Origin of the sequence: Chryseobacterium sp. KACC 21268 (genome assembly GCA_028736075.1) — a bacterium.
Taxonomy (GTDB): Bacteria; Bacteroidota; Bacteroidia; order Flavobacteriales; family Weeksellaceae; genus Epilithonimonas.
Genome location: CP117875.1, coordinates 634,388 through 1,095,760 on the forward strand (window position 1 = coordinate 634,388; position 461,373 = coordinate 1,095,760).

The following is a 461,373-nucleotide window of genomic DNA, read 5'->3' on the forward strand; positions in this document are numbered from 1 at the left end:
CACCGAATCTTTAATCATCATCACCGAATCTTTGTAAGCAACAGCGCGCTCGATATTGTTCGCTTTTTTGTACAAAAGACTGAATCGCTCGTACAGATTTTCCTTAAAATCATAATTCAAATTGCTTTTTTCCGCCAATTCGAGATAATGAAAAGACTTAGGTAAATCATTTTTATGCTCCGAAATCGAGGATAAGTTGTACAGAATCTGCGTCTTATATTCTGAATGTTCAATGCCATTTAATTTTGGCAGCAATTCAGCAGAGATTTTCTCAGCTTCATCATATTGTTTCAGATTGACCAAGGTTTCCACCAAAGTCGCTTTTGCAAGTAAAGCATAAGGCGAATTTTCCGTTAGCTTCAAAGCTTCATCGATGAACTGTTTGGCTTTTCTGTAATCTTTCTTTTCGTTGGAGACTATGGTAAGATTAATCGCATATAATCCTTTGGAAGTGTTGTTGTTAACCTTTCCTGCGAGTTCGTAAGCTTTGGTAAAATATTCTTCTGCCTTCTCGGTTTTTTTGTCTCGGGAATAGAGGATTGCGATGTTGTTTAGCACCGTCATTTCTGATTTTTCATCCAAATGTGCAACAGCAATTTTGTAGGCATCAAGGTAATTGTTGAGCGCTTCGCCGTAGTCCAATCGCATATAATAATTCGCGCCGATGTTGTTCGTAGCAAGGAATTCCTCGCGGTACCATTTGTTTTCCTGCGCAATTTTCCTAGTCTTGGTCAGGATTTCGAGAGATTTTGCGTAATCCTTTTTGTTCATCGCTTCCACGCCTTCAATAATCATCTTTTCACAATCTTTTGGCGTGATTGCGAAAATCTGAAAAGGTAACAAAAGCAGGAATATTATAAAAACTAAATTTCTACTAAAACACTTTGGAATCATTTACTTTTTTGGCTAAAAACAAGTAAAGATAATAAAGATTTAGTTCCTGCATTATTTGAATTATATTAATGGAACTAAAAATAAATTATTATGAGTGAAATTTCAGCCTTAAACAGACTTCTCGAATTTGCCGTAATATTTCCAGAAATTATCGATGTCATTTATTGAAAATTCCTCTTCGTGCCAGTCATTCAAAACGAGGAAAATCTGCTTTTCCTTCACTCGGAATTGCCCAATGAAAAAAGATGCCTTGCTGAAAAACAAACCGTATTGATTGTCCAACGTATGAAGCAAATCCACCTCAAGTTTTTTGAAGAAGGCGATATCTGTTTCACGAAACTGAAAATCGGAATGGTGATTCACAGATTCATCCAACTCCAGGGCAAGAAAATCTTTCGGGCTGTAAATCGGAAATTGGATTTTTGCTAATGATCCCAGGCTGTCGTGAAAATCCAGAATCTGAGAAATATGATTGCGATCGATGAAGGGAATGGTTTTGAAATCAGAAACGGTTTCCTGTTCTTTGGTTTCAAAATGATCGTTGAAGTTCAATATTTCGTTGACGGAAAGTTGATTGTTCAACAAATGGTCAAGCGGAATGCTAAAATAATTGGCAATTTTTGTCACAACATCAATCTTTGGTTCGGCTCTTAACTCTTCATAAGAAGAGATATTCCCTCTCGAAAGTTCAAAAAGTTCCGCAAAAGCCTGTTGACTAAAGCCTTTGACCTTTCTAAGTTTCTTGATGTTATGTCCAATTTGGCTCATTTTGCAAAAATATTTATAAAAAGTTGCTAATTATTTTAGCAAATTTATTATATTTGTATCAAACATACAAACAAAAACTATAAAAGTAACTAACAATGGACTTTAAAACTGTAGAGCAATATATTCGTAATCTTGACTACAAAATAGTGCACAAGTCTGAAGAATCGGGAGTTTTCGTCATAGAAAATTCTTTGGATGGCATCCATAATCTGATTGTGGGCATCGCACCGCCGGTCATCATTTTTGAGCAGTATCTTTTTACGATTACGACAGATTCGATGGAAATGTTCAAATCCCTGCTGATGAAGAACAGAGATATGATCCACGGTGCATTTGCAATCACGGAAGATGGTAAAAAAGTGATTTTCCGATATACCTTGCAGATTCACAATTTGGATTTCAATGAGTTCGAGGCGGCCATCAATTCATTAAGTCTCCTAATAAGTGAATATTACGAGCAACTGATTCAATTTTCAAAACTTTAAAACCAAATACAATGAATATTTTTAAAAAAATTTTTAGAATAGGACAAGCGGAGATTCATTCCGTAGTCGAAAAGATGGAAGACCCGATCAAAATGACGGAACAAGGTATCCGCGAAATGCGAGATGATCTTGATCAATCTCTTGAAGCTTATGCAAAAGTGAAAGCCTTGGCGATCCGCACCAAAAACAATGCGGATAAAAAAGGTGAAGAAGCAAAAGAGTTTGAGCAAAAAGCAATTCTATTGTTGCAAAAAGCACAATCCAGCGAGTTGGAAACTGAAAAAGCGGAAGCTCTGGCGAAAGAGGCTTTGATGCTAAAAAAACAATTGGTCTCTGAATCTGAGGAATTAATAAAACAAGCAGAAGTTCACGAAAAATCTGTCAATGAATTGCAGAAGAATATTGATGTTCTTAAATTTAACATCAACAAATGGGAAAGCGAACTTTCGACTTTGAAAGCCAGAGTCAAAGTTTCCAACGCGACCAAAGAAGTGAACCGACAAATGGCGAAGATCGATTCAAATTCCACCATCAGTATGTTGGAAAGAATGAAGGAAAAAGTGGAAGAGGACGAAGCTTTGTCACAGGCCTATGGTTCTATGGCTACGGGAAACAAAACCGTGACAGATGAAATAGATGAAGCGCTCGGAACCAATTCTGTGGACAAAGATCTGGAAGATTTGAAAAGGCAACTCGGAATTTAACAACAAAAACTATAAATAATGAAAAAAAGATTTGAATACAAAACGATAGAGATCAAACCAAAGGGAACTTGGTCTTGGAAATTCGACATCGAAGAAATTGACAAGGTGCTTAACAAGTATGGAATGGATGGCTGGGAACTGGTTTCGGTTGCCAGCCGGGATATGAGCGGAACGGCTTACGGATTCCATTACACGTTCAAGAGAGAGATTTAAGGTATCATTGAAATCACAAAAATAAAACTATGACAGAACTCTTTAATCTATTGTTTCATCCGCTTCCAAATGGCGTAATGACCGTACTTACAGGTGTTTCATTGTTGTACTGGGTTTTCGTGCTTTTCTCCGGAGACGGCTTGGATTTCGGGATGGATGCGGATCTGGACGCTGAGGGAATCGGTGATGTGAATGATGTGGACGGCGACGTGCATCACGACCAGCCGGGATTTTTTTCCAAGGCTTTGGATTTCATCAATATCGGGAAAGCACCGTTGATGGTGATTGTCACCTTGTTCAAATTCATCGGTTGGATTATCACGATTGTCTCATCGTTGTTTATTTCAATTGGACAATTCGGGTTTTGGTCTTTGCTGATTTTGATTCCCATATTTCTCGTGACCTACTTCATTATGCACTGGCTCACAAAACCAATTGCGAAATTCTACGAAAGCATCGGCTACAAAGGCGAAGAACCACACGATTATTTGGGAAGAACGGGAATTATGAAATCCAGTCTTGCAGGTGAGAAGATTGGTTCTGCAGAATTTGTCATCAACAAAGATGTGATTCGGCTCAATGTAAAAAGCATCGATGGAACATCTATTGGCTATAATGACGACGTTATCATCATCGATGAAACTAAGGACAAAAGAATATATCTAGTAAAAAAAGAAATTAACATTCATAACATTAAAAATCAATAAACTATGACTCAAATGACCATTTTAGCGATTGGTGGGAGCAATATTATGCTACTCATCGTTGGAATAATCGTCTTCCTTTTTATTGCCTTTTTGGTAGTATTAAGTTCATTCTATAAAAAAATTCCGCAAGGAAAAGCCATTGTCCGAACTGGAGTTGGTGGAACCAATGTTGCCTTCAACAAAGGGATGTACGTGGTTCCGATTTTCCATAAGATGGAAATAATGGACATCTCCGTTAAAAAAATTGACATTGCCCGTATGGAAAACGACGGATTGATCTGCAAAGACAATATCCGCGCAGACATCAAAGTGGCTTTTTTCGTGCGAGTGAATAAATCTGTGGATGATGTCATCAGCGTTGCACAGAACTTGGGTTGCGAAAGAGCCTCTGACCCAGAAACTTTGAAAAGTATTTTCGAGGCTAAGTTTTCTGAAGCTTTGAAAACAGTAGGAAAAAAATTCGATTTTATTGAATTGTATGAAGCCAGAAGAGAATTCCGAGATGAGATTCTGAATATCATCGGAACAGATTTAAATGGTTATATATTAGATGATTGCGCCATTGATTATCTTGAACAGACAGAATTGCGTTTCCTAAGTGCAGAGAATATCTTGGATTCAGAAGGGATCAGAAAGATCACAGAATTGACCGCACAGCAAAATATGAACGCCAATCTCATCCGCAGAGCAGAAGAGAAAACTATCAAAAAACAAAACGTTGAGGCGCGCGAGGCGATTTTGGAACTGGAAAGACAATTGGCAGAAAAAGAAGAACGTCAAAAACGTGAAATCGAAAATATCAAAGCCCGAGAAAATGCCGAGATTCTGAAAGTGAACGAAGAAGAGCGTTTGAAATCCGAAACCGTGAGAATCCAAACCGAGGAAACGCTTGCAGTACAGGAAGAAAATAAACTTCGCCAAATCATCATCGCAGAAAAAAACAAATTGCGTACAGATGCCGTAGAAACCGAAAGAGTGGAGAAAGACCGCGCATTGGAGCAAACCGAAAGAGAAAGAATCGTAACGCTAGCTCAGATTGAGAAAGAAAGAACCATCGAAACGGAGAAAAAATCGATCCAAAATGTGATCAAAGAACGCGTGCAATTGGAAAAGGGCGTGGTAGAAGAGCAGCAAAACGTGAAAGATGTAGAAATCTACCGCGATGCAGAACGCAAGAAACAAGCCGGCGTTATCGCTGCAAGTCAGGAAGCAGAAGAAAGATTGGTTGCAACGGTGAAAGCGGCAGAAGCTTCAAGAATTGCCGCCGAGCAGGAAAAGGAAAAGAAAATCATTGATGCCGATGCACAGAAAAGCGTTGCAGAAAGAAAGGCTCAAGAATTAATCATTGATGCCGAAGCGAAAAAAGAAGCGGCAACGAAAGAAGCAGAAGCAAGAAAAATCATCGCGGAAGCACAAGCTAAAGAAGAAGCGGCAATTGGGTTATCCGAAGCAGAAGTAATGATCGCCAAGGCAGAAGCGCAGGAAGTTCAGGGTGAAAAAGAAGCATCTGTGATCGAGAAAAAAGCTGAAGCTGTTCGCAAGGAAGGTTTGGCTCAGGCTGAGGTTGTTCGTGAAAAAGCATTAGCAGAGGCAAAAGGCATCGAAGGAAAAGCTGACGCGATGAAAAAACTTAACGAAGCGGGACAATCTCACGAGGAGTTCAAGCTACAGTTGCAGAAAGAAAAAGACGTGGAATTGGCTCAAATCAACATCCAAAAAGATATCGCATCTGCACAGGCTGAAGTGCTTTCTGAAGCTTTGAAAACTGCGAAGATCGACATCGTTGGTGGTGAGACAATGTTCTTTGAGAATATCGTGCGACAAGTTTCCAACTCCAAAGGTTTTGACCACTTGATCAACAATTCACAACACGCTTTGGACATCAAAAGTTCTTTGATGGGACCAGACGGAAAAGGTGACTTGGCAGAAAAAGTCAGAAATCTTGCAGAAAGATATGGAATCTCATCCAACGACATCAAAAACCTGACAGTTTCTGCAGCGTTGATCAAACTTCAGCAAGCTTCCTCATCGGCTGAAAATACGGAGGATACCAATTTTATCAATTCCCTTTTCGGAATGGCAAAAAACCTTGGGATTTCCAATAGAAAATTAGGATAACCATATTAAGCCAGTGCAAATATCTGTGTGCTTTTCAATCGGTAAAGCGCACAGAAACTGCACGACTGTCAAATTAAACTTCGACAAAAATTCAAAGAACAATTCTCAAAATTGTTTATAATGGAAGAAACAAAAAATCAAAATATTCAGTTGGATTCCGGTGCGTACGAAATCATCCGAAAGCGTTTGCAGACGCAGAAAGATGATCTGATCTCACGTTTGCAGGAACTGAATGTTTCAAGAAAAGAAGTCTTTAGTTCTACCAATTTTGTTCTAAAGGCCAACCAAAGAATTGACACAGAAAACACTTGCGTAGCGAGAGGAATTATCGCGATCGACCGCATTTGCATCTTCGGGTACAATGTTCATTTTGGACTTCGGACAGAGATTCGTCTGGAAGATGTTTTCAGTATCTATCAGTTTGATGGAGAGCAATTTATCCCTCAGTCTTTGGATGTAATCTCTGATGCCAATTTCATTAATGATTATCAGAATCTTTACAAATATTACCGCGATTCTATTTTCTCCAAGTTCAGAAGAACGGAGAATTATCTCTATATGATTTTCCAGATCAGCAAAAATACGGATGACTTAAAAGCATTCAAATGGCTCATCAAAGATGGAAAACTGATTTATCAGGACGATAGAAGCATCCACGAGGTAAAACCGCCGGCTCAACTGGAATTTGAATGGAAAAAAACGACGTTGGAAGACAGACGATTGGGTAAATTCCCACACGTTTCTATTCTGGACAAGGTTTTTATCGAAGCGATGGGTGGCGATATCACTTTTAAAATCGAGGACAACACAGATTCTGGAAAAGGAATCTATTCTGAAAAAGTGACCAATCTGGATCAGCAATTGGACGATGCAGATTACTATTACGCAGACCTCGGAAATCTGATTGCCATTAGAATCAAGCCTTATCAGGAGGATTTTCGGACTTACGTTTTCAATGTCAGAACTAAGGAAGTCATCAATTTACCTTCGCTGAAGGAATCGGCGATTCTGCTTCCGGACAATCAAGGCATCATTTTTTCGAATGGCTATTATTTGCAAAATGGCGTTCACAAGATTTTCGATGCGCATCTGGAAAACGTCCAGTTCCTGCGCAAAATTGCATCGCCAAATGGGGAAGATTTTCTTTACATCTTTACTCAGCCGGAGAGCAACACCTACATTCTGATGTCGTACAACATCATTCAGCAATCCGTAGAAACACCGATTATCTGCAATGGTTTTACGGTTTTCAATGATGGGAATATGATCTATTTCCGAACCGAGGCCGAAGCAACGCGACATCATCAGGTTCAGATTTGGGAAACGCCGTATATGGCTGTTCTGAAGGAAAATCTTGAAAAGAAAAACGATCCGCTCTACAAAGTGGGGAACAAGCAGATTGTTCAGGCAATGGCGGAAGCGCAGGAGGTGATTCAGTTGATCAATAAAGAAGATTCGTATGAAGGTTTGTACGAGGATATTCTTCGCAGATCGAACACGCTTTTGGATTCTTATTTTTGGATCAAAGATGCTTCACTTAAAAATTTAGGTGAACCTTTGAAACAGATCAAAGAAATTGCCAACACAGCGATTGATGAATTTGTAAAAGTCCAGACCCAGCGGAAACACGCGGAAGAAATTTTGTCCGTTACCGATAAGAAATTAGAAGAATTAATTTTCAAAATCAATAGCACCACGGTCGAAACTTTGGACCAGATGGTTCATCAGCTTGCCGATGCCAGAAAATTGCAGGGCGAAGTGATTGATTTGAAAAATGTCCGCTACATCGATATTTCCGGAGTTGACGCACTTCTGGAAAAATTAGGCGAAATCAACACCGATTTGTCGGACAAAACCATCGCCTTCCTTTTGCGAGAGGAAGCGCTTTTGCCTTATGAGCAAAAAGTGGAACTTCAGAAGCAGAAAGTTCTGGAAATAGCCAAAGTTTTTGATGCAAAAGAAGTTGAAACCATCAACGACGAAATCTCCGGCGAACTGGAACTTTTGATTGATATTCTCAACAGCCTGAAAATCGAGGACGCCACACAAACCACGAAAATCATTGAGAAGATTGCAGTTATTTTTTCTTCATTGAATGAAATTCGGGCATCACTTTCCAGAAAATTGACGTCGCTGAGAAGTACCGAAGCCGTTGCCTCGTTTACAGCGCAGATGACGCTTTTGGAACAATCCGTTGCCAATTATATGGAACTTTCCACATCTACAGAAAAAGTGGATGAATATTACACCAAGATTGTCGTTCAGCTCGAAGAATTGGAAAGCAAGTTTTCTGAGTTTGATGATTTTGCGCTGAAGATTGCGGATAAGAGAGATGAGGTCATCAAGGCTTTTAACACCAGAAGAGAGCAAATCGTCGAGCAAGTCAACAAGCGAACTTCTTCTTTGGAGCAGATTGGACTTCGCGTTCTCAAAAACATCGAAAACAAATCCAAAACCTTTGCTACGAGGGAAGAAATCCTGAGTTTCTACGCTTCAGATTTAATGATTGACAAAATCCGTCAGTTGGTTTCCGAGCTTAAGACTTTGGACGATGTTTCGAAGGCAGAAAACCTCGAAAATCTCATCAAAAAATCTCAGGAAGATGCGTTGAGAATTTTAAGAGATAAAACCGAATTGTACGTTGATGGCGAAAATATTATTGCACTCGGAAAGCATAAATTCTCGGTCAATAATCAATCATTAAGCCTGACTTTATTAAACCGAAATGGCGAGTTGTTTTATCATTTGACGGGAACCAGTTTTTATCAGAAAGTCAATAATATTGAGATTACAGCGTTCAAGGATATTTGGGAACAGGAACTGATTTCGGAAAATGGAGAAGTTTATCGAGGCGAATATTTGGCTTACAAAACATTTCTGGCTTCGAAGAATTCGAAAGAATTCGACGCAGAGCAGTTCATCAACCAAACCATTGAGCAGAATTATTCTGAGAATTATGTGAAAGGCGTTCACAATTTTGATGCGTTGCAAATCTACAATGCATTGAAAGCGATGGACGAAAAGTTAGACCTTTTGCGCTACGATTCGCATTTGAGAGCCACTTCGCAACTGTTTTGGCATCACCTTTCGGAGGAGCGACGAACAAAATTGCAAGCGTTGATGAATTCCACAAATGCCGTTTTGAAGACTTTCCCAAATTCGACCAGATTCGAATCTGTCATTAATGAAGTATCAACTGAGTTTTTAGCTTGGCAAACGACATTGGATTTGACGAGCTTGGATTCGCGAATTGTTGCAAAATATCTTTTTGAAACGTTGACGAAATTCGGAAAGTTTGCGATTAGCGAATCTTCCGACCATTTTAATCAGGAATTCGTTCGTCTTTTGGAATCGAAAAAAGCTTTGACAGATTTCAGAAATGATTTGGAGAATGAGCAATTTTCTTTGACAGACCGTTTCTATCTTGTTTTGAATTGGCTCAATTCCTTCATCGATGAAAACGAAAACCTGGAAAATTACCGAAAATATACAGAAGAGACAGCTACTTCTTTACTCTTTCCGAAAGATGAATATCAACTGATTTTTGGAAAAGATGAAGCAGAAATCACAGACTTGAAAGGGAATCATCCCACGCTGGAAAACGGAAATTTAAAACTTGACTATTATGCTTTCATTCATAAGTTACATTTTTTTGAAACTGTTAAAGTTCCTCGTTTCGCTTCTTTCTTAAAACTAAAAGAACAGCTCAGTAAAAATTACGAAAAGGAACTTAAAATCAATGAGTTCGAGCCCAAAGTTTTAACGTCATTCGTTCGAAACAAATTAATCAACGAGGTTTATTTTCCATTGATAGGAAACAATCTTTCAAAGCAATTGGGCACAGCTGGAGACAACAAACGTACGGCGAGAATGGGAATGTTGCTCTTGATTTCTCCTCCAGGTTACGGAAAAACAACCTTGATGGAATATCTTGCCAAAACAATGGGACTTCATTTTGTGAAAGTCAATGGCCCAACCATCGGACATTCCATCACTTCCATAGACCCGATTGAAGCCAAAACTTCCGGCGAAAGAGAAGAGTTGAAAAAAATCAATCTCGCTTTCGAAATGGCAGATAATGTGATGCTGTATCTGGATGATATTCAGCATTTGAACACGGAGTTTTTGCAGAAATTCATTTCGTTGGCAGACGGACAAAGAAAAATTGACGGGATTTTCCAAGGTGAAAGTAAAACCTACGATTTGCGTGGAAAGCGATTTTGCATCGTGATGGCGGGAAATCCGTACACAGAAAGCGGTTCGAAATTCCAAGTTCCGGATATGCTTGCAAACCGTGCAGATGTGTACAATTTGGGTGATGTCATCGGCGATACGGAACATTTGTTCAATTTAAGTTTGATTGAAAATGCGTCGATTGAAAATTCGAATCTGGAAAAAATCGCCAGCAAATCCTTCAAAGATTTTTACGCCTTGACCAACTTTGTAGAATCTGGAGCAGAACAACTTCCGGATTTGGAAGGCAATTATCAGAAGCAGGAAATCGATGATTTTAATTCAGTTTTGAGACATATTTTGAAAATCAGAAATGTGGTCATAAAAGTAAATCAGAACTACATCCAATCTGCGGCGATGCAGGATTCTTACAGAACGGAACCGCCTTTCAAAATGCAAGGTTCTTACAGGAATATGAGCAAATTGGTTACGCAAGTCGTTCCGATGATGAATGACAAGGAAATAGACCAGCTCATCCTTTCCCATTACGAAAACGAGTCACAGACTTTGACCGCGGACACGGAAAGCAATCTATTGAAATTGAAACAATTAGCAGGATTAATGACAGATGATGAGAAACAACGTTGGGAAGACATCAAAGAAATTTTCAAAAAGAACAACAAGCACGGCGGACTCGGAAAAGACGACAAAGTATTTGCCCAGTTTTTAGAATTCAATGAAAATCTTGAGGGCATTATCAACGCAATCAAAAACAAATAAAATCAAAGCCTAATCACGCGATTGGGCTTTTTTTGTTTATGATTTTGTAGATTTGTAAAACTTTTCTCCGATGTACAAAAGCCTAATTCGTCCGCTTCTTTTCAAATTCGACCCAGAAGAAGTTCATCACTTTACATTTTCTGCTCTCAAGAATTTTGGTTTTCTGGCCAAATTATTTTTACCAAAACCAATTGTTGACAAACGTCTCGAGCGTGAAGTTTTCGGATTGAAATTCAAAAATCCGGTTGGTTTGGCGGCTGGTTTTGATAAAGACGCCAAACTCTTCAATGAACTTTCTGACCTCGGATTTGGCTTCATAGAAATCGGAACTTTGACACCGAAACCTCAGGCTGGAAATGATAAAAAACGATTGTTCCGATTGAAGGAAGATTCTGCTATCATCAACCGAATGGGATTCAATAATGGTGGTGTGGACGAAGCGATTGAAAGATTAAAGAAAAACAAAAACGTTCTCATTGGTGGAAATATCGGAAAAAATAAAGTGACGCCAAATGAAGAAGCGGTCAACGATTATAAAATCTGTTTCGAGAAATTATTTCCTTACGTTGATTATTTCGTGGTGAATGTAAGTTCGCCAAACACACCAAATCTCCGCGAACTTCAGGACAAAAAACCTTTGACAGAATTGTTGTCAACACTTCAAAACCTTAATCTCGAAAAGCCAAAACAGAAACCAATCCTTCTGAAAATCGCACCCGATTTGACAGACGAGCAACTTTTGGATATTATTGATATCATTAAAGAAACTCAAATCGCTGGCGTGATTGCGACGAATACAACTTTGTCAAGAGAAAATTTAATCTCAGAAAACAAAACCGAAACTGGCGGACTTTCCGGAAAACCATTGACAAAACGTTCGACGGAAGTCATCAGATTTCTCTCAGAAAAAAGTGGAAAAGCGTTTCCAATCATCGGCGTTGGCGGAATCCATACGGCACAAGATGCGATAGAAAAACTTGATGCTGGCGCGAGTCTTGTACAGCTTTATACAGGATTTATTTACGAAGGTCCGGAGTTGATTAATGAAATCAATCGGGAAATTCTGAAGAGAAAGTAATAGTTTTAAACCACAAAAGTCACAAAAGAAAATCTGCAATTAAAGTTTCAAACAGTTTATAAATAGCTTTGTAAATATCCGTTTTTAGTTTTAACATTAAACTTAGCGTCATTTTTGTCATTCCGTAGGAATCTAAACTGCCTTTGCTTTTAGTGCGTTGAGATTGACTTCGTCGAACCTCTTCGTTAGGTTTCCTACGGAATGACAAACAGATGGAAAAAGCTTAGTTATTATTATGGATATTCATAAAAGCTTTGTGGTTTTCAAAACAAATTTTTTCAAGAAATGATGTAATAAAACAAAGCTGATGATTGTTTTAACCAAAACAACCATTCAAAACTCATTATCAGTGACAAAAAGCATTTTACTGTTTTTTCTTCTTATGACGACCGTATTCTCGGCTCAACAAAATCTTAAGATTGATGGAATTATCATTAGTTCAAACCAAGAAAAAGTTGCATTGCCGATTGCGGTTTATCTGTTTGGTGCTGAAAATCAATTATTAAAAACAACAATCGCCCAGGATTCAAAGTTTGAATTTGACCAATTGAAATCGGGGAATTATCATATTCAGTTGTCTTCAGATGACATTATTCAAAATGAAAAACCATTTAATCTTGAAAAAAATCTGGCGATAAAAATCATTTTCGAACCCAAAAGTTCGCAGATTGAAGAGGTAACAATCAATGCTAAGAAAAAGATTTTCAAGGTAGAAAATGGAAATATTACACTGGATGTCGCCAATTCTCCTTTGAACACCTTGCCAACTTCTACCGATTTATTATCAAAATTACCTTTTGTAATGATGGATGCCAATGGCGAAGGATTATCGTTTGTCGGAAAAGGAACACCTTTGCTTTATGTTGATAATCAAAGGGTTGATTTTTCGATGTTATCTTCGATTTCAGTAGACGATATCAAATCTGTGGAAATCATCAGAAATCCTTCTGTCAAATATGAATCCGAGGGAAAAGCTGTGATAAAGGTCAATCTTAAAAAAAGCAGAAAAGACGGTTCGCAAATTAGTATTACGGAAACGGCAACTTTCCAGAAACGTTTTAGTAATTATTTAGGAGTCAATTTCCAGCAAAAGAAAAACAAGACGGAATGGAAGGTGAATACGGCCTACAACCAAATCAACCACTGGGAAAGCAACGGTTTTAATTATTCGGTTCCGAGTAAAAATATTAGTTCTGATTACATTATAAAATCAATTACAAAAAGACCACAAACCATCTTAGGTGCGAGCCTGTATCAGGAACTTAATGACGATGGCGATTACATTACAGTCAGTTTAAATGGGAATTTTCGACCAGATAAAGGCGATAATACTACCGATACTTTTTATTCAGAAAATGGGAATTCCAAAGATGTCAAAACGCTTAATCAGCAAGACAATAAAAGGGCGACAATCAACTCTATCTTTAATTATAAGAAGAAAATAACAGATTGGGATGCTGAGGTTTTGACCGGATTTCAGTTCAAACGGGAAAGCAAAAATGTAGATTATCAATTTTTCAATGACACCAACAATTCTGGTTACGAATTCAATCAATTTCGAGTTCAGCGATATTCTGGGAATGTTTATTCGGGAAGAATTGATATCGAGAAAAAATTGAGTGAAAATTACCGTCTGGAATTGGGCGGAAATTACACCAAAGCTGAAACCAAAAATGATAACAGAACAACTTATCAGAATAATCAAAATCCGGAGTTCTATCATTATGATTTCAAGGAATCAAATCTTGCGGGTTACACAAATCTCGCTTTTAATGCAGACCAATGGAATATCAATGCTGGTTTGAGAACTGAATCAACCAATGCAGAAGGTTTTGATAAAATTACGAATGAAACTAAAATCAAAAGAGATTATTTGGACTGGTTTCCAAATGCAGAAATCAGTTTCAAGCAAAATGACAATTACGAATATACACTGAATTTCAGAAAAAGTATTTCACGTCCCAACTACGGAGATTTGTCTTCTGGCGGTTTGTACGGAAGTCCGTATGTTGAATATCAGGGCAATCCGGATTTGATTCCGACTTACACCAACACGCTTACTTTCACGACCAATCTCAATAAAATATCCGTCAATGCTTCAGCTTACAAGAGCAAAAATCCATTGGGTTACACCTTGGTTTATGATGATGACAGAAATATTTCGAAGTTCACGGCCATTAATTTTGATGAAGAATCGGGCGTTTCTTTGGGTGTAGATGTTCCTGTTCAATGGAAAAAATGGACTTCACAAAATAGTCTTTCCGTGAATTATGACAAAGTCGAAGATTCTTTGGCGGTTCTGAAAAAATCGACACCTTACGTTTATTTTTCCACTAATAATACGGTGAATGTCTGGAAATATTTATCCGTTTTGCTAGATGGTTCTTACATCACAAAACGTGTAGAAGGATTGTATGAAAATAATGCAATGTGTCTGGTAAATCTCGGTTTGACGTCCTCTGTTTCCGATTTTGATTTTACCGTTCGTTACAACGATGTTTTCAATCAAATGAATTACATCCAAAAAATGTCTTACGACAAAATCGCATCGACTGGCACCTTTTTTGGCAATACACCTACCATATCGCTTTCTGCGAAATATAACTTTGGAAAATTGAAAAAGTCCAATTACAAGGAAAAAGCGGTCAACGAGAATGCCAACAGGCTATAATTTAAATTTAATGAAAATCGATATGGAATTAGTCACACTCAAAATATTCAACACAGAAATAGAAGCGGAGATGCTTAAGATTTTCCTAGAAACAAACGGCGTAGAAACCTTTGTCTTCGGGAATATTCTAGCGAATACTTATAATTTGTTCAACACGACAAGTGGCGGTGTTCAGCTCAAGGTGTCCGAAAACGACTTTGAAAAAGCTAATGAATTGATGACCGAGTTTTATAACAAAGACAATCAATAAAAAAACAAACCTCGCCAAAACTGACGAGGTTTGTTTTTAATATTTTAAAGTTTAAAACTTAAAATCCACACCAACATAGAAATTCTGTTTCATAATTGGCGCATAAACCATTCCGCCATCAAAGTAATTTCCGAAAGGATTTCCAGCATCCAAAATCGCAACTTTCTGTTGATATCCAGTCAAATTCTCACCACCCAAATAAACCCTGATTTTCTCAGAGAAATTCCTAGAAATCTGAGCATTCAAAGTAGAATAGCTTGGTGAATAATCTCCAATCTGGAATTCTGCAGGATTCGATTTTGTGTTGGGAAGTCTTTGTTTTCCAACTAAATTTAATGTCGTATCAAAACTCCAAAATCTGCCTTTCTCCGTTTTGTTGGTGGAATAAGCCAAGTTCGCAAATCCTCTGTGCTTCGCCATAAACGGGACTTTTTTCAATCCGCTCAAATAATCCAAAGCCACATCATAATATTTGTAGGCCACTCGGAATTCTAAATTTTTCACTGGCTGAAAATCCCATTGCGTCTGGAAACTGTTCGCAAATGATTTTCCTTCAAGATTATAAAAAAGAATTTTCTGAGCTGATTCATCCAAATCCGTCACGACTTGGTTTTGGAAATCTGTTCTGAAAAAATCAGCTAACAAAGTTGATTTTCTTCCAAACAATTTGAATTCCTGCTGAAGACTCACACCATAATTCCAAGCGATTTCAGGTTTCAAACCATAGATTTCGCCACCATTATTGATAACTTGAATTTCTCGATTCGAAGCAAAATATGATTGACTTTCCGCAAAGATATTCGCAGTTCGGAAACCTCTTCCGGCTGAAATTCTGAAAATGGTTTTCGGTGTCAAATCATATTTGAAATTCATTCTCGGCGTAAACTGCGTTCCTGCAAGATTGTGAAAATCCACTCGAGCGCCCGTTACCAAAGTGAATTTTTCGCCTGTCAAGGTATATTCTGCAAACAGTCCTGGAACGGTTTCGGTTCTTTTGTAATTGTCCAAAAGATAATCTTCATCGTATTTATCGTATAAGAAACTCGCACCAACTTTATATTTATTATTTGTATTTCCGATGATGCTTTCGAAAATCAAATTGGAATAATAAGACGTTTCTTTTCCATAATAATTTCTCAATCCGAAAAAGCTATCTTGCTGATGATAAGTCATTTGGTTCATCCAACCCAAACTCTGGTAAGGTTTGCCTTTGAAAATATAACCCGTCTTGTTCCACAATTGAAACCTCGAAATATCAATCCCAACACCATAAAGAGATTGGTCTTTCTGCGGAATTCTTTTGTTAAATCCAATTTGTCCGGCAGTTCGCTCATCTTTCAGGAAATTAATTCCAAAATGCGAAGCGAATCCGGAACTTTCCAAATCATTGTAATTCAACAAATAAGCTACATTTAGCTGACTTCCTTTTGGTCGGTCAAGAAAGTTATCATCGTTCATATCCGTATCACCAAAAGTTCCGTTTCCGTGTAACAAAACACTTTGATTCCATTTGTCAGAAATTGGTGAAGTGCTGGTCACATTCGCTTCAACTCGTCCATTGTTATCAGAGAACAAATTGATTTCTGTTTCCGATTTTTTATCATCGTCGTGAGATTTCAAAAGTTCGGTGTTGATTTGTCCTGTGATACTTTCGTAGCCGTTCACAACCGTGCTTCCGCCTTTCGTCAATTGGATTCCGCCAATCCATTTTCCTGGAATGAAATTCAGACCATAAGCCGAAGCCAAACCTCGGATTTCCGGCAATTGCTCTTTGGTTAGAAGCGTATATTTTTGGTCTAATCCCAACATTTTCAATTGCTTGGTTCCCGTCACCGCATTGCTGAAAGAAACATCCACAGTCGCATTGGTTTCAAAACTTTCGGACAGATTACAACACGCCGCTTTCAACAATTCCTTGGAACTGATATTGAAAATCAAGCCTGCTTCCTTTTTGCTGATTGCGGTTGCTTCCTTTTCTCGGGTAATTTTCACACCTTCGATTTGCTTTGCATTCGAATCCAAATCTGTGTGGACATTTTCATTTTTATCAGCACCTCTCGTGTAAAGGCAACACGCAGGCAAAGCTTTGTACGCATCTTCCGACGCTTTGAATTTCTCGTTGTCGTGACCGGCTTCTGCCACTTGTTTTAGAATCGTGTCGCAAGTGACTTTGGACTCGTCCAAAACCATTGTCAAGGTTTGGGTTTCTGCGCTCCAATTGGCGGAGATTGCGCCTGCTTTTGTCGCAGTAGTTTCTATTCTGGCTTTGCACATATTGCAGTTCCCTTTCACCAAAAACTGTTCTGTCACAGCTTGGGCAAAGGAAAAAACAGACGTCAGCAACAGCACAAAAAACATCAGTTTTTTACTTAAATTGTTCATCGTCAAAAATTTTGAATGGATTATTTAAGTTCGCAAACTTGTTTTGGGTCGCAGTTTTTCGCCAACTTTTTGCTGTTGTCCGGACGGTCGTACTGGCAACAAACTTCCAAATCGTCATAGACTTTGCTGGACGCACGGAACATTTCGTTGTCGTGACCAACTTCTGCAATGCTTTTTAGGATTGCTTTTTTGTCGGTTTTGGAAGCGTCGTAACTAACAGTCAAGGTTTTTTTGCTCACGCTCCAGACGGCAGATTTTACGTTCTTGTCGGATTTTGCAACCGTTTCGATGCGGTCTTTGCACATTCCGCAGTTGCCTTCCACTTTCGCTTTGAAGGTTTTTGTCTGCGCAGAAAAATTTGAAAATAGAAATATAGATAGGAATAGAATTCCTGATTTTATGATTGTATTCATTTTGATTAATTTTAATTATTTGATTTATGTTTAATAAATCTTGAATTTATATTCTCACAGATTTTACGGATTTAGCAGATTAACTTTCAGAAAAAAATCTGCAAGATTTGCTTAATCAGCGAGAGAAAATAATTTAAAATTAACCAAGTTTAGGCGGTTGCCAAATAATGAATGCTCGCGCTAACGGCGATTGAGAATAATAAGAATACTGATTTTCGATTTGGAAAATTGGCGTTCTCAGTTTGTTGTCGAAGTTATTCAATACAACAGAAAACACGAATCCGGAACTGCAGGTTTTGCAAGTCGTGCAATTATCCTTGCAGTCTTTTTCCTTTTTCGAATCGTGACTGCAAGATTTTGAAGATGCATCTTCCTTCTCACAACAGTCAGAATTATTGGATTGAGATTCACAACAAGAACTCTGAGCCACTTGCGCATTGAAATTCTGCTTCGGAAATACAAAAATCCCCAAACAGAAAATCATAAAAAAAAGTTGCAGTTTTCTCAACATCGTTTTGCAAAATTAGGAAATAAAAATAACATACAATTTGTCATTCCGTAGGAATCTAAACTGTTGAGATTCCTACGGAATGACAAAATTATGGTTTGATAGTAGGTTTTCTCCTTCTCCAAAAATAAAATATCAATCCGCCAAGCAAAACAATCGGCCAGATAGAAATCAGGAAAACAAAAATCTGCTGAATCAAATAAAAGCCTTCCACAAAAGCATTTTTCACATCGAAAAAGAAATTGTATTTGTACTCATTATCAATGTTTTTGGTATTGACAATTGGGATTTTCGCCACACTAGTGCTTGGTTCTTTGATGTAAATATCCACCGTGGAATATTTCAGTTGGTCGGCAAGGATTTCGTCAGAATATTTTTGAGAATTGGCTTGAGACATATTGTCGTCATCAAGTTTCACTTTGTCTTTTCCGGTTTTCAATTGAGAAATGTTTGTGCTGGTTTTCGCTTGTCTTTCAGCTTCCATTTTAGACAGTTTGATATTTGCGGTCACGTCTTCGGCAGAAATAATTCTGGAATTTAGGAACACTTTTTTGTCATTGATGAAATCCAAAAATTCCCCCAATTTCTCGGTCGGAACGCGCACTTGCATTCTATTGTGATTCTGAAATTTCCTTATCAACATCGACGATTCGTCAGAAATATTGTAAGTGTTTTCCGACAAAGTCTGCGCTTCCATTCGGCTCTGCGTCACAAATCCACCAAGCGAAATCAAATGTTTCTCGATTGATATCGTCGCGCCATAGACGTCCTTCACTTCCATATCCACTTCCGCCGTTTTCACAAATTGTTTCCCTTCCACGGTTTGCGTTGCCGCCACAGAAACATCATCAGAAACAACCGCCGCGCTATCTGCAGTTGCGTAAGCTGATTCTGCGTATTCGCCCTTTTTACATCCGATTAAAAGTAAAGCCATTAAGCTTATTGATAAGATTTTCGTTTTCATAATAGATTATTTTTGAGTTAATTATTGATATTGATTTGGGCAGCTTTATCCGCCTTCCGTTCCCGCTTTTTTTTGCCAGGCTTTTCCCATTGCAAAAAAAGAGCTCCACTCAAGTCGGGCTGCGGTATTCGTTTCCAAATCAAGTTTTGTCAATGGATTGAAACCTTCTTTCTCAAAATTGATAATTAAAATGAAAGTAATTCTGCAAATCAATCCGAAACTAATTGTAAATCAATCCGGATTTTAAAATATTGACAATCAGGTTTTTGTAAAATAGATTTTCAGAAAATAATAGATAAGATTAGAATTGTAAGTTGTTTTTAGGAATATTAATTGCATTAATTATAAAAACAGAATCTATGAACAGCACAATCTCCAAGATTAAAGGCGTTTTCAACCTTTTAAAAAATATCGACATAGACCAACTTTCCCAAATCTCACAAAAAGTCGACCTTCCAAAATTGATGCATCAGTTTTCAAAACTCGATAAAAATCAATTGAATAGTTTGACCAAAATGCTGGATTCTTCTGGCAAGAAAAGAGAATTGCCACCCATCAACGGCGATTTTTATGAACTGCATTTGAAACTGACGGACGAACAACGAGCCATACAGCTGAAAGTGCGTGAGTTTATGGAAAAAGAAGCCAAACCTTTGGTCAACAGATATTGGCTGACAGACGATTTCCCGCACGAACTCATCCCAAAATTTAAAAAGCTTAATCTCTGCGGTGTCACTTACGAAGGCTACGGTTGCCCGAATTTACCATTCTTGATGGAAGGCGTCATCGCAATGGAAATCGCCAGAGTTGATGCATCATTGGCAACGTTTTTCGGTGTTCAATCAGGATTATCGATGGGTTCAATTTATATGTGTGGCTCCGAAGAACAGAAACAGAAATACCTCCCAGGAATGCAACAATTCGATTTGATTGGCGCGTTTGGATTGACCGAACCAGAAGTTGGTTCCGGCGCAGCTGGCGGATTGACCACGACTTGTCAAAAAGTAGAAGGTGGCTGGATTCTGAACGGACAGAAAAAATGGATTGGGAATGCGACGTTTGCAGACGTGACGGTGATTTGGGCAAGAGATGTTGAAGATAATCAGGTCAAGGGTTTCATTGTTGAAAAAGAAACCGCCGGATTCTCAGTTGAAAAAATTCGAGGAAAAATGGCACTCAGAATTGTCCAAAATGGATTGATTACAATGAAAGATTGCTTCGTTGCCGATTCTCAAAAAATGGAGCACGCCAACAGTTTCAAAGACACCGCCAAAGTTCTTCAAATGACGAGAGCCGGCGTTGCTTGGATGGCGACTGGTTGCGCAAGAGGTGCTTATGAAAGCGCTTTGGACTACACCAGAAAACGTGAACAATTCGGAAAACCGATTGCTTCTTTCCAGTTGATTCAGGGACATTTGGTAGAGATGTTGTCCAATCTAACAGCGATGCAAACTCTGGTTTTCAGACTTTCGGAAATGCAGGACCAAGATATTTTGAAAGACGAACACGCCTCATTAGCAAAAGTTTTCTGTAGCTTGAGAACGCGTGATGTGGTCGCACAGGCCAGAGAAGTAATGGGCGGAAACGGGATTCTTTTGGATCACGATGTTGCCAGATTTGTTGCCGATGCAGAAGCCATTTATTCTTACGAAGGAACCAAAGAAATTAACTCGTTGATTGTCGGACGTTCGATTACGGGGATGAGTGCGTTTGTTTAACTAACTTATGATAATGGAATCTTCTAATAGATTTCTTAATTTTACTCAAATGAAAAAATTAGTTTTTTTAATATTAATGACCTTATTTTTGCAACAATGTGCGCAGAAAAAAGTGGACTTAAGCAAACAACCACAACAAAAAACAATGGAAGATAATACACACACAAACAATCCCTACTATTCAAGAACCGATAAAACCAAACTGAACGTCTCCAACGAAGAATGGAAAAAAATCCTTCCGGCAGAAGTTTACGCCATCGCAAGAGAAGCCAACACAGAATATCCGTTCACCGGAAAATACAATGAATTTGATGAACTCGGTGAATACTATTGCGCAGTTTGTGGCAATCATTTGTTCCGCTCAAGTTCCAAATTTGCAAGCACTTGTGGCTGGCCAAGTTTCTTCGAGGCGGACAAAGAAGGCGTGAGCTACAAGCGAGATTCCACCCACGGAATGGAACGCATCGAGGTTCTTTGCAAACGTTGCGATTCGCATTTAGGACACGTTTTCAATGATGGTCCGCCACCGACTGGAACACGATTCTGTATGAATTCTGTGAGTTTGGATTTCCAGGCTGATAGTCAGAAGTAGAATTATTTGGGCAGCTTTTCCGCCTTCCACTCCCAATCTTTTTTGCCTATGCTTTTCCAGCAGCAAAAAAGGATTTCCGTTCAAGTCGGGCTGCGAGTGATTCGACGTTTTAAAAGAATAAAAAATCCCGAAGTTATTTCGGGATTTTTTATTTTAGAATGAATCCAAAATTTGCACAATCCGCTGTAAAATCTGAACATAAAGTATATAGATTTGAACTTAATCATTCTTAATTTTGTACTTCTAAATCTAAAGTAAATTGAAAACAATATTCATCACCGGAACTACTTCCGGAATAGGAAAAGCAACTGCAATTCTATTGGCAAAACAAAAAAACAAAATCATTCTCTGCGGAAGAAACAAAACCGTTCTCGAAGAACTAAAAAACGAATTATCAAAAGAAACCGAAATTTTTACATTAAGTTTTGATGTTAGAAATTCTGATGAAGTTTTTAAAGCCATTAATTCACTTCCCGAAGATTGGAAAAACATCGATGTTTTAATTAATAACGCTGGAAATGCACACGGACTCGACTCAATTGCAGACGGAAATCCCGATGATTGGAATGCAATGATGGACGGTAATGTAAAAGGTTTGCTTTATGTTTCTCAGCCAATCATTAAACTAATGAAAGAAAAACAAAACGGACAAATCATCAACATCAGTTCTGTTGCAGCGAGACAGACTTATGCAAATGGCGTGGTTTATTGTGCATCGAAAAAAGCTGTTGATGTGATTTCAGAAGGAATGAGAATAGAATTGACGGAATTCGGAATACGTGTGACGAATATACAGCCAGGTGCTGTGGAAACTGATTTTTCTAAAGTCAGATTCAAAGGAGATGATGACAGAGCAGCAACGGTTTACGCAGGTTACGAGCCATTAATTGCTGAAGATATTGCTGATGCGATTGCTTATTGCATCAATGTTCCAGAGCGTGTTTCGATTGCAGAATTCACGATTTATCCAAAGGCGCAGGCTGAGCCAAGAACGATTTACCGAAATGTTTAGTTTAAGAATGAAATTTACAACTCTTATTCTTTTGCTCAACTTTATTTTTGGGTTTTCGCAGACTTATTCCAAAAAAGAAAAAGCATTGATAACGCAAGTTTCAAAGCTTGATTCTTTGATGCAAAATAACGATTCAAAAATTCTGACTTTGTTTTCTGATGATGTTTCATTTGGACATTCCAATGGTTGGGTTCAGAATTATCAGGATTTCAAGACAGATTTTGAATCGGGAAAAGTGAAATACCAATCAGTCAATCAAATTGAATTGAAAGAATTTAAAGTTAAAAGTAAATTCGCAAACATCAGAAGAATCATCGCGGTAAAAGGACTTTACAAAAACGAAATCTTTAAAATGAAACTTTCCGTCTTGGAATTCTGGATTAAACAAAGAGGGATTTGGAAACTGTGGAGCCGGCAAAGTGCGACTTTGAAATCGTAAATATTATTATATTTTTGTTTTAAGATTTATAAAACACAAAAAATGGATGACCAAGCTAAACAATTTCTAATTTACAGTTTGCCCAACGATGAAGTTCGGGTAGATGTTTTTTTGCAAAACGAAACGCTTTGGCTCACACAGAAAGCGATGGCCGCTTTGTTTGACGTCTCCAAGTCCACTATCAGTGAGCATCTATCAAATGTTTATGCCACTAATGAACTTGAAAGAGAGGCAACTGTTCGGGAATTCCGAACAGTTCAAAAAGAAGGAGAAAGAAATGTCACAAGAAGCCTTGAATACTATAATCTTGACGCTATTATTTCTGTCGGTTACCGCGTGAATTCTGCGAAGGCAACGCAATTTAGGATTTGGGCAACGAAAACTTTGAAAGAATTTATCATCAAAGGTTTTGTAATGGATGATGAACGATTGAAGAAAGGACAAACTGTTTTCGGCAAAGATTATTTTAAAGAGTTATTGCAGAGAGTTCGTTCGATTCGAGCAAGTGAAAGGCGGGTTTATCAACAAGTGACGGACATTTTTGCAGAATGCAGCATCGATTATAAAAAATATCAAATTAATAAAAAACGAATGTGGAAAATTTCTTTTTAAAATCTAAACATTGGCAATTGTTCTTAATTTTTTTCATTTTGATGTTTGTATGTCAAATATCATTTTTACTACAAATTGAGCTAAATGAAAGTATTGATTTTTTTGGACTACAAACAGCAGTTTTTATGGGTTGCTTTTTATCGTGGTTTTATTTTTTAATAATTGGATTAAATAATAAAATCAAAAATGAAAATTTGAAAGCAAATACACGAAATTTATTATTTTTGATAATATTTCCTATTCTTTATATATTAATTGCATTCACTATTTTTCCAAGCGGCTTTAATATTTCAACGGAGGGCGATAGTGATGCTGACCCTATTTGGTTACTAGTTATGTTTCCCGTTCATTTTTTTTCAATGTTTTGTATATTTTATTTAATATACAAAGCGGCTAAAACAATTAAAGTGGCGGAAGTTCAAAAACCGGTCAAATTTGTAGATTTTGCTGGAGAATTTTTTCTTTTATGGTTTTTTCCAATTGGAATTTGGTTTTTACAGCCAAAAATTAACAAATTAGCAGAATGAAAATCCTCCACATAGAAACCTCGTCCAAAAACTGTTCAGTTGCCATTTCAGATGGCGAAGAAATCCTTTGTCTTTGCGAAGAAGTTTCCGATAATTATAAACAGTCCGAAAGTTTACATTCCTTTGTAGAATGGGCTTTGGAAGGTGCAGAGATTTCTTTGAAAGATTTGGATGCGATTTCTCTTGGGAAAGGTCCGGGTTCTTACACGGGACTTAGAATTGGCGCCGCTTCTGCAAAAGGTTTTTGCTATGGGTTAAAAATTCCTTTGATTGCCATCAATTCTTTGGATTCTATGGTGGAAGAATTTATCAATCAAGGTTTTGAATTAATTATTCCTTTGATTGACGCCCGAAGAATGGAAGTTTATACCGCATTTTTCGATGGAACTTCCGGCGAAATGATAAAGGAAACTGAAGCAAAAATCCTCGATGAAAATTCATTTTCTGAATTAATGGATAAGAAAGTTTTGTTCATTGGTGATGGCGCAAAAAAAGCCCAGGAAATCCTAACTCTTAAAAATGCAGAATTCAAGTCTGATATTTATCCTTCTGCAAAAGGTTTGATTAAAAAATCTGTGGAGAAATTTAATCAAAACGATTTTGAGGATACAGCTTATTTCGAGCCATTTTATTTGAAAGACTTCCAAGGTATTAAGAAAGTAGACCGCGTAAAAAAAAACATTAATTGATGAAATTTCTTTATTTTCTTTTGATATTATTATGTTCAAATTCCTACTCTCAAACAACCATTTTGGACAAATATCCACCAACTCAACATTTTTATCAGAAAGGGGAACTTAACTTCATTAAAAGCCTTCAAAAAGCTGCAAAAGATTATGATGTTAAGCCTTGCGATAATAAATCCGATTTTTACAAACTGACTCTGATTGTTTATCCAGATAAAACGGTAAAGTTTGTAAAAGATTCTGATAGCATAGGTGTAGGCAAAAGTAAATGTGCCTACGAATTTGCAAAAGAGACATTTAAGTATTTAAAGGACTGGAATCCCGTAATTATCGAAGGAAAAGCTTATGCAGCTTTGGTTAACTACGATATTTATCCTGCTGATGTTTTATCTTACAAGATTGCAGACGACTTATCATTGGATATTAAAAATGCCGAATATCCAGGTGGTCATAAAAGGTTTGTTAGAGATGTTGAAAGAATAATTCAGAACACAATGTTGAAATATAGAATAAATTTGAATTATGAAACGGTACATTTAAGCTTTACAATTTCTAAAGAAGGTTATATGAAAAATATTAAATTTTCTCAAAATATACCTTTTAGAACGATAGAAGACCTTTTACTAGATTTTAAAAAACTAAGTAAATGGAAGCCAGGCACTAGAAATGGCGTGTCTATCGAAAGCAATTTTAATATGCCAATGACTTTTCAATATTAAATTATTTCTTTGAAATTTTGTAGAGTTTTCCACTGTCCGTTATTCCGTAAAGATTACCATCCATTCCGTTCAAAACATCCCGAAACCTTTCTTTTTGGTCAAGTAATAGGCGTTCTTCGCCAACGACTTTGTTGTCTTTGATGACGATTCTGTTGATGTGTTCGCCACTGAGACAGCCTATGAATAGATTATTTTTCCATTCCTCAATGTTTCCAGTATAGAAGGTCACACCACTTGGAGAAACCACAGGGTCCCAATAATAAACGGGTTGTTCTGTTCCTACTTTCTGTGTGGTTCCATTGTTGATCTTCCCACCAGTATATTCTATTCCATAACTTACATCGCCCCAACCGTAGTTTTTCCCAGCTTGGATGAGATTGATCTCGTCGCCGCCTCTCGGTCCCATTTCAATATCCCAAAGCTGTCCTTTTTCGTCCAAAGCCAAACCTTGTGGACTGCGGATTCCGTATGCATAGATTTCTGGTTTGTAATTGTCTTTACCAATGAATGGATTTCCTGGAGCTGGTTTCCCGTCTTTTGTTATCTTTAGGATTTTTCCCAGATAATTATCCGTTCTCTGGGCATAAACTCTAGTCTGCTTATCGGACCTTTCGCCTGTACTCACGAAAAGATTTCCGTCCTTATCAAAAACCAATCGACTGCCATAATGTTTATCGCCATCATAAGTTGGTGTCGCACGAAAAATTACTTTTACCTCAGAAATTGTTTTTAAATCTGAAGACAATTTTCCTTTTGCCACAGCGGTGTGATTTCCGCCTTCGTAAGGTTCAGAATAACTGAAGTAGATAATATTGTTTGTTGTAAAGTCCGGGTCCAAAGCCACATCCAACATTCCACCCTGTCCTTTGTCATCCACTTTTGGAAATCCATTGATCTTCGAAACCTGTTTTCCATCCGCAGAAACCACGTTTATAAAACCAGATTTTTCTGTGATTAAAAATCTACCGTCTGGCAAATTGATGATTCCCCAAGGTTTCCCGAGAGAAGTGCTGATGATGTCAACGTTGTAAGGAGTTGTTGTTTTTACAGGTGCAATTCTGGTTTGTCCGGCAAAAGCGGGTTTGTAATCGGTGTTTGCCTTTTCTTCCTGTGCTGTCGGTTTGCTTGGTTGACCTTTCCATTGGCAGGAGTACAAAAGGAAGATTGAACAAAAAAGAGTTGATAATGTGGATTTTAGCATAACTTTTATTTTCAAGGTCAATGAAAATATAGTGCCAGTAAGAAAAGCTGTTATGTTTTCAGTGTTTAAGAGTCGATAGCTTTAAAACTGTCCATTTATTATGTTGACCCTTATTTTTACTGGGGGTTTAATTCATATTTAATATAAATTGAAGAAATAAGTGTGATTTATTTAATGTGTATTTAAAAATATTATATTTTTGATTAAAAATTAGACAAATGTATATTGGAATTAAAAAAATCAGTGTTGTTTTTTTCTTGGGAGCAAGCGCGCTTTATTTTGCACAAACGACAAAAGACAGCCTTTCCGGAGAAACTTCTGTGGATGAGGTGAATATCATTGGAACCCGAAATAAAAAAAGAACCGTCACCAATACTGCTGTTCCCGTGGATGTGATAGATGTAAAGCAGATTAGTCAGTCAACAGGACAAGTAGATGTCAATCAACTTTTGCAATTCGCAGCGCCTTCTTTTAATTCCAATAAACAATCAGGTTCCGATGGCGCAGATGCCGTAGATCCCGCAACATTGCGAGGTTTGGGCCCTGATCAGACATTGTTGTTGCTCAATGGAAAGAGATACCACCAATCCTCATTGGTCAATATTTTTGGGACAAGAGGACGTGGCAATAGTGGTTCAGATCTAAATACGATTCCTGTTGCGGCTATCAAAAGAGTCGAGATTTTAAGAGATGGTGCTTCTGCACAATATGGTTCTGATGCGATTGCGGGTGTCATCAACGTCGTCCTTAATGACAGAGATCACGGTTTCGAAGGCAGTGCTTTCTATGGTGCCAATCTTTTTAAAAGTCCAGGAAATAATGATGTGGTCTCTGACAAAAAATTAGATGGAAACACCTTCGACTTCAGCGGAAACCTCGGAACAAAGATCGGAACCAAAGGTGGTTTCGGTAACTTTACATTAGAATTAATAAATAAAGATTATGCAATCCGAAATGCGAATCCGGAGAAATACGACGCACCGAGACAGCGTTTCGGAGATGCAAAATCGAACAATATCTATTTCTTCGGAAATGTAGAAGTGCCTCTGACCGATGGATTGACATTCTATTCTCAACCGGGTTTTTCTTATAGAAATACAAAAGCTTATGCGTGGACAAGATCGGCGGATGCCGACGGGAATATTCCGGAAATTTATCCTGATGGCTTCAATCCGATCCAAAATACAAAGATCTCAGATTTTACATTTGATAACGGTTTGAAGTTCAAACTTGGTGATTGGGACTTTGATTTCTACAATGCTTTTGGCAACAACAGATTCATTTATCAGATTGATAATACCATCAATGCAACTTTAGGTGTAAATTCTCCTACTAGTTTTGATGCTGGTGGACATTCACTTTCTCAAAATGTCACTGGACTTAGCACAAGCAAAGCATTTGACTTTTTGGAGGGCTTTAATTTGGCTTTGGGAACAGAATTCCGTTATGAAAAATTCAATCTGATAAAAGGTCAGGAAAGTTCTTACGCAACTTATGATGTCAATGGAAATGTGGCTACAGCAGAGACGCCGATAGAGTTACTCGTTACAAATCCATTATCAGGCGACATCAGACCAGGAGGATCCCAGGGCTTTCCCGGATATTCTCAAGAAGTTGGAAAAAGTAGAAATAACTTTGCCGCTTATGTCGATACAGAATTGGACATCACCAAAAATTGGATGGTCAGTTTAGCCGGACGTTTCGAGAATTATAGTGATTTCGGAAGCACCTTGAACGGAAAGTTTGCAACCAGATATGCGATCACGCCACAGTTTGCATTCAGAGGTTCGGTTTCTACTGGCTTCCGTGCGCCTTCTTTGGTTCAGAAATATTACAGTCTGCAGTTTACCAATTTTCAAGGCGGAAATCTGGTGACTGTTCAGCTGGCTTCCAATGACAGCGAGCTGGCAAAACAAGCCTTCATTCCACAATTGAAACAGGAAACTTCTCTTAATGGAAGTGCTGGATTTACCTTTAATTCTGGAAAATTCACAGCAACGGTCGATGGTTATTACATCAAGGTAAAAGACAGGATTGTTTTGACTGGAACATTTGACCAGACAGATGATGTGATCGGTGGAACACTCGCCAATTTGAAAGTTGATCAGGCTCAGTTTTTCAGCAATGCGGTGGACACAAAATCCCAAGGTGTAGATGTCATTTTGACTTATACTACAGATCTGGGTCCTGGAAGATTATCCTCAACATTGGCCGGAAATTACAACAAAATGGAGATTACCGATGTGCATACGCCGTCGCAATTGGCTGGCAAAGAAGATGTGTTTCTTAGCGCACGGGAAAGAGCTTTTATCTTAGCTTCCGCCCCTAAAACCAAGATCAATCTTAATCTGAATTACAAGATCCAAAAATTCAATGCTAATTTACAGTTGGTAAGATTTGACAAGGTGACTTTGGTCGGCTACAACGGACCAGATGATTATCAAACTTACACACCAAGGGTGACGACAGATTTTTCTGTAGGCTATGATTTTACCAAAAATCTATCTTGGACGATTGGTGGAAAAAACGTTTTCAACAGATATGCAACATTGCAGTATGGTGCAGTGTCAGATGGAAATACGGAATCTGGCGGCATCTTTGATCCTGTACAGATGGGATTCTCCGGAAGGCAGATTTTTACAAGAGTTAACTTTAAATTTTAACGATAACTAACTACTTTTTGAAAGGATTCAATTTTTATTGAGTCCTTTTGTGAAAAAATTTGGTAGTTCAAATTTTAATTCTACATTTGTAGAACAAAATATAATGTTGTAGAAATGAACGAGCAAAAATTGACAGAAACCGAAATGACTTTAATGGAAATCCTCTGGCAAAGAGAAAAGGTTTTTATGAAAGATATTTTGGAAGATTATGCCGATCCGAAACCTGCGTCCACAACCATCGCAACTTTGTTGAAACGTATGCAGAACAAGGATCTGGTAGGCTACAAACTTTACGGAAACTCGCGAGAATATTTCCCAAAAGTGAAAAAAGAAGATTATTTCCAAGGCGAAATGAATTCTATGATTGACCGTTTTTTCAACAGTTCCGTGAGTCAGTTTGCGTCGTTTTTCACATCGAATTCCAAACTTTCACAGAAACAACTGAAAGAACTAAGAGATATTATTGACAAAGAAATAGAACCATAATGGAAACTATAATTTTTAAAATAATCCTTTGCTCATCGCTACTAATAGCAATGTACTATCTGTTTTTACAGAAAGAAAAGATGTTCCGCTTCAACAGGTTTTACCTTTTGGTTGCGTTGCTCTTTTCTTATGTGATTCCTTTCATTAAAATTAATTTGCCTTCGATTTCTGAAAACAAGAATCAATTGATTTTTGGCGAAGCTGGGACTCAGCAACTGATTCAGAAAGCAAATCAGGCAGCGGATTTCAATTGGATGAATTTGATTTTAATTATTTACATTTTTGTTTCAATTGCAATGATTATCAGGTCATTATTGTCGATTAGAAAAATTTTAACATTGAAAGGAACTGATTTTAATTATCAGGATTATAGGATTAGATTAACTGAAAAAGATCTGCCACCGTTCAGTTTTTGGAACAAGATCTATCTCAGTAAAAAACACTTTGAAGATCAAATAGATCACAGAATATTTCTTCATGAGAAAACACATCTGGTTCAGAAACATTCTTTGGATTTGATATTCATAGAAATTCTGCAAGCCATTTCCTGGTTCAATCCCGCAATTTACTTTTATAAAAAAGCTATCAAAGACAACCACGAATTCCTCGCAGATGAAGTGATTGTAAGTAAGGAATTTAACATCAAAGATTACCAAAATCTGATTCTAGCTGAGGTTTTGAATACACAAAACTTATCATTTGTAAACCAATTCAATTTTAATAATACCAAAAAACGATTTATTATGATGACCACCAAAAGATCAAAATTAGAAAAGTTCAAAAAGATTTTCGCCGTTTCTGCCTTAGCAGGGTTAAGTATTCTGTTTGTTCAAAAAGTTTATGCAGCGGAAGCTAAACTTGAATTAAAGCCTGAAATTCCTACAATTATGGGAAGCAAATCTTTAGTACTTGACACCATTCCGCAGAAAAAATCTGTTCAAAATAATTCAAAGATTAAAGACAAGAAAAAAGTTCCCGCTCCGCCAACGACTAGAGTTATGAAAGAAAATGAACTTCCAATTCCGCCACCACCACCGCCAGCAAGGAGCAGCACGCCGGCAGAATTTCCAGAAGGCTTGAACACATTGAGAAGGAATTTTCAGAACTCTTTCAATAGCTCACAATTCGGAGATGACAAAAAGGAAAAAGGTGTTGTGAAAACTAATCTCTACATCAAAATCGATGAGAATGGAAAAACAACTGACGTACGAGCGGAAGGACCAAATACAAATTTTAATGCGGAAGCGGTAAGAGCAATGAAAGTTGCAACGGAAAATGTAACGTGGAAACCAGCAACAGAGGACGAAAAACCTGCGGCCACAGTTTTCCAGCTTCCAATCACCATGAATTTTCATTAAAAACTAAGAATTTTCAGATTACTAAAACGTTCCATTTTTGGAACGTTTTTTCGTATTTTTGTGTTATGCAATTCAAACTTCAATCAGAATATCAACCCACTGGAGATCAGCCAAAAGCCATCGAGAAATTGGTGGAAGGTATTAATATTGGCGAAAAATATCAAACCCTTTTGGGAGTTACAGGTTCCGGAAAGACATTTACGGTTGCCAATGTTGTGAATCAAGTTCAGAGACCGACTCTGGTTTTGGCACACAATAAGACTTTGGCCGCTCAGCTTTTTATGGAGTTCAAGGAGTTTTTCCCGGACAATGCGGTGGAATATTTTGTGAGTTACTACGACTACTATCAGCCGGAAGCTTTCATTGCTTCCACAAATACTTACATCGAGAAAGATTTGAGCATCAATGAAGAAGTGGAGAAATTAAGACTTTCTGCCTCTGCAAGTTTACTTTCCGGAAGACGTGATGTTTTGATCGTAGCTTCGGTTTCCTGTATTTATGGTGTCGGAAACCCGAAGGAATTTGAAAAGTCATTAATTACAATAACCAAGAGTGAGAAAATCTCCAGAACGAGATTGCTTAATTCTTTGGTAAGCGCACTTTATTCCAGAGCTTTGAATGAATTTCAGCGTGGAACTTTCCGTGTCAAAGGCGATGTGATTGATGTTTATCCGGCTTATGCGGACACAGCGATCAGACTTCAATTTTTCGGCGATCAGATCGAGACGATTCAAAGTTTTGATCCGGTTTCAGGAAATGTCACTTCGAATTTTGATACGATTAATATTTATCCAGCCAACCTTTTCGTAACCACGCCTGAGACGATGCAAGGCGCCATTCGTCAAATCCAGGATGATATGGTGAAACAAGTTGATTTCTTCCGAGAAATTGAAAAGCCATTGGAAGCCAAACGTTTGGAAGAAAGAACTGAGTTGGATTTGGAAATGATCCGTGAATTGGGCTATTGCTCTGGAATCGAGAATTATTCGAGATATATGGATGGGCGTTTGCCAGGATCAAGACCTTTCTGTTTGTTGGATTATTTCCCGAAAGATTTTTTGATGGTCATTGATGAAAGTCACGTAACGATTCCGCAGGTTCACGCAATGTACGGAGGTGACAGAAGTAGAAAGGAGGTTTTGGTGGAACACGGTTTTCGTTTACCAGCCGCGATGGACAACCGACCTTTGAAATTTGATGAGTTCGAGACGATGCAAAACCAGGTGATCTATGTTTCTGCGACGCCTGCAGATTACGAATTGGAGAAATCCGGAGGAACTTACATCGAGCAGATCATCCGACCGACAGGACTTTTGGATCCTATCATCGAAGTTCGTCCGACGATGAATCAGATTGATGATTTGATTGAAGAAATTCATAAGAGAGAGGAAGCGGACGAACGTGTTTTGGTAACGACTTTAACCAAAAAAATGGCGGAAGAACTTACCAAATACTTCACGAAAGTTGGAATCCGAACGAGATATATCCACTCCGATGTGGAGACTTTGGAAAGGATTCAGATCATGCAGGATCTTCGTCTTGGTTTGTTTGATGTTTTGGTGGGCGTCAATCTTTTGAGAGAAGGATTGGATTTGCCGGAAGTTTCATTGGTTGCCATTTTGGACGCTGATAAAGAAGGAATGTTGCGTTCCAGAAGATCGATGATCCAAACCGTTGGTAGAGCGGCAAGAAACCTGAATGGACGTGCTATAATGTACGCCGACAAAATGACGAAATCGATGCAGGCCGCAATAGATGAAACCATTTACCGTCGTGAAAAACAAATGCAGTACAACACCGAGCACGGTAAAGTTCCGATGGCGTTGAACAAAAAAATCAGTGAAAACCTGGTTGGTAGAAGCAAGGATTTCCCAGACGAAAAATACACGCAGAAAGTGCTGATGCAGGAAGTTGCCGAAACCAAAGCCAATTATGGAAGCGAGGATATCGAGAAAATTGTTGTTGCCAAACAAAAAGAAATGGAAGCTGCTGCAAAAAACCTTGACTTCATAAAAGCCGCAAAATTAAGAGATGAAATTGCAGCTTTGAAAGCTTAATTTTTCTTGAAAAAGAATTTATAAAACTTTAGAATATTCTTTGCCTTGCGTTTAAAAGCTTTTTTCTTCGTAAAATCAAGAATTTTATTATAGCAAAATTCGGAAGATTGTCCTGATAATCGCGCATATTCTGTACTTATTAACTGGATGATTTCCAGGTCATTGGTTAGTCTTTCGAAGTTGTGAAGTCTTTTGCTGATATCAATCTCATCATAGAAGTTCATTCTATTAAGATCAACAATGAAGAAGCGATATTCCTCATTAATTTTCTTGATTAGGAAATTCCCGGACGCGTTGTCTATAAAGATAATCCCATTCTCGTGAAGTTGAAAAATTAACTTTGTATAATCCTTTATGATTTGTTCCCTGTCTGCAAATCCTGGCGTATAAAGAGCATCAGTAAAAGTAAAAACATCTTCCATCTGTTCACTCACGTAATAACTGGATGTTACACCTATAAAATCGTGATTTTCTATAAAAGCGATAGGTGTCGGTGTGAAGAAGCCTTTGTCCAAAAGCATTTGAGCATATTCGTAGGAACGTCTGGACTTTGATTTTCTGTAATATTTGTAAACGTGGCGATTGATAATATTGTGCTGCTTGAAAGATTTGAAATTCAATTTCAAACCATCAACGACGAAATATTTTACAGTATTTCTATTTCCATGACCTACGACAACACCTTCATTTTTAAAATTCTTTAGAATGTTTAGGATGTCATTTTTATACTGGGAATATGCTTCAGAAAGAACAAAGTTCATAATTTTGCTTCAAGGTTAAAGTTTTTGCAGATGTATTTATTATAAAGTCGTTTTAACTAACTCAATTACTTTATCTAGATCCACTTTGTTGGTATCAATCGAAAAACTATTATCGTTGTAAGGTCCATACGCATTCTCATCAGTCACAGAGAAAAGCCCGATTGTAGGTGTGTTTACGGCGCTGGAAAGATGCATCACACCATTGTCTGCAGCAATGAAAACAGCACAATTTGCTAAAAATCCTCCCATTTCCCGAATGTCTGTACTGTAGAAATTTGGTATTTTGAAATTCAGTTTCGAAATGTTTTCGACCGGTAACAGTTCAATTATGTTATACTCCGGAAAAGACTTTTCCAATTTGTTATAGAAAGCTTTCCACCACTCTTCCGAATAGCATTTTGCGCCGGTTGCATTTGTAAAAAGGCAAATGGTTTTCTTATCGTTTTGTAATATTTTCTGAAGATTTTGTTTACCTGTTTCTATCTCTTCTTTGTCTAAGACTATTTTTAGATAAGGTATCTTGGAAGTATTTTCTGGGAAACCAATTTCTTTAAGAAACTCTCTTAGATTGTAGATGTTTTTCTTTGCGTCGTGCTGGTAATCAGAATATCTGGACTTGAGTTCTTCATTTTCTTCTCCAAAAAATTTATAAGTCGCATTTGTGGCTAATATCGATAATCTGCCGGAAGATGAACTGGGATTGGCGTTGATAGCCAAATCATATTTTCGAAATTTCAATTGGAACCAACCCTTGATGTATTTTCCAAGATTGCTGAACGGTTTCTTTGGAAGCTGGATGTATCGGTCTATGTTATCGTAATTTTTGTAGATGATGGGTGTTACTCCGCCTTTTACAAAAAGATCGATCTTGCTGTTGGGAAAGGTGTTTGCGACTTCCTGTACCAATGGTGTCAGCAGTAATAGATTTCCTAATCTGTGGTTTGGTCTGGAGATTAGGATTCTTTTGATTTCAACATTTTCTTTTCGGATGTTGCCAGACTGTGATTTACCAATATTCTTGGTAAGGCTTTGCATTATCCTTTTTCTGATAACATTAATCCTTTTTTTAAGTGTCATATGCTTGATTTGTTGAAATAGAAATATTGAGTGCCAAAATTACTATAAAAAAAGCATTAATAATAAGAATTCAGATGGTTATCTTGTTTTACAATCCAAATATTGAAAGGGGCAACTGTCTATGATTTACTTAGAAAAATATAATTATTTAATATTTTCCATTAATCAAAATCGATAAGTTGTCTTTTTTTCTTTAGCATAACTCACCTTTCCACGAATTGGAATCAACAAATCCATTAGTCCATTAACCTTGATTTCGTAAATGGTAGAAAGCTGCATCCCGAGCTTTCCTTTTGGCATTCCCTGGCTTTGGAACCATTCCAAGTAACTGATTGGTAAATCGGCTAAAATTGTGTCTTTGTGCTTTCCAAACGGCATTCTGACTTCACAGATTTCCTGTAAAATTTGAGGATTTAAACCTTCCATTTTAAATTATTAAATCAATTTTATTGTCAAGTTCATCATTCTCATTTGGGATCTGCAAAGATGGAGGCGTGTCTTCATCAGAAAACTCGTCTCTGTAAACCTGAATGAGCAAAACTGTAATTGACATCATTATAGGACCAAAAACCAAACCCATAAATCCAAACAAGTTGATCCCCAGGATAATCCCGAAAACGGTAACCAGCGGATGAATGTCTTCCAGCCTTTTAAGTAAAGTAAATCTGAGCAGATTGTCTGTAAGACCTACAACGATAAGTCCATAAATCAAAACCCCAACACCACCGCCAGTATTGCCTTCTGCAATCATAAAAATCCCGACCGGTACATAAACAATTGCAGCTCCCACAACAGGTAGCATAGATGCTACAGCTGTCAGAGCAAAAAGAAGAATTGCACTCGGCGCACCAAAAATCCAATAGCCGATAAGTGCCACAACACCTTGTCCTATTGCCACTACCGGAATACCAATAGCGTTGGCCATTACAAGTTTTCGGAATTTATCGCCCAACAACTGTGTATTAGCTCTCTTGAAAGGCATTGCTTTGGCTACGATTCTTTCAAAAACTCTTGCTCTCACGAACATAAAGTAGAGAATGAAGTACATAGACATAATGACTGTAAAGGTATTAACTGTTGTGCTCAAGGCCTTTGTAGAAAAGGTTCCAGCAAAATTAGTAACTTTTGCAATATTTTCTTTACTCAAAATGTCAAAACCGACTTTCTGATAAATAAACTGGTGAATCTTCTCAAGGAAAACATTGAATTTTTCCATATAAACCTGGGCATTTCCCATTTTCGCAACCAGCATATCTATAATGAAATAGACTGGGAGAATCAATATAATTAAAGATGCCACCATTATAACTGTCGCAGCAAGCCACGGTTTCCAATGCTTTTCTTCAACCAAATAGTTATTGTACTTTCTGCAAACAATATAAAGTGTTACAGCTCCTAAAACGGAGGGAATGAATAATGCCAGATTCCAACAAATCAAGCCAACTAGAACGCATATTAAAATGATTAAAGCCACCTGTTTTATAACAACAGAATCTATTTGTTTCTCGGAATCTGACATAATTTTTATAGTTTAATTTTATTATAATTGTCTTGGCGCACCAAAATAGGCACAGTAAGTGGAGTACATTGCAATATAAAAAAACGGAAGAGTAAGATACACGCCAACGCAGCATAATACAACTCCTGCAATACTAATGAGTCCAGCTAACAATGCAGTAAGTAAAAGTGTGCCATAATTCTCCTGAGCGATACTAAAAGATTTTTTAAGTGCTTCTATCGCTCCCAGATTTTCAAACATAATGATTGGATAACCCAAAAAGAAAAATGGAAGAACAAGGAAACCAGGGATGATACACATCAAAAATGCAATCGTCAGAATAATTTGCGTTATCAATGCATAAATGAAAATATTAAGAAAATTCTGCTTATAAGCAAAAAATAAATCAGAGACAGTGATAGGTTGTTTGAAATTTGACTTGTTGGCAATATAAATTAAACCAACAAAAATAGGAGCCAAAAGCAATCCTACAAAAAAAGACACACCACCATAGGCTGCAAATCCTGGCGTATTCATAATTTCCTGATAGCCAAAATCGCCACCAGATGAACTCTCTTTCATCTCTTCTACAAACAAGGCTGAGTTAAAACCCGTAAGAAGCTGGATCAGATAACTGAGTAAAAAGTAGATCACGACTGCAAGAAAACAGTACAAAAATGTGTTTTTGAAAATTTCTAAAGCGTGCGTAATGATATTGCCGGTTTCCTTCGTAGGAACATTTGCCGGAGAATCGAATTCATTAAAATTGTCCATAGTAGTTTGATTTTGTAGTTTATAATCAAATCTACACAAAATTTTCTTGAATCAAATTAACTCATAAACAATTATTCCTCAAAATCCCCGATTAAATGTTTGTAAAGGACATAGATCATCGCATTCCAAAACGGAAACGTGATGAATATCCCAAAGAAAAACATAATGAAACCGCAATATGAAAACAGGATGGAAACAATCATAGCAATGAAGATCACAACAAAATTCCTCTGGAAAGTCTGAACACTGATTTGAAATGACTGAAAGTAATTAAACCCTTTGAAGAACATCAGCGCCGGAACAAACAACATCATCGAAATCCAAATCACAGTGAAAATCGAAAGGAAGTTATTGATCATGCTCCAAGCCAGTGAATAGATCACAAACAAAAAGAAATAATGACCCTGGAAACCAGCAAAAAGATCGCCCATTTCCGGCTTCTCTCCCAGGTCCAGTTTTCTGTAGATCTTCAAAAAACCAATGTTCAAAGGAAAAATGACCGCTTTTAAGATGATCATGACTTGCAAAAATAGAACGGCGTTGTCCGTTTGCATCAATGCTGTGTATTTGTCCAAAAAAGCCTTGTAGTCCGTATAAATCAAACCTTGGAACTTGTTGATCTCTTCAAAAAGACCATAGTATCGGAACGCAAAAGAGCCCGCAAACATCGTCACAGAAAAGTAGATCACACAGAACAAAAACTGAAACGGCAAAGTTTTCATCCAGTATTCATAGGCTTCTGTCAGTATTTTCCCGATTTCCGGTTTTGGCGTCGTCATTATCAAAATTTTTTGCAAAAGTAACCATTAATTAAGGACAAACGAAATTGATGATTTTATTTTGGGCAGCTTTATCCGTCCTCCGTTCCCAATCTTTTTGCCAAGCTTTTCCCCACTGCAAAAAAGGATTTCCACTCAGGCCGGGCTGCGGGTTTCGGTGTTCTTACAAGCTTCAACTTTTATTAGAAGACTTTTCTCTATTTTTGTTTTATGTTTCAGAATCCGCAGTTTCAAAGAATGGACGAGTTGTCAGAAAGAAAAGAACCCTTTTTTTTCTTGATAGATTTTTTGATGGATGAAGTCAGAATTTTCACTCAAAATGAAATTCAAAATAACGGTTTACTAATTGATTTTCCGAATGTTACAAACGTTAATGATGAACACGCGACAATTCCTAACTTCGAATGGAAATCATTCCCAGAAACATTAGAAGATTATAAAAAAGGATTCGAAATTGTCCAGGAAAATTTAAAAAAAGGAAATTCCTATCTCACGAATTACACACGAAAAACGGAAATTGAAACCAACTTGACCTTAGAAGATATTTTCAAATTCTCAAAAGCCAAATATAAAATTTTAGTTCCTGATGAATTTGTCTGTTTTTCTCCCGAAACTTTCATCGAAATCATTGATAGCAAGATTTTTACACATCCGATGAAAGGAACAATCGATGCGGAAATCGAAGATGCAGAGAACATTTTGAAAAACGACCCGAAGGAAAAAGCGGAACATTACACCGTTGTCGATTTGTTGAGAAACGATTTGAGTATGGTGGCCAACAATGTTCGCGTAAAGGATTTTCAAAGAATCGATTTCATCAAAACAAAACAAAAAAATCTCCTCGCAATGAGTTCCGAAATCGAAGGCGAAATCAAACCGGAGTTTCAAAACAAAATCGGTTCGATTCTCCAAAAACTCTTGCCAGCTGGTTCTATTCTCGGTGCTCCGAAACCGAAAACTTTGGAAATCATCCTCGAAGCTGAGAAATATGACCGAGGTTTTTACACCGGAATTGCAGGTTATTTTGATGGGAAAAATCTGGATTCCTGCGTGATGATTAGATTTATTGAAAAGGAAAACGGAAAACTATTTTTCAAAAGTGGAGGCGGAATCACGCACCAAAGCGAGTTGACAAGCGAATACGAAGAAATGAAAAACAAAATTTATGTCCCGATTTATTGAAAGCATCAAAGTGGAAGACCAGAAAATCTTCTTGACAGAACTTCATCAAAAAAGAATGAATGAGACATTTTCCCATTTCGGAAAAGCGTGCAAAATCAATATTAAAAGCTTGTTCCTCAATCTAGAACACGATGAAGACGGCCTTTACAAATTCCGGATTGAATACGATTTGGACAATAATTTCAAAACACAAATTGTTCCGCACGCAATTTCAGAACACGATGATTTCGAATTGGTGATTGATAATGAAATTGATTACAGCTTCAAATCAGCCGACAGAACGCAATTTCAAAAATTAAAAGAAAAAGGTGGTGCCGAAGAAATCATCATTATCAAAGAAAATCAAATCACAGACACGTCCTATTCCAATCTTCTTTTCCTGAAAGATAAAACCTGGTTCACCCCGAAAACTTATCTTCTGAATGGCGTAATGCGACAAAGTTTATTGGCCTCGAAAAAAATCAAAGAAACGGAAATTACGATTGAAAATATCAAAGAATATTCTCATTTTCAATTGATTAACGCTTTGAATGATTTTGATGAAATGTTCATTTATCCGATTGAGAAAATCATCAATTTACCGAAAGAGGAAACGGATTTGGAGTTTTGAAAGTCAAATTAAAAACACCGAGTTGTCATTCCGTAGGAATCTCAGCAGTTTAGATTGACTTCGTCGAACCACTACATTAGGTTTCCTACGGAATGACAATATTATGTTTTAGTAAGTCACACTATTTCAATTCCATAAAATACTGCTTCAAAATATCCGCATTATTACATTCAGAAGTCATTACTTCCAAAATCTTTGGTTTCGGATTGGGTTTGAAGAAGTTAGGTAAAACGCGGTCAAGCGTGATTTCGTCTTCAACTTTCGTGTAATCAAAACCGAAATTTTTTGCTAATAATTCTGCGTTTCTGTTATGTTTGGTAGCGATAAATTCATCCAAAGCGTTGGTTCCGCTTGGTCCAGGAATGATTTTGAAGATGTTTCCTTCTGCATTGTTGAAAATCACAATTCTCGTGTACGGCGGAATATATTGGTTCCAAAGTCCGTTGATGTCGTAGAAAAATGACAAATCTCCAGTAATCAAAATCGTAGGTTCATCTTCCATCATCGCAAATCCCATCGCGGTAGAAGTACAGCCGTCGATTCCGCTGGTTCCTCGGTTACAATAGACGTCGTGCTTCTGATAATCAAACAATTGCGCATATCGAATCGCTGACGAATTGGAAAAATGAATCTTGTAATTCTCAGGAATTTGAGTGGCCAAAAGCTTAAACAAATAAAAATCTGAGAAAGGTGCCTTGTTCAAAAACTCCTCGTGTTTCGCATCTTTTTTGTCCTTCAAAACGTCCCAAAGATTGAAAAATGGTCTTGGTTCCAAGTTGATGGCTTTCAACAATTTGGAGAAGAAAATCTCAGCTTTGGTTTCTATTTTTTGCGTTAATGCGTAGTAAGTGTCTGGTTGCCAGTATTCATCGATGTGCCAATGTTGCAGTGGCTTGGCTTTTCGAAGGAATTGTTTCACGCGTTTTGAAACTACATTTTGTCCGATTGTAATTAACAAATCCGGTGCATAAGTCCTGAAATCTTCTTCAGTAAAATCTGTGATATATCGGTCGATGTGGGCAAAAAATTTCTCGTGCTGAAGATTGGAATTCATTTCCGTTAAAATTACAACGGTATGATTTTTAACCAACTGAGAAAGTTGCGCTTGCAATTCTGGATTTGGCGCCAATGTTCCGGCAAGAATCAAAATTCGTTTGGAAGTGTGCCAATCTGAGACCAAGTTTGTAGGAAGCTCGTAAGCTTTTTTCTGGATTGTTTTTTCGACGATTGGCAAAACCGGCAATTCATCTACCAAGTTGTAAAGTGGCTCTGTCAAAGGAATGTTGATGTGAACCGGACCGCTTTTTTCGATGCAAAGTTCAACCGCTTTTTTGATGGTTTCGAAGTTGTAATCTTCTGCGCCGTCTTTCTCATCTTCCAGCAATTCGAAATCGCCGTAAGAGTGTTGCTGGAAAATATTTTTTTGTCTAATCGTCTGTCCATCAAATAAATCCACAAAATCCGAAGGTCTGTCTGCTGTCAAAATCAAAAGTGGAATATTCTGATAAAAAGCTTCCACAACAGAAGGGTAATAATTGGCAACCGCAGAACCGCTGGTACACGTGAGCGCAACAGGTTTTTTGATAGATTTCGCAATGCCCAAACCAACAAATCCAGCCGACCTTTCGTCCACAATACTGTAACATTGAAAGGCATCAATCTCAGAAAAATGAATCGACAAAGGCGCATTTCTGGAACCTGGAGAAATAATGATTTTATCGATGCCGTATTGTTCAAGAATATGTGCTAGAATTTGGATGCTTCGTTTTGCGGAATATTGCTTCATTTGTGAAAACTTACTATAATAAATATATTATTTTAAACCACATAGAAACATAGCACTATTTATTCTTGAATTTTAAGTTAAAATAGATTTTGCAGATAGATACTATTGTGTCTATGTGGTTTTTTATTATGCAAATCTAATCAAAAGCATTGGAAATTTTGCCTAAAACAATCGCAATTGTTGCGCTCTGCTTCCCGTAAAATGTTCGGTTGTGAGACTTGCTCTTTCCTGATTTGCAAAAAACTTCTTCTTCCCGATTTCAAATGTTTTATGAATCATCTCTGCAATATTTCCTTCACCTTGATAACGCTGGAAAAATCGTTTTTCACCAAGATTTCCGCCTCGCATCGAACGGATGAGATTTAGAACTTTATCTTTTCTATCAGGGAAATGGGTTTCCAGCCATTGGATAAAAACGGGTTCGACAGTGTCATTCAATCTGACCAAAGTGTAACCGCAACTTCTGGCGCCCGCTTCGGAAACCGCTTTCATTATCCCAAGACTTTCGTCGCTTGTCAAACCCGGAATGACTGGCGCAATCATCACATTCACGGGAATGTTTTTCGATGATAAAACTTCTATGGCTTTCAGTTTATTTTTTGCAGTTGAAGTTCTTGGTTCCATCACACGTCGAAGTTCTTCATTGATGGTCGGAATGCTCAGCGAAACGGAAATCAGATTTTTCTCCGCCATTTTTTCGAGAATGTCAATATCTCTCAAAACCAAAGCGTTTTTGGTAATAATGGAAACCGGATGTCTGTAATCCAAACAAACTTGCAGCAGCTTTCGCGTGATTTCAAATTGTCTTTCAATCGGCTGATAACAATCTGTATTGCCAGAAAGCATAATGGTTTTTGGAACGTACGATTTCTTCTGAAAGGTTTTCTCTAAAAGTTCCGACGCATTTTTCTTGACCATCAATTTTCTTTCGAAATCTACGCCTGCGCTGTAGCCCCAAAATTCGTGAGTTGGTCGTGCGAAGCAGTAGGAACAGCCGTGCTCGCAACCTTGGTACGGATTCATCGAATAATCCATCATCAGGTCTGGACTTTTGATGACGTTGATGATGCTTTTCGGGAAAACTTCTGTGACTTGTGTTTTGATTAAATCCAACTCAAAATCTTCCGGTTCGTGGGTGAATCGGTCAAATTTGTTGACAACATTTCGTTGAGCGCCTTGCCCTTTTGGGATGAAATCTGACATTTTGTAGTGGAAAAAATAACGCAAAGGCACAAATTAAAGTGTCATTGAACTCATATTAAGCCGCAAATATTTGCGACTTATAGAAGCTTTGAAATAGAAACTTCTGCCTTTGCGTTAAAATTGATTGGAAATATTATCTTCAAAATTATCACTAGAAAAATAAAATCTCTCTTAAAATTCCGGAAAGTTTTCCACAAAAAAATCCGGCTCTTGAGAACCGGAAATCTGTATAATTAAAATAGTGTGTGTTATAAAAATGCGTCCAACTCTACGCCGTCATCCGCTGCTGCATAAGGACTTCTCTTGGAATTCCCGAATAATAGATGATGGTCAGAATAATCGCTGTTGTAAACTCTGTTTCTTAAATATTTTCTCGCCACCAAAACGCCCAGAACAGCTGCTGTCCCGAAGATTCCGGCAAAGATGATTTCTACGTTTCTCTTCATATTCTTAAAGATTAATATTTTTTTCCAAGCAAAAGATGTTCCTTTTTGATTGGCCAAGCTCAATCTTATCAAAAATTTAAGATTCTGAACGGCAGTTTTTACAGTTCAGTCGGTTTTTTTAACAATTCGGTCATATATAATTGCTTAACTTTTCTTTCTGTCCTAATTTTGAACTCAAGAATTTAAAATATGAATAAGAAATCATTAATAACACTTTCGTGGATTACACTTGGCTCGTCCATTTTTTTCTTCACTTTTTTCTCAAATGAAAAGACTTTGGAAAGCTTTGGTTACAACTTGCTGATTTCTGCAATGTATGCATTCGGATTAGGCTTGAGTAATGGTTTTGTGAATGATTTTCTTAATAAAAAACTATCGTGGGCAGACCAGACCAGGCTTAGAACCATTATTGGAATCGTAGCAACACTGATTGTCAACTTCATTATGGTTTATTTGTGTACTTATTTCAACTATGTGGTCATCCAAAAAGTGGCTACTGCAGAAGATATCTTTTCCAAAAAATACACTTTTAGCATTTGGTTTATGATAAATTTTGCGTTGATGATTTCGGCCTTCCTTCACGCCAAAGGTTTTATGGAAGAGTTGAAGAAAACTTCCAAGAAGGAAGTCGTGGAACAGAAACTCATCGCCAAATCTGCCAACGCCCAATTCGAATCTTTGAAGAACCAGTTGGACCCGCATTTTCTCTTTAATTCGTTGAATGTTTTAACCGCTTTGATTGATGAAAATCCGGAACAGGCGCAGAAGTTCACAACATCGATGTCGAAAATCTATCGATATGTTCTTGAACAAAAAGATAAGGAAATGGTGAAAGTAGAGGATGAGATAGAATTTGCTAAAATCTACTGCAACCTTCTGAAAACCAGGTTTGAGGACAGTGTCAATTTCACTTTTGACGTCCATCCTGATGATTTGCAAAAACAGGTTGTGCCGCTTTCATTACAATTATTACTCGAAAATTGCATCAAACATAATTTCGCCACATCCTCAAAACCATTGAATGTCAGAATCTTTACCGAAGGGAAATTCCTCTGCATCGAAAATAATCTTCAGGTCAGAGAGCAACTTACAGAAAGCGCGGGAATCGGCTTGGCAAACATCGTTCAGCGATACGCACTTCTTACGAAAGACAATGTTTATATAGAAAAATCAGAAGAAAATTTCAAAGTCAAAATACCAATCTTAATAGAAAAAAACTCACAAAAAATGACAACTTACACCTCACAAACCACAGAAAACGCAGCTTACGAAAAAGCGGTAAAAAGAGTAAAAGAACTGAAAGGTTTCTACGGAAATTTAATTTCCTATTGCATCGTGATTCCTTTTTTGGTCATTATCAATCTCATCACGTCGCCTAGAGAAATCTGGTTCTACTGGCCAATGTTAGGCTGGGGAATTGGATTGGCAGCGCACGGAATGAACGTTTTCGCCATCGGTAAAAATTGGGAAGAAAAAAAGATTCAGGAGATAATGAACAATCAGAAATAACTAAAACAGATAACAATGGAACAAAGCAATAAACAAAATCCACGTTACGAAATGGCTGTGGAAAGAGTCAGAAAAATCAAAAAATTCTATACCGGAATCTTGGTTTTTGCAATTGTATTCGGAATCGTTTATGGAATTAAATTTTTCAAGCACGGATTTCCGCAAAACCTAGGAGAGATGCAGGTTTCCTGGATTTTTATCATCTGGGGACTGATTCTCGCAATCAAAGGCATTAAGCTGTTTTTCTTCAATTCCGATTGGGAAAATGATATGATTAATAAAGAACTCAAAAAACAAAACGATGGAAATTATCAAAGATAAAAACGAAATCAAATACCTTGAAGCTAAGAAAAGAGTGAAAAAGCTAAAAGGTTTTTACATCCATTTGACGATTTATGTTCTTGTAAATTTGATGATTGTGTTGATTAATTATCAGGATTTAAAACCTGGCGAAAGCTATTTCAAATGGGAAAATTTCATCACCTTGTTCTTCTGGGGAATTGGTTTGCTGGCACACGCAATGAGTGTTTTCGTTCCTCAATTTGTTCTCGGGAAAAATTGGGAAGAGCGAAAAATCAGGGAATTAATGGACAAAAATAAATGATTTAAAGATTGATTCTTATGGAAAATCAAAAACACGAAGAGAATTCGGATGACAAAATTCGCTATCTAAATGCGCAAAAAAGAGTCGGAGAAATTAAAGGTTTTTATGCTCATTTAATTTCTTTTGTTGCTGTCAATATTGTCCTGATAATATTTAATGTCCTTTACCATCATTTTGGATATATGAAGATAAAAGTAAATCAATTTTATAGCCTCATCATTTGGGGAATAATTGTTCTAATTCACGCTGTGATTGTTTTCTTAGGAAAGGATTGGGAGGAGCGAAAAATTCGCAAATTAATGGACAAAGAAAAATAATAATTTACCTAATTTCGAATCCAATAAAAAACTATAAAAAATGATAAGAACGATAATCATCGAAGACGAAAAACCGGCAGTCAGACGACTCGAGAAATTATTGGGTTTGTTTTCTGATTTAGAAGTAGTTGCAAGCCTTAATTCTGTGGAGGAATCAGTTGAATGGTTTCAGAATAATGAGCATCCGCAACTGATATTTTCGGACATCGTTCTCGGCGACGGATTGTCGTTTGATATTTTTGATAAGGTTTCTACAAAGGCTTTTATCATTTACACAACGGCTTTTGACCAATATACTTTGAAGGCTTTTAAGCTCAACAGCATCGATTATCTTCTGAAACCTATTGAAGAAGAAGATTTGGCAAAAGCAATTGAAAAATTCAAATCTTTCTTACCGGAACAAGGCGCTGTTAATTCACAGGAAATCAGACAGATCGTTAAAAAAGAACAAGCGACACTTTCCCGGATTTTGGTCAAAATTGGTTATAATTTGAAAGTTGTTTCCATTAATGAAGTCAGCTGCTTCTACAGCGAAAACAAAATCGTTTATCTGCAAACCAAAGAACGAAATTTCCCAACAGATTTTACTCTTGATGAACTCGAAAATGTTCTGGAGCCTTCCAAATTTTTCCGTGTCAACAGACAATTCATCATCAGCTCGGATTACATCAAAAATATTCATACGTCTCCTAATTACAAAGTTGATTTGGAATTTCAGCCGGATGAAGAGGTTACGGTTAGCAGAGATCGTGTGAAAGATTTTAAGGATTGGTTGGCTGGATAATAATTTTAGTTAATTTTGCAAAAAAAACTAATGAAAAATTTTTACCTTTTTCTCCTCCTAATATCTAATTTTCTTTTTTCACAAAATTTTGTAAGTTGGGATACCTTAAATCCTAAACCTTCTCCGAATTCAGGAAAGGATGTAATTTTTTTATCAGAATCTGAGGGTTTTTATATTACGGATAAGGAACTGATCCAAACGAAAAATTCCGGGGAAACGTGGCAGATATTAAAGAAGTTAACCTCTGCAAATGATATTGATTTTAAAGCTGACACAGGTCTTATAGTTGGAAACTGGGGAGCTGCATACCTATCAGTTAATAAAGGTGAGACCTGGTCCAATTTAAATATCAATTCTAGCGACAGTTTCACTTACTCAAAAATCATTGATGATGATAATCTCATAGTAGCGTCTAATACCAATATATATATATCAAAAGATAAAGGAAATTCCTGGATACAGAAAAACATTACGGTTTATAGTCCAAGAAAAATATATTTTTTGAACGAAAACGTTGGCTTTTTAGGCACTCTTGATGGGAAAATGTACAAAACTACGGATGGAGGCAATAGTTGGATCCTCAAAAATTCTGTGAATTACTCACCATCCGATTATTTTACTATTTATTTTTACAACGATCAAATCGGATTTGCAGAAAGAGGTCACGGTGAATTGCTTAAGACATCCGACGGTGGAGAAACGTGGATTAAAATCAGCACCGTAAGTGATCAAATCTTTTCTTTTTACTTTGTGAACGAAAATTTAGGTTACGCCACAGGTGAGCACGGTGTTACCTTTATCACCACAAATGGAGGCAATAGTTGGTCTAACATATTTTTTCAGAATGGAAGAATTGGTGGGACAGATATGTATGGTATTTTCTTTACGTCAGATAATAAAGGATATGCGGTTGGATCCAGAGGAAGAATCATTAAAACAATAGATAGCGGTGCCACTTGGACTGAATATTCTCCATTTTATAATGATGTAAATAATGTAAATATTGTTGATAACGAGATTTTTGCAAGGGTAGGTCTGTTTGTGTTTAATTCAAAAGATGATGGAGTAACCTGGAAAAAATTAAATAGGCCTTCTGACTTAATACCAACAAATGACTGGTCATATTCAAGCTTTTCTTCGGGGATGGTTTTTGTAAATAAAAATACTGGTTATCTTGTTGGAGGAACTTATAGCGGTGATTCTAATATTTATAAAACCAGTGATGGTGGAATAAACTGGACGAAACACAAATTTACAAATGACGGTGTAAGATCAATATTCTTTATTAATGAAAATATCGGGTACGCAAACGCTAATAATTTTTATAAAACAACCAATGGCGGAGCATCTTGGGAATTGGTAGCAAACAATATATCTTTTAGCAAAATTAAATTCCTAAATGAAAATCTTGGTTTTGCAACCAACAATAATTATTATAACAGAAGGTTTTATAAAACTACAGACGGAGGCAAGAATTGGAATATTATTGCAACCTATGAATCTGATATAAATGATTTCTTTTTTACAGACGAACAAAACGGTTATTTGATTGGTGGTCCCGATTTGAAATTACAAAAAACAACAGATGGCGGAAATACCTGGAAAAAGTATGAGATCCCATACGGATGGTACAATTTGGTAAGATTTAAAAACAAAAATATTGGGCTGATAGCTACTGAATATGGTCAGATATATTCTACTTCTAATGGAGGAAGGAGCTGGAAATCGGATTATAATTATTACGCCTCCAAGGATATGCTTTTCACTAATGATAATGTATACCTGACCGGTGAGAATGGAAAAGTTTTCAAAGGTTCGCTACAAAATATTCCGGAATTTATTCTAACAACTAATGAGGTTGCTAATATTTCCAATACGAAGGCCGTTTTTACTGGTAGTGCGGCAAGTAATTCTTCTACTATCAATTATCTGATGTTTGAATTTAGCAAAAGTCCTTTCTTTAGTCAGGTATCATATATTGCAACAAGTAAAGAACATATAGATGCAAATGATTCTGATGACCTGTTTACATCTGTTTCTGATCTGGAATCTTCTACAACTTATTATGTAAGATTGTCAGGAATGCATAATGGAGTCAAAGTTTATGGCAATGTTGTAACCTTCAAAACACTTCCGGATTATAGCCTCAGTCTCAATACAACCTATCCTTACTATGCTTCATCTATAGATCTCCATGGTTCGGGAAGCGCTATTGGTAATGATATAAATGATATAGAATTTGAGTACACCGAGAATCAGGAAAATTTTACAAACTCATCTCCATCTACTCCTCAGAATATAGTAGTGGGAAACAGCAATGTTTTTTTAACTGCCAAGCTTCTGAGCTTAAAACCGCAAACGCAATATTATGCTCGTATCAAAGCAAAATATGAAAATGATGTGGTATATAGTAATGTTATCAGCTTCACAACAGCAAAGGAATACGATATTACTTTATATGAAGCATATAAAAGTGGTTCTAATATCTCCTTAAATGCAAATGTTTCTGCAAACGATAAAGATATAACAGACATTACATTCGAATATGGATTCACGAATTTTGAAAATTCTACAAATGCATCTCCTTCACAAGTAAGCGGATCAAATTATGCTTACATATCGACTTTAATAGCAGCAAACATTTTGATTCCAAATAAAAATTATTATGCGAGAATAAAAGCTGTGACCAATGGAAAGACGATATACAGTAATACAATTTTGTTTAATCAGGAGAACATTTTAATTCTTGCAAAAGACCAAAATGAAATCTTATCGGAGACATCAATAAAATTGAATGGACTAGTTAAAACATTTGACTATTATCCAATTACTGACATAAAATTTGAATACGGAAAAACGGAGGATTTAGGAAACGAGTTACCAAGTACACCAAGTTATAGCTATTACAGTACAGCAACATTGAAGATAACTGGTAACTTAACAGGATTAGAAACCAATCAAAAGTATTATTATAAAATATCAGCCAATCAAAATGGTGAGAAGAAATATTCAGATTTATACGAGTTTATAATGACACCACTATATGTGTCTGACATAGATAAAAATGATATTGCAATATATCCAAATCCAGTAAAAGAAATAATTAATTTTAAAAGTTCAAATAATATATCAAAAATCGAAATATATGATTTGTCCGGAAAATTGCTACTGTTTAAATCAGCAGAAAAAATAGAAAATGTGAATATTCAGAATCTCCCAAATGCGATATATATTGTGAAGATCTATTCTAAAGGTGAAGTGATCACAAAAAAAATAATAAAAAAATAATTTTCACTTTGAACTAAAACAACTCCCGAAATTTTCGGGAGTTTTGGTTTGATTATAGTTTAGCTTCTTTTCGTTCTTTCCTCAAGCCACCTTTCTGTGCACGTATTGTTAATTCTAAAATAAACCTGCGACTACTAATAACTTTTTCATAATAAATAATTTTACGTGTTAAAAAATGTTTTTGCTGAGTGATACTGAACAATTAACATTCCTTTATTCATCGTAGTTTAACAGATATAGACAGAACTCGGTTTTGTATCGACGAACGTAAACATTGTATAGACAAAACAGGCTTCACGAAAATTCCGCGAAGCCTGTTCAATTATTTAATTCTGTTTATTTTAAGCAATTACGCCACTTCCAATCAACTCATCGTCGATGTACCAAGCTGCAAATTGCCCTTCAGCAATCGCCGATTGAGGATTTTCAAATTCCATATAAAATCCATCTTCGAATTGATGAATCGTCGCTTTTTCCAAAGTTTGTCGGTAACGGATTCTTGCCATCACTTCCATAGATTCGCCGTTTTTCAATTTCAAATCTTCGCGAACCCAATGCAATTCGGCATTTTCAATTTTCAAAGCTTTGCGGAAAAGTCCGGGGAAATTTTTCCCTTCACCTACGAAGATGATGTTGTTTTCCATTTCTCGCTGGATAATGAAACAAGAGTCCTTGTGTCCGCCAATTCCCAAACCTTTGCTTTGCCCAATCGTGAAAAACTGTGCACCTTGATGCTTGCCAATCACTTTTCCGTCCTCTTTTTTATAATTGATTTTCGCTGATAGATATTCCAGCTCTTCCAATTTTGAATTAAAAGTTGGCGTTTCTTTATGGAATTCAGCAAAATCATTGAAGATTTCCACTATTTCTCCTTCTTTCGGAACAAGCTGCTGTTGTAAGAATGTCGGCAAACTCACTTTCCCTATGAAACAAAGTCCCTGAGAATCTTTCTTGTCCGCCGTTACCAATCCAATTTCTTTAGCGATTTCCCTTACTTCCGGCTTAGTCAGTTCTCCGATTGGAAACAACGCTTTCGACAATTGGTCTTGATTCAACTGACAAAGGAAATAACTTTGGTCTTTGTTAGTATCTTTCCCTGCCAGAAGATGGAAAATCTCTTTCCCATTTTCATCAAAAGTAGAAGTCACGCGCGCGTAATGTCCGGTCGCAACCTTCTCAGCACCAAGCGATAAAGCTGTTTTCATAAAAACATCGAATTTCACTTCGCGGTTGCAAAGCACATCGGGATTTGGCGTTCGTCCTTTCTGATATTCGTCAAACATATAATCCACGATTCGCTCCTTGTAGAGCTCGCTCATATCGATGACCTGATAAGGAATTCCTAATTTTTGTGCGACTAGAAGCGCATCATTACTATCTTCAATCCAAGGGCATTCATCTTCCAATGTCACCGATGCATCGTTCCAGTTTCGCATAAAAAGTGCGATAACTTCGTGACCTTGCTGTTGCAAAAGATAAGCGGTCACGCTAGAATCTACGCCTCCGGAGAGGCCAACTACTATTTTCATTTGATTTCAATTTTACGAAACTCTTGACGGGAGTTCTTAGTTTGAGCTTGCAAAAATACAATTAAAACTTTCGCAAAAAAAACCATAATTTTAAGGATTGATAAAAACGATATTAGCAACATTAATTATTTGGGCAGCTTTATCCGCCTTCCACTCCCAATCTTTTTTGCCAATACTTTCCCACAGCAAAAAAGGATTTCCGTTCAAACCTAACGAAGTGGTTCATCGACTCAAATAAAAAATAAAAACTAGGAGATAAGTCGGGCTGCGAGATTCAACCTTTGAATAAAATGTCAACATAAAAAACATATTAATTATGAAAAAATTGTTCAGTCTTTCCTTAATTCTAATGAGCGTTCTAAACTTTTCTCAAATTGCAATCAGTCCGGAAACGTCGGCCAATCGCTGGACTTTCGGTGGCGGATTGGGCGTGGGTTTCGGTAGTGATAGTTATTTCAATCTGCAGGTTTCTCCAAGAGTCGGTTATAAAATCACAGACCAATTGGAAGGCGGCGTTATCGGAAATGTTTCCTGGCAGACTTCAGATTTTTACAAATCGACAATGTTTGGCGTTGGTCCTTTTATGAATTACTATTTCGCGCGTTCTTTCTTTGTAGGTGCCAATCTTCAGCAATATTTCATTAATTCAGAAGAAAAATTCACAGGGTATAAATTTGATACAGATGAAACATCACTTTATCTCGGTGGCGGCTATATGCAGCCGTTGGGAAATAATGCATTTGCACAATTTGGATTGATGTACAATGTGTTGTGGAAGGAGAGAAGTAGTATTTTCAGTACCGGATTTATCCCAAGTGTGGGATTTGTGGTAGGCTTATAAAAAAAATAAAGTCCTCCTATTTATCATCATTCGTGTTTGGATAGATTTTTTTAGAGGACCTTATTAGGAACTGCAAAGGTAGAATGAATATTCGAAACAAAAATTAACCTTTGTTAATTTCCCTTCAAAAGTCTCTTTTTAATTCTACTAAGTGATACCGGCGTGATTCCCAGAAGTGAAGCAATATATTTCGAAGGCACTTTCTGCAGAACTTTTGCGTTGGCTTCCAGATGTTTCTGATATCGTTCTTCGGGATTCAGGAGTACAAAATCTTCGATGTTTTGTAAGAGAATTCCAATCATTTGCAAGAACATATTGGCCCGCAGATTGTTGATGGTCAAACTTTTTTGAGAACCAAGGTGAATGGCATCATAGGTCAATTCAAATAGTTCGGTCTCACCAATGGATTGGTAAAAATATCTCGAAGGTTGATTGTAGATAATCCCATCATAATTACCGAAAAAACTCTTTTTGTTGTGGAAAAGAATGGTCTTTTCCGCCCCGTTGGCTTCCAAGTGATAAACACGTACAATTCCACTTTTGATGAAATAGACCTTGCGGTTGTTATCTCCTGGCCTGATGTAGATTTCCCCAGATTTGAAGGTTCTCAGCGTGGTGTAAGGCGTAAGGATTTCCACGTCTTCTTTCGTAATTCCTGGAATGTTTTGTAACAAATATTCTTTTGAAGATTCTTCCATAATATAAAAAAGACCACCCGCAAAGGTGGTCTATATAGTTTTGAAATGATTTACTTTACGATTTGCTCTTCTTTCACAGTTTCGCCTTCCAAACCATCTTTAGCTTCATTGACTTTCAGGACAACTGTTTCACCTTCACCAAATTGTTTGTTGACAAGCATTTCAGCCAACAAGTCTTCGATGTATTTCTGGATTGCACGTTTCAGAGGTCTCGCTCCGAAGTCTTTGTCCCATCCTTTTTCGGAAATGAAATCTTTTGCTTCTTCCGTCAATTCGATTCTGTAGCCTAGTTTTTCCAATCTGCCATACAATTTGGACAATTCCAAATCGATGATTCTCTTAATATCTTTTTGCTCAAGAGAGTTGAAGATAATAATGTCATCAATTCTGTTTAGGAATTCTGGCGCGAATGCTTTCTTCAAAGCGTTCTCAATTGTAGACCTTGCTCTTGCATCGGTATTGGTTTTCTTCGCATTGGTTCCGAATCCTACACCATCTCCGAAGTCTTTCAGGTCTCTGGTTCCGATATTCGAGGTCAGGATAATGATAGTATTTCTAAAATCAATTTTTCTACCTAATGAATCGGTTACAAAACCTTCGTCCAAAATCTGCAACAAAATGTTGAAAACATCTGGATGTGCTTTCTCGATCTCATCAAGAAGCACGACTGCGTAAGGTTTTCTTCGCACAGCTTCCGTCAATTGTCCGCCTTCTTCGTATCCAACGTATCCTGGAGGCGCTCCAACCAATCTGGAAACCGCGAATTTCTCCATATACTCACTCATATCGATCCTGATCAAAGCTTCGTCTGAGTCGAATAATTCACGCGCCATTACTTTGGCCAATTCTGTTTTACCAACACCAGTTGTTCCAAGGAAAATGAATGTTCCGATTGGTCTGTTCGGGTCTTTAAGACCAGCTCTGTTTCTTTGGATGGCTTTCACCACTTTTTTCACAGCGTCTTCCTGACCGATAACTTTTCCATTAAGTTTATCATCCATTTGAGCCAATTTATCAAGCTCATTTTTACCAACTTTCGTTACAGGAACGCCACTCATCATAGAGACCACTTCTGCAACACTTTCTTCGGTCACTTCTTCTTTTTTCTCTTTGACATCTTTATCCCATTGTTCTTGGGCAAGATTCAATTCAATTTGAAGTCTTTCTTCCTCGTCTTTCAACTTTCTAGCTTCAAGATAATCCTGAGCTTTTACGGCTTGTTGCTTCAATTCCTTCACTTCTTCGATGCGTGTTTCGTGCTCGATGATCTCGGAAGGAACTTTCATATTTTTGATATAAACTCTAGACCCGGCTTCGTCCATCGCATCAATCGCTTTGTCCGGAAGGAATCTGTCTGTAATGTATCTTGCTGTCAAGTTCACACAAGCTTGGATAGCTTCATCTGTGTAATGAACATTGTGGTGATCCTCATATTTGTCCTTAACCTGATGAAGAATTTGAATCGTTTCTTCAACGGTAGTCGGCTCAACCATTACTTTCTGGAAACGACGTTCCAAAGCGCCATCTTTCTCGATGTATTGTCTGTACTCGTCAAGAGTAGTCGCACCAATACATTGAATCTCGCCTCTTGCCAAAGCTGGTTTGAACATATTGGAAGCATCTAAACTTCCGGTAGAACTTCCTGCGCCGACAATTGTATGCAATTCATCGATGAAAAGGATGACATCGCGGTTTTTCTCCAATTCTGTCATTATCGCTTTCATTCTCTCTTCGAATTGTCCACGATATTTGGTTCCAGCAACCAAACTTGCAAGGTCAAGGGTAATGACTCTCTTTCCATAAAGAACTCGAGAAACTTTTTTCTGCTGAATTCTCAAAGCCAAACCTTCTGCAATCGCTGATTTACCAACACCTGGCTCACCGATCAAAAGCGGATTGTTTTTCTTTCTTCTTGATAAGATCTGAGAAACCCTTTCAATTTCTTTTTCACGACCGATCACCGGATCCAGTTTTCCGTCTCTTGCGAGAGAAGTTAAATCACGACCGAAGTTGTCCAAAGTTGGGGTTTTACTTTTTTGAGCGCCAAGATTTCCCGTCGGCTTTTTCATTTGGCTGTAAGGTTCTTCTTTCTCTTCGTCATCATCATACGCACTATTCTGTGGTAACTGATCAGTGTTTTTCAACATCGTTCTGTATGCTTTTTGCACAGCGTCATAATCGATATCGTAAGCTTGAAGAATATTTGCCGTTGGATCTTCCTGTTTGTACAGAACACCTAATAAAAGATGCACCGTATTGATATCCGAAGATTGATATTGGCGACATTCCAGCTCAGATCTTTTCACGGCCTGATCTGCCATTTTTGTAAAAGAAATGCTTCCCATATTCGCTGTAAACGGATTTGAGTTTACAGAGCTCAGGGTTTCTATTTTTCTCTTTATCTGGGTAAGATCTGCGCTTAGACTTTCGAGGATCTCCTTTGCAGAATTTTCAGTTTTGATGATTCCTAAAAGGAAATGTTCAGTATTCAGAAATTCACTCTGCAAACGCCTTGCTTCATTTTTGCTTTGCTTGAACACGCGGTTCAAACCGTCTGAAAATTTATAATCCATAATTAAAAATTATACACTAAGTTATGTTTTTTATGATAAATCCTACAATTAATTATTGTAAAATTTAAATATTTGTTTGCAAATAGATTGCCATTAGAAAAAAACGGACTTTATGACTTGATTTTTTTATAAAATTGTTTAGGTTTGTAAACCTCAAAAATCACCAGATGAATAATTGGTCAGAATATGTCGGTTACTTAGCGTCTGTCTTCATCGTAGTCAGCTTCTTGCTCAAGGATATTAGAACGATCAGGACCATTAATTTATTGGGCTGCATCTGTTTTGTGATCTACGGATTCTACAATGGTGTGCTGTGGCCGATCATCATTCCAAATGGCATTCTCGCCGTGATCCAGATCTATAATATTGTAAAAAAGAATTAGAATGAAAGTTGTCATTAGTGTTTTCAATAATCTATATACCGACCAGCGTGTGGAAAAGGTATGTAAAACACTTTATGATAATGGCTACGAGCCTGTTCTGATTGGATGCAACTGGCTTGGAGCGCCAGAAATGGAAAGGCCTTATCCTTTTTTCAGGATTGATCTGAAGTCGAAAAAACTTCGGTTTGCGTACATCGAATTTCAAAGAAAACTGTACAAAGAGGTTTTGAAAAATGCTGACAATAAGACCATTTTATTGGCCAATGATCTCGAAACGCTTATGCCAAATTATCTGATTTCCAAAAAACTCAACATCCCGATCGTTTTCGACAGCCACGAGATCTTTACAGAAATGCCAACCATCCAAGGCCGTTGGGTAAAGCACGTTTGGAAGAAAATCGAAAAAACCTTTGTCCCGAAGATCAAAAGAATGATCACCGCAAGTAATTCGTATGCTAATTGGTTTGTAAAGGAATACGAGATCAATAAACCAACTGTCATTAATAATCTGCCAAGAAAAATCGAGTTTACGGGAACCAAGGAAAATTCAAAGAAAATAATTCTTTATCAAGGTTGGCTCAATTATTCCCGAGGGATTGACAAGGCCATTCTCGCGATGCAATCGATTGACAATGCTGAACTTTGGATCGCAGGCGGCGGACCGATGGAAGCGGAATTTTGGAATTTGGCGAAACAATCCGGCGTTGAAGATAAAATAAAATTTCTCGGAAAACTTTGTCCTTCTGATTTACGGACGATCACCCCAAAAGCCGATGTAGGTTTAAGCATCGAGGAAAATAAAGGGCTTAGTTATTATTATTCATTACCAAACAAAATTTCTGATTACATCCAATCCCGAGTTCCTGTGGTGGTTTCCAATTTCCCGGAGATGACGAACATCGTCAACACATTTGGCGTGGGAGAGATCATAGAAGATCATTCGCCAGAACACCTTGCGGAGAAGATAAATTTAGTCCTAAAAAACGGCAAAGCCTTCTATCTCCATAACCTGAATGTAGCGTCCGACGAACTTTGCTGGGAAAATGAAGAAGACAAGATCCTGAAAATTTTCAGCGATTCCAGAAAAGAGTTGGAGCACAACCATTAACCTTTCCACTTTTTTTGCATCTAAAAGTTGCATCATTCTTGATGTATTAACGTTATAAAATAATGAAAATGAAATCTTTAATATTAATATTCAGTCTAGCTTTGATGACGATAGGCTGCACAAGCCAAACCTATCTGGATCCCACCACTTTGAGTTCTGTAGTTCAAAATAAAGAGTTTGATTTCAACGCAACTAAGGCTTTCCCAACCAATTTTGATGTCATCAATGTTATGAACTCAATGCCGGGCTCGACTGGAACCAGAATTTTGAATCTAGATCCGGGGAACGGATTTAATTTAAAAAAAGACCTCTTTAGTGTCGCTTTGCCGTATTTCGGAAGAGCCTTCAACGCAAGTCCGGGCGATGCAATTAATGGTGGATTGCGATTTGAATCCAAAGATTTCCGTGTAAAACAGTCGATTACCAAAAAAGGGAATACTATGTTTACAATCACAACAGTGGACCAAAAAGAAAGCTACATTTTCACTTTGGAGATCTTTAAAAACGGGAGTGCATTTTTGTCCGTAAGCTCGAATAATAGACAACCTATCAGTTTTGATGGTAATATTTCGGCCGGAGGTAATTAATTTCCGAACAATTTTTTAACAAATTCTCTTGCTTCTGAACTCGAATTTGAACGGAGATCGGAAACATTTTTCTTATGTTCGAGGTAAGAATTTTCTAATGAATGATCTCGCTTGGCTTTCTCGAGAATATATTCTTTAACCCAAAATTCGAATCTTTTTTCAGCTTGATCTCTTCGGTTTTCCAGAAAAGTTTCATTCTTATTTTTGAGTGAAATGAAGTTTTCTATCTTTTCGAAGGTTTCAGTTAAACCTTCATTTTCTAAGGCTGAGCCTAGGATGATTGGAACTTTCCAATCTTTTTCTTTCGCGGTGATGAATTGTAAGGCTCTGGACAATTCGGTCTTCGTGAGTTTGGCTTTGGCGAGATTTTCGGAATCCACTTTATTAATGAAAATCAAATCTGCCATTTCCATAATCCCACGTTTGATACCTTGAAGTTCGTCGCCGCCGCCAATGATCTTTAGAAAAAGAAAAACGTCGGTAATATCATTTATCAAAGTCTCGCTTTGACCAACCCCAACGGTTTCGATTAAAATATAATCGTAACCTGCCGCTTCGCAGATCAAGAGACTTTCGTAAGTTGTATTCGCAATACCACCAAGAAATCCGGAGCTTGGACTTGGACGTATAAACGCATTTGGGTCTTTCGCCAATTCTTCCATTCTCGTTTTATCGCCCAGAATACTTCCTTTGTTGATGGACGAACTTGGATCTACCGCTAAAACGGCCACTTTCTTTCCTTTTTCGATTGCCAGTTTTCCAAATGTTTCTACAAAAGTAGATTTTCCTGCGCCAGGAACGCCAGTGATTCCAATTCTGATGGACTTTCCAGTGAATGGTAAGATCGCTTTCAAAAGCTCGTCGGCAAGATCTCTGTGTTCGGGTTTTTTGCTTTCAATAAGCGTAATGGCCTTTCCCAGAATCCGCTTATCAGACGCTTTGATCCCATTGATGTAATCGTCGATACCGAATTGCTTTGCCATATTTGGAATTGTTACAAATTAGAACAGAGGGTTAGAAGCTGTGTTCAAATTAATTATTTTTGATGAAAATCAAATTCAAAAATAATGAAAAAATACATATACAGCTTGTGTCTTTTGGGCGTGATCGTTTATTCTTGTAAAACCCAGCAAGCAGCTCCGGTTACAACTTCTACAGAAACTTCTGTCATAACGGCTAGTCTTAGCAAGGAAGAAATGCTCAAAAAAGGAGAAGACCTGTTCAATCTGAAATGCGGCAGATGCCACGGATTGCCTTCGCCCGGAGATTTCACAGTGGCTGATTGGAAACCGATCATCGCTGCAATGGCACCGAAAGCAAAACTAAATGCAGAAGAAACCAATTGGGTTTTGGCTTATGTGAATGAGAATGCTAAGAAATAAAAAAGAGAAACCGGAAAGTTTCTCTTTTATTCATTAATACAGTGTACGTTTTATATTTTACAAAAATTACCACGGACTGATTCCAGTCTCCTCTTCGATATCATTGCTGAAGAATTGCCCTGTTGGCGCGTCATCTTGGGTCAAAGTATGTTTGATGATGAAGCTGGCTGCACTTTCTACAGAACCAGGACCGCTGTGGTGGTTGAAATCTGTCGCTGTGTAACCTGGATCGATGACATTCACTTTGAAATTTGAATCTTTCAATTCGTGAGCTAAAACTATCGTGTACGCGTTCAAAGCTGTTTTGGATGGTCCGTAAGCCGCAGATTTTACCTGATAATATTTCCAATTCGGGTCGTTGTGAAGCGTCAATGAGCCAAGTCCTGACGTGATGTTGCTGATTCTCGGACTTTCAGATCTCTTCAGCAATTCTAAAAATGCCTGCGTCACATATATCACACCGAAAAAATTAGTTTCAAAAACTTCCTTGATATTTTCGACAGAAGTTCCTGTGGCAGTTTGAGGCTGCGTTCCCAGAATTCCCGCATTGTTGATGAGAATATCCAATTTTCCTTGCTCTTGTTCGATGCTATTTTTAGTTGCTAAAACTGATTCTTGATTGGTAACATCTATCTCAATTGCTTTGATGTTGTTGAATCCTTGTTCATTAAGTTCTTTTGCAATTGCTTCACCTTTTGCTAGGTCGCGACTTCCCAAATAAACGAATAAACCTTTTGCTGAAAGTTGTTTTGCCGTTTCAAGACCAATACTTCTGTTGGCACCTGTTATTAATACGATTGTCATTTTTTCTTGTTTTAAATTGATGATGTAAAGTTGGATCAATTCAAAACGATAGTATTTGCCAAATGACAAAAAGCGAATGATAATTAAATATTTTTTCGGATTCGGCTAAGAGAAGATTGTGTCACACCAAGATAAGAGGCAACGTAAGACAGTGGAATTCTGTTCACGACATTCGGATAGATCTCCAAAAATTTGAGATAACGTTTTGTTGCATCTTCTGTCACAAGCGGACTTCTCCGTTCCACTTTCAGTAATAATGCTCTGGAAATTATCTTGTTGACAATGACATCGAAACCAACAATGGTCTGCAAAAGTTCCAACCAATCTTTTCTTGAGAATATGATCATTTTACAATCTGTAATGGCCTGAACATAAGAACTGGAAATGATTTGATTGTCAAAACTTTCCAGGTCGACGACCAGATTGTTTTCCTCGATGAAATATTTGGTGATCTCTTCGCCTTCATTGTTGTAATAGCAAACACGCAGAATTCCATCGACGACAAATCCAACCTGACTCGCAATTTTCCCTGCCTCGGAGAAATACTCATCTTTTTTGAAATCAATTTCTTTGGCTTTAGTTTTAATAAAGTCAATCTGCTGCGGATTGAGATTCCCGAAGCGTAAAATAAAATCGAATAATTCTTTCATTGTGGAAAGTTAGTAACTATAAATGTTTTCTGATTTGTCATTTGTCAAAAATTATTGAACAAGATAAATAATTCATTATTAAAAAAAATGTAAGAGTCTGATAAAATATTAATAAATATCTTTGTTAGGAAAGGTATATCTATTCTTTCACAAATGTACTTTTCAATAGATTAATTTTGGACCGAAAAAACCATCAATTATTATTTAGCATCTATTCTAATGAGTATGAATGAACAATCATATATTAATATCAAAAATGCAATAAAGGAATTAGAAAATGAGCTTAAACATTTACAAAATATTCCCAAAAGAATAGTTGAGGGTGAAAAAAAAATCAAGAAATTACAAAAAGAAATAAAACGAAAAGAGAAAAATAAAGAATTATACAAGCAATTTCCATTTCTCTTTGATAGTCTATTTTCTATTCGGCAAGAATTTTATACTGAACAAAGAAAACTTGAATCTCTAAAATCAATAAGTTCGAAAGATGAAATTTCAAAAAAGAAAAGAATTATAAATGACCTTCAAAAATCGCTAAAATTATTCGAGGACAATACTAATGGAAATAAAACTATCGGAGATAAAATTCCAACAATTAATCTTGACAAGATAAAATCAATATTTCCGGAATGGGGAAACATCAATTTTTTTGATGGATGTGTAGAAATTAAAATAAATCAGTATTACCGAAAATTTATAGTTGAACAGTCTAAAAGGTATTTAGATAAGATAAAACATTATTATTCATTTAAAAATGTCCCAAAACTTGAAATTGTTATCTCTGGAAGTGAAATTCAAGAAATCAAAAATATAGAAGTATTATTTTACCACATTGACTATTTGACTATTGTGGGGCATTCTTTTGAAATGGAAAGTTTTGATATATCAAAATTAAAAAAATATACAAGAACATATTTCCAACTAAATCTTCCATTTGTTTTTACAAATGATTCGATAAAATTTTTGTGTGAAATTTGTGATGAAAATTTCCCCATTATTCCTATTCCAGAATTGGTAATCAACAGAAATCAATCAAAAGCGATTCACGAGTCTTTTCTTTTCAAATGTGGAAATAAATTAATAGGGGAAAGTGTAGAATCTTCCAAAGCATCTTATGTTTTTGAAGTCGAAAACTTTAATGAAAATGCACAACTATTATTCGATTACATTGCTAATGAAAACAATACTAAAAAACGGCAAACTTTAATTCGGAGTTATGAGTTAAAACGGAGCTTAAAATTTTATAACCGAATATACCACAATGATTTTTATGAATGGAAAAATGAAATTATTAGCAACACACAATTGTGAAAATTTCATTTTTCCATTGATAAAAATAATGTAGGTAGAAAGTATTTGAATTCTGTCCTTTAAATTAATCTAAAAGTTTTTCCAAAATCTCCACCGCACTTTTCGGCAAATTAGTTCCCGGCCCAAAAATATGATGCGCCCCATTTTGATACAAAAATTCATAATCCTGTTGCGGAATTACACCACCAACAACGATTGTAATATCATCTGCACCCAATTTTTTCAACTCTTCCACCACTTGCGGAACCAAAGTTTTGTGACCTGCAGCCAGAGATGAAACACCCAAAATGTGAATGTCATTTTCCACCGCTTGTTTCGCAACTTCTTCCGGCGTTTGAAATAATGGCGCCACATCGACGTCAAATCCCATATCTGCAAATGCGGTTGCGACTACTTTTGCGCCACGGTCGTGACCGTCCTGTCCCATTTTTGCAACCATAATTCTTGGTCGTCGTCCTTCTTGGTCTTCAAATTTTTGGCTTAAAGCAACTGCCTTTTCAAAGTATTCATTTTTGCTTGCATTCATTGCGTAAACTCCTGATATGGTTCTGATATTGGCTTTGTAGCGTCCGAAACTTTCTTCCATTGCATCGCTCATTTCGCCGAGAGTGACTCTTCTTCTTGCAGCTTCAATGCAAAGTTCCAGAAGATTTCCGTTTCCTGTTTTTGCTGTTTCTCGAATTTGATTTAAAATTTCTTCAACCGATGCTGTGTTGCGTTCGGCTTTTATTTTTTCCAATCTTTCGATTTGTTTTCTGCGAACTTCCGTATTATCGATGTCGAGGATTTCGATTTCGGTCTGTTTTAAATCGGATTTGAAGGAATTGATGCCGATGATGAATTCTTCTCCGCTATCGATTTTTGCTTGCTTGATGGCCGATGCTTCCTCGATTCTCATTTTCGGAATTCCGGCTTCGATGGCTTTGGTCATTCCGCCTTCTTTTTCCACTTCATCGATGAATTTCATTGCTTCCTCAATCATTTGTTGCGTTAAAGTTTCAATCAAATGACTTCCGCCCATTGGGTCAACGACGTCGCAGATTCCGCTTTCTTGTTGAAGGATAATTTGTGTATTTCTTGCGATTTTCGCCGAATAATCTGTTGGTAAAGCAATCGCTTCATCCAAAGCATTGGTGTGCAAAGATTGTGTTCCGCCCAAAGCTGAAGATAATGCTTCGATTGTTGTTCGGGTAATATTGTTGAAAGGTTCTTGTTCCGTTAAACTCCAGCCAGATGTTTGCGAATGGGTTCTTAAGGCTAAAGATTTTTGATTCTGAGGATTGAATTGTTTCAGAAGATTTGCCCAAATGTATCTTGCCGCTCGCATTTTTGCAATTTCCATAAAATGATTCATTCCAATCGCCCAAAAGAAAGATAATCTTGGGGCAAAATCATCGACGTTCATTCCGGCTTTGATTCCGGTTCGCACATATTCCAAACCGTCGGCTAAGGTGTAGGCCATTTCCAAAACCGGCGTTGCACCAGCTTCCTGCATATGATAACCCGAGATTGAAATGGAGTTGAATTTTGGGATATTCCTGGAAGTATATTCGAAAATATCCGCGATGATTTTCATTGATGGCGTTGGCGGATAGATGTAAGTATTCCGCACCATAAATTCTTTCAAAATATCATTCTGAATGGTTCCGGAAAGCTTGTCCATCGAGATTCCTTGTTCTTCTGCGGAGACTATATAAAAAGACAAAATCGGCAAAACCGCGCCGTTCATTGTCATCGAAACTGAGATTTCGTCTAATGGAATCTGGTCAAACAAAATCTTCATATCCTCCACCGAATCTATTGCGACGCCTGCTTTTCCAACGTCACCAACTACTCTTGCGTGGTCTGAATCGTAACCGCGATGTGTTGCCAAATCGAATGCGACGGAAAGACCTTTTTGTCCGGCTTGGAGATTTCTTCTGTAGAAAGCATTCGATTCTTCTGCTGTGGAAAATCCTGCATATTGGCGGATGGTCCAAGGTTTTTGAACATACATCGTGGAATATGGACCACGAAGAAAAGGCGCAATCCCTGCGGAACCGGCTTTGATGTCTTTGTTTTTGACGTCTTCGCTGGTGTATTTTGATTTCAATTCCAAACCGTCTTTTTCAAAAGTGTAATTTTCCGAATTGGAATCGAAGGTAATGTTCTTGAAATCAGGGTTTTGATTTTGGATTTGGTGGCGCATTTTGGATTGGTCTTGATGAAAGTAAATGTAAGGATTTTTTTTAACCACAAAGAGCTCAAAGTTTTTGCACAAGGATCACGAGGGTTACTTAGGTTTTTTAACGCAAAGCCTGCTAAGGTTCGCAATGGTACTTCGACGAGCTATGCATAAACATCAAACCCATCAATGAGCACAAAGTGTAAGATTAGAAATAAGAATTGTGTGCTTTGTGGAATCTTTGTGGTTTACCAAAGCGACAATTTGTCATTAATTGTTGGATGGTCTTTTTTTTGTGAAATTTTGATGGACTGTGGAAACCCGCGACAGGGATAGCAGTGGAAATCCTTTTGCTTGGGAAATGCGTCAATCGGTGACAAATCGTGATAAGCAAAAGATTGCAACGGATAGCCCGGTGACAAAATAGCGCGGGGGAAGTTTTGGCTTTTGGCAGTCGCCCAAATTATGACTGATAAATGATAATCGATAGATGATTATGATACGGGAATTGAAATTTTAAATAAAACAAAAAATAATATAAATATGTCAACAGGAAGTATTAATGTGTCGGTGGAGAATATTTTTCCGCTGATCAAGAAGTTTCTTTACAGTGATCACGAGATCTTTCTTCGTGAATTGATTTCCAATGCGACGGATGCAACGACGAAGTTGAAACATCTAACCGTAATTGGTGAAGCGAAAGTGGATTATGGCAATCCGATTATCGAGGTGAAAATTGATAAGGAGGCGAAAACGCTGAGCATCAAGGATCAAGGCCTTGGGATGACGGGCGAGGAAGTTGAGAAATACATCAACCAAGTGGCGTTTTCCGGCGCGGAGGAATTCCTTGAAAAATATAAGGATTCTGCGAAAGATGCTGGAATTATCGGACATTTTGGTCTTGGATTTTATTCTGCTTTTATGGTGGCGGAGAAGGTGGAGATCTTCACGAAATCTTACAAAGAAGATAGTAAAGCAGTTCGTTGGATCTGCGACGGAAGTCCAGAATATACGTTGGAAGAAACTGAAAAATCTGACAGAGGAACGGAGATCGTCCTTCATATTGCAGAAGATTCTTTGGAATTTTTGGAGGAATCTAAAATCCGTGAGCTTTTGACGAAGTATAATAAATTCAATCAAATTCCAATTAAATTTGGGACGAAAACAGAGACTTTGCCTTTGCCAGAAGGTTCTGCGGAAGATGCAAAACCAGAATCGGTTGAGGTCGATAATATCATCAACAATCCAACGCCGGCTTGGACAAAAGCGCCGAGCGAACTGAAAGCTGAGGATTACAAGAATTTCTACAGAGAATTGTATCCGATGCAGTTTGAAGATCCGTTGTTCCATATCCATTTGAACGTGGATTATCCATTCAATCTGACGGGTGTTTTGTTCTTCCCGAAATTGGCGAATAACCTTAATATCGAGAAAGATAAAATTCAGTTGTATCAAAATCAAGTCTTTGTAACAGATGAGGTAAAAGGAATTGTTCCTGATTTCTTGATGTTGCTGAGAGGTGTGATCGATTCTCCGGATATTCCGCTGAACGTTTCCCGTTCTTACCTGCAGGCTGATGGCGCGGTGAAGAAGATCTCTTCTTACATCACGAAAAAAGTGGCGGACAAAATGGTATCGTTATTCAATGAAAACCGTGAAGATTATCAGCAAAAATGGAATGACATCAAGATCGTGATCGAGTACGGAATGATCTCTGAAGATAAATTCTATGAGAAGTCTGACAAGTTCGCGCTCTATCCAACGACGGAAGGTCAATATTACCTTTGGAATGAATTGGTTGAGAAGATCAAACCAACGCAAACGGATAAAGATGGAAAAACTGTTATTCTTTATGCAACCAACGCGGATGAGCAACACAGCTACATCGCGTCTGCGAGAGACAAAGGTTATGAGGTCTTGTTGCTAGATTCTCCAATTGTTCCGCACTTGATCCAGAAATTGGAAAGCTCTAAAGAAAATGTTTCATTTGCGAGAGTAGATGCGGATCACATCAATAATTTGATCAAAAAAGACGAACCTGTCATTTCTAAATTGAATGAGACGGATAAGGAAGCTTTGAAGAAAAACATTGAAGAGTCTATCAACGATCAAAAGTTCACCGTTCAACTGGAAGACCTGGATTCTACAGATGCACCATTTACCTTGACCCAACCAGAATTCATCAGAAGAATGAAGGATATGCAGGCAACTGGCGGCGGTGGCGGAATGTTCGGAATGGGCGGTTTCCCGGAAATGTATAATTTGGTCGTGAATTCTAACTCAGATTTTGCCGGCGAATTATTGAAGAAAGAGAATGCGGAAGAGAAAAGCGCGATGATCAATCAAGCTTTGGATCTGGCAAAATTGTCTCAGAATCTTTTGAAAGGAAAAGAATTGACAGACTTTATCAAGCGTAGTTTTGAAAGTTTGAAATAGTAAAGTACTGCATTATTAAGCATAAAAAAAGCGGAACTAAATTTTATAGTTCCGCTTTTTTATTATTTGATCTTCGAAAGGACATCTACCGTTTCTTCCAGATAGAAATCTCTTTCAAGATTTTTTCTCCAGTTTTCTGTTTTCTTGGCAAATGCTTCGTCTTTTTTGATTCTTTCCAATTCGTCTGGGTGAACCATAAACTTCAATCCGTTGTTGAACTTGTCCAAACCTTTGAACTTCTCAATTTGTGCTTTACGCGTTTTCATCAGTTCGTTGAATTTGGCTTGGTTCAATGTGATTGTTTCTTCCTTATCAAGTGCTTCTTTCCATTCGGAAGATTCCTGCAACATCTTGTAATTTTGGTTGTTTGCCAATTGCTTATCAAGTTCTGCCTGTAATTGAGGAATATTAAGTCCGGTCAATTTTTTGTAAGAAGTGGTTTCAATCTTATCCCAAGGCAAAGCGAATTGGTCAAAACGTTCTCCTACTTCAGAATATGAGAAGAAATCTTTCATCTTAAGGTCAGATTCCACACCTTTTCTTTGAGTCGATTCTCCAGATATTCTGTAGAATTTCTGAATCGTTAATTTCAAAGCTCCGAAATCATCATTCGTATTCAGGAATCTGTTTAGCTCAACAAACGTCTGAACTGTACCTTTTCCAAAAGAACTTGGCGAACCAATGATCGCTGCTCTTCCATAATCCTGGAACGCACCTGCAAGAATCTCTGAGGCCGAAGCCGATAATTCGTTTTGCATCACAACAAGCGGACCTGTCCAGATAGGTTCATTGGATTTGTTGCTCAAAGTTTGAACTTTTCCACGACTGTCTTTTACCTGAACGTAAGGACCAGCGTTCATAAACAAGCCCATTATATCTCCAACCTCCGTCAAAGAACCACCACCATTGCTTCTAAGGTCTAGGATGATCCCTTCTACATTTTCTTTTTTAAGTTTGATCAATTCTGCTTTGATATCATCGGAAGCATTTCTCCCTTTTGCATCTTCAAAGTCCACATTGAAACTTGGAAGATAGATGAAACCATATTTTTTCCCATTTTTCGCAGTCACCGCAATACTTCTAGCAAAAGTGTCTTCTATCGCTACTTCTTCACGAATCATTGTTACTTCTTTGATGGTTTTGTCAGATTTTTTCTCAACGGTTAAAGTAACAGGTGTTCCTTTTTCACCACGGATCAATCTTACGGCTTCATCAGACAACATTCCGACAACATTCACCGCTTCTTCGTTCGGTTTTGATTTTACCTTAAGGATCTTATCACCAGCACTCAATTGTTTTGATTTCCAAGCTGGCGCACCAATTGTCAATTCTCCAAGATACAGATAACCTCTTTTTTCCTGGATCAAAGCACCAATACCGATCACTTTTCCAGTGAATTGCATATCAAATTCCTCTTTGCTTTTCGGAGAGAAATAGTTGGTGTGCGGATCAAAAACTTCAGTATAAGCGTTCATATAAACTGAGAACCAGTCCATTTTCTTTCTTTTCTTGAATCTTCTGAAAGAATCTGTAATCAGGTCTTTCACTTCCGCAGTTGCTTTCTCACGCTTTTTTTCCATTGAAAGTGGCGTGTATTTGATCGTATCCGGCAGTTTGTTGTTGACGACAGAATCTTTTTTCTTTTTCTGAGATTCTTCTTTGCTGGTCAGCGTTTCCATTTCCTGAAGGATGTTGTACTTAATGTACTTTTTCCATTCTTCACGCTGCTGTTTTGCATCAGCAGGATTCACTCTTTTTTTTGGCTCCAGGATCAATTCGTCATTTTCATCCAAATTGATTGGTTTCGAAAGAATGTCCTGGGTCATTTTGTCGATCTCATCTACACGTTGGTAAAGACGGTCGATCGTCAATTTGTAGAACACAAGATTCCCATTATTAAGATAATCATCCAACTTGGTATTGTGCTTTTTAAACTCGTCAATATCAGACTGTAGGAAGTATCTTTTGGATGCGTCCACGTTTTCCATATATTTATCAAAAACATCTTGGGAATACGCATCATTAATAGGTTTTGGGCTGTAATGAAGGTATGAAAGTGTATTTTTAACGCTTACCATAATGGTCTGCATTTTTTCATCATCATTTTGAGGAGAGTTGAAACAGAACATTAGCGTCATCAGCGGCGCAAACATCAGCAGTTTCTTGAACTTGATTTTTTTGAACATAAATTTTAATCTGTACTTATATTAGTCAAAATTTTATTTTGAATGTTACGTTGGTATTCAAAAACGAAACCAAATTTAACACCTTATTTTATTTTACTCATTATAAATTGGTTATTTTTGAGATAATTTTGAAAATGTCGCAAAAAAGCGAAAGAATATAAAAATAAGATTTATGAGCAAACCATTGATACTGGTAACCAATGATGATGGGATCACAGCACCTGGAATTAGAAAATTAATTAGCATAGTAAACGAAATAGGAGACGTCATCGTGGTTGCTCCAAACTCTCCTCAAAGTGGAAAAGGACACGCCATTACGATCAACTCTACACTTAGCTTCGAAGAATTGAATCTTGATGGTCCACAGAAAGATTTTTCGTGCTCTGGAACACCTGTTGATTGCGTGAAAATGGCTTTGGATAAAATCCTTCCCAGAAGACCAGATATCGTAGTTTCAGGCATCAATCACGGTTCGAATTCTTCCATCAATGTCATCTATTCAGGAACTATGTCTGCAGCTGTGGAAGCCGGAGTAGAAGGTTTGCCAGCCATCGGATTTTCGCTTGGTGATCTGAAATGGGAAGCAGATTTTGATCAGGCTGAAGATTTTATTAAAGATATTATTCTGAAAACCATTGAGAACCCAATGCCAAAAGGTGTTGTACTGAATGTCAATATTCCGAACCTTAAAAAAGAAGAGATCAAGGGCATCAAAGTTTGTAAGCAAGCCAACGCAAAATGGGAAGAAAGTTTCGACGAAAGAATCAACCCGCACGGAAGAAAATATTACTGGCTGACAGGCTATTTCAATAATATGGATCAGTCGGAAGATGCGGACGAAACAGCTTTGACAAATGGATTCATCAGCATTGTTCCAGTGAAATTCGATTTGACGGCTTATGAATATATGAACGAACTGAATTCTATTTATCAATAAAAAAAGATGGTGGATGGAGTTTATGAAACAATTTCTTCGCGAGAATAATATTCCGATATCGGACGAAAACTGGGCGATCTATAGCGCAAAGAATGTTCGGAAAGAATACAAGAAGAAAGATCTGATTCTGAAAAAAGGCGCAGTAGAAAATTATCTGTCCTTTGTAGAGGAAGGCACAGCGAGATTGTTCTTTATGAAAGATGGCAGAGAACTTACAACCAGATTTGTTTTCAGACATAATTATCTGACTTCCTATGATTCTTTTTTGCAACGGTCACCTTCCAGATGCACGGTGGAGGCGCTTACAGATATGGTCGTTTGGCAAATCCATTACGATGATCTGCAGGAAGTTTACAGAACATCCAGTGTTGGAAATCTAATCGGGAGGATCACTGTAGAACAGATCTACCTGGCAAAATCGAATAAGGAATTCTCGTATCTGAGCGAGTCTGCAGAAGAACGCTATTTGAAATTGATGAAAGAGCATCCCGAACTATTTCAGTTGGTTGCACTGAAACATATCGCGACTTATTTGGGAATCACACCACAAGCATTGAGTAGAATAAGAAGGCGTATTTCTTAACCATGGTTCATTTTATTTGTAATAAATAAAATTTATATTTGTAGTGAGCATTCAGAATGAAAGTTCCGAATGACGAAAAAAAGTGTCCAGAGAGATCTGGATGCTTTTTTTATTAATTTTATCTTTGCAGCAAGTTTATTAATATGATTGATCTTCCAGGGCTTGCCATCAAAAATTTTCACGAAAAAACCAGCAGGGCAAAACTCTACGTCCACGACACCTTTGGTCCAAAAGTAGAAATGCCGATTTCCCTCTATTTCCGCAACGAAAAACAATTACCCAAACTTGAGAAGAAGGCATTGGATCTCTGTAAAGGAAAAGTCTTAGATGTAGGAGCTGGCGCAGGAAGTCACGCTTTGATCCTTCAACGTAAAAATTTAGAGGTCGTTGGATTAGAGATTTCTCCGGCAGCCTGTGACGTGATGAAAAATCGAGGTTTGAAAAAAGTCGTCGGTGAAGATATCTTTAAATATAATGATGGGAAATTCGATACACTTTTGTTGTTGATGAATGGAATCGGACTGTGTGGTGATCTGGATGGATTCAGGAAATTCCTTAGAAAAGCTGAAACATTGCTCAATGAAAATGGGATCTTAATTTTCGATTCATCCGACATCAATTATATGTACGAGGACGAAGAACTTCCACAAGACCACTATTACGGCGAAGTCACTTGCAGATACGAATATCAAAAAGAAGTCACAGATTGGTTCAACTGGCTCTATTTGGATTTTAAAACTTTAGAGAAAATCACTTCAGAGGAAGGCTGGAAATCCGAGTTGATCTATGAAGATGAGAATGACCAATATCTCGTCCAATTATCTAAGAAATAAAAAAACCGCCAAATTAAAGGCGGTTCTTATTTTATAGTTTTACAATCTTAATTAAAAGAAGTGTCATAAGCCATCGATGAAAAATCTATTTTCAACATTGCTTGAGAATCGATTGGGTTACCACTGCATTTCGCTGGCGTCCAGGTTTTATTTACTTTTTTGGCTGCTTCTTTTAGGTCATTTAGAAAAGGTTCGCTGTTGGCCACTTTTGGTCCAGCTTCCAATTTTGACAGAACGCCGTCTTTCGTAATATCCATTTTGACGAAGAACAAACCGTTGATGACATAAGTTTTCCAATTCACGTTTTGCGCCAGTTTTTCTTTCAGTTCCTTGATGTAAGCATCAGCGCCACCAGGATATCTCAAACTTTTGAAGTTTGCTGGGTCGCAGGCATTATCCTTAAGCTGATAAATACCGCGCACATTGTAGGCAACAGAACTGAGTGATGCATCATTCATCGGAATATCAATGTTCATCATATCTTCAACGTCATTGTTTTGAGCGAAAGCAAATGAACCAACTACTAAACTTAAGGAAAGTAATAATGATCTCATAGTTTTTGATTTTAAAAGTGATGAAAGAAATTTTATGCCAAAATATTGTTGATCAACAAGAAATTACAAAACCTCGATCTGATTTTTCAACAAATCTTCAAACTCATCTCTTTTTCTGATGAGGTGCGCTTTTCCATCAAGAAACATCACTTCCGCAGGTTTCAATCTGGAGTTGAAATTTGAACTCATCTCAAAACCATAAGCGCCCGCATTTCTGAAAACCAATACATCGCCTTCTCTCACCTCATTTATTTTTCTGTCCCAAGCGAAAGTGTCTGTCTCACAAATATTTCCGACAACCGTATAAATTCTTTCCGCACCTTTTGGATTGGACAAGTTTTCGATGATGTGATAAGAATCGTAGAACATCGGACGAATCAAATGATTAAAACCAGAATTCACGCCCACAAAAACTGTCGCCGTTGTTTGTTTGATGACATTCGATTTTACCAAGAAATGGCCACTGTCACTCACAAGGAATTTTCCTGGCTCAAACCAAAGTTGGAATTTCTTCCCAGATTCTTCCTCATATTTTTTGATGGAAGCATTTACTTTTTTCCCAAGAGATTTCACATCAGTTTCGATGTCACCTTCTTGATAAGGCACTTTGAAACCGCTTCCCATATCCAGATATTTCAAATTCGGGAAATGTTCTGCCAATTCAAACATAATTTCAAGACCTTGGATGAAAACATCTGGGTCTTTGATTTCGCTTCCCGTGTGCATATGAAGACCTTCCACATTCAGATTTGTAGATTTCATCACACGCTCGATGTGACGCATCTGGTGAATCGAAATTCCGAATTTGGAATCGATATGCCCAGTCGAAATCTTGTGATTTCCGCCAGCATAAATATGTGGATTGATTCTCACAAAAATCGGATAAGAACCACCGAATTTATTTCCAAATTGCTCAAGAATCGAAATATTATCAATGTTAATATGAACTTTATGAGACATTGCTTCCTCAATCTCAGCCAAGTCCACACAGTTTGGCGTGAATAGAATTCTGTCGTTTGAGAAACCAGCTTTCAAGCCCAATTTCACCTCGTTGATAGAAACGCAATCCAAAGATGCGCCCAGTTTTTCTACGTACTTCAGGATATTGATGTTGGTCAAAGCCTTTGCAGCGTAGAAAAAACGCGTGGTCTTCGAGAAAGAAGACGTCAGCTTTTTATACTGCTCGCTGATGGAATTAACGTCATAAACATACACGGGCGTCCCGAATTCTTTTGCTATGCTTAGCAAGTCCTGATTGGTCATAATCGTAGATTTTTAAAAATAAAAAGGCAGATTCTTATATAAAGAGTCTGCCGCAATAGATATCTTATGCACGCAACTCATTATACATTCCAAACCTTAGAGAACCTTACAGCTCCCTTTTTTCCGATTTTGCTTTGTTTAAAATATTGCATTGCTTGTTGTTAAAATTTTTCGCAAAATTAGAGTTTATCTGTAAATCTCGCAATTTTTGGATTGATTTTTATTTTTGGGAAGCTATTGACTATGTTGAAAGCAATTTTAAAAAATATTTGGGCAGCTATTTCCGCCTTCCGTTCCCAATCTTTTTTGCCCGCGCTTTTCCAGCCACAAAAAAGGATTTCCACTCAAGTCGGGCTGCAGCTTCGCAAAGTTGAACATTTGTCTTTTAACATAACCTTTGTCATTCCGTAGGAATCTAAACAAGGCGGTCGAGATTTCTACGGAATGACAAAATGATGATAATGATATAAGAACTTTTTTTTCTTTTGCGGTTTTGAAACGCTCTACTTTTATTTCTCAGGAAGCGGAGAAACCTCAAACTCATTCCGCAAAAGCGCCAACTGCAAATCATTCTGCAAATCCTGAGAGAATCTGGAAACGGGCAACATCAGTTTTTTGATTTTTTCCATAGACTGGATTTGATGATACAAATCGTAAAACCCAAAACCAGTCAGTTTTCCGTTTTCTAAAATAAGGAAAGACTTTTCGCCCAAAGTTCTTCCGGATGAAGTCCAGATCTCGTTTCTTTTTTTAAGGTTGATTTTCTGCGTGAATTCTTCCAGATTTTCTTTCAGCTCAGGTTTGGATTTGATGTAATTGATGGCCTTCAAACCTTGCGTAAAACTTTTGAATCTCAAATAAGGTTTCTCTTCCTGTTCTTTTTTGATTTTCTCAAGAATGAATTTGTTCTTTCTGTAAAACAATCCGAAAGGCAAAGGTTGCGTTTTGCTGATGCCTTTATTCTTCATCATCAGCTTGGCAATCAGGTCGGTTCCGGTCAATTCGTAAGAAGTCAAAACTGCATCTTCCTGGATATTCTTGTACTTTCTGGAATCAGATTCAAGGATTTTTTTAGCTGATTTGTATAGATCTTCTACGACATCAGAATGAATGATCTTCCCGTCAGAATTTTGGAAATATAAAATTCCGCGCTCGTTAGGAAGGTCTTCTGTCAGCAATTGGATCTTATTGAGATAGCTTTTGGCGTGGTTCTCTTCCTGTTGAGATTGGATGATCTCATTGGATTTATCTTTGATCATCAACAACTTGAACAAGTCCAAAGTCGCTCTCGCATCGCCACTTGCTCGGTGTGCTTCTGTCAAAGGAATTCCGATAGATTTGCAAAGTTTGCTGAGTGAATAACTTTTCTCTTCCGGAATCAATTTCTTAGCTAACGGGATTGTATCTAAAGTATTGATATTGAATTCGTAACCAAGTCGTTTGAACGATTGGCGAAGCATCCGATAATCGAAATCAATATTGTGACCGACCAAAGTTGAATCCTGCGTGATCTCTACCACACGTTTTGCGATCTCGTGAAATTTCGGAGCAGTCAAAACCATTTTGGAGGAAATCCCTGTCAACTTTTGAACAAAAGAAGAGATCTCATCTTCGGGATTCACGAGCGAGATAAACTGGTCTGTGATCTCGTGACCGTCATATCGGTAGATAGCAATCTCTATGATGCTTTCCTTCCGAAATGGTGCGCCGTTACTTTCTATATCTATTACTGAGTACATCTACATTTTTCGTTCTACAAAGTTAAGAAACTTGAGAAACTTCCATTCTCAAACATTTTGTTGTTGATGAGTTCTATTTTTTTGATGGAGCTCACTGGGACAATGGTGACAATCTTGCTTCCTTTTTCAACGTAAAAGAAATAAGCACTATTGGAATCAATAAGATAAATTTCTTTTTGAATGCCAGAATCGTCGGTTATTCTGTGCTTGATTTTCAAATTATTGTTTGTGATTCTGTCCTTTACATTGATTCCTGTTCCGACACCGCCACCAAGGAAGAAAGCCAAAATCATAAATGCGACTGCAAAATAGACCTGCTTTTTTATATGAATTTTCAAATCGAGATCTGTGGAATCAGGATGTTGTTTGAGATATTTTTTGCTCACCACAGACTCACGAACCCATTTTTTATGACTGTTTTTGGCAAGAAAATTATAATAAAAAAAGAATCCAATGATCATCAAAATCACTGTCGCCAAAATGATCGGCTGAGATGTCAATTCTGCGATTGGGCTTATCAAAATATCCATTATTGAGGAATATTTCAAAAAATTGACGCCCAACATATAGAAAAATACGCCGTCTCTCAATATTCCTAAAATGATAAGATATAAATATCCTAAAGGCAAAAGGGTCTGTAATTTTTCAATCAGTTTATAATCCATTGGCAGTATATTATCTTCTTTTCTTCATACTGAACATTCCCAAAATAAACTTCGCACCTTCTCTTGCCAAAGTGTTCAGAAAAGTTTTTCCGGCGCGGCTTTCAATCACCTGCTCAAACATTCCGGGTTCTTCTTTTGGTTGTGCCGTTCTGCCTCTCGTCGGTGTTGGTATTACGGTTTGCGTGTGTTCCTCGATTCTTTTGTTTAGGATTTCGTAGGCACTTTCTTTGTCGATGTTTTCCTCATATTTTCTGACCAATGATGAGTTTCTTGTCAAATCATCAATTTCCGATGAGGTCAAAATATCCATTCTACTTTCGGGCGAAATTAAATAAGTGTGAACCAAAGGCGTTGGAATTCCTTTCTCATTAAGCGCAGTCACAAAAGCTTCCCCGATTCCAAGATTTTGGATGAGTTCGCTGGCGTTGTAAAATTCTGTCGTTGGATAATTCTCCACCGCTTTATCGATTTCCTTTTTGTCTTTTCCAGTGAAACCTCTCAAAGCGTGCTGGATTTTCAAGCCTAATTGGCTCAAAATATTTTCCGGAACATCGCCTGGAATTTGAGTGATAAAATAAATCCCAATTCCTTTAGAACGAATTAATTTCACCATCGTTTCAATCTGCGAAAGCAAAGTTTTGGAAGCTTCGTTGAAAAGTAAATGTGCTTCGTCGATGAACAAAACCAATTTCGGTTTTCCGCTGTCACCTTCCTCTGGGAAAGTCATATAGATCTCCGCAAACAACGATAAAATAAAGGTCGAGAAAAGATTAGGCTTACTTTGGATATCATCAACTCGGAAAATATTCACCACACCTTTTCCATCTCTCGTCTGCAAAAGGTCTTCAACATCGAAACTTGGTTCGCCGAAAAAAGTAGCAGCGCCTTGTTGTTCCATTGCCACGATTGAACGAAGAATTGCACCTAAAGATGCCGGCGCAATCGAGCCATAATTGTCAGCTAATTCCTTTTTGCCAATCGGATTATCCGTCACATATTGAAGGACTTTTTTCAAATCATTCAAATCCACCAAAGGCAAAGCTTTGTCGTCGCAATATTTGAAAACGATAGACATAATGCTTTGCTGAGTATCATTAAGCCCAAGAATTTTGCTTAGTAAGATTGGTCCGAATTCCAAAACCGTTGCGCGAAGTTTCACACCTTTTGCACCGGAAATGGTCATCAGTTCCACTGGAAAATTCTGTGGAGAATATGGTAAACCTGTTTTAGAATATCGTTCTTTTATGTTGTCGTTTTCCGTCCCAGATTCAGCGATTCCGGAAAGGTCACCTTTGATATCCATTACCAAAGTCGGGATTCCGGCGTGAGACAATTGCTCTACGAAAACCTGAAGCGTTTTGGTCTTTCCAGTTCCCGTTGCGCCAGCAATCAAACCGTGTCTGTTCACGGTTTTCAGTGGAATCGAGACATTGACTTCGGTGACGATCTCGCCGTCCAACATTCCTTTTCCCAGGATGATGTGGTCGCCTTTTGGGTTGTATTTTGAGTTGAGGTCGGTTATGAATTTTTCTTTATTTGACATCGAATGGTTTTTAAAAGCTTAAATTTAAAAATAATTTTCAGAAACGGTTTTAAAACTTGAACTAAATAGTTGAACGACTACAAGTTTTTGTTCCATATCAATTATCTTTGTGCTCAAATGCAATTGTATGCGCGCCTACAACACAAAGAACTTCCTGAAGATTCTGATCAGTCTTCATAAAACCGATACGCTGAAAATCCTGTTTCCTACAATGCTTCTCGTGGGACTTTATTCTTACGGGATGTATTACCTAGAAATTGAATATCTGCATCTCACAGAAAAATCGACGGTCAGCCACATCGGAATGTTACATTCTTTATTGGGTTTTGTATTGTCTTTACTTTTGGTTTTCCGAACCAACACGGCGTACGATCGCTGGTGGGAAGGCCGAAAATTGTGGGGGAAACTCGTGAATGACAGCCGAAATTTTATGATCAAGATCTGTGGCATTCTGGATGAGAAAGATGTCAAAACAAAAAATCAAATCGCAAAATATATTAAGTTCTTCCCTCATTTTCTATCCAGCCATCTTTCCAAAGAATCCACAAGACTGGTTCTTGACAAGGATTTTGCAGAGCTCGCCAAAGAGTTGAAGCATCATCCGCCTGCAGAGTTGGTCTTTCTGCTGACCAGAAAACTTTTTCAACTTAAAAAAGAAGGAAAGATCTCCGACACCGAAATGCTCTTCCTGGATGCCCAATTATCAGGATTTCTGGATGTCTGTGGTGGATGTGAGAGAATCAAAAACACGCCGATTCCTTATTCCTATTCATCATTCATCAAAAAATTTGTGGTTTTTTACGTGGTAGCCTTGCCGGTTGCCAATGTGGTGAACCTCGGTATTTTTATGATCCCGATCACGATGTTTGTGTATTATGTTTTGATGAGTTTGGAGTTGATCGCCGAAGAAATAGAAGATCCGTTTAACAACGACGAGAACGATATCCCAATGGAATCTATCGCAAAGAATATCGAGAGAAATATTGATTTAATTATAAATAAAGCTTAAACCGTGACAAAGAAACTGAAACTTGAAGAATTGGGGAGAATAGATGTTGAAACCTTCAAAAATACAGCGAAGATTCCGCTTGTGATCATTCTGGACAGCGTAAGAAGTATGCACAATGTGGGCGCTATTTTCCGAACCGGCGATGCTTTTTTGATCGAAAAAGTGGTGCTTTGCGGTATCACGCCTCAGCCGCCTCACAGGGAAATTCACAAAGCGGCGCTTGGCGCAACGGAAAGCGTAGATTGGATCTATGAGCAGGATATTAATATTGCTATTGAAAATCTTAAGAAAGAAAACTTCAATATTATTGGGATCGAACAGACTTCCGACAGCCAAATGATGACTGATTTTGAAATTAAATCTGATGAAAAATACGCTCTGATCTTAGGAAATGAAGTCGACGGAATCAGTGATGAAGCTTTGCCAAATGTTGATACGTTTTTGGAAATCCCTCAATTGGGAACCAAGCATTCTTTGAACGTAAGTGTCTGTGGCGGAATCGTCATTTGGGAGTTTGCGAAAAACCTGAGTTCTTTAAAATAAAAAAACTGCAGACACAATGAAGTGTTGCAGTTTGAAATAAATCTAATAAAAAGTAAAAATGAAAGGCGACAAAGATATATTTTTTGTTTAATACAAAGCAATACTTTTTATAAAAATTCATAAAAATTTTTAAAATCTTTTGTGGCTAAGGATTTTTTGTAAATTAGCATAATGTTTATAAAAGACTACATTTCCAAAGATTATCCCGCATTCAGCAGAAAAGATTCCATAGAGGAAGCTTCTGAGGTTGCGAAAGACTTTGGCTATTCCCACGTTTTCATTGTCAGCAAAGGTGTTTTCCTTGGCGGACTCAGCCAGTCTTTTCTGGAGGACAGTCCTGAGGGAAAATTGGACAGTCTCAATATTCATTACGAGCGATTTGCTATTATAGAGGACAGCAGTATTCTCGATAGCATCAAGCTTTTCCATACTTTCAATGCGAATGTGATTCCCGTGATCTCGAAAGAGGAAAAATATCTCGGGTATATTTCTTGCGATGACATCTTCAATGAGTTTTCAAAATATCCATTGTTCTCCGAGAACGGTGCGATCTTGACAATCCAAACGACAGGTTTGCATTATTCGATGACGGAGATCACTCAGATTGTGGAAAGCAACAATGCGAAGATCTACGGCACATTCATCAGTGCCATCAAAGAAGATAGTATAGAAATTACGTTGAAGATCAGCAATGAAAATCTTAGTTCCATTGATGAAACCTTCGAAAGATACGGCTACACGGTGGTTACCAAACATTACGATGACGAGAAGGAAGAACTGTTGAAAGACCGATTTGGGTTTTTTCAGAAATTTTTGGAAATTTAATTTATGAAGGCAGCGATCTACTCTCAAAAGAAAGACCTCGATACTTTTTTGTATCTCAACAAGTTCATTTCCGAATTGGCGCTCAGAGAGGTTTCTGTGGTTCTGCATTCCGAAATGGCGGAAAATCTTAATTTTTCTAAGGAATTCGATACGTTTTCTGGGAAAGAGGAGCTGAAAAGCAAGAACGTCAATATCGTTTTCAGTTTTGGTGGCGATGGGACAATTCTTAACGCTTTGACCTTCATCCAGGATCTAGAAATTCCAATTATTGGGGTTAATACAGGCCGATTGGGATTTTTGGCCAACTTCAGAAAAGATCAGATCTTTGACGAGTTGGATTCTATTATCCTAGATAAAAATTACAACATCAGCGAACGCTCTGTCATCAAAATCACAACAGACAATCCGAACGATATCGATTTTCCTTTCGCACTGAATGATGTCAGTCTTTCCAGAAAGGAAACCACATCGATGATCACGGTGGAATCTTACATCAACGAAGAATTCCTAAACGTTTTCTGGGGCGACGGCTTGATCGTTTCGACGCCAACAGGTTCTACGGCTTACTCGCTGAGTTGTGGCGGGCCAATCATTTCGCCAGCGAATGACAATTTCGTCATTACGCCAATCGCACCTCACAATCTGAATGTTCGTCCACTTATCGTTAAAGATGACGCAAAAATAAAATTGATCGTGAAAAGTCGGGTAGAGCAATATACTTTGGCTTTGGATTCCAGACTTTATCATATGGAAATCGGAAGTGAGATCAATATCGAAAAGGCTGATTTCTCACTATTTCTCATTAAACCAAAAAATTTTAGTTTCTATGAGACCATTCGCCAAAAATTGCTTTGGGGGAACGATAAGAGGAATTAAGTCCTTAATTATGCGAATTATAATTATTCAAATAACTTCTAAATTTTAAATCGAATTAAAATGGCAACAATTGAAATTAAAAATAAACTTAGTAAAGATAAAATCAAAATGGTGGTTGATGTTCTTAAAGCTTTGGGAATAAACGCTGTTTTCAATGATGATGATACCAAGATGACTAAGAAAGAGTTTGTTGATAAAATTGAAAAAGCTAAGAAAAGTCCTAAAACAAAAGTTTCTGCTTCAGAGCAAGCCAAACTTTTAGGATTGTGAGTTGGGATTTAGAATTCTCAGCAGAGTTTTCAAAGGATATTAAAAAGCATCAAAAAGCTGGCAACAAAATTTTATTGAAAAAGATAGATTCTTTTCTCACAGAGATCCGAGAAAATCCCACACAAGGTATTGGGAAACCAGAACAATTAAAATATTTTGAAGGTTCTATTTGGTCAAGACGGATTAATGATAAACACAGACTTGTTTATGAAATAAAAGAAGACGATGTGGAAATATTATCAGGTTGGGGACACTACGATGATAAATAGAAAACTTAAGAATAACGAAATATTAGTCATAACATAAGACTGAAAATTCGAAACTTTAAATAATTAATAATTTTGTAACTTTACCGTTCAAAAAAAATCTTAAAAATATAATCAAAATGAGCAGAAAATTTCCGGCAGGAGTTGCCACTGGTTCTTTAGTAACAGAAATATTCGATTATGCCAAAGAGAAGCAATTCGCACTTCCTGCAGCTAATGTGATCGGGTCTAGTAATATCAACGCAACGATGGAAACTGCTGCGAAACTTAATGCACCTGTGATCATCCAGTTCTCAAACGGAGGATCGATCTTCAACGCTGGAAAAAGCTTGAACAATGATAACCAAAGAGCTGCAGTTCTAGGAGCTGTTGCTGGCGCAAAACATATCCACACTTTGGCAGAAGCTTATGGAGCGACTGTAATTTTACACACAGACCATTGCGCAAAAAAATTGTTGCCTTGGATTGACGGTCTTTTGGACGCAAGTGAAGAGTTCTACAAGCAAAACGGAAAATCTCTTTATTCTTCTCATATGTTGGATTTCTCTGAGGAGCCAATTGAAGAAAACCTAGAGGTTTCTGCAAAATATTTCGAGAGAATGAACAAAATGGGAATGACTCTTGAGATCGAATTGGGTGTAACTGGAGGTGAAGAAGACGGCGTTGACAACTCTGACGTTGACAGCTCAAAACTTTACACGCAGCCAGAAGAAGTAGCTCACGCTTACGAAGTTCTAAAAGCGGTTTCTGATAACTTCACCATTGCTGCGGCATTTGGAAACGTACACGGTGTTTACAAACCAGGAAATGTAAAACTGACGCCGAAAATTCTTGACAATTCTCAAAAATATGTTCAGGAGAAATTCGGAACTGGAGAGAAGCCTGTAAACTTCGTATTCCACGGTGGGTCAGGTTCTACTTTGGAAGAGATCAGAGAAGCCATCGGTTATGGTGTTGTGAAAATGAACATTGATACAGATCTTCAATTCGGCTATACAGAAGGAATCAGAGATTATATGACTGAGAAAATTGAATATCTACGTCATCAAATCGGAAATCCAGAAGGAGCAGATGCACCAAACAAGAAATTCTACGATCCAAGAGTTTGGGTAAGAAAAGGAGAAGAAACTTATATTAAAAGATTGACTCAGGCTTTCGAAGATCTGAACAATATTAATACACTTTAATAAAATTTATAAATGATAATTGATGAGCGATAAACGATTTTTATAAGTTGTTTTTTCATCAATTATCAATTATCATTCATCAATTATAGATTATATGGCATTTGATTGGTTTAAAAGGAAAGGGCAAAATATTACCACTTCTACAGAAGACAAAAAGGACGTTCCAAAAGGACTTTGGCACAAGACGCCAACTGGCAAAATTATAGAAGCTGAAGAACTCAGAGCTAATAATTTTGTGTCTCCGGAAGATGGTTTCCACGTAAGAATCGGAAGTAGAGAATACTTTGATATGCTTTTTGATGATCAGAAATTCAAAGAATTGGATGCTGATGTGGAAAGTGTTGACATTCTTAAATTCAAGGATACAAAATCTTACACGGACCGTCTGAAAGAAGTGAAATCCAAGACCAAATTGACTGATTCCATCCGTAATGCGACTGGAAAAGTGAACGGTGTAGAAATGGTGATCTCTTGTATGGACTTTGCTTTCATCGGTGGATCTTTGGGATCTGTAATGGGTGAGAAGATCAGAAGAGCAATCGACTATTGTATCAAACACAAGTTGCCTTACATGATCATCTGCCAATCTGGTGGCGCGAGAATGCAGGAAGCGGCTTACTCATTGATGCAGTTGGCTAAAGTTCAGGCCAAATTGGTTCAACTTTCGGATGCAGGTTTGCCTTACATCGCTTATTTGACCGATCCAACTTTTGGTGGGATCACAGCTTCCTTTGCAATGACGGCTGATTTAATTATCGCAGAACCAAGCGCATTGATCGGATTCGCAGGACCAAGAGTGATTCGTGAAACAATTGGTAAAGATCTGCCAGAAGGTTTCCAAACTTCAGAATTCTTGCAGGAGAAAGGTTTTGTGGATTTTATCGTAAAAAGAACCGAGATCAAACATCAAGTTTCAAGATCGGTAAAACTTTTGATCCACGAATATCATTAATCAAATTATTGAACTAAAAATATACTCTCTCAAATCTGGGAGAGTTTTTTATTTATGAGATTTATAGGAATCATTTTCAGAGCTTTAAAAACCTTGACCTTCCGTAAATTATTGAAGGTTTTTTCCATTGGGATCATGCATCCTTTATTTGCTTTCCTTTACACTTATGCGAGTCTGAGGGCTTTTCAAAAAGCAAAGGAACTTTATCCCAAAACCAATTCCAACAGCGGCATAGGAAACGCATTTCGTCACGCCTATTGGTGTTGTATCATAATGATGTACTTCTGCAAGGTTTCATCGCCAGAGAAGTCCCTGAAATGGTGCAAAAGACTGACAGATATGCATGAAGACCTTTTCCCAAACAAACCTCTGGAAACCAAAATGGACCTTCATAACAATCAATTGGGAATGGATTATTTTATGAGTCTTTTGCCAGGCGTTCACAGACAGTTTTTTGAGAGTAGTTTTTTCATTAAAGAGCTTCAGGAAAAAACGAAAGATGCGGTTTTGATCACCTCTGTCGATGAGGAAATTGCTAAGGATATCCTGATCTATTTAGAATAAAAAAGAACGCCTTTTGAGCGTTCTTTTTCAATTATTAATTTAGTGAAATGTTTATTTCTTGATGAATTTCTTCGTCGTGGTCTTTCCGTTCTCGAAAGTAATTTTGATGAAGTAATTCCCTTTTGCCAAACGAGAAACATCAACCGTATTTTCTTTGGTCTCAGAGATCTTCTGTCCTGTGATGGATAGAACTTCCACAGACTTCAAAGCATTTTCTGTATTGATCTTGATGAATTTGTCAGCTGGGTTTGGAGCGAATGAGAAATCAATTTTGCTGAGGTCATTGACCGCTAAAGTATTGTTGGACTTGTTCACACATCTTACAGAATAGCCAAAACTTTTTGCGTCACCACCAAAACCAGTTGTGCTGGATGCTGCAGCTCCTAAATAAATGTAACGATAAAAGTTAGGATTGGCACTTGCAGATTTTGTCCAGATGTAAGCACGGGTTCCTTCAAAAGCCCATCCTGCATCTTTACGAGAACCTGCACCGGCGATTTTAAGATTGCTTTCAAAACCTCTTACAATTCCGCCAGTTGTAGCGCCAGCTGGTCTTGGGAAAATATTTTCTTTGGTCATTACAAGATCCCAATCTGCCTCAGAAGGCATTTCCCAATTGTCACCAATGGCTTTACAAGGGTCGATCCCGTTATGTTCTGTCACTTCGGAAAGGTTTTTGGCAGACCAATTGTCGTTTTGGTCCGGATTGGCAAACCATCCAGTATAATTACCAGACCAAGGCGTTCCTCCGTTGATATAAAATAAAGCATTTCCGGCTCCTAAACCAACAGGATTGTTAGGTGTTGGATAAACATCTGTGGTTTGAGAAGTTTTCAATTGATGTCCATCATCCCAACGGCCGTATTGGAAGTAATCGCCTCTTGCGCCTTCGTCAGCAATGCTGGTTGCAACGTTTGAGCTTCCAAGATTTTGCTGAAGCCATTCGTAGCCATCGGCAGCTCTCACAGTTTTGTAAGACACGGTTTGGTTTTGATAAGTAAGACTCACGCAGCCGTTGTCGCCCACATTATTTCCTGCGGCTTGCGGTGTGCAGTTTTGTGCATTGGTGTTTACAAAAGCAGCAAACAATCCTAAACAAAGATATTTATTAAGCATATAATTTAATTTTTTGCAAACATATTTATTTAGAACTAATAAAAATAACAAAATGATTTAAATCATAATTGTGTATTATAATGATTTCTCTTTACAGAATAGATTTGTAGCCGATTTTGATTGCTAGTTTAGTTTGATGATTTTGAAGCCATAATCGATTTTTGGTTAATTTAATAAAAAAATTGGCGATTCAATCTGAACCGCCAACTTAAAAAAACTAGATATAAAATAGAAGTTTTACCACGCTTTCACAGCGCCTTCTTTGAAGGTCTGCTTGGCAACGGCCTCTACTTCCGGAGATTGATAGGCTTTGACGAAGTTTTTGATCTTCTCGTCATTTTTGTTGTCTTCTCTGGAGACGATTAAATTGGCGTAAGGCGAATCTTTATCTTCTGTGAAAAGGCCTTCTTTTTCTGGGTCCAGGCCAGCTTGGGCCGCAAAATTATTGTTAATGATGGCCAGCACAACTTCTTTATCTTCCAAAACCCTCGGAATTTGTGGCGCTTCTAATTCCAGAATTCTGAAATTCTTCGGATTTTCTGTGATGTCTGCGACTTTTGGTAATAGTCCAATGCCTTCTTTTAATTTAATTAATCCTTGCTTCTGAAGCAGTAACAGTGATCTTCCACCATTGGTCGGGTCATTTGGAATCACAATGGTTTGTCCCGGTTTCAATTCTGAAATGGACTTGATTTTTTTGGAGTAAGCCACAATTGGATAAACAAAAGTTTTCCCGACAACAGCCAATTTGTAACCTCGTTGTCTGGATTGTTCTTCCAGGTAGGGCAAGTGTTGAAACGCGTTCACATCCACATCACCTTGGTTCAAAGCTTCGTTTGGAACCACGTAATCGTTGAAGGAGACCAATTCTACATCCAAACCATATTTTGCTTTGGCGACTTTTTTAGCTTCTTCTGCCAAACCTTGTTCAGGTCCGGAAGCGATGCCAACTTTTAAAATATTCGGGTTCGATTCTTTTTTGCTGCAAGCTGATAATGTGATGACAGCAAATGCTAAAGCAATTATTTTTAATTTATTCATTTTTAATTTTTTATCTGTGATTGAATTTTTTCGAAAGAAAATCTCCCGCCAATTGAATGATGAAAACCAGAATGATCAGTAATACCAAGACCGAATTCATCACCGCAAAATCATAACCGATGTAGCCATATTGATAACCAACTTGTCCCAGTCCGCCAGCGCCAACTGCGCCACCCATTGCGGAATATCCTACGAGTGTGATCAAAGTGATACTGACATTATTGATTAATGATGGCAAAGCTTCCGGCAACAGCACTTTTCGGATGATCTGCAATGGTTTTGCGCCCATCGATCTTGCCGCTTCTATCAATCCGGAAGGAATTTCCAGCAAACTATTTTCTACCAATCTTGCAATAAACGGAGCCGAACCAACACTCAACGGGACCAAAGCTGCCGCCACACCGATCGATGTTCCAACAATTGTTCTGGTGAATGGGATCATCCAAACAATTAAGATGATGAATGGGATCGAACGGAAAATATTCACGATCACAGAAACAACCTGATGAGAAACTTTATTCTCCAACAATTGACCTTTTCTTGTCAGGAATAAGAAAATTCCTGTTGGCAATCCTAGCAGAAATCCAAAAAATCCAGAAACCAAGGTCATCACAATCGTTTCTATCGTCCCTTGAAATAACAAATTGATAATACTATCCGACATAACCTAAAATTTCTGTGTTAGAATATTCATTTTCCAAATAAGCCAAGGCCTCGTTGATATTTTTGCCCTGCAATTCCACAAGCAAAACGCCAAAACTCAGATTGCCAACATATTCCAGTTGCGCACTGATCACTTTCGCTTTGACCTGGAATTTCTCAAACAAATTGCTGATGACAAAACTCTGGTCATTGTTTCCGGTTAGCATAAATTTCACGAGCGGATTGCTATTTCCACTATCAACACTGCTCAATGAATTTTGATAGACCAAAGGCAATTCGATATTTAAAGAAGATTGGATAAACCCTTTCGTTATTTCCTGTTTCGGATTGGTAAATATCTGTTCCACATTGCCTTGTTCCGCCAGTTTTCCGTGATCAATGACCGCCACTTTATCGCAGATTGTCTTGATGACTTCCATTTCGTGAGTGATCAGAAGGATCGTTAGGTTCAATTTTTGGTTGATGGATTTTAGCAATTTCAAAATCGATTTGGTGGTTGCCGGATCCAGTGCACTTGTCGCCTCATCACAAAGCAAAACCTTCGGGTCATTGGCTAGCGCTCGGGCAATCGCGACTCTTTGTTTTTGTCCACCAGAAAGATTGGCTGGGTAATCCTTTGCCTTTTCATTCAGTCCAACAAGTTCCAAAAGGCCATTTACCTTTTCCCTGATCTCGGATTTGGATTTTCCCTCCAATTCCAACGGAAATGCAATATTGTCAAAGACCGTTCTAGAAGACAACAAATTGAAATGCTGGAAGATCATCGCGATCTTTCTTCGTTCCAGGGTCAGTTGAGCATCAGACAATTTTGTCAGTTCAATATTATCCACGATTACTTTCCCGGCGTTCGGTTTTTCAAGAAGGTTAACACAGCGGATCAGCGTACTTTTTCCGGCGCCGGAAGTTCCGATGACGCCAAAGATCTCGCCTTTTTTCACCGTCAAAGAAACGTCTGCCAAAGCCTGGATCGTCTTATTTTTGGTCTTAAAACTTTTGGTAACGTTTAAAAGTTCTATCATTTTTACGAATTAATTAAAATAAAAAACCTTTCAAATGAGATTATGAAAGGTTTTCGAAATAAACACACTATTCTCTTCTTCATTCTATATCACTGAAATATATTACTGCAACAAACAAAACAAAATTTCAACATTGATAGTGTTTAAAAAAAAGCCGAGGCAAAGGTATCAATTCAATTCATACCAAACAAGTATAATTTAGATTTATGACAAAAATCAGTTATGGGATTTGTCCTCACAATTCGATTCTTAAAGTTTTGGGCAGCTATTTCCGTCCTCCGTTCCCGCTATTTTTTGCCGAGCTTTTCCAAATGCAAAAAAATGAGCTCCACTCAGGCCGGGCTGCGGGGTTTGCTATTCTATTAAAACTTTAATTTCTGAATACCAGTTTCCAAAATCTATTATCATTTTTCTTACATTTACTGAAATTAATTTCCAGAATGGTTCTAAGCAGGATTTGGTCAGCCTTCATCATCATCGCCATTGCAGTGGCCTCCATCAAATATTTCAGTTCAGAGAATTACAGTCAGATCTTCAACGATATGGTGGTCGGGAAAGGCGGCGACACTATTCAGATCTCGCAAAAACCATTGGCGCAGTTTTCTCCAGATATTCAAAGATCCTTGAAGGCCACGCCGGAACTCGAAGAAAATCACATCCATTACAAAATGGATTCCCTTCAAAACGTAAATACGTACAGAGTTGCGGCAACAGATGGCGTCATCGGAACCAGCGAAACAGCCGTCAATATCTGCCTGAAACTGATTGGCATTATGGCCCTGTTTATGGGCTTTATGAGCATCGCCGAAAAAGCTGGCGGTATCAATTTCCTCAGCCGAATGATCCAGCCATTCTTCTCCAAATTATTTCCAGACATCCCGAAAAACCATCCTTCATTCGGACATATGATGCTGAACTTCAGTGCGAATTTATTAGGATTGGACAATGCTGCCACACCATTCGGACTCAAAGCGATGGAAAGTCTTCAAACCCTGAATCCGGATAAAGACAAAGCCAGCAACGCCCAAATAATGTTTCTCTGCCTGCACGCCAGCGGATTGACATTAATCCCGGTTTCCATCATCGCGATCCGTTCATCAATGGGCTCTGTAACGCCGACCGATATTTTTCTGCCGTGTATGATTGCGACATTTTGTGCAACTCTGGCAGCAATGACGATTGTTTCTATCAGACAAAAAATCAATCTTTTCCAGCCTATTGTTTTAGCTTATGTTGGTGGGATTTCTGCAATCATCGCTTTGCTTGTGATCTACTTGGTTCAACTCAGCAAAGACGAGTTGGATTCCTTCAGCAAAGTGATGAGCAACGGCATTATTTTATTGATTTTCCTGGCCATCGTTTTGGGCGCAGTTTATAAAAAGATCAACGTTTTCGACGCGTTCATCGATGGGGCGAAGGAAGGATTTACGGTTTGTGTGAAGATCATTCCATATTTGGTTGGTATGTTGATTGCAATCTCTCTCTTGAGAACAAGTGGTGTTTTTGAGGTCATCATCGATGGAATGAAGTGGATTGCCAGTGCTTCCCATCTCGATACCAGATTTGTGGACGGATTGCCAACTGCATTAATAAAACCATTGTCAGGTTCCGGAGCTCGTGGAATGATGGTGGACACGATGAAAACCTTCGGCGCAGACAGTTTCGCTGGGAAGTTATCAGCTATTTTGCAAGGAAGTTCGGACACAACCTTTTATGTGATTGCCGTTTATTTCGGTTCAGTTGGAATCAGAAATACGAGATATACAGTTGGTTCGATGCTTTTAGCAGATCTGGTTGGCGTAACGGTTTCGGTAATTTTGGCGTATTTGTTTTTTGGATAGAATGAAAAATCAAAAAAGAAATGCCTTTGAAGAAACAACGGAAATAGTAGGATGGCTGCAAATATTTCTATCGCCATTCATTATCAGTTTGATTTTGGCGACAGTGATTTATGTTGCCTTTGATTCCATTTTTTCGATAATATTATCTGTTTTAATTTTAATTATTGGAATTGTGATTGGAATAAAGTTGGCTAACAAAATATATAATTCGAAAGACGGAACGATGCATTTTGTTTCGAGAGTTTCTGCAAGTCCAGAACTTGATGAAGAAGATAAAGATATTAAGAAATGATTCAAGATAAAGATTTTACGCTGAGATTAATAAGACAACTCAGCCAAGCATTGGAAAAATTACTTCTCGGAAAACCAGAAGAAAGTCTGATGCAGAAAGAATTGGATTTCGATTCCTTGATGAAGGATATTTTCAAAATGGATTTTGCTAAACTTTCATCAAAATCAAAAGAAGAGATCATAGAAATGGTCAAACTTCGGGAATCGAAGGACCACGCGGATTATTATGAGATGCTCGGCAATGTTTTTATGTTTCATTTCCGGACAGAAAAGAAAATCGATTTTGCAGAAAAAGCGAAATCTTTTTACGAACTTTATCTCACAACCAGCGGAATATTCGCACTGCCGATTATCAATCGTATCAATGAAGTGAATGCAGTGTTAAAATAAATTAAATTTGACCATATTAGTAGGATTAAAATAAAAAATTATTCTTTTATTTGTATTTTTGGCGCGTTATCGAGAGAGCATTATGATTTTTAAAACTAAAAAAGACACGAAATATACTTATGTAGAAGCGGGTGAAGGTCATCCACTGGTGCTTTTGCATGGTTTGATGGGAGGCTTGAGCAACTTCGATAAGATGATCAACTTTTATTCGGACAAGGGCTACAAGGTTTTTGTGCCGCAATTGCCTATCTATGATCTTCCTATTTTGAATACCAATTTGACCTCAATTTCGAAGTTTGTGGCAAAATTTATTACAGATGTTATTGGAAAACCAGTGACCATCGTAGGGAACTCTATGGGCGGACATATTGGATTAATTTTAACAACTTCTCGTCCGGAATTGGTAAAAAACTTAGTTTTAACAGGAAGTTCGGGTCTTTACGAAAGAACTTTTGGCGATAGTTTCCCGAGAAAAAGTGATAAAGAATATATTAAGAAAAAAACGCAGGATGTTTTCTACGACCCGATTGTAGCAACAGATGAGTTGGTAGACGAGGTTTTCGCGGTGGTAAATGACAGGATGAAAGGCATCAAAACGGTGATGTTGGCGAGAAGTGCCATCAAACACAATATGCTGAACGATCTTCCGAAAATTACTTGCCCAACCTGCATCATCTGGGGAAAACAGGATAATGTGACGCCGCCGGAAGTGGCAGAGGATATGCACAAATTCATTCCCAATTCCGAATTGCACTGGATTGACAAATGTGGTCACGCTGCAATGATGGAAAAGCCGGATGAATTCAATGAGATTCTTTACGCTTGGCTACAGAGAGTAATGTAAGCAGTAATCAATAAAAACTTTTCAGACCATTAAGAATTTGATTTTTTTAATCTTAAATAAATTGATTCTTAATGGTTTTTAAATATAAAAAATATGGTAATCAAAACCGCAGAATTTGTAAAAAGCAGTCAGAAATGGCAGGATTGTCCCGAGCCTACGATGGCAGAATATGCTTTCATAGGACGTTCCAACGTAGGCAAGTCTTCTCTCATCAACGCGATGATGAATCACAAAGATCTTGCTAAAACATCACAAACGCCAGGGAAAACGCAACTTATTAACCATTTTTTGGTCAACGAGAATTGGTTCCTTACCGATCTTCCAGGTTATGGTTATGCGAAAGTTTCTAAGAGCCTGAGAAAAGATTTTGAAAAACTGATCACCAATTATATCCTCAACAGACAAAATCTGGTCAATCTTTTTGTTTTGATAGATTCACGGTTGACGCCTCAAAAAATCGATTTAGAATTTATGCAATGGTGTGGTGAAAGTAATGTTCCGTTTTCCATCGTTTTTACAAAAGTGGATAAATTGAAACCTGGCGCGGCGGACCGAAATGTGGAAGCTTATAAAAAGGAATTGCTGAATACTTGGGAAGACCTGCCAGAGATCTATGTGACTTCAGCTGAGAAAAAAACGGGAACAGATAGTATTCTAAAATTTATTTCAGAAACTAATCAATTCCTCATAAAAAATAAAGTACGATTCGATGATTAATGCAGATTGGAAAATCAAAACATTTTCTGAACTTACAACCCCAGAACTATACGAGATTATCAAAGCCAGAGTCAATGTTTTTGTTGTGGAACAAGATTGTCCATATCCAGACATAGATGATTATGACCAAAAAGCAATTCACCTTTGGGCAGAAAAGGAGGGCGAAGTTTTAGCTTATTGCAGAATCTTTGACAAAGGCATCAAATATTCGGAAACGTCTATTGGAAGGGTGGTAACAACAGAAAACGGTAGAGGTACAGGACTTGGAAAGCAATTGATAAAATACGCTCTTGAAATTATAGAGAACCGAATTGGAACTTCAGAAGTTAGGATCTCCGCACAGGATTATTTGCTAAAGTTCTACTCAGATTTTGGTTTTCAGGATACAGGAAAAAAATATTTGGAAGATAACATTCCGCACACCGAGATGTTGAGAAAATAAAATAGCCTAAAGAAAATCTTCAGGCTATTTTGGAAATGATTATTGTTTCTTTGTGTTTTTACGGTTATTAATCTGAGGCAAAATTAAATACATAAAATCACATTTCCTTACGGGAAACCGTAAAATGGAAAAATAATTGAAAATAATTTTAAATTATTCCTAAATCCTTACAGCGCGCAATAAGTTGTTCGTTGTTTTTTACCGTCAATGCTAGCTTCATCGCATTCATTCTTTTTTCTACGCTGCTTAAACTATTTGGGTGAATATCTCTCTCCTGAAGGATCTGAGGGATGTTTTTTTGCAAAATGCCTTCTGATAATAACTGAATAAGTATAATGTCATAATTGCTGAATTCCAACGTATTCATACTTTTCACAGGCAGTTTGAGATCGTGAGAAATATAGACTTCATCTTTATAAACCGATTCAATAGCTTTTTTAAGTTCCCTCGAATCGGAACGCGCTTTTCTTACAAATGCATTGATGTTTAATTCGTTGAATAATAAATCTATAACGCCAAGTCTATGCTCTGCAGAAAAGACAATGATCTTGAGTTCCGGATGGATTTCGCGACAACATTTCACCAGTTCCCTTCCGTTTTTGATGAACTGTTTTCTGTGATCTTCTTCAAAAGACAAATCTGTAATCAGGAGCTCGTATGGACCGGTTTCCAATGATTTTTTAAGTTTCGCAAATGCATCATCACAGTAGTACACGTGATCTACCTTTGCAATTTGGAGCTCTTCCGACACTCTTTGCACAGAAAAATTACTGCTTTCGTGATCTTCGGCGATTAATATTTTACTGAACATTTCCTGTAGTTTTAATTGATAATTTGAGACCCAAAGTGCTCTTTTCGATTTCTAGATTTGCATGGATTTGCTTTAATCTGGATTTCATATTTTTAAATCCATTTTTTTCAGAAAAGTCTTCCGGTAGACCTATTCCATTATCTACATACTTGATTTCGTGCGTGTCTTTCTCTTGAATAAATCTGAAAATAACCTGGGATGCGTGGCTGTGTTTTTTCATATTTACCAATAGTTCGCGGATGATCTGGAACAGCTCTTCTTTTGAAAAGTGATTGATGCCTAACCAAAAATCGTGATCATTTCCTATAATAATAATTTTGGTTTTGTCATTGTCAAAAGCGCTGACCAGTCCCAAAATCCTTTCATTGAAGTCCTGTTGCAAGACATCATCGTAGGATAGATTGCGTGATTTTTCGTACATCAACTCTAGCTTGTCCAGTATTTTTTCTTTTGGAAGATTGTTTTGATGTTCAATCGTTGTCATCACTTCATAGATTCCGTTGGCAACCACATCATGGACTTTTTTTGAAAAATCCAGACGCTGCTCCTGCAATCTGTTGTTGGCTTCTAAAATTTGTCTTTGGCGTCTTTTTTTGATCCAGATGTAAGAAATGACAGAAATTAAAATAAAAAATAACAGCAGAAGAACAATAATTAGATTTTGTCTTTCAACCTGATATTCATGAACCTCGTGCTCTTTTTGAAGTTTCAGATTCTCTGCTTTGGATTTTTCACTTTCAAAACGTATTAGTGCGAATTGATTTTTGGCTTTATTTTTTGCATTGACCAAACTATCCTGAATTCTGGAGTAATCTTCAAAATAATTTTGCGCGTGCAAACCATCAGATATTTTTATTAAATTCTGTAAAGCCTCCAGTTGGTCCTCTGGATATTGCAATTTTTTTGCGAGAGCCAGCATTTTGTTGGAGTATAATCTGGAAGAATCTGCATTTTTTTTAACATAATAAGATGAGAGATAGGCGTACGCTGCATCCTGCGTCCAGTCATCATCCAGATTTTCGCTTAGTTTTTCTGCTATGAGGTAGTTGTGGATTGGATTATAGTTTTGATCTTCAAACCATTTGGACCGGGAAAAATTAAGTAAGAGCCGGGGATAAAATTCGCTTTTAGAACCTACGCTATCCAATAATTTGGTGTAGATCTCAATAGCTTTTCTGTAATTTTTTTCATTGTGATAAACGATAGCAATATTATTTGCCAGCATCATCTTATCAATAGGATCTTTCGTGAATTGGAATGCTTTATCATAAAACCTTTTTGAATCTTTGTAATTCTTGAGATTATTGGATGCAACGCCCAAATTGTTATAGTTGGAAAACAGAAAGTTGTGATGCGCCAAATCCTTTTCCTTGAAGAACTTGTCCGCATGCAAACTAGTTTCTATACTTCCAAAATTGTCGCCCGCTTTTTCTTGAATGATGGCCATATTCACAAAGCTTTTCCCCATTCCGAAACTGTCATTTCTTTTCTGAAAAAGCTCCTTTGCTTTGTCCAGATAAAAGAATGAGCTGTCCGAGTCTTTATCCATAAAGACGAAAGCTTTTTCGTAAAAAGGATTAATTTGTTTTTTTGATGAATCAATTTTTGGTTCTTCCGTTTTGGAACATCCAATTAGAATCAAAATCAAAATCAAAATATATAAGAAAGGTCTTAGCAAACTTTACAATTTATCCGAAATTTAAGGAAAATAACAATAATTGAATAATAATTTATTCTGAAATCATCGTTAATCAGTATTTTTGTTGATCATTCTGTTATTATTAATGTCAATCAAAACTTTAGAGCAATATCTGCCGGAGAACACTTTTCCTTTTCTCAAAAAATGGTTTGCGGATTATTATATTCATATCAAAATTACCAAAAACAGGAACAGCAAACTCGGCGATTACAGAAGGTTGCCAGACAAATCTCATCAGATTACAGTCAATTCTACGTTAGACAAGCAACTTTTCTTTTTTGTTTTGACTCACGAACTGGCGCACCTTATTGCATTTGAGAAGTTTAATTTCAGAATCAGTGCGCACGGCAAAGAGTGGAAAAATACTTTTACCGAGATGCTTCTGGAAAGTTTGGAAATCTACACCGATGATTTGAAACCCATTATTTTTCAGTTTTCAAAAAATCCGAAAGCAAACTTTATGGCGAGTCCAGAATTAGTCCGCTATTTCCATATCGAAAATCCTGAAGATAATTTTATTTTTATTGAGGATTTATTAATTAATGATGAATTCCGCTACAAGGGTGAGGATTATAGATTATTGGAAAAAAAGAAAAAGTTATATCTTTGCATCAATTCAAATAACGAGAAAAAATATTTATTCCGACCTTTAGCAAAAGTCGAAAAACTGATAATAGATGAACAAAAATAATAATTACTGTGTGATAATGGCTGGAGGTATTGGAAGCCGATTTTGGCCAATGAGTACCCAAAAATTTCCAAAACAGTTTCACGACATACTAGGAACGGGGAGAACAATGATTCAGCAGACTTATGACAGAATCAACCAATTGATCCCAAAAGAAAATATCTATGTGATTACAAATCAGGAATATGTAGACCTTACGCATCAGCAGTTGCCAGATATCCCAGCCAATAATATCGTTGGCGAGCCTGCGATGAAAAATACATCGGCCTGCAACCTGTATATGGCAAAGAAGATTGAAAGCGTAAATCCAGACGCAAATATCATTGTAATGCCAGCCGATCACTTGATCCTAAAAGAAAAAGCTTTTCTGGACAAAGTGGAATTAGGTTTCAAATTAACTTCAGAAAATGATTATTTAATTACGCTTGGTATTACGCCGACTCGACCAGACACTGGGTACGGCTATATCCAGTTCATTCAGGAAAATAATGAAGACTACTCCAAAGTGAAAACTTTCACAGAGAAACCTGATTTGGATATTGCGAAAAGTTTTGTGGAGTCCGGAGATTTCTTATGGAATGCAGGGATCTTCGTTTGGAGCGTCAAAAGTATTTTGTCTGCCTTCAAAAAATATCTTCCCGAGATGTCCAACCAATTCAATAATTGCGAATATAATTGTGAGGCAGAGCAGGAGTGTATCGATCTGATTTATCCTACGGTAAGCAAGATTTCTATTGACAATGGTATTCTTGAAAAAGCCAAAAATGTCTATGTCATTCCGGCAAATCTTGGCTGGAGCGATCTTGGAACCTGGACTTCTGTTTACACCAATGCTGACAAGAATGATGATAATAATGCCATCAGCTCCAAAAATGTTTTGACTTACAACTCGAAAGGCAATGTGATCCGAATCAAAAATCAAAACAAAGCAGCAGTGATTGATGGTCTTAAAAACTATATTATTGTTGATACGGAAAAGGCTTTGCTGATCTGTCCTAGAGATAATGATCAGCTAATCAAGGATTATGTTCTAGACCTCAAAAATCTCAAAAAGGGAGAACGATTTATGTAATTCAATTAATTTGTCAAAAAATATTTAACTCTTTGGTTTTGATCAAAGAGTTTTTTTTATTTTTGGTAAAACAAAACACAAATGCTTGTCAAAATCTACGGTGCGGCCATTCACGGCGTTTCTGCACAAATTATTACCATTGAGGTCAATGTTGATCAAGGCGTTGGTTACCATTTGGTAGGCTTGCCGGATAATGCCATCAAGGAAAGCAGTTATCGTATTTCTGCGGCACTTAAGAATTCTGGCTTCAAAATTCCGGGTAAGAAAATTACTATTAATATGGCTCCCGCAGATCTTCGGAAAGAAGGTTCAGCTTATGATCTGAGTCTGGCTTTGGGCATTCTGGCGGCTTCCGATTTGATTAAATATGATACGCTAGGCGATTACATCATAATGGGAGAACTCTCTCTGGATGGCAGTTTGCAACCGATCCGTGGTGTTTTGCCAATTGCAATCAAAGCTAGAGAAGATGGTTTCAAAGGCATTATTCTTCCGAAGAAAAACGCGAGAGAAGCGGCCATTGTCAATCAGTTGGATGTTTACGGAATTGATAATATCAAGGAAATCATTGACTTTTTTAATGATGATGTTGCATTGGAAAAATTTGAGATTGATACGCGAAAAGAATTTCAAGACAAGATAGATCATTTCCCATTCGATTTTGATGAAGTGAAAGGCCAAGAAGCGGCCAAACGTGCAATGGAAGTTGCCGCCGCTGGTGGTCACAATATTATTTTGATCGGCTCGCCCGGAAGTGGAAAGACAATGCTTGCGAAACGATTGCCAAGTATCTTACCTGCACTCAGTCTCAAAGAATCGCTGGAAACTACCAAAATTCATTCTGTTGCTGGAAAGATGGGAGCTGAGACATCATTAATTACCATTCGTCCGTTTCGTTCGCCACATCATACGATTTCGGACGTCGCGCTAGTCGGTGGCGGAAGTTATCCTCAGCCTGGCGAAATTTCCTTGGCTCACAATGGCGTCTTATTTCTTGATGAAATGCCTGAATTTAAACGAACAGTCTTGGAAGTGATGCGACAACCGCTGGAAGACAGAGTTGTTACCATTTCACGAGCCAAATTCACAATAGAATACCCAGCAAGTTTTATGCTTGTCGCAAGTATGAATCCAAGTCCAAGCGGCTATTTCCCCGATGATCCGAATAATACGTCATCGACAATGGAGATGCAAAGATATATGAACAAACTGTCAGGACCACTTCTTGACAGAATCGACATTCATATCGAAGTTTCAAAGGTGGAATATGACCAGTTGGCAGAAAAGAAAAAAGGGGAAAGTAGCGCTAGCATCCGAGCTAGAGTCAACAAAGCGCGAGACATTCAAAATGAACGTTACAAAGATTCCGACATCAGCTACAATGCGCAAATGGGATCCAAAGAAATGGAAAAATATTGCGAGCTGGACGAGTATTCCCAATTATTGATCAAGGCGGCAATGCTTAAACTAAATCTTTCGGCAAGAGCCTACAGCCGAATCTTGAAAGTTGCAAGAACCATTGCAGATCTGGAAAATTCTGAGAATATCGAAGGCGATCATATCTCGGAAGCGATTCAATACAGAAGTTTGGATCGTGATTTTTGGAATGTGTAGAAACAGTAAGATCATCTAAATTGAGATTATCTTACTGTTTTAGTGATATAATTTCAAAATATAAATTCTATTAAATTATCACAATATCAATCTTTATCTTTTGTTAGTTTTTAATTTTAAATCAAAACCCCATTTTTAGAACCAATCGGTTCCGGAAGATCATCGTGTTCGCCAATGATTTGGAGAAGATCAATCTCAATAGTTCTGCAGATCGAAAGCATGGGAATATCAAACATCAATCCGCCAAAAGGATTTTCAGAGTAATCACCGACGAGTTCCATAATAATATAAATCCATCCGACAATTACACAAAACGGAATACATGTCCAGATTCCCCAATCGCCCAACTTGCTGAATTCGCTGACCAAACCTAATGGTAAAAGAATAATGAAAATTACAATAAAAATAAATCCTGAATTAGCAAACTGTCGCGGAGAAGGGAATTTCTTTATTCTTTCCGCCTGCCCCTGATAATCATAGAAATCGTTTTGACAGGTTTGCAATTGCATGTGTTCAAAATCTGTAATGACATTGTGTTTTTTCAAATGACTGAGATCTTTTGCCTGTTTTGAAATTAGGTAGGTAGCAAAGTTTTTATATTTTTCCTGCAATTCAAATTCGTCATCTGAAAGATATCTTTTCTGAAAAAGTGGTGTTCTGCTATAATCCGGAAATCCTGCCTTTATAAGTCTGTGTCTTTTGAAATTAATACTCCCAAAATGTCTTTCAAGACTCATATGTTCCCATTCTGTAGGGATTAGAAGCTGATCTCTTAATGTATATAACCATGCGATATGACGGTAAACTATTTGTTTTTTTAAATCTTTTATGTAATGCATTTCTCCTTTTTCAGTATCGAATGCAGCCAGCATAGAGGTAAAAGATCTGCTGGAGTTTACAATTGCTCCCCATATTTTCCTAGCCTCCCAAAGTCTGTCATAAGCCTGATTGCTTTTGAAACCGACAAAAAAAGCGACCGCAGTACCCACCAAGGTCAGCGGAACCAAAGGAATTGTCATCCACTGCCACTCAAAAAAATAGTAGATGGCGGCTACGAAAGTGCTCCATGCAGTAAGCCAAACGAGATGCAATCCCGCAAGATTTGCAATCTGTTTGTAATTGAAATATTTAGTTGTAATCATTTAATAGAGAAATTAAGTAAACGAAGTTATAAAAAACCATACACAAAACTCTAAAAATTAGTTACGGCTTAAAATTTCTTTCACTTATTTTTTGCGCATTTGGAAACATTTCCTTTTCTCCTTGTCTTTTTAGAAATACATTTTAGAAATTAAAACAATCCACTTTCAGTTGGATTCTCAAAATAAGTATCAATTTCTAATTTTCCAGATTTTGCTGCGGCAACAGCCAATTGATCACAGATCTCATTTTCAGTATGTCCAGCGTGACCTTTGATCCAGTGGAATTTTGGATTGTGAAGTTGATACAACTTGTAAAATGCTTTCCAGAGATCGGGGTTTTTCACATTCTTCCAGCCACGTTTGATCCAGCCGTAGATCCATTTTTGGTTAATGGCATCTGCAACGTATTTGCTGTCGGTAAAGATGTGGACATCATTATCAGACGTTCTCAGATTGCCTAATGCTACGATTACCGCCATCAATTCCATTCGGTTGTTGGTGGTTTTTCTGAACCCTTTGGAATAGGTTTTCTGGTATTTTTTTTCGGGAACGCGCATCAAGATTCCGTAACCGCCTGGTCCGGGATTTCCACTGCAAGCGCCGTCTGTGTAGATTTCGACTTTTAAACTCAAAACAGAAACTTAAAATGGCATATCATCGTCATCATCATTCATCGCAGAGCCGGAAACCTGATTGTTATTCGGAATTCCGAAGGCTGAATGCGGATCGCTGGTGATGGTAATTTTGTCAAAACCTGAAGGCTCATCTTTCTGCCCGAAATTGGAAGGCGTATATTCGTAATTCGTCCCAAGATCGGCAAACTTACCAATGTTCTTGTGGAAAGCCAATCGCACGTCCGCTGTCGCACCATTTCTATGTTTCGCGATGATGATCTCAGCTTGGTTTTCTGTGCTTGTTTCTGCGCCTTCTTCGTCATTATCCCAAACGCCGATCTTGTAATATTCTGGTCGGAAGATGAAGGACACGATATCCGCATCTTGCTCGATGGCTCCAGATTCACGGAGGTCAGAAAGCATTGGTCTTTTTCCTGGTCTTGTTTCCACACTTCTGGAAAGCTGGGAAAGTGCAATTACCGGAACGTTCAGTTCTTTTGCAATCGCCTTCAAGGATCTCGAGATCATCGCAATTTCCTGCTCACGGTTTCCAGCGCCTTTTCCAGAACTGGCTGTCATCAGCTGAAGGTAATCGACCATAATGATCTTCACACCGTGTTGCATTACCAATCTTCTACATTTCGCACGAAAATCGAATATGGAAAGGGAAGGTGTTTCGTCAATATAAAGCGGCGCGTTTTCCAAAGCAGAAACGTTCGTGAACAATCTCTGCCATTCTTCATCTGCCATTTGCCCTTTTCTCAATTTCTCAGAGGAGATCCCAGTTTCTGAGGAGATCATCCTTGTGATCAACTGGACCGAAGCCATCTCCAAAGAGAACAATGCCATTGGAATATTGTGATCCACGCAGATGTTTCTCGCCATCGATAGGATGAAAGCTGTTTTTCCCATCGCCGGTCTTGCGGCGATGATGATAAGGTCGGAATTTTGCCAACCGCCGGTTTCTTTGTCCAAAGCTGTAAATCCAGATGGAACTCCAGACAGTCCTTCTTTATCTTTTAAAGATTTGATTTTTTCAATCGCTTCTTTTACCAATGAATTGGCTGTGTCGAAACCTTTTTTGATGGTGCCGTTTGTGATTTCGAAGAATGATTGTTCGGCTTTATCGAGCAATTCGAAAACGTCGGTGGTTTCTTTGTAAGAGCTGTCGATCACATTAGCAGACACATTGATCAATGATCTTAAAATGAATTTTTCCAAGATCACACGCACGTGATATTCGATGTGAGCAGATGAACTTACACCCATCGTCAAGTCAATAATATAATGATCGCCACCGCCAAGACTTAGTTTTTCAGTCCTTTTAAGTTCCTGAATCACAGTCATCAAGTCAATCGGTGAATTGCTTTCGTACAATTTCAAAATTGCCGCAAATATGGTTTGATGCCTTGGATCGTAGAAAACGTCCGCCGTCAATAAGTCTATGGAATGGTCGAGCCCTTTTCTGTCAATTAGAAAAGTTCCGATTACAATTTTTTCAAAATCCAATGCATTGGGCGGCATTTTGCCATCCGAAATAGAGAGTTCCTTTGCAAAATTACCGTGAATCAAACTCGATAATGTATCCTTCTGTGCCATTGTACAAAGATATAATTTTTAAGAGTTTTATTGATTTTAGTTTTAAGCAAACAATCCACATTAATTCGAATTAATTGTTGATAAAGTGAAATTATCTGTAACAATTATGCAAAAAAGTGAACTTAATAGATAGAAACATTAGCAAATTCTAAATTCCTTAAATTTAACCAAATTAATTCTCTTATGCTGCAACGGTTTATCAAATTAGAATTCAAAAGTTTTTTCCGGTCCAGTTCTTTGGCGACGAATGTGATTATCAAAATCTTCCAGCTTTTGGGAATGTTATATATGTTGGCGATGTTTGTATTCATTGCTTTTGGCGCTTACTATTTTCCGAAGAAGGAACTGCACATCGACCCAGTGTTGGTCATCAGCAGATTTTTGATCTATTGGCTGGTCGCTGATCTTTTTCTGAGATATTTTTTCCAGCAGATGCCGACGCAGAACATCAAACCATTTTTGACGATGAACATCAAGAAAAGTACACTCGTGAATTATATGATCGGCAAAACATTTTCGTCATTCTTCAGTTGGGGTGGACTTTTCATCTACATTCCACTTTTGGTGATCTTGCTTTATAATGGACATTCGGTTCTGGGAAGCTTTGCTTGGATCTTTGCCATTATCATTTTAAGTTTCTGCAGCAATTTCCTTAATATCCTTCTGAATGGAAAAGACGCTGTGGTTTGGATTATCGGAATCATTTTGGTCGTGTTTGCAGGCTTGGATTATTACAAAATCATTTCGCTATCTTCATTTTCGGAATTGATCTTCACTAAGTTTTACCATCATTGGTGGACGATCATTGGTCCAATTTTATTGATGTTGATCGGCTTTTTCATCGTTAAAAAATTCATCAAAGAGAATTTCTATCTGGACAAAGGTTTGGAAATGAAACAGGAAGTAGGGAAGACAGAAAGTATTCAATTTCTCAATAAATACGGCGTTCTCGGAACATTTATTAATAATGACATTAGAATGATCAAACGTAGCAAAGCCGCGAAATCTATTGCCTTGGGAAGTTTCCTGTTTTTGTTCTACGGCTTGCTTCTGTTCAGTTCTCCGACTTACAAAACCGCTTATATGCAGCTGTTTATGGGATTGTTCGTAACAGGTGGATTTCTTTTTATGTTCGGACAAAGAGTGCCATCGTTCGATAGTTCCTATTATCCATTGATGATGACTTTGAATGTGCCCTACAAAGAATATCTGCGTGCCAAATGGTGGCTCATCGTAAGTGCAGTTGCCGTGAGTATGGTTGTTGCGATTGCTTATGCATTTGTGAGTTGGGAATTGTATTTTACATTTCTAGCGGGCGGACTTTACAGTATCGGCGTCAATTCGCAGATCGTCTTGCTCTCAGGAGCGTATAACAAAAATCCGATTGACCTAAATGCAAGAGGAAAATCCATCGGAAAGAAAAACAATTTCAGTTTCAAAAGTATCTTAATGATCTTGCCTCAAATGGTGTTGCCAATGGCGGTTTTCGCGGGAACAAAATATTTATTCGGAACCACAGCAGCTGTAGCCAGTCTCGGTTTTCTTGGATTGATCGGGTTTCTTTTCAGGGAAAAATTCTTCGATTTCATTGTTAAACTTTATAAGAAGGAAAAATATTCCACCATCAAAGCTTTCAAAGGAAATTAAATCTAAACTCTCACCTCTAATATCTAAATAAATGATCACAATAAATAACCTCTCCAAAGTTTACGAAAACAAAAAAGTCCTAAGCATAGAATCCCTGGATTTCCAAAAAGGGCAAACCATTGGTCTCGTCGGGAACAATGGTGCTGGAAAGACGACCTTATTCAGTCTGATCCTTGACTTGATCGAAACCACTTCCGGTTTTGTTGCCATTGACCAGGAAAAAGTCAACGAATCCGAAAACTGGAAAAACAAAGTCGGCGCTTTCATCGATGAAACTTTTCTGATCGGCTACCTGACTCCAGAAGAATATTTCTATTTCCTCGGCGAACTCAGAGGTCAAACCAAGATCCAAGTCGACGAATTCCTGAAAAACTTCAACGATTTCTTTAACGGCGAAATCCTGAATGCCAAAAAATACATCCGAGATCTTTCTAAAGGAAATATGAAGAAAGTCGGGATCATCGGCGCATTGATTGGAACACCTCAGATCATTATCCTCGATGAGCCTTTTGCCAACTTGGATCCATCAACACAGATTAAACTTAAAAATTTAATTAGAGATTGGTCTAAGAATTCAGATTCCACATTCCTGATTTCCAGCCACGATCTGGCGCACACCACAGAAGTTTGCGAAAGGATCGTGGTTATCAACAAAGGCGAATTGGTAAGAGACATCCAAACTTCTCCGGAAACTTTGAGAGATCTGGAGCAATATTTTGCAGACCAGGTTTCTGTTAATTAAGAATGAAAAATTAATCAATAAAATAAAAAAATGCCTCAGAGATCTCTGAGGCATTTTTCTAATATCTAAGGTGTAGCTTCTTATTTCAAGCTTCCAACCATATCTTCTGGTTTCACCCATTCGTCAAATTGTTCGGCAGTCAAAAGGCCAAGATTGACGGCTTCTTCTTTCAGAGTTGTTCCGTTCTTGTGAGCCGTTTTAGCAATTTTTGCTGCGTTTTCGTAACCGATGTGTGTGTTAAGCGCTGTCACCAACATCAAAGATTTGTCAACCAATTCCTTGATTCTCGGTTCGTTCGGCTCGATTCCAACCGCACAATGGTCATTGAATGAGATCATAGCATCTGCCAACAACTGTGCAGATTGCAAGAAATTGTAAGCCATTACTGGTTTGAAAACATTCAATTCGTAATTTCCTTGTGTTCCTGCGAAAGAGATTGTCGTATCGTTTCCAAGAACTTGCGCGCAAACCATTGTAATCGCTTCATTCTGAGTAGGATTTACTTTTCCTGGCATAATAGAAGAACCTGGTTCGTTCTCCGGAATGTGGATCTCGCCAATTCCCGATCTTGGTCCAGAAGCTAAAAGTCTAATGTCCTGAGCAATTTTGTAAAGAGAAACCGCCAACTGCTTCAAAGCACCGTGAGATTCCACGATTCCGTCGTGCGCTGCCAAAGCCTCGAATTTATTCGGGGCCGTTACGAACGGAAGTCCTGTAAAATCCGCAATATATTTAGCCACCAAAACATCATAACCTTTCGGCGTATTCAGTCCGGTTCCAACTGCAGTTCCGCCAAGCGCCAATTCCTTCAAGTGATCCAAAGTGTTGTGGATCGCTTTTTTCGCGTAATCCAGTTGAGCAACATAGCCAGAGAATTCTTGTCCCAGCGTCAATGGCGTCGCATCCATCAAATGCGTTCTTCCGATTTTCACGATGTTCTGGAATTTCTTCGCTTTTTCGTCCAGCGTATTTCTCAATTTTTCCAAGGCAGGCAAAGTATCTTTCACCACTTTCGTGTAAGCTGCGATGTGCATTGCCGTTGGATAAGTGTCGTTGGAAGACTGGGATTTGTTTACATCATCATTCGGGTGAACCAAAGTTTTCTCGCCAAGATTGCCGCCGTTCAAAACGTGAGATCTGTTGGCAACCACCTCGTTCACATTCATATTAGATTGTGTTCCAGAACCCGTTTGCCAGATCACAAGAGGAAACTCATCGTACAATTTCCCTTCCAGGATCTCGTCACAAACTTTCCCGATCAGGTCTCTTTTTTCTTGGTCAAGAACGCCTAATTCTGCATTGGTAAACGCCGCGGCTTTCTTTAGGTAAGCAAACGCGTCGATGATTTCGCGAGGCATACTTCCTTCCGGCCCGATTTTGAAATTATTTCTGGAACGCTCCGTCTGTGCACCCCAAAATTTCTCTGCAGGCACTTGCACGTCGCCCATTGTGTCTTTTTCGATTCTGAAACTCATTATTTTATATTTATTTATTTTTTAGGAGCTGTTTCCCGCTTTCCGCTATTACTCCTCACGCCCAGGCTTTTCCCAGCGCGTGTTGTGGGGTAACCGCTGCAATCGGGGCTAGGGATTTGTCTATTTTATCCAATTTTCCCCACCAACTTGACATTGATTTTTACAACCTTACGAAATTACTAAAAACTAAAAGTTCAGCAAAATGAAAAAAATCAAGTCAGAAATTTTGTGAGTTTTGGTAAAATCATCTACTTTTGCTAAAAATATATAGCATTATGATGTTATCAGCATTCTGGCCGGTTTACCAATTCCTTTGGACAATCTATTTCTTCACAATGATGATTTGTGGATTTTGGTGTATTTTGATGTTCTTCGGATTCATCGTACCACTTTGGTTAACAGAAGGTGTAGCGGAATATTTTGGGAAGATCAACAAGAACTTCGATCCAGAAAAGATCAGATACAAAAAGCTTTATGAGCAAGAAGGTGTAGAAGTGATCTACCAAAGACCTGCAGGTGAAAAACCAGTGAGCCACGGTCACCACCATTAATTTGGCAATTTTCTTTTCGTGAGAGATTGCACTCAAAGCGAAACAATATATATTAGATCCATTCTTTTTTAAGAGTGGATTTTTCTTTTTAACCACAAAGGCACAAAGGAATTTCACAAAGAACACTATAAATATCCATTTACTAAAATTAGCCTTGTGAACCTTGTGCAAAAACTTTGTGCCTTTGTGGTTTACAAAAATCATAGTAAAATCAAACTCTCTTTCTTGAATCTCGAGTCATTATTCTTGCCTCTTTTTTCTTGATTCTTAATTCCGTATCTTTGCACTTTAAAAATTTAATATGTCCAAGTCATTAATTCCAAAACTGGAAGCGATAAAACAACGATATAATGAGGTCGCGGATCTTATCATCCAACCAGATGTGATCACTGACCAAAAAAGATATTCCACACTCAACAAAGAATACAGCGATCTGGGAAAGATCGTGAAAGTATTTGATGAATATAAAGGTGCCCTAGACACGATTGCTGAATCCGATGAGATCATTGCCGACGGTTCTGACAAAGAATTCGTAGAAATGGCAAAGCAGGAGAAGTACGAAGCGATGGACAAACTTCCTGAATATGAGGAACAGCTTAAATTCCTACTGATCCCGAAAGATCCAACCGATGACAAAAACGTGATTGTGGAACTTCGTGCCGGAACTGGTGGTGATGAAGCGGCCATCTTCGTGGAAGATGTTTACAGAGCTTACGCGATGTATTTCAAAACCAAAGGTTGGAAGCACGAGATCACCGATTCCAGCGAATCTACCAAAGGTTACAAAGAATTAATTCTAAGGATTGAAGGTGACGGTGTTTACGGAATTATGAAATTTGAATCCGGCGTTCACCGTGTACAGCGTGTTCCGGAAACCGAATCTCAAGGTCGTGTTCACACTTCGGCTATCACAATTGCCGTTTTGCCAGAAGCAGAAGAAATTGATTTTGAACTGAATCCTGCAGACATCGAGATGCAAACTTCACGTTCCGGAGGTGCTGGTGGACAGAACGTAAACAAGGTTGAGACGAAAGTACAGTTGACGCACAAACCGTCTGGTATGGTCGTGGTTTGTCAGCAAGCGCGTTCTCAGTTGGCAAACAGAGAGTTAGCAATGGAAATGCTTCGTACGAAGTTATACGATATCGAGGTTCAGAAATCTGTTGGTGATATTGCGGCACAACGTAAATCGATGGTTTCCACAGGTGACCGTTCTGCAAAGATCAAAACGTACAACTATCCGCAAGGAAGGGTGACGGATCACAGGATCAACAAATCAATGTACAACCTGGATGCTTATATGAACGGCGATATTTCTGAGATGATCGATGCTGTAATTATGGCAGAAAATGCGGAGAAATTAAAAGGAGAAGAGGAAGGGATTTCTTAAGTTCCTCGATTTACATAATAAAAAAAGACTGCAATTTGCAGTCTTTTTTTTATCTGAATTTATCTATTCCTCTCAAGCCATTGAATTGGATGCCGTATTTCCAATTGCAATAGGCGAAGAATTGGTACATTCTGTATTCGAATTCAAAGCCATAATTTTCTTTTGGATCATAATCGATGGCTACTTCATAAAAATTTCGGTTGGTGCCAGAATAGAATCTGGAGTTCCATTCGGTAACCAAAATTGTATTTCGTGATTTCAAACTGGCTTCCGTGAACATCGATCTTGGTTGCGCTCTGGATGCAACAAAGGTTTCATATTCCGTGTCGAAAACTGTGATCTCCCACTCGTCGGCAGAGTCGGTTTTCTTTTGAGTTGTGAGTGATAGTTTCTGATCTGCTGCCGGTGGTTTTGAACTTACAGCGCAAGACCAGATGAAAGCGGACAATATTGCAAGAACTATTATATTTTTCATGGGATTAAGATATAACATTATTTAAACAAAAAACCGTTCCAAAGATTGAAACGGTTTGTATAAGTTTGATATTGTTTGCTTTGTGTTAAGGTGTTGGGTCTTTTTGCAAAACCACAAATGCCGGAAAGTGATCGGAATATCCACCCGTGAACTGATCGCCATTCCACGAACGGAAAGGGTAACCTTTGTAATTGCCTTCTTTGTTTACTAAATAAGCTGGTGCAAAGATCTCAGCCTTGAAAACTGTATAATCTTTTCTCACTTCTTTGTTAGGGGAATGTAGATTGGCGGAAACAATGATTTGATCAAATAAGTTAGGCGCATCCTGATATGCTAAAGATGCAACGCCATTCTTATATAAAGGATACATTAAATTAAGATAAGGTGTAGTTTCTGATAAATCTTTTGGATTCCCTGCTGCTTTCAAATATGTTTTCAAACTTGGGCTGATGGGATCATCATTGAAATCTCCCATTGCAAACATCTTTGTAGAAGGATCCAATGCTTGTACGCTGTCCATTTCTTTTTTAAGAATTGTAGCGGCTGCATTACGTTTTGGAAGTGAAGCTGCCTCTCCACCTCTTCTGGATGGCCAGTGATTTAGGAAAAATGCTACTTTCTCGTTGTCTAAGAAACCAGTTAATACAACAATGTCTCTCGTGTATTCTCTTTTGCCATCACTGCCGAAGATTTTCACTTCCTTTTTCCAGGATTTGGATGGCGTGAATCTTCTTTTCTGATAGATGAAACCAACGTCAATTCCTCTATAATCATAAGAGTTATAATGTACAACGCCATAATCATATTTTGCAATTGCCGGTTCTTTCACAAGATCTTCCATTACCTGGCGGTTTTCTACTTCTATTAAACCTACAACCACAGGCGCTGTATTCGTGTAAGCTTTTCCCATTTCTGAGATCACTTTTGCTTCATTCGCTAGCTTTTGTTTGTAAACTTTGTAATTATAGTTTTTACCACTTTTTGGCGTGAACTCCTCAGATCCACCTTGGATTCTTATTACTTTCTTGCCTTTTAGAGATTGATCGTTCCAAGGGCCTGCATAATCTTTTTCTGTTACTTCAAGATATTTTATAGAATCCAAAGGCACGCTTCTGTGAAAAGCAGGGTTGTTAATGTCTTTTGTTCCATCTATATAATCAGCAGAACGAACAGTGTCCCATAGATTTTCAACATTCAGAAATCCTACAGTAGCAGCACGCACCTGTTTTTTTTGCTGTGCAGATAATAAGGACAAACTTAAAATAGCGATTAGGCTAAAAATATTTTTCATAAATAAAATATGTAAGGCTACAAAAGTAATTTTTTTTGGTTTGTTGCAAAATAAAAATTCAATGTTTTTCATAATTGATAATTATGTTGCAATTAATTGACAATTTGTTAAAATAAAAAAAATGTTAAAAAGTATTAATTATCAAAAATTTATATACATTTGCGTTCCGTGCGTAACGGACTGTATATTAGAAAAAAAGAGCAAACAAAACCTAATTGATTTATGATTAAAAAATTATCATTAATCTCCTTATTTACAATGCTTCCGGCATCATTTTACTATGCACAGACTACGGTTTTTGCATACCTAAAAGATGCTGACGGGAAACCGGTAGAAAAAGCACAAGTGGACCTAAAAGGAGAAGGTAATGGTGTGTCGGCAGACAAAATTGGATACTTCCAATTTGTGGATCTAAAAACCGGACATTATCAGATTGTGGTAACCAAACCAAATTTCGAAACTAAAACGTTAGAATTTGACATTACTACAGAAAAGAGAAAAGACTTAGGGGTAATTACCCTTTATTCTTCATTGACAGGAGCCGACCAAGGGCTTGCAATCCTTGATAATGGTGATGATGAAGGAGGCAGCCAGTCTTCGACAGTAGGGCTGTTGCAATCATCTCAGGATGTTTTCAACAGAATTGCTAGTTTTGATCTTGGCGCTTACTGGTTCAGACCAAGAGGTGTTGACGGAAGAACTTCCGAAAACATGTTGAATGGTGTTTCTATGGTAAAATCTGATAATGGAAATGTAGATTTCTCTAACTGGGGAGGTCTTAATGAAATTGTAAGATATCCAGAGATTTCGGCTAATCATTCGCCTTCAGAATATTCTTTCGGGGGATCAAGTGGTGTGGTTTATAAAAATACAAAAGCCAGCGAATATAGAAAAGGTTTCCAGGCAGTTTATTCTATTACCAATAGAAATTACAGACAAAGGGTTTCTTTGAGATATTCTTCCGGAATGTCAAAAAGTGGATGGGCCTTCACATTAATGGGTGCTAAAAGATGGGCAGAAGAAGGAATCCAGGAAGGAACTTTCTATGATGCTTACGGAACTTACTTAGGTGTTGAGAAAAAATTCAGCGATAGTCACACAATGACTTTCAATGCTTTTGCATCGCCATACAGAAGATCAACTGCGAGCCCAAGTACGCAGGAAGTTTTTGATTACAGAGGTGTGCATTACAATTCCTATTGGGGTTGGCAAGATGGAGAGAAGAGAAGCGAAAGAGTAAGAAAAGGTTTCCAGCCAATCTTCCAATTGCAGGATTTCTGGAAAATCAATAAAAAATCAAATCTTTGGACGTCTCTATCTTATCAGTTTGGAAAAGACAAAGGATCCAGATTGGATTGGCAAAGTGTTCCAAACCCGTCTCCTACATATTACAGAAATTTACCAAGTTATTTCGGATCATTGAATCCGGATGCATTTACTTGGGATCCTGCTACGGGAACCTATCTTGCAGCTGGTGATGCTTACCAAAGCTCCAGAGCAGCATGGCAGAATGGAGATCCTAATGTAACTCAAATCAACTGGAACAGACTTTATGCTGCCAACATAGGACAAGATCCTATCAATCAGTATGGTGTGACTGGTAAGAGAGCATTGTATTACCTTGTAAATGATGTGAGTGATGATAAAGTATGGAATGGTGCAACACATTACACTTATAACTTCACCGATAAGGCTAAGTTCTTGTTGAACGTTTCTTATCAAAACTACAGATCAGAACTTTACAGAGAAGTGAACGATTTGTTGGGAGCAGATTTCGTACTGAATAGAGATCCTTTTGCAGCAACTAATAATCCTGGTACTTCCGCATTGTATAATGAAGGAGAAGCTGATGTTGCCAAAAAAGAAGGTGATAGACTATTGTACAACTACATCTTCAGAAGACAGGAAGTAAAAGTGAATCCTGGTTTCAAATTCTCAGAAGGTAAATTTGATGTTTTTGTTTCCGGTCTTGCTGGTTATTCAACTTCAAGCAGAGAAGGATTGTTTAAGCATTATTTGTATGCAGATTCTTTCGGGAAAAGTAAAGATTATGAATTCTGGAACTTCGGTTTGAAAGGTCAGATTATATATAAAATTAATGGAAGAAACTTCTTGGTTTACAACGGTACCTATTTCTCTCAAGCACCTTATTTAGAAGATCTTTTCATCAACCCAAGACTCAACGCATCTGTTGCACCTAATATTAAAAATACGGTAGTTAACGCTAATGATTTGAGCTATGTTATCAACACACCTTTATATAAAATTAGAGCTTCTGTATTTTTGATTGATACTCAGAATGAAACCAGTGTTCAGAGATTCTTTGCAGATGGTATTCAAATCGATGATGCATTGACTGGAGGTACGACAGATAGTAATACTGGCGGACAATACATCCAAAGTGCTTTCGTAACTCAGGTAATGTCCAACGTAGAGAAGAGAAATCTTGGAGCGGAACTGGGAGTAGATTTCAAAGTGTTGCCAACACTATCTTTTCAAGGTGTTGCCAGCTACGGACAGTACACGTATCGCAATGATCCGAATGTTTACTTCGCATCAGATGCAATCGGTGTTTTCGGAAACGGACAATCATTTGTAGACTTTGGTAAATCGAATCTTAAAGATTACAAACAAGGAGGAACGCCTCAGATGGCATTCTCTGCAGGATTGAGATACAGCTCTCCAAAATACTGGTGGGTTGGCGCAAACTGGAACTACTTGGATAATAATTATCTAGATCCGTCTGCATTGCTTAGATCACAAAGTTTCGTACAGAACAACAATACAGGTACGCCTTACGCAAACGTAAATGATGAGGAACTGAGAAGACTTTTGGCGCCAAATAAACTGCCAGCAGCATACTTCATCAACGCCAATGTTGGGAAGTCTTGGATCTTTGGAAAATATTATCTGTTGATCTCTGCGAGTGTAAATAATATCTTTGATAATACCAAATACATCACAGGAGGTTTTGAACAAACAAGAAACGTTAAGTTTGATGGCTTCCAGGAAGATTTTAATAGAAGTCAGACACTTTTCGGTCCTAAGTATTGGTATACACAAGGACGTTCCTATTTCGTGAATTTACAAGTAAGATTTTAAAAATTTAAAATAATGAAAACATATACAACAATCAAAACATTGGTTTTCTCGGCAATTGCTGTCGTAACCTTTAATTCGTGCGTAAAAGATGATGACTGGAACGCTCCAGAAATTCTTTGCAACAATAGATTTGACGCACCTACAACTACAATGGCGGCATTTGCAGCACTTGCACCTGCTCCTACATCTTCTACAAGTTACTCTGCATCTACTTACAAAGTGCCTGCAGACGGAGCGCCTGTAATTTTTGATGCTTACGTAGTTTCTTCTGATGAAAATGGTAACTTCTACAAAACGATCTCATTCCAGGATAAACCAGAAAATCCTACAGTAGGATTGTCATTGGAGGTAGATAAAGCTTCTAACTACGCAGACTTTCCGGTAGGAGCTCACATCCGTATCAAAGCAAACGGATTGGTATTAGGATTGGATAGGGGAACAATTAAGATTGGATCTGTAGACCCAACTTATGCGATTGGAAGAATCCCAAGTATTCTTTTGACAAGATACCTTTCTGGTGTTTGTAATGGAAACAAAATGGATATTGCAACAATCGTTCCTACCAAATTACCGAACCTAGATGAAGCCAAGAAAGCAAAATATATCAATACTTTGGTAACTGTTGACGATATTCAGTATGTAGATGAAGTGATTTTACCACAGCCAGCTACATTTATCAACTATATCGCAGGTGTAGGTCAGGATACTGATAGAGGAATTGAAGATAAATCAGGAGGTACTTCAATTGTAAGAAATTCTGGATTCTCTACATTTGGTGCAAACCTATTGCCTACAGGAAATGGTAATCTAACTTTCGTTGTTAGTAAATATAACGCTGGCTACCAAATGCTTATCAGAAGTCTTGCAGATATTAAATTCAATAACCCAAGAGTCGTGAAACCAGATGCAGCTCCACCAAAAGGAGGTACAGCAGTTTCTTATTTAGGAAGCTTTACAGAAAATTTTGAAAGTTACAATGTAGATGCAGATACCTTCCCTAAATATGTAAATGATCCATTCCTTGGAAACAGATATTGGCAAGTAAAAACCTTTAGCAACAACAAGTATATCCAAATGTCTGCAAATGCAGGAACAGGACCTTTCCATACTTATTTTGTGGTTCCAGTCAATTTCACAACGGCAAATTCACTTGCGTTTAGAATTAATGCAGGCTTCTACAACGGAGATGCTTTCAAAGTGTACACTACTACAAATTATACAGTAGGAGGAGATATTTCTCAAGCAACACTTACTGATATCACTTCAAACTTTAATATTCCTAAAACACCAAGTACTGGTTACGGAACATTAGCACCAGCAGGTACTTATAATTTCCCAACAGCACTTACTGGAAACGGATTTATAGTTTTCAAATACGAAGGAGCTGGTAACGGTGTTACTACTACAATGCAAATTGACGATATTGTTGTAAACTAAAATTAGCTTACAATTAATAATAAAAAAAGACCGCAACTCGCGGTCTTTTTTATTTTAAAATATTCCAGAATTCTGTGTTTTCATTTTCCGCCAAAGCTTCCTTCCAAAAAACAACACCAAAACTATTAATGAAATAGCCAAGATAAAAGCAATTACGGGCAGAAAGATAGAGAGAATAGACATCAATCCTGCACCTGCAGTTTCTGTTGTCGCTACAAGATTATTCCCAATTCCGCCAGTTGTAGCCGTGGAGGCAGCTCTTGTTCCGGCAAAACCAGATGTAATAGTAGCAGCAGTGCCACCACCAGCGATCAATGCCAAAGCCCATTGTGGAAAGGTTCCCAATTCCATAAACTGACTGGCAAATAAAACCGATCCGGCAATTGTCGCCAGCGGAATGGATAAGGTATCCAGAAAATTATCAACAACAGGAATGTAGTATGCCAAAATTTCGATAAGAGTTGCGACGCCGGTTGTAATCAACGTTGGCAATCCGGACAACCATTCGAAGTTATCGCCCATAGGGATCCAGCCTACATAAGAGGCAAGACTCACAGCAAATAATGGTAAAAAAACACGGAAACCAGAAGCCGCGGCCAATCCAATTCCGATAAAAGTACTGAGTAAATAAGGTAAGATTTCTGACATTTGTAATTTTGTTTGAGATTAAAATTACAAATTAAATCAAGATCTTATTCAGATTTCTTTTTGCAGAGATTCAGAAATTGAGTTTCCACTACAGAGAAACTCTTCGGCATTTCTTTGGAAGTCCAGAAAATCATCGCAATAGAACGTTCTCCAAAAGCCTCCATATATTTTGCTTTGTTTAATCGGTAAGATTCTCTCAGTAATCGCTTTATCCGGTTTCTGTCCACTGCCCTCTTGAAAAATTTCTTGCCGACGGAAACACCCACTCTATGACTTGGAACAGAAAAACTCTCAGAAGATTTGATGTGAATGACACGGATATTGTCAACAGTCAGCCATTTCCCCTTCTTAAAAAGATGGTCGATCTCTGATTTTCTTTTCAGTTTTTCGTGGGTGGGGAAGGTGTTTTCTGGCATCGGAAAAAATTATTCTTTTCCAGTTAAGTAATTAATCACTTCCGCAGCTGCATACAATCCAAAAATGGCCGGGATAAAGCTGATGGTTCCGTAGAAAGAACGTTTAAAGTTAGTTCCGTCTGTCATTTTAAGACTTTCCTCATCTTGCAACTCAGTAGAAAAGACACAACGGAAACCTTTATCAATTTTCTCTTTCTTCAGGCGCTTTCTCACTTGCCTTGCCAGCAGACAATTATTGGTTTTATGGATGTCACGGACCATCACTTTGCTCGGGTCAGATTTTCCTCCGGCACCCATAGATGAAACAAGTTTGGTTTTACTTCTTCGGCAAGCGATAATCAGTGCAATCTTTGGAGTGAGGGAATCGATACAATCCAAAACATAATCAAATTTTTCTGATTTAATGAGTTCATTCATTCTTTCAGGTTCCAAAAACTCGTTAAGTTTGGTAAGGTCAAGTTTTGGATTAATGTCCATCAAGCGGTCACCAACCAACTCAACTTTGTGCTGTCCAATTGTAGAATGAAGCGCGGGTAACTGGCGATTGATATTGGTAATGTCCACAACGTCACCATCTACAATTACCATTTTTCCAACGCCAGCTCTCGCTAAAAATTCTGCAGCGAAAGAGCCAACACCACCCAAACCTACAACCAAAACCTTTGCGTTTTGAAGTTTTTCTATTCCTTCTTCTTTTATCAATAATTCAGTGCGTTCCAGCCAAAACTTATCCATTTTTAACAATATTATTTAAGTTTTCCCACATTTGATCTTTTAAGTTTTCCAGAGAAATAGATTTGATTTCAGACACTTTTTCATAAAGCTTTATGATCTCAAAATCTGCATCGTCTGTTTCCAAGAACAATTTTTGAATGGGAATGTTTTTAATTATGTTTTGCAAAGATAAGTTTTCTAATGCTGCATATCCAAAACTCAAATGAAAGCCAGCGCCCAGAAGTTCTTTTGCAATATTTTCTTTCTTATTAAATCCGTGAATGATTATAGGGACTTTAGTATTTTTATAATGTAAAAGCTGAGAAAATCTTCTTACACAATGAACAATGATCGGTTTTCCAATCTCTTCTGCCCAGGAGATGTGAGCCTGGAAAATCTCATGTTGAAGTTTCTCATCCACGGAGATCAAACCATCCAGTCCACATTCGCCAATAGCAAGGCAGTTTTCAGAAAGGGAAATTTTTTTGATTTTTTCAAAGTCTGATTTCCACGTTTCACTAATATCTTTCGGATGCAGTCCTGCAGAATATCTTTCAGCAGAGACATTTTCGTTCAGATTTACATTGTAAATACCAATTTGCTGAGGTTTATGATGATGAAAATCTAAAAAGTCCATAATCAAAGATATGAAATAAAGTTTTTCATGATATGGATTAGTAACCAACAAAAACTTGTTCGAAGACAGATTTCCCTACTGAGATTTACTATTTAAAAATGATTGTAAATTATATGTTAATTAATTAAAAAAAATGTTAATTTTACATAAGATCTTTCAAGGGATATGAGAAAAAAATTTACAGAAAAACAAATCAATATTCTGGATGTAGCAGAGGAATTAATCGCCAAAAAAGGCTTTGATGGGACTTCTGTGCGCGATATCTGCACTAAAGCTAACATCAATGTGGCAATGATTTCTTATTACTTTGGGTCTAAGGAAAAGATGATGTCTTACCTGTATCAGTACAGGGTCCAAAGAACGAAAGAAAGTTTTTCTGAATTCGCACAGACCATCAAGGAAGGGAAACCTGAGATGCAGATGAAGGAAATCATCAATTATATTGTTTCCTTACTTTTCAAATACAGCTATTTCCACGGTTTTGTAACACAGGAAATCAGAACTCAGGATAATGTGAAAGATGATCTGCTGGAGTTTTACCAGATCTGTGTGGCAAGGATAGATGACATTGTAAAGAAAGGAATTGTTTCTGGCGTTTTTCATAATGCTCCCAAGTCGGAAGATGTTTTGACAATGATCATTGGTTCTACACTTTTTGTCATTAGAAATAGAAATTTCTACGAACTGTATATTCCGGCAACAAACGAAACCCAATACATGAAGGAAGCGGAACAGAAACTGAGAAGCAGCATTCTTCTGAGCGTTTTTGCGCTATTGGATTATGATACAGATTAAGTTCTCGAAACCATTTTCAAGGCTTCTTTAATGTAAAATTCAACCTCCGCAGGACGATTTTTGGAATCAGTTTGTGCGCCTTCCTTATTTCCTAGTCTTACGATGATCATATCATATTCCGGAACTACAATCACGTATTGTCCGTAAAGTCCACGCAGATAATAATGATGGATTGCCGAATCATAATTGGTCCAGACGCCCAAACCATATACGCCGTTTGAGTTTGCAGTAGGTGTGATCATTTGGCTCACAAATTTTTCATCGATCAAAGGTATATTTTCAAATTTCCCTTTATTAAGGAGCAGAAAGCCCAATTTGGCAAAATCGCGGGCGTTGGACTGGATGCAGCAGAAGGATTTCTCTATTCCAAGATTATCTGTAGACCATTCTGCGTTTTGTTCCATCCCGAGTGGCTTCCAGAGTTTTGCGGAAGCGTACGACGCAAGCGGCATTCCCACGGCTCTGCCAACAGCAAATCCTAGAAGTTGGGTTGCGCCACTTTGGTATTCAAATTTTTCTCCAGGATTTTGCTTGAACTTTTTTGGAAAAACCACATCGGCCAAAGAGAATCCATAATAAGCAGCAGCATTGGGTGAGAAGGGATCTTTATAATCTTCTTTCCAATCCAGGCCTGCTTCCATCGAGGCAAGATTTTGTAAGGTGAGATTGTTACCGAATTCTTTTTCAGAAAAGTCGGGGTAGAAGTCAGAAAATTTTTGATTTATTCCCATAATTCTTCCATCATCTATTGCCTTTCCCAGTAACAAAACACTCACTGCTTTTGCCATAGAGAAAGAGTTGCTGGCCGTGTTTTTTTTATATCCATCCCAATAATGCTCCTGCAAAAGTTTACCGTGCTGGATCACCAAGAAGGAAACCGATTCCGTCTCTTTCAGATGTTTTTCCAATTCTGGTGACAAAGTTTTTTTATTATAATTAATCTCTGCAGGCCAAGGTTTTGGGTTGCCTCTGGAAATTTTTTTTGATGAGAAATATTGTCCGTCATCGATTGTGGAACTGGATTCTCCTCTGAGATAAGTGAGTCTGACACCTTTGAAAAGATAATTGTAACCGAAAATGTAAATGGTCAGGATGATTCCGGCAATTACTAAAAGAAATATATTCAAAGGCTTTTTCAACATCGCAAAATACTTTAATGTAAAAATAAATTTATTTTACTCAAATATCGATAAATTTGTTTGGAATGATTTTCGATTTTTTCCTGATCTTATGAATGATGACTTAAAAAAACAACAACTTCGCAACCACAAAATGCTGGCTACAGGATTATTTATCTTGATGGCAGTGGTCTTTGTGGCAATGACAATTCTTCAAAAGCAAAATCCTTCGCATTGGATCGGTTACATTCGGGCTTTTTCCGAAGCGGCGATGGTTGGGGCTTTGGCAGATTGGTTTGCGGTGACAGCGCTTTTCAATTATCCTTTGGGAATCAAAATTCCGCACACCAATTTGATCGAGAATTCTAAAGAAAAGATTGGCGATAACCTTGGAAATTTTGTGGTTGAAAATTTTCTTTCGCCTCAAAATATCAGACCTTATATTCAAAAACTAAAAGTTTCGGTTTACGCTGGCGAATGGCTTTCAAAAGAGAGAAATCAAACTGTTTTGATCAATGAATTGTCATCGATTTTAATTAATATCATCAATAAATTGGATGATGAGACCGTCGTAAAATTCATTACGAACAAAGCAGAGGAAATGGCGAATTCGATCAAACTCAATTCAATCATCGGAAATGGAATCGAATATATCCTTAATAAAAACGACCATCAAAGATTGATCACTGGACTTAGTTCTCAAATCAAAAATTACATTCTGGAAAATCAGCAACTGGTTACAGAACGCGTGGAAAGGGAAAGTTTCTTCTTCATTCCAAGATCGGTGGATTCCAAAATATCAGAAAAGATCACCAAAGGTCTGAGTGATTATTTCCGAGAAGTGGAAGAGGATTTGAAGCATCCCTTGAGAACGGAAATCACAAACAAGATTTTCGAATTTTCAAAAGAATTGAAAGAAGAACCAAAGTGGGAATCGGAATTTGAAACCATAAAATCTGAGTTTCTGCAAGGCGAAAAACTGAATCAATATTCCAATGACATCTGGCAATCTTTAAAATCATCTTTAATAACAGAATTGACGGATCAGGATTCCAAACTCAAATCTTACATCAAAAAAAATCTGGACGAGTTTGTGTCCAATCTTCAAAACGATGAGCAATTCCAAAACCGAATTGATAGCTGGGTGCGATTGACCGCTTACAAATACATTCTGAAAAACACCAAAGGTTTCGGCGAGTTGATCAGCACAACTGTTGGGAATTGGGAAGGAAAAGAACTCAGCAGAAAGCTAGAATTGGAAGTAGGGAAAGACCTTCAGTTTATTCGTATTAACGGAACTATTGTTGGTGGTCTGGTTGGGTTGATCATTTATACAGTTGCACATTTTATATAAAAAAAGCCTCCGATGTTGGAGGCTTTCAATTTTTATTTCTGTTCAAGAATTTTCTCGATAATTTTATGAGTGATCATATAAGTCGGCTTTACACCTGTCAATCCAAGTCCGCCGGAAGATAGTGTACTTCCTGTTTCCAAAGGATTATCCGAAGCGTAATAAGCGTACATCACGAATAGATCAGGAGAAATGTGATGACGGATTTTGCTCGCTACCTGAATGGCTTTCTGGTAATGCGCGCCTTCCATTTCCAGTCCGATTGCTTTCCAGGAAGTTGTCATAAAGTAAGACAAAATATCTTTGTTCTGAAGCGATGTGCCCAAAACGGTCACCATTGGTCCTTCAAAAGCTTTCACTTCATCATCTTGGAAATCTTCCAGCTTCAAAGCATTCTCGAATGTATAATTGTCTGCCGTTCCTTCGAAGATGTGAGAAGTTGGAATCATAATGTCGCCTTTTCCGCCAGTCAAGATTCCGGCTTTTCCCATAATTGAAACGGATTTCACTTTCATCATATAAACTTCCCCGTTGACTTCATAAGGTCTAAGCAATTCGTCCATCACCTCAAAAGCTTGTTCTCCAAAAGCATAATCGAAAACTAAGATCACATCGTCACCTTTGAATTTCTGTCCCGCGAAAACCGAATTCTTTAGTTCAGTCTTAGCAAGGTCGATGATTTGAACATCAATATTACTTCCGCTGTGATCATCGATGTAGATCATTCCTTCTTTTAAGGCGTGGTCTAGAACTTTGGTTTGAAGGTCTTTTTTATTACTAATGTCTGCAAACAGTTTGTAATCAACTTCTTTCGTTCCTTTTTTACTTAGTGCATCGTTGGCAAAAAGCATATTCTTCACCGAGTGCATATTCGCACTGATGATGTGAAGCGGACGCATATGAAGATTGTTCTCTACCAAAACCTGCTTGATCTTGTTTGCCCATTTCTCTCCGAAAAGGTGGTGGCCAACTCTTTCTTGTAATATTGATGAAAAATAGATCTCTCTTTCACTTACTTCTTTCCAATCGGTCAAACTCACTTGTCCTAACCAATAGATGATCTTGAACAAACGGTCTGGATTGTTGTCATCACCGAAGCTGTTATATGCGTTCAGAGTTTCATCAAAGGTTCTTCCTAAGAAAGAAGAAAGATGGATCAATGCGACTTCTTTTTCTTTTCGGCTGTGTTTTTTCTCGCCTTTTGCAACTTCTTCAATGATTTTCCAGATGCGTCTTGGTCTTCCATCTTCGCTTAGGTCAAAACCGATGTTTCTGATTTTGTCAGCTTCCAGATATAAGAAGGTAAGGTGAGTCAAAATATCGTAGATCTCGGAACGTCCCAATAGAACTTCGATGTTCATCTGGTGTTCGTCGATTCTGTAGCAATTTCTACGTCTTTTCTTCGGAACGATCGGTTCAAAACTTCCTTTGTCAAAACCTTCGTCGGAAGTTAAATGAATGAAAGAACATTCCTCGATGCCTTCCGGAAGACGGTCAAGAACATAAAGTAAACCGTCCAGCTCTATCTTGTTGGGAATGCTCATACTTCCGTAGATCTCAGGATTGATGACCATTAAGAGTTTTCTTAATGATTCGCCCGAAACACCTGAAGGTTTGAAAAATCCTCTGTAAAATAAGTGTCGCATAGACACATATAATCTTTCGATAGCCTCTGTGGTTTCTCTTGCTCTTGAATTTGCCATATATTAAAATTTTTATAAAAGTCTGCGAAGTTACGAAATTTAATTTAAATAATTAATTTATTGATTTTCAGTTGTTTGATTACGTATTTTGTAAATCTGCAATTGGTCTTAAAATTAATATTTCTACCTAATACTGAGAAATGATTCTTAAATAAATTTTATTCATATTTCGATAACAATAATAAAACATAGTATTTTTTATTTTTAACTCAATGAGTGTTAATTTAGAAGGGGTGGATTGTGATTTAAAATTTAAATCAAATAAAAACAGCTGTAATTTTTAAGGGGTATTTTATTTTGAATTTATATTTTTTGTAAATTTGCCACGTTTAAAACAACAAAATTTTATGTCAACATTAAGATTTAAAGCCTTAGCCGAGCTTCCTTTCAGAAATTACAGAAGAGATAATTTCGTAGAAGTTCCTGCAAAACTATCCGAATTGTTTTGTCAAAACGTATTCTCTGAAGAAACAATGAGAGAATATCTTACAAAAGATGCTTTCCAACTGCTAATGGAAGCGTCTAAAAAAGGAACAAAAATCCAAAGACACATCGCTGATCAGGTAGCTGTTGCTATGAAAGATTGGGCGTTATCAAAAGGTGTAACACACTACACGCACTGGTTTCAGCCTTTGACAGGAGCCACTGCAGAGAAACACGATTCTTTCTTCACACCAATTGAAGGTGGTAGAGCGATCGAGAGATTCAGTGGTGGAATGTTGATCCAGCAGGAGCCAGATGCTTCTTCTTTCCCGAATGGAGGCATCAGAAATACTTTTGAAGCGAGAGGTTATACCGCTTGGGACCCAACTTCGCCAGCTTTCATTATGGGAACTACACTTTGTATTCCTTCTATCTTTATTTCTTACACTGGTGAAACTTTAGATTATAAAGCACCTTTATTAAGAGCGTTGAATGCTGTTGATGAAGCAGCAACAGATGTTTGTAAAGCTTATTTTGATAAAAATGTGACCAAAGTTTCTCCAACACTTGGTTGGGAGCAGGAATATTTCTTGGTCGATACAGCTTTGTTCCAGTCACGTCCGGATCTGGTTTTGACAGGAAAAACTTTGCTTGGACATTCTCCTGCAAAAGGGCAGCAATTAGATGACCATTATTTTGGTTCGATTCCTACGAGAGTTCTTAATTTTATGAAAGAACTTGAAATCGAATGTATGAAGTTGGGAATTCCCGTAACTACAAGACACAATGAGGTAGCTCCAAACCAATTCGAGTTGGCACCGATGTTTGAAGAAGCGAACGTTGCAGTTGACCACAATTCATTATTAATGGATATTATGGCAAGAATTGCTCACAAGCACCACTTCCATATTTTATTTCACGAAAAACCATTTGCCGGAGTCAACGGAAGTGGAAAACATAACAACTGGTCTTTGGCAACAGATACAGGTGAAAACCTATTAAGTCCAGGAAAAAATCCAAAGAAAAATCTTCAGTTCCTTACTTTCTTTGTGAACACTTTGAAAGCTGTTCACGATTATGCTGATTTGTTGAGAGCATCTATCGCATCTGCAAGCAATGATCACAGATTGGGAGCTAATGAGGCGCCACCAGCAATTATCTCTGCTTTCATCGGAAGTCAGTTATTCAGAGTTCTTGAGGAATTGGAAAAAGTAACGGACGGAAAATTATCTCCAGAAGAAAAAACAGAATTAAAACTGAATGTTGTTGGTAAAATCCCTGAGATCCTTTTGGATAATACCGACAGAAACAGAACGTCTCCTTTTGCCTTCACAGGAAACAAATTCGAGATCAGAGCGGTAGGCTCATCTGCAAACTGTGCGGAAGTAATGACTGTAATGAACGTGATCGCTGCAAAACAATTGAGAACTTTCAAAACTGAAGTGGATGCTTTGATCGAGACTGGTCTTAAGAAAGATGAGGCGATTTTCAATATCCTTAGAGAATACATCAAGCAATCCAAGAGCATTATGTTCGAAGGTGATGGTTATTCTGACGACTGGGCACAAGAAGCTAAGAAAAGAGGCTTGAACAATCTTAAAACAACGCCTGAAGCTTTGAAGCAGGAGATGGAGAAAAAATTCGTTGATCTTTATGAAGAATTAGGAATCTATTCTCACAGAGAGTTCGAAGCTAGAAACGAGATCAAATTGGAGAAATATTCTACTGTGATCGATATCGAAGCTAGAGTTTTGGCAGACATCGCAAGAAACCACATCATTCCAGCAGCCCTTAACTATCAAAATAGATTGATCGAGAACGTTAAAGGATTGAAAGAGATCTTCAGCGAGAAAGAATTCAAAACTTTAGCAAAAGAGCAATTGAGTTTGATCTCTGATATTTCTGGCAATGTTTCTCAAATCAAACTTGGTGTTGATTCATTACTTTCAGCAAAAGAAAAAGCTAAAAACACTGCAGGAGGTCAGGAGCAAGCCGAAGAATATTGCAACGTTGTGAAGCCTCTTTTCGACAACATCAGAGACGCTTCTGACGCGTTGGAAATGATGGTGGATGATGAACTTTGGCCAATGACCAAGTATAGAGAATTGTTATTTACGAGATAGACAAACTCGAAAACGTTAAAGTATCTTAACTAAAAATAAAAGCGCAAAGTCTAAATAAAGGCTTTGCGCTTTGTTTTTCTTTAACATTCTGCGTAAGACTGTTAAAATATGTTAAACCGACGGTTGCCCAGTTTGAATTGGGAGACCCTTCCGATGGTAATGGCTAAATTTGCTATGCAATCACAAAAAACCATTACAAGTTTAACAAATAATTAAATATATATGAAGAAAAGAGTTCTAGTTTATTTCTTATTTGTAGCCACATTCTTTTCACTGCAATCTTGCGTTTCCAACTATGTGGTTTCTAATACACAAACATACAAAAGCGATGCCAAGTTTGCATCCGTAAATGTTAAAGCAGTTACTAATAATTCTAACAACAACAAAGGTCAACAAGTCTTAGCAGCAATCGCTAATACGAACGACGTGATCAAAAGATCGGCCATTGAAAATGCCATCAGACACAGCAACACCATCGATAACATCTTATCCGAAGCTGAAAGTTACCTAGGAACTCCTTACAGATACGGAGGGACTTCCAGAAGCGGAATAGATTGTTCAGCATTCGTGTTGTCCGTATTTGGAGCAGCAGCTGGCATGGATCTTCCGAGAGTTGCAGCAGACCAGTCACAAGAAGGCGATTCTGTAGACAGAAGCGAATTACAAAAAGGAGATTTGGTATTCTTCTCACATGGAAGAAGAATCTCACACGTTGGGATCGTAGAAGAGGTTACGGCAGACGGACAGATCAAATTCATCCACGCAGCAACATCAAAAGGCGTGATGGTTTCATCATTGGATGACAACTATTGGGGACCAAAATTCAGATTCGCTAAGCGAGTTGTAAGAGAAGACAGATTAAGTGTATTAAATAATTAGAGAGACTGAAAATATTCAGAAAAAACCTCAGAATCCATTTCTGAGGTTTTTTATTTTATAAACTTAAAAAGAATTGTAAAACTCTCAAATGCTTAAACACTCCAACTCATTATTTTAGGAGCTATTTCCCGCTTTCCGCTATTACTCCTCGCGCCATCGCTTTTCCCAACGCCTGCTGTGGGGTAACCGCTGCAATCGGGGCTAGGGATTTCAACTTCAATTAAAATAAGTAAATTAATTCTCCTTTTGTCATTCCTTCGAACTAAAAAAAATCTATCAATGAACTTGTTTACATCAATGAAATTAAAAAAAAAGAATTTTATGATCATACAGCATTTTAATCAATGATCAAATCCTCGATTTTGGATTGTACTTCTGGACTTTTCAATCTCAGAATTAGAAAGTACAACTCCGGGAAGTTTTGGGAAATCTGATTCCAGGTTTGATTCAGCTCAGAAATATTCTCAATACCCTGGAAAAGACTGGCCAAAAAGTGCGATTTTCTCTGGATCAAGCCACGGAATCCATAAGCACCCAAAACCTGCAGAAAACGCATCATCTTCATCCAATTGAAAGATTCCTTCAAAGCTCCTCTGTCAGCCTCATTTTCCCAGAATGCTAAATAATAATCCAGCATTTCTTCCTTAAAATCAGTTGGGAAATTTGCTTTCGCTTGATAAAGAAAGGAGATCACATCGTAACCAGCCGGTCCTTCCATCGCAGACTGATAATCAATGAAGAAAACCTCATCATTCTCATTCACCAAAATATTCCTGGATTGGAAATCACGGATCATCAAAACCTTGGGCTCCAACTTCTGAATGATTTCAGATATTTTCCTGAATTCTTTCAACAGCGTCGATTTATGATATTCGATTTCCAGAACATCGATCAAGAAATTCTTAAAATAATAAAGATCGTGTGTAATTGGCAGGTCATCATAACTTTCATATTCAAAGCTATTGCGGAAATCTACCTTTCCCAATGTCTTGCTTTGCAATTCAAAAAGCGCTTTCAAACTTTTCTGTACCAGATCTTTTACACGTCCGGATAAACCTTCTTGTGCAATCACTTCTGACAATGTTTGATTCCCTAGGAATTCCTGAACGTACAAGTTTCTTTCTTCATTAATCAACAAAACCTTTGGTGTATTGAGATTCAATACATCAAACAAATTTGAAAAGTAGAAAAAAGCTTCATTCTCAAGAGCGTTTTCATTGTATGTGACCACGTACTTTTTCTCTTCGAAAGAAGCGATGTGATTGATTCTGGATGATCCACTTTGCGGAAGAGTGGTAAAAGAATCAGTTTTGTGTCCTAAAAAATCCTCGAAAAAATCCTGATGTTCCTGCATATGACAAAGTTAATTAATAATAGAATTTGAAAGATGAAAAATTGTAATTTTGCATCGATGAAAGATTTTTTACCGGTTCTAAAGATTTTATTACGATTCGTAATAATATATATTGTTTTCGTGTTGCTGTATCAGTTTTACCTCAACAGTTATGAAAACGATGTGGTTGATCCATTTACAAGATGGGTTGGTGTACAAGTGGCTTCTCTACAGGATATGTTAGGATATCCGACTGTTCTGGTTGACCATCTGAAGCTTCATAGTATCCTTTTCCAAACAAATGGGAAATTCACAACAAGGATGGTAGAAGGTTGCAATGTGATATCCGTGGCGATTCTTTTCTCCTCATTCATTTTTGCTTTTTATAAAGGTGCCAAAACCTTTTTGTTTGTTCTTGGAGGACTAGTTATTCTTCACATTCTCAACGTTTCCAGAATCGCATTGCTGAATATTATCTACCTCAAATATCCCAAGTACGAGAAAGTTGGTCACGATTATATTTTTCCTGCAATCATCTACGGTGGTGTGATTATTCTCTGGCTCGTTTGGATTCAATTTTTTGCACTTAAAAAAAGAAAAGTTGAGTCAACCGCAGCTGAATCAAAATAAAAAATACCAATAAAAATTACAAAAGACGAAATAGCGATTATTTCGTCTTTTGTTTTAATTAACAAAAATTATTTTTTTTTAAGAGAAAATAAACTTTAGTATTTCTTTTATTTTGTAATTTTGCCACCTAACACACACATAGACAAATGAAAAATAAATTTATTTCCACCTCATGGACTTTCTATGTCCAATTTTTGAATCATTCCGAATCCAGAATTCCAAGATTTATTTTATAAAAAATTTACGCTTTTAAGAAATTGTTCTTTTTGTTTTATTCAGCTGATACAGTTAGAATAATACGAATTGATTTTTAGTAATTATTAAATTTTTGTAAAATGGTTATTTTCAAATCAACTTGGAATGTCTCAGTGCTTCACAATGCGCTTAGATATTTTTGGATTTTTACAGGCGTTCTGGGATTAATTGGTATCCGGGTATTAGAAGATGGTATTTTTTATGACCCATTTCTTGCGTTCTTCAGATCTGCAGACCAAAATGCTGTTATGCCAGATTTTCATTGGGGGAAATTAATCATCTCTTATCTTTTCAGATTTGTGCTGACAACTTTATTCTCCGTTTTAATCATCCATTTTTTATTTTTAAAAAAAGAATGGACAAAGCAAGCTCTAATACTGATAACTTTAATCTTTGTGATCGTGTTCCCGATCTACCTTTTGTGCATCTACGATAAGTTTCAGTTCGGCTATCTGTTTTCATTTTATATCAGACGCTTTGTCATTCAGCCATTGACCCTGCTACTGATTGTTCCTATCTTTTATTACAGGAAAAAGATTACAGAGCTTAATTAATTTTCAACTGTGTGTTTATCCGGCTGAGAAATATTTTCGCCGTTCCATTCTATTTTTTTTACAAATCTGTGTTGTCTTACAGGGCAATTTTCGATTTGACAGATTGCACAGGAAAGTGGTTTACAGTCGTCCATATGGAAATTGAATTCTACAGTTCTATCTGTATTTTCAGCAATTTCCTTGATCATAGTTTCCATCTCGTTGTGCGCTGTCCTCAATTCAAAATACCAGGGCAACGTGATATGTGCATCGATGTGAAGTCGGCTGCCAAATTGCTGGATCTTCATGTTATGAACATCGATCCATTCCGGTTTCCGGTTTTCATTTAGGAACTCAGCCAATCTGCCCAGCATAGCAGGATCTGCCTCGTCCATTATTCCACTTAACGATTGCCTGATAATCTTATAACCGATTGTAATAATGTAGATTCCTAAGCCTAAAGCCACAACAGAATCTATCCAGATCAACTTTGTAAAATATACCAAAACCAAACTGGCAACAACGCCTAATGTAGAAAAAGTGTCAGATTGAAGGTGTTTGCCGGAAGATATTAAGACAATAGAATTTTCCGCTATTCCTTTGCGTATAGAGATATAGCCTAAGACATAATTGGCAACAGCAGTTGCTGCAATAATCCAAATTCCCCAATCGAGTTTGTTGAGCACTTTATCAGACAGCAAACTATTTGTACCTTCATAGATGATCATTAATCCAGCAATGCTAATTAAAGAACCCTCTATGGCTGAGGTCACGAATTCAACTTTTCCATGACCATACGGGTGATTTTCATCCCGCGGTTTCCCGCCAAGGTACAAGGCATAAAGTCCCATAAATGCACTGATGACATTCACAATACTTTCCATTGCATCAGAGAAAACAGAATCGGAGTTCGTCAGTTTCCACGCAATAATTTTACCGATAAAAAGGATAATTCCAACCGCTGCGATCCACTTCTGAAATGCGATACTGGAATTTTGTTCTTTGCTGTTTTCCATTGCTAAAAAAAGAATCTTCGAGGTTTTCGAAGATTCTTTGATTTTTGTTAGTTTAAACTAAGTTGTTTGCTACCAGATATTCTGCGATCTGAACTGCATTTGTAGCAGCGCCTTTTCGGAGATTGTCTGCCACAATCCAGAGGTTGAGGGTTTTCGGCTGGGAGAGATCTCGGCGGATTCTTCCTACAAAAACATCATCTTTTCCTTCGGAATATAAAGGCATCGGGTAGTGGTTGTTTTTCACATCGTCCTGGAGTGTAACGCCCGGTGTTTCAGAAAGTATTTTTCTGACTTCATCAAGATCAAATTCATTTTCGAATTCGATGTTTACGCTTTCGGAGTGTCCACCTTGTACGGGAACTCTTACGGCTGTTGCTGTCAAATTGAAAGTATCGTCGCCCAAAATTTTCTTAGGCTCCTTCATCAATTTAATCTCTTCTTTCGTGTAATCGTCATCAGAAAAAACATCACAATGAGGCAAAGCATTTTTGAAGATCTGATAAGGATACACTTTCTCAGGACTTTCGCCTTTAATCTCAGAATTTAATTGATCTACGGCAGCTTTTCCTGTTCCTGTAACGGATTGATAAGTGGAAACTACAACTCTTTTGATATCATATTTAATATTCAAAGGGTGAAGCACCATTACCAATTGGATTGTAGAACAATTTGGATTGGCGATGATCTTGTCTTCCTTAGTCAAGACGTTCGCGTTGATTTCCGGAACTACCAATTTCTTGGTGGGATCCATTCTCCAAGCTGAAGAATTATCAATCACAACTGTTCCCACTTCCGCAAACTTAGGAGCAAATTCCAATGAAGTATCACCACCAGCAGAAAAGATGGCGATCTCGGGTTTGACTGCAATAGCGTCGTCCATGCTAACGATAGTGAATTCCTTGTCCTTGAACTTGACTTTGTTACCAACAGATCTCTCTGATGCTACAGGAATTAATTCGGTGATAGGAAGATTTCTCTCTTCCAAAACTCTCAGCATAACTTGTCCAACCATTCCGGTTGCGCCTACTACAGCTACTTTCATTGTTTTAAATTAATTAAAATTGTTAATAATATTTTATCCGAATACTCTTGCCCAAGGGAAAGCGAACACGAAAAGTGCGATGGCCACAAATCCTAAAGACATCAGTCTAATGGTTAATTTGTCGGCTGTTTTTAATTTTTTGTTGATGATGGTCATCAGTACTGCTGCGATCAACATAGAAAAAGGGTGTTCTACATACGTGAATCTCAGGTCAGCGTTTTTCATCACGGCGCCCATGTCCAAACCTTTTGTAATGTTGGTGATCAGCATAATGATACCGAGCAAAAACTGAACGTGAAAGAAGATCATTGTAAACAATGTCACTTTGCGTAAAGCTTTTGAAATATTGCCGCTGTAACCAAACATTGTCACGAGCAGAAGAATTAAAAATGCAGCTACCAAAGCAAGTTCCAGATAAGCGAAACCTTTGTGAGCGTGCAAAAGAATGTTGTAAACTTCCATATTCAGATTTTTGATTGACAAAGATAAAAAAATCCCGACAGATAGCCGGGATTTTGTGGTTTTTAATATGATCTAAAAAACTTAGAAAGAATATTTAAATCCTAACATCATGTTCCAAGTAGTAAATGTAGAACTAGCTGGTCTGTAAGGTTTCTTAAGAAGTTCATTATTATCACGTAACATTGTGAAGTTTGGATCAGGAGATGCGGCTGTTCCAGATTTTGCCAGTACAGCTGCTCCGTAAGAACTAACCATATTGTCCTGAATTCCCCAATCAGAATTAATCAAGTTACCAATGTTGATGATATCTAAAGTAATCTGAACTTTATCTCCTTTTGTAGCCATATTGTTGAATAATGTTTGGCTTAGACGAACGTCAACTCTGTTTGTCCAAGGTAGTAAGAATCCATTTCTTGGAAGAATCTGACCTCTGTATTTTTCAAGACCATTATCTGCAATGAACTGGTCAAAAGCTTGTTGCTGTTGAGCAGCAGTGTATTGAACTTGTCCACTTGCTACGATGTCAACAAATTTTACACCTTGTGCTACAGTTGGGATGTACATCAAGTCATTTGCAATACCATCACCATTCACGTCATTGGAATAGTAATAAGAGAATCTACCTTGGCTAGAGCCAGAATAGTAAATACCAATTGTTGTATTCTTGATATTATAAGAAATATTTGCAACCACTCTGTGCGGAAGTGCATAGTTGGATAATTGAAGTATCTCTTCATTCGGAGAATCAATAGTTGGCGAACCTCCCCAAGCTGATGATGCACTAGATCCAGCATTTGCTGATACTTCTTTCGCTTGTGAATAAGTATAGAAAACAGATCCAGAAAGACCATTCCAAGGAGCGATGTTGAATCCACCAGTTGCTGAGAATGAGTATCCTTTTTTATCTGTGTTTGTCAATACATAAGCATTGTTTGCACCAAGGGCTGGGTTGTACTGATATGAAGCTGCATCTGGATAATAAGCTCTGTCTGCATAAGTCATTCTCTGCGTAGAAGCTTTTCTGTTAGCTCCAAACTGGAAGATAGAGTTAACATCTCTTGTATAAAGGAAATCTGAGATGAATGTCACCTTTGAATTTGGAATTTTGTAATCAATACCTAAGCTTGATCTCCATACAGAAGGCATTTTAAAATTCTGATCAACCAAAGAGAAAGAAGAAGGCGCACCTCCAGCTGGCGAAGAGATGAATGGTGTTACCTGAGCTCCGTTATTAGCAGTGTAATAGATAGGATTGTTTACGTAGTGGTAAGGGTCTGTTTGAAAACGAATCTGACCAATCCATGGCGCTGCTGCTGCGTAACCATTTGGTTCGATTGTGTTTTGCAGTACACCGGCACCTGTTGGCATATTGGTCAACCATACAAAAGGAACACGTCCTGTGAAAATACCACTTCCTCCACGGATGATCAAACTTCTGTCTCCTGCAACGTCATAGTTGAATCCAACTCTAGGAGATAACATTACTTTTGAGTTTGGCCATTCTCCAGAAGAATAATTCTTAGGATTTCCTTTAGCATCTAATAATGTAAGTGCGTCGATAGATGGATTTGGCGTCAAATCATTAAGGTACAATGGCAACTCTGCTCTCAAACCTACGGTGAAGTTGAATTTCTCGCTCACATTAAATTTATCTTGAACATATGCTGAAGCTAGTCCAAAATTAACTCTAGCATAAGTTTCTTGTCCTGCGTAAGGATATGTTAAACCGTACATAATTGGAGCAACCTCGTTAGGCGTTCCTGTTAATAAGAAATCTTCAACAGATTTGTATCTGTAATATCCAGTTCCCATACGAGTGTATGAGTTTCCGAATTTCTGAATTTCAAAAGCAGCTCCACCAGTAATTGTGTGTTTTCCTGCTGTGTAAGTAAGGTTGTTGGTAAATGAGTAGTTGTTGTTGATTACATCATTTTTATAAGAGAACAACTCAGTTCCAAAACTCATATAGTTCCCTCCGGTTGTAGAACCATCCCAAATATCAACAAATGGGAATAATGTTTCTGAAGGAGTAGATCTTGTATCCTGAATTTGAGAGTAAGTGAATAAGAATTTATTCGAAAGTTTGCTACTGAAAGTTGAGTTTAACTCGGCAGTGATAGACTGTACGATATTTTCAAATCCATAGTTACCATTCTCAAACGTCATAGAGTTCGCAGATACACGGTTGAAAGCAGATCTTGGCTGTGGACCAGAATTTCCGTTTGCAATTTGCATAGAATTCGCTTTCATATAGTTGTAGCGAACAGCAAATTTGTGTTTATCACTGATGTTCCAGTCGATTCTTGCTAGGATTTTATCACCTTTTTGTTCTGCTTCGTCAGCATACCCCTGATATCTTCCTGGGTCATATCCCCAAACATTAATCAAGTGATTTCTCACAGCAATTAGATCAGATTCTTTAACTCTTGTAATATTATTTGCAGCATCGGCAACACCGTTCTGAGATGCTTTCCAAAGGTTAGCACCAGAAGCATTTGCACCAGTTGCAATCTCTCTTTCTGCACTTAAGAAGAAGAATAATTTATTTTTGATAATTGGTCCACCTACTGTAAGACCATTGGTCATTTTCACACCAGAAACTTGCTCTAATCTATCCCCATTGATTTTCCAACCTGTCAATTCCTTACCAGTGTAATAACCGTAAAGTGAACCATGGAATTTGTTGGTACCAGATTTTGTTACCGCATTGATACCTGCTCCTGTAAAACCAGACTGCGTAATATCAAAAGGTGCAATGTTCACAGAGATCTCTTGGATCGCATCCAAAGAAATTGGTTGCACAGCTCCACCTCCAGGAATAGGGTTTGAACTCAAACCAAATCCATTGTTGAAGTTGGCACCATCAATCTGCAAGTTGTTGTATCTCGCATCTCTACCAGCAAATGAGTTACCATTTGCCTGAGGTGTAAGTCTTGTAAATTCTGTGATGCTTCGAGATGTTTGCGGTAATTCCTGGATTTGTTTTTGTCCAACGTTGGTACCTGCACCACTCTTGTTGGTGTTGGTTTTTGCAGTTCCAGTAATGATCACTTCTCCGATGTCAGTTGTTTTAACGCCATCTTTTGCATTAGCATTCAAAACAAAAGGTTGACCTAATTCTAGGTAAACATCGTCGTAGATCATTGGTTTCTCGGAACCTTTCGTGATCTCAATTGTATAAGGACCACCAACACGCATGTTCGAAATCGTAAAACTTCCTGAAGAATTAACTGTTCCTGTGTAAACAGTTCCTGTAGGCACGTGGGTTGCTTTTACTGTTCCGCCGGATGCATTTGCAAATACACCTTGTACACTACTGGTAGTAACCTGTGCAGAAGCAGTGAAAAAACCGGCAAGTAAAATTGCAACGATTAGAGTCTTTTTCATTTCTTTAAGATTTATGCCGCAAAAGTCTTAAAAAAATCAATAGGTTCTGTTAATATAGTGTTAAATTTTTAATGCCTTGAGACTCAGGTCGATATTGCTCGAAGAATGAGTTAAAGCACCCGCTGAGATAAAATCTACCCCAGTTTTCGCCACCGAATTTAACACATCACGTGTAATTCCCCCCGAAGCTTCGGTTTCTGTTTTTCCATTAACGATTTTAACGGCTTCAGCCATCATTTCGACTGGCATATTGTCAAACATTATCCTGTCAGCGCCGGATTTTACAGCTTCTTTTACTTCTATTAGATTTCTGGTTTCGACTTCAATTTTAAGTTTCAGCTTGTTTTTTTTGACATAATCTTTCGCCATTTTAACAGCGTTGGTGATGCTTCCGTTATAATCGACGTGATTGTCTTTTAGCATTATCATATCATAAAGTCCATATCTATGATTGGTTCCACCACCGATGACGACGGCCCATTTTTCGCAGACCCGGAAATTCGGTGTCGTTTTTCTGGTATCGAGAAGTTTTGTTTTGGTTCCTATTAATCGGGAATCCCAATCGTGCGTCATTGTTGCGATTCCACTCATTCTTTGCATACAATTCAGAACCAATCTTTCTGTTGATAGAATTGACCTTGCCTTTCCAGTTACGATGAAAGCGATATCACCTTTTTTCGCAGATTCTCCATCTTTGATGAAAACCTCAACTTTCAAATTCTTATCAAAGTTTTTAAAAATAATTTCCGCCAATTCCACTCCAGCCAGAATGCAATTTTCTTTGACTATAAGTTGCGCTTTCTGCTCCAAATCTTTCGGAATGGTGGAAAGTGTAGAGTGGTCGCCGTTTTGGATGTCTTCTTCCAGAGCGGTTCTGATGAATTCCTTTAAAACTTTATCGCTGGCGTATGCTGGTCTTTTCATTTTGTGTTGATGTTTTTATTAAGTTCATTTTCAATTTCTTCGATGCTTGGCAGGGAAGATTTAAAGTTATCTGGTAAGATTTTTCTTAATTCATAGGAAGAGATTCCCAAAGGTTTGTGCAAATCGGTCAAAGAATATTCTGCAATGATGTCGTCTTTCGTTTTACAAATAATCAGTCCGACCGTTGCATTATCATTTTCGTCACGCAATTGCTTATCGACAGACGTCACATAAAAATTGAGTTTTCCTGCGTGCTCCGGCTCGAACTCTCCAGATTTTAGTTCAATGACAACGTATCTTTTTAGTTTAATATGATAGAAAAGTAAATCTAAGAAAAAACTTTGATTCCCAACTTTCATTTCTACTTGCTTCCCAACAAATGCAAATCCATTGCCCAATTCAATTAAGAATTTCTGGATATTATCAATCAAAGCATTTTCCAATTCCCGCTCTTTGAAGTTTTCACTTATATTAAGGAAATCGAAAATATAAGGGTCTTTCAAAGTTTGCTTTACGAGTTCGCTATCGTAGTCGGGAAGGGTTTTAGAAAAATTGGTAATCGCTTTTCCTTGAGATTGGTAGAGGTTTCCCGAAATCATATTCAACAGAACCGCTCTGCTCCAACCGTTTTCTATGGTTTTATTAATGTAAAATAAAGCTTCAGTTACGTTTTTACATTTCGTAAAAATCTCAACGTGATGCCTCCACGGAATTAAAAAAAGTTTTTGAATGGATTCTCCACCAAGTTGGTGGAGATTTGAAGTTTTCTCGAATTTTCCAGCGACTTGGTGGAGAATTGCGCTTTCACTGTTTTCATTGAATTCGCCAACAACTTGTTGACTTTTTTCTTCCTCTGTAAATATTCCACCAACTTGGTGGAGATTTATAACTTCTTGATTATAAAAAGTATAAAATATTTCAAAGTACCTTAAATTGGATGAGGAAAAACCTTTAATCTCAGGAAATTCATTTCTCAAATCATTACTCAATTGCTTGAAAAATCCCGAACCATAAGTATTCTCAAAACTCCTTTCCGAGATTTCCTTTCCCAAATCCCAATACATCTCTATCAAAGCAGAATTTACCTGAATGGCCGCTTTGATTTGACTTTGCTGGATTTTCTGTTTCAAGTCTGAAATCCAACGGAAGTATTGTTCATTGTTTTCCTTAAGCATATTTCAATTACTCATTAATCAAAAGCGGTTTCGTAGCCAAATCCTTATTGTAAAAAGCACCTTTATTCTCTTTCATTTCTAGTGATTGCTTGATAATCAAATAAGAAATATTCACCAGATTCCTCAATTCTGAAAGTTGTGGCGAAAGGATGGAATAATTATAAAGTTCCGTCACCGCTTCGTAGATTTCGCGCTGTTTTTTCTTGGCCAATTCCAATCTCGCATTGCTTCTCACAATCGCAACCAAATCGCTCATCATTTCCTGAAGTTGTTTTCTAAGGTAGGTCACGAGAACCATTTCGTCCATCATTTTCATTCCTTCTTCATTCCATTCCGGAACAGCTTTCAGGTCATCGAAGTTGAAATCATTTTCTTTCAAAAGTTCCACAGTTTTCATCGCCGCGTTGTGGCCAAAAACCAAACCTTCTAATAAAGAATTCGAAGCCAAACGATTGGCGCCGTGAAGCCCAGAATTGGTACATTCTCCAACGGCAAAAAGATTTTTGATGGATGATTGTCCGTTTTTATCCGTATCAATTCCGCCCATTAAGTAATGACAAGCCGGAACCACTGGAATCAGCTCTTTCATTGGGTCGATGCCTTCATCCATACATTTTTTGTAAATATTAGGGAAATGATGGATGAATTTTTCCTTGTCCATTTCTCGGCAATCCAGACCAACGTAATCGTCTCCGCTGATTTTCAGTTCATTGTCAATGCCTCTTGCAACGATGTCACGGGAAGCCAATTCCTCTCGTTCATCATACTTTTGCATAAAAGGTTTTCCGGATTTTGTTCTCAATTTTGCGCCATCGCCACGAACGGCTTCAGAAATCAAAAACAACATTCCGTCACGTTTGGAGTACATCGCCGTTGGATGAAACTGATAATACTGCATATTCGAAACTTTGCCGTGCGCTCTGTGAACAAAGGCAATTCCGTCTCCGGTTGCGATGATTGGATTGGTCGTATTCTTATAAACGTGACCTGCGCCTCCGGTTGCTACCAAAGTGATTTTCGCAGTGATTTTTTTGATTTTCTTATTTTTCTCATCAAGGACGTAAGCGCCGTAACAATCGAGGTTTTCCTTTTCGAACTTTTTATTTGGAACGTGGTGTTGCGTAATCAAATCGATGACGTAATGATGCGCCAACATTTCGATATTCGGAGAATTGTTGACAGTTTCCAAAAGTGCTCTTTCAATTTCAAAGCCTGTGATGTCTTTGTGATGCACGATTCTGTTTTCCGTGTGTCCGCCTTCTCGTCCAAGTGAATATTGACCTTTTTCTTGGTCAAATTTCGCTCCCCATTCCACAATTTCATTGAATCTGAGTGGCGCTTCTTCCACTACCATTCTCACGATTTCCGGGTCGTTGATGTAATCGCCGGCTCGCAACGTGTCGTCTATATGTTTTTGAAAATTATCTTTGGAAAAATCTGTGACAACGGCCAATCCGCCTTGCGCATATTTTGTATTGCTCTCATCCTCATTGCCTTTTGTCACGATGATGATTTTGGTGTCTGGCAATTGTTCGGAGATTTTGATGGCGTAAGAAAGGCCTGAGATTCCGGAACCGATTACGAGAACGTCTGTTTTTATCATAAATAATAATTACTGCCCTCAAAAATATCTGAGGAAATTCAAAGGAATAAAGTTATAAGAATTTGATGAACTTATCCGCAGGTTTTCTTACTTTTTTGAAGTTTTGGAAATTATCATCCTCAGCTCTGTAACCTAAAGTCAGAACTACCGCGATTTTCTCACTTTCTTTATCGATTTTCAAAACGTCTTCCAAAATGTCTTGTCTGAAACCTTCCATCGGGCAACTGTCGATATTTTCCTGTGCCGAAGCCATTATCAAAGAACCAAGAACTATGTAACTCTGTTTCTCTGACCAACTTTCCATTTCCTGCGAAGTTTGATTTTCCAATTGGGAATTGATATTATTCCTAAAAGCCACCAATTGTTCCAAAGTCACGCCTCGTTCATTAATAATATGACTAAAATAATTATCAACATATTCCTTATTGATATTGGTCTTTGAAACCAAAGCAATCAAATGAGAGCAAGTCGAAATCTGCGATGGATTGTAAAATGCCGGAATCAATTTCTGAATCGTCTCATCATTCTCCACCACCAAAAGATGATAGGGTTGAAGTCCTTGTGAGCTGACTGACAATCTTCCAGCTTCCAAAATATTGTTCAGTTTTTCGGAGGAAATCTTTTTTCCGTTAAATCTTTTTACGGAATATCGCCAGTTAAGCGCTTCTAAATAATTCATATGAAGAAACTTATTGATTTTTAAAGGTCAGATGCAATCGCTTTTTTATCCATCGGTATTTTCATTTTTGAAGTACGGCGATTTCATATAACAAATATATGGATTTGATTTTGGGTTTAGAATGATTTTAAATAATGGACAATTTTAAACCGATTTTTTTAAACCACTCAAAGAAAAGCCTTTATGATAAAGGATTTCTCAATATTTCTTTTTAATCGATTTTAAATCAAATCATTAGCCAAGAATGCCCTGAAACCAAAAAGTTATAAACATTAAGTACAATTGTGGGCAAAAGTGGTAAAATGTGGTAGAAATTTATATAAATTTGCTCCAAATGAAAAACTTCATTGGAACATACGAGTGCAAAATAGATGACAAAGGGCGCATCAAACTGCCTGCTTCGCTTACGAAGCAGATGGAACACTTTGCAGATGAGCCATTTATCGTCAAGCGTTCGGTGTTTCAAAAATGTCTGGAAGTTTACCCGATGGAACCTTGGGACAGATTGATGGTAAAGATAAATGCACTCAATCGGTTCGTCAAGAAAAATGCGGATTTCATCAGAATGTTTACCGCCGGTGTGAAAACCGTGGAAATGGACAACGTCGGTCGTCTGCAAATCAGCAAAGATTTGACGCAGTTTGCCAACCTCAACAAGGAAATCGTCATCACAAGTGCTGGCGAACTCTTCGAGATTTGGGACAAAGAATCTTACGAACAGGTCATCGCAGTAAGTGAAATTGATTTCGCAAACCTCGCAGAAGACGTAATGGGAAACCTTGATTCGGGAGAGACAGCAGACTAAAAGACAAGAGACTAAGAGAGTCAAAATATCATTTATCACTCATCATTTATCAATTATAAAAAATATGTATCATAATCCAGTCTTGCTGAAACAAAGTGTAGATGGTCTGGTAACCAATCCGGACGGCATCTACGTGGACTGCACTTTCGGTGGTGGCGGACATTCCCGTGAGATTCTCAGCCGACTTTCGGACAAAGGGAAATTGTACGCTTTCGACCAGGATTTGGATGCTTTGAAGAATACGATTGACGACCCGAGATTCACTTTGATTAATCAGAATTTCAGGTTTTTGGAGAATTCGTTGTTGGCTTATGGCGTGACTGGCGTTGATGGGATTTTGGCGGATTTGGGTGTTTCCTCCCATCAGTTTGATGAGGCAGAACGTGGATTTTCTATCAGAAGCAACGCGCCTCTCGATATGAGAATGAATGTGATGCAAGGACTTGATGCAAAGAAAATCATCAATGAATATGAAGAGGAAGATTTGGCTAATGTATTATATAATTATGGAGAATTAAGAGAATCCAGAAAGTTGGCCAGAGAAATCGTTCATCACAGAAAGGCAAAAAAAATCAACACAACGGATGAATTGAAATCACTTTTCAGTTACATCCCAGCTTTCAAACAAAATAAATTTTTCGCTCAGATTTTTCAGGCAATCAGAATTGAGGTCAATCAGGAATTGGAAGTGTTGAAGGAATTATTAGTTCAGTCTTACAAAGTTTTGAAGCCGGAAGGCCGATTGGTAATGATTTCTTACCATTCTTTGGAAGACAGATTAGTAAAACGTTTCCTGAAAAACGGGATGTTCGAAGGTGAACCGGCAAGAGATATTTATGGGAATTACAAGAAAACTTTTGAATTGTTAAAGACAAAAGCAATCATCCCAGACGATAAAGAAATAGAAGAAAACTCACGCGCACGAAGCGCAAAAATGAGAATAGGAACGAAATTATAGTTGATGGTTTTTAGTTGATAGTTGTTGGAGAAATTCTAAATCTATCGACTGTCAACCGACAACAAACAACCAAAAAATGGCAAAATTAACTCAAAACAAACAGAAGAGACTCACTTTTATGGACATCATAAAAGGGAATTTCCTTAACCGTGATGAGGTAAAAGCGCATTACAAATATTTCCTGTTCATTTTCGGATTGCTGATGGTGATGATTTACAGCAATCATTTGGTCAACACGAAAATTGAGCACGTCAACAAACTAAAAGAAGAAACAGAAGAATACAAGTCGCGAAATGCCTACGCACAAAGCCGACTGATAAAAATTAGAATGGAATCGGAGCTGGGAAAAGAAATGGTTCAGGATTCACTGGTGAGTTTGGACAGTCATCCAACCAAATTATTGATAAAACTAGACAGCACAAATGATAAATCAGAATAACGATTACGAAAAGAAACGGTCCAATGCACTCAAGTGGGGCTACCTTTTTGTTTTAGGGGCCTTCGTTTTGTTTGTGATTTTTCTAGGGAGAATTTTGGTTCTTCAGAATACCAATGTGCAAGAGTTTGAAGATAATTACATCAGCAAAAACTACCGCGAAGCCACTTTAAAAGCGGCGCGTGGAAATCTCTACGCATCAGACGGTTCCATCTTGGCAACGACGGTAATGCGTTACGATGTTTATCTCGATTTCAAATCGATGAGAGATACAATTTATTCCAATAATATTGTAGCATTGACGGATTCTCTCAGCAAAATGTTCGACAAGCCGAGAAGTTATTTCAGAGCAAAATTGGATGCTCAGAACAAAAAGAACAACCAATATTATCTCTTGGCAAAAGGCCTTGACTTCGACGAATATGATAGAATCAGAAACTTTCCGATTTTCATCAAAGGAAAAAATAAGGGCGGTTTCATTATTCAAAGAAACTTCCGAAGAGAGTTGGCAACTTCGCAGATTGGCGCTGGAACGATTGGAATGGACAATGGCGAATCAAAGTCTGGTCTCGAAGGTGCATTCAGCAAATTCTTGACTGGGATTGATGGAACCCGTTTGGAGCAAAGAATCAACTCATCTCAATGGAAGCCAATCGATTACTGGAAAGTTCAAGAGCCTGTTGATGGTCAGGATGTTTACACGACTTTGGATTTGAGGATTCAGGATATTGCGCATTCGGCTTTGGAAAATCAACTGGTGAAATTCGATGCAGACCACGGTTGTGTGGTGGTGATGGAAGTGGAGACCGGGAAAATCCGAGCGATGGTCAACCTTAGAAGAACCGAACCAGGAATCTATGTTGATGCTTACAACTATGCAGTGAAAGACGCTCAGGAACCAGGTTCTACCTTCAAAACTGTCTCACTTTTGGCGGCGATGGACGATGGTTTCATAGATGAAAATACGAAAGTCAACATTGGAAACGGCATTTGGACCTACGCGGGTCAAAGAATTACAGATGGTCACGGCGGTGGAACTTATGATGTGAGTGATGTTTTGGCGAAATCCAGCAACGTTGGCGCAGCGAAAATCATTACGCAACATTATGGTGACAAACCAGAAGTTTTTCTGAACCATCTGAAACGCTGGAAAATGTTCGATAAAATGCAAATCGAATTGCCAGGAATTGCAAAACCATCCATCCAAACGCCTCAAAGCAAAAGATGGAACAAAGCAACTTTGGCTTCATTAGGATATGGTTATTCATCGAGCTTTCCGCTGTTGCAATTGGTGACATTTTACAATGGTGTTGCGAACAAAGGCAAAATGGTAAAACCGCTTTTCATTGATAAAATAATGAAAGACGGAAACGTTTTGTACAATTCCAAGCCAGAAGTAATGGTGAAAAGAATGGCTTCGGAAAAAGCAATCACGATGATGACCAATGCTTTGACAAAAGCAGTTGAGAAGGGAACAGCAAGAAGTATTTATACACCCAATCTGAAAATCGCAGGAAAAACAGGAACCGCAAGATTCGAATATTGGAAACCTGGGCCGATGAAATATCAAGCATCATTCGCTGGTTTTTATCCTTCGGACAATCCGAAATATACTTGTATTGTGGTTGTAAATCAACCAGATACATCAAAAGGTTTTTATGGAGGTTCGGTTTCAGCGCCGGTTTTTAAAGAGATTGCAGGAAAGACTTTCCTTAAGACACCTTTGAATGTTGAAAAAGAAATGTTGGTAGAACATAAAGTGAACCTCAATAAAATGGTGGAACCAAATGTAAAACTGAATGTCAGAAAAGACTCAATGCCAAATGTTGTGGGGCTGATTGGAAAAAATGTGATTCCACAATTGGAAAATATGGGTTACAGAGTTGACTATAAAGGTGTCGGAAAAATTAAAGGACAGTTTCCGGCAGAAGGTGCTCACATTGGGAAAAACCAAAAAATATATCTGGAACTTCAGAATTAAAATAGGCTAAAAGCAATTTGCCAGAAGCCAAAAGCAGACTATGAATTTAGAAAAATTATTACAAAGAATCCAGGTTTTGGAAACAATCGGAACTCTCGAAAGAGAAGTTTCTGAATTGGTTTTCGACAGCAGAAAAGTTGTTGAAGAGTCTTTGTATGTAGCGTTGAAAGGAACAGTTTCCGATGGACATTCTTACATCAATTCTAGCATCGAAAAAGGTGCGAAAGTGATTGTGTGTGAAGAATTGCCTTCAGAAATTAATGATAATATTACTTACATTAAAGTTGAGGATTCTTCAAAAGCATTAGGACATTTGGCATCTAACTTTTACGGAAATCCTTCCGAGAAATTAAAATTAATCGGTGTTACCGGAACCAACGGAAAAACGACCGTGACAACTTTGTTGTTTGATATTTTCAAAACATTGGGTTATCAATCCGCTTTGATTTCCACTGTTGAATACAGAATCGGAGACGAAATTATCCCTTCAACTCACACAACGCCGGATGTCATCAGATTAAATCAAATGTTGGCGAAAGCTGTTGAAATCGGTTGTGAATATGCTTTTATGGAAGTCAGTTCTCACGGGATTTCTCAAAACAGAACCGAAGGATTACACTTCAAAGTGGCTGGTTTTACGAATATTACGCACGACCATTTGGATTATCACAAGACTTTCCAAAATTACATCTACGCAAAGAAAAGATTCTTTGACGAGTTAGAAGATTCTGCGGTTGCCATCACCAATGCTGATGATAAAAACGGTTCGGTAATGCTTCAAAATACAAAAGCGAAAAAGAAAACCTTCGCTTTGAAAACAATGGCAGATTTCCACGGAAAAGTTCTGGAGGTGGACTTCAACGGAATGTTGCTGAACTTTAACAACAAAGAATTCTGGACAACATTGACCGGGAAATTCAACGCTTCAAATCTACTTTTAGCTTACGGAATTGCTTTGGAATTAGGAATGAATGAAGATGAGGTTTTGCAGGCGATTTCTGTACTTCAACGCGTGAATGGCCGTTTCGAAACAATAAAATCAAATGGCGGAATTTTCTTCGTTGTTGATTATTCTCACACGCCGGATGCATTGGAAAATGTGTTGGACAGCATCAATGAAATCAGGACCAAAAACGAAAGATTGATTTGTGTTTTCGGTTGTGGAGGCGACAGAGACAAAACCAAACGTCCGGAAATGGGTGACATTGCGACCAAGAAATCGACGTTGGCAATCATCACGTCGGATAATCCGAGAACGGAAGACCCGGCGCAAATCATCAAAGAAATCGAAGCTGGAATCCAACCTCAGAATTTCAGCAAATACACTTCGATTCCAGATAGAAGAGAAGCAATTAAAATGGCCATCAAATTTGCTGAGCCAAAAGATATCGTCGTAGTTGCGGGAAAAGGCCACGAGACCTATCAGGAAATCAACGGCGTGAAACATCATTTTGATGACAAAGAGACGATTAGAGAACTATTACAATTAATGGGAAAATAAGAGAATATGCTGTATTATTTGTACGAATATTTAACCGCTCACGGAATACACGTTCCCGGGATGAACTTGTTCAAGTACATTTCGTTCCGCGCGGCGATGGCAGTTTTGTTTTCGCTGATTATTGCGATGGCCTACGGGAAAAAGATTATCAATTACCTCAGAAAAAAACAAATGGGAGAATTGGTGAGAGACCTTGGTCTGGAAGGACAAAAGCAGAAAGAAGGAACGCCGACAATGGGCGGTTTGATTATCATTTTGGCGACCATCATCCCCGTTTTGCTATTCACGAGAATCACCAATATCTACATTGTTCTTCTAATCATTTCGGTGCTTTGGATGGGCGCGATTGGTTTTCTTGATGATTATCTTAAGAAAGTTAAAAAAAATAAAGACGGATTAAGTGGAAAATTCAAGGTAATTGGGCAGGTTGGTTTAGGCTTAATTGTCGGAGTTACAATGTATTTCCACCCCGATATCGAGGTTAAGAGAAAGTACGCAGACTCGACTGTCGTGAACAGAAATAATGTGGAACAGAACTTTATGGAAGACGAGAAAATTCCGGTTTCTACAGTACCTTTCACAAAAAACAACGAGTTTGACTACAGCGGGATTTTGTTTTGGATGGATGATGCTGAGGCGCACGAATGGGCGTGGATTGTTTTCATCCCGATTGTGATTTTCATTGTAACGGCAGTTTCAAACGGAGCCAATATCACCGACGGAATCGATGGTTTGGCCGCTGGAACCAGCGTTGTGATTTTGCTCACGTTGGCATTTTTCGCCTATGTTTCTGGAAACATCATCTTCGCGGATTATCTGAATATAATGTTCCTGCCACATATGGGAGAGACAACGATTTTTGCCCTCGCTCTGGTGGGAGCTGTGATTGGATTTTTCTGGTACAACACTTATCCCGCGCAGGTTTTTATGGGCGATACAGGAAGTTTGATGTTGGGCGGGGTGATTGCAGTTTTGGCAATTATTTTAAGAAAGGAATTGTTGATTCCAGTTTTGTGCGGAGTTTTTCTGATAGAACTTTTATCCGTCATCTTACAGGTTTGGGTCTTCAAATACAGAAAGAGAAAATACGGGCTGGAATATGCCCAGAACAATAGATTATTCAAAATGTCACCGCTTCATCACCATTATCAGAAAGAAGGTTTCCACGAAAGCAAAATCGTAAACCGAATGGTAATCTTGGGTGTAATGCTTGCGATTATTTGCTTAATCACTTTAAAAACCAGATAAGGAATTGTAAAATGTAAAAAGTATAATGTACCACGTATTTTTTACAGATTTATTAGAATTAATAACCAAATGATGTACATCTTAAAAGTCATTTTACTTTGTACATAATACATTTTACAGAATAATATGAGAGTAGTAATACTTGGTGGCGGAGAAAGCGGTGTTGGCGCAGCATATTTGGCGAAGGCTAAAGGCTTTGACGTGTTCCTTTCGGATATGGGAATGATTCGTGAGAACTATAAAAAAGAGCTTGACGAACTGGGCGTTGATTATGAGGACGGAAAACATTCTGAAGAGAAAATCTTGAATGCCGACTGGATTATCAAAAGCCCCGGAATTCCGAAAAAAGCCGAGATGATTTTGAAGATTCAGGAAAAAGGAATCAGATTGTCTTCTGAGATTGAATTTGCTTCTGAGTTTACAGATGCGAAAATCATCGCCATCACTGGAAGCAATGGGAAAACCACTACGACTTCTTTGATTTACTATATCTTGAAGGAAGACGGTTTCAATGTTGGTTTGGGTGGAAACATCGGAAAGAGCTTTGCCAAACAAGTTGCTGAGGAGAATTTCGATTACTATGTTTTGGAAGTGAGTAGTTTTCAATTGGATGATATTCAAAACTTTAGACCATATATTTCTCTTTTGTTGAATTTGTCTAAGGACCATCTGGACCAGTACAATTACAATTACGAAGAATATGCTTTGGCTAAATTCAGAATTGCTGAAAATCAGGAAGCTAACAATTTTTTCATCTACAATAAAGATGACGAAATGAGCAAATCGCTTCTAGGAAAATTAGATTTAAAAGTGACCAAAGTGCCATTCTCATTGAACGAAAGATTAGAAAAAGGCGCATTTTCCATCGATGAAAACTTCGTGGTGAATGTCAACGATGGCTTCACAATGAACATCGACGAATTGTCACTCTTAGGAAAACATAATGTTGCCAACAGCCTGGCGGCAAGTATCGCTGGTAAATTATTGGAAATCAGCAATCAAAGTATTAGAAATTCATTAATGACTTTCCAGGCGGTTGAACACAGATTGGAACCCGTTTCCGAAATCAACGGCGTGAAATTCATCAATGACAGTAAGGCAACCAACGTGAACGCAACATATTTCGCTTTGGAAAGTATGAAACAACCAGTTGTTTGGATTGTCGGCGGAAAAGACAAAGGGAACGACTATACAGAAATTGAAGACTTAGTTAAAAGAAAAGTAAAGGCAATTGTCTGCTTAGGAATTGATAATCAGAAAATTATTGATTTTTTCAAAGGCAAGAAAACGCAGATTTATGACACTTCCAGTATGCAACAAGCAGTAGAGGTTTCCAAATCGGTGGCAGAAAAAGGAGACATTGTTTTGTTGTCGCCTTGTTGCGCAAGTTTTGATTTGTTCAATGGTTATGAAGACCGAGGCAATCAATTCAAAAATGAAGTATTAAAAAGCGAAAAACCAATGGCTATCAGCTAATTGTAAAATAAAATGGAACAAACGACAGACAACAAATTCGAGCTGCTGAAAGGCGACAAGGTCCTTTGGTCGGTGATCATTTTGATCTCCCTGCTTTCGGTATTTCCGGTTTATTCCGCAAGTTCGAATCTGGAATATATTGTCAACAACGGGACTACAACTGGTCACGTGATCAAGCATATTATTTTCGTTTTGATCGGTTTGGGAATTATGCGTTTCGTAGGAACGGTGAAGTATGAGCACATCGGAAAACTCAGTTCTATTCTCCTTTTGGTAACGATTGGACTGTTGCTGATCACGATGTTCACAGGACAAAAGATCGAAGGTGCAAGTGCATCACGTTGGCTCAAGATTCCTGGAACACCTATTTCATTTCAGCCATCGTCATTCGCATATTTGATGTTGATGATCTATCTCTGCAGATATTTGACCAAGAAGATCAAGAGAGAGAGATTACCGATTGAGAACATATTCTATATTTTCGGACCAATATTGATTGTGTTCGGATTGGTTGCAAAAGACAACGGTTCCACAGCTTTGATGATTCTGATGGTTTCCATCGCCATCTTGATTGTTGGACAATTGGCTTGGCAATATGTTGCAGGATTTATCTCGTTGTCCGTGGTGTTTGTGGTGATGTTTCTACTGGTCGCACTCAATACGAATATGATTGGTGGAAACCGTGTCCATACGTGGATGAGCCGTATCGAAACCTTTACCAGTTCCAAGAAAAATGCGGACGTTGAGGACGAAAGTATCAAGGCGAAAAACTATCAGGTGATGCAAGCCAAAGCAGCGATTGTTCACGGTGGCTTCAACGGAATCGGACCTGGAAAAAGTGCTTTGAAACAGACGTTGCCACAATCGGTTTCGGATTTTATTTTCGCAATCATTGTGGAAGAATACGGCTGGATTGGCGCTTTTGTTTTGATAAGCCTTTATATGATAATGATAATCCGAATCGTAATGATTGCCAGTAAGATGCCCGCGTTCTTCGGCTCGTTGCTCGTGTTGGCGATTGGATTAATGATTTTCATCCAGCTCACTGTGAATATTGCGGTGGCCGTGAATCTAATTCCGGTGACTGGTCAGCCTTTACCGCTGATAAGTTATGGAGGAACATCGATGTTGGTGACCTACATTCAGCTGGGAATTATTCTTAATGTAAGTTCCAGAATCCAGGTTTATGACGAAGAAGGATTAGGCAAAAGACAAAGTTTGGAAGAAATAAATGACATAGCTTAAAGCTGGAAGCTTGAAGTCCGAAGATGGAAGCCAATTGAGTTCCATAGGAACGAAAGATTTATAAGCGTTGGAATTTATTCCAATGAATGACGATAAAAAACATTGGGATTTATTCCAATGAAAATTTAAATAAGATGAACAACAAAACAACAAACAGCCAAAAGCCAAAAGCAATCCGCGTTCTATTGAGCGGTGGCGGAACAGGTGGACACATCTTTCCGGCGGTTGCGATTGCTCAGGAAATCCAGAAAAGATTTCCTGATGCTGAGTTTCTGTTCATTGGAGCCAACGGAAAAATGGAAATGGAAAAAGTACCTCAAGCCGGATTCAAAATCGAAGGTTTGAACATCGCCGGATTCGACAGAGGAAATCTTCTCAAGAATCTCGGACTTCCATTAAAAGTGATTTCAAGTTTGTTGAAGGCGAAAAGAATCATCAAAGATTTTAAACCGGATTTTGCGGTTGGAACTGGTGGTTTTGCAAGCGGACCAGCGTTGTACATCGCTGCGAAAATGGGAATTCCAACTTTCATACAGGAACAGAATTCTTTGCCGGGAAAGACAAATGTTTTCAATGCAATGAAAGCGAAAGCAGTTTTCACGGCTTATCCTGATATGGAGAAATTTTTCTCAGGTACAAAAACCTATTTCTTAGGAAATCCAATCCGTCAAAACATCATCACAGATTTGATGGACAAAGATTTGGCTAAGGAAAAATTAGGTTTAGATAAAAATAAATTAACGATTCTTTCCGTCGGTGGTTCACTCGGTTCCAGAACTTTGAACAACGGGTGGAAGGATAATTTAGATAAATTAAAAGACAAGAATTACCAACTCATCTGGCAAACTGGAAAAACAGATTTTGCGGAGATAGCTTCTAGCATCCATCCTCCAGCTTCCATCCAGATTAGGGAATTTATCTCCGATATGGCTTTGGCCTATTCAGCGGCAGATGTGATAGTTTCCAGAGCTGGTGCAATTGCGATTTCGGAATTGGCAGTGGCGAAAAAACCGGTTTTATTGGTACCGTTTCCGTTTGCTGCAGAAGACCATCAAACCAAAAACGCCTTTACCTTGGTTGAGAAAAATGCGGCAAGAATGGTCAAAGATTCTGAGATGAAGGATAAATTCTGGAGTACACTTTCCGAGATTTGTGAGAGTGAGAATCTGAGAAATGAAATGTCAACAAATCTGGAGTTTTTTGCAAAACCAAAAGCAGCGGAAGGAATTGTGGATGAGATAATTAAAAATGTAAAAAGTAAAATGTAGAAAGTACATTGTACAACATACTTTTTACATTAATACAACAAATAAAAAAATGAGCATCTTAAATAAATATCAAAACTTCTATTTCATCGGAATCGGTGGGATTGGGATGAGTGCGCTCGCGAGATTTTTTCACGCGAACGGCAAAAACGTTTTGGGCTATGACAAAACTCCAACGAAACTGACGGCTCAACTCGGTTTTGAAGGCATTGATATTTCGTTTGAAGATGTGATAGATGAAAAAATCGTAGCGTTCGACAAAGAGGAAACTTTGGTGATTTACACGCCAGCAATCAAAAAATTAGCGATTCTGGATTATTTCGCCAGTGAAAGTTTTGAGATTTTAAAGCGTGCTAAAGTTTTAGGTTTAATTACTGAAAATACAGATTGCATTGCTGTTGCTGGAACACACGGAAAGACGACAACTTCCACATTGATTGCGCATTTGTGCAAGGAAGCAAATCTTCCGTCATCCGCATTTTTAGGTGGAATTTCCGAGAATTTCAAATCGAATTTTGACTACAATGGAAACCAGTTTTCTGTAGTTGAAGCAGATGAATACGACAGAAGTTTCCTGAATCTTTCACCAGATTGGGCTGTTGTAACCTCGATTGATGCTGACCATTTGGATATTTATGGTGACAGAGTTCAGATTGAAGATGGTTTTCGCCAATTCGCGTCTTTGGTTCCGAATGACAATCAGTTGTTTGTGAGAAAAGGAATTGCGATTGGCAGAGAGCATTTGACGTACGCGGTGAACGAGGAAGCGGATTATTACTCCGATAACTTGAGAATGGACCACGATAAAATCTACTTCGATTTCCACACACCAACGGAAGAAATCAATGATTTTGTTTGGGAAATTCCAGGAATTCATAATGTGGAGAATGCAACAGTTGCTTTGGCGATTCTCAGCAATTTGGGTGTTGATTTCGAAACCTTGAAGAAAGCAATCGCAAGTTTCAAAGGCATCAAGAGAAGATATACAAAACATATTTTCGATAACGGGAAAATTTATATTGATGATTATGCACATCATCCAACAGAACTGAACGCGGTAATTGGTTCCATAAAAACCTTTTATCCGACCAAGAAATTGTTGGTGGTTTTCCAACCGCATTTGTTCAGCCGAACGAGAGATTTTGCGGAAGATTTTGCAAGAAGTCTGGAAAAAGCTGATGACCTTTTGCTGTTGGATATTTATCCGGCAAGGGAACTTCAGGAAAATTTTGAAGGAATCACCTCAGCGTGGTTATCGGACAAAATTGAAATTGAAAACAAGAAAGTCTGCACATTACAGGAGACTTTTGAATTAATAAAAGAAAAGGAATTTGACATCCTTTTGACAGTCGGAGCCGGAAACATCGATACGCTTTATGACGGCATCGTGGAATGGCTTCCAAATATTGAAAAGGTGAGCATCTGATGAGATTAAAACTTTCCATATTAATCAGCATTTTGGTCTTCGGTTTTGCTTTTTCGCAGTCGAAAGAAGTGTTGAGAGTAGTGGAAAATATCAATCAATATTCAGAAGCAATTGATAAAGACCCAAAGGTCATTGAATATAAATTTGAAGTAAAAGGAAAGGACAAAGCAATCCTTTATCAATACTCAAAAAAGGGAAATGAGATTGTAAAGATTTCCCGAGAATGGAAGGGAGATAGTAATGATTGGTGGGAATTGTACAGAGATTATTTTCTATTAAAAAACGGAGAGCGGGTTTTTGCAATTCAAAGTATAACTTATACGAATATGTCCGATGCAAAGGACATCATTGGATGGAGTTCTACTTTCTGGATTGATAAAAAAGTAATTCATATGGTTTCTTTAGGCCACGGAAAATCTGAAATGGATGACTGGGATTATGAATTGGAATTGAAGGACGACTTCAATTATATGCTGAAAACGGTAAAGGAATTTGATAAAAACCGATTGGCGAAAATAAAATAATTAAAGAAAAAACTTAACGCAAAGACGTTAAAACCAAGATAAGAAATGAAAAATAAGTGGAGAATATTGAAGATACTCGTGACAGTGGTCCTTTTTGGATTTCTGCTCAGTTTCTCATTGAAGCGTTTCAACGATGCTAAGATGGAGAACGTGTCTATCAATATGAACCAAGGTAAAACACCGGTTTATTTTGTGGATGAAAAAGACATCAAAGAATTGGTGAAGCAGTACAATCCGACAAGAAAAATAGGCGATATCAATATTCCGGAATTGGAGAAGAAAATCAATCTGATTCCTTTTGTAGACAGCGCCAATGTTTATCTGAATCTGAATGGAAACCTGAATGTTGACATCAAACAAAGAGTTCCAGCTTTCAGATTGAACAAGGACGGAAAAGATTTCTACGTCGATGAAAAAGGCGTGGAGTTTCCTATTTCAAAAAACTTCTCACTGCCAAGTATGTTAGTAATGGGCGACGTGAAACCTTCGGAATATGAAGCGTTAGGAGATTTAATAGAGAAGATTGACAAAGATGATTTCAGCAAAAAATATTTCATCGGCATCACAAAAGAAAAAGAGGATTACAATCTCTTGACCAGCGACGGAAATTACAAAGTGGAAATCGGCGACCTCGATAATATCGATTTAAAAGTAAGAGGTTTCAAAACCTTTGTTGAGAAATATCTGGTGGACCAGAATACGCAGAAGTACAAGAAGATTTCATTGAAATACGATAATCAGATTGTCACCACGCTGAATCCTTATTTCAAAGAAAATGACAGCATTCTAAGAAATGCACCAAAAATTGAGTTGAAGACGGAAGATGGAAGTCAGAAGCTGGAAGCGAAAAAATCGGAATCCAAACCAGAAGTAAAAAAACCGGAACCGAAAAAAGAGGTTAAAAAAGCAGAACCCAAAAAGGAAACTGCAAAACCGAAAAAAGCAGAGAAGAAACCAGAAGCGAAGAAAGTTTCTACCAAGAAAAAAGAAACCGCTTCCAAAACAAGTGATAAAAAGAAAAAAACAAAAGTAGTTGTAGAATAAATATAAAAGTCTTTGATGAGTTTTACGTCTTTGCGAACTTAAAAGCATTGCAAGAATCAAAAAAAAACTTTGCGGACTTTGCGTTAAAAATAAAAAATCAAATCGAACATATAATGGAAAATCAAGAGTATTCAGTAGGTCTGGACATTGGGACAACCAAGATTGTCGCCATTGTCGGAAGACGAAACGCTCACGGGAAAATTGAAATTCTGGGCGTTGGAAAAGCAAAAAGTTTAGGCGTTCACAAAGGAATTGTCAATAATATTTCCCAAACCATCAACTCCATCAAGTCCGCTGTGGCAGAAGCACAATCCAGCGCTGGCGTGCCTATCACCAAAGTGACGGTTGGAATTGCAGGCAAACACATCCGTTCGCTTCAGCATTCGGATTATATTATGAGAGACCATCCGGACCAGTACATTACGGAGGAGGATATCGAGAAACTAAAAGACCAGGTGAAGAAGTTGGTGATGCTTCCAGGCGAAGAAATCATCCACGTTTTACCTCAGGATTATAAAGTGGATTCCGAAGGCGAAATCCAGGAACCAGTCGGGATGCACGGTAAAAGATTGGAAGCCAATTTCCACGTTGTCGTGGGACAAATGGGTTCTATCAGAAACATTGCGAGATGCGTTCGTGAAGCCGGTTTGGAAATGGAAGCCTTGACTTTGGAACCTTTGGCATCGTCCGAAGCGGTTTTGACTAAAGAAGAAAAAGAAGCAGGTGTTGCCATCGTTGATATTGGTGGTGGAACTACGGATATTGCGATTTTCAAAGACAACATCATCCGTCATACTTGCGTGATTCCTTACGGAGGTGGGATTATCACCGATGATATCAAGGAAGGATGTTCCATCATCGAGAAACACGCGGAGCAACTGAAAGTGAAATTCGGGTCATCTGTTCCTGAATTGGAAAAAGACAGCACTTACGTGACGATTCCAGGATTGCACGGTCGTCCGGACAAAGAAATTTCGCTGAAGGTTTTGGCTCAAATCATCAATGCAAGGGTTGAAGAAATTCTTGAAATGGTGAATACCGAATTGAAAGCCTACGGCGCATTCGAACAAAAGAAAAAACTGATTGCCGGAATCGTTTTGACAGGCGGTGGTTCCAATTTGAGAAACCTTCGTCAGTTAGCAAACTACACAACAGGTTTCGATAGCAGAATTGGTTTTGCTAATGAATATGTGGCAAACGATAAAAATCAATATTTGAAAGGTCCGGAATTTGCAACTTCCATCGGTTTGTTAATGGAAAGTTTGAAAATCCGCGACAAGAAAATGCTGGTAACAGAGGAAGAAATCATTGAAGAATTGAAACCTCAAATCGAAAATGCAATCCAAGCGCAGACTCAGACTCAATCTCAGGAAATTCAAACACCTCAAGTTCAGAATGACATCGTAGAGATGGCGAAACACAAAGCAGAAGTGAAGAAAAACCGACCAACCTTCGGACAATCATTAATGGACAAAGTCAAAAAATTCTTTGAAGAAGTAGAAGAGTAACTATAAATGATGAATGATAATTGATAAATGATTTATGCAAATGCAAAGAATCGATTATCATTTATCAACTATCGATTATCATTAACCTATCAACTATAAAAAAACATACCATTATGGACAATATATCAAATACACAAGGTTTTTCCTTTGACCTACCAAAAGGGAATTCTGCCATCATCAAAGTAATTGGTGTTGGTGGCGGTGGAAACAACGCTTTGAAGCATATGTACGAGAAAGGAATCTACGGCGTAGATTTCGTAATCTGTAATACCGATGCACAGACTTTGGACAACAATCCGGTTTCTAACAAAGTACAGTTAGGAATCTCAATGACAGAAGGTCTTGGCGCGGGTGCTGACCCAGAAGTTGGAGAGAAAGCGGCGATTGAAAGCATCGACGAAATCAAAGCGGCGATGGGACAAAACACCAAGATGGTTTTCATCACTGCCGGAATGGGCGGTGGAACGGGAACTGGTGCGGCGCCTGTGATTGCAAAAGTAGCAAAGGAAATGGGAATCCTGACTGTAGGAATCGTAACCGTGCCTTTTAGTTTTGAAGGAAAAAGAAGATTGGACCAAGCTGAATTGGGTCTAGATAAATTAAGAAATAATGTTGATTCCCTGATTGTCATCAATAATGATAAATTAAGACAACAATTCGGAAATCTTGGTTTCAAACAAGGTTTTTCCAAGGCCGATGAAGTTTTGACCAATGCGGCGAAAGGAATGGCAGAGGTGATTACAGGTTATTTCGATGTCAATATCGATTTCCGTGATGCAAAATCTGTCCTTCAGAATTCCGGAACAGCATTGATGTCAACCGGCGTTGCAACTGGCGAGAAAAAAGCGGAAGAAGCAGTGAAAAAAGCGTTGGATTCTCCATTGTTGAACGACAACAAAATCACGGGAGCGAAAAACGTTCTATTGTTGATTAGAAGTGGTGTTTCTGAGGTGACGATGGACGAAATCGGAGTAATTATGGACTATATCCAAAAAGAAGCTGGTCACACGGCTGATATTATTTTTGGAGTTGGAACAGATGAGGAATTGGGCGATGCAGTAAGCGTTTTGGTCATCGCAACTGGATTTTCTAATGATGATAAAAAGCACACAGGAACAACAGAAACGATTAAATATTCTTTGGACGACAGACCAAATTCGTTTTCAAGAAACAGAGAATCCCCTTTCAAAAGCAGACTTCAGGAAGAGTCAAAACCTCAGCCTGAATCTGGAAAGAACTTTTTTCGTCTAGAAGATGAGGATGATTTCGGAACTTCCAATTTTCCAACTAATTCTTTAGTAGAAAGTTTGGTGGAAGAAGTGGAAACGGAAACTCAAATCATCGAGAATGAGGAAATCGTAGATTATTCTAATGATTACAACGATGGAAAGCAGGAGTACAATCTTTTCAACTTTGAAGATGATGCAAATGACGACTTCGATTTGGAGCCACAATCATTCACTTTCGAAGTAGAGGACAAGCCAAAAGCGTCTTTCAAAACTGAAGAAGTAGAAAAACCGGTTGAAGTCACTTTCACCATCAACGAATCTCCAGCAGAAGAGGAATTTCCTGTCATCGAAAAGCAAGTCATTTCCGAAGTTAAAGAAGAAATCGTAAACGAGGTTGTCGAAGAAAAAATCGAGGCACCAAAAGCTAACAATTATTCTTTCACATCAGAAGTAAAAGAAGAAATCGTTGAAGAGAAAAAACAAGAGCCAGTTCAGGAAACTGAAGGTGGATTCACTTTCTTCAACAAAACTTCCGACACAGCTTCAAAGGCGATGGACAGAAGAAACAAGTTGAAAGAATTCAATTCCCGTTACCAACAATTGGACAATGAGAATGTTTTCGAAACAGTTCCGGCGTTCAAAAGAAAGAACATCATCATCGATGGCGCCAACGCATCAGACCAAAACATCAACACATTTTTGTCTGACAATAACGGAAGTATGCAACTGAGAGAAAATCGTTTTCTTAATAAAGATGTAGATTAGTTTTAATGTAACAATGTAATAATATAACGGTGTAACAATTAATAAAATAATGATAAATTTTGAAAATAATCCGTTAATCCAAAAGACAGTAATATTCTCTTTAGATATCATTGAATTCTGCGAACTTTTAGAAGAAAAAAGGAAATTTGTTATTGCAAAACAATTATTACGTTCTGGAACAAGCATTGGCGCAAATTCTTTTGAAGCTCAAAATCCACACAGCAAAAATGACTTTATTAATAAAATAAAAATTGCTGCCAAGGAACTTGAAGAAACTAAATATTGGTTGTACTTATGCAAACATTCCAAAAGCTATCCTTTTGATGAAAAATTGGAACAGCAGATAATTGAAATCGGAAAAATAATATACAAAATATTAAGTACAAGCTTAAATAAAGATAAATAACTGTAGCTGATATATTGTTACATTGTTAGACTATTAAATTGATAAATTGAAAACAATGAGTTTAGAACTTACCATAAACGACGCGATAAAAACCGCAATGAGAGAGAAAGACAGAGTTGCTCTGGATTCTCTACGTGCTGTGAAAGCGCAAATATTATTGCTGAAAACAGAAGCCATTGGAGCTGAAGTTTCAGCAGAGCAGGAAATTGCAATTTTGCAAAGAATGATAAAGCAAAGAAAGGATTCCTACGACCAATTTACGGCTCAGGGAAGAACGGACCTTGCGGAAGTAGAAGAAGCGCAATCCAAAGTGATTGAGAAGTTTCTTCCACAACAGATGTCTGCAGAAGAATTGGAATCAGAAATCAAGAAAATCATTTCTGAAACCGGTGCAGAAAGCATCAAAGATTTAGGAAAAGTAATGGGCGTTGCTTCCAAAGCATTGGCCGGAAAATCAGACGGGAAAAGTATTTCCGGAATGGTGAAGAAGTTACTTTCTTAAGTTGCTGGAAGCGGGAAGTCGGATGTCGGAAGCTATCTTCCAACCTCCATCCTCCAACTTCCAACCTAAAAAGGATATACAGAATATGCATATCGATTTGATTTGAACCCAAAGTCTTAGGATTTTGGGTTTTTTGTTTATATTTTCCGTTATTTTTTAAATTTTTTATTTATCAGATTTCATATACAATTTAAGATAAAAACTTAGCGACTTTCAAAACATCAAATTCATAATTCTTACCCCTTTGCGTTAAATTTTCCACACGACGCTTTAAAGCAAAAAGCCATTCGCCGTAAGTCATTTTCCTGTCAAAATGGCTCAATAGATTTTCGGAATGGTTTTAATAGAATGAAAGATGAGCCAAGCAAAATAATTATGATTAAATTTGCAACTCAAACGAAACTTTGAACGTTAAACTTTTAAACAAATCAATTATGTATCCAGCAGATTTAGTATTGCCAATGAAGGCAGAACTTACAGATAAAGGTTTCCAAGACCTTACAACACCAGCAGAAGTTGACTCGGCACTTAAACAATCGGGAACAACTTTATTAGTAATCAATTCAGTTTGTGGATGTGCGGCAGGTGCGGCAAGGCCAGGCGTTTTGTACTCTTTGACAGGCGAGAAAAAGCCAGACCATTTGGTAACAGCATTTGCGGGATTTGATACGGATGCAGTTGCTGAAGCAAGAAGATTGCTAGCGCCGTTCCCTCCAAGTTCACCAGCTGTTGCACTTTTCAAGGACGGAGAATTGGTCCATATGTTGGAAAGACACCACATCGAAGGTAATCCTGCAGGCGCAATCGCTGCGAATCTTCAGGCGGCTTTCGACGAATATTGCTAAAAATAGAAAGACCAAGACAGAAATGTTTTGGTCTTTTTTTATGAAATCGTTTTCAGGATTTTTGATAAGATTCAATGATAATAGGCGATTCAAAATCATTTCTTAGAAAAAATAAAAATCTATTGATGAAAAGTTCGGAAATAGGCTTTCAAACTTTTCATTATTTTTTAAATTTGCAAAAAAGTAAAAATGTCAGATCAAGCAAGTTATTTGTTTTCTACCAGAACCAGCCACGAGTTGGCGGAAAAAATCGCTCAGGCTTATGGGCAACCATTAGGGCAAATCAATATTCAGCATTTCAGCGACGGAGAATTTGAACCTGTATTGGAGCAATCTGTAAGAGGAGCACGCGTTTTCCTTATTGCATCTACGTTTCCTCCAGCGGACAATCTTTTGGAATTGTTATTAATGATAGACGCTGCGAAAAGAGCTTCTGCCAAAAACATTACCGTTGTGATTCCTTATTACGGATTGGCAAGACAAGACAGAAAGGACAAACCACGCGCACCGATCGGAGCAAAGTTGGTGGCCAATCTTCTGACGGCGGCCGGAGCTACAAGAATTATGACAATGGATTTGCACGCAGATCAGATCCAAGGGTTCTTTGAGATTCCGGTAGATCATTTGTATGCTTCTACGATTTTTGTGAAATACATCCAATCTCTGCAACTCGATAATTTGACGATTGCATCACCAGATATGGGCGGTGCGAAAAGAGCGAAGAATTACGCAGGACATTTAGGCGCTGACGTTGTAATCTGTTATAAAGAAAGAAAAAAGGCCAACGTTGTAGAAGAGATGTTTTTGATTGGTGATGTTAAAGATAAGAACGTGATTCTGATTGATGATATGATCGATACTGCCGGAACACTTTGCAAGGCGGCAGATATCCTGATGGCAAATGGTGCAAAATCTGTAAGAGCAATGGCAACTCACGGTGTACTGTCCGGAAAGGCTTATGAGAATATCGAAAACTCTCAGCTTTTGGAAGTGATTGTCACAGATTCTATTCCTTTGAAAGAAGACAGATCTTCGAAAATCCGTGTTTTATCTTGTGCAGAATTGTTTGCAGATGTGATGAATATGGTGCACGAGCACAAATCTATCAGTGAGAAGTTCATTATCTAAAAAAAATTAATATCTTTGCACCCTTAAAATAATTTTATACAAAATGAAATCAATTACAATTCAAGGTACAAAAAGAGAAAGCGTGGGCAAAAAGTCTACTAAAGCTTTACGTGATGCTGAATTAGTTCCTTGTGTTGTTTACGGAGGTGGCGAGCCATTGAACTTCTCTGCATTGGAGAAAGCATTTAAAGGTTTGGTTTATACTCCCGAAGCACACACGGTATCTATTGAGGTTGACGGACAGGTAATTCCTGCAGTTCTTCAAGATATTCAGTTCCACCCAATTACGGACAAGATCATCCACGCAGACTTCTACAGATTGTCTGATGATAAGCCAGTAGTTATGGAAGTTCCAGTAAGAGTTACAGGTCGTTCCAAAGGTGTAGTTGCCGGTGGTGTTCTTAGACAAACTTACAGAAAACTAAAAGTAAAAGCTATCCCAGCTAACTTGCCAGACGAGATCGTAGTAGATATTACTGCTCTTAAAATTGGTAACAAGTTCTATGTAGAAAGTCTTAAAAATGACAAATATACATTCATGCACCCAGACAATGCAGTTATCGTAGCTGTTAAAATGTCTAGAAATGCTAGCAAAAATGCTGCTGCAGCAATGGATGATGACGATGAAGAAGAAGTAACTGAAGGTGGAGCAGAAGCTACTACTGAAGAAACTTCTGCAGAGTAATTAGCAATCTCTACAAATAATATTAACCGTCTTGTTTCCTAACGAGGCGGTTTTTTTATATATTTACATTACTAATTAAAATTATCATTTATGAAAAAACTTTTATTTTCTATTTTATTGGCCTCTGCTATGGCGAATGCACAAACATCTATTTACAGTGAAGGCTTTGAAGAGATGACTTCTCTACAAGATGCAGGATGGACTTTGTACAACGATGCCAATACGCCTTATGGAACCTATGCCACTTTGTTTACTGAGGCTTGGACATTAGTAAACTGGCAAGTTGAGAGTGGAAATTCGGTAGCTTCTTCTCCTTCTTGGTTTACCACAATTGCACCCGCTGACAGATGGTTGATTTCACCTGCAATTACGATTCCTGCCAACTCTACAGTTGCGCTAGAATTCTTTGCGCGATCTCACGATGTCAGTCCTTATGATGATGGATTCAAATTGAAGATTTCTACCACAGACACAGCTAAGACATCATTTACAAATGTTCTTACTGTTGCCCACGCTTCTAATGCTCCTATTGCGACTCTTAACCCTTACCAGGCTGATCTGTCAGCTTACGCAGGTAAGACTGTATATTTAGCTTGGGTAAATGATTATACCAACGGAAATGTGCTTAGTATTGATGATGTTGATGTTGTAACTACTCCATTGGCCGTAAGTGATGTGGATAAGAAAGATTTTACATTATATCCAAACCCTACAGCGGATTATTTTACAATCAATAATTTGAATAATGTTGTGTCTGTTAAAATATATGATATATCAGGAAAAGTGGTGAAGTCAATTTCTGGATCTGCTGATAACAAATTTGATGTTTCCAATCTAGAAAAAGGAATTTATACTGTTTCTATTGAGTCAAAATCAGGAACTGTAAGCAAGAAAATCATTAAGAAATAATTCAGAAAAAAATATTTCTATCAAAGGCATTTCAATTCGAAATGTCTTTTTTTATTTCCATTCCCAAAAATTGTTATATTTGTGGAGAATGGCAACCAAAGCTTTATTTAATTCTGTCGTCAATTGGTTTATCCGTCAGCGGATAGATCAGATCGAACATTTCAAAAAATATCCTACGGAAACTCAGGAAGGACTTCTGTTTTCCCAAATGTTCTATGCAGAAGATACGGAGTATGGGCAGAAGTACGGATTCAGCTCTATATCAAACTACAAAGATTTCCAAAAGAAAGTTCCAATTGTTTGCTACGAAGATTTCGAGCCTTACATAGAAAAAGCAAGGCAAGGACAGAAGGATGTCTTTTGGCCAGGTGTAATCAGGCAATTTGCAAAATCTAGCGGAACCACCAATGCAAAAAGCAAATACATTCCCATCACAGACGAAAGTTTGGAAGATTGCCATTACAAAGCAGGGAAAGATCTGGTTTCAATTTATGTGAACAACCATCCGGAAAGTGCCCTTTTTCAGCATAAAAATTTGAGATTAGGCGGAAGTGCGGAAATGTATCAGGATTTCAATACGAAATTTGGGGATCTTTCGGCAATCTTAATTGAGAATCTTCCATTTTGGGTAGAGATCATTAATACGCCAAGCAAAAAAACCTCCTTGATGTCCGAGTGGGAAAGTAAGATGAAAGCCATAATTGGCGAGGTAAAGAATGAAGATGTGGGAAGTCTCACAGGCGTTCCAAGCTGGATGATGGTTTTGCTCCAAAGGACTCTGCAGGAAACAGGGAAAAATTCTCTGTCCGAACTATGGCCAAATCTGGAAGTTTTTTTCCACGGTGGCATTAGTTTCAAGCCTTATAAAAGTCAGTACCAAGACATTGTTGGTAAAAATATCAGGTATTACGAGATCTATAATGCTTCCGAAGGCTTTTTCGCCATCCAAGATCAGGCAGGAAGCGATGAGATGCTCCTGATGTTGGATTACGGTATTTTCTATGAATTCATTCCAATGGATCTTTACAACAATGGAGTTCGAGAAGCGATTCCAATTTCTGAAGTTGAGATTGGCAAAAATTATGCTGTTGTGATCACTACCAACGGCGGACTTTGGCGTTATTTGATCGGCGATACAGTCAAATTTACATCCACAAGTCCTCATCGAATCAAGATATCTGGACGGACCAAACATTACATCAATGCATTTGGGGAAGAGCTGATGATCGATAATGTGGAAACAGCACTCAAAACAGCTTGTGAACAGCTGGAGGCAAGTGTCTCTGATTACACAGGCGCTCCGGTTTTTATGACCAATAGTAGCAAAGGCTGTCACGAATGGATTTTCGAATTTACCAAAAAACCACATTGCATCGAGCAGTTCACAAAAGTATTTGATAACACTTTGAAAGCTTTGAACTCAGATTACGAAGCTAAAAGATACAATGATATTACTTTGAAGGCGCCAATCGTGCATTCTGCAAAGCCCAATCTTTTTTACGAATGGATGGCAAGCAGAGGAAAACTTGGTGGACAAAATAAAGTACCAAGACTAAGCAACGACCGAGAATACATCGAGCCTTTGCTAAAGTTGAATGAGAATTAATTTTCATTCCAGATTTTTTAGCCTGTATTTTCTCAAATTTTCTCTTTGTTTTTACTGAAACAAATTATCCCGTTTTTTAGTTTACTTAAGCTAAGTATTTGCGATTTCTAAAAATTAAATAGTTGTTAGTATTTAATTATTTTTTATAATAAAGTTAAATTGAATGGTTTTTATTATTAATAATTCAAAAATAATAATATATTTAATTTTAAATTAAATATATTAAAAATTATATTTTTACATATTATTGTTCTCTTTTTAATTTATAATTATTAATAAATGATTGTGTATTTGTGAATATTGAAAAATTTATTTTTTCAAAATAGATGTTTATTCAATAAAATTATTATTTTTGAAATAATTAATTTTAAAAAATACAACTATGAAAAAATTGTTAAGTGCAGTCTTGCTTATTGCAAGCTTTGTTTTTACAATGGCTCAAACTTCAAGAGAAGAATTTAAAGCTTCTATGGAAAGAGTGGAAAAATTAGGTAAGCTATCTGCTCCGAAACAAACGAGTGTGGCAACATTGGACAATGTGAATTCCGAGATTGGAAATTCTGCCAAAGAAGCAATGTCTATCACGCCAATTCTTCAAAATCTTTATTACAGGTCAATCGGTCAAACTTCGGATGGGGTGACAGATGTCAAAGTGAAAAAGCCGTCGTTGAAAGAGTGTGAAGAATTGGCCGCGAGAATTTTTTCTCAATCTCAAAATCTCAAAACCATTACTTCTAATTTAACTTCCGTATCATCAGAATCTATGGCGGTGACGAATCCTTTGAAATTGGCAAAAGTAACCTCCGCTGTGAAGTATGCGAAAACAGCTTCTAGCATCTTGGGAGAAGAAACACTTTTCCAATCCAAAGCCATCAAAAGCATTATTCAGACTGTTAAATCTTCTGGTAATTTATAATGAACAAAAAGTTTCTAATCCTACTGATATTCTTTTCCTTCAGTAGGATTTTTGCTCAAAAAGACGATAGGATTGTAGTGGGTGTTACAGCATTTACTTCTGACGAAAGCCCAAGATACGTGGGCTTGGTTACAGAAAAAGTGGTGGAAATGCTGACCAATGCCAAACGTTTCCGAGTGGTGGATAGAACCAGTTCCGACAGAGTGCGGGATGAATTGGAACTTCAAAAGTCCGAAGCTTTTATAGATAGCAAAAATCTTGTGGAACAAGGTGCAAGTATGGCCGCGGAAAAAATCATTACTGGACACATCACCAAGATTCCTGTTTATGCAATGAAAAATTCTGTAGGAACGGTGACTGGCTATAAGGCAAGTGTTGCTTTCCAGATGAAGATTGTAGATGTGGCAACGGGACTTAGTACAGACGCTACCAGCTTCGAAGGGAAGGCGAGCGACCTGATGATGTCTCCGGAAAGTGCCGTGCAACACGCAATGAAATCTATCCAGACAGAAATCAACCAATATTTCAAAACCAATTTTCCGCTTCAGGGCAAAGTGGTGAAACTGCTTTCTTCTGATGATAAAGTGAAAGTTCTTTTGAACATCGGAAAAAACGGTGGCGTGAATGTCGGTGATAAATTGACAGTGGAGACAATAGAAATGATTGAAGGACAAAAATACCCTCAAAAGATTGGCGTATTGGAAGTGACAAGCTTGGCGGGCGAAAACCTGAGCGAGGCAGTTGCTAATGACAAAAAATCTGGCCAGGCAATCACAAAAGCAATATCCGAAGACAAAAAACTGGAATGCACTTTTATTAATAAAAAATAAAATTTTATTAAGTACAACAAACATCAGATAACCTTGTAAGAGTCCGCTCGGCAAGGTTATCTATTTATATCAAAAAAACACAAAATTCTATGAAATTCCTGAAAATATTATGCATCGTTGGGGCATTTTTGCTTGTTGGTTGTGTGAACCGGAGCAATATTTCCAACATCCAATTGATAAGTTACGATGAGAGTTCCATCACGGTAGATGCGGACGCAACGCAACCGGAATATGGCGCCATTTACCATCTTCTTTTCCGAGGTTTGCCGAACAGCAACCAAACGGTTCCCATCATTTCAACATCTGAGGAACAGACCAAACAGCAGTTTCCTGCATATTTCAAAACTTTTATCGATAACAAAAGATATCAGACCTTTATTACATCGTCTACCAAAAACTCAAACGGAAGCAGAAGGATTGTCATCAATACAAAAGCTTTGAAACAAGACCTTGAGCAAAATTCTATCATTAGAAAATTTGGGTATTAAATAGTTGATATAATAATGATTACATATTTGATATTGTGTGATTTGTCAAACTAAAATTCTGGAAAAATTAAATAAATGGGCTATCTTTTTATAATTCTGCCACTTGCTATTCTCGGTGGATTTGCGATTTGGCTGAAAACTAAGAGAAGAAAGTATGTAGTGAATTATTCAATGATTATCTTGCTGTTATTTTTTCTCATTCCTTGTGTTTTGTTTTTGATAGCGCTTGCAAATGGTGGCGCAATCTTCCCGAAAAACTGAACTAATCCAATGAAATTTAAACTAAAAAAAATTAATATCACAAATGAAAAATTACTATAAAAAAGCAACTTTGTTTTTTTCTGTCCTATTATTTTCTGTGACTCAGGCGCAAACTGCTTCTACCAGCACACCAAACTCCCAAACAGTTCAGCCAAAAATAATGGTCATTCCTTACGTTGGGGAAGGCGAAGACCTTAGAACCGTTTTGGAAGGCGATGTCAACAAGAGAATTGCCATTACCAAAATAAAAGAAGCGTTTGATTCCAAAGGTTTTACAACGGTAGATTTCGTTGCAAAGTTGAAATCTGCAAAAGACAATAACATCTTTACCTCCGATAATCAAACCGATGTGAAAGACCAGATCGTACAAATGTCTGGTGCAGATGTTTATGTACAAGCTGAGGTAAATGAAATTCACAGTCCATCAGGAAATGCGGTTTCTGTGGTGATGTCTGGTTATGAGGCTTCTACGGGTAATTCACTTTCCAATAAAGTTGGCGAAAGTGGAAAATTCTACACCGACGACTTCGGGAAACTGGCTTCCAAAGCAGTAGAAAGTGTGTCTCAGGAATTCCTGAACACAATGCAAGCTAAGTTTACAGATATTGTAAATAATGGAAAATCGATTAATCTGGACATCAGTTTTGCACAAGGTGCCTCCAAAAAAATGTCAACAGAAATGGCTCCGGACAATCTTCCACTTTCTGACCAGATTGAAATGTGGATGGAGAAAAATGCCTACAAAAACAATTACCACATCCAAGGAACAACAGACCTTAGAATGATTTTCGATGATGTGAGAATTCCGTTGAAAGATGCGAACGGCAAAAATTACAACACCAACAAGTTTGCTTTGGAAGTATTCAAATTCTTCAAAACTTTGAATATGCAAGTCGATAAAGACATCAAAGGAAACACCATTTACATCACTATAAAATAAACAACAAGATGAAAAAAATATTTTTAAACTTCGCATTCCTGCTGATAGGCGTTTTCGGATATTGCCAATCTCAGGCAGACCTGGGCAAGATTCAGCTTTCTGTCTATTTTCCAGAGGAAGACCAGTACAATTATGATACGGATGTTCTTTATAAAATCGAAGGGAAACTGACGCAGTTATTATCAAATTACGGCATCATTTCCACAGATTACAACAACGGACTCATCCTGCAACCAAAGATTACGATTAACGGAAATGAAATTGTAGAAGGCGGAATGCAAAACGTGAACGTGACCAATATGACTTTGCAACTCCTGATAAAACAAGACCAAACGAATATGGTCTTCGCCTCATTCTCAAAACAACTGAAAGGAACCGGAAGAACGGAAAGTCTGGCTCTGAATAGCGCTGTGAACTCTTTATCCGCCAATGATCCAGCTCTCGTAAGCTTCATCGAAAAAGGGAAAGAGAAGTTGCAGGCTTACTACCAAGCGAACTGTGCACAGATTATGACAAAGTCCGGAAACTTGGAAAAATCTGGAAAATATGAGGAATCTTTGGGATTATTGATGTCGATTCCGGAAACGGCAAGTTGCTACAAAACAGCTCAGGCCAAATCTTTGGAAACCTACAAAAACTTCCAGAAAAAGAATTGCGCATCACTGGTGAAACAAGCGAATGTGTATATCGCAGAAAAAGATTATTCCTCCGCTTTCTCAATATTAATGGACATCGACAGCACGTCGCCTTGTTCGGCACAAAGTAACAATTTGGTGAAAAGCATCGAAAATAAATTGAATGCAGAAGAGAAGAAACAATGGGATTTGGATATGAAAATGTACAATGATTCTGTCGGTTTGGAGAAGCTGAGAATCAACGCGATAAAAGACGTTGCCGTTTCTTACTACAAAAGCCAACAGAGACCAAATCAAACGATTATAGTGAAATAGAAGTAAATTTTTTATAACTTTAATGGTAAAAAAACTATGACAGAAACAAACAAAGTGATCTCCACGGCAGAGAAAGTCAAAGCTTTTGCAATGGGCGTTATCGGTGCCGGAATCTTCAGTATGGGAACGACCTACTTTTCCGAGCAGGCAGAATATCGCATTCCGAGGATTCTTTGGCCGGTCTATGAGATTTTCGGGAACATCGGTTTGGCAATCGGGATGATTCTCTTGGGAAGCTTATTAATGTTTTACGCTTACCGGAAATTCATTTCAAACGGTGGCAAGGCCATTTATTTATTGGCAGTTTTAGTAGTTGCCATTGTAGGATTCTACGCCATTATCTTTTCAACAGGTAAAAAATCAACTTCCATCGAGGATGTGAGAGCAAGTCTGGAGGCCAATCAAAAGAAGACAGAAAATGAAATTGCCAATAACGACAGACCAGATCTGGAAAGCGAATCGGCGAATAAATACCTCAATCAATTGGAAGCTTTGAAAGTAAAATATGAAAAAGCGGTCAATGAAAAGGATAAGACCAAAATTGACGCATGCGAAAAAGAATATGTCAACTTGGTCTCGGTAGAATTCGGGAAAGTGGCAAAAGAAATTGCTACCAAGCCAGAATACAGAGATTTTGCGATGTATAACGCCAAAGTGTTGAATGAAATCCAAGTCTCAAGAACTAAATAGAATCATATTGATCCCGAAAAGCTTCGGGATTTTTAATTATCTGATTACAAATCCACAAAGAAGTGATACTTTAGTAATGGCTTACAAACTTGATATCGAACGATGAAATATTACTTCAAGATTTTCCTGCTTTCCGTTGGCATCGGCGTCGTCAATATTTTGATGTACCTGTTTTTGTTGCAATTTCAGATTGTCCAAAACAGTTCATATGTACCTCAGGAAGCTTTTGACATTTTTCTGATCCTTGTAGCAATTCCTGTTCAGTTTTTGATTTTAGCCTTGGTTGCTTACGTTTCGAAGAAAAATAAACAAATGGTTTTAATGATTTCAGGATTATTTGTGATCGCCTGTCTCTTATTGATTTTGATTAATACTAACGAGGAACGAAGCACTTTCAATAAAGAACAAGTTTACAGAAGCACCGAAAAATATGACTACCAGCAAGGCATTGCCACACCAGAAGGTTATCCGATCAAGTTGCTTTCAAATAGTGAATTTACGCTTGCAGTCAAAGGGCACCGAAATCCATACACACTTTTGGAAACCGGCAAAGTCTATTCTACAAACTGGGGAAATGCCGAATCTACTTTCAAATCGTCCGAAGATGGCGACGTGGTTTTGCCAGATAGTTTGAAGCTCTACTGGTTTTCATTTCTTGAGAATAAATATTATGGATTGCGTACAAAACTAGATAAAACCAAAATTTCCAATTACTTTAAAAAAGGATATCCGCGCGATATGAGTGGCAATTTAGATCGAATGATAACGGCCGACTATCAAGATCTGAATGCCGGAATTGCCCCGGGCGGCGATGTGATTCTATGGATTTCGGGTGCCAGCGAAACAAGGGAAATCAGTGTTTTCAAAGCAAAGGAGATGAATATCAATCAGTTTAAGGCTGAAGATATTGTAAAGCCGCACGAAATAAAAAAGGTTTTAAGTGATACTTGCGAATGCAAAGACGACTTACAACAAAGAAGAATCGTTCATAATAATCAAAAAATTCCTTTCGGAATTTGGACCAATCAATACCGCGAAAAATATAATTGGAAAGTTGATTTGGGTAAGATAGAACCAACCAAATCTGAGCTTGAATTTTATTTTTACAACGGCGAGAATTTTTCATTCTTTGATGAAGAAGTTATCAAAAGCAGACATCAAGATCAAGTTGTGCCTAGCTATATTATTTTTCATTTCTTCAATAATAAAGACGAGTACAAAGCTTTTTTTCAATTTGATGAAGACGAGATCTATAACAATTTTAAAATTCTGACAAAGGAAAATCGGAATGAGCCACTTGATATAGTTTTGAATTTCAATGGAGATTTTACCACAGCTACAGTGAAAATAAAATCAAAAAACAAAACGCTGGATTTTACGAAAATGAAAACTTTGCAAATAAGGAAAGATTAAGGATTCAAGTGACCTACATTTACTTGCAAGCCACAGAGTGGCAACTTATTGGTAGAAAGACAATTACCAAATCACAACAAAGCTCCAGAGGAGCGGCCAATAACAAGCAATTACATTTTTACCCAATCAACTCCTTCGCCTGAGAAATCGCCGCTTCCGTGATCTTGGAACCGGAGATCAACTGTGCGATCTCGTTGAGTTTTTCGTCGTTGGAAAGCTTTACAATGGTAGTTTTGGTAATTCCATTTTCATCAAATTTCACCACTTTGTAGTTCTCGTTACCTTTCGCGGCAACTTGCGCAAGATGCGTGATGACGATGAGTTGAAGGTCTTGCGACATTTCCTGCATCAGTTTTCCCATTTCCTCGGCAATTCTTCCGGAAACGCCCGTGTCGATTTCGTCTAGGATCAAGGTTGGAAGGTCATTATTTTCTGCCATTATTTTTTTGATGGCGAGCATTACTCGGGATCGTTCTCCACCAGAAACGGCGCTTTGAATGGGTTTCAATGGAAAACCGGAGTTCGCCTGGAAAAGGATCTGGATGTTGTTTTTCCCGTGAAGATTGTAAGTGTTGGAATCTGTCAAATCGATTTTCAAGATGGCTTTTTCCAAACCTAGTTTTGAGAAGATTTCTTTGGCTTGGTTTTCCAGATTTCCGGAGAATTTCTTTCTGTTCTCGGATAATTTTTGACTGAGCGTTTGAAGTTCTTTTTCAATCAGCTTAAGACTTTTTTCTTTTTCTTCGATTTGATTTTCAATCGTTTCCAAAGAGTTTTGGCTGGCTGACAATTCTTCTCGGATTGCCAAAAGTCCCTCAATGTCATTCACCTGATGTTTCAGGAAAAGCGAATTCAGTCGGTTGACAGTCGTCAAAAGAGCCTGCAAAAGTTCAGGGTCCATTTCCAGATTTTCTGCCTTGTTCTCGATTTCGAGATTGATATCTTTTAGCTCCACATAAGAAGTTTCCAGGCGTTCGCTGAGGTCTTGATATTCTGATGAAAGCTCTGAAAGTTTGGCGATTTTATTTCTAACTTCGAAAAGTCCAGACAAAATCCCGAAATCTTCCTGGTTCAGTTTTGAAAGGATTTCTGAAAGATATTCACTGATCTGTCCTGCGTTTTCCTGCGTATTGAGTTGATTCTGGATCTCTTCAAAATCCAGATCGTCCAATTGCATTTCTTCCAATTCTGCAAGAAGAAAATTTTTGTAATCGGATTCTTTATTGTTTTCTGCAAGTGCTGATCTCAGTTGTTCGATTTCTCTTTTTGTTGTTTGATAACCAATGTAATGGTTTTGATAATCAGACAACAAGCTTTTATTCTTTGCCAGTCCATCCAAAATTCCGAATTGAAATTGCTCGGTGAAAAGGTCAGACGTTTCGAATTGGGAATGAATGTCGATCAATCTTGAAGATAATTCCTTCAAAACATCCAAAGTCACGGGAACATCATTGATGAAAGCCCGGGATTTTCCGCCAGACGAAATTTCTCTTCTGATGATGGTCTGTGTTTCAAAATCCAGATCTTTCTCTTCAAAAAAATCTTTAAAATTTTCGCTGATTTGGAACTCAGTTTCTACGATGCTTTTGACGTCAGACTTTGCGAAGGATTTCACATCGGCTCTTTCGCCCATTATGAGACGCAGCGCACCAAGAATGATGGATTTTCCCGCACCGGTTTCTCCTGTGATGACCTGAAGACCTTTCCTGAGGTCGATCTCAAGTTTGTCAATTAACGCAAAATTCTGAATGAAAATTCTTGAAAGCACGAAATTATTTTTTAATAACTAAATTATAGCCTAAGTTGATTTGAAACCGAAAGCCCGCAGCCCGACTTGAACGGAAATCCTTTTTTGCGTGGTATCAAGTTCTACTGAACTGAAAATAGTATGCAAAAAAGATTGGGAATGGAAGGCGGAAAAGCTGCCCAAAAGATTAGACTCACAAAATGTCTATTTCCACTTATTCCATTTGGTGTCAATGTCTTTCGGAGCGAAGGTGCTCATCATTGTTTTCAGTTCGCTGATGTTGACAGAAGCATTGTTCCCAGTATCAAAGATGTTGAAGATCTCGGTGCTTTTGCTTTCCAAAAAGACATTGAAAGGATAATTCATCTGGAAATTGTTGTCATAGAACTTGAGTTGCATCAGAGATTCTGCAATCGTTTTTTTTGCTGGACCTTGGTCTGGTTTTGCCAAGTTATCAAGACCAGCACGGTGATAGCTGTAGAAAACAGTTCTCAACGTGGAGGAGTTTTCGTTTTGCAATCCGGAGATCAACGCACCTCTATTTCTTTGGCTTTCTATCTGATTCCAGCCGTCAAAGTTTTGATTTTGAGAGTTTTGTGCGATTTTAAAAGCTTTGTCAAAATGTGCTTGTCCGCCTTTCAATTGGAAACTGTCTCCATCGTAACCTAGAATTAGATAGATGTAGAAACTGATGACATCGGTAAGATTTTTCCCAGAGAATTGTCTCTCGTTGAAGATCAGGTTTTCATTTTCGTTGTATTCAAAAGAAAAACTGGTGTCATTGATGTTCATCAAAGGTGACTCATATTGCGAGTTGAAAACTGGGCGCGTAGCTTGCACGACCATTGTTCCTTTGAAACCGCTGTTGCTAGGACGTTCAGATATAACAATCGCAAAGTTGCACTTGATCTTTTCAAAATTCTGAAGCTTTTTCCCTGTCCAGCTGGTATTGTTAATGAAGTCTCTGAGGGATTTTTCCAAGGTTCGGAAAACCTGTGTGTTACTTCCTGCAATTTGTTGTGAGTTGATCTGTACATTGGCCAAAAGCTCCTGTGAGAAAGCTGTTTGAGCAAAAAACAAAGCGCAGATTATAAAAAGTAGTTTTTTCATCCAAATAAAAATGTTTGTAAAAATAAGCAATCTTTGTCAAAGAAAATAATCTAAAACAAGGATAAAATGATAACGTAAAACACGAGGTTTTCTTACAATTTCTGCTCAATAAAGTTCAGAATGTCCTTTGCAACGTCTTCTTTTGATTTTAAGGCAAATGATTGTTCTTCCGTGGGCGTGAAGATCTTGACCTTGTTGGTGGCATTTGCAAATCCAGCGCCTTCATCCCGAAGTGAGTTGAGGATGATCATATCCAGATTTTTCTTGACTAATTTTCCCTTGGCATTTTCCTCTTCATTCTGCGTTTCCAGAGCAAATCCTACCAAAAACTGTTTAGACTTTTTCTCACCCATAGTTCGGAGAATATCTTTGTTTTTGATCAACTCGATGGTAAGTTCATTATCATTTTTCTTGATCTTCTCTGTGGCTTTCACTTTTGGTGTGTAGTCGGCCACGGCGGCGCTCATGATCGCGACATCTGTCGATTCGTAATATTTGAAAACCTCGTCAAACATTTCCTGAGCCGAAGTTACTCTGTGAAGTGTAATGTTCTTGTCATCAACTTTCTGAGAAGATGGACCGGAAATTAGTATCACTTCTGCGCCACGTTTTGAAGCTTCTTTGGCGAGATCAAAACCCATCTTTCCCGAAGAGTGATTGCCGATGAATCTTACTGGGTCAATGTTTTCATAAGTGGGACCAGCCGTGATCAGGAATTTTTTCCCTGATAAGGTTTGTTCAGCATCAGAAAATTGAGCTTCCAAAATTGATAAAATCGTTGATGGTTCTGCCAATCTGCCTTGTCCATTAAGTCCACTTGCCAATTCTCCAAATTCTGCTGGAATGATCTTGTGGCCAAAACTTTCAGCGGTTTGTAGATTTTTGGTTACCGTCGGATGTGCGTACATATCAAGATCCATTGCCGGTGCGATGATCACCGGACATTTTGCGGACATATAAACTGCCATCAAGAAGTTGTCACATAGGCCAGTGGTGATCTTTGCCAAAGTGTTTGCTGTACAAGGTGCAATGAGTATTAGATCTGCCCAAAGTGCGAGTTCTACGTGGTTGTTCCAGGTTTTATTGTCGTCATAAAAATCGGTAAAGACCATGTTCTTGGAAAGTGTGGAAAGCGTTAGTGGCGAGACAAATTGCTCGGCCGACCTCGTCATTACGATCTTCACTTCTGCTCCAGACTTTATGAGGTCCCGAACGAGATAATTCATTTTGTAAGCGGCGATTCCACCAGTGATTCCAAGGATGATCTTTTTGCCTTGTAAGCTCATTTTGCTTTGATTTATATTAACGAAAGTATTAATAATTTTGATAACAAAAAAACCGTCTCATAAAGGAATACTTTAGCGAGACGGTTTTTGTATTTTCAAATCCGAGGATTAGTTTTTTTCTTCAGTTTTTCTGTGGTAGATCTCATCATCCAACCATTCTCTGATAGCGATAGAGGTTGGTTTTGGCATTTTTTCGTAATGCTTGGAGATCTCGATCTGCTCTCTGTTTTCGAAAACTTCTTCCAAAGTAGAGTTGTGAACAGCAAACTCATCAAGTTTTCCGTGAAGTTCTGTACGGATCTCACCGTTGATCTGCTCTGCTCTTTTACCCATGATCACGATAGCTTCGTAGATGCTGGCTACTTTTGCTTCAATCTTATCTTTGTCGTAAGTGATTGTACTTACTTCTGCTTTTGTATCTTTAAGGCTCATTGGACGAATTGTTTAGGGTTGCAAATATACTAATTATCTTTTAAACTTGAAAGTCGCTTGTGGCTCGGTAGAATTTACCTTTGCACTATCTCTTCTTGCCTGGTCAGCGGAGTTTTCCATTTTAGCCTGATGTTTGTCCTGTGCTAATTCTTTTTTCTCGTTTTCTTTAGCCTCTGCATTTTTAACTTTAGCCTCATATTCCGCTTTCCTTTTTTCAACGTCAGCTTGCAAAATTGCAAATCTTGCTTTCTCAGCTTCTAGCTTTGCAGCAAGGTCATCAGCTGTTTTGGAGTATTCAGAGTTTGGAAGTTCACTAGAAACTCGTACTGCATAAGAAGCTGCAGCGTCTAATCTCTCTTTTTTCAGATCATAGATGGAATTGACTGCCAATTCATATTTGGATCTCAAAATGATATCGTAGATCTTTGGTCTCAACTTGGTTGCTGGGAAATCTTCCAAAACGTTTTCAAAAGTTACCGCAGCAGCTTTGTATTCGCCCATTTTGTAATATTGCTTCGCGTTTTCAAACGCTTTGAATTCCAATTTGTACGCCAACTCATCTACCAATTGGGTGATGTTTTTGGAACGCTCAGAATCGGGATATTCATTCAGGAAATTCTGTAGTTCTGTGATTGCAGACTCAGTATTGCTTTGGTCGAGGTTGTACTGCAAAGAGCCTTCGTAGTAACAAAGAGCCGAAAGATAAGCTGCCTCCTCCTTTCTTGGGTCCTGAGGAAAACTGATCACGAAATTCTTAAACTGATTGGCTGCGAGTCTGTAATTCTTGTCATAATAGTTGGAGTAGGCAGAGTTGAATACCACATTGGGCGCATCATCTGTACCGGCAACTAGATTTGGTAATCTATCGTACAATGCCAAAGCATCTGACCATTTTTTCTTTGCGAATTTTTCATTGGCAACCTTCAAGATAAAATCTTTGTCGGCACTCTTCATAGCCTGATCCATTTCTGTTTTGCAAGACAGCAAAATCACAGACAACACTAATAAACTAATATATTTCTTCATAATTCCCGCCAGAATAAATCTGTCACTTGATTGTAATTAATTTGCAAAAATAAAACTTTTTTCTGCAATAGCTTTTTTTTATGAAAGATTAACGTTTTTCTTATTAATATATTAAATATTGATCCAGAATTTCAAAAACTTTAGAACAATCCGTCATTCCAAGTTTCGGACTATCAATAAATAGTGTATTTTTGCAAATTACAAGAATTTTAAATGAAAAACATCAGGAACTTCTGCATCATTGCACATATCGACCACGGTAAAAGTACATTGGCAGATCGTCTTTTAGAATATACCAACACCGTTACCCAAAGGGAATTGCAGTCGCAAACCTTGGATGATATGGATCTGGAAAAAGAACGCGGTATCACCATCAAGTCTCACGCGATCCAAATGGATTATGAGCTGAATGGCGAAAAATACATCTTAAACCTTATCGACACGCCAGGACACGTGGATTTCTCTTACGAAGTTTCCCGTTCCATCGCGGCTTGCGAAGGTGCATTGTTAATTGTTGATGCGGCGCAAAGTATTCAGGCGCAGACCATCAGTAATTTGTATCTGGCTTTAGAAAACGATTTGGAAATTATTCCAATCCTTAATAAAATCGATCTTCCATCTGCAAATCCGGAAGAAGTGACCGACGAGATCATGGGACTTCTAGGTTGCAAATACGAAGATGTTCTTAGAGTTTCAGGGAAAACGGGTGAAGGTGTTCACGAATTGCTAGAGCAAATTGTAAAGAGAGTTCCGCCACCAGTTGGAGATCCGAAAGCGCCACTTCAGGCATTGATCTTTGATTCTGTTTACAATCCTTTCCGAGGAATTGAAGCTTATTTCAAAGTGGTAAACGGAAGTATTTCTAAAAACGAAAAGATCAAATTCTTCGCTACAGGGAAAGAATACGGCGCAGACGAAGTTGGAACTTTAAAGCTAAAACAGCTTCCAAAGAAAACCATCGAATGCGGTGATGTAGGTTACATCATTTCCGGGATCAAAGATGCCCGCGAAGTAAAAGTGGGTGACACAATTACGTCTTTCGTAAATCCTGCATCAGAAGCCATCGACGGTTTTGAAGAGGTGAAACCAATGGTTTTTGCCGGAATCTATCCAATCGAATCTGAGGATTTTGAGGAGTTGAGATTCTCATTAGAAAAATTAAGACTGAATGACGCTTCTTTGGTTTTCGAGCCGGAAAGTTCTGCAGCACTTGGTTTTGGTTTCCGTTGCGGATTCTTGGGAATGTTGCATATGGAAATCGTTCAGGAACGTCTAGACCGCGAATTCAATATGGATGTGATCACGACGGTTCCCAACGTTTCGTACCACGGTTTCTCCAAAAAAGAACCAGACACACCCATCTTGATTAACAACCCATCCGAAATGATCGACCCGAATCTTTTGGACAGAGTGGAAGAACCTTATATCAAAGCTTCTATCATTACAAAATCTGATTTCGTAGGCGGAGTTATGACACTATGTATCGAGAAAAGAGGCGAGATTGTCAACCAAAGTTATTTGACGGCGGACAGAGTAGAATTGACTTTCAATATGCCTTTGGCAGAAGTTGTTTTCGATTTTTATGACAGGCTGAAATCTATTTCAAAAGGTTACGCTTCATTCGATTATTCTCCGATCGGGATGCGTGCTTCTAAGTTGGTGAAAATGGATATTTTGATAAATGGTGATATGGTGGATGCTTTATCCTCATTGATCCACGATAGCAACGCGTTCTACATCGGAAAGAGAATGTGCGAGAAATTGCGCGAACTGATTCCGAGACAACAGTTTGATATCGCTGTTCAGGCGGCTTTGGGAGCGAAAGTTATCGCTAGGGAAACCATCAAAGCTTTGAGAAAGGACGTTACCGCAAAATGTTACGGCGGTGATATTTCCAGAAAACGTAAGCTTCTTGAGAAACAGAAAGAAGGTAAGAAAAAGATGAAACAAATTGGTAGGGTAGAAGTTCCGCAGTCAGCATTTATGGCTGTTTTGAAGTTGAATGATTAATTTCCACATTCATTTATAAATTGTAATCCACTGAATTTTCAGTGGATTTTTTGTTTCAAAGCCTGAAAAGTATAACTTCGTGTATTCATAACGCAAACATACTATGCAAGATATAAAAGTCGCTGTAGATGCCGTCATTTTTGGATATTTTGATAAAGAAGATTTACAGATTCTTTTGATTGAAAGAAATATTGAGCCTTTCAAAGGCGGTTGGGCACTTCCGGGCGGTTTGGTTTTGGATAATGAAAATCTGGATGATGCCGTAAAAAGAGAATTGCACGAAGAAGCGGGCATTAAACCTGATTTTCTGGAACAATTATTTACTTTCGGAAATGTAGGTCGTGACCCCAGAAATCGTGTGGTTTCAATTGCTTATTTAGGTTTGGTCAATCCTTCTTATCACGAATTGTTTGCTGATTCTGACGCTGATGATGCACAATGGTTCAGCGTGAATCAGCTTCCAGAATTGGCTTTTGACCATCAGACTATTATTGACTTGGCGTTAAAAAGACTTCGTACAAAAATCCAATATCAACCCATTGGTTTCAATCTTTTAAATGATGAATTTGTATTCTCTGACCTCGAAAATCTTTACAAAACAATCATAGGGCAAGAAATAGACCGCCGGAATTTCCGAAAAAAAATTATGAGTTACGGACTTCTAAATGAGACCAAAAATTTCAAAAAAGAAGGAAGCGGAAGACCCGGAAAACTATTTACGTTCAATCAAGAAAAGTACAAAGAGCTGGAAGAGCAAGGCTTCTACTTTGAAATTAAATAAAATTTTATTTGATAATCAATCACTTAGTTTTTTTAGTGTTATTTTTACGCAAATAAATTTTGTCAATTAACTACAAGTCTATATATTTGTGTAATAATAACGCAATATGAAATATGCTTTACAAAATATAATAGAAAGATTTAAAGAAAACGAGAGACTTGACTTCCTTTTCTTTTGGGGACACACTGTGAAAGATGAAGTTACGAAATCCTGTTTCAGTCAATGGTTTCCGTGTAAATTTGAAGAAAACAGCATTGTCTACAAAACCGCGGAACATTATATGATGGCAAATAAAGCCAAGTTATTTAACGATGAAGAGATTTTAGAAAAAATTTTAAAATCGGAAATGCCAAATGAAGCAAAGAGCTTAGGTAGAAAAGTTAAAAATTTCGATGCTCAAGTTTGGGACGAGCACAAATATGAAATTGTGAAGCAAGCTAATATTCTGAAGTTTTCACAAAATCGAGAATTTAAAGATTTTCTTTTATCTACAAACAATAAAATTATAGTGGAAGCCAGCCCGTACGACACAATCTGGGGAATCGGAATGTTGGAATCTGATAAAAACATTAATAATCCTCTTCTGTGGAACGGCGAAAATTTATTGGGATTTGCTTTGATGGAAGTTCGGGATATGTTGAAAGATTAAATCAAAAAATGAAACTAAAACTAAAAAACTATAAAGAACAGCTGAAAGATTGGCCTCAACAAGGATATCACATAATGGCTCAATATGATGATGAAAAAGTTATCGTTTACCAATCTTATCGAAAATCAATTGGAGAATTTGCTGTTAAAAATCAATTTTTTGGAGGCGGATTTAGTTTGGAAAGAATGACTTGGATTAAGCCTAATTTTCTTTGGATGATGTACCGAAATGGCTGGGAAACTAAGGAAAATCAGGAATTTGTGTTGGCCATTCATTTGAAAATGGATGCTTTCAAAAAATACTTGACAAATGCCATTTACTCTTCGTATAATGAATCAATGGAAATTTCCAAAGATGAATGGGAAAACGCAGTAAAAGAATCTTCTGTCAGACTACAATGGGACCCAGACCACGATCCCTTTGGAAAAAAACTGGAAAGACGGGCGATACAAATTGGACTGAGAAATGAATTCGCCCAATCTTTTGCCAAAGAAGATATTTTATTAATTGAAGATATTTCTGATTTTGTGAAGGCGCAATATCAATTTATTTTAAATAATGACTTGAATAATCTAATGATTCCCGTAGAAAAACCTTTGGTCTTTGATGATGAAAATTTAAATAAAGAACTAAAACTCACTGAAACCAAAAATTGAATTAATACAAGGTGACATCACAAAAATAAATACCGATGCAATCGTCAACGCTGCAAATTCATCATTGCTTGGCGGAGGCGGTGTTGATGGAGCCATACATCGCGCAGGCGGAAAACAGATTTTGGAAGAATGTATGCAGATTAGAAACAGACAAGGCAAATGCAAAACAGGAGAAGCTGTTGTGACTACAGCTGGAAATCTACCTGCGAAGTACGTCATTCACACTGTAGGTCCGATTTGGAATAATGATGAAGAGAAATGCTCAAAATTATTATCAAATTGTTATAAGAATTCTTTGAAACTAGCAGAAGGTCTTAATGTAAAAACAATTGCTTTCCCAAATATCAGCACAGGCGTTTATCGTTTTCCAAAAGAATTGGCCGCAAAAATTGCAGTTCAGGAAGTTCAGAATTTTGAATCTGACGTAATTGAGGAAGTGATTTTTGTCTGTTTTGATGACGAGAATGTGCAGATTTATAAAAGATTAATCAATTTTGATGAAAAATAGTGTAAAATCAGGAATTTTCGGAGTTTGTGTTGGCGATGCTTTGGGCGTTCCGGTGGAGTTCAAGAAACGTGAAGATTTGAAGATATCGCCTGTAAAAGGTTATTTAGAATATATGTCTTGGAACCAACCAAAAGGAACTTGGAGCGATGACAGTTCATTGACACTTTGCCTATCAGAGGTGTTGACGAAAGGTTACGATTTAGAGAAAATCGGACAAAGTTTTGTAAAATGGGTAAAATATGGGCACTGGACTGCGCACGGAAGATTGTTTGATATTGGCGGAACCACGAGACATTCGATTGCAAGATTAATCAAAGGAGAAAGTGCCAAATTTTCGGGAAATATTTTTGAGGAAGATAATGGAAATGGTTCTTTGATGAGAATTCTCCCTTTGGCTTTTTATCTGAAAAATGAAGAAAATATCGAGACACTTTACCTGACCGTAAAAGAAGTTTCATCTATTACGCACGGACATTTTCGTTCTGTTTTTGCTTGTTTTATATATGTACTTTTTGCAATTGAGTTAATTAACGGAAAAAGCAAAAAAGAAGCCTTTGAATATATGCAAAAACAAGCTTTGGAATATGCTGTTTTTCAGGAATTTAATCCGAAGGAAGTTGAGCTTTTCGAAAAGGTTTTAAACAATGATATTTCCACTTTTCCCGAAGATGTAATTAAAAGTAGTGGTTATGTTCTCCATAGTTTGGAAGCTTCATTTTGGTGTTTTCTGAATTCTGAAAGTTATTCTGAAGCTGTTTTGAAAGCCGTTAATTTGGGAGAAGATACAGACACGACTGGAGCGATTACCGGTGGAATTGCCGGAATCTATTATGGTTTTGAAAATATTCCCGAAGAATGGATTTCTGAATTGGTGAGGAAAGATGATATTGAGAAATTATGTTCTAAATTGGAGAATAAATTGATGAAATAAAAACAAACAATGACCGAATCCCAAAACAAAAAAATAAGCAAGTTCCTAAGCTTCGTCCTTCGACACAAACCGGAAACTATTAACTTAGTTCTGGACAAAAACGGCTGGACAGATGTTGATGAATTAATCACAAAATCGACAAATGATTCTCAAGGTTTCACTTTTGAAGAATTGGACGAAATTGTACAGACAAATGACAAAAAACGTTTTGTTTTCAATGAAGATAAGACCAAAATCAGAGCCAATCAAGGTCATTCAATTGATGTTGATTTGGCTTTAAAACCACAACAGCCGCCAGAATTTCTCTATCACGGAACAGCTATGAATAATGTAGATTCAATTCTAGAAAACGGAATTGAAAAAAGAAACAGATAACACGTTCATCTCAGTTTGGACAAAGAAACGGCGACCAAAGTCGGGATACGCCACGGAAAACCAATTATTTTGACAATTAAAACAGGTGAAATGTTTGAAGATGGAATTTTGTTCTATCTTTCTGAAAATAATGTGTGGTTAACGGATTTTGTGGATACTAAATATATCAAAAAGCAACCGATTTGATTACATCGAACAATTAATCCACAGAATTTTCTGAGGATTTTTTTTAATTAATATTTCCACGTTCTCTACATTTGTAGTATGAAAAATCTTTCAATTCTCTTCCTTGTAATCTCCACTTTCACATTCTCCCAAACCTTCCAAACCCCTTTCGAAAAAGGCAACGGCAACCAAACCGTCACGTTTGAGGAAATGAGAGCTTATTATCAAAAACTGGATAAGGAATTTGAAAGCATCACTTTCCAGACAAAAGGCGAAGATGACAATGGCGCGCCAATCGATGTGGTAATTTTCAATCCTACAAAACAAAGTTTCGAAGAAGCTAGAAAAGGAAAATCGGTTTTGTTCGTCAATAACGGAATTCATCCAGGCGAACCAGACGGAATCGATGCGACGATGATGTTGATGCGAGACTTGGCAACTGGAAAAATCAAAGCGCCGAAAAATGTCATCATTGCGTCAATCGCAAGTTACAACATCAGCGGAATGATGAACCGAGGCAGTTTTTCCCGAGCGAACCAAAATGGTCCGGAAGAATATGGTTTCCGTGGAAATGCGAGAAATTATGATTTGAACCGGGATTTCATCAAGACAGATTCAAAAAATTCCAGAAGTTTCCAGCAGATTTTTCAATGGCTGAAACCTGATGTTTTCATAGACAATCACGTGAGCAACGGTGCGGATTATCAATACACTTTCACTTATATTTCGACCAATAAAGAACGGTTGGGAAATGTTCTCGGTAATTATTTCAACGGCGAAATGCAGAGAACGCTTCTGAAAAATATGGAGAAAAAAGGGGTGATTTCCGTGCCTTATGTCAACATTCACGGCGATGTTCCGGACGGCGGTTTCCCAGCATTCATCGATTCTCCGAGATATGCTACAGGTTACACGACGCTTTTCAATTCCATCGGGACGGTGGTGGAAACGCATATGCTGAAGCCGTACAAAGACCGCGTGAAAGTGACGTACGATTATATGGTCGATAACATTAATTATATCGATGAAAATTACAAGACCATTCAGCAAAAACGAGCCGAAAATCTGAAACAATACAAAGTCGGAAACCAATATGCTTTGGCTTGGAAACTGGATTCTACAAAATATGAAACGATTGATTTCAAAGGCTTTGAAGCGAAATATAAACCAAGCGACGTTTCCGGAAAGACCAGACTTTGGTACGACAAAAAATCGCCGTTTTCCAATCCCGTGAAATATTACAACACGTACGTTCCGGCAAAAGAAGTCACAATCCCAAAATATTACGCCATCCCACAATCTGAATGGAAAGTGATTGATTTACTGAAACTTAACCAAATCAAAATGATTCCTATAAAACAGGATTCTGCATTTACAGTGGAAAGTTACAGGATCAAAGATTTCAAAACCGTTCCCAATCCTTACGAAGGTCATTATCTGCATTACGACACATTTGTGATCAAAGATTCTGGCAAAATGAAGTTCCGAGCTGGCGATTTCCTCGTTCCATTGAATCAAGATGGCGTGAAATTTCTCTTGGAAACTTTGGAGCCGGAAGCGGTGGATTCTTACTTCAACTGGAATTTCTTTGATGCGATGTTGGGTCAGAAAGAATATTATTCGCCTTACGTTTTCGAAGATACGGCCAGTAAACTTTTGAAAGATAACAAGGCTTTGAAAACTGCTTTCGAAATGGAGAAATCCATCAATCCGAAATTCGCTCAAGACGGTGACGCACAGTTGGATTGGGTTTACAAACATTCCGAATATTACGAGAAAACGCATCGGCTTTATCCGATTTTTAGAATTAATTAAATTTAAAATATGAGATAATTCTCTCGCAGATTTATAGATTCAGCAGATTAATTTAAAAAGAAGTCTGCAAAATTTACCCAATCCGCGAGAAACGAAATCTAATTCTTAGGAACTTCTATCACTCTTTGCAAAGCTTTCTTAGGGTTTCCATTTCTGTCCCACAGCAAAGGATAATTGGTTCGTTCAGGGATTGGATAATCATTTTTCCAGGACATTCCGTCCTGCATTCCCCAAGTTGTAACGCGGTCCAGCTTATCTCTTTTCTTGTAGAAGATCTGGAAAAGTTCAGCATATCTGTCGGCAAGTTTGTCGTCGATATCTTTCGGAAGTCCGTTGGCGTAAGGATCCAGAAATGTTTTGAATTCCTCGTTCTGAAATTGCTTGTGCGTGAAAGCCTGACCAATGATCTGTCCTTCCTTCGTCACAGGCAAAACATCCACATCGATTTCCGTGATCATCACTTTGATGCCACACGCGGCGTACGCATCTATCGCATCTTCGATGTATTTAGTTTTTGGAAAATTAAGTCCCCAATGGCCTTGGATGCCGATGCCGTCAATTCGGATTCCGGCGGTCTGTAGCATTTTGACCATTCGGACGATACCTTTCACTTTTTCCGGTCTCCAGGCGTTGAAGTCGTTGTAGTATAATTCTGTGTTGGGCGCATATTTTGCGGCGTATTGGAAAGACAATCTCATCAGTTCGTCGCCATCGCCGATGCCGTTGATCCATCCGCCAGTGCGGTATTTTCCGTCATCGTCGATCACTTCATTTACGACATCCCAAGCGTCCACTTTTCCGGCGTATCTGCTGGCTACCAATTTGATGTGGTCGTGCAAGCGTTCCTTGGTTTTTTCTTTGCTTTTTGGCGTTCCATCCTCATTTTTGAAAAACCAATCCGGCGTTTGATTGTTCCAAACCAGCGTGTGGCCGATGATGTACATCTTATTTTTCTTTCCAAATTCCACAAAAGCATCCGCCTGCGCAAAATCGAATTTCCCCGGAAGTGGATTCACGACTTCGGCTTTCATACAGTTTTCTGGCGTGATTGTATTGAAATGTTGAAGGACAATATCCTGTTGTTTTTTATCTTTTCCGCTTACGATGTCGTGGTTCACGGCCGTTCCGATTTTGAAAGCCTGAGAATATGCATCTTTGAATTTGACATTCTGCGAGGAACAAAAGGAAGAAATTAAAACACTAAATATGATAAGGCACTGTCTCATAAACTCGAATATTAATTTAACTAAAGATAGAAAAATTAAATAAACGGGAAATTGGCAATTATTTTAATGTTTTGAATGGCTGATTACTTTGCTAGAGCCAATCTACAGAAGTTTGGGATAAGCTCAGCGAATATATTTGAAGCTCCAAAAATCATCATTGTCGAATAACGATTTTTCGAGTTTAATGAACGTTAACGTTGAGCTTTTAGATTTTAAAAATTGAAATTTTATGTTAAGTCAATCGAGATTAAAATATCATTTCTAATTATCAGATTTGAATTTCATAATAGTTTGATGAGCCTGTTTGTCGATTTCTCCTACAATATTTCTTTAACTATATTTTGTAAGAGCATAATATTGAATATCATTTACTAATTGGTTTAAATAATTTTGCCATTCAATTTATACTCACTACTCTCTGATTCATGTAATTCTGTTAATCTATTAAAACCAATAGATGAATTACTACAATTAACATCAATGAAAAAATTATCTTAATTAGTTAAGAAGAACCAAAAATGAGCGTTAAAAATCAATTGCTCTCATTTGATATTTTTAAAATAGTTCTTCGATATATTTTTTCCGAGTACGCTTCTATAAATTCAAATTCATTTTCCCTCTCATCAAACTGAATTATATAATCAACACCAATTTCATAACTTAATTTATCACCATCAAACATTAATCTTGCACCACTAATTCTTCCTGCAAAATTTTTCAAAATAAATTGTACTTGAAAACGTCGTGAAATGTCTGTCAAAATTATCTTTATGGGTACAAATGGATTCTTTAAAGTATAATACTTTACCAATATTAACCGAAAAATTTTCTACAAAATTTATTATTTTGTTTCTTACTTCTATATCAAAAGCCATTTTAATTTGTTATTAACATTCAAATATACCATTTTCCAATAAGGAGGAATCAACCTTCCCTGCCTTTCTACTTGCCATTCAACAAAAACTTAGTATTTTTGAGACAATTAAAAATAGAAAACCTTTATGAGCATCAAATCTCGAAAGGTTGATAAAAATAGTTCTATGAAAAAAACTGCTTTTTCTTTATTCTTCATCGTTTTCTCACTGTTGATTTCGGCGCAGAAAGAGGCTTACACTCAGCAATATGCAAAATACAAAATGGATATTGATGTGGATGCGCCCAACTTCACTTACCAAGGGAAACAGACTTTGCAATATCAAAACAATTCGCCGGACGAGCTGAGGGTGGCGTATTTCCATTTGTACTGGAACGCGTTCAAAGTGGGGTCTATGATGGATCAGCGTGTGGCAGGTCAAGGTGTGAATGCAGACGGAAGATTGGCAAAACGCGTTGGGAATACAGTCATTTCCAGATTGTCCGAAATTCCTAAGAATGAAGAGGGCGCGCAAAACATCCGATGGATAAAGCAGAACGGAAAAGATTTGAAATTCGAGATTCAGGGGACGATAATGAAAGTTTACCTTGCTGAAGCCATCAAACCAAATTCTTCCACCACTTTTACAATGGAATGGGACGCCGTAATCCCAATGCAAATAAGAAGAAGCGGACGTAACAACCGCGAGGGAATCGATATGACGATGAGCCAATGGTACCCGAAAATCGCTGAGTATGATTATGATGGTTGGGCAACTTTCGATTACATCGGAAGAGAGTTCCACGCTCCGTTTTCTGATTATGAAGTAAATATTAAAATCGATAAAGATTATGTGATAGGCGCGGGCGGAAACCTTGAAAATACAAATGATGTAAAAGGCTACAATAAAAGTGCTGAGGTAAAACCAGACATTGCCAACAAAGTGACTTGGAAATGGACTGCCAAAAATATTCTGGACTTTGCCTGGGCGGCGGACAGAGATTACACAGTTGAAAGTTTTCCGATTTTGGATGGGCCAAAGGTTTTCCTAGTTTATCAAAAATCTGAAAAAACAAAATACTGGGAAGAGGCGAAACCTTACATCACCAAATATTTCCAGTTGATGAACGCTACTTTCGGACGTTACAAATGGCCAAGTTATTCCTTCATCCAAGGTGGCGATGGCGGAATGGAATACGGAATGTGCACAATGATTTTGGGAGAAGCCACAACTTTGGAAGGACTTTGCGGACTGATGTTCCACGAAGGCGCGCACTCTTGGTTTCAGCAGATGTTGGCGACCAACGAAAGTGTAAGACCTTGGATGGATGAAGGTTTCACACAGTATGCGGAAGATTTTGTGTCCTACAGATTGTTTCCACCAACGGAATCCAAACCGAATCCTTTTACAGATGCAATCAAGGCTTATGTCAATTTTACAAAATCTGAAAAAGAAGAGCCTGCGGTTTGGTTGGCAGACCATCACGATAACGGAACGGCTTACACTTATGCAAGTTACATCAAGGGCGAAATGTTTTTGGTACAGCTGGGTTACATTGTTGGTGAGGAAAATCTCAACCGAATTATGATAAAATATTACGATGATTGGGCAATGAAACACCCGACGGAAAGAGATTTTATCCACATCGCACAGCAGATTTCTGGGATGGATTTGAAGTGGTTCCAGCATTATTGGATCAACACCACAAAAACCATTGATTACGGAATTAAAAACGTGAAATATGACCCAGAATCTACCACAATCACTTTGGTGAACAAAGGTGGCATTCCAATGCCGATCGACTTTAGCATTTTGACGAAAGACAAGAAGGTTATTAATTATAATATTGCATCAAGTCTTACCAGAACTTGGAAATCAAAAGATATTTATGGACCATTCAAGACTTTGCCATATTGGGCTTGGACGCAACAGGAATACAGCTTCACAATTCCTTACACCAAATCTCAGTTGTCAGCAATTGGAATAGATTTCAGCCAAAGATTGGCAGATGTGAATCCCGAGGATAATTATCTGGAAGTTAAGTAATAATGTAACAGTGTAATAATTTAAAAATGTATCAATGACAATTGAATCTAAGATTTCAAATATTGGTAAACTGTTACATTTATAAATTGGTAAATTAAAAAATCTATGAACAGCATCGTAATCAACATAGGAAACACCAATATCCGCTTCGGCTTGTTTGATGATGACAATTGTGACATCTCGTGGGTCATCAATACAAAACCTTACAAAACCACCGACGAACTGTATGTTCAGATTTTGATGTTGTATCAAACCTATAAAATTGATGTTGAGAAAATTGAAAAAATCATCATTGGTTCTGTAGTGCCTCAGTTGACAAAGGTGATAGCAAGTGCCGTCAAGAAAATCCATCAGAAACCGCCTGTCATCGTCGACAGAAATACGCCTTCCGGTGTGATTCCGAAATCGAAACAAATGGGAACGGACATCTACGCCAACCTCGTGGCCGCGCACAATCTTTATCCTAAACAGAAAAAAATTATTCTCGATTTTGGTACTGCACTCACAGCAAGTTGCCTGGATGGAAATGGCGAAACTCTTGGCGTGATCATCGCTCCAGGAATCATTACTTCATTAAATAGCTTGATTCAAGGAACTGCACAATTACCGGAAATAGAATTGGTGAAGCCGAAAACCGTTTTGGGATTAGATACAATCAGTTGTATGCAGAGTGGAATGGTTTACGGGTTTCTCGGGATGGTGGAAGGTTTTATTGATAGGATCAATGATGAGGTTCAGGATCAATGTTTTGTCATAGCAACCGGTGGAGTAAGCCACGTTTACAAACCTTTGACAGACAAAATCAACATCGGCGACAGACTTCACACTTTGAAGGGACTTTATTTTTTGGGTAAAGATTTGTAACTATCTTTTATTTTTAAAAAACATTTTCACGATTTCCGAACATTCGTTTTCCATAATTCCAGTCACGACTTCCGTCTTTGGATGTAGCGATAAACCTTTATTAATGAAACCTCGTTGCTCATCTCTTGCGCCAATCACAACTTTCGTGATTTGAGACCAACTGAGCGCACCAGCGCACATCACGCAAGGCTCCAAAGTGACATACATTGTACAATTCTGAAGATATTTCCCGCCGAGAAAATTCGCCCCGGAAGTGATCGCTTGCATTTCTGCGTGCGCGGTGACATCGTTCAGCGTTTCTGTCAAATTATGGGATTTTGCAATGACTCTATTGTTGGAAACGATGACACATCCAATCGGAACTTCATCTTTTTCCAAAGCAAGCTGTGCTTCCTGAAAAGCCATTTTCATAAAATAATCGTCGGTGAACATAAAGCAAAAAAGTTTAGCACAAAACTAAACTTTTTTATTCATTAATGGTAAAATCGATGTTCTAGAAACGGTATCCAATCCCAAGCATTCCTTTGCCAGTCAGATTGTCGCCGTCGTAGAAATCGTAGTTGTCGTAATTGCTTCCAAATCTTCTGGCAAGTCCGCCACTCACTTCAAAAACGATATTGTTTCTTGTCACCCATTTGCCACCAAGTCCAATCCCGATGCCGACAGTGGTTCTTCTTTTTGGTTCGTTGTAAGAAAATGAGCCGTACTCGTTGTAAACGTAATTGTAATAATAATCTTTTGTACTTGTAATCGGGACGAAGCCTTCCACAAAAAATCCTGCACCATATTTTTTTCCGAAATACATCCTGTAAAATGGTGAGACTTGAGAAAAAGCAGAGTCATCATACCGGTCATTATTGCCAAAGTAAAACATTCCATTGACACCGACTCCCATATTTTCTCTAAATAGTCTCTCATAGGAAACATTTAGAAGAGGTGATGCAATCAATTCTATTGGACTGATCATCACATCATTTTTTCTTTCAGACGTTGAACTTTCAGTTTGGGCATAGATTCCTATTATGCCTAGAAAAGTCAGGGTAAGGATGGTCAAGTTTTTTTTCATTGGTATTGATTAGTTTAAGAGGTTTAAGGCTTTATAGATAATTAGATTGTGAGATTTTCAGATTTCGTCATATCAGCAATGCTGGTATCTAAGATTGGCAGCATGTTATCACGTACATTGATCAGCAATTTTCTGATGCTACAAGTGGCTTCGTCTGTACAGTCTGCACATTTTTCGTAAAAATTAAGAGAAGCACAAGGCAGTAAGGCAACTGGTCCGTCCACAATTCTGATCACGTCCAAAACTTTGATGTCTGCAGGATCTTTCATTAAAGTGTAGCCTCCTTCTGCGCCTCGCTCGCTTTTAAGGATTTTGTTCTGCTTCAGTTCGCGAAGGATTTGTTCCAGGAATTTGAGCGGAATACGTTCGTTCTCCGATATTTTTTTAGCGGAAAATAATGACGAATTGTCTTTCCTATTTAGGAAAAGCAAAGTTTTGATTGCGTATTTGACTCTTTTTGAAAGCATAGTGTAAAAATAATCAAATTTTTATAACTCAGAAATAATATTAATTTCAAATAAAAAAAGCCGTCTTGTTACCAGAACAAAACGGCTTTGTAATTATATTATTTCCTTATGGGAACTTGATTCCTGAATAAGAGTTAGGACTGATCATCGGTAGATTGGATCTGTATTTACTATTGATTGCTTTTAAGAATTCGTTGGCAACAATTGCATATCCACGGCCTGTAAGATGTACGCCATCTAATGAGAATGATCCTCCGGTAACGAACTTGGCGCTATATTTCACCCCATCATATTGGATTCCTGAAGTAGAATTCAGCTCAATCATTTTTGCATTAGCATCTACGAAAGCATAGCCTCCAGCTGTTGCTGCTGTTTTGATCACATTGTTGTAGCTGTTGATTGCGCTATCTATTGTTGTAGCCTCTGTTCTAGTTAATATGTATCTGTCTTCGAATGGGTAAGAAACTCCTCTAGCTGCTAAACTTGCAGGAATCCCTGGTGGAAGAGTTGCAACTGTCCCAATGGCTCCAGGTGTCGTCAATGGGATTAGATCCGTAGATCTTGTTTGTCTTGCACGTCCGTAAGTAGCTCCTAAGTATGGTGCCAATGCTACCAATGTTGCATTTCCGGATTGCAAAGCTGCACCTGTGATTTGTAAGCTCAGGTCTGGAAGTGTTTCATCAACCATCAACAAAGGATTTGTAGCTGTTTTGGATAGCGGCTTAATTCTGTCGCCGGCACCCAAAGCTGTTAAAATTTGACTCAACGGACCATATAAGCTTGCATTAAGATTATCAATTGTTGCATTACCAACGTTCACGTCTCCTTTTCCTAGAAGACTTGCCGTGAGTGGATTGTAAGGCACTGTGGTAAGAGATGGAATTGATGTAACATTTGGGATGTTTGCAATTGCACCTTTTGCGCCAGAAGTTTTTATTTGAGATATTAATACATTATAATACTGTTCAAAATTTGCAACTGGAGTCAGAGTTTCAACGCTGTCATCTGCTCCTGCAAGTGCATATAGAAGTGCATCGTTATTTCCAATCCATAAAGTGAAAAAGGTTGGCTTCTGAGTTAAAAAGTCCTGAATAACTGAAGTGGTAGGACTAGATGCAAATCTGACAAAATATGGATTTGCTGTTTTTGCAAGGATACCTTGTACATTACCGTACCCTGGTGCTAACAAATGTGAAACCTTCGCGCCTGGAACACCCATATTATTAAAAGGTCCAGTAAGTACAGTATTTACTACTGTGCTGGCTTTATTTTCGTTTGCAAAAGTAATTACTGGAGAACCTGCACTAAATCCTGTGATAATTCTTTTTGTATCTGCAATTTGAACATTTCCATTTGGTGTTGTCAATAGAAGTCCGCCGTTGTTGTCCGCCATCAGAGGCTGCTTGAAGTCTCCTCCGCCTGCTAATCTCATCTGTGAAGAAAGCATATTAGGATAGGATTCAGTCTGTCCGTCAACATATAATGCACCATCTCTGTAGCCGGATGTCAAAGAGTTTCCTAAAGCTACATAGTTAGAGAAATTAGCGTCTCCAGCTGTTACAACCACATCTTCTGTACTGTTTTCAAAATCATTTTGACAGCTTGCCGCTAGTAATAGAGTTGCAGCTACGGTTGATATATATAATTTTTTCATAATAGAGTCAATTTTTAAAATGCGTTATAAGATAATCCTAGACCAAAGTAGAATGCCTTAGCTTTGGCTTGTCCCACAAAATTATAATAGGCATTGTTCACATTTCTGCTCTGTGGCATTGCATAGCCTCCTGAAACATCTACACCAAGTTTATTGAATTTGAATCCAAGACCGGCTGTAACAACATATGAGTCAAAAGAAGGAGTTTCCGGGATGAAGTCTTTGTCATCATAAGGTGACTCGTCATAATACCAACCTAATCTTGCGGCAATCATATCTGTAACCATATATTGAGTACCTAATCTGATTGTTTTAGAGTTCTTAAAGTTTTTCGGCGTTACCAAAACGGTTGGATCATTGGGTTGATTTCCGGCAGCAACGTTTTCAAAATCTAAAGTAAGTTTGTTGTATCTTTCCCATCCGTGGTAATTGAAATCAGCGGATAATAACCATTTTGGCGTTACTTTGTACGTAGCACCTAATGTGAATTCGTCAACAAGAGGTAGAGTTGCCGTGAAATTATCCGATCCATTGTTAAAGTTTGGTAGCAAAATAGAAGGTACGTTGAAAGTCGCTTTTCCTTCCTTAGCTTTCATATCAACTGGAGATCGGTATGCAAGACTCACATCCCACTGGCTGTCTGGCTGAAAGTAGAATCCAAATCCAAAACCTTGGCCAGTAGCTTGGTCATCCAGTAAATTAAGTTGTCCATTATATTGAGTTACTGCTTTGGTCCAGTCCACTTTTCCTTTTGCATAGATATAGCTTGCTCCGAAAGATGCCCAAGGCGCCAATTTCACAGAAACCATAGGTTGGAAAAAGTAGCTTTTCAGTTCAAGTTTTTGTACCATCTCTGCGCCTTCCCAGTTGGATGGGTACTCAATTGTGCTTCCAAAAGGCGTAGCAAAGCTGAAACCTACAGAAAGGTTGTCTAATACTTTATATGCGATTGCAGCATAGATTGGCGTCCCCAATGGATTATCAGTTTCAGTCTGCTGCAAGGTACTTGTATTTTGGAATGTCACTTTATTAGAAGCTCCAAAACCTCCTGCAGCCACACTCAATTTTGCAGGGATAAAAGAAATACCGGCAGGATTATAAAATGCAACACTTGCATCCTCTGCATGAGCGCTGGTGTGAGCCATCGCTAGCTGCTTTACGCCCTGAAGAGATACTCTGAATCCTCCTGCGTATGCCATTACACCGGCTGCTAGAGCCGCGGTCATTAAAATTCTTTTCATATGATTATTATTAATGTTCCAAATTTATAATTATTTTAATAACAATTATAAAAAAACATAAAAAATGTTAAACAATACTATTCTTAGAATAGTTGTTTAATAATACTATTGTCTTAATGTGCTGATTGATATTTAATTAAATTACATTTTTCAATTTTATCAATCTTAGTTTAGTTTTAAACGTTATAATGTAAACCATAATAAAGTGGATGTTTTCAATTTTGATATATCATAATTTAAAATTGCTTTAACTGATTATTTGTCAATATTAATCGTGTATTAACGGAAAATTAACAAAAAAATATTTTTAAAAAAGATATTCATCAAGCTTAAATAAAATTTATATTAACTTTGCATTCAGACATAAAAAATTAAAATATGAGTTGTGGATGTAAAACATCCGGCGATTCTTCCCACTCTTGCGGTACGAAGAGTGCCAGTGGGTGCAGTAGTGTAGATACTTGTGGCAATAGTTATAAATTAAGTGTTTTTGACTGGCTTTCCGACGTTAATCCATCGGGTTCAAAAAGTTCAGAATATGTGGAAGTTCGTTTTAAAAATGAGCGTAAATTATATTATAGAAACGTCAACAACCTGCCTTTACATATAGGAAGTATCATTGCTGTAGAATCCAGCCCGGGTCACGATATAGGTGTAGTAAGTCTTTCTGGAGAACTAGTGAAAATCCAGATGAAGAAGAAAAATATACACACAGACAGTATTCAAAAGGTGTATCGCCTTGCGAATCAAAAAGATGTTGAAACCTGGCAAGACCTTAGAAATAAGGAGAATGCCATCAAGGTGGACGCGCGTAAAATCGCTTATGGTCTTAACCTCGAAATGAAAATTACAGACGTTGAGTATCAGGGTGATGGGTCAAAAGTAACCTTCTACTACACGGCTGATAATCGTATCGATTTCCGTGTGTTGATTAAGGAATATGCTTCCACTTTCCGAACAAAGATCGATATGAAGCAAATAGGCTTCCGACAAGAATCTGCAAAAGTTGGTGGAATTGGTTCTTGTGGTAGAGAACTTTGCTGTTCTACTTGGCTCACAGATTTCCGTTCTGTGAATACGAATGCGGCTCGATACCAGCAGTTGAGCATTAATCCTCAAAAGTTGGCAGGCCAATGCGGAAAACTAAAGTGTTGTCTTAATTACGAACTAGATACCTATCTTGATGTTCTAAGGGATTTCCCTTCGTCTAGCACAGTACTGAATACGGAAAAAGGTAGAGCATTCTGCATCAAAATCGATGTTTTCAAAAAGAAAATGTGGTTTGCCTATGTAGAAAACTCTATGGCCTGGTATGATATTGATATCTACGAAGTTCAAAAAATGATTGTCCTGAACAAAAAAGGTGAAAAATCGCAGGCTCTGGAAGATTTGAAAGTTGTTGAAAATCGTATGGTGACGTCCGACTTGATTCAGGAAAACAGTGTTGACCGTTTCGAGAAAAAGAACAGAAAGCCAAGACCAAATAACAATAACAACAGAGATAGAAATAATCCTAGACAGCAGGAAAATCGTCCTGCCAGATCGCAATCGGATAATAAAAATCCAAGGCAAGCTGACAATAGAAACCGTCCGAATGAGCAAAAATCTGTAGAAAATAAATCTGCAGAATCAAAAGCACAGTCTCCTAATAATCAAGGTTCTGGAAATAGAAATCCAAGACAAGCGGATAACAGAAACCGTCCGAATGAGCAAAAGTCAGTAGAGAATAAAGCAACTACACCAAAGGTTCAGACGACAGATAATCCATCTTCGGAAAATAAAACAAACAAAAAACCGTTCAAGAAACCGAAAAAGAAATTTCCGCCGAAAAATGAAGGTAATGCTTAGATTAATAGTTATTTTTATTCTGTTTTTATCTTTGAGTTCTTGTCAAAACGGAGAGGACAAAGTTTTGATGAATGAGATTGGTAATCAGTGGAAAAAAAATAGTGCTCAGAAATTTGATTTTGATATCAATGATGCTCAGAATCAAAAAAATATGATGTTCGTTGTTCGAAATAACAATGATTATCCTTATAGCAATCTAAGGCTGATTGCAAACATTGAACATAATAAAAAGAATATCTCAACAGATACGCTAAATTTTGTTTTAGCAAAACCAAACGGAGAATGGATTGGAACAGGTTTCGGAGATACCAAAGAGATTACCTTTCAATACAAACTGAATTACAAATTTCCGCAAAACGGTAATTATTCTGTAAAAGTTGTTCAGGCAATGAGAAACAATCAGTTGCCCGGAATAGAAGATATAGGAATTAAAATTCAAAACTTAAAGCCATAATTTATTAATGGAAAATAAGAAAACTGAACATAAAACTTTTCCTCTGCCAGACAAGAAAAAAGCAAAAACAGGAATTAGAAAATGGATCAAGATTATTTGGATCGCATTCTTTGCTGTCGTTTTAGGAATTTCTGGATTGTTTTTCGCAGTTTCCCAGGGATTTGTGGGAGATATGCCAGATGTTAAAGAGCTGGAAAATCCGGATATCTACGTCGCATCAGAGATTTATTCTTCTGATAACGTGCTTCTTGGGAAATTCGAAAAAGAAAAAACCAAGCCGGTAACTTACAAACAGTTGCCTCCATTTTTAGTTTATGCCTTGATGGCCAAGGAGGATGAACGTTTCAAAGAACATTCTGGAATTGATCTTAAATCCATTGCCAGAGCAGTCAGATTTGGTGGCGAAAGAGGTGGAGGTTCTACCATTACGCAGCAGCTTGCTAAATTGTTGTTCACTGGAAATGCTTCCCAAAACAAAATTGAAAGAGCTTTCCAGAAACTCAAAGAATGGAGCGTTGCAGTAAGTCTGGAGAAACGTTATACCAAAGAAGAAATTATTGCATTATACTTCAACAAGATGGATTTCCTTTTCAATGCAAAAGGAATTGAAATGGCTTCCAGAGTTTATTTCAATAAATCTACAAATCAGTTGACTTTGCCGGAAGCTGCGACATTCGTTGCAATGTTGGAGGCTCCTAGAAGAAATAATCCTTATAGAAATCCAGAAAGAGCAAAAGTACGTAGAGATGTCGTTTTGAAGCAGATGCTAGAGACAGAGTACATTGACAACGATACTTATGAAAAGGCTGTAGCAACACCGATTGTTGTAGATTTTCACGAGATCAAAACAGTGGAAGATGGATTCTCATCTTATTATAAATTCTATCTGAGAAAAGAAATTGCACAATATCTTGAGACCTACGAGAAAGAAACAGGAAAAGAACTGAATCTTTACAAAAACGGTCTGAAAATCTATGTGACATTGGATTCCAGAATGCAGAAGTATGCTGAAGAGGCTATCAAAGAACATTTGACCAATCTTCAAAGAAACTTTGATGGTGAAATGAGACGTAATCCAAACCGTCCATACTACAAACTGAACAAGACCCAAATTAACTCCTTGATGATGTCTTCCGTAAGAAGAACAGGAAGATATAAACAACTCAAGGCAGAAGGAATGCCGGAAGACTCCATTATGCTGGACTTCCAAAAACCTGTGAAAATGTCGAGGTTCACTTGGCAGGGCGAAGAGGAAGTAGAAATGTCACCTTGGGATTCTATCCGTTATCATAAACAAATTGCGCAGGCAGGTTTGATGTCTATGGAACCTGCAACAGGCGATATCAAAGCTTGGGTAGGTGGGATCGATTGGCAACACTTCCAGTATGATCACGTGAAACAAGGGAAACGTCAGGTGGGATCTACCTTCAAACCGTTTGTTTATGCAACAGCAATTATGCATCTTGGGATGACGCCTTGTTCTACAGTTTCAAATGCTAGTTTTAATAAAGGATCTTACCATGTGCCAGGAAGAGGCGGAATGCTAACATTGAAAAATGCATTAGCACAATCTCAAAACCCTGTCGCACTTCGTCTGGCAGAAATGTCAGGAACCAAAAACGTTATTCAAACCGCAAGAGATCTTGGGGTAACCACTGATATTTCCACCAGTTTACCAATGGCATTGGGAACTTCAGACATTACAATCTACGAAATGCTTGGAGCTTACAGTACATTCGCTAACTTCGGAAATTACACAAAACCGGAAATGATCTGGAGGATTGAAGATGCCAATGGCCGTGTGATCAAAGAAGTAAAGCCTGTCGTAAAAGAAGTAATGAACGAGATGTATGCCTACACTATGATTGATCTGATGAAAGGTGTGGCAGAATTCGGGACCGCTTCCGGAGAATTGAGAAGACAAGGGATTCCCGCAACGGTAGAAATTGCTGGTAAAACAGGGACTACACAGAACAACTCCGATGGTTGGTTTATGGGAATAGTTCCGAAACTGGCAACCGGTGTTTGGGTAGGTTGGGAAGACAGAGCAACTCACTTCTGGAGTACAGGTGAGGGACAAGGTGCTAAAATGGGACTTCCAATCTGGGCCATTTATATGAAAAAAGTTCTTGCCGATAAAGCTTTGAATATTCTGCCTGATGACAAATTCATCAAACCAGCGAACTGGACAGGAAGCTGTTCCGATCTTAATAATCTAAGAAATGGTTATGGCGATGATGGTGGACTACAATCGATTGACGAATTGAAAAATCCGACGCAGATTGTCCCAGAAAAACCCGTGAAAAAAGAAGACCGTACCAACGAGGCACTTAATTCCGGAGAAGATATAGATTTTAACAAATAAAAAAATACAACCCACATTTCTGATGTGGGTTTTTTATACCAATGAAACTCGATCTCATTACCCAAAAATTCACCAAGTTGTTTCCAGGTGATTTCTCAGGAAACACAATGCAGAGACAAACGCCCGATGTGATGTTTTGTTTGGTAAAACCTGCTGATTTTATTAATACTGAACTAATTGATTTTAATGAAGATCTTTCGGTAGAGATCGGATTGGGAAATCTGGAAAGTGATAAGGATTTTCTTGCCGCACAGAATCTTCTTGAAAATATCGAAACTTATGCCACAGCCTACGCTGGACATCAATTCGGAAATTGGGCAGGACAACTCGGCGACGGACGAGCCATCTACGCAGGAGAAATCAACAATGGTAATAAACAAACCGAGATCCAATGGAAGGGCGCCGGTGCAACACCTTATTCCAGAAATGCCGATGGAAGGGCAGTCCTGCGTTCCTCTATTCGGGAATATCTGATGAGTGAAGCCATGTTTCACCTCGGCGTTCCGACAACCAGAGCTTTGAGCCTTTCCAAAACGGGCGAAGATGTGATCCGCGATATTCAATATTCTGGGAATCCACAGAAGGAGCAAGGCGCAGTGGTCGTAAGGACTGCTGAATCTTTCCTTCGTTTCGGCCATTTTGAATTGTTGTCGGCCAGAAAGCAGGACGATCTACTCAAAGAATTAGCAGATTATGCCATTGAAAATTTCTTTCCAGAAGTTCAGTCAGAAAATAATTCCACAAAATACATCGACTGGTTTCAAGCGATTTGCGACCGAACTTTAAAAATGATCATCGATTGGTACCGCGTCGGTTTCGTTCACGGCGTGATGAACACCGATAATATGTCGGTTCTGGGTTTGACAATCGATTATGGACCTTACTCTATGATGGATGGCTACGATCTGGAATTCACCCCAAACACCACCGATCTGCCAGGAAGGCGTTACGCATTCGGGAAGCAAGGTCAGATCTCGCATTGGAACTTGGCAACTTTGGCAAATGCTATTTTTCCTTTAATTAATGACGCTGAGGTTTTGGAGAAGATCCTTGATGATTTCGGAAAACAATTTTGGGTAAAGCACGACAAAATGTTGGCGAACAAATTTGGTTTCGATGAGGTTTTGAAGGAAGATGAGAAGTTCTTCACCGAATGGCAACAGACGATGCAGGATCTAACTTTGGATTACACTTTATTTTTCCAACAACTAGAAAAACCAGTTTCCGAAATTAAAACTGAAGATTTCTCAAATTCTTTTTACCGAAGTCTAAGTGAAATTGAATTAAAAAAATTATCACATCTCATCGAAAAATATCAGGCAAGAAAACTTAAAAATAATATTTCAGAAACCGAATCTTTGGAATTGATGTCCAAAACGAACCCAAAGTTCATTCTCAGAAATTATCTCTTGTTTGAAGCCATTCAGGAGGCGGAAAGTGGAAATTATGAGGGGTTCTTCAAATTGAAAAAAGCCTTGGAAAATCCTTACGAGAATTTATTTCCGGAATTCAATAAAAAGCGACCTTCGAAGTACGATAATCAGACGGGAAGCAGTCAGTTGTCTTGTAGTTCTTAACTTCATATGATTCTAACCAGCAATTGCTTGTAAATTGAATCTTTTAGACTCATAAAAGAGTCTTTTGACTCAAAAATCAATCTTTTATACTGGATTTTGAGTTTTTTTAATTGGAAAACCAGTCTTTTTGATTCAATGACGAGTCTTTTGCCTTTACGATGAGCCTTTTTGCTTCAAAATAGATTTTCATATTTAAGTTTTAACTCTATTTTTGCACAAACATTTGAGTTTTGAAACTATTGAACAAATTTTTATCGTTTCTGAAGATTATTTTTCCATCCACAAAGACCGAAGGCTTCATCTTTCTGTTTTTCGTGATCGCTTATGGCGCCAACGCCTGGTTTATCGCTGATAATTTCACGATTGTCTATGACGACAGAATTCCTTGGGATGGCTATTTTAGTTTTGATAATCGAGCAATTGTTCAGACTGGTGGCGGTTTCGAGAGACATCCGTTGGCGAATTATTTCTTTGATTGCATTCGAGAATTTGCATTGTGGATTTCGGGGAATCGCTACAACTCAGCGTTCAGGTTGGTTTTGGCGTTGCTTTCGACCTTGGTTGTAAGTCTTGCCAATGTTCAGATCTTCAAATATTTGAAAAACATCATCCAACTTCCACTGAAGATCAGTCTGTTGATCTTGGCTTTCTATGGGTTGTTTGTGACCAATATTCTGTTGAGTTTCACGCCGGAAACTTACACTTACACTTTGCTTTTCCTGTCGGTTTTCAATTATTATTCGGCAAGGAAGATCAATGAAGACCAACCAATTTCTTTTGGAGCGAGCATTTTAGGCTCCGTTTTCATCGGCGGACTCACGATCACGAATATTGTCAAAGTTTACATTCCATTTTTGTTTGAGAAGAAGATCTTTTGGAATTGGAAGAAAATTGGAATTGCTGTTTCGAAAATGGCGGTTTCTGCAGGCGTTTTTATCTTTTTGTTCCTTTTGAGATTGGATTTTAACCTTCAAAACTTCGTCAACAAAACGGGTGAACAGTACGACAAATTCTCCAAACCGAAAGTGACACCGCTTTGGGATATGATCTCTTCCTGGTTTTTCGGTGGCAATATTTTGTTTCCGAGTTTCGTGATCCGAGATTACCACAACAAGGACAAAACCTTTTATTACAAAGCGTTGTTTATGGATGTTTATTCGTCCGCGATTTCCTATGTTTTCATCGCCATTATTTTATTGATGATTTTCTGGAGTGTTTTCAAAAACTATAAGAACAAGCTGGTTTGGGTCTTGGTAATTTCTCTTTTGGTAGATGTTGTGATTCATTGCGTTTTGAAGTTTGGCCTTCATACGTCTTACATCTACGGTGGTCACTTCGTTTTTGTCTTTCCAATGTTGATCGGTTGGCTGTTTTTAAGCTTTAAAGACAAGACCTTTCCACTCACATTCTTGTACGGAACATTGATGATCCTAACCGTTTATCTTGGTTTTAATAACTTTTACCGACTTGGCGAGTTCTACCAATTCCTGGAAACGTACTACAAATAAAAAAGCCTCCGAAAAAATCCGAAGGCTCTTATTGTAAAAATTAAAATTAGTTCTTAATGATCTTCTTGGTCACTGGTTTCCCGTTTTCCGGTTCGATTTTCAAGAAGTAAACACCATTGTTCAAATTAGAAATATTGATGCTTGATCTGTTCTCCGTGGTCAAAATAATTTGTCCAGCGGCATTGTAAAGACTCGCTTTGAATTTCGAAACGTTCTTATCCAATTTGATATGGATGATATCCTGAGTTGGATTCGGATATACACTGATGCCGTTCTTAAGATTTTCAACATCAGAGTTTCCTAAAACTTCGAGGCTGATCTTATCTTTCAAAATCCCTAATGACTGTGAGGTCAAATAAACTTCTACATTCGTATTGTCAACAAATCGAACAGCACCAGAGAGTACAATCGTATTGAAATAATTGGTCGATGCTTTTTCTGTCCACGTTTCGCCGTTGTTGCTCGAGTAGATCACTTTGGGAAGCGTGTCCAGATAAGAGTATCCAATAGCTACGATCTGACCGTTTTGTTTTGTTGAATGCTCTACTTTGTGAACCATTCCGGTGTAGATCTTTGTCCAGCTACTTCCTCCGTCCATAGAAGTGTAGATTCCGTTAGAAGCTGCAATCGTGTACTGATTTAAGTTCAAAGGATTCTGAGTCAGCTCCAATGCGATGTTTGGTAACGTCAGATCTTCTAGTCCATTGGTGATCTTGGTCCAGGTTGCGCCACCATCTGTGGTTTTCAAAAGTTCGTTTCCTACGGTTACCAAAACTTCATCTGGATTATTTTTATTCACTTTGATCCCATAGATATAATCATCACTGTAAGGCAACATCATAAACTCAGTTTGTACATCATCCGGATTTGTAAAATTAGCTTTGAGCAATGTGGCATTCACACCGTTGAAAGTCGCTAGCCAAGCAATATTCGGATTGGATGAATCTGTTTCTGCAGCGGTGAAACCTGTGTCATAGGTCGTGTAGATCGGCGTTTTGTTGATACCGTAATCATTACTGACATTGATCGTGCTTCCCATAAAAGAAGAGTCGAAGGTGAAAACTCTTCCTGGATAATCTTTATCGGTGTGCACAAGACCGATTTGTCCGCCCATAGGACTTTCATTCAATGGGAAAACGTTGATCGGTGTTTCCTCATTGGTTTCGAGATTCTTAACCGTATAGCCGTATTGAACGCCGTACATCAATTTGTCGGTTCCATTGTCATTGAAGATATTCAGATTTCCCATCCCTTCAAAAAATGGATTTTTAAGGCTTGACAAGGTGATGCCTTTATCTGTCGATATTTTAGGATAACGATTGCTCGCAATCAAAACTTCATTACTGTTGAAAGGATTGAAAGCTGCGCCAATGCCGTAGAAATAAGAATGTCCGTCAGTCAATCCATCGTGTGTCGTTGTGGTCCAAGTGGTTCCACCGTTTGTGGTGACAGCCACTCTGTCATCAGCTAAGATTAGAACGTGATCGCTATCGTTTGGATTGATGTGGATCTTCGGAACATTTTTCAGTCCGAAATCACTATCTGACCAGGTGATTTGCGTTTGCTCTGTCCACGTTGCGCCACCATCGGTTGATTTGTAAACCGCTTCGTGCTGATCCAGGTAAGTCCAAAGAACGCCTGTTCCCACGTAGATGATGTTGCTGTTGTTTGGGTTAATGTCAATAGATTGTAAGATCAGGCCGTTCAAAGTTTCCGTCCAGGTCGCACCACCGTCAGTTGAACGGAAGAAGCCGCCGTCCTCATTTCCAGCACCGCCATTGCGGGCGAGGTATAGGTTTTGAGGGTTTTTAGGATCCATCTTCGCATCGTTCAGGATGACACTTTCGTGGTCGGTTCCGTCATAGACTTTGTTCCAAGATGTTCCGCCGTTGTTGGTTGTGAAGAATTTATCCTGGTCGCCACTTGTTAAGATGGTCGCCGTATTCATAGTTCCATCATCCAGAAGAGAATAATTTTTGATCCCAAAGACAGCCTCGTCCAGCGGAATATTGATCTCTTTAATGATTGATTTGGATTGCAGGTCAAAAACGGCAACCTTGTTCATAGTGCTTCCGCCGCCATAATACTCGATAAAACTTAATGCAGTGCCGTTGTTTGTAAGGCGCATTTCCTGGATTGCGGGTGCCCATTCTGGGTCTGGAAGTGTGTAAAGGACATTCCAAGTCAGACCATTATCGGTAGAGACCAAAATGTGTGAACCAATGTAGCTGGTTGCGTAGATCTTGTTGGGAGTTATTTTGTCGTAAGCAAAATTCCGCATCATCCCATAATCCTGATTTCCTGCAAAACCTACTTGCGAAAAGTAAAGCTGTACGAACAAGATGAAAAATAAAGTAAAAGTTGTTTTCTTCATATCAAATTAGATTTAATTGTTGTACAAATATATTTTCGTATTTGTAGCAACTATTGTAGATGACAAGAATAAACAGGACTTATGTAGAAAAAACGTGACATTTTGTTATATGCTTGATAAATACGCATATAAATCGTTGGAATTCTCCAAATTCAGTTTTTTGGAAATTCTTTCTTTTCGTTTTCGGCAAGCTTCAATCGTAATGTTGAAGATGGAAGCGATCTCTTTGGTGGAGAGATTCATATAGATGTAGGAAATGTATCGGATGTCATTCAAGGTCAAATCGTTGTGTTTTTCCTTCAATGAGTTGATGAACTTGCTGTTGATCTCCTGGAAGTGATTAAGAAAATCGTCGCCATTATCTTCTTTGGAAAGAACTTCTTTGAGTTGGTCCAATTGTTTTGCTAACAGAGGATTGGTCAACATTTCCGGCCGCTCCTTCAACCGCAGGATGTAGTCCTCGATCTTGTCATTTTTCTGAGCAAGATGAATGGCGTTGGCCGCTATCTTTCGGTTTTTGTTTTCGAGTTCGTTTTTCAGTTTTTCTTTTTCGAGAAGCGCGTCGGTTTCCTTTTCCTTGATCTGTTTTTCAAGAAGTAAAGCGTAATTCTCTTTATTTTTAAGTTCCAAAGCAATGATCTGCTCATTCTTCTCGGCAAGTCTTCTTTTCTGTTTGTTCTTTTGAAGATAACCTCGGAAAAGCCAGAGAATAAAGGCAACCACAGCGATCCAAAAACCGATGATGTAAAATTTTAGTTTTTTCTCATTGGTCAGTTCCTTTTGAGAGTCCTGAAGTTTCAGTTTGATCTCACTGTTCTGGTACATTGCCCGATTTTGGATGGCATTCAGAGAATCTTTTACCACAAGCACAGAATCTTTGTATTGAAGAGACTTTCTGTAATCGCCTTCCGCAAAATAATTATCAGAAAACCGGTTGTAGATATCCGTCATATTGCTGTAATTCAGATTCTCCTTCTGCGCTTGCTTGATGAATGAAAGTGCTTTTTGCTGGTCTTTTTGGTCTTCATACACTTTTGATAATATCAGAAAAGCGGAGACCTTGTGATCATTATATTCCGGCGTGTTAAGCTTACTGAGTAAGGGATTGAGAAGCGAAAGTGTTTTGGTATAGTCCTTTTGCTCCATTGCATTTTTGGCTTCGGCAATGTCGAGTGCTCTTTGGATGTCCAGCTTTGCAAGTGGTCTGGCGACAGAAATGTAGTAGGAGGCTTTGTCCAACTCTTTGGTCGTGTTGTAAAGTTCGGCGAGATTGGCTGCGTACAAAGAAATCCCGATGGTATCCTTATTCGCTATGGCAAGGTCGTAAGCTCTTTTCTGATGCTTTTCGGATTCTTTATATTTTCCCTGCCGCAGATAGACTAGTGCGATATTGTTGAGTACGGACATTTCCCTGTCGCTGTTCAGATGCTTGAGAGCAATCGTATAGGCTTCAAGGTAATAATCCAGGGCTTCACTGTAATCCAGCATCTGATAATAATTGAGACCGATGCAATTGGTGGAGATGAATTGCTGCTCGTACCAATTGTTCTGTTCAGAAAGGCTTTTGGCCTCGGTAAATAATTCTAAAGACGCAGTGTGTTTTTTCTGGTACAAAGCCTCAATCCCTTTAGATATCAGTTCATCGCAACGTTTTTTGGAACTGTCATTTTGCAAGACAGAAATTAAAACGATAAAGGAGAACAGAAACTTCATAAGGCTTTGGACGAAAACTAATTATCAAGTAAAATTAATCAAATTATTGATGTAATGAAACCGACGACTTGTGTAGAGAACAAAAAAAACCGGAACTGAATCCGGTTGATATTTTAAAATTATTTCGCTTCTACACAAAAGACAGCGTAAGGAATAACGATGGCCGATGGATAGAGCCTCTTGATGTTTCTAAGGTCATCCGCAGCGCTCTGTTTGGAAAAGTAGCTTCCGGCCAATATTTTATAATTAGGTCTGAGAGAAGCATCTTTCTCAACTTTCAGATTTCTGAAGTTATTTCGGAATTCTAAACTGATTTTGCTGGCTTCTTCATTGCTTTTTACTACTACAACCTGAATCTTGTAACCCATGATCTTCGGATTTTTTCTGCAGATCTCGGCATTTGTAAGTTCTCTGTTGGCTACCAAAATTTTTGGCGGTGCCTTCACACTTGTTCCGGCAGAACGGTTGCAATTGCCTTCTACCTTTTCCAAAGCATCATTAATACGTTCATCCAACGAGAAGGAAAGCTCAGTTCCAGAGAGTGTGTCTTTCTTCACAATGTATTGAGCATCAATTTGGTAAAAAGAAAATACAGTTGCGATTATGAAAAGCTTAAGCAGATTGTTCATTTAATATTTATTTTAGGCAAATTTAAAATAAATTGATTGAAACGCAAACCTTGTTATTTAGAACGTTTACAAATTAATTAGAATTGACAAAAACCATCCGATAAGGTCGTCTTAATTTTTGTTAAAGTGCTATTTTTGCGGAATTGAATGTAAACAGTCAATAGAATTTACTAACCCAAGATTATATAAATGATTAGTTGGAGAAAGCATTACAAAAAGGGTCTGATAGCAATTAGTTTATTGTTGTCAACCGGCGCTTCCGTTTATGCACAAGGCGATCCGAAAAAAGGACAGGAGCTTTTCAAAGCGAACTGTACAGCTTGTCACGCTTTGGACAAAAAAGTTGTAGGGCCTGCACTTGGCGGTGTTGTTGAGAAAGTCACAAAAGATGGTCAAGATGTTGACTGGCTTCACAAGTGGATCACGAACAATGAGAAACTGAGAGCGTCAGGCGATGCATACGCAAACAAGATCTATGAGGAAAATGGAAAAGTTGCGATGCAGGTATTCGAAGGGAAACTTTCTACTCAGGATATCGATGATATCTTGGAATACACAACCAATCCTCCAAAAGAAGAGGCTGCTGCTGAAGCTCCAGCAGGAGAAGCTGATGCAAATAGCACGGCTGCTATCGAAGCTCAAAAAGCACAACAACTTAATTCTAAAATCGTAATTGCTGCATTGATCGCAATTGCTGGACTATTGGTTTGGCTATTGTTGAAGATTCGCCAATTGGTAAAATTACAACAGACTCCAGAATTATCAGAACTTAATTCTTCAAGAGTTGTTTCTTATTCTGCTTTGTATGAAAAATACAGCTATGTAGGAAAAGCCTTAGTAGGATTACTGGCATTGATTGCTGTTTACGGTGTTTGGAACTGGTTGATGTGGATCGGTGTTTACAAAGGATACGCTCCTGAACAGCCAATCTATTTCTCTCACAAGATCCACGCAGGCGAAAACAAAATCGATTGTCAGCTTTGTCACTCCGGTGCAAAATATGGTAAAGTTTCTGAGATTCCTTCTCTTAACGTTTGTATGAACTGTCACCGTTCTATTTCTGAGTACAAAGGAAAATACCTTGAGCCAGGAAAAGACAGAGAGTTCTATACAGGAGAGATCAAAAAAATCTATGCTGCTACAGGATGGGATGAAGATAAGCAGGCTTACACTGGTAAAACTCAGCCGGTGGAGTGGACAAGAATCCACAATATGCCAGATTTCGTTTACTTCAATCACTCTCAACACGTTGTTGCAGGTGAGCAGGCAATTATTAATGGATTCAATGCAAAACAGAAAGATGCAGCCAACAAAATTGATGTTGTTTGTAAAGCTTGTCACGGAAAAATTGATACAATGAATGTGGTTCAAATGGCTAACAACTTCACAATGGGTTGGTGTATAGAATGTCACAGAACTACAGAAGTAGATATGAATAACGGTTATAATAAAGAATACTTCAAAAATCTGCATGATAAGTTGAAAAAACAATATGGTGAAGGAAGTAAGATCACTGTAGATGCAATTGGAGGTCTTGAGTGTGGTAAATGTCATTATTAATAACAAAAATTAGAAGTATAAATGGCTTCAAATAAAATACAATTCAGAAGTATTCACGAACTAAAAGATCCAACCCTGAACGGGAAGTTGGCGCTGAAAGAGTTTCAGAATGAGATTCCGGTAGATGAATTCTTGGAAGATGCTGGTAACTCAGGAACTTCTCGTAGAGACTTTCTTAAGATATTAGGTTTCTCTACAGCAGCTGTTACTTTGGCAGCGTGTGAGGCTCCAGTTCTTAAAACAATCCCTTATGTGGTAAAACCACACGATATTATTCCAGGGATCCCGAACTATTACGCCTCTTCATATTTCGACGGATTCGATTTCGCTAGTGTTTTGGTTAAGACCAGAGAAGGTCGTCCGATCAAGATCGAAGCAAATCCAGCAGCAGGTTCATTAGGTACAACCAATGCAAGAGCGCAGGCAAGTGTACTTTCTCTTTATGATAATGATAAAGTGAAAAGACCAGCTTTGAATGGAGATGAGCAAACTGATTTTAACAAGATCGATGATTTCGTTCTAAAAGGTTTGACAGAATCTCAGGCTACTGGTAAAAAGATCGTGGTATTATCTCACTCTTTCCCAAGTCCAACATTCAAAAAGTTGTTTGGAGATTTCAAAACCAAATATCCTTCTGCAGAACTGATCACTTATGATGCAATTCCTTACGCTGCAGCATTAGACGCAGCTCAGGAAGTTTTCGGACAAAGAGCATTGCCAGTTTATGATCTTAGTACTTCTCAGTTGGTGGTTTCTTTCCAGGCAGATTTCTTAGGAGATTATAATGCTTCTAGCTTAGAAGTATCTTATGCTGCGGCAAGAAAGCCAGGTCCAGAGATGTTGAGACACATTCAAGTTGAATCCAACTTGAGTTTGACTGGAGCTAACGCCGATTCTAGATACAGATTGAAGCCTAGTGCTGTTTTCAAAACTTTGGTAGAAGTTTACAACGGACTAAATGGTGGAACGGCTGATAAAACAGCTTCTGAGATCGTAAAAGAACTTCAGGCAAAAGGTAGCAACGCAGTTGTTTTGGCAGATGGTTCAAAAGCAGCTTACGTTCTAGCACACTTAATTAATCAAAAATTAGGATCTAAAGCTTTCACAGGTAAAGCTAATTTCCTTAAAGAATATGACAACGTAAGATTCAACGAATTTTTATCTTGGTTGAATGGTGGACAAGTTGGCGTTTTGATCTCCAACAATGTGAACCCGATCTATTCTCACGCAAAAGGTGAATCTCTAAAAGCAGCTTTGTCGAAAGTTCCTTACTCTGTAGCAATTACAGATAAGAAGAATGATATCTACAAAGCTTCCAAAGCAGTTATTCCTGCGACACATTGGTTAGAATCTTGGGGTGATATCGCTCCGGAAACTGGTGCATATTCATTGATGCAGCCGACAATCCAAAAGATCTTTACATCAAGACAGGTTGAAGAATCTCTTTTGGTTTGGATCAATGGAAAAAACAGTCCAGCGAATAACTATTACGAATATCTTAAAGCAAATGCTTTAACGCTTAACGAAGGGAAAACTTTCAATAAGACTTTATACAATGGTTTCACAACTGGTGGTCTTTCTACAGGATTGGCCTACACAGGTGGAAACGCAGCTCAGGCTGTTGCTGAATTGTCAGCTTTCAAATCAAATCAATTAGAATTACAACTTTATACCAAATCTGCAATTGGTGATGGAACACAATCTAACAACCCTTGGTTGATGGAGCTTCCAGATCCGATCTCTAGATTGTCTTGGGATAATTACTTGACGATCTCTCCAAAAGATGCAGAAGTTTTAGGCCTAGAAAATAGCCTGAATGCTAGAATGCAGTTGGACGGAGACTTGGTAAATGTCACTGCAAACGGTGTAACATTGAAAGATGTTCCTGTTTTCATCCAGCCTGGACAAGCTGAGGGATCTTTGGGTCTGGCTTTAGGTTATGGTAAAAAAGATTCAGGGAAAGTGGCTGATACTGGTATCAATGCTTATCCATTATTCGACGGTTACAATACAGTTCTTACTAATGTAAAAATTGAAAAAACCGGAGAAGATTATGAGTTTGCAGGAATGCAGCTTCAGAATACATTGATGGGTCGTTATGAGATCGCTAAAGAAGTTTCTTTGGAAGATTTCATCAACAAACCAACAGATGAGTGGAATAAGCCTTTGGCAATGCACACTATCGGAGGTGAGCTTCCTATCGGAAAGATCGACCTTTGGGATGCTTTTGATGATACAGATGGTCCTCACTTCAATCTATCTGTCGATCTTAACTCTTGTACTGGTTGTGGTGCTTGTGTAGTTGCTTGTCAGGCAGAGAACAACGTAGCTGTTGTTGGTAAGGAAGAGATCAGAATGTCAAGAGATATGTATTGGTTGAGAATTGACCGTTACTACTCTGCAATCGAGAAGATTGAAACCAAAGAACAGATTGACAGAGGTCTTAATGCACCAATGTTGTATGGTGGTCCTTTCTCAGAAGGTATCTTGAACCATCCAGCTGATAATCCAGATGTGATCTTCCAGCCGGTAATGTGTCAGCACTGTAACCACGCACCTTGTGAGACTGTTTGTCCAGTTGCGGCAACTTCTCACGGTAAGCAAGGTCAAAACCAAATGGCTTACAACAGATGTATCGGTACAAGATATTGTGCGAACAACTGTCCATATAAAGTAAGAAGATTCAACTGGTTCAACTATGCGTTGAATGACAGATTTGACTTCAATATGAACAATGACCTTGGAAGAATGGTTCTTAACCCAGATGTTGTTACAAGAACAAGAGGGGTAATGGAAAAATGTTCTATGTGTATCCAAATGACTCAGTCTACAATCCTTGAAGCTAAGAAAGATGGTAGAAGAGTGAAGGATGGCGAATTCCAGGTTGCTTGTGCTAACGCTTGTTCTACAGGTTCACTTAAATTTGGAGATATGAATGATGTAGCTTCCGAAGTTCGTAGCTTGTTCAACAGCGAAAGAAAATACGTATTGCTAGAAGAGATTGGTACAAAACCAAACGTATTCTATCATACAAAAATCAGAAACAGAAAAGAAAGTTTAAATAATAAATAGGTAAAAAATGTCAGGACATTACGAAGCTCCGATAAGGGAACCTTTAATTATTGGTCACAAGACTTATCACGATATCACAGAGGATATCGCAAGACCTATCGAAGAACGCGCAGGGAAATTATGGTGGGCATCATTGTATGCTGCTTTGATTCTGTTTGTTTACGGATTTGGTTGTATTGCATACACGATCGGAACCGGTATCGGTGCCTGGGGACTAAACAGAACGATCAACTGGGGTTGGGATATTACCAATTTCGTTTGGTGGGTAGGTATTGGTCACGCAGGAACATTGATCTCTGCCGTACTATTATTATTTAGACAAAGATGGAGAATGTCTGTAAACCGTTCTGCAGAAGCGATGACGATCTTCGCTGTTTGTCAGGCGGCCATTTTCCCAGTAATTCACATGGGTAGAGTTTGGGTTGGATATTGGGTTTTCCCTTTGCCAAACCAATTTGGGTCTCTTTGGGTGAACTTCAACTCACCACTACTTTGGGACGTATTTGCAATCTCGACTTATTTCTCAGTGTCCGTTGTATTCTGGTTTATGGGATTGATTCCTGACTTTGCAATGATTAGAGATAGAGCGAAGACTCCATTTAATAAGAAAATTTATACGCTACTCGCATTCGGTTGGGGTGGAAAAGCAAAGCACTGGCAGAGATTCGAAGAGTTATCTTTGGTTCTAGCAGGTTTAGCAACACCACTTGTATTCTCGGTACACACGACGGTATCATTTGACTTTGCTACATCGGTGATCAAAGGATGGCACTCAACGATCTATCCACCATACTTTGTGGCTGGAGCAATCTTCTCAGGATTTGCAATGGTACAAACGCTATTGTTGGTCGCTAGAAAAGTTTGTCACTTGGAAGATTACATCACAATGTATCATATCGAAATTATGAACATCGTAATCGTAGTGACTGGTGGAATGGTAACTGTAGCTTACGCAACTGAGTATTTCATCGGTTGGTATTCAGGATCTAGATTTGAAGATTTTACATATCTATCTCCAGGAGCAGCAACTGGTCCTTACTGGTGGGCATTCTGGGCATTGATTATTTGTAACTTGGTTGTGCCTGCAGCATTCTGGTTCAAAAAAGTTAGAACCAATATCTTCTGGACATTCATCATCGCATTGATCATTAACATTGGAATGTGGTTCGAGCGTTTCGATATTATCGTAATCAACTTGTCAAGAGATTATTTACCATCTTCTTGGACAATGTTCAAACCAACAATTATTGATGTTGGAGTATATTTAGGAACGATTGGTTTCTTCTCAGTATTATTCTTATTGTACGCAAGAACATTCCCTGTAATTGCCCAAGCAGAATTGAAAAGTATTTTGAAAATTTCCGGTGAAACTTATAAAGCAAAAGAAGGAGATGAGCACCACTAAAATTATATATGGACTTTACGGCGACGACGATGATTTGATGCACGGCGTGAAAGCCTTTACGGATAAAGGAATCAGTATAAACGAAGTGTATACACCGTTTCCTGTTCACGGACTAGACAAAGCTCTTGGATTAAAGAAAACCAGAATTTCTGACGCAGCATTTATTTATGCTTGTTATGGGGTGACGATCGGGATTACTTTGACCGCTTGGATTATGAATCACGACTGGCCACAGAATATTGGTGGTAAACCAGCTTTTGACTGGTTGCATAATATGCCGGCTTTCGTAGATCCAATGTTCGAATTGATGGTATTCTGTTCTGCTCACTTGATGTCATTGACTTTCTTAGTGAGAAATAAAATGTATCCAGGCGCAAAACCTCAGAATCCAGATCCAAGAACTACGGATGACAAATTTATGATGGAGTTCGTTTCTGATGATGTTGAAACTATTAAACAACTGTTGATTGATACAGGTGTTGAAGAAATAACAGTTAAAGATGCTTAAGATGAAGAATAGTATATTAAAAATTACAGCAATCTTTGGTTTAACTACTGTTTTACTGAATTCTTGCGGTGGTCCAAAAGACAATCCACCTTTGGTATATTTTCCGGATATGTATTTTCCTGTAGCTTATGATCCTTTGATGAAAGCGAAAGATGCTTATTCCGATCATGAAAATGAAATCCCTGCATTTGTTGCTCACAACGGTGCAACTGGACTTTCTCCTGTAGAAGGATCTGTTTCACAAAATAGAGACGGAATTGTAACTGAAGAAGCTTTACCAAAAAATGTAGATCAGTACAACGCTGGCTATGAAGCTTCAAGAGCTATCACAGCTTCTCCTTTGAAACCTGAAAACCTTGAGAAAGATTTGGCAAGAGGAAAAGTATTGTTCGATCATACTTGTTCTGCTTGTCACGGAACTGGAGGTGACGGACAAGGACCAATTGTAAAAAGCGGTGCTTACTCAGGTGTTCCAAATTATGCTGACAGAGATATCACGATCGGATCTATCCATTATGTTTTGACAAATGGTAGAAATGCGATGGGATCTTATGCAGGACAACTTAATGTAGGTGACAGATGGAGAGTGGCTTTATATGTTTACAATACATTCAAAGGTTCAGCTACTACTGCAACTCCGGCCGCTGATGCTCCAGCTGCAACAGCTACGACAGAAAAAACTTCTACTGCAGCCACTGCACCGGAAGCTAAAACCAATGCTAAATAAAAAAAGAAAAAAATGTATAGTTTTTCACCTAAATTAAAATTGTATTCTATCATACTCATTGTTGTAGGAGTTGTTTTATTCGGGATTGGTTATGCTCTTAACCATGGTTTGGATGATACTGCAATTTCTCATTGGATGGAGTCTGTTCATTCAAAAGGTCACGAGGCACCTTCTCATTCCAGTGAGTTAGTTGGTCCTCAGGATCACGAGGCTCATTTGGAGCACGCAAAACACCAGATCCACAATCAGCCTTTGGCGGCAGTTCATACATTTGCAGTATTCTTTTTTGGGATCAGCTGTTGTGCATTGTTCTTCTATAGTATTCAACACGCGGCTCACGCTGGTTGGTCTATTATTGTGACAAGAGTGATGGAGGCAGTAGCTTCGTTCATTCCTTATGGAGGAGCTCTTTTAATTATCTTGACGCTTCTTAATGCAACTCACAACGGACATTTATTCCATTGGATGGATCCGAATCTTACCGATCCGAATTCTCCAGAGTTTGATATTATCTTGTACGAAAAATCAAAATTCCTTAATATTCCTTTCTACATCGTTAGAACATTGATCTACACCATCGGAGCATCTTTCTTTGTTTGGAAATTGAAAAGTATTTCTAAGAAAGTAGATGAGAACAAAGGAGACAGAAAGATCTATGCTAGCCTTTACAGTTGGAATGTAGGCTATATCGCATTCTTCGGGTTTGCATCTGCAGCTTGGGCTTGGGATTGGTTGATGTCTATTGACCCACACTGGTATTCTACACTTTACATTTGGTATTCAATGGTTAGTTGTTTGTCAACTGCTGTAGCTTGTATCATTTTGGTTAGTGTTTATATTAAGAAAAAAGGAGTATATCCACAATTCAATAACAACCACCTTCACGATCTTGGTAAATTCTTATTCGCAACGAGTATGCTTTGGAGTTACCTTTGGTTCTGTCAGTTTATGTTGTATTGGTACGCGAACATTCCGGAAGAGATCAATTATTTCTTTGGTAGATTCGAATATTACAAACCGACTTTCCTACCAATGCTGATCATCAACTTCCTTGTGCCATTGTTGGTATTGGTAAGTAGCAGCATCAAAAGAAATTACAAAGTGGTAACATTTATGGCTTGTGTTGTAATAATTGGTCACGCGGTTGATTATTTCAATATGGTAATGCCAGGAACAGTTGGTCCTTACTGGAACAATACTTCTATGTTATTCTTGATTTTCGGATCGTTCATTTTCTTTGTTGGTCTTTTCGTTTTCGCAGTGATGACAGCTTTGTCAAAACTAAAATTGATGCCAACTGGAAACCCGTTCTTCCACGAATCAGAGATCTACGAATATCCTTTCTAATTAATTTTAGAATCGAAAATATAAACCCAGCAGCGATGTTGGGTTTTTTTATTAATTTTAAAGAAACAAAACATAGATGATCCAAAAACTTCCAATAGAAAATATACTTTTCCTAGACATTGAAACTGTACCCCAGATTGACAGTTGGAATAACCTCGATCCCACGACACAATATCTTTGGGATAAGAAAACCAAATCTCAAAGAAAGGACGAAATAGAAGCTTCTGAATTCTACGAACAACGCGCTGGGATAATGGCCGAATTCGGGATGATCATCTGCATATCAATCGGAATGATCGATAATAATTCCGGAAGGCTGAAAATAAAAACATTCGCAGGAGGAGAGAAAAATTTGTTAATAGAATTTTGTGAATTGTTCAATGCGCCAAGGATGAACAATGTAATTCTCTGTGCACACAACGGCAAGGAATTTGACTTCCCTTACATTGCAAGACGACTTTTGATTCACGGGATACAGCCACCGACGCCTTTTCAAATGTTTGGTAAGAAACCTTGGGAAATTCCCCATGTTGATACGATGGAACTTTGGAAATTCGGAGATTGGAAAAGTTATGTTTCTCTGGAATTACTCGCTCACCTCTTTGGAATCCCAACGCCAAAAGATGATATCGATGGCAGTATGGTTGCCGATATATACTACAAAGACGGTGATATAGACAGAATCATTCATTATTGTGAAAAAGATGTCTTAACTTTGGCAAACGTTTTCCGGCGTATGCGTCAGGAAGACTTATTAAAAAGATTAGATTAAAATGAAACTGACAGACGATCAAATAGCTGATATAGGCGAAGAAATTATCAAGGAACTTAAATCCGTTTATGACCCGGAAATTCCGGTGGATATTTACGAATTGGGATTGGTGTACGACGTTCAGATCTCAGAAGAAGCAGATGTTTTGGTTATAATGACACTGACATCTCCAAACTGCCCAGTTGCCGAAACACTACCAGTAGAAGTGGAAGACAAAGTACGTGGCGTAGAAGGCGTGAAATCCGCAAAAATAGAACTTACCTTTGAGCCAACCTGGACCAAGGAAATGATGAGCGAAGAAGCCAAGTTCGAACTTGGTATGTTATAATAAAAAATCCTGCAACTCGCAGGATTTTATTTTAGTCTTGATATTCGAAAATAAATATTTTCTTGATGTCCGGATGTAAACTCAGATAAACCGGAGAATTTTTCGCTGTTTCTTCTATAAAAGTGATTTCCTCTTGTGTGTAAGAATGCGGAAATTTGAAAATACAGAAGAGCTCACCAATTCTTCTCGGTTCGAAGTACATTGTTTTTTTCAAATCGCAAGTTGCACCCGTTATGTCAATGTTTCTATCTTTTGCGACAACAAATAGATGGGCAAAAATACTTTGTGCCAGTGCGGTTGCAAAAATGTCTGTTGGAGAAAAGTGCTCTCGTACACTGAAATCATTTGTGGGAATGTATGAGGTGAAGACATCACCAGAGCTTTCGTGTAAAGAATCAATTCTATTCTCACCTGCATAAGTCGTTTTTGAAGTCATATCTTATAGTTTTTTTGGTTTTTCTGTAATAAATTTACACCATTTTTTTGGAATTTTAAATTTTGCCGATGAATTATTATTAAAATATGACAAAACTTACACCTCAATCATCAATCTAAAAATGAAAAATATCCTTCGCCATATTATAAGCACTTTCAAAATGAAGAAGATTCTGATAGATATCAATTTTCTCAGATGACATAAAAGTGAAAACCTTCTCCGTCGGCATATTTCCAACCAGGTCATCCTTTGCCATCGGACAACCACCAATGCCTTTTATCGCACTATCGAACCTTCTGCAACCTTCATCATAGGCCGCTTTCAGTTTCATATAAGAATCCTCATATCGGTTATGGAAATGCGCTCCGAAGTTGATTTCCGGATATTTGTGAGGCACTTTGCTGAAGAGAAGTTTGATTCTTTCCACATCCCCCACGCCAGTCGTGTCAGAAAGTAGAATATCCTTGATTCCAACCTCCTCAAAACGCTTCGCCCAAAAATCCACATCTTCCCATTTCCAACTCTCACCGTAAGGATTTCCAAGCGCCATAGAAAAATAGAGATTCAACTGTCGACTTTCAGACTTTGCCAATTCGAAAATTTTCATCACTTCCGTAAAAGCTTCTTCACGACTTTTGTTCGTATTTCTATGTTGGAAAGTTTCAGAAATTGAGAAAGGAAATCCCAAAATATCAACTTGCTCGTGACTCAACGCTTTTTCCGCCCCTTTCAAGTTGGCGACAATTACGGAAAGTTTGGTATTGGAAAGCGATTTGTCGATTTCGTCCAGCACAGTTCCAGAATCCGCCATTTGAGGCATCGTTTTCGGGTTCACAAAGCTTCCGCAATCCAACACATCAAAACCAACTTCCATCATCCTGTTGATGTAATCTATCTTCGTTTGCGTGGGAATCATTTCTCCCCAGCCTTGCATCGCGTCTCTAGGACATTCGGTTAAGAACATTGGTCTATTTTTAAATTTAATTTGGGCAGCTATTCCGCCTTCCGTTCCCGCTTTTTTTGCCGAGCTTTTCCCATTGCAAAAAAAGAGCTCCACTCAAGTCGGGCTGCGGTTACGAGTTGCAACATCTTTCATCAGTCAACAATCAATCATCATCTATCGCTTATCATTTATCGCTTAACTCTAGCCACGAATTGTTTGTTGTTCACTCCATAAATATATAACTTTGCGCAGATATAGCAAATTATATGGAAAACATCCAATTGGACGGAGTTTGGAAAGAAAAACTCCTGAGCAGATTCATCACCTACATCAAGATATTTTCAACCAGCGACGCAGAAAGTGAGACCACGCCTTCCACGGAAAGACAATGGGACATTGCAAATTACCTTTACAAAGAATTGCAGGAACTCGGCTTGGAAGACGTCAGTATCGATGACAAAGGCTATGTTTTTGGATTCATTCCTTCCAATATCGAAGAAACAGTTCCACAAGTTGGATTCATTGCGCACTATGATTCTTCACCAGATTTTAACGGTGAGAATGTGAATCCGCAGATTTGGGAAAATTATGACGGCGAAGATTTGTTATTGAACAAAGAAACAGGATTTACCTTGTCTTCAACCAAATTTGAAGCTTTAAAAAAATATATCGGGCAAACCATTATCACGACAGACGGGACCACTTTGCTAAGTGCGGATGACAAAGCTGGTGTTGCAGAAATTGTAACGGCCGCAGAATTTTTGTTAGCAAATCCTCAAATCAAGCACGGACGAATTTCCATCGGTTTCAATCCAGATGAGGAAATTGGAAGAGGCGCACATCATTTCGATGTTGAAAAGTTTGGTGCAGAATGGGCGTACACAATGGACGGTGGCGAAATTGGCGAATTGGAATACGAAAACTTCAACGCGGCCGGAGCAGTCGTGAAAATCCACGGATTGTCTGTTCATCCAGGTTATTCTTTTGGTAAAATGCTGAATGCAGGATTGGTAGCTTCAGAGTTCATCAATTCATTACCGGAAAATGAAACGCCAGCAACAACAAAAGGTTTCGAAGGATTCTTTCACTTGACAGATTTTGAAGGCGATGTTTCCGAAGCCAAACTTCAATACATCATCCGCGACCACGATGACCAGAAATTTGAAGATAGAAAAAAACTGATTGCTGAAAAAGTAGAAGCAATCAACCAAAAATACGGAGAGAAAACGGCAGAGATAGAAATCAAACCGCAATATCTCAATATGAAAAAACAATTCGAAGGCAAAATGCACATCGTGGACATCGCTGAACAGGCAATGAAAAACGCTGGCATCACTCCGAAAATCAAAGCTATCCGTGGCGGAACAGACGGCGCACAGTTGTCCTATATGGGATTGCCTTGCCCGAATATCTTCGCTGGTGGACACAACTTCCACGGACCGTACGAATTTGTACCTTTGGAAAGTATGATTGCGGCCGTGAGCGTAATCGTTCATATCTCACAATTGGTAAAGTAATTGATTCATTAAATCAAATAAAATCTCTGAATGACAATCAAAGAAAATCAACAAGAATTAGTAGAAGAATTCTCCTTTCTGGAAGATTGGGAACAGAAATACGAATACATCATCGACCTCGGCAAAGAGTTGGAAGGACTTCCCGATGATAAGAAAACAGACGACAATCTCATCCGTGGTTGCCAGTCCAAAGTTTGGATAGATGCCGAACACAAGGACGGAAAATTGTTCTTCAACGCAGATTCTGACGGGATTTTGCCTAAGGGAATCGTTTCGCTTTTGGTTAGAATCTACAGTGGACATTCTACGCAGGAGATTTTGGATTCGGATTTTGATTTCATTTCACAAATCGGTTTGCAGGAATTCCTTTCGCCATCGCGAGCAAATGGACTAATGGCTATGACGAAGCAAATCAAATTTTACGCAGTCGCATTTCAACTAAAGAAGTAGGTGAAGACTATTTTAGCATATCGTTTTTCCGCATTTGGGGACGTTGCAATGACTGTTCCTGTGTGCGTCGAGTTTCTGGAGCAGAATCCTGATGTGCAAATCATTTTCATCAGCAGGGATAATTTCAAGGACCTTTTTGACAGACATCCAAGACTGATTTTCAAAGGCATCAGCTTTGATGATTACAAAGGTGTTTTCGGAATTCGAAAGCTGACCAGACAATTGATTAGAGAATTCAAGCCCGATTATGTCGCTGACCTTCACGATGTCATCAGAACAAAAATGGTGAATTCCATCTTCAAAAGACACCGATACAAAGTTTTTAAAATCAACAAAGGCAAGGAGGAAAAGGAGAAACTGACCAACGTTTGGAATCTCGACAAAAAACCACTGAAAAGAACTGTGGAACGTTATGCCGACGTTTTCAGAAAAATGGGATTTCCATTAGAATTATCCCACAAATTAAGACCTCAAACTGACGAGAAAAGCGGAGTAGGATTTGCGCCTTTCGCTCAACACAAGGGAAAGATGATGCCTTTGGACAAGTCTTTCGAATTGGCTAGAGTTCTTGCAAAGTCACATAAGGTTTACTTCTTCGGAGGTGGAAAAGAGGAGGACGAAATCCTAAGAAAATGGGAAAGTCAAATCCCGAATACGCTGAGTTTGTCGGGGAAATTATCTTTAAAAGAAGAACTTCAGAAAATCTCCGAACTGGAAACGATGATTTCTATGGATTCCGCAAATATGCATTTGGCAAGTTTGATGGGAACCAGATGTGTTTCTGTTTGGGGTTCCACGCATCATTTTGCTGGCTTTTTGGGTTACGGGCAAAGTGAAGATGACATTGTCCACGTCAAAGATTTGTCTTGCAGACCTTGTTCTGTTTTCGGTGATAAAGAATGTTTCCGAGGCGATTATGCTTGTCTTGAGGAATTGAACATCCAGAAAATCATCGACAGAATATGAAGCTGAGCATTTGCATTCCTGTTTTTAATTTTGATGTCAATGAATTGGTTGATGACCTTCAAGGTCAGATTAATTCTGAAAAGTTAGATGCGGAAATCATTTTGATTGATGATGCTTCTAGTCAGGAGTTTGTGAGCATCAATAAAAATCTGGAGACAAAAGTCAGCCAATTTATATTCCTTGAAAAAAATATCGGACGTTCCAAAATCCGAAATCTATTTTTAAAATATACCAACTCAGAATATTTGCTTTTCCTTGATTGCGATGGGAAGGTGATTAATGGAAATTTTCTCAAAACCTATTTTGACTTTATCAGTAAACAAAATCCTGATGTCATTTTTGGAGGACGGAAAGTAAGTGAAATTGAACCAGATTCAGAATATGGATTGCGATGGAAGTTTGCCACTGAGAGGGAAAATCTAGCCGTAAATCAACGTTTGAAATCGCCCTATTTAAGTTTTCAGACCAACAACTTTGTGGTTAGAAAATCTATTCTTGATGAGATTAGATTTAATGAAGGAATCACGCAGTACGGCTACGAGGATCTTATATTTGCAAAAGAACTTTACGACCATCAGGTGAAAGTGGACCATATAGACAATCCGATTTTTAATAATGATGTGGAAACCAATGCTGTTTTTCTCGCGAAAGCGGACCAATCTGCAAAGAGTTTGGCGCAATTAATCAATACGGATAAGAATTTTGACAGAGTTTCAGAGATCAAACTAGCAAAAGCTTATCTGATGATGAAGAAAAGTGGAACTGTGCATCTGTATCAGCTTCTTTACAAACTATTCAAATCGCAGATAGAAAAAAAGCTTCTCACGGGCAATGCCTCGCTAAGAGCTCTGGATTTTTACAAATTGGGTCAGCTTATCGGGTATATGAGTAAGCCGGAGATTCGTCGTAATTAAGGTCAATCCTAAGATCCGCCACATTCATCCAAGTGGCCACTTTCAATCCGAAATATCCTATTAACATTCCAAATGTATTAAGGAAAACATCGTCTATATCGGCAGTTCCTCTCGCTGTGTAGTATTGGGCAAGTTCTATCACTGATATTCCGCAAACGAATAGGAAGAATAGCAATGGCAAATTGTTCAGTTTTTTGATTAATAAGCCAAGCCCTCCAAATGGGATAAATACCAATATGTTCCCTACGATATTGACCATAAAAGTCTCTGAGAAAAAATTATTGTATCGTAGAAAGTAGGTGATGCTTTGAAGCGGATTGAGTTGTAAGAATCCAAATTCGGGATGCCTGCCACAGCCGTAAAACATCATATATAATAAGAAAATAGTGTAGAAGGGAATTAACACTGCATAATATCTTTTCATAGGTTTCCTTTTGAGGGGATTAGTAATTAAAAGAGTTTTATACCAAAAGAAGGCGAAACAATTTTATTTTTCTACACGCATCAAAAATCTTTCCAAAAACAAAAATTAAACAAGTGATTAACCTTTTTTATAAATTTTAACATTTATGTGAAGTGTAAATTAAGGAATTAACAAAATTTTAAGAAGTGGGCAGTACAGGATTCGAACCAGTGACCTCTGCGATGTCAACGCAACGCTCTAAACCAACTGAGCTAACTGCCCAAAATTTCATCAAAGTAGAAAGAAAAAAATCTCCCAGTTTCCTGAGAGATTTTGTGGGCCCTGAGGGATTCGAACCCCCGACCCTCTGGGTGTAAACCAGATGCTCTGAACCAACTGAGCTAAGAGCCCTGAAATTTTTTGAAAGGCTTCAGTATCCTTTTTGTGGGCCCTGAGGGATTCGAACCCCCGACCCTCTGGGTGTAAACCAGATGCTCTGAACCAACTGAGCTAAGAGCCCCACTGAACGGCTTACCGTTTTGAGTGGTGCAAATATACAAATTATTACGAAGTCAGCAAATTTTTTTCTAAAAAATCTCCCACTACAAAGTTACTTCCGCCAATAAAAATCATTTCGCCCGCTTTACAATTCTGTGTTGCAGAAAGATAACCATCTTGGACGTTTTGAAAAATTTTATAATTAATTTCACTTTTTTTCAGCAGGTCTTCATAAGTTTCTGGATTTCGACCTCGGTTGACGTTTGGTTTTACAAAATAATAGTTTTCATTTTTGGGCAAAATTTCCAAAACTTCATCAATTTTCTTATCATTTACAAAACCAAGAACGATATGTTTGTGCTGAGAATATTCATTCAATTGATTGAAAACTTCTTCCAGTCCGGCTTTGTTGTGGCCTGTATCACAAATCGTCAAAGGATTCTGTGAGAACTCAAACCAGCGTCCGATGAAATTGGTGTTTTTAGAAACATTCGAAAGTCCGGATTTTAAGTTTTCATCACGAATTGTCAAGTCTTGTTTTCTTAATTCATTAACCAAAGCCATAACAACTCTGATGTTCTTTTTCTGATATTTTCCTTTAAGGTCAGATTCTAACGAAGTTTCAATCGTTGTTGCATCAATGAACTCAGTATTCATTTCTTTTGCTTTATTAATGATAATATCACGGACAGAAGTCTTTTCATCTCCAGAAACAATAGGAATGTTTTCTTTAATGATGCCTGCTTTTTCAAATGCAATTTCTTCAATCGTCTCACCCAAGAGGTCTTGATGGTCCAATTGAACATTTGTTATTGCAGAAACCAATGGCTTGATGATGTTCGTAGAATCCAATCTTCCGCCCAAGCCAACCTCGATGATTGCATAATCAACTTTTTGCTGATGAAAATATTCGAAAGCCATTATGGTTGTGAATTCAAAAAAAGAAGGCTGGATTTCGCTTGGTAATTCTTTTAATTTCTGGATGAAATCGTAAACAAATTCCTTATCACAATTCTTACAATTGACTTTGATTCTCTCCGTAAAATCTACCAAATGTGGCGAATTATAAAGCCCGATTTTGTAACCAGATTCCTGAAGAACAGAAGCTAGCATATTACTTGTAGAACCTTTTCCATTTGTTCCGCCGATATGAATCGTTTTGATTTTATCCTGTGGATTTCCGAAAAAGTCACAAAGTTTTTTGATGTTTTCAAGTCCAGGTTTGTAAGCTGAAGAACCATCTCTTTGATAGTTTGGAGCTTGGGCAAAAAGCCAATCTACGGCTTCCTGATATTCGTGTGAATTCATATTTCAAAATGAATTACAAATTTAAAAATAAGAAGAATGTAAGGGAATTAAATCTGAAAAATTTTGACAATGAATAAAATGAAAATGAGTGAAAGCTTAAAATTTATATTTCCAATGCTCAAATTTTAGGAGATTACAAGTCAGAGTCAAGCCCTAATTTTATCAAATTAAATTCTATTTTCCTACCGTCAATAGTAGTAAAAAGCATTCTTACAAAGCCATAATCACTATTATAATAAAAGATAGATTTGGTGTTTCCTAAATCTGGAATTATTGTATCAGTATGGATTTCAATGCATTCAATATAGTTACCTCCAAGTTTATAAAGTTTTTTTGTGTCAATCACTTTATAGTTGCTTTTGGAAGTTCGCCGACCTTCCCATTCAATCCATTTTTTATCTCCCCAATGATTTCCGAAATTAAGCTCGTAATCCCAAGTATTTGATGTGAATTCAATATATGGAAAAGCATTCATTTCCAATATTCTAAAATTATCACTTCGCGGCGGATGCATCCAAAACTTATCATTTTTAATAATAACTCCGGTCATTTCGTAATGCGTAAAATTATTTGCGGATTTATTCTTTATAATGATTTCTTCACATTTTTCAACAGAATTACAGTAGTCGTAAGCAATAGTTGATTGCCCAGGATTGAATGATTCAAAATCATAGTATTTCAACATTAAAATTTTATCTTTTGAAATGATGCTGTCGGCAACGATATTGTAAAAATAGGCCTTGTTTACAAAGTTTTTGACATCATTTGAATTATCATTTTTCACTTGACTGAAACAAAACGTGCCTAGAAAAAGCACAAAAAGAAAAAAGTTGTGTTTGTTTGTATTATTTAAATTTTTGAACATATTGCTTTTATAAATCAAGTAGAAAATTATTACTACTAATTTATAAATATTACCAATGTAAAATGATAAATAATTAAGAAAGAATTATATCTAAAAAACAATCGTGTAAGTCCCCTGAGAAACATTCTGAGATTTCTTCGCCTTCACATATTTTTTTGTCCAAATCACAGCCGCAGTCACATTGCAAACGTCTTTGATGCCACTGCTTCGTCCGGCAGAAGTGACATTCCCTGCTTTGTCAACCGTGATGAACATTACGAGCTGACCTTTGGCTTTGCAATTATGAGAAGGCAATTTTCCAGCTTTCCCCATTGTTCCGGGAATGAAAGCGGTCAAGATTCTGTCTTTACCAATTTTGGTGATTTTTTCCTCCTTGGAATCCGTTTTAGAAGCATCCTTTTTCTCGTCTGTTTTAGCGAGTTTTTTATCTTCGGTTTCAGATTTTGGAGTTTCCTTTTTTTCCTCTTTTACAGGTGTGATTTCTTGAGCAATAGAAACGGTGTCTGCAGGTAAAATTTCAACATCTGGAACATAGATTTCCGGTTCTGAAAGTGAATCTATTTCTGGTTCAGCTTCAGGTTTTGGAATTTCTGTGACCACAGGTTTGGGTTGCTCAGAAGCTTTGTAATAAAGTGAATTAAATGAAAACAAAAGCACAAAAAAAACCAGCGCAACCACATAAAATGCAATTGGCAACCCTGATAGTTTCTTCGTTCTTCTTCGAAATTCCATTTATAAATTTTTAATTGATGAAAACAAGTAAGCTAAATTGAACTTCTTACTCTGAGTGATGATGAAATCTTGAATGATTTATGTGTTTAAAATATTCATTCTAACTCTACTAAGCCGGCTTATTAATAATATCCAAAAACTCATTCGTGTGAAACTGGATTTTCATTAATAGATAGTCAACCTTCGCCACCAAGATGTTATGAAAAATATAAGATAGAAATCCTACAACCAGGCCAACTACAGTCGGCGCTAAAGCTTTGTAAAAGTCTGCCGCCAAAAGATTTTGAGAAATCACCGTGTCAGTTTTTGACAAGCCTCCAAAAGTAGAGGCCAAAATCAAAACACCACCAAGAAGTCCAAGCATCGGTGCTGCACCAGAAAGTGTTGCAAGAAATCCGATGTGTTTTTCTGCCTTGTTGAGTTCAATCTGTGCGTGGGTTTCCATTGCGCTGGCAATTTCGCCAACTGGTCTTCCCAATCGGGAAAGGCCTTTTTCCACACTTCTGGATTCTGGCGAATTATCTCTTCTGCAAAAGTCGACAGCGGATTGTACTCTTCCGTCGTTCAAAAGGTCGTTCACATTTTTCAGCAGGTAAGGGTCAACCTGATTTTCGCGGTTGAGTGCAAAAAACTTCTGTCCAAAAAAAACTACAGCCGCAATTCCTAAGAATATCAGGATAATGACCAGCGTAACGCTGAGTAAGCCTCCGCCAAATAAGAATTCCCAAATAGAAGGTTGATTTGCCATAGTTCAAATATTGTTTTTTACAGTTTCAAATTTATGAATAACTTAAAGATTAATCCCGATAGATTGTTGAAAATTTTAAGTAAAGATGATTACCAAAAGTCCTTAGAAAACAATTTTGTAAGTTCCTTTGGATGATACCGATGAAGCTTCTGCTTTCACATATTGTTTCACCCAACTTACCGCCGTGCTTGCCACACAAGGGTCAGAAACGCCGCTGAGACGTTTCGCAGAAGTGACTTTCCCAGATTTGTCCACCGTATAGGAAATGCTGATGCTTCCGCTGGCTTGGCAATCGTGGTTTGGTTGTGCACCACCTCTTCCCATTGTTCCTGGGATGAATCCGACTAATTTTCTATCAACGCCTACCAGACTCGTTCCGTCGCCATCGCCGCCAAGTGGGTCGCCGTAGTTTCCAGGGCCGGTTCCGTTGCCTTGTGAGCCGGATTTTGTGCCTCTTCCTTTCAGAAGATTTCCAATCGCTGCATTTCCACGGCCGTCTCCGGTTGCATTTTCTTTTTTGATGTCACCTTTGGTACTGGTTTTTCCAGGCGTTGTTTTTGTAGAATTGGCAACTGCGGTAGAATTGGTTTTCTCGTTTGATTTCTTGGTCGCGACTGGTGGATTTTTGGTTCTGGTCGGGATTGGAACTGTATTTTCTGGAATGTCTTTGTCAACTTTTTCTTTAGAAACTTTTGCAACTTCCGCTACCACTTCTTTTTCCTCTTTCTTTTCTACGATGGGCGCAGGACTTCCTTCTTCCTCTTTTGGCTCTTCCAGACCTTTGCCGTTTCTGTTGTCACCATAGTTGATGCGCATTTCGGTCAAATCTACCGGAATGATGGTTTCACTATTGACTGCCGTTTTTTTATCTGATTTGATGAAAGAAGCCGGAAGAAAGAACAAAACCGAGAAAATGAAAACGCCGACCACCAAAGCTTTGGTAAGCGTAAACTCATAGTGTTTGCGGTACTCGTAGGCGCCGTAAGCCTTATGTCGGTCTTCGAAAATAATATCATCCAGGTCCTGATACATAGGAAAAGCTTGTTTGCGTTATAAATTAATTTTATAACGATTCGTAAATATAAATATTATTTCCTGAAAAAATTAGTCGTCAACTTCTATCTCGTCCGGACGGAAGTGGCATTTCAATTTGAAAGGGATTGGATTTTCGGAACCTGTGTAGAAATCGGTGATGTTTCCAGTCCAGCAAAGTTGGAGGTCACCTGTTTCGTTTTTATCAAATTTAAGTTCGTTTTCGAATAGGAAAGCATCCTCGTCATCAAAAAGATCAACTTCAGTAAAAATCTCATCTTCGGTGTCTTCTACGATAAAAGTTTGTCCTTCCAATTCAGAAGTTGTTATCGGAAACTCTATGATATCTAATGACAATTGAGGGAAATTGTACTGCAAAGAGTCGTCATCAACGTGATCCAAAGCGTCATCTGTGATGATCTCTACTTCAAGAAAATTTTGAGCATTAATATAAACAGACTTGCAATAAGTATTCTTGATAAAATACTTCAGAGTTTCCTCTGGGTGGTAGATCTTTAGTATTCCTTTCATTATAAGGATAATAAATTATGAAATGATTTTTTTTAATAGTGTTGAACAAAGATAAAAAATAGAATGAAAGTGGAAAATTTTTGTCACTTATTTTTAGTAATAATCATCGAAATTAATAAAAATGTTGATATTGTATTAATGTGGATCTTCGACCCTCAAAATAAACAGGGTGAAATTTTCTGATCATAAAATATTATCTTTACAAGGCTTAAAAATTTATAATGAGACTTATTTATAAGATATTAGCTTTTTCTTTGCTTGCCTTTTCTGTGATTTCCTGCAAAAAGGAAGACTCGCCAATGGTAAAAAATTCAGGATTCGAATCCAACCTGGACACGATTGCTGCCAACTATTACGAGGAATATCTTAAACTTTATCCTCTGGAAGCGACCTCGCAAGGCGACGAAAGATACAATGACCTTTTGCCAAATAATCTAAGCCAGGAATTTATCAAAAACGAGATTGCTTTTTACGACTCGATTCAAAATCAATTGAAGTCTGTGGATTACAACGGTTTGGATAATGACCAAAAAGTGGTTTTCGATGTTTTGGAATATACGTTGATTGATAAACAGGAGCGCTACGCCTATCATCCGGAATATATTCCTTTCACCCAGTTTGGTGGTTTGCCTTTGGATTTTCCGATGTTGGGAAGTGGAAGTGGGATTCAACCCTTTAAAACTGAAAAAGATTATGATAATTGGTTGAAGAGAATCGAACTTTTCCCAGTCTGGATGGATTCTGCAATTGAAAACTTCCGAGCTGGAATTAAAAGTGGAGTTGTTCTGCCAAAATCATTGGTCATCAAAATGGTTCCTCAAATGAAAGCCGAGGAAATCACAACTTTCGATATCGAGAAAAATATTTTCTACGGTCCCATCAAAAATATGCCGAAGGATTTCAAACCAGTTACTTCAAATAAATATGCAAAGCTTTATCAAGATGCCATCAAGAATAAACTGATTCCTGCTTACCTCAAAATGGCGACATTTCTTGAACAAGAATATTTGCCAAAAGCGAGAATAACCGATGGTTACAACGCTTTGCCAAACGGCGCCAACATTTATAATTATTATGTCAAAAGCTGGACAACAACGAATAAAACGCCAGACGAAATCCACAAAACAGGACTTTCGGAAGTAGAGAGACTTCGTGCTGATATGGAAAAAGTGAAGAATCAAGTTGGCTTCAAAGGTTCTTTGGAAGAATTTCTGAACTTCGTGAAAACCGACCCAAAAGCAATGCCTTACAAAACGTCGAAAGAGGTTCTAGCAGGATTCCAATCCATCCTCGACAAAATTACACCGAAGCTGAAAACGATGTTTAACGTCACGCCGAAAACGCCTTTCGAAATTCGTCAAACCGAAAAATATAGAGAAGCGAGCGCGAGTGCAGAATATATTCAGGGAAGTCCGGATGGCAAACGTCCGGGGATTTTTTACACGCCGATTCCTGACCCGACAAAATTCAATGTCACTTCCGGGATGGAATCTTTGTTTCTTCACGAGGCGATTCCAGGTCATCATTATCAGATTTCTCTCCAACAGGAAAATTTGAAATTGCCTAAGTTTCTGAGATTCGGTTGGATTGGTGCTTACGGCGAAGGCTGGGCTTTGTACTGCGAATCGCTCGGGCCAGAATTTGGACTTTACACCGACCCGTACCAGAAAATGGGTTCTTTGAGTGACGAAATGTTGCGCGCTGTTCGTCTGGTTATCGATACTGGAATTCACACCGGGCAAATGTCGCGCGAAGAAGCCATCAAATATTTTCTGAGTAATGTCGCTTACGACGAAGCTGGTGCGACAGCAGAAGTGGAGCGCTATATGGCGATGCCTGGACAAGCTTTGAGCTACAAAACCGGCGCAATGAAAATCCGTGAACTGAGAGAAAAGTATAAATCAGAATTAGGAAAGAAATTCAACATCGCAGATTTTCACGATGAAGTGTTGAGCCAAGGTTGCCTTCCGCTGCAGGTTTTGGAACGTAAAATGAATCTTTGGGCAAAAGATGTAAAGTAAGAATTAGATGAAGAAACAAATCAGAAAAGGATTTAGACAAACCAAATATATTTTTTACCAGGAAACTTTAGTCGATTTCAAAGACCACTTTTGGTCGTTTCTCGGCGCTTTTTTCGGGATTGGAATCATTGCTTTTCTACAATCGCAGCAGATTTCTGAAATTGAAAATGTCTTTCTAATAGGTTCATTCGGCGCATCGAGTGTTTTGATTTATGGTGCGGTGAATAGTCCATTGGCACAACCAAGAAATCTGATTGGAGGACACGTTCTGTCAGCTTTGGTGGGCGTAACGGTTTTTAAATTTTTACCAGAAATTCTTTGGTTGAATGCTTCTATCGCAGTGGCGTCTTCAATCGTCGTAATGCAAATTACAAAAACAATGCATCCGCCTGGTGGCGCAACGGCTTTGATTGCGGTGCTTCCAGCGCAGAAGATTCAGGATTTGGGATATTGGTACGCGTTGTCGCCGGTTTTGAGTGGCGCAGTCATCTTGCTGATTGTCGCTTTGATTTTTAATAATATTCCAAAAGGAAGGAAATATCCGCATCACGTTCGACAATCCAAATATGTTCATATGAGACGAATGCTGAAAAAGAAAAATTAAATGGTTATGACAATCGAAATTTTAAAATCGCTCTACAATCGGGATTTAAACAAACTGAAAGTCGAAATCGAATCTTATCAAAACGAAGAATCGTTTTGGAAAATCGATAAGAATATTTCCAATTCTGGCGGCAATCTTTGCCTTCATTTGCTCGGAAATCTCAATACTTACATCGGCGCAGAACTTGGTAAAACTGGTTATGTGAGACAACGTGATTTGGAATTTTCATTGAAAGACATTCCGAAAACTGAACTTCTCGAGAAACTTGAATCTCTAATAGAAATCGTCGATTCTGCATTAGAAAAATTGTCCGACGAAGATTTGAAAAAAGATTATCCAACAGAAGCTTTAGGCTACAAAATGACAACCGAATATTTCTTAATTCATTTGCTTTCGCATTTGAATTATCATCTTGGACAAATCAATTATCACCGAAGATTACTGGATATTTGATTATTTTTCAAAAAGCATTTTCGTGATAAAATCCTTCTCCTGACTTCCTCTCGCCTGCGAATATTCCCGTCCGTAGAAGATGATTTGAAGGTGCAATTTGTTCCAAACATTTTCCTTCCAAAGACTTTTCGCGTCGCGTTCCGTCTCGACCACATTTTTTCCTTCGGTTAGTTTCCATTGCTTCATCAACCGGTGAATGTGCGTATCAACCGGAAAAGCTGGGAATCCAAACGCCTGACTCATCACCACAGAAGCCGTTTTGTGACCAACGCCAGCCAATTCTTCCAATTCTTCGAAAGTTTGAGGAACGATGGAATTGTGTTTCTCCACAAGAACTTCCGCCATCTTTTTCAAATTTTTCGCTTTGGAATTTGAAAGTCCGATTTCCTTGATGAGTTCTTTGATTTCTTCAACACTCAGTTGCGCCATTTTCTCCGGCGTATCGGCCACCGCAAAAAGCCGAGGCGTGACTTGATTCACTTTTTTGTCGGTCGTCTGAGCGGAAAGAGCGACCGCAACCATCAGCGTGTAAGCGTCTTTGTGGTCCAGCGGAATCGGAACTTCTGGATATAATTTTTCTAATTCTTCCTGAACAATCTTCGCTCTTTGTTTTTTCGTCATTTTTCTTCAATAATTTTTATGGCAGCTTTTCCGCCTTCCGTTCCCGCTTTTTTTGCCAAGCCTTTCCCTATTCAAAAAAGAGCTCCACTCAAGTCGGGCTGCGGATTTCAACATTTATTCAACATTTCACATCAAATCCACGATGCAAAATCTTAGAATGAATTATTTTTGTGTAAAAATAGAAATTATGTTGAAGCTTGGCGATTCTTTACCAGAATTTATCGGAACAAATCAAAACGGAGAATTAATCAATTCTCAAAATCTGAAAGGCAAAAAACTCGTGGTTTTCTTTTATCCAAAAGCCAGCACGCCAGGTTGTACCGTGGAAGCTTGTAATCTACGAGACAATTATTCGTTTTTGAAACAAAAGGGTTTTCAGTTGATTGGCGTAAGTGCAGATTCTGAAAAACGTCAGAAAAATTTCTCTGATAAATATGAATTACCATTTGACGTCATTGCCGATGAAAACCACGATGTCATCAACAAATTCGGAGTTTGGCAGTTGAAGAAATTTATGGGTAGGGAATTTATGGGAATTTTGAGAACGACTTTCGTTTTTGATGAAAACGGAATTTGCATCCAAGTCATTGATAAAGTGAAGACGAAAGACCACGCTGCGCAGATTTTGGAAAATGGATAATCTCTCACAAGTAATTGAGAGTTTTGCTGGTCTAGGAAAACCTTGGACTTTCTATGAATTTGTAATGCATAATTCCCAAATTTCTGAAAAAGAGAAAGATGAATTTTCGAAGATTTATAAAGATGCTTCGGAATTCGAATTGTGGAATTTTTCTGATTTATCTGAAGGCATAAAAAACTCAACTCTCTTTTTAAAGACAAATACTCAACTTAGTGATGAAGCTATAAAGCGAATTGTAAATGCAATAGCTTATGAGTGGAAATAAAAGATTTATTTTATCGGAATCCAAATTTCCTCTTCGGCGAGTTCAATTGAAGGATTGTAATCATCTCCAAAAATCTCAAAATGTGGTCTGTCATCAACCTCAAATTGATTTTCTGGAATGAAAGTTTGGAAAATATAACGGAAAATTTGCGGCCCATTCTCAGCTTTTCCTTTGTAATTGAAAACGAGATATTTTCCTTTTTCTAATTCGAAAGGTTCGAAATCATTGGGAATATTATCAAAATCAGAAACTTCTGCAAGCGCATATTTTGTGAAAGATTGATTGGGCGTGAAATTCTCAGGATAGATCTGAAGCGAAAATAGTTTGTCAGAAATCCGATTGGTAATTTCATTTCTTCTCATCATAAATTTCCGCCAGACCATCGGCGTTTTGTCTTCCTGAAAAGAAGTAGTGATACTGAAACCAATCAATTTTTTAGCTTCGATGATCTCGATTCTGTGAGGTAGATTCATTACAAATTCAATTCGTAAAGATTTAAATACTCGGTGTCATTAGGAATTCTCACGACTTCTTTGAATTTCAGACCTAATTTTTCAATTAATTTGATTGATGAAAAATTCTCTGGCAACGTAATCGCACTTACTTTTTTAATGTCAAATTCATTGATTCCAACATCCATTATTTTTTTCGCCGCTTCATAAGCATAACCTTTTCCTTCGTATTCTTCCAAAAAGGCAAAACCAATATCAACGCCATCAATTCCTTCACGGTCGTACAAACCAACGGTTCCAATTTTTTCATTGTTAGATTTCAGGATTACAACCGCATTTCCAAAGCCTAACCTTTCTATTTGAGGAAGATTCTTTTCGCGCACATATTTCTGTGCATCTTCCAGATTGTGGACATTTCGGTCGCCGATATTTTTCAGCCATTTTTCTGTGTTGAGTAATTTCAAAAGGAATTCGGCATCGTCGATATCAACGAGTTTGATGATGAGGCGTTCGGTTTCGTAAGTTTTTGACATTGTTTTAAAATTAATTTTCTCGCAGATTCTAATGATTGTGCAGACTAATACACTCGAAATCTGTCTAATCTGCAAAATTTGCGAGCGAAAAATTTTCATTTTTAATTCTCATAATATCTCAATTCCTCATTGTCATCGGGAAAAATCACATATCTCTGAAATGTGAGTCCAAGTCTTTCAATTAATCTTTGGGAAGATAGATTTTCATCAGAAGTCATTGCCGAAAGTTTTTCTATTCCGAATTCCGTTTTGACAATTTCCATTAGATTGACTGCGGATTCGTAAGCGTAACCTTTGCCTTCGAAATCTGGGAAGAAAGAAAAACCAATGTCTGGAACATCAATTCCTTCTCGTACGAAAACGCCGACTGCGCCAATTTTTTCATTCAGTTCTTTGTGAATGACGACGTAATTTCCAAAACCTAATTTTTCGATTTGGGGAAGAAAGCGATTCGTGATATATTGTTCTGCATCTTCTTTTGTTCGAAGATTTCGGTCACCAATATGTTTAATGAAAGAAGGAAGATTGTATAATTCCAAAAAGAAGTCTGCGTCTTCTAAATCTGCAGGTTTCAGAATCAATCTTTCGGTTTCGTAGTTTTTCATTTGAGGTAGCTATGTTTTTGTCTGATGCAACCGCGGAATTTTAAACGAAATTTGCTTCTCGATTCTTTGCGATTTCATTAATCAAAAATAAAAAAATTAAGGAACGATAACGGTAAAAATGTACGCCAAAAGGTTCACCAGTAGCACAACGCCGTAAAGGATATTCGTTTTTCCACGGCTTAATGACAGCATCACAGTGTAAAGTGACAAGGCCAAAAGAACCATCGATTTGATATCCAGACCTAGTAACAACGGCATTTCATAAATAATTGAAACCACGGCAACGCAAGGAATCGTCAATCCAATACTCGCAATGGCAGAACCTAATGCTAAATTCAAACTTGTCTGAAATTGGTTTCTTCTTGCGGCTTTTATTGCGGCCATTCCTTCTGGTAAAAGCACGACTGCTGCGATGATGACACCAACTAAGGCTTGTGGCGCGCCTAGATTGTGAACCACGCTTTCAATGGTAGGTGACAAGGCTTTTGCCATTACTACAACGACACCGAGACAAATAAGTAGGAATACCAAACTCATCGTGCTTTCCGTATTGGTTGGTGGTTCGGCGTGTGGCTCGTCGTCGTTTTCGGGAAGGAAGTAATTTCTGTGTCGCACGGTTTGTACCATTAAAAATGTACTGTAAATAACCAATGAGGCCACAGAAAAGAAAATCAATTGCGCTTGGCTGAAGGTTGCGGATAGTTCTGTTGTGGTGTAATTTGGTAAAATCAAAGTCATTACGACAATGGCTACCAAACTTATCAAGGCCATATTTCCGGATGTTCTGGCGAAAAATTGTTCTTTGAATTTGAGTCCGCCAACTAAAAGACAAGCGCCGAGAATTCCATTCAGAATTAACATTACGGCGGCGAAAACGGTGTCTCTGGCCAATGTGCTGGTTTCTTTCCCGCCAGCTACCATTAATGAGACAATCAATCCAACTTCCAGAACTGTAATAGCGATTGCCAGGATAATCGTTCCAAAAGGTTCTCCCACTTTATGCGCTACCACTTCGGCGTGATGTACGGCGGCCAGAACGGAGCTTATCAGAAGCAAGCTTCCTAAAGTTGCGAGCCACGCATTGTCATCAACAATACCAAAAAAATAGTAGGCGAGGGATAATAAAGGGAAAATGAAGGACCAGTGAAGTAAAGTCTTTAAACTCATAAAAAATGATTTCTCTAATTTACAAAAAAAATATTTAGCGATTATTCATTTTACCCAACAAAAAAGCCACCAAAATTGGTGGCTTGTGAATATTTGATATAAAATTATTTTACCAAAGTCAGCTCGCTAATCAATCGAGTTGCGCCAGCATATTTGTCGATTACCCAAAGTACGTAACGAACATCCACGTTGATTGTTCTCTGTAAATTTGGTTCGAAAACGATGTCGCCACTCAAAGCTTCACTGTTTCCATCGAAGGCAAGACCTAGCAAATTCCCGTTTCCGTCGATGATTGGAGAACCTGAATTTCCACCTGTAATATCATTGTTTGACAAGAAGTTGATTGGCATAAATCCTTGTTTGTCTGCATATTGACCGTAGTCTTTTTTCTTAGCAAGGTCTAGGACTTTTTTCGGAAGGTCAAATTCCTCATCGCCTTTTTTGTATTTGGCCACCATTCCGTTGATGTCGGTGTAGTAGTTTTCTTTGATGCCTTTGTAGTTTCTGTCAGACCTTGTAGGAAGCGTTTGAACTGTTCCGTAAGTCAGTCTCATTGTAGAGTTGGCGTCTGGATAGAACACTTTTTCCGGTTGCGCTTTTCTGAGTCCGTCTAAGAAAAGTCTGCTGTTTTTAGCAAAGTTCTCATCGATTTTAGCATATTTTTCAGTGCCTAGCTTTTGGTCTTCTACCACGCCGTTTACGAATTGTCTCAATTTATCAGCGTCTATTTTCAGTCTGTCTGGATTCTCGATGAAAGCCAAAGCTGATTTTTTATTAGCAAAAATAGATTCGTAAGCCAAAGTTGAAAGGTTGTTCACATCTGCAGCCAAAATAGTTGGAGAAGCAAATTCCTTAGAAACTTTTGTTTTGTAAAGAGAAGTCAGTTTCACCAACATATCACCTTCCACATTGTCGTGGAAACCATCGTAAGCTTTTTCTACTGCCTCAAGAACTTTTGCTTTCATCGCTGTTTTCCCAGCTTCGTCCTGGTCAGCATAAGTTTTGAAAAGACTTCCTAATTGATAAGTCGTTGCGATGTAATGTGCATTTCTCTGTAAAATAGACGCATAGTTACGTTCTACATTTCTCCCCGAAATTTGCTGATAATAAGCCTTGATTTCTGGTAAAACGGCATAATAAGTTTGCTCGTTTGGAGATTGAGCGGCCCATTGCGTGTAGATTTGTTCTGTTTTTTGTTTTTCAGAGATTGTTCCGTTTTTGATGACAGCGTCAATCGTTCCCTGTCTGTTTTTCCAGTAATTGGCAACACTGGCGTACTGGGAAGCATAATCCAACTGAGTCGTTTTGTCCTTGTCCATATACTTCTTCATCACATCCATTGCCACTTTGGAAGCTTCTACCCAAGCTGGATAATCTTTATTTACCATTTGCTCGATTCCGAAAGAGGTCAAGTAACGGTTTGTTCTTCCAGGATATCCAAGAATCATAGTGAAATCTCCAGGCTTGTAACCTTTAAGAGAAACTGGCAAGAAGTGTTTTGGTTTCAATGGAACGTTAGCTTCAGAATATTCTGCTGGATTTCCATTGGCATCACCATAAGCACGGAAAACGGTGAAATCTGCCGTGTGTCTTGGCCATTCCCAGTTGTCTGTATCGCCACCAAATTTCCCAAGAGAGGAAGGTGGTGCACCAACTAATCTGATATCTTTATAATCTTGATATACAAAATAATAGAACTCATTCCCGTTGAAGAAATCTCTCACGACAACCGTATAGTTTCCGTTCTCAGAGTTTTCTGTCTGGATAGCTTTTGATTCTGCATCAATTACTGCTTTTCTGTCAGCAGCAGACATATTGTTGTTCAGTTTTGCATTGATTCTTGCAGAAACGTCATCCATTCTCACAAGAAATCTCACGTAAAGACCTTTCGCATTGAATTCCTCATTCGGTTTCATAGCCCAGAATCCATTTTTCAGATAATCTTTTTCAGGCGTAGAAGCTGCAGCAACAGCATCGTAACCACAGTGGTGATTGGTAAAAATCAGACCTTGGCTGGAAACCATCTCGCCTGTACAGAAACCGCCGAAACTTACGATGGCATCCTTCAAACTGGAGTTGTTCACAGAATAGATTTCTTCCGGAGTCAGGTGCAGACCTTCTTTCTGCATATCCACGCCGTTCAGACGTTTTACAAGCATCAGAAGCCACATTCCTTCGTCTGCTCTCATTTGCGCAAAGCTCAATAAAAAAGTCAGCGCCAAAAATATTTTTTTCATAATAGAAATTTATTTTAATGGGGCTAATTTACTCATTATTTTAAATCTAATGGTATGAATTTGGATAAGAGATTAGGCAAAGTTCAAAGTATGAAATTTCTACAGTCAATCGGTATTTTATCATTAATATTACTTCTTACAGTTTCTTGTAAATCATCAAAAAATCCGATGTCAGGAATGCAGAATCTTCACAAAAAATGGATGCTCGTTGAGTATAAAGATTTTACAAAGGAGGAATTGGTAAAACTAGAAGCCAATATTGATTTGACAAAAAATTCAGAATCGCCGAATCGTTACACCGCAAAAATGGGTTGCAACGGAATATTTTTCAATGCAGATTTCAACAACGGAAAGGCGAAATTTTCAGGCGTTGGTTCTACGATGATGTATTGTGACGGGCGAATGAAATTGGAAGAAGCATTTGGAAAAGCCTTACCAAATATGACAGAGTACAAAATTGAAGGACATTTCTTAACTTTATCAAATGCAAGTGGCGACAAAATGAAATTTGTTGAACAAGATTGGGATTAAGAATTTGAAAATAAATATCACTAAATCAATTTAATAAAATCAAAATAAAAAATTATGAAAAGAAGTGCAAAAGCAGTCTGGAAAGGCACAGTAAAAGACGGAAGTGGTGTTTTAACGACACAAAGTACAACGCTTAACGATACGCAGTATTCATTCAAAAGCAGATTTGAAGATGGTGTTGGAACCAATCCGGAAGAATTATTGGCAGCAGCTCACGCAGGTTGTTTCACGATGAAAACTTCGGCGTTATTGTCAGAAGCTGGTTATAATCCGGAAACTTTGGAAACCGATTGCAAAATCAGTTTGGTTGATGGAAAAGTGACTTTGTCAGAATTGACACTCAACGCAAAAATCCCTGGAATTTCTGAAGAAGATTTCCAAAAAATTGCAGCGGAAGCGAAAGAAACTTGCCCAATCAGCGTCGCATTAAGTTTCGAAAAAACATTAACTGCAACGTTAGCTTAATTGAAAAATCGACTTTCAAATTTAAAGTAGAAAATAAAAAACCAAAGTTCATCTTTGGTTTTTTTGTCGAAAAATAGTATCTTGTCAGAATCAGAAATTTAATTTTATAAATGATAGAAAATAAAGAACATCAGTATGAAAAAGCGGTTTTGGTTGGTCTAATAACCCAAAATCAAAGCGAAGATAAACTGATAGAATATATGGACGAACTGGAGTTTCTGGCTTTCACAGCTGGCGCTACTGTTGATAAACGTTTTACCCAAAGACTTACTCAGCCAGATTCTAAAACCTTCGTTGGTAAGGGGAAAATGGAGGAAATCCGTGATTATATAAAAGAGCAGAAAATCGGAACAGTCATTTTTGATGATGAATTGTCGCCGTCTCAATTGAAGAATCTGGAGCGCGAGATGGAAGTCAAAGTTCTCGATAGAACCAATTTGATTCTCGATATTTTTGCCCAAAGAGCTCAAACTTCTTACGCAAGAACGCAGGTGGAACTAGCTCAATATCAATATCTTTTGCCAAGATTGAGCAGGATGTGGTCTCACTTAGATAAACAAAAAGGGGGAATCGGGATGCGTGGACCTGGAGAAACGGAAATCGAAACCGATAGAAGGATTATCCGTGACCGAATCACCTTGTTGAAAGACAAATTGAAGGTCATCGACAAACAAATGGGAACGCAACGTAACAACCGTGGAAAAATGGTTCGTACAGCGCTCGTTGGTTACACGAATGTTGGGAAATCTACCTTAATGAACGCCTTGTCAAAATCCGATGTTTTCGCTGAAAATAAATTGTTTGCAACGCTTGACACAACGGTTCGTAAAGTTGTGATTGGAAATTTGCCTTTCCTTTTGACGGACACGGTTGGATTCATAAGAAAGTTGCCGACTCAGTTGGTAGAAAGTTTCAAATCGACTTTGGATGAGGTTCGTGAAGCGGATTTGCTGATTCACGTTGTTGATATTTCCCACGAGAGTTTCGAAGACCACATTAATTCAGTGAACGAAATTCTTCAGGAAATCGATGCGCATCAGAAACCGATGATTATGGTTTTCAACAAAATCGATGATTTCAGTTATGAGAAAAAGGACGAAGATGATTTGATGCCTGGTTCTCACAAAAATATTTCTCTGGAAGAATGGAAAAAAACGTGGATGGCAAAATCCAAATTCCCAACCGTTTTCATTTCAGCTTTGACGAAGGAAAATTTCCCGGAGATGAAAAAAATGATTTACGATGAGGTCCACAGGATTCACATTTCCCGTTTCCCTTACAACGATTTGCTGTTCGAATATTTTGAGGACGAAGAAGAAGTCAATGAATAGAATCTTTTTATTTTTCTTTTTGATGATGGCGACTTTTGGGTTTTCTCAGAAGTCAAAAATCAATTTGGATAATATCAAGAAAGAGATTGCGGACAAAGAATCCGATTTTTACTACGAGAAGATGCTTTTCAAATACAAAGCCTTGCCCAAATCCATAGACAGCATTGAAGCTAAGCATTTGTACTACGGCAGGGCTTTCTTAGAAAAAACTGTTTCTACAAGCGATGACGAATTCAAAAAATTATTGAAGGATTTTAACAAAAAGAATTATCCGGAAACCATCGCAAAGACCAGAGATTTGCTTGCAAAAGACCCGACCAATCTGGATTTGCTGATGATAATGCTGCAATGTTATGATAAACTGCAGGATGTGAAAAACTTCAGTTACTATCTCAGTCAGTTCAAATTGCTGACGAGCGCCATCTTAGATTCTGGCGATGGAAAGTCGGAAGATTCCGCATACGTTGTCAACTCTGTCGGCGACGAATATATTTTAATCAATGTCATCCAGATTCCTAGACAAGCCTCCAGGTCGTCCAAACCTGCAACTGGCGGAATGTTTGACATTTGGGAAAACAACAATACAAAAACCTACATCAAAGTCATTTATAACGACTTAATGGAGTCTAAATTTAGATAAAACAAAAATATTAATGGAGTTATATTACTCATTCTCAGTCCTAATCGTTTTAGCATCACTATTTGCTTACATCAATCACAGAATTCTAAAATTGCCAAGTGCGATTGGAATTATGGTCATCGCTATTGTCGTTTCTGTCACTTTGGTTGCGTCTGGCGATAATTTTTTACCAAAGACCACCAGCCATTTGACCGAACTAATCAACAATTTTGATTTCACCGAAGTTCTGATGGGCGCAATGTTAAATTTCCTGCTTTTCGCTGGCGGAATCCATATTAACATCAAAGATTTAAAGGAACAATTTGGTCCAGTCGTGATATTTTCGACGGTCGGCGTGATTATTTCCACGTTTGCTGTCGCTTTTGGCGCTTATTATCTGTTGCCTTTTGCTGGTGTTCAGATTCCCTTTATTTACTGTTTGGTTTTCGGCGCATTGATTTCCCCGACCGACCCAGTGGCGGTTCTAAGTATTTTGAAGCAGGCAAATGTTTCGAAATCATTGGAAACCAAAGTGGCCGGAGAATCACTTTTCAATGATGGTATGGCGGTCGTGGTTTTCACGGTTGTACTACAACTGGCCATCGGAAAAGAAATCGATTTGAATGTCGAAAGCATCGGCTTGCTACTTCTTCGTGAAGCTGGTGGTGGATTGCTTTTAGGTGTTCTTCTTGGATTATCCGCTTCCAGAGCGATGCGGATGGTGGATGACTATATTATTTCCGTATTAATCACATTATCAGTCGTTATGGGCGGTTACTTGATTGCTCACGAGATGCATATTTCTGCACCTTTGGCGATGGTTGCTGCCGGATTATTTATGGGGAATTTCAGCGAAAGTTTCAAAATGAAATCCGAAACGCAGGATTATTTGATTAAATTCTGGGAATTGATTGATGAAATTATGAACGCCGTTCTGTTCCTGTTTATTGGTTTTGAATTACTGTTAATCAAAGACTTAAATGAATATTTGGTTGCTGGCGGAATTTGTATTTTAATCGTTTTATTGGCGCGTTGGGTGGCGATTTTTGTTCCGACGAAGTTTATGTCATTGAGATATCGATTCAGTCCACAAACTGTGAAAGTTCTGGTTTGGGGTGGAATCCGTGGTGGTGTTTCCATAGCCTTGGCATTGTCGATTCCCCAAAATGAATATAACAAAATCATTATTAGTATCACGTATTGTGTCGTAGTCTTTTCGATTGTAGTTCAAGGTCTTACGATTGGAAAAGTAGCCAATCCGAATAAGATTGCAGTAGAGGAAAAAATTTTAGAAGACGTCAAGTAATTATTTAAAAATGAAAGTCATAGACATCGAAAACTGGAAGAGAAAAGAACATTTCCAATTCTTTTCCGGAATGAAAAGTCCCTATTTTGGAATCGTAACCGAAGTTGATTGTACCGAAACATTTCAATTGGCAAAAGAGAATAACGAATCTTTCTTTGCTCATTATCTTCACAAATCAATGAAAGCCGTCAACTCAATTGAAGAATTTGGTTATCGGATTGTAAATGATAAAGTTATAGCCTTTGATGTAGTACACGCTGGTTCTACAATTGGACGAAATGACGGAACGTTTGGATTCTCTTATTTCGAATATTCCGATGATTTTCAAATCTTTAACCAGAATTTGCAAAATGAAATTGACGAGGTTCAAAATTCAACAGGTTTGAGGATTAAAAACGAATCACTTCCGCCCAATCATATCCGACATTCCACTATGCCTTGGACGACTTTTACAGGTTTGCTTCATCCGACAGATTTCGACCCAAAAGAATCGATTCCCAAAATTGTTTTCGGAAAATTCTCAGAGAAAGATGGCCGAAAAATGCTACCAGTTTCTATCGAAGGACATCACGGTTTGATGGATGGTTTTCATCTGGCGAAGTATTTGGAAGCGTTTCAGAAGGAATTAAATTTAGGATAAATGTCATTGTTAAAAGAAGTTAAACAAGCTTTATCAGATTTATCGATTCCTGAAAATGTAGAAATTTTGCAAAAATTCTTCAAAACGGGAAAAGGAGAGTATGCTGAAGGTGATTTGTTCATCGGTGTGCGAGTTCCTGACCAACGAAAAGTCGCAAAGGAATTCTATAACAAAATTTCTCTTGAAGAATTAAGCGAACTTTTGTCATCCAAATATCACGAGCATCGTTTGACGGCTTTGCTGATGTTGATTCTGAAATTTGAAAAGTCAAAAGAAAAATCCCTGCAAAAAGAAATCATCGATTTTTATTTGAGCCATCTCGATTTTATTAATAATTGGGATTTGGTGGATACATCGTGTTACAAGATTTTGGGGCGGTATTGTTTTGAAAATCAAGAAGAAAAGCTGTTAATCGATTTGTCGAATTCTGATAAAATGTGGAAAAAACGAATCGCAATTGTTGGAACGATGCATTACATCAAGAAAGGAAGTTTCGAACTCACGAAAGAATTTGCTGAGCGAAATCTACATCATCCACACGATTTGATGCACAAGGCCAACGGCTGGCTTCTCCGCGAAATGGGAAATAAAAACGAACAGGAATTGTTGGGTTTCCTCAATTTGCATTACAAAGAAATGCCAAGAACTTGCCTGCGATACGCGATTGAAAAACTGGATGAAAGTTTGCGTCAGGATTATTTGAAAGGAAGGATTTGATTAAATATCGGGGAAATTTACAATCACCAGAATTCTTGGCGCAGAAATGGATTTGAAAAATCGAATGAAAGATTAATCGTGAATTACGGCTTCAAACGCATTTTTCTTCATTGAAAAAATTACCTTTGTTAAAACTCAATTCCTAATTCTGTGAAGATTATCAAATATTTTTTTCTTTTCTGCATTTTCTTTAGCCTGACAAGTTGCTTCGATATTATTGATAAAATAAGTCTGAGAGCCGATGGAAGCGGAGAATATGCCGTGATTCTGAATGCCAGCAAAAGCAAAACGCGTCTTCAATCCATTTCAAAAATGGAAACCATCAACGGTAAAAAAGTTCCTAAAAAACCGGAGATTGAAAATAAAGTGAATCAGGCTTCCAACATTTTCAAAAGCGTACAGGGAATCAGCAATGTGAAAACGAGTTTGGATTTTGATAATTTCATTATTAAACTGAGTTGTAACTTTAAGAAAATCGAAAATATCAATGCAGGTTTGGAACAATTGAAAGCCAAAAACATCATCGGAAAGACGGTTCCGACACAATTGTACAAACAAAATGTTGCTGAAAAAACTTTCATCAGAAACAAAATCGGAAGTTATAAAAATGATTACGACAAGCTGAGCAAAGCCGACAAAGAGGTTTTCAGCGATGCGACTTACACGTCAATTTTACAATTCGAAAACGTGATAAAATCTCAGACCAACAATTCTTACATAGTGTCACCCAACAAAAAAGCAATAAAACTGAATGGGAATATTCTGGATTTTATCCTTCAGAAAAAACAGATTCAAAACACCATCTCATTAAACTAATCCAAGAAAAACATTAAAACTATGAAATCAATTTTACTCAAAAAACAACTCGTGTTTTTCTTGATATTTTGTTGCGCTTTTGCGTTTTCTCAAACCAAAATTCAGGTTCCTGCGAGCTCCGTATTTTATATGGAAGTCAATGGAAAACTGCTGAACAGCAAAACCAACTGGCAAAAACTCAATCCAATTTTACAAAATCTGAATAAGAATGACCAAGAGAAACCAACCTGGAAAGACTTCTCGGACACAGGAATTAAAAATGATGCGAAACAGTATCACTATATCAATTTCAATGATTCTATCAAGAGTTACACAGCGCATTTGATTTTGGAAGATGCAACGAAGTTTGTAGAATTCATCAAGGTTTCATCAAAGAAAGAATTGGAAATCACGAAGAAAAACAAATATTCTTTCACCAATTTGAATGACGATACTTTTGTGGCTTGGGACGGAAAAAGAGCTGTGATTTCTGGAATTAGCTACACGAAGAAATTTCCAAAATTCGATTATGATTATGCTGCTGACAGTACAGTAGTTGTAAGTGTAGAAGAACCTCCGATGATAGATAGTGCCTATGCAGAACCAGATTCCACTTACTATGAACCAGAAAAACCTTTCAATTACAAAGATGAAATCCAATATTTGAAGGACGAAATCAAATATCAAAAAGCGGACATCAAGGAACATCAAGAGGAAATTGTTCGCCTCCAAAAAGATATCAAATATCTAGAGAAACACCATAAATATCCGGAAGAGAAAAAAGCAACGACGGAATTGGATGAAGTTGCCTCTGCAAAACCGACTGAGGAATACGACGAGGAAGCAGAAGATTTGGCCTATCAAAAGGAAATGGATTCTATCAAAGCTGCAGATTTCAAAATCGTGAAAGCCTTTGCAGAAAAGGATTTTGACAGATATTTTGATTCCAATATGGAAGTTGAAGTTCCAAAGGAAATGGTCAAATTCCAGGACGCGAATTCGGATGTTTTCGTTTATTCCAATTATGGTGAGATTGTCAAAAATGGTGCTTATAAAGATTTGGCGAAGCTTTACAATTTCGGGGATTTGATTGATAATCTGTACAATTCCAATTCGTCTTACAATTTGTATTTTGATAAAAATAAAGTAAAAGTAATAAGTAATTATCAACACAAAGACAGCGAAATTCAGAAGCGTTTTTCAGCGCTTTACAATGGTAAGAAGAATAAAAAACTAATGTCCCTGATTTCCGACAAAAGTGTTGGTTATTATGCGATAAACGTTGATGGACACAAGTATTTTGATTTGATGTACAGTTTATTCGAAAGCAAAAATGATACGGGCAAATATCAAAAAGAGCTGGAACTGATGATGGAAACGATTAAGATAGTTTTGGACGAAGAAGCCATCTCAAAAATCGCTCCCGGAAACGGCGTTTTTGTATTGAATGCGCTGAATACCAAAAAGGTAGAATACACAGATTATGAATATGATGATAGCTTCAACGACAAAGAAATTAAGAAAACTAAGGATGTTGTTGTTCCAGATTTCACCTTTGCTTTTGCAACTGAGAACGAAAATTACTGGAAACGTGTTTTCGAAGTATTGACAACGAACAAAGAATTATCGCAAAAATTTGCTAAGAATGGCGATATCTATTATCTGAAAAAAGACCCAAAAAACAGCAATTACATCGACCAAGTTTATTTCACGGTCAAAGAAAACATCGTTTATTTAACGACGTCGCTGGAGAATCTTGTTCCTAAAAAACAATCTGCCGTTTCGCAAAAATGGGCGAAAGATGCGGCAAAACATCCTTCCTCGGGAACAATCAATATGCAGCGATTGTTGCAAGGTTTGGAGAAGGAATTCACAACGATTTCTCAGAAAGAAGGATTTAATCTTTTCCGAAAAAATATCGGTGATGTCTATTTCAAAAGTGAGGTGAAAAAAGAAAGTATTGAAACAGAATTCAACTACACCACGCCAAATTCTTCCGAAAATAGTTTGATGTATTTCTTCGATTTTTGTAATGATTTGATTAAGATTTCTGAGAAAGAAACGTCAACCGCTTTGTAAATGAAAAGAGCAATCATCCTTCTTGCAGTCCTGTTTTTTGTCGCGGTTGTCGGCTATTTTTTCTGGTCTCTGAAAGATAAGGATTTGAAGGCTGTTCCTAGAAACGCGGATGTTTTGGTTTTGGTCGATTTTAAAAAATTGTCAGAAGAATACATTTTGACTTTACTAAAAAATCCTTCCAAATGGTTTGAAACTTCAAAAGGTTCTTTTAAAAATAGTGGCGTAGAAGTTCCAGATTATGTTCAGATTTTCCATTTGAAAGACACCAGTTTCTCTGAATGGTACAGCGTTTTTGAAATTTCGGATAAAGAAAAACTTGTCAAATTTTTGAACGAGAAAGGTTTTAAATTAATTAAAAATAATCTCTACAAAAAGAACCAATTTTCTGTAAAAATCGAAGCTTCAAAGTGTGTTGTCGGATTTTCAAATTCAAATTTTGAAAAAACGACGGCTGAAATTTTCAATTCAAAATTCAAAAATTTGTACGCTGACGAATTGATAAATAACTCAATTGCCAGCGTTTCTTACTTTGCCAAATCCAAGATTCAAAAGTTTGCAGTTTATATGAATGATGAGAATATCGAAATCAAAACGAAAAGTTTAGACGACCATTTTTCATCGATGATTTCAGATTTGGACAAGCAAACATCGTTTTTGAAGTTAGAGTTGGATTCAACCAACATAAAATTTGCATCCGCATTATTCAATAAAAAACTGAGCGATTCCATAAAAATCAATTCGCTTTCTGCCGTTGCAGAAGTGGAAATGGTCAAAGATAAAATCATCAGTTATAGTTATGATGACGATTTCAATGAAGTGGAAAAGGTGAGTTATCAGCAGATTCTGCAACCCAATTATTCCATCAATTTGCAAAGTTGGGAATCGGAAAATCTCTGGTTGTATTTCCAGCAGAAGAATTGGATTAATGCTCAAAGTCAGTTCACGCCAATTCCTTTTCAGCCGAATGTCATTAAGAAAAACGGAAGCGACATTTCAATTAGTTCTACAAGAAAAGCAATAGATTTTGGACAGCGTTTTTCCGGCAATTATGTTTTTTTTAAAAATAATCCGTTATTAATTAAATCAATCAAATCGCTTTCGGCTTCGGAAAAGAAAGCCATTTCGAATATCGATTACAGTTTTTATGGCAACAAAGGCGATTATTTTTACTTGAACATTAACTTTAAAAAAGAAAAATTACCACTTATTTTGAGATGGTAAAATGAAAAAGATTAGATGGATTATTTAGAGTTTTTCCCTTTAAGAACGGCGGTTCATTACTTTTTGCACTTCATTTTTCCCGCCGTGATTGCCTACGTTTTTTTCAAGAAAGATTGGCGAAAAGCTTATCTGATAATGTTGGGAACGATGCTTGTGGATGCAGACCATCTTCTCAGTACACCGATTTTTGCGCCAGAGCGACTTAGCATCAATTTCCATCTTTTTCACACGTATTGGGCGATGGGAATTTACGTTTTGCTTTTGTTTTTCAAAGGCGTTCCAAGAATTATCGGTGTTGGATTATTATTCCATATGTTGACGGATTGGATTGATTTTCAGTTAATAATGTAATAATCAATTTCCTCTCGCGTTCGCCATTTTGTGATTCATAATTCTGGCAATGTTCAAAGCTCTGGCAATTGCCGTTTCGGTATTTTCGCCTTCGAAATTTTCGTGAATCGTTTCCTCCCAAATCTGCAACCAACGGTTGAAATGTCTTTCTTCCAACGCAGAAACTTCGTTGATTGGAAAATGAACCCGCATCGGGTTGCCTTCATAGACTGGATTTCCCAAAAGAATGCTTTCCCAGAAATTGTACATTTTCGGCAGATGTTTACTCAGGTCGATTTTCGCGATGTCTGTAAAGAAAAATCCAATCAAATCGTCTTTTATCACTTTATCGTAGAATTTATTGACCAAAATTTCTATGTCTTCCCGTGTGGCAATATCTTTCATATTTGACTTTTTTAGTTTGATGAAATCGCCGTCTAATCCGTGATTAGCAATTTCATTATCACAAAGTTATGGGTTTTCAAAATGCGAAAAATAGGATTAATATCAGTTTTTTTTATATTTGAAAAAAAATTAATAATGTTCACGTTCACTGTTTTACCAACTTTGGTAATCATAACTTTTATCATTGTAGTCCTTTATAAACATTTTGTAAAGAAGGATAGACAAGACTTGAAGTCATCTTTTCTATTTGCTTTATTTTTTTCAGCCATTTGGGGCGGATTATATTACTTAGTTTTTTCTTAATAAAACCATTAGTTTTGCAAAATGGATGTTGATTTCTATAAAAAGCAAGCCCAACTAAAACAAAAAGACCACAGAAAATTTCTGGACGGACTCAAAAAGAAACCGCCAAAAAATCTGGATTATTTGGTAGTAGAAAAGCACGATGAAACGTTTCGGGAAATAGATTGCCTTGGTTGCGCCAATTGTTGCAAAACCACAGGTCCGCTTTACGTAGAAAAAGACATCGAACGGATTTCCAAACATCTGCGAATGAAGCCCGCAGATTTCGAAGCCAAATTTTTGAGAGTGGATGAAGACCAAGATAAAGTTTTGCAGAATTTGCCTTGTTTCTTTTTGAATGATGACAACACTTGTTCCATCTACGACGTTCGCCCAAAAGCCTGTCGAGAATATCCGCACACAGACCGAAAAAAGATTTACCAAATCAATAATCTCACGATTCAAAACACTTTGATTTGCCCTGCGACATACGTCTTTGTGGAGAAATTAAAGAAGGTCTTGGAGAAGAATTAAAATTTCTTAAATAAGTTAAAGTTTGATATTTTTTTCATTTTCATAATTTGTGGTTTGATATTTGGCATTGATTATCAAATCATTAAAAATAAAGTATTATGAAAAAGTTAATCACAGCAACAGCCTTTATAATGTTTGGGACAATGTTTATCACGGCTCAAACCACTCAGAAAAGCGATAAGAAAGTAAGAATGGCAGAAAAACCGGCCAGCAGTACAGAAATGAAATTGGAAACCCAAGTTCAACCCAATGGAATGAACAGAACGGTGGACACGGCGACTATGAACAATAGGTCGAAAATGCAGAGTAATCCAAACAGACTGCAACAAAATCAGACAACGCCAAACAACGGAACTTTACAAAATCCAAGTACAACGTTACCAAATAATGGGACTCTACAAAATCCTAATACAACCTTACCAAATAACGGAACTTTGCAAAATCCAGGCACAACGACTCCTAACAATTCTACCAATCCGCAACAGCCATTGAGTCCAACAAACCCAATGACTCCAAGTAGATAATTTTAGGTAAGTTCAAAAATAAAACCAGTGCAATTCGCTCTGGTTTTTTTATTTGGTGATTTCAGGTTTTGTCATTTTTAATTGTTCAAATCTTACTTCATATAATTTGGTTTGATATTTGGCTTGACTAATCAAATCATTAAAATAAATCATTATGAAAAAGATAATAACAACCGCAACATTTCTCGTTTTTGGAACGATGTTGACGATGGCGCAAACTACAAAGAAGAAAGAAACAAAATCGACCACAACAAGAACAGAAATGAGAGCGAAATCAACAGCTCAGCAAAACAATACGCCAAAAATGGTAGATACCACAAATCTTGAGCAAAGACAAAAGGAAGCAGACGGAAAAATAATCACACCTGATGGACCACACGGAGATGGTTTGACAGACGAAGCTACAAAACCTTCACAAATACATCCACGACCAGGACAAACAGAATAAAAAAACCAGAGCAAATCGCTCTGGTTTTGTTTATGCTTTCCAATCTACAACAGCCTTTATAAAAGCTTCCGCATTTTCAACCGGAATATTTGGTAAAATCCCGTGTCCGAGATTCACAATGTATTTATCTTTTCCAAAACGGTCAATCATCTCGTGAACCATTTTCCGAATCGTTGCCGGTGTCGAATGTAATCTCGAAGGGTCGAAATTCCCCTGAAGCGTCACAGAATTATTCGTGAATTGTCTTGCTAATTCCGGCGTAATCGTCCAGTCAACGCCCAAAGCAGACGCTTTAGATTTCGTCATATCTTCCAATGCAAACCAACAGCCTTTCCCGAAAACCACAACGTGTGTCAACGGTGCGAGAGCTTCCACAATCTGATTGATGTATTGCCAAGAAAACTCTTGATAATCGGCCGGCGAAAGCATTCCGCCCCAACTGTCAAAAACCTGAACTGCAGAAACACCTTTCTCTACTTTTCGTTTCAAATAAGCAATTGTCGTGTCCGTGATTTTTTGCAATAATTTGTGCGCAGATTCCGGTTGCAAGAAGCAAAATGACTTCGCGATATTGAAATCCTTCGAGCCTCTTCCTTCAATACAATAGCAGAAAATCGTCCAAGGCGAACCAGCAAATCCAATCAAAGGAATTTCATTGTCCAGCTTTTCCAAAGTCATTTCTATCGCATCGAAAACATAACCCAAAGTTTCGTTCACGTCCGGAACTATCACATCGTCAACTTGTTGAGCTGTCCTGATAGGTTCGTCCAGCCAAGGTCCAACAGATTCCTTCATTTTGAAATCGATGCCCATCGCTTGCGGAACCACTAAAATGTCCGAGAACAAAATCGCCGCGTCCAAAGGAAATCTTCTAATCGGCTGAACCGTAATTTCCGAGGCCAATTCCGGCGTCTGGCATCTGGTGAAAAAGTCGTATTTGTCGCGCAACGCAATGAATTCCGGCAAGTATCTTCCGGCTTGTCTCATCATCCACACAGGCGGTCTTTCCACAGTTTCGCCTCGCAAGGCCTTCAAGTATAGGTCGTTCTTTATCATTTTCTTAAATTATTTGGGCGCCTTTATCCGCCTTCCGTTCCCAATTGTCACTCTGAGGTTCTCGAAGAGTCCACTCAAGTCGGGGCGCGCTTCGCAAAGTTTAGCGTTTAGTCTTTCAAATCAGCTTTCCCAAAAGTTGAACTTTCCTTAGAAATCAAATTCAACAAATCGGATAACGTATTTTTATGACTTGTAATTATTTTATTTTCAGTCAGTTTCTTCAATTCCGAAGTCGTCGTCTTTCCAATCGAAAAAATCTTCAAATCCTCCAAACCATTGAACTTCGCAAAACTACGAACTCCACTCGGACTGAAGAAAACCACAGCCTGATATTTCTCATTGATTTTCGGAAACAGCAATTCGGTCTTGTAAACAGGGATTTTCTTGTAAGAAATATTCTGCAAAGGCAATTTCTCATCCAAAACATCCAAAGCCAAATCGCCACAAAAATGCAAGAACTTCTCATTCACAGAATTTTCTGTTATGAATTGTGAAAGTTCGCTCGCATTCTTACAAAGCTTGAAAGTCCCAAAATTATGTTTCCTCAATTCCTTTTTCGTCTGCGAACCAACGGCGTAGATTTTATTATAATTCTTCTCAGCAAAATTTTCATTCGCATCAAAACCATTTTCAAAAAAGGCTTTCACTCCATTTACACTCGTGAAAATCAAGGAATTATTCTTCAAACCGAAAGTTTTCGTTTTAATGAATTCCGTTTTGATGACCTCCACAAAATCAACCAACACTTCCGTTCCCAATTTCTCAGCAACTTCTTTTTTGTCCAGTGATTTTGTAAAAAGGATTTTCATATTTATAAAGTCTTCGAGAACCTCAGACTGACATTTCTAAAACATTATTTTGTCATTCCGTAGGAATCTCAACAACAATTGATTTCTAATCTTTGTATTCTTTGTGAAATCCTTTGTGTCCATTGTGGTTAAGTATTTTACAAACTTTTTCTAATCTCGTCCATCAATTCCTTTCCGCCATTTTCCAAAACCTTCAAAGCTAATTTCGCTCCAAAATTCTCAGAATCGTTCCAGTCAAAAATCTCATCTGTTTCGATGCAATCTTTTCCATCCAGCGAACAAAGTCTTCCAACAAAGCGGATTTGATTTCCAACCAATTCGGCTTTTGCACCAATCGGCGCCGTACAACCGCCTTCCAAAGTTTTCAGGAATTCTCTTTCTATATTAATGCAAATCTCGGTTTCTTTGTGAGAAATCGATTTTAAAATATCGCTCAATTCAGGATTGTCAATTTTGCTCGCGATTGCAACCACACCTTGCGAAGGTGCTTGCAACAAGAATGGGATTTGTTCATATTCCACATCCAAATTCATTCGTTTGATTCCGGCCAATGAAAAAATTGTCGCATCTGCAACGCCGTCATCCAGTTTTTTCAATCGTGTTTGGACATTTCCTCGGATGTCCGTAAATTCAGTTTCAGGAAATTCCTTCAGCCAAAAAGCGCGTCTTCTCAAACTGCTGGTCGCAATTTTCAAGGTATTCAAATCCAAAGCTTCCGCATCTTTATTTCTTACCAAAACATCTTCCGGAAAATCTCTTTCCAAAACCGCAGAAATCTGAACGTTTTCTGGCAAAAGCGTCGGAACATCTTTCAAGGAATGAACAGCAATATCAATCTCGTCATTAAGCAAAGCAATGTCCAAATCTTTCGTGAAAATTCCTGTGATTCCCAATGCGTAAAGCGGTTGGTTCAGGTTTTTGTCGCCGGAACTGACGATTGGAACGATTTCAGTCTGTAATCCAAGATTCTGAAGTTTAGCTTCAACTTCGTGAGCCTGCCAAAGCGCAAGCGGACTATTTCTGGTTCCTATTCTTATGGTTTTCATTGTCTTACTGTTTGTGGATGTCGAGGATTTCCTCCATCAATTTTGTGATTTCGTCGGCGCGGGAAGGATTTTCCATAATGTATTTCGCAAATCGATTCGTGATTTTCTGAACCAGATTGTTGGACAGTTCCATATCCTCGATTTTGGCGTAATGGAATTTCTTATGAATATTGTGCATTTCGTTTTCCTCGATTTTCTTCAAAGAATTTTTGAAATGATTGATTTGAGGTGCGAGTTTTCTTTTCTTTTCCCAATCTGCAAATTCCTTCGCCATTTCCTTGATGATGCCTTCCGCTTTCGGGATTTCCTTTTTGCGTTGTTCCATCGTTTCCTGAATGGTTTGCGAAAGTTGGTCCACGTCTATCAACGTCACGTTTTCCAATTTTCCGATTTCCTTCTGAACATTATTAGGCATTGAAAGGTCGATGACAACCATCTCCTTGTTTTTAGGAAAATTGGTTTCATCAATAATATATTTCTGAGCGCCGGTTGCAACGATTAGAACATCAGTCTGTTTCAATTCTTCTGGGAACGTTTCAAAATCGATTTGAGGAATATTGTATTTATCAGCAATTTTCTCCGCTTTTTCAAAAGAGCGGTTGGCGATTTTTATTTTGGGCTGATAAATGTGTTTTACAAGATTTTCAATCGTGTTCTGGCCAATTTCTCCAACGCCGAGAAGCAGAATATTCTTCTCGTGAATGTGTTTTGTATTATTTAAAATATAATGAACCGCCGCGTAAGAAACCGAAGCTGAACCTGTGCTGATTCCAGTTTCATTCTTAATTCTCTTCGAAATTTGAATCGAGGAATTAATTGCGCGTTCTAAATAGGGATTAGAAAAATCCTTATACTTTTTGAATCGATGATAAGCATTCTTGATTTGAGACACAATCTCGAAATCACCAATGATTTGGCTTTCCAATCCAGCTGCGACGCGGAAAAGATGAAACAGTGCATCTTCTCGTTGAAGCACATTCACATAGTTCAAAAACTCGGAAAGAGAGACTCCAACTGTGTTGCAATAGAGCTCTGCGATGTGAAGATAATTCTTTGTAGTAGAGTAGATTTCGGTCCTGTTGCAAGTGGAAACAACGAACGCGTCACCGTAATCCTGCTCGTGGATTTGATTCACAAAAGCTTTGATATGGTCATCAAAAAATGCAAATCGTCCCCGTGTTTCTGCATCGGCTTTTTCATAACTGATGCTAAGAACGGCGAAATCTGATGTCTGGTGAAATTTATTTTTTGTGCTCATTTTCAGCTTGCAAATTTACAATATTTAATACAAAGACTCTTTCCGAATATCATTTTCGGGAATTGATAAAATCTATATCATTTCAATCATATGATATAAAGAATAATAAAGTATGGGTGGATTTGATGAGAGAGTAATAATTTTTGATTTTGCAATTGATATTCAGATTTCTTAGACAAGATAAATTATTGAAATTTTAAGGAAATTTTAACCAAATTATTTTTAATTCAAGATAGAGAATGCTTCGAAATTTATATCTTTGTAAACTTAATAATTACTGAACGAAAATGGGTATAATGGATATGTTTACGCAAGAGATTGCGATCGACTTGGGAACTGCGAACACACTTATCATACACAACAACAAAATAGTTGTGGATCAGCCATCTATCGTAGCGATAGAGCGCTCTTCTGGCAAGCCGATTGCCGTAGGTGAGCAAGCGAAACATATGCAAGGAAAGACCCACGAGGATATCAAAACCATCCGTCCATTGAAAGATGGTGTGATTGCCGATTTCCACGCGTCAGAACATATGATCAAGGAATTCATCAAACAAATTCCGGGCATCAAAGGAAAGTTTTTCCAGCCAGCACTTAGGATTGTGATCTGTATCCCTTCAGGAATTACAGAGGTTGAGAAAAGAGCGGTAAGAGATTCGGCTCAAAAAGTAAACGCCAAAGAAGTTCGTTTGATCTATGAGCCAATGGCGGCTGCGATAGGTGTTGGGATCGATGTTCAGAAACCAGAAGGTAATATGATCATCGACATAGGTGGTGGAACTACGGAAATTGCTGTGGTTGCATTAGGTGGAATCGTTTGTGACAAATCTGTGAAAATTGCAGGTGACGTTTTTACGAATGATATCGCTTATTATTTAAGAACGCATCATAATTTATATATCGGAGAAAGAACGGCAGAGAGAATCAAAATCGAAGTTGGTTCTGCGGTAGAAGAATTGGACGTTCCAATCGACGATATTCCTGTACAAGGTCGTGATCTGATCACTGGGAAACCGAAAGAAATTATGGTCAACTATAAAGAAATTGCAAAAGCACTTGACAAATCTATCATCAGAATCGAAGATGCGGTGATGGAGACTTTGTCATTGACGCCTCCGGAATTGGCGGCTGATATCTACAAAACCGGTATTTATCTTGCTGGTGGTGGAGCGCTTCTAAGAGGTTTGGCAGACAGACTTCATAGAAAAACGGGACTTCCTGTCTTCGTGGCAGAAGATCCTTTAAGAGCGGTGGTAAGAGGAACCGGTATTGCTCTTAAGAATATGAACAAATTCAATTTCCTTATCAAGTAATTAAGATTTTTCTCAAGTTTTTAGATGGGTGCTTTGCTGAGATTTTTTTCTAAGAATGCTTTGTTCGCGTTCTTTGTATTCTTGCAATTGGTTGCAATTGTACTTATTTTCAGCAAAAATTCTATGCAGCAAAGTTTCATTGCGGCAAGGACTGCGGCGTTCAATTCGTGGGTTTCCGGATATATCGATGAGGGAACTTCTTATCTGAAATTGAAACAGATCAATGAAGATCTTGTGACCCAGAACAAAGCTTTGATGTTGGAACTTTACGGCAAATATAAAGTGGCCAAACCCAATTTTCGAAAAGTTTACGATACGATCGGAGGCGGACAGATCTATACTTTTGTAGATGGAGAAGTGGTTTTCAATAGCATCAATAGAAGAGATAATTATTACACGATCAACCGCGGACGTTTGCAAGGCGTGAGTTCCAATATGGGCGTTATTGCTCCGAAAGGAATTGCTGGGATCGTCATCAATACTACAGATAATTATTCATTGGTCAAATCGATTCTGAGTGTCAATAAGATCAAGATCAGTGCTTCACTCAAGAAGTCTGGTTACTTTGGAACACTTTCCTGGAAAGGCGACGATACGAGAACAATGACACTTTCCGACATTCCAAAATATGTTCCTTTAAAAGTGGGTGATACCGTGGTAACTGATGGTAAATCCTCAATTTTCCCAGCCGGAATTTTGGTTGGAACCATAGCGGGTTACGAGGTTGACAGCAAAACGGGATTCTGGGATATCTCTGTAGAACTTAGCGAGAAGATTGGGAAATTAAGTAAAGTTTTTGTCGTCCGAAATCTGAAAAAATCCGAAGTTCAAAAAATCGATGATTCATTAAAAGTTCAAATTAAGAAAGATGATCAGTAGAAACGTTGTATCAGATCTGGTTTTGATCGCATTGTTGACGGCTTTTCAGATTTTCATTCTGAACAGAATTGCCTTGTTCGGACAATATATTCCCGTACTTTATCCAGTTTTTGTGATGTTCTATCCATTTTTCAGAAACAGATTCCATTTTTTAGCTTTAAGTTTTATCTTGGGATTATGCGTGGATGCATTTTTGGGAACCTGGGGAATCAATGCGTTCGCAACTACCGTTGTGGCATACTTCAGAACAATTATCTTCCGAACTTCTACAGACACTACCACAGATTTTTTCTCTTTCCAAGGGATCCAATGGACACAATTCATCTTTTTTATTGTAACCAGTATTTTCATCCATCAACTTTTGGTGCAGTTCATCGAGTTCTTTAAATTCGACAGATTTTTTGAAATTTTATTTAATGTAATAGTTACCAGTATAATTTCGTTTGTATTTATATTAGCCTATGCATTAGCTTTTAAGATCAAGCAAAAAGTCTGAAACTAGAATGTACATAACCAAACCAAAGCTTTCACATTGAGGTTGCATATGTCCTCAGGAATAATTTTAAAGCACATATGAAATCACAATATCTCAAGATTACACTCGCCCTTTCTATCATTGCATTGATTTTCATTGCAAGACTTTCTTATTTGCAACTATTCACCGACCGCTATGCTTTGAATGCTGCGAATACTTCCATCAAAATAGAATATGTCATTCCACCGCGAGGTGTCATTTTTGACAGAAACGGAAAAATATTGGTAGGGAATCAGCCTTCTTTTGAGATTTCTTACACGGCGGCACTTCTAAAACCAGATTTCGATACGATAGGGTTTTGTAAATTATTGGGGATTACCGAGCCAGAATTTGTCAAAACATTGAGGAATATTGAGAAGGAAAAATACTACTCCAAGCTAACGCCGATGACTTTTATGAAGAATCTAAGTCGAGAGGAAATGGCAAGGATCCAAGAATTGATCTTCAAATATCCAGCTTTCAGCATCGTTCCACGTCCGCAGAGGCAATATGAGGTCAACACTTCCGGTAACCTTTTGGGATATACGAATCAAGTAAATGACGCGGATATCAAAAAAGATTCAACATACTATTTACCAGGTGATTTTGTAGGAAAAAGTGGTGTTGAGAAATCTTATGAAAAAGAACTTCGAGGTGAGAAGGGAATGAAATACATCCAGAAAGACATTCGCCAAAGAAGCATCGGTTCTTATAAAAACGGAGAGCTTGATAAAGAAGTGGTTACCGGAAAAGACCTGACATTGACCATCGATTACGACCTACAAAGAATGGCAGAAGAAATGCTCGTGAACAAACACGGAGCAGTCGTCGCTCTAGACCCAAACAACGGAGAGATCCTGACGATGGCAACTGGGCCGGACATCGACCCAAATCTTTTCACAGGACCTCAAAAATCCAGAAATCTTTACAAATTAGCCAACGATACGATTTTCGAGAACAAACCAACTTTTGACAGGTCGATACAAGCGGCCTATCCTCCGGGATCGACATTCAAATTGCTAACTGCTTTGGCAGCTATGGAAATGGGCGTGATGACAGACAAAACGATCTTCCCGTGTGGAAGAGGATTTTTCTACCGTGGAAAAAGTATTAAAGGTCACGGTGGTGCAGATCCGTTGATTCCTTCTATTCAGGTTTCCAGTAACTGTTACTTTACATATGCTTATTTGGCCATCATCAAAAAGTATCCGGGAAATCCTTCTAAAGGCGTGGACGAGTGGAAAAAGATCATCAACAGTTTTGGCGTTGGAGAATTTCTTAACAATGATCTGGCCGTTGGGGCAAAAGGAAGAATTCCTTCGGGCGAATTCTATGAAAAAAGAATGAAATCGATCTATAAAGCAAGCGGCTCAAAAAGGACAGATTTCAAAAACTGGGACGAGATGCCGACAGGTGCTTTGTACAATGGAATGGGACAAGGTGATGTTCTCTTAACACCGCTTCAAATGGCAAACTTCGTAGGTGCGATTGCCAACAAAGGCTGGTACTACACACCTCACATTGTGAAAAGTATCGACGGAAAACCAAATCCAGATCCAAGATTTAAGAAGAAACATATGACGATGATCCAGAATCCTCAATATTATAATGTCGTTCTTCAAGGAATGGAGGCTGTTATGATCAAAGGAACGGGAAGAAGTCTTAGGTCAAAAGATTTTACACAACTCGCCAAAACAGGAACTGCGCAAGTGCCTCAGGGAAAAGATAATTCAATTTTTGTATTGATCGCGCCTGCAGACAAACCGAAAATTGTGGTTGTAGCCGTAATGGAGCACGCAGGATTTGGTGCCACTTGGGCTGGGCCAGCTTGTACTGTGATTGCAGAGAAATACATCACTGGAGAACTGAAACGGGAAAATCTCTACAAGAAGATGATCACGTCCAGCTTTATGCCGGAATATAAAAGACAGTATATTTCTGAGATGAAACGAAAAGGCTGGTACAAAGAACCGCCTAAAGATACCGTGAAACTCAAAAAGATCAAAGATAGTCTCCAAGCTATTGAAAATAAAAAAAAGAAGGATAGTTCCAAAGTTAAAACTCTAAAAAACAATTCAAAATGAAGTGGGCAGAAGGGATAGATAAATTAGGAATTACGCTTTACTTGATGCTTTGCATTTTCGCTATTTTCAATATTTATAGTGTGAAGGCGGATCTCGGACAAAAACAACTGATCTTCTTCGGGATTTCTTTGTTTGTCGGGATGATGATATTCTTTATGAGAACCAAGTTTTTCGAGAATATGTCTCCAATCATTTATGTTGGCGGTGTGCTGCTTCTGATTGGTTTGTTTCCTTTCGGGACGGAGATCCTTGGTCAGAAAAACTGGTACAAGTTTGGTGGATTTACGATGCAACCCGTTGAGTTTGCTAAAATTGGAACTACGCTGATGCTGGCAAATTATGCTTCAAGTCAGGATTTTGATATCAAGAAAAAGCGCTCATTATATACATCCATTGCAATTGTTGCTATTCCCGGAATTGTTGTTTTAATGATTCCCGATGTCGGTTCATTGTTGGTGTTTTTTGCTTTTGTAATGGCACTTTACAGAGAAGGACTTTCCGGCTGGTTGTTCGGTATTATCTTTATCTTCGCGGCTACATTTTTGATCTCAATTGCAGTCGATCCACTATATGTGGTGATTGCAATCCTCATCTTTGCGGCCATTTTTGTCTTTTTCAATTTTTATAAGATCCAAGGGAATGTAATGTATATAGTCGCAATTGTTTTGACAGTTGGCGTTTTAAGTGGATTGTCATATTCTTCCAGTTACGTTCTTACCAAGCTTCCAAAACACCAGAGAGAAAGAATCGAAGTTTTATACAAAGGCGAAAAAGCATTCCGAGATACCTCGGGTTATAACTTGCTCTATTCCAAAACCGCAATTGGTTCAGGAGGATTCACTGGCAAAGGCTACAAGCAGGGTTCTGTGACGCAGGGTAAATTCGTTCCGGAGCAGGAAACCGATTATATTTTCTGTACCGTTGGCGAAGAGTGGGGTTTTCTGGGAAGCACGCTTCTAATCATTTGCTATTCTATATTTATTGGCAGGATCTATTATCTCGCTGAAAATCAGAAATCTACTTTCAATAGGGTTTTTGGATATAGTTTTGCCTCCGTTTTATTAATTCACTTTGCCATCAACCTTGGGATGGTCATGGGACTTTTCCCTACGGTTGGGATTCCATTGCCGTTTTTCAGTTATGGAGGAAGTTCGCTACTGGCTTTTTCAATAATGACATTTATTTTCTTTAAACTTAATTATGCTGATAAGAATAGTTTAGTATAACTATTTTAAAATGTATAATTTCATTTCATAATGTATTTTCAATATTAAATTTGTATTTTGAATTGATTTTGGTTATTAATTTGATAGAACTTATACAATCAAAATAATAACTTATGAGAAAAATTATCTTCTGTGCAATTGTCCTTGGAGGCATCAGCACAATGCAAGCACAAAAAATCAGTTTAGGCAAGGCAACTGACATTGCTGGAAAAGGTTTGAAAGCTATGACATTTTCGAATGCAGATGCTATTACATTATCCAAAGAATCTGTAGATTATATGGATAAAAATAATCCAATTGCAGGCCCGAAAGATCCTTACACAATTCGACTCAACAAGCTTTTTGCTAAACACAAATCCCAAGACGGCTTAAATCTTAATTACAAAGTTTATAAAGTGAAAGATATCAACGCATTTGCTTGTGCAGATGGCAGTGTTCGTGTTTTTTCTTCATTAATGGATATGATGACAGATGATGAGCTTCTGGCCGTGATAGGTCACGAAATTGGTCACGTGAAAAATGAAGATACCAAAGATGCCATCAAGTCTGCTTATCTCAAAGCTGCAGCATTGGACGCCGCGTCCGCTTCATCAAATACAGTGGCAACACTTAATAACAGTCAAATTGGAGAAATGGCGAACGCAATGTTGGACGCTACACACAGCAAAAAACAAGAATCACAAGCTGATACTTACTCTTACGACTTTATGAAAGCGAATGGTTACAACGTAGTTGGTGCCTACACAGCATTTAAAAAGTTAGCTTTGTTATCGGAAGGAGGAACAGCACAATCTGGTTTCCAGAAGATGTTCAATTCGCATCCTGATAGCAACAAGAGGGCAGAAGCAATCAAAAAAAGAGCTGAGAAAGATGGTCTTTGGAAAGATCCAGGAACCGTTTCTTTACCAACTGCAAAACTTACAAAATAGAAAAACGAAAGCAGCCAATTGGCTGCTTTTTTTTAGTTCTTTACCAAAACCAAGTATTCCCAGGGTTTCAAATTAAGATTGGTCTTTTCAGAATTGATGTTGTAGATTTTGCCAGTAAACAATTCTCGGTATTGTCCATTATAATATTTTGTGTCGACGGAAGTTGACAAACTCTTATCTGAGAAATTATAGATGGATAAAACTGCATCGTTATTTTTTTCTCGGTAGATGGATAGGACGTCATTCATTTGATTGTTCGTCACTCTTATCATTTCGCCTCCGTATTTTCCGTTCCAGAGTGCTTGATTTTTATGTTTAAGGTCAAACAATTTTTGATATATTTCATAGAATTTATGGTCTTTCCAAACGATTTGGTCTTTCTCGAAGAACTCAAGGCTTCTGTCCAATCCTGCTTCCTGTCCGCTGTAGACCAAAGGCATTCCGTTGGCTGTTCCGCAAAGTACCATCGCGGTTTCCAATCCTTTTCCAAAGTTGGAATATTGATTACCTTCCCAGGAATTCTTGTCGTGATTGTCTGTGAACAACATTCTGTAGGAATCCAATGGGAAACTGCCGACATCGTGTGCCATATATTCGTAAAGTGCGTTGGCGCCTTTTCCGCCGGTTGTAGCTAGTTTCAGTTTATCCCAAAGTGTCCAGGAATAGGTCGCATCAAATGACTTTTTGTACAAATCTCTGGATTCCCATTCAGCCAACATAAAAACTGGCTTTATCGCATCCATTTCTTCTCTCGCATTGTCCCAGAAATCTACGGGAATGAAACCTGCAACGTCGCATCTATAACCATCGATATTGGCTTCTTTTACCCAATATTTTAGTGCGCCAGTCATATATTCTCGGAAGTCGGGATTGTTATAATCAAAATCGATAACGTCGTCCCAATCGTACCAAGGCGTCGGCTGGAAGTTGCCTTCTCTGGATTTGGTGTACCAGTCCGGATGTTCTTTGGTCAAAGGATTGTCCCAAGCGGAATGATTCCCGACCCAATCGATAATGACGTACATTCCCATTGCGTGGATTTTGTCAACCAAGCTCTTGAAATCCTTCAACGTTCCAAAGTCCGGATTCACGCCTTTGAAATCTTTCACGGAATAATAACTTCCCAATTTTCCTTTCCGATGTTCTTCTCCGATGGGATGGATTGGCATTAACCAAAGAATATCGACGCCCATTTTTTTGAGTCTTGGCAAATGTTTTTCGAATGCTTTGAAAGTGCCTTCTTTTGTGTACTGTCGGATGTTGACCTCGTAAATAGTCGCATTCTTGCTCCATTCCGGATGCTTGAGTTCTACATAAGGTTTTGGCTGATAGCGTGGGTCTTTGGTCTGACCGAATCCCAAAAACGGAATCATCAGAATGAGGAGTAAGTATTTTAATGAATTCATAAGGTTTATATATTTCTCTAAATTAATAAGAGTTTTTGATTTTCATTAATTTTAATTGAAAAATATTGTTCTTGATAAACTTTTTTAAAGATTTGAAATATGTACAAAATGAAAAACCCTTTCAGAGTTCAAAACTCTGAAAGGGTTGTGTATGAAACTTTATTTTGAAGACAAAGTTTAATTTTATGTAGAAACCCGCGCCCCGACTTGAGCGGAAATCCTTTTTTGTAGCTGGTAAAGCTTTGGCAAAAAGATTGGGAGCGGAAGGCGGATAAAGGCGCCCAAAAAATTTTTAAGAATACATCTGCTCCTGCAATTCTTTGATTTTCTTGTCAGATAGATATTCGTCGTAAGTCATATCTCTGTCGATGATTCCTTTCGGCGTCAACTCGATGATTCTGTTACAAACCGTTCCAAGCAACTCGTGATCGTGGGAAGACAACAGGATGTTTCCTTTGAAGTTGTTCAATGAGTTGTTCAAGGTTGTGATACTTTCCAGATCCAGGTGATTCGTAGGCTCATCCAAAAGAAGAACGTTCGCTTTCTGAAGCATCATTCTACTGAACATACATCTCATTTTTTCACCTCCGGAAAGGACTTTACAAGATTTTAGAGCCTCGTCGCCAGAGAAAAGCATTCTTCCCAGGAAACCTCTCATAAATTCCTCGTGACGCTCCTCGTCATTCTTCGTGAATTGTCTCAGCCAGTCTACCAAGTTGATGTCATCCTGGAAGAAATTGGTGTTGTCCAAAGGCATATGCGATTGGTTCGTCGTAACGCCCCAAGCCACATTTCCTTTGTCTGCAGGAAGATTTCCGGCAAGGATTTCGAAAAATTCTGTGATTGCCAAAGAGTTTCTGGAGATGACCGCCACTTTATCACCTTTCTTAAGATTAAGGTCGATGTTTGTGAAGAGTAATTCGCCATCTTTGGTTTTTTCAAGGTCTTTCACGTCCAGAATCTGGTCTCCAACTTCTCTTTCGGTATCGAAAATGATGGCTGGATATCTTCTGGATGAAGGTTTGATATCGTCGATGTTCAACTTGTCAATCATCTTCTTACGCGCAGTCGCCTGTTTTGCTTTCGCAACGTTGGAACTGAATCGCGCGATGAAATCCTGTAATTCTTTTTTCTTGTCCTCAGCTTTTTTGTTGGCCTGAGCTCTTTGTCTTGTTGCCAATTGTGAAGCCTGATACCAGAAAGAGTAGTTACCGGTGTAAAGATTCAACTTAGCATAATCCAAATCTCCGATGTGCGTACAAACGGTGTCCAAGAAGTGACGGTCGTGAGAAACAACGATCACGGTGTTCTCATAATCTGCCAAGAAATCCTCCAACCAAGCGATTGTAGCGATATCCAAGTCATTGGTAGGCTCATCCAGAATCAATACGTCTGGATTCCCGAACAATGCCTGAGCAAGCAAAACCCTTACTTTGTCTTTGTTCTCAAGTTCGCCCATCAATTGGTAATGCATATCTTCTGAAATACCAACGTTTGAAAGCAAAGTCTGCGCATCAGCTTCGGAGTTCCATCCGCCCATTTCGTCATAAACTACGCCAAGTTCTCCAGCTTTGATTCCATCATCGTCGGAGAAGTCTTCTTTAGCATACAAAGCGTCCATTTCTTCTTTGATGTCGAAAAGCATTTTGTTCCCTCTAAGGATGGTTTCCAACACTGTAAAGTTGTCGTAGGCGAAGTGGTCCTGCTCCAATACGGACATTCTTTTTCCGTTTTCCAAAGAAACGTGACCAGAAGTTGGGTCTTGTTTTCCGCTTAATATTTTAAGGAAAGTCGATTTTCCTGCACCGTTGGCACCAATGATACCGTAGCAATTCCCTTTTGTAAATTTTATATTGACTTCATCAAAAAGAACTCTTTTCCCGAACTGTAATGATAAATTGGATACTGTTAACATATTGTTTTGTAAGTTTGTGCAAAATTACGAAAATTAGTTGGGATGAGGAAAGCCCTATAGTTATAATAATTTAACACTATGAAAATAGAAAAAACTGTTAATATCTTCAATAAAAGAGCACGCTTCGAATACGAAATCCTGGATGAGTATGAGGCGGGTCTGGTTTTGACAGGAACCGAAATAAAATCTCTCCGATCTTCCAAAGCATCAATCACAGAAAGCTTTTGCCAGTTTATTGATGACGAACTTTATGTCATTAATATGATGATTGATGAATATAAATTGGGAACTTTTTACAATCATAAAACAAAAAGGGAACGGAAATTGTTACTGCATAGTTACGAATTGCAAAAACTTAAAAAAAAGTTAAAGGATGTTGGCAATACGATAATCCCACTCAAGCTATATATTAATGATAAAGGGAAAGCAAAATTGCTTATATCATTAGCCAGAGGGAAAAAGTTGTTTGATAAAAGAGAGGCTATCAAGGATAGAGAGAATAAGGTTAACATTCAGCGGTTATTAAAGAAAAGTTAAAAAAACTTTGTTTATAAAGAAAAATTATATTTATTTTGCATTATCAATTATTTAATCATTTAATTCTATGAAAAATCTAAAATTAGGAATTACAGCTTTGGCACTTACTGTTGCCTCTTCTGTTTTTGCGCAAACTACTACTAACCCTTGGGTTATAGGTGTAGGTGCTCATGGAGTGAATCACGTTGCTCAAAGAAACACTTTCAGCAATACGTTCTCATTCAACAATTTTAAAGAAAACTTATTCGGTGTATCTAAGTATTCAATTACACCACCACTTTCCAAATTGACAGTTGCAAGAAGCCTTGGAAAAGGTTTGGTATTGGACTGGCAAACGACTGTTGGTAACGTTGATAACAAGAGATTTGCAATGGAGAAAGAGTTTTTCTTGATGACAGGTCTTGGTATTCAATTTAAAGGTGCAGGTCTACTTTGGGACGAAGAGTCTTGGTTTGATCCGTACTTGAGAGTTGGTGCTAACTACTTAAGACATGATTATACAGGTCTTACTTTCCCTCAGACAGATACTAAGTCTGGAGAAGTTTATGGCGCTTATAACGAAGATGGAGACATTACAGGAAAAGCAAACCACTTTACAGTAAGTACTGGTGCTGGTATCAATTTCTGGGTTACTAAAAACTTCGGTTTAGGTGTACAAGGTGATTATGTTACTACTCCTGTAGATAAGTCTGGTATTGCTAACTTTTGGCAAGCTTCTGCATCTATCTTATTTAGATTCGGAAACACAGACAGAGATAAAGACGGAATTCCAGACAAAGAAGATGCTTGTCCAGATGTTCCAGGTTTACCAGAATTCCAAGGATGTCCTGACACAGATGGAGACGGTATTCCAGATAAAGACGATCAATGTCCAGATGTAGCAGGTCCTAAAGAAAATAACGGTTGTCCTTGGCCAGATACAGACGGAGACGGCGTATTAGACAAAGATGATGCTTGTGTTGACGTTCCTGGTCCAGCTGAAAACAAAGGTTGTCCTTGGCCAGATACAGACGGAGACGGAGTATTAGACAAAGATGATGCTTGTCCTACCGTATTCGGTCTTGCTCAATACCAAGGTTGTCCTAAACCAGCTACAGCTTACGCTGAAGAAGCTACTGGAGCTCTTACAAACATCTTGTTTGACTTCAATAAAGCAACTGTTAGAGCAGAATCTGCAGGTAAAATTGAACAAGCTGCTTCTATCCTTAACGGAGCGAAAGATGCTACTTTCTTAGTAACTGGTCACACAGATGCTAAAGGTGCTGAAGCTTATAACTTAAAACTTTCTAGACAAAGAGCTGCTGCTGTAGTTGCTGCGTTGGAAGCAAAAGGAGTAAGTGCAGGTCAATTGAAATCAGTAGGAGTTGGAGAAAGAGACGCTAAAGTTTCTGAAAAAGCTTCTGATGCTGAAAGACAAGCTGATAGAAGAGTAGTAGTAGAAGCTGTAAACGGCGCTGCTTGGGATGCTCTTCAAAAATCAGATCTTCCAGTAGTTGAGAAGAAAACTGTTAAGAAAGCTCCAGCTAAAAAAAGAGCTACTAAAAGAAAATAATTAATAATTATTTCTAAATATAAATACCTCCAATTTGATTGGAGGTATTTTTTTTGTTTCTATATTTCAGTACTTTTGTAATATAAAATAAAACTTGTAATGGGAAGAGCATTCGAATATAGAAAAGCCTCAAAAATGGCCAGATGGGACAAGATGGCCAAAACATTTTCCAAGATAGGAAAAGATATAGCCTTGGCAGTTAAAGCCGGCGGAACAGATCCAGAAGCCAATCCAGCACTTAGACGATGCATCCAGAATGCAAAAGGTGCCAATATGCCAAAGGACAATGTCGAGAGAGCAATCAAAAAGGCAAGTGGCGCAGATGCCGAAAACTACGAAGAAGTAACATATGAAGGTTACGGACAAGGCGGCGTGGCATTCTTTGTAGAATGTACGACGAACAACACAACAAGAACCGTTGCCAACGTAAGAGCAATTTTCAACAAATTTGACGGCAATCTTGGGAAGAATGGAGAATTAGCTTTCATCTTCGATAGAAAAGGAATTTTCACTATCGAGAAGGCGCAGATCAAAACCGAATGGGATGATTTCGAAATGGAAATGATCGATGGTGGTGCAGAGGAGATCGACCAGGACGAAACAGAAGTTTTGATCACAACAGCATTCGAAGATTTCGGAGCAATGTCTCACAAGCTTGACGACTTAAAAATCGAAGTAAAAAGTGCAGAACTACAAAGAATCCCGAACAACACAAAAGAGATGACGGATGACCAGTTCAAAGCCAATATGAAGATGCTAGAACGTTTCGAAGAAGACGATGACGTTCAGAACGTTTTCCACAATATGGAATTCACAGAAGCGCAATTAGAAACGCTTTAACAAACAGATATCAAATAAAAAATCCTGAAACATAAGTCTCAGGATTTTTTATTTTTATAAAACGCTTTTTAATTATGCGTTTGGTTCAATAGATACAAATGATCTGTTGTTAGCTTTCTTTCTGAAAACAACTTTACCATCCACAAGAGCGTGCAAAGTGTGATCTTTACCCATCCCAACATTTTCACCTGGGTGATGCTGAGTACCTCTTTGTCTGATGATGATGTTACCAGCAATAGCGTCTTGTCCTCCGAAAATCTTCACGCCCAATCTTTTGGAATGAGATTCTCTACCGTTTTTGGAACTACCAACTCCTTTCTTATGTGCCATTTTATTTAAACTTTGTGGTTAAAAATTATTCAGCAGATTCGCTGGTTTCTGTTACTTCAGCTTTAGCCGCTTTCTTAGGCGCCGCTTTTTTAGCTTCTTTTTTCTCAGAATCAAAACCAGTGATACCAGTTACGATGATTTGAGTAAGAGATTGTCTGTGACCGTTTTTCTTAGCATAACCTTTTCTTCTCTTCTTTTTGAAGATGATTACTTTGTCAGCTTGAACGTGGTCAAGAATTTCTACATCTACGGTAATACCGCTTACAGCCGGGGCACCAATTGTGATTGCGCCGTTTACAGTAAGAAGAACTTTATCAAAAGAAACTTTCGTCCCTTTGTCTCCTTTCAAACGGTTCACAAACAACTTTTGGTTTTGCTCAACTTTGTATTGAAGCCCTGCTATTTCTACAATTGCAAACATTGTTTATAAATTTTATATTATTCGAGGTGCAAAAGTACACTTTTTCTTTCTAAAACACAAACCCTTATCACAAACTTTTCAATAATAATTATTTGGGCAGCTTTATCCGCCTTCCGCTCCCAATCTTTTTGCCTATGCTTCTCCAGCCACAAAAAAGGATTTCCACTCAAGTCGGGCTGCAGATTCTCCATCAAAACACGAGACTAGATAAAATCAAATTTATCCGTCTTTATATAAGTCTCAAATTTAATCTGCATAATTCGCCAAATCTGCGAGAAACCTCAAATTACTAATCTTTTTAGCGAAACGCCTTTGTGACCCTTACAACAGTTAGTATTTAAAAAAATCTTTTTGCGCTTTGTGTTCAAACCTACAATCTCAAAAAATCTAACTCCCAACATCTATTATATAAAAGAATACTTATAAATTTGACAACCGAAAATTCTTAATGATGTTGGATTTTATCAAGAAAAATATCGCGCTCATCTGGGCCAAAAAACATATCGCCAAAACAAAAGATTTCAAAACCAATGCGGTCAAAAATCAGGAAGAACTCCTGCTTTCACTTGTCAAAACAGCGGAGAAAACCTTGTTCGGAAGAGAACATCAATTCGAAACGATAAAGACTATTGAAGATTTCCGAAATAACGTTCCGATTGCAGATTACGAAGATTTGAAACCTTACATCGAGAAAGTCAAAAAGGGACAATCCAAAATCCTTTGGCCAGATTTGCCAGAATATTTTGCGAAAACCTCAGGAACAACTTCCGGCGCCAAATATATTCCGATTTCAAAAGAAGCTATGCCTTATCAAATTGGCGGTGCTCAAAGTGCGCTTTTCCATTACATTGCCAAGAAAAACAATGCAGATTTCGTTGGTGGAAAAATGATTTTCCTGCAAGGTTCACCAGAATTGCAAGAAATCAACGGTATCAAAAACGGAAGACTGTCTGGAATCGTGGCGCATCACATTCCGAATTATCTTCAGAAAAACAGATTGCCAAGCTGGGAAACCAACTGCATCGAGGATTGGGAAACCAAAATCGATAAAATTGTAGAAGAAACCGAGAAAGAAAATATGACCTTGATTTCTGGGATTCCGCCCTGGTTGATAATGTACTTCGAAAAACTGATTGACCGACACGGCAAAAAAATCACAGAGATTTTCCCAAATCTTCAATTAATCATCACTGGTGGCGTGAATTACGAACCTTACCGCGATAAGATGAACGAATTGCTGGGAAAACCTGTCGATATTGTTCAGACTTTTCCAGCGTCGGAAGGTTTCTTCGCGTTCCAAGATGACTATACTAAAGAAGGCTTGTTGCTGTTGACGAATCACGGGATTTTTTATGAGTTTGTTCCTTTGGAAGAATTCGGAAAACCGAATGCCAAAAGATTGACGTTGAAAGATGTGGAACTCAATAAAGATTACGCCTTGATTTTGACGACCAATTCTGGACTTTGGGCATATTCCATTGGCGATGTGGTGAGATTCATTGATAAAAATCCTTACCGAATTTTGGTTTCTGGACGAACGAAACATTTCACTTCCGCTTTTGGTGAACACGTGATTGCGTTTGAAGTGGAGGAGGCGTTGAAATCTACCGTTGAAAAATTCCCAGCACAAATCACAGAATTCCACCTTGCACCACAAGTGAATCCTGCCGAAGGTTTGCCTTACCACGAATGGTTTATCGAGTTTGAAAAAGAGCCGGAAAATTTTGAAGCGTTCAAATCTGAATTGGATTTGCAACTCAGAAAACGAAATACGTATTATGATGATTTGATTTCCGGAAGTATTCTGCAACCTTTGGTCATCACAAAATTGAAGAAAAATGCCTTCCAGGATTATGCCAAATCGGAAGGGAAATTGGGCGGACAAAACAAGATTCCAAGGCTTGCAAATGATAGAAAAATTGCTTTATATTTGGAAAAACTAATTTTACAATGAGAACTTTTTCTTTTCTGATTGCTTTGCTCATCCTTTTGCAATCTTGTACTACAACCATCTACAGAAGTACTTTGAACAAAGACAATTTTTCCGCAGTTCAGACGGGAAAGAAATACACTTTTTACGAAAACGGTAAACCAAAATATAAAGCCAGAGTTTCATCTATGGATGAGAACAAGATTGTGGCAGTTGCAAACAGTCAAGAAGTGACGATTGCGAAGAATGATATCAGAGTGATTAAAAAGAATAATCCTGGTGGCACAACGGCGATTGTTGTAGGTTCAGTGGCTGGAATGACAGCGTTTGTTGCGTTGCTTGTTTCGCTGGTCAACAACAGTTCTCCCGAGTATTACTATTACTAAGAATCTGAATATTAGAATTTGGAAATGTCAATAGATGTTACCGAATCTTCAATAGACCGACCAATCCCATAGCCCCGATAGGAACGGCATCCTTTTTTGTCATTGCGATTGTTGAATCGTTCAATGCTGTACTAATGTCGTTCGCAATGACAAAAAAGATATAGTGGATAGCGGGATTAAGCTCCTAAAAATCCATCTTTCCAAATTATTTCCCGAAAATCGAATGCCAGTTGAGAGCTATCAACTATTTTTGCATAATGGTTTCATTCACACCGCTTCGGGTTTTAAAAAATATAGAATTTCGTCATCTTCTCACAGGTAGATTTTTCCTAATCATCGCATTCCGGATGCTGGCGACTTTGCTCGGCTGGTGGGTTTATCAATTGACAAAAGACCCATTTTCCATTGGATTGATTGGACTTTCGGAGGTGATTCCTGCGGTTTCTTGCGCACTTTATGCTGGTCACGTTATCGATATGAATGAGAAAAAACGACTGCTTTTGATTTGCAATTATGCGTATGTGGTTCTCATCAGTTTGCTTTTGATTCCGGCTTTTCTTGGTCATAAATTACATTTTACAGGACACGAAATCACTTATTTTATTTATGCTGTCATTTTCTTTACGGGGATTTGTCGTTCGTTTTTGGGTCCGCTGGTTCCAAGTATGATTCCAAGAATTGTGAAGCAGGAAAATCTGCCTTACGCGGTGACGCTCAATCAGGCGACTTTTTTGATTGCATCGGTTTCTGGTCACGCTTTGGGAGGGTTTTTGATTGCTTTGATTACGATAAAATGGACTTTGGTGGTGATTGTGAGTTGTATGGTTTTGTCGTCGCTGTTTTTCTGGACGATTAACAAACAATTCTCTGAGAATACGAAAAAAGACGTGAAAGTTTTTGAAAGTATGAAGGAAGGTTTGGCTTACATTTATAAAACGAAGGAAATCTTGGGCGCGCAAATGTTGGATATGTTTGCGGTGCTTTTTGGTGGCGCAGTGGCGATGATTCCTGTTTTTGCGAGTGATATTCTGAAGGTTGGTTCCGAAGGTTTTGGACTGCTGAACGCGGCGTCGGATATTGGCTCGATGATTATTATCATTACGCTTTCTTTGGTTCCGCTTCGTAAAAATCAAGGTAAAATATTGCTTTTTGTGGCGACTGGTTTTGGGCTTTGTATCATTGGATTTGGATTGTCGAAAATGTATTGGTTGTCTTTTGCGTTTCTCGTTTTAAGCGGAATGTTGGACGGAATCAGCGTTGTGATTCGAGGAACGATTGTTCAGTTGAAAACGCCTGAGGAAATCCGTGGACGTGTTTTGAGCGTGAATTCGATTTTCATAATGTCAAGTAATGAGCTTGGACAATTTGAAAGTGGCTTGACGGCGAAACTGATGGGCGTTGTGCGTTCTGTGGTTTTCGGTGGGACGATGACGGTTTTGACAGCGTTGTTTATTGGCGCAACTTCTAAGAAGCTGAGGAAGATGCAGTATTAGATTGCTTTTGGCTTTAAATGCTTTAAATTGGATTTATAATGAAGAGAGTTTTCATTTTTATTAAATCGATTTTTGTCATTCTGATGGTTTGGTTTTTGGCACATTCAATTTATATCACCATTGATGGATTGAATGATAAAAAAACAAACGCAGATGTTGCAATTGTTCTTGGAAATAAGGTGAATGAAGATGGAACTTTGTCCGAAAGATTGGAAGCTCGGCTTGATAAAAGCTTGGAACTATTCAATCAAAAAAGAGTTAGAACAATTATCGTCAGCGGTGGTTTGGGAAAAGAAGGCTTTTGGGAAGGAAAGAAAATGAAGGAATATTTAGTTGAAAATAAAATTCCAACCGAGAAAATATTAGTTGATAATTTCGGAAATGATACGGAGAAAACGGTTGAGAATTCGATTAGAATGATGGATAGTTTGAATTTCAAAAGTGCGATTTCGGTTTCTCAATATTTTCATCAGACCAGAACCAAGAAATTATTCAGAAAGAAAGGATTTGAGAATATTGAAAGTGCAAGTCCGGATTATTTTGAGTTGAGGGATTTCTACTCCATTTTTCGGGAGTTTGTGGCTTATTATAAAGAAGCGATTTAATTGAAATAAAAAAGGAAGCAAAATCTGCTTCCTTTAATTTTATATCAAACTTCTAATCTTCGCAATCATATCATCGCCCAATTTGTCAGCTTCTTCCTGAGAAAATGCCTCCGTATAAATTCTGATAATAGGTTCTGTATTTGATTTTCTGAGGTGAACCCAGTTTTCAGGGAAGTCGATTTTCACACCGTCAACGGTTGATATTTCTTCGTTTTTATATTCTTCCTGAACTTTGATTAATAAAGCATCAACATCGATATCCGGCGTCAATTCTATTTTCTTTTTACCCATAAAATAACTTGGGTATGTTGCTCTCAATTCAGAAACCGTTTTGTTTTCTTTTGCCAAATGAGTCAAAAATAAAGCAACGCCAACCAAAGAATCTCTTCCGTAATGAAGCTCTGGATAAATGATTCCGCCATTTCCTTCACCACCGATTACCGCATTTTTTTCTTTCATTAAGGTTACCACATTCACTTCTCCAACAGCACTTGCAAAATATTCTGAATCAAGTCCATTCGCCACATCTCTCAATGCTCGGCTGGAGGAAAGATTGGAAATTGCCACGCCTTTTTTATCTTTCAAAAGGTAATCTGCAACGGCAACCAACGTGTATTCTTCGCCAAACATTTCGCCCCTTTCGTCCACCAAAGCCAGTCTGTCAACATCTGGGTCAACCACGATTCCCATATCCGCTTTCTCCTTGATGACCAATTCGCAGATGTCGCCAAGATGCTCTTTCAAAGGTTCTGGATTGTGAGGAAACTGTCCGTTTGGTTCGCAATAAAGTTTAATCACTTCAACTCCCAATTTCTCCAAAAGTGGTGGAATAGAAATTCCGCCGGTAGAATTTACAGCATCAAGCACAACTTTGAATTTCTTAGCTTTTATCGCCTCAACATCTACAGTTGGTAAATCTAAAATTTGTTTGATGTGAATGTCAAAAGCGTCGTCTCTGGTTTCATATTTCCCCAAATCATCCACTTCCGCATAATCGAAATCTTCATTTTCTGCCAAAGCCAAAACTTCTGCACCATTTTCGCCACTTATGAATTCGCCTTTGTCATTAAGCAATTTCAAAGCGTTCCATTGTTTTGGATTGTGAGAAGCGGTCAGGATGATTCCGCCGTCAGCTTTCAGTTCAGGAACCATAATTTCGACAGTCGGCGTTGTGGAAAGTCCCAAATCCACCACATTGATTCCTAAACCTTGCAAAGTTGAAGCAACAAGAGAAGAAACCATTTGACCGGAAATTCTCGCATCGCGACCTATGACAAGCGTTAAATCTTTTTTATTTTTATTGTTCTGAAGCCAAGTGCCGAAAGCAGAAGCAAATTTCACCACGTCAAGAGGCGTCAGGTTATCATTTACTTTTCCGCCGATAGTTCCTCGGATTCCGGAGATTGATTTTATTAATGACATTGTTTGATTTTAAGGTTTTTGTATTTTGAGTGCAAATGTATTAAAAAGAAGTGATTCTTAATTTAACCAAAGATTACAACGCAGGAATTTTGTCTTGAATTTTATCATAGATCTTCTTCACTTTTGCCGGCGCATTTAGTCGATAACCAATGAAAAAGAGAACGTAAAAATCATTTTCGGTCACATTTGAGTCGTTGTCTTTGTAATGATTTCCGGAATAATTGAACTTAGAACCGAAAAAAAACTTCTCAGAATTGTAACCCAAATGCAGTCCCGCACCAAAGTTTTGCGTGAAATAATTGTCCTTGTCTCTTTCGCTCAGGCTCACATCATTTTTATAATTGCTCCATCTTTTTCCTAATCCACCGTAGATAAAAGGCGCAATGTTGATATTTTTGGTAATGAGATAATTGTAATAATAACCAAGGTCGAGACTCAAATCTAAGCGTCTCTCACGGGATTTTATCCCATCCTGAATGTCGGAAAATATCACGTATTCATAATTAAAAGCCGGGACAAAACTGCCAGTACTAGTCGTTTGCCATTCTTTTTGGTAATAAATTCCCTGGAGCGAAAAATCTTTGTTAATGATATAAGACGTGGAACCACCGAAACTTTGAAACCTCAAATTTGGAAAAGTCAAATACGGGTCTTTGTTTTTTCTCCAATCTTCAACATAGTCTTGGGTGTTTTTCAGATAGTAACCTTTGCTGTTTTTATAGGAAAGCGTCTGAATGAAATTTTTCGGGAAAAATCTAAAATTGTAACTCGTAAAACTGCTTTTTCCCTTCAAATCATTGTTGTTACCGGGAATAAATTTTGGGGCAAAAGAAATACTCGCACTGATGAATTTGTAATCAATCCCAAAAGTTGTATTAATCTGATTATTGAGTGCCAATCTGGGTTCTACGAGAAGGTCTCGGGAAGAAATGACGAGTTCGTTCGTATTCGTATCGATATTCAATCGAAGCATAATCTTGTCGTCGTAGGAAATCACGCTACTATTGATACTGTCGTTTTGTGCAGATGTGAAAATGCAGAAAGTGAGCAGGATAAAAGTGAAAGATTGTTTCAACAGCCTTAATTATTAAAGCTAAAATTAAGCTTTTTTCAATTAAGAACACCCACAATCAGGACCACAGTTTTTACTGTCTTTCTTGGAAAATGTCTTGGCGAATTTCTTAAAAATGAAATACAATGCTCCCAAAACCAAAAATCCGATGATTGCGTACTGTATGATGATTGAGTTTTCCATTTTTTTAAATTTTCTTTAAGGATTTTTCTTGAAAATCATTTCAGAATCTGATAAGCAACAAGTGCCGAAAAGTATGCCAAAATGGTCATTGCAAAAGTCTGCAACATAGTCCATTTCAAACTTCTGGTTTCTTTGTAAACAACGGCTATTGTGGAAATACATTGCATCGCAAAAGCATAGAAAAGCAAAATCGAAACGCCTGTTGCAAAGCTGAAAACCTTTTCACCATTTGGATGAACGTCCAATCTCATTTTCTCAATCAATCGGCCTTCCGGCGCTTCCTCGTCCAAACTGTAAAGCGTTGACAAAGTTCCCACGAAAACTTCCCGCGCCGCGAAGCTTGTCAAAATTGAGATGCCCATTTTCCAATCGTAACCCAAAGGTGCAATCGCTGGTTCCATAGAACGACCGATTTTTCCCAGATAAGATTGTTCCAACTTCACATCAGAAGCAATCGTTTGATTTGTTTTTTCTGCTGGACCAAAATAACTCAGAGTCCATAAGATAATGCTCACTGCAAAAATCACTTTCCCCGCACCTGTGATGAATTCCCAAACCTTTCCTAAAACCAATTTGAAATCATAGCCAAACAAAGGCATTTTGTAGGTCGGCAAATCCATTACCAGGAAACTTTTGACTTTGGTTTTGATTAAATTTTTAAGAATCAATGAAGAAAATAATGACATTCCGAAACCTAGAAGATACATTGCCAAAAGTGCCAAAGCTCTGTACTTTATGCCATAAAAATTCTCGTCTGGAATAATCAATCCGATGATGATGCTGTAAACTGGTAACCTCGCAGAACACGTCATAAAAGGCGTTACGAGAATGGTAATCAATCTTTCTTTGATGTTTTCGATGTTTCTCGTGGACATAATCGCTGGAATCGCGCAAGCTGTTCCGGAAACCAATGGGACAATACTTTTTCCATTAAGTCCAAAAGGTCTTAAGAATCTGTCCATTAGAAAGATAACTCTTGCCATATAACCAGAATCTTCCAATAGATAAAGGAAATAAAGCAAAATCCCAATCTGTGGCGCGAAAATCACGATGCCTCCGATTCCTGGCACAATTCCGTTTGAAAGCAATGAATTAATTGGACCTTCAGGAAGATTCTCTCCGGAAAAATCGGAAAGCCAACTGAACGCACCTTCAATCCAATTCATCGGATATTCTGCCAGAAAGAAAACACTTTGAAAGATGATTAACAAAATCAAAAGAAAAACCAAATAACCCCAAACTGGATGAACCAAAATCCGGTCGAGTTTCTCCGTCAGCAATTGCTTTTTTTGAGGCGTTTTTTCTGTAGTTTCAGAGATTATTTTGTCGATATTCTGATAACGGCGAACCGTTTCCTGAATCTGAAGTCGTTTCGGAACATTGCATTTTGCATCTTCTTGGCTGATGATTTCGTTGATTCTTTCAATCTTTCCGAGATAAGTGTCGGCCGCGAGAAGTGTCCAGATTTTGTAAAGATTGTGGTCTTTTGTATTTTCAGCAATTTTGTGAACCAAACCTCTTTGTTCAATCGGAATTTCAAAAGTACTTTGGGAAGATTTTTTGAATTGATTATTAAAAATAGCTTCACGAACTTCCTCGATTCCCAAATGTTCCTTCGCATTTGTTCTTAGAATATCAACATTCAGTTTCTTGGAAAGCGCATCAGTATTGATTTTTATGCCACGTTTTTCCGCTTCATCAATTTGATTCACGACCATCAAAATCGGAATTCCCAAATCCTGAATCTGCTGAAACAAAAGCAAACTTCGCTTCATATTAATCGCATCCGCGATGTACAAAACGCCAGCATAGTTCTCCTGCTCCTGAATCAAATATCTGGAAAATATCGCCTCATCCTCGGAAGTCGGGTAGATGCTGTAAGAGCCGGGAAGGTCGGTGATTTCGACCTCTTCGTTTTTGTAAGTATAGTTTCCGGAAAGGCTAGCAACGGTAACGCCAGCGTAGTTTCCGGTTTTTTGTTTTCTGTTGCAAAGACCATTGAAAAGCGTGGATTTCCCGACATTCGGATTTCCAACCAATAGAATTTGTTTCTTGTTTTTCTGATTCTGCATTATCCCAACACTTCTACTTTGATGAATTTTGCTTCCTGCTCTCTCAATGCTACTCTTGTTTTTTCAGAGCCATATTCGATATAAAGCGGACCGTTGAATGGCGCTTGATAGAGAATTTGAAATGAGGTTTCCGGCAGAAGTCCCATTTCCAGTATTTTTGTAGGCATCTGCAGGTCATCATTGTCGTAGCCTGTGATCTTTCCCAATTTGTTTTTGGGGAAGCAGCACAATTTATCAGGATGTTTGTTTTGCAAAACTTATCGATTTTAGAACTGCAAATATAGCTTGTTTTAAATAAATCTAAATAAGGATATTAATCATAAAAAAACCGGGAAGTTAATTTCCCGGTTTGTGATTTTATTTTTTCTTTTTGTCTTTCACGACAGCAAGTTCTATTGGATTGTCGTTGGCATCATAAAAATCCTTCAGCATTTTTTCCTGTTTTTTCACCATCTCGCCAATGCTAATATCGCTTCCAGGAATTTTTTGAGACATCATTTCCGGTTTCAACATTGGTCGGATTGTAGCAAAAGGGTCTTTCTTGAAATCTGCAATTGTACTTTCAAATTTGTCTCTCGATACTTCCACACGTTTCGAAGTTCCTCCAGGAGAGATTTTTTCGATGTAAGAAAGCTCTTCAAAATTGTCAACTTTTTTATTTCCTTTCAGTTCCCAAGAGTAGTTTCCGCCGTCATCTTCAATTTTCACAATCAAACCAGGTAAACCATTGAATTTATATGGTCCATCTTGAAAAGGCAAGTCTGATGTAAACCAAGCGTTCCATTTTCTGCCTCCGAATTCTGTTGTCGCTTTCTGAGTATTGTAAGTTCCGATTTTCACTTTTTCGGATGTGATATTCCAATTGAATTTTGTGTTGTCAACATAACCCAATTTCATTGGCGTCATCCCGTTTTGAAGTCCTTCTTCCAAAATTACTTTCATATCTGGATAGACTTTTTCAACTTTGTAAGCGAATTTTGGCATTGTCATAGATTTGGACATATCCTGGAAAACGCCAGATTTTTGCATCGCCTCTACTTGAACTTTCATAATAGAATCCTGAGCCACCCAAGTGAAATCTCTGTAAAGTGATTTTTCTTTTGTGATGTCAAGCGTTGTCATTACTTTTTCAACTTTTGCAGAATCTTTTTTCGGTTTGAAAGTCAATTCGTAGAAGAATCGGTTGGAGGATGTTTGAGCAAATACCATTGTTCCAAACATCAAAATTGGAAGAATAAGTAATTTTTTGAGAGATTTCATATTTTATATTTTTTGTTTCTGAATAATTAGTGCAGGATTTTTTAAAATGTTACAGAATTATTGATACATTTTTTTAATCGATTCATTCAGCGTTTTGTAAATATGGAGTTGTTCTTCGTTTTTGATCAATTCTTCGTGTAGTTTCAAAACTCTTTCGTCGCCTCTCACGGCTGGTCCGGTTTGAGCCAATTTTGGCTCGAGATGTTGAATCTTTTCAACGGTTTCATTAATTAAAGGAATGAAATAATTAAAATCTAAATCCTGAGAATCCGAAATTTCCTTAGCTCTTGCAAACAGGTGATTCACAAAATTACAAGCGAAAACGGCGGTCAAATGAATGTATTTTCGCTTTTCGTAAGTTGAAACTTCCACATTATCAGAAATGATAGAAGCTAATTCAAACAAAGATTTTTCATCGATTTGATTGTCCGCTTCAATGAAAAACGGAATTTTGGAATAATCCAGATCTTTGGTTTTCGAGAAAGTCTGCAAAGGATAGAAACTTGCCTTTCGGTAATTGCCTTTCAAAATTTCTTTAGGCAAAGAACCAGAAGTATGAGCGACTAGCGCATTTTCATTTTTAATTAATTCAGAAATATTTTCAACGGCAGAATCCGAAACAGCGATGATGTAAAATTCCGCACTCTCAAGATTTTCAGTTGAATAAGGAATATTAAACTCGCTTGAAATTTTCGAAAGTTCAATTTCGTTTCGTCCATATATTTGATAAACCTTAATATTATTCTGAGTGAAAGCTTTTGCCAAATGATAAGCCACATTTCCCGAGCCGATGATTACTGTCTTCATAACAACAAAGATAAGGATTTGATGATTTGGATTTGATTAATAATATTTAAGGCTCGATTTTAGATTTAGCTTTATCCAAAGAAATTGAAAAAATAATTTAACTTTGGTCTTATTTTTTAATCAAAACTACGAAACATCTGAATGAAGCTCAAAGATGAGGAAATTGTAAACCTGCTAACTGCACCACAAACGGTAGAGAAAGGTTTGCGTGCGATGATGGATGCTTATCAGAGTCGTCTCTATTGGCATATCCGCAGGTTGATTGTCGACCACGACGGCGCTCAGGATGTTTTGCAGGATACATTTATCAAGGCGTATCAGAATATTCATCAGTTCAAAAGTGATAGCAAATTGTACACGTGGTTGTATAGAATTGCTACCAATGAGGCTTTGCAAGCGCTCAACAAAATGAACCGGATGAAAAAGACAGATGAAGATGCGGAATATCATATGCAAAATCTTGTAGCGGACAATGCGGGACAAGATGCTGCGGAGATTCAGGTTTTTTTGCAGAAGGCGATTCAGACTTTGCCAGAGAAACAGAAATTGGTATTCAATATGAGGTATTATGATGATCTGCCTTATGAGGAGATTTCGAAGATTTTGGATATGTCTGTCGGAACCTGTAAGACGAATTATCACTACGCCAAGGACAAAGTAGAAAGTTATATTAAGGACAATTACTCGCAAGAGTTTTAAAAAATAAAAGGAAATGAAAATCGATATAGAAAAATTAAACAGAAAAACGCCGTATCCGGAACCTTCCGAGGATTTTTTCAAACAGATGCAGGCGAATGTCATTTCACAAACAGTGGGAAAAAATCCAGTGGTCGTGAAAAAAGAAACAAAAGTTTTCGCTCTTGATTTCAAATGGATGGCAGCCGCAGCAGTTGTTTTGATTGGCGGAATCACCGCATTTTTTAGTCTTAATAACGATCCGGAAGTTTCTATGGCACAGCAGGCTCCAATGATTGACAGTGTTTATGAAGTAGAACAGCCAGTTCAAAAACCTTCAGCAGATCTTTTGGCTAATAATATCGTATCAACTCAACCTAAAAATGAGGTTTCAGAAACAAAACAATTAAAACAAAATTCTTCAGTTGCAATAGCGTCATCTGATTCTAAGGCCAAAATTAGTTCTGACAAAACTATCATCGACAGACAAGATTATGCGGTGGGAACAAAAACTAAATCTAAAATGGATGTAGAAAAAGTGTTAGCCGCATTTACACCAGATCAGTTGAAAGATATTGACAGAAATAGCGAACAAGACGTGTATCTTGACTTGTATAATTAATTAAAAATCAGAAAAATGAATAAATTCTTATTAATTGTTTTGATTGCCGGATTTTCCTCCGCTTACACCATGAAGGGTCAACAGCAGCGAGGTTCTGGAAATACAACTGGGCGAGGTAGTGGAAGTAACTATAGAAGTGGATCAACTAGTTCACTATCGCCTGCTGGATCTATGCAAAGACAGCAGTCAATTCCAAGAGCATCAGAGTGGCAGTCTATGAATATGAAGGAGCGGAAAGAGGCTGTGAGTAATATGTCTATAAAAGACAGAACGGCTTTTCTACAGAATGTGAAGGAGAATATCGTGATTGATGATTTGGAAATTTCAAAAGATAAGCAAGATGAATTCAAGGCTTTGTATGCCGAATATCAGAATAATCAGAAACTAATCAAAGAAAAATTTCATGCGGATAAAAATATGGATAACCTTTCTGATGATGAAGCTACAAAACGACTGAATCAAAGCTTTGATGTTGGCCAGCAGCTCCTCAATAATAGAAAAACTTATGCAGATAAATTTCTGAAGATCCTCACGCCGCAGCAAGTCCTGACGCTGTTCCAAACAGAAGGAAAAATGCGCGACAAAATGCTCGATAAAAAGAATGACAAATAACTCAGAAACCTCTAATTTTTAGAGGTTTTTTTTATTTTATCTGCCACATTTGCAATTGTCTGTAAATTATTTTCCTATTCTGTTAAAAATATGTATTTTCGCACACTATTATAAATACATACTATAAAATGGCAATTTTAGGCGAAATTAGAAAAAGATCATGGCTTCTGTTGGGCGTAATAGCTTTGGGATTGTTTGCATTTCTTTTCAACGCAGATACCTTTGATAAATTATTTTCAAAGAATCCAAATGTTTTTGGACAGGTCAATGGCGAAGATATTACAAGAGACGAGTACAATGACCAGTTGTTCATTATGCAACAGCAAGCACAGCAGCAAGGTCAGCCGACAAAAGGTTTGGAAGAGCAGGCTTGGCAGATCCTTGTGCAGTCAAAACTGATCAAACAGCAATTTGAAAAAACAGGATTGACGCTTTCAGATGAGACATTCTGGAGTCAAATTCAATATGATCCTATTTTCGCGCAGAATCAACAGTATTTTGATGATAAAGGAAACTTTAAAGTTCAACAGCTTAAAACCGATATAGAAAAATCTCAGGCTGCACAGCCAGAGGCTTACTCTTTTTGGTTGAAAAACAAAAAGGCTATCGAATACAGAATGATGGCTAGAATGCTTTTCGGAAATATTACTTCGGGAATCACGACCAGCAAAAAAGAAGCTGAGTTGATGGTGAAATTCCGTGATGATATGGCAAACATTGATTTCGTAAAAGTTGATTATCTGGAGTTTTCTAAAAAGAACAACGTAAAAGTAACGACTCAGGATCTTGCAGATTACATCAAATTACATCCAACGAGATTCAAAGCTACGGCTAGCAGAAATATTGCTTATGCTTATTTCCCAGCTGCTCCTAGTGCTCAGGATGATACTGCAACACTTAACGAAATTAATAAACTTTTCCTAAAGGGAACTGATGCTTCAAACGGTGCTGAGAATTTCCAGAACACGACGAATGATTCTATGTTTGTAGAACTTAATTCTGATGTTCCTTTCATTCCTCAGTATGTAACTACGGCTCAATTGCCACAAGAAATTAAAGATAAAGTTGCTACAGCAGCTATCGGGCAGACTTTTGGTCCTTACAAAGAGCAAACGCTTTATGTCGTATCAAAAGTATTAGACAGACAGATGAAGCCTTCGGATTCTGTAAGCTCCAGTCATATTTTGATCGCTTACAAAGGTGCTGAAAGATCTACAGCTACAAGATCTAAAGAAGAAGCAAAAGCTATCGCTGATAAGATATTGGCTGAAGTAAAAGCTAATCCTGCAAAATTCGCAGAAGATCTTAAACAGTCTGATGAGCCAAACGCGGTAGAAAGAAATGGAAGTGTGGGTTGGACAACGCCAGCTTCTCCATTTGCGCCAGGATATCTAAGCTTTTTGGCATCTCACAAAAAAGGAGATATTGGATTGGCAGAAACATCATTCGGATATCATATCATCAGAGTTGATGAGAGACCGGAAAGTTTGAAGTACAAAATTGCTCACTTGGCTAAAAATATCAAAGCGTCTGACAAAACTGAAAATCAAGTTCTGACTCAAGCAACTAGATTCATTCAGCAAACTCAAGGTAAAAGCTTTAACCAATTCAAAAGCTTAGCAGAGAAAAACAAATACAGATTTGATAATCCTAAAGCTGTAGGAAGATTCCAAGGAACGCTTCCAGGTATTGGCTCAGATAAAGATGCGGATGTGATTGCTTGGGCTTTCGATAAGAAAAGAGAAAATGGAGACACAGATATCTTCACTGTAGAAGGAACTGGTGATAGAATCGTAGCTTATGTGGTTGGAAAGCAAGATGAAGGTCTTGCAGATCCAGAAACGGTAAGAGATCAAATCGAACCAATCGTAAAAAATAAAGTCCTTGCTAAGAAAATCCTTGAGAAAATCAACGCTGGAAAATATGCTTCACTAGACCAAGCCGCAAAAGCATTGGGAACAACGAAAGCTAGTGCTACAATCAATGTCTTCAATCCTTCTGTAAATGGAGCAATGGAGCCAAAAGTTGCTGGAGCAGCGTTCGGAGTTGCTGTGAACAAATTGTCTCAGCCGATAGAAGGTATGACAGGTGTTTACTTAGTGGTTAAAAAATCAGTAACAACCAACAAATTGCCAGGAGACATCAAACAGATCACAGAATCTATCACGCAGCAGAATTCTCAGCAATTCACTGGAGCGCTATTAAAGAGTCTTCAGGATAATGCGAAGATCAAAGATTATAGAATTGACGTTTGGGACAAGAATCCTCAACAATAATTTCAAAATATATTACAACAAGCAAAAGCGGCATAATTGTCGCTTTTGTTGTTTTTTATTTATATCCATTATAAAACCAATATTCATTATATTTGCTAATTAGTAAAATCTACAAACGTGAAGTTAAGTAAAGAATTAAAAACAGGGCTCATCGCTATTTTTGCCATTATAGGTTTCGTTGTACTTTATCAATTTATGAAAGGAAAAAGTCTTTTCACAACGGACAATGTTTTCTTCGTGAAATACGACAATGTCGAAGGTCTTGCGGTTTCCAATCCTGTCTCCATCAACGGTCTGAAAGTAGGACAAGTTGATGAAATAAAGCCTATAACAACTGGTGGAAAATTACATTTTGTTGTAAAGCTAACCATAGACGATAATTTCGAATTTTCTAAAAGATCTACTGTTGAGATCTTCGAACCTGGATTGATGTCTGGAAAGGAAATGAGAGTTAATTTGTTTTATGGTGGGCAAACTGCAAAAGATGGTGATACGTTGGCTGGTAACTATCAATTATCAATGCTTAACTCATTGTCATCACAAGTAAAACCAGTGAAAGACCAATTGTCAAATGTATTGCTGAAGTTAGATTCGACGCTTGCAAGCACCAACAAAATTGTTGATGAGCAAAACAGAAGAGAAATCAAATTATTACTTTCAAATCTTAATAAAACAATCGAATCTTTCAAAGGTGCATCTGACAGAACAAACTCTATTCTCGCAAATAACGAAAAAGGCCTACACGAAGTGGTTGCAAATGCCAATGCGGCAATGATGACTGCCAACAAAACGCTGGACAAATACGGTGCTGTAGCAGAACGTGTGGATATTGATAAATTGAATGGAACAATCGACCAGTTCAACCAAACAGCTGGCAAACTGAATAACGTTATTTCTGGCATACAAAACGGCGAAGGTTCGCTTGGTAAATTGGCGAAAGATGAAGAGCTTTACAACAATCTAACTAAGACTTCTAAGAACTTGAATGAGTTGGTAGAAGACTTCAAAGTTAACCCTAAGAGATATGTCAATTTCTCTGTCTTTGGTAAAAACGCAGACAAAAAATAAGCTATGCAATATATTGATAATGCTATTTTCCTGATTCTTTTAATTGCTGGTTTCGGACTGTTCTTTAAAAGTCTGAAAGAGATCTATCGCAATATCAAATTAGGAAGAGAGATCAACAGAACCGATAGAAAAGCAGAACGATGGGCGATCATGTCCAGAGTCGCGCTTGGACAAAGTAAGATGGTGAAACGCCCGATTGCAGGGATTTTGCATATTTTCGTCTATGTTGGGTTTGTAATTATCAATATCGAAGTACTGGAAATTATCATTGATGGCATCTTCGGAACACATCGGTTTTTACAAGGTATTTTAGGTGATACCTTCTATGGTTTTTTCACATCCTCTTTGGAAGTTTTGGCACTATTGGTGGTGATTGCAGTCGTGGTATTTTTCATTAGAAGAAATTTCTACGGCGTGAAAAGACTGACGATGAAAGAACTTTTCGGTTGGCCAAAGAATGATGCGAATTGGATTTTGATCATCGAGTTTGCTTTGATGGTTGCTTTCTTCACGATGAATGGTGCAGATTATTATGCTGATACCAATCGCTTCGGAGGCAATTTTCCTATTTCAAAATACATATTTCCATTCTTTCAGAATTTCAATGTAGAAACACTTCATATTGTTGAGAAATCCGCTTGGTGGTTTCATTTTGTCGGGATCTTATTCTTTATGAATTATCTATATTACTCAAAACATCTTCATATTATTTTGGCATTCCCAAACACCTGGTTTGCAAATCTTGAGAAAAAGGGAAAATTCAACAATCTGGATTCTGTTACGAAGGAAATCAAATTAATGATGGATCCGAACGCAGATCCTTATGCTGCACCGGCAGAAGGCGCAACAGAAGTGCCATCAAAATTTGGAGCAGAAGATATTTTTGATTTGGATCAGCATCAATTGATGAGCGCTTATTCTTGTACAGAATGTGGACGTTGTACTTCGGTTTGTCCTGCCAATATCACAGGTAAGAAACTTTCACCAAGGTTGATAATGATGAAAACCAGAGATCGTCTGGAGGAAGTCGGAAAAAACATCAACAAGAACGGTGGAAAATTCGTTGAAGACGGAAAAAAACTGGTCAATGATTATATAACTAAAGAAGAACTTTGGGCGTGCACCACTTGTAATGCTTGCGTAGAAGCTTGTCCGGTTCTGATTGATCCTCTATCGATTATATTTGAAATGAGAAGGTTTTTGGTAATGGAGCAATCTGCCGCGCCACAAGAATTAAATCTAATGATGACCAATGTGGAGAATAATGCAGCACCTTGGCAATACAATCAAGCCGATCGTTTGAATTGGGCGAAGGATTAATCTAAAAGTAAAAGTACATTTTACATTAATACAAAATACATTTTACAACAAATGGATTTCACTATAAAAACAATGGCGGATTACTCTGCAGAAAGCAAATCTCCGGAAGTTCTCTTCTGGGTCGGTTGCGCTGGAAGTTTCGATGACAGAGCCAAAAAAATAACCAAAGCATTCTGCAAAATTCTAAATAAAATCGGAGTTGAATTCGCTGTTCTTGGACAAGAAGAATCCTGCACAGGTGACCCTGCAAAACGTGCTGGAAACGAGTTTGTTTTCCAAATGATGGCTTTGACCAATATCGAAGTTTTGAATGCTTACGAAGTGAAAAAAATCGTAACGGCTTGTCCACACTGTTTCAATACTTTGAAGAACGAATATCCTAGTCTTGGCGGAAATTACGAAGTTTTACATCATACACAGTTCCTAAAAGATTTAATGAATGATGGCAGACTGAAAATCGAAGGCGGAAGTTTCAAAGGCAAAAAAATCACTTTCCACGATCCATGCTATCTCGGAAGAGGAAATGGCGAATACGAAGCGCCGAGAATGCTCCTTGAAAAATTGGATGCCGAATTGGTAGAGATGAAACGCTGCAAAACCAACGGACTCTGTTGTGGAGCTGGCGGCGCGCAAATGTTCAAAGAACCGGAAAAAGGAAACAAAGACATCAATGTGGAAAGAACAGAAGAAGCCCTTTCATTCGAACCGAAGATCATTGCTACGGGATGCCCGTTTTGCAACACGATGATGACGGATGGCGTGAAACATTTCAATAAAAATACAGAAGTAGAAGTCAAAGATATTGTAGAACTATTGGCAGAGGCAGAGGACTTGTAGTTTTATGAATATTAAATGGGGTGCATCGTTCATATTTTTTTTATTTGTTCTGAGTTATTTGACCTATTCAAGTTATCAGAACAGAGTTTATGATTGGGATATGCCGGGATATTTGGGAAGCATCTATTCCTGGGACTACCCAAATGATGCAGAAAAAGTACATTCCCTCACATATTCTTCGATCAAAGAAGAAGCGAGCCCAGAGAAGTATAAAGATATTATTTCTCTTAATTTGCCTAATAAAGTATTCGAAAAAGATTACTCGGCATTCTCAGAACAGTTGCCCTACTATCAGATAAAGGTCGGATACAATGCGCTCATTTATACAGTTCATAAAATAGGGTTTTCTGGTCCTACCTCTTTATTTATCGTGAACTTTCTGGCTTATTTTATTTCAGGATTGTTGATTTTTTATTTTCTAATGAGTCTTTTTCCGAAGTACTATTTGGTTGCACCCATTATTTCTATATCAATTCTCAGTCTGCCAGTTCTAAGAGAGATGGCAGAAAATCCTACGCCAGATATATTGTCTTTTGTCCTCTTGTTATTATTTATCATTTCTGTCTTGCAGAAGAGAAGCGCGGCTACTCAGTTTATCTTGTTGTTAATCAGTGTCTTGATAAGGCCAGATTATATCATATTTGCACTATCCTATTTATTTTTAGCAATATTTTTCCGGTTTATTAAAGAAAACAAGAAAGTAGATTTTTCTTTGATTGGCCAGGCTTTAATTATGGTAATTGTTTATTTGATTATTATAAAGTATTATCATTATCCAGGATGGAATGATGTCTTTTATGACACTTTTATCCACAGAAGACCTGTGATTTCAGCTGAGCCAGCCAATTTTACATTTAAACAGTATTGGGATTTATTAATTTTCAAACTTGTAAATTTTAAAAGAATTTCGATAGTTTCCAGTGTTATCCTTACTGCAATATTTTTTGTTTCCAAAGATCTTTTTGTGAGGATGCTTTCCAGCTTGGTGTTTTTAAATATTTACTTCAAATTTTTGTTGTTTCCACAAGGTGGGACTTTAAGATTTTTTTTAGGCTTTGTCATTATTCTATTTCTAATCTTAATATATGCTGTAAGCACGAAAAATATTAAGCTCTTTAAACTGAAGAAAATTTCATAATTTTGATAAAAGTTTTTTTATGAAAATCGAGGAATCTAATATAGTGGAAACAAGCGATTATCGAGTAATAATCTATCCAGCGTCAAGACCTTTCACAGCTAAAGAAAGCAAAACAATTGCTGAAAAGCTTTACGATTTTTTAGGTGATTGGGCTGCTCACGGAAAAGAGCTCTCGTCTTCTTTCAAAATTGAAAAGAACCAATTCATCATCATCTGTGTTGATGAGGAGAAAGAAGCGGCTTCTGGTTGCAGCATTGATGCTCTGGGGAAAGTGATGAGAGAGTTGGATTCTCAGTTCGAGCTTGGATTGTTTGACAGGATGAAGGCCAGCTTCATAGAAAATGGTGAAGTCAAAACTTTGAAACTATCTGATTTTAAGAATAAAATTAGAAGTGGCGAATTATCAAAAGATATCGAAGTTTTTGATTTCTCCAAGAATACGTATCTGGATTTTCTGAGCCACTTTATTCAGCCTTTCAGTAGGAGCTGGGCATCTTCCATTTCTTAGTTTTTAGGTCCAATCTCAACAGAAAACTTTGAAAATACTTTTCATTTCTTCTTGGTTTCCCAATAAGCAGGAACCTACGAATGGTAATTTTGTGCAGCGTCACGCAGAAGCTGTAGCAACGCAACATGATGTAGAAATCCTGCATACGATTGGAGATTTTAACCAGAAAGAGATTTTTGTGTTTGATGATCATGTGATTAATGGAATCAGAACGCTTATTGTTTATTATAAAAATTCGAAGAATCCAATTCAGAATTTTCTCAGAAGAATGAAAGCGTACAGAATGGGATTTGCAAAAATGCAGAAACCGGATTTGGTCCACGCAAATGTGCTTCACAATAACATGCTTTTTGCTGTTTACCTGAAAAAGAAGCACAAAATCCCGTTTGTGGTAACCGAGCATTGGACAGTACTTAGAAAAATAAATCACGGGACAACTTCTCCTGTTATCAAAAATATTGCAAAGTTTATAGGCAATCAGGCAGCTGCAATTCTGCCGGTGAGCGATGACCTAAAAAAAAGCCTTGTAGCATTAGGAATAAAAAAGCCGATGAAAGTTGTTCCAAATGTCGTAGATACAGCTCTTTTCGAGCCTTTGGATGTTGAGAAGAAAGAATTTACTTTCATTCACATATCCAATTTGATTCCAAGAAAAAATGCAGATAAAATCCTAAATGTAACGGTTAATCTACTGAAAAAGGGATTCCCTATAAAACTGAAAATCGGGGGAGATGGAGAAACGGTTAACTTGAGAACCATCGTCGCAAAAGAAGGTCTTGAAGATAAAATCGAGATATTTGACACTTTAACGATTTCCGAAGTTTCGCAAAAATTAAAGACTTCTGACTGCTTCATACTTTTCAGTAATGATGAAAATCAGCCTTGTGTCATTGCAGAGTCTTTTGCGTCTGGAATCAAAGTGATTTCTACCAATGTTGGAGGGATTTCAGAGTTTTTTCCGGATCATTTTGGGATTTTAATAGACAGGCCAGATGAACTTCTCCTCGAAAATGCTATGCTGGAATTGATGAATGAAGATCAAATTCTGAATAAAAAACAAATCGCTGACTACGCAAAAAAAACATTTTCCCAGGAAGCAATCGCAAACCAATATTCGGCAGTTTACAAAAACGTTCTATCAGGAAATAACAGATTTGAGAACTGATGAATAGCCTAAAGGAATTTTTAAGCGGTTTTCTCAAAAACAAAGGACATCATGTTTTTCTTTCTTTCCTGATTGCTAAAATCTGTGGTTTTTTAAGTTCTATCGTTATCATCAGACTTTTGTCAGAGAGTGATTATGGCGTTCTGAGTATTGTGATGTCTGTTTTTGCCATTTTTCTGCCTTTTTCAGGATTGGGAAGCAATCAGATTTTGCTACGATATGGCTCTATCACAGAAAATAATGACAAACAGAGATTGTCATCATATCTTTTCTATAAAGGTCTTTTCTACGAGTTTATATTAATTTTAGTATTCCTCGGATTCTCTTTGATATATGGTGAAAAATACGAGGATGCCTATGTGATTTTTTTATTTTGCGGTATTAGATTATTGGGTTTTTATCTGTCAAATCACATCCAGACCTACTACAGGATTATTGGTAAGAATAGTGTTTTTGCCAATGTCAATAATGTTATCAATATCGGCGGATTCATTATTCTGGTAGTTTTTACCTATTTTTTTAAGTTTTATGGTTATCTTTTTGCGATTGCTATTATTCCGTATCTGTCTTTATTATGGCTAAAAAAGGAGATATTCTCATCGAAAGCACAAGAGCCGGAGAATAAAAAAGAACTTTGGAGATTTGGAATTTTCACGGCGGCAACATCTGTGATCTCGGAAACATTATTCGCATTGGACATTTTGCTGTTAGGCTATTTTATGAATGAAAATGCTGTTGCTAATTACAAAGTTGCCATCTTGTTACCTTCCAATATTCCGTTTTTGGCCATTAGTTTTATGCAAAGTGACTATCCGTTGCTTTCCAAAAATTATCAGAACAAGACATTTCTTACCTCGTACATTCGGAATTATTACAAATTATTTATTCCTATCTGTATAGGGATTTTGTTGTTTTTCTACGTTTTTAAGGATTTGTTGATAAGGTTTTTCTTTGGCGAAAATTATGTGGAGAATGATAACCTGATGATGATTCTACTATTTGGATTCACATTTGGAATGCTGTCTCGAAATCTGTTTGGGAATCTCCTGCCGGCAGTCGGTAAGATTGAAATAAACACTTGGGTATCTGTGATTTCATTGATATTACTTTCTACTATTTCCTATTTTTTAGTATCTGCTTATGGCATTTTAGGAATGGGCATTGCCTTAGCAAGTATGATCATTTGGGAAGGAACAGCCTATATTTTTTGTTTCAGCAATTATCTTAAAAAGCTATCGTAATCGATTCATTTTTTAGAATTATATTTGCATAGATGAAACTCAAAATATCAATAATTTTATCCGTCTTAATGATTCTTTTCTCGTGTCAACGGGACGAGGCAGAAACCCAGACCATAGATCAGGTAATAAAACTTTATATGTCTGATAGCACCAATCCGGATCTGCTGAATCCAAAAATAGATGGCTCGTTTGCAAGCGTGAGTTTGCTGGATATTTTGGGGGAAAGAGATCTAATTCCTATTACAGGTTTTAGTCTGCAAAAAGATGCCGATACAATCACATATCTAGATTACCCTGCCGGAGCAATAAGGTTAAAAATTGATCCCCTGAGTAATGATAATGAACAGACTTACTATTCACAATTTATCATCAGATTATCCTATCCAGTAGATTTGAATCTAGACCCAATCGATGATACAATCAAGATAGAGTACAAATCAACACCATCCCTTTTCCAGATCTCAAAACTTTGGTACAATAGTGAACTGAAATTCACAAAAATGCCAGGACAACCAAACATTGTCAAGATCGTGAAATAAAATCCTTAAATTTGCAATCATAGTCAGAGATTAAATTCTGACAACCAATAACTATCAACCAACAACCAAACTATGTTACAGGTTAATTTTTTGCGCGAGAACAAAGAGCGCGTTTTGGAAGGCTTGAAGAAAAGAAGCTTCAAGGAATTAGATTTGGTCGATGCAGCCATTAATGCTGACGACGAAAGAAAAAAACTGCAGTTTGAGCTAGACTCACAACTTTCCGAGATGAACAAAATTTCGAAAGAGATCGGAATCTTGATGAAAGACGGAAAAAAAGAGGAAGCTGAAGCGGCAAAATCCAAAACTTCGCAATACAAAGAATCGAGCAAAGAATTACAATCTCAACTTGCTGAAGCCGAGAAAGCATTGATCACCATTCTGTATCAGATTCCAAATGTACCTTACGAGAAAGTCGTAGCGGGTGTTACAGCTGATGACAACGAGATCATTTACGAATCTACAACGGTTGAAGGTCTTGGTGAAGGTGCAATTCCACACTGGGAATTAGCGAAAAAATATAATTTGATAGACTTTGAATTGGGCGTTAAAATCGCTGGTGCTGGTTTCCCTGTTTATTTTGGGAAAGGTGCAAGATTGCAGAGAGCATTGGTTCAATATTTCTTGGATAAGAATGTGGAAGCAGGTTATTTGGAAGTGAATCCGCCACACGTGGTGAACGAAGCTTCCGGCTACGGAACAGGACAATTGCCCGATAAAGAAGGACAAATGTACTACGTCAATGCAGATGATCTATATTTAATTCCAACAGCGGAAGTTCCGGTGACGAATCTTTACCGCGATGTTTTGTTGGATGAGAAAGACCTGCCAATCAAGAATACAGCGTTTTCTCAATGTTACAGAAGAGAAGCTGGAAGTTACGGCGCTCACGTGAGAGGTTTGAACAGACTTCACCAATTCGAAAAAGTGGAGATCGTGAGAATCGAGAAACCAGAAAATTCTTATGCTGTTTTGGAAGAAATGGTAGAGCATATCAAATCCATTTTGGAAGATCTTGAGTTACCATACAGAATCCTTAGACTTTGTGGTGGTGACACAGGTTTTGCCGCAGCAATGACGTACGACTTCGAGGTTTGGAGTGCAGCGCAGGAAAAATGGTTGGAAGTAAGTTCTGTTTCCAACTTCGAGACGTTCCAGGCGAATCGCTTGAAATGCCGTTACAAAGCAGACGGAAAATCGCAATTGGTTCACACGCTAAACGGTTCTGCAATGGCTTTGCCAAGAATTATGGCCGCTTTGTTAGAAAATAATCAAACAGGAGAAGGAATCAAATTGCCAAAGAAAATTGCAGAATATGCAAGATTTGAATTGATCAATTAATTCTTATTCTTTAAAAATATGAAAGCCACAAATAAACTTTGTGGCTTTTTTGATTATATGGCTTTTTATTTCAAATTACTTCAAATTTTCCATTTCGATATTCGAATAACTTTTCAGAAACTAAATGGTCTCCTTCCTCACTGATTTCTTTTATGGTTTTCTTAAGTCTTTCAAGATTTTCAATATCATTTTTCCCTGTTATAATCAATAAATCGCGAGCTGGAATTCCAATAATAATTTCGCCTTTAACTTCAAAATTTTCTTTATTCCAAATATCAAGTAAAATCAAACTTGATTCGTAATTGCCATCAACGACCAACATGTAATATCCAACTTCTCCGTGCTTCTCAATTTCTATAGAATTTAATAAGTTTTCTACAGCAATTTCTTTAAGTTTGTTTGGATCTAAATTTAGACTTTCAACATCTTCTCTACTTAGATAATTGATGTTAGTTTCTGAGTCTTCTACATAGAAAATGTAAAGTTCATCATTATATTTTTCAAAGACATTATTTTCTTTGAAGTTATTATCTAACTCACGTAAATTTTGAAGAAATCTTCCATCTTTAATCACTGGTAAAATGTCATTAATATTTATATCATTATTAATATTATAGATACTATCAGTGGCATTCAAATATTTTAAGAAAATTTCTTCAATGTCATCAGGGTTTCTACGATATTCTGAATAACAATTATTTAAGAAATGTCTGTATTCGGTTGAACCTTCAAATTCTGTTTGGATCTCAAGACCATTAATTGAAAATATTTTCAAGCCATCAACTTTTTGAGTCAGACGACTTGCGAATTCTTTAGAAAATTCAGATTCTGTAAGCATAAGTTATTTTTTCAAATTCAAATAATAGTTCCAGATCAACCGGATCTCACCATAATCAAAATCCGCTGGCAAAGCCGCTTTCCAATCATTGATGTTTTCTTTTGGACTTTGCTTGAAAACCTTTTCGAAAGCATTCACTTTTTCCTTTGGATAGATTCTCAACAGGTCATTTTTATCTAGCAAATTCTGCTCAGCATATTTAGATAAATGCCCAAAAATAGTGGAGTTTACCAAACCTCGTTCTCTCGCAATTTCAGAAATGGTTTTTCCGTCCTGAAACAATTGATAGGTCAAAACGTGTGTCGGAACTTTGTTGATGGACATCGAGATCACAGCATCTTTTTCCTTGTCGAATAAAGGTGTTTCCAAAAGATGAACGTCTTTCAGATCCTTCAAATATTCCTCTAAATCATCCAGCCAAACGCGAAAATCCTCGTTGAAAGCTTTCAAACCTTTAATACCTTTTGTCTCTGAATAAAAATCTTTAAGCGGAGAAAAAACCTTCTCGTTCACATTCGAGAAAAAGAAATTGACAGCACCTTTTGCTTTGACCTCAACTTCTTGCCATTCCTCTTCACCTTTCAGGAATTTCTGGGTTTTCTGGATTAATATTCTTTCAAATTTCTGAAAAATAAGTTTCAGATTTTCTATTTCGGATTTTAAAGTGATGTAAAGTTTTTGCGATTGGTCCTTATCAACGGATTTGCTGCTTCGGGTCATCACCATCCAGCTTTCCAAAGCGGAGACAAACCAAACACAATCGATTCTTCTGATCACTTTCTGAATGCTGTAATCGTACTTTTCAGAATTAAGGATTTCATCGATTTTCGAATTGGCGTGTGTCTCGTCCTGAAACTTCGAAACCCGCTTGTCACTGAAGATCACTTCGGGTGTGATCTTAGATTTAAGGACAATGCCTTCCAAAGTTCGGCAACGCGAAAGTGCCACATAAACCTGTCCGGAAGCAAAACTTTTCCCAGCATCAATGATCAATCTGTCAAAGGTCAAACCTTGGCTTTTATGAATCGTTACCGCCCAAGCAAGGCGAATTGGAAACTGTTTGAAACTTCCCAAGACTTCTTCTTTAATGTTCTTTTCATCATCCAGAGAATATTTTTTCTGTTCCCAGGTTTCTGCTTTCAAAGTGATCTCTTCTTCGCTTCCGTCTAGGATCACAGAGATCTCGTCTTCATCAAGATAAGAGATTTGAGCGAGTTTTCCGTTGTAATATTTTTTGTCAGGCGAGGTGTCATTGCGGATGAACATAATTTGCGCTCCGATCTTCAATTCCAAAACCTCATCATTTGGATATTGCGTTTCCTTGAAATCTCCTTTCACATCGGCTGTGTAGGAATGTGCTTTTCCGCCGAGTTCTTTTATTTTTTTTTGATTGATGTCATCCGCCATTTTGTTGTGCGAACAGAGATAGACATACGCTTCATCTTTTGGGTCGAAGTCTGGTTGATATCTCTCGTTCAATGTTTCGAAGTCGATGTCTCCGGTGATTCCGTCTCGGATGGCGTTGAGGATCTCCAGAAAATGTTCATCGGTTTGTCGGTAAACTTTGGTCAGTTCCAGCGTGATGAAATTACTGCCTTCCAATGCTTTGGCGTGAAAGAAAAAAGGCGATGGATAATACATTCCAAGAATATGCTCATCTCTCACAACTGGAGGCAACTGATAAAGATCGCCGATAAACAACATCTGAACACCTCCAAATTTCTGCTGATTCCTGCGAACGTGTCTCAAAGAAAAATCCATCATATCCAAAACATCCGCACGCAACATTGAGGCTTCATCGATGATGATAATTTCGATTTCGCGGAGAAGTTTCAGCTTGTCTTTTCGGTATTTGAAATGGACCATCAGATCCGGAATATTGTTTCCGAGATTTTGGTCGATTCTTTCTGTGGTTGGAAGAAAAGTTCTGAGTGGTAAGCCAAACATCGAATGGATAGTAACGCCACCAGCATTGATGGCCGCGATCCCTGTCGGCGCAACTACAATGTGTTTTTTCTTGGTTTTTTTTACAAAGTCGTTTAGAAATGTAGTCTTCCCAGTTCCTGCTTTTCCTGTGAGAAAAATGCTACGGTTGGTGTGTTCTACGATTTCAAAAAGAGAATTATTCATCGATTCAAAGATAGAAAATCAGGAGACAAAAATCAAGAGACAAGAATCAAGAAAAAAGGCAAAAGATGCAAGAATAGAAATTAATTTTGTAACCATCAACCATCAACCATCAACCATCAACTATTTGACCCGGTCAGGATTTTGTTTCAAAAAGCTGTCCCAACCAGAATAAGATTTGTCGGTTGATATAGTTCCGGAATTGAAATGATGACAAACAGCAACGGCCAAACCATCAGATGCATCAAGATATTTCGTTGGAAATTCTTTCAGTTTCAAAAGGTTTTGAAGCATTCCGGCGACTTGTTCTTTGCTGGCATTTCCGTTTCCGGTGATGGCCATTTTTACTTTTTTCGGAGAATATTCGGTGATGGGAATGTTTCTGTGGAGACTGGCAGCAATCGCAACACCTTGAGCGCGTCCAAGTTTCAGCATACTTTGAACATTCTTTCCAAAAAAAGGCGCTTCCAGAGCTGTTTCGTCGGGATGATATTCATCGATCAGCGCTAAGGTCTTATCGAAAATAACTTTTAGTTTGGTCTCGTGGTTTTCATATTTCTTCAAGACCAATTCGTGCATCACGATCAACTCCATTTTCCCGCCTTTCACGGAGATGATCCCGAAACCCATAATGGAAGTTCCCGGATCGATTCCCATAATTATCTTCTCAACTTGCATAATTGCAAAATTACGTTAAGATTTTCATAAAAATCGACAGCTCACTTATGTTTTTAATGAAAAGTTATTAAATTTAGAAACCAAAAAAATATAACTATCAAAACATGAAGAATTTTCTACTGACTGCGGCAGTCGTGTTCTACGCAGGGCTGAGTACGCCTGTGTTTTCTCAAAAAGCCGAAACTCCTAAATACGTTGGAAACATCGAAGGTGTGAAGGAATATAAACTTTCAAATGGCATGAACGTCCTTTTGATTCCAGATCAATCCCAAAGTAATATGATTGTCAACATCATCTACAATGTGGGTTCTAAGGACGAGGGCTATGGCGAAAAAGGGATGGCACACTTGCTGGAACATATGCTTTTCAAAAGCACCAAAAATTTGGGCGACATCAAGAAACAGTTATCTGACAAAGGTGGTGCTGCTAACGGAACCACTTATTATGATAGAACCAATTATTACGAGATTTTCCCATCTAACGATGAAAACCTGAAGTGGTCTCTCCAGATGGAAGCCGACAGGATGATCAATGCCACAATCCTTCAAACTGATTTGGACAAAGAATTTTCTGTGGTAAGAAACGAGTTTGAGATCGGGGAAAACAACCCGACGAGAGTGATGATCCAGAATGTTTTTTCTAATGCATACACTTGGCACAATTACGGAAATTCCACCATCGGAAGTAAAGAGGACATCGAAAGGGTAAAAGCGCCAACGCTTCGCAAATTCTATGAAAAATATTACCAGCCAGATAATGCCACGTTGGTCATTGCAGGTAAATTTGATGAGAACAATGCCTTGAAATATGTAGGTGATTATTTCTCTGCAATTCCAAAACCAACAAGGGAATTAGGCGGCACTTATACCGTAGAACCAGCCCAGAATGGTGAGAAATATTTTGAGATCAAAAGAAATAACGACCAGCAGATCATCGCGGCAGGTTATCACGCGGCAGCTTTTGCAGACAAGGATTATGCGGCACTTAGTGCTTTGAATGAAATCCTTACCGCAGATCCATCAGGCTATTTATACAAAGGTCTTGTAGATGGCGGGAATGCGTCGTCAGTTTGGGCATACTATATCCCGGCGAGAGATCCCGGAATGATCTATTATAACTTTGATATTTCCAAAGAGAAAAATTTGGATGAGGCTGCTAAGCTTGTAAAGGCACAATTAGACAAAATCCCAACTATCAATTATACAGAAGCGGATCTGAATAGAGCCAAATCAAAACTTCTAAAAGACATTGCAACAGAAAAAAATAATACGATCAATTACGCCATTGGATTCACAGAGATCGTGGGAACAGGAAGTTACAAACTGGCCTTCGTGTACCGAGACAATGTGGAGAATCTGAAACTCGAGGATATCAAAAGAGTGGCTGCAAAATATTTCAAAAACAACAACAGAACATTGGGTGTTTTCCGTCCTTCTGCCAATGAAGAACGTGTTTTGCCAACGGAATTCAGGTCTGAGCAAATCGCTACTTTGACGAAGGATTACAAAGGTAAAGCTTTGGAGAAAGAACCAGCACCTTTTGAAACCAGCATCGCCAACATCAAGAAAAACCTGACCGAAGGCACGCTTTCCAACGGGATGAAATACGGCTTGATCAACAAAGAACTGAAAGGAGACAAGATCCAAGGTTCTTTCCGTTTCAGAATTGGGAATGAGAAAGACCTTCAAGGAAAATCTTCTGTGGCAAGTATGACCGCATCATTATTAAAATCCGGAACCAAAACCAGAACGAAAGAGCAGATCCAAGATCAATTAGATCAGATGAAGTCTTCGCTCAATTTCTATACTTCTGGGCAAAATCTGATGGTGCAGTTCTCTACCTACAAAAATGATTTCCCGAAAGTAATGGCTATTATGCAGGACATTTTAGCTAATTCTACTTTCCCGGAAAATGAATTGACAAAAACCATTGCAGAAAACAATACCTATTTAGACGGACAGTTAAAAGATCCAGAAGCAATTGCCTACAACGAGCTTTCAAGACTGTCTTCGCCTTACCCAAAAACCAGTATTTTCTACACTTCAACGTTGGAAGAAGAGATTGCGGACAACAAAAAAGTAACACGTGCCCAAGTTGTCGATTTCTATAATAATGTTCTAGGCGCTTCCAATGGCGCAGGAACGATCATCGGAAATCTGGATGCAAAAGCTGTCGGTTCAGAATTGGAGAAAACCTTCGGGAAGTTCACTGCAAAATCTAAGTTCGAGGAAGTGAAACCTACGTTGTTCGAAACCAAAAAAGTAGATAAGAATATCATCACACCAGACAAAGAAAATGCAGTCGCACTTGGAACTTCAAGCTTTACTATGAAGCAGGACAGCCCAGAATATCCAGCTTTGGTCTTGGCTAATGAGATCTTGGGAAGCGGTGGTTTCCTTTCTGCAAGATTGCCAATGAGACTGCGTGAAAAAGACGGTATTTCTTACGGCGTTGGTTCTTACCTCAACGTCCCAATTACAAACGATGTTTCTTCTTGGAACTACTACGCTTATCTGAATCCAACAAAACGTGATGCCGTAGAATCTGCTGTGAAAGATGAGGTGAGCAAAGCTCTGAAAACAGGATTCACACAGGCGGAATTGGACTCCAACAAGAAAAGTTACGCCAACATCCGCACGACAAGCCTAGGAATGGAGAATACATTGATCAACCTGGAAAATAGCAAACTCCTTTTCGGTGTTCCATTGGAAAGGTATGACGAGCTGAATGCCAAAATCCAAAATCTGAAATTAGAAGAAGTGAATGCTGTTCTGAAGAAATATATTTCTCTGGACAAAGTAACTTCCATCTACGCAGGAGATTTCAACAAGAAGTAATATTGTTTCTATAAAATGAAAACCGTCTCAGATTATTGAGGCGGTTTTTTTTTATGTCATTGTTAGAGATTTATTTTAAGACATTTTCATAGATATCATTCAACATCGTCTGTCTCAGTTTAGAGTCTCTTTTATTTAATAGGATGATGATTCCCCAATTTTTGACTCTGCTATAGCAAATGATAGATGATTGTCCCATAGAATCGCCGGATTTCGCAAAAATCATTGCTCCGTCATCGTTACTAATGTTTAGTCCCAATCCCATTTCCCGCTTCTCATCTTTGTAATATACTTTTTCCATCAGCAATGCTGCATCGGATATTTGATTTCCCTTCATCAGTAATGTTTGTAAGTATTTCACCATATCAGAAACGTTGGATTTTACCAATCCTGCAGGAGCAGTTACATTCCAAAGGAAGAATTCCTGAATGCCTCCTTCTGCATTATAACCTGTTGTTCTGTTTTTAACATCAAATTTTTTGGTTAAAGTTTCTGACATCTTAGCTGGCTTCAGTATTTTTTCACTGATGATTGCGTCATAACTCTTACCATATATTTTTTCCAAAATTTGTCCGAGCAGAGTCATATTAACTGTGGAATATCTATATTTTCCATAATCGATGAGGTCTGTACTGTTGTTGATCATTGTTGCCAAAGTTTGTTCAGTCACACTGTTTATGGGTTGTTGCGAATCTGCTGCTATCAATTTTTGAAAATCAATGTCTGGCAAGCCTGCCTGATGCGAAGCCAGGTCTGAGATTTTAACTTTGTTCTGAAGGTTTTTTTGCAAAACATATTGTTTCGGTAGATAGCTGTCAATGTAGTCCTCCAATTTTAACTTCTTTTCGATAGCAGCTTGAGCAATCATATTTCCGGTCAGGATTTTGGTGATCGATGCAATTTCAAAGATAGAATGTTCATCAATATCTACTGTGCTCTCCTTATTCAGTTTACCGTAAGAAGTGTAGAATTCCTGATTTTCACTGCTGAAACCGACGCTAATTCCGACGTCAGGATTTTTTTCAGAACTGGCTTTGATGATAGAATCTATCTTTTTGGAAAAGTCTTGTCCGAAAGAAATTTGGCTGATGAACAGTAGCGCTGCGAAGAACTTTAATGTTTTCATTGTATCGTAATTTAAAGGTTGATCAATATTTCGATACAAAGATGTGGAAGCACAAAAACCTAGGCGACCGAGTAAAAGTATTCGGCCTTATTTTATGAAAAGAATTGGTAGGAATAATTGAGTGATGTAGTACGAGTAATTACAAAGTGTTCATTTGTAATGACTTGCGATATTCGGTGGGCGTATTTCCCGTATGCTTTTTGAAAGCGGTGTTGAAGGAAGATTTCGAATTAAATCCCACTTCATAGAGGATTTCAAGAATCGTCACCTTGGATTTTGAAGGATCTCTAAGGATTTCCATAGCAGTTTCGATTCGGTAAGTATTCACAAAATCATAAAAATGCTGTCCCAACTGATGATTGATCAAAACCGATAATTCGCGAAACGGAACATTCATCGCTTTGGAAATATCCTGGATCGTCAAAGCTGGATTCAGAAATGGCTTTTCATCGCTCATATATTTTTTAAGTTTCAGAAGTTCATCGTTCAGAGTTTCCGGCTCTGTCTTTTGATCCTCCAAAACCAGGTCAGCAACGAGTTTCCACCTTGAGTCGATATTCCTGAAAAGGCCGGGATGATTCAGCGCTTTGTACAGATACCAGCAGATGATGAAAAGCTGCGAAACCAGGATACCGATTTTGATCCGGTCGGAAACATACGCATAATCGGAAAATTTGAAAATGTTTTTAAGAATGACAACCAGATAAAAAACCGTTAAAACGCCCGTGAACTGAAACAGCCAATGGTAAGAACTGAGATCTCCACCCGAATTATTTTCCAGATACAACTTCTTCGCCCTTCTCAACAGCAGAAAGATAACCGCAAAATAAACCAAGATCTGAAGATGGAACAGCCAATGCGTGAACTGCAACTCCTTCATATTTTGGCGGTTGACGATAAAATCAAGCTTCGTAGCCAGATCGACACTATAGAAACGCGGCGTCAAAACAAGATTCACAAACAAAAATGGGATCAGATGTAAAAAATACTTAGGCTTCCATTTAAAATCCGAATAACAAACCGACAACACATAAAGATAAAAAAGCGGGATCTGAAGAAAAGACACCGTGCTCCGCAACATCCCAAGATTCGAAGGACCATCGGAAACTAGACTTACCAAAGGCTCGCTGATGTCGATTGCGCTGATGATCAGAAAAAAAGCAAAGATCCGATTACTACTTTTGTGCGTCGTCTTCACCGTCAGCAGAAAAAACGCCAGAAAGAACGAAACGAACAGCGAGATCACCGTCACCACTCCTAAAAGATCAAATTTATCCATTTAAAACCCTGTTTCGCATTCCTGTTCGCACTTATTTTTCGTAAAGATAATTATTTTGCCTCTGGAAAATAACGAATTAGAATCGACGCAAAAAGATTTAATAATTTTAGGAGCCGGGAACCTGCTTTCCGTTGCAATTCCTCGCGCCGTCGCTTACATCCTGAGCGGAGTCAAATTGCCATCGCCTGCTGTGGGATTTCCACTACAATCAGGGCTATGGGTTTTCAGGGTAAAAATAACATTTCCATTCCGATAGAATTTATCCAGATTTTTGTCATTCTGAAAGAATCTCAGTTCTGAAAATTCATCTCCTGCAGAATCGAATAATTTAAGGAAAATCTCTCCAAAGATTAAGAGACATTTACGTATTGGAAGTATATACTGCCCCAATCAAAATAAATTATCAAAATGACAAAAAAACACCCATATTCGACAAAAAATAAAAATACATTTAGAGTACGGCAAGGGTACAGAAAGTGTACAGACGTATTATAAAAAAGCTAATATCAAAATGTCAAAAAAAGACTCCAATGAAAATTGAAGTCTTGTAATTTATTTAGTAATTCTAAGGTCAGAAATAATGATCTTATAATGGTCACAATCCTCGAAGCAGATGCCGTTTTCTTTCCAGTAAGGATTTTTGGGCGTCAAAGTCGGAACTTTAAAGTGTTCAAGATTGGCCAAGATCTTCTGAAACTCTTCCAAGGTTTCTGGATAGAAAACCAGGATGTCATCATCATCAAACTTCGACTCTGGCAAATTCCCGTCCTGCGTGAACTCCAGATGCCAATTCTCACCAGCTTTACCTAAGAAAACACCATCATAACCATTGTGGTCTTCAAACTTCCCGATAACCTCAAACTCCAAAACGGAAGTGTAGAAGTAGATCAGTTTCTCAAGATTCTGCGTATGTCGTGCGTATCGGAAAATCATTTGATTAGAATATTAATGAAAGTAAAAATCATTCAGCTTTTCTTCACTAAGAGTTTTTACCACATTCACCCAGCTTTGTTCCTCGTTCAGACAGGGAATGTAATCGAATCTTTCACCACCACCGTGAAGAAAGATTTCCTTACCTTCCACAGAGATCTCTTCCAAAGTTTCCAGACAATCGGAGACAAAAGCAGGACAAACGATGGCCAGTTTCTTAATGCCTTTTTTGCCAAGACCTTCCAAAGTAGCGTCTGTGTAAGGTTCCATCCATTTGTCTTTGCCCAGTCTGGACTGGAAGGTGACCATTACTTTTTCTTTTGGCAAACCAAGTTTTTTGCACACCAGTTCGGTCACTTTGTAACATTGGTGTCTGTAGCAGAATTTGTGCGAAGGATTGTCTTCCTTTTGGCAACAAGTATTCATATTGCAAGTATTAGTGGGGTCGGTTTTGTAAATATGACGTTCCGGCACACCGTGATACGAAAACTGCAACAGATCAAAATCCGCAGGAAGTTTTTCTCTGATACTTTCAGCTAAAGCATTGATGTAGATCTCGCGGTCGTAGAATGGCTCCACGTAATTGATCTTGATATCTGGGAAGAATTTCAGTCTCACTTCTTCAGCTTTGTCAATCACCGTTTCTGTCGTGCTCATCGCATATTGCGGATAGAGCGGGAATAGGGTAATTTCGGTCACGCCTTGGTCTATCAATTCTTGGATGCCAGTTTTGATGGAAGGTTCTGCATAGCGCATTCCCAAACCAACCGGAACATCCACGATCTCCTGAAGTCTTTTTTGAAGATGTTTGGAGATCACGATTAAAGGCGAACCCTCATCGGTCCAAACAGTTCTGTAAGCTTCAGCAGATTTCTTAGGTCTGGTTTTCAGGATGATTCCTTGAACCAAAAGGGCGCGGAAAATCCAACGGTAATCGATGACCTTTTCGTCCATCAGGAACTCGTCCAGATATTCTTTTACATCTTCCACAGAAGTTGACTTTGGCGAGCCAAGGTTTACTAATAAAATACCTTTTTGGTTAATTGTTTGATTCAAAATATCTAATGTTTGAAAATAATCGCAATATTATCATTCCGTAGGAATCTCTACAAAAACTGTTTAGATTCCTACGGAATGACAACAAACTGTATGTTATATTGATTCTTCTTTTGTACTGTCAGGCTGAGGCTCTCGAAGCCCATCAACTAAATATTATCCATTCACAGCTTCCACGTTCTCCACCAATTCCGGAACGAATTGTTTCAGAATGTTCTGGATTCCGTTTTTCAAGGTTGCTGTTGACGATGGACAGCCACTGCAAGCGCCTTGAAGCAACATTCTTGCCGTTTTGTTCTCCTGATCATATTCGATTAACGAGATTTTTCCACCATCGTTTTCTACGGCTGGTGCTACATATTCATTCAAAATGTCGCTAATCTTTTGCTCGTCATTGGTATATTCTCTGTTGATGATCTTCAACATTGGATTTTCGTGCTTGTGAGGTTCTTCGTTGGAAATGGCTTTTCCAGCTTGCAAAAATTCAGCGATGAAAGAACGAACTTGATTCATTATCTCGTGCCATTCAAACTGACCGTCTCTGGTCACAGCAACGAAATTATCACTCACATAGATTTCTTTCACAAAATCAAAAGCTTCGTACAATTCTTTTGCTAATGGCACTTCGTCCGCTTCTTCTCTTGATTTCACCTCGATGAAACCATCCATCAACATTTTGCTGGAGATGAATTTCATTACCGCAGGATTTGGGGTCATCTCAGAATAGATCTGATACATTTCTTTTTTCTTCTGAAGATAGATCCTTGGGTTCGCCAACAATTCGTCCTCGATGATATTTTTCAGACTTTCGGAAACGTGGTCCCATTCAACTGTATCTTCTTTTGCTACCGCAATAAAATTGGCTGTGATGAAAATTCTGTTGACGAAAGGATAATTGAAAAGTTCTTGTGCCAACGGAATTTCTGAAATATCAGATTCTCTGTCTAATTCTACTGAACCCGGAATCAGATTGTAGTCCGTCACGAACTTCATCACTTTTGGATTCTCTGTTGGTTCTATAATGATTTGTCTCATTTTAAGTATATTGAACTACAAAAATATCGTAATTTGGTGGAACAAAAAAGCCGATGAATCCCAATGTTGTGTTAAGTTTTGATTATGAGTAGGTTTGCGGATATTCGATTTTTTCTATTGGTTTGATTTTGGCTGTTTAGGAAGACGAAACGTGAATTGAAGACCAAACTGCGCTCCGGATCGAGCGGAAATCCTTTTTTGCGTGTACACAAGTTCAACTCAACTGAAATCGTGTGCAAAAAAGATTGGGAGCGGAATACGGATAAAGGCGCCCCAAAATATATTAATTAAAAAATTTAGAAATAAGATGGCAATTATAAGAGAACTTTTAGGGAAAAAACCTCAGTTTGGAGAGAATGCATTTGTGGCAGAAACGGCTGTGATCATTGGCGATGTGACGATGGGAGATGACTGTAGCATTTGGTACAACGCGGTTTTGAGAGGCGATGTGCATTACATCAAAATGGGCAATAAAGTGAACGTACAAGACAACGCGATGATCCATTGTACGTATAAAAAAAGTCCGACCACGATTGGAAATAATGTATCGATTGGTCACAATGCGATTGTTCACGGTTGCACGATCAAAGACAATGTGCTGATCGGAATGGGTGCGATCGTGATGGATGATTGCGTGGTAGAAAGCAATTCGATTGTTGCGGCGGGTGCGGTGGTAACGGCCAATACAGTCATCAAAGAAGGTGAAATATGGGCTGGCGTTCCGGCGAAAAAAGTGAAAGATATTTCGCAAAGCCTGATTGAAGGCGAGATCGACAGGATTGCAAATAATTATGTTAAATACTCCAGCTGGTACAAACAGGAGTAGATTGGTACAACTATTGAATTTTCCAAAGAAATGTAAACTATGACAAAGCTTAAATCTTTTTGGGAAGTTCTGAAAGCCACTTTTAACGAATGGACATCATCCTCTGCATCCAAAGACAGCGCGAGTATGGCCTACAATGCGATATTTGCGTTGCCAGGTTTGCTCATCATCATCATCTGGACAACGAGTCATTTCTTTGGTGAAGAAGCGGTGAATGGTGAAGTTCGCCGACAATTGCAAGGGATAATGGGCTATGACGGCGCAAAAAGCATTCAGGATATTATTGCCAGCGCGATGGTGGACAAGGAAAATTTCTGGATGAAAGCTTTGGGTGTGGCGACTTTGGTTTTTGGTGCGACCAGTTTGTTTTTTCAGATGCAAAGCACGCTGAACAATCTTTGGGATGTGGAAGCGGCACCAAAAAAGGCTTGGCAAAAATTCATTCTTGATAGAGCAAACTCCTTAGGAATGATTTTGATGATCGCTTTTCTGCTTTTGATAAGTATGGTCTTGTCATCTGTCATTGGTCTTGCCAATGGATTTATTACGAAATATTTTGGTGTCGATACTTACTTCATCATTCAAATCAGCAATTTTATTTTAGGATTGGCAGTGGTAACGGTCTTGTTTGCCATTATGTTCAAAGTATTGCCAGATGTCGAGATCAAATGGAAATCCGTTTGGATAGGAGCGGTAGTAACGGCAATATTGTTCAATATTGGGAAAATGGGAATGAGTTTTTACTTTGATGTCTCAAAACCAACTTCCGTTTTCGGCGCTGCAGGAACCGTAATTTTGTTGATGATGTGGATCAATTATTCTTGTCAATTGATATTCTTCGGGGCAGAATTCACCAAAGTCTATGCGTTGAGAAAAGGACACAGCATTGTTCCATCGAAGCACGCGACTTGGAGCAAGGCAAAATTATACCGAGATGCTGAGGAACAAAAAAAGCAAGTTGCTCCTCAGGAGATTTAAATATTATTTGAAAACGGGTCTGTCATTTTCACAAGCGATATTCTCCGGTTGCACTACCAACATACAATCTGATACCAGGTTGTATTTTTTGTTGTAGCCAGCAGATTTCTGATTGTAGGATTCCACTTTATCTAGAAAAGCCTTTTCGTCAATTTTATTAGAATACGCGATGTAACTGACTGGTCCTCCACAAGCTTTCACACCAAGTCCAACAGTTTTCCACTCGGCTGGATTTGTACATTTTTCGCTGTTGGATAAGGTGATGATTTCCTCTCTCAAATAATCCATTTCATTGGATTCTTCTTTTGACATTGCGCCAATTGCAGTGTTGTCTTTTGGTCTTTCTGGCAGTGGTTTTGGAAGATTGTCCGCTGTGTAAGCTGGTTTACAAGACAATGCAAATGTTGAAACCAGACTTAGCAAAACTAAATTTTTCATAACTGAATTTTGAATTGAGCCATCAAATATAATACCTGCAACCATTTTCCTCCAATTTAATTTTGAAACCTTGATTGTTGTTATAATTAATCCAATATGTATGATAATTCCATAATGATTTATTGATATTCTTTAATTTTATTGATGTTTTGTAACAAATAATGTTGGCAATCGTCTAATAAAATTATAATACTTTAAAAATTAACTATGGAATTGAGGATTAATAATATTAGTAAAACCTACGCAAATGGTTTGAAGGCTTTGGATAACGTCAATCTTACGATTGGAAAAGGAATGTTCGGATTGCTCGGACCCAATGGTGCAGGGAAGTCTTCACTAATGAGAACCATCGCTGGTTTGCAGGCGCCGGACAGTGGCGAAATTTTTCTCGGCGACCTCAACGCCTTGACCCAAAAAGAAGAACTTAGAAAAGTTTTAGGATATCTTCCTCAGGATTTTGGCTTTTATCCGAAAGTGAATGCCATAGAACTTCTCAATCATATTGCGATTCTGAAAGGCATTTCAAATAAATCTGAACGCAAGGAAATCGTTGAAGGTCTGCTTCATCAAACTAATCTTTTCGAAGCTAGAAAACGAAACGTCAGCGAATATTCTGGTGGAATGAGACAGCGTTTCGGGATTGCTCAGGCGCTTTTGGGAAATCCAAAACTCATTATTGTTGATGAACCAACCGCTGGTCTCGACCCGATGGAAAGAAATCGCTTCCATAATCTATTGAGTGAAATCGGGGAAAACACGATTGTCATTCTTTCAACACACATTGTAGATGATGTGAAAAATCTGTGTAATCGTGTGGTGGTTTTGACTTCTGGACATATTATTCTAGACGGAACGCCAAAAGGTGTGATAGAAGATTTCCAAGGTAAAATCTGGAAAAAACTAATTGAAAAATCCGAAGTTGAGGTGGCAAAAGAACAATACCAAGTGATTTCCACGCATATTTCTGAAGGGAAAGTGGAGATTCGGGTTTTTGCGGAAACTCAGCCAGATACTAATTTTATTCCTGTGGAATCCAATTTGGAAGACGTGTATTTCTCAAGTATCACCAAAAAAATGGCAACCAATGTTTAAAGAATTATTCTCTTTTGAACTCAGGAATGGTTTCAAAAAATGGAGTACGCAGATTTACTTTTTGGTTTTCCTGACACTTGGCGTACTCGTTGGATTGGGAACTACGGGCGCGTTTGACACTTCGACCTCAGATTCGATTTTGACCAAAAATTCCTCGTTGGCAATCGCCAGATTGATTGTCGGGATGAGTGGCAATATTATGGTGCTTATCAACGGGATTATGATGATTAGCATTATGGCAACCGCGATTCAGAAAGATTATGCCTATAATTTTCACGGTTTATTGTACACGACGCCAATTACCAAATCCGGGTATTTTTTCGGAAGATTTTTGGCTAATTTCCTCATAGCAATCTATGTTTTTTCCGGAATTTTAATCGGCTATTTTTTCGGGACGCTTTACGGACTTGGAACTCCACAACTTGGCCCCATCAATATCGTTAATTTTCTTTGGCCATTTTTGATTTTCACTGTCGCTAACACATTGATTATCGGTTCGATATTCTTCGCTTTGACGACGTTGACCAGAAGCACTTTGGCTTCCTACCTTTTCTGTGTGATTTTGCTTTTGTTATCGATTTTGAGCGACAGCATTCTTTCCGACATCGAGAACAAAGATTTGGCCTCGCTTCTCGACCCATTCGGAAATTTTGCCTTAAAACAAATCACCGAATATTGGACGCCTTACGAACAAAATGAAAACATAGTTCCGCTTTCTGGCGTTTTGCTTTGGAACCGTTTGGTTTGGCTGGGAATCTCACTTTTGTGTGTGGGGATTACTTATTTCAAATTTGATTTCAACCAATTCTTACAGCCTTTTTCACTCTTCAAAAAGAAGAAAACAGCTTTGGTGGAAACTTACACCAATTCCGAAAAATCATTGCAGGAAATCCTGAATGTTCAAAAGGATTTTGGTTGGATGGCGAAACTGAAAGAACTTTTCTATCTTTCGTTTTTCGAGGTCAAAAGAATCATTTACACGCCATTTTTCGGAATAATTGCTTTCATTTTTGGCGTTTTGCTGATTGTGATTTCCAATTATATGAAATCGATGTACGACGCAGAATCCATTCCTGTCACCTTTTTGATGGCGGAATTGGCGGAAGAAGGCTTGTCATTTTTCCTGCTTTTGCTGATTGTGTTTTTCTCAGGAAACATCGTTTGGAGAGAGCGTGAAAATAAAATCGATGAACTGATTGGCGTAAGCACGGTTTCCAATTTCAACCTGATGTTTTCCAAATTTTTGGGAATGGTCTGGATGGTCATCCTAATGCAGATTTTCTCTAATTTGATTTGCATCGGGATTCAGTTTTACAAAGGATTTTATGATATTGAGCCTTTGATTTATTTGAAATTCAACCTTTACAATTTGCCTTATTATCTGGTTTTAATAGGCTTCAGTTTGTTCGTTCAATTGATTGTCAACAACAAATATTTTGGATTTTTCTTGGCGATTTTCCCTGTCGTTTTCCTGCCGATTTTGTACAGTTATTTGGAGATGAATGGGATTTTGTATAGTTTCAATTCCAACGGACCAACGCTTCCTTATTCAGCTTTGAACGGTTTCGGACAAGTGCTTTACAGCTATTTCATTGTAAAATCGTATTGGATTTTAATGATGTTATTCTTATTGTTCATCGCACTTTTGGTTTTCCCAAGAGGCAAGGAAAAAGGATTGTCCAAAAAATATCTGTTATCGAAAACGTCATTCAAATTAAAACATAAAGCTTTACTGTTTTTGTTCCTGTTCTCGACTGTTGGACTAGGTGGCTACATTTATTACAACACACACATTCTGAACAAATCCTATACAGAAGTTGAAATGGAAAAAATGCGTGTCGATTACGAGAAAAAATATAAATATCTGGAAAAGATAGACCAGCCAAGAATCGTTTCTTCGGATTTGAAAATTGATATTTTCCCTGCAAAATCGGGTTGGAGCGTTGACGGAATTTATTACATCAAAAACAAACATCAAAAGCCGATTGACAGCATCATTCTAAAATATCCGAATAATCTGGACGGACATTATGCCTTCAAAAAAATGCAATTGGCACGTTCCGGAAAAGAGATTTTCAATGATGAAAAGGCAGGTTTGAAACTTATAAAACTCAATCAGCCACTTCAGCCTGGAGATTCTCTTGTACTCAATTTTCAATATGCGTTTGAGCCGAAAGGTTTTGCCAATTCTGAGACAGAAACGGATGTGGTTGGAAACGGCTCATTTTTCAATTCTAATAATTTGCCAGGCTTAGGTTACAGCGCAGATGCGGAACTTTCGGAAAATTCTGCCAGAAAAAAATATGGTCTGAAACCAAAACCAAGATTGGCAAAAGTGAATGACAAGAAGGCTAGAATGAACAACTTCATTTCAAATGATTCTGACTGGATTCGATTCCAGACTCAGATTTCAACTAATGATGACCAAATCGCCATTGCGCCAGGTTATTTGCAAAAAGAATGGAAAGCCAATGGCAGAAGATATTTCACCTACAAAATGGATTCACCGATTCTCAATTTCTACGCATTCCTTTCTGCAGATTACCAAGTGAAAAAAGCGAAATGGAACAACGTGAATATCGAGGTTTATTACCAAAAAGGCCACGAATATAATCTGAATCGGATGATTTCTTCCATTCAAAACAGTTTGAATTATTATACCAAAAACTTTGGACCTTATCAACACAAACAAGTCAGAATCATCGAGTTTCCGCGTTACGCTTCCTTTGCGCAATCGTTCCCGAACACGATTCCATACTCCGAAGAAATTGGTTTCCTCACGAAGATTGAACCCAACAAACCAGAAAAAATCGACCTTCCTTTTTATGTGACGGCTCACGAAGTTGCGCATCAATGGTGGGGACATCAGGTTGTCGGTGGCAATGTTCAGGGCAGTGCGATGATGTCGGAAACATTCTCCCAATATTCCGCTTTGATGGTGATGGAGCACGAATATGGCGCGCCTGCGATGAAAAAATTCCTGAGCTACGAGCTTGATAAATATTTGAAAGGCCGAACCAGAGAAGCGAAAAACGAAATGCCTTTGATGTTAATCGAAAATCAAAGTTACATCCATTACAACAAAGGAAGCGTTGTGATGTACGCGCTGAAAGATTATTTGGGAGAGGCAAAACTGAATTCGGTTTTGAAGAAATATTTGGAACAGACCAAGTTTCAGGAACCGCCTTACACCAATTCGGTGGAGTTTGTGAATCTTTTGAAAAAGGAAACACCTGACAGTTTGCAGTACCTCATCAAGGATTTGTTTGAAACGATTACGCTGAACGAAAACTATTTGAAGGATTTATCTTACAAAAAAGTCGGAAAGCAATATCAAGTAAAACTCACGGTTGGAAGTGCAAAATACCGCGTTGATGGCAAAGGAAAATCGAAGAAAATTCCAGTTAACGATTATGTTGATGTGGGCGTTTTCGGACAAAAATCAAAGAAATTTCCTGAAGGTAAAGAATTGGTTTTCAAAAAAGTGAAGATGGATAAACCTGAGAAAACTTTTACGTTCTTGGTGAATGAAGAACCGTTGCAAGCCGGAATCGACCCTTATGCAAAACTGATTGACCGAAATATGAAAAATAACGTTCACGATTTCAAATCGAAACCGGACAAAGTCAATCTCGATGCAGATGAAAAATCTGGTGGCGCAGGCGTGAAAGTGACTGTAAATACGGGAGATTAATTTCGCTTCAAATTTTATAATTAATAAAGTTTGCTTTTCTAAAAGGCAGACTTTGTGATTTAATTTCAATCGTGTAATATCAATAGAAATGGGCTTTAGCCCATTTATACAATTAAAACTAACTAGGCTTTAGCCGAAACTTAATATAGATTTTGGCTAAATCCCTTATTGAAACTAGTATTCGAAACATCGGGCTAAAGCCCGACGCTATTAATATTTAGTATCAATAATTTAAATTAGTGTTATGCTCATAACTTTTAACATTTAAATTAAATATTGGTACATAATTAGCTATTTGGTTTTACCTAATACTATTTGTAACAATTTAACGTTTTGAGTTACATATTGTGATAATCATTAATATGAAAAATACATCTAACACTAATAAAATGAATTGGTTCCAGCACTTCTTGATGCTGTGTTCTGGCGCCAACATTCACCTTTTGAAGAAATCACCAAGCGAATGGAACAAGTTTGCCGGAATTGGCGGAATCGTTTTGTTCACGGCACTTTTTGCAACACTTTCCGCGGGTTATGCGATGTTTACGGTTTTTGATAATGTTTGGACAGCCGTTGGATTTGGACTTCTTTGGGGATTGATGATTTTCAATTTGGATAGATATATCGTTTCTTCCATCAAGAAAACGGGAACTTGGTGGAATCAAGTTTTGATGACGATTCCAAGGTTGATTTTGGCGACATTTTTGGGAATCATTATTTCAAAACCGTTAGAATTGAAAATCTTTGAAAAGGAAGTCAACAAACAATTGAACACGATTATTCAAAGAAATAAAAAACAACTTCAGGCTGAAATGACTGGAAGGATTTTGCAACAATCCGGCCCTTTTGATACGGAAAAGAAACAAATCCAAACTCAAATCAAGAATTACCAAATGGCTTACGATTCAGCTTCGGTAGAATTAGAAAAAGAAATTCTCGGCAAAGAATCTGGCTTGACGAGTGGAAAAGTGGGTTACGGAACCAACGCCAAAAGAAAAGCGGAACTCAAAGAACAAAAACGCCTCGACCTCGAAAATTACCAAAAACAACAGCAATCGCGTTTGGAATATTTGGACAAAGAAGTTTCGAAAGTCTATAACAATCTGGAAAACGAAAGAAAATCTACGGAAACTGTAGAGGACAAGTTCAATGGATTTGCAGCGCGTTTGCAAGCCTTGGATGAGTTGGGAAAAAATTCTGCAATCATTGCGCTGGCGGCGAGTTTCATTATGGGGTTGTTCATCTGTTTGGAAATCTCACCGGTTTTAATCAAATTGATTTCCCACGTTGGCCCGTATGATTATCTCTTGGAAAAAACTGAGAATGATTTCCGATTATATTCGAAGGAAAAAATTACGAAAGGTAATTATCATACAGATTACCGCATTGATGATTTCAAAGATGACTTGGACATCCGGAAAAGAAAGAAAAATGACAACAATGACTTATAAAAGAAAAGCTTCCAAATTTGGAAGCTTTATTTATTTTAAATCGCCGACTACAAAAGGCTGTTCAGCATCTTCGTTGTAATCTCGTACAAATCCTATTTCTTTGGACTTCGTGATTTCGGATTTCGAAGTTCCGGAAAATCCATCCCCAAAATCAATGCTGAAATCAATATAACTCAATCTGTTCTTTGTAAATTTCATCTGATTGAAAACCAAAATGATGTTTTTTTCTTTTAGGTTTTTCTGCAAGCTCAGCAAATCTTTTTTCGTCATTTCCTTATTGAAAACTACGGCTATCACTTTCTTATTTGCGGTAAAAGAAAGCGTACCAATTACGATAAATGATAGAAATAAGAAGGAGAAGAATGTGGACTTTTTCATTGCGATATTTGCTTTTGCAAAACTATTAAATTCTTAGCAAACACAACACCAAAGTTTTGATTTTTAATGCATTTATCCAATTTTTTTTATTTTTCTGAAAATTACCCTTATAAATTATAGGTTAAACAAAAAAAAGACTCCAAAATGAGAATTCAAGTTGGAGTCTTTTTTATTTGATTTTAGAACTATTTAAAAAGAATAATTCGGCGCTTCCTGCGTGATGATGACATCGTGCGGATGAGATTCTTTCAAACCACTTCCTGTAATCATTACCAATTTGGAATCTTTCTGCAACGCTTCAATATCTTTGGCGCCGCAATAGCCCATTCCGGCACGTAAACCGCCAGTCAATTGGAAAATCACATCTTCCAGTTTTCCTTTATGAGGCACTCGACCTTCGATGCCTTCTGGAACAAATTTCTTAGCCTCGCTTTGGAAATATCTTTCTTTTCCGCCACGTTTCATAGCAGACAAACTTCCCATTCCCTGGTAAGACTTGAATTTCCTGCCTTGGAAAATAATTTCTTCTCCCGGAGCTTCATCAGTTCCTGCAAGAAGAGAACCTAGCATTACTGCACCAGCGCCACTTGCGATGGCTTTTACAATGTCTCCAGAAAGTTTGATTCCACCATCAGCGATAACGGCAACGTTTTTCTTTTTAGCAAATTCGTAAACATTGTAGATTGCAGAAAGTTGAGGAACGCCGACACCGGCAACAACTCTTGTTGTACAGATGGAACCTGGACCAACACCAACTTTAAGGACATTTGCGCCCGCTTTTATTAAATCTTTTGCCGCTTCAGCCGTTACGATGTTTCCACCAACAATGTCCAAGTCTGGAAATGTTTTTCTGATTTCTGAAATCTTATCCAAAACACCTTTCGAATGTCCGTGAGCTGAATCAATTGCGACGATATCAACACCAGCTTTTACCAATGCTGTTATTCTTTCAATAGTATCTTCGCCAACGCCAACGCCAGCTCCAACGATAAGACGACCGTTTTGGTCTTTGTTCGCATTCGGATATTCTAATTGATTGTCGATATCCTTAATTGTAATCAGTCCAACCAGTTTGTTTTTCTTGTCAACGATAGGAAGTTTCTCGATTCTGTTTTTTAGCAAAATTTCTTTCGCAGTTTCCAGATTCGTGGTTTTGTCGGAAGTGATGAGGTTGTTTTTTGTCATTATTTCCTCCACTTTCACTTCAAGGTTTTCTTGATATTTCACATCTCTGTTGGTGATAATTCCGATGAGATAATTGTTTTTATCAACCACAGGAAGTCCCGAGATTTTGTATTCGGCCATCAATGCTTTCGCTTCGGCAAGTGTATGGTCTTTGGATAGTGTGACTGGGTCAGAAATCATTCCGTTTTCGGAACGTTTCACGCTGTTGACTTGTGCGGCCTGTTCCGCAATCGTCATATTTTTATGGATGAATCCAAGACCGCCAACTCTTGCGAGTGCAATGGCCAAATCTGCTTCTGTAACCGTATCCATTGCTGCGGAAACTATGGGAACATTGAGCGAGATTTTGTCTGTGAGTCTGGATTTGAGGGAAACCTGGTTAGGTAAAACTTCTGAATAAGAAGGGACTAATAGAACGTCATCGAAAGTGATGGCTGTCTCTACAATTTTGTTATGAATAGACATCTTTACTTTCTGTGCAAAATTAAGCTATTTTTATTGAATTTGAAAGTATCCTAATTTATTTGATAAATAGTTAATATTCAGAAAAATGATGATGGGATGACAAAACCCATAGCCCTGATTGTAGTGGAAATCCCACAGCAAGCGATGGACTAAGCAAGGCGCGAGGAATTGCAACGGAAAGCAGGTTCCCGGCTCCAAATATTTATGAATTATAAGTGATGAATGATGAATGATGAATGATTTTTTTTATCAACTATCATTTATCAAAACCTGCTTAGGATTCCCCAATGGATTTTTATCTCGTTGAATTTGAATGGATTGCCAAATTGGTTTCCGTTTGAAATCTGGAAACTCATCAAACCGACGGGAAGAAAAAAGTTGAAGCCGAGACCTAAACTATACAATTTCGGTGAAATCCCCAAGGCTTTGTTGGACATCTGGCCGTACTGCGCAAAGAGGTCAAAAAAAGCTTGGTCATTAACGAGATAGCGATATTCTGCACCGGCAAATGCGTAAAAATCGCTGATAAGACTCTGCTCGTTGAAACCGCGCATCGAGTTCCAACCGCCAAACCTAAAAAGTTCGTTTGTGGAAAGTTCGTTCTTCGCGCTGAGCAATGCGGACTCGGCCTTGACGTTGAGGTAGTGGTTTCCGGAGAGATTGAAGTTGTGTTCAGCGAAAAGGAAATATCGGATTTGGTCAAATTTTTCCTGCGTGTCGTCGTACGTGGTCTTGAGAAAATCGGCTTCCACACGGATATTGCTTTTGTTGATGAATAGCGGAATGTCGCTTCCTTCCTGATATTGATACCAGAGTCCAATCCCTTTTTTGCTGTAATCACGACCGCCTGTGTACAGCGAATCCAAAATCGCCGACGACTCAAAAGTTCCTTTGAGACCGAGTTTTTGACGTGGCGAAAGGTGATAGTAAACCGCGGGCAGGAATTTCACATTCGCAAAAGTGGAATCTTGGCGGAAAATATTGACGTTGACGTTCAAACCGAGGTTGCTACCAAACGTGTACGGAATGTCGGTTTGCATATCGAAAGTCTGGCCTTTGTCGGGATTTCTTTGCCAGTAAACGCCGATGCTTTCGAAGCTGTTGAACATATTTTTGAGCTGGACATTCAAGGTTCCGTTGACGGTGAATTTTTCGGTTTTGTCGTTTCCGAAGCCAATCATTCCGTCGAACGTGTTGGCTTTTTTCTTTTGCGTAAAGAGAAAAACCTGCGTTGAATCTTTTGTAAATAAAGTCTGAGGTGGTTTTTCCAAAGTCACGAATTGGTGATTTTGCAAAGCCTGATTCATCGAAACTAAGTTTTTGTCTTCGTAATTTTTACCGACATATTCTTTGTTCAAAGCTTTAACGAATTGTTTCGGTAAGCGCGTGTAGCCTTTGTAAACGATGGCGTCTATTTTCCTTTGAGATGATGTTACGACGGAGATTTTGACCGTCGGAATTCCGTTTTCCATTTTCTGGAATTTGGTTTTCACACGGTTGAAGGCAAAACCTTTGTTCCGGTATTTTTGATTGATATTTTTCTTAAGGGAATCGAGGTTTTTCGTGTAGAGCTCGTTCTTCTGAAGTTTCAAATCTGAAACCAATGAATCCGAGAATTTGACATTGGCTTTGTTGAAATTTGGGCCTTTGTCGTAATAGATTTCGGTTCGGTTTTCTATTTTTTTGACGTCTTTCAGTTCTGTGAAAAAGTAGGAGTTCTCGGTTAATGAATCCAAAAACTTGACTGCTTTCGCGGAATCGGAAACGATTTTTTTGGCGTTGGTTTCTTTGTCGATGAGCCAATATTCTTTTTTCTGCGCGTTCAATAAAACACAGAAGAGAGTAAAAATGAAGAAAAAGAAATATTTAATTTTAACCACAAGGTTCACTAGGATTTTCACAAAGGACACTATTTTTAGTTCATTGTGAACTTTGTGAAAAAACTTAGTGCCTTTGTGGTTAAACAGAAAATCAATCCATTTTATTGTATTTCTTCATCAGATTCTCGTACGTGCTTTGCGGGAGAATCCATTTGAGCGGAACGCCAATCTTTTGTCCAAATTTCCCGAAATAATAGTGCGCTTTCCACTTTGATTTTCCTAAAAGTCCATCAATGTAAACCGCCACATCCAAAGGTTCGGTGCCGTCGCCAACGTGCGAATTCATCAAAGCGTAAACTTTGTCGAACACATTTTTATAAGGTTCGGAAATTTTTGTTTTGACACGATTTTCTGCAATATTAGTTTTGATATCGCCCAAATGAAGCGAGCAAACGTGGATGTTCCACGGGTAAACTTCGTAACGCATCGCTTCCGTCACTTTATCCAAAGCTGATTTGGAAGCTGAATAAAATCCCCGGAAAGGCAATCCCATTTCTGAACCGATGCTGGAAACATTGATGATTTTTCCTGATTTCTGTTCACGCATTTTTGGTAAAACTGCGGTCATCATCTGGACAGAACCAATCAAATTAAGATTGAATAATTTCGTAATATCTTCTTTCGTCGAATCTTCGACCGAGCCAACCATTCCCATTCCGGCGTTGTTGATGAGCACATCGATTCTGGTCTCTGTTTTCAGGATTTCAGAAATGGCGTTGTCGATTTGGTCTTTGTCGGTAATGTCGGTCGGAATCGAAACGAAAAAATCCGAACTCACAGATTTTCTGCTCAGCCCGTAAACTTTGTTCCCTTTCTTCCCGAAATATTCTGCCAGCGCAAATCCAATTCCGGATGAGGTGCCTGTGATGATGATGGTTTTTGACATTTAGAAATTAAAAGTTTTTTTTGAATTAGGAATTTTGATTTCGTTCTTTCCCATTTTGTACTCGTTCATTTTTATCAATTTGGGAAGTTTATAAGTGAATTCTTTATAATAGTTTTTCGGAACTTTTCTTTCGTATCCGCTGTCACATTCTGAATATTGCTCATCAACGATGACTTTTCCAGTTGAAAAATTAATTTCATTAGAGAGATTGAATTCGCAAGTGTCATCAAATTTTACCAACGCACCAATCAGATAAAAATCACCATTTTGAAATCGATAGGTGTTTTTCGAAGTCACCGTATGTCGGGAATTGGAAAAATAAGATTGAAAAATCACCAAACAATTATTCTTAATGGTCAATTCCAATTCGTTTCCTTCGGGATAGAATCCTTCTTTGCTATCAAATATCAAATTGGAATTTTCTTTCCAGATTTTCAATTGGCCATTGATGTTTTTTAGAATATATAGCTTTCTTACGAGTCCAGGAGATTCTGAGTCTGGTGTTTTATCTGTATTGAAAACGATAACGGTTTCGTCTTTCCCATCTTTGTCCAAATCGCCTTTTGTTTCCAGGATTTTCTCGTAACCTTTTGGGATTGTGAAATCTTTCAGTTCTTGGGATTGGAGAGCTGAGAAAAAGATTATTGCGAAAAAAGAGAAAAAGTGTTTCATTTTTGCTGACTTGAAAACTTATAAAATCTGTAAGGCAGAATAATTATCCAGATTAATAGATTGTTTATTAGAGAGATATTTCCTAATGTTCTGTATAATATTATTCTAATGTTACGGATAAAGTTGTTTGCAAAACTTATGAAAACATTATCATAATGATTAAAAGGATTGTCATACCAAGATAAATCTTTTCTCTCTGTAATTGTATAATACCAAAATAGGATATTGAAAATTAGTAATATGATTGTAGTAAAGTAATTTTCAAAAGTAAGGCTTATAATAAATATTGATAAAATTAGAATTACAAAAAAAGACAATGTTATATTAATGAATTCGTAGAATCTAATAATTTCAATAACATTCATTAAAATGCAAAATATCAAAATGAATATGATAAATATTTTTGTAATCTGATTGATTTTAATGATAATACATTTGTTCATTAAATAACCTATTCAATTTTTTCTTCAAATTCATTGCTCGTCACCTTTGCAAAATCCTCCCAAAACTCAGGATAAGATTTCTCGACAACATCTTCATTTTCGATATTTAATTCTTTGATTAAAGCAAACGGCGCAAAAGCCATCGCCATTCTGTGGTCGTTGTAAGTCGCTATGGAAATGTTTTCTTCAGGTTCAATGAATTCCGAAGATTCTATTTTCTCAACCGTGATGTGCGTTTTAGCTCCAATTTTCAACAATTCATTTTGAAGCGCAACCAATCGGTCGGTTTCTTTTACTTTTAAAGTGTGAAGTCCCGTAATTTCAAATGGAATTTTCAAAGCGGTTGCTGTCACACAAAGCGTTTGAGCAATGTCCGGACAATCATTCATATCAAGCGTAATCAATTCCGGGTATTCGAAAGCTGGTTCTGGCAAAAGTGAAATCGAGTTTTCTGCATAATCCGAAACCGTGTTGATTCCAAAATATTTCCAGTAAAGTTCTTTGATAACACTGTCGCCTTGCAGAGAAAGCGTGTGGTAACTTTTTAAAGTGATATTCTTTCGTCCAATCGCAGCCAAAGAATAGAAATAAGAAGCTGAAGACCAATCGCTTTCCACTTCGTAACGTTCTGTTCTGTATTGATTGTTGTGCGTGACGATTTCGATTTTATTTTCAGCAAAATGTGATTTGATTCCAATTTCGTCCAGTATTTTCAAAGTCATTTCCAGGTAAGGTCGGGATGTAATTTCGCCTTCCAATTCTAATGTCAAACCGTTTTGTAATTTTCCTCCGATTAATATTAATGAAGTCAAAAACTGGCTGGAAACGTTCGCGGAAATCTTAACCATATTCTTTTCTAATTTCTTTCCGATGATTTGCAACGGCGGAAAACCTTCTTTTTCAAGATAAGTAATGTCTGCGCCAAGTGATTGAAGTGCATCCACCAAAGGTTTGATTGGTCGGTTTTTCATTCGGTCGGAACCGGTCAGAATGGTTTTTCTACCTTCAAAAATCGAATAATAAGACGTGAGAAAACGCATCGCCGTTCCAGCGTGGTGGATGTCCACAGTTTCGGAATCGGATTCCAACGCTTTTTTCAGCAAAGTCGTGTCCTGAGAATTGGAAAGATTGAGCATATCAATGTTCCCGAAGAGTTTCCCTAAAATCAAAAGACGGTTCGAAATACTTTTCGAACCGGTAATTTGGATTTTTTGATTATCGATTAATTCAGATTTTTGTAATATCATTCTTATGTATTAATGTAAAAAGTATTAAAGTATTAATGATTCTAATTCGTGAATACATTCTATATTAATACTGTGTACAAATTATTTTAATTTCTCGTTATTTTGATGTCTATCCTTGTCTCTGTCGGTTTTTACCTTCATTTTTTTGTCGAAGGCCGATTGCAAATCTGTTCCGGTTTGATTGGCGAGACAAAGCGTTACGAATAGAACGTCCGCCAATTCTTCGCCAAGGTCTTTTGATTTGTCGGATTCTTTTTCAGATTGTTCGCCGTATCGTCTTGCGATGATTCTGGCAACTTCGCCTACTTCTTCTGTCAGCATTGCCATATTCGTCAATTCATTGAAATAGCGGACGCCAATGGTTTTTATCCATTCGTCAACCTGATTTTGGAGTGTCGTGATTTCCATTATTGGTAAGCGCCTAAAGTTGCAGGATAAGTTCGAGTGTTTCCTACTATATCTTGAATGGTATTACTGTTATTCAGATTAGTACCTTTTCCTCTTGCTTTAGAGTTCGCCTTAACTCTCAAATTCATTTTTTGAGTGAAATAATTTTGAAATTCTGGGTCTTCGTTTTTAGTAATGTTGTCTCCGATCGGATTGAAGCTGGAAGAAGCACTCAATTTCAATAATGAATTATCAAATCTTGCGTTGATTGTTCCGCCATTTACAATCTCGGTCAATGAAATCATTTCTGGCGAGTCTCCGTAAACGATGGAATTGTTGACTCTCAGGATTGTATTTCCAGAAAATAGTTCGTCTCCATTTTGATAGACGTTACTTGCGTAGATTCCCGCAGCATTCATCGATGGATTCAGATTCCAATAGTTGGCAAGCGTAGAGTAATTAAGCGTATAAGTTCCACCACCAGCTATGGCAAAATCGGCTTCACCACAGTTGTTCATCACCAAATTGTTTGCGGTAATATTTGATGCAATCCCGTAGATTCCAGCATTCTGAAAGGTATGGATGATGGTATTATTAATTGTAGCTGTATTACTTTTAAGTTGAAGACCAACGTTTCCACCAAAAAGTCTGGCGTAATTCATATTAAGAACTGTTGCTTCATCCATTTTGATTCCGTTCCAGTTCGCAGGAAGTGTATCGTATTTCGTGTCGCTTCTGTCGCCTCGGAAAATCACTTCATCGCCAAGAGCTCCTTTCACATCAAGAATCGAATTTTTCGCGAAATTCATTCCGCTGTTTTTTCGGAAATAGACTTTCGTGCCTTTTTCCATTGTCAAAGTTTTTCCTTCAGCAACGGTCAAATCTCCGAAAATCACTTTCACTTTATCTTTGGTCCAAGTTGTGTTTTCAGAAATAATATTTGGATTTGAATCAGATTTTATGAAATATTCCGCGTCCTGAACAACTGAGAAAAGAGTTACTTTTTGCTCGCCCGCTGGCGTATTGAAAACCACTTTATCCTCTGCAATCGCTTCCGGTGCGTTGGCAATCGGCGCAATTTCTACAAAAACATAAAGGCTGTCTTTTCTTCTCAATGCCACATTTTCGAAACTTGTCCCGACTTTCCCGTCAACATTGATTCTATAAAGCGAACCACTTCCGCTTTCCAGCGCAATTCTCGGAATCAAAACATCTTTGTCCTCATTGTTAAAGACTTTTACGGCGTAAGTTTCCGAACGCATCTGGTTGTAAACCGTGTCGCAAAAAACGGTGTCGGTGGAGAATCTCAACAGTTGCGTTGGTGATTCAAACGAAATATCATCGCGATTACATCCTGCTAATAATAAAAGTGACCAAAATGCAATGCCAAGGAATATTTTAATTTTCATTTATCTTGTTTAATCTTCAAAACTACAAAATTTAAATTTTTATTTTGTGATGACGAACATATTTTAATGATATTAAACAAAAAATCCTTTCATTGTCATAAATAGTGAAAGGATTAACGTTTTTAAAAACGAATATTACTCTTTTATAAATTTCTTATTGACTGTTTCTCCAGTTTTTGTAGTTGCAGAAATAATGTAAGTTCCCTTTGCAAGTTTAGCAAGATTGATTGCTTTTTCTGCAGTTGAAATTTGTTTAACTATTTTTCCGGAACTATCGGTTATTTTAATATTTGAAACTTCTACTGAGAAATTCAGAATGTCTTTTGCAGGATTTGGGAAAATGTTTATTGGTTTTAATGAAGAGTCAGTAACATATAACATAGCGCCTCCAACATTAAAAGAAACATATTCTGATTCTGCATTTCCAGCGTAAACAGCTGCGACATAGCCAATAAATGCACCGCCATCTTTATAATATTCAAAACCACATCCATCACTTATTCCAAAGCGTGAGTCACATCCTAAAGATGTGCTAGTTTGAAATCTATATAATTCATTTCCACGATAAATATTATATCCAATTAAATTATTATGAGGAGTTGCAGGTGGAGCCCAGGATAGAGAGAAAATATTGTTGTAGGGAAATATATGTGTATGATACCACGATAAATTTTGAACAGGATTGTTTTGTCCCAATCCTAAATTATAGAAAAGGATTGCAAAGATAAAAAGGAAAGTTTTTTTCATAGTTTTTAGTTTTAATTGATTCAAATATAATGAATTATATATACCAAAATGTTGCGTTGGAATAAAATTTATTGTCTTTTTTATATTTAAAAAACCATTTGTTCATATCAATTAAAAACTAACTAACATTTGTTAGTTAAAATAAAATTCGTAAGTTTGTTTAAATCACATTCATAATTCAATATCAGAATTAATTATCTGAATGTCAAATGTTTAAATATGGAAATGACCAAAAGACATTTTTTAAACAAAGAAATTTCTCTGACTGATTTACTCAAGTCAGCTTATCGTCTGATGTTTACGGCAAAAACGATGACAGATTTATTTGAACAGGAAAAAAAAATCACTTCAAAGTACGTTCACGCCACTTCCCGCGGACACGAGGCGATTCAGCTCGCTTTGGGAATGCAGTTGTTGCCACAGGATTTCGTGAGTCCTTATTATAGAGACGATTCTATATTGCTCGGAATCGGAATCACGCCTTACGAATTGATGCTTCAACTTTTAGCAAAACGCGACGACCCATTTTCTGGCGGAAGAACTTATTACGCACATCCAAGTCTTAGACGGGACGATTTCCCGAAAATCATCCACCAAAGTTCTGGAACAGGAATGCAAGCCATCCCAACCACCGGAATTGCAATGGGAATGAAGTACAAAGAAGAAACGGGAATCGCCGAAAATCTCGATGATAAACCAATCGCAGTCTGCTCATTGGGTGACGCAAGTTGCACAGAAGGCGAAGTTTCCGAAGCGTTCCAAATGGCAGCTTTGAAACAATTGCCAATTCTTTATCTGGTTCAGGACAACGAATGGGATATTTCCGCCAGCGCAGACGAAATCCGAGCGCAGGATATCACAAAATATATGGAAGGTTTCAACGGCATCGAAACCAGGACCATCGACGGAACAGATTTTATCAAATCCTACGAAACCGTCAAAGAATGCATCAAAATCATTCGTGAAGAACGCCGGCCAATGCTGATTCACGCCAAAGTTCCTCTCTTAAATCACCATACTTCCGGCGTACGAAAAGAATGGTACCGCGATGATTTGGAAGAATGCGCGAAAAATGACCCATTAATCAAATTAAGAAATCAACTTTCAGAATTCAGCGTAGAAGATTCTGAAGTCGAAACCATAGAAAAAGAAATTGCAGAACTCGTAAGAACCGATTTTGAAAACGCTGTTTTAGCAGAAGACCCAAAACCGGAAGACGCGTACAAGCACGATTTCGCACCAACGCCAATCACCGAAGAAAAAGGAGAACGTTCTCCAAGCGGAAAAATTCCAACCGTAATGGTAGATTGCGCCCTTTTCGCCATCAGAGAATTGATGACAAAACATCCGGAAGCCTTATTATATGGACAAGATGTTGGCTTGAGATTAGGCGGCGTTTTCCGTGAAGCAATTACGTTGGCAGCACAATTTGGAGAAAAGAGAGTTTTCAATACTCCAATTCAGGAAGCATTTATCGTCGGTTCAACAGTAGGAATGAGCGCGGTTGGACTGAAACCAATTGTCGAAGTTCAATTCGCAGATTACATTTGGCCAGGCTTGAATCAGTTATTTACCGAAGTTTCCAGAAGTTATTACTTGTCTAATGGAAAATGGCCAGTGTCAATGATTCTCCGAGTTCCGATTGGCGCTTACGGAAGTGGCGGACCCTATCATTCAAGTTCGGTTGAAAGTGTTTTGACGAATATCAAAGGCATCAAAATCGCGTATCCTTCAACCGGTGCAGATTTGAAAGGTTTGATGAAAGCCGCTTTCTACGACCCAAATCCTGTTGTAATGTTAGAGCATAAAGGATTGTATTGGTCAAAAATCGAAGGCACAGAAAATGCAAAAACCATAGAGCCAGACGAAGATTACGTCATTCCATTTGGTAAAGCGCGAGAAGTTTTGCTTTGCGAAAATCGCCAGGACAAACCAACGTTGACCATCATCACTTACGGAATGGGCGTTTATTGGGCTTCGAACGCAGCAAAAGAATTTGAATATCAAATCGAAATCATTGATTTGAGAACGCTCGCACCTTTAGATGAAAACCGAGTTTTCGAAAGCGTTAAAAAACACAATCGTTGCATCGTTTTGACGGAAGAACCTGTGAATAATAGTTTTGCTCAAAGTCTCGCAGCAAGAATCAACGACAATTGTTTCAGACATTTGGACGCTCCGGTAAAAGTAGTTGGTGCCAAAGATTTACCGGCAATTCCTATCAATTCCGAATTGGAAAAGGAAATGTTGCCGAACACCCAGAAATTAATTAAAGAAATAGAACAATTACTAAAGTATTAGAATTTCATCAAAGTTACTCCCTTTAGGGCTGGGGAAATAACTTTGATGAAATTGCACTTTGCGTTAAAAATATGGAAACAGAAACAATTCCAAACAAAATAAAAATCAATAAAAAAGAATTGATTTTGTCCGAGGCCGCAATGCTTTTCAAAGAAAAAGGTTTCGGCGGAACCAGTATGCGCGACCTTGCAGAAAAAGTGGGAATGGAAGCGGCAAGTATGTACAATCACATCAAATCCAAAGACGAAATTCTCGAACTGATTTGCTTCAAAATTGCCAATCAATACATTTCCCAACTTCAGGAAATTGAAAGTACAAATCAGACTTTTCAGGAAAAACTGAACGCTATCATTGGACTTCACGTTCAGTTGATTATCGAAGATTCTGCCTCAGTTTCTGTAGCAAATAACGATTGGAAATATTTAAGCGAAGAGAAAAAGAATCAATACAAACAAACCAGAAAATCCTATGAAAAAAGCTTTGCCAACATCATAGAACAAGGAATGCAAAACGGCGAATTCAAAAAAATGAATGTTTCCGTCGCGCTTTTCACGATGTTATCTTCATTAAGGTGGATAGAACTCTGGTACAAACCAAGCCGCGAAATCACACCACAGGAATTGGAAGATGATTTGAAAACATTATTAATGAAAGGCCTTAACTCATAAATGATAATCGATGAATGATAATTTAGACAGTTTGAATTAATCATTTATCACTTATCGCTCATCAATTATAAAAAAACGTGTCAACAACATTTCACCCTTTAACCGTCAAAAAAGTCAAGAAAGAAACGCAGGATTGTGTTTCCGTTAGTTTTGATGTGCCTGCAGAATTGGCAGAACAATTCAAATTCACGCAAGGCCAATACCTGACTTTCCGACAAATCAATGGCAACGAGGAACTTCGGCGTTCCTATTCAATCTGTGCAAGTCCGCACGAAAACGAATTGAAAGTCGCTGTGAAAAAAGTTCCCGAGGGTCTCTTCTCTTCTTTTATGAATGAAAATCTGAAAGAAGGCGACGTCTTGGAAGTAATGCCTCCAATGGGGAAATTCTACACAGAACTCAATCCCGAAAATAAAAAAACGTACGTCGCTTTTGCAGCTGGAAGTGGAATCACACCGATTATTTCCATTATCAAATCAGTTTTGAAAAACGAGCCTCAAAGCCAGTTCATTCTGATTTACGGAAACAAAAACAAAGCGACCATCATCTTCAAAGAAGAAATCGAAGCTTTGAAAAACCGTTTTATGGAACGTTTCAGCATTTATCACATTCTCAGCCGCGAGGTTGCCGACGCCGATTTGTTGAGTGGCAGAATCAATTCCGAGAAAGCAAAATCATTCCTCAACAATATCATTCCAGCAGAAAAAATAGATGAGGTTTTCCTTTGCGGACCAGAGGAGATGATTCTCGGCGTGAGAGACACTTTGGTCAGTTCCGGCGTAGATGCCAAGAAGATTCACTTCGAATTATTTTTCAGCGCAGCATCTGCCGAAAAGAAAAAAGAGCACGAATCCGCAATCAATAAATCGGATGACGTATTTAGCAAAGTCACCGTCAAGTTGGATGCAACCGCTTTGAAATTAGATTTAGCCTACCACGGCCCAACCATTCTGGACGCTGCTTTGCAAAACGGAGCCGACTTGCCTTACGCCTGCAAAGGCGGTGTTTGTGCCACCTGCAAATGCAAACTGGAAAAAGGCGAAGTCGTGATGGACATCAATTATTCCCTGGAACCAGACGAGATTGCCGCAGGATTTATTTTGTCCTGCCAGGCGCATCCGAGGTCGGAGGAAGTGGTTGTGAATTTTGATATTAAATAATAATTAGAAAAATTAGACAGTGAAAAAAATAATTTTCTTGCTAATAACTTTCATCATACTAATGAATTGCTCTGATTTGATTGGTGAAAAAGAAAAATATGCCAATACGATTATAAGCAAGGTTGAATTGTATAAGAAGGAAAATGGTCAACTTCCTGAGAGTTTAAGACAAATTGGAATAGATGAAAAAGAAGAAAGTCTTTCCTTCTATGTAAAGAAAAGTAAAGATGAATATGAAGTTTGGTATGGACTAGATTTAGGAACTTCAAAAGTTTACAATTCAAGAACAAAGAAGTGGAAAAAGAGCTATGGATAGGCATTAGTAATACTCTTTAACATCTCATAGAAAAAAATAATTCCATTAAACCAAAACATTATGGAAACAACAGAAATCAATTTAGAAGAACATTTTCAGAATAAGATAGACAGCGAAATCCGCATTGAACCAAAAGACTGGATGCCAGACGCGTACCGGAAAACCCTGATTCGTCAGATTTCTCAGCACGCCCATTCCGAGATTGTAGGAATGTTGCCGGAAGCCAACTGGATTACGCGCGCTCCAACTCTTAACCGAAAGAAAATCCTTTTGGCAAAAGTTCAGGACGAGGCTGGTCACGGTTTGTATCTTTATTGTGCCGCCGAAACTTTGGGCGTTACGAGAGACGAAACCATCAACGATTTGCATTCCGGAAAAGCCAAATATTCCAGTATTTTCAATTATCCAACGCTCACTTGGGCAGATATGGGCGCAATCGGTTGGCTGGTTGATGGCGCTGCAATTCTGAATCAGGTGCCACTTTGCCGAGCTTCGTACGGACCTTACGCCAGAGCGATGGTTCGGATTTGCAAGGAAGAGAGTTTCCACCAAAGACAAGGTTACGAGCTGATGATGAAACTCGCACAAGGTTCGCCAGAGCAGAAAGCAATGGCTCAGGATGCGTTCAACCGTTGGTGGTGGCCGACGTTGATGATGTTTGGACCCAAAGATGCAGAGTCTGGAAACACAGAAATGTCAATGAAATGGCGAATCAAACGCTTCACCAATGACGAGTTGAGACAGCGTTTCGTAGATGTTTCCATTCCTCAGGCAGAATATCTGGGCTTGACGATTCCCGACCCAGACTTGAAATTCAATGAAGAAACCGGACATTACGAATTCGGGGAAATCAATTGGGATGAGTTCTGGAAAGTGGTCAAAGGCAATGGCGCTTGCAACAAAGAACGTGTCGAAACCCGCAAAAAAGCCTTCGACGACGGCGCTTGGGTAAGAGAAGCCGCAACCGCGTACCACGAGAAAAGAAAATTAAGAGAAGAACAAAACAGAAAAACAGTTTAATTACAAGCCGGTAGATTAAAGTCTATAATCTCTAATCTATCCGTGTCTAATCTGAAATATTATGCAAAATACAGAATGGCCACTTTGGGAGGTTTTCATCAGAAGCAGACAAGGCCTCGACCACAAGCACGTTGGCAGTCTCCACGCGGCAGGTGCTGATATGGCAATCCAAAATGCACGCGATGTTTACACCAGAAGGATGGAAGGCGTCAGCATTTGGGTCGTAGAATCCAAGCATATCCACGCCACCAATCCCGACGATTCCGAAGCGTTTTACGAACCTTCCGAAGACAAAGTGTACCGCCACCCGACGTTTTACCACGTTCCGGAGGAAGTGAAGAATATGTAGAAGCTTCGTTTCGATAAAAAGTAAGCTTACTTTCACTCAAGACTAAGCTTACTTTTACCTAAGACAAAGCCTACTATTTGAAAGCCTTTCCCAGACGGACTTTCAGAAGCACCAATTTGAGAGTTAAAGATAATAAATAAATATGATTTTTGTGGCAGCTATTTCCGCCTTCCGTTCACAATCTTTTTGCCTTGGCTTTTCCAGCCACCAAAAAGGATTTCCACTCAAGTCGGGCTGCAGATTCATCATAGAATAACATTTATTCTAAAAACCCAATATTGTCATTCCGTAGGAATCTCAACAGTCTAGATTCCTACGGAATGACAAAAAGAATTAATAAAAGTTAAAAACCTTTGTACTAAACAATGGAAAACAATAAAAACAACTGGCTCAATTATCTCCTGCACCTCGCAGACACCAGCCTTATTCTCGGACAGCGTCTTTGCGAATGGTGCGGAAAAGGTCCCGTCTTGGAACAGGATATTGCCTTGTCAAATATCGCTTTGGATTTGCTGGGAGAATCTTCCAACTATTATCAATATGCCGCTGAGATTCAGAATGAAGGAAAAACGGAAGACGATTTAGCATTCCTCAGAAACGAACGTGATTTCAAGAATCTGTTATTGATAGAAAAAGAAAACGGCCATTTCGGAGATACGATTGCGAGACAGTTTTTCTTCGATGCTTATCACCATTTATTATTGACAGAACTGAAACACCACTCAGATTTGAAACTCGCTTCCATTGCAGAAAAATCTTTGAAAGAAGTCACTTATCACTTAAAATGGAGCAGTGAATGGATGATTCGATTGGGCGACGGAACAGAAGAAAGCTACAACAGAATCCAGAAGTCAGTCAATGATTTGGTAGATTTCACAGACGAAATGTTCATTCCTACAAACTGGGAATCAGAATTAATTGAACAACAAATAATCCCAGACATCAGAAACTTCCGAACAAAATGGGAAACCAAAGTTCTGGAAATCCTGAACGAGGCCACATTATCCATCGATTTCGAAAAATCAAGAAAACTGATAGGCGGAAAAGATGGAAAGCACACGGAGAAAATGGGTTACATCTTAGCAGAAATGCAAATAATGCAACGCACTTATCCAAATATGGAATGGTAAATTACAACGCAAAGGCACGAGTAGCTAATCGGTTGCTTATAATCAGGAAAGTGACACAAATAAATCCATAATTAAATATATCGAGGACTAAGTGCAGGCATTTAAAAAGAGCGAGTTAGAAAAAAACAAATTTTAAAAATGAAAAGCTTAATTCTATTATTAATTTTTCCTTTATTAATTTTTTCTTGTACTAAAAAAGTTTTGAGACCCAAATTAATAGGGGTAATCGTTGATGCGAATGGAGTTCCTGTAGATAGTTGTAAAGTTGGAGAAACATTTACAGATAAAAATGGACGATTTGAATTATCAGAAATAACAGAGATGGGATTTGTTAGTCTATTTGGCAGAAATCCTATTTTTATAGCTGAAGAAATTACAAAGACTGGTTACGAAAAAAAGCATTTAAGTGCTGAAAGTGGACGTGGCGGTGTCTCAGAAGGAAGTGTCTGGGATATGGACACTATCCGTTTAAGAAAAATTAATACTGATTTTTCAACAATAGAACTAAAAGACGTCTGGCTTGCTGGAATAACTAAAAATTTGGACACTATTTTTTTAACCAAAAAAGGTCAAGATTATGATAAAGGAGAAGTAGATTTTATTTCGAATAATTGCGATACGTATTCCAGAGGGTACTACTTTTTAGGAATAGATAATCTTCCTAAAAATGTTTTTGAAAGGCATATCGAATTGGATTTAACTACCAATATTTTAAAAGTTAGAAGAGTATTAATTTATGGAAATACTACCACAAGTGAAAAAACAAAATACGACACCATTTACACCCAAGGTAACTGGAAACAAGAATATAAAACAATATCTTTAAATACTAGTCTACCAGAAATAAATGGAATTTACAACGTAGTTGATTTTAATTATAATTCTATACAACTAGTCAAGAAATAGTTTTACAATAAGAAAAATGTTACTGTATTAAACCTCGCAGGTTTTCGAAACCTGTGAGGTTTGAAACGACGGACGATAAAATAAAAAATGACAATTACGGAAAACAACATCTGGCAAATCTTGAAGGAAGTTCCCGACCCGGAAGTTCCCGTTCTCAATCTTTTGGATTTGGGAATCATCCGTGATGTGCGATTCAATGAAGACGAAATAGAAGTGGTAGTGACTCCAACATACTCAGGTTGTCCCGCCACATCGATGATTAATATGTCAATTAAACTAAAACTGATTGAAAAAGGTTTCAATAACATCAAAATAACAAACCAGTTGAGTCCCGCGTGGACAACCGATTGGATGACGGAAGAAGGAAAACAAAAACTGAAAGCTTATGGCATTGCGCCACCTGTCTATTCAAAAAATGGTGACGAACTATTTTCAAAAACAGATGAGGTCGAGTGTCCGCTTTGCAGTTCGAAACACACCCATTTGGTAAGTCAGTTTGGTTCCACAGCGTGCAAAGCATTGTACCAATGCGATGATTGCAAAGAGCCTTTTGATTATTTTAAATGCCATTAACGTGATTGATGGTTGTTAGTTGATAGTTGTTGGAGTTAAATTAAAACGAAATAAAAAAGTCATTGTACTTTTTACATCATACATTTTACAAAAAAAAAATGAAAATAGGAATAGTCGGTAGTGGCGCAATGGGAACCGGAATAGCACAGGTTTTGGCAACAACGGGAAACCAGGTTTTGTTGTACGACAGCAATCCAACTGCCATAGAAAAATCCGGAAAAAACCTCGAAGCACAGTTTCAAAAATTGGCTGAGAAAGGCAAAATGACATTCGAAGAAGCTGAGACTTATTTTGATAATATCCGATTGAGCGATAAGTTATCAGAACTGAAAGATTCAGAATTAATCATCGAAGCGATTGTTGAAGATTTGGAAATCAAGAAAGATTTGTTTAAAAAGCTGGAAAGTCTGGTTTCCGAAGATTGCATTTTGGCGACCAACACGTCATCTTTATCCATTGCATCTATTGCATCGGCTTGTCAGAAATCGGAACGAATGATTGGAATTCACTTTTTCAATCCGGCGCCTTTGATGGCTTTGGTAGAAATTATTCCTGCGGTTCAGACGGATAAAGAATTAATTTCAAAAGTGAAAAGTCTTGTAGAAAGCTGGAAAAAACTGCCGGTGATTGCGAAAGATACACCTGGATTTATTGTTAACCGTGTGGCAAGACCATTTTACGGAGAAGCGATTCGGATTTTGGAAGAAGGAATCGCCGACTGCGCAACGATTGATTTTGCAATGACAAGTTTAGGCGGATTCAAAATGGGACCATTTCAACTGATGGATTTCATTGGTCACGACGTGAATTACCGAGTGACGGAAAGTGTCTTCAAAGAGTTTTTCTACGACCCGAAATTCAAACCGTCATTCACACAAAAAAGATTATTCGAAGCAGGCTACTTAGGAAGAAAATCGGGGAAAGGTTTTTACGATTATTCACAAGATGCCGAACAAGCAAAACCAAATGAAAATCCAGAATTATTAGAATTAATATTCAAAAGAATCTTAGTAATGCTTATGAACGAAGCTTCAGACGCTTATTCCTTAAACATAGCTTCAGCAGAAGACATCGATTTGGCAATGACAAAAGGCGTGAATTATCCAAAAGGTTTATTGAAATGGGCAGATAAATTTGGATTGGAAAATCTTCAGAACGAACTCGACGAACTTTATAATTTCTACCACGAAGACCGCTACAGATGCAGTCCGATTATCAGAAACTTAGTAAAACAAAATAAAACTTTTTATAACTAGTTGATGGTTGATGGTTTTCGGTTGATAGATTTATTATTCGCTGAAAAACCAACAACCAACAACCAACAACCAACAACAATGAACCAAGTATATATAATAGATGGCATCCGAACGCCGATTGGAAAACTGAAAGGAAGTTTATCTTCCGTTCGTCCCGATGATATGGCGGCTTTTGTCATCAAAAAATTATTGGAAAGAAATCCGAACATCGACCAAAGTAAAATCTACGATGTCGTTTTAGGTTGCGCCAATCAAGCCGGCGAGGACAACCGAAATATCGCAAGAATGTCGGCTTTGCTTTCCGGTTTGGATTATCACGTTCCCGGAGAAACGGTCAACAGACTTTGCGCTTCCGGCTTGTCGGCGGCGATTAATGCAGCGAGAGCAATTCAAGTTGGCGATGCCGATTTGATGATTTCGGGTGGTGTTGAAAATATGACGCGTGGACCATTGGTGATTTCAAAGTCCGAGAATCCTTTTGGAGGCGATGCGAAAATCTACGATACGACTTTCGGCTGGCGATTCATCAATCCGAAAATGAAAGAAATGTACGGCGTGGATGCAATGGGTGAGACAGCCGAAAATTTGGCTGAACGTGACCAGATTTCCCGTGAAGACCAGGATTTGTTTGCCTTTAATTCTCAGCATAAAGCGAAAGTTGCTCAGGAAAGCGGAAGATTGTCTCAAGAAATTGTTCCAGTCAATATTCCTCAAAGAAAAGGTGAAGATTTGATTTTCGATAAAGATGAATTTCCTAAAAATGATACAACTTTAGAAGGCTTATCAAAATTAAGAACAGCGTTCAAAAAAGACGGAACAGTCACGGCAGGAAATGCTTCTGGTTTGAATGACGGTGCAGCAGTTAATTTATTGGCTTCGGAAAATGCGATTAAAGAATTTGGATTAACACCAAAAGCAAGAATAGTTTCCAGCGCTGTTGTAGGTGTTGAACCAAGATTGATGGGAATCGGTCCTGTAAAAGCCGCAGAACTGGCATTGCAAAAAGCAGGGTTGACATTTAATGATATTGATATTATTGAATTAAATGAAGCATTCGCTGCACAAAGTTTGGCCTGCATCAGAGCCTGGGGATTGGATGATAACGATTCCAGAATCAATCCGAACGGCGGCGCCATTGCACTTGGACATCCACTCGGAATGAGTGGTGCAAGAATCCTGAATTCCGCGATGTACGAACTTCAAAACCAAAATAAAAAATATGCCTTGGCAACAATGTGTGTTGGTTTGGGACAAGGTTTTGCGGTGATTATTGAGAAAGTTTAAATCAAACGAATAGATGATAGACGAATAGAATATAGACATTTTAAAATCTATCATCTATCCGTCTATTATCTAAAAGTCTAAAATCTAAAAATTATGCAACTAGAAAATTACGCGCTCGGCAGATGGAAAAAAGGAGAGGGAGAAGGGCAGGCTTTATATAATTCCATCAACGGCGATTTGGTGGCAACGGCGACTTCCAAAGGTTTGGATTTTGCGGAAATGATGGATTATGCCAGAAAAGTTGGCGGTCCGGCTCTTCGAAAACTCACTTTTCAGGAAAGAGGCTTGATGTTGAAGAAACTCGCTTTTCATCTTTTGGAAAAGAAAGAAACGTTCTACAGAGTGAGTTGGGCAACCGGCGCAACCAAAGCTGATAGCTGGGTTGACATCGAAGGTGGAATAGGAAATCTTTTTGCGAATGCATCACTTCGAAGACAATTTCCAGACTTACCTTATTATATAGATGGCGAATCGGTGAAGCTTTCCAAGGAAGGAACTTTCATCGGACATCATATTTGCACGCCGAAACGTGGGGTTGCGATTCATATCAATGCGTTTAATTTTCCGGTTTGGGGAATGTTGGAAAAAATCGCGGTCAATCTTTTGGCTGGCGTTCCTGCAATCGTAAAACCTGCGACAGCAACAAGTTTTTTGACGGAAGTTGTCGTTAAAGAAATCATTGCTTCACAAATTTTACCCGAAGGAAGTCTGCAATTGATTTGTGGTTCGGCCAACGGAATTCTGGAAAGTGTGACTAGCGAAGATGTTGTAACGTTTACAGGTTCGGCTTCCACAGGGAAAATGCTAAAGTCTCATCCGAGAATTCTTGAAGAATCTGTGCCTTTCAATTTGGAAGCAGATTCCCTGAATGCAATGGTTTTGGGTGAAGATGCAAAACCTGGAACAGCTGAGTTTGATTTGTTCATCAAAGAAGCTGTTCGTGAAATGACAACCAAAGCCGGACAAAAATGTACGGCGGTGAGAAGGATCTTAGTGCCTATCAATTTGGTCGAAGATGTTCAGATTGCGCTTGGGCAAAAACTTTCCACCGTTATCATCGGAGACCCGAATGTCGAAGGTGTGAGAATGGGTGCTTTGGCAAACAGAGACCAATTGAAGGAAGTTTCTGAAAAGGTTCAAGAATTATCCAAGACTCAGGAAATCGTTTTCGGAAATCTAGATGATTTCGATGTGAAAGGTGCGGACAAAAACAAAGGCGCGTTCATTTCCCCGATTTTATTCCTTAATTCCGACCCTTTTAAATATACAGATTGCCATAACATTGAAGCTTTCGGACCAGTCAGCACGATTATTCCTTATCATAATATCGATGAAGCGATTGAGTTGGCGAGAATGGGAAAAGGTTCACTTTGTTGTTCTGTTGTGACGGCTGATGACGATTTTGCAAGAGAATTTGTCATCGGCGCCGCATCGATGCACGGGCGGATTTTGATTCTCAATTCTGATTGCGCAAAAGAAAGTACAGGTCACGGTTCGCCTTTGCCAATGCTCGTTCACGGTGGCCCGGGAAGAGCTGGCGGAGGTGAGGAAATGGGCGGAAAACGTGGCGTTCTTCATTATATGCAACGCACGGCGATTCAAGGTTCGCCAACGACTTTGACCAATATCACGCAACAATATCAATACGGCGGAAAACAGTTCGAGGACAATATTCATCCATTCAGAAAATATTTTGAAGAACTGAAAGTCAGCGAAACTTACATCACGGCAAAACATACGGTCACAGAAGCTGATATTACTAATTTTGCCAATGTTTCCGGTGACAATTTTTATGCTCATATGGACGCAACCTCTTTGGAAGGAACTATTTTCGAAGGCAGAGTCGCGCACGGCTATTTCATTTTGAGCAAAGCGGCAGGATTGTTTGTTGACCCGAGAAAAGGTCCGGTTCTACTGAATTACGGTTTGGACGAATGCCGTTTCGTGAAACCCGTTTATCCTGGAATGACGATTGGCGTGAAGTTTACCTGCAAAGAAAAAATCAGTCAGGAAAAACGCGACGAAGACGATATTGCCAAAGGAATCGTACGCTGGCTCGTGGATGTTTACGACGAAACCGGAGAAACTGTCGCGATTGCTACGATTCTGACATTGGTCAAAAAACTTAATCAAGAATAATATTATTGTAATATCAAATTTAATTTAATGAAAAAAATATTTCTCACTTTTTTTATTGTGTTTTTTACTGTCTGTTTTTCTCAGGAAAATGATATTTTGGGAAGACTATCTGCACTCAATAACAATGGTAAAATTTGGTATAATATCGATGGTTATAGTGTTACAAGCGAAGACTTCAATAATGTTTTTGATGAAAAGGGATTGAAAAAAGTTTTAAAGAAACACCAGATTTCTGATTCGGATACTAAAACAAAAGATGAGCAAGTAGCAAAAAATAATTTGTTTGTATCCAAGCAGCAGAAAATTTCGGAGAATAACTTTCAAACTAATAACTATTATTTTGTAGAAAATAACAATAAGAAAATTACGGTTATATGGTTTATCAAAAACGGAAAGACAGATAAAGATACCGAGGAGAAACTGATAAATCTAATTATTGAAAATAAAATTGCAGCAGAGAATTTTGTCCCAATGAAAATTAACTCAATCAATTTTGCTGGACGAAATATTGAATTGGATAATAATTGTTACTGGACATTTCTAAATACTGTTCAATGTCCATATCTTGGCGAAATGAACTGGTCTATTCATAAAACCTTGGACGATGCCAAAGAAGCCATTGACAATCAATTGAATATTACAAAATCAAGAAAAGGCGGCAAAGTTATTTCTGAAGAAGTAATTGATGTTGATTTTGAAAATGTTGCAACAAAAGCTAAAAAAGTGGTTTATGACTTTACAGGAGTAACATCTGCTTTGGCTGGGATGTCCGGTGGCAAATCTCTGACTATATTTTATGTTGCAGAAAATGTTAGAAACAGAAATGTGAGCTGTGTAATGAGTTTTTGGAATAATGACCAAATAAATCCCGAAACAAAACTTTCGCCACTTTTGGAAATATTAATGAAATTAAAATAATGAACGCATACGTAAAATCAACCATAGAAAACGGAATAGGAACCATCGAGTTTTTCCATCCACAAAGCAACTCGATGCCGAGTTCGCAACTTAAAAATCTGGTAGAAGAAATCAATAATCTTGGACAAAATGAAGATGCAAAAGTCATCATCCTAAAAAGTGGTGGCGAAAAAGCCTTTTGTGCAGGCGCATCTTTCGACGAACTGATTTCCATTCAAGACTTCGACACTGGGAAAACTTTTTTCTCAGGATTTGCCAATGTCATCAACGCGATGCGAAAATCCCCTAAACTCATCATCGCCAGAATCCACGGAAAAGCGGTTGGCGGTGGTGTTGGAATCGCGTGTGCGGCAGATTACACTTTTGCAACGGAAAACGCTTCGGTCAAGTTGAGCGAGTTGGCGGTCGGAATTGGACCTTTCGTGATTGGACCCGTTGTAGAAAAGAAAATCGGAACTTCGGCTTTTGCGCAATTGGCCATCAATGCGACAGAGTTTTATTCCGCTGAATGGGCGAGAGAAAAAAATATGTTCCAAGATATGTACGAAACGACGGAGGAAATGGATGCTGAAATTCAAATCTTGGCAGAGAAATTGGCAGCTTCAAATCCGGAAGCGATGTTCGAATTGAAAAATATTCTTTGGAAAGGAACGGACCACTGGGACCATCTTTTGACGGAGCGTGCAGCAGTAAGCGGACAACTGGTTCTGTCGGAGTTTACTATTAATGCAATCAATCAGTTTAAAAATAAATAATTACCAAAAAAAGCCTTTCAAATTTGAAAGGCTTTCGTTTTATTCTTTGATGATTTTCTGAGTGATATTCTCTTTGTTTGTTTTTATTTTTACAAGGTAATTTCCTTTTGAAAGATTAGAAATATTGACTTCTTTGGATTTTGCAGTTTTCAGAAGTTGTCCTGTTTGGGAATAGATTTCTACTGATTCTATTTTCTCATCACTATTAATACTGAATTTATCTTTTACAGGATTTGGATAGATTTGGATTGCATTTTTCTTAGTATCATTTACTGCTAAGAGGCAGTTCGTATTAAAGCTTGTCCAGCTGTCCTTGTTTATCCAATAGGTATTAGAATAATTAACATCGTCCACAAGAATACATTTAAGCTCGGTATTGTTGAGGGTACTAAATACTCTGTAACTGTAGTCATTTGTTGGAAAAATAAGAGAATTGTGATTGTTTTTAAGGTTTAGACTTGTTAAATTATTTTTTTCACAATCTATATTAGTCAATTTTTCATTTTTCGAAAGATCTAAATTTTTTATTTGATTCTCAGAACACCAGAGTACTGTAAGGTTCAAATTTTTGGACAAATCAAGGTTAACTAGTTTGTTCTTGTCACAGTGTATCTGCTCCAAATTTAAATTTTTCGAGAAGTCTAATGTTGTGATTTGATTTGCGGAAATATACAAATCCTGTAATAAAGGATTGTTTGACGTGTCCAATTGAAAAAGTTTGTTGTTTCGGCAATCTATTGTTTGTAATTTAGTATTATTTGATATGTCCAATGATTCCAAATTATTAGACCTACAAGAAAAATATTTTAATTCAGTCTTTTTTGAAATATCAAAGTTGTTCATAAGAATATTAGAACAAGAAAGACTTGTTAGACCAAGATTATTTTCCAGATTCAGATTAGAAATAGGATTTGCGGAACAGTCCAGACTCATTAAAATTAAATTGTTTGATAAATCAATATTATGAATTTGATTACTACTAAAATGCAGTAGGTATAGTCCGGTGTTTTTAGAAACATCTAATTCGGAAAGCATATTAACCGAAGCATCCAAAAAGTTTAAATTGATGTTCTTTGAGACATCCAAAGTAGTTAATTTATTGACTGCACAGTTTACATAGTTCAGCGGCGCATTTTTTGACAGGTCCAGATTTTCTAACTCGTTTCCCACGCATATTAATTGTTTTAATAATTGATTTTTAGAAATATCTAGAGAGGTCAATTTATTAAATGTACACTCCAAAGTATTTAGCATTAGGTTGTTAGATAAATCTAATTGCGTCAGTTTATTTGATGTACAGTTTAGTGCTGTCAGTTGTGTGAAATGTTTGATTCCTGTTAAGTCTAAGATATTTCTGCCCTGACAATCAATCTCGCCTGTAAAATTGTTAGCTTCAAATAACTGTATTTCGCTATCACCATTTATATTGATTTCAGGATTCCCAACGAGATAAGCTTTAAAATTAGCATCAGGAATATTTATAATTTGAGAAGAAATTGTAAAAGATACAATTACAGCTAAGAATGTAAAAATGGTTTTCATTGATTAGTTATTTTTAGATGGCGAAAATAGTATTTTTTTTTAATTTTTGTCATCAAAACAAAAACCACCTTCCCAATCCGGAAGGCGGTTTAGTTTTCATTCGGAAATCAAATTAACTAACTCTAATTAAATTTCAAAATGAGTTCTCATCGTTGTTTGTTTTTAGAACCTTTATTGTGTTTGCTTGTGTTCGTTTATTGATAATACAAAAGTAAATAGATGTAGGATGTTTCGGTAGCGTGGAAATTACCAATTTGGAGATTGCGTATTTCTACGGATTCTGAGTTTTCGATAAAAAAAAGCCTTACCAAATAATTGATGAGACTTAGAAAAAATATGAATAGGTTATTTTATTAATGTTCTACAAAAGAATGTTCGTAAGATTTCAAAAGCATCTGTTTCTCAACTTTTGCGTTTCTCATTCGCACAACCTTGAAAACATTCTCACGTAGCTCCACCACTTCGAATCTGCTGTGGGTGGTTCCAACAGAATAATAAGGTTTTGCTATGAAGATACCTCTTGAGTTCCTGATTTCAGCGGAGACTTCTACGATTGGACAGATTCCTCGTTTTTCTGATCTCCAGGTAGAGTTTGGTTTCACAAAAAAGTAATGACTGGCACAGAAGATTGTCATATATGTGACTTCGCCTTTTATGATATGATCTGTAGAGTTGACTATTTCTATTGGTTGAGACATCGCGCTAATGGTTTTCGATTTTCTTCATTCAAAGAAATAACAATTGGTAAGATTGCCATAGCGTAGAAATACTGAATTTTCGAAAACTACAATTTGATAGGAACAGAGTGGATATTATTAATCACTGCATAGATTACGATTCCCACTGTGTTTTTTGCACCAATTTTATCCAGGATTCTTTGGCGGTGGCTTTCCACAGTTCTTGGACTAAGGAACAAAATGTCTGCAATCTCCTGATTGGTTTTTTCCTGACAGATCAGTTTCACCACATCTATTTCCCTGTTGGAAAGTGTTTCTTCGTTATCAAATAGCGACTTTTTGCGCGCAGGCGTATTCATGTAAGAGAGCAGCATCTGGTGGTCTTCTTTGGTGAAGTACATTCCGTTTTGATCCACCATTTCTATGGCTTCTATAAAAGTCTTCTTATCGGAATTTTTAGGAAGGAAAGCCGATACACCCAATTTTACCATATAACCCAAAACGCTGCTTTTGTAATGAGAGGATAGGATAATGATCTTTAGATCGGGATAATTTTTTTTTAGAATTTCCACCAATTCAAATCCATCCATTGGCTGCATCTGTACATCTATCATTGCGATGTCGGGAAAGTCATCTTTTGCCAGGGTTTCAAAATGTGCTAAAAGTTCTGCGCCGCCAGTTGCCATAAAATCGACTGAAATATGCTTTTGTGCAGAAAGCAACATTTTGATGCCTTCCAAAATGAGTTGCTCATCATCAACCAAAACAAGTTTTATATTTCTGCTCATAATTTTATAAAGGGATATTAATAATGATTCGGCTACCTTTTCCGATTTTGTTTTTCCATTTGTAGATGCCTTTCACAGAGGCGATTCTGGATTCTATATTTTTAAGTCCCATTCCTTTGCCAGCCGTTTTGTAATCGAAACTTTGTCCATTATCAGTAATAATCATTGTCAAACATTTGTGATGTTTTCTGATATAAACCGAAACTTCATCCGCAGTAGAATGTTTGATTACATTGCTCGTGAATTCCTGAATGACCCGATAAATCTGCACTTCTGTGAAAATATCCTTTCTTTCGTATCTGTTGTCTATATATAAGGACAAATTAAGTCTGTAAGAAAGATTGGTTACCAATTCCTGTAAGTACAAAACGAGTCCAAGCTTCTCTAGATTCACTGGATAAAGTGAATGAGAAATGTTTCTTGTAGAATCTATTAGTTCCGTAATTTGAGAATTAATGACTTTCTTGGAAGCTTCCTGATTTTCCGGTTCCAGATTATTGAGCCATAGAGAAAGAATATTTAGCCTGTTCCCAATATCATCGTGCACGGTGATGGCAATTCTTTTTCGCTCATCTTCCTGTCCTTTTATATTTTCCAAGGTCAGCTGTGTCTGATATTCCAACTCAGCTTGGAACTGAGCGTCTTTTTCCTGAATGATTCTTTGGATAAAGGTTCTGTAAGCTAATAATATAAAGGATATGATGATTATCAAAACTAGAATCAGCACAACCAAAAAGACGATATTGAGTTTTATTTCTTTAATTTGAAAAAAGTGTATAAAAATGTAAAATAAAAAATAGCCAATAAAGTATTGTTAATGATCCAGAAAATATAGAAATAATTGGGATCGAATGTCACGAGTTGATGTTGGAAAATAAATATAAAAATACTGACGGTGTAATATAAGAATGCCATAGCATCTATAAACAAAAAATTACTTCTATCTCTGTAATTTTTAATTTCCTGAATTAATGAAAAAGCAATAAAAGAAACTATGACTAAGTTTGAGATTGCCTTGGAATAATCATTTTCAAAATGAGGTAATATTTGACTTAAACATAAGATCAGTAAACTCAAAGTTCCAGTAAAGATTAAATAATAATTTTTTAGATTAAGCTTTTTGATAAATATTCCGGTCATTAGAAAAAACTCTCCAGAAATATAAATTGGATATAAGATTTCATTTTTCCATTTTATTTTGAAAAATAATAGCATTTCAATACAAAAAACGAAAATGGCATAATAGATATACCATTTTTCTTTTTTATTAAATAGGTTGAATTTTAATACTGCAAAAATAAGGGCGATACCCATAAAGATATCTGCCAAATTTCCAGTAATCTTAAAAAAATGTTCCACAAGAATTACGGATTTTTCACTTAAGGATTGTAAGGAGGTTCTGGCTTGGACCAGTCATAAGTGTTATTCGGATCGGCTTGCACCGCATAAACCGCACCTGGTGCTCCGAAACCAACACCATTTTCATTGCTTATGAAAATTAACGTTGCCAACAATCTTTGATACACCTCAGAATATTTGAATCCAAAAACGCAAACAATGTCGTGCGTGTTTTCTTTATTATGCAAAAGATCGGCTTTTGGGATATAGAAACTTTGAAAAATCCTCTGTCCTTTAAATTCAAAGGATTCACGTTGCAAATAATCCATTGCATTTTCTTTCCAGGATTCTATTTCTTCCACAGCTTTTATTTGTCCTGTCACAGGCGCATTCATTAGAGGGAAGTCCATATCAGAATCTTCCTTGCCTTTGCTTAAGTCTTTGGTCAGGGTATAAGTGCTGGTTACTGTATAAATTTTGGTCTGTTTTAATGTAAGATCATTTTCCAAGAATTGCAGCGGGCAGAATTCGTAATTTTCTAATGTTTTTACGTCGCCTGCGTTGGTTCTCGGTGTGAGAATCATTACCAAATTGTCTTCCCAAACTCCGATGTCTGCACGGAAATACGTTTCAGCTTCATTTTCTTTATCAAACCATTCGATCTGTTCGCGTGATAGGATGAAGACTTTTTCCGGAGATATAACTTTTTGTATATCAGAATAATTAGATTTTACCTCTGCCCAACTTTTTACGGCTGTGGTATAATTCTCATAGGTCAAGATTGCCATAGGATTTTCAATATTTTTAGTTTGGGATAAAAATAAAGAAACTATTCTATAAAATTCATATTAATAAACAATTATTGATGAATATGTATCAAAAATAATAATTAATTAACCTAGGTTAATTTTCTGTCATAATGTGTTGCGTCGCTTTTCTTTGACTTTTTTCTATTATTAGAGGATAAAAATTTGCAGAATAAAAAAGTTTTCCTATTTTTGCATCCTCAAAACCAGAGTTGCTGGATCCATTAGTCCGATGCTCATATATTTAAACAATAATTTTAAAACTTCTGAAAATGAAAAAAGATATCCACCCAAGTAACTATAGATTGGTAGTTTTCAAAGATATGAGTAACGAGGAGACTTTCCTTTGCAAATCTACTGCTGATACAAAAGATACTATCGAATTCGAAGGAACAGAATACCCATTGATCAAAATGGAGATCTCTTCTACTTCTCACCCTTTCTACACAGGTAAAACTAAATTGGTTGATACTGCTGGTAGAGTAGACAAATTCATGAACAAATACAAAAAATTCGCTAAATAATCTTAGCCAATTTTTATAAAAATCAAAACCTTTCGGATTTCCGAGAGGTTTTTTTGTTATTTTTGCTTCCTTAGAAGTTGAACTTTAGAAGTTTGAAATTACATTTTTTCTGCTTCTGTCTAACATCTGACATCTAACAACTAACATCCAACAAAAATGCAACTCGTTTTTTCAGACGCACAATATTGGGAAGATTTCCTTCCACTCACTTTTACAAGACCAGTTGCAGAAATGCGAATGGGAATCCTGACTTTTTCGGAAAGATGGAAAAAACTTCTTGATATAGATGAGGTTTTCTATATCACGGAAAATTACCTGCAGGAAAAATTCAGGAAACCGGAACCGAAGCAAAGTCTTTTCATCGTTCCTAACTTTTTCCCATCAGATGAGGTTTTGAAGCAGATCAAAGAACTTCAGCCAGGTGAAGCTTTGGTTTATGATAACGAAGTTCTTGTCGCTAATATCAATATGGATAATTTTTCTCTGAATCAGATCAATAAAATGACTGATATCACGGAGAAATTATTATTTATAGAAAAACTGACCGACATCTTTTCTCATAATGATTTCGCCATCAATTTCGATTTTGAATTGGTAACGAGAGGAAAAACGTCTCAAGAATTATCTTCAACCAACGGATTCATCGGGGAAAAAGAAAATCTGTTCATTGAAGAAGGAGCAGTTGTAGAATTTTCAACGCTTAATTGCAAAACCGGAAAAATCTATGTAGGAAAAAATGCCGAAATAATGGAAGGCTCTAATATCCGAGGTTCATTGGCTCTTTGCGAGGATTCAAAAATCAATCTCGGGACCAAGCTTTACGGTGGAACTACGATTGGTCCACATTCCAAAGTTGGCGGCGAAGTTAATAATATTGTGATCTTCGGCTATTCAAATAAAGGCCACGATGGATTCTTAGGAAATTCAGTAATAGGAGAGTGGTGTAACCTGGGCGCAGATACGAATTCATCAAACCTAAAAAATAATTATGCCTCTGTCAAACTTTGGAATTACAGGAAAGAGAGATTTCTGGACACAGGCTTGCAATTTTGTGGATTGATTATGGGCGATCATTCTAAAACAGCCATTAATACGCAACTTAACACAGGAACTACCGTTGGTGTTGCTTCGAATATTTTCAAATCCGGTTTCCCACCAAATCTTGTTGATAGTTTTTCTTGGGGCGGAATGAAAGGTGACGAAAAATTCCGATTGGACAAATCCTATGAGGTGGCAGAAAAAGCAATGGAACGCAGAAAAATCCCGTTGACCGAAGCTGACAAAGACATTCTGAAACATATCTATAATGAGTTTTAATTTTTAAAACTCATTTTTTTATTTAAACTAGAGAATTCAAAAATTTGAGAAAGTTAAAACACTTTGTGCCTTAAAATCTTTCCGGTCATTTCGAAATATTTGTAGACTTTGTGTTTTAAAATATTTTAAATAGCAACATTTCTTTAGTTTGCTTATTTTTGCTGATTGAGATTTTGGTCTAATATCTGAAATCTAACTTCAAACATCTATATATAATAATGAAGCAGTTTCTTCTTTGGCTTTTTGCATCGTTGGTTTTGGTAAGTTGTGCCAGAGTTGGTTCGCCTATTGGCGGTGACAAAGATTCAATTCCACCAAAAATGATTGGGTCAAATATCGATACAACGAGAATCAATGTTCAAAGAGATATCAAAAAGCTCAGAATTGATTTTGATGAATATATCACTTTGAAAGACGTGGGCAGAAATCTTATCATTTCCCCGCCGATTCAGTATTCCAAGATTATTCCTTCAGCTACAGGAAACAGATATTTGGAAATACAATGGAAAGATACGCTTCAGGCCAATACAACTTATAATTTCAATTTTGGGAACTCGATTGTAGATCTCAATGAAAGTAATGTTTTGCCTTATTTCAATTTTGCATTTTCTACAGGTGAAAAGTTGGATGATCTCTACATCAGCGGAACCATTTCCGATGCTTTAGGAAATGAAAAGAATAATGAAGGTAAAGAGAAAAATCTTGTCATTGGGCTTTATCAGGTAAAAGACACGATGAATTATCGTCAAAAACCATATTACATTTCAAAGGCAGACGCAGATGGTTATTTTGAATTAAATTATTTGACTCCAGGAAAGTACAGAATTGTTGGTTTTGATGATGAGAATTCAAACTCGATTTACGATACGGGAAAAGAAAATGTGGCATTTCAAAAAGAAGTGATCGACCTTCAGGCAAGTATCTCTGGATTAAAATTAAAAGCATTTCCTTCCAAAAAAGAAGTTAAATACAAAGAAATGTCTGTTTCTACGGGAGGTGTTCTGATGACATTCGACGGAAATCCCGACAAAGTAATTGCTAAAACCGTAGGAGAAAAACCGGCAGATTACAAAATCACCCATAAATCTAAATCGGATTCTGTGAAAATCTGGTTTGATGCAGCCAAGGAAAACATAGGAGCAAGCGTAAGTGAGAACTTAAGATTCTCGTATGATACAGGTTCCAAGCAAGACACGGTTTCTATCTTTTACAAAAAACCGACAAAAGAAGATATGACGATTTCAAATCCGTTTTCAAATAAATTGGCACCTGAGACAGATTTTAGATTTTCATCAAATTACATTATTACCAGGATTCAACCGGAAAATTGGAAATTGGTGTCCGACAGTATCTCTCAAAACTTCACAGCCAGTATTTCTGAATTGGATTCTACACAGGTTATCGTCAAATCAAATTTCGTCATCGGAAAAAAGTATCAGCTGACAGTCCCAAAAAACACATTGAGCTCCTTTTATAACAGATCCAGCGAAAGTGTGCGTTTCGATTTTGAAGTTTCAAAACTGGAAGATTTCGGTAGTTTTTCCGCGCACATAAAAAATGTTCCTGTACAGAAGTTTTGGATTCAATTATTGGATGATAAAAATGAACCTGCCTACCAACAGTACACCAATCAGGCAGACGTGAAATTCATAAATCTAAAACCAGGAAGCTACAAATTAAGAATTTTGGTTGATAATAATGAAAACGGAATCTGGGATAGTTCTGATTTTGCAACAGAAGCCATTGCCGAAGATGTCTATTTGTTCAAAAAAGCTGGAGAAAAAGAAGTGATGAGCAAGATTAATATCCGTCCAATGTGGGAAATCAATGAAAATTGGGATCTTAATTTAGAAGAGCAGCCAGCAAATTGAAAAAGATAATTTTTTGGATTGCTGTCGTATTTTTAGGAATTCAGCTAATTCCAGTTGACAGGGTAAATAAGGCAGTCAATAAAAAAGATAATTTTGTTGATATCAACGAAACGCCGGAGAATATAAAAACAATTTTGAAGAATGCCTGCTACGATTGTCATTCCAACGAAACCACATATCCTAATTATGCTTACGTTGCTCCAATTTCTTGGACGATAAAAGATCATATCAATGACGGACGGAAACATCTCAACTTTTCTGAGTGGGGTTCTTACAATAAGGACATCAAACAAAATGCGATTGAGAAAACCATAGCCACTGTCCGGGATTTGCAGATGCCATTACCTTCCTATATAAGTTATCACCCAGAAGCTAATTTGACGACCAATCAAAGGAAAGCATTGCAAGATTACTTTCTGAATCAATCAATTAAGTAATTTTAAAATATTATTCTTACTAATAAGTCAATTATTTTATATATTTGAAAAAATCTAAGTTATGAAAAGGCTATTAATTACATTATCCTTTATTTGTTCATTTATTGCTAATGCACAACAAAGAGATGACCAGGAAAAGATGAATCTCGTAAAGATGAACCTTACATCTATTGCATTCCGCAATTATCAGTTCGCTTATGAAAGGCTTATTACCAAAAGATTCTCCGTCCAGGTTTCATACGGCTTCATACCAGGTGGACAAGTACCATTAATTGATGAAGTAATCAAAGACGAGAATGTTGACAATATAAAATTAGGAGGAAGCAATCTTACCATAGAACCTAGATTTTATCTTGGTAAAGGCTACGGTCACGGATTTTATGTGGCACCTTACTACAGATATTCTCATTTTAATATAGACAATCTTACTTACCGATATACATCAGAAGATCCAATTGCTAGTGGGAATAGTAAAATCCCAATTTCTTTTAATGGCAAGACTAATTCTAATAATCTAGGATTACTTATAGGAGCTCAGTGGTTGTTGGGCAGGAAGGACAATTGGGTTTTGGATGTTTGGTTTATAGGCGGTCATTATGGAGGTGCTAGTGGGAGTATAACAGGAAGATCGTCCCGTCCGCTTACACCATATGAGCAGAACCAGCTGAAACAGGATATAGAGGACCTGGATATAAGTTTATTTGATTATAAAGTAAGCACAGACTCTTCCGGTGCGGTGATTGATTTGGATTCCAAGTGGCTTGGCGTAAGATCTGGAATTTCGTTTGGTTACAGATTCTAAAATCAGAATTAAATTCTAAAATAATAATATTAAAAAAGACAATCCTCATCGATTGTCTTTTTCTTTGGCAGCTAGTTTTCGGATTATGATGATATTTTAAAACGAAACAATTACGATTTTGCAGTTATTTACTGTTTTTTCACTTTCATAAAAGTACTCTGCTATTACTCTTGTCCGTTAATAAGAAACACGGGCTGCTACTAGTACCCTTATTCATTTAAAATTAATCTCACTGATAACCAGTTTGGTACTTAAATGTTTGTTTAAAATTTGTGAATATAGTTGTGGTGTCGGAAAAAGTTCCTATTTTTGCAACCGCTTTAAGAAAGAGCAGCGCAGGAGTCCTATAGGGAATGATATATTTTAAGACTTGTAAAGGGTATTAAATATTAAAAAAAAGACTTGTAGGTTTAAAAAGGAAACTTTATCTTTGCAAACCCAAATCGAGAGATTGGGAAGCGTAGGAGAACGGTTTAAAAGATTATCAAAACACTTTTCGAGTAACGAAAAAAAACTTTAAAAAAGTTTTGGTAGTTTGGAAAAAACTTTTTACTTTTGCACTCGCAAATCAGGGTCAACAATGACAGATTAGAATCCTGAGGAAGCGAACAGAACGCAGTTCATTGACATAACATATAACAACCAAATTAAGAAAACCAAAGCGTCAATTTTAAATTGAGTTTGAGTATAAGGACAAACAAACATACAATGGAGAGTTTGATCCTGGCTCAGGATGAACGCTAGCGGGAGGCCTAACACATGCAAGCCGAGCGGTAGAAGATCTTCGGATCTTTGAGAGCGGCGCACGGGTGCGGAACACGTGTGCAACCTGCCTTTATCTGGGGGATAGCCTTTCGAAAGGAAGATTAATACCCCATAATATATTTTACGGCATCGTAAGATATTGAAAACTCCGGTGGATAGAGATGGGCACGCGCAAGATTAGATAGTTGGTGAGGTAACGGCTCACCAAGTCAGTGATCTTTAGGGGGCCTGAGAGGGTGATCCCCCACACTGGTACTGAGACACGGACCAGACTCCTACGGGAGGCAGCAGTGAGGAATATTGGACAATGGGTGAGAGCCTGATCCAGCCATCCCGCGTGAAGGACTAAGGCCCTATGGGTTGTAAACTTCTTTTATACTGGGATAAACCTACTTACGTGTAAGTAGCTGAAGGTACAGTATGAATAAGCACCGGCTAACTCCGTGCCAGCAGCCGCGGTAATACGGAGGGTGCAAGCGTTATCCGGATTTATTGGGTTTAAAGGGTCCGTAGGCGGATCCGTAAGTCAGTGGTGAAATCTCATAGCTTAACTATGAAACTGCCATTGATACTGCGGGTCTTGAGTGAGATTGAGGTAGCTGGAATAAGTAGTGTAGCGGTGAAATGCATAGATATTACTTAGAACACCAATTGCGAAGGCAGGTTACCAAGTCTTAACTGACGCTGATGGACGAAAGCGTGGGGAGCGAACAGGATTAGATACCCTGGTAGTCCACGCCGTAAACGATGCTAACTCGTTTTTGGGGCCTTGCGCTTCAGAGACTAAGCGAAAGTGATAAGTTAGCCACCTGGGGAGTACGTTCGCAAGAATGAAACTCAAAGGAATTGACGGGGGCCCGCACAAGCGGTGGAGCATGTGGTTTAATTCGATGATACGCGAGGAACCTTACCAAGACTTAAATGGGAAATGACAGATTTAGAAATAGATCCTTCTTCGGACATTTTTCAAGGTGCTGCATGGTTGTCGTCAGCTCGTGCCGTGAGGTGTTAGGTTAAGTCCTGCAACGAGCGCAACCCCTGTCACTAGTTGCTAACATTCAGTTGAGGACTCTAGTGAGACTGCCTACGCAAGTAGAGAGGAAGGTGGGGATGACGTCAAATCATCACGGCCCTTACGTCTTGGGCCACACACGTGCTACAATGGCCAGTACAGAGGGCAGCTACCAGGTGACTGGATGCGAATCTCGAAAGCTGGTCTCAGTTCGGATTGGAGTCTGCAACTCGACTCTATGAAGCTGGAATCGCTAGTAATCGCGCATCAGCCATGGCGCGGTGAATACGTTCCCGGGCCTTGTACACACCGCCCGTCAAGCCATGGAAGTCTGGGGTACCTGAAGTCGGTGACCGTAACAGGAGCTGCCTAGGGTAAAACAGGTAACTAGGGCTAAGTCGTAACAAGGTAGCCGTACCGGAAGGTGCGGCTGGAACATCTCATTTTAGAGCGTCTTTTAGACGATAAACAAAATTAAGTTTTTTATACTTGAAAAAGCTTTGGTTTACTTTGGTTGCTTATATAACAATATACCCCTAAAGATTAGTAAGAGGGAACAGAGAGATAGAGAATCTTGAAGAATGATAGAGAGTAATCGTTTATTATTCGTCAAATATCACTCATAAAGAGTCTCGTAGCTCAGCTGGTTAGAGCGCTACACTGATAATGTAGAGGTCGGCAGTTCGAGCCTGCCCGAGACTACTAATTAATAGAGGGGAATTAGCTCAGCTGGCTAGAGCGCCTGCCTTGCACGCAGGAGGTCAAGGGTTCGACTCCCTTATTCTCCACAATTACTGGAAAGTAATAAAAAGAGTTACAGAGATGTAACAAGAACAGAAGATTATACATTTACGAAAGACAAGATTTATGGACGATAGGGTCCGGCACTATAATAATGAATGCATTATTGAGTGTAAAGAGTTCGACTCTCTTATATATTACTGTTTTACGAGACTGATTTAAAAGTTACGGATAGAGCCAAAAACAATATCTGTTCATCAGTTGAGTAAGAAGATAAAAGATCATTGACATTAACGATAAGAACATCACAAAGAGAAAACCGAGTGCACTTGAGCACTTGAGTTTATAAGAATACCGCTTGGTAGCGATACCAAGCAATAAAAATACTGAACTAATTAATAATTAGGAAAGAAATCGTTAAGGGCGTATGGCGGATGCCTAGGCTTTCAGAGGCGAAGAAGGACGTGGTAAGCTGCGAAAAGCTCGGGGGATCGGCACACACGAATTGATCCCGAGATGTCCGAATGGGGCAACCCGGCTGGTTGAAGACCAGTCACTCCGCAAGGAGAGCAAACCCGGAGAACTGAAACATCTAAGTACCCGGAGGAAAAGAAATCGAAGAGATTCCGTAAGTAGCGGCGAGCGAAAGCGGATTAGCCCAAAAGTCTTTATATGTTTAATAGAATGTTCTGGAAAGAACAGCCATAGACGGTGATAGCCCGGTATATGAAAGGCATATTTGGATGATAAATGAGTAGGGCGGGACACGTGAAATCCTGTCTGAATATGGGGGGACCATCCTCCAAGGCTAAATACTCCTGAAAGACCGATAGTGAACTAGTACTGTGAAGGAAAGGTGAAAAGCACTTCGAATAGAAGGGTGAAATAGAACCTGAAACCGTACGCCTACAAGCGGTCGGAGCCCACAAGTTGGGTGACGGCGTGCCTTTTGCATAATGAGCCTACGAGTTAATTTTACTAGCGAGGTTAAGGACTTAAGGTCCGGAGCCGGAGCGAAAGCGAGTCTGAATAGGGCGCTTAGTTAGTAGGATTAGACGCGAAACCTTGTGATCTACCCATGGGCAGGTTGAAGCTTTGGTAACACAAAGTGGAGGACCGAACCGGTTGACGTTGAAAAGTCTTCGGATGACCTGTGGGTAGGGGTGAAAGGCCAATCAAACTGGGAGATAGCTCGTACTCCCCGAAATGCATTTAGGTGCAGCGTTGAGACAAGTTTATTAGAGGTAGAGCTACTGATTGGATGCGGGGGAGTCAAATCCTACCAATTCCTGACAAACTCCGAATGCTAATAAATGTTTCTCAGCAGTGAGGGCGCGGGTGCTAAGGTCCGTGTCCGAGAGGGAAAGAACCCAGACCAACAGCTAAGGTCCCAAAATATATGCTAAGTTGAAATAACGCGGTTGGACTGCATTGACAGCTAGGATGTTGGCTTGGAAGCAGCCATTCATTTAAAGAGTGCGTAACAGCTCACTAGTCGAGCGGTCCGGCATGGATAATAATCGGGCATAAGCATATTACCGAAGCTATGGATTTGTACATTAGTACATCTGGTAGGGGAGCATTCTATTTGCGCCGAAGCAGTATCGTGAGGTATTGTGGAGCGGATAGAAAAGAAAATGTAGGCATAAGTAACGATAAAGCGGGCGAGAAACCCGCTCACCGAAAGACTAAGGATTCCTCAGCCATGCTAATCAGCTGAGGGTTAGTCGGGACCTAACGCGAACCCGAAAGGGGTAGTGGATGGACATAGGGTTAATATTCCCTAACTTGCTCACACTAAAAAGGGGACGGAGTGCCGTACTTACTGGAGACTGACGGAATAGTCAAGGCCTAGCCTTCGGGCGAAGCTGCTGTAAGGAAAGTGCTTCCAAGAAAAGCCGAAGTGAAGCAACCCGTACCATAAACCGACACAGGTAGTCGAGGAGAGAATCCTAAGGTGCTAGAGTGAATCATGGTTAAGGAACTAGGCAAAATAGTCTCGTAACTTCGGAAGAAGAGACGCCAGCAGCAATGCTGGCCGCAGTGAAGAGGCCCAGGCGACTGTTTATCAAAAACACAGGACTCTGCTAAATCGAAAGATGCTGTATAGGGTCTGACACCTGCCCGGTGCTGGAAGGTTAAGGAAGGGCGTTAGCAGCAATGCGAAGCGTTTGACTGAAGCCCCAGTAAACGGCGGCCGTAACTATAACGGTCCTAAGGTAGCGAAATTCCTTGTCGGGTAAGTTCCGACCTGCACGAATGGTGTAACGATCTGGGCACTGTCTCAACCATGAGCTCTGTGAAATTGTAGTCTCGGTGAAGATGCCGAGTACCCGCAATGGGACGAAAAGACCCTGTGAACCTTTACTATAACTTCGTATTGACTTTGAGTAAGTAATGTGTAGGATAGGTGGGAGACTTTGAAGCAGGCACGCTAGTGTTTGTGGAGTCAACGTTGAAATACCACCCTTTACTTACTTGGAGCCTAACTTCTTTTAGAAGGACATTGCGTGGTGGGTAGTTTGACTGGGGTGGTCGCCTCCAAAAGAGTAACGGAGGCTTTCAAAGGTACCCTCAGCACGCTTGGTAACCGTGCGTAGAGTGTAATGGCATAAGGGTGCTTGACTGTGAGACCTACAAGTCGATCAGGTGCGAAAGCAGGACATAGTGATCCGGTGGTTCCGTATGGAAGGGCCATCGCTCATAGGATAAAAGGTACTCCGGGGATAACAGGCTAGTCTCCCCCAAGAGCTCATATCGACGGGGAGGTTCGGCACCTCGATGTCGGCTCGTCACATCCTGGGGCTGGAGAAGGTCCCAAGGGTTGGGCTGTTCGCCCATTAAAGTGGCACGCGAGCTGGGTTCAGAACGTCGTGAGACAGTTCGGTCTCTATCTATTGCGGGCGTTAGATGTTTGAGAGGGCTTGAATCTAGTACGAGAGGACCGATTTGAACAAACCTCTGGTGTATCAGTTGTACCGCCAGGTGCACCGCTGAGTAGCTACGTTTGGAAAGGATAAGCACTGAAAGCATATAAGTGCGAAACCTGCCTCAAGATGAGACATCTTTTAAGGGTCGTTGGAGATGACGACGTTGATAGGCTATAGGTGTAAAGACAGTAATGTCATAGCCGAGTAGTACTAATTACCCGTAGATTTATTGCCTAATTGGCATAGTGCTCAATTGCACAACAAGGTTCTCTCTTTGTGAACGTTTTTATCGATAATTATTGTAAAATGTAGAGCTGTAAAAAGTATTAACGATTATAATCATTGTGAATACAATTTACATTAATACAAAATACAATAATATAAATATACTGTACATCCTTTTGTACAAAACAACCTTTAGGGTGGTTTTAGCAGAGGGGCTCACCTGTTCCCATTCCGAACACAGAAGTTAAGCCCTCTAGCGCCGATGGTACTGCGAAAGCGGGAGAGTAGGTCGCCGCCAGTTTTTTTTAACTCCTTCATTCTTTATTGAATGAAGGAGTTTTTTTTGTTTTATAATAAAGAAATCAATCCAGCCAGATAGAATAAAATTGATACTTTTTAATGACACTCTGTATGGCTAATGAGATCTAATTATTTTGTAAAACCTCATTAATGATACTTTAAATCTACCTTAAAGTAGGGTAAGCTTATATCAGAACTTCTTAAACTTAACTGTTTCTTGAATCAAAATAGCACAGAATAATTTATTTCCAAGTTCGAAGTCCATAGTTTTTGATTAAGTTTCCTTTCATTCTTCGAATGTGAAAAAAGAATGATAATTCTTAATATGATCTAAAAGTCTCCAGTATCAATAATTTAAATAAAAAGAGATAAGATCTATAAGCAGGATTTCTTCGAATAATAGGATTACTTATAGGAGCTCAGTGGTTGTTGGGCAGGAAGGACAATTGGGTTTTGGATGTTTGGTTTATAGGCGGTCATTATGGAGGTGCTAGTGGGAGTATAACAGGAAGATCGTCCCGTCCGCTTACACCATATGAGCAGAACCAGCTGAAACAGGATATAGAGGACCTGGATATAAGTTTATTTGATTATAAAGTAAGCACAGACTCTTCCGGTGCGGTGATTGATTTGGATTCCAAGTGGCTTGGCGTAAGATCTGGAATTTCGTTTGGTTACAGATTCTAAAATCAGAATTAAATTCTAAAATAATAATATTAAAAAAGACAATCCTCATCGATTGTCTTTTTCTTTGGCAGCTAGTTTTCGGATTATGATGATATTTTAAAACGAAACAATTACGATTTTGCAGTTATTTACTGTTTTTTCACTTTCATAAAAGTACTCTGCTATTACTCTTGTCCGTTAATAAGAAACACGGGCTGCTACTAGTACCCTTATTCATTTAAAATTAATCTCACTGATAACCAGTTTGGTACTTAAATGTTTGTTTAAAATTTGTGAATATAGTTGTGGTGTCGGAAAAAGTTCCTATTTTTGCAACCGCTTTAAGAAAGAGCAGCGCAGGAGTCCTATAGGGAATGATATATTTTAAGACTTGTAAAGGGTATTAAATATTAAAAAAAAGACTTGTAGGTTTAAAAAGGAAACTTTATCTTTGCAAACCCAAATCGAGAGATTGGGAAGCGTAGGAGAACGGTTTAAAAGATTATCAAAACACTTTTCGAGTAACGAAAAAAAACTTTAAAAAAGTTTTGGTAGTTTGGAAAAAACTTTTTACTTTTGCACTCGCAAATCAGGGTCAACAATGACAGATTAGAATCCTGAGGAAGCGAACAGAACGCAGTTCATTGACATAACATATAACAACCAAATTAAGAAAACCAAAGCGTCAATTTTAAATTGAGTTTGAGTATAAGGACAAACAAACATACAATGGAGAGTTTGATCCTGGCTCAGGATGAACGCTAGCGGGAGGCCTAACACATGCAAGCCGAGCGGTAGAAGATCTTCGGATCTTTGAGAGCGGCGCACGGGTGCGGAACACGTGTGCAACCTGCCTTTATCTGGGGGATAGCCTTTCGAAAGGAAGATTAATACCCCATAATATATTTTACGGCATCGTAAGATATTGAAAACTCCGGTGGATAGAGATGGGCACGCGCAAGATTAGATAGTTGGTGAGGTAACGGCTCACCAAGTCAGTGATCTTTAGGGGGCCTGAGAGGGTGATCCCCCACACTGGTACTGAGACACGGACCAGACTCCTACGGGAGGCAGCAGTGAGGAATATTGGACAATGGGTGAGAGCCTGATCCAGCCATCCCGCGTGAAGGACTAAGGCCCTATGGGTTGTAAACTTCTTTTATACTGGGATAAACCTACTTACGTGTAAGTAGCTGAAGGTACAGTATGAATAAGCACCGGCTAACTCCGTGCCAGCAGCCGCGGTAATACGGAGGGTGCAAGCGTTATCCGGATTTATTGGGTTTAAAGGGTCCGTAGGCGGATCCGTAAGTCAGTGGTGAAATCTCATAGCTTAACTATGAAACTGCCATTGATACTGCGGGTCTTGAGTGAGATTGAGGTAGCTGGAATAAGTAGTGTAGCGGTGAAATGCATAGATATTACTTAGAACACCAATTGCGAAGGCAGGTTACCAAGTCTTAACTGACGCTGATGGACGAAAGCGTGGGGAGCGAACAGGATTAGATACCCTGGTAGTCCACGCCGTAAACGATGCTAACTCGTTTTTGGGGCCTTGCGCTTCAGAGACTAAGCGAAAGTGATAAGTTAGCCACCTGGGGAGTACGTTCGCAAGAATGAAACTCAAAGGAATTGACGGGGGCCCGCACAAGCGGTGGAGCATGTGGTTTAATTCGATGATACGCGAGGAACCTTACCAAGACTTAAATGGGAAATGACAGATTTAGAAATAGATCCTTCTTCGGACATTTTTCAAGGTGCTGCATGGTTGTCGTCAGCTCGTGCCGTGAGGTGTTAGGTTAAGTCCTGCAACGAGCGCAACCCCTGTCACTAGTTGCTAACATTCAGTTGAGGACTCTAGTGAGACTGCCTACGCAAGTAGAGAGGAAGGTGGGGATGACGTCAAATCATCACGGCCCTTACGTCTTGGGCCACACACGTGCTACAATGGCCAGTACAGAGGGCAGCTACCAGGTGACTGGATGCGAATCTCGAAAGCTGGTCTCAGTTCGGATTGGAGTCTGCAACTCGACTCTATGAAGCTGGAATCGCTAGTAATCGCGCATCAGCCATGGCGCGGTGAATACGTTCCCGGGCCTTGTACACACCGCCCGTCAAGCCATGGAAGTCTGGGGTACCTGAAGTCGGTGACCGTAACAGGAGCTGCCTAGGGTAAAACAGGTAACTAGGGCTAAGTCGTAACAAGGTAGCCGTACCGGAAGGTGCGGCTGGAACATCTCATTTTAGAGCGTCTTTTAGACGATAAACAAAATTAAGTTTTTTATACTTGAAAAAGCTTTGGTTTACTTTGGTTGCTTATATAACAATATACCCCTAAAGATTAGTAAGAGGGAACAGAGAGATAGAGAATCTTGAAGAATGATAGAGAGTAATCGTTTATTATTCGTCAAATATCACTCATAAAGAGTCTCGTAGCTCAGCTGGTTAGAGCGCTACACTGATAATGTAGAGGTCGGCAGTTCGAGCCTGCCCGAGACTACTAATTAATAGAGGGGAATTAGCTCAGCTGGCTAGAGCGCCTGCCTTGCACGCAGGAGGTCAAGGGTTCGACTCCCTTATTCTCCACAATTACTGGAAAGTAATAAAAAGAGTTACAGAGATGTAACAAGAACAGAAGATTATACATTTACGAAAGACAAGATTTATGGACGATAGGGTCCGGCACTATAATAATGAATGCATTATTGAGTGTAAAGAGTTCGACTCTCTTATATATTACTGTTTTACGAGACTGATTTAAAAGTTACGGATAGAGCCAAAAACAATATCTGTTCATCAGTTGAGTAAGAAGATAAAAGATCATTGACATTAACGATAAGAACATCACAAAGAGAAAACCGAGTGCACTTGAGCACTTGAGTTTATAAGAATACCGCTTGGTAGCGATACCAAGCAATAAAAATACTGAACTAATTAATAATTAGGAAAGAAATCGTTAAGGGCGTATGGCGGATGCCTAGGCTTTCAGAGGCGAAGAAGGACGTGGTAAGCTGCGAAAAGCTCGGGGGATCGGCACACACGAATTGATCCCGAGATGTCCGAATGGGGCAACCCGGCTGGTTGAAGACCAGTCACTCCGCAAGGAGAGCAAACCCGGAGAACTGAAACATCTAAGTACCCGGAGGAAAAGAAATCGAAGAGATTCCGTAAGTAGCGGCGAGCGAAAGCGGATTAGCCCAAAAGTCTTTATATGTTTAATAGAATGTTCTGGAAAGAACAGCCATAGACGGTGATAGCCCGGTATATGAAAGGCATATTTGGATGATAAATGAGTAGGGCGGGACACGTGAAATCCTGTCTGAATATGGGGGGACCATCCTCCAAGGCTAAATACTCCTGAAAGACCGATAGTGAACTAGTACTGTGAAGGAAAGGTGAAAAGCACTTCGAATAGAAGGGTGAAATAGAACCTGAAACCGTACGCCTACAAGCGGTCGGAGCCCACAAGTTGGGTGACGGCGTGCCTTTTGCATAATGAGCCTACGAGTTAATTTTACTAGCGAGGTTAAGGACTTAAGGTCCGGAGCCGGAGCGAAAGCGAGTCTGAATAGGGCGCTTAGTTAGTAGGATTAGACGCGAAACCTTGTGATCTACCCATGGGCAGGTTGAAGCTTTGGTAACACAAAGTGGAGGACCGAACCGGTTGACGTTGAAAAGTCTTCGGATGACCTGTGGGTAGGGGTGAAAGGCCAATCAAACTGGGAGATAGCTCGTACTCCCCGAAATGCATTTAGGTGCAGCGTTGAGACAAGTTTATTAGAGGTAGAGCTACTGATTGGATGCGGGGGAGTCAAATCCTACCAATTCCTGACAAACTCCGAATGCTAATAAATGTTTCTCAGCAGTGAGGGCGCGGGTGCTAAGGTCCGTGTCCGAGAGGGAAAGAACCCAGACCAACAGCTAAGGTCCCAAAATATATGCTAAGTTGAAATAACGCGGTTGGACTGCATTGACAGCTAGGATGTTGGCTTGGAAGCAGCCATTCATTTAAAGAGTGCGTAACAGCTCACTAGTCGAGCGGTCCGGCATGGATAATAATCGGGCATAAGCATATTACCGAAGCTATGGATTTGTACATTAGTACATCTGGTAGGGGAGCATTCTATTTGCGCCGAAGCAGTATCGTGAGGTATTGTGGAGCGGATAGAAAAGAAAATGTAGGCATAAGTAACGATAAAGCGGGCGAGAAACCCGCTCACCGAAAGACTAAGGATTCCTCAGCCATGCTAATCAGCTGAGGGTTAGTCGGGACCTAACGCGAACCCGAAAGGGGTAGTGGATGGACATAGGGTTAATATTCCCTAACTTGCTCACACTAAAAAGGGGACGGAGTGCCGTACTTACTGGAGACTGACGGAATAGTCAAGGCCTAGCCTTCGGGCGAAGCTGCTGTAAGGAAAGTGCTTCCAAGAAAAGCCGAAGTGAAGCAACCCGTACCATAAACCGACACAGGTAGTCGAGGAGAGAATCCTAAGGTGCTAGAGTGAATCATGGTTAAGGAACTAGGCAAAATAGTCTCGTAACTTCGGAAGAAGAGACGCCAGCAGCAATGCTGGCCGCAGTGAAGAGGCCCAGGCGACTGTTTATCAAAAACACAGGACTCTGCTAAATCGAAAGATGCTGTATAGGGTCTGACACCTGCCCGGTGCTGGAAGGTTAAGGAAGGGCGTTAGCAGCAATGCGAAGCGTTTGACTGAAGCCCCAGTAAACGGCGGCCGTAACTATAACGGTCCTAAGGTAGCGAAATTCCTTGTCGGGTAAGTTCCGACCTGCACGAATGGTGTAACGATCTGGGCACTGTCTCAACCATGAGCTCTGTGAAATTGTAGTCTCGGTGAAGATGCCGAGTACCCGCAATGGGACGAAAAGACCCTGTGAACCTTTACTATAACTTCGTATTGACTTTGAGTAAGTAATGTGTAGGATAGGTGGGAGACTTTGAAGCAGGCACGCTAGTGTTTGTGGAGTCAACGTTGAAATACCACCCTTTACTTACTTGGAGCCTAACTTCTTTTAGAAGGACATTGCGTGGTGGGTAGTTTGACTGGGGTGGTCGCCTCCAAAAGAGTAACGGAGGCTTTCAAAGGTACCCTCAGCACGCTTGGTAACCGTGCGTAGAGTGTAATGGCATAAGGGTGCTTGACTGTGAGACCTACAAGTCGATCAGGTGCGAAAGCAGGACATAGTGATCCGGTGGTTCCGTATGGAAGGGCCATCGCTCATAGGATAAAAGGTACTCCGGGGATAACAGGCTAGTCTCCCCCAAGAGCTCATATCGACGGGGAGGTTCGGCACCTCGATGTCGGCTCGTCACATCCTGGGGCTGGAGAAGGTCCCAAGGGTTGGGCTGTTCGCCCATTAAAGTGGCACGCGAGCTGGGTTCAGAACGTCGTGAGACAGTTCGGTCTCTATCTATTGCGGGCGTTAGATGTTTGAGAGGGCTTGAATCTAGTACGAGAGGACCGATTTGAACAAACCTCTGGTGTATCAGTTGTACCGCCAGGTGCACCGCTGAGTAGCTACGTTTGGAAAGGATAAGCACTGAAAGCATATAAGTGCGAAACCTGCCTCAAGATGAGACATCTTTTAAGGGTCGTTGGAGATGACGACGTTGATAGGCTATAGGTGTAAAGACAGTAATGTCATAGCCGAGTAGTACTAATTACCCGTAGATTTATTGCCTAATTGGCATAGTGCTCAATTGCACAACAAGGTTCTCTCTTTGTGAACGTTTTTATCGATAATTATTGTAAAATGTAGAGCTGTAAAAAGTATTAACGATTATAATCATTGTGAATACAATTTACATTAATACAAAATACAATAATATAAATATACTGTACATCCTTTTGTACAAAACAACCTTTAGGGTGGTTTTAGCAGAGGGGCTCACCTGTTCCCATTCCGAACACAGAAGTTAAGCCCTCTAGCGCCGATGGTACTGCGAAAGCGGGAGAGTAGGTCGCCGCCAGTTTTTTTTAACTCCTTCATTCTTTATTGAATGAAGGAGTTTTTTTTGTTTTATAATAAAGAAATCAATCCAGCCAGATAGAATAAAATTGATACTTTTTAATGACACTCTGTATGACTAATGAGATCTAATTATTTTGTAAAACCTCATTAATGATACTTAAAATCTATCTTAGAATAATGTAAGCTTATATCAGAACTTCTTAAATTTAACTGTTTCTTGAATCAAAATAGCACAGATAATTTATTAGCTAGAGTATAAAAATTTAGATGAATTAGATTAAACGAAATGTTTAGTTGAAGGAATTTGGAAAAAAGAGAAGCGCTGTAAGCCGGATTCTGTCGAGACTTGTTATTTATCTGCGCTTTGCATTGCTGCAAAACTTTAGCTGCTTACCCCTCATCAATGCCCGAGCCGAACTTAACTGATGATATACTTAGCATTGCACCGCATAGAGTTTACCTGGTTTCACTACAGCCGAACTGTACTTGCTTTCTGTTGCACTTGTCCTACTCTCGCAAGTGACGGACGTTATCCGCTATGCTGCCCTATGGTGTCCGGACTTTCCTACCCAAAATGAATCTGGATCAACAAGTCACGCTTCTCTGAGGTGCAAAAGTACAAAATATTGTTTGAGTTTCTAATGGAATGTGAATGTTCTTCCTTGCGAAGAGCATCCCGGATGGAACGGCCTGTCTGAGCTCATCCTGAAAATAGCTTCGGAGTTAGCTTGGCTTTTAAGGATAGCGAGTGGTGACAGCCGGATAAGATGCCCAAATCTTTATCATATTGATATTATCTTCTATTATTTTTCGTAAAATCCTTATCTTCGTTCGCGGAATGGAGAACAAACAGAAAGCTTTTTCTAAATTAATAAAGGACAACCAAGGACTTATCATCAAAGTCTCGCGCCTTTATACCCATTCTCTGGAGGACCAGGAAGATCTTTTTCAGGAGATCGTGTTACAACTTTGGAAATCGTACGACTCATTCCAAGGTAATTCTAAGATTTCGACGTGGATGTACCGTGTAGCTTTGAATACGGCCATCACATTATTCCGAAAGAAAACCAGACAACCACAGACGGACGAACTTCAGGATTTCCACAGCAAAGATTTCCTTGAAGACAATGATGAGAAACAACAACAAATCTCGCTGTTGTACAAAGTAATCAAACTTCTGCCCGATGTGGAAAGAGCCATCGTGATGATGTATCTGGACGATGAGCCTTATAAAGAAATTGCTGAAACATTGGGAATCACAGAAGTGAACGCCCGTGTGAAAATGAACAGACTTAAGAAAGTACTAAAAGAATTAATGATAAAGCATGCCTAACGAAGAAGATTTTGATATCGATTCTCTAAAGAAAACTTGGCAAGATCAAGAAATTGCTGATGGCTATGATCAAAGTGAGATCGAATCTATGCTTAATAGAAAATCGAGGAATTATGTAAAATATATCCTTTGGATCAGTATTGCAGAATTTGTGATCTTTGGATTGATCAATTTCTTAGCTTTATTTTCCAGCAATTTCCATACAGATTTTACGAGTATTCTGGATAAACTTCAAATCCGAAATCAGAACGAGGTCGAGTTTTCTTTGGATAGAATCTATTACTGGATGAAGATCTTCAGTTTGCTGATAACAGGCGTATTCGTGGTCATTTTCTATATTAATTATAAAAAAATCACCGTAGAGTCTAACCTCAAAAAGTTCATCACGCATATCATTCATTTCAAAAGAACGGTCAATCTTTTTATCTTCAGCAATATATTTTTATTAATCCTTTTTATTGGGAGTTTTACGAGTTTTATCGTCTTTACCATCAATAAGCAAAAGATCCATGTTGATAATCCGACTTTTTGGGGATTGATTACGGGTGTCGTTTTCAGTTTGTTGATCTGTATCATTCTAATATTGCTCTACTACAAATTGGCATACGGAATCCTGCTGAAAAGGCTTTCCAAAAATCTAACACAGCTCGAACATATCGATTCTGAAAAAGCGTGATGGATGTCATATATCATTGATTATCATTAGTTATTATTTGTAACATTTTCCTTATCTTTGCACCCATAAAAGATCTTTGAAATGCTGGGAAGAAGACAAATCCGTGAAAAAGTTGTAGAATCGCTCTATGCTTACTATCAAAACCCGATCAGGTTTGAAGTTGTTGAGAAAAATATGTTCTCAGAAATCAACAAAATCTACAATCTGTACATCTACACGCTCAACTTTATGGTGGGATTGAAGAGTTTGACAGAGGATCAGATAGAAATTGGGAAAAACAAGTACATCAAAACCACGGAGAACGAAAATCCAAATCAAAAATTAGTTAGAAACCAGATCCTCATTCAGTTAGAAGACAATGAAGAGAGAAGAAGTTTCTCTAGCAAACACAAAGACCTTCTTTGGGATTCCAATGACCCTATTTTGGTAAAGACATTCCAACGCATCAAAGCGGGAAAACGTTACCAGGATTATATGGAAGATAGCGAAATCTCTTTCGAAGACGATCAAAAATTCATCGGAAAACTTTTCTTGAGATATGTTGCAGAGAATAGTGATCTGCACGATAGATTCGAAGAGAAAGAAATGTCCTGGGCAGATGATCTGCACATTTCAAACTCGATGATACAAAAGACCATTGGGTTTATGAAGCAAGACGAACCTTCGCATACTTTAATTAAGATGTTAAAGGATGATGAAGACGAAGAATTTGCAAGAAAACTACTAAGGTCTTCACTCAATAACTGGGAAGAATCTGAAAAGAAATTGCAAGAACGTTTGGTGAACTGGGAATTGGACAGGATTTCCTTATTAGACAGAATCGTCTTGATCGCAGCCATCACAGAGCTAGACAACTTCCCGTTGACAGCTTCCAGAATTATCATTAATGAATATATTGATATTTCTAAAGTCTATGGAACCGAGAAATCCAACGTTTTCATCAACGGTGTTCTGGACAAATACACAAAAGATACAAACCGAGTATAATTTCAAATAAATATTATTTAAAAATGAAATCAATCAAAATATTAGCTATCGCAGCACTTTGCACGCTAACTTTTTCTTGTAAAAAAGAAGAGAAGACCTTAGACCATATTCCAGGAGTAGATTCTGCTCAGGCGAGTACTGTGGTAGAAGCACTTTCCCAAGATTCTGTGAATCCAGATGACGCAGCATTGGTAAAAGAGGCGCAAAGCAAACCATTGACAACGATTGCCTTCAGCGAAACTGATCACAGCTTCGGTGATATCAAAAAAGGAGAAAAAGTAGAGCACATCTACGAAGTGACCAACACAGGAACGAACCCTTTGATCATCTCAAACGTGAAACCAGGTTGTGGATGTACAGTTCCAGATTTTACAAAAGAACCGATCTTGCCAGGTAAAAAAGGAAAGATCACTTTACATTTCGATTCTACAAACTTCGATGGTGCAGTCAGCAAAGCCGCAGACGTTTTTGTAAACGTGGAAAAAGCGCCGGTAAGATTGACTTTCACAGCTAACATTACTCAATAATATAAATTATGCTAACAGTATTTTTACAAGCAGCTGCACCACAACAATCATTCACGCCTACGCTGATCATGATTGGTTTGATGGTGGTCGGATTTTACTTCCTGATGATTCGTCCTCAGATGAAGAAGCAAAAGCAGGAAAAGAACTTCCAAGAAGCTTTGAAACCAGGTGCTAGAGTAGTGACGACTTCTGGAATGCACGGCAAGATCTTCAGTATTGCTGATGACGGTGTGGTGATCGAAACGCTCAGCGGAAAACTGAAGTTCGAAAAAGCAGCCATCTCAAAAGATTTCACTGCTGCAAGATTCCCGGAAACTTTCGGAGAAGTGAAGAAATAATTTTTCTAAATATAAAAAGGGCACGAAATAATTAAATTTCGTGCCCTTTTTTTTGACTTATATTTTAAAAAGCTAACAGCCAGAAGCCAAAAGCCAATTGCTATTTCGTTACGTTATCAATGAATTCCAAGATAGAATCCTTGCTCCAATCCATCGAGCTATCTTCCTTTTTCAGAATCCTGCCATCTTTCCCGATCAAGTAGGTCGTAGGAAAAGCAACAGGCAAAACTTTCGGGTCCAAAGGACTTTCAGCAATGTAAACAGGCGCCGTATAATTATTTTCCTTCAGGAATTTTTTCACATCTTCCTCTTGGTCCTGCATCGCGATCAGGGCGAATTCCAGTTTATCTTTTTTCAGGTCGTACAGTTTCTGTATCGTCGGCCATTCCGTTCTGCAAGGCGGACACCAAGTTCCCCAAAAATTAAGGAACAAAACCTTTCCACGCAGGTTTTTGAGATTCGTACTGCTCGTATTGATGCCTTTCAGATCGATATCCAAAACCTCGTCTGCAAGCAAAGTTTCATTATTGATCTTCGAAACCGTCGGACTCATCGCAATCTGTTCAGACACAAAATCCCTAAGTGGCTTGATGGTCATAAAAGCCAACAAGACAATCAGTAAAATGAAGTAAACAATATTTTTTCTTAGAAAATTCATAACAATAATATTAAAAATTGGGGCGTATCCCTCGCCAACACTAGGGCCAGCCGCTCGGGTCGGGCTATCCACTACTATCTTCTGCTTGCCTGGCAAGGCAAGTAGAAGGATATCCGTTACTATCCCTTACGCAGGATTGAAATTTACAACAATTCCAGAAGTTCCTCTATCGTATCGAAACCTCTGTTTTTAGCATAATACGTTTGCAATTCCACATAGAATTGGTCTTTCGTAAATTCTTCCGGATTCGCTTTATGTTTATTCAGAAGTTCGGTGCCGTGTTTTGGTCTCGGTCCCCAATGCGCGATTTCATTAAAATCTTCATCAAGGAAGATCACGATCGGAATCGACTTTCCGCCGTTTACCAAATAGTCATCAACCAAACTTGGTTCCTGGTCACGGTAAGAGATCCTGATTTCAAACTGCTCGAAAAACTTCACCACAACCGGAATTACCTGACTCGCATCGCCGCACCAAGCTTCAGAAATAATTAATATTTTTCCATTGAAATTCTTATTGGCCAAAGTCGCCACCTGCTCAGAGTTTGGAAGATACTTTTCCCACATTCTGTTCATTCGTTGGATTCCTAGTCTGTAATATTCAGCGTAATCTGACTCTTGAGAATTCTTTGGATTTCCAAGTCTTTCTCCAGCTTCACGAAGATATTCGGTGTAGGAAACAGCATTGTCCCAAAATTGTTTTATATCCATTTTTATTTTTTAATAGAATGATGATGATACATTTCCCATAATTCCTTTCCGTTTCTATGATACTCGCTCAATTTATTATTGATAAGATTGGAAATGAATTCATTGTAATCTTTTTGCTCATTTTCCCATTTATCGAAATGCTGTTCATAATACCAAAACAACGCTTTAGGATTTGAGAAATCGAGTGGATTTTCACCTTGACCACAATAAGGATTTTCCGATTCACCATTGTAATATTTGTAGTCCGGAAAATCATCAGAAACAATAAAATCGCCCACTAAGAATTAGAGTTTTCTGGTTTTATTGATCAAATACATATCTGCCAAAACAAATGCAGCAAGACTTTCCACGATCGGTACAGCTCTTGGGACCACGCAGGGATCGTGTCTTCCTTTGCCTTCCACCGTCACAGATTCGCCATCTTTATTGATGCTTTCCTGCGGACGAAGAATCGTTGCCACAGGTTTGAAAGCCGCACGAAAATAGATGTCCATTCCATTCGAAATTCCACCCTGAATTCCGCCGGAAAGATTGGATTGTGTTGTTCCATCTTGGTTGAAAAGGTCGTTGTGTTCCTTTCCTGTCATTTTCGCACCACAAAATCCACTGCCATATTCAAAACCTTTGCAGGCGTTGATGTTCAGCATTGCTTTGCCTAATTCAGCGTGAAGCTTATTGAAAATTGGCTCGCCCAATCCAACCGGAACATTTTTAATAACGCAAGTTACTGTTCCGCCAATCGTATTGCCTTCCTTTTTGATTTCTTTGATTCTCTCAATCATTTTCTCGGCCGTTTCCTCATCGGGACAACGGACGATGTTGTTTTCGGTCTTAGAAAAATCCAAATCCTGATAAGGTTTCTCGCAAAAGATTTCGCCAACAGAAGAAACGTAAGCATTGATTTCAATATCGGGAAAAAGTTGTTTGGCTAATGCGCCTGCAACCACCCAATTCAAAGTTTCACGAGCAGAAGATTTTCCGCCACCACGATAATCGCGAATGCCGTATTTTTGGTCATAAGTATAATCGGCGTGGCTTGGACGATAAGCCTGAGCAATATGGTCGTAATCTTTGGAACGTTGGTTTTCATTTTCAACAATGAAACCGATGGGCGTTCCTGTCGATTTTCCATCAAAAATCCCGGATAAAAATCGAATCTTATCGCCTTCTTTTCTTTGTGTTACAATTGCAGATTGCCCCGGTTTTCTGCGGTCAAGTTCCAACTGAACTTTCTCAATATCGATTTCCAGACCAGCAGGGAAATTGGTGATAATTCCGCCGTAAGCTTCTCCGTGACTTTCGCCGAACGAAGAAAGCGTCAAAAAGTTTCCTAAAACATTAAACATAAATGAAAAATTAGATAATAGACTGATAGATGATAGATCATTTTTTAGACTAACAACTACCGTTACAAATTTACTGATTAAAAACTTATTTTTGAATAAATTGCTAGCCTATTATCCATCTGTCTATTATCTGAAAATCTATCTTTACAAAATGAATTCTAATAAAACGGTCTTGATTCTCGGTGCCAATTCTGATGTGGCGAAACAATGTATTTTGCAATATTTAGCGAAAGGCTTTTCCATCATTGCATCTTCCAGAAATTTACAGTCTTTGGAAAATTATATCAGTGAAAATCAATTAGACAAATCAAAAATTGAAATCAAGTATTTTGATGCTACAGATTTTTCCTCTCATCAAAAATTTTATGATGAATTATCCATCAAACCAAATATCGTGGTTTATTCAGCAGGTTTTTTAGTGGAGAATCAAAAAGCTTTGCAGGATTTTTCTGGAACTTTTGAAATGATGAAAACGAATTATGTGGGCGCAGTTTCTATTCTGAATATTATTGCAACAGATATTAATAATAAAAATCTCCAAAGAATCATCGGACTTTCGTCACTTTCAGGCGTTCGTGGACGGAAAAGTAATTTCGTTTACGGAAGTACAAAAGCTGCCTTCACACAATATTTAGCTGGCCTTAGACAGGAATTGAATTTAAGGAAAATTACGGTGAATGTTCTGGTGAGCGGTTACATCAATACTAAAATCAATGCAGGTTTGGATTTGAATCAATCGTTATTGATGGAACCTGATTATGTGGCCAAACATATCGTGAATGCTGGCAATTCTTTCACTATCGTTCCCAATTGGAAATGGAAAATCATCTATTGGATTTTGAAGTTATCTCCCGAGTTTCTCGTAGCAAAGTTGCCTTAGAGATCAAACTTTAACTCATACTTTTTTGGTATGAATTGAATTTATTTCTACTTTTGTCCCTTTAATCATCGATTATGAAGTTAAAAGAGATAGGCAGAATTCGAAATTATAATTCCGAAGAATTCACTTCGAAGTTTATGAAACCCAATATTCCGGTCATTATAGAAGACTTTATCGACGCGGAAAGTCCGGCTCTCAAAAACTGGAATTATGATTATTTCAAAGATATTGCAGGGAATAATGAAGTGGATGTCTATGGTGAGGAGATCCATTCTCTTGACAGAGCGGCGAGTAAACCATTGGCCAGAATGAAATTTTCTGAATATCTGGATTTGATAAGCCGAGAAAAAACAAAATACAGATTGTTCCTGTTCAATCTTTTGAGCATCAAACCAGAACTCAAGAAAGATGTCATTTATAAAGATATTACGAAAGGCAAAGTCTTGTCTTGGCTGCCTTTTATGTTCTTCGGTGGACAAGGTTCCAATACGCGAAACCACGTCGATATCGATATGTCACACGTTTTTTTGACTCAATATCAAGGTATTAAAAAAGTTTGGCTGTTCCCACTCAGTCAATCAGATTTGATTTATAAATTACCTTATAATTTTCACAGCATCGCCAATTTGAAAACGTCGTCTCAGGAGGAATTTCCTGGACTGAAATATCTTGATGGTTATGAAGCGGTTCTGAAACCTGGGCAAACACTTTATATGCCGTCTGGCTGGTGGCATTTTATTCAATATGAAACAGAAGGTTATTCAATCTCTGTACGCGCTTTGCCTTTTCAGTTGATAGAAAAATGGAGAGGCTTCAAAAATCTGGTCATCACTCAACATTTCGATAATCTGATGCGAAAACTCTTCAAAGAAAAATGGTTCAATTACAAAGTTTCCATCGCCAAAAAACGTGCGCAGACTGCCATTGACAAGATTGAAGGCAAACATATTCTGGAAGATATTCCTGATATTCCGATTCATTTTTAACTTTTGACCAATAGTTTATATGATTTAATAAATAGAAAGCCAAAGATTTCAGAATCTCTGGCTTTTTTCTTTTATTTAGAATTATTTGATCCCCACTTTATCAAGATAAACTTTTTGGATGGCAAGAATACTGTCCGGCTTCGACCTTAATTTTTTGAAATTCTCTTTTACGAGTTCATAATAACCTTCTCTCATTCGAGGGTCAGATTCGGTGAAAAAGTCTTTGGCAGCCTGACCTTGGGCGTTGACAGCATCGATATATTCTAAAGCTCCCTTATAAAAAGGCATCGCTTCAGGACTTACCGAAGTACCTGCAATATTCTTTAAACCTGCGCTTGCGTCTTCCGAAAGCTTGATCGCATCTTTGACCTCTACGGCAGTTTCTGCAGAAGGAGCCTTGGCTAATGCACTGGAATCCGAAAAATATTTCGCTTCAAATTCGTCGAGCGCATTCATTTCCTCTAGAAATTCATTTGCTACTTTTTCATTGAGCGCAAATTCGTCGCCCTTTTTACAACCTACCAAAAGAAGAATTGGTATCAAAAAAATCGCTGCTTTTTTCATAGTCTGTCTTTTTTATAAAATTAGCAAAATTTTATATTCAAAGTATAAAAGGAGATAAAAATTTCACGCTTCTTTATTGCTGAGATTGGTGATAAGCCATCGCTATATGAATTTCAAAATAAGAAAAACCTTCCCCTAATTCATCTTTGATGGCTTTCAGTGATGGAATTGTCTGGGTTTTTGCAACTTCGATAATCGGTTCTATTTTGCTCATATCAATTAATTCGTCAGCTTCTATTTTTCCAGTGGCAACAAAATTTGCCAAATGATTTTGAATGGTGTTGATAGACAGATTTCTGATTTTAGCGATTTCTTCTACATTGTTTCCTTCTTTGTACAATTTAAAAGTCGTCGCAAAAGTTCCAGATGTCTTGGCGTTGTTCTTTTTGGGTTCTCTTTTCTTCTTCGGTTTTTTCTCGATGACTTTACTAGTCAAACTATGAATGTTGCAATAATCTGTAATAGGAGTCAAAAATATTTCTCCATATTTTTCAATTTTAAAAGCTCCGAAACCACTTATCTGATTCAATTCTTCTTTTGAATTTGGAAGATAAGCTGACAATTCCATCAAAGTTGCATCTGAAAAAATGACGTAAGGAGGAACATTTTCTCGTTCGGCGATTTCTCTTCTCAAGGTTCTTAGTTCTGCAAATAATTCTTCGTTTCCGTCAATATCTGGAGCGGAATAATGGGTTTCAATTTCAGCGACAGTCACGGCTTTGGCTTGTTCTTTTACTTTTTGGAAGGTGACTTTTTTATCTTTAAATAAAACCAATTTGCTCTCTTCATTCAGTTTTAAAACCGAAAATTCTTCATTCGATTCACTCAAAAAACCATTAATCAATAATTGTCTTATCAAGTTTTGCCAATAATTTTTATCCTGATTATTTCCAATGCCGTAAGTCGGCAAACTGCGCATAAAATCTGTAATTTTTACACTTTTGGAACCTCGCAGAAAATCGATGATTAGGTTTTTTCCGTATCGTTCTTTCAACCTAAAAATCGCACTCAATAATTTTTGAGCATCGGTTGTTGCGTCCCAAGTTTCAAATTCACTCAAACAAAAATCGCAGGAATTGCAGTTTCCATCGTGTTTTTCGCCGAAATATTCCATCAGATATTGTCGTCTGCATTTTTGCATTTCGGCAAAGTCGGACATTTGTTTCAGCTTTTGCAACATCAGTTCAGATTGCTCTTCGTTGCCTTCTACCATTGCAAATCTTCGCAATTTTATCACATCAGCAAATGAATAAAATAAAATCGCTTCACTCGGTAAACCATCTCGTCCAGCTCTCCCAGTTTCTTGATAGTAACTTTCAATATTTTTGGGCAAATCTGCGTGCATTACAAATCGGACATTGCTCTTGTCGATTCCCATTCCAAAGGCAATCGTCGCAACCATCACCCGAGTTTTATCCTTTAAAAAATCTTCCTGAACTCTTGCTCTTTCCACGGAAGAAATCCCGGCGTGATAAAATGTGGAATTGATGCCATTTTCTCTGAGATTATTCGACATTTCTTCCGTTCCTTTTCTCGATAAACAGTAGATAATTCCCGAATCATTCGGATGTTCATTGAGGTATTGAATGATGTTTTGGAAGACCGATTGTTTCGGTTGCACAAAATATTTGATATTGGCTCTATTGAAAGAAGAAATCAAAACCAGCGGATTTTGAAGATTCAATTGTTTGATGATGTCTTTCCTCGTAATTTCGTCTGCACTCGCCGTCAATGCGATGATTGGGACTTCTGGAAATTGCTTTTTAATTCCATTTAAAAATAAATAGTCCGGACGAAAATCGTGACCCCAATGCGAGACACAATGCGCCTCATCTACCGCAAACAGGGAAATATTGACGTCATTCAACAATTTTAAAAATGCTCCATTATCTGAACTCAATTTTTCCGGCGCAACATATAAAAGTTTGAGCTGACCGTTTTTTAATTGATTTAAAGTTTCATTTTGCTCATAAACACTCATCGAAGAATTGATGTACGAAGCCGAAATTCCGTTCACGCGCAACGCATCAACTTGGTCTTTCATCAAAGCAATCAACGGCGAAATCACAATCGCAGTTCCGTCCAAAACCAACGCCGGAACTTGGTAGCAAAGCGATTTTCCACCACCGGTTGGCATCAAAACAAAAGTGTCTTTTTTTGAAATTAAATTTTCAACAGTGTTCGCTTGCTCGAGGCGGAAATTGTCGTAGCCGAAATATTGTTGTAATATTTGTGATGGAGATTTCATAGAATTTGTGTTTTAGTAAAAATAATAAATTTGGCTTGGAATCAAAAATGATAATTCCTGTAACATTTTCGTCGGCAAAAGAAGTGTTTCTATCGGTAAAGTTTTCAAAGCGTGGCAACGTACGATAATTTTGACGAAAATTAATAGATATGTCATTATTTACACCACTTATTTGGATTCTCATCATCGTTCCATTCATTGCTTTAGCCATTATTAGGTCAGAAAAGGTCAATCTAAAATATTTAGGATTGTTCGTCCTCTATTTTTTAACGGATTCTTACATCCAGCATTTGTCGAAACTCTATTTTGATTTGGAGTTTATAGGATTGAAATTCGCCTGGATTGGTAAAATTTTGAGTTTGTGTTTTGCTTTGATTGTTATTTTTTCTGTTTCAAAAAAAGACAGAGAAGAGATTGGATTTACGACGAAAACCAACTCTAAAAGTCAAGTGAAAACCGGAATTTTAATTTTTCTCGGATTTTTGGCCTTCGATTTTATATTCAAAATGATTTTGTTTCCGAAAGGCGGTGATTTCGATTTGGAAACGTTTGCATTCCAAATGACGATGCCTGGTTTGACGGAGGAATTGGTTTTTAGAGGGATTTTATTTTGGCTATTGGACAAAGCTTTCGAACCGAAATGGAATTTCAAAGGCGTTAAATTCGGTTGGGGATTTGTCATTGTCACGATACTTTTTGCCGAAGCGCACGGTGTGATGCTTACAGAAAATTATGAATTCAAGTTTGACATCATTACAATTCTTTATTTAACAGTCATTTCCTCTGTCAGTGTCGGGATTTTGCGTAAACTTTCAGGAAATCTTATTTTTCCAATTTTGGGACATAACGCCATCAACACGATAAATGCAGTCATTAGAATTTTGTAAAAACTAATAATCAAACAGCTTCAAAAAACTATCTTTGGAGCTGTTTTTCAATTAAAAATTATGCAAAAAATATCTTCAAATTATTTTACCCAACGCATCGGTGAATTTGATTTTGAACAATTTTACACCCAACAAAAAAGATTGATATTCCATTCTTTAATGTGGTTGAGTTTTGCTTTTTTATTGTTTTTGAGTTATCGTTTAGCTTATCAACTCACGTATTTCAATAGTTTCATCCTTACACTTCGGATGTGCGTTGTGAATATGATTGTGTTCTATGTTTTCTTTTATCTACTTCTGCCAAAAATTTTAAAACAATCATTCGGATTGGCGATTTTTTATTTGATTGTCAGTTTTCCTGTGTTTGTAATAGTTTGGTTGCTATCAACTTACTTGTTTTCTATTATTTATCACCACTTAGGATTCGAAATTTTAGAAGGAGAATTGAAAGGTGCGATTACGGCGAGTGCCAACCAGACTTTTTTGGAAGCCATTTCTTTTAGTAGAATAATTTCTCAGGCCATTATTTTCATTTCGCTTTTATCGCCGTTCTTTTTTGTTAAAATCTTATTTGAAATCTCAAAACTTTACAGCCGAACCATTAAGATTCAAAACCAAAGAAATCTGCTGGAAATCCAAAATATCAATATTGAAAAAGACTTTCTAAGATCCCAGCTCAATCCACATTTTCTATTTAATACTTTGAATAATTTATACAGTTTGAGCCTTAAAAAAGACAATGCGGTTCCCGAAGTGATTCTCAACCTTTCCGACACAATGAGTTACACGTTGTACGAATCGAACAGTGAAAAAGTAGAATTATGGAAAGAAGTAGAATTCGTTAAAAATTATTTCGAGCTCGAAAAAATGCGTTATTCTGAGGATAAGAAAATTCATTATGAATTTCCTACAGAGACAGATTGCAAAGGTTTAAAGATTGCTCCGCTTTTGACTTTCACCTTCATAGAAAATGCTTTTAAATATGGTCTAAAATCAAAAGAATCAGCTTTTTTGAATCTTAAAATAAAGATTGAAAATGGGAAGTTTATTTTTGTGATAGAGAATGATTTCGAGGAAAACAAAACCAAAATTATTCACGGCGGAATCGGAATAGAAAATGTACGTAAACGGCTCCAGTTGATATATCCGAATGATTTTCTATTAGAAATTCTCAGGTCACAAAATATTTTCAGCGTGCAGTTAACAATCAATTTAATCAAGTAATGGAAAAAATAAATTGCATCATTATCGATGACGAACCACTTGGAAGAGACGTCGTAGAATCCTTCGCTAAAGAAGTTTCTTATCTAAACATTCTGGGGATTTTTGAAAACCCTATGACAGCTTTATCTTTTCTGGAAGAAAATCCCGTCGACCTTGTTTTTAGTGATATTGAAATGCCCAAAATCAATGGTTTGGATTTCCTTCGCACAATAGAAAATCCGCCCGTTTTTATTTTTATTACGGCTTATCGGGAATTTGCTTTAGACGGTTTTGATACTGGCGCGACAGATTATTTGGTGAAACCGGTTCGTTTTGATAGGTTTTTGAAAGCGGTGCAAAAAGCTAAAAATCAAATAGATTTAAAGAGGAGTTCTACAAGCTCGCAAGAGCACAACGACAAAATCTTTATTAAATCTGAAGGAAAAATTGTCAAAATTTTGTTGAGCGAAATTTTATATATCGAAGCCCAAGGCGATTATTTAAAAGTGATGACGACATCGGAAATCTATTCGACCCAAATGACACTTACATCGATGGAAGAGAGTTTACAAGACAAAAAATTCTTTAGAGTTCAGCGTTCATTTATCTTAAATCTTGATTTTGTTAGAAGTATCCACGGAAATATGGTGGAGCTACTGAACGGAAAATCTATCTCTGTTTCTGTGAATAAAAAGGAGGAACTTTGCAGATTGTTGGGAATGTGAATTTTTTAAATAAAAAAGCGAGAAAAAAATTCCCGCTTCTAATTTATGATTTTAAATCCAATTTAAGTTCCAGTTCTGTCAGCTGTTCCTGATGAATCGGCGCTGGTGCATCAATCATCACATCTCGTCCAGAATTATTTTTCGGGAAAGCGATGTAATCTCTAATCACTTCATTTCCATCAAGAATCGCAACCAATCGGTCAAATCCGAAAGCCAAACCACCGTGAGGCGGAGCGCCATATTTGAAGGCGTTCATCAGGAATCCGAACTGCGCTTCTGCTTCTTCTTTTGAAAATCCTAAAAGGTCAAACATTCTGGATTGTAAATCTTTATCAAAAATTCTGATAGAACCACCGCCAATTTCGTTTCCGTTCAAAACCAAATCGTAAGCGTTGGCTCTCGCTTTTCCTGGGTCGGTTTCCAAAAGGTGGAAATCTTCGGTTTTCGGCGACGTGAAAGGGTGGTGCATTGCGTGGTATCTTCCGGATTCTTCGTCGAATTCCAGCAATGGGAAATCTACAACCCAAAGTGGTGCAAATTCGTTTCCTTTTCTCAAGCCAAGACGGTTTCCGAGTTCCATTCTCAGAGCGGAAAGTTGCGTTCTCACTTTGTCTGCGTTTCCTGACATTACGAAAATTAAATCTCCAGCTTTTGCTCCAAATTCCTCTGTGATTTTTTTCAAATCTTCTTCTGAATAGAATTTATTTACAGACGAAGTTATAACGCCATCGTTTTGGAATTTAATCCAAACCAATCCCGTTGCACCGATTTGAGGGCGTTTTACCCAATCTACCAATTCGTCGATTTGTTTTCTGGTGTAATCTGCAATGCCTTCAACATTGATTCCGACTACCAATTCTGCCTCGTCGAATATTTTGAAATCTTTTCCTTTTGTTAAATCATTCAGTTCGTGGAATTCCATTCCGAAACGGATGTCCGGTTTGTCGTTTCCATATTTCTGCATCGCATCGGCGAAGGTCATTCTTGGGAAATCCTGAAATTCGTTTCCGGTAATGTCTTTCAAAAGAACTTTGGTCATTCCTTCGAAAACATTCATAATATCTTCCTGCTCTACGAACGCCATTTCGCAATCGATTTGGGTAAATTCCGGCTGTCTGTCGGCTCTCAAATCTTCGTCACGGAAACATTTTACGATTTGGAAATATCGGTCCATTCCGCCAACCATCAACAATTGTTTGAACGTTTGTGGCGATTGTGGAAGTGCATAAAATTGTCCTGGATTCATTCTGCTTGGAACTACGAAATCTCTCGCGCCTTCCGGAGTAGATTTAATTAGAACCGGCGTTTCAACCTCGATGAAGCCTTCTTCGGAAAGATAATTTCTCACTTTCTGCGCCATTTTGTGACGGAAAATCAGTTTGTCTTTCACGGGATTTCTTCTGATGTCGAGATATCTGTATTTCATTCTCAATTCTTCGCCACCGTCAGTTTCGTCTTCGATGGTGAACGGTGGAAGTTGAGATTCATTTAAAATGATTAGATTTTCAACTAAGATTTCTACGTCTCCAGTTGCAATCTTTGGGTTTTTGGAAGTACGCTCGATAACGGTTCCTTCTACTTTGATGACGAACTCACGGCCTAATTTTTTAGCGGTTTCCAAAAGTTCTTTGGAAGTTCTGTCCTCGTCCAAAACCAATTGTGTGATGCCGTAACGGTCTCGCAAATCTATCCAAATCATAAAACCTTTGTCGCGGATGGTTTGTACCCAGCCGGAAAGTGTTACTTTTTCATTCAGATTTTTCAGCGTCAGTTCGCCGTTTGTGTGTGTACGGAACATTTTTTTAGAAGTTAGATGTTAGACTTTAGAGATTAGACATTTAGTCGTCCAATTTCCGAGTGCAAAGATAATAATATGAATAGAGAATACGACAAATATGTACATAATTGTCCATATTTGATGTAATTAATTTCAATCGGGGCGAAGCGCGTGAGGGATAGTAGTGGATATCCTTTTTTTGGCAGATGGAATTGGCGGATGGGAAAAAAGATAGTAACGGATAGCCCGGCCCGAGCGGTGGGAGAAGCGTTGGCGAGGGACACGCCCATATTTTTGGCGCAATTGAATTTCAATTCCTTTGATCGATGTCTGAAAAAGTAAATCAATCTCTCTGCAAACTAGCGGAATATCCACAAAGATTATAAAACTAGCAAACACGACATCTTTTGTCGCATTAAGAATTTATATTTGTTGTTTAGAAAAGAGAATGAGATCTGTTGCAGTCCGATTAATTTTAGACAAATAAAGAATTAAAACCAAATGAAAAAAGACTTTTACCTTACCAGATACGCCCTTATCATCAAAAGACTGGAACGGTCTCCTGCGACCTATCCTGAATTGGAAGATTACCTTCTCAACTCGTTTGAGTTTCAGGATGCTAAAATTGTGAGCTACTCTATGCGGACGCTGCAAAGAGATATTAAGGATATTGCAAATCTTTTCAATTTTGATATTCATAATAAGAAAAAAGGTGACAACAGATATTACATTGAGAGTCGTCCTGTGATGGAAGTGGATGAATATAATCAACGTCTTTTGGAGTCCTTTCAGATTATGAATGCCGTAAATTCGCAGCCGGATTTTGCGGAATTTGTGTATCTAGAGAGTCACAATCCCCGCGGTATCCAGAATTTTTATGATCTGCTGTTTGCGATCCGCAACAAGCGCATTATAGAATTCCGGCATTTCAAATACAAAGACCAAAGTGTGACGTCCAGAAAAGTACAGCCACTGGCACTGAAAGAGTCTAAAGATCGCTGGTACCTGATAGCAGTAGATTATAAAGACGAAAAACTGAAGGCGTTTGGACTGGACAGAATCAATGATCTGACGGTGAGTAAAATGAGCTTTAAGCTGCAGCAGAAGTTTAATCTGAAGGAGCATTTCAAAAATGCATTCGGAATTATGAATATGGAGGAGGAGCCTGAAAAGATTATCATCAGAGCGACCAAGGAGCAGGCGGAATATATTAAAAGTTCTCCGCTGCATCATTCTCAGCAGATTGTACGTGAGACCGGTACTTTTCTGGAGTTTAGCTATCATCTTTTCCCGACTTATGATTTCATTCAGGAAATACTGTCTTTTGGAAATCAGGTAAAAGTGCTTGAGCCAAAGACGCTTGCCGACAAAATCAAAGAGACATTGAAGAAATCGATCCAGCTGTATGATGATTTTCCCAATAATCCGTAAACACTCTTTTTAAAAATCAAAATTATAAAAAACCTGAAGGTGTTTCTTCAGGTTTTTTTATGGCTTAAAAATGTTCTAGAAAATGACATATCCCTTCTTGTCTTTTGGGAGTTTTGATAAAATTCTCCAATTGCAGGCGACGGATTTACCGGCTATTTTTACAGTTCTTTTTTCAAAGTGGGGTAGGTCTTTGAAGTTTTTCCAGTTTCCGCCCCAGTTCCAGCCGTGTTTTGCGAAGACTTTCACACACTCATACCAGTCAGCAACCTGATCGTTGTCCCAATCTTTGGTGGTGTCCCAGCTTGCTGATTTTCCATTGATGATAAGGCAAATATCTACTGCGAGGCCGTAGTTGTGAATGCTTTGTCCGGGTTTTGCATTGGTCACCTTTTTTCCGGGTCTGGTTCGCCCCTGCGAATAGAGTTTTGTCTGCTCGTCGAAGGTTCTAAATCCTTGTGTAATTCTTACCTGGGCTTGTCCTTTTAAATTTGTATTGCATTCATCGATGATCTGCTTTACTTCGGAAACAACGGAGGGATGTAATTTTTCGATTCGGTCTTGTGTGATTTTGTCCATAATATTTTTTTTATAATACAAATATGGAATAGCAGTGCGCCAAAACTTGTCGCTTATTATTTGAGATTAAAATTAAGACTTTAGTTTTTTATGATGGTCCGTGATTGTCCTGAACTTTGGGTTTTCTCAACTGATAAAAAGCAGCGATGTATTGTGTAACTGCTTTTTTTAATATAAAAAGCACGGATTGGAGTTTTGGAGATATTTCGCAAAGTCGGAAGAATTTGTGCAGCGGGGGTGAATTTATCCAAATTATCAACACATATTGGTTCAACATTTTCTATTTTTACTAGTATCATATTCTTTATTTTATATATCCAACTTTTACGTCAATGTTGAAATTAATAAAAAACAAAAAAGCCACCTTTTACACAGACTTTATTAGTTACTTATTCTTTAACCCCTTATCATAAACTTCTGAATAGCTTAAAATAGCTTTGGCAACAGTGTTATAAGTTTTCATCATAAGGAATTGGAACATATTGATCATACCTAATTCGTCATACCATATATCATCATCTTCCTCACGAGTATATACTTTTCCATTACTTCAGTTTTTCCAGCTATAGCTGTGCTTGCATTTTTGAAAAGTTGCCAATTATTTAAACCTGCAGGATTACATTCTTCTAATATTCTTTTAATATTGGTGTTAATCACACTTAATAAAAAAACTTTTTCATTTATATTTTCTTTCACAATTCCATTTCCACTTTCTGGAATTATAAAAACAATTATTAATAGATAATATCCTTCAAAACTAGAGTCTATTTTATTTGCAATCTCTACGGAATGCCCCAAAACATTATTTAGTCCTTGAATAAATTTATCTAAATTATCTACTCCTGTTGGTTCAATATTTTCTATTTTTAATAATTTTACTGGTATCATATTCTTTATTTTCCGTATTTAACCTTTAAAATCAATACTGCAAAAACCTGCTTTTAAACAGGTTTTATCATTATTTATTCTTCAAATACTTGTTGTAAACTTCTAAATAACTTAAAATAGATTTGACAACAGTTTCATAGGTTCCATCTTTAGGAATAGGTATACATTGATCATAGCCTAAATCTTCATTGATATTATCTCCTTCTTCTAGCGTGTAAACTTTTTCAATCACATCGGTTTTACCTATTACTGAAGTACCTGCTGTAATGAAAAGGGACCAACTGGTTAAGCCAGCAGGATTAAATTTTTCAATATAATTAGGTATATCCGCATTAAATGCACCTAATAAAAACGACTTATTTGTAATACATTTTTTGTACTTTTCAGATAAATACAGAGCGCCTCCAATTGGCATTAAATAATAGCCTTTAAAAGATTCGTCAGATTCATTGGTTATTTCTACAGTATATCCTAATACTGAGTTCAATGCCTTGACAAATTCGGGATAGCATTCCAAAGCCCATGCTTCTTTTCTATCATTTATTTCTAATAATTTTATTTGTATCATATTTTTTACAATTTAACTTTTACTTCGATATTGTAATTCATATAAAGTAAAAAAGCCTACATAAAAGTAGGCTTCACTTATTATTTATTTTTAAGATATTTATCATAATGTTCTAAATAACTTAAAATAGCTTTAGCAACAGTTTCATAGGTTCCATCTTTGGGAAAAGGTATATAGTCATCGTAGCCTAAATCTTCATACATGATATTATCTCCTTCTTCCAAGGTGTAAACTTTTTCAATCATTTCTTTTTTACCTATTACCGATGTCCCCGCTGTAAAAAAAAGAGCCCAATTTGTTAATCCTGCGGGTTTGCACTCTTCTAATATTCTCGGAATATTAGTATTAATCACACTTAATAAAAAAACTTTTTCATTTATATTTTCTTTCACAATTCCATTTCCACTTTCTGGAATTATAAAACCCATTGGTAATAGATAATATCCTTCAAAACTAGAGTCTATTTTATTTGCAATCTCTACGGAATGCCCCAAAACATTATTTAGGCCTTGAATAAATTTATCTAAATTATCTACTCCTGTTGGTTCAATATTATCTATTTTTAATAATTTTACTGGTATCATATTCTTTATTTTATATATCTAACTTTTACTTCAATGTTGTAATTCATGTATAACATATCACTTAAGGATAATCCATGTTCTTTCATAAATGCATCATACGAACCTTCAAATTTAGGATTAAGAGGATAATCTCTATTTTTAAGTTGTTTCACCGAAAAATATTGACCTTGCCCAATAATTCTTCCACTAGTGGTTTCGTAGCCTGCCTGTGTCATTACTGTTTTCATGTATTCATTACTTGGCGCAGCTAATATATCTACCGAATCAAAATTACGGATAATTTTTCCTCCAATTACTTGATGAATAAATGCTGCAGTATCCAAATTCTGTATCTGAGACATTTTTACCATTTGTATTTCGCCTTCGGCAATATTCAATAATTTCATTTGCCGGAGGGTAAAGTAAGCGTGAGTAGGAATACCTCTGCCTTGAACCAATGGAATTTTTACATCTTCTATCCATCCTGGTAAATCATTTGCAAATCCATGATTAAAAGTAAATATCTTTTTCTTAGCATCAAAGTTTCGATAAAAATACCCTTCATAACCCTCAAATTTCGTTACAATCCCTCTACCGTATTTAGGATCAAAATTCTCAATATCTTTTAGACTTTCAAATCCTTTTGGTTTATAATTTACATCAATACTGTCAAATAATCCTTCCACATAGCCCATTCTTCCATTTTCATACTTTATGGTATCGGCAATCTCTTCTAAAGTCTCTTCCAGTTTTTCTTTACTTACTTTCCCCCATTTTTTGTTGAATTTAGAAAGGTCTGCTTTAGTAAATTCTTCTATTACCTCGCCTTTGTACATTGCAACGTAGCTTTCAGCAAACTTTCCTTCTTTTTGCCCGCCTAAGAAAATGACGCCGTTTTCCGCCATTGTGTTACCAAGAGCTTTATATTCTACGCCTGAGAAAATCTCCTGAGGTTCCAAAACTTTCAAAGTGTTTTTCTGGAAATTGGAAATATTGGTTTCTAAAATGGCTTTTATTATCAGAGATTTGAGGTAATTCTTTGCGCTTCCCTCTGCTAATTTTGTAAGCAATTTTGCTGCACTAATGTAAAAACCACCAACAAGAGTCAATCCTGCTACTGCAAAACCGCCAACAGTATAAATTTTCTCCCACGTATTAAGAAACTCTGCTCTGCCTTCGCATTTCAAAATTTCTTCTTTGAGTAAGGTATTAAAAAAACCGCCTTTTCTGGCGGTTTAATTACATATTTTCTATTTCAGATAATCTGATAGATAATCTCCACTAAAATATTTATTCAATTTAAAAATAATACTTTCATAATGAATTTTAAAGAATCTAAAAAGCTCTTCATTACTATAAGGAGATTCTAACAATCCTTTATAGTCATATTCAGGATGTTCTATAATCCATTCAAAAACCTCTTTGTTTTTCAAAACAGTATCAATTTTTAAATTTGATAAGTCAGAATCACCTGTCATATCTTTATACATATCTTTTAAAGTAAAGATTTCCTTTACCCTTTTTCTCCAAACCGCACCGTGTATGGCGTTCAATATTAGTTTCTGTTCCATAATTTAATAACTTGATGTAAGTTTAATTTTTTCTTTAGTATTTTCTAAAATAATGCCTCGCATCTAATTCTTTTAAAGTATTTTTCTTTACAAAATCTAAAGATGGTATATAATGACCACTATCATTTGTTACTTCTTTAATAATTCCTTTTTCTATATATATTTCTCCTCCTGCTGAAATAGGTTTACCGCTAAGAAACGATGAATGATAAAACTAACTTACTTTTCTGTTTTTAGATAAATAAAGCTTTCCTTCTTCTGACATTACAAAAATTGCGTGGTTTACTTCTATTGGTTTTCCATCTCCCAAAACAGAAATACTTCCATTAGTATCAACTAAATTTCCTTTTAAATCTACAATCTTGTCGTGTTGTACAAAAACCTCTTAAGATTCTCTTTCTTTTTCGGTAAGGTATTTTACACCTTTTTCAAAATCTACTTTAGAACCGCCAGTATAAATTAAAAAACCGCCAATTTTTGGCGGTTTAAATTACTCATTATTAAAATCTGAATATTTTATGATGTAATCTTCTTTAAAATATTTATCCAACCTATAAAGAATGTCTTGATAATAGATTTTAAAATAATTATATAAAATCTCGTTAGAATATTCATAATCCGAAAATTGGGTATAATTATATTCAGGATGTTCTAATATCCATTCAAACACTTTTTTAGTTTCTAATAAAATATCAATATCAATATTTTTTAAATCATATTCTCCGGAAAGATTTTTGTAAATGTCTTTTAAAGAATGTATACTGCTAATATTTTTTCGAAACATAGCAATATTTATTTTCTGTTGTAATTTGTTATCGTTCATATTTTTTTTTATTTAAAATCCTCTGCTAAATTTAATGTCTACTTCTCGATTAGTTCCATAAATAAAGTAATTTCTAGCATTTAATTCTTCTAATGAATTGTTTTTGACCACATCCAAAGAAACTTGATAATGACCACTACCATCAGTTATCTCTTTAATAATCCCTTTTTCAATAAAAATTTCTCCAGCAACTGCTACCGGTTTACCAGCAAGGAAAGAGGAATGATGAAATTTACCTAACTCATACGTTTTTGAAATATAAATATTTCCTTTTTCTGACATTACAAATATAGCTTTATTTGATGTAAAAGGATTTTCTCCTTCAATAATTGAAACACTTCCATTAGTATCCATTAAGTTTCCTTTAACATCCACAATTTTATCGTGTTGTACAAAAACCTCGTAAGATTCTCTTTCTTTTTCGGTCAGATATTTTACACCTTTTTCAAAATCAACACTATTTCCAGAGGTATATTTATCAATTAACCTTTTTGTTTCATAACTGGTTCCGGAAGCGGGTTCTTTGTCAAAATACTTCCAGACATCATCCTCCATCTCTTCCAGCACGTCAACAAGCTTCTCTTCCTTGTAGTAATTTCTGCCTACATCTTTTATCTGCTTATAAAAAGAAGCTTTATCTCCTTTTGCAACAATACTAGAGTTGTAGACCATATTGTATTCTGTAACAACCTTATTCCCTTTGTTTACATCTCCGGACAACAGTATTACACCTTGCTCCTGCAGTTTTGTCATACGATATTGGTCAAGAGCACCGCTTGTTGCAAGCACAATTTCGTTGTTATCTGTAAGAATTTTTACAGAGTTTCTTTCAAAATTAATAAGATTCACATCTAATAAAACACCAACAATATGTGTGATAATTGTGTTTTTTAGTTTAATATTCTTAACAACTTCCGGAAGCGTCAAGAGCTTTAAACCTAATTTGTAAAAAGAGCTTATCAGTAAAACGCCACCTGTCAAAGCACCACCAACAGCATAAATACTATCCCAAGTTTTCAAAAACTCTTCTCCGCCTTCTATCTGCGAAATCTGCTCACGAAATGCCTGTATCGTAAGGTCTGCACCAGCCAAAGCAATATCTGCAATAGCCAGAAGCAGAAAATAGGGATTTCCGGTTGGCAAGGTCAAAACACCAATTACGACAGCCACCAAATCTGCTGCTATACGAATATTTTGCATCACGACTTCCCATTCTTCGGCATCTGCCAGAGCTTTGAGGTAGATGGCGGGAACAAGGTACATGACTTCTTTTTCTTCGTTTAAATCTTTAAGGTAAACCATATCCAAAGGATAGAATTCTCCGCCTTGATCCATATCTACGGTAACGGTTTCCATTGCATCTGGGTCGCCTTCTTTCGGGATAATTTTTGCTCTTTGCAGCTCATCTTTCTGCTGTTGCAAGAAGAAAGTGTCGGCATATTTTTTATTGCCTCCCTGCAAGGCTCCAAATTCCAGTATATCACTATTGATTTTATAACCTTTCCCGATGGTAAATGTTTTAGCCGTTTTTTTGCGATTTTCGTTTTGGGCACGCATAGAAAGTACCATCATTATATTCGCCAAGACCATCTTGTTGCTTATTATTTTACCGTCGTATTCGGAGTTCCTATCCAGATTATAGTAAAGTCTGTTGAGGCGGTTGGGATTTTGGCGATAATAATTAAGAATCGGAATAGGATTATCAAATGTTTTGAAAATCTGAATTACAGCAGTACTGCTATCTTTGAATATATTAGAATCGTCATCTGCTGAAAGGATTTCCAAATGGTTGAAGAAGGTTTCATTATCAATAAGTGTTGATAGATTTGATAGAATGGACTCCGGAATATTCTTATAGATAAATTTAAGGCGGGCGGCATCTGTCTCATTGCGCAATGCATTTGCAAAGTTTTTGAGGAAATAATCATAATCAGCCTTATACTCGTCTACATCTCCATAGTTTAGCAATATGTTCAAATCCCGAAATTCTTTATAATATTCGGTTTCTAAAATAAACGCCGATTCATTACTGTCTTTGTAATAGAAATGCAAGCGGTAGTAAATTTTTTCCTTTTGAAAATCTATAGTATGAGTAATCCTCGCTTCATCCCATTTTACGCCTACATTCCCAATTTTTGGATTTCTATAAACTTTTAGAGGTATTTGACCTCCTTTACTATTATTGATGCTTTTGTTTGGCGCAATTGATTTTAATTCTTTTGGATTGTATGTAAATTGATAATTCCAGAATCCACTATTGGAAAGTTTTATTTTTCCAATAAGCAAATCAAGATTAATACTCATGTGTTTCCCAATCAATGTTATCAGAAGGAGATTCAATAGCATTATTGCTTTTTTGTGAAAATACTTTTGACTGTAATTTGTTTTGGTGAAAAGTATCAGGCGTGAGCACACTATTGTAAGCCGATAATAATATCTGCTGGCTTTCGTGATCGAAATCGTCAAAGTCTTTGAAATATTCTTTGTGTTTCATTTTATTATTTTTTAATTAAAAAGGGCGGCTTAGAAAACCGCCCCTTGAAATGGATTAAACAAATGTTATTATTCTAAAGCTTTCTTAAGTTCTTCCAAAGGAAGCTCTGACACGACCTGATCGTCGTCTGTGGTCAGCAACAGAGAATCTTCATCCAGACCGATCTTAGTGACCTGCTTATCGGTTCCAGATTCTATCATTGCAGCATTTTTTACGAAATTGCTTACGGTAATGACTTCCTCCGGATTTTCGAACAATGCCGGATCTTCTTTTGTAAACGGAAGTGCTGATAATACTCTAAGACCGATACTTTCTGCCTGAAGGATTGTAAGCGATGTAGGAAGTCTTGTGATCCAAGGTTTGCCTTGTGCTTCTCCTTTCACATTCTTCATCTCATCTACAATAGATAGGTACATTGGATCTCCGATCACTGGAACTTCGCCACCATTCCACAATCTGCCGGTTGACATATAGAACTGGACTGCATCCTCGAAGCCCGGACGAACCGTAACCACGACTCTTGCCATCCCGCTTCTAAGGAAAGAACGGAAGAGCGGATCTATATTCTCCTGCTGGTACATATCATCCCAATCTTCTCTTTTGCCCCAATAATATGGGTAGTAGTTGTAGGACATAATATCCCATTCGAATGCCTGCTCCATAAACTTGGCGAGTGACGCATAATCGTCCAAGCCAATTCTGGTAACTTCAAATCCTGCAACAGTACTTCCACTGTAAAGTGTTTTTCCTAATACTTTGTTGTTTTTGGAAACACTGTCATCTACCAAATACGCAATACTATTGTGTTTCAGAACCTCTTGTTCAATTTGGCGATAGAACATTGGGTTGCCATCTTTGATATTGCTTGCTTTGGCATTTTCTTCTGCAACTTTGTTGTTATAATCTGCCAATGCGTCTTCGTAGGCTTTGATAATTGCGTTGAAAGTTTTTTGCTGCCATTGTTTTTCAGCTTCTTGAGTGAGTTTACATTTGATATTAATATTTACACTAGATGCTAAAACTCCCAATTGACAATATGAAATAGGAATTGAACCAACAAAAGCATCAATACTTGTATAAATTTCATTAAGTTCCGTATTTCCGGCTAGAACTTTAGCCGTACTAAAAAGACTATTATTAGGATCCCCCCAGTCACCTGAGTTTTTAGTAATTGCAGAAGCGGCGATTGTTTTATATCCTTCTGGTAATTCTAAATTTGTAGATTCTGCTGCTGTTTCCGAAGCGTTTCCTTTTGATTCAGGTGCAGATTTATAACTGAAACTTTTCCCAATAAAAATTTCATCTTGTGGTTTATCTTCCATTTCTACATTATAGAAACCGGACCAATACCTTACCGTGTCGTCAGAAATTTTTGAGAAATCTGCTAATGTAAAGTCTTTGGCAGTTCTAGGATCAACTGGCTTATCAATAATTCCTTTTATAGATGCTGCTGCAAGCAAATGTAGTTTGGAAGGTTGCGGGATGGCAAACTCAAACATCATTCGTTTACCATAATTCCAAACCCGGTTCTTCATCAGCTTATCTACCCATCTGTAAACGCCAACAACGTGCTGATCTCCTTTTCTGTTATCAAATCCGTGCGTGTTGTTTTCTTCGAACTCTTCGATCATTTTCTCTACACGTTCCTGATGCACTTTGGTAACTACTCTGTCCAATGCTCTTGCCGTCACTTCCTGAGCTTGAGTCACAGCCTGCCTCATACTGTCTTCTTTGGAACGGTGATTGGCGTAGCTTCCTGCTACGTTTAAAGAAAATGTATCGCCATAGCGAATCCCTGTATTTACATTTACTCCAATATCTGTATCTTCCTGAAGGATTTTTGATATTTCGGACTGCATCTCGAAACGGCTGGATGTTGTGGTATCTGTAGATCTTTCTCTTTCCGTGTCAGAAGATTTTGTATCAATGGTTTCGCTTCTTCTCAGGCGTCTTGTAGACTGGCTGCGATATTCACGAGCCATAATATTCTCAATATTGGCTACTTCGCCTTCTACATAAGCGTGGGTTGTCTGTTCTACTTTCAGATAATCTGCAATTCCCAGTCTTTTGATGCCAAAACCTTTTGGAACGAATGAATTATTGGTGCTTACTGGGGTGCTTGGATTGTTTGTGCCTCCGGTGTCTGGATTATCTCCCCCAGTGTCGGTTCCTCCTGTATCACCACCATTTGTATCACCTGGATTTTCTACCAAACTTATACTACTCTGCCCTATGAGATACCCACTTTCATTAGTATTATTTGTAAGTGCTCCGGCACGTGTTAATGTAACGCTTCCTTTATATTTTTTCCCATCAGATAATGTAAAACTAACGTTCAGCGGGAATCCATTTTTAAAACTGTTTATTGGGAGCATATTAACACCACCAAACAATTGATAAATACCATTTGTATATTGAACAATGGAATTATCACTTACCGTATTGTTCGCTACATAGTTTTCGTAAGCGTTAATAATATAAACTGATTTATCTTCAAAGGTTAACATTACACTCCATGCATCACTTCTAAATATCGTTTGTGCTGTAAAATTTTTATATTCTGTTTTTGCAACAGTTGTATTATTAATCGGAATCAAGACTCCGCCAATACTTGCATACTGTTGTTTTTCAACTTCTGTGTTTTGGTAGATGACCTCGTTTGATTCCGCTAGTTTTTCATCAACTAATTCCAGGATTTCATCAGAACTTTGGTAGTTTTCCGGGAAAACAACTTCCTGTTCTACTGTATTTATATCCATCTGAGAATTTGCACTTGATTGCTGAGATTCAATTTTTTCCCTTACCCTTTCTACAGTTTTGCCTATTAATCCGGCTAAAGATCTTAAAGCATTGTTAGAAAGTCTTTTTCTCAAATAATCCTGTTCGTTTTCAAACATGAATTCGAAATCATGGATTTTTGGTTTTTGGACTCTTTTTAATGCTAAGCTTTTTGATGCTTTGCTTGCGGTCTCTTCCAAACCAGCTTCGGCTTCCAAAAGACGCTGTTCGTATTGCTCCAGCGCAGGCTTTATCTCATTCTGATAAACTTTATAGGCTTCATCGTAGCTTTTTTGATAATTCCTTCTATATTGTTTTTGGACTCTTAAAAGATCTTTTTTCAAGTCCTCCAATTGCTGCTTTTGATATGTTGCCAAAGCTACATTCTGGCGTTTTTGCATTTCCACTACTGCCTGTGAAGACAGTGGCTGAGCAACACGAGAAGCTTTATGAGCATAATCGTCCCCTGAAATATAATCTTCTCCTCCAACTTCGCTTTCGCCTACTGTAAAATATTTAGACGATGTGGTTTCCTCTCCGTCGTCAGTTGCAGAATCTATCAACAAATAAGCTGGGATTACGGCTTTTGCAGCTACAATCTCTTTTTGCTTTTCTATTCTCTTTATGTCATCAGTCTCATCAGTGAAGAAACTGTGATTCTCTGCATAATGAATTGTTTGCAGCATGTGCATCAAAAGCTCTTTGACATAGAAATCTTCCTGTACAAAAACTTGATAGATCAAGCTATCCCATAATTTTTTTCTTTTGTCTAGGATAGTATCTTTTGCCGCAGCTATTTCATTCGATGAAATATCTCCATTTGCAATAAGATTTTCACTCGCAGTGTATAAATTTTCTAAATCAGCTTTTATTGATTGTTCGCTTCTGTAAAATTTACTAAGGTCTATACCGCCAGATTTGATTTTTTCTGTAAGGAAATCAATTTTTGACTTTAGAAGTTCCGGTTTCCAATCCTTCAAGAGCTTGTCGAATTCACCTTTATAATCCTCTTTTCTGAAGATAAATTTTAGGTTGCCATCTTTCTTCGCAAGCTGAGGATTTCTCATGCTTACAAATCTGAATAATGTCTGTGTAGCTGCATTTGCTACTGCTTTTGTGTTTGGATCTACCGGATTAATTGCCTCCGGATTTGTGTTGTCTTGTGTTGTCATTTTTGTTTGTTGTTTTAAACGTTAATGGATTTTTTAATAATTTTTGGACATAATTTTGGCCGTTTCAATACTTTACACATTGAAAATCAAGCAATTGTTTTCTTTATAAAATTGTTTGTTATTTAACAGAAGATAACAATAGAAACGCCCTGAGTGTGGTAATAATTTTGTTTTAAATTATCTTATTTGGCAGAATGCTGACGCCTTTTTGCTTTAAACTGTCAAATGCAGAATTAGAATTTTGGGTTCTTGTTTTTATATTAATGCCATCAAGATATAATCTTTTGTTGCCGCTCCAGGTAATATCTGAATTTGCCATATCAATAAGAATCTGGTCCACCTGTCCGGAAGTTAAATTATGCCCTGAGCTTCTCAGGTAAAGTTCACTAACTGTCTTCCCGTTCCAATTGTGACTGGTATATGTATTTATGGAGGCATTTCCACTAAGACTAATATATGCAAGCTTAGTATCAGCTAAAGAACCAAAGTCTCCTATAATAGTATTTTTACCTGCAATACTTAGATAACTTAGTTTTTGGGATGTAATGCCATTTACATTTCCTGTAATACTATTTTGACCACCAATAGTAATTGCTTCAAGATTTTTGGAATCAGTCAACGTATTTATATTGCCACTTATAATAGTATCTCCAAGGATAGAAAAGTTTGAAATATTTGAAGGTAAATCAACAATGTTACCTCTAAATCTGTTTTTACCGCTAATAGATAGACTTGTATAAGTCATTGGGATATCCTTAATATCTCCATACAACTCATTATTACCGAAAATAATTGCTGTTCTAAAATGTGGCAGATATTTAATGTCTCCCGAAATAGAATTGATTCCAGATATTTCAATATTAGTTCCAGAAGATGATAATTCCACTGTATCGATACTTCCACCAATCGTGTTTTTTCCATTAATAAGAAGGCTTGCCAAATTAGGATTTTTTAATAAGCCTATATTTCCTGTAATAGTATTTTCGCCACCTATCAAAAGGCTGGTAATATGGCCAGAAATATCCTGCACATTGCCATAAATTTTGTTTTTTCCACCAATGCTCCAACTTTTATTCAGAGATTTTGATATTGCGAGCTCTCCAATATTGCCTGTGATTTCATTTTTCCCACTGGCTGCAAAGTAGGTAAGATTAGGAAGACTTACGTTTCCGATGTCTCCTGCAATTGTATTAGATCCGTTCACCCTAAAGTAGGTAAGAGACTGAGGAAGATTTTCTATCTTTCCATACAATGTATTGGGATTTGTATTTAAATTTATGCTTTTAAATTCCTTATTTAGATTCGCTATGTCTCCAGTGATTACACACGGTGCGCCTGGAACATAACTAGAATTGATAAATGTCAACTGCGAATCTGCGGGTAAATTATCAATATCAAATACAGCATCGGTAAGAGATGGTGTACTTCTTCCTATTGAAATTGATTTTACAGATGCTGGTAAACCTGCAGCGAAATCTCCATTGCATTTGCATTTTAATCCTGTGCTGTTCCATCCTATGCTTTCAACTTTTGGAAATTGTTGAAAAAATCCGGGTGTAATCACATAATTGCTTTTTGCAGCTTCAGGCACGCCATTGTCATAAAGATGTACTTCTTTTATAAGCGTTAGGGCGCCATGCTTTGCCCATATCTTTACTTCGCCAGTAAATGGCGTACTGTAATTATGTCGGACACTTTCCCCAGCGTAAGTTTCCACAATGCCGTCTCCCCAATCTACACACCATGGGCCAGTACAAATAATTTGCAATGCACAAGTCGGACTCTCCACCATTGGCAATATTGCTTTCTGGCGATGGATTCCTAAGTAATTGATGGATGGACTATACATTGTAAATATAAATTAATACGCTATTTCCGTTTTTACAAATCATAGCTCTGCTACCGATCCTGCCATATAACACAGAAGTGCCATCCACTTCGGTTTTTATCATTCCAGGTCCTACTGCAAATGTGATAGTACCATTTCCCAACTTTACATAGGTAGCAATAAAATTTTCTTCCGCATTGGAGTTAATCGTGTAAATGATGTTGTTTGCGCCATTATTTACCAGTACATTTTTGCCATTCTGAGAATAGCCTTTGCCATCTTTTGTTGTATTGTCAATCCCCGATGGCGCATTAATCACAACTTGTGGCGACTCATCCTTGTGCCAGTAAGAATCCATCCAGTCCGAAAAGTCAGTTTGACCTGGCGTGTCGTTGGTTTCAAATTTTTCTTTTAAATAACTAAGGTCTCGTTGCATTTTGTTAAAATTTTTAAAGTGTTAATAATTAATATTCTCGTTATAATCTTCCCGGAAGAAGTTTTCTATCTCGTCCAGATTATACTCGTAATCCAGATCTTCGTTTTCTATATCCTCCCACCGGATGCTGTAATCCTGAGAAGATTTTTCAGTGTTTTCTAATGTGTTTTCCATATTTAGTATTTTGTACTTGGTTGTATTTTTATCCGATTTTTACAAAAAATTTGTGATTTTCAAACATAATTCGGGCTGTTCAATATTTTTATTTTATTGAATAATAATTAGTTATATAAGAATCGGAAATTTCTTAAAAAGGTTTTATTTCGTTGAAGCTCAGTTCGTTTTGCAAAAACATCTGACCTCGGAAAGCAAATATTTGATAATATCTATCCATTTTTCTGTGTTTTTTTGATGTAGCAAATCTAATTTCGGGAGACGCCAAAACTCGTCGTGTTATAAATTATTTCAATTTTATTTTTCATTATTTGTGTTTTCATTTCTCTTTTTCTATAAACCAAAGATATCTTGCGAAAGCGACAGAACTAGTCGTGTTAAATTTTATTCTTAATTAATTTATCAGCAATCTGATTCAGCAATTCATCGTTCTCTTCCACGTAGCACAAACCGGCTTGTATAAGGGCTTCCAGGTTTTTCTTTTTTACATTATCCATTTCCGGAGAAGCGGTTTTGAGGGAAGGATTGATTCTGTAATAATTCTTCTGATTTCGTTTCCCAAGAGTCATAAACATTTGGTCCAGCTGGTAATCCACCGTCTCGGCGTTGGCAGACAGCAGAATATCTATAATTGGACTTACCCAAGCCAATTTCCCAACGTTTTTATATTTCCTAAGTGGATAGCTTTTCATTTCTGTTCCGGTTCCAATTGAGACAAGTATCATATCATTCACACTTGGGTAATTTGGTTTGAAGGGGTTTTGAAGGATCTTTGCAAAGGGCATTTTCCTTGCTTCAGCATATGCGCACAAAGCAGGATTATTCGCAAACATTCCACCATCTATGAGACTGAAAAACTGTTCGTATTTTGATTTGATTTGAACCGGTGCGAAGTAAGTTGGTGCCGCAGAAGTTGCCCTACAAACATCCTTGACCAGAAAATTCTGCTGACTTTGTTGCGCATTGACTGTATTGAGCAATTTTGCCTTTCTGTTTTCAATATCATAGCTGGTGATGAGTGATGGTTTGATAAAATCTTTGAGTTCCAGATCGCCGAAAAAATCTTTGAGCTGTCTTTCCAGACTATCCTGAGAAATCTTTTCGCCAAATAATCCAAACGGATTCACAAGACTTTCCCAAAGTGACACATTGAAAATATCTTCGCCTTTTTCGGTATAAAGTTCAAATGCTTTTTTGATAGAATATCTGGCTTTTTTGTTTTCGTCTGGAAATAGTAAAACAGAGGCGAGAATCCCTCCCGTACTGCTTCCCGCGATCATATCAAAGTAATCTCCGAGTTTTGCATCCGGATGATCCTTTTGTTGTAGAAGTTCTTCCAGATAGCGAAGTATGATGCAGGAAATAATCCCTCTGATTCCACCGCCATCCAAAGAAAGTATGGTTATCTTTTTCATTTTTCTTTTGCTTTAATATGTTGTGATTTGATATTACAAAAGTAAATTTGGGTGGCGACAGAACTTGACGTATAAAATTATATGTGATTAAATTTTAAAATAATTTGATTTACAGTTTAGATGTTCACAAAGTAGTTCGAATTAGAGCAAAAAATATTTTTATTTCATACACTAGTCAAATCAGTGATGGAATGAGCGGATTGAAAAATGTGAGATTGAAATAGTGATCAGAATATTGGCATAAAATAGTTTGAAAAAAACTTAGTATTATTCGAGAGTGATGAAAGTTTGTTATATAAAATCGTAAATATTTTCATCTTTTGTATAAATAATGAGTTTAAAAAGTATCGTTTCGGAAAATTGTTGTAATTTAGTGGAAATCAAATATTTAATTATTATGGGAAGAGGAGACCAAAAATCTACCAAAGGAAAAATCGCGCGAGGAAGTTATGGAAAATCCAGACTTAGAAAAGCCTCGAAACCTGTAGTAGTGGCGGAAAAGCCAGCAAAAGAAAAAGCAGAACCAAAGCCGAAAGCAACGAAAGCGAAGGCTGAAAAACCAAAGGAAACTGACGAAAAATAAAAAATCGGGCTCGTAAATTTTACGGGCCCGATTTGTATTTGTAGTGTAATCTTTTATTTTCCGAAAAGTCCGCCTAACAATCCACCAAGTCCGCCTTGCTGAGATTGTTTTTGTTGACCTCCACCTAGAACACTTCCAAGAATGTCGCCTAATCCTCCTCCGGAAGATTGTGTTGCACCACCGAGTACGCTTCCTAAAATGTCACTCAAAGGATTGTTGGATGCCTGCGCTTCCTGAGCCGATCCGCCAAGAATTCCGCCAAGCAAATCACCCAATCCACCGCCAGAAGTGACGTTGTTAGCTTGCTTTTGCTGACCGATGTAACCCATAATCACGGGCGCCAACATTGCCAAGATTGGTCCAATCTTGTCCATAGAAATTCCTGTGTTTTGAGAAAGTTGGTTTTCCACGGTTGCCTTTTCGCCTCCGAAGATGTGACTTAGGATGGAGTCGCCTTCTTGCTCTCTGTCGAGTGCTTGTGCAGGATTGTTTAAGATGCTTCCGTCGTGGTGTTTGTCGAGGGTTGCATTTAGTTTGTCTGCTTCGTCAGCGTTTTCTGATTTTTTCTTCAAATAGCTGATGACCAACGGCGCGGCAACTATCAAAAGTGCGATGATTTGATTTTTGCTGATTCCGAATTTGTTCTCAGCTTGTTCTGCAACCTGGTTGCCTGTACTTCCTGTAATAAGGTCTAATAAACCCATAATTTATGTTTTTAATGTTGAAACCAAAGATAAAAATTATTACAGATATTTTAAATTAAATGAGATTAATTTTTGAAAATCGGAACATTACTACAAGCTTCCCCAAACATCAAAGATTTCACCAGCGGTTTCAGTTGTTCCACCAATTCCACGTACGCATTGTTTGGAATCGATTCGTCGCTACAACCCTTTACCAGAACACGTTTGTCTCTCAGTTCGGAGAAATCGTAGGTTTGAATCGCATTGTGCATTAGCAAAACTTCCAAATCCTCACGGTTTCCAAAAACCACTTTTTTCGCAGGGTCTGTAACTTTGGACGTAATTAGAAAATATGCCCACAACGGAATAATCACATCCTCAGAGCAATAGATGTAAACATAAGCATCTCTATAAACCTCTGCATCGATGTTCGCAATTTTTTCACGGAAGTCTTTTTCCTTCAAAATCATCCCTTCCCAAAGGAAATCCTTGATGTCGATTCCCAATCTTTTCCCCTTCGGATACAGGTCGGTAATATCAAAATTCACCAATCCGCTATTTGCAACCTTATTCTTAATTTCAAATTCTTCTGACATTTTTCAAATTTTAATAATTTTTAGGAGCTTAATCCCGCTATCCGCTATATCTTTTTTTGCCGAAGCTTTTCCCCAAGCAAAAAAAGGATGTCGCTACTATCGGGGCTATGGGTTTTGTTTTCCAATCAAATTTTGTCAACAATTCCACTTTCCCAATTCTAATAAACCAAAATGATTTATTTTTGTTCAAAGTTAAGAATTTCACAGAAAAAACTTAATTTTAAAAATCTATCATCCAATCTCTATTAATCTAAAATCTAACCCTTGAAATATTACATTATTGCAGGCGAGGCTTCCGGCGATTTGCACGCCTCCAACCTGATGAAGGCCATCAAACAAAAAGACCAGAACGCAGATTTCCGTTTTTGGGGTGGCGATTTGATGCAGAAGCAAGGCGGAACAATGGTCAAACATTACCGTGACCTTGCGTTTATGGGTTTTCTGGAAGTGGTTCAAAATCTGGGGACCATTCTCAATAATATCAAAATTTGCAAGAAAGATATTCAGGAATACAAACCCGATATGTTGATTTTGGTGGATTATCCAGGTTTCAATTTGAGGATTGCGAAGTTTGCGAAAGATTTGGGAATCAAAGTGGTTTATTATATTTCGCCACAACTTTGGGCTTGGAAGGAAGGTCGCGTGGAAACCATCCGGAAATATGTGGACGAAATGCTTGTCATTCTCCCATTCGAAAAGGATTTTTACAAGAAACACGACATCGAAACACATTTTGTAGGTCATCCGTTGCTAGATGCGATTGAAGGCTTGCAATCTGTTGATATTCAAAAATTTAAATCAGAAAATAACCTTAACGAAAAAGAAATCATCGCCCTTTTGCCTGGCTCGCGGAAGCAGGAAGTTACAAAAATGCTGGAATTGATGTTGTCTGTAAGAAGTCATTTCGCTGATTATCAGTTCGTCATAGCTGGTGCGCCGAGCTTGGAGAAAGATTTCTACGAGCAGTTTGTAGATGCTGATGTTCATTTCGTTTCCAACAAAACTTACGATTTGTTGAGATGTTCCAAAGGCGCTTTGGTAACGTCCGGAACCGCAACCTTGGAGACGGCTTTGCTAAATATTCCAGAAGTCGTTTGCTACAGAGGAAGCCGAATTTCCTACGAAATTGGAAAACGGCTCATCAAAAATATCAAATACATTTCGCTCGTCAATTTGATTATGGACAAAGAAGTGGTCACGGAATTGATTCAAAATGAATTGAATACGACTAACTTGGTCAAAGAACTCAATAAAATCCTCAAGACAGAAAAACGCGAACAAGTGTTGAATGACTACGAGATTTTACGTTCAAAATTAGGCGGAAGTGGCGCGAGCAATAACGCATCGGAAATCATCGTAAACTTGAAATAATGGATAAAATCGAAATACAACTTCAAAAGATAGAATCACTTTTGTCCAAAATTGATGTGACAAATGAGAAGGTTTCCAAAGCTTCGGTTGGTTGGCACCTCGAACATTTGTTGTTGATTCTAAACAGCAGTCTGAAAGGTTTGACGATGACGAATCCGAAAGATTACAATCCGAAATTTAGTTTGAAGAAATTTGTTTTCCTCAATTTTGGCTTGATTCCGAGAGGAAAGATACAAGCGCCTAAACAATTTATTCCATTAGAAGTTCCGACTCAGGAAAGTATTTTGAAACTGATGAATCTAGCAAAAGAAAGATTGAAAGCTGTGGAGAACCTTCCTGAAAAATCATTTATCACACATCCTTTTTTAGGCGATTTTGATAAGAAAACAACCTTGAGATTTTTGTGGCTTCACAGCAATCACCATTTGAAAATTGTGGATGATATTTTGAAATAGAGTCTTTTTGTTTTAAAATTTTTCGCAAATTTCCGAGACAATCAGATTTTTATAAATTTAATTTGTAGATTTATAAAAACACAAATCAAAGATGAACAAACAACCTTTGCTCATTTTAGTAATCTGTCTCATACTTGGAATTCTCTTTCAGGAGTATTTGATTTTGAGTAAATTAACTGTTTTTAGTTTGTTGGTTTTCTCCAGTGTTTTATTAATTTCAATCCTCATCAAATCTTCATTTTTCCAGAAAGCAAAACACTACTTCTTAGGTTTTTTCTTTTTTTCGATTGGAATTTTTATCCATTTTCAAAATTCTCACAAGCTAGCAATTCCAACTTTAAAAGAAAAAGAAAACATTGTTTTCCAACTCAGCAAGAAGCTGAATTCCAATGAAAAAAACAGACGTTATTTTGTTGAAATCTTAGCAATTCCTTCAAATGAAATAAAAGATTTCTCTCCAATCAAAACAGTTCTCAGCATTCCAAAAGAACAGGAACAGTTGGATTTTGAGCATTTTTATAATGCCGAAGTTTACATTCATCAGCCGGAAAAAATCAACAATGATTTTCAGTTTGATTACAGAAAATATCTCGCAAGACAAGACGTTTATCTGCAAGCTTATTTGCCAAATGACATTCTGAAAACTGCAAAAACCGAAGTTTCTTTTTCTGATAATATTCGGCAAAAGCGTCTTGAGATTCTCAACAAAATCAATCAAACGCCACTTTCTCCAAAGATTCAGGAATTTTTGAAAGGCATTATTTTGTCGGACAGAACCGAGATGGACAAAGAAACGGTTAACGATTTCAATCAAACTGGCTTGGTGCATTTGTTGGCGATTTCTGGGTCGCATATGGTGATTATTTTTTGGATGACGCTGTTTGTTTTGAATCAAATTATTCCAGTCAAGTTTCGGAAGCTTTCAATTATTCTAAGTCTAGCTTTGATTTGGGCTTTTGCTATTTTTATTGATTACGGAAGCTCTGTGATGCGGAGTTGTTTGATGATTTCGTGTTATTATGTGATGGTTTTGTTGCAACGGAAGTCGGATTTGTTGCATTCTCTGGCGTTGTCGGCGTTCATTCTTTTGATAGTAGATTCCAATCAGTTTTTTGATGTCGGGTTTCAATTGAGTTATGTCGCGGTTTTGGGAATTTGGTGGTTATCTGAACCGATTAAAAAACTATTTCGGAAACCAAGATATTGGCTGGAAGATTTCATTTACAGCATCACAGCGATGACTTTTTCTGCGCAGATTGCGACTTTGCCATTGGCCATTTATTATTTTCATCAATTTTCGTTGGTGTCCATTTTTGCGAATTTGCTCATCATTCCACTTTCCGAAATTATCATTATTTCATCATTATTAATGGTAATTGCCATCGCTTTTGGAATGAAATATCTCTTAATGTTTCAGATTTTCGATGCGTTTATCCTTTATGTTTTGAAAGCCATTCACTGGTTTTCCAGCTTTGAATCGTTGATGAATAAAGATATTCCGTTAAATATTTTGGAAGTCGGTGCTTTACTTTTGGGAATTTATTTCTTGAAATTCTTAATCAAAGACTTCTTTAATTTGAAACATTTGCTTCGATTCAGTTTTTGTCTTCTGTTGTTTTTCGGATTGAGAATCGGTTTTAATTATTATAATTTTGATAAAGAAGAAGTTCTTGTTCACCATTTTTATAAAGAAAAAATCATCAGCATTAAAAAGAAAAGTCAAATTGTTTTCTGGCTTAAGGAAAATAAAAATGAAGAGAAAATTAAAGATTTTGTCATCAATCCTTATTTGGTTTCCAGACGCATTTCCGATTACGATATCAAATACTATCCTGAAGATTCTGAAGCTTTTGTGTTTGAAGGTAATAAATTTGAGTTAAAATAGTTTTAATATTATAAAGACTTTAACCAATTCTTATATTTAATGAAAGACAAAATTTTATTAATATCGTCAGTTTTATTGTTCACTATCGCGATGGCAATAGGTTTTCATCCAGGTGACTCGTCCAAACTTTTACTTTTTATTTTATTATTAATTTTTATTTGTGGATTAAGCATCTCTTTTATGGTCTTTGCATTGTCGAAAGAGAATTCTAAATCTGCCTTTTCGGAAAGCTTAAAATATTCTTTTGGGTTAAGTTCATTAGTTTTGATTATTGGATATCTTGTTTTTTTTCTTTACCCAATAATTTTTGATTGATGAAAATCATATATAAAATATTAGCATCGGTCTTGCTGTTTTCATCAGTTTTTATGACATTTATGATGGGAGGTATTCTTACAAGTGAAGGTAGAAATGTATTTTCACCTTACATTGATACGCAGTTTGCACCACAATATTCTCCGGAAAAGTTTGAATTGATAAAAGTGGGTCAATCTATAAAAGATGTTGAAGCCATCGTTGGAAAACCATTGCGAAAAACTATGGATTCTACAGTGCAGGAAACTCAATATTGGTACACGATGGACAGTAAATTACACTTTAACAAAAAAAGTGGGGATTTTGCTTGGTATGTGTCTATAGTATATTTTGATTCTGAGGGATATGTTAAAAATATAGTTAAACAATGGGCTTATGATTAAGCTTATGTATTTTGACTAATGAAACAAGAACCCTTTCAGAATTTCAAACTCTGAAAGGGTTAAATTGAAATATCATTAATTTCTTATCTCACTACTGGCGCTACTTTCTCACCAAATAGTTCTATCGATTTCATCATCACATCGTGTGCAGGATCGCCCACATCCATATGTCCGATGAATCTCGTCAAGCCAAATAATTCTTTCATTTCCGCTATCTTATCGGCTACTTCATTTGGACTTCCGATGAAGAGTGCGCCATCTTTGCTTCGTCCGCCTTCGTATTGGTCTTTGGTGTATGGCGCCCATCCACGGCTTCTGCCGATTCTGTCCATCTGAGATTTGTAATTGAAAAAATATTGGTCGATATCCTTTTGGTCGTCACTCACAAAAGAGTGAGAATGGATGGCGATCTGCATTTTGCTTTCGTCGTGTCCCGCTTTCAGATATTCTTGTTTGTAAAAATCAATCAAGTTTTTGAATTGTCTTGGCATTCCGCCGATGATGGCAACAATTAATGGTAGACCAAGTTTCGCGGCTCTCAAAACAGATTCCGGCGTTCCGCCAACTGCAATCCAGATTGGCAATTTGCCTCCGTTGTAAGCTCTTGGATAAACAGCTTGATTTTCCATCGGCGCACGAAGTTTTCCAGCCCAGCTCACATTTTCTTCACTATTGATTTTCAATAATAAGTCCAATTTCTCTTCAAAAAGCTGATTGTAATCTGATAAATCATAACCAAACAAAGGGAAAGATTCGATGAAGCTTCCTCTTCCAACGAAAATCTCAGCACGCCCTCTGGAAATCAAATCGATGGTGGAAAAGTTCTGATAAACTTTCACAGGTTCCGATGAACTCAAAACCGTTACGCCGCTTGCCAATTTGATGTTTTTCGTGATACTTGCCGCAGATGCCAACAAGATTTCTGGAGACGATACCGCATAATCTTCTCTGTGATGTTCGCCCATTGCGAAAACATCAAGTCCAACCTCATCCATCAGTTTTACCTGATCTAAGATTTCGTTTAATTTTACGCTTGCGTCTCTATATTTTCCGGTTTTTGTGTCCAAAGAAACATCTCCGAACATTCCTATTCCTAATTCCATAATAGTCTCATTTTTTGATAGAACAAATTTACAGCTTCAAGATTTGGCTGGCATTGATGTAGGGTAATTACCATTCTGAACTAATTGTCTTTTTGTTTTAACTTTAAAAACTGCTTTTCAAAAAGATGATAGGATAGGAAAGATAGGATAAGTGTGGAACCAAAGGACAAAAGTGTAATTGCTATCCAATTTAAATCAAGATTTGATCCAATTTTAATAAAAAAATTGATACAGATTGTATGGAAAAGATACAAACCATAGGTGTACTTTCCCAGTTTTGCCAGAATGCTGTCATCAGAGATTTTGAAAACATTTTTTTCTCCCAGCGTAAAGAGAATTAAAATAGAAAAAAGTACCCCAAAGAAGATAGAACTGTATTTCTCATCAGGCATTACAGGAATATTAGTACAAACGACAATAGCTACGACTACGAAAACAGCATAAAAATATTTGGAGACGCTTGGGATGCTCTCAATTTTAGATAAGAAGTCTTTTTTGAAAACAAATAGATAAGCCGGAATCGCCCCGAAAGCAAAATAATGGATATTCGAAAGGATATCGCTCGTCGGGATATTGTAGTTCTTATAAATAACTGTGGACACAAATGCCAAAACAATACTTGCAATAATCAATTTGGGTATGTTTTTCAAGGATATGAAGTAAAATATCAATCCCCAGATAATGTAAAAATGTTCTTCAATGCACAAAGACCACATAACAATTAATGGGGAAACATTTGGAAATTCATTTTTGTACATCATCACGTAGTTCTCCAGAAAGGTCAGCGTGAAAAACCAGTTGGGCTGATAGCCTTCATTTGAATAGCCAATATTCAGTAAATTAAGAATGTAAGGCGTACAAAATGCAAACAAAACCATTGCATAGTACAAAGGCCAAATTCTCAGGATTCTGCGCCAGAAAAATTTTTTAAGTGGAACTTTGTTATCATTATTAAGTTTTTCCAGAATCAAAATGTAAGTGATCAAAAATCCGCTGAGAACAAAGAAAAACGATACACCTACGCCTCCTGACTTAGTGAAGTAATGCAAAAAATGACTATTGGGAATTGGAGAATGATGCAGAAAAACCAACAGGAAGGACAGGAATCTCAGTGAATCAAACGTATGAAAATGTACTCTTTTTATTTTTAAAATGCTCATCTTGCTTTGTCCTGTAATAATGTTGGGCTGTACGAAAATACTATTTATATGTAATAATTAAATAACTGATTTTCATAATAAGTTGAATTTGCAAAATTTGAATCATATTAATGACAAAAAGCCCCAGAAAGATCTGAGGCTAAAAAAAGAAAATTTAAAGATAAAAAGGATTATTTTACGATCACTCTCTTCACGTCGCCACCTGAGGTCTTCACCAGATAAACGCCTGTAGAAAGTTTTGAAGTGTCAATTGTTAAAGCATTGTTTTCTTTGTCTAATAATTTTCCGGACATATCATACAATTCGTAACCTTGAGCTCTGTTAAAATACAAAGCATTTCCCTTATTCACAGGATTAGGGAAGATGTTGAAGGTCGATTTCTCAGATTTTACATCGCCAGTTGCTAAACTTGGAGAAACAACCACTTCGTACATAGACAAAGTACCGCTGATCTCATTGGCAACAATCACGTAGCCTTTTCCTGTCGTGGAGTTTTCGGGAGCAATGTAGGTGATGCCTTCCGGACCATTGTCGCCACCGTAGGCCGTTGTCATTCTGGAATGCTTGTAGTCTGTGAATGTCACATTGCTAGGATCTGTCACATTGTAAACCATAACGCCACCTGTTCTTTCTAAAGTTACGAATGCGAAAGTCTGTCCATTAATTGTTCCAAGCGTTACGCCTTCTGGTTCTGGGCCTTTTGCACGACTACGATTTTTAGCACCATTGGCCTCATTATCTGCATTGAAGATCAAAGGATGATTGGCTGCAATGTGTCTTTCGAACTGGTCGCCGCTGTCGTAAACAATCTCTTTTGAATCTGCATTGAAAATCGAGAATGATCTGGCACCCAAAGCATTGATCTGTTCAAATTCATTATCACCGTCTGTATTTCCGTTCATATTTGTCACCCGGAATCTGCCTAGATTGTGTGTTGCCTTTAGAATAGAAGCATTAGGGAAAATAGTTGGGTCTAATGTATAGCCGTTTGCGCCAACCGTCGTTCTCTCGCTGAAACCGCTAAGATCTTTCTCGTCACCTTCATTGGCTGTCACAATGTAATTGGTATTTCCAACTTTAAGGTAAGCCATTGCATCAGGATTGTAGTAAGCTTTTACAGGCCAGTTGGCGATTAGGATTTCCCCGTTGTTATCCGAAGCGTCGAAGCCGTTTCCTGGGAGACTCATATCTTTTTGTCCCAATCCCCAGATATTCCCCAAGGTTTTTGTTGCTAAATTGACCTCAATCACGGCATTGTTTTCCTGACAAGAGACCCAGGCTTTCTGGCTATCTGCGCTGATGGCAATATATTCTGGTTCCAAATCCTGCGCTAGAGTGCTGGTAGATTTTACTTTTCTTCCGCCAGTGGCTGCCAACGCTGCTTCCTGACCATTGAAAACCTGCAAAGAAAGTGTCGTCACATTCGACTGAAGAAGATTTGGAATTCCTCCCGTGATATCGATAATGCTGATAGAACCTTCCGGATCCACGGTGTACACATCATTTGGTTCGCCTTCGTTGGCAGTCATCACTTTCGTACCGTCCGGCGTGAAGGTCACCATATCTGGCAGAACACCAACATTGACTTGCTTAATAAAATTACCATCGATATCAAAGAAAACGACAGAGCCATTGTCCTGAGCGTTGGTCGCATTAGGTGAAGCTACAGCGATGATTCCATTTTTCACAGCCACACTTGTGATGCCACCATAAGGAAGCATATTCACAGTTTTGATGACGCTTGGACTGGTTGGATTACTGAAATCAATAATATCAAAAACATCTGTCAAAGAACTGATCGTGAACAATCTTTGCGTTGCAGGATCGTGAACCACAATTTCTGTAGAACTATTATTATTTCCAGAAGGATCAAAGAAGCCCAGATAATTGAGTTCAATTTGTTTTGATGCAACCGGAGCTTGTTTGTCATTGTCAACGATATAAATGGTAGAAAAAGCGTCGCCGGAAATAGTTGCGCCAATCGGATTTTCAAGTCCTAAAACAAAGTATTCCGCGTGTTGCTCTTCCAAAGTATCATCAATGATTGGAATGTCTATAGTAATGCTCGTCGTAGAAGGTGTAATATTAATTGTTTGATTGGATAAAGTGAAATCACTGCTGTCTGCTGTACTGAATGGCGCAGGTTTCACCCCCAAATTTACAGTCGCTGCTGAAGGATTGGTGACATTAATCTTGAATGCTAACGTTCCCGCATTCTCATTGACCTTAATGAAATTCTTATCCAAAGAAATGTTTGTTCCCGCGGTGGTGAAAGTAGATGAGGTGCTCGTTGTAATCGCATTGTCACTTGTGTCCTCAACTACATTTGGTTTTAAAGCTAAATAATAAGTTTGATTTGGAACCAAACCGCTGGTCGGAATGACTGTAATTTTGTTGTCAGCAAAAGTTGTGGTGAAAGGCACTGCATTTCCTGTAGCGTTATTCAATCTTAATTCAACCAAATTCTGAGCATTGGCATCAGTGATTGCGGAATTGTCAATTAGTCTAACATTTTCATTAAAGGTAATACTTGGATTTACAGTTGTGGAAGCATTGTTGACATTATTTGCCGGAGCGTAAGTCGCAGTCGGTGCGGTTGTATCGAGACCTCCAATTGGATCTGCATCTACTGTGAAATTATCAAATCTATTGTTTCCAACATTTCCGCCTGCGCCTGTGGAGAATTCAACCTTAAGTTTAAAATTCGGATTGTTGGCAACACCTGAGATTGTGGAAAGATCAAAGGTGATCAGTTGTGGATTGGCTTCTTGGGAAATGACGGTCTGGTACTGCGTGAAGGTGGTCCCATCCAAAGAATAGGACCAGGCTTGTGTTCCTGCCCCAGATCCTGAACGTCTTGTCGTGAATTTTACAACGACATTATTGTAACCTGTGGTTGGCAAATTGAATTGCACATTCCCATTGATGGGGTAATTATATCTCAAATGCGTTCCGGAAGGGTCTCCGTTTCTAGCATTCAGGTTTTCTACGTTGAAGTTTTGTCCGGTTCCTCCCGCAAAATCGATGAAAGTATCTGTGTTCCCTGTTCCTGTAGAGATGGCAGAGATAGAACCATTTAATAATGAGACAGTAGGAGTAGTGATGCTCGCAACGGAAGCATTGTTGTTGAAGTTCCAATAGTGAACCAAAGTTTGTCCCGAAGCAAGGCCGTGAAACATTGCAGCAATCGGCAAAAGACCTCTGAAAAGGTATTTGTTTTTCATGTTTACTTTTATTTTAGATTGGCGTAAAGATGAAATAAAATCCTGTCCAGATACTTTAAATGAATCTTAATTAATGTTTAAGAAAGCTTGTGTTGATGGTTGTTTTACCGTTGCTTTTAAGTGAAAGTTAATCAAGAGTTATCATTAAGATAATTGAGATTGAGCCAAAAGTTCCGCATCTTGCAAGTCCTTATTTTTTTTCTGCCACATTGGTGTAGATACTGTGAACCAAACCGTCTGCTACAGAGATTTTCGGAACATAGATGTGTTTGATGTCTGCCCACGTCATCACATTGTTGAAGATGGTCAAGGCCGGAACGATAACGTCTGCGCGGTCTTCCCGGATTTGATATTGCTGCATTCTTTCGTCGACGGTAAGCTTTTCCATTTCTTTCAAATATTTCTTGATGACAGAAACAGGCATTGGTTTGCCGTCTTTCGTTTTGCTCATCGAGAAGATTTTGTTGATATTCCCGCCAGATCCAATGGCAACGACTGTTTTTTTGCTTTTGATCTTATCTTTGATCTCATCTTTCATCTCGTCCCAAATTGTTGGCGTTACCAATCCATTCAATAAACGGATTGTTCCAATATTGAAAGAATGCTCGTATTGCATCTCGTTGTTTTCGTAGAAAGTCAGTTCTGTAGATCCGCCGCCAACATCCACATAAAGATAGGCAAAATCTTTGTCCAGGCCTTCTGCAACGTGATTTTCATAGATGAGCGTTGCTTCTTCGTCGCCCGTGATGATCTCGATGTTAATGTCAGATTGTTCTTTTACAATGTCGATGATTTCCTGTCCGTTTTTCGCATCTCGCATCGCACTTGTAGCGCAGGCTCTGTAATGCTCGACTTTGTAGATCTCCATCAATTCACGGAAAATGGTCATTGTTTTGATCACCATTTGTTTTCTTTCTGTGCCAATTTCGCCTTTGCTGAAAACATCAAAACCCAGTCTGAGCGGGATTCTCAGAAGATTCAGTTTTGTGAATTCTGCTTTGCCGTTGGTCTCCTTTACTTCGTTGATGAGCAGTCGGGCGGCGTTACTTCCTATATCTATAGCGGCGATTATCATTTCTTGAGCTTAATTAAAAGATTAAATTTAAACTAAATATTTAGTATTTCTGATTTTTGAGATAATTATAAGTCTCGATCTGTGATCTTTTCTCGACGGCATCGTTCGTTTCCACATATTCATTTCTCATATTTTTGTCGAGAAGTCTGGCTTTCACATTATCTTCCAGCTGAAGGTCCAAAAGGGTTTTCAGTTCTTTTTTCAGATTCTTTTGCAAAATGGGCGTTGCAGCTTCTATCCTGTAATCCAGGTTTCTCGTCATCCAGTCGGCGGAGGAGATGTACATATTCTCTGCACCTTTGTTGTAGAAGTACATCACTCTGGCGTGCTCCAGATATTCATCCACAATGCTGATCGCGTAGATTTTTTTCTTAAAGTCTTTCTGATTCACAGCACAATAGATTCCTCGAACGATCATTTTTGTCGTCACGCCTGCTTCTGCAGCTTCATACAGTTTTTTGATGAGCGTCCTGTCACTCAATGAATTCACTTTGATGATCATTTCGGCCTTTCTTCCGGCTTTGGCTTCCTCGATTTCTTTGTCAATGTGAGCTATGATCTTTTCTCGCATAAACTCCGGACAAACCATCAGGCTTTTGCAGCTTTTCAAAGTGATGGTCGGATCCACTTTTGGTTTGTTGAGGGCAGAGAAGATTTTATTGATGTCTGCCATTATTGCTCTGTTGGATGTCATCACCAGATGGTCGCCATAGATTTTGGCCGTTTTCTCATTGAAGTTTCCTGTGCTGACAAATCCGTATTGAATGGTTTTATTATGAACTCTCTTTTTGATGACACAAAGCTTGGCGTGCACCTTTCTGTTGGGAATGCCGAGAAGCACTTTTACGCCTTCCATTTCCAGTTTGTCTTTCCACATCAGGTTGGATTCTTCATCAAATCTCGCTCTTAATTCCAGCATTACGGTCACTTCTTTTCCGTTTCTGACGGCATTAATTAGAGCATTCACAATTTTGGAACTTGATGCCAATCGGTACGCCGTGATCTGAATGGATTTTACATCCGGATCCATCGCCGCTTCTCTTAATAGATCGATCACGGAATCATAAGAATGATAAGGGAAGGTCAGCAACACATCTTTTTTAATGATAACATCTGTCACCCTTTGTTTATTGGCAAATTCCGGATGGATGAAAGAAGTTCTCTCAACAGGCTTGTGATAAGCTTTGAAGACATCTGGAAAATCCATAAAATGTCGGAAGTTGTGTATCTTTTGTCCAGGAATGATGCTGTCTTTTTTGGTAAGATTCAGTTTTTTGATAAGGAATTCCAACAAAGCTTTATCAATTTCCTTATCGAAGACAAAACGCGTCGGTTTTCCTTTACGTCTGCTTTTGATTCCTTTTTCAATCTTGTCCGCTAGTGTTGTCTTGATGTCATTATCAAGGTCGAACTCTGCATCTTTTGTCACTTTGAAGCAATGCGCCGTAAAATCGTCATATCCAAAGTAGGAGAAGATGTGCGGTAGATTATAGATGATGACATCTTCCAAAAGCATCACATCTTTTTGTTCCGGATTCTCGGTCGGAAGCAGGACAAATCTTCCGTTGGCTGTCACTGGCAATTCGATAATGGCGTACTGACTTTCGTACTGCCATTCTTTCCTGCGCATCGCAATGCCGATGAATAGACTCTTCTCACGAAGATAAGGCATTGGTTTGTTGTCGTGAAGCAGAACGGGGATGACATTACTTTCCACTTCCTCATCAAAATATTTGACCACGAATTCTTTCTGAGCAGCAGTCAGATGCTTGTGGTCCTTGATGAAAACCTTTTCCTTCGCCATTTCGCGCTGAACATCCTTCCAGGTTTTGTCGAAATCCTCCTGTTGGTGGATGACAAGCTTGTTTATCTTTTGCAGAATTTTAGATGGCGCGTCATAAAAAGATTCACTGATGACCTTTTGTTTGAAGTCCATCGCACGCTTTAGTCCAGCAACTCTCACTCGGAAAAACTCGTCCAGATTGTTGGAAAATATTCCTAAAAATCGGATTCTCAAATGGATAGGAACACTTTTGTCCATAGCTTCCTGAAGAACTCTGGCATTGAAGCCGAGCCAGGTGACGTCGCGTGGATTAAATTCTTGTGGCATTATTGGGTTTTTGATTATCTCAAAAGTAGTAAAATTCATTGTATTAATTTGGGTTTGAAAACTACAATCTTCTTTCGTGTCGGTATGTTTCGGAACTGTAAACTAATTTTTAAATCAATCGGGAAGAAGGTTTTATTGAGGATTAGATAATTTATTTTTAGAAAATTAATAATATTTATAAAATATATTAAAAAATAATATAGATTTGCAGCCCTTTTAATTGATTATAAAAAAATGAAGAAATTTTTACTATTGATGTCAAGCGCTTTTTTCTTGAGCGCTTATGGACAAAGAACTTGTGGAACGGAGAAAAAAATGGCGGCTTTTTTTGCTGCAAATCCGCAGGCACAAGCGAACAGAGAAGCTTTGAAAGATTACCTGATTCACAATGATTTTACACAATCAAAAAAAGCAGGTGTTGTCACAATTCCTATTGTTGTTCACGTGTTGTATTCTACAACAGCGATGAACATTTCAGATGCTCAGATCGCTTCCCAGATCAAAGTCTTGAATGACGATTTCAGAAAACTCAATGCGGATTTCAGTACAGTGGTTCCGTCTGTTTTCCAGGGTGTTGCCGCGGATATGGAATTGGCTTTCTGTCTGGCTACCAAAAAACCAGATGGTTCCACAACAACCGGAGTTGAAAGAAAATCTGTAAGCAGCAATTTTAATTTCGATGATAATTATTATAAATCTTCAGGATTGCCATCTTGGGATACGACAAAATATCTGAACATCTGGGTCGGCAACATCAGCGCAGACTATCTAGGATGGGCTTATCTTCCGGATAATGCTGGAGGTACAGATGATGGACTTGCGATTGGTTACAAATATTTTGGAACGACCGGAACGGTAGTGTCTCCATATAATAAAGGTAGAACGGCAACACACGAGATAGGGCATTATTTTGGACTCAATCACATCTGGGGAGACGAGGAGAACTCTTGTGGTACTGCTGCAGGTAATGATGGATGTGCGGATACGCCGGCTACAAAAGAACCTTATTACGGAGCACCTACATTCCCAACAAATCTATACGCTTGTACCACTACTACCAATGGTTCAATGTTTATGAATTATATGGATTATGTAAACGATAATAAAATGGCGATGTTTACAAACAACCAAAAAACCATTACCCAAAATACAATGGCTGGTCCAAGAGCTAGCTTATTGAATTCTAATGCGTGTTCTTTTCTAGCGGTTGATGATGTGGAAAAATCTAATTCTATTAATTTATTTCCAAATCCTGCGGTTAATTATATTTCTATCGCTTCACCATTGGTTAAGATTAATGAAGTTGAAATCTTTGCGGCTGATGGAAAATTAGTCAAAAGAGCAAATGTGAAAAACGAAACTGACAAAATTGATGTGAAACAACTTCCGTTGGGAACTTACTATGTGAGAACTTACAATGAAGGTGGTTTTGTGAAATCTTTGAAGTTTATTAAGAAATAATTTGATTCAAAATTGAAATCTAAAACTCTGTCGAAAGGCGGAGTTTTTTTGGTTAATGACAATTTGTCACTTTTTTTGACGTGGTACAAATATTGAGAATTGGTCATTGTAAATATTAATAATAACAAAAAATAACATATAAAAAAATGAGTAAAATAATCGGAATTGACTTAGGTACAACCAACTCTTGCGTTGCAGTAATGGAAGGTAAAGATGCTGTAGTTATCCCTAATGCAGAAGGAAAAAGAACGACGCCTTCTATCGTAGCGTTCATAGAAGATGGTGAAAGAAAAGTAGGAGATCCTGCAAAAAGACAAGCGGTGACAAACCCTACAAAAACTGTATATTCTATCAAAAGATTCATCGGAACACATTTCAAAGATGACGCTTCTGAAGTCTCAAGAGTACCTTACGCAGTGGTAAGCGGACCAAACGATACGGTAAAAGTAAAAATAGACGACAGAGAATATACACCACAAGAGATTTCTGCAATGATTCTTCAAAAAATGAAGAAAACTGCTGAAGATTATCTTGGACAAGAAGTAACAAGAGCGGTAATCACTGTTCCGGCTTACTTTAATGATGCTCAAAGACAAGCTACTAAAGAAGCAGGAGAAATCGCTGGACTTAAAGTAGAAAGAATCATCAACGAGCCTACAGCAGCAGCTTTGGCTTATGGAATGGACAAATCTCACAAAGATCAAAAAATTGCAGTTTACGATTTAGGTGGTGGTACTTTTGACGTTTCTATCCTTGATCTAGGAGACGGTGTTTTCGAAGTATTGTCTACAAATGGAGACACGCACTTAGGTGGTGATGACTTTGATGATGTGATCATCAACTGGATGGCAGATGAATTCAAATCTGACGAAGGTGTAGATCTTAAAGGTGATGCGATTGCATTACAAAGATTGAAAGAAGCTGCTGAAAAAGCAAAAATCGAGTTGTCTTCTTCTCCTCAGACTGAAATCAACCTTCCATATATCACAGCTACGGCTACAGGTCCTAAACACTTGGTGAAGACTTTGACTAAAGCTAAATTCGAGCAATTATCTGCTGATTTGGTAAGACGTTCTATGGAGCCTTGTAAAAAAGCGCTTTCTGATGCAGGTCTTTCTATCTCAGATATCGACGAAGTGATCTTGGTAGGTGGTTCTACAAGAATCCCGATCATCCAGGAAGAAGTTGAGAAATTCTTCGGTAAAAAACCATCAAAAGGTGTTAATCCAGATGAGGTTGTAGCAATTGGTGCAGCTATCCAAGGTGGCGTTTTGACTGGAGATGTGACAGACGTTCTTTTGTTAGACGTTACACCACTTTCTTTAGGTATCGAAACTATGGGGTCTGTTTTCACTAAATTAATTGAAGCTAACACTACTATCCCAACTAAAAAATCTGAAGTATTCTCTACAGCTTCTGACAACCAGCCAGCTGTAAGCATCAGAGTTGGACAAGGTGAAAGACCAATGTTCAACGATAACAAAGAGATTGGTAGATTTGATTTGACAGATATTCCACCAGCACAAAGAGGTGTTCCTCAGATCGAAGTGACTTTCGATATCGATGCAAATGGTATCTTGAGCGTTTCTGCTAAAGATAAAGGAACTGGAAAAGAGCAATCTATCAAAATCCAGGCATCTTCTGGACTTTCTGACGAGGAAATCGAAAGAATGAAAAAAGAAGCTCAGGAAAACTCTGCAGCAGATGCGAAGAGAAAAGAAGAGGTTGAAGTTTTCAACAAAGCGGACGGATTGATCTTCCAAACTGAAAAGCAATTGAAAGAATTCGGTGATAAATTGTCTGCTGACAAAAAAGCAGCCATCGAAACTGCTCACGCAGAATTGAAAACCGCTTTCGAAGCTAAAAACGGTGATGATGTGAAAGCTAAAACCGAAGCTTTAGACGCAGCTTGGATGGCGGCATCTGAAGAGATGTATGCACAAGGTCAAGGTGCTGATGCAGGTGCTCAACAAGGTCAAGGAAATGCAAGCGGAGCAGAAGATGTTCAGGATGCAGATTTCGAAGAAGTGAAGTAAGACTTTAAAGTCAAACAATATTATAGAATCCCCGAGTGAAAGCTTGGGGATTTTTTTGTGAAAGGAATAATCCCTAATTTAGTTTGATAATTAAACAAATCATCAATGAAATTTTCAAAAATAATTTTAGTCGCAGCATTATTGTTAGTGCAATTTGGATTTGCTCAGGAGAAGGCAGATGTTGTTTTAGACAAAGCTTTGACTCAGGCAAAAGCGGAGAACAAAAATGTGCTTTTAATATTTCACGCATCGTGGTGTGGCTGGTGCAAACTGATGGAGAAGAATATGGAATTGCCAATGACAAAACCGCTTTTCGATAAAAATTATGTGACCGCTTATCTCGATGTTCAGGAACGTGGCGAAAAGAAAAGTCTGGAAAATCCCGGCGGCCAAGAATTAATGAATAAATACAAAGGCGAAACAGCAGGTCTTCCATTTTGGTTGATGCTAAGTCCGAAAGGTGAAGTCTTAGCCGATTCCTTCGATGCAAAAGGAGAAAATATCGGTTCGCCTGCAAGTCCGGAAGAAGTTGCTTCATTTCTTGTAAAACTGGAGAAAACTTCTAAATTAAATAAAACCGAACTCCAAACCATACAACAGGTTTTCGTCAAAAAAAATTAATGAAATTCCCGAGCGCTGACTTGGGGATTTTTATTTAACAATGTCCTAATAAATTGATTAGCTTTGTTTTAATAATCAGTTAATAAGATTTAAAATGAAAAATTCCAAAGTAATATTCAGTTTTATATTGTTAATGACAAGCGTTCTTGGTTTTTCTCAAACCGATGAAAAAGCAATTCAAGCGCAAATTACCCAAATGGTTTCCGACTGGAACACGCACGAGTTCAAAAATATGGATTCCTATATGACAGACGATGTGGAATGGGTGAATATCGTAGGAATGTGGTGGAAAGGCAGAGCGGAAGTGAAGGCCGCACATCAGGGAAATTTTGGCGCATTTTTCAAGGGTGTTCCGTTCAAGCAGAAAAGTTTGAAAACCAGATTTCTGACAAAAGATGTGGCTGTTGCAACTTTGATTTCCAGCGTGGGCGAGTTCTTCCCACCAGACGGCATTGACCACGGAAACAACAAGATGCCCGCGAGCGACGATATTTTAACGTTGGTTTTTGTCAAACAGAACGGGAAATGGCTCATCGCTTCCGGACAAAATACAGTGGTTGATGCGAGAGCAGCGAATAATAATCCTTCTAAAAAATAAAGTAAATCCCGAACTTAGGTTTGGGATTTTTAATTAGAATCGGTTTTTGGTAAGCATTTTTCCACCATTTTATAGATGATTTTCAGCCGCTCTACAACTTCTTCCATATTTTTCGTGAGCCTTTTCACTTCTTGTGGGTCTTTTGATTTCAGAACTTCATCGCCACTTTTGGAGACACATTTTTGAGTTTCCGCTTTTGAGATTTGTCCGTAATTTGAAACTTTCATCTGGATGCATTCGCAGGATTTTTTGGCAACTTCTTCTTCGATGGTTTGAGCATTTACAAGCGTCGATGTCATTAATAAAAAAAAGAAGGCACAATATTTTGAGAGATGGAAAATCATAGTTTCAAAGCTTTTCATAGCGAAGATAATTATTTCTTTCGAAGCAATTCCAAGATTTTAACTTTAAATCAAAATCCTTAAATTGCAGTGAGACCAAATCAAATCAATTAAAAAATGAAGAAAGCAAACGCATTAATTTTAGGATTAATAGGAGTTTTAATATGTTCTTGTCAGGAAAGCAAAGTCGAAAGTTCTGAGATTGCAAATTCTGAAAAGTCAGAAATGATTTTCGAAAAAGGCGACAAAGTTCCGAATGACAAATTTGTAGGCAATGTCTATCAAGCGATTTTAAGTGATGAAGGAACTCGCGTCAGCAACGTCACTTTCGAGCCGAAAGGTCGCACTAATTGGCACAATCATCCTGGCGGACAAACGCTTTTGGTGACCGAGGGCGTAGGTTATCATCAGGAAGAAGGGAAACCTGTCCAAGTCATCAAAAAAGGCGATGTCATCAAAATCGGAAAGAACGTAAAACACTGGCACGGCGGAACTGCAGACCAAGCGATGACGCACATCGCAGTAAGCATCGACCACGAGAAAAATCCGTCGCAGTGGTTTGAACCTGTGAGTGAGGAAGAGTATGCAATCAAATAACGACAAGAAAATCCCCGAACAGAAAGCTCGGGGATTTTTGTAGTGAGTTTTCAATGGTTTTTTTAAATTATCTTTTGACTAAGTGTGTCTTTTTCAAGTGGTCAATTATTTAAATCGAAGATAGAAGCATTTATCTTGAAAATCAATACCTCTTTTGGGGTATTTTTTTTGTGAAAGTCAGAATATTATTAGTAATTTAATGGCTGAAACTACTTATGACCAATGAAAAATTACCAACTCAAATTTGCTGATCTTGTGCAATCGATCGATGCTGTTTTCAATCAGATCGAAATGTGCCATATTTTGGAAATGGATAACTTCATCAATCCTACTTCTACCAGCTTCTTCAATGGATTTGATTGGTACATCACGCTTCACGACCTGCAGAAATTAAAACCGATTTTCATCAATGATAAGATGAAAAACTACTACGGTTTTGAGAAGAATACGTTTCAGGATATCGATTATTTTTACTATTTCACCACCATACATCCTTCTTCCTATCATACACTTTTGGATTCTGTGGTCCATTTCAAAAAAGGTGGAGAAGGCTACCTGATGCTGGAGTACAAACTGAAAAATAATGTAGGCAAGTTTGAGCAGTTCCTGGGTGTCACCAAAAGTATTTTTATTGATGAGAAGCCAGCTTTTGCATTGTCGTTGCTCAAAAAAAAGGAAGACACAAAGCGAGAGAATACCCAAAATAATCTGACAAAGAGAGAGCTGGAAATTATTCTGTTGATCTGCAAAGGCAAAAAGCAAAACGAGATCGCCAACCAGCTGTTCATTTCTTTGGAAACGACCAAGGTGCATATCAGGAATATCTACAGAAAATTGGAAATCAACAGCAGTCAGGAATTAATGATTTTGTACAAAGATTATTTGGAATAAAATAGAGTGCAGAATTATTACAATGAATATCTTTGCAAACTCAAAAGATAAAAAATGTTTTCAAAAATCACAGTTCACAGAGTCGGGAATAAAATCAATGGAGAATCTTTAACGCTTTCTCAGCAGGAGCTTCAGCTGGATGAGGATATGACAGAATTGCTGGGGAATTACTTCATCAATGCTTTCAAATCTGAAGAACAGTTCCAGTTTTATAGCGATTCATACTTGGTTAATAATCCGGTTTATAGTTCTGTGTCAGAGATTTTCGAAGACAAAGCGAAATTCCAGTGGGAATCTGAAAACATTGCCAAACATCTTTACGAAGCAGCGGAAAATCCGAGAGTTCAGGCGGGCGAGTTGTTTGTGGTTTATTTTGAAGGCGAAGTTTTCGAATCCGCAGATGGAAAAAGTGAAAAGACAGATTCTATCGGAATTTTCAAGACTGAAAAAAGAGAAGGTTTCCTGAAAATCAATCCTCAGGACGAATCTTTTGAAATCGAAAGAGACTTCGGAATCAGCCTGTCAAAAATCGATAAAGCGGCTTTGATTTATAACAGCGAAAAAGAAAGTGGCTACGTTCTGTCCGTCATAGACAACAACAAAAACGGTGACATCTACTATTGGTTCGAAGATTTCTTGAAAGTGAAACAGCGCGACAACGAGTACTTCCACACGCAGGAAACTTTGTCCGTTTACAAAGATTTCATCACGCAGAAATTGCCTGAGGAATTTGAGGTTTCGAAAGCAGACCAAGCGGATTTTTTGAATAAGTCCATCAATTTCTTCAAAGAAAAAGAAGAGTTCAAATATGATGATTTTGTGAAGGAAGTGTTGCAGGATGACACAGTGATAGAAAGTTTTTCCAACTTCAAATCCGATTATGAGAACGATATGCAAATTTCGATTTCAGAAGATTTTCCAATTAACAATCAGGCGGTTAAGAAGCAGCAAAGACATTTCAAATCCATCATCAAGCTCGATAAAAATTTCCACATCTACATCCACGGCGACCGCGACAAATTGGAAACCGGACAAGACGACAAAGGGAAATATTACAGATTGTATTTTGAAGAGGAAAAATAATTTTATTTAACATAATAATTAAAATACCAAAAAGTTCTACCTTTGTGGCTATGTTGAACAGGAGAAGTAAAACTTTCAAGAAGTTCATTTCGGTATTTTTTGCCGGGATATATCTTTTTGTGGCTTTGTTTTCTTCCCAATTGCATAGCCACGAAGGCGAATCTTTCTTCAGAGATTCTGGTTTCAAAAAGGCAGAGAAAACTTTTTCATCCGACATTTCAAAAGGTCAATCCGGCGATTGTCTGGCCTGTCATTTCTTGGCAACGGGCAATTCTTTGGTTCCGGAGCAGTTTTCTTTCCATTTCGAAAACCATACACACGACACACAACAAACTTTTTCTGTACAGGAAAAAATATGGTCAGCGACCAAATTCACTTTTCAACTTCGCGGTCCACCCGCCATTTCATAATTTTCATTTTTCTCAATATTCATCAGGATTTTTGAGAGATTTTTCTTGAATTAATTAAACAAGTTTTTCAACGAGAGACAGCGTCTCGAACAATTGGTAGAATTCTAAATGTATTTGAAAACCAAAAGGTTGTAAAGAGGCAGAGCCTTGGCAATCGGTTATTCTTGAATGCTGATAGAACATAATCAACCAGAACATTGAGGTGCGAAGCTCCGGTATGTAATGTTTTTTTATGGCAACTATTCCGTCTTCCGCTCCCAAACCTAACGAAGTGGTTCGACGAAGTCAATCTTTTTACCTAGGCTTTTCCCAATGCAAAAAGGATTTCCGCTCAAGCCGGGTTGCGAGCAATTCGCTGTTCCAAAGACAGTCCCTGATTAATTCAAAATTTTCAATAGGTACACCGTACTTTTTACTTTATCAATTTAAAATGAAAAACATTATAAATCTGATGTTGGTCTTTTTCGGGCTAGCATTGGTATCTGCGCAGAGCCATTCCGTAGAAGGGACGGTTCAGGATTTTCACGACAAGACAATGCTGGAAAATGCCATTGTCAAAATCGGAGCATTCACGGCGAAAACAGATAAAAAAGGAAAATTTTCTTTTCGAGACATTCCCGCAGGTTCATATCAGCTCGTTGCAAAGCATCCTCTCTGCGATGATTATACTGAAAATGTAAAAGTCGACAGAGATGTGCATTTGGCGATCACGCTGGAACATCACATCGATGAGATTGAAACCGTGACCATCCACGTCGACCACAAGACCAAAGGTTCTGTGATTATGAGAACGCTCGACAAAACGGAACTCGAGAGAAATTCCACAGAAAATCTTGGAAATCTTCTTTCTCGAATTGCCGGCGTAACAGCTTTAAAAACAGGGAATAATATTTCAAAACCCGTCATCCGTGGTTTATATGGTAGCCGAATCTCTATCTTGAACAACGGCGTGAAAATGGCCGAGCAGGAATGGGGCGTAGAACACGCACCAAATGTGGATGTCAACGATTTCGAACACGTTGACTTGGTGAAAGGCGCTTCCGCTTTGAAGTATGGGAACGAAGGCGTCGGCGGTGTCGTCGTCCTAGAACCAGCCATTTTACCAAAGAAAGATACAGTGATGGGAAGTGTACGACTTTCTGGCATTTCCAACGGTAGAGGAGGCGAGCTTGGTGCGAACGTCGCGAAAGTTTGGGAAAACCAATGGTTTGTAAAAGCTGGCGGAAGTTATAAGAAAACCGGCGACCAGTACATCCCTCATCACACGTTGCAGAATACGGGAATGGAATTCAATTCCTTCAATTTTTCTTTTGGAAAACATAGTTTTTTGCAAGGTTTTGATGTGTCGTACAGTGGCATCAATCAGGAATTTGGAATTTACAGAGGTGCGCATTTGGCGAGTCCGGAGGATTTTTACAATGCGGTCAACTTTGGACAGCCTTTTTATCTTGACAATTTCACGTATGATATTGATAATCCAAAACAGGAAGTCGCGCATCACATTGCAAAACTTTCGGCGTACAGACGTTTTGCGGATTTTGGTAAACTGACTTTTCAATACAGTTTTCAATTGAACCGCAGAAAAGAGTACGATATCAGACGAGGCGAGTTGAGCAATATTCCATCAATGGATTTGAGGTTGATCACCCATTCTGCCAGTTTGGTACATTTGATCGAGCGTTCGGATTGGAGTTTAGAAAGCGGAATCTCAGGAACTTTCCAAGATAATTTTCCAAATCCAGCAACCAAAGCGAGACGTTTGATTCCTGATTATTATCGATATGATGCGGGCGCGTTTTCGGTTTTCAAATATCGATTCAATTCGAAGTTGAATGCAGAAGCGGCGGTTCGATATGACTTCAGCAGATATGACGCTTATAAATATTATGATTCGGATAAATGGAATGCCAATTACGCAGACATTTTTCCAGAGTTTTTTGTGAATGAATCTGGAAGTAGGATTTTGACAAGACCAATTCTGGATTATCATAATTTCTCAGCGAATGTCGGGTTGGATTATAAACCAATTCAGAATTTTGAAGTGAAGTTAAATCTCTCCAGAGCAGACAGAACGCCAAATGCGGCGGAATTGTTTTCTGACGGATTGCACCACTCAGCAGCTGTGATGGAAGAGGGAAACCTTAATATCAAAAAAGAAACGGTTTATAATGTGAATCTTTCCTTGGCAGGTCATTTCGATGTGTTGAAAGGCCTTCATATCGAGGCAAATCCTTATGTGATGATGTCTGATAATTTCGTCAACCAGATTCCAACAAGTGTTCTGAATACAAATCGAGGTGTTTTTCCGGTTTGGACCTATCAGCAGATCAAAGCGAGAATCTATGGTGTGGATGCAGATGCGGAACTTTCGATTTTGCATAATTTGAAATGGAAATCGGGATTCAGTATTTTGAGAGGTGACGATCTTTCGAATAATGAACCTTTGATTTTGATGATGCCAGCAAAACTTCGAAATTCAATTGAACTTAATCTTTACAAACCCAAAAATTTCTACGTCAGTCTTGAGAACGAAAATACCTTCAAACAAAATCGTTTTCCAATCAGAAATCTTCCGGTGACTTTCATCAAAGACGGTGTTGAAAGAAATGAGATTGTCGATTTCAGTTCTACGCCGGCTTCGTTTACATTATTTCACGCTTCTGTTGGAGCAGACTTATTCAAAAATCTGAATTTTAATTTCAGGATCAACAACATTTTTAACACAGAGTACAGAGAATATTTGAACAGACTCAGATATTATATGTTCGAACCAGGAAGAAATTTCGTGGTGACTCTCAAATACAATTTTTAATTACAACAACTTAAAATTTAAATCAAAATGAAAAAATTCATCAATATTACATTAGTCCTTTTAGTCTCACTTTTTATCTTCTCTTGTAGAAACGACGACGACGCAGTTCCGGAAGATGTGCACGAGCACGACGAGATCGGGAAAGTGGTTTTGACTTTGACCAACAAAAATAATGCTTCGGATGTTCAAACTGTGAACGTGATTTCTGGCGTGGCAGACGGACATTTGCATTTGCATGCTGGCGATACTTATTCCGCGGTTTTGGATTTCCAGATCAAGCACGACGATCATTACCATTCTTCTGAAGAAATCGAGGAAGAGAAAGATCATCATTTCATCACTTTTGCACCAGCCAATGCAGACATTGTTGTTTTGAGATCTGCGAACGACATTGTTAGAACAGACGGACAAAGATTGGGTCTGAGAACAGAGTGGACGGTTAATTCTGCACAATCTACTGGAAAAATGAATATCAAATTAATTCACGGTCCAGCGACTGTTAATCAAAACTATCCATCGGCAACTAATCAGTTAGGGCAAACAACTGGTGGAGAAACAGATGTTGATATTACAGTGGATGCACATTAATCCAATATTTCATATTAATATTGAAAATAAAGATGTCTTTTTTAAGGCATCTTTATTTTTTAATGAAACTTTATGATTTTTTATAAAAACCGTGCGTGTATTTAATTTTGAAGTTCCTTATAATTTGACTACTTTTGCAACCTAAAAATTTCAATTAATGAACGTTACAGCTACAAACCATGACGATGTAAGTGCATTGCTTACGGTAACATTGGAAAAATCTGATTATAAAGAAAAAGTTGAAAAGCAACTACTAAACTATGCAAAGAATGCACAAGTTCCTGGATTCAGAAAAGGGAAAGTGCCATTGAGCATGGTTAAAAAACAATATGAAGCTGGCATCGCTTTCGAAGAGATCAACAAACAGGTTTCTGAAGCGTTGAACGGTTATGTAAGTGAGAACAAACTTAGATTGGTAGGTCAGCCAGTTCCTCAACCAGTAAACGATTTCGATCACAATGCAGAATCTTTATCTGTAGCTTTCGAAGTTGGATACGAGCCGGAATTCTCTGTTGATCTTGCTAAATATGAAGCGCCTCATTACAAAGTAGAAGCTTCTGACAAAGAAATCTCTACAAGTGTAGAAAATATGCAAAAGCGTTTTGCAGAGAGAGTTCCGGAAGAAAAAATCGGAAAGGATTCTTACGTCGCTTTAGAAGTTTCTCAAGTTGTAGAAGAAGGTGCAGAAGGCGAGCACAACCACGCTCCAAAAAACGTAACGATTTCTAAAGATCAGAAAGAAGCTTACGATTTGGTGAAAAAATTGAAAAAAGACGAATCTGTAAAAGTTTCTAAAGAAGATCTTGCTTCTAAAGAAGAATTGGCAAAACAACTAGGTTTTTCTAAAGAAGAAGCAGAACACCTTCACCACAACGAGGTAGAAGTAACTGTAAAAGATATCTACGGATTGAATTTGGCAGAACTTGACCAAGAATTGTTCGACAAAGTTTATGGTAAAGACGTGATCACGACTGAAGAAGAATTGAAAGCAAGAGTGAAAACTGAATTGGACGAATACTTCCAGCAAAATGCTGATGTTCATTTCGTAAATAAGATCCTTCAGCAAGTTAATGAGAAAGAAGAGATCAAATTACCTGAGGCATTCTTGATCAAATGGTTGTTGTTCTCTAACCAAAACATCACTTCTGAGGAGCAGGCAAAAGAAATCCTTGAAAACGAGAAAAACATTATCAAAGGTCAGATCCTAGAAGGAAAATTGATGAACGATAATGATATCCAGTTGGATTATGCTGAGGTTCTAGGACAAGCTGAGCAGTTGGTAAGAAACCAATTGGCAATCTACGGAATCCACCACTTGGGTGACGATGAGGTTCAGAGATATGCAGCAGAAATGTTGAAAGACGAAAACCAAGTAAGACAGATCTCTTCTGAAGTTGCTATGGCAAAATTGAAAGATGTGATCTTGGAAAAATCTAAGAAAACAGAAACTGTGATCTCTCACGACGAGTTTCTTGAAGAATTGAAGAAATAATTTTCCTCGAAAATATATTGAAAAACGCTCCAAATATTTGGAGCGTTTTTTATTTTCTATAATTCAAAAGTTCGACGTAAGGATCTCCGCTTAACCCTAACAATTTGGCGAATGCAGGTTCGGTTTTCAAACCAAGTCCTTTTAGTTCAATGATTTTCCTTCGAAATTCGTGACCTTCTTTTTCCAAAATGTCAAACTCCTTCTTCATATGCAAATAAGAATTTTGAAGATGAGTCGGTTGGTTTTGGGCAAATAGCTCCACAGGAAATTCTTCCAGTTGGAATTTGCAGATCAGAGATTCTATTTCATTGATTTCAATCAAATTAATGCTGAATTGCTCTTGGTTCTGAAATTCAATGGTCAATAATGTCTTTAAAGTGTCAAAATCACTAGTTTCCAAAATGATATCAAGGTCACTTCCATCGATATTGATTCCAATCGGAAAAGTTCCCGCAAGAATAGGATTGTAAGTTTTAAGTTTTTGAAAGATTTGATGGTTTTCTAAAACCTGAAATATTCTTTTCTGGATATCAGACCCTATTTTCAAATAGTCCAAAGTTAGAAAGTCCATTGATGCTAATTTTTATTTTGTCAGTCTGAGGCTCTCGAAACTTCCCAAGCTGTCAGTCTGAGGCTCTCGAAGACATATTAAATTAAAAATTCAAAAACAACCTCGGATTGATCGGCTGATTGTTTTTATGAACTTCATAATGAAGATGAGGTCCCGTTGAGCGTCCGGTATTGCCAGATTTTGCGATGATCTGTCCAACTTTTACTCTATCATTGGTTTCGACTAATATCTCCGAGAGATGCCCGTAAAGCGTTGCCAAACCATTGCCGTGTTCGATGATGACACAGTTGCCATAACCGCCTTTCACGCCAGCGAAGATCACTTTCCCAGATGCAGCGCCTTTTACAGGACTTCCGTAAGCTACCGCAACGTCCAGACCTTTGTGAAACTGCATTTGGTCTTTTTCAGCTGGTGCGTTGCTGGATGCGTTTTTATCTTCTTTTACAATCGCTTGTCTTTTGATGACATTTCCAAGGCTGTCTTTTTCTTCGGAAATATTGGATGTGTTTTCTGTTTTTGAAGGGTCAACTTTCGGCGGAATTGGATTTTTTCTGATTCCAAAGTTAGAAGAGATGTAGCCGTCGGTCGGGATTCCCAATGGAACTTGTTGTAACTTTTGTTCCAGGTCGATCAGATATTGGCTGTATCGGTTACTAACTTTTGCCAGATAAACCTCGTTTTGAAGACTGTCCTGCGCTAGTTTTTCAATTCTGAGGTCTGAGACGTTTTTTGATTTCAAGAATCCATCGATGCTCCTGATGCTTTGGTCTACAACTGCAAGATCTGTTTTCAGTTGAAGGTGATCGATGCTGTCCTTCTCATTATTGATCTTCACAAGGTTGACTTCGTAAACTTTGTCATCGGCACCATTGTATAATTTGGCGATGATCAAAGCCTGAACAAAGCAAGCAATCAATAGCAGGATGAGAACTATGTTTTTTTTCTTTTTCGATTTAAGAAATTGGACCATTAATTTATTTTTAAAATGGACTGCAAAAGTAAGAAAATTTTATTTTTATCAATGTTAATCGGTATTATGAATGTAAATTAGATTAATAAAAGTTAATTATTCTTAAAATATTGTAAAATGGAATTTAGATTTAGGTAAATTCACAAATTACATTAGATTTGTAATCTTGGAAAGTTATAGATATTTACAAATGAAAATGCAGATCAAGAATGACTAAGAAATCGACTAAATCATCTAAAAATGTACGTGTGGGCGTTTTGGGAAGCGGAAGTTTTGCGACGGCCATTGTAAAAATGCTTGCAGAAAACTGTAAAACCGTTAACTGGTGCGTCCGAAACGAATTCGTGAAAGGTGCCATAGAACAGCGCGGACACAATCCAACTTACCTGACAACGGTTTCCTTCAACTTAAAAAAACTTCAAATTACCACAGATATCAACGAGTTGGTTTCCAATTGTGATGTGATTATTTTGGCAGTTCCTTCCATCTATCTAGCAGAATCGATGGAAAAACTGACTTGCGATTATCAGGACAAATTATTCTGTTCTGCCATCAAAGGGATTGTTCCGAAACATAATGACATTGTTGCGCATTATCTAAAAGACCAATTCAAAATCGGATTCAAAAATCAGGCGGTGATTGCTGGACCTTGTCACGCGGAGGAAGTCGCGATGGAGCGATTGTCTTATTTGACGGTTGCTGTGGCAGGACAAGATGATGCTGATGTTCTGAAAAGCGTTTTGTCCTCTTATTATATTAAGGTCAATACAAGTTGTGATATTCTCGGAAACGAATATTCTGCGATTCTGAAAAATATTTATGCGATAGGAGCTGGGATTGCAAGCGGTTTGGGCTATGGAGACAACTTCATCGCCGTCTATGTTTCCAACGCCATTCGTGAAATGGAAATTTTCCTGGAGTCTATTTATCCTGAGAAAAGAGATGTGAATGAGAGCGCGTATTTAGGCGATTTAATTGTGACTGCTTATTCATTATTCTCAAGAAACAGAAACCTTGGAAACTTGATTGGTAAAGGTTATACGGTAAAATCTGCCATCCAGTCGATGAGTATGGTTGCGGAAGGTTATTATGCAACGAAAGGGATTTACTCCATTTGCGAGGAGAAGAAGCTGAAACTGCCGATTATCAATGCCGTTTATGATATTCTTTACGAAGGAAAAAATGCGGAGAAACAATTTGCAAAACTCACAGAGAAACTGACTTAGTATTAATGATTTAATTAACAAAACATTACAATTTTCTATGGATTGATTGGAATAGAATTTGTAAATATTGCTCCGTTAAAGTAACAAACACAAAAAACAATAATGAAATATTCAAAATTAAAATTAGCTCAAGAGGCCATCAAACACAAAGGATTTCTCCAAAAGATTCCTTCTGTGATTCGGATGTTCAAATTATGGTACAGAGGCGAATACAAAATGAAATTCACCGATGTCCTGATTCCCGCATTGGCATTAATCTATGTTATATCACCAATCGATATCATTCCGGATTTCGTACCTGTTGTAGGGGCTTTGGATGATTTGGCAATCTTGGCTTTGGCCATTCCAATGCTGATGAAAGAAGTGGACAAATTCCTGCTTTGGGAAAGCCAACTCAGAAAAGGCAACCGCGAAATTCAGGACGCTGAAATAGTAGAATAAAAAAATCCCGATTCAAAACTGAATCGGGATTTTTATTTTTAAACGCTGATGACTTCTTCAATCTCCGGAGCGTGTTGCTTGATGGTACTTTCCACACCCAGCTTCATCGTAGAACTGCTGATACCACAGCTGGAACAGCTTCCCAATAGTTTTACGAACACTTTCTTCTCCTGAACGTCAACCAATTCAATATCGCCACCGTCTTTCTGCAAAAACGGACGAATGCTTTCCAAAGCATCCATCACCTTGGTTACCAGTTCTTCCTGAATTTGATTTGTATTATTATCCATTTTATATATTTTCCTTTTTAAATTACCCCGATTTAAGCCATTAGCAAAAAGCCAATCGCCAAAAGCTAATTACTTTTTCGGAGAACAACCAGCCATCGTTGTAATTTTCACAGCTTCGGTTGCAGGTAGATTTTTGTTTCTCTCAACAAGACTTTCTACCATATTCTGAGCAGTCTTGATGTAAATCTCAGAAATCTTTGAGTTTTCCTGAAGCGCCGCCGGTCTTCCAACATCACCCGCTTCTCTAATGCTCTGAATCAATGGAATCTCTCCCAAAACCGGAATTCCCAAATCCTCGGCCATAAACTGAGCACCTTGTTTGCCAAAGATATAATATTTATTCTCAGGTAATTCCTCTGGCGTGAAATAAGCCATATTTTCTATCAATCCCAAAACCGGAATGTTGATACTTTCCATATTGAACATCGCGATTCCCTTTCTTACATCTGCCAAAGCAACGTGTTGAGGCGTACTCACAATCACCGCGCCAGTCACCGGAACTTCCTGAATGATAGATAGATGAATGTCGCCAGTTCCCGGAGGAAGGTCAATCAACAAGAAATCCAATTCGCCCCAATCCGCATCACGAATCATTTGATTCAACGCTTTCGAAGCCATTGGTCCTCTCCATACAACCGCTTGATTAGCTCCTGAGAAATAACCGATTGATAGCATTTTCACGCCGTAATTCTCAATTGGTTTCATCAGGTTTCTGCCATTTACTTCCACAGAGATTGGTTTTTGCCCTTCCGTATCAAGCATTGTCGGGACAGATGGCCCGTAGATATCCGCATCCAGCAGTCCAACTTTGAAACCCATTTTTGCCAACGTCACCGCAAGGTTCGCCGCAACCGTAGATTTTCCAACGCCACCTTTTCCGGAAGCAATTGCGATTATATTTTGAATTCCAGCGATTTGCTTTCCTTTGATTTCGTTGGTCACCGGCGTTGCAGGCAATTCCGGAGACGTGATTTTCAATTTAAGATTCACGTGCTCTCCAAATTCCGAAGCAAAAGCCTGCTTCATAGCCACTTCCAGTTTCTTTTTCTCGTGCATTGCCGGAGAATGGGCCGTCATATCAATATAAATATCGTCTCCCATCACCTGAAAATTACTTACCAGGTCTTCCACTTCTATCTCTTTCAGGAAATCCTGAACCTTTGATTTCGTCAGCATAAAAATTTGATTCTTAATCCTGCAAATTTACGGATTTTAAAATTAATTTAGAATCAATACGATTTGTGATTTTGTCTATGTTGATGATTTTTGGCAGGCGAGTTGGGTCGGAGAGTAGGAGTGTTTTAGTGTTCGAGAGATAAGCGTAACGTAAAAACTCATCAACTCTCAAACTCTCAAACTCTCCCACACTCCAACTCATCAGTAGCCGGGAACCTGCTTTCCGTTGCAATTCCTCGCGCCTTACTTTTTCCATCGCGTGCTGTGGGATTTCCACTGCAATCAGGGCTAGGGATTTTGTCTTCGAATCACATTTTGTCAATGAAAATATAATTTTGTAATTCTGGAAGAATCTCAACAGTTTAGGTTGACTTCGTCGAACCACTTCGTTAGGTTTTCTCCGGATAAACATTTTGTTACGGATAACCTTTTGATAGATTTAATTTAGAGAGCCACGAAGTGGCTCAATATTAATAGCATCGGGTGAAGCCCGATGTGAATTAGACAACACGATTAAAAAGCCCTGAAGGGGCGAAATGTTTAATCAACCTTCAAAGTCAAATTATTATCATTCGCATTCCCATTGGTATTGAGTGCGCTGTAAGGCGTAGAGAGCCAGCCGTTTTTGTTCATCACAAATCGGAACTCATACGTTTTCCCTTTCTCGAATTGAGATTTCGGCAACGCCAACTCAAATGTATTGTTGTCCTTTAAAACCATTTGATAAACCGTATTCCCAGGATTCCAATCATTGAATGAACCAGCAACAGCCATCTTCGTTATCGCTTTGGCGTTTAAATCCTTAGGAATTTTGTAAGTAAAAATCACTTTGTCATTCTCAATTCGATAACCATAGATTTCCTTTTTGACATCAGGCTTTTTTATGATATCTGAAGAAACGGATTCTTCTCTTGACCAATACGGATTAGCTAATTGTTTATCAATCAATCCCGCAATATGATTAACGATAAAATATAACGGAGGAAAAGAATTGTATTTGTAACCATTTGACATAAAGATAATAGACAAATCATTCTCCGGAAATAGACTGTAAGCACTCACATTCCCACCAGAAAAACCATAAGAAGTAACGTCGCCAGTTTTGGTAATTTCCCAGCCGTGTGCAAAAACATCTTGCTTGTTGGTGTAATCAAACGGTTGCCACATCAGCTTTTTAGTCTCGTTCTTCAGGAATTTGTTTTTATCCAGATGAATGCTCCATTGCAGAAAATCAGGAAGCGAAATCGCCAATCCGTTGCCAGGATGTGACCTCAAACCGCCAACGTGAGTCGATTTTTTGTACTGTTTTAGCGAGTCGTTAAAAACATATTTTTGAACGCGATTCGGGATTTCCTCGAGAGAATTGGAGGAGAATATCACTTTGTTTTTGGCATCAGAAAATTGATTTTTCAAGACATAATCTTCAAACTTTTGTCCGCTTATCTTTTCGATAATCATTGCCAAAAGCATATAATTCGTCTGGTTGTAACTGAATTGATTTCCAGTTTCAAATTCCATTTTTTCCTTTGCCAATCTTGCAAAAACTTCAGCGTTGGAAGCATCGGAAGAAATATCCTCATATCGGGCAAAATCCGGAATTCCAGATGAATGCGACAACAGATTCTTGACTTTCACATCTTGCCATTCTTTCGGAAGATGGTCAACATACTTCGAAATTTTATCTTCAAGCGAAAGTTGTCCTTTTTCAATCAATCGGAAAACAGCAACATTCGTAATCAGTTTCGTTGTAGAATAAACCCTGAAAAGCGAATTCGAATCCACTTTTTTATCAGACTCCAAGTTTTCTCTCCCATAATATTTTTGAAAAATAATTTTATCATTCTTCACAACACCAACTGCCAAACCTGGAATCTCGTAAGTTTTCATCACTTCGGTCAGGTAATTGTCGATTGATTTTGTTTGCTCTGCATTTTGGCAAAATCCTAAAAATGAAAGATTTAAAAAGAATAGGATTAAGAAGGCTTGTTTCATTGGTTATCGGTTTACGACATAAGACAATTCTGAGCTTTGATTTGTTACATCGTTTAAACACAATTTTGTCATTCTGAAAGAATCTAAACTGTTATTTATAGAAAGTCTTCGACTCCGCTCAGACTGACAATGCTGAATAAACCAGTTAATATTAAAGATGTCACACTGAGCGGAGTCGAAGTGTTTCTTCATTACCTAAATGAATAACTTCCAAAGCTGAAAAATATAGATACAGTTGAAATGATTACTAAAATGATTGAAAGTCGCAAGCTTAAAATCTTTTCATTATTCCTAAAACCTACTCGAATTAAAATCAATGAGACGATTGAAAAAATAAGCAGATAATATTTAAATGAAAATTTGCTAAAAACTACAGCGTCATAAAAAGCTTTTGTTTTGCCGTCAGAATTATTGTAATTGTCTAAAATATTATAATTGATAATGACTATACAAATTAGAACTATCAAGCTTAATAAACTTGACAAAAGTGAAAATTTGTTTCTATGTGAAGTTGGTGTCATTAACTCTCCAACTGCCCTTCCCACTTACTAACAGCAGACGTCGCCAACGCATTACCCAAAACATTCGTCATACTTCTTCCCATATCGCAGAAGTGGTCGATTGGTAAAATCAACGCGATTCCTTCCACCGGAATATCAAACATTCCACACGCAGCGACGATGATTACCAGACTCGCTCTTGGAACGCCGGCAATTCCTTTACTCGTCAACATCAAAACCAAAAGCATTATGATTTGTTGTCCAAGTGGCATATCGATACCGTAAATCTGTGCAATGAAAATCGAGGCAAAGGTCATATACATCATACTTCCGTCCAGATTGAAGGAATATCCCAATGGCAAAATGAACGAAACAATTCTGCTGTTGCAACCAAATCTCTCTAACTCTTCTACCAATTTCGGGAAAACGGCTTCGGAACTTGTGGTGGAAAATGCAATCAACAAAGGTTCTTTGATTCTTCTCAACAATTCGAAAAGTCTGTTGCCGAGAATCATATATCCGACTAATAAAAGCACCAGCCAAAGAATGCCGAGCGCAAAAAAGAAATCTCTCAAATAGATGGCGTAAACTTTGAAAATCTCAAAACCATTCGTCGCCACTACCGCAGAAATCGCTCCGAAAACACCTAACGGCGCCACCCACATAATGTAGCCTACCATTTTCAAAATAGCGTGGGCAATCACGTCCAGACCTTTGATAACAGGTTTCGTATATTCTTCACCCATCGCAGAAAGCGCAATCCCAAACATTACGGAAAATACCACGATTTGAAGAACTTCATTGGTCGCAAACGCTTCGAACAAACTTTTCGGAATGATGTGCGTCACAAAGTCTTCCATAGAAAATCCTTTGCTGTTGCTCACAATGTCAGAAGCGGACGAAACATCCTGAATTGGGAGTTGCGTCACGTGGCCAGGCTCCAGCCAATTCACCAAAACCAAACCAATCGACAAGGAAACCAAAGACGCCGTGATAAACCAAAGCATCGCCTTCGTCCCAACCCGTCCAACCATTTTGATGTCGCCCATTTTTGCGATTCCCACAACCAAGGTCGAAAAAACCAACGGCGCAATAATCATCTGAATCAATCGAATAAAAACCGTTCCCAGCAACTTGATATTCTTAGCGAATTCCTCTTTCGATTCGGGGTAACTGGTGTGGACAATTCCTCCTAAAATAACGCCCAAAACCAATCCGATGATAATTGCGATAAACAGTTTATTCTGACCTTTCATAATTTTTTATATAATTTTTAAATATTTTGAGCACAAAGTTCACGGCGATTTAAATCTCTTTGAAGCGAAGCGACTTTGTGACCCTAAAGCAGTTTCAATTTCAAAAAATCCTTGTGCGATTTGTGTTCAAATCTCAGCACCGCAAGACTCAATGTAAATTGTAACTGAACAAAACTAATATTTTTGAGAGAATATCCACTTATTTTTTAAATTAATATTAAGACAATCAGGAAATTCATCTGTTTCGCATCATCAAATATAAAATACGATTCACGCACAGTTCAAATTAGAAATCGTTCTTTGTATAAATCTGATTCTTAATAAAATCGCATTAATCTACGAATGAAAAGAGATGTCGAAATTGTCATTATTTCTGATGTGCATCTTGGAACTTACGGTTGCAAGGCGAAGGAATTGTTGCGCTATCTCAATTCCATCCGTCCGAAAAATTTGATTCTGAATGGCGACATCATTGATATTTGGCAGTTCAAGAAATCATATTTCCCGAAATCTCATTTGAAAGTGGTCAAGAAATTAATCTCATTTGCAACCAAGGAATCGGAAGTTTTATACATCACAGGCAATCACGATGAAGCGTTCCGAAACTTCACAGATTTTGAATTGGGAAAATTGAAGTTGTGCAACAAACACGTTTTGAAACTTGGCGACAAGAAAGCGTGGATTTTTCACGGCGATGTTTTTGATGCGTCGGTTCAGCATTCGAAATGGATTGCGAAATTGGGCGGACAAGGTTATGATTTGCTGATTGCGTTCAACAATCTCGTGAATTGGTTTCTGGAAAAAATGGGAAAAGAGAAATATTCATTCTCAAAAAAGATAAAGAATAATGTCAAAAAAGCCGTGAAATATATCGGCGATTTTGAACTTACTGCTTCGGAATTGGCGATTGAAAATAACTTCGATTACGTGATTTGCGGACATATTCACCAACCTCAAATCCGAGAAGTGATTGGCAAAAAAGGAAAATGCACTTATCTCAATTCCGGCGATTGGGTAGAAAATCTCTCCGCTTTGGAATATCAAAATGGCGAATGGAAACTCTTTGTCTATGAAGATGAAAAACATACTTTGCTGGACGAAGAACCTGAAGAATTAAAAGAAATAAATAGTGAGGAACTGATGAAAATCGTGACTCAAATGATATAAAAACACAAATCAATGAAAGTATTATATGCCTTCCAAGGCACAGGAAACGGACATCTCGCACGAGCTCAAGAAATCATTCCAATCCTCAAAAAACACGCGCTGGTAGACACTTTGATAAGCGGACATCAGACGCAACTGAAGTCTGATTTTGATATTGATTTCCGTTTCAAAGGGGTTTCTTTGCTTTATAACAAAACAGGCGGTTTGTCCTACAAAAAAACGTTTCTGGAAAACAATTTCTGCAAAGCGGCGAAGGTCATTAAAGATTTAGATTTGTCAGCTTACGATTTGATTATCAATGATTTTGAGCCTTTGACAGGTTGGGCGGCGAAATTGAAAAATCTGCCAATTGTAGAACTCAGTCATCAGGCTTCTTTGACTTTTAAAGAAACACCGAAACCTGAGAAAAGAGATTGGTTGGGAAGTTTGATTCTCAATAATTATGTGCCTTGCAAAAAGAAAATCGGTTTTCATTTCGAGAATTACAATTCGCATATCAAAAAGCCGGTCATAAGACAAAAAATCCGAAATCTGAATCCAAACAATCAAGGTCATTATCTCGTTTATCTTCCCAGTTTTTCGGATGAAGTGATTACTAATTTCCTAACGAGAATTGATGTTCAATGGAAAGTTTTCTCAAAATATACCAAGCAAAATCAGAAGTTCAACAATGTGGAAATTTTTCCGATTGATGAAAAAAAATATCTGGAATTGTTCGAATCTTGCGAAGGAATTCTTTGTAACGCTGGTTTCGAAACGCCAGCTGAGGCTTTGTTTATGAACAAAAAACTATTCGTGATTCCCATCGAAAATCAATACGAGCAGGAATGTAACGCCTTTGCGCTGGACAAAATGGGCGTTGCAAATGCGACCAAGTTGGACTCCACAAAAATCAGAAATTGGATTAATTCTGAAAACCTGATTGAGGTCGATTATCCAGATAATATCGAAAGTATTTTGACGAAGGAGGTTTTGTATTAGCCACTACGTTTGTCATTCCGTAGGAATCTAGATTTGGCTGTCGAGATTGACTACGTCGAACCACTTCGCTAGGTTTCCTACGGAATGAAAATATTGTGTTTAAATTCAATCACCTTATTAACTCTTACTTCCGCCAATCTTATTAAATTTAAAAATCAAAGTCAACATAAAATAACGGCGCAAAATCAATTCTTCCTTATCTTCAACATAATTATCGCCAATCGTTCTCGTGATATTTTGACGCTGATTCAGCAAATCGTAAACTTTGAATTTCAGCATCATCTGCTTTTTGTAAAACTGATAAGTCAAACTCGAATTCCAGAAATATGACGCTCGGTTGAAACCTGCCGAAATGTTGGAATTGTTCGCATATCGGAAATCATTTTCCCAGAAAAGGTCTTTCTTCAGGAAGTAATTGGTCGTTCCGATGTTGACCGTTTGGTTCGCAATTTTCGTTTTGTCCAGACTATAATTGGTGTAATGCGAGTAAGAATAATTGATTCCGAAGGACGAGCGAACGTCCATAATATCTTTCCAATTGAGCGTCAAATTCAGTCTTGGATAGAGCGTGTAAATATCATTCGTGAATTGTGTCGCGTCCACAAAACCTTTTCTGTAGCTGTAACTTGTTGAGAAGGTCGGCGCAATTCTCAAACGGTTTCCGTTCCATTTGTAACTTTTGGAAAACGACGTATTGAAGTTCGCACGCTTGTTCCCGCTGATGTTTGCGTAAGTGCTGAACTGTTTTCCAGACTCATCAAAGTAAGAAAAATCCACAATATCATTATTGATGTAACTGAAATTCATCGTGGCAAAAAAGTTAATTCCTCTCGCCACATCATTAGAATTATAATTAATGTTCGTCAAGTTTTGCCAGGTACTTTTCAAATCTTTATTTCCCTGAATCGTGATTAGCGGATTTGAAATATCGATGAAAGGATTTAGTTCTATTGCCGATGGAATCGTGTAATTGGCGTTGTTCGTAATTCTCAGACTCTTGCTTTTCGTGAATTTGTACTGAAACATCAAACTATATTCTGGCAGCACAAAATTCTTTTTGAGCGGAATATTTTCCTGATTGTAAATGGAATTAAGGTCAAGTTTGGAATAATTAAGGTTCGCACCAGCGCGGAACGTCAGTTTTTCTTTGTTGAGGTTATAATTGATTTCAGTATTCAGGAAATCATTATTTTGATTTAAAGTGTTTGATAACAGCGAATTGTAATTTGAATATTCATTTGAATTCTTGTCAAAATCATTCACGATTCTTTCATTGCTCAAATTCTGATGGTCAAAATTCATTTCCAAAGAAACCGTCGCCGAATCGGAAATCGGTTCAAAATATTTGAAGTTGGCTCCGAACGTATTTCTGGAATTTTTGGTCTCAGCAAACTGATTTCGGTAATCATTATCTTCCGGCGTTTGGAAAAATAAAGTTTCCTGAAGATTGTAATTCCGGTTCACACTTTGCGCAAACGTATTATTGATGGAAGCCGAAATCGAGCGTCTTTCATTTTTGAATCGCCTCGTCAAACCAATCGTCGGACTAAAGTTGTTGTTCTCAGAATTTCCTCTCACAGAACTTTTGCTGCTGTTTAGATTTTCGTCGTCTCGAAGTGTAAAAGTATTGCTGTCGCTGACATTATCAACCGAAGTATTCGCAAAATTGGCAGAAATCGTAACATTGGTCAAAGAATCGATTTTGATATTGGCGTCCGTATTCGCATTGAATTTCCGCGTGTCAGAATTTCCGTTCCGCTCCGAGTTTTTATCTAATTTATAATCCGGCAGAAAAGTCGTTCTCGAAGTTTTGGAATAGGTTTCCAGATTGCTGTCGTTGTACTGCAGACTTAGTTTTTCCAAATCGAGATTGTCACCGATTTTGTCCGCGTAATTGATTCCGATAATCGAAGTTCGCATAATTCCGCTGTTGACGGCGCGACCATTGACCGCTGAGTTTTTGCTTCTGGTACCACCATTGTCAAAAAAACTATCGACAGAAAAACCTGTTGTGTTGATATTATTGGAAGCCGCAATCAAGGCAATATTTCTGTCTTTCTGGAATCTCGTCATAAAAAGATTGCCTTCATAACGTTTGTTGCTGCCGTAACCCAGACTTAGATTACTGAGATTTCCCTTGTTATTTTTTTCATCGATGTTGAAGTTGACCGTCATACTGTCAGATTTCGGCGTTCTTCCGGTGAATTCCTCTTCTCTTGTTTTCGACGTTGTGAATTGGATTTTCTTGATGATGTCTGCGGGGAAAGTCTGCAAAGCAATCGTTCCGTCCTTATTAAAAAATGGTTTTCCGTTGATAAGAATTTTGTTGACAGGTTTGCCATTAATCGTAATTTTTCCGTCTTCATCAGTTTCTACGCCAGGAATTTCTTTTAGTAATTCATCGATTTTTGCGTCAGGTTTTACTTTGAGATAGGAAGCCGTGTATTCAACCGTATCTTTTTTGATTTTGACAGGCGAAACTGTGATTTGAACTTCTTCTATACTGGTTACCAAATCTTTTGCTAATTTGATGTTACCAAGTTCTTCATCTTTATTAATGACCTCGAATTTTTTAGAATATGTTTTGAGTTTATCGCCCGTGATTTGTAAAAAGGAAGGCTCATTTTGAGTTGGAACTTTAAAGCTGAAATTCCCGTTTTTATTCGTTCCTGTAAAATTGATGATGGAAGAATCTTTTTCTTTGATGAGTGAAACCGTTGCGTTTTCCAATGGCGCATTATTACCGTCGGTCACTTTTCCGCTTACGTTGTAAGTTTGTGCGCTAAGTCTCAGGCAAATCAGAATCAAAAGGAAAAGGAATTTTTTCATCAATAGTTTTTAATGGTTAGAAGTTAGATTGGAAATTAGACCAATGTTAAATGCCAATTGCTAAAAATAGAAAAAACCCCTGAAATTCAGAGGTTTTAATATGATTTTAAATCTTTTTGAAAATTAAGCTTTCAAATATCTTGCATAAGCGTAACCTTCTTCGCCGTCAGCTGTTTTGATTTTCCACCAGTCATCGGAAGATTGCTCCACCAAAGTTACGGTTTCACCTTTTGCAGCTTTCCCTACGATAGAAGCGTCCGTTGAAGGCTCTTGACGAATGTTCAAATTAGAATCATCTGTTGCAACCGTCAAAGAAGCACCAGCAGCCAATCCAGAAACCTGAACATCGATGTTGATGTCGGTCGCCGTATAAGAAGAGTCGATAGCGCCTAGAGCGTTCCAAACAGAATCTTTTGAAGCGCTGTTAGCCGCTTTTCCCGTGATGTACAAAACGCCATCCTGCTCTTGAACAGAAAGGTCAGAAAGTCCAGCAGACTGAGCTGCAGAAACGACACTTGCGTATTTATCTTGTAAGCTCATAATTATTTAACTGTTATTTTGTTATCGTATTTACCAATTTTAAGAGCATCTACAGACTCTTTCACTTTTCTTGCGTTAGCAGCAGTGGTAGTTCCTGTCAATGTCAAAGTTCCTGCAACATCTTCAGCTTTCACGCCTGGGATGTCTTTCAATGCTGTGTTTACTTTTGTTAGAACCGCAGCGTCCACCACGTTTACTTCTACTGGCGAAGCTACAGGAGCTACAGTTGCCATATCGTGAACATCTTTCACACCTTCTACTTTTTTCAAAGCATCGATAGCAGCTTGTTTGTCAGCTTCGGTTGCGAAAACACCGCTCAAGTGTGCTTTGCCTTCCTTCACTTCCACAGAAGTTCCTGGGTAAGCGGTAAGTGTTGTGGTTGCCTGTGATGTCAATTCTGCATCAGAGACTTTCTTTTTACAAGAAACAGCCGTCATTGATACCATCAGGGCAAGAGCAGCGATTTTAATTGTTTTTCTCATAGTGATTAAATTAATTTATGTTTTTTAAGCAGTAAAATTAATGCCAAAAGGATTTGTGTTGATTTTTCGGTCATTTAAATTTTAAACTTTCACTTATTGTAAAATTAATTTTTTTTTCGATACGGAAATTAATTTTAAATAAAATTAACAGTTTTATGAGGACAATATTTTTAAAATAAAAATGGAAACGCAAAATGAATTGCATTCCCATCTGTATAAAAAGTAGTTAAGTTATTAGAAAGAAATCGTGTTCACCGTTGCAGAAGCAGACGTTGTAGTCGTGCTTTTCAAAGTTGCTCCGGTTGTAGAATAAGTTCCGCCGGTGTACAATCCCCAAGTTGTTGCTCCGCCTGCGAAACTTCCGCCCGTATAACTTCCGCCGAAGTAGATTTTATACTGCGTAGATTTGGCCAAATTGGGACTTGAGAAGTGGAAATAGTAAACGGCATTTTTCGGTTTGAAGGTTACCACTTCTGTTCCCGCCACATTCTCAATGTGTAATAGAGAAGTTGCGGCCAACTGAGCAGAAGATTTGATGTACATACTGACTTGTGTAGAAGCTGTTCCCATTGCTTTGGTCATATTGGCGTTTGAACCTGCAGAAATCAATGTTCCGCCGTTCATCAGAAAAGTTCCGTTGTAATCGATGCCTTCTTCCGGCTGACTTGTCGGTCCGTTGACAATAGTTGTTCCGCCGGAAATTGTAATGTTTCCGTTGCTGTCGATTGCATCACTTCCTGTCACGATATTGATTCCTCCTGTGATGTATAAGTGACTTCCGTCGTTTCCTTCAGTTCCGCCGGAAACCGTTCCGTAAGTCGCGTTGATTCCGTCGTTTGATGCGGTAATATTATTGACGCCGCCAGCGAAAGTAATCAAAGGCGCTTCAACACCTTCTCCAACGCCAGAAGTTGCGGATATTGCAGAAACCGTGTTTGTTCCGCCGTTGATGGTTACAGAAACATCAGAATGAATGCCGTCATCAGTAGAAGTGAACGTATTATTTCCATTATTAATTACAATCGCTTTTGCGGCAACCAAAGTTTTCGGGTGAGAATAATCTGTTCCTGAAACCAATAATCTAGCTCCGGTTGTTGTAATCTTTAAAGTTGGATTTCCCGTCGCCGTTCCGATGGTGACTTGTCCATCAGATTTGATTCCTTTACCAGCAATTCCTGAACTGTTTGTTGTTAATGAGCCACCGCTGATAATCACGTTTGCATCGCCCGAAATTGCAGCAGAAGAATAAGAATCCGTTGCTCCGGTCGTGTTGGTGTATTTTGCACCAGCTCCGGCAGTAGTGATATTAATAGTTCCACCAGAAATCTCGATATCTGCATCTGCAGAAATTCCTTTTGTTCCGGTCGCGGTTGTAGTTCCGGTTACTGTAACGGTTCCACTTAAGATTGTAACTTTTCCATCCGCTTTGATTCCTGTTGGATAAGATGGGTTAAATCCGCTTCCAGAAGCATTAAGCAATGTGGCGCCTGAAAGATTAACAGTTGTACTTCCGCCAGAGATGCTTACATTTCCATCCGCTTTGATTCCTTTGCTTGCCGTTCCGGAATTGGTTAAAATTAATGTTCCGCCAAGAATATTGATGTCAGTATCAGAAGAAATCGCAGAAGATGAATAAGAATCTGCAACGCCCGTTGTATTGGTGTAAGCAGCTCCATTTCCAGCCGTTGAGATTGTAATATTTCCGCTGTTGATATTGATTTCTTTACCTGTCGAAATTCCTTTTCCTCCATTTGCTGTTGAAGCTAAAGTCAGATTAATGGTTGCATTGCTTACAGTCAAAACGCCATCAGTTTTAATCGCAGTCGAGTAGGAAGGGTCAAATCCTGTTCCTGAAGCTGTAAGCACTGCTGCACCGGAAAGATTTGTCATAATATTTCCGCCACTGATTGTGATGTTTCCTTTTGCGCTGATTGCTTTGGATTGCGCTCCAGTCAAAATCAGATTAATGGTTCCACCAGAAATATTAATGGTGTTGCTGCCGGTTTTAACTCCCTTCACATCAGCCGAAGCCAAAGTTGAGGAAATTGAACCTCCCGAAATCGAAACTGCTGCATCGCCAGCGTCAACCGCGTCGCCAACTGCTGTGACCTTCAAAGTTCCGTTGCTCATCGTGAAACCTTCGGAGTGCAGACCGTCAGAAGCTGCGCCTGAAACTGTAATTGTTCCGTTTTGGATTTCAATATCTTTTGAAGTAGAAACGCCGTGTTTTTTTATTCCATTAATATTCAGACTTCCTGTTCCAGTGAAAATAATTTTTCCGTCGGTTTGTAAAGCGCCGTTTTTGGTATTTGTAGAGCCGTCGGTCAATGAACTTGTTGTTCCAGTTTGTAATGTAAAAGTATGCGTTTGTGCGCCAGTTACGATAATTGCCGGTCCGGCTGCATTCGTCAGATTAAGATTATTAAGAACAAATTTTGCAGTTGAAGTAGAACTCATTGTCAGACTTCCGCTTGCGCTTGTTCCTAAAAGATTGTATTCTAAATTGCTTGTTGCAGAAGTTGAGGTTACAGCAACCGTTCCTCCAGTCGCAGTGATGGTTACGCCGCTTGCAGAATAAGGATTGATAATCGTTGCGTTATCTGTTCCGTTGTAGATGATGTAGATTTTGTCAAGATTGACGGCGTTATTGGTGAATGTCAAACTGTCAATTACATTTTTTCTGATATCCAAAGTGCTGGTTTGCCCGCTCAATTTGAATTTCGAATAGGTATTGTCCAACTTGATGCTGTCCACCGAAGCAATTGGCGAAGCATACATTGTGTTACCGGAATTGTGAACGACCACTTTTTGCTGAGCTTTCATCGAAAACGAGAAAAGCATCACCACTATTAATAAGATAGACTTTCTCATTTCTTGATAAATTTAATTGTTACACCATTCGCCTGAACCAAGTAAGCACCAGCGTTCAGTTTAGAAACATTGATGTCTTCGTCTGATTTGTAGGTTCCAGAAACTAACAATTTTCCTTCAAGATTATAGATTTTGACATCCAGATATTTTGCCTCAGATTTGATTCTGATGTAATCTGTGGAAGGATTTGGATAAAGCTGAAGATTGCTTTTATTAAGACCAACATTCTCAGTTGCCAAAACTTCATCCGTAAAAGTAATTTTCTGGATAACGCTTACAGGAATGCTTGTTTCCGTGGAATTAGCTTCGGGTTTTACCAAGAGATTGTCTCCCGAAAAATAAAGTTTTCCCGATGCCGAAACATTGAAGCCTTGCTCAGTTCCTGTGTAATATTTTATTTTAACGCCTGTCTGTGCGAATCCGAAAACGCCGGCAAACATTAGCAAAATAAAAGACACTTTACTGAAAAAGTGATAGTTATTGTTCATTTTTAATTATTTTAATGAACAAAAATATCTTTACTATATTAATGATGAAAATAAATGCGGAGAATTAAGAAAATGTGTCGGTTTTTGGAGTAATTGATAAGATTATTGAGAGAATTTTTGGATAATGATATATAAGAGCTTTGAATATTTAGTCGTGTGGGATTTTCGCTTCTCTAAATATTCCTCGCTCTGAAAATTTATTAGAAAGTATTTTATTTTTAGGAGTTAGGAAACAAGTTCGTCCGTCAATAAATTCTTTTGTTTTTGGATTCAATGTTTTTTGCTCAACAATAATTTTCTCAACTTCTTTGTTTTCATTCTGTAATAGATAAATTTCTCCTTTTTTGATTCTAAGTTCATCTAAATGAATTCCATTCATACTTTCTACATCGTTTAGGTTATAAAAGAATAAACTGTCTTTTGTCTCGGCAAATTTTTCAAAAACATATCTTTCTAATCCTCCATCTTTCTCCGAGTAACCGCGATATTGATAAATTATCGTTTCAATATGAATGTCCTTAGATAAAGATTTCTCAATATTCATCGGTTTGAAAATTGGCTTAGATTTATAATAATCGCTACCACAAGAATTATAGCAGTCGTGTGTAATTCCTACAATTTTTGTTTTAGTTGGAATGTCTGAAAGATTATAAAAAGGCAATTCATTTTGCAGGTCGATTTTAAAAGTTTCAGATGAATCCAGAATAACAAATCCATTCGCGTTTGAATCTCGTCCTCCCCAAGCATCATACTGATATAATATTTTTGAAGTGCCTTCAATTTTTTGAGCATATAAAGTTGAAATTTTCCATTCTCCTAACTTTTCGAATCCGCAACCATAAAAACAAAAAAGTAATATTAAATATTTGAAAGATTTAATTTTCATTGATGACTAATATCTCTAATTACTTTATCCTCAAAAACTCCTTCGCCAACTCAATCATTTTCGGGTCGCCGGTGTATTTCCCTTTTTCGTCGGAGAGTTTGACAGTTGGAATCCATTCATTATTAATGCCTTTTACGCTGATGAGTTTCATAACGATATTCATTGGCTTGAGTCCGACATCATTCGTAAGATTAGTTCCGATTCCAAATGAAATTCCGATTCTTCCTTTGCAATAGTTCGTGATTTCCTCCACTTTTTCAAGATTAAGTCCGTCTGAGAAAATAATGTATTTGAACAATGGATTGATGCCTTGCTTCTGATAATGCGCAATCGTTTTGTCCGCAAATTCCAACGGGTCGCCGCTGTCGTGACGAACGCCGTCAAACAACTTTGCAAATTTCTTATCAAACTGCTGGAAGAACACTTCCGTCGTATAAGTATCGGAAAGTGCAACTCCAAGGTCGCCGCGGTAAACATCCACCCAATTTTCCAACGCGATAGAATTCGCCATCTTGAAACCGAATTCCGCCGCGTGGAACATAAACCATTCGTGTGCGTGCGTACCAATCGGTTTTACGTTGTAAAGCATAGCCAAATGAACATTCGAAGTTCCAGTGAAAGTTGACTTTTTATCTTGAATCAAAGCGTCCATCACCAATCTGTGAACTTTGTAAGAATGCCTTCTTCTCGTCCCAAACTCTGCAAACGGAACACCAAGTTCTGTAAGATGCACTGCTTTTTCCACCGTTTTATCAATGACTTCTTCGTTGGTTTGTCTTTCCAAATGATTCATTTCGTAATGAAGTTCACTGATAAGCGCCAGCAAAGGAACTTCCCAAAGAATCGTCCTGTACCAAAGTCCTTCGACGGAAACTTTAAGCTCATTTCCGTGTTGTTCAATTTTCACTTCCGAAGGGTCGTAATGAAAACCTTCCAGAAAATCAAGGTAGGGAAGGGCAAGATATGGGCAAGTGACTTTCAGATATTTTTTTTCGTCCTTGGTGAGTTTCAGTTCTGCCATTGCGTTGACAGATTTTCTGAGTTCGTCTGCGAAACCTTCCGGAAACTCGTGTTTTCCACGGTTGATGAATTCGTATTTTACAATTTCGTTGGTAAATAATTTCACGACTGCATTTTGCATTGTGATTTTATAAAAGTCATTATCCAGAATAGAATTCAGCCGAACCTCGCGCATAAAAATATCGTTTACACAAATCTAAGGAATTTTGTTGAGGAGATTTTGGTGTAGCATATTTTTAATCATTAATACATTCTACTTTTTACATTGTACAATTTTACAATTCTTACTTTTGCAAAAATGATTTGAAATGGTAAAAGCGCTGATGTATTTTGTGGTTGGGACATTAATTAGTTTTTTCCTGAGACGTCTTACGGGAAGTCCGGTAGATTTTTGGGTGGAACTTTATGTAGCTTCAGCTTTTGGAATCGGTTGGGGATTGGCTTATTTCGTTGACCATCCTGAGTGGCCTTTGCCGAAGAAAATGGGGATTTCGTTTATAGGAATTATTTTCCTTGTGGTTTTAGGCTTGCTATGTTTTGACTTCGAAGTTGCCGTTTCTTCCATCCTCAAATTCTCGACCGTATTTGTCGCTTATTATATGATAGCGAGTTTTAGAGAAAGCAAATCGCTGAGGTATTGATTGGCTGATGGCTTTTGGCTTTTGGCAATTTGCTTTAAATTTGATATTTGTAATTTATACAAAAGCCAGACTTCTTAGGAAATCTGGCTTTTTGTTTTTTAATGAATCATCAGGAAGCTGACTACGCCTAAGCCCGTAACCAAAAACAGAAAGGCAAAAAAATTAAACATAAACAAAACACTTCCAATGATAAAGCTGATGATACCGTGCGTACGATAAACTTTATAATGGGCTATAAAAAAGTAAAGCATACTGTAAAAGAGTAGAACATTCATCAACAGATAAATAAATATGTTAACTGTATTATTTAAATAGCCAGTTAATTTGTATAGCATCGAAAATGTCAAAATTGTTAATAACAGGAAACTGAAATAATGCAATGTAAAAATGCCGTGGTCAAAATACCACCACTTTCTCTTGTTATGGAAAATCCACAGAAAAAATGCAAAAATCGGAAGATAAATAAATAAGGCTTTGGGAAGATTGTGAAAGGATACTTCGCCCAGTTTTTTTAAGATTTCTCTTTTTGTAACGCCATTTTCTTTTAATTCAAAAAGTTTATGAGCAAAAGGAACATTTATAAAATCCCAAGTTGAAGGATTTTTAGCTTTAGCAGAATCAAAAGATTTCCTTGTTGAATATCCATTGAAATTTAAACTCTTATCTAAGCGTTTGTCTAAATTTAATTTGTCTGTAAAATTGTTGCCACTTACAATTTTCTTAATTTCTTTGTTGATTTCCTCGATTTTGAGGCTGTCCCTTTGGGTGTATTGGTTTTTAGCTTTTATAGCTTCTAATTCTTTCTCTAGTATGGGAATTGCTTTCTGTTGTGCTTTTTGGATTTGCTCTAATTTGTTTTTGTCAAGTTTTGAGTCCAATTCAAAAGGTGGAAAAGTCGCAAACAGGAAAAATGTAACGAAACTAACAAAAATATAAAGCTTCACAGGCGGAACAAATGTTTGCCTTTTTCCTTCCAGATAAGTGGTCGTGAGTTTTCCAGGCTTGAAGAGCAAATTCTTCATCGTTCCCCAGAATTGTCCGTCGTAATGTGTGAAGTCTTCTACAAAATGAGTGAAGAGATAGTGGAAAGGCTGTCTGGTCTGGATGTTCTGCTGTCCACAGTTAGGACAATATTTTTCCTCAACGGTATGTCCGCAATTCAGGCAGTCTTTTTCTTCTCTCAGTTTTCCGTGGCTCATTTTTAGAATTTTCACCAAAAATATAAAAAAGCACTCTTATATAATAGCCTTCATATTAATTAATTTTGAACAGTGCGAGCAGAATTCGAATTAATAACTCATTAATTATTAGAAATTTAAAATCTTTTTTGCGGATTAATTTTTCAGGCAAAAAAAAATTGCTACCTTTGCACACCCGTAAGGGAAAATTATGTTTAATCGTAAACGATAAATTGTGAATACATTAAGTTACAAAACAGTATCGGCAAACAAGGCTACAGCAAATAAAGAATGGGTTGTTGTAGATGCTGCTGGGCAACCGTTGGGAAGATTAGCTTCTACCGTTGCAAAGATTTTGAGAGGTAAGCACAAAACGAACTTCACACCTCACGCAGATTGCGGAGACAATGTGATCGTTTTGAACGCTGGGAAAGTTACACTTTCCGGAAACAAGTGGGCAGATAAAACTTACATCTGGCATACAGGATATCCTGGTGGTCAGAAGTTTATGACTGCAGACGAGCTTAAGAAAAAAGACGAACTGAAAGTTTTGGAAAGATCCATCAAAGGGATGCTTCCTAAAAACAGACTAGGTTCTGCTTTGTTCAAAAACCTTTATTTATATGAAGGAACAGAACACAAACACGAAGCTCAGCAGCCTAAAGTAATCAATGTTAACGAATTCAAATAATTAATATGTCTACAGTACACAAAATCGGAAGAAGAAAAACTTCTGTTGCAAGAGTTTTTGTTAAGCCAGGAACTGGCGTTATTAGCATAAACGGTAAAGATGCTAAAACTTATTTCTGTACGGATGTTTTGGTTTATAAAGTGAATCAGCCATTTTTGTTGACAGAAACTGTTGATCAATATGATCTTAAAGTGAATGTTTTCGGAGGAGGGATTACTGGACAAGCTGAGGCTATCAGACTAGGAGTTTCTAGAGCATTATGCGCGATCAATGAGGAATATCGTTTGGTTCTTAAGCCACACGGATTGCTTACAAGAGATGCAAGAATGGTTGAGAGAAAGAAATTCGGTCAGAAAAAAGCAAGAAAGAGATTCCAGTTCTCAAAACGTTAATCCAGACAAGAGATGGAGAGACAAGAGTTGGGAGATCATTGATCTCATATCTCGAATCTTTAAGTCTTTTAATCTCACTTAAATATTGCCCGTTACGTTTAGCATCCAAACTTTACTCCCATCTAAAGTAAAGTTGATTGCGGAAAAGCGGAAAGTAAACTAACAAAAAACAAGAAAACATGGCAAAAGCAAATGTAAAAGACCTTTTAGAGGCTGGCGTACACTTCGGTCACATGACTAGAAAGTGGAATCCAAATATGGCTCCATACATTTTCATGGAGAAAAACGGTATTCACATCGTAGATTTACATAAAACAGCTGTTAAATTGGACGAGGCTTGCGTAGCTTTGGAAAAATTAACTTCTGCAGGTAAAAAAGTTCTTTTCGTAGCAACTAAAAAGCAAGCGAAAGAAGTAGTAGCAAAACACGCTGCTGAACTTAACATGCCTTATATTACAGAAAGATGGCCAGGTGGTATGCTTACAAACTTTGTAACTATCAGAAAAGCGGTTAAGAAAATGAACTCTATCGATAAAATGAAGAAAGACGGTACTTTCGAAACTTTATCCAAAAAAGAAAGACTACAAGTTGATCGTCAAAGAGCAAATCTTGAGAAAAACTTAGGTTCTATTTCAGACATGGTTCGTCTTCCTTCAGCTATTTTCGTAGTTGACATTATGAGAGAGCACATCGCAGTGACTGAAGCTAAAAAATTGGGTATCCCGGTTTTCGGTATCGTAGATACTAACTCAGATCCAAGAAAAGTGGATTTCGTAATCCCAGGAAATGATGATGCTTCAAAATCTATTGATATGTTGTTGAGCGTAGTTTCAGAATCTATCAAAGAAGGTTTATCTCAAAGAAAAGCAGACAAAGAAAAATCTAAAGAAGAAGGCGAAAAAGTTTCTGCAGACGCAGATGCTGATTTCGATGCTGAATAATCGAAGGATTTATCTAAAAATAGAAAAGCGGTTTCAAACATTTGAGACCGCTTTTTTTTGTTGTAATATTTCTAAATACTTTATAATTATTTGGGCAACTATTTGACATTCGTCGAAAACCGTTTTTTTTGTTTTTATGGCAGTTTTTCCGCCTTCCGTTCCCGCTTTTTTTGCCAAGGCTTTTGCCAATCCAAAAAAGAGCTCCACTCAAGTCGGGCTGCAGCTTCGCAAGATTGAACAGTTGTTCATTAATCCAAGATTTGTCATTCATTCAAATATAGACAAACAAAAAACCCTTCCAAAGTTTCAAACTCTGAAAGGGTCGTAATTTATTAGGTTTAAAAGGTGGTAAGCCAAAACTAAAAGCAAATTGCCAACAGCCAGACTATCCTTTGAATTCCCCCATCGCAATGAACTTCTCCTGACGGTCGTTCACCAATTTCTCCGGCGCTTGCTTAGACAATGTTTTAATGTCTTTTAAAAGCACTTTCTTCACATTCTCAAACGTAGTCGCAGAATCATAATGTGCGCCTCCTAATGGCTCTGGAATGATACCGTCGATCAATTCCTGTTTTAGCATATCTTCTGCTGTCAGTTTCATTGTCGTTGCAGCCGTTTCTTTATATTCCCAGCTTCTCCAAAGGATTGCAGAACAGTTTTCCGGAGAGATCACAGAATACCAAGTGTTTTCCATCATATAGACCTTGTTTCCAACACCAATTCCCAATGCGCCACCACTTGCGCCTTCACCGATAATAATCGTGATGATTGGCACTTTAAGAGAACACATTTCGAAGATGTTTCTGGCAATTGCCTCACCTTGTCCACGTTCTTCCGCTTCCAATCCAGGATAAGCGCCCGGCGTATCAATCAAAGTCACCACAGGAATATTGAACTTCTCAGCGAGTTTCATCAATCTAAGAGCCTTTCTGTAACCTTCAGGATTCGACATTCCGAAACGTCTGTGCTGGCGTTCTTTGGTCGTTCTACCTTTCTGAGTTCCGATCAGCATAACTGTATTTCCGCTGATGCTGGCAATTCCGCCGATCATCGCAGGGTCATCACCGAAGTTTCTGTCACCGTGGAGTTCCACAAAACTTCCTGCATCTGCCAAACCGTTGATGTAATCAAGCGTGTAAGGTCTGTCCGGATGTCTCGATAACTGAACTCTCTGCCAAGGCGTCAGATTTTCGTATATTTTTTTCTTCGTTTCTTCTATTTTGGTTTTGATCTTTTTGCAGGATTCATCCACATCAATGCCGCTTTCTGTACCCAATTGTACACATTTTTCGTACTGATCTATCAATTCCTTTACAGGTTGTTCAAATTCTAAATATTCCATGTTTTGTTTGGATTAAACCCTCAAAAATAATGTTTTTTTTATAAATCGATTTTGAAAAAGATAATTAATTTGAGCTAATTGCTTTTTCTATTCTTTTTAAAGTTTCTTCTTTGCCAATAATGTTCATAATGTCCGGAACGTCAGGGCCTTTCAGTTCTCCAACTAGAGCCAATCGAAGCGGCATCATCACTTTTCCCATTCCTAAAGAATGTTCTTCAGCAAAATGATGAATGGCTTCCTTGAGAGTTTCGGATTCAAAGTTTTCAGTTTTGAGTTTGGTGGAAAAGTCTTTTAGAATGGCAGAAGTCGTCTCGTTCCAAGCTTTCTTCAATGCTTTTTCGTCGTAAGAAGTTGGCGCTTCGAAGAAGAATTTTCCATCGTTGTAAATATCAACCACGAAGGTCGCTCTTTCTTTCATCAATGAAACGATTTTCAATAATTTGTCATCAGAAAGATTCAATGCTTTTACTTCATCAACTTCTTTTAATAACTCTAAAACTTCTTCATTTGATTTAGTTTTAAGATATTCCTGATTGAACCATTTTGCTTTCTGTGGATCGAATCTCGCGCCAGCTTTATGAACTTTATGAAGATCAAATTCAGCGATCATTTCGTCCATAGAAACAATTTCTCTATCATTTGCTGGTGTCCAGCCAAGTAGCGCAGTCATATTAATGAACGCTTCCGGGAAATAACCAGATTCTTTGTAACCTTTCCAGATTTCGTCGCTTTCTGGATCTTTGAAATTCATTGGGAAAACCGGGAATCCAAATTTTGCACCGTCTCTTTTGCTCAATTTTCCTTTGCCTTCTGGTTTTAGAATCAATGATAAATGAGCAAACTCAGGTGCTTCCCAATTCATTGCTTCATAAAGCAAAACGTGCAAAGGCATCGATGGCAACCACTCTTCACCGCGGATCACGTGAGAGATTTTCATCTCGAAATCATCGACCACGTTGGCGAAATGGTAGGTTGGCATTCCGTCATTTTTAATTAAAACTTTGTCGTCAAGCGTATTGGTGTTCACAGAAAAATTTCCTCTGATGATATCCTGAAGATTCAAAGTTCTGTCAACCGGCATTTTGAAACGTACAACGTAAGGAACGCTCTCGTCCAACAATTTCTGAACTTCTTCCTGAGAAAGAGAAATGCTATTTTTTAGTTGTTGTCTTGTCTGATGATTGTAAGAGAAAACATCGCCTCTCGCTTCGAAATCTTTGCGGATTGCATCCAATTCTTCCGGTGTATCAAAAGCTAGATAAGCGTAATCGGTTTTCAGGATTTGCTCTTTGTATCTGTCGTAGATGTCTCTTCTTTCAGATTGTCTGTAAGGTGCGTATGGTCCGCCAACTCTTGGGCTTTCGTCTGGGATGATGCCGCACCATTCCAAAGAATTCATAATGTAATCTTCCGCACCTTCCACATATCTTGCCGTGTCGGTGTCCTCAATTCTGAGAACAAATTCTCCACCTTGATTTTTGGCGAAAAGATAATCATACAAAGCCGTCCTCACGCCTCCTAAGTGTAAAGCGCCTGTTGGGCTGGGTGCGAATCGCACTCTTACTTTTTTCATATTCAATATAGATTTTTAAAAGCCATCGGAATGACTAAAAAATTGTGGTGCAAAATTAAGAAATTTTGACCGTTTTGCCTTTTGAATTTGGTTAATATTTTATGAAAGAGTATTTTTGTTGATTAAAATAAAAACTATGTTGGAAATAGGCGAAAGACCTTGGGGTAAATATTTTGTATTAGCAGATGAACCTCATTATAAGTTGAAAAGAATTGAAGTAAATCCGGGACAGAAATTGTCTTATCAATTCCACTACAAAAGACAGGAACAATGGACAATTATCGAAGGAAATGCCACAATTGTCCTGGATGGCGAAGAAATTCCGTTAGCTTACGGACAAAGCATTTTTATTCCGTTGGGAGCTAAGCATAGAATTATGAATCTTACGGATAAGCCGGTTGTCTTCATAGAAGTACAGACAGGAACTTACTTTGGGGAAGATGATATCGTGAGACTGGAGGATGAATATGATAGAGAATAATCCTATCAATATAAAGAAGAATACAAAAAGGCAGCTGGATTACTAGCTGCCTTTTTTGTAAAGTATAAGTTACATTTTTCTCTTCCTCAGAAACATATCTGCTATTAGTAAAAATTGTGATTTTACAGGGAAGTTTTCTTTCATCTCAGCACTGTAAAAATCAAATCTTCTTTTTAATTCTAATAGGTTACTTTCAAAATATTCTTTTTGATAAGGAAGTTCCTCCAACAAAGCTTTGTTCTTCTGGTAAGCATTTGAAAATCGTTTGAGGAATCTTTTGTAATCTTTGAAAGATTTTTTTTCTTTATCTATACTGAAATAGTTTGTGAGGTCTCTCCTGCTTTTTTTTGTGTTTTCGAAAAAGACATTTCCCACTTGTTGTGATGGATGTTTTCTGTAATAGATTAGTTTTTCATCCAAAAAGAAAAGTTTGTTTTGCAATGCTGCCACCATCGCAATCCATCCATCGTGGTGTACATTGTCTATGATAGGAATTGGGAGAATGTCTTTTTTTAAATCTCGCCGAAGTGCCATAGTAGCGCCGGTACAAAAATTATCAATTAAGTTGAGAATGATAAAGTAATCAAAGTGATAGCCGTTTTTTCTCACATGTTTTGGGATGTCCCAAAGACTCAAGACATCAAGGGTTTTATTGTGTTCATCAATCCCAAACCCATTTGTACAGATTACAGAAATTTCTTTGTTTTCCTCAAAAGCTTTGAGCATCTTTTCAACCTTATCATTTACCCAGATATCGTCTTGATCGCATAAAAAAATAATATCATTTTCGCAGAGAGAAATACACTTTTCGAAATTCTTCACGCTTCGAAGATTTTTTTCATTGATATGAATGTGGAAAATCTTTGGATATTTTTCCTTGTAAGAATTTAAAATTGAAACTGTAGAGTCCGTGGATTGGTCATCACAGACAACGATTTCGTCAACGCGATGAGTTTGGTTTAATATAGAATCCAATTGTTGGTTTAGAAATCTTTCTCCATTATAGGTGCAAATTGCAACTGACGTTTTCATATATTCTCTTTAAAATTAATCTTTTAAAATAGTTTTAATCCAATTCGTAAATGAGTATTTGGTTTTTAGGTAGTTATCTAGTTCTTGATAGTCTTTAGAAAGGAAATGCTTTATTTCTTCTTTTCCAACAGATTTGTTCCAAATCAAAATATTACCTGGATTGTAGAAATCATAATTTTTGACAAGCGGATTTGTTGTAATCAGTTTTTTTGAATAGCGAAGGGTTTCAAATATTCTAAACGATAAACCATTATGAACAGAATCTGCAAAATCTAAAATGATATCAGCATTTTTCACCTTCTCCAAAGCCTCCAGATAAGTTAAAGGTTTTTCAATAAAATTAATGCCATTTTGCTCATACATCAAACGGGTTTTCTCATCAAAATATAATAGATTAATATCAGTTTTCAATTCCAAATCTCTGAAAACGCGGTTGAGTTCTGTTATTTCATCAATCCTACTTTCAATAAAACTTCCAATGAAAAAGACTTCTTTTTTTTCTTTTTTAAGGTCGTTGTCTTGAGAAAAGTCGAAATCAAAATAAAAATTGGTGATTGGATAAACATTCGAATAGACCGAATGATATTTCTGATAATCATCAACATCGAAAAGATAAAAACAGTCGAAAACTGCAATGAGATTCTTGGCCTTAGGATATCTTTCTAATCCATCCCATTGATAAGCAATTAATTGAGTGGCTTTGTTTTTTAGAATTTGAAGCGTCTCGATTGAAAAATAATCCGGCCGAATGACAAGCGCATAATCAACTTTTCCCTCAACTTTTGATAAAGATTTTAGAAGAGATTTGTCATTGTACTCATCCTTAAGTCTTTTTTTATAGTCCCTATCACCTAAAGTTTTTCTGATGAAATTGGTGATTTTTTGCACCGTGTTGTCATACTGGAAATCCTGATCGCTGGTAAAAAGCAGTTTTATTTCAAAACCAAGATGCTCTAAATTTTTTTTAAAACCCTCATAAATCTTGAAATGATGAGGCATTACCAAGATGATTGTTTTTTTCAAGAGAAGTACGATTTAATTTTTAATAATTTGTTTTATCCAACTACTGAATCCATATTTTTTGACAATATCTTCGGAAATTTCGTAGTAAGGTTTTTTTATGAAAGCATCAATTTCATTGTAATTGTCGTTTTCTAACACAAATATATTGTTTGGATAATAGAAATCGTAATTTTTCACCATTATATTATCAGTGATTACCTTTTTTTTGTAATAAAGCGCCTCAAAAAATCTGATAGAAAGCCCATTGTGAACCGGATCTACAAAATCTAGCAAAATATCTGATGATTCTACGTTTCTCAAACTTTCGAGAAAAGTAATTCTGTCTTTGATATATTTGATCTTTGGATTTTTGATTTCAGATTTATGATAATACTGAATGAAAATTGATAGTTCTACGTTTTTATCAGCCATCTCAGCAATAAACCGATCTATTTTTTTCTCCCTGTTCTCCCAAAACAATCCGACGAAGTACAACTTTGGTTTTTGAAAATTGAACGCCTTGTAAGCTGGCGGTAGAAAGTCAAAATAAAAATTGGTGATCGGTTTGATATGATTGGCTTCATCTTCAGAATCGAAGCAGAAAAAAGAATCAAATAGGTGAAAGTATTGTTTCACTGCCGGGAATTTTTCGATGCCGTCCCATTGGTAAGCGATCAGTTTTTTTGTCTTTTTTTTCAAAGCCTCAATCACCGGAATCGGAAACAAATCAGGACGAATGACCAAGGCATAATCCAGCATTTCCAAATCAGATATTTTTCTGTAGTACTCACGAAGTTTATGCTCCTCAACAAGCTTCTTTTTGTAATCTCTATTTTTAAAAAAAGTTTTTTGAAAAAAATTAATAATCTTTTCGTTGTTCTGATATTTAAACTTAGAAGGATTATCTGTGATTAAATATGGCGAAAAGCCTTCCTTCTTCAGATTTTCCACAAACAGATTGGGGAAATCCGAATAATCGGGGATCATCAGAAGGAAAGTTGGGGCAGACATTTTATTAGACAATTATTTTAATAAATATTTGATTTGTAAAAGTTTAAATTGCTTTCTGATGCTGTTGACTGGATTTTTAAAAAAATGTCTTTCAATAGTGTTGAAGGGAAACAAGGATAGTTTGTTCAAAGCTCTGTAGTAAGTTTCATTTTTTTTGGAAAGCAAAGCAACGTCATCAGATTTGGTGTGGATTTTTTTCAAGGTTGTTTCCAATTTTAATCTGGAAACATCAGTCAATTTGTTTTTTTCTCGGATGGAAAAATCGATTATTAATTTTTTTAAATATTGCAAATATTTCTCTGAAACAGCTTTTTTGTAAGAATCAGAATTGTTTTGATAATATTTGTCGAAAATAATTTCTAAAATCTGTAAGTAAGAATTTAGGTTTCGCTCATCCACATTTTTCGTAATCGATTCCGAATTATCCGTTCTGTAGAGGTAAGTTTCGTCGTTAATGAATTTAACATTTCTTGCAAGAAACATCGTTTCAAAAAACCATAATTCATCCTCGTGAAGGATTCCATCCTTGAATTTTAACTTATTTTTCTCCAGGAATTCTCTTTTGTACAGCCGGTTTTGTGCTACTGGAGACAAGCCAGATTCCATCGTTCGGAGTAGAACTTCCTGATTGTCATTTATATAGAAAACAGCGCCTTCTTTTGGATGTTTCAGCTGTGAGATTTTTTCCAAATTTTCTCCATTGACAGTGACTGTAATTCCTGTAATGACATCATTTTCTGGGTCAAGTTCATTCACAAATTGAAGTAAAGTATTTTCTGTGATGAGATCATCTGAATCCAAAAAAAACAGGTAATTTCCAGTGGCGTTTTCTATTCCCACGTTTCGGGTTGCAGAGAGTCCACGGTTTTCCTGAGAAAACACTTTGTACTTGTTATTTTTTGCAGAATATTCCTCTAAAATAAATAAAGTTTTGTCTTTGCTTCCATCATTTATCAGAAGACATTCCCAGTTTTGATAAGTTTGCCGGGAAACAGATGCTATGCAGGAATGGATATACTTTTCCGCATTGTAACACGGAATAATAATTGAAATCAAAGGTTTTTTAGGATCATTCATTTTTTTATAAACCTGCTGTATTGCTCAGGATAATTGATGAAAAATCTAAGATACAAATACTTTTCCAGACCTATTTCAAATGGTGAATAGTTTAGAAATACAGCTAAGCCGTTTCGGATGCTTTCTTTTTCAGCAAGCATCTCATCAGAATTTGTGTTTCTAATGATTCTCTTCAAAACCATCAATGATTTTTTTAGAATATTCTTTACAATTGATTTTTTGAATGACAGATCAATGTTTTGGGAGCTCAGAAAAGAGTAAGCTTCCATCAATGCTAAGAAAAAGTGATAGGCTCTTTTTGGCGTCAGATTGTGTGAAAGACTATTCTCAAATTGAACATAATGATAAACAGGTTTGTTGATCTTAACGACAGTTTGAGCATTCTTAAACACCTTGAACATTGTAAAGTAATCTTCGAATGCTTCCAGATTTTCGGGAAACGAAATGTCTTTAAGAAGTGTTGATTTATATAATTTTGCCCAAGGATGACTTTGGATGATTTTATCTTCCAACAATAATTTTAATGCAGATTGCTGATCGTAGATAGAAACTGATTCGTCAAAAGTTTTATTTTTTAGGTTTTGATCGCCCTTTTCATCCTCGTAAAAAGCCTCAGTAATACTGATGTCTGCATTGGTTTTAACAAGTGCGTTGTATAGCGAATCACAGTAATCGTTCTCCACCCAATCATCAGAATCTACAAAACAGATAAATTCTCCACCAGCTTTTTGTATGCCTTGATTTCTTGCTTTTGAAACACCTGCATTTTCCTGATTTAATAAAATGATTCTAGAATCATCTTTCTGAAACCGTTTGATGATTTCTAAAGTGTCATCCGTTGAACCATCATTTATAACGATGATTTCCAGGTTTTTATAAGTTTGATTTTTTACAGATGTCAAACATTTCGAAACTGTCCTTTCTGCATTGTAGCACGGAATAATAAGGCTTATAAGAGGATCATTCATAAATTTGGTAATCTTTTGAAATCTCACTTAAACCATTTTCGCAAGTTGTTTTTTTAGATGATTTTAGGTCTTCAATCACTTTTATTTGCTCGTCGTGTTTACTTTTATCACATTGTGGATGGTAGATGTGGTATTGTATGGCGCCGTACTTTATTTTTCTTTTTACCATTCCAAGATTTACAAATCGTTGTGCAAGTTCTTTGTCCTCAGCACCCCAACCTTTCAAAGAATTGTCGTATCCATTGACGGCTACAAAATCTTTTTTCCAAAATGCCATATTGCTTCCCATCACGCCATCTGCAGAACGTTCCTCTTTGCTAATGAAGATTTTATTAAAAAAAGGAATCCGGATGCCGTGTTCTCTCATTTTTACATCTACACTTAGGAAAGAGACATTTATGGACTTTTGTTTGAGTAGATTTTCACTTTTCGTTTTGCCAATCATCAGCCGTCGTCCTTTGATAAACGAATTTTGCTTGGCGAAACTTTTATGATCTTGGATGAAATGCGGATGCAGGATCACATCACCATCAATTTGTATGATGTAGTCAGCAGTAGCTTCAGAGATTGCTTTGTTTCTGATTTCTGCTAATTTGAAACCTTTATCCTCGTGCCAAATGTGTTTTATTTTTCTTTTGCTGATTTTTCTGTATCGGTCTATGATGTCCTTTGTCGAAGTAGTTGAACCATCATCAGCTATGATGATTTCTTCCGGTTTCACAGTTTGTTTCATCACACTTTGGAGGCATAGTTGTAATGCTTCCGGCCAGTTGTACGTAGAAATAATCAGTGCAATCCTCATTTACTTTTATATTCTATCAGTTTGGATAGGGTCAAAAATTTGTATTGAGATTTTAAGCAAGCAAAAATAAAGCCTTCTTTCCCATCTCTGAACCCTTGTTTGATAAAATAATATTTGAAAAACCAAAAGAATGGCGATGTCAATAATTTAAAAAAAGTAACTTTCTTATGCTGTCTTTTCGGAATTTCGGCAGTCGAGTAGAGGTTGTTCTTGTTTTGGGTGTGAGAAATACTATCGTCCGCAAGATGTTCTATTGCTAACAATTTATTATTTGAATTGATCTTGAAAACTTCACCATCAATGGTTGGTATCGAATGTATGAATTCTGGCCAATTGATTTTAGATTTTCTAAAAAAACGGTAAACATAATCAGGATAAGCAGAATGCATAAATTTTCCTAAAAAATAATTCTTTCTAGGAATGGCGAAGCAAGCGATTTCAGGTTTTTCGGAGGCCATTTTCTGTAAATAATTTTTTAATTCTGTATTTACAGTTTCATCAGCATCCAAAAGTAAAACCCATTCATTTTTGGCTTGAGCAATGGCGAAATTTCTGGCAGGTTCCACAAAGCCGGTTTTCTCGTGAAAGATAATTTTGGCGTTATATTTTTTGGCGATTTCCAAGGTTTCATCCTCACTGTGCATATCGCATACTAGGATTTCATCCATTCCTTTTACAGAATTGAGAACTTCATCCAAATGTTTTTCAGCATTATAGGTATTGATAACTACAGAAATCTTCATTCTTAAAACTCCAAAACCGTTTTCTCGATGATTTTCACGCAATCCAACAATTGCTCTTCTGTGATCACCAAAGGTGGCGCAAGTCTGATGATGTTTCCGTGCGTTGGTTTTGCCAGCAATCCGTTTTCTTTCAGTTTTACACAAAGGTTCCAAGCTGTTTTGCTGTCTGGCGTGTCATTGATTAAAATAGCATTAAGCAAACCTTTTCCACGAACTTTCGTTATTAAATCTGTTTTTTCAATTAATTTTTCAATTTCAGAACGGAAGAGTTTTCCTAATTCCTCAGATTTTTCGGATAATTTTTCATCTGCGACAACATCCAAAGCCGCAACTGCAACAGCACAAGCAATTGGATTTCCACCGAAAGTGGAACCGTGTTGTCCGGGTTTGATGACATTCATAATTTCGTCATTCGCTAAAACTGCAGAAACAGGATACATTCCGCCAGAAAGTGCTTTTCCTAAAATTAAAATATCTGGCTGAACATTTTCGTGATGACAGGCGATCAATTTTCCAGTTCTTGCAATTCCCGTTTGAACTTCGTCTGCAATGAAAAGAACATTATATTTCTGACAAAGCTCAGATGCGTTTTTCAAATAATTTTCATCTGGAACGTAAACACCAGCTTCACCTTGGATTGGTTCAACCAAAAATGCCGCAATATTTGCTGAATCATTTTTCAATGTTTCTTCCAACGCATTCAAATCATTGTAAGGAATTTTTACAAATCCTGGCGTGAAAGGGCCATAATTCTGGTTTGCATCTGGGTCATTAGAAAAAGAAACAATTGTTGTTGTTCTTCCGTGGAAATTATTTTCACAAACCACAATTTTTGCCGAGTTCTCGGAAATTCCTTTGACTTCGTAGCTCCATTTTCTGGCTAATTTTACAGCTGTTTCCACAGCCTCAGCACCAGAATTCATTGGAAGAACTTTATCAAAACCGAAAAGTGTCGTGATTTTTTTTTCGTATTCTCCAAGATTTGAATTGTAAAAAGCTCTCGAAGTCAATGCTAACTTTTTAGCCTGATTGACCAATGCATCTACAATTTTTGGATGAGAATGTCCTTGATTGACAGCAGAGTACGCGGAAAGGAAATCATAATATTTCTTGCCTTCCACATCCCAAACAAAAACGCCTTCACCTTTTTCTAAAACCACAGGAAGTGGATGATAATTGTGCGCGCCATATTGATTTTCGAGGTCGATGAAATATTGGGAATTTTTTTCCTGAACTGCTGTTGACATATCTTTTATTTTTTGTAAAAATAATAAAATTAATGATAAAAAAAATGCCCAACTTACAGTCAGGCATTATATATTTATTAATAAGAGATTGTTTTAGATATGATTATCAAAACTTCTGTCCATTACGAAGTCTTCCATAAACTTGGTCGTATAGTTTCCAGCAAGGAAATCTTCATTTTCCAATAGTTGTCTGTGGAAAGGAATCGTAGTTTTCACTCCTTCGATGTAGAACTCTTCCAAAGCACGTTTCATTTTTGCAATCGATTCTTCTCTGGTTTGAGCAGTCACGATCAATTTTGCAATCATAGAATCGTAATTGGATGGAATTGTGTATCCAGAATAAACGTGAGTGTCAACTCTTACACCATTTCCACCAGGAATATTAAGTTCGGTGATTTTCCCCGGAGACGGTCGGAAATCAGCATAAGGATCTTCCGCATTGATTCTACACTCGATAGAATGTCTCTTCGGATAATAATTTTTTCCGCTGATTGGCGTTCCAGCCGCCAAAAGAATCTGCTCACGAATCAAGTCAAAATCAACAACTTGTTCCGTAATTGGATGCTCCACCTGGATTCTCGTATTCATTTCCATGAAGTAGAAATTCCTGTGTTTGTCCACTAAAAATTCGATGGTTCCAACACCTTCGTAAGAAATATATTCTGCCGCTTTTACAGCTGCTTCACCCATTCTTTCACGAAGATCATCTGTCATAAAAGGAGAAGGTGTTTCTTCAATCAACTTCTGATTTCTTCTTTGGATCGAACAGTCTCTTTCTGAAAGGTGACAAGCTTTACCAAATTGATCTCCAGCAACCTGAATCTCAATGTGTCTTGGCTCTTCGATCAGTTTTTCCATGTACATTCCGCCGTTTCCAAAAGCTGCAACAGCTTCTTGGATTGCAGAATCCCAATGTTCTTTCAGGTCTTCTTCTTTCCAAACGGCTCTCATTCCTTTTCCACCGCCACCAGCAGTCGCTTTGATCATCACAGGATACCCCGTTTCTTTAGCGATTTTTTTTGCGTCTTCGTAAGAATCAATCAAACCTTCAGAACCTGGAACGCAAGGGATTCCGGCCGCTTTCATAGTTGCTTTGGCCGTAGCTTTGTCTCCCATTTTTTCGATCTGTTCCGGAGTTGCTCCAATGAATTTGATACCGTTTTTAGCACAAATTCTGGAGAAGTTTGCATTCTCAGATAAGAATCCATAACCTGGATGAATAGCATCTGCATTGGTGATTTCTGCAGCCGCAATGATATTTGGAATTTTAAGATAAGAATCTTTACTCATCGGTGGGCCAATACAAACCGCCTCGTCTGCAAAACGCACGTGAAGACTGTCTTTGTCAGCAGTGGAGTAGACCGCTACTGTTTTGATTCCCATTTCCTTGGCCGTACGCAAAATTCGCATTGCGATCTCGCCACGGTTTGCGATCAATATTTTTTTGAACATCTTTTTATAATTAAAAATTAAGAATTAAAAATTGAGATAAAGTGAAAACGATCACTTATCAATCATCATCTATCAATTATATTAAGAAGGATCTACTAAAAATAATGGTTGATCGTACTCTACTGGAGAAGCGTCTTCTACCAAGATCTTCACGATTTTTCCGCTAACTTCTGACTCTATCTGGTTGAAAAGCTTCATTGCTTCGATCACACAAACTACTTTTCCTTCTGTTACAGAATCGCCTACGTTTGCAAAAACATCTTTGTCTGGAGATGGTTTTCTGTAGAAAGTCCCGATCATTGGGGATTTGATCGTGATATATTTGCTGTCATCGGCAACGTTTGTTGCTTCAGAATTATCGTTAGAAGCAGAAACTGGACTTGCAGCTGGTGCAGAAAAAGGAGTCTGATAAGAAACTTGTGGTGTTACATAGCTTACAGGCTCGCCTCCTAGTGGTGTTTTGATATAGATTTCGAAGTCTTTATTTTTATATTTCACTTCGGAAACTCCTGCTTTTGCTACAAATCTTACAAGATTCTGAATGTCTTTTATATCCATAAAATTTTAAATGTTTTGAACGCCAAATATAATAAAAAACCACCCAAATTAATAAAATCCGAGTGGTTTTTTATGCTAAGTATAAGATTATCAAAGATAATTCTTAGTTTTCTTCTATAGTTTCTACAGTTTTCTCTACTACAACTTTTCCTCTGTAGTATAGTTTTCCTTCGTGCCAGTGCGCTCTGTGGTATAAGTGCATTTCGCCAGACGTTGCGTCTTTAGCCAATTGAGGAACTACAGCTTTGTAGTGTGTTCTTCTTTTATCTCTTCTTGTAGACGACTGTCTTCTTTTAGGATGTGCCATTGTTAGTACTTTTTAAAAAATTCTTTCGAATTATATTGTTGTTATTTCTTAATTGTTATCTTTTAATCTCTTCAAAGCTTCCCATCGTGGGTCCACTTGTTCCTCTTCTTTCTCGATTATTTTTGGACTGTATTTGTCTAAAAGAGTCTGATATTCCTCATTATCTTTTACAGAAGGTGCTACTTTCTTCATTGGGATTGATAGGACCACCGTTTCGTAGATAAGATTGGCGATGTTGAAATCGCTGTCTTTTCTGTTGATGGTGATAACATCTTCGTTGCTGTCATCGTATTCTTCTCCAAATTTCACAAGAACTTTCAAATCGTTTTCTATGTTTTCGGAAAATTCATCATTGCTAATGTCGCAAATCAATTGAACCGTTCCTGAAACTTCGAATATGAATTCCAAAAATGTCGTGTGCTTGTCCAAAAGAACATTCACATTGATATTTGGGTTGAAAAACTCCTGTTCAGTCTCAAATAAATCAAAGAACTCCTGATTGATTTCGTAATTGAAATCGTGCTTTCCTGGTTTTAAGCCTACAAAAGCAATGTCGTAGTTTCTAAATCTGTCCATAAAAATGGTTTGCAAAAATAATTTAATTTTTTCAAATAACAAAATATTTTTTGGAAATACTTGAATTGCAAAAAATTAGTCCTCCAAAAACTTATTTTAATGTCTCAATTTTGAAGAAAGTTTCAGCTTTCTTTTGGTAAATCTTCGTCTACTCCGTGGTTTGCGTGTGTCGCTTTCGGGCGGAGGCGGTGTGCTCTCAATTCCTGATATTCGTCTCTGCTTTTAAAAATATTGATGGCTGTGAAAATAGCTTCGGCAAATGATGTCTCGTCCGCAATATTTTTCCCCGCAATATCGTAGGCAACACCGTGATCCGGCGAAGTTCTGATAAAAGGTAAGCCTGCAGTGTAGTTCACGCCTTCTTCATAAGCAATCGTTTTGAACGGTGCCAGACCTTGGTCGTGGTACATAGCCAAAACGGCGTCGAATGCTTTATATTTTTCTGGTTGAAAAAAACTATCCGCCGGATAAGGACCAAAAGCCATAATGCCTTCATTAAATAAATCCTGAATGGCAGGCTGAATGATTTCGATTTCTTCTTTTCCGATTACGCCACCGTCACCAGCGTGAGGATTGAGTCCAAGAACGGCAATCTTTGGTTTTTCTACGCAGAAATCTTCTTTCAATGTCGCAACCAATTGCTTGATTTGTTTCTTGATATTTTCTTTTGTGATGTTGCTCGCAATCTCGGCAACCGGAATGTGGTGCGTGGAAACCGCAACCTTCAAACCTTCGCTGACCATAAACATCACGGCTTTTTTTCCTGCTTTTTCCTCGAAATAACCGGTGTGGCCAGCGTGGGCGAAACCGTATTTCATCATTTCGTCTTTGTTGATTGGTGCCGTTACGAGAACGTCGATGTCTTTGTTTAATAATGCTTCTGTTGCAGAGTTCAAAGAGTCGATGGCCATTTTTGTGGATTCTTCCGTTGGGACACCAAATTCAATATTGCTGTTCTCCTTGGTCAGATTCACCATATTGATTTTGCCAGACTGAGCTTCTTTCGCTTCGTTGATGTAATTGAAATTGGTCTGAAGTTTAAAAACATTTTTCTGATAAGTGAAAAGTTTTCCTGAACCAAAGATGACGGGCGTAAAAAAGTCTGTGATGGATTTATCTTTCAGAGATTTGAGGATGATTTCCGGGCCGATTCCGTTGAAATCGCCGATTGAAATTCCTACTCTGATTTTATGGTGTTTGGAGCTCATTTGTTTATCTTTGACATTTATAAAGAATTTACAAAATTACAATTTTTTAGGTAGTTTTTCTTATGAAACGGATGCTAATTTAAATGGTTAAAGTTTCTTTGGATGACAAAGCCCATAGCCCTGATAGTAGCGGCATCCTTTTTTGTGATTGCGATGGCTGAATGGTTCTATTGATGAACTCGGTTTGTTCGCAAACACAAAAAAGATATAGCGGATAGCAGGATTAAGCTCCAAAAAATTAAAAATATTAAGAAAGAATGTTTACAGGAATCATAGAAGCTACGGGAAAAGTAGAGAAAATTGACAGAAACGAAAGTAATATAGATTTTACGCTGAGCGGACCTTTTACTCAGGAACTGAAAATCGACCAGAGTCTGGCGCATAACGGCTGTTGTTTGACAGTGGTTGAGATTACCGAGAATACTTATAAAGTGACGGCCATCAACGAAACGCTGGAGAAAACGAATCTTAATTTTTGGAATGTGGGCACGGAAGTCAATTTGGAACGTTGTTTGCGCTTCGAAGGAAGACTGGATGGACACATCGTGCAAGGTCACGTGGACAAAACGGGAACGGTAGAAAGCATCGAAAATCAGGACGGAAGTTATTTCATCACCATCAATTACGACGAAACTACGGAATATACGACTGTTCCGCAAGGCTCAATCACGGTGAATGGAATCAGCCTGACGGTTGCTGAGAGCGGAGATGGAAAGTTTTCTGTGGCGATAATCCCGTACACCTGGGAGTTCACGAATATGAAAAACCTGCAGAAAGGCGATGTGGTAAATCTGGAATTCGATATTATCGGAAAATACGTTGCCAAACTACTTAAAAAACAGAATGTCATTTAGTGATTATAAAGGTTATCGGTTAAGGAATAGGGTTTTCATCGGGTTTCTTACTATTTGTATCTTGAGTGTTGTCACTTCGGCGGCTTTGTCTTTCGTGATTCTTCGGGACAATGCGAAGAAGGTGAGCAAGACCGATATGCAGAACAAATCTCAGGCACTTTTGGCTTCTTTGGATTACGCGCTCAGTCATTCTCAGGTTCAAACCTACGATATCCCGAAAGTTTTGGAGAACGAAATCTACGAGATTGCGGATATCAACAAACACGACATCATCATCTATGACCTCAAAGGAAATTATCTTCTCTCCAACAAAGACCCAAATCTTGTTGAGCAAAAGAAAATGCCTGCGGATGTTCTAAGAGAAATACGCAAAAACGGAAAACAGTACGATGACAAGTCTTATGATGAGAAATTAGGTGCGAGTATTGTCTCTTCTTATATGGTTCTGAAAAATAATATGCTGGAAGATATTGCCTATATCTATTTCCCGTATTATCATAATGAGAGCGCTTATATGGAGGTTTTCAAACATTACTTCGCTTATATTATTGGTGTTAATATTTTGATTATCATCTTCAGTATCTGGCTCAGCTGGATTATTTCCAATAATTTGACGGAAGCGATTATCAGGTTTACATCGATGATTAGTAAGATTAATTTGTTTGATAGAAATCTGCAACCCATCAAATATTATAAAAACGATGAGCTGAATGCCTTGGTCAAAGCTTACAATAAAATGATTGCCGAGATTGCCGACCAACGCGAGCGACTAAGTTACATCGAGAAACAATCCGCCTGGCAGGAAATGGCGAAGCAAGTGGCGCACGAAGTCAAAAATCCTTTGACACCAATGAAGTTGATGATGCAGAACTTCGAAAGGAAATTTGACCCGAACGACCCAAATATTACGAATAAAGTTAAAAACTTGAGCGAAATCGTCATTGGTCAAATCGATGTCATCAGTAGAGTAGCGAGTGCGTTTTCACAATTTGCGCAGTTGCCGGAGAAAACGGATGAGGAGATTTCTTTGAATAAGGAAGTTAGGAATTCACTCACCATTTTCAGTGATGAAAATATTTTTGTCCACGCTAATCACGATGATATCCGGATGAAAATCGACAAAGATTACCTCACCAGAATCATCACCAATCTTGTGACCAACGCCAGTCAGGCAAAATCCGATGATAGAAAATCCGTCATCAATGTTGACCTCGAGAAAATCGAAAAGCGAATCAAAATCACTGTTCAGGATAATGGCGTAGGAATTCCGACCGATAAGCTCGATAGGATTTTTGACCCAAATTTCACTTCCAAAAACAGCGGAATGGGAATCGGACTCACAATGGTAAAACGAATGGTGGAAGATTACAACGGCACAATCACCGTGGTTTCCGAAGTTGACAAAGGCGCAACCTTCACTATTTCTATGCCTTCAAATATGTAATGAATGAAACCTTTTCGATTTCAACAATTTGACATTCAACAAAACGTTGACGTTTTCCGAGTTGGGACAGATGCGGTTTTGCTTGGTGCTTTAGCAAATGTTTCTGAAGCAAAGACTGTTTTGGAAGTTGGAACTGGAACCGGAATTATTTCATTGATGATAGCTCAAAGAAATTTGGAAGCACAGATTTTAGCAATCGATATTAATCCTGAAGCGGTCAATATTTCTCAAACCAATTTCTCCAATTCTCCTTTTTCTGAACGACTCAAAAGTCAACTTCAAGATTTGAAAAACTTTGATACCGAGGAAAAGTTTGACTTAATCATTTCAAATCCACCTTATTTTGAAATCAATTCTTCCGAAAAAGATATTCTCGCAAGACAAAGATTAGAATTGAATTTTTCTGATTTAATAAAAAAATCAAGTCAACTACTTTCTGAAAATGGACTTTTCACAGTCGTCATTCCCATTGATTCTGAAAAGGAATTCTCTAGTATTTGTTCTAATTATAATTTGTTCTTACAAAGAAAAGTCATTATCAAAGGCATTATAACCTCAGAACCGAAACGTTTAGTTTTAGAATATTCATCCATAGAATCAGAAACTCAAGTGGAAAACTTCGTCATAGAAAAATCCCCAAGAGTTTATTCGGATGAATATCTCGAGCTGACAAAAGACTTCCATCAATTCAACAAAAAACTGTAATAAAAAAAACCCTTTCAGAATTTGAAACTCTGAAAGGGTTATGTTTTATGAATTAAATTCGGCTCCCTTTAGGGTTGGTTGGGGTAAAACGAATTTTATTTCTACTCGAAAAGTTCCGCCGTATCCAAAACAGAAACCTGTCCATTTTCACAACGGATTGCTTCACCAGGATAATTCTGAATCATATGATAATCGTGCGTCGCCATCACAACAGCGCAATGGTTTTCCTCCGCAAGATTCTTTAGAAGCGTCATTATGTCGTTCGAGGTCTCCGGGTCAAGATTCCCAGTCGGCTCGTCCGCAAGGATTAATTCCGGATGGTTTAACAAAGCTCTCGCAATCGCTGCACGCTGTTGCTCACCACCAGAAAGCTGATGAGGCATTTTGTGCTTTTTGGTTTTCATCCCAACGCTGGATAGAACTTCATCAATTCTCGCTTCCATTTTCAATTTGTCTTTCCAGCCAGTTGCTTGCAAAACAAATAGAAGGTTTTTCTCAATATTTCTGTCCGGCAAAAGCTGAAAATCCTGGAAAACGATTCCTAATTTTCTTCTCAGGTTTGGAACTTCGGATTGCTTTAGTTTCTTCAAATCGAATCCCGCAACCTGTCCGCTTCCGCCTTGTAGAGGCAATTGTCCGTAAAGCACTTTCAAAAGAGAACTCTTTCCAGAACCAGTTTTTCCGATAAGGTAGCAGAATTTCCCTTTCTTGATATGAAGGTCAACATCATTCAGGACTGTGAAATTCTTCTGAACAATCTTTGCGTTGCTCAAATCTATAATATCTACTCCCGGGTCGTTTCTATGCGGCATAATTTCAAGTTGAAGGTTGTGAAAATCAAAAATAGCAAAAACTTATTTTCCTGCTTTCAATTTTGGGAAATTTTAACAACAAAAAATGTCTGAAACAATGTCCAGACACTTTTTGTATATGATAATTTTTGAAGAAATTATCTCTTAGCGCGAGATGCACTAACAGTTAAGCTCTTTCTGCCTTTCGCTCTTCTAGCTGCCAACACTCGTCTTCCGTTTGGTGTAGACATTCTTTCACGGAAACCGTGTTTGTTTCTTCTTTTTCTCTCAGATGGTTGGAATGTTCTTTTACTCATCACTAATATATTTAGTTCGTAATTACTATTAAATTTTCAGATTGCAAATATACAGCTTTTATTTTGCTCCACAAGTATTTGAAAACTTTTTTACAATAATTTTCAACAACTTAGAATTTGATTTATTTGGGCAGCTTTATCCGCCTTCCGTTCCCAATCTTTTTTGCCAGACGATTTCAGTTTAAATAGAACGTGAGTATTAACAAAAAAGGATTTCCACTCAAGTCGGGCTGCGGGTTTCAATACAAAACAACAGTCAACATAAAAACACTGTTTTGTCATTCCGTAGGAATCTAGACTATCGAGATTCTTTCGGAATGGCAAAATTACGTTTTAATAATTTCTAATCTTATAAATTTGCTCTAACTAAAATCAAAAATGATGGTTTCAAAAGAAAATTCCGAGCATTACATTTGGGGAAACAATTGTGACAGCTGGGTTTTATTAAACTCAGAAAATCTTTCTATCAAACAGGAAATGATGCCTCCAAAAACAAAAGAGCAACTTCATTTTCACAGAAACGCACAACAGTTTTTCTTTATTCTCAAAGGAAAAGCAAAATTTCACAAGGACGAAAATGTTTTCGAAGTATCGGAAAATTCGGGTTTTCACATTCTGCCAAATCAAATTCATCTGATAGAAAATGACACAGAAAATGATTTGGAATTCTTGGTCATATCCAATCCTTCCACAAATAATGATAGATTTGCAGTAGAAAAATAAAAGATGAAATCTCTATACAATCTTTTCGTCCGCCTGATGATTTTCGGGATGAAGGTCTTTGCACTCGTCAATTCCAAAACCAAAAAAGGAATCCGAGGCAGAAAACAGTCTTTGGAAATCGTAAGAAATGCTTTTTCACCACAAGATAAAGTACTGTGGATGCACGCTTCCAGCTTAGGCGAGTATGAGCAAGGTCTGCCAGTTCTCGAAAAATTAAAAGAACAATTCCCTAATAATAAAGTTTTAATCACGTTCTTCTCGCCATCTGGTTACGAAAATGTGAAGAAGAAAAAACATATCGCGGACGCGATTTGCTATTTGCCATTCGACAAAAAGAAAGACGTTCAAGAATTTGTTTCCAGCTTCGATTGTCAGATTTTCTTCACCGTAAAATACGATTATTGGTACAATCTCCTAAGCGAACTGAAAAACCGAGGAACAAAACTTTATGTCATTTCCGCATTGTTTTACGAGCACCAAATCTTCTTCGAGAACTACGGAAAATGGTTTGCAAAACAACTAAAAAATAACATCGATTGGTTTTTTCATCAGACCATCAAATCTTCTGCGTTGGCGAAAAATATTGGTTTGGTCAATTCCTCCGTTTCCGGCGACACGAGATTTGACCGCGTGAAACAATTTTTAGACAGAGACAATCATCTGGATTTCATAGAAGATTTCAAAGGCAGTCAGAAACTAATTGTTTTCGGAAGTTCGTGGCAAACTGAGGAAGATATCGCCCAGCTTTTGGTGAAAAAACTGCCCGAAACCAAGTTCGCCATCGCACCTCACGATTTGCATCGCGTTCCGCATTTGTTAAAATTATTTCCAAATGCGATTTTATATAGCAGTTTAAAAGACCATCAATTATCAATTATCAATTATCAATTATTAATTATCGACAGCATTGGAAAACTCTCCAAATTGTATTCTTATGCAGATTTGGCGGTTGTTGGCGGCGGATTTCATTCTGCGGGATTGCATAATATTTTGGAAGCGGCGGTTTATTCAGTTCCCGTAATTTTCGGAAATCAATATCAGAAAAATCCAGAGGCAGATGATTTGGTTACAGCAAAAGGCGGGAAGCATTTTGACGATTTTGTGACTGCGGCCGCATTCATCGAGGAAGTGATGAAAAAAGATTTGTCAGCCGAAGAAGGCGAAATTTCTTACCTGAAAGAAATGTCAAAAAATGCTGGTGACTTTGTGAATTCTCAGCCAAATTCTACTGAGATTATTTTGAGGAAAATTTTGAGTTTATGAAAATGAAACTTTCTATTTTAATGATTTTAATTTCAGTTTTGAGTTTTTCTCAAGACAAGAAAACTATTAAAAATTTTGTAGAAAGTTTTGTGGAGTATAGAATGAAAGATGGTAAATTTATTAAAAGAACAAAAGACATATTAGCTGTTGGAATGTTGAATTCTGAAGAATTTAAGAATAGCAAACTATTATCAATTCATTTTACTTCTATCGATTTACTGAGCGGATATCCTTATAAAAGTGTTTTTAAAGTTAAAGATTTCAAGACAATAATATATGAGAATGAATTTGCTCATAATTTTAACGGAATTTTTAAAAAGATGCCTTACGAAGTTTTTAATCTTGCAAAAAACGAGTATAATTACAATCCGAGGATGTGGAATTTTGTATTTAATAATAAAAGCGAGATTGTTATAATATATGGATTCCAAGGAAATTTTGAATTAATAGAATTTTTGAAAACGAAAGGTTTCAAATTTTCCAAAGACTTCAAAGAGAATATGGATTTAGATTAATCTACCTCAAAAAACCTTCACTCTTAATTCCTTTCACAATCAGTTCAAAATGGTCGGGAATATTTTCGCATTTCAGCCAGTTGAAATCTAATCCGTTGTTGATACACAATTTCTGTAAGTAAAGATTGTTGTCAATTTTCTCGTAAAGTTTGTCAAGGAATTCATCGATTTCCATCCAGTAATCTTCGTCCAGTTTTTTGGTCAGAGTCAGGGCTTTGAAGATTTTATTGATAAGATAAATGTAAAGTTTGTAAACGTTGTCAAATCTTTGTGTTCC

Annotated in this window: 424 protein-coding genes, 7 tRNA genes, 6 rRNA genes, 1 other RNA gene and 2 pseudogenes (2 of these 440 only partly in view); 247 read left to right on the forward strand and 193 right to left on the reverse strand. The window is 37.8% G+C overall.

The window, feature by feature from the left end; translation table 11 throughout:
* Both PQ459_03045 and PQ459_03050 read right to left on the reverse strand, forming a co-directional pair.
* On the reverse strand, positions 1 to 795 hold the 5' portion of the coding sequence (locus PQ459_03045) for a tetratricopeptide repeat protein (protein WDF47469.1). It extends 765 nt beyond the left edge of the window; 795 of the gene's 1,560 nt are visible here — the first part of the coding sequence; it begins with the start codon at positions 793 to 795; its stop codon lies beyond the left edge, outside the window.
* A 207-nt stretch (positions 796 to 1,002) separates the two neighbouring features.
* Positions 1,003 to 1,662: a helix-turn-helix transcriptional regulator gene (locus tag PQ459_03050; protein ID WDF47470.1), complete on the reverse strand. Its 660-nt coding sequence runs from the start codon at positions 1,660 to 1,662 to the stop codon at positions 1,003 to 1,005.
* A gap of 95 nt (positions 1,663 to 1,757) precedes the next feature.
* Here PQ459_03050 and PQ459_03055 point away from each other — a divergent pair, with 95 nt between their 5' ends.
* The 9 genes from PQ459_03055 to PQ459_03095 all read left to right on the forward strand — a co-directional run bounded on the left by PQ459_03055 (position 1,758) and on the right by PQ459_03095 (position 14,841).
* Positions 1,758 to 2,147, forward strand: coding sequence for a molecular chaperone Tir (locus PQ459_03055; GenBank protein ID WDF47471.1), 390 nt, complete (start codon positions 1,758 to 1,760; stop codon positions 2,145 to 2,147).
* An 11-nt stretch (positions 2,148 to 2,158) separates the two neighbouring features.
* On the forward strand, positions 2,159 to 2,851 hold the full coding sequence (locus PQ459_03060; protein WDF47472.1) for a PspA/IM30 family protein: 693 nt from the start codon (positions 2,159 to 2,161) through the stop codon (positions 2,849 to 2,851).
* An 18-nt stretch (positions 2,852 to 2,869) separates the two neighbouring features.
* A complete protein-coding gene (locus tag PQ459_03065; protein WDF47473.1) occupies positions 2,870 to 3,064 on the forward strand; it encodes a DUF4177 domain-containing protein in 195 nt (64 codons plus the stop codon).
* 29 nt (positions 3,065 to 3,093) lie between these two features.
* The gene (locus tag PQ459_03070; protein ID WDF47474.1) at positions 3,094 to 3,771 is read left to right on the forward strand and encodes a hypothetical protein; all 678 of its coding nucleotides are present in this window, start codon (positions 3,094 to 3,096) and stop codon (positions 3,769 to 3,771) included.
* Positions 3,772 to 3,774: 3 nt separating this feature from the next.
* A complete protein-coding gene (locus PQ459_03075; protein ID WDF47475.1) occupies positions 3,775 to 5,889 on the forward strand; it encodes a flotillin family protein in 2,115 nt (704 codons plus the stop codon).
* A 120-nt stretch (positions 5,890 to 6,009) separates the two neighbouring features.
* Entirely contained in the window at positions 6,010 to 10,842 is a 4,833-nt protein-coding gene (locus PQ459_03080; GenBank protein ID WDF47476.1) for a DNA repair ATPase, read from the forward strand.
* Between the two features lie 70 nt (positions 10,843 to 10,912).
* Positions 10,913 to 11,920 carry a quinone-dependent dihydroorotate dehydrogenase gene (locus PQ459_03085; protein WDF47477.1) on the forward strand — a complete coding sequence of 336 codons (1,008 nt, stop codon included), beginning with the start codon at positions 10,913 to 10,915 and terminating at the stop codon, positions 11,918 to 11,920.
* 307 nt (positions 11,921 to 12,227) lie between these two features.
* On the forward strand, positions 12,228 to 14,591 hold the full coding sequence (locus PQ459_03090; GenBank protein WDF47478.1) for an outer membrane beta-barrel family protein: 2,364 nt from the start codon (positions 12,228 to 12,230) through the stop codon (positions 14,589 to 14,591).
* Between the two features lie 10 nt (positions 14,592 to 14,601).
* Positions 14,602 to 14,841 carry a DUF2007 domain-containing protein gene (locus PQ459_03095; protein WDF47479.1) on the forward strand — a complete coding sequence of 80 codons (240 nt, stop codon included), beginning with the start codon at positions 14,602 to 14,604 and terminating at the stop codon, positions 14,839 to 14,841.
* Positions 14,842 to 14,892: 51 nt separating this feature from the next.
* Here the strand turns inward: PQ459_03095 and PQ459_03100 are convergent, their stop codons facing one another.
* From PQ459_03100 to PQ459_03120, 5 genes are all read right to left on the reverse strand, one after another.
* Positions 14,893 to 17,199 (reverse strand): TonB-dependent receptor, encoded by a 2,307-nt coding sequence (locus PQ459_03100; GenBank protein WDF48683.1) that lies wholly within the window; start codon positions 17,197 to 17,199, stop codon positions 14,893 to 14,895.
* 44 nt (positions 17,200 to 17,243) lie between these two features.
* Positions 17,244 to 17,636 (reverse strand): heavy-metal-associated domain-containing protein, encoded by a 393-nt coding sequence (locus PQ459_03105; GenBank protein ID WDF47480.1) that lies wholly within the window; start codon positions 17,634 to 17,636, stop codon positions 17,244 to 17,246.
* A 139-nt stretch (positions 17,637 to 17,775) separates the two neighbouring features.
* Positions 17,776 to 18,120: a hypothetical protein gene (locus PQ459_03110; GenBank protein ID WDF47481.1), complete on the reverse strand. Its 345-nt coding sequence runs from the start codon at positions 18,118 to 18,120 to the stop codon at positions 17,776 to 17,778.
* 115 nt (positions 18,121 to 18,235) lie between these two features.
* A complete protein-coding gene (locus tag PQ459_03115) occupies positions 18,236 to 19,108 on the reverse strand; it encodes a DUF4349 domain-containing protein (protein ID WDF47482.1) in 873 nt (290 codons plus the stop codon).
* A 45-nt stretch (positions 19,109 to 19,153) separates the two neighbouring features.
* Positions 19,154 to 19,321 (reverse strand): hypothetical protein, encoded by a 168-nt coding sequence (locus PQ459_03120; protein WDF47483.1) that lies wholly within the window; start codon positions 19,319 to 19,321, stop codon positions 19,154 to 19,156.
* Positions 19,322 to 19,467: 146 nt separating this feature from the next.
* Here PQ459_03120 and PQ459_03125 point away from each other — a divergent pair, with 146 nt between their 5' ends.
* The 8 genes and pseudogenes from PQ459_03125 (at position 19,468) to PQ459_03160 (ending at position 25,413) form a co-directional block, all read left to right on the forward strand.
* Positions 19,468 to 20,826 (forward strand): acyl-CoA dehydrogenase family protein, encoded by a 1,359-nt coding sequence (locus PQ459_03125; protein ID WDF47484.1) that lies wholly within the window; start codon positions 19,468 to 19,470, stop codon positions 20,824 to 20,826.
* Positions 20,827 to 20,875: 49 nt separating this feature from the next.
* Positions 20,876 to 21,418 carry a peptide-methionine (R)-S-oxide reductase MsrB gene (gene msrB / locus PQ459_03130; protein WDF47485.1) on the forward strand — a complete coding sequence of 181 codons (543 nt, stop codon included), beginning with the start codon at positions 20,876 to 20,878 and terminating at the stop codon, positions 21,416 to 21,418.
* 259 nt (positions 21,419 to 21,677) lie between these two features.
* Positions 21,678 to 22,430, forward strand: coding sequence for an SDR family NAD(P)-dependent oxidoreductase (locus PQ459_03135; GenBank protein WDF47486.1), 753 nt, complete (start codon positions 21,678 to 21,680; stop codon positions 22,428 to 22,430).
* Between the two features lie 7 nt (positions 22,431 to 22,437).
* Positions 22,438 to 22,869, forward strand: a complete 432-nt coding sequence (locus tag PQ459_03140; GenBank protein WDF47487.1) for a nuclear transport factor 2 family protein — start codon at positions 22,438 to 22,440, stop codon at positions 22,867 to 22,869.
* Positions 22,870 to 22,911: 42 nt separating this feature from the next.
* A pseudogene (gene rhuM, locus PQ459_03145) lies at positions 22,912 to 23,433 on the forward strand (RhuM family protein).
* A 29-nt stretch (positions 23,434 to 23,462) separates the two neighbouring features.
* Entirely contained in the window at positions 23,463 to 24,008 is a 546-nt protein-coding gene (locus tag PQ459_03150; protein ID WDF47488.1) for a hypothetical protein, read from the forward strand.
* Positions 24,005 to 24,697: a tRNA (adenosine(37)-N6)-threonylcarbamoyltransferase complex dimerization subunit type 1 TsaB gene (gene tsaB / locus PQ459_03155; GenBank protein WDF47489.1), complete on the forward strand. Its 693-nt coding sequence runs from the start codon at positions 24,005 to 24,007 to the stop codon at positions 24,695 to 24,697. The genes PQ459_03150 and tsaB overlap by 4 nt, the downstream gene beginning before the upstream one ends.
* A 62-nt stretch (positions 24,698 to 24,759) precedes the next feature.
* Entirely contained in the window at positions 24,760 to 25,413 is a 654-nt protein-coding gene (locus PQ459_03160) for a hypothetical protein (protein ID WDF47490.1), read from the forward strand.
* Position 25,414: 1 nt separating this feature from the next.
* Here PQ459_03160 and PQ459_03165 read toward each other — a convergent pair whose 3' ends face one another.
* The gene (locus PQ459_03165) at positions 25,415 to 26,614 is read right to left on the reverse strand and encodes a PQQ-dependent sugar dehydrogenase (protein WDF47491.1); all 1,200 of its coding nucleotides are present in this window, start codon (positions 26,612 to 26,614) and stop codon (positions 25,415 to 25,417) included.
* A 218-nt stretch (positions 26,615 to 26,832) separates the two neighbouring features.
* On the opposite strand from PQ459_03165, the gene PQ459_03170 reads away from it, so the two are divergent.
* The 4 genes from PQ459_03170 to uvrB all read left to right on the forward strand — a co-directional run bounded on the left by PQ459_03170 (position 26,833) and on the right by uvrB (position 33,178).
* Positions 26,833 to 29,277 carry a TonB-dependent receptor gene (locus tag PQ459_03170; protein WDF47492.1) on the forward strand — a complete coding sequence of 815 codons (2,445 nt, stop codon included), beginning with the start codon at positions 26,833 to 26,835 and terminating at the stop codon, positions 29,275 to 29,277.
* A gap of 114 nt (positions 29,278 to 29,391) precedes the next feature.
* Positions 29,392 to 29,763 carry a BlaI/MecI/CopY family transcriptional regulator gene (locus PQ459_03175; GenBank protein WDF47493.1) on the forward strand — a complete coding sequence of 124 codons (372 nt, stop codon included), beginning with the start codon at positions 29,392 to 29,394 and terminating at the stop codon, positions 29,761 to 29,763.
* Complete coding sequence (locus PQ459_03180; protein ID WDF47494.1) at positions 29,763 to 31,121, forward strand: M56 family metallopeptidase; 1,359 nt, start codon at positions 29,763 to 29,765, stop codon at positions 31,119 to 31,121. The genes PQ459_03175 and PQ459_03180 overlap by 1 nt, the downstream gene beginning before the upstream one ends.
* Before the next feature lie 65 nt (positions 31,122 to 31,186).
* On the forward strand, positions 31,187 to 33,178 hold the full coding sequence (gene uvrB, locus PQ459_03185; GenBank protein ID WDF47495.1) for an excinuclease ABC subunit UvrB: 1,992 nt from the start codon (positions 31,187 to 31,189) through the stop codon (positions 33,176 to 33,178).
* On the opposite strand, the gene PQ459_03190 is transcribed toward uvrB, so the two are convergent.
* The 6 genes from PQ459_03190 to PQ459_03215 all read right to left on the reverse strand — a co-directional run bounded on the left by PQ459_03190 (position 33,175) and on the right by PQ459_03215 (position 38,067).
* Complete coding sequence (locus PQ459_03190; protein WDF47496.1) at positions 33,175 to 33,939, reverse strand: lipopolysaccharide kinase InaA family protein; 765 nt, start codon at positions 33,937 to 33,939, stop codon at positions 33,175 to 33,177. The genes uvrB and PQ459_03190 overlap by 4 nt on opposite strands.
* A gap of 39 nt (positions 33,940 to 33,978) precedes the next feature.
* Positions 33,979 to 34,974 carry a glycosyltransferase family 9 protein gene (locus tag PQ459_03195; protein WDF47497.1) on the reverse strand — a complete coding sequence of 332 codons (996 nt, stop codon included), beginning with the start codon at positions 34,972 to 34,974 and terminating at the stop codon, positions 33,979 to 33,981.
* Between the two features lie 207 nt (positions 34,975 to 35,181).
* Positions 35,182 to 35,442, reverse strand: a complete 261-nt coding sequence (locus tag PQ459_03200; protein ID WDF47498.1) for a DUF3820 family protein — start codon at positions 35,440 to 35,442, stop codon at positions 35,182 to 35,184.
* 1 nt (position 35,443) lies between these two features.
* A complete protein-coding gene (locus PQ459_03205; GenBank protein ID WDF47499.1) occupies positions 35,444 to 36,535 on the reverse strand; it encodes an AI-2E family transporter in 1,092 nt (363 codons plus the stop codon).
* A gap of 21 nt (positions 36,536 to 36,556) precedes the next feature.
* Positions 36,557 to 37,288 carry a beta-carotene 15,15'-monooxygenase gene (locus tag PQ459_03210; GenBank protein WDF47500.1) on the reverse strand — a complete coding sequence of 244 codons (732 nt, stop codon included), beginning with the start codon at positions 37,286 to 37,288 and terminating at the stop codon, positions 36,557 to 36,559.
* 71 nt (positions 37,289 to 37,359) lie between these two features.
* Positions 37,360 to 38,067 (reverse strand): hypothetical protein, encoded by a 708-nt coding sequence (locus PQ459_03215; GenBank protein WDF47501.1) that lies wholly within the window; start codon positions 38,065 to 38,067, stop codon positions 37,360 to 37,362.
* 210 nt (positions 38,068 to 38,277) lie between these two features.
* On the opposite strand from PQ459_03215, the gene PQ459_03220 reads away from it, so the two are divergent.
* Together PQ459_03220 and PQ459_03225 are read left to right on the forward strand one after the other, a co-directional pair.
* The gene (locus PQ459_03220) at positions 38,278 to 39,249 is read left to right on the forward strand and encodes an aminodeoxychorismate synthase component I (protein ID WDF47502.1); all 972 of its coding nucleotides are present in this window, start codon (positions 38,278 to 38,280) and stop codon (positions 39,247 to 39,249) included.
* Positions 39,233 to 39,859 carry an aminotransferase class IV gene (locus PQ459_03225; GenBank protein ID WDF47503.1) on the forward strand — a complete coding sequence of 209 codons (627 nt, stop codon included), beginning with the start codon at positions 39,233 to 39,235 and terminating at the stop codon, positions 39,857 to 39,859. Before PQ459_03220 ends, PQ459_03225 begins: the two co-directional genes overlap by 17 nt.
* A gap of 121 nt (positions 39,860 to 39,980) precedes the next feature.
* Here the strand turns inward: PQ459_03225 and menD are convergent, their stop codons facing one another.
* The 3 genes from menD to PQ459_03240 form a co-directional block, all read right to left on the reverse strand.
* Entirely contained in the window at positions 39,981 to 41,645 is a 1,665-nt protein-coding gene (menD, locus tag PQ459_03230) for a 2-succinyl-5-enolpyruvyl-6-hydroxy-3-cyclohexene-1-carboxylic-acid synthase (protein WDF47504.1), read from the reverse strand.
* Between the two features lie 162 nt (positions 41,646 to 41,807).
* A complete protein-coding gene (locus PQ459_03235; protein ID WDF47505.1) occupies positions 41,808 to 42,848 on the reverse strand; it encodes a PA0069 family radical SAM protein in 1,041 nt (346 codons plus the stop codon).
* Positions 42,849 to 43,096: 248 nt separating this feature from the next.
* On the reverse strand, positions 43,097 to 43,294 hold the full coding sequence (locus tag PQ459_03240) for a hypothetical protein (GenBank protein WDF47506.1): 198 nt from the start codon (positions 43,292 to 43,294) through the stop codon (positions 43,097 to 43,099).
* A gap of 189 nt (positions 43,295 to 43,483) precedes the next feature.
* Between PQ459_03240 and PQ459_03245 the strand changes: the two genes are divergently transcribed.
* From PQ459_03245 to PQ459_03270, 6 genes are read left to right on the forward strand one after another with little or no spacing between them, the layout of a single operon-like run.
* Positions 43,484 to 44,803, forward strand: coding sequence for a 2TM domain-containing protein (locus tag PQ459_03245; protein WDF47507.1), 1,320 nt, complete (start codon positions 43,484 to 43,486; stop codon positions 44,801 to 44,803).
* Between the two features lie 15 nt (positions 44,804 to 44,818).
* The gene (locus PQ459_03250) at positions 44,819 to 45,124 is read left to right on the forward strand and encodes a 2TM domain-containing protein (GenBank protein ID WDF47508.1); all 306 of its coding nucleotides are present in this window, start codon (positions 44,819 to 44,821) and stop codon (positions 45,122 to 45,124) included.
* Positions 45,105 to 45,407, forward strand: a complete 303-nt coding sequence (locus PQ459_03255) for a 2TM domain-containing protein (protein WDF47509.1) — start codon at positions 45,105 to 45,107, stop codon at positions 45,405 to 45,407. Before PQ459_03250 ends, PQ459_03255 begins: the two co-directional genes overlap by 20 nt.
* Before the next feature lie 17 nt (positions 45,408 to 45,424).
* Positions 45,425 to 45,724, forward strand: a complete 300-nt coding sequence (locus tag PQ459_03260; GenBank protein ID WDF47510.1) for a 2TM domain-containing protein — start codon at positions 45,425 to 45,427, stop codon at positions 45,722 to 45,724.
* Between the two features lie 40 nt (positions 45,725 to 45,764).
* Positions 45,765 to 46,508, forward strand: coding sequence for a LytTR family DNA-binding domain-containing protein (locus tag PQ459_03265; protein WDF47511.1), 744 nt, complete (start codon positions 45,765 to 45,767; stop codon positions 46,506 to 46,508).
* 30 nt (positions 46,509 to 46,538) lie between these two features.
* Positions 46,539 to 49,796, forward strand: a complete 3,258-nt coding sequence (locus tag PQ459_03270; GenBank protein WDF47512.1) for a YCF48-related protein — start codon at positions 46,539 to 46,541, stop codon at positions 49,794 to 49,796.
* A gap of 341 nt (positions 49,797 to 50,137) precedes the next feature.
* Here PQ459_03270 and mnmA read toward each other — a convergent pair whose 3' ends face one another.
* The gene (gene mnmA, locus PQ459_03275; GenBank protein ID WDF47513.1) at positions 50,138 to 51,325 is read right to left on the reverse strand and encodes a tRNA 2-thiouridine(34) synthase MnmA; all 1,188 of its coding nucleotides are present in this window, start codon (positions 51,323 to 51,325) and stop codon (positions 50,138 to 50,140) included.
* A 316-nt stretch (positions 51,326 to 51,641) separates the two neighbouring features.
* Here mnmA and PQ459_03280 point away from each other — a divergent pair, with 316 nt between their 5' ends.
* Positions 51,642 to 52,166 (forward strand): hypothetical protein, encoded by a 525-nt coding sequence (locus PQ459_03280; protein WDF47514.1) that lies wholly within the window; start codon positions 51,642 to 51,644, stop codon positions 52,164 to 52,166.
* Positions 52,167 to 52,279: 113 nt separating this feature from the next.
* On the opposite strand, the gene PQ459_03285 is transcribed toward PQ459_03280, so the two are convergent.
* Positions 52,280 to 52,864, reverse strand: a complete 585-nt coding sequence (locus PQ459_03285; GenBank protein ID WDF47515.1) for a Crp/Fnr family transcriptional regulator — start codon at positions 52,862 to 52,864, stop codon at positions 52,280 to 52,282.
* 50 nt (positions 52,865 to 52,914) lie between these two features.
* Entirely contained in the window at positions 52,915 to 55,437 is a 2,523-nt protein-coding gene (locus PQ459_03290; protein ID WDF47516.1) for an ATP-dependent Clp protease ATP-binding subunit, read from the reverse strand.
* A 167-nt stretch (positions 55,438 to 55,604) separates the two neighbouring features.
* On the opposite strand from PQ459_03290, the gene PQ459_03295 reads away from it, so the two are divergent.
* The 3 genes from PQ459_03295 (at position 55,605) to PQ459_03305 (ending at position 57,515) form a co-directional block, all read left to right on the forward strand.
* Positions 55,605 to 55,820, forward strand: coding sequence for a uroporphyrinogen decarboxylase (locus PQ459_03295; GenBank protein ID WDF47517.1), 216 nt, complete (start codon positions 55,605 to 55,607; stop codon positions 55,818 to 55,820).
* Between the two features lies 1 nt (position 55,821).
* Entirely contained in the window at positions 55,822 to 56,928 is a 1,107-nt protein-coding gene (locus PQ459_03300) for a glycosyltransferase (GenBank protein ID WDF47518.1), read from the forward strand.
* Positions 56,929 to 56,996: 68 nt separating this feature from the next.
* Positions 56,997 to 57,515, forward strand: coding sequence for a DUF4251 domain-containing protein (locus PQ459_03305; protein ID WDF47519.1), 519 nt, complete (start codon positions 56,997 to 56,999; stop codon positions 57,513 to 57,515).
* On the opposite strand, the gene meaB is transcribed toward PQ459_03305, so the two are convergent.
* Positions 57,512 to 58,498, reverse strand: coding sequence for a methylmalonyl Co-A mutase-associated GTPase MeaB (gene meaB / locus PQ459_03310; GenBank protein WDF47520.1), 987 nt, complete (start codon positions 58,496 to 58,498; stop codon positions 57,512 to 57,514). The genes PQ459_03305 and meaB overlap by 4 nt on opposite strands.
* 84 nt (positions 58,499 to 58,582) lie before the next feature.
* Here meaB and PQ459_03315 point away from each other — a divergent pair, with 84 nt between their 5' ends.
* Positions 58,583 to 58,897 (forward strand): hypothetical protein, encoded by a 315-nt coding sequence (locus tag PQ459_03315; protein WDF47521.1) that lies wholly within the window; start codon positions 58,583 to 58,585, stop codon positions 58,895 to 58,897.
* Between the two features lie 66 nt (positions 58,898 to 58,963).
* On the opposite strand, the gene PQ459_03320 is transcribed toward PQ459_03315, so the two are convergent.
* Positions 58,964 to 59,701, reverse strand: coding sequence for an SDR family NAD(P)-dependent oxidoreductase (locus tag PQ459_03320; GenBank protein ID WDF47522.1), 738 nt, complete (start codon positions 59,699 to 59,701; stop codon positions 58,964 to 58,966).
* Between the two features lie 83 nt (positions 59,702 to 59,784).
* Positions 59,785 to 60,351 (reverse strand): Crp/Fnr family transcriptional regulator, encoded by a 567-nt coding sequence (locus PQ459_03325; GenBank protein ID WDF47523.1) that lies wholly within the window; start codon positions 60,349 to 60,351, stop codon positions 59,785 to 59,787.
* Positions 60,352 to 60,576: 225 nt separating this feature from the next.
* Here PQ459_03325 and PQ459_03330 point away from each other — a divergent pair, with 225 nt between their 5' ends.
* The gene (locus PQ459_03330) at positions 60,577 to 61,662 is read left to right on the forward strand and encodes a hypothetical protein (GenBank protein ID WDF47524.1); all 1,086 of its coding nucleotides are present in this window, start codon (positions 60,577 to 60,579) and stop codon (positions 61,660 to 61,662) included.
* 64 nt (positions 61,663 to 61,726) lie between these two features.
* On the opposite strand, the gene scpA is transcribed toward PQ459_03330, so the two are convergent.
* Complete coding sequence (scpA, locus tag PQ459_03335; GenBank protein ID WDF47525.1) at positions 61,727 to 63,850, reverse strand: methylmalonyl-CoA mutase; 2,124 nt, start codon at positions 63,848 to 63,850, stop codon at positions 61,727 to 61,729.
* 519 nt (positions 63,851 to 64,369) lie between these two features.
* Here scpA and htpG point away from each other — a divergent pair.
* On the forward strand, positions 64,370 to 66,262 hold the full coding sequence (gene htpG / locus PQ459_03340) for a molecular chaperone HtpG (protein WDF47526.1): 1,893 nt from the start codon (positions 64,370 to 64,372) through the stop codon (positions 66,260 to 66,262).
* Positions 66,263 to 66,324: 62 nt separating this feature from the next.
* Here htpG and PQ459_03345 read toward each other — a convergent pair whose 3' ends face one another.
* Positions 66,325 to 68,448: a carboxy terminal-processing peptidase gene (locus PQ459_03345; GenBank protein ID WDF47527.1), complete on the reverse strand. Its 2,124-nt coding sequence runs from the start codon at positions 68,446 to 68,448 to the stop codon at positions 66,325 to 66,327.
* Between the two features lie 172 nt (positions 68,449 to 68,620).
* Here PQ459_03345 and surE point away from each other — a divergent pair, with 172 nt between their 5' ends.
* The 3 genes from surE (at position 68,621) to PQ459_03360 (ending at position 70,801) form a co-directional block, all read left to right on the forward strand.
* On the forward strand, positions 68,621 to 69,385 hold the full coding sequence (gene surE / locus PQ459_03350; GenBank protein WDF47528.1) for a 5'/3'-nucleotidase SurE: 765 nt from the start codon (positions 68,621 to 68,623) through the stop codon (positions 69,383 to 69,385).
* A gap of 13 nt (positions 69,386 to 69,398) precedes the next feature.
* Positions 69,399 to 69,968, forward strand: coding sequence for a cyclic nucleotide-binding domain-containing protein (locus PQ459_03355; GenBank protein ID WDF47529.1), 570 nt, complete (start codon positions 69,399 to 69,401; stop codon positions 69,966 to 69,968).
* A 143-nt stretch (positions 69,969 to 70,111) separates the two neighbouring features.
* Complete coding sequence (locus tag PQ459_03360) at positions 70,112 to 70,801, forward strand: class I SAM-dependent methyltransferase (GenBank protein WDF47530.1); 690 nt, start codon at positions 70,112 to 70,114, stop codon at positions 70,799 to 70,801.
* A 47-nt stretch (positions 70,802 to 70,848) separates the two neighbouring features.
* Here PQ459_03360 and PQ459_03365 read toward each other — a convergent pair whose 3' ends face one another.
* The 5 genes from PQ459_03365 to PQ459_03385 form a co-directional block, all read right to left on the reverse strand.
* Entirely contained in the window at positions 70,849 to 71,355 is a 507-nt protein-coding gene (locus tag PQ459_03365) for a hypothetical protein (protein ID WDF47531.1), read from the reverse strand.
* Between the two features lie 63 nt (positions 71,356 to 71,418).
* On the reverse strand, positions 71,419 to 72,618 hold the full coding sequence (lysA, locus tag PQ459_03370) for a diaminopimelate decarboxylase (protein ID WDF47532.1): 1,200 nt from the start codon (positions 72,616 to 72,618) through the stop codon (positions 71,419 to 71,421).
* Between the two features lie 509 nt (positions 72,619 to 73,127).
* Entirely contained in the window at positions 73,128 to 74,357 is a 1,230-nt protein-coding gene (locus PQ459_03375; protein ID WDF47533.1) for a 3'-5' exonuclease, read from the reverse strand.
* 14 nt (positions 74,358 to 74,371) lie between these two features.
* Complete coding sequence (locus tag PQ459_03380; GenBank protein ID WDF47534.1) at positions 74,372 to 75,022, reverse strand: hypothetical protein; 651 nt, start codon at positions 75,020 to 75,022, stop codon at positions 74,372 to 74,374.
* Between the two features lie 10 nt (positions 75,023 to 75,032).
* The gene (locus tag PQ459_03385; protein WDF47535.1) at positions 75,033 to 76,565 is read right to left on the reverse strand and encodes a DUF853 family protein; all 1,533 of its coding nucleotides are present in this window, start codon (positions 76,563 to 76,565) and stop codon (positions 75,033 to 75,035) included.
* Positions 76,566 to 76,692: 127 nt separating this feature from the next.
* Between PQ459_03385 and PQ459_03390 the strand changes: the two genes are divergently transcribed.
* The 9 genes from PQ459_03390 to PQ459_03430 all read left to right on the forward strand — a co-directional run bounded on the left by PQ459_03390 (position 76,693) and on the right by PQ459_03430 (position 83,057).
* Positions 76,693 to 77,574: a bestrophin family ion channel gene (locus PQ459_03390; protein WDF47536.1), complete on the forward strand. Its 882-nt coding sequence runs from the start codon at positions 76,693 to 76,695 to the stop codon at positions 77,572 to 77,574.
* 3 nt (positions 77,575 to 77,577) lie between these two features.
* A complete protein-coding gene (locus PQ459_03395; GenBank protein WDF47537.1) occupies positions 77,578 to 78,117 on the forward strand; it encodes an RNA methyltransferase in 540 nt (179 codons plus the stop codon).
* Between the two features lie 171 nt (positions 78,118 to 78,288).
* Positions 78,289 to 78,942, forward strand: coding sequence for a CBS domain-containing protein (locus PQ459_03400; protein WDF47538.1), 654 nt, complete (start codon positions 78,289 to 78,291; stop codon positions 78,940 to 78,942).
* Positions 78,943 to 78,945: 3 nt separating this feature from the next.
* On the forward strand, positions 78,946 to 79,818 hold the full coding sequence (locus PQ459_03405) for an NAD kinase (GenBank protein ID WDF47539.1): 873 nt from the start codon (positions 78,946 to 78,948) through the stop codon (positions 79,816 to 79,818).
* Positions 79,819 to 79,878: 60 nt separating this feature from the next.
* Positions 79,879 to 80,088: a hypothetical protein gene (locus PQ459_03410; protein WDF47540.1), complete on the forward strand. Its 210-nt coding sequence runs from the start codon at positions 79,879 to 79,881 to the stop codon at positions 80,086 to 80,088.
* A complete protein-coding gene (locus tag PQ459_03415) occupies positions 80,085 to 80,357 on the forward strand; it encodes a Txe/YoeB family addiction module toxin (GenBank protein WDF47541.1) in 273 nt (90 codons plus the stop codon). Before PQ459_03410 ends, PQ459_03415 begins: the two co-directional genes overlap by 4 nt.
* A 116-nt stretch (positions 80,358 to 80,473) precedes the next feature.
* The gene (gene fbaA, locus PQ459_03420) at positions 80,474 to 81,541 is read left to right on the forward strand and encodes a class II fructose-bisphosphate aldolase (protein WDF47542.1); all 1,068 of its coding nucleotides are present in this window, start codon (positions 80,474 to 80,476) and stop codon (positions 81,539 to 81,541) included.
* 94 nt (positions 81,542 to 81,635) lie between these two features.
* Positions 81,636 to 82,493: an acetyl-CoA carboxylase, carboxyltransferase subunit beta gene (gene accD, locus PQ459_03425; GenBank protein WDF47543.1), complete on the forward strand. Its 858-nt coding sequence runs from the start codon at positions 81,636 to 81,638 to the stop codon at positions 82,491 to 82,493.
* 54 nt (positions 82,494 to 82,547) lie between these two features.
* Positions 82,548 to 83,057, forward strand: a complete 510-nt coding sequence (locus PQ459_03430) for a hypothetical protein (GenBank protein WDF47544.1) — start codon at positions 82,548 to 82,550, stop codon at positions 83,055 to 83,057.
* A 51-nt stretch (positions 83,058 to 83,108) separates the two neighbouring features.
* On the opposite strand, the gene PQ459_03435 is transcribed toward PQ459_03430, so the two are convergent.
* The 4 genes from PQ459_03435 to PQ459_03450 form a co-directional block, all read right to left on the reverse strand.
* Positions 83,109 to 84,173: a T9SS type A sorting domain-containing protein gene (locus PQ459_03435; GenBank protein ID WDF47545.1), complete on the reverse strand. Its 1,065-nt coding sequence runs from the start codon at positions 84,171 to 84,173 to the stop codon at positions 83,109 to 83,111.
* 237 nt (positions 84,174 to 84,410) lie between these two features.
* Entirely contained in the window at positions 84,411 to 85,214 is an 804-nt protein-coding gene (metQ, locus tag PQ459_03440; protein ID WDF47546.1) for a methionine ABC transporter substrate-binding lipoprotein MetQ, read from the reverse strand.
* A 10-nt stretch (positions 85,215 to 85,224) separates the two neighbouring features.
* Positions 85,225 to 85,878 (reverse strand): methionine ABC transporter permease MetI, encoded by a 654-nt coding sequence (gene metI, locus PQ459_03445; GenBank protein ID WDF47547.1) that lies wholly within the window; start codon positions 85,876 to 85,878, stop codon positions 85,225 to 85,227.
* Positions 85,868 to 86,896 (reverse strand): methionine ABC transporter ATP-binding protein, encoded by a 1,029-nt coding sequence (locus tag PQ459_03450; GenBank protein WDF47548.1) that lies wholly within the window; start codon positions 86,894 to 86,896, stop codon positions 85,868 to 85,870. Before PQ459_03450 ends, metI begins: the two co-directional genes overlap by 11 nt.
* A gap of 440 nt (positions 86,897 to 87,336) precedes the next feature.
* Between PQ459_03450 and PQ459_03455 the strand changes: the two genes are divergently transcribed.
* The 6 genes from PQ459_03455 (at position 87,337) to PQ459_03480 (ending at position 91,421) form a co-directional block, all read left to right on the forward strand.
* Positions 87,337 to 88,737, forward strand: a complete 1,401-nt coding sequence (locus PQ459_03455) for a nucleoside recognition domain-containing protein (protein WDF47549.1) — start codon at positions 87,337 to 87,339, stop codon at positions 88,735 to 88,737.
* Position 88,738: 1 nt separating this feature from the next.
* The gene (locus tag PQ459_03460; protein WDF47550.1) at positions 88,739 to 89,029 is read left to right on the forward strand and encodes a hypothetical protein; all 291 of its coding nucleotides are present in this window, start codon (positions 88,739 to 88,741) and stop codon (positions 89,027 to 89,029) included.
* Positions 89,026 to 89,418: a hypothetical protein gene (locus PQ459_03465; GenBank protein ID WDF47551.1), complete on the forward strand. Its 393-nt coding sequence runs from the start codon at positions 89,026 to 89,028 to the stop codon at positions 89,416 to 89,418. Before PQ459_03460 ends, PQ459_03465 begins: the two co-directional genes overlap by 4 nt.
* Before the next feature lie 82 nt (positions 89,419 to 89,500).
* A complete protein-coding gene (locus tag PQ459_03470) occupies positions 89,501 to 90,262 on the forward strand; it encodes an alpha/beta hydrolase (protein WDF47552.1) in 762 nt (253 codons plus the stop codon).
* Positions 90,263 to 90,355: 93 nt separating this feature from the next.
* Entirely contained in the window at positions 90,356 to 90,979 is a 624-nt protein-coding gene (yihA, locus tag PQ459_03475) for a ribosome biogenesis GTP-binding protein YihA/YsxC (protein ID WDF47553.1), read from the forward strand.
* The gene (locus PQ459_03480; GenBank protein WDF47554.1) at positions 90,972 to 91,421 is read left to right on the forward strand and encodes a GNAT family N-acetyltransferase; all 450 of its coding nucleotides are present in this window, start codon (positions 90,972 to 90,974) and stop codon (positions 91,419 to 91,421) included. Before yihA ends, PQ459_03480 begins: the two co-directional genes overlap by 8 nt.
* A gap of 148 nt (positions 91,422 to 91,569) precedes the next feature.
* Here PQ459_03480 and PQ459_03485 read toward each other — a convergent pair whose 3' ends face one another.
* Positions 91,570 to 92,232 (reverse strand): response regulator, encoded by a 663-nt coding sequence (locus PQ459_03485; GenBank protein WDF47555.1) that lies wholly within the window; start codon positions 92,230 to 92,232, stop codon positions 91,570 to 91,572.
* A complete protein-coding gene (locus PQ459_03490; protein ID WDF47556.1) occupies positions 92,222 to 93,781 on the reverse strand; it encodes an ATP-binding protein in 1,560 nt (519 codons plus the stop codon). Before PQ459_03490 ends, PQ459_03485 begins: the two co-directional genes overlap by 11 nt.
* A gap of 235 nt (positions 93,782 to 94,016) precedes the next feature.
* On the opposite strand from PQ459_03490, the gene PQ459_03495 reads away from it, so the two are divergent.
* From PQ459_03495 to PQ459_03505, 3 genes are all read left to right on the forward strand, one after another.
* Entirely contained in the window at positions 94,017 to 94,622 is a 606-nt protein-coding gene (locus tag PQ459_03495; GenBank protein ID WDF47557.1) for a SprT-like domain-containing protein, read from the forward strand.
* Positions 94,609 to 95,691: a mannose-1-phosphate guanylyltransferase gene (locus PQ459_03500; GenBank protein WDF47558.1), complete on the forward strand. Its 1,083-nt coding sequence runs from the start codon at positions 94,609 to 94,611 to the stop codon at positions 95,689 to 95,691. Before PQ459_03495 ends, PQ459_03500 begins: the two co-directional genes overlap by 14 nt.
* 81 nt (positions 95,692 to 95,772) lie before the next feature.
* Positions 95,773 to 97,305 carry a YifB family Mg chelatase-like AAA ATPase gene (locus tag PQ459_03505; GenBank protein WDF47559.1) on the forward strand — a complete coding sequence of 511 codons (1,533 nt, stop codon included), beginning with the start codon at positions 95,773 to 95,775 and terminating at the stop codon, positions 97,303 to 97,305.
* A gap of 116 nt (positions 97,306 to 97,421) precedes the next feature.
* Here PQ459_03505 and PQ459_03510 read toward each other — a convergent pair whose 3' ends face one another.
* The 3 genes from PQ459_03510 to dnaB all read right to left on the reverse strand — a co-directional run bounded on the left by PQ459_03510 (position 97,422) and on the right by dnaB (position 100,660).
* On the reverse strand, positions 97,422 to 98,447 hold the full coding sequence (locus tag PQ459_03510; protein WDF47560.1) for a bestrophin family ion channel: 1,026 nt from the start codon (positions 98,445 to 98,447) through the stop codon (positions 97,422 to 97,424).
* Positions 98,448 to 98,596: 149 nt separating this feature from the next.
* Complete coding sequence (gene rnhA, locus PQ459_03515) at positions 98,597 to 99,079, reverse strand: ribonuclease HI (protein ID WDF47561.1); 483 nt, start codon at positions 99,077 to 99,079, stop codon at positions 98,597 to 98,599.
* A gap of 9 nt (positions 99,080 to 99,088) precedes the next feature.
* Positions 99,089 to 100,660 (reverse strand): replicative DNA helicase, encoded by a 1,572-nt coding sequence (gene dnaB / locus PQ459_03520; GenBank protein ID WDF47562.1) that lies wholly within the window; start codon positions 100,658 to 100,660, stop codon positions 99,089 to 99,091.
* Positions 100,661 to 100,843: 183 nt separating this feature from the next.
* Between dnaB and PQ459_03525 the strand changes: the two genes are divergently transcribed.
* Both PQ459_03525 and PQ459_03530 read left to right on the forward strand, forming a co-directional pair.
* Positions 100,844 to 102,307, forward strand: a complete 1,464-nt coding sequence (locus PQ459_03525) for a DUF5687 family protein (GenBank protein ID WDF47563.1) — start codon at positions 100,844 to 100,846, stop codon at positions 102,305 to 102,307.
* Between the two features lie 31 nt (positions 102,308 to 102,338).
* Positions 102,339 to 103,049, forward strand: a complete 711-nt coding sequence (locus PQ459_03530) for an ABC transporter ATP-binding protein (GenBank protein ID WDF47564.1) — start codon at positions 102,339 to 102,341, stop codon at positions 103,047 to 103,049.
* A gap of 80 nt (positions 103,050 to 103,129) precedes the next feature.
* Here the strand turns inward: PQ459_03530 and fumC are convergent, their stop codons facing one another.
* Positions 103,130 to 104,524: a class II fumarate hydratase gene (fumC, locus tag PQ459_03535; GenBank protein WDF47565.1), complete on the reverse strand. Its 1,395-nt coding sequence runs from the start codon at positions 104,522 to 104,524 to the stop codon at positions 103,130 to 103,132.
* 275 nt (positions 104,525 to 104,799) lie between these two features.
* On the opposite strand from fumC, the gene PQ459_03540 reads away from it, so the two are divergent.
* Together PQ459_03540 and prfA are read left to right on the forward strand one after the other, a co-directional pair.
* Positions 104,800 to 105,075, forward strand: a complete 276-nt coding sequence (locus PQ459_03540; GenBank protein WDF47566.1) for a hypothetical protein — start codon at positions 104,800 to 104,802, stop codon at positions 105,073 to 105,075.
* 301 nt (positions 105,076 to 105,376) lie between these two features.
* On the forward strand, positions 105,377 to 106,465 hold the full coding sequence (gene prfA / locus PQ459_03545; protein ID WDF47567.1) for a peptide chain release factor 1: 1,089 nt from the start codon (positions 105,377 to 105,379) through the stop codon (positions 106,463 to 106,465).
* A gap of 49 nt (positions 106,466 to 106,514) precedes the next feature.
* On the opposite strand, the gene PQ459_03550 is transcribed toward prfA, so the two are convergent.
* Positions 106,515 to 106,940, reverse strand: a complete 426-nt coding sequence (locus tag PQ459_03550; GenBank protein ID WDF47568.1) for a DUF6146 family protein — start codon at positions 106,938 to 106,940, stop codon at positions 106,515 to 106,517.
* Positions 106,941 to 107,025: 85 nt separating this feature from the next.
* Positions 107,026 to 108,231, reverse strand: a complete 1,206-nt coding sequence (locus PQ459_03555) for an endonuclease (GenBank protein ID WDF47569.1) — start codon at positions 108,229 to 108,231, stop codon at positions 107,026 to 107,028.
* Between the two features lie 222 nt (positions 108,232 to 108,453).
* Here PQ459_03555 and PQ459_03560 point away from each other — a divergent pair, with 222 nt between their 5' ends.
* Positions 108,454 to 111,333, forward strand: coding sequence for a carboxypeptidase-like regulatory domain-containing protein (locus PQ459_03560; protein WDF47570.1), 2,880 nt, complete (start codon positions 108,454 to 108,456; stop codon positions 111,331 to 111,333).
* Positions 111,334 to 111,345: 12 nt separating this feature from the next.
* Positions 111,346 to 112,770 (forward strand): DUF5689 domain-containing protein, encoded by a 1,425-nt coding sequence (locus tag PQ459_03565; GenBank protein WDF47571.1) that lies wholly within the window; start codon positions 111,346 to 111,348, stop codon positions 112,768 to 112,770.
* Positions 112,771 to 112,824: 54 nt separating this feature from the next.
* Here the strand turns inward: PQ459_03565 and PQ459_03570 are convergent, their stop codons facing one another.
* Genes PQ459_03570 through PQ459_03585 form a run of 4 tightly spaced genes read right to left on the reverse strand, consistent with a single transcriptional unit; the run spans position 112,825 to position 115,185 of the window.
* Complete coding sequence (locus PQ459_03570; protein WDF47572.1) at positions 112,825 to 113,418, reverse strand: DUF4126 domain-containing protein; 594 nt, start codon at positions 113,416 to 113,418, stop codon at positions 112,825 to 112,827.
* A 44-nt stretch (positions 113,419 to 113,462) separates the two neighbouring features.
* Positions 113,463 to 113,834, reverse strand: a complete 372-nt coding sequence (gene rnpA / locus PQ459_03575; GenBank protein ID WDF47573.1) for a ribonuclease P protein component — start codon at positions 113,832 to 113,834, stop codon at positions 113,463 to 113,465.
* Between the two features lie 9 nt (positions 113,835 to 113,843).
* Positions 113,844 to 114,569, reverse strand: a complete 726-nt coding sequence (locus tag PQ459_03580; protein WDF47574.1) for a tRNA threonylcarbamoyladenosine dehydratase — start codon at positions 114,567 to 114,569, stop codon at positions 113,844 to 113,846.
* On the reverse strand, positions 114,562 to 115,185 hold the full coding sequence (locus PQ459_03585; GenBank protein ID WDF47575.1) for a TatD family hydrolase: 624 nt from the start codon (positions 115,183 to 115,185) through the stop codon (positions 114,562 to 114,564). The genes PQ459_03580 and PQ459_03585 overlap by 8 nt, the downstream gene beginning before the upstream one ends.
* A gap of 165 nt (positions 115,186 to 115,350) precedes the next feature.
* Between PQ459_03585 and PQ459_03590 the strand changes: the two genes are divergently transcribed.
* Positions 115,351 to 115,980, forward strand: a complete 630-nt coding sequence (locus PQ459_03590; GenBank protein WDF47576.1) for a TetR family transcriptional regulator — start codon at positions 115,351 to 115,353, stop codon at positions 115,978 to 115,980.
* Here PQ459_03590 and PQ459_03595 read toward each other — a convergent pair.
* Positions 115,977 to 117,122 carry a serine hydrolase gene (locus PQ459_03595; GenBank protein WDF47577.1) on the reverse strand — a complete coding sequence of 382 codons (1,146 nt, stop codon included), beginning with the start codon at positions 117,120 to 117,122 and terminating at the stop codon, positions 115,977 to 115,979. The two genes, PQ459_03590 and PQ459_03595, sit on opposite strands and share 4 nt — an antisense overlap.
* A gap of 88 nt (positions 117,123 to 117,210) precedes the next feature.
* Between PQ459_03595 and PQ459_03600 the strand changes: the two genes are divergently transcribed.
* Complete coding sequence (locus PQ459_03600; protein ID WDF47578.1) at positions 117,211 to 118,452, forward strand: DUF445 domain-containing protein; 1,242 nt, start codon at positions 117,211 to 117,213, stop codon at positions 118,450 to 118,452.
* A 32-nt stretch (positions 118,453 to 118,484) separates the two neighbouring features.
* Here PQ459_03600 and PQ459_03605 read toward each other — a convergent pair whose 3' ends face one another.
* Entirely contained in the window at positions 118,485 to 120,152 is a 1,668-nt protein-coding gene (locus PQ459_03605; GenBank protein ID WDF47579.1) for a hypothetical protein, read from the reverse strand.
* Positions 120,153 to 120,499: 347 nt separating this feature from the next.
* On the opposite strand from PQ459_03605, the gene PQ459_03610 reads away from it, so the two are divergent.
* Both PQ459_03610 and PQ459_03615 read left to right on the forward strand, forming a co-directional pair.
* Positions 120,500 to 122,698, forward strand: a complete 2,199-nt coding sequence (locus PQ459_03610; protein ID WDF47580.1) for a glutamine synthetase III — start codon at positions 120,500 to 120,502, stop codon at positions 122,696 to 122,698.
* Between the two features lie 222 nt (positions 122,699 to 122,920).
* Positions 122,921 to 123,577: an NlpC/P60 family protein gene (locus PQ459_03615; protein WDF47581.1), complete on the forward strand. Its 657-nt coding sequence runs from the start codon at positions 122,921 to 122,923 to the stop codon at positions 123,575 to 123,577.
* A 337-nt stretch (positions 123,578 to 123,914) separates the two neighbouring features.
* Here PQ459_03615 and PQ459_03620 read toward each other — a convergent pair whose 3' ends face one another.
* Entirely contained in the window at positions 123,915 to 124,931 is a 1,017-nt protein-coding gene (locus PQ459_03620) for a phosphotransferase (GenBank protein ID WDF47582.1), read from the reverse strand.
* 57 nt (positions 124,932 to 124,988) lie between these two features.
* On the opposite strand from PQ459_03620, the gene xrtF reads away from it, so the two are divergent.
* Complete coding sequence (gene xrtF, locus PQ459_03625; GenBank protein WDF47583.1) at positions 124,989 to 125,540, forward strand: exosortase family protein XrtF; 552 nt, start codon at positions 124,989 to 124,991, stop codon at positions 125,538 to 125,540.
* A 335-nt stretch (positions 125,541 to 125,875) separates the two neighbouring features.
* Positions 125,876 to 126,349: an exosortase F system-associated protein gene (locus PQ459_03630; protein ID WDF47584.1), complete on the forward strand. Its 474-nt coding sequence runs from the start codon at positions 125,876 to 125,878 to the stop codon at positions 126,347 to 126,349.
* Here PQ459_03630 and PQ459_03635 read toward each other — a convergent pair.
* The 8 genes from PQ459_03635 to PQ459_03670 form a co-directional block, all read right to left on the reverse strand.
* A complete protein-coding gene (locus tag PQ459_03635) occupies positions 126,346 to 127,344 on the reverse strand; it encodes a cation diffusion facilitator family transporter (protein ID WDF47585.1) in 999 nt (332 codons plus the stop codon). The two genes, PQ459_03630 and PQ459_03635, sit on opposite strands and share 4 nt — an antisense overlap.
* Positions 127,345 to 127,396: 52 nt before the next feature.
* Complete coding sequence (locus PQ459_03640) at positions 127,397 to 128,386, reverse strand: aspartate-semialdehyde dehydrogenase (GenBank protein ID WDF47586.1); 990 nt, start codon at positions 128,384 to 128,386, stop codon at positions 127,397 to 127,399.
* Between the two features lie 33 nt (positions 128,387 to 128,419).
* Positions 128,420 to 128,848 (reverse strand): hypothetical protein, encoded by a 429-nt coding sequence (locus PQ459_03645; GenBank protein WDF47587.1) that lies wholly within the window; start codon positions 128,846 to 128,848, stop codon positions 128,420 to 128,422.
* 81 nt (positions 128,849 to 128,929) lie between these two features.
* Positions 128,930 to 132,235 (reverse strand): cell envelope biogenesis protein OmpA, encoded by a 3,306-nt coding sequence (locus tag PQ459_03650; GenBank protein WDF47588.1) that lies wholly within the window; start codon positions 132,233 to 132,235, stop codon positions 128,930 to 128,932.
* Between the two features lie 60 nt (positions 132,236 to 132,295).
* Positions 132,296 to 133,159 (reverse strand): carboxylating nicotinate-nucleotide diphosphorylase, encoded by an 864-nt coding sequence (gene nadC / locus PQ459_03655; protein WDF47589.1) that lies wholly within the window; start codon positions 133,157 to 133,159, stop codon positions 132,296 to 132,298.
* Positions 133,156 to 134,334, reverse strand: a complete 1,179-nt coding sequence (locus tag PQ459_03660; protein WDF47590.1) for a PDDEXK nuclease domain-containing protein — start codon at positions 134,332 to 134,334, stop codon at positions 133,156 to 133,158. The genes nadC and PQ459_03660 overlap by 4 nt, the downstream gene beginning before the upstream one ends.
* A 7-nt stretch (positions 134,335 to 134,341) precedes the next feature.
* Positions 134,342 to 135,937 (reverse strand): L-aspartate oxidase, encoded by a 1,596-nt coding sequence (gene nadB / locus PQ459_03665; protein WDF47591.1) that lies wholly within the window; start codon positions 135,935 to 135,937, stop codon positions 134,342 to 134,344.
* Between the two features lie 52 nt (positions 135,938 to 135,989).
* Positions 135,990 to 136,616 (reverse strand): NAD(P)H-dependent oxidoreductase, encoded by a 627-nt coding sequence (locus tag PQ459_03670; GenBank protein WDF47592.1) that lies wholly within the window; start codon positions 136,614 to 136,616, stop codon positions 135,990 to 135,992.
* A gap of 334 nt (positions 136,617 to 136,950) precedes the next feature.
* Here PQ459_03670 and mraZ point away from each other — a divergent pair, with 334 nt between their 5' ends.
* The 28 genes from mraZ (at position 136,951) to PQ459_03810 (ending at position 166,596) form a co-directional block, all read left to right on the forward strand.
* Positions 136,951 to 137,421: a division/cell wall cluster transcriptional repressor MraZ gene (mraZ, locus tag PQ459_03675; GenBank protein ID WDF47593.1), complete on the forward strand. Its 471-nt coding sequence runs from the start codon at positions 136,951 to 136,953 to the stop codon at positions 137,419 to 137,421.
* 64 nt (positions 137,422 to 137,485) lie between these two features.
* Positions 137,486 to 138,379 carry a 16S rRNA (cytosine(1402)-N(4))-methyltransferase RsmH gene (gene rsmH / locus PQ459_03680; GenBank protein ID WDF47594.1) on the forward strand — a complete coding sequence of 298 codons (894 nt, stop codon included), beginning with the start codon at positions 137,486 to 137,488 and terminating at the stop codon, positions 138,377 to 138,379.
* A gap of 76 nt (positions 138,380 to 138,455) precedes the next feature.
* Entirely contained in the window at positions 138,456 to 138,818 is a 363-nt protein-coding gene (locus tag PQ459_03685) for an FtsL-like putative cell division protein (GenBank protein WDF47595.1), read from the forward strand.
* Positions 138,802 to 140,796 (forward strand): penicillin-binding transpeptidase domain-containing protein, encoded by a 1,995-nt coding sequence (locus tag PQ459_03690; GenBank protein WDF47596.1) that lies wholly within the window; start codon positions 138,802 to 138,804, stop codon positions 140,794 to 140,796. Before PQ459_03685 ends, PQ459_03690 begins: the two co-directional genes overlap by 17 nt.
* A gap of 40 nt (positions 140,797 to 140,836) precedes the next feature.
* Positions 140,837 to 142,297, forward strand: coding sequence for a UDP-N-acetylmuramoyl-L-alanyl-D-glutamate--2,6-diaminopimelate ligase (locus PQ459_03695; GenBank protein ID WDF47597.1), 1,461 nt, complete (start codon positions 140,837 to 140,839; stop codon positions 142,295 to 142,297).
* Positions 142,298 to 142,303: 6 nt separating this feature from the next.
* Positions 142,304 to 143,545: a phospho-N-acetylmuramoyl-pentapeptide-transferase gene (mraY, locus tag PQ459_03700; protein ID WDF47598.1), complete on the forward strand. Its 1,242-nt coding sequence runs from the start codon at positions 142,304 to 142,306 to the stop codon at positions 143,543 to 143,545.
* A gap of 126 nt (positions 143,546 to 143,671) precedes the next feature.
* Positions 143,672 to 145,021: a UDP-N-acetylmuramoyl-L-alanine--D-glutamate ligase gene (murD, locus tag PQ459_03705; GenBank protein WDF47599.1), complete on the forward strand. Its 1,350-nt coding sequence runs from the start codon at positions 143,672 to 143,674 to the stop codon at positions 145,019 to 145,021.
* 12 nt (positions 145,022 to 145,033) lie between these two features.
* Entirely contained in the window at positions 145,034 to 146,266 is a 1,233-nt protein-coding gene (locus PQ459_03710) for an FtsW/RodA/SpoVE family cell cycle protein (protein ID WDF47600.1), read from the forward strand.
* A 134-nt stretch (positions 146,267 to 146,400) separates the two neighbouring features.
* A complete protein-coding gene (gene murG / locus PQ459_03715) occupies positions 146,401 to 147,534 on the forward strand; it encodes an undecaprenyldiphospho-muramoylpentapeptide beta-N-acetylglucosaminyltransferase (GenBank protein ID WDF47601.1) in 1,134 nt (377 codons plus the stop codon).
* 49 nt (positions 147,535 to 147,583) lie between these two features.
* Positions 147,584 to 148,957 (forward strand): UDP-N-acetylmuramate--L-alanine ligase, encoded by a 1,374-nt coding sequence (gene murC, locus PQ459_03720; protein ID WDF47602.1) that lies wholly within the window; start codon positions 147,584 to 147,586, stop codon positions 148,955 to 148,957.
* Positions 148,957 to 149,481 carry a hypothetical protein gene (locus PQ459_03725; protein ID WDF47603.1) on the forward strand — a complete coding sequence of 175 codons (525 nt, stop codon included), beginning with the start codon at positions 148,957 to 148,959 and terminating at the stop codon, positions 149,479 to 149,481. Before murC ends, PQ459_03725 begins: the two co-directional genes overlap by 1 nt.
* 45 nt (positions 149,482 to 149,526) lie before the next feature.
* Positions 149,527 to 150,525 (forward strand): cell division protein FtsQ, encoded by a 999-nt coding sequence (locus PQ459_03730; GenBank protein WDF47604.1) that lies wholly within the window; start codon positions 149,527 to 149,529, stop codon positions 150,523 to 150,525.
* A gap of 113 nt (positions 150,526 to 150,638) precedes the next feature.
* Positions 150,639 to 152,033, forward strand: a complete 1,395-nt coding sequence (gene ftsA, locus PQ459_03735) for a cell division protein FtsA (GenBank protein WDF47605.1) — start codon at positions 150,639 to 150,641, stop codon at positions 152,031 to 152,033.
* A 113-nt stretch (positions 152,034 to 152,146) separates the two neighbouring features.
* Positions 152,147 to 154,027, forward strand: coding sequence for a cell division protein FtsZ (ftsZ, locus tag PQ459_03740; protein WDF47606.1), 1,881 nt, complete (start codon positions 152,147 to 152,149; stop codon positions 154,025 to 154,027).
* Between the two features lie 49 nt (positions 154,028 to 154,076).
* Positions 154,077 to 154,433, forward strand: a complete 357-nt coding sequence (locus PQ459_03745; GenBank protein ID WDF47607.1) for a four helix bundle protein — start codon at positions 154,077 to 154,079, stop codon at positions 154,431 to 154,433.
* A 55-nt stretch (positions 154,434 to 154,488) separates the two neighbouring features.
* Positions 154,489 to 154,935, forward strand: coding sequence for a GatB/YqeY domain-containing protein (locus PQ459_03750; GenBank protein WDF47608.1), 447 nt, complete (start codon positions 154,489 to 154,491; stop codon positions 154,933 to 154,935).
* A 434-nt stretch (positions 154,936 to 155,369) separates the two neighbouring features.
* On the forward strand, positions 155,370 to 155,780 hold the full coding sequence (locus tag PQ459_03755) for a BrxA/BrxB family bacilliredoxin (protein WDF47609.1): 411 nt from the start codon (positions 155,370 to 155,372) through the stop codon (positions 155,778 to 155,780).
* A 189-nt stretch (positions 155,781 to 155,969) separates the two neighbouring features.
* Positions 155,970 to 156,908, forward strand: coding sequence for a ribose-phosphate pyrophosphokinase (locus PQ459_03760; protein ID WDF47610.1), 939 nt, complete (start codon positions 155,970 to 155,972; stop codon positions 156,906 to 156,908).
* A 43-nt stretch (positions 156,909 to 156,951) separates the two neighbouring features.
* Positions 156,952 to 157,593 carry a 50S ribosomal protein L25/general stress protein Ctc gene (locus tag PQ459_03765; protein ID WDF47611.1) on the forward strand — a complete coding sequence of 214 codons (642 nt, stop codon included), beginning with the start codon at positions 156,952 to 156,954 and terminating at the stop codon, positions 157,591 to 157,593.
* 90 nt (positions 157,594 to 157,683) lie between these two features.
* Positions 157,684 to 158,502, forward strand: coding sequence for a choice-of-anchor J domain-containing protein (locus PQ459_03770; protein ID WDF47612.1), 819 nt, complete (start codon positions 157,684 to 157,686; stop codon positions 158,500 to 158,502).
* 88 nt (positions 158,503 to 158,590) lie between these two features.
* On the forward strand, positions 158,591 to 160,108 hold the full coding sequence (locus PQ459_03775; GenBank protein ID WDF47613.1) for a GH3 auxin-responsive promoter family protein: 1,518 nt from the start codon (positions 158,591 to 158,593) through the stop codon (positions 160,106 to 160,108).
* A 382-nt stretch (positions 160,109 to 160,490) separates the two neighbouring features.
* Positions 160,491 to 161,024, forward strand: a complete 534-nt coding sequence (locus PQ459_03780) for a hypothetical protein (protein WDF47614.1) — start codon at positions 160,491 to 160,493, stop codon at positions 161,022 to 161,024.
* Entirely contained in the window at positions 161,024 to 161,854 is an 831-nt protein-coding gene (locus tag PQ459_03785; GenBank protein ID WDF47615.1) for a CsgG/HfaB family protein, read from the forward strand. The genes PQ459_03780 and PQ459_03785 overlap by 1 nt, the downstream gene beginning before the upstream one ends.
* A gap of 89 nt (positions 161,855 to 161,943) precedes the next feature.
* Positions 161,944 to 162,342, forward strand: a complete 399-nt coding sequence (locus tag PQ459_03790) for a hypothetical protein (GenBank protein WDF47616.1) — start codon at positions 161,944 to 161,946, stop codon at positions 162,340 to 162,342.
* Positions 162,343 to 162,646: 304 nt separating this feature from the next.
* The gene (locus tag PQ459_03795) at positions 162,647 to 163,543 is read left to right on the forward strand and encodes a DUF6175 family protein (GenBank protein WDF47617.1); all 897 of its coding nucleotides are present in this window, start codon (positions 162,647 to 162,649) and stop codon (positions 163,541 to 163,543) included.
* Positions 163,544 to 163,551: 8 nt separating this feature from the next.
* Complete coding sequence (locus PQ459_03800) at positions 163,552 to 164,493, forward strand: hypothetical protein (GenBank protein ID WDF47618.1); 942 nt, start codon at positions 163,552 to 163,554, stop codon at positions 164,491 to 164,493.
* A gap of 36 nt (positions 164,494 to 164,529) precedes the next feature.
* On the forward strand, positions 164,530 to 165,183 hold the full coding sequence (locus PQ459_03805; protein WDF47619.1) for a hypothetical protein: 654 nt from the start codon (positions 164,530 to 164,532) through the stop codon (positions 165,181 to 165,183).
* Between the two features lie 102 nt (positions 165,184 to 165,285).
* Entirely contained in the window at positions 165,286 to 166,596 is a 1,311-nt protein-coding gene (locus PQ459_03810; GenBank protein ID WDF47620.1) for a DUF2931 family protein, read from the forward strand.
* A 118-nt stretch (positions 166,597 to 166,714) separates the two neighbouring features.
* Here PQ459_03810 and PQ459_03815 read toward each other — a convergent pair whose 3' ends face one another.
* From PQ459_03815 to bamD, 5 genes are all read right to left on the reverse strand, one after another.
* A complete protein-coding gene (locus PQ459_03815; GenBank protein ID WDF47621.1) occupies positions 166,715 to 168,364 on the reverse strand; it encodes a DNA repair protein RecN in 1,650 nt (549 codons plus the stop codon).
* A gap of 183 nt (positions 168,365 to 168,547) precedes the next feature.
* Entirely contained in the window at positions 168,548 to 169,453 is a 906-nt protein-coding gene (locus PQ459_03820) for a DUF4835 family protein (GenBank protein ID WDF47622.1), read from the reverse strand.
* Between the two features lie 92 nt (positions 169,454 to 169,545).
* Positions 169,546 to 170,739: a bifunctional phosphopantothenoylcysteine decarboxylase/phosphopantothenate--cysteine ligase CoaBC gene (gene coaBC, locus PQ459_03825; GenBank protein WDF47623.1), complete on the reverse strand. Its 1,194-nt coding sequence runs from the start codon at positions 170,737 to 170,739 to the stop codon at positions 169,546 to 169,548.
* Between the two features lie 108 nt (positions 170,740 to 170,847).
* Positions 170,848 to 171,171 (reverse strand): DNA-directed RNA polymerase subunit omega, encoded by a 324-nt coding sequence (locus tag PQ459_03830; GenBank protein ID WDF47624.1) that lies wholly within the window; start codon positions 171,169 to 171,171, stop codon positions 170,848 to 170,850.
* A 33-nt stretch (positions 171,172 to 171,204) separates the two neighbouring features.
* Entirely contained in the window at positions 171,205 to 172,197 is a 993-nt protein-coding gene (gene bamD / locus PQ459_03835; GenBank protein ID WDF47625.1) for an outer membrane protein assembly factor BamD, read from the reverse strand.
* Positions 172,198 to 172,410: 213 nt separating this feature from the next.
* Between bamD and lepA the strand changes: the two genes are divergently transcribed.
* The 8 genes and pseudogenes from lepA to PQ459_03875 all read left to right on the forward strand — a co-directional run bounded on the left by lepA (position 172,411) and on the right by PQ459_03875 (position 180,087).
* A complete protein-coding gene (gene lepA / locus PQ459_03840) occupies positions 172,411 to 174,207 on the forward strand; it encodes a translation elongation factor 4 (GenBank protein WDF47626.1) in 1,797 nt (598 codons plus the stop codon).
* Between the two features lie 103 nt (positions 174,208 to 174,310).
* Complete coding sequence (locus PQ459_03845; protein ID WDF47627.1) at positions 174,311 to 174,988, forward strand: NUDIX domain-containing protein; 678 nt, start codon at positions 174,311 to 174,313, stop codon at positions 174,986 to 174,988.
* Between the two features lie 106 nt (positions 174,989 to 175,094).
* Complete coding sequence (locus PQ459_03850; GenBank protein WDF47628.1) at positions 175,095 to 175,637, forward strand: NADAR family protein; 543 nt, start codon at positions 175,095 to 175,097, stop codon at positions 175,635 to 175,637.
* Positions 175,638 to 175,645: 8 nt separating this feature from the next.
* Entirely contained in the window at positions 175,646 to 176,293 is a 648-nt protein-coding gene (locus tag PQ459_03855) for a DUF4291 domain-containing protein (protein WDF47629.1), read from the forward strand.
* Positions 176,277 to 176,801, forward strand: a complete 525-nt coding sequence (locus PQ459_03860) for an O-acetyl-ADP-ribose deacetylase (protein ID WDF48684.1) — start codon at positions 176,277 to 176,279, stop codon at positions 176,799 to 176,801. The genes PQ459_03855 and PQ459_03860 overlap by 17 nt, the downstream gene beginning before the upstream one ends.
* Complete coding sequence (locus PQ459_03865) at positions 176,791 to 177,732, forward strand: ADP-ribosylglycohydrolase family protein (protein WDF47630.1); 942 nt, start codon at positions 176,791 to 176,793, stop codon at positions 177,730 to 177,732. Before PQ459_03860 ends, PQ459_03865 begins: the two co-directional genes overlap by 11 nt.
* 9 nt (positions 177,733 to 177,741) lie before the next feature.
* Positions 177,742 to 178,293 (forward strand): annotated as a pseudogene (locus tag PQ459_03870) (RNA 2'-phosphotransferase).
* Positions 178,294 to 178,371: 78 nt separating this feature from the next.
* A complete protein-coding gene (locus tag PQ459_03875) occupies positions 178,372 to 180,087 on the forward strand; it encodes a hypothetical protein (protein ID WDF47631.1) in 1,716 nt (571 codons plus the stop codon).
* Positions 180,088 to 180,185: 98 nt separating this feature from the next.
* Here PQ459_03875 and PQ459_03880 read toward each other — a convergent pair whose 3' ends face one another.
* Complete coding sequence (locus PQ459_03880) at positions 180,186 to 181,313, reverse strand: endo-1,4-beta-xylanase (protein WDF47632.1); 1,128 nt, start codon at positions 181,311 to 181,313, stop codon at positions 180,186 to 180,188.
* Between the two features lie 532 nt (positions 181,314 to 181,845).
* Positions 181,846 to 182,034: a hypothetical protein gene (locus PQ459_03885; protein ID WDF47633.1), complete on the reverse strand. Its 189-nt coding sequence runs from the start codon at positions 182,032 to 182,034 to the stop codon at positions 181,846 to 181,848.
* A gap of 319 nt (positions 182,035 to 182,353) precedes the next feature.
* On the opposite strand from PQ459_03885, the gene PQ459_03890 reads away from it, so the two are divergent.
* Complete coding sequence (locus tag PQ459_03890) at positions 182,354 to 184,213, forward strand: M1 family metallopeptidase (GenBank protein WDF48685.1); 1,860 nt, start codon at positions 182,354 to 182,356, stop codon at positions 184,211 to 184,213.
* Positions 184,214 to 184,318: 105 nt separating this feature from the next.
* Positions 184,319 to 185,077 (forward strand): type III pantothenate kinase, encoded by a 759-nt coding sequence (locus tag PQ459_03895; GenBank protein ID WDF47634.1) that lies wholly within the window; start codon positions 184,319 to 184,321, stop codon positions 185,075 to 185,077.
* On the opposite strand, the gene PQ459_03900 is transcribed toward PQ459_03895, so the two are convergent.
* The 5 genes from PQ459_03900 to PQ459_03920 all read right to left on the reverse strand — a co-directional run bounded on the left by PQ459_03900 (position 185,078) and on the right by PQ459_03920 (position 189,505).
* On the reverse strand, positions 185,078 to 185,509 hold the full coding sequence (locus PQ459_03900) for a nucleoside deaminase (GenBank protein ID WDF47635.1): 432 nt from the start codon (positions 185,507 to 185,509) through the stop codon (positions 185,078 to 185,080).
* 61 nt (positions 185,510 to 185,570) lie between these two features.
* Complete coding sequence (locus PQ459_03905) at positions 185,571 to 186,143, reverse strand: DUF3575 domain-containing protein (protein WDF47636.1); 573 nt, start codon at positions 186,141 to 186,143, stop codon at positions 185,571 to 185,573.
* Positions 186,144 to 186,184: 41 nt separating this feature from the next.
* Complete coding sequence (locus PQ459_03910; protein ID WDF47637.1) at positions 186,185 to 186,610, reverse strand: Rrf2 family transcriptional regulator; 426 nt, start codon at positions 186,608 to 186,610, stop codon at positions 186,185 to 186,187.
* Between the two features lie 106 nt (positions 186,611 to 186,716).
* Positions 186,717 to 188,264, reverse strand: a complete 1,548-nt coding sequence (locus PQ459_03915) for a G-D-S-L family lipolytic protein (GenBank protein ID WDF47638.1) — start codon at positions 188,262 to 188,264, stop codon at positions 186,717 to 186,719.
* Positions 188,265 to 188,278: 14 nt separating this feature from the next.
* The gene (locus PQ459_03920) at positions 188,279 to 189,505 is read right to left on the reverse strand and encodes an outer membrane protein transport protein (protein ID WDF47639.1); all 1,227 of its coding nucleotides are present in this window, start codon (positions 189,503 to 189,505) and stop codon (positions 188,279 to 188,281) included.
* Positions 189,506 to 189,883: 378 nt separating this feature from the next.
* On the opposite strand from PQ459_03920, the gene ricT reads away from it, so the two are divergent.
* The 5 genes from ricT to PQ459_03945 all read left to right on the forward strand — a co-directional run bounded on the left by ricT (position 189,884) and on the right by PQ459_03945 (position 197,257).
* The gene (gene ricT, locus PQ459_03925; protein ID WDF47640.1) at positions 189,884 to 191,353 is read left to right on the forward strand and encodes a regulatory iron-sulfur-containing complex subunit RicT; all 1,470 of its coding nucleotides are present in this window, start codon (positions 189,884 to 189,886) and stop codon (positions 191,351 to 191,353) included.
* A complete protein-coding gene (locus tag PQ459_03930) occupies positions 191,346 to 191,807 on the forward strand; it encodes a gliding motility lipoprotein GldH (protein ID WDF47641.1) in 462 nt (153 codons plus the stop codon). Before ricT ends, PQ459_03930 begins: the two co-directional genes overlap by 8 nt.
* A 7-nt stretch (positions 191,808 to 191,814) precedes the next feature.
* Entirely contained in the window at positions 191,815 to 194,172 is a 2,358-nt protein-coding gene (locus tag PQ459_03935; protein WDF47642.1) for a transglycosylase domain-containing protein, read from the forward strand.
* A 41-nt stretch (positions 194,173 to 194,213) separates the two neighbouring features.
* Entirely contained in the window at positions 194,214 to 195,749 is a 1,536-nt protein-coding gene (locus PQ459_03940; GenBank protein ID WDF47643.1) for a YdiU family protein, read from the forward strand.
* 230 nt (positions 195,750 to 195,979) lie between these two features.
* Positions 195,980 to 197,257 carry a DUF6080 domain-containing protein gene (locus PQ459_03945; GenBank protein WDF47644.1) on the forward strand — a complete coding sequence of 426 codons (1,278 nt, stop codon included), beginning with the start codon at positions 195,980 to 195,982 and terminating at the stop codon, positions 197,255 to 197,257.
* 46 nt (positions 197,258 to 197,303) lie between these two features.
* On the opposite strand, the gene PQ459_03950 is transcribed toward PQ459_03945, so the two are convergent.
* The 3 genes from PQ459_03950 to PQ459_03960 all read right to left on the reverse strand — a co-directional run bounded on the left by PQ459_03950 (position 197,304) and on the right by PQ459_03960 (position 201,973).
* Positions 197,304 to 199,631: a T9SS type A sorting domain-containing protein gene (locus PQ459_03950; protein WDF47645.1), complete on the reverse strand. Its 2,328-nt coding sequence runs from the start codon at positions 199,629 to 199,631 to the stop codon at positions 197,304 to 197,306.
* Positions 199,632 to 199,736: 105 nt separating this feature from the next.
* Positions 199,737 to 201,344: a tetratricopeptide repeat protein gene (locus PQ459_03955; protein ID WDF47646.1), complete on the reverse strand. Its 1,608-nt coding sequence runs from the start codon at positions 201,342 to 201,344 to the stop codon at positions 199,737 to 199,739.
* Between the two features lie 119 nt (positions 201,345 to 201,463).
* Complete coding sequence (locus PQ459_03960) at positions 201,464 to 201,973, reverse strand: SPOR domain-containing protein (GenBank protein WDF47647.1); 510 nt, start codon at positions 201,971 to 201,973, stop codon at positions 201,464 to 201,466.
* A 189-nt stretch (positions 201,974 to 202,162) separates the two neighbouring features.
* On the opposite strand from PQ459_03960, the gene PQ459_03965 reads away from it, so the two are divergent.
* The 8 genes from PQ459_03965 to PQ459_04000 all read left to right on the forward strand — a co-directional run bounded on the left by PQ459_03965 (position 202,163) and on the right by PQ459_04000 (position 211,692).
* Positions 202,163 to 203,533: a c-type cytochrome gene (locus PQ459_03965; protein ID WDF47648.1), complete on the forward strand. Its 1,371-nt coding sequence runs from the start codon at positions 202,163 to 202,165 to the stop codon at positions 203,531 to 203,533.
* A gap of 21 nt (positions 203,534 to 203,554) precedes the next feature.
* Positions 203,555 to 206,605, forward strand: coding sequence for a TAT-variant-translocated molybdopterin oxidoreductase (locus tag PQ459_03970; protein WDF47649.1), 3,051 nt, complete (start codon positions 203,555 to 203,557; stop codon positions 206,603 to 206,605).
* Positions 206,606 to 206,612: 7 nt separating this feature from the next.
* Positions 206,613 to 208,010: a polysulfide reductase NrfD gene (gene nrfD, locus PQ459_03975; GenBank protein WDF47650.1), complete on the forward strand. Its 1,398-nt coding sequence runs from the start codon at positions 206,613 to 206,615 to the stop codon at positions 208,008 to 208,010.
* The gene (locus PQ459_03980; GenBank protein WDF47651.1) at positions 207,997 to 208,518 is read left to right on the forward strand and encodes a DUF3341 domain-containing protein; all 522 of its coding nucleotides are present in this window, start codon (positions 207,997 to 207,999) and stop codon (positions 208,516 to 208,518) included. Before nrfD ends, PQ459_03980 begins: the two co-directional genes overlap by 14 nt.
* Positions 208,511 to 209,245, forward strand: coding sequence for a c-type cytochrome (locus PQ459_03985; protein ID WDF47652.1), 735 nt, complete (start codon positions 208,511 to 208,513; stop codon positions 209,243 to 209,245). The genes PQ459_03980 and PQ459_03985 overlap by 8 nt, the downstream gene beginning before the upstream one ends.
* Before the next feature lie 12 nt (positions 209,246 to 209,257).
* Complete coding sequence (locus PQ459_03990; protein ID WDF47653.1) at positions 209,258 to 210,592, forward strand: quinol:cytochrome C oxidoreductase; 1,335 nt, start codon at positions 209,258 to 209,260, stop codon at positions 210,590 to 210,592.
* Between the two features lie 76 nt (positions 210,593 to 210,668).
* Entirely contained in the window at positions 210,669 to 211,364 is a 696-nt protein-coding gene (locus PQ459_03995) for a 3'-5' exonuclease (protein ID WDF47654.1), read from the forward strand.
* Position 211,365: 1 nt separating this feature from the next.
* Positions 211,366 to 211,692 carry an SUF system Fe-S cluster assembly protein gene (locus PQ459_04000; GenBank protein ID WDF47655.1) on the forward strand — a complete coding sequence of 109 codons (327 nt, stop codon included), beginning with the start codon at positions 211,366 to 211,368 and terminating at the stop codon, positions 211,690 to 211,692.
* Between the two features lie 31 nt (positions 211,693 to 211,723).
* Here the strand turns inward: PQ459_04000 and PQ459_04005 are convergent, their stop codons facing one another.
* A complete protein-coding gene (locus tag PQ459_04005) occupies positions 211,724 to 212,128 on the reverse strand; it encodes an OsmC family peroxiredoxin (GenBank protein WDF47656.1) in 405 nt (134 codons plus the stop codon).
* 115 nt (positions 212,129 to 212,243) lie between these two features.
* Positions 212,244 to 213,092 carry a hydroxymethylglutaryl-CoA lyase gene (locus PQ459_04010; protein ID WDF47657.1) on the reverse strand — a complete coding sequence of 283 codons (849 nt, stop codon included), beginning with the start codon at positions 213,090 to 213,092 and terminating at the stop codon, positions 212,244 to 212,246.
* 245 nt (positions 213,093 to 213,337) lie between these two features.
* On the opposite strand from PQ459_04010, the gene pepT reads away from it, so the two are divergent.
* The 4 genes from pepT to PQ459_04030 are packed head-to-tail and all read left to right on the forward strand — an operon-like array spanning position 213,338 to position 216,918.
* A complete protein-coding gene (gene pepT, locus PQ459_04015) occupies positions 213,338 to 214,588 on the forward strand; it encodes a peptidase T (protein ID WDF47658.1) in 1,251 nt (416 codons plus the stop codon).
* Between the two features lie 30 nt (positions 214,589 to 214,618).
* Complete coding sequence (locus tag PQ459_04020; GenBank protein WDF47659.1) at positions 214,619 to 215,038, forward strand: SufE family protein; 420 nt, start codon at positions 214,619 to 214,621, stop codon at positions 215,036 to 215,038.
* Positions 215,039 to 216,004 carry a glycosyltransferase family 9 protein gene (locus PQ459_04025; protein WDF47660.1) on the forward strand — a complete coding sequence of 322 codons (966 nt, stop codon included), beginning with the start codon at positions 215,039 to 215,041 and terminating at the stop codon, positions 216,002 to 216,004.
* Positions 216,001 to 216,918 carry a glycosyltransferase family 2 protein gene (locus tag PQ459_04030; GenBank protein ID WDF47661.1) on the forward strand — a complete coding sequence of 306 codons (918 nt, stop codon included), beginning with the start codon at positions 216,001 to 216,003 and terminating at the stop codon, positions 216,916 to 216,918. The genes PQ459_04025 and PQ459_04030 overlap by 4 nt, the downstream gene beginning before the upstream one ends.
* Here PQ459_04030 and PQ459_04035 read toward each other — a convergent pair.
* The 10 genes from PQ459_04035 to PQ459_04080 form a co-directional block, all read right to left on the reverse strand.
* Entirely contained in the window at positions 216,878 to 217,342 is a 465-nt protein-coding gene (locus PQ459_04035) for a VanZ family protein (GenBank protein ID WDF47662.1), read from the reverse strand. The genes PQ459_04030 and PQ459_04035 overlap by 41 nt on opposite strands.
* Positions 217,343 to 217,528: 186 nt before the next feature.
* A tRNA-Val gene (locus tag PQ459_04040) sits at positions 217,529 to 217,603 on the reverse strand.
* 54 nt (positions 217,604 to 217,657) lie between these two features.
* A tRNA-Val gene (locus PQ459_04045) sits at positions 217,658 to 217,732 on the reverse strand.
* A gap of 34 nt (positions 217,733 to 217,766) precedes the next feature.
* Positions 217,767 to 217,841, reverse strand: a tRNA-Val gene (locus PQ459_04050).
* Between the two features lie 44 nt (positions 217,842 to 217,885).
* Positions 217,886 to 219,127, reverse strand: a complete 1,242-nt coding sequence (locus tag PQ459_04055; GenBank protein ID WDF47663.1) for a bifunctional folylpolyglutamate synthase/dihydrofolate synthase — start codon at positions 219,125 to 219,127, stop codon at positions 217,886 to 217,888.
* A gap of 133 nt (positions 219,128 to 219,260) precedes the next feature.
* The gene (locus PQ459_04060; protein WDF47664.1) at positions 219,261 to 219,911 is read right to left on the reverse strand and encodes a hypothetical protein; all 651 of its coding nucleotides are present in this window, start codon (positions 219,909 to 219,911) and stop codon (positions 219,261 to 219,263) included.
* Positions 219,912 to 220,082: 171 nt separating this feature from the next.
* A complete protein-coding gene (locus tag PQ459_04065) occupies positions 220,083 to 220,724 on the reverse strand; it encodes a hypothetical protein (protein ID WDF47665.1) in 642 nt (213 codons plus the stop codon).
* A 109-nt stretch (positions 220,725 to 220,833) separates the two neighbouring features.
* The gene (locus PQ459_04070) at positions 220,834 to 221,472 is read right to left on the reverse strand and encodes a MotA/TolQ/ExbB proton channel family protein (GenBank protein ID WDF47666.1); all 639 of its coding nucleotides are present in this window, start codon (positions 221,470 to 221,472) and stop codon (positions 220,834 to 220,836) included.
* Positions 221,473 to 221,574: 102 nt separating this feature from the next.
* Positions 221,575 to 222,504 (reverse strand): ferric siderophore ABC transporter substrate-binding protein, encoded by a 930-nt coding sequence (locus PQ459_04075; protein WDF47667.1) that lies wholly within the window; start codon positions 222,502 to 222,504, stop codon positions 221,575 to 221,577.
* 72 nt (positions 222,505 to 222,576) lie between these two features.
* Positions 222,577 to 223,035 carry a hypothetical protein gene (locus PQ459_04080; protein WDF47668.1) on the reverse strand — a complete coding sequence of 153 codons (459 nt, stop codon included), beginning with the start codon at positions 223,033 to 223,035 and terminating at the stop codon, positions 222,577 to 222,579.
* Positions 223,036 to 223,256: 221 nt separating this feature from the next.
* On the opposite strand from PQ459_04080, the gene PQ459_04085 reads away from it, so the two are divergent.
* Genes PQ459_04085 through PQ459_04095 form a run of 3 tightly spaced genes read left to right on the forward strand, consistent with a single transcriptional unit; the run spans position 223,257 to position 226,113 of the window.
* Complete coding sequence (locus PQ459_04085) at positions 223,257 to 225,056, forward strand: DUF885 domain-containing protein (protein ID WDF47669.1); 1,800 nt, start codon at positions 223,257 to 223,259, stop codon at positions 225,054 to 225,056.
* A 7-nt stretch (positions 225,057 to 225,063) separates the two neighbouring features.
* Positions 225,064 to 225,660 carry an HPP family protein gene (locus tag PQ459_04090; GenBank protein WDF47670.1) on the forward strand — a complete coding sequence of 199 codons (597 nt, stop codon included), beginning with the start codon at positions 225,064 to 225,066 and terminating at the stop codon, positions 225,658 to 225,660.
* Positions 225,661 to 225,666: 6 nt separating this feature from the next.
* Complete coding sequence (locus PQ459_04095) at positions 225,667 to 226,113, forward strand: DinB family protein (protein ID WDF47671.1); 447 nt, start codon at positions 225,667 to 225,669, stop codon at positions 226,111 to 226,113.
* Here PQ459_04095 and nth read toward each other — a convergent pair whose 3' ends face one another.
* The gene (gene nth / locus PQ459_04100) at positions 226,114 to 226,734 is read right to left on the reverse strand and encodes an endonuclease III (GenBank protein ID WDF47672.1); all 621 of its coding nucleotides are present in this window, start codon (positions 226,732 to 226,734) and stop codon (positions 226,114 to 226,116) included.
* A gap of 187 nt (positions 226,735 to 226,921) precedes the next feature.
* Here nth and bcp point away from each other — a divergent pair, with 187 nt between their 5' ends.
* Positions 226,922 to 227,374 carry a thioredoxin-dependent thiol peroxidase gene (bcp, locus tag PQ459_04105; GenBank protein ID WDF48686.1) on the forward strand — a complete coding sequence of 151 codons (453 nt, stop codon included), beginning with the start codon at positions 226,922 to 226,924 and terminating at the stop codon, positions 227,372 to 227,374.
* A complete protein-coding gene (locus PQ459_04110; protein WDF47673.1) occupies positions 227,367 to 227,639 on the forward strand; it encodes a hypothetical protein in 273 nt (90 codons plus the stop codon). Before bcp ends, PQ459_04110 begins: the two co-directional genes overlap by 8 nt.
* Positions 227,640 to 227,644: 5 nt before the next feature.
* Here the strand turns inward: PQ459_04110 and PQ459_04115 are convergent, their stop codons facing one another.
* The 5 genes from PQ459_04115 to PQ459_04135 all read right to left on the reverse strand — a co-directional run bounded on the left by PQ459_04115 (position 227,645) and on the right by PQ459_04135 (position 232,633).
* The gene (locus tag PQ459_04115) at positions 227,645 to 228,112 is read right to left on the reverse strand and encodes a GyrI-like domain-containing protein (protein ID WDF47674.1); all 468 of its coding nucleotides are present in this window, start codon (positions 228,110 to 228,112) and stop codon (positions 227,645 to 227,647) included.
* Positions 228,112 to 228,624: a GNAT family N-acetyltransferase gene (locus PQ459_04120; GenBank protein ID WDF47675.1), complete on the reverse strand. Its 513-nt coding sequence runs from the start codon at positions 228,622 to 228,624 to the stop codon at positions 228,112 to 228,114. Before PQ459_04120 ends, PQ459_04115 begins: the two co-directional genes overlap by 1 nt.
* A 101-nt stretch (positions 228,625 to 228,725) precedes the next feature.
* Positions 228,726 to 229,229: a GNAT family N-acetyltransferase gene (locus PQ459_04125; protein ID WDF47676.1), complete on the reverse strand. Its 504-nt coding sequence runs from the start codon at positions 229,227 to 229,229 to the stop codon at positions 228,726 to 228,728.
* A 96-nt stretch (positions 229,230 to 229,325) separates the two neighbouring features.
* Positions 229,326 to 230,396 (reverse strand): ionic transporter y4hA, encoded by a 1,071-nt coding sequence (locus PQ459_04130; GenBank protein ID WDF47677.1) that lies wholly within the window; start codon positions 230,394 to 230,396, stop codon positions 229,326 to 229,328.
* Between the two features lie 104 nt (positions 230,397 to 230,500).
* A complete protein-coding gene (locus PQ459_04135; GenBank protein WDF47678.1) occupies positions 230,501 to 232,633 on the reverse strand; it encodes a S46 family peptidase in 2,133 nt (710 codons plus the stop codon).
* 90 nt (positions 232,634 to 232,723) lie between these two features.
* Between PQ459_04135 and PQ459_04140 the strand changes: the two genes are divergently transcribed.
* The 11 genes from PQ459_04140 (at position 232,724) to PQ459_04190 (ending at position 242,688) form a co-directional block, all read left to right on the forward strand.
* A complete protein-coding gene (locus tag PQ459_04140) occupies positions 232,724 to 233,164 on the forward strand; it encodes an META domain-containing protein (GenBank protein ID WDF47679.1) in 441 nt (146 codons plus the stop codon).
* A gap of 54 nt (positions 233,165 to 233,218) precedes the next feature.
* Entirely contained in the window at positions 233,219 to 233,629 is a 411-nt protein-coding gene (locus PQ459_04145; protein ID WDF47680.1) for an OsmC family protein, read from the forward strand.
* A gap of 110 nt (positions 233,630 to 233,739) precedes the next feature.
* Complete coding sequence (gene hflX, locus PQ459_04150) at positions 233,740 to 234,960, forward strand: GTPase HflX (protein ID WDF47681.1); 1,221 nt, start codon at positions 233,740 to 233,742, stop codon at positions 234,958 to 234,960.
* Positions 234,953 to 235,600: a DUF4919 domain-containing protein gene (locus tag PQ459_04155; protein WDF47682.1), complete on the forward strand. Its 648-nt coding sequence runs from the start codon at positions 234,953 to 234,955 to the stop codon at positions 235,598 to 235,600. The genes hflX and PQ459_04155 overlap by 8 nt, the downstream gene beginning before the upstream one ends.
* Before the next feature lie 13 nt (positions 235,601 to 235,613).
* Positions 235,614 to 236,885, forward strand: coding sequence for a sodium:proton antiporter (locus PQ459_04160; GenBank protein WDF47683.1), 1,272 nt, complete (start codon positions 235,614 to 235,616; stop codon positions 236,883 to 236,885).
* A 10-nt stretch (positions 236,886 to 236,895) separates the two neighbouring features.
* A complete protein-coding gene (locus tag PQ459_04165) occupies positions 236,896 to 237,525 on the forward strand; it encodes a chloramphenicol acetyltransferase (GenBank protein WDF47684.1) in 630 nt (209 codons plus the stop codon).
* The gene (locus tag PQ459_04170; GenBank protein ID WDF47685.1) at positions 237,526 to 238,242 is read left to right on the forward strand and encodes a DNA alkylation repair protein; all 717 of its coding nucleotides are present in this window, start codon (positions 237,526 to 237,528) and stop codon (positions 238,240 to 238,242) included.
* A 150-nt stretch (positions 238,243 to 238,392) separates the two neighbouring features.
* Complete coding sequence (locus PQ459_04175) at positions 238,393 to 239,058, forward strand: hypothetical protein (protein ID WDF47686.1); 666 nt, start codon at positions 238,393 to 238,395, stop codon at positions 239,056 to 239,058.
* Positions 239,059 to 239,079: 21 nt separating this feature from the next.
* Positions 239,080 to 241,116: a hypothetical protein gene (locus PQ459_04180; protein WDF47687.1), complete on the forward strand. Its 2,037-nt coding sequence runs from the start codon at positions 239,080 to 239,082 to the stop codon at positions 241,114 to 241,116.
* Positions 241,117 to 242,337 carry a hypothetical protein gene (locus PQ459_04185; GenBank protein WDF47688.1) on the forward strand — a complete coding sequence of 407 codons (1,221 nt, stop codon included), beginning with the start codon at positions 241,117 to 241,119 and terminating at the stop codon, positions 242,335 to 242,337.
* Between the two features lie 15 nt (positions 242,338 to 242,352).
* Positions 242,353 to 242,688 (forward strand): DUF6122 family protein, encoded by a 336-nt coding sequence (locus tag PQ459_04190; protein WDF47689.1) that lies wholly within the window; start codon positions 242,353 to 242,355, stop codon positions 242,686 to 242,688.
* A gap of 3 nt (positions 242,689 to 242,691) precedes the next feature.
* Here the strand turns inward: PQ459_04190 and PQ459_04195 are convergent, their stop codons facing one another.
* Positions 242,692 to 243,072 carry a group III truncated hemoglobin gene (locus PQ459_04195; protein ID WDF47690.1) on the reverse strand — a complete coding sequence of 127 codons (381 nt, stop codon included), beginning with the start codon at positions 243,070 to 243,072 and terminating at the stop codon, positions 242,692 to 242,694.
* Positions 243,073 to 243,396: 324 nt separating this feature from the next.
* Between PQ459_04195 and PQ459_04200 the strand changes: the two genes are divergently transcribed.
* The 3 genes from PQ459_04200 (at position 243,397) to PQ459_04210 (ending at position 244,860) form a co-directional block, all read left to right on the forward strand.
* Entirely contained in the window at positions 243,397 to 243,888 is a 492-nt protein-coding gene (locus PQ459_04200) for a YkgJ family cysteine cluster protein (protein ID WDF47691.1), read from the forward strand.
* A gap of 98 nt (positions 243,889 to 243,986) precedes the next feature.
* A complete protein-coding gene (locus tag PQ459_04205) occupies positions 243,987 to 244,412 on the forward strand; it encodes a hypothetical protein (GenBank protein ID WDF47692.1) in 426 nt (141 codons plus the stop codon).
* 154 nt (positions 244,413 to 244,566) lie between these two features.
* Positions 244,567 to 244,860, forward strand: coding sequence for a hypothetical protein (locus PQ459_04210; GenBank protein WDF47693.1), 294 nt, complete (start codon positions 244,567 to 244,569; stop codon positions 244,858 to 244,860).
* A 30-nt stretch (positions 244,861 to 244,890) separates the two neighbouring features.
* On the opposite strand, the gene hemE is transcribed toward PQ459_04210, so the two are convergent.
* The 4 genes from hemE to hemA all read right to left on the reverse strand — a co-directional run bounded on the left by hemE (position 244,891) and on the right by hemA (position 249,029).
* On the reverse strand, positions 244,891 to 245,916 hold the full coding sequence (gene hemE, locus PQ459_04215) for a uroporphyrinogen decarboxylase (GenBank protein ID WDF47694.1): 1,026 nt from the start codon (positions 245,914 to 245,916) through the stop codon (positions 244,891 to 244,893).
* Positions 245,917 to 246,023: 107 nt separating this feature from the next.
* Positions 246,024 to 246,725 carry a uroporphyrinogen-III synthase gene (locus tag PQ459_04220; protein ID WDF47695.1) on the reverse strand — a complete coding sequence of 234 codons (702 nt, stop codon included), beginning with the start codon at positions 246,723 to 246,725 and terminating at the stop codon, positions 246,024 to 246,026.
* A 137-nt stretch (positions 246,726 to 246,862) separates the two neighbouring features.
* Complete coding sequence (gene hemC, locus PQ459_04225) at positions 246,863 to 247,771, reverse strand: hydroxymethylbilane synthase (GenBank protein ID WDF47696.1); 909 nt, start codon at positions 247,769 to 247,771, stop codon at positions 246,863 to 246,865.
* Between the two features lie 4 nt (positions 247,772 to 247,775).
* A complete protein-coding gene (hemA, locus tag PQ459_04230) occupies positions 247,776 to 249,029 on the reverse strand; it encodes a glutamyl-tRNA reductase (GenBank protein WDF47697.1) in 1,254 nt (417 codons plus the stop codon).
* 287 nt (positions 249,030 to 249,316) lie between these two features.
* Here hemA and PQ459_04235 point away from each other — a divergent pair, with 287 nt between their 5' ends.
* The 6 genes from PQ459_04235 to PQ459_04260 all read left to right on the forward strand — a co-directional run bounded on the left by PQ459_04235 (position 249,317) and on the right by PQ459_04260 (position 255,974).
* Positions 249,317 to 250,342, forward strand: a complete 1,026-nt coding sequence (locus tag PQ459_04235) for a rod shape-determining protein (GenBank protein ID WDF47698.1) — start codon at positions 249,317 to 249,319, stop codon at positions 250,340 to 250,342.
* Between the two features lie 24 nt (positions 250,343 to 250,366).
* The gene (gene mreC, locus PQ459_04240) at positions 250,367 to 251,221 is read left to right on the forward strand and encodes a rod shape-determining protein MreC (protein WDF47699.1); all 855 of its coding nucleotides are present in this window, start codon (positions 250,367 to 250,369) and stop codon (positions 251,219 to 251,221) included.
* Entirely contained in the window at positions 251,211 to 251,717 is a 507-nt protein-coding gene (locus tag PQ459_04245) for a rod shape-determining protein MreD (protein ID WDF47700.1), read from the forward strand. Before mreC ends, PQ459_04245 begins: the two co-directional genes overlap by 11 nt.
* A 77-nt stretch (positions 251,718 to 251,794) precedes the next feature.
* A complete protein-coding gene (locus tag PQ459_04250) occupies positions 251,795 to 253,819 on the forward strand; it encodes a penicillin-binding transpeptidase domain-containing protein (GenBank protein WDF47701.1) in 2,025 nt (674 codons plus the stop codon).
* On the forward strand, positions 253,816 to 255,045 hold the full coding sequence (rodA, locus tag PQ459_04255) for a rod shape-determining protein RodA (GenBank protein WDF47702.1): 1,230 nt from the start codon (positions 253,816 to 253,818) through the stop codon (positions 255,043 to 255,045). The genes PQ459_04250 and rodA overlap by 4 nt, the downstream gene beginning before the upstream one ends.
* A gap of 113 nt (positions 255,046 to 255,158) precedes the next feature.
* Positions 255,159 to 255,974: a M48 family metallopeptidase gene (locus PQ459_04260; protein WDF47703.1), complete on the forward strand. Its 816-nt coding sequence runs from the start codon at positions 255,159 to 255,161 to the stop codon at positions 255,972 to 255,974.
* 32 nt (positions 255,975 to 256,006) lie between these two features.
* On the opposite strand, the gene PQ459_04265 is transcribed toward PQ459_04260, so the two are convergent.
* Entirely contained in the window at positions 256,007 to 257,380 is a 1,374-nt protein-coding gene (locus tag PQ459_04265) for an alpha-amylase family glycosyl hydrolase (GenBank protein ID WDF47704.1), read from the reverse strand.
* Between the two features lie 292 nt (positions 257,381 to 257,672).
* Positions 257,673 to 259,295, reverse strand: coding sequence for an ATP-binding cassette domain-containing protein (locus PQ459_04270; GenBank protein ID WDF47705.1), 1,623 nt, complete (start codon positions 259,293 to 259,295; stop codon positions 257,673 to 257,675).
* Between the two features lie 78 nt (positions 259,296 to 259,373).
* Between PQ459_04270 and smpB the strand changes: the two genes are divergently transcribed.
* The 3 genes from smpB to PQ459_04285 all read left to right on the forward strand — a co-directional run bounded on the left by smpB (position 259,374) and on the right by PQ459_04285 (position 262,224).
* Positions 259,374 to 259,832 (forward strand): SsrA-binding protein SmpB, encoded by a 459-nt coding sequence (smpB, locus tag PQ459_04275; protein ID WDF47706.1) that lies wholly within the window; start codon positions 259,374 to 259,376, stop codon positions 259,830 to 259,832.
* A 67-nt stretch (positions 259,833 to 259,899) separates the two neighbouring features.
* A complete protein-coding gene (locus PQ459_04280; protein ID WDF47707.1) occupies positions 259,900 to 261,384 on the forward strand; it encodes an OmpA family protein in 1,485 nt (494 codons plus the stop codon).
* Positions 261,385 to 261,483: 99 nt separating this feature from the next.
* Positions 261,484 to 262,224 carry a YebC/PmpR family DNA-binding transcriptional regulator gene (locus tag PQ459_04285; protein ID WDF47708.1) on the forward strand — a complete coding sequence of 247 codons (741 nt, stop codon included), beginning with the start codon at positions 261,484 to 261,486 and terminating at the stop codon, positions 262,222 to 262,224.
* A gap of 72 nt (positions 262,225 to 262,296) precedes the next feature.
* On the opposite strand, the gene rpmA is transcribed toward PQ459_04285, so the two are convergent.
* Together rpmA and rplU are read right to left on the reverse strand one after the other, a co-directional pair.
* Entirely contained in the window at positions 262,297 to 262,554 is a 258-nt protein-coding gene (gene rpmA / locus PQ459_04290; GenBank protein ID WDF47709.1) for a 50S ribosomal protein L27, read from the reverse strand.
* Between the two features lie 25 nt (positions 262,555 to 262,579).
* Positions 262,580 to 262,975, reverse strand: a complete 396-nt coding sequence (gene rplU / locus PQ459_04295; protein ID WDF47710.1) for a 50S ribosomal protein L21 — start codon at positions 262,973 to 262,975, stop codon at positions 262,580 to 262,582.
* Positions 262,976 to 263,426: 451 nt separating this feature from the next.
* Between rplU and PQ459_04300 the strand changes: the two genes are divergently transcribed.
* From PQ459_04300 to PQ459_04315, 4 genes are all read left to right on the forward strand, one after another.
* Entirely contained in the window at positions 263,427 to 264,929 is a 1,503-nt protein-coding gene (locus PQ459_04300; GenBank protein WDF47711.1) for a GH3 auxin-responsive promoter family protein, read from the forward strand.
* Complete coding sequence (locus tag PQ459_04305) at positions 264,926 to 265,291, forward strand: hypothetical protein (GenBank protein ID WDF47712.1); 366 nt, start codon at positions 264,926 to 264,928, stop codon at positions 265,289 to 265,291. Before PQ459_04300 ends, PQ459_04305 begins: the two co-directional genes overlap by 4 nt.
* A 257-nt stretch (positions 265,292 to 265,548) precedes the next feature.
* Positions 265,549 to 266,784, forward strand: a complete 1,236-nt coding sequence (locus PQ459_04310; GenBank protein WDF47713.1) for an MFS transporter — start codon at positions 265,549 to 265,551, stop codon at positions 266,782 to 266,784.
* 38 nt (positions 266,785 to 266,822) lie between these two features.
* Positions 266,823 to 267,389, forward strand: a complete 567-nt coding sequence (locus tag PQ459_04315) for a YdcF family protein (GenBank protein WDF47714.1) — start codon at positions 266,823 to 266,825, stop codon at positions 267,387 to 267,389.
* Between the two features lie 39 nt (positions 267,390 to 267,428).
* On the opposite strand, the gene glmM is transcribed toward PQ459_04315, so the two are convergent.
* The 7 genes from glmM to PQ459_04350 form a co-directional block, all read right to left on the reverse strand.
* Complete coding sequence (gene glmM / locus PQ459_04320; protein ID WDF47715.1) at positions 267,429 to 268,811, reverse strand: phosphoglucosamine mutase; 1,383 nt, start codon at positions 268,809 to 268,811, stop codon at positions 267,429 to 267,431.
* Between the two features lie 73 nt (positions 268,812 to 268,884).
* A complete protein-coding gene (locus PQ459_04325; protein ID WDF47716.1) occupies positions 268,885 to 269,886 on the reverse strand; it encodes a DUF4421 family protein in 1,002 nt (333 codons plus the stop codon).
* Positions 269,887 to 269,925: 39 nt separating this feature from the next.
* A complete protein-coding gene (locus PQ459_04330; protein WDF47717.1) occupies positions 269,926 to 270,066 on the reverse strand; it encodes a FeoB-associated Cys-rich membrane protein in 141 nt (46 codons plus the stop codon).
* A 35-nt stretch (positions 270,067 to 270,101) separates the two neighbouring features.
* Complete coding sequence (gene feoB, locus PQ459_04335) at positions 270,102 to 272,138, reverse strand: ferrous iron transport protein B (protein WDF47718.1); 2,037 nt, start codon at positions 272,136 to 272,138, stop codon at positions 270,102 to 270,104.
* On the reverse strand, positions 272,138 to 272,392 hold the full coding sequence (locus PQ459_04340) for a FeoA family protein (protein WDF47719.1): 255 nt from the start codon (positions 272,390 to 272,392) through the stop codon (positions 272,138 to 272,140). Before PQ459_04340 ends, feoB begins: the two co-directional genes overlap by 1 nt.
* 103 nt (positions 272,393 to 272,495) lie before the next feature.
* Complete coding sequence (locus tag PQ459_04345; GenBank protein ID WDF47720.1) at positions 272,496 to 273,398, reverse strand: GLPGLI family protein; 903 nt, start codon at positions 273,396 to 273,398, stop codon at positions 272,496 to 272,498.
* Positions 273,399 to 273,455: 57 nt separating this feature from the next.
* On the reverse strand, positions 273,456 to 274,205 hold the full coding sequence (locus PQ459_04350; protein WDF47721.1) for a DUF2520 domain-containing protein: 750 nt from the start codon (positions 274,203 to 274,205) through the stop codon (positions 273,456 to 273,458).
* 141 nt (positions 274,206 to 274,346) lie between these two features.
* Here PQ459_04350 and PQ459_04355 point away from each other — a divergent pair, with 141 nt between their 5' ends.
* The 13 genes from PQ459_04355 to serS all read left to right on the forward strand — a co-directional run bounded on the left by PQ459_04355 (position 274,347) and on the right by serS (position 287,547).
* Entirely contained in the window at positions 274,347 to 274,904 is a 558-nt protein-coding gene (locus tag PQ459_04355) for an RNA polymerase sigma factor (GenBank protein ID WDF47722.1), read from the forward strand.
* A gap of 13 nt (positions 274,905 to 274,917) precedes the next feature.
* Entirely contained in the window at positions 274,918 to 275,502 is a 585-nt protein-coding gene (locus tag PQ459_04360) for a hypothetical protein (protein WDF47723.1), read from the forward strand.
* A gap of 15 nt (positions 275,503 to 275,517) precedes the next feature.
* Positions 275,518 to 276,114: a hypothetical protein gene (locus PQ459_04365; protein ID WDF47724.1), complete on the forward strand. Its 597-nt coding sequence runs from the start codon at positions 275,518 to 275,520 to the stop codon at positions 276,112 to 276,114.
* 128 nt (positions 276,115 to 276,242) lie between these two features.
* Complete coding sequence (locus tag PQ459_04370; protein WDF47725.1) at positions 276,243 to 278,390, forward strand: SurA N-terminal domain-containing protein; 2,148 nt, start codon at positions 276,243 to 276,245, stop codon at positions 278,388 to 278,390.
* 117 nt (positions 278,391 to 278,507) lie between these two features.
* The gene (locus PQ459_04375) at positions 278,508 to 279,458 is read left to right on the forward strand and encodes an MlaD family protein (GenBank protein ID WDF47726.1); all 951 of its coding nucleotides are present in this window, start codon (positions 278,508 to 278,510) and stop codon (positions 279,456 to 279,458) included.
* Between the two features lie 3 nt (positions 279,459 to 279,461).
* On the forward strand, positions 279,462 to 280,778 hold the full coding sequence (locus PQ459_04380) for a 4Fe-4S dicluster domain-containing protein (GenBank protein WDF47727.1): 1,317 nt from the start codon (positions 279,462 to 279,464) through the stop codon (positions 280,776 to 280,778).
* A 51-nt stretch (positions 280,779 to 280,829) separates the two neighbouring features.
* Entirely contained in the window at positions 280,830 to 281,615 is a 786-nt protein-coding gene (locus PQ459_04385) for a (Fe-S)-binding protein (GenBank protein ID WDF47728.1), read from the forward strand.
* A 4-nt stretch (positions 281,616 to 281,619) separates the two neighbouring features.
* Complete coding sequence (locus PQ459_04390) at positions 281,620 to 282,753, forward strand: hypothetical protein (GenBank protein ID WDF47729.1); 1,134 nt, start codon at positions 281,620 to 281,622, stop codon at positions 282,751 to 282,753.
* Positions 282,754 to 282,772: 19 nt separating this feature from the next.
* A complete protein-coding gene (locus PQ459_04395; protein WDF47730.1) occupies positions 282,773 to 283,261 on the forward strand; it encodes a hypothetical protein in 489 nt (162 codons plus the stop codon).
* Between the two features lie 28 nt (positions 283,262 to 283,289).
* Positions 283,290 to 284,426 (forward strand): glycosyltransferase, encoded by a 1,137-nt coding sequence (locus tag PQ459_04400; protein WDF47731.1) that lies wholly within the window; start codon positions 283,290 to 283,292, stop codon positions 284,424 to 284,426.
* Positions 284,426 to 285,667 (forward strand): oligosaccharide flippase family protein, encoded by a 1,242-nt coding sequence (locus tag PQ459_04405; protein ID WDF47732.1) that lies wholly within the window; start codon positions 284,426 to 284,428, stop codon positions 285,665 to 285,667. Before PQ459_04400 ends, PQ459_04405 begins: the two co-directional genes overlap by 1 nt.
* A gap of 32 nt (positions 285,668 to 285,699) precedes the next feature.
* Positions 285,700 to 286,206 (forward strand): hypothetical protein, encoded by a 507-nt coding sequence (locus PQ459_04410; protein WDF47733.1) that lies wholly within the window; start codon positions 285,700 to 285,702, stop codon positions 286,204 to 286,206.
* Between the two features lie 72 nt (positions 286,207 to 286,278).
* On the forward strand, positions 286,279 to 287,547 hold the full coding sequence (serS, locus tag PQ459_04415) for a serine--tRNA ligase (GenBank protein ID WDF47734.1): 1,269 nt from the start codon (positions 286,279 to 286,281) through the stop codon (positions 287,545 to 287,547).
* Between the two features lie 70 nt (positions 287,548 to 287,617).
* On the opposite strand, the gene PQ459_04420 is transcribed toward serS, so the two are convergent.
* The 3 genes from PQ459_04420 to ruvC all read right to left on the reverse strand — a co-directional run bounded on the left by PQ459_04420 (position 287,618) and on the right by ruvC (position 291,190).
* Positions 287,618 to 288,385 carry a DUF1444 family protein gene (locus PQ459_04420; protein WDF47735.1) on the reverse strand — a complete coding sequence of 256 codons (768 nt, stop codon included), beginning with the start codon at positions 288,383 to 288,385 and terminating at the stop codon, positions 287,618 to 287,620.
* A 3-nt stretch (positions 288,386 to 288,388) separates the two neighbouring features.
* Positions 288,389 to 290,515, reverse strand: a complete 2,127-nt coding sequence (locus PQ459_04425) for a helix-turn-helix domain-containing protein (protein ID WDF47736.1) — start codon at positions 290,513 to 290,515, stop codon at positions 288,389 to 288,391.
* A 120-nt stretch (positions 290,516 to 290,635) separates the two neighbouring features.
* Complete coding sequence (gene ruvC / locus PQ459_04430; protein WDF47737.1) at positions 290,636 to 291,190, reverse strand: crossover junction endodeoxyribonuclease RuvC; 555 nt, start codon at positions 291,188 to 291,190, stop codon at positions 290,636 to 290,638.
* Between the two features lie 104 nt (positions 291,191 to 291,294).
* On the opposite strand from ruvC, the gene PQ459_04435 reads away from it, so the two are divergent.
* On the forward strand, positions 291,295 to 294,027 hold the full coding sequence (locus tag PQ459_04435) for a pitrilysin family protein (GenBank protein ID WDF47738.1): 2,733 nt from the start codon (positions 291,295 to 291,297) through the stop codon (positions 294,025 to 294,027).
* A gap of 70 nt (positions 294,028 to 294,097) precedes the next feature.
* Here PQ459_04435 and PQ459_04440 read toward each other — a convergent pair whose 3' ends face one another.
* The 5 genes from PQ459_04440 to PQ459_04460 all read right to left on the reverse strand — a co-directional run bounded on the left by PQ459_04440 (position 294,098) and on the right by PQ459_04460 (position 299,453).
* On the reverse strand, positions 294,098 to 295,153 hold the full coding sequence (locus tag PQ459_04440) for a serine hydrolase (GenBank protein WDF47739.1): 1,056 nt from the start codon (positions 295,151 to 295,153) through the stop codon (positions 294,098 to 294,100).
* 139 nt (positions 295,154 to 295,292) lie between these two features.
* Entirely contained in the window at positions 295,293 to 296,432 is a 1,140-nt protein-coding gene (locus PQ459_04445) for a helix-turn-helix domain-containing protein (protein WDF47740.1), read from the reverse strand.
* Between the two features lie 552 nt (positions 296,433 to 296,984).
* Positions 296,985 to 297,365 (reverse strand): VOC family protein, encoded by a 381-nt coding sequence (locus PQ459_04450; protein ID WDF47741.1) that lies wholly within the window; start codon positions 297,363 to 297,365, stop codon positions 296,985 to 296,987.
* Positions 297,366 to 297,377: 12 nt separating this feature from the next.
* Positions 297,378 to 298,406 carry a ferrochelatase gene (gene hemH, locus PQ459_04455; protein WDF48687.1) on the reverse strand — a complete coding sequence of 343 codons (1,029 nt, stop codon included), beginning with the start codon at positions 298,404 to 298,406 and terminating at the stop codon, positions 297,378 to 297,380.
* Between the two features lie 168 nt (positions 298,407 to 298,574).
* The gene (locus PQ459_04460) at positions 298,575 to 299,453 is read right to left on the reverse strand and encodes a NifU family protein (GenBank protein WDF47742.1); all 879 of its coding nucleotides are present in this window, start codon (positions 299,451 to 299,453) and stop codon (positions 298,575 to 298,577) included.
* A gap of 307 nt (positions 299,454 to 299,760) precedes the next feature.
* Between PQ459_04460 and PQ459_04465 the strand changes: the two genes are divergently transcribed.
* Both PQ459_04465 and PQ459_04470 read left to right on the forward strand, forming a co-directional pair.
* Complete coding sequence (locus tag PQ459_04465; protein ID WDF47743.1) at positions 299,761 to 300,279, forward strand: gamma carbonic anhydrase family protein; 519 nt, start codon at positions 299,761 to 299,763, stop codon at positions 300,277 to 300,279.
* A gap of 39 nt (positions 300,280 to 300,318) precedes the next feature.
* A complete protein-coding gene (locus PQ459_04470) occupies positions 300,319 to 301,257 on the forward strand; it encodes a YihY/virulence factor BrkB family protein (protein ID WDF47744.1) in 939 nt (312 codons plus the stop codon).
* A 3-nt stretch (positions 301,258 to 301,260) separates the two neighbouring features.
* Here PQ459_04470 and PQ459_04475 read toward each other — a convergent pair whose 3' ends face one another.
* The gene (locus PQ459_04475; GenBank protein WDF47745.1) at positions 301,261 to 301,695 is read right to left on the reverse strand and encodes a hypothetical protein; all 435 of its coding nucleotides are present in this window, start codon (positions 301,693 to 301,695) and stop codon (positions 301,261 to 301,263) included.
* A gap of 207 nt (positions 301,696 to 301,902) precedes the next feature.
* Between PQ459_04475 and PQ459_04480 the strand changes: the two genes are divergently transcribed.
* The 3 genes from PQ459_04480 to PQ459_04490 all read left to right on the forward strand — a co-directional run bounded on the left by PQ459_04480 (position 301,903) and on the right by PQ459_04490 (position 307,932).
* The gene (locus PQ459_04480) at positions 301,903 to 302,787 is read left to right on the forward strand and encodes an ABC transporter ATP-binding protein (protein WDF47746.1); all 885 of its coding nucleotides are present in this window, start codon (positions 301,903 to 301,905) and stop codon (positions 302,785 to 302,787) included.
* Positions 302,780 to 306,481, forward strand: coding sequence for a M1 family aminopeptidase (locus tag PQ459_04485; protein ID WDF47747.1), 3,702 nt, complete (start codon positions 302,780 to 302,782; stop codon positions 306,479 to 306,481). Before PQ459_04480 ends, PQ459_04485 begins: the two co-directional genes overlap by 8 nt.
* A gap of 389 nt (positions 306,482 to 306,870) precedes the next feature.
* On the forward strand, positions 306,871 to 307,932 hold the full coding sequence (locus PQ459_04490) for a DUF4407 domain-containing protein (GenBank protein ID WDF47748.1): 1,062 nt from the start codon (positions 306,871 to 306,873) through the stop codon (positions 307,930 to 307,932).
* Positions 307,933 to 307,962: 30 nt separating this feature from the next.
* On the opposite strand, the gene PQ459_04495 is transcribed toward PQ459_04490, so the two are convergent.
* The 9 genes from PQ459_04495 to PQ459_04535 all read right to left on the reverse strand — a co-directional run bounded on the left by PQ459_04495 (position 307,963) and on the right by PQ459_04535 (position 317,631).
* Positions 307,963 to 308,310 (reverse strand): hypothetical protein, encoded by a 348-nt coding sequence (locus PQ459_04495; protein WDF47749.1) that lies wholly within the window; start codon positions 308,308 to 308,310, stop codon positions 307,963 to 307,965.
* Positions 308,311 to 308,499: 189 nt separating this feature from the next.
* On the reverse strand, positions 308,500 to 309,960 hold the full coding sequence (gene guaB, locus PQ459_04500; protein ID WDF47750.1) for an IMP dehydrogenase: 1,461 nt from the start codon (positions 309,958 to 309,960) through the stop codon (positions 308,500 to 308,502).
* 263 nt (positions 309,961 to 310,223) lie between these two features.
* Positions 310,224 to 311,861, reverse strand: a complete 1,638-nt coding sequence (locus PQ459_04505) for a hypothetical protein (GenBank protein ID WDF47751.1) — start codon at positions 311,859 to 311,861, stop codon at positions 310,224 to 310,226.
* Positions 311,862 to 311,931: 70 nt separating this feature from the next.
* A complete protein-coding gene (locus PQ459_04510) occupies positions 311,932 to 312,726 on the reverse strand; it encodes an SDR family oxidoreductase (protein ID WDF47752.1) in 795 nt (264 codons plus the stop codon).
* Positions 312,727 to 313,398, reverse strand: a complete 672-nt coding sequence (locus PQ459_04515) for a hypothetical protein (GenBank protein ID WDF47753.1) — start codon at positions 313,396 to 313,398, stop codon at positions 312,727 to 312,729.
* A 451-nt stretch (positions 313,399 to 313,849) separates the two neighbouring features.
* Complete coding sequence (locus PQ459_04520; GenBank protein ID WDF47754.1) at positions 313,850 to 315,088, reverse strand: 3-phosphoshikimate 1-carboxyvinyltransferase; 1,239 nt, start codon at positions 315,086 to 315,088, stop codon at positions 313,850 to 313,852.
* A gap of 81 nt (positions 315,089 to 315,169) precedes the next feature.
* Positions 315,170 to 315,496, reverse strand: coding sequence for a nucleotide pyrophosphohydrolase (locus PQ459_04525; protein WDF47755.1), 327 nt, complete (start codon positions 315,494 to 315,496; stop codon positions 315,170 to 315,172).
* Positions 315,496 to 316,884: a hypothetical protein gene (locus PQ459_04530; protein ID WDF47756.1), complete on the reverse strand. Its 1,389-nt coding sequence runs from the start codon at positions 316,882 to 316,884 to the stop codon at positions 315,496 to 315,498. The genes PQ459_04525 and PQ459_04530 overlap by 1 nt, the downstream gene beginning before the upstream one ends.
* A gap of 135 nt (positions 316,885 to 317,019) precedes the next feature.
* Positions 317,020 to 317,631, reverse strand: coding sequence for a T9SS type A sorting domain-containing protein (locus PQ459_04535; GenBank protein ID WDF47757.1), 612 nt, complete (start codon positions 317,629 to 317,631; stop codon positions 317,020 to 317,022).
* Between the two features lie 225 nt (positions 317,632 to 317,856).
* On the opposite strand from PQ459_04535, the gene PQ459_04540 reads away from it, so the two are divergent.
* From PQ459_04540 to PQ459_04605, 14 genes are all read left to right on the forward strand, one after another.
* On the forward strand, positions 317,857 to 319,932 hold the full coding sequence (locus tag PQ459_04540; protein ID WDF48688.1) for a thiamine pyrophosphate-dependent enzyme: 2,076 nt from the start codon (positions 317,857 to 317,859) through the stop codon (positions 319,930 to 319,932).
* A 71-nt stretch (positions 319,933 to 320,003) separates the two neighbouring features.
* A complete protein-coding gene (locus PQ459_04545; protein ID WDF47758.1) occupies positions 320,004 to 320,600 on the forward strand; it encodes a TetR/AcrR family transcriptional regulator in 597 nt (198 codons plus the stop codon).
* Positions 320,601 to 320,677: 77 nt separating this feature from the next.
* The gene (paaK, locus tag PQ459_04550; protein ID WDF47759.1) at positions 320,678 to 321,760 is read left to right on the forward strand and encodes a phenylacetate-CoA oxygenase/reductase subunit PaaK; all 1,083 of its coding nucleotides are present in this window, start codon (positions 320,678 to 320,680) and stop codon (positions 321,758 to 321,760) included.
* 19 nt (positions 321,761 to 321,779) lie between these two features.
* Positions 321,780 to 322,076, forward strand: a complete 297-nt coding sequence (locus tag PQ459_04555) for a hypothetical protein (protein ID WDF47760.1) — start codon at positions 321,780 to 321,782, stop codon at positions 322,074 to 322,076.
* Positions 322,077 to 322,136: 60 nt separating this feature from the next.
* Positions 322,137 to 323,096, forward strand: coding sequence for a 1,2-phenylacetyl-CoA epoxidase subunit A (paaA, locus tag PQ459_04560; protein ID WDF47761.1), 960 nt, complete (start codon positions 322,137 to 322,139; stop codon positions 323,094 to 323,096).
* Positions 323,097 to 323,157: 61 nt separating this feature from the next.
* Positions 323,158 to 323,445: a 1,2-phenylacetyl-CoA epoxidase subunit B gene (gene paaB, locus PQ459_04565; GenBank protein ID WDF47762.1), complete on the forward strand. Its 288-nt coding sequence runs from the start codon at positions 323,158 to 323,160 to the stop codon at positions 323,443 to 323,445.
* Between the two features lie 365 nt (positions 323,446 to 323,810).
* A complete protein-coding gene (gene paaC / locus PQ459_04570; GenBank protein WDF47763.1) occupies positions 323,811 to 324,575 on the forward strand; it encodes a phenylacetate-CoA oxygenase subunit PaaC in 765 nt (254 codons plus the stop codon).
* 138 nt (positions 324,576 to 324,713) lie between these two features.
* Complete coding sequence (locus tag PQ459_04575) at positions 324,714 to 325,481, forward strand: hypothetical protein (protein ID WDF47764.1); 768 nt, start codon at positions 324,714 to 324,716, stop codon at positions 325,479 to 325,481.
* An 87-nt stretch (positions 325,482 to 325,568) separates the two neighbouring features.
* Complete coding sequence (gene paaJ / locus PQ459_04580; protein ID WDF47765.1) at positions 325,569 to 326,054, forward strand: phenylacetate-CoA oxygenase subunit PaaJ; 486 nt, start codon at positions 325,569 to 325,571, stop codon at positions 326,052 to 326,054.
* Between the two features lie 98 nt (positions 326,055 to 326,152).
* On the forward strand, positions 326,153 to 327,310 hold the full coding sequence (locus PQ459_04585; protein ID WDF47766.1) for a 3-hydroxyacyl-CoA dehydrogenase NAD-binding domain-containing protein: 1,158 nt from the start codon (positions 326,153 to 326,155) through the stop codon (positions 327,308 to 327,310).
* A gap of 78 nt (positions 327,311 to 327,388) precedes the next feature.
* Positions 327,389 to 328,594 carry a 3-oxoadipyl-CoA thiolase gene (gene pcaF, locus PQ459_04590; protein ID WDF47767.1) on the forward strand — a complete coding sequence of 402 codons (1,206 nt, stop codon included), beginning with the start codon at positions 327,389 to 327,391 and terminating at the stop codon, positions 328,592 to 328,594.
* 93 nt (positions 328,595 to 328,687) lie between these two features.
* Positions 328,688 to 330,733: a phenylacetic acid degradation bifunctional protein PaaZ gene (paaZ, locus tag PQ459_04595; protein WDF47768.1), complete on the forward strand. Its 2,046-nt coding sequence runs from the start codon at positions 328,688 to 328,690 to the stop codon at positions 330,731 to 330,733.
* 27 nt (positions 330,734 to 330,760) lie between these two features.
* On the forward strand, positions 330,761 to 331,651 hold the full coding sequence (locus PQ459_04600) for a hypothetical protein (GenBank protein WDF47769.1): 891 nt from the start codon (positions 330,761 to 330,763) through the stop codon (positions 331,649 to 331,651).
* Positions 331,651 to 332,406, forward strand: a complete 756-nt coding sequence (locus tag PQ459_04605; GenBank protein ID WDF47770.1) for an enoyl-CoA hydratase/isomerase family protein — start codon at positions 331,651 to 331,653, stop codon at positions 332,404 to 332,406. Before PQ459_04600 ends, PQ459_04605 begins: the two co-directional genes overlap by 1 nt.
* 39 nt (positions 332,407 to 332,445) lie before the next feature.
* Here PQ459_04605 and PQ459_04610 read toward each other — a convergent pair whose 3' ends face one another.
* The 6 genes from PQ459_04610 to PQ459_04635 form a co-directional block, all read right to left on the reverse strand.
* Entirely contained in the window at positions 332,446 to 333,948 is a 1,503-nt protein-coding gene (locus PQ459_04610; GenBank protein WDF47771.1) for a T9SS type A sorting domain-containing protein, read from the reverse strand.
* A gap of 353 nt (positions 333,949 to 334,301) precedes the next feature.
* Positions 334,302 to 334,646: a hypothetical protein gene (locus PQ459_04615; protein WDF47772.1), complete on the reverse strand. Its 345-nt coding sequence runs from the start codon at positions 334,644 to 334,646 to the stop codon at positions 334,302 to 334,304.
* An 86-nt stretch (positions 334,647 to 334,732) separates the two neighbouring features.
* Positions 334,733 to 335,413 (reverse strand): response regulator transcription factor, encoded by a 681-nt coding sequence (locus PQ459_04620; GenBank protein ID WDF47773.1) that lies wholly within the window; start codon positions 335,411 to 335,413, stop codon positions 334,733 to 334,735.
* A 4-nt stretch (positions 335,414 to 335,417) separates the two neighbouring features.
* The gene (locus tag PQ459_04625) at positions 335,418 to 336,125 is read right to left on the reverse strand and encodes a histidine kinase (GenBank protein ID WDF47774.1); all 708 of its coding nucleotides are present in this window, start codon (positions 336,123 to 336,125) and stop codon (positions 335,418 to 335,420) included.
* A 38-nt stretch (positions 336,126 to 336,163) separates the two neighbouring features.
* Positions 336,164 to 336,772: a hypothetical protein gene (locus tag PQ459_04630; GenBank protein ID WDF47775.1), complete on the reverse strand. Its 609-nt coding sequence runs from the start codon at positions 336,770 to 336,772 to the stop codon at positions 336,164 to 336,166.
* Positions 336,773 to 336,792: 20 nt separating this feature from the next.
* The gene (locus PQ459_04635) at positions 336,793 to 337,539 is read right to left on the reverse strand and encodes a hypothetical protein (GenBank protein WDF47776.1); all 747 of its coding nucleotides are present in this window, start codon (positions 337,537 to 337,539) and stop codon (positions 336,793 to 336,795) included.
* A 290-nt stretch (positions 337,540 to 337,829) separates the two neighbouring features.
* Here PQ459_04635 and PQ459_04640 point away from each other — a divergent pair, with 290 nt between their 5' ends.
* From PQ459_04640 to rrf (PQ459_04715), 16 genes are all read left to right on the forward strand, one after another.
* Entirely contained in the window at positions 337,830 to 338,081 is a 252-nt protein-coding gene (locus PQ459_04640) for a type B 50S ribosomal protein L31 (GenBank protein WDF47777.1), read from the forward strand.
* Positions 338,082 to 338,237: 156 nt separating this feature from the next.
* A complete protein-coding gene (locus PQ459_04645; GenBank protein ID WDF47778.1) occupies positions 338,238 to 339,398 on the forward strand; it encodes a GlmU family protein in 1,161 nt (386 codons plus the stop codon).
* A 218-nt stretch (positions 339,399 to 339,616) separates the two neighbouring features.
* Complete coding sequence (locus PQ459_04650; protein ID WDF47779.1) at positions 339,617 to 341,269, forward strand: Ig-like domain-containing domain; 1,653 nt, start codon at positions 339,617 to 339,619, stop codon at positions 341,267 to 341,269.
* Positions 341,266 to 341,706 (forward strand): heme-binding domain-containing protein, encoded by a 441-nt coding sequence (locus tag PQ459_04655; GenBank protein ID WDF47780.1) that lies wholly within the window; start codon positions 341,266 to 341,268, stop codon positions 341,704 to 341,706. Before PQ459_04650 ends, PQ459_04655 begins: the two co-directional genes overlap by 4 nt.
* A 61-nt stretch (positions 341,707 to 341,767) precedes the next feature.
* The gene (locus tag PQ459_04660) at positions 341,768 to 342,508 is read left to right on the forward strand and encodes a DUF3575 domain-containing protein (protein ID WDF47781.1); all 741 of its coding nucleotides are present in this window, start codon (positions 341,768 to 341,770) and stop codon (positions 342,506 to 342,508) included.
* Between the two features lie 705 nt (positions 342,509 to 343,213).
* Positions 343,214 to 344,731 (forward strand): 16S ribosomal RNA (locus tag PQ459_04665).
* 182 nt (positions 344,732 to 344,913) lie between these two features.
* A tRNA-Ile gene (locus tag PQ459_04670) sits at positions 344,914 to 344,987 on the forward strand.
* Between the two features lie 12 nt (positions 344,988 to 344,999).
* Positions 345,000 to 345,073, forward strand: a tRNA-Ala gene (locus tag PQ459_04675).
* A 360-nt stretch (positions 345,074 to 345,433) separates the two neighbouring features.
* Positions 345,434 to 348,190 (forward strand): 23S ribosomal RNA (locus PQ459_04680).
* Positions 348,191 to 348,374: 184 nt separating this feature from the next.
* Positions 348,375 to 348,482, forward strand: a 5S ribosomal RNA gene (gene rrf, locus PQ459_04685).
* A 428-nt stretch (positions 348,483 to 348,910) separates the two neighbouring features.
* Entirely contained in the window at positions 348,911 to 349,168 is a 258-nt protein-coding gene (locus tag PQ459_04690; GenBank protein ID WDF47782.1) for a hypothetical protein, read from the forward strand.
* A 705-nt stretch (positions 349,169 to 349,873) separates the two neighbouring features.
* Positions 349,874 to 351,391 (forward strand): 16S ribosomal RNA (locus PQ459_04695).
* A 182-nt stretch (positions 351,392 to 351,573) separates the two neighbouring features.
* Positions 351,574 to 351,647 (forward strand) — tRNA-Ile (locus PQ459_04700).
* A 12-nt stretch (positions 351,648 to 351,659) separates the two neighbouring features.
* Positions 351,660 to 351,733 (forward strand) — tRNA-Ala (locus PQ459_04705).
* Positions 351,734 to 352,093: 360 nt separating this feature from the next.
* Positions 352,094 to 354,850, forward strand: a 23S ribosomal RNA gene (locus tag PQ459_04710).
* A gap of 184 nt (positions 354,851 to 355,034) precedes the next feature.
* Positions 355,035 to 355,142, forward strand: a 5S ribosomal RNA gene (gene rrf, locus PQ459_04715).
* Together the 16S, 23S and 5S rRNA genes with 4 tRNA genes alongside form the textbook arrangement of a ribosomal RNA operon.
* Positions 355,143 to 355,450: 308 nt before the next feature.
* Here the strand turns inward: rrf (PQ459_04715) and rnpB are convergent.
* Positions 355,451 to 355,746: RNase P RNA component class A (gene rnpB / locus PQ459_04720), an RNA gene on the reverse strand.
* A gap of 233 nt (positions 355,747 to 355,979) precedes the next feature.
* Between rnpB and PQ459_04725 the strand changes: the two genes are divergently transcribed.
* From PQ459_04725 to yajC, 5 genes are all read left to right on the forward strand, one after another.
* Positions 355,980 to 356,474 (forward strand): sigma-70 family RNA polymerase sigma factor, encoded by a 495-nt coding sequence (locus PQ459_04725; GenBank protein WDF47783.1) that lies wholly within the window; start codon positions 355,980 to 355,982, stop codon positions 356,472 to 356,474.
* The gene (locus PQ459_04730; GenBank protein WDF47784.1) at positions 356,467 to 357,150 is read left to right on the forward strand and encodes a beta-carotene 15,15'-monooxygenase; all 684 of its coding nucleotides are present in this window, start codon (positions 356,467 to 356,469) and stop codon (positions 357,148 to 357,150) included. The genes PQ459_04725 and PQ459_04730 overlap by 8 nt, the downstream gene beginning before the upstream one ends.
* 81 nt (positions 357,151 to 357,231) lie before the next feature.
* Positions 357,232 to 358,137, forward strand: coding sequence for a transcription antitermination protein NusB (locus PQ459_04735; protein ID WDF47785.1), 906 nt, complete (start codon positions 357,232 to 357,234; stop codon positions 358,135 to 358,137).
* A gap of 23 nt (positions 358,138 to 358,160) precedes the next feature.
* On the forward strand, positions 358,161 to 358,664 hold the full coding sequence (locus tag PQ459_04740; GenBank protein WDF47786.1) for a DUF1573 domain-containing protein: 504 nt from the start codon (positions 358,161 to 358,163) through the stop codon (positions 358,662 to 358,664).
* A gap of 8 nt (positions 358,665 to 358,672) precedes the next feature.
* Positions 358,673 to 359,002 (forward strand): preprotein translocase subunit YajC, encoded by a 330-nt coding sequence (gene yajC / locus PQ459_04745; protein WDF47787.1) that lies wholly within the window; start codon positions 358,673 to 358,675, stop codon positions 359,000 to 359,002.
* A gap of 100 nt (positions 359,003 to 359,102) precedes the next feature.
* Here yajC and PQ459_04750 read toward each other — a convergent pair whose 3' ends face one another.
* The 4 genes from PQ459_04750 to aroC form a co-directional block, all read right to left on the reverse strand.
* Positions 359,103 to 359,660 (reverse strand): TlpA disulfide reductase family protein, encoded by a 558-nt coding sequence (locus PQ459_04750; protein ID WDF47788.1) that lies wholly within the window; start codon positions 359,658 to 359,660, stop codon positions 359,103 to 359,105.
* 143 nt (positions 359,661 to 359,803) lie between these two features.
* A complete protein-coding gene (locus PQ459_04755) occupies positions 359,804 to 360,370 on the reverse strand; it encodes a thioredoxin family protein (GenBank protein WDF47789.1) in 567 nt (188 codons plus the stop codon).
* A gap of 2 nt (positions 360,371 to 360,372) precedes the next feature.
* Positions 360,373 to 360,648 (reverse strand): hypothetical protein, encoded by a 276-nt coding sequence (locus tag PQ459_04760; protein ID WDF47790.1) that lies wholly within the window; start codon positions 360,646 to 360,648, stop codon positions 360,373 to 360,375.
* 6 nt (positions 360,649 to 360,654) lie between these two features.
* On the reverse strand, positions 360,655 to 361,716 hold the full coding sequence (gene aroC, locus PQ459_04765) for a chorismate synthase (protein WDF47791.1): 1,062 nt from the start codon (positions 361,714 to 361,716) through the stop codon (positions 360,655 to 360,657).
* Between the two features lie 91 nt (positions 361,717 to 361,807).
* On the opposite strand from aroC, the gene PQ459_04770 reads away from it, so the two are divergent.
* Both PQ459_04770 and PQ459_04775 read left to right on the forward strand, forming a co-directional pair.
* Positions 361,808 to 362,596, forward strand: coding sequence for an SDR family NAD(P)-dependent oxidoreductase (locus tag PQ459_04770; GenBank protein ID WDF47792.1), 789 nt, complete (start codon positions 361,808 to 361,810; stop codon positions 362,594 to 362,596).
* 74 nt (positions 362,597 to 362,670) lie between these two features.
* Positions 362,671 to 363,582, forward strand: coding sequence for a cupin-like domain-containing protein (locus PQ459_04775; GenBank protein ID WDF47793.1), 912 nt, complete (start codon positions 362,671 to 362,673; stop codon positions 363,580 to 363,582).
* An 81-nt stretch (positions 363,583 to 363,663) separates the two neighbouring features.
* On the opposite strand, the gene PQ459_04780 is transcribed toward PQ459_04775, so the two are convergent.
* Positions 363,664 to 364,146, reverse strand: coding sequence for a hypothetical protein (locus tag PQ459_04780; protein WDF47794.1), 483 nt, complete (start codon positions 364,144 to 364,146; stop codon positions 363,664 to 363,666).
* A 73-nt stretch (positions 364,147 to 364,219) separates the two neighbouring features.
* Positions 364,220 to 366,394, reverse strand: coding sequence for a DNA helicase RecQ (gene recQ / locus PQ459_04785; GenBank protein WDF47795.1), 2,175 nt, complete (start codon positions 366,392 to 366,394; stop codon positions 364,220 to 364,222).
* A 149-nt stretch (positions 366,395 to 366,543) separates the two neighbouring features.
* On the opposite strand from recQ, the gene PQ459_04790 reads away from it, so the two are divergent.
* From PQ459_04790 to PQ459_04800, 3 genes are read left to right on the forward strand one after another with little or no spacing between them, the layout of a single operon-like run.
* Positions 366,544 to 367,281, forward strand: coding sequence for a CPBP family intramembrane metalloprotease (locus PQ459_04790; protein ID WDF47796.1), 738 nt, complete (start codon positions 366,544 to 366,546; stop codon positions 367,279 to 367,281).
* Positions 367,282 to 367,341: 60 nt separating this feature from the next.
* A complete protein-coding gene (locus PQ459_04795) occupies positions 367,342 to 368,505 on the forward strand; it encodes a histidine kinase (protein WDF47797.1) in 1,164 nt (387 codons plus the stop codon).
* Positions 368,505 to 369,209 carry a LytTR family DNA-binding domain-containing protein gene (locus PQ459_04800; protein ID WDF47798.1) on the forward strand — a complete coding sequence of 235 codons (705 nt, stop codon included), beginning with the start codon at positions 368,505 to 368,507 and terminating at the stop codon, positions 369,207 to 369,209. The genes PQ459_04795 and PQ459_04800 overlap by 1 nt, the downstream gene beginning before the upstream one ends.
* A gap of 43 nt (positions 369,210 to 369,252) precedes the next feature.
* Here PQ459_04800 and aspS read toward each other — a convergent pair whose 3' ends face one another.
* A complete protein-coding gene (gene aspS / locus PQ459_04805) occupies positions 369,253 to 371,007 on the reverse strand; it encodes an aspartate--tRNA ligase (GenBank protein WDF47799.1) in 1,755 nt (584 codons plus the stop codon).
* Between the two features lie 480 nt (positions 371,008 to 371,487).
* Between aspS and PQ459_04810 the strand changes: the two genes are divergently transcribed.
* The gene (locus PQ459_04810; GenBank protein ID WDF47800.1) at positions 371,488 to 372,417 is read left to right on the forward strand and encodes a WYL domain-containing protein; all 930 of its coding nucleotides are present in this window, start codon (positions 371,488 to 371,490) and stop codon (positions 372,415 to 372,417) included.
* 75 nt (positions 372,418 to 372,492) lie between these two features.
* Here PQ459_04810 and PQ459_04815 read toward each other — a convergent pair whose 3' ends face one another.
* The 14 genes from PQ459_04815 to PQ459_04880 form a co-directional block, all read right to left on the reverse strand.
* Positions 372,493 to 372,993 (reverse strand): M15 family metallopeptidase, encoded by a 501-nt coding sequence (locus tag PQ459_04815; GenBank protein WDF47801.1) that lies wholly within the window; start codon positions 372,991 to 372,993, stop codon positions 372,493 to 372,495.
* A 492-nt stretch (positions 372,994 to 373,485) separates the two neighbouring features.
* Positions 373,486 to 373,881, reverse strand: coding sequence for a hypothetical protein (locus PQ459_04820; protein ID WDF47802.1), 396 nt, complete (start codon positions 373,879 to 373,881; stop codon positions 373,486 to 373,488).
* Between the two features lie 70 nt (positions 373,882 to 373,951).
* Complete coding sequence (locus PQ459_04825; protein WDF47803.1) at positions 373,952 to 374,449, reverse strand: hypothetical protein; 498 nt, start codon at positions 374,447 to 374,449, stop codon at positions 373,952 to 373,954.
* A gap of 80 nt (positions 374,450 to 374,529) precedes the next feature.
* The gene (locus tag PQ459_04830) at positions 374,530 to 375,033 is read right to left on the reverse strand and encodes a hypothetical protein (GenBank protein WDF47804.1); all 504 of its coding nucleotides are present in this window, start codon (positions 375,031 to 375,033) and stop codon (positions 374,530 to 374,532) included.
* Positions 375,034 to 375,038: 5 nt separating this feature from the next.
* Positions 375,039 to 376,199, reverse strand: coding sequence for a hypothetical protein (locus PQ459_04835; GenBank protein ID WDF47805.1), 1,161 nt, complete (start codon positions 376,197 to 376,199; stop codon positions 375,039 to 375,041).
* A 63-nt stretch (positions 376,200 to 376,262) separates the two neighbouring features.
* Positions 376,263 to 376,583 carry a hypothetical protein gene (locus PQ459_04840; GenBank protein ID WDF47806.1) on the reverse strand — a complete coding sequence of 107 codons (321 nt, stop codon included), beginning with the start codon at positions 376,581 to 376,583 and terminating at the stop codon, positions 376,263 to 376,265.
* Between the two features lie 490 nt (positions 376,584 to 377,073).
* Positions 377,074 to 377,406 (reverse strand): hypothetical protein, encoded by a 333-nt coding sequence (locus PQ459_04845; protein ID WDF47807.1) that lies wholly within the window; start codon positions 377,404 to 377,406, stop codon positions 377,074 to 377,076.
* Positions 377,407 to 377,418: 12 nt separating this feature from the next.
* Positions 377,419 to 379,710, reverse strand: coding sequence for a hypothetical protein (locus PQ459_04850; protein WDF47808.1), 2,292 nt, complete (start codon positions 379,708 to 379,710; stop codon positions 377,419 to 377,421).
* Positions 379,700 to 379,900 carry a hypothetical protein gene (locus PQ459_04855; GenBank protein WDF47809.1) on the reverse strand — a complete coding sequence of 67 codons (201 nt, stop codon included), beginning with the start codon at positions 379,898 to 379,900 and terminating at the stop codon, positions 379,700 to 379,702. Before PQ459_04855 ends, PQ459_04850 begins: the two co-directional genes overlap by 11 nt.
* Before the next feature lie 68 nt (positions 379,901 to 379,968).
* A complete protein-coding gene (locus PQ459_04860; protein WDF47810.1) occupies positions 379,969 to 383,850 on the reverse strand; it encodes a hypothetical protein in 3,882 nt (1,293 codons plus the stop codon).
* A 172-nt stretch (positions 383,851 to 384,022) separates the two neighbouring features.
* Entirely contained in the window at positions 384,023 to 385,699 is a 1,677-nt protein-coding gene (locus tag PQ459_04865) for a hypothetical protein (protein WDF47811.1), read from the reverse strand.
* Complete coding sequence (locus PQ459_04870) at positions 385,692 to 386,114, reverse strand: hypothetical protein (protein ID WDF47812.1); 423 nt, start codon at positions 386,112 to 386,114, stop codon at positions 385,692 to 385,694. Before PQ459_04870 ends, PQ459_04865 begins: the two co-directional genes overlap by 8 nt.
* Before the next feature lie 21 nt (positions 386,115 to 386,135).
* Positions 386,136 to 386,288, reverse strand: coding sequence for a hypothetical protein (locus PQ459_04875; protein WDF47813.1), 153 nt, complete (start codon positions 386,286 to 386,288; stop codon positions 386,136 to 386,138).
* Positions 386,289 to 386,665: 377 nt separating this feature from the next.
* On the reverse strand, positions 386,666 to 387,703 hold the full coding sequence (locus tag PQ459_04880; GenBank protein ID WDF47814.1) for a patatin-like phospholipase family protein: 1,038 nt from the start codon (positions 387,701 to 387,703) through the stop codon (positions 386,666 to 386,668).
* A 331-nt stretch (positions 387,704 to 388,034) separates the two neighbouring features.
* Here PQ459_04880 and PQ459_04885 point away from each other — a divergent pair, with 331 nt between their 5' ends.
* Complete coding sequence (locus PQ459_04885; protein ID WDF47815.1) at positions 388,035 to 388,286, forward strand: 30S ribosomal protein THX; 252 nt, start codon at positions 388,035 to 388,037, stop codon at positions 388,284 to 388,286.
* Positions 388,287 to 388,339: 53 nt separating this feature from the next.
* On the opposite strand, the gene PQ459_04890 is transcribed toward PQ459_04885, so the two are convergent.
* Together PQ459_04890 and PQ459_04895 are read right to left on the reverse strand one after the other, a co-directional pair.
* Positions 388,340 to 388,990, reverse strand: a complete 651-nt coding sequence (locus PQ459_04890) for a DUF937 domain-containing protein (protein ID WDF47816.1) — start codon at positions 388,988 to 388,990, stop codon at positions 388,340 to 388,342.
* A gap of 65 nt (positions 388,991 to 389,055) precedes the next feature.
* Complete coding sequence (locus PQ459_04895; protein ID WDF47817.1) at positions 389,056 to 389,565, reverse strand: DUF2480 family protein; 510 nt, start codon at positions 389,563 to 389,565, stop codon at positions 389,056 to 389,058.
* A gap of 264 nt (positions 389,566 to 389,829) precedes the next feature.
* Here PQ459_04895 and lpxB point away from each other — a divergent pair, with 264 nt between their 5' ends.
* The 4 genes from lpxB to PQ459_04915 all read left to right on the forward strand — a co-directional run bounded on the left by lpxB (position 389,830) and on the right by PQ459_04915 (position 393,974).
* Complete coding sequence (gene lpxB, locus PQ459_04900) at positions 389,830 to 390,936, forward strand: lipid-A-disaccharide synthase (GenBank protein WDF47818.1); 1,107 nt, start codon at positions 389,830 to 389,832, stop codon at positions 390,934 to 390,936.
* Positions 390,936 to 391,391, forward strand: coding sequence for a DUF1569 domain-containing protein (locus PQ459_04905; protein WDF47819.1), 456 nt, complete (start codon positions 390,936 to 390,938; stop codon positions 391,389 to 391,391). Before lpxB ends, PQ459_04905 begins: the two co-directional genes overlap by 1 nt.
* Positions 391,392 to 391,482: 91 nt before the next feature.
* Positions 391,483 to 393,276: a ComEC/Rec2 family competence protein gene (locus PQ459_04910; protein ID WDF47820.1), complete on the forward strand. Its 1,794-nt coding sequence runs from the start codon at positions 391,483 to 391,485 to the stop codon at positions 393,274 to 393,276.
* 314 nt (positions 393,277 to 393,590) lie between these two features.
* A complete protein-coding gene (locus PQ459_04915; protein ID WDF47821.1) occupies positions 393,591 to 393,974 on the forward strand; it encodes a hypothetical protein in 384 nt (127 codons plus the stop codon).
* Positions 393,975 to 394,057: 83 nt separating this feature from the next.
* Here PQ459_04915 and PQ459_04920 read toward each other — a convergent pair whose 3' ends face one another.
* The 5 genes from PQ459_04920 to ppk1 form a co-directional block, all read right to left on the reverse strand.
* Entirely contained in the window at positions 394,058 to 395,077 is a 1,020-nt protein-coding gene (locus tag PQ459_04920) for an LLM class flavin-dependent oxidoreductase (GenBank protein WDF47822.1), read from the reverse strand.
* An 80-nt stretch (positions 395,078 to 395,157) separates the two neighbouring features.
* A complete protein-coding gene (locus PQ459_04925; GenBank protein WDF47823.1) occupies positions 395,158 to 396,237 on the reverse strand; it encodes an acyltransferase in 1,080 nt (359 codons plus the stop codon).
* A 170-nt stretch (positions 396,238 to 396,407) separates the two neighbouring features.
* On the reverse strand, positions 396,408 to 399,461 hold the full coding sequence (locus tag PQ459_04930) for a choice-of-anchor I family protein (GenBank protein ID WDF47824.1): 3,054 nt from the start codon (positions 399,459 to 399,461) through the stop codon (positions 396,408 to 396,410).
* A gap of 190 nt (positions 399,462 to 399,651) precedes the next feature.
* Complete coding sequence (locus tag PQ459_04935; GenBank protein WDF47825.1) at positions 399,652 to 400,536, reverse strand: exopolyphosphatase; 885 nt, start codon at positions 400,534 to 400,536, stop codon at positions 399,652 to 399,654.
* A gap of 40 nt (positions 400,537 to 400,576) precedes the next feature.
* Positions 400,577 to 402,646 (reverse strand): polyphosphate kinase 1, encoded by a 2,070-nt coding sequence (gene ppk1, locus PQ459_04940; protein ID WDF47826.1) that lies wholly within the window; start codon positions 402,644 to 402,646, stop codon positions 400,577 to 400,579.
* Positions 402,647 to 402,880: 234 nt separating this feature from the next.
* Here ppk1 and PQ459_04945 point away from each other — a divergent pair, with 234 nt between their 5' ends.
* The 4 genes from PQ459_04945 (at position 402,881) to PQ459_04960 (ending at position 407,362) form a co-directional block, all read left to right on the forward strand.
* On the forward strand, positions 402,881 to 404,107 hold the full coding sequence (locus PQ459_04945) for a M43 family zinc metalloprotease (protein ID WDF47827.1): 1,227 nt from the start codon (positions 402,881 to 402,883) through the stop codon (positions 404,105 to 404,107).
* Between the two features lie 146 nt (positions 404,108 to 404,253).
* A complete protein-coding gene (dnaK, locus tag PQ459_04950) occupies positions 404,254 to 406,143 on the forward strand; it encodes a molecular chaperone DnaK (GenBank protein ID WDF47828.1) in 1,890 nt (629 codons plus the stop codon).
* Between the two features lie 105 nt (positions 406,144 to 406,248).
* A complete protein-coding gene (locus PQ459_04955; GenBank protein ID WDF47829.1) occupies positions 406,249 to 406,764 on the forward strand; it encodes a thioredoxin family protein in 516 nt (171 codons plus the stop codon).
* A 94-nt stretch (positions 406,765 to 406,858) separates the two neighbouring features.
* On the forward strand, positions 406,859 to 407,362 hold the full coding sequence (locus PQ459_04960; GenBank protein WDF47830.1) for an SgcJ/EcaC family oxidoreductase: 504 nt from the start codon (positions 406,859 to 406,861) through the stop codon (positions 407,360 to 407,362).
* 29 nt (positions 407,363 to 407,391) lie between these two features.
* On the opposite strand, the gene PQ459_04965 is transcribed toward PQ459_04960, so the two are convergent.
* On the reverse strand, positions 407,392 to 407,661 hold the full coding sequence (locus PQ459_04965) for a hypothetical protein (GenBank protein WDF47831.1): 270 nt from the start codon (positions 407,659 to 407,661) through the stop codon (positions 407,392 to 407,394).
* 159 nt (positions 407,662 to 407,820) lie between these two features.
* Between PQ459_04965 and PQ459_04970 the strand changes: the two genes are divergently transcribed.
* The 7 genes from PQ459_04970 to PQ459_05000 all read left to right on the forward strand — a co-directional run bounded on the left by PQ459_04970 (position 407,821) and on the right by PQ459_05000 (position 415,576).
* Complete coding sequence (locus PQ459_04970; GenBank protein ID WDF47832.1) at positions 407,821 to 408,300, forward strand: cupin domain-containing protein; 480 nt, start codon at positions 407,821 to 407,823, stop codon at positions 408,298 to 408,300.
* Between the two features lie 222 nt (positions 408,301 to 408,522).
* Positions 408,523 to 409,191: a LuxR C-terminal-related transcriptional regulator gene (locus tag PQ459_04975; GenBank protein ID WDF47833.1), complete on the forward strand. Its 669-nt coding sequence runs from the start codon at positions 408,523 to 408,525 to the stop codon at positions 409,189 to 409,191.
* Positions 409,192 to 409,245: 54 nt separating this feature from the next.
* Positions 409,246 to 410,274 carry a nucleoid-associated protein gene (locus PQ459_04980; GenBank protein WDF47834.1) on the forward strand — a complete coding sequence of 343 codons (1,029 nt, stop codon included), beginning with the start codon at positions 409,246 to 409,248 and terminating at the stop codon, positions 410,272 to 410,274.
* A 50-nt stretch (positions 410,275 to 410,324) separates the two neighbouring features.
* Entirely contained in the window at positions 410,325 to 410,684 is a 360-nt protein-coding gene (locus PQ459_04985) for a hypothetical protein (GenBank protein WDF47835.1), read from the forward strand.
* Positions 410,685 to 411,114: 430 nt separating this feature from the next.
* Positions 411,115 to 413,496 (forward strand): TonB-dependent receptor, encoded by a 2,382-nt coding sequence (locus PQ459_04990; protein ID WDF47836.1) that lies wholly within the window; start codon positions 411,115 to 411,117, stop codon positions 413,494 to 413,496.
* A gap of 27 nt (positions 413,497 to 413,523) precedes the next feature.
* Positions 413,524 to 414,084, forward strand: coding sequence for a hypothetical protein (locus PQ459_04995; protein ID WDF47837.1), 561 nt, complete (start codon positions 413,524 to 413,526; stop codon positions 414,082 to 414,084).
* Positions 414,085 to 414,241: 157 nt separating this feature from the next.
* On the forward strand, positions 414,242 to 415,576 hold the full coding sequence (locus tag PQ459_05000) for a trigger factor (protein WDF47838.1): 1,335 nt from the start codon (positions 414,242 to 414,244) through the stop codon (positions 415,574 to 415,576).
* 49 nt (positions 415,577 to 415,625) lie between these two features.
* Here PQ459_05000 and PQ459_05005 read toward each other — a convergent pair whose 3' ends face one another.
* Positions 415,626 to 416,147, reverse strand: coding sequence for a DUF4269 domain-containing protein (locus tag PQ459_05005; GenBank protein ID WDF47839.1), 522 nt, complete (start codon positions 416,145 to 416,147; stop codon positions 415,626 to 415,628).
* 82 nt (positions 416,148 to 416,229) lie between these two features.
* Positions 416,230 to 417,117, reverse strand: coding sequence for a M23 family metallopeptidase (locus tag PQ459_05010; protein ID WDF47840.1), 888 nt, complete (start codon positions 417,115 to 417,117; stop codon positions 416,230 to 416,232).
* A gap of 209 nt (positions 417,118 to 417,326) precedes the next feature.
* Between PQ459_05010 and PQ459_05015 the strand changes: the two genes are divergently transcribed.
* Complete coding sequence (locus PQ459_05015) at positions 417,327 to 418,343, forward strand: NAD(P)-binding domain-containing protein (protein WDF47841.1); 1,017 nt, start codon at positions 417,327 to 417,329, stop codon at positions 418,341 to 418,343.
* Between the two features lie 102 nt (positions 418,344 to 418,445).
* Positions 418,446 to 418,784, forward strand: coding sequence for a DUF1232 domain-containing protein (locus PQ459_05020; GenBank protein ID WDF47842.1), 339 nt, complete (start codon positions 418,446 to 418,448; stop codon positions 418,782 to 418,784).
* Positions 418,785 to 418,822: 38 nt separating this feature from the next.
* On the opposite strand, the gene PQ459_05025 is transcribed toward PQ459_05020, so the two are convergent.
* The 5 genes from PQ459_05025 to PQ459_05045 form a co-directional block, all read right to left on the reverse strand.
* Positions 418,823 to 419,074, reverse strand: coding sequence for a NifU family protein (locus PQ459_05025; protein WDF47843.1), 252 nt, complete (start codon positions 419,072 to 419,074; stop codon positions 418,823 to 418,825).
* Between the two features lie 69 nt (positions 419,075 to 419,143).
* Entirely contained in the window at positions 419,144 to 420,250 is a 1,107-nt protein-coding gene (locus PQ459_05030; GenBank protein WDF47844.1) for an Mrp/NBP35 family ATP-binding protein, read from the reverse strand.
* Positions 420,251 to 420,263: 13 nt separating this feature from the next.
* The gene (locus tag PQ459_05035) at positions 420,264 to 420,662 is read right to left on the reverse strand and encodes a hypothetical protein (GenBank protein WDF47845.1); all 399 of its coding nucleotides are present in this window, start codon (positions 420,660 to 420,662) and stop codon (positions 420,264 to 420,266) included.
* Between the two features lie 128 nt (positions 420,663 to 420,790).
* Positions 420,791 to 422,242 (reverse strand): serine hydrolase, encoded by a 1,452-nt coding sequence (locus PQ459_05040; protein WDF47846.1) that lies wholly within the window; start codon positions 422,240 to 422,242, stop codon positions 420,791 to 420,793.
* 520 nt (positions 422,243 to 422,762) lie between these two features.
* Entirely contained in the window at positions 422,763 to 423,998 is a 1,236-nt protein-coding gene (locus PQ459_05045) for a cation:dicarboxylase symporter family transporter (GenBank protein ID WDF47847.1), read from the reverse strand.
* A 342-nt stretch (positions 423,999 to 424,340) separates the two neighbouring features.
* Here PQ459_05045 and PQ459_05050 point away from each other — a divergent pair, with 342 nt between their 5' ends.
* Both PQ459_05050 and PQ459_05055 read left to right on the forward strand, forming a co-directional pair.
* Positions 424,341 to 425,165, forward strand: coding sequence for a UDP-2,3-diacylglucosamine diphosphatase (locus tag PQ459_05050; GenBank protein WDF47848.1), 825 nt, complete (start codon positions 424,341 to 424,343; stop codon positions 425,163 to 425,165).
* Positions 425,166 to 425,177: 12 nt separating this feature from the next.
* The gene (locus tag PQ459_05055) at positions 425,178 to 426,146 is read left to right on the forward strand and encodes a glycosyltransferase family protein (GenBank protein ID WDF47849.1); all 969 of its coding nucleotides are present in this window, start codon (positions 425,178 to 425,180) and stop codon (positions 426,144 to 426,146) included.
* Between the two features lie 117 nt (positions 426,147 to 426,263).
* Here PQ459_05055 and PQ459_05060 read toward each other — a convergent pair whose 3' ends face one another.
* The 7 genes from PQ459_05060 to pncB form a co-directional block, all read right to left on the reverse strand.
* A complete protein-coding gene (locus tag PQ459_05060; protein ID WDF47850.1) occupies positions 426,264 to 428,975 on the reverse strand; it encodes a TonB-dependent receptor in 2,712 nt (903 codons plus the stop codon).
* A 123-nt stretch (positions 428,976 to 429,098) separates the two neighbouring features.
* Entirely contained in the window at positions 429,099 to 429,515 is a 417-nt protein-coding gene (locus tag PQ459_05065; GenBank protein WDF47851.1) for an SH3 domain-containing protein, read from the reverse strand.
* 2 nt (positions 429,516 to 429,517) lie between these two features.
* Positions 429,518 to 429,997 carry a BON domain-containing protein gene (locus tag PQ459_05070; GenBank protein ID WDF47852.1) on the reverse strand — a complete coding sequence of 160 codons (480 nt, stop codon included), beginning with the start codon at positions 429,995 to 429,997 and terminating at the stop codon, positions 429,518 to 429,520.
* Positions 429,998 to 430,231: 234 nt separating this feature from the next.
* Positions 430,232 to 432,868 carry a carbohydrate-binding domain-containing protein gene (locus PQ459_05075; protein WDF47853.1) on the reverse strand — a complete coding sequence of 879 codons (2,637 nt, stop codon included), beginning with the start codon at positions 432,866 to 432,868 and terminating at the stop codon, positions 430,232 to 430,234.
* On the reverse strand, positions 432,865 to 433,356 hold the full coding sequence (locus tag PQ459_05080) for a T9SS type A sorting domain-containing protein (protein ID WDF47854.1): 492 nt from the start codon (positions 433,354 to 433,356) through the stop codon (positions 432,865 to 432,867). Before PQ459_05080 ends, PQ459_05075 begins: the two co-directional genes overlap by 4 nt.
* Before the next feature lie 148 nt (positions 433,357 to 433,504).
* Positions 433,505 to 434,242 (reverse strand): hypothetical protein, encoded by a 738-nt coding sequence (locus tag PQ459_05085; protein WDF47855.1) that lies wholly within the window; start codon positions 434,240 to 434,242, stop codon positions 433,505 to 433,507.
* Between the two features lie 19 nt (positions 434,243 to 434,261).
* Positions 434,262 to 435,437, reverse strand: a complete 1,176-nt coding sequence (pncB, locus tag PQ459_05090; protein WDF47856.1) for a nicotinate phosphoribosyltransferase — start codon at positions 435,435 to 435,437, stop codon at positions 434,262 to 434,264.
* Positions 435,438 to 435,570: 133 nt separating this feature from the next.
* Between pncB and PQ459_05095 the strand changes: the two genes are divergently transcribed.
* The gene (locus PQ459_05095) at positions 435,571 to 435,903 is read left to right on the forward strand and encodes a hypothetical protein (GenBank protein ID WDF47857.1); all 333 of its coding nucleotides are present in this window, start codon (positions 435,571 to 435,573) and stop codon (positions 435,901 to 435,903) included.
* Positions 435,904 to 436,001: 98 nt separating this feature from the next.
* Here the strand turns inward: PQ459_05095 and PQ459_05100 are convergent, their stop codons facing one another.
* Positions 436,002 to 437,102, reverse strand: a complete 1,101-nt coding sequence (locus tag PQ459_05100) for a DUF3667 domain-containing protein (protein ID WDF47858.1) — start codon at positions 437,100 to 437,102, stop codon at positions 436,002 to 436,004.
* A 214-nt stretch (positions 437,103 to 437,316) separates the two neighbouring features.
* On the opposite strand from PQ459_05100, the gene rplM reads away from it, so the two are divergent.
* From rplM to rpsB, 3 genes are all read left to right on the forward strand, one after another.
* Positions 437,317 to 437,772: a 50S ribosomal protein L13 gene (gene rplM, locus PQ459_05105; GenBank protein ID WDF47859.1), complete on the forward strand. Its 456-nt coding sequence runs from the start codon at positions 437,317 to 437,319 to the stop codon at positions 437,770 to 437,772.
* A 5-nt stretch (positions 437,773 to 437,777) separates the two neighbouring features.
* Positions 437,778 to 438,164, forward strand: a complete 387-nt coding sequence (gene rpsI / locus PQ459_05110) for a 30S ribosomal protein S9 (protein ID WDF47860.1) — start codon at positions 437,778 to 437,780, stop codon at positions 438,162 to 438,164.
* A 179-nt stretch (positions 438,165 to 438,343) separates the two neighbouring features.
* Positions 438,344 to 439,105: a 30S ribosomal protein S2 gene (gene rpsB / locus PQ459_05115; protein ID WDF47861.1), complete on the forward strand. Its 762-nt coding sequence runs from the start codon at positions 438,344 to 438,346 to the stop codon at positions 439,103 to 439,105.
* A 385-nt stretch (positions 439,106 to 439,490) separates the two neighbouring features.
* Here rpsB and PQ459_05120 read toward each other — a convergent pair whose 3' ends face one another.
* On the reverse strand, positions 439,491 to 440,447 hold the full coding sequence (locus PQ459_05120) for an acetyl-CoA carboxylase carboxyltransferase subunit alpha (protein WDF47862.1): 957 nt from the start codon (positions 440,445 to 440,447) through the stop codon (positions 439,491 to 439,493).
* Positions 440,448 to 440,511: 64 nt separating this feature from the next.
* The gene (gene gltX / locus PQ459_05125; GenBank protein ID WDF47863.1) at positions 440,512 to 442,020 is read right to left on the reverse strand and encodes a glutamate--tRNA ligase; all 1,509 of its coding nucleotides are present in this window, start codon (positions 442,018 to 442,020) and stop codon (positions 440,512 to 440,514) included.
* A gap of 139 nt (positions 442,021 to 442,159) precedes the next feature.
* Here gltX and PQ459_05130 point away from each other — a divergent pair, with 139 nt between their 5' ends.
* On the forward strand, positions 442,160 to 442,501 hold the full coding sequence (locus tag PQ459_05130; protein ID WDF48689.1) for a phosphomannose isomerase type II C-terminal cupin domain: 342 nt from the start codon (positions 442,160 to 442,162) through the stop codon (positions 442,499 to 442,501).
* A 69-nt stretch (positions 442,502 to 442,570) separates the two neighbouring features.
* Here PQ459_05130 and PQ459_05135 read toward each other — a convergent pair whose 3' ends face one another.
* The 13 genes from PQ459_05135 to pdxA all read right to left on the reverse strand — a co-directional run bounded on the left by PQ459_05135 (position 442,571) and on the right by pdxA (position 454,484).
* Positions 442,571 to 443,533, reverse strand: coding sequence for a glycosyltransferase family 2 protein (locus PQ459_05135; protein WDF47864.1), 963 nt, complete (start codon positions 443,531 to 443,533; stop codon positions 442,571 to 442,573).
* Positions 443,534 to 443,548: 15 nt separating this feature from the next.
* A complete protein-coding gene (locus PQ459_05140; protein WDF47865.1) occupies positions 443,549 to 444,556 on the reverse strand; it encodes a hypothetical protein in 1,008 nt (335 codons plus the stop codon).
* Between the two features lie 12 nt (positions 444,557 to 444,568).
* Positions 444,569 to 445,546, reverse strand: a complete 978-nt coding sequence (locus PQ459_05145) for a hypothetical protein (protein WDF47866.1) — start codon at positions 445,544 to 445,546, stop codon at positions 444,569 to 444,571.
* Between the two features lie 12 nt (positions 445,547 to 445,558).
* Entirely contained in the window at positions 445,559 to 446,623 is a 1,065-nt protein-coding gene (locus PQ459_05150) for a glycosyltransferase (GenBank protein ID WDF47867.1), read from the reverse strand.
* Positions 446,620 to 447,591 carry a glycosyltransferase gene (locus PQ459_05155; GenBank protein ID WDF47868.1) on the reverse strand — a complete coding sequence of 324 codons (972 nt, stop codon included), beginning with the start codon at positions 447,589 to 447,591 and terminating at the stop codon, positions 446,620 to 446,622. Before PQ459_05155 ends, PQ459_05150 begins: the two co-directional genes overlap by 4 nt.
* Complete coding sequence (locus PQ459_05160; GenBank protein ID WDF47869.1) at positions 447,584 to 448,393, reverse strand: glycosyltransferase family 2 protein; 810 nt, start codon at positions 448,391 to 448,393, stop codon at positions 447,584 to 447,586. The genes PQ459_05155 and PQ459_05160 overlap by 8 nt, the downstream gene beginning before the upstream one ends.
* The gene (locus PQ459_05165; GenBank protein ID WDF47870.1) at positions 448,390 to 449,136 is read right to left on the reverse strand and encodes a glycosyltransferase family 2 protein; all 747 of its coding nucleotides are present in this window, start codon (positions 449,134 to 449,136) and stop codon (positions 448,390 to 448,392) included. Before PQ459_05165 ends, PQ459_05160 begins: the two co-directional genes overlap by 4 nt.
* A gap of 2 nt (positions 449,137 to 449,138) precedes the next feature.
* A complete protein-coding gene (rocD, locus tag PQ459_05170; protein ID WDF47871.1) occupies positions 449,139 to 450,383 on the reverse strand; it encodes an ornithine--oxo-acid transaminase in 1,245 nt (414 codons plus the stop codon).
* Between the two features lie 93 nt (positions 450,384 to 450,476).
* A complete protein-coding gene (gene accC / locus PQ459_05175; protein ID WDF47872.1) occupies positions 450,477 to 451,835 on the reverse strand; it encodes an acetyl-CoA carboxylase biotin carboxylase subunit in 1,359 nt (452 codons plus the stop codon).
* 81 nt (positions 451,836 to 451,916) lie between these two features.
* A complete protein-coding gene (gene accB / locus PQ459_05180; protein WDF47873.1) occupies positions 451,917 to 452,393 on the reverse strand; it encodes an acetyl-CoA carboxylase biotin carboxyl carrier protein in 477 nt (158 codons plus the stop codon).
* Between the two features lie 103 nt (positions 452,394 to 452,496).
* Positions 452,497 to 452,700: a 50S ribosomal protein L32 gene (rpmF, locus tag PQ459_05185; protein ID WDF47874.1), complete on the reverse strand. Its 204-nt coding sequence runs from the start codon at positions 452,698 to 452,700 to the stop codon at positions 452,497 to 452,499.
* Between the two features lie 48 nt (positions 452,701 to 452,748).
* Positions 452,749 to 453,276, reverse strand: a complete 528-nt coding sequence (locus PQ459_05190) for a DUF177 domain-containing protein (GenBank protein ID WDF47875.1) — start codon at positions 453,274 to 453,276, stop codon at positions 452,749 to 452,751.
* A gap of 122 nt (positions 453,277 to 453,398) precedes the next feature.
* A complete protein-coding gene (gene pdxA / locus PQ459_05195; GenBank protein WDF47876.1) occupies positions 453,399 to 454,484 on the reverse strand; it encodes a 4-hydroxythreonine-4-phosphate dehydrogenase PdxA in 1,086 nt (361 codons plus the stop codon).
* Positions 454,485 to 454,741: 257 nt separating this feature from the next.
* Between pdxA and PQ459_05200 the strand changes: the two genes are divergently transcribed.
* Genes PQ459_05200 through PQ459_05210 form a run of 3 tightly spaced genes read left to right on the forward strand, consistent with a single transcriptional unit; the run spans position 454,742 to position 457,487 of the window.
* Positions 454,742 to 455,338 carry a riboflavin synthase gene (locus tag PQ459_05200; protein ID WDF47877.1) on the forward strand — a complete coding sequence of 199 codons (597 nt, stop codon included), beginning with the start codon at positions 454,742 to 454,744 and terminating at the stop codon, positions 455,336 to 455,338.
* Positions 455,328 to 456,782, forward strand: a complete 1,455-nt coding sequence (locus PQ459_05205) for a HAMP domain-containing sensor histidine kinase (protein WDF47878.1) — start codon at positions 455,328 to 455,330, stop codon at positions 456,780 to 456,782. The genes PQ459_05200 and PQ459_05205 overlap by 11 nt, the downstream gene beginning before the upstream one ends.
* Before the next feature lie 3 nt (positions 456,783 to 456,785).
* Positions 456,786 to 457,487: a methyltransferase gene (locus PQ459_05210; protein WDF47879.1), complete on the forward strand. Its 702-nt coding sequence runs from the start codon at positions 456,786 to 456,788 to the stop codon at positions 457,485 to 457,487.
* 101 nt (positions 457,488 to 457,588) lie between these two features.
* Here the strand turns inward: PQ459_05210 and PQ459_05215 are convergent, their stop codons facing one another.
* A complete protein-coding gene (locus PQ459_05215; protein ID WDF47880.1) occupies positions 457,589 to 458,299 on the reverse strand; it encodes an ATP-binding cassette domain-containing protein in 711 nt (236 codons plus the stop codon).
* Positions 458,300 to 458,436: 137 nt separating this feature from the next.
* Positions 458,437 to 458,595 (reverse strand): 50S ribosomal protein L34, encoded by a 159-nt coding sequence (rpmH, locus tag PQ459_05220; protein WDF47881.1) that lies wholly within the window; start codon positions 458,593 to 458,595, stop codon positions 458,437 to 458,439.
* A gap of 378 nt (positions 458,596 to 458,973) precedes the next feature.
* Here rpmH and PQ459_05225 point away from each other — a divergent pair, with 378 nt between their 5' ends.
* From PQ459_05225 to PQ459_05235, 3 genes are read left to right on the forward strand one after another with little or no spacing between them, the layout of a single operon-like run.
* Positions 458,974 to 459,318 (forward strand): cupin domain-containing protein, encoded by a 345-nt coding sequence (locus PQ459_05225; protein WDF47882.1) that lies wholly within the window; start codon positions 458,974 to 458,976, stop codon positions 459,316 to 459,318.
* A 3-nt stretch (positions 459,319 to 459,321) separates the two neighbouring features.
* A complete protein-coding gene (locus tag PQ459_05230) occupies positions 459,322 to 460,581 on the forward strand; it encodes a glycosyltransferase N-terminal domain-containing protein (protein WDF47883.1) in 1,260 nt (419 codons plus the stop codon).
* Positions 460,578 to 461,096: a hypothetical protein gene (locus tag PQ459_05235; protein WDF47884.1), complete on the forward strand. Its 519-nt coding sequence runs from the start codon at positions 460,578 to 460,580 to the stop codon at positions 461,094 to 461,096. The genes PQ459_05230 and PQ459_05235 overlap by 4 nt, the downstream gene beginning before the upstream one ends.
* A gap of 1 nt (position 461,097) precedes the next feature.
* Here the strand turns inward: PQ459_05235 and PQ459_05240 are convergent, their stop codons facing one another.
* A protein-coding gene (locus PQ459_05240; GenBank protein ID WDF47885.1) for a deoxyuridine 5'-triphosphate nucleotidohydrolase crosses the window boundary here: on the reverse strand, positions 461,098 to 461,373 show its end. It continues 351 nt past the right edge of the window; the window shows 276 of its 627 coding nt (coding positions 352-627); the start codon falls outside the window, past its right edge; it ends in the stop codon at positions 461,098 to 461,100.

Excerpts from the sequence above, each read along its gene's own strand:
- PQ459_03050 (WDF47470.1), bottom strand. The coding sequence starts at position 1,662 with ATGAGCCAAATTGGACATAACATCAAGAAACTTAGAAAGGTCAAAGGC.
- PQ459_03055 (WDF47471.1), top strand. The coding sequence starts at position 1,758 with ATGGACTTTAAAACTGTAGAGCAATATATTCGTAATCTTGACTACAAA.
- PQ459_03060 (WDF47472.1), top strand. The coding sequence starts at position 2,159 with ATGAATATTTTTAAAAAAATTTTTAGAATAGGACAAGCGGAGATTCAT.
- PQ459_03065 (WDF47473.1), top strand. The coding sequence starts at position 2,870 with ATGAAAAAAAGATTTGAATACAAAACGATAGAGATCAAACCAAAGGGA.
- PQ459_03070 (WDF47474.1), top strand. The coding sequence starts at position 3,094 with ATGACAGAACTCTTTAATCTATTGTTTCATCCGCTTCCAAATGGCGTA.
- PQ459_03075 (WDF47475.1), top strand. The coding sequence starts at position 3,775 with ATGACTCAAATGACCATTTTAGCGATTGGTGGGAGCAATATTATGCTA.
- PQ459_03080 (WDF47476.1), top strand. The coding sequence starts at position 6,010 with ATGGAAGAAACAAAAAATCAAAATATTCAGTTGGATTCCGGTGCGTAC.
- PQ459_03085 (WDF47477.1), top strand. The coding sequence starts at position 10,913 with ATGTACAAAAGCCTAATTCGTCCGCTTCTTTTCAAATTCGACCCAGAA.
- PQ459_03090 (WDF47478.1), top strand. The coding sequence starts at position 12,228 with ATGATTGTTTTAACCAAAACAACCATTCAAAACTCATTATCAGTGACA.
- PQ459_03095 (WDF47479.1), top strand. The coding sequence starts at position 14,602 with ATGAAAATCGATATGGAATTAGTCACACTCAAAATATTCAACACAGAA.
- PQ459_03100 (WDF48683.1), bottom strand. The coding sequence starts at position 17,199 with ATGTTTTTTGTGCTGTTGCTGACGTCTGTTTTTTCCTTTGCCCAAGCT.
- PQ459_03105 (WDF47480.1), bottom strand. The coding sequence starts at position 17,636 with ATGAATACAATCATAAAATCAGGAATTCTATTCCTATCTATATTTCTA.
- PQ459_03110 (WDF47481.1), bottom strand. The coding sequence starts at position 18,120 with ATGATTTTCTGTTTGGGGATTTTTGTATTTCCGAAGCAGAATTTCAAT.
- PQ459_03115 (WDF47482.1), bottom strand. The coding sequence starts at position 19,108 with ATGAAAACGAAAATCTTATCAATAAGCTTAATGGCTTTACTTTTAATC.
- PQ459_03125 (WDF47484.1), top strand. The coding sequence starts at position 19,468 with ATGAACAGCACAATCTCCAAGATTAAAGGCGTTTTCAACCTTTTAAAA.
- msrB (WDF47485.1), top strand. The coding sequence starts at position 20,876 with ATGAAAAAATTAGTTTTTTTAATATTAATGACCTTATTTTTGCAACAA.
- PQ459_03140 (WDF47487.1), top strand. The coding sequence starts at position 22,438 with ATGAAATTTACAACTCTTATTCTTTTGCTCAACTTTATTTTTGGGTTT.
- tsaB (WDF47489.1), top strand. The coding sequence starts at position 24,005 with ATGAAAATCCTCCACATAGAAACCTCGTCCAAAAACTGTTCAGTTGCC.
- PQ459_03165 (WDF47491.1), bottom strand. The coding sequence starts at position 26,614 with ATGCTAAAATCCACATTATCAACTCTTTTTTGTTCAATCTTCCTTTTG.
- PQ459_03170 (WDF47492.1), top strand. The coding sequence starts at position 26,833 with ATGTATATTGGAATTAAAAAAATCAGTGTTGTTTTTTTCTTGGGAGCA.
- PQ459_03175 (WDF47493.1), top strand. The coding sequence starts at position 29,392 with ATGAACGAGCAAAAATTGACAGAAACCGAAATGACTTTAATGGAAATC.
- PQ459_03180 (WDF47494.1), top strand. The coding sequence starts at position 29,763 with ATGGAAACTATAATTTTTAAAATAATCCTTTGCTCATCGCTACTAATA.
- uvrB (WDF47495.1), top strand. The coding sequence starts at position 31,187 with ATGCAATTCAAACTTCAATCAGAATATCAACCCACTGGAGATCAGCCA.
- PQ459_03190 (WDF47496.1), bottom strand. The coding sequence starts at position 33,939 with ATGAACTTTGTTCTTTCTGAAGCATATTCCCAGTATAAAAATGACATC.
- PQ459_03195 (WDF47497.1), bottom strand. The coding sequence starts at position 34,974 with ATGCAAAGCCTTACCAAGAATATTGGTAAATCACAGTCTGGCAACATC.
- PQ459_03200 (WDF47498.1), bottom strand. The coding sequence starts at position 35,442 with ATGGAAGGTTTAAATCCTCAAATTTTACAGGAAATCTGTGAAGTCAGA.
- PQ459_03205 (WDF47499.1), bottom strand. The coding sequence starts at position 36,535 with ATGTCAGATTCCGAGAAACAAATAGATTCTGTTGTTATAAAACAGGTG.
- PQ459_03210 (WDF47500.1), bottom strand. The coding sequence starts at position 37,288 with ATGGACAATTTTAATGAATTCGATTCTCCGGCAAATGTTCCTACGAAG.
- PQ459_03215 (WDF47501.1), bottom strand. The coding sequence starts at position 38,067 with ATGACGACGCCAAAACCGGAAATCGGGAAAATACTGACAGAAGCCTAT.
- PQ459_03220 (WDF47502.1), top strand. The coding sequence starts at position 38,278 with ATGTTTCAGAATCCGCAGTTTCAAAGAATGGACGAGTTGTCAGAAAGA.
- PQ459_03225 (WDF47503.1), top strand. The coding sequence starts at position 39,233 with ATGTCCCGATTTATTGAAAGCATCAAAGTGGAAGACCAGAAAATCTTC.
- menD (WDF47504.1), bottom strand. The coding sequence starts at position 41,645 with ATGAAGCAATATTCCGCAAAACGAAGCATCCAAATTCTAGCACATATT.
- PQ459_03235 (WDF47505.1), bottom strand. The coding sequence starts at position 42,848 with ATGTCAGATTTCATCCCAAAAGGGCAAGGCGCTCAACGAAATGTTGTC.
- PQ459_03240 (WDF47506.1), bottom strand. The coding sequence starts at position 43,294 with ATGAAGAGAAACGTAGAAATCATCTTTGCCGGAATCTTCGGGACAGCA.
- PQ459_03245 (WDF47507.1), top strand. The coding sequence starts at position 43,484 with ATGAATAAGAAATCATTAATAACACTTTCGTGGATTACACTTGGCTCG.
- PQ459_03250 (WDF47508.1), top strand. The coding sequence starts at position 44,819 with ATGGAACAAAGCAATAAACAAAATCCACGTTACGAAATGGCTGTGGAA.
- PQ459_03255 (WDF47509.1), top strand. The coding sequence starts at position 45,105 with ATGGAAATTATCAAAGATAAAAACGAAATCAAATACCTTGAAGCTAAG.
- PQ459_03260 (WDF47510.1), top strand. The coding sequence starts at position 45,425 with ATGGAAAATCAAAAACACGAAGAGAATTCGGATGACAAAATTCGCTAT.
- PQ459_03265 (WDF47511.1), top strand. The coding sequence starts at position 45,765 with ATGATAAGAACGATAATCATCGAAGACGAAAAACCGGCAGTCAGACGA.
- PQ459_03270 (WDF47512.1), top strand. The coding sequence starts at position 46,539 with ATGAAAAATTTTTACCTTTTTCTCCTCCTAATATCTAATTTTCTTTTT.
- mnmA (WDF47513.1), bottom strand. The coding sequence starts at position 51,325 with ATGAAAATAGTAGTTGGCCTCTCCGGAGGCGTAGATTCTAGCGTGACC.
- PQ459_03280 (WDF47514.1), top strand. The coding sequence starts at position 51,642 with ATGAAAAAATTGTTCAGTCTTTCCTTAATTCTAATGAGCGTTCTAAAC.
- PQ459_03285 (WDF47515.1), bottom strand. The coding sequence starts at position 52,864 with ATGGAAGAATCTTCAAAAGAATATTTGTTACAAAACATTCCAGGAATT.
- PQ459_03290 (WDF47516.1), bottom strand. The coding sequence starts at position 55,437 with ATGGATTATAAATTTTCAGACGGTTTGAACCGCGTGTTCAAGCAAAGC.
- PQ459_03295 (WDF47517.1), top strand. The coding sequence starts at position 55,605 with ATGAATAATTGGTCAGAATATGTCGGTTACTTAGCGTCTGTCTTCATC.
- PQ459_03300 (WDF47518.1), top strand. The coding sequence starts at position 55,822 with ATGAAAGTTGTCATTAGTGTTTTCAATAATCTATATACCGACCAGCGT.
- PQ459_03305 (WDF47519.1), top strand. The coding sequence starts at position 56,997 with ATGAAATCTTTAATATTAATATTCAGTCTAGCTTTGATGACGATAGGC.
- meaB (WDF47520.1), bottom strand. The coding sequence starts at position 58,498 with ATGGCAAAGCAATTCGGTATCGACGATTACATCAATGGGATCAAAGCG.
- PQ459_03315 (WDF47521.1), top strand. The coding sequence starts at position 58,583 with ATGAAAAAATACATATACAGCTTGTGTCTTTTGGGCGTGATCGTTTAT.
- PQ459_03320 (WDF47522.1), bottom strand. The coding sequence starts at position 59,701 with ATGACAATCGTATTAATAACAGGTGCCAACAGAAGTATTGGTCTTGAA.
- PQ459_03325 (WDF47523.1), bottom strand. The coding sequence starts at position 60,351 with ATGAAAGAATTATTCGATTTTATTTTACGCTTCGGGAATCTCAATCCG.
- PQ459_03330 (WDF47524.1), top strand. The coding sequence starts at position 60,577 with ATGAATGAACAATCATATATTAATATCAAAAATGCAATAAAGGAATTA.
- scpA (WDF47525.1), bottom strand. The coding sequence starts at position 63,850 with ATGCGCCACCAAATCCAAAATCAAAACCCTGATTTCAAGAACATTACC.
- htpG (WDF47526.1), top strand. The coding sequence starts at position 64,370 with ATGTCAACAGGAAGTATTAATGTGTCGGTGGAGAATATTTTTCCGCTG.
- PQ459_03345 (WDF47527.1), bottom strand. The coding sequence starts at position 68,448 with ATGTTCAAAAAAATCAAGTTCAAGAAACTGCTGATGTTTGCGCCGCTG.
- surE (WDF47528.1), top strand. The coding sequence starts at position 68,621 with ATGAGCAAACCATTGATACTGGTAACCAATGATGATGGGATCACAGCA.
- PQ459_03355 (WDF47529.1), top strand. The coding sequence starts at position 69,399 with ATGGAGTTTATGAAACAATTTCTTCGCGAGAATAATATTCCGATATCG.
- PQ459_03360 (WDF47530.1), top strand. The coding sequence starts at position 70,112 with ATGATTGATCTTCCAGGGCTTGCCATCAAAAATTTTCACGAAAAAACC.
- PQ459_03365 (WDF47531.1), bottom strand. The coding sequence starts at position 71,355 with ATGAGATCATTATTACTTTCCTTAAGTTTAGTAGTTGGTTCATTTGCT.
- lysA (WDF47532.1), bottom strand. The coding sequence starts at position 72,618 with ATGACCAATCAGGACTTGCTAAGCATAGCAAAAGAATTCGGGACGCCC.
- PQ459_03375 (WDF47533.1), bottom strand. The coding sequence starts at position 74,357 with ATGTACTCAGTAATAGATATAGAAAGTAACGGCGCACCATTTCGGAAG.
- PQ459_03380 (WDF47534.1), bottom strand. The coding sequence starts at position 75,022 with ATGGATTATAAACTGATTGAAAAATTACAGACCCTTTTGCCTTTAGGA.
- PQ459_03385 (WDF47535.1), bottom strand. The coding sequence starts at position 76,565 with ATGTCAAATAAAGAAAAATTCATAACCGACCTCAACTCAAAATACAAC.
- PQ459_03390 (WDF47536.1), top strand. The coding sequence starts at position 76,693 with ATGCGCGCCTACAACACAAAGAACTTCCTGAAGATTCTGATCAGTCTT.
- PQ459_03400 (WDF47538.1), top strand. The coding sequence starts at position 78,289 with ATGTTTATAAAAGACTACATTTCCAAAGATTATCCCGCATTCAGCAGA.
- PQ459_03405 (WDF47539.1), top strand. The coding sequence starts at position 78,946 with ATGAAGGCAGCGATCTACTCTCAAAAGAAAGACCTCGATACTTTTTTG.
- PQ459_03410 (WDF47540.1), top strand. The coding sequence starts at position 79,879 with ATGGCAACAATTGAAATTAAAAATAAACTTAGTAAAGATAAAATCAAA.
- fbaA (WDF47542.1), top strand. The coding sequence starts at position 80,474 with ATGAGCAGAAAATTTCCGGCAGGAGTTGCCACTGGTTCTTTAGTAACA.
- accD (WDF47543.1), top strand. The coding sequence starts at position 81,636 with ATGGCATTTGATTGGTTTAAAAGGAAAGGGCAAAATATTACCACTTCT.
- PQ459_03430 (WDF47544.1), top strand. The coding sequence starts at position 82,548 with ATGAGATTTATAGGAATCATTTTCAGAGCTTTAAAAACCTTGACCTTC.
- PQ459_03435 (WDF47545.1), bottom strand. The coding sequence starts at position 84,173 with ATGCTTAATAAATATCTTTGTTTAGGATTGTTTGCTGCTTTTGTAAAC.
- metQ (WDF47546.1), bottom strand. The coding sequence starts at position 85,214 with ATGAATAAATTAAAAATAATTGCTTTAGCATTTGCTGTCATCACATTA.
- metI (WDF47547.1), bottom strand. The coding sequence starts at position 85,878 with ATGTCGGATAGTATTATCAATTTGTTATTTCAAGGGACGATAGAAACG.
- PQ459_03450 (WDF47548.1), bottom strand. The coding sequence starts at position 86,896 with ATGATAGAACTTTTAAACGTTACCAAAAGTTTTAAGACCAAAAATAAG.
- PQ459_03455 (WDF47549.1), top strand. The coding sequence starts at position 87,337 with ATGGTTCTAAGCAGGATTTGGTCAGCCTTCATCATCATCGCCATTGCA.
- PQ459_03460 (WDF47550.1), top strand. The coding sequence starts at position 88,739 with ATGAAAAATCAAAAAAGAAATGCCTTTGAAGAAACAACGGAAATAGTA.
- PQ459_03465 (WDF47551.1), top strand. The coding sequence starts at position 89,026 with ATGATTCAAGATAAAGATTTTACGCTGAGATTAATAAGACAACTCAGC.
- PQ459_03470 (WDF47552.1), top strand. The coding sequence starts at position 89,501 with ATGATTTTTAAAACTAAAAAAGACACGAAATATACTTATGTAGAAGCG.
- yihA (WDF47553.1), top strand. The coding sequence starts at position 90,356 with ATGGTAATCAAAACCGCAGAATTTGTAAAAAGCAGTCAGAAATGGCAG.
- PQ459_03480 (WDF47554.1), top strand. The coding sequence starts at position 90,972 with ATGATTAATGCAGATTGGAAAATCAAAACATTTTCTGAACTTACAACC.
- PQ459_03485 (WDF47555.1), bottom strand. The coding sequence starts at position 92,232 with ATGTTCAGTAAAATATTAATCGCCGAAGATCACGAAAGCAGTAATTTT.
- PQ459_03490 (WDF47556.1), bottom strand. The coding sequence starts at position 93,781 with ATGGATAAAGACTCGGACAGCTCATTCTTTTATCTGGACAAAGCAAAG.
- PQ459_03495 (WDF47557.1), top strand. The coding sequence starts at position 94,017 with ATGTCAATCAAAACTTTAGAGCAATATCTGCCGGAGAACACTTTTCCT.
- PQ459_03500 (WDF47558.1), top strand. The coding sequence starts at position 94,609 with ATGAACAAAAATAATAATTACTGTGTGATAATGGCTGGAGGTATTGGA.
- PQ459_03505 (WDF47559.1), top strand. The coding sequence starts at position 95,773 with ATGCTTGTCAAAATCTACGGTGCGGCCATTCACGGCGTTTCTGCACAA.
- PQ459_03510 (WDF47560.1), bottom strand. The coding sequence starts at position 98,447 with ATGATTACAACTAAATATTTCAATTACAAACAGATTGCAAATCTTGCG.
- dnaB (WDF47562.1), bottom strand. The coding sequence starts at position 100,660 with ATGGCACAGAAGGATACATTATCGAGTTTGATTCACGGTAATTTTGCA.
- PQ459_03525 (WDF47563.1), top strand. The coding sequence starts at position 100,844 with ATGCTGCAACGGTTTATCAAATTAGAATTCAAAAGTTTTTTCCGGTCC.
- PQ459_03530 (WDF47564.1), top strand. The coding sequence starts at position 102,339 with ATGATCACAATAAATAACCTCTCCAAAGTTTACGAAAACAAAAAAGTC.
- fumC (WDF47565.1), bottom strand. The coding sequence starts at position 104,524 with ATGAGTTTCAGAATCGAAAAAGACACAATGGGCGACGTGCAAGTGCCT.
- PQ459_03540 (WDF47566.1), top strand. The coding sequence starts at position 104,800 with ATGATGTTATCAGCATTCTGGCCGGTTTACCAATTCCTTTGGACAATC.
- prfA (WDF47567.1), top strand. The coding sequence starts at position 105,377 with ATGTCCAAGTCATTAATTCCAAAACTGGAAGCGATAAAACAACGATAT.
- PQ459_03550 (WDF47568.1), bottom strand. The coding sequence starts at position 106,940 with ATGAAAAATATAATAGTTCTTGCAATATTGTCCGCTTTCATCTGGTCT.
- PQ459_03555 (WDF47569.1), bottom strand. The coding sequence starts at position 108,231 with ATGAAAAATATTTTTAGCCTAATCGCTATTTTAAGTTTGTCCTTATTA.
- PQ459_03560 (WDF47570.1), top strand. The coding sequence starts at position 108,454 with ATGATTAAAAAATTATCATTAATCTCCTTATTTACAATGCTTCCGGCA.
- PQ459_03565 (WDF47571.1), top strand. The coding sequence starts at position 111,346 with ATGAAAACATATACAACAATCAAAACATTGGTTTTCTCGGCAATTGCT.
- PQ459_03570 (WDF47572.1), bottom strand. The coding sequence starts at position 113,418 with ATGTCAGAAATCTTACCTTATTTACTCAGTACTTTTATCGGAATTGGA.
- rnpA (WDF47573.1), bottom strand. The coding sequence starts at position 113,834 with ATGCCAGAAAACACCTTCCCCACCCACGAAAAACTGAAAAGAAAATCA.
- PQ459_03580 (WDF47574.1), bottom strand. The coding sequence starts at position 114,569 with ATGGATAAGTTTTGGCTGGAACGCACTGAATTATTGATAAAAGAAGAA.
- PQ459_03585 (WDF47575.1), bottom strand. The coding sequence starts at position 115,185 with ATGGACTTTTTAGATTTTCATCATCATAAACCTCAGCAAATTGGTATT.
- PQ459_03590 (WDF47576.1), top strand. The coding sequence starts at position 115,351 with ATGAGAAAAAAATTTACAGAAAAACAAATCAATATTCTGGATGTAGCA.
- PQ459_03595 (WDF47577.1), bottom strand. The coding sequence starts at position 117,122 with ATGTTGAAAAAGCCTTTGAATATATTTCTTTTAGTAATTGCCGGAATC.
- PQ459_03600 (WDF47578.1), top strand. The coding sequence starts at position 117,211 with ATGAATGATGACTTAAAAAAACAACAACTTCGCAACCACAAAATGCTG.
- PQ459_03605 (WDF47579.1), bottom strand. The coding sequence starts at position 120,152 with ATGGCAAATTCAAGAGCAAGAGAAACCACAGAGGCTATCGAAAGATTA.
- PQ459_03610 (WDF47580.1), top strand. The coding sequence starts at position 120,500 with ATGTCAACATTAAGATTTAAAGCCTTAGCCGAGCTTCCTTTCAGAAAT.
- PQ459_03615 (WDF47581.1), top strand. The coding sequence starts at position 122,921 with ATGAAGAAAAGAGTTCTAGTTTATTTCTTATTTGTAGCCACATTCTTT.
- PQ459_03620 (WDF47582.1), bottom strand. The coding sequence starts at position 124,931 with ATGCAGGAACATCAGGATTTTTTCGAGGATTTTTTAGGACACAAAACT.
- xrtF (WDF47583.1), top strand. The coding sequence starts at position 124,989 with ATGAAAGATTTTTTACCGGTTCTAAAGATTTTATTACGATTCGTAATA.
- PQ459_03630 (WDF47584.1), top strand. The coding sequence starts at position 125,876 with ATGGTTATTTTCAAATCAACTTGGAATGTCTCAGTGCTTCACAATGCG.
- PQ459_03635 (WDF47585.1), bottom strand. The coding sequence starts at position 127,344 with ATGGAAAACAGCAAAGAACAAAATTCCAGTATCGCATTTCAGAAGTGG.
- PQ459_03640 (WDF47586.1), bottom strand. The coding sequence starts at position 128,386 with ATGAAAGTAGCTGTAGTAGGCGCAACCGGAATGGTTGGACAAGTTATG.
- PQ459_03645 (WDF47587.1), bottom strand. The coding sequence starts at position 128,848 with ATGGAAGTTTACAACATTCTTTTGCACGCTCACAAAGGTTTCGCTTAT.
- PQ459_03650 (WDF47588.1), bottom strand. The coding sequence starts at position 132,235 with ATGAAAAAGACTCTAATCGTTGCAATTTTACTTGCCGGTTTTTTCACT.
- nadC (WDF47589.1), bottom strand. The coding sequence starts at position 133,159 with ATGAAAAGACCAGCATACGCCAGCGATAAAGTTTTAAAGGAATTCATC.
- PQ459_03660 (WDF47590.1), bottom strand. The coding sequence starts at position 134,334 with ATGCTTAAGGAAAACAATGAACAATACTTCCGTTGGATTTCAGACTTG.
- nadB (WDF47591.1), bottom strand. The coding sequence starts at position 135,937 with ATGATAAAAACAGACGTTCTCGTAATCGGTTCCGGAATCTCAGGCCTT.
- PQ459_03670 (WDF47592.1), bottom strand. The coding sequence starts at position 136,616 with ATGAATTATTTAGAAGCGCTTAACTGGCGATATTCCGTAAAAAGATTT.
- mraZ (WDF47593.1), top strand. The coding sequence starts at position 136,951 with ATGAAAAACTTCATTGGAACATACGAGTGCAAAATAGATGACAAAGGG.
- rsmH (WDF47594.1), top strand. The coding sequence starts at position 137,486 with ATGTATCATAATCCAGTCTTGCTGAAACAAAGTGTAGATGGTCTGGTA.
- PQ459_03685 (WDF47595.1), top strand. The coding sequence starts at position 138,456 with ATGGCAAAATTAACTCAAAACAAACAGAAGAGACTCACTTTTATGGAC.
- PQ459_03690 (WDF47596.1), top strand. The coding sequence starts at position 138,802 with ATGATAAATCAGAATAACGATTACGAAAAGAAACGGTCCAATGCACTC.
- PQ459_03695 (WDF47597.1), top strand. The coding sequence starts at position 140,837 with ATGAATTTAGAAAAATTATTACAAAGAATCCAGGTTTTGGAAACAATC.
- mraY (WDF47598.1), top strand. The coding sequence starts at position 142,304 with ATGCTGTATTATTTGTACGAATATTTAACCGCTCACGGAATACACGTT.
- murD (WDF47599.1), top strand. The coding sequence starts at position 143,672 with ATGAGAGTAGTAATACTTGGTGGCGGAGAAAGCGGTGTTGGCGCAGCA.
- PQ459_03710 (WDF47600.1), top strand. The coding sequence starts at position 145,034 with ATGGAACAAACGACAGACAACAAATTCGAGCTGCTGAAAGGCGACAAG.
- murG (WDF47601.1), top strand. The coding sequence starts at position 146,401 with ATGAACAACAAAACAACAAACAGCCAAAAGCCAAAAGCAATCCGCGTT.
- murC (WDF47602.1), top strand. The coding sequence starts at position 147,584 with ATGAGCATCTTAAATAAATATCAAAACTTCTATTTCATCGGAATCGGT.
- PQ459_03725 (WDF47603.1), top strand. The coding sequence starts at position 148,957 with ATGAGATTAAAACTTTCCATATTAATCAGCATTTTGGTCTTCGGTTTT.
- PQ459_03730 (WDF47604.1), top strand. The coding sequence starts at position 149,527 with ATGAAAAATAAGTGGAGAATATTGAAGATACTCGTGACAGTGGTCCTT.
- ftsA (WDF47605.1), top strand. The coding sequence starts at position 150,639 with ATGGAAAATCAAGAGTATTCAGTAGGTCTGGACATTGGGACAACCAAG.
- ftsZ (WDF47606.1), top strand. The coding sequence starts at position 152,147 with ATGGACAATATATCAAATACACAAGGTTTTTCCTTTGACCTACCAAAA.
- PQ459_03745 (WDF47607.1), top strand. The coding sequence starts at position 154,077 with ATGATAAATTTTGAAAATAATCCGTTAATCCAAAAGACAGTAATATTC.
- PQ459_03750 (WDF47608.1), top strand. The coding sequence starts at position 154,489 with ATGAGTTTAGAACTTACCATAAACGACGCGATAAAAACCGCAATGAGA.
- PQ459_03755 (WDF47609.1), top strand. The coding sequence starts at position 155,370 with ATGTATCCAGCAGATTTAGTATTGCCAATGAAGGCAGAACTTACAGAT.
- PQ459_03760 (WDF47610.1), top strand. The coding sequence starts at position 155,970 with ATGTCAGATCAAGCAAGTTATTTGTTTTCTACCAGAACCAGCCACGAG.
- PQ459_03765 (WDF47611.1), top strand. The coding sequence starts at position 156,952 with ATGAAATCAATTACAATTCAAGGTACAAAAAGAGAAAGCGTGGGCAAA.
- PQ459_03770 (WDF47612.1), top strand. The coding sequence starts at position 157,684 with ATGAAAAAACTTTTATTTTCTATTTTATTGGCCTCTGCTATGGCGAAT.
- PQ459_03775 (WDF47613.1), top strand. The coding sequence starts at position 158,591 with ATGGCAACCAAAGCTTTATTTAATTCTGTCGTCAATTGGTTTATCCGT.
- PQ459_03780 (WDF47614.1), top strand. The coding sequence starts at position 160,491 with ATGAAAAAATTGTTAAGTGCAGTCTTGCTTATTGCAAGCTTTGTTTTT.
- PQ459_03785 (WDF47615.1), top strand. The coding sequence starts at position 161,024 with ATGAACAAAAAGTTTCTAATCCTACTGATATTCTTTTCCTTCAGTAGG.
- PQ459_03790 (WDF47616.1), top strand. The coding sequence starts at position 161,944 with ATGAAATTCCTGAAAATATTATGCATCGTTGGGGCATTTTTGCTTGTT.
- PQ459_03795 (WDF47617.1), top strand. The coding sequence starts at position 162,647 with ATGAAAAATTACTATAAAAAAGCAACTTTGTTTTTTTCTGTCCTATTA.
- PQ459_03800 (WDF47618.1), top strand. The coding sequence starts at position 163,552 with ATGAAAAAAATATTTTTAAACTTCGCATTCCTGCTGATAGGCGTTTTC.
- PQ459_03805 (WDF47619.1), top strand. The coding sequence starts at position 164,530 with ATGACAGAAACAAACAAAGTGATCTCCACGGCAGAGAAAGTCAAAGCT.
- PQ459_03810 (WDF47620.1), top strand. The coding sequence starts at position 165,286 with ATGAAATATTACTTCAAGATTTTCCTGCTTTCCGTTGGCATCGGCGTC.
- PQ459_03820 (WDF47622.1), bottom strand. The coding sequence starts at position 169,453 with ATGAAAAAACTACTTTTTATAATCTGCGCTTTGTTTTTTGCTCAAACA.
- coaBC (WDF47623.1), bottom strand. The coding sequence starts at position 170,739 with ATGAGCTTACAAGGCAAAAAGATCATCCTTGGAATCACTGGTGGAATC.
- PQ459_03830 (WDF47624.1), bottom strand. The coding sequence starts at position 171,171 with ATGAGCCTTAAAGATACAAAAGCAGAAGTAAGTACAATCACTTACGAC.
- bamD (WDF47625.1), bottom strand. The coding sequence starts at position 172,197 with ATGAAGAAATATATTAGTTTATTAGTGTTGTCTGTGATTTTGCTGTCT.
- lepA (WDF47626.1), top strand. The coding sequence starts at position 172,411 with ATGAAAAACATCAGGAACTTCTGCATCATTGCACATATCGACCACGGT.
- PQ459_03845 (WDF47627.1), top strand. The coding sequence starts at position 174,311 with ATGCAAGATATAAAAGTCGCTGTAGATGCCGTCATTTTTGGATATTTT.
- PQ459_03850 (WDF47628.1), top strand. The coding sequence starts at position 175,095 with ATGAAATATGCTTTACAAAATATAATAGAAAGATTTAAAGAAAACGAG.
- PQ459_03855 (WDF47629.1), top strand. The coding sequence starts at position 175,646 with ATGAAACTAAAACTAAAAAACTATAAAGAACAGCTGAAAGATTGGCCT.
- PQ459_03865 (WDF47630.1), top strand. The coding sequence starts at position 176,791 with ATGAAAAATAGTGTAAAATCAGGAATTTTCGGAGTTTGTGTTGGCGAT.
- PQ459_03875 (WDF47631.1), top strand. The coding sequence starts at position 178,372 with ATGAAAAATCTTTCAATTCTCTTCCTTGTAATCTCCACTTTCACATTC.
- PQ459_03880 (WDF47632.1), bottom strand. The coding sequence starts at position 181,313 with ATGAGACAGTGCCTTATCATATTTAGTGTTTTAATTTCTTCCTTTTGT.
- PQ459_03890 (WDF48685.1), top strand. The coding sequence starts at position 182,354 with ATGAAAAAAACTGCTTTTTCTTTATTCTTCATCGTTTTCTCACTGTTG.
- PQ459_03895 (WDF47634.1), top strand. The coding sequence starts at position 184,319 with ATGAACAGCATCGTAATCAACATAGGAAACACCAATATCCGCTTCGGC.
- PQ459_03900 (WDF47635.1), bottom strand. The coding sequence starts at position 185,509 with ATGTTCACCGACGATTATTTTATGAAAATGGCTTTTCAGGAAGCACAG.
- PQ459_03905 (WDF47636.1), bottom strand. The coding sequence starts at position 186,143 with ATGAAAAAAAACTTGACCATCCTTACCCTGACTTTTCTAGGCATAATA.
- PQ459_03910 (WDF47637.1), bottom strand. The coding sequence starts at position 186,610 with ATGCTTTCAAAAAGAGTCAAATACGCAATCAAAACTTTGCTTTTCCTA.
- PQ459_03915 (WDF47638.1), bottom strand. The coding sequence starts at position 188,264 with ATGAAAAAATTATATATATCAACCGTAGCTGCAACTCTATTACTAGCG.
- PQ459_03920 (WDF47639.1), bottom strand. The coding sequence starts at position 189,505 with ATGAAAAGAATTTTAATGACCGCGGCTCTAGCAGCCGGTGTAATGGCA.
- ricT (WDF47640.1), top strand. The coding sequence starts at position 189,884 with ATGAGTTGTGGATGTAAAACATCCGGCGATTCTTCCCACTCTTGCGGT.
- PQ459_03930 (WDF47641.1), top strand. The coding sequence starts at position 191,346 with ATGCTTAGATTAATAGTTATTTTTATTCTGTTTTTATCTTTGAGTTCT.
- PQ459_03935 (WDF47642.1), top strand. The coding sequence starts at position 191,815 with ATGGAAAATAAGAAAACTGAACATAAAACTTTTCCTCTGCCAGACAAG.
- PQ459_03940 (WDF47643.1), top strand. The coding sequence starts at position 194,214 with ATGAAACTCGATCTCATTACCCAAAAATTCACCAAGTTGTTTCCAGGT.
- PQ459_03950 (WDF47645.1), bottom strand. The coding sequence starts at position 199,631 with ATGAAGAAAACAACTTTTACTTTATTTTTCATCTTGTTCGTACAGCTT.
- PQ459_03955 (WDF47646.1), bottom strand. The coding sequence starts at position 201,344 with ATGAAGTTTCTGTTCTCCTTTATCGTTTTAATTTCTGTCTTGCAAAAT.
- PQ459_03960 (WDF47647.1), bottom strand. The coding sequence starts at position 201,973 with ATGAACAATCTGCTTAAGCTTTTCATAATCGCAACTGTATTTTCTTTT.
- PQ459_03965 (WDF47648.1), top strand. The coding sequence starts at position 202,163 with ATGATTAGTTGGAGAAAGCATTACAAAAAGGGTCTGATAGCAATTAGT.
- PQ459_03970 (WDF47649.1), top strand. The coding sequence starts at position 203,555 with ATGGCTTCAAATAAAATACAATTCAGAAGTATTCACGAACTAAAAGAT.
- nrfD (WDF47650.1), top strand. The coding sequence starts at position 206,613 with ATGTCAGGACATTACGAAGCTCCGATAAGGGAACCTTTAATTATTGGT.
- PQ459_03980 (WDF47651.1), top strand. The coding sequence starts at position 207,997 with ATGAGCACCACTAAAATTATATATGGACTTTACGGCGACGACGATGAT.
- PQ459_03985 (WDF47652.1), top strand. The coding sequence starts at position 208,511 with ATGCTTAAGATGAAGAATAGTATATTAAAAATTACAGCAATCTTTGGT.
- PQ459_03990 (WDF47653.1), top strand. The coding sequence starts at position 209,258 with ATGTATAGTTTTTCACCTAAATTAAAATTGTATTCTATCATACTCATT.
- PQ459_03995 (WDF47654.1), top strand. The coding sequence starts at position 210,669 with ATGATCCAAAAACTTCCAATAGAAAATATACTTTTCCTAGACATTGAA.
- PQ459_04000 (WDF47655.1), top strand. The coding sequence starts at position 211,366 with ATGAAACTGACAGACGATCAAATAGCTGATATAGGCGAAGAAATTATC.
- PQ459_04005 (WDF47656.1), bottom strand. The coding sequence starts at position 212,128 with ATGACTTCAAAAACGACTTATGCAGGTGAGAATAGAATTGATTCTTTA.
- PQ459_04010 (WDF47657.1), bottom strand. The coding sequence starts at position 213,092 with ATGTTCTTAACCGAATGTCCTAGAGACGCGATGCAAGGCTGGGGAGAA.
- pepT (WDF47658.1), top strand. The coding sequence starts at position 213,338 with ATGGAAAACATCCAATTGGACGGAGTTTGGAAAGAAAAACTCCTGAGC.
- PQ459_04020 (WDF47659.1), top strand. The coding sequence starts at position 214,619 with ATGACAATCAAAGAAAATCAACAAGAATTAGTAGAAGAATTCTCCTTT.
- PQ459_04030 (WDF47661.1), top strand. The coding sequence starts at position 216,001 with ATGAAGCTGAGCATTTGCATTCCTGTTTTTAATTTTGATGTCAATGAA.
- PQ459_04035 (WDF47662.1), bottom strand. The coding sequence starts at position 217,342 with ATGAAAAGATATTATGCAGTGTTAATTCCCTTCTACACTATTTTCTTA.
- PQ459_04055 (WDF47663.1), bottom strand. The coding sequence starts at position 219,127 with ATGAATTCACACGAATATCAGGAAGCCGTAGATTGGCTTTTTGCCCAA.
- PQ459_04065 (WDF47665.1), bottom strand. The coding sequence starts at position 220,724 with ATGGAATTTCGAAGAAGAACGAAGAAACTATCAGGGTTGCCAATTGCA.
- PQ459_04070 (WDF47666.1), bottom strand. The coding sequence starts at position 221,472 with ATGGCAAATCAACCTTCTATTTGGGAATTCTTATTTGGCGGAGGCTTA.
- PQ459_04075 (WDF47667.1), bottom strand. The coding sequence starts at position 222,504 with ATGTATCAGGACCTGGATGATATTATTTTCGAAGACCGACATAAGGCT.
- PQ459_04080 (WDF47668.1), bottom strand. The coding sequence starts at position 223,035 with ATGAAAGGAATACTAAAGATCTACCACCCAGAGGAAACTCTGAAGTAT.
- PQ459_04085 (WDF47669.1), top strand. The coding sequence starts at position 223,257 with ATGAGACTTATTTATAAGATATTAGCTTTTTCTTTGCTTGCCTTTTCT.
- PQ459_04090 (WDF47670.1), top strand. The coding sequence starts at position 225,064 with ATGAAGAAACAAATCAGAAAAGGATTTAGACAAACCAAATATATTTTT.
- PQ459_04095 (WDF47671.1), top strand. The coding sequence starts at position 225,667 with ATGACAATCGAAATTTTAAAATCGCTCTACAATCGGGATTTAAACAAA.
- nth (WDF47672.1), bottom strand. The coding sequence starts at position 226,734 with ATGACGAAAAAACAAAGAGCGAAGATTGTTCAGGAAGAATTAGAAAAA.
- bcp (WDF48686.1), top strand. The coding sequence starts at position 226,922 with ATGTTGAAGCTTGGCGATTCTTTACCAGAATTTATCGGAACAAATCAA.
- PQ459_04110 (WDF47673.1), top strand. The coding sequence starts at position 227,367 with ATGGATAATCTCTCACAAGTAATTGAGAGTTTTGCTGGTCTAGGAAAA.
- PQ459_04115 (WDF47674.1), bottom strand. The coding sequence starts at position 228,112 with ATGAATCTACCTCACAGAATCGAGATCATCGAAGCTAAAAAATTGATT.
- PQ459_04120 (WDF47675.1), bottom strand. The coding sequence starts at position 228,624 with ATGTCAAAAACTTACGAAACCGAACGCCTCATCATCAAACTCGTTGAT.
- PQ459_04125 (WDF47676.1), bottom strand. The coding sequence starts at position 229,229 with ATGAAAAACTACGAAACCGAAAGATTGATTCTGAAACCTGCAGATTTA.
- PQ459_04130 (WDF47677.1), bottom strand. The coding sequence starts at position 230,396 with ATGAGTTTAAAGACTTTACTTCACTGGTCCTTCATTTTCCCTTTATTA.
- PQ459_04135 (WDF47678.1), bottom strand. The coding sequence starts at position 232,633 with ATGAAAAAAATATTTTTGGCGCTGACTTTTTTATTGAGCTTTGCGCAA.
- PQ459_04140 (WDF47679.1), top strand. The coding sequence starts at position 232,724 with ATGAAATTTCTACAGTCAATCGGTATTTTATCATTAATATTACTTCTT.
- PQ459_04145 (WDF47680.1), top strand. The coding sequence starts at position 233,219 with ATGAAAAGAAGTGCAAAAGCAGTCTGGAAAGGCACAGTAAAAGACGGA.
- hflX (WDF47681.1), top strand. The coding sequence starts at position 233,740 with ATGATAGAAAATAAAGAACATCAGTATGAAAAAGCGGTTTTGGTTGGT.
- PQ459_04155 (WDF47682.1), top strand. The coding sequence starts at position 234,953 with ATGAATAGAATCTTTTTATTTTTCTTTTTGATGATGGCGACTTTTGGG.
- PQ459_04160 (WDF47683.1), top strand. The coding sequence starts at position 235,614 with ATGGAGTTATATTACTCATTCTCAGTCCTAATCGTTTTAGCATCACTA.
- PQ459_04165 (WDF47684.1), top strand. The coding sequence starts at position 236,896 with ATGAAAGTCATAGACATCGAAAACTGGAAGAGAAAAGAACATTTCCAA.
- PQ459_04170 (WDF47685.1), top strand. The coding sequence starts at position 237,526 with ATGTCATTGTTAAAAGAAGTTAAACAAGCTTTATCAGATTTATCGATT.
- PQ459_04180 (WDF47687.1), top strand. The coding sequence starts at position 239,080 with ATGAAATCAATTTTACTCAAAAAACAACTCGTGTTTTTCTTGATATTT.
- PQ459_04185 (WDF47688.1), top strand. The coding sequence starts at position 241,117 with ATGAAAAGAGCAATCATCCTTCTTGCAGTCCTGTTTTTTGTCGCGGTT.
- PQ459_04190 (WDF47689.1), top strand. The coding sequence starts at position 242,353 with ATGGATTATTTAGAGTTTTTCCCTTTAAGAACGGCGGTTCATTACTTT.
- PQ459_04195 (WDF47690.1), bottom strand. The coding sequence starts at position 243,072 with ATGAAAGATATTGCCACACGGGAAGACATAGAAATTTTGGTCAATAAA.
- PQ459_04200 (WDF47691.1), top strand. The coding sequence starts at position 243,397 with ATGGATGTTGATTTCTATAAAAAGCAAGCCCAACTAAAACAAAAAGAC.
- PQ459_04205 (WDF47692.1), top strand. The coding sequence starts at position 243,987 with ATGAAAAAGTTAATCACAGCAACAGCCTTTATAATGTTTGGGACAATG.
- PQ459_04210 (WDF47693.1), top strand. The coding sequence starts at position 244,567 with ATGAAAAAGATAATAACAACCGCAACATTTCTCGTTTTTGGAACGATG.
- hemE (WDF47694.1), bottom strand. The coding sequence starts at position 245,916 with ATGATAAAGAACGACCTATACTTGAAGGCCTTGCGAGGCGAAACTGTG.
- PQ459_04220 (WDF47695.1), bottom strand. The coding sequence starts at position 246,725 with ATGAAAATCCTTTTTACAAAATCACTGGACAAAAAAGAAGTTGCTGAG.
- hemC (WDF47696.1), bottom strand. The coding sequence starts at position 247,771 with ATGAAAACCATAAGAATAGGAACCAGAAATAGTCCGCTTGCGCTTTGG.
- hemA (WDF47697.1), bottom strand. The coding sequence starts at position 249,029 with ATGAGCACAAAAAATAAATTTCACCAGACATCAGATTTCGCCGTTCTT.
- PQ459_04235 (WDF47698.1), top strand. The coding sequence starts at position 249,317 with ATGGGTATAATGGATATGTTTACGCAAGAGATTGCGATCGACTTGGGA.
- mreC (WDF47699.1), top strand. The coding sequence starts at position 250,367 with ATGGGTGCTTTGCTGAGATTTTTTTCTAAGAATGCTTTGTTCGCGTTC.
- PQ459_04245 (WDF47700.1), top strand. The coding sequence starts at position 251,211 with ATGATCAGTAGAAACGTTGTATCAGATCTGGTTTTGATCGCATTGTTG.
- PQ459_04250 (WDF47701.1), top strand. The coding sequence starts at position 251,795 with ATGAAATCACAATATCTCAAGATTACACTCGCCCTTTCTATCATTGCA.
- rodA (WDF47702.1), top strand. The coding sequence starts at position 253,816 with ATGAAGTGGGCAGAAGGGATAGATAAATTAGGAATTACGCTTTACTTG.
- PQ459_04260 (WDF47703.1), top strand. The coding sequence starts at position 255,159 with ATGAGAAAAATTATCTTCTGTGCAATTGTCCTTGGAGGCATCAGCACA.
- PQ459_04265 (WDF47704.1), bottom strand. The coding sequence starts at position 257,380 with ATGAATTCATTAAAATACTTACTCCTCATTCTGATGATTCCGTTTTTG.
- PQ459_04270 (WDF47705.1), bottom strand. The coding sequence starts at position 259,295 with ATGTTAACAGTATCCAATTTATCATTACAGTTCGGGAAAAGAGTTCTT.
- smpB (WDF47706.1), top strand. The coding sequence starts at position 259,374 with ATGAAAATAGAAAAAACTGTTAATATCTTCAATAAAAGAGCACGCTTC.
- PQ459_04280 (WDF47707.1), top strand. The coding sequence starts at position 259,900 with ATGAAAAATCTAAAATTAGGAATTACAGCTTTGGCACTTACTGTTGCC.
- PQ459_04285 (WDF47708.1), top strand. The coding sequence starts at position 261,484 with ATGGGAAGAGCATTCGAATATAGAAAAGCCTCAAAAATGGCCAGATGG.
- rpmA (WDF47709.1), bottom strand. The coding sequence starts at position 262,554 with ATGGCACATAAGAAAGGAGTTGGTAGTTCCAAAAACGGTAGAGAATCT.
- rplU (WDF47710.1), bottom strand. The coding sequence starts at position 262,975 with ATGTTTGCAATTGTAGAAATAGCAGGGCTTCAATACAAAGTTGAGCAA.
- PQ459_04300 (WDF47711.1), top strand. The coding sequence starts at position 263,427 with ATGTTGGATTTTATCAAGAAAAATATCGCGCTCATCTGGGCCAAAAAA.
- PQ459_04305 (WDF47712.1), top strand. The coding sequence starts at position 264,926 with ATGAGAACTTTTTCTTTTCTGATTGCTTTGCTCATCCTTTTGCAATCT.
- PQ459_04310 (WDF47713.1), top strand. The coding sequence starts at position 265,549 with ATGGTTTCATTCACACCGCTTCGGGTTTTAAAAAATATAGAATTTCGT.
- PQ459_04315 (WDF47714.1), top strand. The coding sequence starts at position 266,823 with ATGAAGAGAGTTTTCATTTTTATTAAATCGATTTTTGTCATTCTGATG.
- glmM (WDF47715.1), bottom strand. The coding sequence starts at position 268,811 with ATGTCATTAATAAAATCAATCTCCGGAATCCGAGGAACTATCGGCGGA.
- PQ459_04330 (WDF47717.1), bottom strand. The coding sequence starts at position 270,066 with ATGGAAAACTCAATCATCATACAGTACGCAATCATCGGATTTTTGGTT.
- feoB (WDF47718.1), bottom strand. The coding sequence starts at position 272,138 with ATGCAGAATCAGAAAAACAAGAAACAAATTCTATTGGTTGGAAATCCG.
- PQ459_04345 (WDF47720.1), bottom strand. The coding sequence starts at position 273,398 with ATGAAATCTCTCAAAAAATTACTTATTCTTCCAATTTTGATGTTTGGA.
- PQ459_04350 (WDF47721.1), bottom strand. The coding sequence starts at position 274,205 with ATGAAGACAGTAATCATCGGCTCGGGAAATGTGGCTTATCATTTGGCA.
- PQ459_04355 (WDF47722.1), top strand. The coding sequence starts at position 274,347 with ATGAAGCTCAAAGATGAGGAAATTGTAAACCTGCTAACTGCACCACAA.
- PQ459_04360 (WDF47723.1), top strand. The coding sequence starts at position 274,918 with ATGAAAATCGATATAGAAAAATTAAACAGAAAAACGCCGTATCCGGAA.
- PQ459_04365 (WDF47724.1), top strand. The coding sequence starts at position 275,518 with ATGAATAAATTCTTATTAATTGTTTTGATTGCCGGATTTTCCTCCGCT.
- PQ459_04370 (WDF47725.1), top strand. The coding sequence starts at position 276,243 with ATGGCAATTTTAGGCGAAATTAGAAAAAGATCATGGCTTCTGTTGGGC.
- PQ459_04380 (WDF47727.1), top strand. The coding sequence starts at position 279,462 with ATGCAATATATTGATAATGCTATTTTCCTGATTCTTTTAATTGCTGGT.
- PQ459_04385 (WDF47728.1), top strand. The coding sequence starts at position 280,830 with ATGGATTTCACTATAAAAACAATGGCGGATTACTCTGCAGAAAGCAAA.
- PQ459_04390 (WDF47729.1), top strand. The coding sequence starts at position 281,620 with ATGAATATTAAATGGGGTGCATCGTTCATATTTTTTTTATTTGTTCTG.
- PQ459_04395 (WDF47730.1), top strand. The coding sequence starts at position 282,773 with ATGAAAATCGAGGAATCTAATATAGTGGAAACAAGCGATTATCGAGTA.
- PQ459_04405 (WDF47732.1), top strand. The coding sequence starts at position 284,426 with ATGAATAGCCTAAAGGAATTTTTAAGCGGTTTTCTCAAAAACAAAGGA.
- PQ459_04410 (WDF47733.1), top strand. The coding sequence starts at position 285,700 with ATGAAACTCAAAATATCAATAATTTTATCCGTCTTAATGATTCTTTTC.
- serS (WDF47734.1), top strand. The coding sequence starts at position 286,279 with ATGTTACAGGTTAATTTTTTGCGCGAGAACAAAGAGCGCGTTTTGGAA.
- PQ459_04420 (WDF47735.1), bottom strand. The coding sequence starts at position 288,385 with ATGCTTACAGAATCTGAATTTTCTAAAGAATTCGCAAGTCGTCTGACT.
- PQ459_04425 (WDF47736.1), bottom strand. The coding sequence starts at position 290,515 with ATGAATAATTCTCTTTTTGAAATCGTAGAACACACCAACCGTAGCATT.
- ruvC (WDF47737.1), bottom strand. The coding sequence starts at position 291,190 with ATGCAAGTTGAGAAGATAATTATGGGAATCGATCCGGGAACTTCCATT.
- PQ459_04435 (WDF47738.1), top strand. The coding sequence starts at position 291,295 with ATGAAGAATTTTCTACTGACTGCGGCAGTCGTGTTCTACGCAGGGCTG.
- PQ459_04440 (WDF47739.1), bottom strand. The coding sequence starts at position 295,153 with ATGAAAACATTAAAGTTCTTCGCAGCGCTACTGTTCATCAGCCAAATT.
- PQ459_04445 (WDF47740.1), bottom strand. The coding sequence starts at position 296,432 with ATGGATAAATTTGATCTTTTAGGAGTGGTGACGGTGATCTCGCTGTTC.
- PQ459_04450 (WDF47741.1), bottom strand. The coding sequence starts at position 297,365 with ATGATTTTCCGATACGCACGACATACGCAGAATCTTGAGAAACTGATC.
- PQ459_04460 (WDF47742.1), bottom strand. The coding sequence starts at position 299,453 with ATGAGACAAATCATTATAGAACCAACAGAGAATCCAAAAGTGATGAAG.
- PQ459_04465 (WDF47743.1), top strand. The coding sequence starts at position 299,761 with ATGGCAATTATAAGAGAACTTTTAGGGAAAAAACCTCAGTTTGGAGAG.
- PQ459_04470 (WDF47744.1), top strand. The coding sequence starts at position 300,319 with ATGACAAAGCTTAAATCTTTTTGGGAAGTTCTGAAAGCCACTTTTAAC.
- PQ459_04475 (WDF47745.1), bottom strand. The coding sequence starts at position 301,695 with ATGAAAAATTTAGTTTTGCTAAGTCTGGTTTCAACATTTGCATTGTCT.
- PQ459_04480 (WDF47746.1), top strand. The coding sequence starts at position 301,903 with ATGGAATTGAGGATTAATAATATTAGTAAAACCTACGCAAATGGTTTG.
- PQ459_04485 (WDF47747.1), top strand. The coding sequence starts at position 302,780 with ATGTTTAAAGAATTATTCTCTTTTGAACTCAGGAATGGTTTCAAAAAA.
- PQ459_04490 (WDF47748.1), top strand. The coding sequence starts at position 306,871 with ATGAATTGGTTCCAGCACTTCTTGATGCTGTGTTCTGGCGCCAACATT.
- PQ459_04495 (WDF47749.1), bottom strand. The coding sequence starts at position 308,310 with ATGAAAAAGTCCACATTCTTCTCCTTCTTATTTCTATCATTTATCGTA.
- guaB (WDF47750.1), bottom strand. The coding sequence starts at position 309,960 with ATGTCTATTCATAACAAAATTGTAGAGACAGCCATCACTTTCGATGAC.
- PQ459_04510 (WDF47752.1), bottom strand. The coding sequence starts at position 312,726 with ATGTCAAAAACCATCATCATCACAGGCACCTCATCCGGAATTGGATTT.
- PQ459_04515 (WDF47753.1), bottom strand. The coding sequence starts at position 313,398 with ATGAAACACTTTTTCTCTTTTTTCGCAATAATCTTTTTCTCAGCTCTC.
- PQ459_04520 (WDF47754.1), bottom strand. The coding sequence starts at position 315,088 with ATGATATTACAAAAATCTGAATTAATCGATAATCAAAAAATCCAAATT.
- PQ459_04525 (WDF47755.1), bottom strand. The coding sequence starts at position 315,496 with ATGGAAATCACGACACTCCAAAATCAGGTTGACGAATGGATAAAAACC.
- PQ459_04530 (WDF47756.1), bottom strand. The coding sequence starts at position 316,884 with ATGAAAATTAAAATATTCCTTGGCATTGCATTTTGGTCACTTTTATTA.
- PQ459_04535 (WDF47757.1), bottom strand. The coding sequence starts at position 317,631 with ATGAAAAAAACTTTCCTTTTTATCTTTGCAATCCTTTTCTATAATTTA.
- PQ459_04540 (WDF48688.1), top strand. The coding sequence starts at position 317,857 with ATGACCAAAAGACATTTTTTAAACAAAGAAATTTCTCTGACTGATTTA.
- PQ459_04545 (WDF47758.1), top strand. The coding sequence starts at position 320,004 with ATGGAAACAGAAACAATTCCAAACAAAATAAAAATCAATAAAAAAGAA.
- paaA (WDF47761.1), top strand. The coding sequence starts at position 322,137 with ATGGAAACAACAGAAATCAATTTAGAAGAACATTTTCAGAATAAGATA.
- paaB (WDF47762.1), top strand. The coding sequence starts at position 323,158 with ATGCAAAATACAGAATGGCCACTTTGGGAGGTTTTCATCAGAAGCAGA.
- paaC (WDF47763.1), top strand. The coding sequence starts at position 323,811 with ATGGAAAACAATAAAAACAACTGGCTCAATTATCTCCTGCACCTCGCA.
- PQ459_04575 (WDF47764.1), top strand. The coding sequence starts at position 324,714 with ATGAAAAGCTTAATTCTATTATTAATTTTTCCTTTATTAATTTTTTCT.
- paaJ (WDF47765.1), top strand. The coding sequence starts at position 325,569 with ATGACAATTACGGAAAACAACATCTGGCAAATCTTGAAGGAAGTTCCC.
- PQ459_04585 (WDF47766.1), top strand. The coding sequence starts at position 326,153 with ATGAAAATAGGAATAGTCGGTAGTGGCGCAATGGGAACCGGAATAGCA.
- pcaF (WDF47767.1), top strand. The coding sequence starts at position 327,389 with ATGAACCAAGTATATATAATAGATGGCATCCGAACGCCGATTGGAAAA.
- paaZ (WDF47768.1), top strand. The coding sequence starts at position 328,688 with ATGCAACTAGAAAATTACGCGCTCGGCAGATGGAAAAAAGGAGAGGGA.
- PQ459_04600 (WDF47769.1), top strand. The coding sequence starts at position 330,761 with ATGAAAAAAATATTTCTCACTTTTTTTATTGTGTTTTTTACTGTCTGT.
- PQ459_04605 (WDF47770.1), top strand. The coding sequence starts at position 331,651 with ATGAACGCATACGTAAAATCAACCATAGAAAACGGAATAGGAACCATC.
- PQ459_04610 (WDF47771.1), bottom strand. The coding sequence starts at position 333,948 with ATGAAAACCATTTTTACATTCTTAGCTGTAATTGTATCTTTTACAATT.
- PQ459_04615 (WDF47772.1), bottom strand. The coding sequence starts at position 334,646 with ATGTCTCAACCAATAGAAATAGTCAACTCTACAGATCATATCATAAAA.
- PQ459_04620 (WDF47773.1), bottom strand. The coding sequence starts at position 335,413 with ATGAGCAGAAATATAAAACTTGTTTTGGTTGATGATGAGCAACTCATT.
- PQ459_04635 (WDF47776.1), bottom strand. The coding sequence starts at position 337,539 with ATGGCAATCTTGACCTATGAGAATTATACCACAGCCGTAAAAAGTTGG.
- PQ459_04640 (WDF47777.1), top strand. The coding sequence starts at position 337,830 with ATGAAAAAAGATATCCACCCAAGTAACTATAGATTGGTAGTTTTCAAA.
- PQ459_04645 (WDF47778.1), top strand. The coding sequence starts at position 338,238 with ATGCAACTCGTTTTTTCAGACGCACAATATTGGGAAGATTTCCTTCCA.
- PQ459_04650 (WDF47779.1), top strand. The coding sequence starts at position 339,617 with ATGAAGCAGTTTCTTCTTTGGCTTTTTGCATCGTTGGTTTTGGTAAGT.
- PQ459_04660 (WDF47781.1), top strand. The coding sequence starts at position 341,768 with ATGAAAAGGCTATTAATTACATTATCCTTTATTTGTTCATTTATTGCT.
- PQ459_04725 (WDF47783.1), top strand. The coding sequence starts at position 355,980 with ATGGAGAACAAACAGAAAGCTTTTTCTAAATTAATAAAGGACAACCAA.
- PQ459_04730 (WDF47784.1), top strand. The coding sequence starts at position 356,467 with ATGCCTAACGAAGAAGATTTTGATATCGATTCTCTAAAGAAAACTTGG.
- PQ459_04735 (WDF47785.1), top strand. The coding sequence starts at position 357,232 with ATGCTGGGAAGAAGACAAATCCGTGAAAAAGTTGTAGAATCGCTCTAT.
- PQ459_04740 (WDF47786.1), top strand. The coding sequence starts at position 358,161 with ATGAAATCAATCAAAATATTAGCTATCGCAGCACTTTGCACGCTAACT.
- yajC (WDF47787.1), top strand. The coding sequence starts at position 358,673 with ATGCTAACAGTATTTTTACAAGCAGCTGCACCACAACAATCATTCACG.
- PQ459_04750 (WDF47788.1), bottom strand. The coding sequence starts at position 359,660 with ATGAATTTTCTAAGAAAAAATATTGTTTACTTCATTTTACTGATTGTC.
- PQ459_04755 (WDF47789.1), bottom strand. The coding sequence starts at position 360,370 with ATGGATATAAAACAATTTTGGGACAATGCTGTTTCCTACACCGAATAT.
- aroC (WDF47791.1), bottom strand. The coding sequence starts at position 361,716 with ATGTTTAATGTTTTAGGAAACTTTTTGACGCTTTCTTCGTTCGGCGAA.
- PQ459_04775 (WDF47793.1), top strand. The coding sequence starts at position 362,671 with ATGAAGTTAAAAGAGATAGGCAGAATTCGAAATTATAATTCCGAAGAA.
- PQ459_04780 (WDF47794.1), bottom strand. The coding sequence starts at position 364,146 with ATGAAAAAAGCAGCGATTTTTTTGATACCAATTCTTCTTTTGGTAGGT.
- recQ (WDF47795.1), bottom strand. The coding sequence starts at position 366,394 with ATGAAATCTCCATCACAAATATTACAACAATATTTCGGCTACGACAAT.
- PQ459_04790 (WDF47796.1), top strand. The coding sequence starts at position 366,544 with ATGTCATTATTTACACCACTTATTTGGATTCTCATCATCGTTCCATTC.
- PQ459_04795 (WDF47797.1), top strand. The coding sequence starts at position 367,342 with ATGCAAAAAATATCTTCAAATTATTTTACCCAACGCATCGGTGAATTT.
- PQ459_04800 (WDF47798.1), top strand. The coding sequence starts at position 368,505 with ATGGAAAAAATAAATTGCATCATTATCGATGACGAACCACTTGGAAGA.
- aspS (WDF47799.1), bottom strand. The coding sequence starts at position 371,007 with ATGTTCCGTACACACACAAACGGCGAACTGACGCTGAAAAATCTGAAT.
- PQ459_04810 (WDF47800.1), top strand. The coding sequence starts at position 371,488 with ATGAAAAAAGACTTTTACCTTACCAGATACGCCCTTATCATCAAAAGA.
- PQ459_04815 (WDF47801.1), bottom strand. The coding sequence starts at position 372,993 with ATGGACAAAATCACACAAGACCGAATCGAAAAATTACATCCCTCCGTT.
- PQ459_04820 (WDF47802.1), bottom strand. The coding sequence starts at position 373,881 with ATGATACCAGTAAAATTATTAAAAATAGAAAATATTGAACCAACAGGA.
- PQ459_04825 (WDF47803.1), bottom strand. The coding sequence starts at position 374,449 with ATGATACAAATAAAATTATTAGAAATAAATGATAGAAAAGAAGCATGG.
- PQ459_04830 (WDF47804.1), bottom strand. The coding sequence starts at position 375,033 with ATGATACCAGTAAAATTATTAAAAATAGATAATATTGAACCAACAGGA.
- PQ459_04840 (WDF47806.1), bottom strand. The coding sequence starts at position 376,583 with ATGGAACAGAAACTAATATTGAACGCCATACACGGTGCGGTTTGGAGA.
- PQ459_04845 (WDF47807.1), bottom strand. The coding sequence starts at position 377,406 with ATGAACGATAACAAATTACAACAGAAAATAAATATTGCTATGTTTCGA.
- PQ459_04850 (WDF47808.1), bottom strand. The coding sequence starts at position 379,710 with ATGAGTATTAATCTTGATTTGCTTATTGGAAAAATAAAACTTTCCAAT.
- PQ459_04855 (WDF47809.1), bottom strand. The coding sequence starts at position 379,900 with ATGAAACACAAAGAATATTTCAAAGACTTTGACGATTTCGATCACGAA.
- PQ459_04860 (WDF47810.1), bottom strand. The coding sequence starts at position 383,850 with ATGACAACACAAGACAACACAAATCCGGAGGCAATTAATCCGGTAGAT.
- PQ459_04865 (WDF47811.1), bottom strand. The coding sequence starts at position 385,699 with ATGTATAGTCCATCCATCAATTACTTAGGAATCCATCGCCAGAAAGCA.
- PQ459_04870 (WDF47812.1), bottom strand. The coding sequence starts at position 386,114 with ATGCAACGAGACCTTAGTTATTTAAAAGAAAAATTTGAAACCAACGAC.
- PQ459_04875 (WDF47813.1), bottom strand. The coding sequence starts at position 386,288 with ATGGAAAACACATTAGAAAACACTGAAAAATCTTCTCAGGATTACAGC.
- PQ459_04880 (WDF47814.1), bottom strand. The coding sequence starts at position 387,703 with ATGAAAAAGATAACCATACTTTCTTTGGATGGCGGTGGAATCAGAGGG.
- PQ459_04885 (WDF47815.1), top strand. The coding sequence starts at position 388,035 with ATGAGTTTAAAAAGTATCGTTTCGGAAAATTGTTGTAATTTAGTGGAA.
- PQ459_04890 (WDF47816.1), bottom strand. The coding sequence starts at position 388,990 with ATGGGTTTATTAGACCTTATTACAGGAAGTACAGGCAACCAGGTTGCA.
- PQ459_04895 (WDF47817.1), bottom strand. The coding sequence starts at position 389,565 with ATGTCAGAAGAATTTGAAATTAAGAATAAGGTTGCAAATAGCGGATTG.
- PQ459_04905 (WDF47819.1), top strand. The coding sequence starts at position 390,936 with ATGGATAAAATCGAAATACAACTTCAAAAGATAGAATCACTTTTGTCC.
- PQ459_04910 (WDF47820.1), top strand. The coding sequence starts at position 391,483 with ATGAACAAACAACCTTTGCTCATTTTAGTAATCTGTCTCATACTTGGA.
- PQ459_04915 (WDF47821.1), top strand. The coding sequence starts at position 393,591 with ATGAAAATCATATATAAAATATTAGCATCGGTCTTGCTGTTTTCATCA.
- PQ459_04920 (WDF47822.1), bottom strand. The coding sequence starts at position 395,077 with ATGGAATTAGGAATAGGAATGTTCGGAGATGTTTCTTTGGACACAAAA.
- PQ459_04925 (WDF47823.1), bottom strand. The coding sequence starts at position 396,237 with ATGAGCATTTTAAAAATAAAAAGAGTACATTTTCATACGTTTGATTCA.
- PQ459_04930 (WDF47824.1), bottom strand. The coding sequence starts at position 399,461 with ATGAAAAACAAATACCTTTTCAGAGGTCTTTTGCCGATTGCTGCAATG.
- PQ459_04935 (WDF47825.1), bottom strand. The coding sequence starts at position 400,536 with ATGATAATCGCCGCTATAGATATAGGAAGTAACGCCGCCCGACTGCTC.
- ppk1 (WDF47826.1), bottom strand. The coding sequence starts at position 402,646 with ATGCCACAAGAATTTAATCCACGCGACGTCACCTGGCTCGGCTTCAAT.
- PQ459_04945 (WDF47827.1), top strand. The coding sequence starts at position 402,881 with ATGAAGAAATTTTTACTATTGATGTCAAGCGCTTTTTTCTTGAGCGCT.
- dnaK (WDF47828.1), top strand. The coding sequence starts at position 404,254 with ATGAGTAAAATAATCGGAATTGACTTAGGTACAACCAACTCTTGCGTT.
- PQ459_04955 (WDF47829.1), top strand. The coding sequence starts at position 406,249 with ATGAAATTTTCAAAAATAATTTTAGTCGCAGCATTATTGTTAGTGCAA.
- PQ459_04960 (WDF47830.1), top strand. The coding sequence starts at position 406,859 with ATGAAAAATTCCAAAGTAATATTCAGTTTTATATTGTTAATGACAAGC.
- PQ459_04965 (WDF47831.1), bottom strand. The coding sequence starts at position 407,661 with ATGACATCGACGCTTGTAAATGCTCAAACCATCGAAGAAGAAGTTGCC.
- PQ459_04970 (WDF47832.1), top strand. The coding sequence starts at position 407,821 with ATGAAGAAAGCAAACGCATTAATTTTAGGATTAATAGGAGTTTTAATA.
- PQ459_04975 (WDF47833.1), top strand. The coding sequence starts at position 408,523 with ATGAAAAATTACCAACTCAAATTTGCTGATCTTGTGCAATCGATCGAT.
- PQ459_04980 (WDF47834.1), top strand. The coding sequence starts at position 409,246 with ATGTTTTCAAAAATCACAGTTCACAGAGTCGGGAATAAAATCAATGGA.
- PQ459_04985 (WDF47835.1), top strand. The coding sequence starts at position 410,325 with ATGTTGAACAGGAGAAGTAAAACTTTCAAGAAGTTCATTTCGGTATTT.
- PQ459_04990 (WDF47836.1), top strand. The coding sequence starts at position 411,115 with ATGAAAAACATTATAAATCTGATGTTGGTCTTTTTCGGGCTAGCATTG.
- PQ459_04995 (WDF47837.1), top strand. The coding sequence starts at position 413,524 with ATGAAAAAATTCATCAATATTACATTAGTCCTTTTAGTCTCACTTTTT.
- PQ459_05000 (WDF47838.1), top strand. The coding sequence starts at position 414,242 with ATGAACGTTACAGCTACAAACCATGACGATGTAAGTGCATTGCTTACG.
- PQ459_05005 (WDF47839.1), bottom strand. The coding sequence starts at position 416,147 with ATGGACTTTCTAACTTTGGACTATTTGAAAATAGGGTCTGATATCCAG.
- PQ459_05010 (WDF47840.1), bottom strand. The coding sequence starts at position 417,117 with ATGGTCCAATTTCTTAAATCGAAAAAGAAAAAAAACATAGTTCTCATC.
- PQ459_05015 (WDF47841.1), top strand. The coding sequence starts at position 417,327 with ATGACTAAGAAATCGACTAAATCATCTAAAAATGTACGTGTGGGCGTT.
- PQ459_05020 (WDF47842.1), top strand. The coding sequence starts at position 418,446 with ATGAAATATTCAAAATTAAAATTAGCTCAAGAGGCCATCAAACACAAA.
- PQ459_05025 (WDF47843.1), bottom strand. The coding sequence starts at position 419,074 with ATGGATAATAATACAAATCAAATTCAGGAAGAACTGGTAACCAAGGTG.
- PQ459_05030 (WDF47844.1), bottom strand. The coding sequence starts at position 420,250 with ATGCTGACGAAATCAAAGGTTCAGGATTTCCTGAAAGAGATAGAAGTG.
- PQ459_05035 (WDF47845.1), bottom strand. The coding sequence starts at position 420,662 with ATGTTTATCCGGAGAAAACCTAACGAAGTGGTTCGACGAAGTCAACCT.
- PQ459_05040 (WDF47846.1), bottom strand. The coding sequence starts at position 422,242 with ATGAAACAAGCCTTCTTAATCCTATTCTTTTTAAATCTTTCATTTTTA.
- PQ459_05045 (WDF47847.1), bottom strand. The coding sequence starts at position 423,998 with ATGAAAGGTCAGAATAAACTGTTTATCGCAATTATCATCGGATTGGTT.
- PQ459_05050 (WDF47848.1), top strand. The coding sequence starts at position 424,341 with ATGAAAAGAGATGTCGAAATTGTCATTATTTCTGATGTGCATCTTGGA.
- PQ459_05055 (WDF47849.1), top strand. The coding sequence starts at position 425,178 with ATGAAAGTATTATATGCCTTCCAAGGCACAGGAAACGGACATCTCGCA.
- PQ459_05060 (WDF47850.1), bottom strand. The coding sequence starts at position 428,975 with ATGAAAAAATTCCTTTTCCTTTTGATTCTGATTTGCCTGAGACTTAGC.
- PQ459_05065 (WDF47851.1), bottom strand. The coding sequence starts at position 429,515 with ATGAGCTTACAAGATAAATACGCAAGTGTCGTTTCTGCAGCTCAGTCT.
- PQ459_05070 (WDF47852.1), bottom strand. The coding sequence starts at position 429,997 with ATGAGAAAAACAATTAAAATCGCTGCTCTTGCCCTGATGGTATCAATG.
- PQ459_05075 (WDF47853.1), bottom strand. The coding sequence starts at position 432,868 with ATGAGAAAGTCTATCTTATTAATAGTGGTGATGCTTTTCTCGTTTTCG.
- PQ459_05080 (WDF47854.1), bottom strand. The coding sequence starts at position 433,356 with ATGAACAATAACTATCACTTTTTCAGTAAAGTGTCTTTTATTTTGCTA.
- PQ459_05085 (WDF47855.1), bottom strand. The coding sequence starts at position 434,242 with ATGAAAATTAAATCTTTCAAATATTTAATATTACTTTTTTGTTTTTAT.
- pncB (WDF47856.1), bottom strand. The coding sequence starts at position 435,437 with ATGCGCGAGGTTCGGCTGAATTCTATTCTGGATAATGACTTTTATAAA.
- PQ459_05095 (WDF47857.1), top strand. The coding sequence starts at position 435,571 with ATGGTAAAAGCGCTGATGTATTTTGTGGTTGGGACATTAATTAGTTTT.
- PQ459_05100 (WDF47858.1), bottom strand. The coding sequence starts at position 437,102 with ATGAGCCACGGAAAACTGAGAGAAGAAAAAGACTGCCTGAATTGCGGA.
- rpsI (WDF47860.1), top strand. The coding sequence starts at position 437,778 with ATGTCTACAGTACACAAAATCGGAAGAAGAAAAACTTCTGTTGCAAGA.
- rpsB (WDF47861.1), top strand. The coding sequence starts at position 438,344 with ATGGCAAAAGCAAATGTAAAAGACCTTTTAGAGGCTGGCGTACACTTC.
- PQ459_05120 (WDF47862.1), bottom strand. The coding sequence starts at position 440,447 with ATGGAATATTTAGAATTTGAACAACCTGTAAAGGAATTGATAGATCAG.
- gltX (WDF47863.1), bottom strand. The coding sequence starts at position 442,020 with ATGAAAAAAGTAAGAGTGCGATTCGCACCCAGCCCAACAGGCGCTTTA.
- PQ459_05135 (WDF47864.1), bottom strand. The coding sequence starts at position 443,533 with ATGAAAACGTCAGTTGCAATTTGCACCTATAATGGAGAAAGATTTCTA.
- PQ459_05145 (WDF47866.1), bottom strand. The coding sequence starts at position 445,546 with ATGTCTGCCCCAACTTTCCTTCTGATGATCCCCGATTATTCGGATTTC.
- PQ459_05150 (WDF47867.1), bottom strand. The coding sequence starts at position 446,623 with ATGAATGATCCTAAAAAACCTTTGATTTCAATTATTATTCCGTGTTAC.
- PQ459_05155 (WDF47868.1), bottom strand. The coding sequence starts at position 447,591 with ATGAATGATCCTCTTATAAGCCTTATTATTCCGTGCTACAATGCAGAA.
- PQ459_05160 (WDF47869.1), bottom strand. The coding sequence starts at position 448,393 with ATGAGGATTGCACTGATTATTTCTACGTACAACTGGCCGGAAGCATTA.
- PQ459_05165 (WDF47870.1), bottom strand. The coding sequence starts at position 449,136 with ATGAAGATTTCTGTAGTTATCAATACCTATAATGCTGAAAAACATTTG.
- rocD (WDF47871.1), bottom strand. The coding sequence starts at position 450,383 with ATGTCAACAGCAGTTCAGGAAAAAAATTCCCAATATTTCATCGACCTC.
- accC (WDF47872.1), bottom strand. The coding sequence starts at position 451,835 with ATGTTCAAAAAAATATTGATCGCAAACCGTGGCGAGATCGCAATGCGA.
- accB (WDF47873.1), bottom strand. The coding sequence starts at position 452,393 with ATGGATATAAAAGACATTCAGAATCTTGTAAGATTTGTAGCAAAAGCA.
- rpmF (WDF47874.1), bottom strand. The coding sequence starts at position 452,700 with ATGGCACATCCTAAAAGAAGACAGTCGTCTACAAGAAGAGATAAAAGA.
- PQ459_05190 (WDF47875.1), bottom strand. The coding sequence starts at position 453,276 with ATGGACAGATTTAGAAACTACGACATTGCTTTTGTAGGCTTAAAACCA.
- pdxA (WDF47876.1), bottom strand. The coding sequence starts at position 454,484 with ATGAGCTCCAAACACCATAAAATCAGAGTAGGAATTTCAATCGGCGAT.
- PQ459_05200 (WDF47877.1), top strand. The coding sequence starts at position 454,742 with ATGTTTACAGGAATCATAGAAGCTACGGGAAAAGTAGAGAAAATTGAC.
- PQ459_05205 (WDF47878.1), top strand. The coding sequence starts at position 455,328 with ATGTCATTTAGTGATTATAAAGGTTATCGGTTAAGGAATAGGGTTTTC.
- PQ459_05210 (WDF47879.1), top strand. The coding sequence starts at position 456,786 with ATGAAACCTTTTCGATTTCAACAATTTGACATTCAACAAAACGTTGAC.
- PQ459_05215 (WDF47880.1), bottom strand. The coding sequence starts at position 458,299 with ATGCCGCATAGAAACGACCCGGGAGTAGATATTATAGATTTGAGCAAC.
- rpmH (WDF47881.1), bottom strand. The coding sequence starts at position 458,595 with ATGAGTAAAAGAACATTCCAACCATCTGAGAGAAAAAGAAGAAACAAA.
- PQ459_05225 (WDF47882.1), top strand. The coding sequence starts at position 458,974 with ATGATGGTTTCAAAAGAAAATTCCGAGCATTACATTTGGGGAAACAAT.
- PQ459_05230 (WDF47883.1), top strand. The coding sequence starts at position 459,322 with ATGAAATCTCTATACAATCTTTTCGTCCGCCTGATGATTTTCGGGATG.
- PQ459_05235 (WDF47884.1), top strand. The coding sequence starts at position 460,578 with ATGAAAATGAAACTTTCTATTTTAATGATTTTAATTTCAGTTTTGAGT.